Origin of the sequence: Caulobacter sp. Root1455, from assembly GCF_001426905.1 — a bacterium.
Classification (GTDB): Bacteria; Pseudomonadota; Alphaproteobacteria; order Caulobacterales; family Caulobacteraceae; genus Caulobacter.
This window is the reverse complement of the sequence record NZ_LMFQ01000024.1, coordinates 171,680-613,291: the sequence shown is the minus strand read 5'-3', so window position 1 is coordinate 613,291 and position 441,612 is coordinate 171,680. Positions and strand designations below refer to the sequence as shown.

At 68.7% G+C, this 441,612-nt stretch carries 454 protein-coding genes, 11 tRNA genes, 1 other RNA gene, 9 pseudogenes and 1 riboswitch (2 of these 476 only partly in view); of the genes and pseudogenes, 270 read left to right on the top strand and 205 right to left on the bottom strand.

Annotation, left to right across the window (positions count from 1 at the left end):
- A protein-coding gene (locus ASD21_RS20485) for a DUF924 family protein (RefSeq protein ID WP_056445718.1) crosses the window boundary here: on the bottom strand, positions 1-37 show its 5' portion. The gene continues 518 nt to the left of window position 1, outside the view; the window shows 37 of its 555 coding nt (coding positions 1-37); the start codon lies at positions 35-37; its stop codon lies off the left edge, out of view.
- A gap of 126 nt (positions 38-163) precedes the next feature.
- Here ASD21_RS20485 and ASD21_RS20480 point away from each other — a divergent pair, with 126 nt between their 5' ends.
- Positions 164-1,102, top strand: coding sequence for an RcnB family protein (locus ASD21_RS20480; protein ID WP_056445715.1), 939 nt, complete (start codon positions 164-166; stop codon positions 1,100-1,102).
- 45 nt (positions 1,103-1,147) lie between these two features.
- On the opposite strand, the gene ASD21_RS20475 is transcribed toward ASD21_RS20480, so the two are convergent.
- Entirely contained in the window at positions 1,148-2,095 is a 948-nt protein-coding gene (locus ASD21_RS20475) for an NAD(P)H-dependent oxidoreductase (RefSeq protein ID WP_082554861.1), read from the bottom strand.
- A gap of 167 nt (positions 2,096-2,262) precedes the next feature.
- Between ASD21_RS20475 and ilvC the strand changes: the two genes are divergently transcribed.
- Both ilvC and ASD21_RS20465 read left to right on the top strand, forming a co-directional pair.
- A complete protein-coding gene (gene ilvC / locus ASD21_RS20470; RefSeq protein WP_056445712.1) occupies positions 2,263-3,282 on the top strand; it encodes a ketol-acid reductoisomerase in 1,020 nt (339 codons plus the stop codon).
- Positions 3,283-3,416: 134 nt separating this feature from the next.
- Positions 3,417-4,001: a YceI family protein gene (locus ASD21_RS20465; protein WP_056445710.1), complete on the top strand. Its 585-nt coding sequence runs from the start codon at positions 3,417-3,419 to the stop codon at positions 3,999-4,001.
- A gap of 145 nt (positions 4,002-4,146) precedes the next feature.
- Here the strand turns inward: ASD21_RS20465 and ASD21_RS20460 are convergent, their stop codons facing one another.
- Positions 4,147-4,959 (bottom strand): CAP domain-containing protein, encoded by an 813-nt coding sequence (locus ASD21_RS20460; RefSeq protein ID WP_056445706.1) that lies wholly within the window; start codon positions 4,957-4,959, stop codon positions 4,147-4,149.
- Between the two features lie 50 nt (positions 4,960-5,009).
- Between ASD21_RS20460 and ASD21_RS20455 the strand changes: the two genes are divergently transcribed.
- Positions 5,010-5,573: a nucleoside 2-deoxyribosyltransferase gene (locus tag ASD21_RS20455; protein ID WP_056445703.1), complete on the top strand. Its 564-nt coding sequence runs from the start codon at positions 5,010-5,012 to the stop codon at positions 5,571-5,573.
- 28 nt (positions 5,574-5,601) lie between these two features.
- Here ASD21_RS20455 and ASD21_RS20450 read toward each other — a convergent pair whose 3' ends face one another.
- Positions 5,602-6,264 (bottom strand): tRNA1(Val) (adenine(37)-N6)-methyltransferase, encoded by a 663-nt coding sequence (locus ASD21_RS20450; RefSeq protein ID WP_235524937.1) that lies wholly within the window; start codon positions 6,262-6,264, stop codon positions 5,602-5,604.
- Between the two features lie 239 nt (positions 6,265-6,503).
- Here ASD21_RS20450 and ASD21_RS20445 point away from each other — a divergent pair, with 239 nt between their 5' ends.
- Both ASD21_RS20445 and ASD21_RS20440 read left to right on the top strand, forming a co-directional pair.
- A complete protein-coding gene (locus ASD21_RS20445) occupies positions 6,504-7,514 on the top strand; it encodes a polyprenyl synthetase family protein (protein ID WP_162250259.1) in 1,011 nt (336 codons plus the stop codon).
- 34 nt (positions 7,515-7,548) lie between these two features.
- Positions 7,549-8,118 (top strand): hypothetical protein, encoded by a 570-nt coding sequence (locus ASD21_RS20440; RefSeq protein WP_156398439.1) that lies wholly within the window; start codon positions 7,549-7,551, stop codon positions 8,116-8,118.
- Here the strand turns inward: ASD21_RS20440 and ASD21_RS24140 are convergent.
- Positions 8,107-8,240: pseudogene (locus ASD21_RS24140) on the bottom strand (hypothetical protein); the annotation flags it as partial. The gene ASD21_RS20440 and the pseudogene ASD21_RS24140 sit on opposite strands and share 12 nt — an antisense overlap.
- A complete protein-coding gene (locus ASD21_RS20435; RefSeq protein WP_056445694.1) occupies positions 8,239-9,093 on the bottom strand; it encodes an FkbM family methyltransferase in 855 nt (284 codons plus the stop codon). The gene ASD21_RS20435 and the pseudogene ASD21_RS24140, both read right to left, overlap by 2 nt.
- Positions 9,094-9,277: 184 nt before the next feature.
- Here ASD21_RS20435 and ASD21_RS20430 point away from each other — a divergent pair, with 184 nt between their 5' ends.
- Positions 9,278-9,679 (top strand): YccF domain-containing protein, encoded by a 402-nt coding sequence (locus ASD21_RS20430; RefSeq protein WP_056445691.1) that lies wholly within the window; start codon positions 9,278-9,280, stop codon positions 9,677-9,679.
- 3 nt (positions 9,680-9,682) lie between these two features.
- On the opposite strand, the gene ASD21_RS20425 is transcribed toward ASD21_RS20430, so the two are convergent.
- Genes ASD21_RS20425 through fumC form a run of 4 tightly spaced genes read right to left on the bottom strand, consistent with a single transcriptional unit; the run spans position 9,683 to position 12,131 of the window.
- Entirely contained in the window at positions 9,683-9,997 is a 315-nt protein-coding gene (locus ASD21_RS20425; protein WP_162250258.1) for a CcdB family protein, read from the bottom strand.
- Complete coding sequence (locus ASD21_RS20420) at positions 9,994-10,236, bottom strand: type II toxin-antitoxin system CcdA family antitoxin (protein ID WP_056445684.1); 243 nt, start codon at positions 10,234-10,236, stop codon at positions 9,994-9,996. Before ASD21_RS20420 ends, ASD21_RS20425 begins: the two co-directional genes overlap by 4 nt.
- Before the next feature lie 54 nt (positions 10,237-10,290).
- Entirely contained in the window at positions 10,291-10,737 is a 447-nt protein-coding gene (locus ASD21_RS20415; protein WP_056445681.1) for a GNAT family N-acetyltransferase, read from the bottom strand.
- 2 nt (positions 10,738-10,739) lie between these two features.
- The gene (fumC, locus tag ASD21_RS20410) at positions 10,740-12,131 is read right to left on the bottom strand and encodes a class II fumarate hydratase (RefSeq protein WP_056445680.1); all 1,392 of its coding nucleotides are present in this window, start codon (positions 12,129-12,131) and stop codon (positions 10,740-10,742) included.
- 128 nt (positions 12,132-12,259) lie between these two features.
- Here fumC and ASD21_RS20405 point away from each other — a divergent pair, with 128 nt between their 5' ends.
- The 4 genes from ASD21_RS20405 to ASD21_RS20390 all read left to right on the top strand — a co-directional run bounded on the left by ASD21_RS20405 (position 12,260) and on the right by ASD21_RS20390 (position 15,058).
- Positions 12,260-12,814 carry a DUF1697 domain-containing protein gene (locus tag ASD21_RS20405; RefSeq protein WP_156390816.1) on the top strand — a complete coding sequence of 185 codons (555 nt, stop codon included), beginning with the start codon at positions 12,260-12,262 and terminating at the stop codon, positions 12,812-12,814.
- A 199-nt stretch (positions 12,815-13,013) separates the two neighbouring features.
- On the top strand, positions 13,014-14,207 hold the full coding sequence (locus tag ASD21_RS20400; RefSeq protein WP_056445674.1) for an acyltransferase family protein: 1,194 nt from the start codon (positions 13,014-13,016) through the stop codon (positions 14,205-14,207).
- Positions 14,208-14,336: 129 nt separating this feature from the next.
- Complete coding sequence (locus tag ASD21_RS20395) at positions 14,337-14,660, top strand: YbjQ family protein (protein WP_056445672.1); 324 nt, start codon at positions 14,337-14,339, stop codon at positions 14,658-14,660.
- Positions 14,660-15,058 (top strand): RusA family crossover junction endodeoxyribonuclease, encoded by a 399-nt coding sequence (locus tag ASD21_RS20390; protein ID WP_235523916.1) that lies wholly within the window; start codon positions 14,660-14,662, stop codon positions 15,056-15,058. Before ASD21_RS20395 ends, ASD21_RS20390 begins: the two co-directional genes overlap by 1 nt.
- Here the strand turns inward: ASD21_RS20390 and ASD21_RS20385 are convergent.
- The 8 genes from ASD21_RS20385 to ASD21_RS25100 all read right to left on the bottom strand — a co-directional run bounded on the left by ASD21_RS20385 (position 15,020) and on the right by ASD21_RS25100 (position 20,662).
- The gene (locus ASD21_RS20385) at positions 15,020-15,409 is read right to left on the bottom strand and encodes a hypothetical protein (protein ID WP_056445666.1); all 390 of its coding nucleotides are present in this window, start codon (positions 15,407-15,409) and stop codon (positions 15,020-15,022) included. The genes ASD21_RS20390 and ASD21_RS20385 overlap by 39 nt on opposite strands.
- A 100-nt stretch (positions 15,410-15,509) precedes the next feature.
- Positions 15,510-17,666, bottom strand: coding sequence for a serine hydrolase (locus ASD21_RS20380; RefSeq protein WP_056446261.1), 2,157 nt, complete (start codon positions 17,664-17,666; stop codon positions 15,510-15,512).
- 110 nt (positions 17,667-17,776) lie between these two features.
- Positions 17,777-18,589, bottom strand: coding sequence for a C13 family peptidase (locus tag ASD21_RS20375; RefSeq protein ID WP_056445664.1), 813 nt, complete (start codon positions 18,587-18,589; stop codon positions 17,777-17,779).
- 7 nt (positions 18,590-18,596) lie between these two features.
- A complete protein-coding gene (locus ASD21_RS20370) occupies positions 18,597-19,097 on the bottom strand; it encodes a PaaI family thioesterase (RefSeq protein ID WP_235524926.1) in 501 nt (166 codons plus the stop codon).
- Positions 19,098-19,101: 4 nt separating this feature from the next.
- Positions 19,102-19,587: an SspB family protein gene (locus ASD21_RS20365; protein ID WP_056445661.1), complete on the bottom strand. Its 486-nt coding sequence runs from the start codon at positions 19,585-19,587 to the stop codon at positions 19,102-19,104.
- Positions 19,588-19,907: 320 nt separating this feature from the next.
- Positions 19,908-20,272, bottom strand: a transfer-messenger RNA (tmRNA) gene (ssrA, locus tag ASD21_RS23605).
- Entirely contained in the window at positions 20,238-20,537 is a 300-nt protein-coding gene (locus ASD21_RS20360) for an Atu4866 domain-containing protein (protein WP_056445657.1), read from the bottom strand. Before ASD21_RS20360 ends, ssrA begins: the two co-directional genes overlap by 35 nt.
- Positions 20,534-20,662, bottom strand: coding sequence for a hypothetical protein (locus ASD21_RS25100; RefSeq protein WP_268761032.1), 129 nt, complete (start codon positions 20,660-20,662; stop codon positions 20,534-20,536). Before ASD21_RS25100 ends, ASD21_RS20360 begins: the two co-directional genes overlap by 4 nt.
- A gap of 249 nt (positions 20,663-20,911) precedes the next feature.
- Between ASD21_RS25100 and ASD21_RS20355 the strand changes: the two genes are divergently transcribed.
- Positions 20,912-21,820 (top strand): AraC family transcriptional regulator, encoded by a 909-nt coding sequence (locus ASD21_RS20355; RefSeq protein ID WP_056445654.1) that lies wholly within the window; start codon positions 20,912-20,914, stop codon positions 21,818-21,820.
- A gap of 109 nt (positions 21,821-21,929) precedes the next feature.
- Positions 21,930-22,592 carry an aquaporin gene (locus ASD21_RS20350; protein WP_056445651.1) on the top strand — a complete coding sequence of 221 codons (663 nt, stop codon included), beginning with the start codon at positions 21,930-21,932 and terminating at the stop codon, positions 22,590-22,592.
- A gap of 6 nt (positions 22,593-22,598) precedes the next feature.
- On the opposite strand, the gene ASD21_RS20345 is transcribed toward ASD21_RS20350, so the two are convergent.
- The 7 genes from ASD21_RS20345 to miaA all read right to left on the bottom strand — a co-directional run bounded on the left by ASD21_RS20345 (position 22,599) and on the right by miaA (position 28,229).
- Positions 22,599-23,039: a hypothetical protein gene (locus tag ASD21_RS20345; protein ID WP_056445648.1), complete on the bottom strand. Its 441-nt coding sequence runs from the start codon at positions 23,037-23,039 to the stop codon at positions 22,599-22,601.
- Positions 23,040-23,132: 93 nt separating this feature from the next.
- Entirely contained in the window at positions 23,133-23,996 is an 864-nt protein-coding gene (locus ASD21_RS20340; protein WP_056445645.1) for a hypothetical protein, read from the bottom strand.
- 2 nt (positions 23,997-23,998) lie between these two features.
- Positions 23,999-24,550 (bottom strand): acetolactate synthase small subunit, encoded by a 552-nt coding sequence (gene ilvN, locus ASD21_RS20335; protein WP_056445641.1) that lies wholly within the window; start codon positions 24,548-24,550, stop codon positions 23,999-24,001.
- 153 nt (positions 24,551-24,703) lie between these two features.
- Positions 24,704-26,527, bottom strand: a complete 1,824-nt coding sequence (locus ASD21_RS20330; protein WP_056445638.1) for an acetolactate synthase 3 large subunit — start codon at positions 26,525-26,527, stop codon at positions 24,704-24,706.
- Between the two features lie 109 nt (positions 26,528-26,636).
- Positions 26,637-26,684 carry a hypothetical protein gene (locus ASD21_RS25280; protein WP_369744215.1) on the bottom strand — a complete coding sequence of 16 codons (48 nt, stop codon included), beginning with the start codon at positions 26,682-26,684 and terminating at the stop codon, positions 26,637-26,639.
- A gap of 117 nt (positions 26,685-26,801) precedes the next feature.
- Positions 26,802-27,284, bottom strand: coding sequence for a CinA family protein (locus tag ASD21_RS20325; protein ID WP_056445635.1), 483 nt, complete (start codon positions 27,282-27,284; stop codon positions 26,802-26,804).
- Between the two features lie 60 nt (positions 27,285-27,344).
- Entirely contained in the window at positions 27,345-28,229 is an 885-nt protein-coding gene (miaA, locus tag ASD21_RS20320; RefSeq protein WP_056445632.1) for a tRNA (adenosine(37)-N6)-dimethylallyltransferase MiaA, read from the bottom strand.
- A 143-nt stretch (positions 28,230-28,372) separates the two neighbouring features.
- Here miaA and serB point away from each other — a divergent pair, with 143 nt between their 5' ends.
- Positions 28,373-29,242 (top strand): phosphoserine phosphatase SerB, encoded by an 870-nt coding sequence (serB, locus tag ASD21_RS20315; RefSeq protein ID WP_056445629.1) that lies wholly within the window; start codon positions 28,373-28,375, stop codon positions 29,240-29,242.
- The gene (locus tag ASD21_RS20310; RefSeq protein ID WP_056445627.1) at positions 29,239-29,904 is read left to right on the top strand and encodes an HAD family hydrolase; all 666 of its coding nucleotides are present in this window, start codon (positions 29,239-29,241) and stop codon (positions 29,902-29,904) included. Before serB ends, ASD21_RS20310 begins: the two co-directional genes overlap by 4 nt.
- Positions 29,905-30,027: 123 nt before the next feature.
- On the opposite strand, the gene ASD21_RS20305 is transcribed toward ASD21_RS20310, so the two are convergent.
- From ASD21_RS20305 to hflK, 4 genes are all read right to left on the bottom strand, one after another.
- Complete coding sequence (locus ASD21_RS20305) at positions 30,028-32,394, bottom strand: putative bifunctional diguanylate cyclase/phosphodiesterase (protein ID WP_056445624.1); 2,367 nt, start codon at positions 32,392-32,394, stop codon at positions 30,028-30,030.
- 4 nt (positions 32,395-32,398) lie between these two features.
- Positions 32,399-33,010 carry a hypothetical protein gene (locus ASD21_RS24310; protein ID WP_056445621.1) on the bottom strand — a complete coding sequence of 204 codons (612 nt, stop codon included), beginning with the start codon at positions 33,008-33,010 and terminating at the stop codon, positions 32,399-32,401.
- Between the two features lie 173 nt (positions 33,011-33,183).
- Complete coding sequence (hflC, locus tag ASD21_RS20295) at positions 33,184-34,032, bottom strand: protease modulator HflC (RefSeq protein WP_056445620.1); 849 nt, start codon at positions 34,030-34,032, stop codon at positions 33,184-33,186.
- Positions 34,029-35,141 (bottom strand): FtsH protease activity modulator HflK, encoded by a 1,113-nt coding sequence (hflK, locus tag ASD21_RS20290; RefSeq protein WP_056445617.1) that lies wholly within the window; start codon positions 35,139-35,141, stop codon positions 34,029-34,031. Before hflK ends, hflC begins: the two co-directional genes overlap by 4 nt.
- Positions 35,142-35,251: 110 nt before the next feature.
- On the opposite strand from hflK, the gene ASD21_RS20285 reads away from it, so the two are divergent.
- Positions 35,252-36,364: an Mrp/NBP35 family ATP-binding protein gene (locus ASD21_RS20285; protein ID WP_056445614.1), complete on the top strand. Its 1,113-nt coding sequence runs from the start codon at positions 35,252-35,254 to the stop codon at positions 36,362-36,364.
- 89 nt (positions 36,365-36,453) lie between these two features.
- Here the strand turns inward: ASD21_RS20285 and ASD21_RS20280 are convergent, their stop codons facing one another.
- The 5 genes from ASD21_RS20280 to ASD21_RS20260 all read right to left on the bottom strand — a co-directional run bounded on the left by ASD21_RS20280 (position 36,454) and on the right by ASD21_RS20260 (position 42,113).
- Positions 36,454-37,764, bottom strand: coding sequence for an outer membrane protein transport protein (locus ASD21_RS20280; RefSeq protein ID WP_056445612.1), 1,311 nt, complete (start codon positions 37,762-37,764; stop codon positions 36,454-36,456).
- Between the two features lie 273 nt (positions 37,765-38,037).
- Positions 38,038-38,946 carry an SDR family NAD(P)-dependent oxidoreductase gene (locus ASD21_RS20275; RefSeq protein WP_056445610.1) on the bottom strand — a complete coding sequence of 303 codons (909 nt, stop codon included), beginning with the start codon at positions 38,944-38,946 and terminating at the stop codon, positions 38,038-38,040.
- Positions 38,947-39,147: 201 nt separating this feature from the next.
- On the bottom strand, positions 39,148-40,152 hold the full coding sequence (locus tag ASD21_RS20270; protein WP_056445608.1) for an HlyD family secretion protein: 1,005 nt from the start codon (positions 40,150-40,152) through the stop codon (positions 39,148-39,150).
- Between the two features lie 21 nt (positions 40,153-40,173).
- Positions 40,174-40,923: an ABC transporter ATP-binding protein gene (locus ASD21_RS20265; RefSeq protein ID WP_056445606.1), complete on the bottom strand. Its 750-nt coding sequence runs from the start codon at positions 40,921-40,923 to the stop codon at positions 40,174-40,176.
- The gene (locus ASD21_RS20260) at positions 40,920-42,113 is read right to left on the bottom strand and encodes an ABC transporter permease (protein ID WP_056445604.1); all 1,194 of its coding nucleotides are present in this window, start codon (positions 42,111-42,113) and stop codon (positions 40,920-40,922) included. The genes ASD21_RS20265 and ASD21_RS20260 overlap by 4 nt, the downstream gene beginning before the upstream one ends.
- A gap of 309 nt (positions 42,114-42,422) precedes the next feature.
- Between ASD21_RS20260 and ASD21_RS20255 the strand changes: the two genes are divergently transcribed.
- From ASD21_RS20255 to ASD21_RS20240, 4 genes are all read left to right on the top strand, one after another.
- Entirely contained in the window at positions 42,423-43,184 is a 762-nt protein-coding gene (locus ASD21_RS20255; RefSeq protein ID WP_235523915.1) for an EF-hand domain-containing protein, read from the top strand.
- A 144-nt stretch (positions 43,185-43,328) separates the two neighbouring features.
- Positions 43,329-44,609 carry a NupC/NupG family nucleoside CNT transporter gene (locus ASD21_RS20250; protein WP_056446253.1) on the top strand — a complete coding sequence of 427 codons (1,281 nt, stop codon included), beginning with the start codon at positions 43,329-43,331 and terminating at the stop codon, positions 44,607-44,609.
- Between the two features lie 78 nt (positions 44,610-44,687).
- The gene (locus ASD21_RS20245) at positions 44,688-45,080 is read left to right on the top strand and encodes a bleomycin resistance protein (protein WP_056445601.1); all 393 of its coding nucleotides are present in this window, start codon (positions 44,688-44,690) and stop codon (positions 45,078-45,080) included.
- A 35-nt stretch (positions 45,081-45,115) separates the two neighbouring features.
- Positions 45,116-45,733 carry a glutathione S-transferase family protein gene (locus ASD21_RS20240; RefSeq protein ID WP_056445598.1) on the top strand — a complete coding sequence of 206 codons (618 nt, stop codon included), beginning with the start codon at positions 45,116-45,118 and terminating at the stop codon, positions 45,731-45,733.
- A 147-nt stretch (positions 45,734-45,880) separates the two neighbouring features.
- On the opposite strand, the gene ASD21_RS20235 is transcribed toward ASD21_RS20240, so the two are convergent.
- The gene (locus ASD21_RS20235; RefSeq protein WP_056445595.1) at positions 45,881-46,330 is read right to left on the bottom strand and encodes a PaaI family thioesterase; all 450 of its coding nucleotides are present in this window, start codon (positions 46,328-46,330) and stop codon (positions 45,881-45,883) included.
- Positions 46,331-46,444: 114 nt separating this feature from the next.
- On the opposite strand from ASD21_RS20235, the gene ASD21_RS20230 reads away from it, so the two are divergent.
- The 3 genes from ASD21_RS20230 (at position 46,445) to ASD21_RS20220 (ending at position 48,608) form a co-directional block, all read left to right on the top strand.
- Positions 46,445-46,780: a DUF3253 domain-containing protein gene (locus ASD21_RS20230; RefSeq protein ID WP_056445592.1), complete on the top strand. Its 336-nt coding sequence runs from the start codon at positions 46,445-46,447 to the stop codon at positions 46,778-46,780.
- 199 nt (positions 46,781-46,979) lie between these two features.
- The gene (locus ASD21_RS20225; protein WP_056445589.1) at positions 46,980-47,612 is read left to right on the top strand and encodes a glutathione S-transferase family protein; all 633 of its coding nucleotides are present in this window, start codon (positions 46,980-46,982) and stop codon (positions 47,610-47,612) included.
- Positions 47,613-47,687: 75 nt separating this feature from the next.
- Positions 47,688-48,608, top strand: coding sequence for a S1/P1 nuclease (locus tag ASD21_RS20220; RefSeq protein ID WP_056445586.1), 921 nt, complete (start codon positions 47,688-47,690; stop codon positions 48,606-48,608).
- Positions 48,609-48,627: 19 nt separating this feature from the next.
- Here ASD21_RS20220 and ASD21_RS20215 read toward each other — a convergent pair whose 3' ends face one another.
- Positions 48,628-49,002 carry a response regulator gene (locus tag ASD21_RS20215; RefSeq protein ID WP_056462968.1) on the bottom strand — a complete coding sequence of 125 codons (375 nt, stop codon included), beginning with the start codon at positions 49,000-49,002 and terminating at the stop codon, positions 48,628-48,630.
- A gap of 231 nt (positions 49,003-49,233) precedes the next feature.
- Here ASD21_RS20215 and ASD21_RS20210 point away from each other — a divergent pair, with 231 nt between their 5' ends.
- The 3 genes from ASD21_RS20210 (at position 49,234) to ASD21_RS20200 (ending at position 52,134) form a co-directional block, all read left to right on the top strand.
- On the top strand, positions 49,234-49,821 hold the full coding sequence (locus ASD21_RS20210; protein WP_056445580.1) for a uracil-DNA glycosylase family protein: 588 nt from the start codon (positions 49,234-49,236) through the stop codon (positions 49,819-49,821).
- Complete coding sequence (locus tag ASD21_RS20205) at positions 49,818-50,846, top strand: alpha/beta fold hydrolase (protein WP_056445577.1); 1,029 nt, start codon at positions 49,818-49,820, stop codon at positions 50,844-50,846. The genes ASD21_RS20210 and ASD21_RS20205 overlap by 4 nt, the downstream gene beginning before the upstream one ends.
- A 226-nt stretch (positions 50,847-51,072) precedes the next feature.
- Positions 51,073-52,134, top strand: coding sequence for a Leu/Phe/Val dehydrogenase (locus ASD21_RS20200; RefSeq protein ID WP_056445574.1), 1,062 nt, complete (start codon positions 51,073-51,075; stop codon positions 52,132-52,134).
- 143 nt (positions 52,135-52,277) lie between these two features.
- Here ASD21_RS20200 and ASD21_RS20195 read toward each other — a convergent pair whose 3' ends face one another.
- Complete coding sequence (locus ASD21_RS20195; protein WP_056445572.1) at positions 52,278-53,735, bottom strand: MFS transporter; 1,458 nt, start codon at positions 53,733-53,735, stop codon at positions 52,278-52,280.
- 87 nt (positions 53,736-53,822) lie between these two features.
- Here ASD21_RS20195 and ASD21_RS20190 point away from each other — a divergent pair, with 87 nt between their 5' ends.
- Positions 53,823-54,032 carry a UvrB/UvrC motif-containing protein gene (locus tag ASD21_RS20190; protein ID WP_056445570.1) on the top strand — a complete coding sequence of 70 codons (210 nt, stop codon included), beginning with the start codon at positions 53,823-53,825 and terminating at the stop codon, positions 54,030-54,032.
- A gap of 54 nt (positions 54,033-54,086) precedes the next feature.
- Here the strand turns inward: ASD21_RS20190 and ASD21_RS20185 are convergent, their stop codons facing one another.
- Positions 54,087-55,907 carry a CHASE3 domain-containing protein gene (locus ASD21_RS20185; RefSeq protein ID WP_056445568.1) on the bottom strand — a complete coding sequence of 607 codons (1,821 nt, stop codon included), beginning with the start codon at positions 55,905-55,907 and terminating at the stop codon, positions 54,087-54,089.
- A 265-nt stretch (positions 55,908-56,172) separates the two neighbouring features.
- Here ASD21_RS20185 and ASD21_RS20180 point away from each other — a divergent pair, with 265 nt between their 5' ends.
- Together ASD21_RS20180 and ASD21_RS20175 are read left to right on the top strand one after the other, a co-directional pair.
- On the top strand, positions 56,173-56,856 hold the full coding sequence (locus tag ASD21_RS20180) for a TetR/AcrR family transcriptional regulator (RefSeq protein ID WP_056445565.1): 684 nt from the start codon (positions 56,173-56,175) through the stop codon (positions 56,854-56,856).
- The gene (locus ASD21_RS20175) at positions 56,856-57,209 is read left to right on the top strand and encodes a gamma-glutamylcyclotransferase family protein (protein ID WP_056445562.1); all 354 of its coding nucleotides are present in this window, start codon (positions 56,856-56,858) and stop codon (positions 57,207-57,209) included. Before ASD21_RS20180 ends, ASD21_RS20175 begins: the two co-directional genes overlap by 1 nt.
- A 3-nt stretch (positions 57,210-57,212) precedes the next feature.
- Here ASD21_RS20175 and ASD21_RS20170 read toward each other — a convergent pair whose 3' ends face one another.
- Complete coding sequence (locus tag ASD21_RS20170; RefSeq protein ID WP_056445559.1) at positions 57,213-57,893, bottom strand: UdgX family uracil-DNA binding protein; 681 nt, start codon at positions 57,891-57,893, stop codon at positions 57,213-57,215.
- 157 nt (positions 57,894-58,050) lie between these two features.
- Here ASD21_RS20170 and ASD21_RS20165 point away from each other — a divergent pair, with 157 nt between their 5' ends.
- Complete coding sequence (locus ASD21_RS20165) at positions 58,051-58,926, top strand: transglutaminase family protein (RefSeq protein WP_056445556.1); 876 nt, start codon at positions 58,051-58,053, stop codon at positions 58,924-58,926.
- 37 nt (positions 58,927-58,963) lie between these two features.
- Entirely contained in the window at positions 58,964-59,107 is a 144-nt protein-coding gene (locus tag ASD21_RS24305) for a hypothetical protein (RefSeq protein ID WP_162250250.1), read from the top strand.
- 146 nt (positions 59,108-59,253) lie between these two features.
- Here ASD21_RS24305 and ASD21_RS20160 read toward each other — a convergent pair whose 3' ends face one another.
- Together ASD21_RS20160 and ASD21_RS20155 are read right to left on the bottom strand one after the other, a co-directional pair.
- A complete protein-coding gene (locus tag ASD21_RS20160) occupies positions 59,254-60,432 on the bottom strand; it encodes a vWA domain-containing protein (protein WP_056445553.1) in 1,179 nt (392 codons plus the stop codon).
- Positions 60,433-60,636: 204 nt separating this feature from the next.
- Complete coding sequence (locus ASD21_RS20155; RefSeq protein ID WP_056445550.1) at positions 60,637-61,170, bottom strand: GNAT family N-acetyltransferase; 534 nt, start codon at positions 61,168-61,170, stop codon at positions 60,637-60,639.
- 16 nt (positions 61,171-61,186) lie between these two features.
- Between ASD21_RS20155 and ASD21_RS20150 the strand changes: the two genes are divergently transcribed.
- From ASD21_RS20150 to ASD21_RS20120, 7 genes are all read left to right on the top strand, one after another.
- Entirely contained in the window at positions 61,187-62,107 is a 921-nt protein-coding gene (locus ASD21_RS20150) for a histone deacetylase family protein (protein ID WP_056445547.1), read from the top strand.
- Between the two features lie 47 nt (positions 62,108-62,154).
- On the top strand, positions 62,155-62,814 hold the full coding sequence (locus tag ASD21_RS20145) for a histidine phosphatase family protein (protein ID WP_082554859.1): 660 nt from the start codon (positions 62,155-62,157) through the stop codon (positions 62,812-62,814).
- 120 nt (positions 62,815-62,934) lie between these two features.
- Positions 62,935-63,192 (top strand): exodeoxyribonuclease VII small subunit, encoded by a 258-nt coding sequence (locus ASD21_RS20140; RefSeq protein WP_056445544.1) that lies wholly within the window; start codon positions 62,935-62,937, stop codon positions 63,190-63,192.
- Positions 63,192-63,542 carry a tRNA-binding protein gene (locus ASD21_RS20135; protein WP_056445541.1) on the top strand — a complete coding sequence of 117 codons (351 nt, stop codon included), beginning with the start codon at positions 63,192-63,194 and terminating at the stop codon, positions 63,540-63,542. The genes ASD21_RS20140 and ASD21_RS20135 overlap by 1 nt, the downstream gene beginning before the upstream one ends.
- The gene (locus ASD21_RS20130) at positions 63,539-64,423 is read left to right on the top strand and encodes a polyprenyl synthetase family protein (RefSeq protein WP_056445539.1); all 885 of its coding nucleotides are present in this window, start codon (positions 63,539-63,541) and stop codon (positions 64,421-64,423) included. Before ASD21_RS20135 ends, ASD21_RS20130 begins: the two co-directional genes overlap by 4 nt.
- A gap of 17 nt (positions 64,424-64,440) precedes the next feature.
- Entirely contained in the window at positions 64,441-66,357 is a 1,917-nt protein-coding gene (dxs, locus tag ASD21_RS20125; RefSeq protein WP_056445537.1) for a 1-deoxy-D-xylulose-5-phosphate synthase, read from the top strand.
- A 31-nt stretch (positions 66,358-66,388) separates the two neighbouring features.
- Positions 66,389-67,249: a glycoside hydrolase family 16 protein gene (locus ASD21_RS20120; protein ID WP_056445534.1), complete on the top strand. Its 861-nt coding sequence runs from the start codon at positions 66,389-66,391 to the stop codon at positions 67,247-67,249.
- Positions 67,250-67,275: 26 nt separating this feature from the next.
- On the opposite strand, the gene ASD21_RS20115 is transcribed toward ASD21_RS20120, so the two are convergent.
- The 4 genes from ASD21_RS20115 to ASD21_RS20100 all read right to left on the bottom strand — a co-directional run bounded on the left by ASD21_RS20115 (position 67,276) and on the right by ASD21_RS20100 (position 70,199).
- Positions 67,276-67,764 carry a hypothetical protein gene (locus ASD21_RS20115; RefSeq protein ID WP_056445531.1) on the bottom strand — a complete coding sequence of 163 codons (489 nt, stop codon included), beginning with the start codon at positions 67,762-67,764 and terminating at the stop codon, positions 67,276-67,278.
- Between the two features lie 45 nt (positions 67,765-67,809).
- Positions 67,810-69,312, bottom strand: a complete 1,503-nt coding sequence (locus ASD21_RS20110) for an acetyl-CoA acetyltransferase (protein ID WP_056445529.1) — start codon at positions 69,310-69,312, stop codon at positions 67,810-67,812.
- The gene (locus ASD21_RS20105; protein WP_056445526.1) at positions 69,309-69,941 is read right to left on the bottom strand and encodes a glutathione S-transferase family protein; all 633 of its coding nucleotides are present in this window, start codon (positions 69,939-69,941) and stop codon (positions 69,309-69,311) included. The genes ASD21_RS20110 and ASD21_RS20105 overlap by 4 nt, the downstream gene beginning before the upstream one ends.
- Positions 69,942-70,123: 182 nt before the next feature.
- Positions 70,124-70,199, bottom strand: a tRNA-Lys gene (locus ASD21_RS20100).
- Positions 70,200-70,280: 81 nt separating this feature from the next.
- Between ASD21_RS20100 and ASD21_RS20095 the strand changes: the two genes are divergently transcribed.
- Together ASD21_RS20095 and ASD21_RS20090 are read left to right on the top strand one after the other, a co-directional pair.
- The gene (locus ASD21_RS20095) at positions 70,281-70,619 is read left to right on the top strand and encodes an Hpt domain-containing protein (RefSeq protein ID WP_056445523.1); all 339 of its coding nucleotides are present in this window, start codon (positions 70,281-70,283) and stop codon (positions 70,617-70,619) included.
- Positions 70,620-70,698: 79 nt separating this feature from the next.
- Positions 70,699-71,526, top strand: a complete 828-nt coding sequence (locus ASD21_RS20090; RefSeq protein WP_056445520.1) for a TIGR00266 family protein — start codon at positions 70,699-70,701, stop codon at positions 71,524-71,526.
- A gap of 150 nt (positions 71,527-71,676) precedes the next feature.
- Here the strand turns inward: ASD21_RS20090 and ASD21_RS20085 are convergent, their stop codons facing one another.
- Both ASD21_RS20085 and gcvA read right to left on the bottom strand, forming a co-directional pair.
- Positions 71,677-72,006 carry a chorismate mutase gene (locus ASD21_RS20085; RefSeq protein WP_056445519.1) on the bottom strand — a complete coding sequence of 110 codons (330 nt, stop codon included), beginning with the start codon at positions 72,004-72,006 and terminating at the stop codon, positions 71,677-71,679.
- 49 nt (positions 72,007-72,055) lie between these two features.
- Positions 72,056-73,012 (bottom strand): transcriptional regulator GcvA, encoded by a 957-nt coding sequence (gcvA, locus tag ASD21_RS20080; protein WP_056445518.1) that lies wholly within the window; start codon positions 73,010-73,012, stop codon positions 72,056-72,058.
- A 221-nt stretch (positions 73,013-73,233) separates the two neighbouring features.
- Here gcvA and cobA point away from each other — a divergent pair, with 221 nt between their 5' ends.
- From cobA to ASD21_RS20055, 5 genes are read left to right on the top strand one after another with little or no spacing between them, the layout of a single operon-like run.
- Entirely contained in the window at positions 73,234-74,175 is a 942-nt protein-coding gene (gene cobA, locus ASD21_RS20075; protein WP_056446247.1) for a uroporphyrinogen-III C-methyltransferase, read from the top strand.
- Complete coding sequence (locus tag ASD21_RS20070; RefSeq protein WP_056445515.1) at positions 74,172-74,537, top strand: DUF2849 domain-containing protein; 366 nt, start codon at positions 74,172-74,174, stop codon at positions 74,535-74,537. The genes cobA and ASD21_RS20070 overlap by 4 nt, the downstream gene beginning before the upstream one ends.
- A 5-nt stretch (positions 74,538-74,542) precedes the next feature.
- Complete coding sequence (locus tag ASD21_RS20065) at positions 74,543-76,201, top strand: nitrite/sulfite reductase (RefSeq protein ID WP_056445512.1); 1,659 nt, start codon at positions 74,543-74,545, stop codon at positions 76,199-76,201.
- Complete coding sequence (locus ASD21_RS20060; RefSeq protein ID WP_056445508.1) at positions 76,185-76,685, top strand: DUF934 domain-containing protein; 501 nt, start codon at positions 76,185-76,187, stop codon at positions 76,683-76,685. The genes ASD21_RS20065 and ASD21_RS20060 overlap by 17 nt, the downstream gene beginning before the upstream one ends.
- Positions 76,685-77,476 (top strand): phosphoadenylyl-sulfate reductase, encoded by a 792-nt coding sequence (locus tag ASD21_RS20055; RefSeq protein WP_442856985.1) that lies wholly within the window; start codon positions 76,685-76,687, stop codon positions 77,474-77,476. Before ASD21_RS20060 ends, ASD21_RS20055 begins: the two co-directional genes overlap by 1 nt.
- 77 nt (positions 77,477-77,553) lie before the next feature.
- On the opposite strand, the gene ASD21_RS20050 is transcribed toward ASD21_RS20055, so the two are convergent.
- Positions 77,554-77,958, bottom strand: coding sequence for a MerR family DNA-binding protein (locus ASD21_RS20050; RefSeq protein ID WP_056445505.1), 405 nt, complete (start codon positions 77,956-77,958; stop codon positions 77,554-77,556).
- An 89-nt stretch (positions 77,959-78,047) separates the two neighbouring features.
- Between ASD21_RS20050 and ASD21_RS24905 the strand changes: the two are divergent.
- The 3 genes and pseudogenes from ASD21_RS24905 to ASD21_RS20040 all read left to right on the top strand — a co-directional run.
- A pseudogene (locus ASD21_RS24905) lies at positions 78,048-78,227 on the top strand (glutaredoxin domain-containing protein); the annotation flags it as partial.
- A 102-nt stretch (positions 78,228-78,329) separates the two neighbouring features.
- A complete protein-coding gene (locus tag ASD21_RS25150; protein WP_327019764.1) occupies positions 78,330-78,806 on the top strand; it encodes a MauE/DoxX family redox-associated membrane protein in 477 nt (158 codons plus the stop codon).
- Between the two features lie 810 nt (positions 78,807-79,616).
- The gene (locus ASD21_RS20040; RefSeq protein WP_056445499.1) at positions 79,617-79,922 is read left to right on the top strand and encodes a hypothetical protein; all 306 of its coding nucleotides are present in this window, start codon (positions 79,617-79,619) and stop codon (positions 79,920-79,922) included.
- Positions 79,923-79,976: 54 nt separating this feature from the next.
- Here the strand turns inward: ASD21_RS20040 and ASD21_RS20035 are convergent, their stop codons facing one another.
- Positions 79,977-80,471, bottom strand: a complete 495-nt coding sequence (locus ASD21_RS20035) for a 3D domain-containing protein (RefSeq protein WP_056445496.1) — start codon at positions 80,469-80,471, stop codon at positions 79,977-79,979.
- A gap of 374 nt (positions 80,472-80,845) precedes the next feature.
- Here ASD21_RS20035 and ASD21_RS20030 point away from each other — a divergent pair, with 374 nt between their 5' ends.
- Positions 80,846-81,877, top strand: coding sequence for a hypothetical protein (locus ASD21_RS20030; protein ID WP_056445493.1), 1,032 nt, complete (start codon positions 80,846-80,848; stop codon positions 81,875-81,877).
- A gap of 4 nt (positions 81,878-81,881) precedes the next feature.
- A complete protein-coding gene (locus ASD21_RS20025) occupies positions 81,882-82,328 on the top strand; it encodes an NUDIX domain-containing protein (protein ID WP_056445490.1) in 447 nt (148 codons plus the stop codon).
- A gap of 23 nt (positions 82,329-82,351) precedes the next feature.
- On the opposite strand, the gene ASD21_RS20020 is transcribed toward ASD21_RS20025, so the two are convergent.
- Positions 82,352-82,684: a hypothetical protein gene (locus tag ASD21_RS20020; protein WP_056445488.1), complete on the bottom strand. Its 333-nt coding sequence runs from the start codon at positions 82,682-82,684 to the stop codon at positions 82,352-82,354.
- Positions 82,685-82,910: 226 nt separating this feature from the next.
- On the opposite strand from ASD21_RS20020, the gene ASD21_RS20015 reads away from it, so the two are divergent.
- Complete coding sequence (locus ASD21_RS20015; protein WP_056445485.1) at positions 82,911-83,258, top strand: GIY-YIG nuclease family protein; 348 nt, start codon at positions 82,911-82,913, stop codon at positions 83,256-83,258.
- 8 nt (positions 83,259-83,266) lie between these two features.
- Positions 83,267-83,818 carry a DUF2239 family protein gene (locus ASD21_RS20010; protein WP_056445482.1) on the top strand — a complete coding sequence of 184 codons (552 nt, stop codon included), beginning with the start codon at positions 83,267-83,269 and terminating at the stop codon, positions 83,816-83,818.
- Positions 83,819-84,005: 187 nt separating this feature from the next.
- Here ASD21_RS20010 and ASD21_RS20005 read toward each other — a convergent pair whose 3' ends face one another.
- Both ASD21_RS20005 and ASD21_RS20000 read right to left on the bottom strand, forming a co-directional pair.
- Positions 84,006-85,049, bottom strand: coding sequence for a ThuA domain-containing protein (locus ASD21_RS20005; RefSeq protein WP_056446245.1), 1,044 nt, complete (start codon positions 85,047-85,049; stop codon positions 84,006-84,008).
- Between the two features lie 17 nt (positions 85,050-85,066).
- Positions 85,067-85,462: a VOC family protein gene (locus tag ASD21_RS20000; protein ID WP_056445479.1), complete on the bottom strand. Its 396-nt coding sequence runs from the start codon at positions 85,460-85,462 to the stop codon at positions 85,067-85,069.
- 142 nt (positions 85,463-85,604) lie between these two features.
- Here ASD21_RS20000 and ASD21_RS19995 point away from each other — a divergent pair, with 142 nt between their 5' ends.
- A complete protein-coding gene (locus tag ASD21_RS19995; RefSeq protein ID WP_156390718.1) occupies positions 85,605-86,117 on the top strand; it encodes a PepSY domain-containing protein in 513 nt (170 codons plus the stop codon).
- A gap of 155 nt (positions 86,118-86,272) precedes the next feature.
- Here the strand turns inward: ASD21_RS19995 and ASD21_RS19990 are convergent, their stop codons facing one another.
- Positions 86,273-87,106 carry a flagellin gene (locus tag ASD21_RS19990; RefSeq protein WP_056445475.1) on the bottom strand — a complete coding sequence of 278 codons (834 nt, stop codon included), beginning with the start codon at positions 87,104-87,106 and terminating at the stop codon, positions 86,273-86,275.
- Positions 87,107-87,381: 275 nt separating this feature from the next.
- Positions 87,382-88,404: an SDR family oxidoreductase gene (locus ASD21_RS19985; protein ID WP_056445472.1), complete on the bottom strand. Its 1,023-nt coding sequence runs from the start codon at positions 88,402-88,404 to the stop codon at positions 87,382-87,384.
- A 134-nt stretch (positions 88,405-88,538) separates the two neighbouring features.
- On the opposite strand from ASD21_RS19985, the gene ASD21_RS19980 reads away from it, so the two are divergent.
- Together ASD21_RS19980 and ASD21_RS19975 are read left to right on the top strand one after the other, a co-directional pair.
- Positions 88,539-89,915 carry an MATE family efflux transporter gene (locus ASD21_RS19980; RefSeq protein ID WP_056445470.1) on the top strand — a complete coding sequence of 459 codons (1,377 nt, stop codon included), beginning with the start codon at positions 88,539-88,541 and terminating at the stop codon, positions 89,913-89,915.
- Positions 89,915-90,250, top strand: a complete 336-nt coding sequence (locus tag ASD21_RS19975; protein ID WP_200941456.1) for a barstar family protein — start codon at positions 89,915-89,917, stop codon at positions 90,248-90,250. Before ASD21_RS19980 ends, ASD21_RS19975 begins: the two co-directional genes overlap by 1 nt.
- Here ASD21_RS19975 and ASD21_RS19970 read toward each other — a convergent pair.
- Both ASD21_RS19970 and mdoH read right to left on the bottom strand, forming a co-directional pair.
- Positions 90,247-91,164: a hypothetical protein gene (locus ASD21_RS19970; protein WP_056445461.1), complete on the bottom strand. Its 918-nt coding sequence runs from the start codon at positions 91,162-91,164 to the stop codon at positions 90,247-90,249. The two genes, ASD21_RS19975 and ASD21_RS19970, sit on opposite strands and share 4 nt — an antisense overlap.
- Before the next feature lie 93 nt (positions 91,165-91,257).
- On the bottom strand, positions 91,258-93,264 hold the full coding sequence (gene mdoH, locus ASD21_RS19965; RefSeq protein ID WP_056446239.1) for a glucans biosynthesis glucosyltransferase MdoH: 2,007 nt from the start codon (positions 93,262-93,264) through the stop codon (positions 91,258-91,260).
- 299 nt (positions 93,265-93,563) lie between these two features.
- Between mdoH and ASD21_RS19960 the strand changes: the two genes are divergently transcribed.
- The 3 genes from ASD21_RS19960 (at position 93,564) to ASD21_RS19950 (ending at position 94,843) form a co-directional block, all read left to right on the top strand.
- Positions 93,564-93,926 (top strand): copper-binding protein, encoded by a 363-nt coding sequence (locus ASD21_RS19960; RefSeq protein ID WP_235524925.1) that lies wholly within the window; start codon positions 93,564-93,566, stop codon positions 93,924-93,926.
- A 78-nt stretch (positions 93,927-94,004) separates the two neighbouring features.
- Entirely contained in the window at positions 94,005-94,313 is a 309-nt protein-coding gene (locus ASD21_RS19955; RefSeq protein ID WP_056445457.1) for a hypothetical protein, read from the top strand.
- A 32-nt stretch (positions 94,314-94,345) separates the two neighbouring features.
- Entirely contained in the window at positions 94,346-94,843 is a 498-nt protein-coding gene (locus ASD21_RS19950; protein WP_056445455.1) for an RcnB family protein, read from the top strand.
- 46 nt (positions 94,844-94,889) lie between these two features.
- On the opposite strand, the gene ASD21_RS19945 is transcribed toward ASD21_RS19950, so the two are convergent.
- From ASD21_RS19945 to hisC, 4 genes are all read right to left on the bottom strand, one after another.
- Positions 94,890-96,107, bottom strand: a complete 1,218-nt coding sequence (locus ASD21_RS19945; RefSeq protein ID WP_056445453.1) for an RtcB family protein — start codon at positions 96,105-96,107, stop codon at positions 94,890-94,892.
- Positions 96,108-96,438: 331 nt separating this feature from the next.
- The gene (locus ASD21_RS19940; protein ID WP_056445451.1) at positions 96,439-96,732 is read right to left on the bottom strand and encodes a hypothetical protein; all 294 of its coding nucleotides are present in this window, start codon (positions 96,730-96,732) and stop codon (positions 96,439-96,441) included.
- Between the two features lie 97 nt (positions 96,733-96,829).
- On the bottom strand, positions 96,830-97,768 hold the full coding sequence (locus ASD21_RS19935) for a prephenate/arogenate dehydrogenase family protein (RefSeq protein ID WP_056445449.1): 939 nt from the start codon (positions 97,766-97,768) through the stop codon (positions 96,830-96,832).
- Positions 97,765-98,886, bottom strand: a complete 1,122-nt coding sequence (hisC, locus tag ASD21_RS19930) for a histidinol-phosphate transaminase (RefSeq protein WP_056445446.1) — start codon at positions 98,884-98,886, stop codon at positions 97,765-97,767. The genes ASD21_RS19935 and hisC overlap by 4 nt, the downstream gene beginning before the upstream one ends.
- Positions 98,887-98,960: 74 nt before the next feature.
- Here hisC and ASD21_RS24900 point away from each other — a divergent pair.
- Positions 98,961-99,052 (top strand): annotated as a pseudogene (locus ASD21_RS24900) (hypothetical protein); the annotation flags it as partial.
- 27 nt (positions 99,053-99,079) lie between these two features.
- Here the strand turns inward: ASD21_RS24900 and ASD21_RS19925 are convergent.
- Complete coding sequence (locus tag ASD21_RS19925) at positions 99,080-99,880, bottom strand: chorismate mutase (protein WP_056445444.1); 801 nt, start codon at positions 99,878-99,880, stop codon at positions 99,080-99,082.
- Between the two features lie 218 nt (positions 99,881-100,098).
- Between ASD21_RS19925 and ASD21_RS19920 the strand changes: the two genes are divergently transcribed.
- Positions 100,099-100,419, top strand: a complete 321-nt coding sequence (locus ASD21_RS19920; RefSeq protein WP_056445440.1) for a HigA family addiction module antitoxin — start codon at positions 100,099-100,101, stop codon at positions 100,417-100,419.
- A gap of 12 nt (positions 100,420-100,431) precedes the next feature.
- Here the strand turns inward: ASD21_RS19920 and ASD21_RS19915 are convergent, their stop codons facing one another.
- Positions 100,432-101,442 carry a DUF2125 domain-containing protein gene (locus ASD21_RS19915; protein WP_056445438.1) on the bottom strand — a complete coding sequence of 337 codons (1,011 nt, stop codon included), beginning with the start codon at positions 101,440-101,442 and terminating at the stop codon, positions 100,432-100,434.
- 29 nt (positions 101,443-101,471) lie between these two features.
- Between ASD21_RS19915 and ASD21_RS19910 the strand changes: the two genes are divergently transcribed.
- On the top strand, positions 101,472-102,020 hold the full coding sequence (locus tag ASD21_RS19910) for a gamma-glutamylcyclotransferase (RefSeq protein WP_056445435.1): 549 nt from the start codon (positions 101,472-101,474) through the stop codon (positions 102,018-102,020).
- A 150-nt stretch (positions 102,021-102,170) separates the two neighbouring features.
- Here ASD21_RS19910 and ASD21_RS19905 read toward each other — a convergent pair whose 3' ends face one another.
- A complete protein-coding gene (locus ASD21_RS19905; protein ID WP_056445431.1) occupies positions 102,171-103,352 on the bottom strand; it encodes an aspartyl beta-hydroxylase in 1,182 nt (393 codons plus the stop codon).
- Positions 103,353-103,423: 71 nt separating this feature from the next.
- Here ASD21_RS19905 and ASD21_RS19900 point away from each other — a divergent pair, with 71 nt between their 5' ends.
- The gene (locus ASD21_RS19900; RefSeq protein ID WP_235524924.1) at positions 103,424-103,987 is read left to right on the top strand and encodes an aspartyl/asparaginyl beta-hydroxylase domain-containing protein; all 564 of its coding nucleotides are present in this window, start codon (positions 103,424-103,426) and stop codon (positions 103,985-103,987) included.
- Here the strand turns inward: ASD21_RS19900 and ASD21_RS19895 are convergent.
- From ASD21_RS19895 to ftsE, 4 genes are read right to left on the bottom strand one after another with little or no spacing between them, the layout of a single operon-like run.
- Complete coding sequence (locus ASD21_RS19895; RefSeq protein ID WP_056445425.1) at positions 103,984-104,694, bottom strand: lysophospholipid acyltransferase family protein; 711 nt, start codon at positions 104,692-104,694, stop codon at positions 103,984-103,986. The two genes, ASD21_RS19900 and ASD21_RS19895, sit on opposite strands and share 4 nt — an antisense overlap.
- Positions 104,691-105,326 carry a YdcF family protein gene (locus ASD21_RS19890; RefSeq protein ID WP_056445423.1) on the bottom strand — a complete coding sequence of 212 codons (636 nt, stop codon included), beginning with the start codon at positions 105,324-105,326 and terminating at the stop codon, positions 104,691-104,693. The genes ASD21_RS19895 and ASD21_RS19890 overlap by 4 nt, the downstream gene beginning before the upstream one ends.
- Positions 105,323-106,213: a cell division protein FtsX gene (locus ASD21_RS19885; protein WP_056445420.1), complete on the bottom strand. Its 891-nt coding sequence runs from the start codon at positions 106,211-106,213 to the stop codon at positions 105,323-105,325. The genes ASD21_RS19890 and ASD21_RS19885 overlap by 4 nt, the downstream gene beginning before the upstream one ends.
- A complete protein-coding gene (gene ftsE, locus ASD21_RS19880) occupies positions 106,210-106,977 on the bottom strand; it encodes a cell division ATP-binding protein FtsE (protein WP_442856984.1) in 768 nt (255 codons plus the stop codon). The genes ASD21_RS19885 and ftsE overlap by 4 nt, the downstream gene beginning before the upstream one ends.
- 83 nt (positions 106,978-107,060) lie before the next feature.
- Between ftsE and ASD21_RS19875 the strand changes: the two genes are divergently transcribed.
- Together ASD21_RS19875 and ASD21_RS19870 are read left to right on the top strand one after the other, a co-directional pair.
- A complete protein-coding gene (locus ASD21_RS19875; protein WP_156398436.1) occupies positions 107,061-107,996 on the top strand; it encodes an MJ0042-type zinc finger domain-containing protein in 936 nt (311 codons plus the stop codon).
- 15 nt (positions 107,997-108,011) lie between these two features.
- Positions 108,012-108,539 carry a phosphoribosyltransferase gene (locus ASD21_RS19870; protein ID WP_056445412.1) on the top strand — a complete coding sequence of 176 codons (528 nt, stop codon included), beginning with the start codon at positions 108,012-108,014 and terminating at the stop codon, positions 108,537-108,539.
- Between the two features lie 175 nt (positions 108,540-108,714).
- Here ASD21_RS19870 and ASD21_RS19865 read toward each other — a convergent pair whose 3' ends face one another.
- The 4 genes from ASD21_RS19865 to argH form a co-directional block, all read right to left on the bottom strand.
- Complete coding sequence (locus tag ASD21_RS19865; protein ID WP_056445409.1) at positions 108,715-110,313, bottom strand: methyl-accepting chemotaxis protein; 1,599 nt, start codon at positions 110,311-110,313, stop codon at positions 108,715-108,717.
- A 263-nt stretch (positions 110,314-110,576) separates the two neighbouring features.
- Positions 110,577-111,842 (bottom strand): diaminopimelate decarboxylase, encoded by a 1,266-nt coding sequence (lysA, locus tag ASD21_RS19860; RefSeq protein WP_056445407.1) that lies wholly within the window; start codon positions 111,840-111,842, stop codon positions 110,577-110,579.
- Between the two features lie 146 nt (positions 111,843-111,988).
- Positions 111,989-112,315, bottom strand: a complete 327-nt coding sequence (locus tag ASD21_RS19855) for a hypothetical protein (RefSeq protein WP_056445405.1) — start codon at positions 112,313-112,315, stop codon at positions 111,989-111,991.
- The gene (argH, locus tag ASD21_RS19850) at positions 112,294-113,718 is read right to left on the bottom strand and encodes an argininosuccinate lyase (RefSeq protein ID WP_156398435.1); all 1,425 of its coding nucleotides are present in this window, start codon (positions 113,716-113,718) and stop codon (positions 112,294-112,296) included. Before argH ends, ASD21_RS19855 begins: the two co-directional genes overlap by 22 nt.
- On the opposite strand from argH, the gene ASD21_RS19845 reads away from it, so the two are divergent.
- From ASD21_RS19845 to ASD21_RS19835, 3 genes are all read left to right on the top strand, one after another.
- Complete coding sequence (locus ASD21_RS19845) at positions 113,719-114,348, top strand: TlpA family protein disulfide reductase (protein ID WP_056445402.1); 630 nt, start codon at positions 113,719-113,721, stop codon at positions 114,346-114,348.
- Positions 114,349-114,522: 174 nt separating this feature from the next.
- Complete coding sequence (locus tag ASD21_RS19840) at positions 114,523-114,726, top strand: cold-shock protein (protein WP_056445399.1); 204 nt, start codon at positions 114,523-114,525, stop codon at positions 114,724-114,726.
- Positions 114,727-114,804: 78 nt separating this feature from the next.
- Complete coding sequence (locus tag ASD21_RS19835; protein WP_056445396.1) at positions 114,805-115,554, top strand: GNAT family N-acetyltransferase; 750 nt, start codon at positions 114,805-114,807, stop codon at positions 115,552-115,554.
- 10 nt (positions 115,555-115,564) lie between these two features.
- Here the strand turns inward: ASD21_RS19835 and ASD21_RS19830 are convergent, their stop codons facing one another.
- The 3 genes from ASD21_RS19830 to ASD21_RS19820 all read right to left on the bottom strand — a co-directional run bounded on the left by ASD21_RS19830 (position 115,565) and on the right by ASD21_RS19820 (position 119,392).
- Positions 115,565-115,951: a YidH family protein gene (locus ASD21_RS19830; RefSeq protein ID WP_056445393.1), complete on the bottom strand. Its 387-nt coding sequence runs from the start codon at positions 115,949-115,951 to the stop codon at positions 115,565-115,567.
- A 9-nt stretch (positions 115,952-115,960) separates the two neighbouring features.
- Complete coding sequence (locus tag ASD21_RS19825; protein ID WP_200941455.1) at positions 115,961-116,791, bottom strand: hypothetical protein; 831 nt, start codon at positions 116,789-116,791, stop codon at positions 115,961-115,963.
- 1,176 nt (positions 116,792-117,967) lie between these two features.
- Positions 117,968-119,392: an alpha/beta hydrolase gene (locus tag ASD21_RS19820; protein WP_056445390.1), complete on the bottom strand. Its 1,425-nt coding sequence runs from the start codon at positions 119,390-119,392 to the stop codon at positions 117,968-117,970.
- A gap of 163 nt (positions 119,393-119,555) precedes the next feature.
- Here ASD21_RS19820 and ASD21_RS19815 point away from each other — a divergent pair, with 163 nt between their 5' ends.
- Genes ASD21_RS19815 through ASD21_RS19805 form a run of 3 tightly spaced genes read left to right on the top strand, consistent with a single transcriptional unit; the run spans position 119,556 to position 121,766 of the window.
- A complete protein-coding gene (locus tag ASD21_RS19815) occupies positions 119,556-120,773 on the top strand; it encodes an acyltransferase family protein (RefSeq protein ID WP_156398434.1) in 1,218 nt (405 codons plus the stop codon).
- Between the two features lie 35 nt (positions 120,774-120,808).
- Positions 120,809-121,444, top strand: a complete 636-nt coding sequence (locus ASD21_RS19810; RefSeq protein ID WP_156390714.1) for a hypothetical protein — start codon at positions 120,809-120,811, stop codon at positions 121,442-121,444.
- A 7-nt stretch (positions 121,445-121,451) separates the two neighbouring features.
- Complete coding sequence (locus ASD21_RS19805; RefSeq protein ID WP_056445382.1) at positions 121,452-121,766, top strand: winged helix-turn-helix domain-containing protein; 315 nt, start codon at positions 121,452-121,454, stop codon at positions 121,764-121,766.
- Positions 121,767-121,768: 2 nt separating this feature from the next.
- Here the strand turns inward: ASD21_RS19805 and gluQRS are convergent, their stop codons facing one another.
- Positions 121,769-122,608, bottom strand: coding sequence for a tRNA glutamyl-Q(34) synthetase GluQRS (gene gluQRS / locus ASD21_RS19800; protein ID WP_056445379.1), 840 nt, complete (start codon positions 122,606-122,608; stop codon positions 121,769-121,771).
- 6 nt (positions 122,609-122,614) lie between these two features.
- A complete protein-coding gene (locus ASD21_RS19795; protein ID WP_056445376.1) occupies positions 122,615-123,238 on the bottom strand; it encodes a TetR/AcrR family transcriptional regulator in 624 nt (207 codons plus the stop codon).
- A 541-nt stretch (positions 123,239-123,779) separates the two neighbouring features.
- On the opposite strand from ASD21_RS19795, the gene greA reads away from it, so the two are divergent.
- A complete protein-coding gene (gene greA / locus ASD21_RS19790) occupies positions 123,780-124,259 on the top strand; it encodes a transcription elongation factor GreA (protein WP_056445373.1) in 480 nt (159 codons plus the stop codon).
- Here greA and ASD21_RS19785 read toward each other — a convergent pair.
- Positions 124,256-125,095: a TolB family protein gene (locus ASD21_RS19785; protein WP_162250257.1), complete on the bottom strand. Its 840-nt coding sequence runs from the start codon at positions 125,093-125,095 to the stop codon at positions 124,256-124,258. The two genes, greA and ASD21_RS19785, sit on opposite strands and share 4 nt — an antisense overlap.
- Positions 125,096-125,307: 212 nt before the next feature.
- On the opposite strand from ASD21_RS19785, the gene ASD21_RS19780 reads away from it, so the two are divergent.
- From ASD21_RS19780 to ASD21_RS19775, 3 genes are all read left to right on the top strand, one after another.
- Complete coding sequence (locus ASD21_RS19780; protein ID WP_156398449.1) at positions 125,308-125,871, top strand: HNH endonuclease; 564 nt, start codon at positions 125,308-125,310, stop codon at positions 125,869-125,871.
- A gap of 117 nt (positions 125,872-125,988) precedes the next feature.
- The gene (locus tag ASD21_RS24135; protein WP_156390713.1) at positions 125,989-126,132 is read left to right on the top strand and encodes a hypothetical protein; all 144 of its coding nucleotides are present in this window, start codon (positions 125,989-125,991) and stop codon (positions 126,130-126,132) included.
- Positions 126,133-126,202: 70 nt separating this feature from the next.
- Positions 126,203-126,487 carry a hypothetical protein gene (locus tag ASD21_RS19775; protein WP_082554856.1) on the top strand — a complete coding sequence of 95 codons (285 nt, stop codon included), beginning with the start codon at positions 126,203-126,205 and terminating at the stop codon, positions 126,485-126,487.
- 6 nt (positions 126,488-126,493) lie between these two features.
- Here ASD21_RS19775 and ASD21_RS19770 read toward each other — a convergent pair whose 3' ends face one another.
- The 5 genes from ASD21_RS19770 to ASD21_RS19750 all read right to left on the bottom strand — a co-directional run bounded on the left by ASD21_RS19770 (position 126,494) and on the right by ASD21_RS19750 (position 130,866).
- Entirely contained in the window at positions 126,494-127,027 is a 534-nt protein-coding gene (locus ASD21_RS19770; RefSeq protein ID WP_056445363.1) for a VanZ family protein, read from the bottom strand.
- Between the two features lie 134 nt (positions 127,028-127,161).
- Positions 127,162-128,973, bottom strand: a complete 1,812-nt coding sequence (locus ASD21_RS19765; protein WP_056445360.1) for a M1 family metallopeptidase — start codon at positions 128,971-128,973, stop codon at positions 127,162-127,164.
- A gap of 114 nt (positions 128,974-129,087) precedes the next feature.
- Complete coding sequence (locus tag ASD21_RS19760; protein WP_056445358.1) at positions 129,088-129,648, bottom strand: demethoxyubiquinone hydroxylase family protein; 561 nt, start codon at positions 129,646-129,648, stop codon at positions 129,088-129,090.
- Between the two features lies 1 nt (position 129,649).
- Positions 129,650-130,264: a disulfide bond formation protein B gene (locus ASD21_RS19755; protein WP_056446226.1), complete on the bottom strand. Its 615-nt coding sequence runs from the start codon at positions 130,262-130,264 to the stop codon at positions 129,650-129,652.
- Positions 130,261-130,866 (bottom strand): YqaA family protein, encoded by a 606-nt coding sequence (locus ASD21_RS19750; RefSeq protein WP_056445355.1) that lies wholly within the window; start codon positions 130,864-130,866, stop codon positions 130,261-130,263. The genes ASD21_RS19755 and ASD21_RS19750 overlap by 4 nt, the downstream gene beginning before the upstream one ends.
- A 159-nt stretch (positions 130,867-131,025) precedes the next feature.
- Here ASD21_RS19750 and ASD21_RS19745 point away from each other — a divergent pair, with 159 nt between their 5' ends.
- Both ASD21_RS19745 and ASD21_RS19740 read left to right on the top strand, forming a co-directional pair.
- The gene (locus tag ASD21_RS19745) at positions 131,026-131,280 is read left to right on the top strand and encodes a DUF3297 family protein (protein WP_007664089.1); all 255 of its coding nucleotides are present in this window, start codon (positions 131,026-131,028) and stop codon (positions 131,278-131,280) included.
- A gap of 5 nt (positions 131,281-131,285) precedes the next feature.
- Complete coding sequence (locus ASD21_RS19740) at positions 131,286-131,708, top strand: hypothetical protein (RefSeq protein ID WP_056445352.1); 423 nt, start codon at positions 131,286-131,288, stop codon at positions 131,706-131,708.
- Between the two features lie 61 nt (positions 131,709-131,769).
- On the opposite strand, the gene ASD21_RS19735 is transcribed toward ASD21_RS19740, so the two are convergent.
- On the bottom strand, positions 131,770-131,952 hold the full coding sequence (locus ASD21_RS19735) for a DUF3606 domain-containing protein (protein WP_029916884.1): 183 nt from the start codon (positions 131,950-131,952) through the stop codon (positions 131,770-131,772).
- A 90-nt stretch (positions 131,953-132,042) separates the two neighbouring features.
- On the opposite strand from ASD21_RS19735, the gene ASD21_RS19730 reads away from it, so the two are divergent.
- The 4 genes from ASD21_RS19730 (at position 132,043) to ASD21_RS19715 (ending at position 134,182) form a co-directional block, all read left to right on the top strand.
- On the top strand, positions 132,043-132,369 hold the full coding sequence (locus ASD21_RS19730; protein ID WP_056445350.1) for an antibiotic biosynthesis monooxygenase: 327 nt from the start codon (positions 132,043-132,045) through the stop codon (positions 132,367-132,369).
- Between the two features lie 20 nt (positions 132,370-132,389).
- Positions 132,390-132,635 carry a hypothetical protein gene (locus tag ASD21_RS19725; RefSeq protein ID WP_056446223.1) on the top strand — a complete coding sequence of 82 codons (246 nt, stop codon included), beginning with the start codon at positions 132,390-132,392 and terminating at the stop codon, positions 132,633-132,635.
- A gap of 73 nt (positions 132,636-132,708) precedes the next feature.
- Positions 132,709-133,458: a hypothetical protein gene (locus tag ASD21_RS19720; RefSeq protein ID WP_056445348.1), complete on the top strand. Its 750-nt coding sequence runs from the start codon at positions 132,709-132,711 to the stop codon at positions 133,456-133,458.
- A gap of 199 nt (positions 133,459-133,657) precedes the next feature.
- A complete protein-coding gene (locus ASD21_RS19715) occupies positions 133,658-134,182 on the top strand; it encodes a MarR family winged helix-turn-helix transcriptional regulator (RefSeq protein WP_056446221.1) in 525 nt (174 codons plus the stop codon).
- Here ASD21_RS19715 and ASD21_RS19710 read toward each other — a convergent pair.
- On the bottom strand, positions 134,137-135,162 hold the full coding sequence (locus ASD21_RS19710; protein WP_056445347.1) for a P1 family peptidase: 1,026 nt from the start codon (positions 135,160-135,162) through the stop codon (positions 134,137-134,139). The two genes, ASD21_RS19715 and ASD21_RS19710, sit on opposite strands and share 46 nt — an antisense overlap.
- Positions 135,163-135,306: 144 nt before the next feature.
- Here ASD21_RS19710 and ASD21_RS19705 point away from each other — a divergent pair.
- Positions 135,307-135,391: transfer RNA gene (locus ASD21_RS19705), tRNA-Leu, on the top strand.
- Positions 135,392-135,635: 244 nt separating this feature from the next.
- Here the strand turns inward: ASD21_RS19705 and ASD21_RS19700 are convergent.
- From ASD21_RS19700 to kduI, 4 genes are all read right to left on the bottom strand, one after another.
- A complete protein-coding gene (locus tag ASD21_RS19700) occupies positions 135,636-136,592 on the bottom strand; it encodes a DUF4861 family protein (RefSeq protein WP_056445345.1) in 957 nt (318 codons plus the stop codon).
- A 16-nt stretch (positions 136,593-136,608) separates the two neighbouring features.
- Positions 136,609-137,370 carry a FadR/GntR family transcriptional regulator gene (locus ASD21_RS19695; RefSeq protein WP_056446219.1) on the bottom strand — a complete coding sequence of 254 codons (762 nt, stop codon included), beginning with the start codon at positions 137,368-137,370 and terminating at the stop codon, positions 136,609-136,611.
- Positions 137,371-137,492: 122 nt separating this feature from the next.
- Complete coding sequence (locus ASD21_RS19690; protein ID WP_056445342.1) at positions 137,493-138,692, bottom strand: glycoside hydrolase family 88/105 protein; 1,200 nt, start codon at positions 138,690-138,692, stop codon at positions 137,493-137,495.
- A gap of 47 nt (positions 138,693-138,739) precedes the next feature.
- The gene (gene kduI, locus ASD21_RS19685; protein WP_056445339.1) at positions 138,740-139,567 is read right to left on the bottom strand and encodes a 5-dehydro-4-deoxy-D-glucuronate isomerase; all 828 of its coding nucleotides are present in this window, start codon (positions 139,565-139,567) and stop codon (positions 138,740-138,742) included.
- A gap of 402 nt (positions 139,568-139,969) precedes the next feature.
- Between kduI and ASD21_RS19680 the strand changes: the two genes are divergently transcribed.
- Positions 139,970-142,372: a TonB-dependent receptor gene (locus ASD21_RS19680; protein WP_235524923.1), complete on the top strand. Its 2,403-nt coding sequence runs from the start codon at positions 139,970-139,972 to the stop codon at positions 142,370-142,372.
- A gap of 156 nt (positions 142,373-142,528) precedes the next feature.
- Complete coding sequence (locus tag ASD21_RS19675; protein ID WP_082554854.1) at positions 142,529-144,859, top strand: transglycosylase domain-containing protein; 2,331 nt, start codon at positions 142,529-142,531, stop codon at positions 144,857-144,859.
- Between the two features lie 4 nt (positions 144,860-144,863).
- On the opposite strand, the gene ASD21_RS19670 is transcribed toward ASD21_RS19675, so the two are convergent.
- The 4 genes from ASD21_RS19670 to ASD21_RS19655 form a co-directional block, all read right to left on the bottom strand.
- On the bottom strand, positions 144,864-145,643 hold the full coding sequence (locus ASD21_RS19670) for a FadR/GntR family transcriptional regulator (protein ID WP_056445335.1): 780 nt from the start codon (positions 145,641-145,643) through the stop codon (positions 144,864-144,866).
- A 73-nt stretch (positions 145,644-145,716) separates the two neighbouring features.
- Complete coding sequence (locus ASD21_RS19665) at positions 145,717-147,279, bottom strand: DHA2 family efflux MFS transporter permease subunit (RefSeq protein ID WP_056445332.1); 1,563 nt, start codon at positions 147,277-147,279, stop codon at positions 145,717-145,719.
- A gap of 34 nt (positions 147,280-147,313) precedes the next feature.
- Entirely contained in the window at positions 147,314-148,429 is a 1,116-nt protein-coding gene (locus ASD21_RS19660; RefSeq protein WP_056445328.1) for an HlyD family secretion protein, read from the bottom strand.
- 57 nt (positions 148,430-148,486) lie between these two features.
- Positions 148,487-149,968, bottom strand: a complete 1,482-nt coding sequence (locus ASD21_RS19655; RefSeq protein WP_056445325.1) for an efflux transporter outer membrane subunit — start codon at positions 149,966-149,968, stop codon at positions 148,487-148,489.
- A 99-nt stretch (positions 149,969-150,067) separates the two neighbouring features.
- Here ASD21_RS19655 and ASD21_RS19650 point away from each other — a divergent pair, with 99 nt between their 5' ends.
- Both ASD21_RS19650 and upp read left to right on the top strand, forming a co-directional pair.
- Positions 150,068-150,694: a TetR/AcrR family transcriptional regulator gene (locus ASD21_RS19650; RefSeq protein WP_056445322.1), complete on the top strand. Its 627-nt coding sequence runs from the start codon at positions 150,068-150,070 to the stop codon at positions 150,692-150,694.
- Between the two features lie 92 nt (positions 150,695-150,786).
- Entirely contained in the window at positions 150,787-151,416 is a 630-nt protein-coding gene (upp, locus tag ASD21_RS19645) for a uracil phosphoribosyltransferase (RefSeq protein ID WP_056445318.1), read from the top strand.
- A gap of 21 nt (positions 151,417-151,437) precedes the next feature.
- Here upp and ASD21_RS19640 read toward each other — a convergent pair whose 3' ends face one another.
- The 6 genes from ASD21_RS19640 to ASD21_RS19615 all read right to left on the bottom strand — a co-directional run bounded on the left by ASD21_RS19640 (position 151,438) and on the right by ASD21_RS19615 (position 157,740).
- Positions 151,438-152,889, bottom strand: coding sequence for a M6 family metalloprotease domain-containing protein (locus ASD21_RS19640; RefSeq protein ID WP_056445316.1), 1,452 nt, complete (start codon positions 152,887-152,889; stop codon positions 151,438-151,440).
- 85 nt (positions 152,890-152,974) lie between these two features.
- On the bottom strand, positions 152,975-153,616 hold the full coding sequence (locus tag ASD21_RS19635) for a hypothetical protein (RefSeq protein ID WP_056445313.1): 642 nt from the start codon (positions 153,614-153,616) through the stop codon (positions 152,975-152,977).
- A gap of 48 nt (positions 153,617-153,664) precedes the next feature.
- The gene (locus ASD21_RS19630) at positions 153,665-154,957 is read right to left on the bottom strand and encodes a metal-dependent hydrolase family protein (protein ID WP_056445310.1); all 1,293 of its coding nucleotides are present in this window, start codon (positions 154,955-154,957) and stop codon (positions 153,665-153,667) included.
- A gap of 97 nt (positions 154,958-155,054) precedes the next feature.
- A complete protein-coding gene (locus ASD21_RS19625; RefSeq protein ID WP_235524922.1) occupies positions 155,055-156,281 on the bottom strand; it encodes a serine hydrolase domain-containing protein in 1,227 nt (408 codons plus the stop codon).
- A 263-nt stretch (positions 156,282-156,544) separates the two neighbouring features.
- Positions 156,545-157,501, bottom strand: coding sequence for a KpsF/GutQ family sugar-phosphate isomerase (locus ASD21_RS19620; RefSeq protein ID WP_056445307.1), 957 nt, complete (start codon positions 157,499-157,501; stop codon positions 156,545-156,547).
- Positions 157,498-157,740: a hypothetical protein gene (locus ASD21_RS19615; protein WP_056445304.1), complete on the bottom strand. Its 243-nt coding sequence runs from the start codon at positions 157,738-157,740 to the stop codon at positions 157,498-157,500. The genes ASD21_RS19620 and ASD21_RS19615 overlap by 4 nt, the downstream gene beginning before the upstream one ends.
- Positions 157,741-157,862: 122 nt before the next feature.
- On the opposite strand from ASD21_RS19615, the gene gpmA reads away from it, so the two are divergent.
- The 3 genes from gpmA to ASD21_RS19600 all read left to right on the top strand — a co-directional run bounded on the left by gpmA (position 157,863) and on the right by ASD21_RS19600 (position 161,362).
- On the top strand, positions 157,863-158,576 hold the full coding sequence (gene gpmA / locus ASD21_RS19610) for a 2,3-diphosphoglycerate-dependent phosphoglycerate mutase (RefSeq protein WP_056445301.1): 714 nt from the start codon (positions 157,863-157,865) through the stop codon (positions 158,574-158,576).
- Between the two features lie 124 nt (positions 158,577-158,700).
- Complete coding sequence (locus ASD21_RS19605) at positions 158,701-159,960, top strand: pentapeptide repeat-containing protein (RefSeq protein ID WP_056445299.1); 1,260 nt, start codon at positions 158,701-158,703, stop codon at positions 159,958-159,960.
- 139 nt (positions 159,961-160,099) lie between these two features.
- Entirely contained in the window at positions 160,100-161,362 is a 1,263-nt protein-coding gene (locus ASD21_RS19600; RefSeq protein ID WP_056445296.1) for a pentapeptide repeat-containing protein, read from the top strand.
- Positions 161,363-161,474: 112 nt separating this feature from the next.
- Here the strand turns inward: ASD21_RS19600 and ASD21_RS19595 are convergent, their stop codons facing one another.
- Positions 161,475-161,942, bottom strand: a complete 468-nt coding sequence (locus tag ASD21_RS19595) for an Hsp20 family protein (protein ID WP_056445293.1) — start codon at positions 161,940-161,942, stop codon at positions 161,475-161,477.
- A gap of 242 nt (positions 161,943-162,184) precedes the next feature.
- Here ASD21_RS19595 and ASD21_RS19590 point away from each other — a divergent pair, with 242 nt between their 5' ends.
- From ASD21_RS19590 to ASD21_RS19570, 5 genes are all read left to right on the top strand, one after another.
- Positions 162,185-163,027: a class I SAM-dependent methyltransferase gene (locus ASD21_RS19590; protein WP_056445290.1), complete on the top strand. Its 843-nt coding sequence runs from the start codon at positions 162,185-162,187 to the stop codon at positions 163,025-163,027.
- 77 nt (positions 163,028-163,104) lie between these two features.
- Positions 163,105-163,992 carry a class I SAM-dependent methyltransferase gene (locus ASD21_RS19585; RefSeq protein WP_056445288.1) on the top strand — a complete coding sequence of 296 codons (888 nt, stop codon included), beginning with the start codon at positions 163,105-163,107 and terminating at the stop codon, positions 163,990-163,992.
- The gene (locus tag ASD21_RS19580; protein ID WP_056445285.1) at positions 163,989-164,663 is read left to right on the top strand and encodes a hypothetical protein; all 675 of its coding nucleotides are present in this window, start codon (positions 163,989-163,991) and stop codon (positions 164,661-164,663) included. Before ASD21_RS19585 ends, ASD21_RS19580 begins: the two co-directional genes overlap by 4 nt.
- A gap of 90 nt (positions 164,664-164,753) precedes the next feature.
- On the top strand, positions 164,754-165,062 hold the full coding sequence (locus ASD21_RS19575) for an SCP2 sterol-binding domain-containing protein (protein WP_056445282.1): 309 nt from the start codon (positions 164,754-164,756) through the stop codon (positions 165,060-165,062).
- A gap of 3 nt (positions 165,063-165,065) precedes the next feature.
- Positions 165,066-166,034: an alpha/beta fold hydrolase gene (locus ASD21_RS19570; RefSeq protein WP_056445279.1), complete on the top strand. Its 969-nt coding sequence runs from the start codon at positions 165,066-165,068 to the stop codon at positions 166,032-166,034.
- Positions 166,035-166,097: 63 nt separating this feature from the next.
- Here ASD21_RS19570 and hisN read toward each other — a convergent pair whose 3' ends face one another.
- Together hisN and ASD21_RS19560 are read right to left on the bottom strand one after the other, a co-directional pair.
- Complete coding sequence (gene hisN, locus ASD21_RS19565; protein WP_056445276.1) at positions 166,098-166,934, bottom strand: histidinol-phosphatase; 837 nt, start codon at positions 166,932-166,934, stop codon at positions 166,098-166,100.
- 55 nt (positions 166,935-166,989) lie between these two features.
- The gene (locus tag ASD21_RS19560) at positions 166,990-167,373 is read right to left on the bottom strand and encodes a helix-turn-helix domain-containing protein (protein WP_056445273.1); all 384 of its coding nucleotides are present in this window, start codon (positions 167,371-167,373) and stop codon (positions 166,990-166,992) included.
- Between the two features lie 139 nt (positions 167,374-167,512).
- On the opposite strand from ASD21_RS19560, the gene ASD21_RS19555 reads away from it, so the two are divergent.
- Positions 167,513-168,439, top strand: a complete 927-nt coding sequence (locus ASD21_RS19555) for a lysophospholipid acyltransferase family protein (RefSeq protein WP_056445270.1) — start codon at positions 167,513-167,515, stop codon at positions 168,437-168,439.
- On the opposite strand, the gene ASD21_RS19550 is transcribed toward ASD21_RS19555, so the two are convergent.
- The 5 genes from ASD21_RS19550 to gcrA form a co-directional block, all read right to left on the bottom strand.
- Positions 168,436-168,939 (bottom strand): response regulator, encoded by a 504-nt coding sequence (locus tag ASD21_RS19550; protein ID WP_056445267.1) that lies wholly within the window; start codon positions 168,937-168,939, stop codon positions 168,436-168,438. The two genes, ASD21_RS19555 and ASD21_RS19550, sit on opposite strands and share 4 nt — an antisense overlap.
- Before the next feature lie 101 nt (positions 168,940-169,040).
- A complete protein-coding gene (locus ASD21_RS19545) occupies positions 169,041-169,763 on the bottom strand; it encodes a M23 family metallopeptidase (protein WP_235524921.1) in 723 nt (240 codons plus the stop codon).
- 113 nt (positions 169,764-169,876) lie between these two features.
- Positions 169,877-170,098 carry a DUF2093 domain-containing protein gene (locus tag ASD21_RS19540; RefSeq protein WP_056445260.1) on the bottom strand — a complete coding sequence of 74 codons (222 nt, stop codon included), beginning with the start codon at positions 170,096-170,098 and terminating at the stop codon, positions 169,877-169,879.
- Positions 170,099-170,156: 58 nt separating this feature from the next.
- Positions 170,157-171,761 (bottom strand): exodeoxyribonuclease VII large subunit, encoded by a 1,605-nt coding sequence (gene xseA / locus ASD21_RS19535; protein ID WP_056445257.1) that lies wholly within the window; start codon positions 171,759-171,761, stop codon positions 170,157-170,159.
- A 1,107-nt stretch (positions 171,762-172,868) separates the two neighbouring features.
- Positions 172,869-173,387, bottom strand: a complete 519-nt coding sequence (gene gcrA / locus ASD21_RS19530; protein WP_056445254.1) for a cell cycle sigma 70 cofactor GcrA — start codon at positions 173,385-173,387, stop codon at positions 172,869-172,871.
- 350 nt (positions 173,388-173,737) lie between these two features.
- On the opposite strand from gcrA, the gene ASD21_RS19525 reads away from it, so the two are divergent.
- From ASD21_RS19525 to ASD21_RS19500, 6 genes are all read left to right on the top strand, one after another.
- Positions 173,738-174,559, top strand: a complete 822-nt coding sequence (locus tag ASD21_RS19525) for an ABC transporter permease (protein ID WP_056445251.1) — start codon at positions 173,738-173,740, stop codon at positions 174,557-174,559.
- A 126-nt stretch (positions 174,560-174,685) separates the two neighbouring features.
- On the top strand, positions 174,686-175,396 hold the full coding sequence (locus tag ASD21_RS19520) for a transglutaminase-like cysteine peptidase (protein WP_056445248.1): 711 nt from the start codon (positions 174,686-174,688) through the stop codon (positions 175,394-175,396).
- Positions 175,397-175,596: 200 nt separating this feature from the next.
- Positions 175,597-176,814 (top strand): aspartate aminotransferase family protein, encoded by a 1,218-nt coding sequence (locus ASD21_RS19515; RefSeq protein ID WP_082554852.1) that lies wholly within the window; start codon positions 175,597-175,599, stop codon positions 176,812-176,814.
- 70 nt (positions 176,815-176,884) lie between these two features.
- Complete coding sequence (argF, locus tag ASD21_RS19510) at positions 176,885-177,820, top strand: ornithine carbamoyltransferase (protein WP_056445242.1); 936 nt, start codon at positions 176,885-176,887, stop codon at positions 177,818-177,820.
- Positions 177,821-177,844: 24 nt separating this feature from the next.
- Positions 177,845-178,084 (top strand): DUF2164 domain-containing protein, encoded by a 240-nt coding sequence (locus tag ASD21_RS19505; protein WP_056445239.1) that lies wholly within the window; start codon positions 177,845-177,847, stop codon positions 178,082-178,084.
- Positions 178,085-178,273: 189 nt separating this feature from the next.
- Complete coding sequence (locus ASD21_RS19500; RefSeq protein WP_056445236.1) at positions 178,274-179,194, top strand: Hsp33 family molecular chaperone; 921 nt, start codon at positions 178,274-178,276, stop codon at positions 179,192-179,194.
- An 11-nt stretch (positions 179,195-179,205) separates the two neighbouring features.
- On the opposite strand, the gene ASD21_RS19495 is transcribed toward ASD21_RS19500, so the two are convergent.
- From ASD21_RS19495 to metZ, 4 genes are all read right to left on the bottom strand, one after another.
- Positions 179,206-180,039 (bottom strand): hypothetical protein, encoded by an 834-nt coding sequence (locus tag ASD21_RS19495; protein WP_056445233.1) that lies wholly within the window; start codon positions 180,037-180,039, stop codon positions 179,206-179,208.
- 33 nt (positions 180,040-180,072) lie between these two features.
- Positions 180,073-181,620, bottom strand: coding sequence for a hypothetical protein (locus tag ASD21_RS19490; protein WP_056445231.1), 1,548 nt, complete (start codon positions 181,618-181,620; stop codon positions 180,073-180,075).
- Positions 181,621-181,734: 114 nt separating this feature from the next.
- Positions 181,735-182,199 (bottom strand): Co2+/Mg2+ efflux protein ApaG, encoded by a 465-nt coding sequence (apaG, locus tag ASD21_RS19485; protein WP_056445228.1) that lies wholly within the window; start codon positions 182,197-182,199, stop codon positions 181,735-181,737.
- Positions 182,180-183,364, bottom strand: a complete 1,185-nt coding sequence (gene metZ, locus ASD21_RS19480; protein WP_056446212.1) for an O-succinylhomoserine sulfhydrylase — start codon at positions 183,362-183,364, stop codon at positions 182,180-182,182. Before metZ ends, apaG begins: the two co-directional genes overlap by 20 nt.
- A 178-nt stretch (positions 183,365-183,542) precedes the next feature.
- On the opposite strand from metZ, the gene ASD21_RS19475 reads away from it, so the two are divergent.
- The 15 genes from ASD21_RS19475 (at position 183,543) to ASD21_RS19405 (ending at position 204,983) form a co-directional block, all read left to right on the top strand.
- On the top strand, positions 183,543-183,761 hold the full coding sequence (locus ASD21_RS19475; protein WP_056445226.1) for a hypothetical protein: 219 nt from the start codon (positions 183,543-183,545) through the stop codon (positions 183,759-183,761).
- A 75-nt stretch (positions 183,762-183,836) separates the two neighbouring features.
- Entirely contained in the window at positions 183,837-184,856 is a 1,020-nt protein-coding gene (locus tag ASD21_RS19470) for a 2'-deoxycytidine 5'-triphosphate deaminase (RefSeq protein ID WP_056445224.1), read from the top strand.
- Between the two features lie 111 nt (positions 184,857-184,967).
- Positions 184,968-185,834, top strand: a complete 867-nt coding sequence (locus tag ASD21_RS19465; protein ID WP_235524920.1) for a TraB/GumN family protein — start codon at positions 184,968-184,970, stop codon at positions 185,832-185,834.
- Positions 185,835-186,006: 172 nt separating this feature from the next.
- Complete coding sequence (locus ASD21_RS19460) at positions 186,007-186,882, top strand: kinase (protein ID WP_056445217.1); 876 nt, start codon at positions 186,007-186,009, stop codon at positions 186,880-186,882.
- Between the two features lie 144 nt (positions 186,883-187,026).
- Positions 187,027-187,317 (top strand): hypothetical protein, encoded by a 291-nt coding sequence (locus ASD21_RS19455; protein ID WP_056445215.1) that lies wholly within the window; start codon positions 187,027-187,029, stop codon positions 187,315-187,317.
- Positions 187,318-187,420: 103 nt separating this feature from the next.
- Entirely contained in the window at positions 187,421-187,648 is a 228-nt protein-coding gene (locus ASD21_RS19450; RefSeq protein WP_056445213.1) for a hypothetical protein, read from the top strand.
- 3 nt (positions 187,649-187,651) lie between these two features.
- Positions 187,652-188,056 (top strand): hypothetical protein, encoded by a 405-nt coding sequence (locus ASD21_RS19445; protein WP_056445210.1) that lies wholly within the window; start codon positions 187,652-187,654, stop codon positions 188,054-188,056.
- Positions 188,053-188,247, top strand: a complete 195-nt coding sequence (locus tag ASD21_RS19440; protein ID WP_056445207.1) for a helix-turn-helix transcriptional regulator — start codon at positions 188,053-188,055, stop codon at positions 188,245-188,247. Before ASD21_RS19445 ends, ASD21_RS19440 begins: the two co-directional genes overlap by 4 nt.
- 143 nt (positions 188,248-188,390) lie before the next feature.
- On the top strand, positions 188,391-189,302 hold the full coding sequence (locus ASD21_RS19435) for an alpha/beta fold hydrolase (RefSeq protein ID WP_056445204.1): 912 nt from the start codon (positions 188,391-188,393) through the stop codon (positions 189,300-189,302).
- Between the two features lie 144 nt (positions 189,303-189,446).
- Positions 189,447-190,331: a TraB/GumN family protein gene (locus tag ASD21_RS19430; protein ID WP_056445201.1), complete on the top strand. Its 885-nt coding sequence runs from the start codon at positions 189,447-189,449 to the stop codon at positions 190,329-190,331.
- A gap of 156 nt (positions 190,332-190,487) precedes the next feature.
- Positions 190,488-190,562: transfer RNA gene (locus ASD21_RS19425), tRNA-Gly, on the top strand.
- 183 nt (positions 190,563-190,745) lie between these two features.
- The gene (locus tag ASD21_RS25095) at positions 190,746-200,633 is read left to right on the top strand and encodes an autotransporter outer membrane beta-barrel domain-containing protein (RefSeq protein WP_156398431.1); all 9,888 of its coding nucleotides are present in this window, start codon (positions 190,746-190,748) and stop codon (positions 200,631-200,633) included.
- A gap of 273 nt (positions 200,634-200,906) precedes the next feature.
- Positions 200,907-201,659 carry a phosphocholine cytidylyltransferase family protein gene (locus ASD21_RS19415; protein ID WP_056445194.1) on the top strand — a complete coding sequence of 251 codons (753 nt, stop codon included), beginning with the start codon at positions 200,907-200,909 and terminating at the stop codon, positions 201,657-201,659.
- A gap of 316 nt (positions 201,660-201,975) precedes the next feature.
- Positions 201,976-204,276 carry a TonB-dependent receptor gene (locus ASD21_RS19410; RefSeq protein ID WP_056445191.1) on the top strand — a complete coding sequence of 767 codons (2,301 nt, stop codon included), beginning with the start codon at positions 201,976-201,978 and terminating at the stop codon, positions 204,274-204,276.
- A 266-nt stretch (positions 204,277-204,542) separates the two neighbouring features.
- The gene (locus tag ASD21_RS19405; protein ID WP_156390710.1) at positions 204,543-204,983 is read left to right on the top strand and encodes a hypothetical protein; all 441 of its coding nucleotides are present in this window, start codon (positions 204,543-204,545) and stop codon (positions 204,981-204,983) included.
- A gap of 22 nt (positions 204,984-205,005) precedes the next feature.
- Here ASD21_RS19405 and ASD21_RS19400 read toward each other — a convergent pair whose 3' ends face one another.
- The 6 genes from ASD21_RS19400 to ASD21_RS19375 all read right to left on the bottom strand — a co-directional run bounded on the left by ASD21_RS19400 (position 205,006) and on the right by ASD21_RS19375 (position 210,710).
- Positions 205,006-205,788 (bottom strand): nucleotidyltransferase family protein, encoded by a 783-nt coding sequence (locus ASD21_RS19400; RefSeq protein ID WP_056445182.1) that lies wholly within the window; start codon positions 205,786-205,788, stop codon positions 205,006-205,008.
- A 3-nt stretch (positions 205,789-205,791) separates the two neighbouring features.
- Positions 205,792-206,943: a hypothetical protein gene (locus tag ASD21_RS19395; protein WP_056445179.1), complete on the bottom strand. Its 1,152-nt coding sequence runs from the start codon at positions 206,941-206,943 to the stop codon at positions 205,792-205,794.
- Positions 206,944-208,008 (bottom strand): LptF/LptG family permease, encoded by a 1,065-nt coding sequence (locus tag ASD21_RS19390; RefSeq protein WP_056445176.1) that lies wholly within the window; start codon positions 208,006-208,008, stop codon positions 206,944-206,946.
- Entirely contained in the window at positions 208,005-209,234 is a 1,230-nt protein-coding gene (locus tag ASD21_RS19385) for an LptF/LptG family permease (protein ID WP_056445172.1), read from the bottom strand. The genes ASD21_RS19390 and ASD21_RS19385 overlap by 4 nt, the downstream gene beginning before the upstream one ends.
- Positions 209,231-209,668, bottom strand: coding sequence for an HIT family protein (locus ASD21_RS19380; protein ID WP_056445169.1), 438 nt, complete (start codon positions 209,666-209,668; stop codon positions 209,231-209,233). The genes ASD21_RS19385 and ASD21_RS19380 overlap by 4 nt, the downstream gene beginning before the upstream one ends.
- A gap of 118 nt (positions 209,669-209,786) precedes the next feature.
- The gene (locus ASD21_RS19375) at positions 209,787-210,710 is read right to left on the bottom strand and encodes a metallophosphoesterase family protein (RefSeq protein WP_056445166.1); all 924 of its coding nucleotides are present in this window, start codon (positions 210,708-210,710) and stop codon (positions 209,787-209,789) included.
- 156 nt (positions 210,711-210,866) lie between these two features.
- Between ASD21_RS19375 and ASD21_RS19370 the strand changes: the two genes are divergently transcribed.
- The 3 genes from ASD21_RS19370 to ASD21_RS19360 are packed head-to-tail and all read left to right on the top strand — an operon-like array spanning position 210,867 to position 213,783.
- Positions 210,867-211,925, top strand: coding sequence for a CDP-alcohol phosphatidyltransferase family protein (locus tag ASD21_RS19370; RefSeq protein ID WP_235524936.1), 1,059 nt, complete (start codon positions 210,867-210,869; stop codon positions 211,923-211,925).
- The gene (locus ASD21_RS19365; RefSeq protein ID WP_235524919.1) at positions 211,925-212,842 is read left to right on the top strand and encodes a diacylglycerol/lipid kinase family protein; all 918 of its coding nucleotides are present in this window, start codon (positions 211,925-211,927) and stop codon (positions 212,840-212,842) included. The genes ASD21_RS19370 and ASD21_RS19365 overlap by 1 nt, the downstream gene beginning before the upstream one ends.
- Positions 212,839-213,783, top strand: a complete 945-nt coding sequence (locus ASD21_RS19360; RefSeq protein WP_056445161.1) for a hypothetical protein — start codon at positions 212,839-212,841, stop codon at positions 213,781-213,783. The genes ASD21_RS19365 and ASD21_RS19360 overlap by 4 nt, the downstream gene beginning before the upstream one ends.
- Before the next feature lie 42 nt (positions 213,784-213,825).
- On the opposite strand, the gene spt is transcribed toward ASD21_RS19360, so the two are convergent.
- The 8 genes from spt to ASD21_RS19320 all read right to left on the bottom strand — a co-directional run bounded on the left by spt (position 213,826) and on the right by ASD21_RS19320 (position 222,134).
- The gene (spt, locus tag ASD21_RS19355; RefSeq protein ID WP_056445158.1) at positions 213,826-215,043 is read right to left on the bottom strand and encodes a serine palmitoyltransferase; all 1,218 of its coding nucleotides are present in this window, start codon (positions 215,041-215,043) and stop codon (positions 213,826-213,828) included.
- 3 nt (positions 215,044-215,046) lie between these two features.
- A complete protein-coding gene (locus tag ASD21_RS19350) occupies positions 215,047-215,298 on the bottom strand; it encodes an acyl carrier protein (protein ID WP_028039590.1) in 252 nt (83 codons plus the stop codon).
- A gap of 79 nt (positions 215,299-215,377) precedes the next feature.
- A complete protein-coding gene (locus tag ASD21_RS19345) occupies positions 215,378-216,355 on the bottom strand; it encodes an NAD-dependent epimerase/dehydratase family protein (protein WP_056445156.1) in 978 nt (325 codons plus the stop codon).
- 1 nt (position 216,356) lies between these two features.
- Positions 216,357-218,078 carry a fatty acyl-AMP ligase gene (locus ASD21_RS19340; RefSeq protein WP_056445153.1) on the bottom strand — a complete coding sequence of 574 codons (1,722 nt, stop codon included), beginning with the start codon at positions 218,076-218,078 and terminating at the stop codon, positions 216,357-216,359.
- The gene (locus ASD21_RS19335) at positions 218,075-219,436 is read right to left on the bottom strand and encodes a lipopolysaccharide biosynthesis protein (protein ID WP_056445150.1); all 1,362 of its coding nucleotides are present in this window, start codon (positions 219,434-219,436) and stop codon (positions 218,075-218,077) included. Before ASD21_RS19335 ends, ASD21_RS19340 begins: the two co-directional genes overlap by 4 nt.
- Positions 219,433-220,617, bottom strand: coding sequence for a hypothetical protein (locus tag ASD21_RS19330; RefSeq protein ID WP_056445147.1), 1,185 nt, complete (start codon positions 220,615-220,617; stop codon positions 219,433-219,435). The genes ASD21_RS19335 and ASD21_RS19330 overlap by 4 nt, the downstream gene beginning before the upstream one ends.
- Entirely contained in the window at positions 220,614-221,231 is a 618-nt protein-coding gene (lptC, locus tag ASD21_RS19325) for an LPS export ABC transporter periplasmic protein LptC (protein WP_056445144.1), read from the bottom strand. Before lptC ends, ASD21_RS19330 begins: the two co-directional genes overlap by 4 nt.
- Before the next feature lie 135 nt (positions 221,232-221,366).
- Positions 221,367-222,134: a pseudouridine synthase gene (locus ASD21_RS19320; RefSeq protein ID WP_056445141.1), complete on the bottom strand. Its 768-nt coding sequence runs from the start codon at positions 222,132-222,134 to the stop codon at positions 221,367-221,369.
- Positions 222,135-222,263: 129 nt separating this feature from the next.
- Between ASD21_RS19320 and ASD21_RS19315 the strand changes: the two genes are divergently transcribed.
- Positions 222,264-222,548, top strand: coding sequence for a hypothetical protein (locus tag ASD21_RS19315; protein ID WP_056445138.1), 285 nt, complete (start codon positions 222,264-222,266; stop codon positions 222,546-222,548).
- A gap of 9 nt (positions 222,549-222,557) precedes the next feature.
- Here the strand turns inward: ASD21_RS19315 and ASD21_RS19310 are convergent, their stop codons facing one another.
- Together ASD21_RS19310 and ASD21_RS19305 are read right to left on the bottom strand one after the other, a co-directional pair.
- A complete protein-coding gene (locus ASD21_RS19310) occupies positions 222,558-222,749 on the bottom strand; it encodes a hypothetical protein (protein WP_056445135.1) in 192 nt (63 codons plus the stop codon).
- 8 nt (positions 222,750-222,757) lie between these two features.
- Positions 222,758-223,078 (bottom strand): hypothetical protein, encoded by a 321-nt coding sequence (locus tag ASD21_RS19305; protein ID WP_056445132.1) that lies wholly within the window; start codon positions 223,076-223,078, stop codon positions 222,758-222,760.
- Positions 223,079-223,180: 102 nt separating this feature from the next.
- Between ASD21_RS19305 and ASD21_RS19300 the strand changes: the two genes are divergently transcribed.
- Positions 223,181-223,636 (top strand): hypothetical protein, encoded by a 456-nt coding sequence (locus ASD21_RS19300; RefSeq protein ID WP_056445129.1) that lies wholly within the window; start codon positions 223,181-223,183, stop codon positions 223,634-223,636.
- 50 nt (positions 223,637-223,686) lie between these two features.
- On the opposite strand, the gene ASD21_RS19295 is transcribed toward ASD21_RS19300, so the two are convergent.
- Positions 223,687-225,246, bottom strand: coding sequence for a carboxylesterase/lipase family protein (locus ASD21_RS19295; protein WP_056445127.1), 1,560 nt, complete (start codon positions 225,244-225,246; stop codon positions 223,687-223,689).
- A gap of 82 nt (positions 225,247-225,328) precedes the next feature.
- Here ASD21_RS19295 and ASD21_RS24870 point away from each other — a divergent pair.
- Positions 225,329-225,436: pseudogene (locus tag ASD21_RS24870) on the top strand (hypothetical protein); the annotation flags it as partial.
- 3 nt (positions 225,437-225,439) lie between these two features.
- On the opposite strand, the gene pcaF reads toward ASD21_RS24870, so the two are convergent.
- On the bottom strand, positions 225,440-226,642 hold the full coding sequence (gene pcaF, locus ASD21_RS19290) for a 3-oxoadipyl-CoA thiolase (RefSeq protein ID WP_056445125.1): 1,203 nt from the start codon (positions 226,640-226,642) through the stop codon (positions 225,440-225,442).
- A gap of 64 nt (positions 226,643-226,706) precedes the next feature.
- Complete coding sequence (locus tag ASD21_RS25090) at positions 226,707-226,838, bottom strand: hypothetical protein (RefSeq protein ID WP_268760998.1); 132 nt, start codon at positions 226,836-226,838, stop codon at positions 226,707-226,709.
- Between the two features lie 122 nt (positions 226,839-226,960).
- Between ASD21_RS25090 and ASD21_RS19285 the strand changes: the two genes are divergently transcribed.
- On the top strand, positions 226,961-227,386 hold the full coding sequence (locus ASD21_RS19285; RefSeq protein ID WP_056445122.1) for a GNAT family N-acetyltransferase: 426 nt from the start codon (positions 226,961-226,963) through the stop codon (positions 227,384-227,386).
- Here the strand turns inward: ASD21_RS19285 and ASD21_RS19280 are convergent.
- Positions 227,383-229,071, bottom strand: a complete 1,689-nt coding sequence (locus ASD21_RS19280) for an ATP-binding protein (RefSeq protein WP_056445119.1) — start codon at positions 229,069-229,071, stop codon at positions 227,383-227,385. The genes ASD21_RS19285 and ASD21_RS19280 overlap by 4 nt on opposite strands.
- Positions 229,072-229,233: 162 nt before the next feature.
- The gene (locus tag ASD21_RS19275) at positions 229,234-230,877 is read right to left on the bottom strand and encodes a pectate lyase (RefSeq protein ID WP_056445118.1); all 1,644 of its coding nucleotides are present in this window, start codon (positions 230,875-230,877) and stop codon (positions 229,234-229,236) included.
- 517 nt (positions 230,878-231,394) lie between these two features.
- Here ASD21_RS19275 and ASD21_RS19270 point away from each other — a divergent pair.
- The 6 genes from ASD21_RS19270 (at position 231,395) to ASD21_RS19245 (ending at position 237,186) form a co-directional block, all read left to right on the top strand.
- On the top strand, positions 231,395-231,583 hold the full coding sequence (locus ASD21_RS19270; protein ID WP_056445117.1) for a hypothetical protein: 189 nt from the start codon (positions 231,395-231,397) through the stop codon (positions 231,581-231,583).
- Positions 231,584-231,690: 107 nt separating this feature from the next.
- The gene (locus ASD21_RS19265; protein WP_056446207.1) at positions 231,691-232,707 is read left to right on the top strand and encodes a sensor histidine kinase; all 1,017 of its coding nucleotides are present in this window, start codon (positions 231,691-231,693) and stop codon (positions 232,705-232,707) included.
- A 261-nt stretch (positions 232,708-232,968) separates the two neighbouring features.
- Positions 232,969-234,867 carry a transglycosylase domain-containing protein gene (locus ASD21_RS19260; RefSeq protein ID WP_056445115.1) on the top strand — a complete coding sequence of 633 codons (1,899 nt, stop codon included), beginning with the start codon at positions 232,969-232,971 and terminating at the stop codon, positions 234,865-234,867.
- A gap of 148 nt (positions 234,868-235,015) precedes the next feature.
- A complete protein-coding gene (locus ASD21_RS19255) occupies positions 235,016-235,984 on the top strand; it encodes an IMCp domain-containing protein (RefSeq protein WP_235524918.1) in 969 nt (322 codons plus the stop codon).
- 131 nt (positions 235,985-236,115) lie between these two features.
- Positions 236,116-236,316 (top strand): hypothetical protein, encoded by a 201-nt coding sequence (locus ASD21_RS19250; RefSeq protein WP_056445112.1) that lies wholly within the window; start codon positions 236,116-236,118, stop codon positions 236,314-236,316.
- 264 nt (positions 236,317-236,580) lie between these two features.
- Positions 236,581-237,186 (top strand): DUF4019 domain-containing protein, encoded by a 606-nt coding sequence (locus ASD21_RS19245; protein ID WP_235524917.1) that lies wholly within the window; start codon positions 236,581-236,583, stop codon positions 237,184-237,186.
- 6 nt (positions 237,187-237,192) lie between these two features.
- On the opposite strand, the gene ASD21_RS19240 is transcribed toward ASD21_RS19245, so the two are convergent.
- The gene (locus ASD21_RS19240) at positions 237,193-237,861 is read right to left on the bottom strand and encodes an aspartate/glutamate racemase family protein (RefSeq protein WP_056446205.1); all 669 of its coding nucleotides are present in this window, start codon (positions 237,859-237,861) and stop codon (positions 237,193-237,195) included.
- Between the two features lie 132 nt (positions 237,862-237,993).
- A complete protein-coding gene (locus tag ASD21_RS19235; protein ID WP_056445106.1) occupies positions 237,994-238,998 on the bottom strand; it encodes a D-cysteine desulfhydrase in 1,005 nt (334 codons plus the stop codon).
- 168 nt (positions 238,999-239,166) lie between these two features.
- Here ASD21_RS19235 and ASD21_RS19230 point away from each other — a divergent pair, with 168 nt between their 5' ends.
- From ASD21_RS19230 to ypfJ, 3 genes are read left to right on the top strand one after another with little or no spacing between them, the layout of a single operon-like run.
- On the top strand, positions 239,167-239,724 hold the full coding sequence (locus ASD21_RS19230) for a tetratricopeptide repeat protein (RefSeq protein WP_056445104.1): 558 nt from the start codon (positions 239,167-239,169) through the stop codon (positions 239,722-239,724).
- A gap of 54 nt (positions 239,725-239,778) precedes the next feature.
- Positions 239,779-240,165 carry a hypothetical protein gene (locus tag ASD21_RS19225; protein ID WP_056445101.1) on the top strand — a complete coding sequence of 129 codons (387 nt, stop codon included), beginning with the start codon at positions 239,779-239,781 and terminating at the stop codon, positions 240,163-240,165.
- Positions 240,166-240,210: 45 nt separating this feature from the next.
- Positions 240,211-241,059: a KPN_02809 family neutral zinc metallopeptidase gene (gene ypfJ, locus ASD21_RS19220; protein ID WP_056445098.1), complete on the top strand. Its 849-nt coding sequence runs from the start codon at positions 240,211-240,213 to the stop codon at positions 241,057-241,059.
- Positions 241,060-241,207: 148 nt separating this feature from the next.
- Here ypfJ and ASD21_RS19215 read toward each other — a convergent pair whose 3' ends face one another.
- Positions 241,208-241,753: a RidA family protein gene (locus ASD21_RS19215; RefSeq protein ID WP_056445095.1), complete on the bottom strand. Its 546-nt coding sequence runs from the start codon at positions 241,751-241,753 to the stop codon at positions 241,208-241,210.
- A gap of 105 nt (positions 241,754-241,858) precedes the next feature.
- Positions 241,859-241,965, top strand: a riboswitch (TPP riboswitch).
- A 72-nt stretch (positions 241,966-242,037) separates the two neighbouring features.
- Here ASD21_RS19215 and thiC point away from each other — a divergent pair.
- Both thiC and ASD21_RS19205 read left to right on the top strand, forming a co-directional pair.
- Positions 242,038-243,876 carry a phosphomethylpyrimidine synthase ThiC gene (gene thiC, locus ASD21_RS19210; protein WP_056445092.1) on the top strand — a complete coding sequence of 613 codons (1,839 nt, stop codon included), beginning with the start codon at positions 242,038-242,040 and terminating at the stop codon, positions 243,874-243,876.
- 2 nt (positions 243,877-243,878) lie between these two features.
- Positions 243,879-244,394, top strand: coding sequence for a hypothetical protein (locus ASD21_RS19205; protein WP_056445089.1), 516 nt, complete (start codon positions 243,879-243,881; stop codon positions 244,392-244,394).
- Between the two features lie 39 nt (positions 244,395-244,433).
- Here ASD21_RS19205 and ASD21_RS19200 read toward each other — a convergent pair whose 3' ends face one another.
- Entirely contained in the window at positions 244,434-245,441 is a 1,008-nt protein-coding gene (locus tag ASD21_RS19200) for a ceramidase domain-containing protein (protein ID WP_162250255.1), read from the bottom strand.
- Between the two features lie 217 nt (positions 245,442-245,658).
- On the bottom strand, positions 245,659-246,612 hold the full coding sequence (locus tag ASD21_RS19195; protein WP_056445083.1) for a ceramidase domain-containing protein: 954 nt from the start codon (positions 246,610-246,612) through the stop codon (positions 245,659-245,661).
- 223 nt (positions 246,613-246,835) lie between these two features.
- On the opposite strand from ASD21_RS19195, the gene ASD21_RS19190 reads away from it, so the two are divergent.
- Positions 246,836-247,183, top strand: a complete 348-nt coding sequence (locus ASD21_RS19190; protein WP_056445080.1) for a DUF1428 domain-containing protein — start codon at positions 246,836-246,838, stop codon at positions 247,181-247,183.
- Between the two features lie 52 nt (positions 247,184-247,235).
- Here the strand turns inward: ASD21_RS19190 and ASD21_RS19185 are convergent, their stop codons facing one another.
- Positions 247,236-247,589, bottom strand: a complete 354-nt coding sequence (locus ASD21_RS19185; RefSeq protein ID WP_056445079.1) for a nuclear transport factor 2 family protein — start codon at positions 247,587-247,589, stop codon at positions 247,236-247,238.
- Between the two features lie 159 nt (positions 247,590-247,748).
- Here ASD21_RS19185 and ASD21_RS19180 point away from each other — a divergent pair, with 159 nt between their 5' ends.
- The 3 genes from ASD21_RS19180 to ASD21_RS24130 all read left to right on the top strand — a co-directional run bounded on the left by ASD21_RS19180 (position 247,749) and on the right by ASD21_RS24130 (position 249,989).
- Positions 247,749-248,528 (top strand): DUF2461 domain-containing protein, encoded by a 780-nt coding sequence (locus ASD21_RS19180; RefSeq protein WP_056445077.1) that lies wholly within the window; start codon positions 247,749-247,751, stop codon positions 248,526-248,528.
- Between the two features lie 205 nt (positions 248,529-248,733).
- Complete coding sequence (locus ASD21_RS23595; RefSeq protein ID WP_082554849.1) at positions 248,734-249,234, top strand: Panacea domain-containing protein; 501 nt, start codon at positions 248,734-248,736, stop codon at positions 249,232-249,234.
- A 155-nt stretch (positions 249,235-249,389) separates the two neighbouring features.
- Positions 249,390-249,989, top strand: coding sequence for a hypothetical protein (locus ASD21_RS24130; protein ID WP_156398430.1), 600 nt, complete (start codon positions 249,390-249,392; stop codon positions 249,987-249,989).
- Between the two features lie 179 nt (positions 249,990-250,168).
- On the opposite strand, the gene ASD21_RS19175 is transcribed toward ASD21_RS24130, so the two are convergent.
- Positions 250,169-250,999, bottom strand: a complete 831-nt coding sequence (locus ASD21_RS19175) for a tetratricopeptide repeat protein (protein WP_056445075.1) — start codon at positions 250,997-250,999, stop codon at positions 250,169-250,171.
- Between the two features lie 49 nt (positions 251,000-251,048).
- On the opposite strand from ASD21_RS19175, the gene ASD21_RS19170 reads away from it, so the two are divergent.
- The 3 genes from ASD21_RS19170 to ASD21_RS19160 all read left to right on the top strand — a co-directional run bounded on the left by ASD21_RS19170 (position 251,049) and on the right by ASD21_RS19160 (position 253,017).
- Positions 251,049-251,498 (top strand): hypothetical protein, encoded by a 450-nt coding sequence (locus ASD21_RS19170; protein ID WP_235524916.1) that lies wholly within the window; start codon positions 251,049-251,051, stop codon positions 251,496-251,498.
- A 103-nt stretch (positions 251,499-251,601) separates the two neighbouring features.
- Positions 251,602-252,021, top strand: a complete 420-nt coding sequence (locus ASD21_RS19165) for a hypothetical protein (RefSeq protein ID WP_056445070.1) — start codon at positions 251,602-251,604, stop codon at positions 252,019-252,021.
- A 72-nt stretch (positions 252,022-252,093) separates the two neighbouring features.
- Positions 252,094-253,017, top strand: a complete 924-nt coding sequence (locus tag ASD21_RS19160) for a hypothetical protein (protein ID WP_056445068.1) — start codon at positions 252,094-252,096, stop codon at positions 253,015-253,017.
- Positions 253,018-253,136: 119 nt separating this feature from the next.
- Here the strand turns inward: ASD21_RS19160 and msrB are convergent, their stop codons facing one another.
- Complete coding sequence (gene msrB / locus ASD21_RS19155) at positions 253,137-253,622, bottom strand: peptide-methionine (R)-S-oxide reductase MsrB (protein WP_056445065.1); 486 nt, start codon at positions 253,620-253,622, stop codon at positions 253,137-253,139.
- A 122-nt stretch (positions 253,623-253,744) separates the two neighbouring features.
- On the opposite strand from msrB, the gene ASD21_RS19150 reads away from it, so the two are divergent.
- A complete protein-coding gene (locus tag ASD21_RS19150; protein WP_056445060.1) occupies positions 253,745-254,314 on the top strand; it encodes a DJ-1/PfpI family protein in 570 nt (189 codons plus the stop codon).
- 56 nt (positions 254,315-254,370) lie between these two features.
- Here ASD21_RS19150 and ASD21_RS19145 read toward each other — a convergent pair whose 3' ends face one another.
- Entirely contained in the window at positions 254,371-254,883 is a 513-nt protein-coding gene (locus ASD21_RS19145) for a GlcG/HbpS family heme-binding protein (protein ID WP_056445059.1), read from the bottom strand.
- A 215-nt stretch (positions 254,884-255,098) separates the two neighbouring features.
- Here ASD21_RS19145 and ASD21_RS19140 point away from each other — a divergent pair, with 215 nt between their 5' ends.
- From ASD21_RS19140 to ASD21_RS24125, 4 genes and pseudogenes are all read left to right on the top strand, one after another.
- Complete coding sequence (locus ASD21_RS19140; RefSeq protein ID WP_056445055.1) at positions 255,099-257,096, top strand: acetyl-CoA carboxylase biotin carboxylase subunit; 1,998 nt, start codon at positions 255,099-255,101, stop codon at positions 257,094-257,096.
- Positions 257,097-257,155: 59 nt separating this feature from the next.
- Positions 257,156-257,557, top strand: a complete 402-nt coding sequence (locus ASD21_RS19135) for a DUF805 domain-containing protein (RefSeq protein ID WP_056445053.1) — start codon at positions 257,156-257,158, stop codon at positions 257,555-257,557.
- Between the two features lie 63 nt (positions 257,558-257,620).
- Complete coding sequence (locus ASD21_RS19130; RefSeq protein WP_056445050.1) at positions 257,621-258,025, top strand: DUF805 domain-containing protein; 405 nt, start codon at positions 257,621-257,623, stop codon at positions 258,023-258,025.
- Positions 258,024-258,144, top strand: a pseudogene (locus ASD21_RS24125) (hypothetical protein); the annotation flags it as partial. The gene ASD21_RS19130 and the pseudogene ASD21_RS24125, both read left to right, overlap by 2 nt.
- Here ASD21_RS24125 and lipB read toward each other — a convergent pair.
- Positions 258,141-258,866, bottom strand: a complete 726-nt coding sequence (gene lipB, locus ASD21_RS19125) for a lipoyl(octanoyl) transferase LipB (RefSeq protein WP_056445047.1) — start codon at positions 258,864-258,866, stop codon at positions 258,141-258,143. The pseudogene ASD21_RS24125 and the gene lipB overlap by 4 nt on opposite strands.
- A gap of 70 nt (positions 258,867-258,936) precedes the next feature.
- Here lipB and ASD21_RS19120 point away from each other — a divergent pair, with 70 nt between their 5' ends.
- The 5 genes from ASD21_RS19120 to ASD21_RS19100 all read left to right on the top strand — a co-directional run bounded on the left by ASD21_RS19120 (position 258,937) and on the right by ASD21_RS19100 (position 263,635).
- Positions 258,937-259,188: a FliM/FliN family flagellar motor switch protein gene (locus tag ASD21_RS19120; protein WP_012287186.1), complete on the top strand. Its 252-nt coding sequence runs from the start codon at positions 258,937-258,939 to the stop codon at positions 259,186-259,188.
- A 77-nt stretch (positions 259,189-259,265) separates the two neighbouring features.
- Positions 259,266-259,350: transfer RNA gene (locus ASD21_RS19115), tRNA-Leu, on the top strand.
- Between the two features lie 143 nt (positions 259,351-259,493).
- Complete coding sequence (mgtE, locus tag ASD21_RS19110) at positions 259,494-260,948, top strand: magnesium transporter (protein ID WP_056445044.1); 1,455 nt, start codon at positions 259,494-259,496, stop codon at positions 260,946-260,948.
- A gap of 170 nt (positions 260,949-261,118) precedes the next feature.
- On the top strand, positions 261,119-262,402 hold the full coding sequence (spmX, locus tag ASD21_RS19105; RefSeq protein WP_056445042.1) for a lysozyme-family localization factor SpmX: 1,284 nt from the start codon (positions 261,119-261,121) through the stop codon (positions 262,400-262,402).
- 78 nt (positions 262,403-262,480) lie between these two features.
- Positions 262,481-263,635, top strand: a complete 1,155-nt coding sequence (locus tag ASD21_RS19100; RefSeq protein WP_056446204.1) for an isovaleryl-CoA dehydrogenase — start codon at positions 262,481-262,483, stop codon at positions 263,633-263,635.
- A gap of 520 nt (positions 263,636-264,155) precedes the next feature.
- Here the strand turns inward: ASD21_RS19100 and ASD21_RS25085 are convergent.
- Complete coding sequence (locus tag ASD21_RS25085) at positions 264,156-264,287, bottom strand: hypothetical protein (RefSeq protein WP_268760997.1); 132 nt, start codon at positions 264,285-264,287, stop codon at positions 264,156-264,158.
- A 140-nt stretch (positions 264,288-264,427) separates the two neighbouring features.
- On the opposite strand from ASD21_RS25085, the gene ASD21_RS19095 reads away from it, so the two are divergent.
- Positions 264,428-265,204, top strand: coding sequence for a methyltransferase domain-containing protein (locus ASD21_RS19095; RefSeq protein WP_056445039.1), 777 nt, complete (start codon positions 264,428-264,430; stop codon positions 265,202-265,204).
- Here ASD21_RS19095 and ASD21_RS19090 read toward each other — a convergent pair.
- Positions 265,170-266,969, bottom strand: a complete 1,800-nt coding sequence (locus tag ASD21_RS19090) for a patatin-like phospholipase family protein (RefSeq protein WP_162250261.1) — start codon at positions 266,967-266,969, stop codon at positions 265,170-265,172. The genes ASD21_RS19095 and ASD21_RS19090 overlap by 35 nt on opposite strands.
- Positions 266,970-267,082: 113 nt before the next feature.
- Here ASD21_RS19090 and ASD21_RS19085 point away from each other — a divergent pair, with 113 nt between their 5' ends.
- The 5 genes from ASD21_RS19085 (at position 267,083) to ASD21_RS19065 (ending at position 273,433) form a co-directional block, all read left to right on the top strand.
- A complete protein-coding gene (locus tag ASD21_RS19085; RefSeq protein ID WP_056445033.1) occupies positions 267,083-268,690 on the top strand; it encodes a carboxyl transferase domain-containing protein in 1,608 nt (535 codons plus the stop codon).
- A gap of 111 nt (positions 268,691-268,801) precedes the next feature.
- Positions 268,802-269,638 (top strand): enoyl-CoA hydratase-related protein, encoded by an 837-nt coding sequence (locus tag ASD21_RS19080; RefSeq protein ID WP_056445030.1) that lies wholly within the window; start codon positions 268,802-268,804, stop codon positions 269,636-269,638.
- A 20-nt stretch (positions 269,639-269,658) separates the two neighbouring features.
- Positions 269,659-271,050, top strand: coding sequence for a DUF3667 domain-containing protein (locus tag ASD21_RS19075; protein WP_056445026.1), 1,392 nt, complete (start codon positions 269,659-269,661; stop codon positions 271,048-271,050).
- Between the two features lie 10 nt (positions 271,051-271,060).
- A complete protein-coding gene (locus ASD21_RS19070) occupies positions 271,061-273,022 on the top strand; it encodes an acetyl/propionyl/methylcrotonyl-CoA carboxylase subunit alpha (RefSeq protein ID WP_056445023.1) in 1,962 nt (653 codons plus the stop codon).
- Positions 273,023-273,031: 9 nt separating this feature from the next.
- The gene (locus ASD21_RS19065; protein WP_056445021.1) at positions 273,032-273,433 is read left to right on the top strand and encodes a DUF1489 family protein; all 402 of its coding nucleotides are present in this window, start codon (positions 273,032-273,034) and stop codon (positions 273,431-273,433) included.
- Positions 273,434-273,589: 156 nt separating this feature from the next.
- On the opposite strand, the gene panC is transcribed toward ASD21_RS19065, so the two are convergent.
- Positions 273,590-274,462, bottom strand: coding sequence for a pantoate--beta-alanine ligase (gene panC, locus ASD21_RS19060; protein WP_056446197.1), 873 nt, complete (start codon positions 274,460-274,462; stop codon positions 273,590-273,592).
- Positions 274,463-274,643: 181 nt separating this feature from the next.
- Here panC and mipZ point away from each other — a divergent pair, with 181 nt between their 5' ends.
- Together mipZ and ASD21_RS19050 are read left to right on the top strand one after the other, a co-directional pair.
- The gene (gene mipZ, locus ASD21_RS19055; RefSeq protein ID WP_056445019.1) at positions 274,644-275,480 is read left to right on the top strand and encodes a division plane-positioning ATPase MipZ; all 837 of its coding nucleotides are present in this window, start codon (positions 274,644-274,646) and stop codon (positions 275,478-275,480) included.
- Positions 275,481-275,525: 45 nt separating this feature from the next.
- Positions 275,526-275,951 (top strand): J domain-containing protein, encoded by a 426-nt coding sequence (locus ASD21_RS19050; protein ID WP_056446194.1) that lies wholly within the window; start codon positions 275,526-275,528, stop codon positions 275,949-275,951.
- A gap of 78 nt (positions 275,952-276,029) precedes the next feature.
- Here ASD21_RS19050 and ASD21_RS19045 read toward each other — a convergent pair whose 3' ends face one another.
- A complete protein-coding gene (locus tag ASD21_RS19045) occupies positions 276,030-277,349 on the bottom strand; it encodes a D-alanyl-D-alanine carboxypeptidase (protein WP_056445016.1) in 1,320 nt (439 codons plus the stop codon).
- 306 nt (positions 277,350-277,655) lie between these two features.
- Here ASD21_RS19045 and ASD21_RS19040 point away from each other — a divergent pair, with 306 nt between their 5' ends.
- The 5 genes from ASD21_RS19040 (at position 277,656) to ASD21_RS19020 (ending at position 281,126) form a co-directional block, all read left to right on the top strand.
- Positions 277,656-278,090, top strand: coding sequence for a phasin family protein (locus ASD21_RS19040; RefSeq protein ID WP_056445013.1), 435 nt, complete (start codon positions 277,656-277,658; stop codon positions 278,088-278,090).
- Between the two features lie 120 nt (positions 278,091-278,210).
- Positions 278,211-278,669 carry a RidA family protein gene (locus ASD21_RS19035; RefSeq protein WP_056445009.1) on the top strand — a complete coding sequence of 153 codons (459 nt, stop codon included), beginning with the start codon at positions 278,211-278,213 and terminating at the stop codon, positions 278,667-278,669.
- On the top strand, positions 278,669-279,442 hold the full coding sequence (locus ASD21_RS19030) for a glycerophosphodiester phosphodiesterase (RefSeq protein WP_056445006.1): 774 nt from the start codon (positions 278,669-278,671) through the stop codon (positions 279,440-279,442). Before ASD21_RS19035 ends, ASD21_RS19030 begins: the two co-directional genes overlap by 1 nt.
- Complete coding sequence (locus ASD21_RS19025; protein WP_056445004.1) at positions 279,439-280,599, top strand: GNAT family N-acetyltransferase; 1,161 nt, start codon at positions 279,439-279,441, stop codon at positions 280,597-280,599. The genes ASD21_RS19030 and ASD21_RS19025 overlap by 4 nt, the downstream gene beginning before the upstream one ends.
- Before the next feature lie 2 nt (positions 280,600-280,601).
- Positions 280,602-281,126: a hypothetical protein gene (locus ASD21_RS19020; protein WP_056445001.1), complete on the top strand. Its 525-nt coding sequence runs from the start codon at positions 280,602-280,604 to the stop codon at positions 281,124-281,126.
- Between the two features lie 13 nt (positions 281,127-281,139).
- Here ASD21_RS19020 and ASD21_RS19015 read toward each other — a convergent pair whose 3' ends face one another.
- The 3 genes from ASD21_RS19015 to ASD21_RS19005 all read right to left on the bottom strand — a co-directional run bounded on the left by ASD21_RS19015 (position 281,140) and on the right by ASD21_RS19005 (position 283,371).
- Positions 281,140-281,625, bottom strand: coding sequence for a pyridoxamine 5'-phosphate oxidase family protein (locus ASD21_RS19015; RefSeq protein WP_056444998.1), 486 nt, complete (start codon positions 281,623-281,625; stop codon positions 281,140-281,142).
- A 70-nt stretch (positions 281,626-281,695) separates the two neighbouring features.
- Positions 281,696-282,268 carry a DUF4287 domain-containing protein gene (locus tag ASD21_RS19010; RefSeq protein ID WP_056444996.1) on the bottom strand — a complete coding sequence of 191 codons (573 nt, stop codon included), beginning with the start codon at positions 282,266-282,268 and terminating at the stop codon, positions 281,696-281,698.
- A complete protein-coding gene (locus ASD21_RS19005) occupies positions 282,265-283,371 on the bottom strand; it encodes an alpha/beta fold hydrolase (protein ID WP_056444995.1) in 1,107 nt (368 codons plus the stop codon). The genes ASD21_RS19010 and ASD21_RS19005 overlap by 4 nt, the downstream gene beginning before the upstream one ends.
- A 54-nt stretch (positions 283,372-283,425) precedes the next feature.
- Here ASD21_RS19005 and ASD21_RS19000 point away from each other — a divergent pair, with 54 nt between their 5' ends.
- Positions 283,426-283,857, top strand: a complete 432-nt coding sequence (locus ASD21_RS19000) for an HIT family protein (RefSeq protein WP_056444994.1) — start codon at positions 283,426-283,428, stop codon at positions 283,855-283,857.
- A 19-nt stretch (positions 283,858-283,876) separates the two neighbouring features.
- On the opposite strand, the gene ASD21_RS18995 is transcribed toward ASD21_RS19000, so the two are convergent.
- The 4 genes from ASD21_RS18995 to ASD21_RS18980 form a co-directional block, all read right to left on the bottom strand.
- Positions 283,877-284,203, bottom strand: coding sequence for a hypothetical protein (locus ASD21_RS18995; RefSeq protein ID WP_056444992.1), 327 nt, complete (start codon positions 284,201-284,203; stop codon positions 283,877-283,879).
- 114 nt (positions 284,204-284,317) lie between these two features.
- Positions 284,318-286,639 (bottom strand): ATP-dependent Clp protease ATP-binding subunit ClpA, encoded by a 2,322-nt coding sequence (gene clpA, locus ASD21_RS18990; RefSeq protein WP_056444991.1) that lies wholly within the window; start codon positions 286,637-286,639, stop codon positions 284,318-284,320.
- A gap of 10 nt (positions 286,640-286,649) precedes the next feature.
- Entirely contained in the window at positions 286,650-286,979 is a 330-nt protein-coding gene (gene clpS, locus ASD21_RS18985; RefSeq protein ID WP_007672483.1) for an ATP-dependent Clp protease adapter ClpS, read from the bottom strand.
- Between the two features lie 383 nt (positions 286,980-287,362).
- Positions 287,363-288,388, bottom strand: coding sequence for an NADP-dependent oxidoreductase (locus ASD21_RS18980; protein ID WP_056444989.1), 1,026 nt, complete (start codon positions 288,386-288,388; stop codon positions 287,363-287,365).
- Positions 288,389-288,503: 115 nt separating this feature from the next.
- Here ASD21_RS18980 and ASD21_RS18975 point away from each other — a divergent pair, with 115 nt between their 5' ends.
- Positions 288,504-289,445: a Gfo/Idh/MocA family protein gene (locus tag ASD21_RS18975; RefSeq protein WP_056444986.1), complete on the top strand. Its 942-nt coding sequence runs from the start codon at positions 288,504-288,506 to the stop codon at positions 289,443-289,445.
- Positions 289,446-289,580: 135 nt separating this feature from the next.
- Here ASD21_RS18975 and ASD21_RS18970 read toward each other — a convergent pair whose 3' ends face one another.
- Positions 289,581-291,194, bottom strand: a complete 1,614-nt coding sequence (locus ASD21_RS18970) for a GH39 family glycosyl hydrolase (protein ID WP_056444983.1) — start codon at positions 291,192-291,194, stop codon at positions 289,581-289,583.
- A gap of 267 nt (positions 291,195-291,461) precedes the next feature.
- On the opposite strand from ASD21_RS18970, the gene ilvD reads away from it, so the two are divergent.
- The gene (gene ilvD / locus ASD21_RS18965; RefSeq protein ID WP_056444982.1) at positions 291,462-293,192 is read left to right on the top strand and encodes a dihydroxy-acid dehydratase; all 1,731 of its coding nucleotides are present in this window, start codon (positions 291,462-291,464) and stop codon (positions 293,190-293,192) included.
- Between the two features lie 68 nt (positions 293,193-293,260).
- Here ilvD and ASD21_RS18960 read toward each other — a convergent pair whose 3' ends face one another.
- From ASD21_RS18960 to xth, 3 genes are all read right to left on the bottom strand, one after another.
- Entirely contained in the window at positions 293,261-293,587 is a 327-nt protein-coding gene (locus tag ASD21_RS18960) for a hypothetical protein (protein ID WP_056444981.1), read from the bottom strand.
- Between the two features lie 77 nt (positions 293,588-293,664).
- Entirely contained in the window at positions 293,665-294,504 is an 840-nt protein-coding gene (locus ASD21_RS18955) for a hypothetical protein (protein WP_056444980.1), read from the bottom strand.
- A gap of 57 nt (positions 294,505-294,561) precedes the next feature.
- Entirely contained in the window at positions 294,562-295,350 is a 789-nt protein-coding gene (gene xth / locus ASD21_RS18950) for an exodeoxyribonuclease III (RefSeq protein ID WP_056444979.1), read from the bottom strand.
- Between the two features lie 35 nt (positions 295,351-295,385).
- Between xth and ASD21_RS18945 the strand changes: the two genes are divergently transcribed.
- The gene (locus tag ASD21_RS18945; RefSeq protein ID WP_156398429.1) at positions 295,386-295,724 is read left to right on the top strand and encodes a hypothetical protein; all 339 of its coding nucleotides are present in this window, start codon (positions 295,386-295,388) and stop codon (positions 295,722-295,724) included.
- 21 nt (positions 295,725-295,745) lie between these two features.
- Here ASD21_RS18945 and ASD21_RS18940 read toward each other — a convergent pair whose 3' ends face one another.
- On the bottom strand, positions 295,746-296,084 hold the full coding sequence (locus ASD21_RS18940) for a hypothetical protein (RefSeq protein ID WP_156398428.1): 339 nt from the start codon (positions 296,082-296,084) through the stop codon (positions 295,746-295,748).
- Between the two features lie 12 nt (positions 296,085-296,096).
- Positions 296,097-296,429: an iron-sulfur cluster insertion protein ErpA gene (gene erpA / locus ASD21_RS18935; protein WP_056444970.1), complete on the bottom strand. Its 333-nt coding sequence runs from the start codon at positions 296,427-296,429 to the stop codon at positions 296,097-296,099.
- A 78-nt stretch (positions 296,430-296,507) separates the two neighbouring features.
- Between erpA and ASD21_RS18930 the strand changes: the two genes are divergently transcribed.
- The 8 genes from ASD21_RS18930 (at position 296,508) to tatC (ending at position 303,349) form a co-directional block, all read left to right on the top strand.
- Positions 296,508-297,692, top strand: coding sequence for a deoxyguanosinetriphosphate triphosphohydrolase (locus ASD21_RS18930; protein WP_056444967.1), 1,185 nt, complete (start codon positions 296,508-296,510; stop codon positions 297,690-297,692).
- A 113-nt stretch (positions 297,693-297,805) separates the two neighbouring features.
- Positions 297,806-298,618, top strand: a complete 813-nt coding sequence (gene ftsN, locus ASD21_RS18925; protein WP_056444964.1) for a cell division protein FtsN — start codon at positions 297,806-297,808, stop codon at positions 298,616-298,618.
- Between the two features lie 12 nt (positions 298,619-298,630).
- The gene (nagZ, locus tag ASD21_RS18920; RefSeq protein WP_056444963.1) at positions 298,631-299,653 is read left to right on the top strand and encodes a beta-N-acetylhexosaminidase; all 1,023 of its coding nucleotides are present in this window, start codon (positions 298,631-298,633) and stop codon (positions 299,651-299,653) included.
- Entirely contained in the window at positions 299,650-300,474 is an 825-nt protein-coding gene (locus ASD21_RS18915) for a segregation and condensation protein A (RefSeq protein WP_056444962.1), read from the top strand. The genes nagZ and ASD21_RS18915 overlap by 4 nt, the downstream gene beginning before the upstream one ends.
- 130 nt (positions 300,475-300,604) lie before the next feature.
- Entirely contained in the window at positions 300,605-301,255 is a 651-nt protein-coding gene (gene scpB / locus ASD21_RS18910) for an SMC-Scp complex subunit ScpB (RefSeq protein WP_056444961.1), read from the top strand.
- A gap of 241 nt (positions 301,256-301,496) precedes the next feature.
- Positions 301,497-301,721: a twin-arginine translocase TatA/TatE family subunit gene (locus ASD21_RS18905; RefSeq protein WP_056444958.1), complete on the top strand. Its 225-nt coding sequence runs from the start codon at positions 301,497-301,499 to the stop codon at positions 301,719-301,721.
- Between the two features lie 150 nt (positions 301,722-301,871).
- On the top strand, positions 301,872-302,450 hold the full coding sequence (gene tatB, locus ASD21_RS18900) for a Sec-independent protein translocase protein TatB (RefSeq protein ID WP_056444956.1): 579 nt from the start codon (positions 301,872-301,874) through the stop codon (positions 302,448-302,450).
- Positions 302,447-303,349 carry a twin-arginine translocase subunit TatC gene (tatC, locus tag ASD21_RS18895; protein WP_056444953.1) on the top strand — a complete coding sequence of 301 codons (903 nt, stop codon included), beginning with the start codon at positions 302,447-302,449 and terminating at the stop codon, positions 303,347-303,349. Before tatB ends, tatC begins: the two co-directional genes overlap by 4 nt.
- 182 nt (positions 303,350-303,531) lie before the next feature.
- Here tatC and ASD21_RS18890 read toward each other — a convergent pair whose 3' ends face one another.
- Entirely contained in the window at positions 303,532-304,002 is a 471-nt protein-coding gene (locus tag ASD21_RS18890; RefSeq protein ID WP_056444950.1) for a hypothetical protein, read from the bottom strand.
- Positions 304,003-304,367: 365 nt separating this feature from the next.
- Here ASD21_RS18890 and serS point away from each other — a divergent pair, with 365 nt between their 5' ends.
- From serS to dipM, 5 genes are all read left to right on the top strand, one after another.
- Positions 304,368-305,663 (top strand): serine--tRNA ligase, encoded by a 1,296-nt coding sequence (gene serS, locus ASD21_RS18885; protein WP_056444947.1) that lies wholly within the window; start codon positions 304,368-304,370, stop codon positions 305,661-305,663.
- A 5-nt stretch (positions 305,664-305,668) separates the two neighbouring features.
- Positions 305,669-305,824 (top strand): hypothetical protein, encoded by a 156-nt coding sequence (locus tag ASD21_RS24120; protein ID WP_156398447.1) that lies wholly within the window; start codon positions 305,669-305,671, stop codon positions 305,822-305,824.
- The gene (gene surE / locus ASD21_RS18880; protein ID WP_056444943.1) at positions 305,825-306,649 is read left to right on the top strand and encodes a 5'/3'-nucleotidase SurE; all 825 of its coding nucleotides are present in this window, start codon (positions 305,825-305,827) and stop codon (positions 306,647-306,649) included.
- On the top strand, positions 306,649-307,305 hold the full coding sequence (locus tag ASD21_RS18875; RefSeq protein ID WP_056444940.1) for a protein-L-isoaspartate(D-aspartate) O-methyltransferase: 657 nt from the start codon (positions 306,649-306,651) through the stop codon (positions 307,303-307,305). Before surE ends, ASD21_RS18875 begins: the two co-directional genes overlap by 1 nt.
- A 101-nt stretch (positions 307,306-307,406) precedes the next feature.
- Complete coding sequence (dipM, locus tag ASD21_RS18870) at positions 307,407-309,284, top strand: cell division endopeptidase DipM (protein ID WP_056444939.1); 1,878 nt, start codon at positions 307,407-307,409, stop codon at positions 309,282-309,284.
- Between the two features lie 135 nt (positions 309,285-309,419).
- On the opposite strand, the gene ASD21_RS18865 is transcribed toward dipM, so the two are convergent.
- Together ASD21_RS18865 and ASD21_RS18860 are read right to left on the bottom strand one after the other, a co-directional pair.
- Positions 309,420-309,659 carry a hypothetical protein gene (locus ASD21_RS18865; RefSeq protein ID WP_056444938.1) on the bottom strand — a complete coding sequence of 80 codons (240 nt, stop codon included), beginning with the start codon at positions 309,657-309,659 and terminating at the stop codon, positions 309,420-309,422.
- Between the two features lie 18 nt (positions 309,660-309,677).
- Positions 309,678-310,535: an ATP-binding protein gene (locus ASD21_RS18860; RefSeq protein ID WP_056444935.1), complete on the bottom strand. Its 858-nt coding sequence runs from the start codon at positions 310,533-310,535 to the stop codon at positions 309,678-309,680.
- Between the two features lie 118 nt (positions 310,536-310,653).
- Between ASD21_RS18860 and yajC the strand changes: the two genes are divergently transcribed.
- The 6 genes from yajC (at position 310,654) to ASD21_RS18830 (ending at position 315,517) form a co-directional block, all read left to right on the top strand.
- Positions 310,654-310,962 carry a preprotein translocase subunit YajC gene (gene yajC, locus ASD21_RS18855; RefSeq protein ID WP_056444932.1) on the top strand — a complete coding sequence of 103 codons (309 nt, stop codon included), beginning with the start codon at positions 310,654-310,656 and terminating at the stop codon, positions 310,960-310,962.
- A gap of 87 nt (positions 310,963-311,049) precedes the next feature.
- On the top strand, positions 311,050-312,648 hold the full coding sequence (gene secD / locus ASD21_RS18850) for a protein translocase subunit SecD (RefSeq protein ID WP_056444931.1): 1,599 nt from the start codon (positions 311,050-311,052) through the stop codon (positions 312,646-312,648).
- An 8-nt stretch (positions 312,649-312,656) separates the two neighbouring features.
- Complete coding sequence (gene secF / locus ASD21_RS18845) at positions 312,657-313,604, top strand: protein translocase subunit SecF (protein WP_056444930.1); 948 nt, start codon at positions 312,657-312,659, stop codon at positions 313,602-313,604.
- Between the two features lie 2 nt (positions 313,605-313,606).
- Entirely contained in the window at positions 313,607-313,960 is a 354-nt protein-coding gene (locus ASD21_RS18840; protein WP_056446191.1) for an Mth938-like domain-containing protein, read from the top strand.
- A 115-nt stretch (positions 313,961-314,075) separates the two neighbouring features.
- On the top strand, positions 314,076-314,690 hold the full coding sequence (locus ASD21_RS18835; protein WP_056444927.1) for a urate hydroxylase PuuD: 615 nt from the start codon (positions 314,076-314,078) through the stop codon (positions 314,688-314,690).
- Positions 314,691-314,773: 83 nt separating this feature from the next.
- Entirely contained in the window at positions 314,774-315,517 is a 744-nt protein-coding gene (locus ASD21_RS18830) for a squalene/phytoene synthase family protein (RefSeq protein ID WP_056444924.1), read from the top strand.
- An 85-nt stretch (positions 315,518-315,602) separates the two neighbouring features.
- Here the strand turns inward: ASD21_RS18830 and ASD21_RS18825 are convergent, their stop codons facing one another.
- Both ASD21_RS18825 and ASD21_RS18820 read right to left on the bottom strand, forming a co-directional pair.
- Positions 315,603-316,670: a hypothetical protein gene (locus ASD21_RS18825; RefSeq protein WP_056444921.1), complete on the bottom strand. Its 1,068-nt coding sequence runs from the start codon at positions 316,668-316,670 to the stop codon at positions 315,603-315,605.
- Positions 316,671-316,730: 60 nt separating this feature from the next.
- Positions 316,731-318,857 carry a S9 family peptidase gene (locus tag ASD21_RS18820; protein ID WP_056444918.1) on the bottom strand — a complete coding sequence of 709 codons (2,127 nt, stop codon included), beginning with the start codon at positions 318,855-318,857 and terminating at the stop codon, positions 316,731-316,733.
- A 290-nt stretch (positions 318,858-319,147) separates the two neighbouring features.
- Here ASD21_RS18820 and lpxC point away from each other — a divergent pair, with 290 nt between their 5' ends.
- From lpxC to recN, 3 genes are all read left to right on the top strand, one after another.
- Positions 319,148-320,044 (top strand): UDP-3-O-acyl-N-acetylglucosamine deacetylase, encoded by an 897-nt coding sequence (gene lpxC, locus ASD21_RS18815; RefSeq protein WP_056444914.1) that lies wholly within the window; start codon positions 319,148-319,150, stop codon positions 320,042-320,044.
- Between the two features lie 169 nt (positions 320,045-320,213).
- Positions 320,214-321,215, top strand: coding sequence for an outer membrane protein assembly factor BamD (locus ASD21_RS18810; RefSeq protein ID WP_162250254.1), 1,002 nt, complete (start codon positions 320,214-320,216; stop codon positions 321,213-321,215).
- A 126-nt stretch (positions 321,216-321,341) separates the two neighbouring features.
- Positions 321,342-323,036 (top strand): DNA repair protein RecN, encoded by a 1,695-nt coding sequence (gene recN, locus ASD21_RS18805; RefSeq protein ID WP_056444907.1) that lies wholly within the window; start codon positions 321,342-321,344, stop codon positions 323,034-323,036.
- Between the two features lie 153 nt (positions 323,037-323,189).
- Here recN and ASD21_RS18800 read toward each other — a convergent pair whose 3' ends face one another.
- Positions 323,190-324,308: an acyltransferase family protein gene (locus ASD21_RS18800; protein WP_056444905.1), complete on the bottom strand. Its 1,119-nt coding sequence runs from the start codon at positions 324,306-324,308 to the stop codon at positions 323,190-323,192.
- 976 nt (positions 324,309-325,284) lie between these two features.
- On the opposite strand from ASD21_RS18800, the gene ligA reads away from it, so the two are divergent.
- The 3 genes from ligA to ASD21_RS18785 all read left to right on the top strand — a co-directional run bounded on the left by ligA (position 325,285) and on the right by ASD21_RS18785 (position 328,781).
- Positions 325,285-327,648, top strand: a complete 2,364-nt coding sequence (ligA, locus tag ASD21_RS18795; protein ID WP_056444902.1) for an NAD-dependent DNA ligase LigA — start codon at positions 325,285-325,287, stop codon at positions 327,646-327,648.
- A gap of 1 nt (position 327,649) precedes the next feature.
- Entirely contained in the window at positions 327,650-328,255 is a 606-nt protein-coding gene (locus ASD21_RS18790; RefSeq protein WP_056444898.1) for a 3'-5' exonuclease, read from the top strand.
- Between the two features lie 94 nt (positions 328,256-328,349).
- Positions 328,350-328,781, top strand: coding sequence for a DUF2147 domain-containing protein (locus ASD21_RS18785; RefSeq protein ID WP_056444894.1), 432 nt, complete (start codon positions 328,350-328,352; stop codon positions 328,779-328,781).
- Between the two features lie 166 nt (positions 328,782-328,947).
- Here the strand turns inward: ASD21_RS18785 and ASD21_RS18780 are convergent, their stop codons facing one another.
- Genes ASD21_RS18780 through ASD21_RS18770 form a run of 3 tightly spaced genes read right to left on the bottom strand, consistent with a single transcriptional unit; the run spans position 328,948 to position 332,138 of the window.
- The gene (locus tag ASD21_RS18780) at positions 328,948-329,748 is read right to left on the bottom strand and encodes a TrmH family RNA methyltransferase (protein ID WP_056446189.1); all 801 of its coding nucleotides are present in this window, start codon (positions 329,746-329,748) and stop codon (positions 328,948-328,950) included.
- A 5-nt stretch (positions 329,749-329,753) separates the two neighbouring features.
- Complete coding sequence (locus tag ASD21_RS18775) at positions 329,754-330,656, bottom strand: class I SAM-dependent methyltransferase (RefSeq protein ID WP_056444891.1); 903 nt, start codon at positions 330,654-330,656, stop codon at positions 329,754-329,756.
- Positions 330,657-330,674: 18 nt separating this feature from the next.
- Complete coding sequence (locus ASD21_RS18770) at positions 330,675-332,138, bottom strand: glycosyltransferase (protein ID WP_056444887.1); 1,464 nt, start codon at positions 332,136-332,138, stop codon at positions 330,675-330,677.
- 165 nt (positions 332,139-332,303) lie between these two features.
- Between ASD21_RS18770 and ASD21_RS18765 the strand changes: the two genes are divergently transcribed.
- From ASD21_RS18765 to ASD21_RS18750, 4 genes are read left to right on the top strand one after another with little or no spacing between them, the layout of a single operon-like run.
- Entirely contained in the window at positions 332,304-332,939 is a 636-nt protein-coding gene (locus ASD21_RS18765; protein WP_056444885.1) for a TetR/AcrR family transcriptional regulator, read from the top strand.
- A 5-nt stretch (positions 332,940-332,944) separates the two neighbouring features.
- The gene (locus ASD21_RS18760) at positions 332,945-333,781 is read left to right on the top strand and encodes an ABC transporter substrate-binding protein (protein WP_082554847.1); all 837 of its coding nucleotides are present in this window, start codon (positions 332,945-332,947) and stop codon (positions 333,779-333,781) included.
- Positions 333,724-334,764 carry a FecCD family ABC transporter permease gene (locus ASD21_RS18755; RefSeq protein ID WP_056446183.1) on the top strand — a complete coding sequence of 347 codons (1,041 nt, stop codon included), beginning with the start codon at positions 333,724-333,726 and terminating at the stop codon, positions 334,762-334,764. The genes ASD21_RS18760 and ASD21_RS18755 overlap by 58 nt, the downstream gene beginning before the upstream one ends.
- The gene (locus ASD21_RS18750) at positions 334,761-335,531 is read left to right on the top strand and encodes an ABC transporter ATP-binding protein (protein ID WP_056446180.1); all 771 of its coding nucleotides are present in this window, start codon (positions 334,761-334,763) and stop codon (positions 335,529-335,531) included. The genes ASD21_RS18755 and ASD21_RS18750 overlap by 4 nt, the downstream gene beginning before the upstream one ends.
- 24 nt (positions 335,532-335,555) lie before the next feature.
- On the opposite strand, the gene ASD21_RS18745 is transcribed toward ASD21_RS18750, so the two are convergent.
- Positions 335,556-337,727 carry a lytic transglycosylase domain-containing protein gene (locus ASD21_RS18745; protein WP_056444878.1) on the bottom strand — a complete coding sequence of 724 codons (2,172 nt, stop codon included), beginning with the start codon at positions 337,725-337,727 and terminating at the stop codon, positions 335,556-335,558.
- 269 nt (positions 337,728-337,996) lie between these two features.
- On the opposite strand from ASD21_RS18745, the gene dapA reads away from it, so the two are divergent.
- The gene (dapA, locus tag ASD21_RS18740) at positions 337,997-338,881 is read left to right on the top strand and encodes a 4-hydroxy-tetrahydrodipicolinate synthase (RefSeq protein WP_056444875.1); all 885 of its coding nucleotides are present in this window, start codon (positions 337,997-337,999) and stop codon (positions 338,879-338,881) included.
- Positions 338,881-339,339 carry an SsrA-binding protein SmpB gene (gene smpB / locus ASD21_RS18735; protein WP_056444873.1) on the top strand — a complete coding sequence of 153 codons (459 nt, stop codon included), beginning with the start codon at positions 338,881-338,883 and terminating at the stop codon, positions 339,337-339,339. The genes dapA and smpB overlap by 1 nt, the downstream gene beginning before the upstream one ends.
- On the opposite strand, the gene ASD21_RS18730 is transcribed toward smpB, so the two are convergent.
- The gene (locus ASD21_RS18730) at positions 339,336-340,007 is read right to left on the bottom strand and encodes a spermidine synthase (protein ID WP_056444870.1); all 672 of its coding nucleotides are present in this window, start codon (positions 340,005-340,007) and stop codon (positions 339,336-339,338) included. The genes smpB and ASD21_RS18730 overlap by 4 nt on opposite strands.
- A gap of 128 nt (positions 340,008-340,135) precedes the next feature.
- Between ASD21_RS18730 and ASD21_RS18725 the strand changes: the two genes are divergently transcribed.
- From ASD21_RS18725 to ASD21_RS18705, 5 genes are all read left to right on the top strand, one after another.
- Positions 340,136-340,912, top strand: a complete 777-nt coding sequence (locus ASD21_RS18725; RefSeq protein ID WP_056444868.1) for a class II aldolase/adducin family protein — start codon at positions 340,136-340,138, stop codon at positions 340,910-340,912.
- A gap of 101 nt (positions 340,913-341,013) precedes the next feature.
- Complete coding sequence (locus ASD21_RS18720; protein WP_156390738.1) at positions 341,014-341,703, top strand: hypothetical protein; 690 nt, start codon at positions 341,014-341,016, stop codon at positions 341,701-341,703.
- A 117-nt stretch (positions 341,704-341,820) separates the two neighbouring features.
- Positions 341,821-342,936 (top strand): efflux RND transporter periplasmic adaptor subunit, encoded by a 1,116-nt coding sequence (locus ASD21_RS18715; RefSeq protein ID WP_056444864.1) that lies wholly within the window; start codon positions 341,821-341,823, stop codon positions 342,934-342,936.
- Entirely contained in the window at positions 342,936-346,073 is a 3,138-nt protein-coding gene (locus ASD21_RS18710) for an efflux RND transporter permease subunit (protein ID WP_056444860.1), read from the top strand. Before ASD21_RS18715 ends, ASD21_RS18710 begins: the two co-directional genes overlap by 1 nt.
- A gap of 15 nt (positions 346,074-346,088) precedes the next feature.
- Complete coding sequence (locus ASD21_RS18705) at positions 346,089-348,443, top strand: transketolase (RefSeq protein ID WP_056444857.1); 2,355 nt, start codon at positions 346,089-346,091, stop codon at positions 348,441-348,443.
- Positions 348,444-348,459: 16 nt separating this feature from the next.
- Here the strand turns inward: ASD21_RS18705 and ASD21_RS18700 are convergent, their stop codons facing one another.
- From ASD21_RS18700 to ASD21_RS18690, 3 genes are read right to left on the bottom strand one after another with little or no spacing between them, the layout of a single operon-like run.
- Complete coding sequence (locus tag ASD21_RS18700; RefSeq protein ID WP_056444854.1) at positions 348,460-348,813, bottom strand: nuclear transport factor 2 family protein; 354 nt, start codon at positions 348,811-348,813, stop codon at positions 348,460-348,462.
- Entirely contained in the window at positions 348,810-349,178 is a 369-nt protein-coding gene (locus ASD21_RS18695) for a nuclear transport factor 2 family protein (RefSeq protein ID WP_056444851.1), read from the bottom strand. Before ASD21_RS18695 ends, ASD21_RS18700 begins: the two co-directional genes overlap by 4 nt.
- A 13-nt stretch (positions 349,179-349,191) precedes the next feature.
- A complete protein-coding gene (locus tag ASD21_RS18690; RefSeq protein WP_056444848.1) occupies positions 349,192-349,704 on the bottom strand; it encodes a c-type cytochrome in 513 nt (170 codons plus the stop codon).
- A 294-nt stretch (positions 349,705-349,998) separates the two neighbouring features.
- Between ASD21_RS18690 and ASD21_RS18685 the strand changes: the two genes are divergently transcribed.
- From ASD21_RS18685 to ASD21_RS18675, 3 genes are all read left to right on the top strand, one after another.
- Positions 349,999-350,475: a GcrA family cell cycle regulator gene (locus ASD21_RS18685; RefSeq protein WP_056444845.1), complete on the top strand. Its 477-nt coding sequence runs from the start codon at positions 349,999-350,001 to the stop codon at positions 350,473-350,475.
- 39 nt (positions 350,476-350,514) lie between these two features.
- The gene (locus ASD21_RS18680; RefSeq protein ID WP_056444842.1) at positions 350,515-350,748 is read left to right on the top strand and encodes a hypothetical protein; all 234 of its coding nucleotides are present in this window, start codon (positions 350,515-350,517) and stop codon (positions 350,746-350,748) included.
- A gap of 262 nt (positions 350,749-351,010) precedes the next feature.
- The gene (locus ASD21_RS18675; RefSeq protein WP_056444839.1) at positions 351,011-351,529 is read left to right on the top strand and encodes a MarR family winged helix-turn-helix transcriptional regulator; all 519 of its coding nucleotides are present in this window, start codon (positions 351,011-351,013) and stop codon (positions 351,527-351,529) included.
- Here the strand turns inward: ASD21_RS18675 and ASD21_RS18670 are convergent.
- From ASD21_RS18670 to ASD21_RS18655, 4 genes are all read right to left on the bottom strand, one after another.
- Positions 351,526-352,056 (bottom strand): GNAT family N-acetyltransferase, encoded by a 531-nt coding sequence (locus ASD21_RS18670; RefSeq protein ID WP_056444835.1) that lies wholly within the window; start codon positions 352,054-352,056, stop codon positions 351,526-351,528. The two genes, ASD21_RS18675 and ASD21_RS18670, sit on opposite strands and share 4 nt — an antisense overlap.
- 123 nt (positions 352,057-352,179) lie before the next feature.
- Positions 352,180-352,602, bottom strand: coding sequence for an alternative ribosome rescue aminoacyl-tRNA hydrolase ArfB (arfB, locus tag ASD21_RS18665; RefSeq protein ID WP_056444832.1), 423 nt, complete (start codon positions 352,600-352,602; stop codon positions 352,180-352,182).
- Complete coding sequence (locus tag ASD21_RS18660; protein WP_056444829.1) at positions 352,599-353,054, bottom strand: YaiI/YqxD family protein; 456 nt, start codon at positions 353,052-353,054, stop codon at positions 352,599-352,601. The genes arfB and ASD21_RS18660 overlap by 4 nt, the downstream gene beginning before the upstream one ends.
- On the bottom strand, positions 353,051-353,959 hold the full coding sequence (locus ASD21_RS18655; RefSeq protein WP_056444826.1) for an alpha/beta hydrolase: 909 nt from the start codon (positions 353,957-353,959) through the stop codon (positions 353,051-353,053). The genes ASD21_RS18660 and ASD21_RS18655 overlap by 4 nt, the downstream gene beginning before the upstream one ends.
- Positions 353,960-354,450: 491 nt before the next feature.
- Here ASD21_RS18655 and ASD21_RS18650 point away from each other — a divergent pair, with 491 nt between their 5' ends.
- Entirely contained in the window at positions 354,451-354,675 is a 225-nt protein-coding gene (locus ASD21_RS18650) for a hypothetical protein (RefSeq protein WP_056444822.1), read from the top strand.
- 80 nt (positions 354,676-354,755) lie between these two features.
- Here the strand turns inward: ASD21_RS18650 and ASD21_RS18645 are convergent.
- Positions 354,756-354,831, bottom strand: a tRNA-Thr gene (locus ASD21_RS18645).
- Positions 354,832-354,959: 128 nt separating this feature from the next.
- Here ASD21_RS18645 and ASD21_RS18640 point away from each other — a divergent pair.
- Positions 354,960-355,700 (top strand): class I SAM-dependent methyltransferase, encoded by a 741-nt coding sequence (locus ASD21_RS18640; protein WP_056444819.1) that lies wholly within the window; start codon positions 354,960-354,962, stop codon positions 355,698-355,700.
- Between the two features lie 493 nt (positions 355,701-356,193).
- Here the strand turns inward: ASD21_RS18640 and ASD21_RS18635 are convergent.
- A tRNA-Thr gene (locus tag ASD21_RS18635) sits at positions 356,194-356,268 on the bottom strand.
- 161 nt (positions 356,269-356,429) lie between these two features.
- On the opposite strand from ASD21_RS18635, the gene ASD21_RS18630 reads away from it, so the two are divergent.
- The 4 genes from ASD21_RS18630 to ASD21_RS18615 are packed head-to-tail and all read left to right on the top strand — an operon-like array spanning position 356,430 to position 360,485.
- Positions 356,430-357,746: a serine hydrolase domain-containing protein gene (locus ASD21_RS18630; protein WP_056444816.1), complete on the top strand. Its 1,317-nt coding sequence runs from the start codon at positions 356,430-356,432 to the stop codon at positions 357,744-357,746.
- Between the two features lie 44 nt (positions 357,747-357,790).
- Positions 357,791-358,768, top strand: a complete 978-nt coding sequence (locus ASD21_RS18625; protein ID WP_056444813.1) for a quinone oxidoreductase family protein — start codon at positions 357,791-357,793, stop codon at positions 358,766-358,768.
- A complete protein-coding gene (locus ASD21_RS18620) occupies positions 358,765-359,703 on the top strand; it encodes an NAD(P)H-dependent flavin oxidoreductase (protein WP_056444810.1) in 939 nt (312 codons plus the stop codon). Before ASD21_RS18625 ends, ASD21_RS18620 begins: the two co-directional genes overlap by 4 nt.
- Positions 359,704-359,717: 14 nt before the next feature.
- Positions 359,718-360,485 (top strand): SDR family oxidoreductase, encoded by a 768-nt coding sequence (locus ASD21_RS18615; RefSeq protein ID WP_056446176.1) that lies wholly within the window; start codon positions 359,718-359,720, stop codon positions 360,483-360,485.
- Positions 360,486-360,487: 2 nt separating this feature from the next.
- On the opposite strand, the gene ASD21_RS18610 is transcribed toward ASD21_RS18615, so the two are convergent.
- A complete protein-coding gene (locus ASD21_RS18610; RefSeq protein WP_056444808.1) occupies positions 360,488-361,339 on the bottom strand; it encodes an arginyltransferase in 852 nt (283 codons plus the stop codon).
- Between the two features lie 128 nt (positions 361,340-361,467).
- On the bottom strand, positions 361,468-362,367 hold the full coding sequence (locus ASD21_RS18605; protein ID WP_056444805.1) for a flagellar motor protein MotB: 900 nt from the start codon (positions 362,365-362,367) through the stop codon (positions 361,468-361,470).
- 129 nt (positions 362,368-362,496) lie between these two features.
- On the opposite strand from ASD21_RS18605, the gene ASD21_RS18600 reads away from it, so the two are divergent.
- On the top strand, positions 362,497-363,351 hold the full coding sequence (locus ASD21_RS18600; RefSeq protein ID WP_056446175.1) for an NAD(P)-dependent oxidoreductase: 855 nt from the start codon (positions 362,497-362,499) through the stop codon (positions 363,349-363,351).
- Between the two features lie 502 nt (positions 363,352-363,853).
- Positions 363,854-363,927, top strand: a pseudogene (locus ASD21_RS25275) (hypothetical protein); the annotation flags it as partial.
- Positions 363,928-364,251: 324 nt separating this feature from the next.
- Here the strand turns inward: ASD21_RS25275 and ASD21_RS18595 are convergent.
- Positions 364,252-364,509, bottom strand: coding sequence for a hypothetical protein (locus ASD21_RS18595; protein WP_056444803.1), 258 nt, complete (start codon positions 364,507-364,509; stop codon positions 364,252-364,254).
- A gap of 141 nt (positions 364,510-364,650) precedes the next feature.
- Between ASD21_RS18595 and ASD21_RS18590 the strand changes: the two genes are divergently transcribed.
- Positions 364,651-364,896 carry a LapA family protein gene (locus tag ASD21_RS18590; protein WP_056444800.1) on the top strand — a complete coding sequence of 82 codons (246 nt, stop codon included), beginning with the start codon at positions 364,651-364,653 and terminating at the stop codon, positions 364,894-364,896.
- Between the two features lie 136 nt (positions 364,897-365,032).
- Here the strand turns inward: ASD21_RS18590 and ASD21_RS18585 are convergent, their stop codons facing one another.
- From ASD21_RS18585 to hemB, 3 genes are read right to left on the bottom strand one after another with little or no spacing between them, the layout of a single operon-like run.
- Positions 365,033-365,422: an NUDIX hydrolase gene (locus ASD21_RS18585; RefSeq protein ID WP_056444797.1), complete on the bottom strand. Its 390-nt coding sequence runs from the start codon at positions 365,420-365,422 to the stop codon at positions 365,033-365,035.
- Complete coding sequence (locus ASD21_RS18580; RefSeq protein ID WP_056444793.1) at positions 365,419-365,865, bottom strand: hypothetical protein; 447 nt, start codon at positions 365,863-365,865, stop codon at positions 365,419-365,421. The genes ASD21_RS18585 and ASD21_RS18580 overlap by 4 nt, the downstream gene beginning before the upstream one ends.
- A gap of 3 nt (positions 365,866-365,868) precedes the next feature.
- Complete coding sequence (gene hemB / locus ASD21_RS18575; RefSeq protein ID WP_056444790.1) at positions 365,869-366,870, bottom strand: porphobilinogen synthase; 1,002 nt, start codon at positions 366,868-366,870, stop codon at positions 365,869-365,871.
- Positions 366,871-367,009: 139 nt separating this feature from the next.
- On the opposite strand from hemB, the gene ASD21_RS18570 reads away from it, so the two are divergent.
- A complete protein-coding gene (locus tag ASD21_RS18570) occupies positions 367,010-368,011 on the top strand; it encodes a proline iminopeptidase-family hydrolase (protein ID WP_200941454.1) in 1,002 nt (333 codons plus the stop codon).
- Positions 368,012-368,018: 7 nt separating this feature from the next.
- Here ASD21_RS18570 and ASD21_RS18565 read toward each other — a convergent pair whose 3' ends face one another.
- Positions 368,019-368,459, bottom strand: a complete 441-nt coding sequence (locus ASD21_RS18565; protein ID WP_056444784.1) for a DUF2147 domain-containing protein — start codon at positions 368,457-368,459, stop codon at positions 368,019-368,021.
- Positions 368,460-368,666: 207 nt separating this feature from the next.
- Here ASD21_RS18565 and ASD21_RS18560 point away from each other — a divergent pair, with 207 nt between their 5' ends.
- The 7 genes and pseudogenes from ASD21_RS18560 (at position 368,667) to hemA (ending at position 376,628) form a co-directional block, all read left to right on the top strand.
- The gene (locus tag ASD21_RS18560; RefSeq protein ID WP_056444781.1) at positions 368,667-369,806 is read left to right on the top strand and encodes an isobutyryl-CoA dehydrogenase; all 1,140 of its coding nucleotides are present in this window, start codon (positions 368,667-368,669) and stop codon (positions 369,804-369,806) included.
- A gap of 84 nt (positions 369,807-369,890) precedes the next feature.
- Complete coding sequence (locus ASD21_RS18555) at positions 369,891-371,498, top strand: PAS domain-containing hybrid sensor histidine kinase/response regulator (RefSeq protein WP_082554846.1); 1,608 nt, start codon at positions 369,891-369,893, stop codon at positions 371,496-371,498.
- 77 nt (positions 371,499-371,575) lie between these two features.
- Entirely contained in the window at positions 371,576-372,205 is a 630-nt protein-coding gene (locus ASD21_RS18550; RefSeq protein ID WP_056444778.1) for a histidine phosphatase family protein, read from the top strand.
- Positions 372,202-373,254, top strand: coding sequence for an enoyl-CoA hydratase/isomerase family protein (locus ASD21_RS18545; protein WP_056444774.1), 1,053 nt, complete (start codon positions 372,202-372,204; stop codon positions 373,252-373,254). The genes ASD21_RS18550 and ASD21_RS18545 overlap by 4 nt, the downstream gene beginning before the upstream one ends.
- 56 nt (positions 373,255-373,310) lie before the next feature.
- A complete protein-coding gene (locus ASD21_RS18540; RefSeq protein WP_056444772.1) occupies positions 373,311-374,114 on the top strand; it encodes a class I SAM-dependent methyltransferase in 804 nt (267 codons plus the stop codon).
- A gap of 165 nt (positions 374,115-374,279) precedes the next feature.
- Positions 374,280-375,188, top strand: a pseudogene (mmsB, locus tag ASD21_RS18535) (3-hydroxyisobutyrate dehydrogenase); the annotation flags it as partial.
- A 213-nt stretch (positions 375,189-375,401) separates the two neighbouring features.
- Positions 375,402-376,628, top strand: coding sequence for a 5-aminolevulinate synthase (hemA, locus tag ASD21_RS18530; protein ID WP_056444765.1), 1,227 nt, complete (start codon positions 375,402-375,404; stop codon positions 376,626-376,628).
- Between the two features lie 27 nt (positions 376,629-376,655).
- Here hemA and ASD21_RS18525 read toward each other — a convergent pair whose 3' ends face one another.
- Positions 376,656-377,093 (bottom strand): MucR family transcriptional regulator, encoded by a 438-nt coding sequence (locus ASD21_RS18525; protein ID WP_056444763.1) that lies wholly within the window; start codon positions 377,091-377,093, stop codon positions 376,656-376,658.
- Positions 377,094-377,308: 215 nt separating this feature from the next.
- On the opposite strand from ASD21_RS18525, the gene glyA reads away from it, so the two are divergent.
- The 7 genes from glyA to ASD21_RS18490 all read left to right on the top strand — a co-directional run bounded on the left by glyA (position 377,309) and on the right by ASD21_RS18490 (position 384,737).
- Positions 377,309-378,613, top strand: a complete 1,305-nt coding sequence (glyA, locus tag ASD21_RS18520; RefSeq protein ID WP_056444760.1) for a serine hydroxymethyltransferase — start codon at positions 377,309-377,311, stop codon at positions 378,611-378,613.
- A 32-nt stretch (positions 378,614-378,645) separates the two neighbouring features.
- A complete protein-coding gene (nrdR, locus tag ASD21_RS18515) occupies positions 378,646-379,119 on the top strand; it encodes a transcriptional regulator NrdR (protein WP_056444757.1) in 474 nt (157 codons plus the stop codon).
- Positions 379,120-379,267: 148 nt separating this feature from the next.
- Positions 379,268-379,732, top strand: a complete 465-nt coding sequence (locus ASD21_RS18510; protein WP_056444754.1) for a 6,7-dimethyl-8-ribityllumazine synthase — start codon at positions 379,268-379,270, stop codon at positions 379,730-379,732.
- Complete coding sequence (gene nusB / locus ASD21_RS18505; protein WP_056444751.1) at positions 379,729-380,190, top strand: transcription antitermination factor NusB; 462 nt, start codon at positions 379,729-379,731, stop codon at positions 380,188-380,190. The genes ASD21_RS18510 and nusB overlap by 4 nt, the downstream gene beginning before the upstream one ends.
- The gene (gene thiL, locus ASD21_RS18500) at positions 380,099-381,247 is read left to right on the top strand and encodes a thiamine-phosphate kinase (RefSeq protein ID WP_056444748.1); all 1,149 of its coding nucleotides are present in this window, start codon (positions 380,099-380,101) and stop codon (positions 381,245-381,247) included. The genes nusB and thiL overlap by 92 nt, the downstream gene beginning before the upstream one ends.
- Positions 381,248-381,815: 568 nt before the next feature.
- Positions 381,816-382,346: a hypothetical protein gene (locus ASD21_RS18495; protein ID WP_056444745.1), complete on the top strand. Its 531-nt coding sequence runs from the start codon at positions 381,816-381,818 to the stop codon at positions 382,344-382,346.
- A 252-nt stretch (positions 382,347-382,598) separates the two neighbouring features.
- Complete coding sequence (locus tag ASD21_RS18490; protein ID WP_056444742.1) at positions 382,599-384,737, top strand: sodium-translocating pyrophosphatase; 2,139 nt, start codon at positions 382,599-382,601, stop codon at positions 384,735-384,737.
- A gap of 81 nt (positions 384,738-384,818) precedes the next feature.
- Here the strand turns inward: ASD21_RS18490 and ASD21_RS18485 are convergent, their stop codons facing one another.
- Positions 384,819-385,184, bottom strand: a complete 366-nt coding sequence (locus ASD21_RS18485; RefSeq protein WP_056444739.1) for a hypothetical protein — start codon at positions 385,182-385,184, stop codon at positions 384,819-384,821.
- Positions 385,185-385,393: 209 nt separating this feature from the next.
- On the opposite strand from ASD21_RS18485, the gene ASD21_RS18480 reads away from it, so the two are divergent.
- Positions 385,394-387,178, top strand: coding sequence for an SLC13 family permease (locus ASD21_RS18480; RefSeq protein ID WP_056444736.1), 1,785 nt, complete (start codon positions 385,394-385,396; stop codon positions 387,176-387,178).
- On the opposite strand, the gene ASD21_RS18475 is transcribed toward ASD21_RS18480, so the two are convergent.
- Positions 387,179-387,751, bottom strand: a complete 573-nt coding sequence (locus tag ASD21_RS18475) for a response regulator (RefSeq protein ID WP_082554845.1) — start codon at positions 387,749-387,751, stop codon at positions 387,179-387,181.
- 173 nt (positions 387,752-387,924) lie between these two features.
- The gene (locus ASD21_RS18470; protein WP_056444733.1) at positions 387,925-388,410 is read right to left on the bottom strand and encodes an outer membrane protein assembly factor BamE; all 486 of its coding nucleotides are present in this window, start codon (positions 388,408-388,410) and stop codon (positions 387,925-387,927) included.
- A gap of 120 nt (positions 388,411-388,530) precedes the next feature.
- Between ASD21_RS18470 and ASD21_RS18465 the strand changes: the two genes are divergently transcribed.
- From ASD21_RS18465 to ASD21_RS18435, 7 genes are all read left to right on the top strand, one after another.
- The gene (locus ASD21_RS18465; RefSeq protein WP_056444730.1) at positions 388,531-389,061 is read left to right on the top strand and encodes a ubiquinol-cytochrome C chaperone family protein; all 531 of its coding nucleotides are present in this window, start codon (positions 388,531-388,533) and stop codon (positions 389,059-389,061) included.
- Positions 389,046-389,603 (top strand): YceD family protein, encoded by a 558-nt coding sequence (locus ASD21_RS18460; RefSeq protein ID WP_056444728.1) that lies wholly within the window; start codon positions 389,046-389,048, stop codon positions 389,601-389,603. Before ASD21_RS18465 ends, ASD21_RS18460 begins: the two co-directional genes overlap by 16 nt.
- 142 nt (positions 389,604-389,745) lie before the next feature.
- Complete coding sequence (gene plsX / locus ASD21_RS18455; RefSeq protein ID WP_056444725.1) at positions 389,746-390,801, top strand: phosphate acyltransferase PlsX; 1,056 nt, start codon at positions 389,746-389,748, stop codon at positions 390,799-390,801.
- Positions 390,798-391,775 carry a beta-ketoacyl-ACP synthase III gene (locus tag ASD21_RS18450; RefSeq protein WP_056444723.1) on the top strand — a complete coding sequence of 326 codons (978 nt, stop codon included), beginning with the start codon at positions 390,798-390,800 and terminating at the stop codon, positions 391,773-391,775. Before plsX ends, ASD21_RS18450 begins: the two co-directional genes overlap by 4 nt.
- Positions 391,776-391,964: 189 nt before the next feature.
- Positions 391,965-392,267: an integration host factor subunit alpha gene (locus ASD21_RS18445; RefSeq protein ID WP_029915189.1), complete on the top strand. Its 303-nt coding sequence runs from the start codon at positions 391,965-391,967 to the stop codon at positions 392,265-392,267.
- Between the two features lie 14 nt (positions 392,268-392,281).
- The gene (locus tag ASD21_RS18440) at positions 392,282-392,713 is read left to right on the top strand and encodes a MerR family transcriptional regulator (RefSeq protein WP_056444720.1); all 432 of its coding nucleotides are present in this window, start codon (positions 392,282-392,284) and stop codon (positions 392,711-392,713) included.
- Positions 392,714-392,798: 85 nt separating this feature from the next.
- A tRNA-Pro gene (locus tag ASD21_RS18435) sits at positions 392,799-392,875 on the top strand.
- Between the two features lie 218 nt (positions 392,876-393,093).
- Here the strand turns inward: ASD21_RS18435 and ASD21_RS18430 are convergent.
- Positions 393,094-393,321: a DUF2842 domain-containing protein gene (locus tag ASD21_RS18430; protein ID WP_056444717.1), complete on the bottom strand. Its 228-nt coding sequence runs from the start codon at positions 393,319-393,321 to the stop codon at positions 393,094-393,096.
- On the bottom strand, positions 393,318-393,581 hold the full coding sequence (locus tag ASD21_RS18425) for a GlsB/YeaQ/YmgE family stress response membrane protein (protein WP_056446169.1): 264 nt from the start codon (positions 393,579-393,581) through the stop codon (positions 393,318-393,320). The genes ASD21_RS18430 and ASD21_RS18425 overlap by 4 nt, the downstream gene beginning before the upstream one ends.
- 140 nt (positions 393,582-393,721) lie before the next feature.
- Here ASD21_RS18425 and ASD21_RS18420 point away from each other — a divergent pair, with 140 nt between their 5' ends.
- Entirely contained in the window at positions 393,722-394,753 is a 1,032-nt protein-coding gene (locus ASD21_RS18420; protein ID WP_056446168.1) for a COX15/CtaA family protein, read from the top strand.
- Here ASD21_RS18420 and ASD21_RS24115 read toward each other — a convergent pair.
- Positions 394,750-394,867, bottom strand: a pseudogene (locus tag ASD21_RS24115) (hypothetical protein); the annotation flags it as partial. The gene ASD21_RS18420 and the pseudogene ASD21_RS24115 overlap by 4 nt on opposite strands.
- A gap of 76 nt (positions 394,868-394,943) precedes the next feature.
- Here ASD21_RS24115 and ASD21_RS18415 point away from each other — a divergent pair.
- From ASD21_RS18415 to argC, 5 genes are all read left to right on the top strand, one after another.
- Positions 394,944-396,449 carry an alkaline phosphatase gene (locus ASD21_RS18415; protein WP_056444714.1) on the top strand — a complete coding sequence of 502 codons (1,506 nt, stop codon included), beginning with the start codon at positions 394,944-394,946 and terminating at the stop codon, positions 396,447-396,449.
- A 321-nt stretch (positions 396,450-396,770) separates the two neighbouring features.
- Positions 396,771-397,244 carry a 50S ribosomal protein L13 gene (gene rplM, locus ASD21_RS18410; protein ID WP_056444711.1) on the top strand — a complete coding sequence of 158 codons (474 nt, stop codon included), beginning with the start codon at positions 396,771-396,773 and terminating at the stop codon, positions 397,242-397,244.
- Positions 397,245-397,247: 3 nt separating this feature from the next.
- Positions 397,248-397,721, top strand: a complete 474-nt coding sequence (gene rpsI, locus ASD21_RS18405; RefSeq protein WP_056444708.1) for a 30S ribosomal protein S9 — start codon at positions 397,248-397,250, stop codon at positions 397,719-397,721.
- A 150-nt stretch (positions 397,722-397,871) separates the two neighbouring features.
- Positions 397,872-398,732, top strand: coding sequence for a hypothetical protein (locus tag ASD21_RS18400; RefSeq protein ID WP_056444704.1), 861 nt, complete (start codon positions 397,872-397,874; stop codon positions 398,730-398,732).
- Between the two features lie 109 nt (positions 398,733-398,841).
- Entirely contained in the window at positions 398,842-399,789 is a 948-nt protein-coding gene (gene argC / locus ASD21_RS18395; RefSeq protein WP_056444701.1) for an N-acetyl-gamma-glutamyl-phosphate reductase, read from the top strand.
- A gap of 19 nt (positions 399,790-399,808) precedes the next feature.
- Here argC and ASD21_RS18390 read toward each other — a convergent pair whose 3' ends face one another.
- The gene (locus ASD21_RS18390) at positions 399,809-400,438 is read right to left on the bottom strand and encodes a DUF1287 domain-containing protein (RefSeq protein WP_056444698.1); all 630 of its coding nucleotides are present in this window, start codon (positions 400,436-400,438) and stop codon (positions 399,809-399,811) included.
- A gap of 87 nt (positions 400,439-400,525) precedes the next feature.
- Positions 400,526-400,993: a redox-sensitive transcriptional activator SoxR gene (gene soxR / locus ASD21_RS18385; RefSeq protein ID WP_056444695.1), complete on the bottom strand. Its 468-nt coding sequence runs from the start codon at positions 400,991-400,993 to the stop codon at positions 400,526-400,528.
- Positions 400,994-401,070: 77 nt separating this feature from the next.
- Between soxR and ASD21_RS18380 the strand changes: the two genes are divergently transcribed.
- On the top strand, positions 401,071-401,439 hold the full coding sequence (locus ASD21_RS18380; protein ID WP_056444692.1) for a putative quinol monooxygenase: 369 nt from the start codon (positions 401,071-401,073) through the stop codon (positions 401,437-401,439).
- 215 nt (positions 401,440-401,654) lie between these two features.
- On the opposite strand, the gene ASD21_RS18375 is transcribed toward ASD21_RS18380, so the two are convergent.
- Positions 401,655-403,667: a class I poly(R)-hydroxyalkanoic acid synthase gene (locus ASD21_RS18375; RefSeq protein ID WP_162250252.1), complete on the bottom strand. Its 2,013-nt coding sequence runs from the start codon at positions 403,665-403,667 to the stop codon at positions 401,655-401,657.
- A gap of 95 nt (positions 403,668-403,762) precedes the next feature.
- Here ASD21_RS18375 and ASD21_RS18370 point away from each other — a divergent pair, with 95 nt between their 5' ends.
- From ASD21_RS18370 to ASD21_RS18310, 14 genes and pseudogenes are all read left to right on the top strand, one after another.
- A complete protein-coding gene (locus tag ASD21_RS18370) occupies positions 403,763-404,245 on the top strand; it encodes a hypothetical protein (RefSeq protein WP_056444688.1) in 483 nt (160 codons plus the stop codon).
- A gap of 109 nt (positions 404,246-404,354) precedes the next feature.
- Positions 404,355-405,575, top strand: coding sequence for an LL-diaminopimelate aminotransferase (locus ASD21_RS18365; RefSeq protein ID WP_056444685.1), 1,221 nt, complete (start codon positions 404,355-404,357; stop codon positions 405,573-405,575).
- A 13-nt stretch (positions 405,576-405,588) separates the two neighbouring features.
- A pseudogene (locus ASD21_RS24860) lies at positions 405,589-405,684 on the top strand (hypothetical protein); the annotation flags it as partial.
- Between the two features lie 36 nt (positions 405,685-405,720).
- The gene (locus ASD21_RS18360) at positions 405,721-407,010 is read left to right on the top strand and encodes a homoserine dehydrogenase (protein ID WP_056444681.1); all 1,290 of its coding nucleotides are present in this window, start codon (positions 405,721-405,723) and stop codon (positions 407,008-407,010) included.
- A 53-nt stretch (positions 407,011-407,063) separates the two neighbouring features.
- Positions 407,064-408,017 (top strand): class II fructose-bisphosphatase, encoded by a 954-nt coding sequence (gene glpX, locus ASD21_RS18355; protein WP_056444678.1) that lies wholly within the window; start codon positions 407,064-407,066, stop codon positions 408,015-408,017.
- Positions 408,018-408,068: 51 nt separating this feature from the next.
- Positions 408,069-409,043 carry a class 1 fructose-bisphosphatase gene (locus tag ASD21_RS18350; RefSeq protein ID WP_056444675.1) on the top strand — a complete coding sequence of 325 codons (975 nt, stop codon included), beginning with the start codon at positions 408,069-408,071 and terminating at the stop codon, positions 409,041-409,043.
- 264 nt (positions 409,044-409,307) lie between these two features.
- On the top strand, positions 409,308-411,122 hold the full coding sequence (gene recJ, locus ASD21_RS18345; protein WP_056444672.1) for a single-stranded-DNA-specific exonuclease RecJ: 1,815 nt from the start codon (positions 409,308-409,310) through the stop codon (positions 411,120-411,122).
- A gap of 69 nt (positions 411,123-411,191) precedes the next feature.
- Positions 411,192-411,266, top strand: a tRNA-Glu gene (locus ASD21_RS18340).
- A 54-nt stretch (positions 411,267-411,320) separates the two neighbouring features.
- Positions 411,321-411,395: transfer RNA gene (locus ASD21_RS18335), tRNA-Glu, on the top strand.
- A gap of 172 nt (positions 411,396-411,567) precedes the next feature.
- The gene (gene cspD / locus ASD21_RS18330) at positions 411,568-412,173 is read left to right on the top strand and encodes a stationary phase survival cold shock domain protein CspD (protein WP_056444669.1); all 606 of its coding nucleotides are present in this window, start codon (positions 411,568-411,570) and stop codon (positions 412,171-412,173) included.
- Between the two features lie 115 nt (positions 412,174-412,288).
- Positions 412,289-412,822, top strand: coding sequence for a DUF192 domain-containing protein (locus tag ASD21_RS18325; RefSeq protein WP_442856983.1), 534 nt, complete (start codon positions 412,289-412,291; stop codon positions 412,820-412,822).
- 60 nt (positions 412,823-412,882) lie between these two features.
- A tRNA-Pro gene (locus ASD21_RS18320) sits at positions 412,883-412,959 on the top strand.
- Positions 412,960-413,006: 47 nt separating this feature from the next.
- Positions 413,007-413,312: an ETC complex I subunit gene (locus ASD21_RS18315; RefSeq protein WP_056444663.1), complete on the top strand. Its 306-nt coding sequence runs from the start codon at positions 413,007-413,009 to the stop codon at positions 413,310-413,312.
- A 50-nt stretch (positions 413,313-413,362) separates the two neighbouring features.
- Positions 413,363-413,439 (top strand) — tRNA-Arg (locus tag ASD21_RS18310).
- A gap of 236 nt (positions 413,440-413,675) precedes the next feature.
- On the opposite strand, the gene ASD21_RS18305 is transcribed toward ASD21_RS18310, so the two are convergent.
- A complete protein-coding gene (locus tag ASD21_RS18305; protein ID WP_056444661.1) occupies positions 413,676-416,486 on the bottom strand; it encodes a TonB-dependent receptor in 2,811 nt (936 codons plus the stop codon).
- Positions 416,487-416,883: 397 nt separating this feature from the next.
- Between ASD21_RS18305 and ASD21_RS18300 the strand changes: the two genes are divergently transcribed.
- Both ASD21_RS18300 and ASD21_RS18295 read left to right on the top strand, forming a co-directional pair.
- Positions 416,884-418,215: an MFS transporter gene (locus ASD21_RS18300; RefSeq protein ID WP_056444658.1), complete on the top strand. Its 1,332-nt coding sequence runs from the start codon at positions 416,884-416,886 to the stop codon at positions 418,213-418,215.
- Positions 418,216-418,226: 11 nt separating this feature from the next.
- Entirely contained in the window at positions 418,227-420,083 is a 1,857-nt protein-coding gene (locus ASD21_RS18295) for a hypothetical protein (protein ID WP_056444655.1), read from the top strand.
- A gap of 1,013 nt (positions 420,084-421,096) precedes the next feature.
- Here ASD21_RS18295 and ASD21_RS18285 read toward each other — a convergent pair.
- The 3 genes from ASD21_RS18285 to kdgD all read right to left on the bottom strand — a co-directional run bounded on the left by ASD21_RS18285 (position 421,097) and on the right by kdgD (position 424,700).
- Positions 421,097-422,665 (bottom strand): carboxylesterase/lipase family protein, encoded by a 1,569-nt coding sequence (locus ASD21_RS18285; protein WP_056444649.1) that lies wholly within the window; start codon positions 422,663-422,665, stop codon positions 421,097-421,099.
- Between the two features lie 48 nt (positions 422,666-422,713).
- Positions 422,714-423,622: a LysR substrate-binding domain-containing protein gene (locus tag ASD21_RS18280; protein ID WP_056444646.1), complete on the bottom strand. Its 909-nt coding sequence runs from the start codon at positions 423,620-423,622 to the stop codon at positions 422,714-422,716.
- 133 nt (positions 423,623-423,755) lie between these two features.
- Positions 423,756-424,700, bottom strand: coding sequence for a 5-dehydro-4-deoxyglucarate dehydratase (gene kdgD, locus ASD21_RS18275; protein WP_056444643.1), 945 nt, complete (start codon positions 424,698-424,700; stop codon positions 423,756-423,758).
- A 281-nt stretch (positions 424,701-424,981) separates the two neighbouring features.
- On the opposite strand from kdgD, the gene ASD21_RS18270 reads away from it, so the two are divergent.
- Positions 424,982-426,163, top strand: a complete 1,182-nt coding sequence (locus tag ASD21_RS18270) for a hypothetical protein (protein WP_235524914.1) — start codon at positions 424,982-424,984, stop codon at positions 426,161-426,163.
- Positions 426,163-427,323, top strand: a complete 1,161-nt coding sequence (locus tag ASD21_RS18265; protein WP_056444638.1) for a glycosyltransferase family 4 protein — start codon at positions 426,163-426,165, stop codon at positions 427,321-427,323. The genes ASD21_RS18270 and ASD21_RS18265 overlap by 1 nt, the downstream gene beginning before the upstream one ends.
- A gap of 349 nt (positions 427,324-427,672) precedes the next feature.
- Here the strand turns inward: ASD21_RS18265 and ASD21_RS24110 are convergent, their stop codons facing one another.
- The 5 genes from ASD21_RS24110 to ASD21_RS18245 all read right to left on the bottom strand — a co-directional run bounded on the left by ASD21_RS24110 (position 427,673) and on the right by ASD21_RS18245 (position 432,623).
- Positions 427,673-427,810, bottom strand: coding sequence for a hypothetical protein (locus tag ASD21_RS24110; protein WP_156398427.1), 138 nt, complete (start codon positions 427,808-427,810; stop codon positions 427,673-427,675).
- A 36-nt stretch (positions 427,811-427,846) separates the two neighbouring features.
- Entirely contained in the window at positions 427,847-428,548 is a 702-nt protein-coding gene (locus tag ASD21_RS18260; protein WP_056444635.1) for a VIT1/CCC1 transporter family protein, read from the bottom strand.
- 34 nt (positions 428,549-428,582) lie between these two features.
- The gene (locus ASD21_RS18255; protein ID WP_056444632.1) at positions 428,583-430,997 is read right to left on the bottom strand and encodes a TonB-dependent receptor; all 2,415 of its coding nucleotides are present in this window, start codon (positions 430,995-430,997) and stop codon (positions 428,583-428,585) included.
- 29 nt (positions 430,998-431,026) lie between these two features.
- Entirely contained in the window at positions 431,027-432,004 is a 978-nt protein-coding gene (locus tag ASD21_RS18250; RefSeq protein ID WP_056444629.1) for a FecR family protein, read from the bottom strand.
- A 100-nt stretch (positions 432,005-432,104) separates the two neighbouring features.
- Positions 432,105-432,623 (bottom strand): RNA polymerase sigma factor, encoded by a 519-nt coding sequence (locus ASD21_RS18245; protein WP_056444627.1) that lies wholly within the window; start codon positions 432,621-432,623, stop codon positions 432,105-432,107.
- 186 nt (positions 432,624-432,809) lie between these two features.
- On the opposite strand from ASD21_RS18245, the gene ASD21_RS18240 reads away from it, so the two are divergent.
- The 5 genes from ASD21_RS18240 to ASD21_RS18220 are packed head-to-tail and all read left to right on the top strand — an operon-like array spanning position 432,810 to position 437,068.
- The gene (locus ASD21_RS18240) at positions 432,810-433,523 is read left to right on the top strand and encodes a thermostable hemolysin (RefSeq protein ID WP_235524935.1); all 714 of its coding nucleotides are present in this window, start codon (positions 432,810-432,812) and stop codon (positions 433,521-433,523) included.
- The gene (locus ASD21_RS18235; protein ID WP_056444621.1) at positions 433,520-434,971 is read left to right on the top strand and encodes an AMP-binding protein; all 1,452 of its coding nucleotides are present in this window, start codon (positions 433,520-433,522) and stop codon (positions 434,969-434,971) included. The genes ASD21_RS18240 and ASD21_RS18235 overlap by 4 nt, the downstream gene beginning before the upstream one ends.
- Before the next feature lie 12 nt (positions 434,972-434,983).
- Positions 434,984-435,646, top strand: coding sequence for a TenA family transcriptional regulator (locus ASD21_RS18230; protein ID WP_056444618.1), 663 nt, complete (start codon positions 434,984-434,986; stop codon positions 435,644-435,646).
- Positions 435,639-436,391, top strand: a complete 753-nt coding sequence (locus ASD21_RS18225) for an SDR family NAD(P)-dependent oxidoreductase (protein ID WP_056444615.1) — start codon at positions 435,639-435,641, stop codon at positions 436,389-436,391. The genes ASD21_RS18230 and ASD21_RS18225 overlap by 8 nt, the downstream gene beginning before the upstream one ends.
- A 17-nt stretch (positions 436,392-436,408) precedes the next feature.
- The gene (locus ASD21_RS18220) at positions 436,409-437,068 is read left to right on the top strand and encodes a tetratricopeptide repeat protein (RefSeq protein WP_056444612.1); all 660 of its coding nucleotides are present in this window, start codon (positions 436,409-436,411) and stop codon (positions 437,066-437,068) included.
- Positions 437,069-437,327: 259 nt separating this feature from the next.
- On the opposite strand, the gene ASD21_RS18215 is transcribed toward ASD21_RS18220, so the two are convergent.
- Positions 437,328-439,577 (bottom strand): TonB-dependent receptor, encoded by a 2,250-nt coding sequence (locus ASD21_RS18215; RefSeq protein WP_235524913.1) that lies wholly within the window; start codon positions 439,575-439,577, stop codon positions 437,328-437,330.
- A 280-nt stretch (positions 439,578-439,857) separates the two neighbouring features.
- On the opposite strand from ASD21_RS18215, the gene ASD21_RS18210 reads away from it, so the two are divergent.
- Both ASD21_RS18210 and ASD21_RS18205 read left to right on the top strand, forming a co-directional pair.
- Positions 439,858-440,322: a MarR family winged helix-turn-helix transcriptional regulator gene (locus ASD21_RS18210; protein WP_056444606.1), complete on the top strand. Its 465-nt coding sequence runs from the start codon at positions 439,858-439,860 to the stop codon at positions 440,320-440,322.
- A 151-nt stretch (positions 440,323-440,473) separates the two neighbouring features.
- Positions 440,474-441,612, top strand: partial view of an MFS transporter gene (locus tag ASD21_RS18205; RefSeq protein WP_200941453.1) — the 5' portion only. 226 nt of this gene lie beyond the right edge of the window; the window shows 1,139 of its 1,365 coding nt (coding positions 1-1,139); it begins with the start codon at positions 440,474-440,476; its stop codon lies off the right edge, out of view.

Here is a 441,612-nt window from a genome sequence, read left to right as displayed (position 1 = left end):
TCCAGAAGCCCAGAACGTCCTGCGGTTTGGCGGTCATGGCGGATCCCCTGGGTGTCTTTCGAAAGGGCGTCGTTCAAACGCGGTTCATGGAGCACGGGCGACACTCAATACAAGGGATGAGCGACAGGGCCGGCACAAGGCCCCTTGGAGCATTTGGAAAGCGATGAAACGTCTGATCACGACCGCCTTGGTCCTGTCCCTGCTGGGCGGGGCCTCGGCCCAGGCCGCCGGCGCGGGGCTGGGCGGAATGCAGGATCACCTGGATCGACGCGGCGGACGCGACTCGGGCGAAGGCGGCGGCTGGCGCCAGCAACGGTCGCAACCACAGCAACCGCAGACCCAGCCGCAAGAGCAACCGCAGGCTCAACCGCAAGCTCAAGCCCGGCCCCCGGGCGGCGATCACGGCGGCTGGCGTCAATCCGGCAGTGAACGCGGCGATCGCGGCGCTCGACCCGACCGTGACGGCGGCGCTCGCCCGGCGCCCCAGGCCCAACCGCCGCAGCAGCCCGCGCCCGCGCCCCAGGCCCAGAGCCCGCAGCAAGGCCGCGAAGGCGGCTGGCGCCAGGGTGGACGCGGCGGCGGCGAGGACCGCCGAGATCAGGCGCGCGGCGATCAGAACCGGGGCGATCAGAACCGCGGCGACCAAGGTCGCTGGGACCAGAACCGCGGCGACCAGAACCGCGCCGATCGCGGCGACAGGAACCGCGACGGCCAGAACGGCGGCTGGGATCGCGGTCCTGGACGCGGCGATCAAGGACGCGCCGAACAAGGACGGGGCGGCCAGTACAACGGCCAATGGCGCACCCGCGACAATGACCGCCAGCGCTACGACCAGCGTCGCTACCGGCCGGCCTATCACGCGTCGCAGCGCTATCGTGTCGGCGCCTACCGCTATCCGCGCGGCTACTATGTTCGCCATTGGTCGTTCGGCGACTACCTGCCGGGCGGCTGGTACGGCCAGTCCTACTATCTGGACGCCTGGCAATATGGCCTGCCGTTCCCGCCGGTCGGCTGCGAGTGGGTCCGCGTCGGCAATGACGCCCTGCTGGTCGACGTCTGGAGCGGCCAGGTCCTGAGCGTCTATTACGGCCTGTTCTGGTAGACCGAAAAGCGGGGACGCGCGCCAGCGTGCGTCCCCGTCCGGATCTCAGAGGTTCGTCGTCGATTTCGCCGCCCGCTCGTCGTCCTTGGTCGCGACGATCCCCTTCAACGCCACGTGGGCGATGAAACCTTCGACCCAGGCGTCGAATTGAGCCACGTGGTCGGTCTCGGTCATCATGTCGTCGGTCTGGTCGTCGGCGTAGGGCTTGCCCTCGCCGAACACGCCCGCGGTCCATAGGGCGTCCGGAACCTCGATCCCGCTGTAGCGGCACTGCCAGACCAGGCCCTGATAGGCCATTTTCTCGTCCGTGTAGGGCTCCTGGCCCGGATCGAACCAGTCCTTGCGCCTGACCAGCCTGGGCCGCCCGTCCTCGCCCATCTCGTTGGCCCCGCCGTCGCAATAGGTGAAGAACGCCGCCGTGCGGCCTTCCAGGTGGTTCTTGGTCAGCCGCCGCCATTGAGGCGAGCGCTCCAGGGCCTGGGCCTTCAGCGTGTCCTTCTTGTCGATCAGGTCGGGGCGCGGATTGCCGCCGGCCGCGCAGACCAGGCGGTCGAACATCAGCTTGAAATTGGTCGTGGGTCCGTACCAGTTGGTCGGGCCGATGAAGGCCCAGGCGTCGGCCCGGGCCAGGCGGCCGTAGAGGTCCAGGTCCCACATCAGGTCGGGCTGGGTGGCGCTGCGCGGGCCGTAGCAGTTGCAAGGGTACACGCACAGCGCCATCGACGAGCTGACGCAGGCGTTGCAGGCCTGGATCTTGGGCTTGCCGTGCTGGTTGCCCAGGTCCTCGGTGTCGATCTGCCACTCGGGCGGCAGGGCCGCGGCCATTCGCAGCATCAGGGCCCGCGCCTTGGAGTCGAGCCCCGGGCAGCTGTTGTGCCGCCGTTGCGAGCCGGCCATCACCAGCACCCGAAGGGCGCGGTCCTCGCTGGGTTCGGGGGAGACGATGGGCGCGTCCTTGGACGTGTTTGAAGGGGCTTCTTGAGGACTAGCCATGGCGGTGGAACGCCCCAGCGTCTAAAACGTCGCCGCAGAGGCTTTCGGGTCACGGTGTTCTGTCGTCATCGCCTTGACGAAACGGCAAAAAAACGCTCAAACGCCCGGCCTTTGTCGCTTCGCCGTTGCGCGAGGCGGCCATATTTGACCAGTCCTGGAGAAAAAACATGCGCGTCTATTATGATCGCGACGCCGACCTCGCTCGCATCCTGGACAAGAAGATCGCGATCGTAGGCTATGGTTCGCAAGGTCACGCGCACGCTCTCAACCTTCGGGACTCCGGCGCCAGCAACGTCGCCGTCGCCCTGCGCGCCGGTTCGCCGACCGCCAAGAAGGCCGAGGGCGAAGGCCTGAAGGTCATGACCGTCGCCGAAGCCGCCGGCTGGGCCGACCTGATCATGATCCTGGCGCCCGACGAGCATCAGGCCGCGATCTACAAGAACGACATCGCCCCCAACATCCGCGACGGCGCGGCCCTGCTGTTCGCCCACGGCCTGAACGTGCACTTCGGCCTGATCGAGCCCAAGGACACCATCGACGTGCTGATGGTCGCCCCCAAGGGCCCCGGCCACACCGTGCGCGGCGAGTACCAGAAGGGCGGCGGCGTGCCCTGCCTGATCGCGGTGCACCACAACGCCACCGGCAACGCCCTGGACCTCGGCCTGGCCTACGCCTCGGCCATCGGCGGCGGCCGCTCGGGCATCATCGAGACCAACTTCCGCGAGGAATGCGAAACCGACCTGTTCGGCGAGCAGGCCGTCCTCTGCGGCGGCACGGTCGAGCTGGTCCGCGCCGGCTTCGAAGTGCTGGTGGAAGCCGGCTACGCGCCGGAAATGGCCTATTTCGAGTGCCTGCACGAACTGAAGCTGATCGTCGACCTGATGTACGAAGGCGGCATCGCCAACATGAACTACTCGATCAGCAACACGGCCGAGTACGGCGAATACGTCACCGGTCCGCGCATCATCACGCCGGAAACCAAGGCCGAGATGAAGCGCGTGCTGGAAGACATCCAGTCGGGCAAGTTCGTCCGCGACTTCATGCTTGAGAACCAAGTGGGCCAGCCGAGCTTCAAGGCGACCCGTCGCCGCTCGGCCGAGCACCAGATCGAGGAAGTCGGCGGCCGCCTGCGCGCCATGATGCCCTGGATCGCCAAGAACAAGCTGGTGGACGTGGCCAAGAACTAGGCTTCGGCTTCATCGCTGAAACGACGAACGGCGGGCTCGAAAGGGCCCGCCGTTTTTCGTTTGGGCGCTTGCCGTCCGCCGTCGCTCGCGTGAAGCTTGCACGATCCCGCTGAACGGGATGAGGGGAACGCTCGATGAAACGCCTGCTCGCCGTCCTGACCGCCTGCGCCGCCCTGGGCGCGACCGCCGCGCCGGCCGCCGCCGCCGAGGTCGCCTACAAGCTCGACGAGGCCCATACCGAGACGACCTTCGTCATCGACCGCTTCGGCTACACCTCGGTGATCGGCATCTTCGCCAAGTCGGAGGGCACGATCTGGCTGGACGAGGCCGCGCCCGAGAAGTCGCGCGTCGAGGCCACGGTCACCGTCGACAGCCTGCTGACCGCCAACGCCACTCGCGACGAGCACGTCAAGGGCGAGCGCTGGCTGAACGCGGCCAAGAACCCGACCATGACCTTCAAGTCCACCAAGGTGGAGAAGACCGGCGACACGACGGCCAAGGTCACCGGCGACCTGACCATCATGGGCGTGACCCTGCCGACCACCTTCGACGTCAAGCTGAACAAGCTCGGCTCGGCCCCGAACAACAACAAGAAGCAGGCCGGCTTCACCATCACCGGCGCGATCAGCCGCAAGGCCTTCGGCAGCGCCGGGGCGGCGGGCATGATCGGCGACGCCGTGGCCATCCGCATCGAGACGCTGGGCGTGGCGCAGCCTTAGGGCCGATCGACTTTCGGCTTCGGAAGCGAAAACCTCGTCCTTCGACAAGCTCAGGATGAGGTTTTCTACTGCTACCGCCTGCTCTTGGTCCTCATCCTGAGCTTGTCGAAAGACGAGGATCACGCACCGTGTCCGAAGGTAAGCCCTAGCCCAGCACGAACACCGGCCCCCAGGCCACCAGGTGCTTCCGCGCGCCGGTCGACAGGTGCGGGCGCAGCTGCCAGGCGCCCGGCGGCAGGGTCCGGGCGCCGGGGGCCTCGACATAGGTCTCGATCAGGGCCTCGGCGCCGGGTTCGGAGATCGAGAACTGGTCGATGCGCGGGACGGCGTTCGACAGGGCCGCGGCGATGGCGGTGACCGACGCCACTCGCAGCGGGGCGGGGGCGGCCAGGCGGGCGGAGACCTCGGCATAGGCCCCGACCGCGAGCACCTCGCGGCCCTGGCGCAGCACGCCGTAGCCGACATGGGTGAAGCCGGGCGCCAGCAGGTTGGCGCGGTGGCCCGCGCTGCCCTTCCACTGGCCCATGATCTGGTCGGGCCGCACCGCGCCGCTGCCGTTCATCCGCTCGGCGATGTTCTCGCCCGGGGCGCCGATCAGGTCGCGGGCCAGCAGGCCCACCCGGGCGGCGGGGCCGAAGCCCTCGCGGGTCATGTGGTCGAAGACGCTCGTGCGGGCGACGTCGGCGGCGTGGGCGCGGGCCGCCAGGGTCAGGCCGGGATCGTGCGCCAGCTCGGAGAGGCCCTGGCCGCGCCGGAAGATGTCGCCCAGGTCGTGCAGGTCGATCTCGAAGTCGGGATCGAAGTCGCCCCGGTTCTCGGCCAGCTGGCGACGCAGGCGGCGGTCATAGGCCAGCCAGGGGGCGCTCGTGGCGGCCCGCGCGGGGTTGGGGATGAGACATGGCGTGACCAGGGCGGAAGCGGTCGCGGCGATCAGCGTGCGGCGGTTTGGGGCGTTCATGGTCCTCAAGGCGGTTGACAGCGTCCCGTTTCGGCAAGCTCTAAGGGTCTATGAGACCCGTACGTTCCATCTGGCTGTCCGGACCCGAGCCTTGGCTTCCTGATGCCGAGGCGCAAGGTTCGCGTCAGCGCGCCCTATGCCTAGACAACGGCTTCACCGGCCTGACCGCTCCCGCCATCGTCGAGATCCAGGCCGACAATGTCGAGATCCAGGCCCGCGAACTCTATGCCGAGAGGATGGCCAAGCTGCGACAGGCCGACGCCGGGATCATCAACCTGACCCCGTTCCGCGGCCCGTCCTGCGCCAGCGCCGCCGCTTTCGAGGCCGGGGTGCTGGCCGGACTGGGGCGGCCGATCATGGCCTATGTGAACATCGCCGACGAAAGCGAGGCCGAATATGTCGACCGGGTCGAGGTGCATGTCGGCGCCCAGCGCGACGAGCACGGCGTCTGGCGTGACGGCGACGGCTGCGTGGTCGAGGACTTCGGCCTGCCCGAGACCCTGATGCTGTGGGCCGAGGCTCGCCGCCTGTTCGTGATCATCACCGACGACCCGCTCCACGACCTGACGGGCCTGGAAATGTGCCTGGAGGCGTTGACGCTGTACGCGGAGTAGGGGGCAAGTGGGTGAGGTGAACCGGTCCCTACGTCCATCCTAGTCCAGCATCGCCTCGCAGAATCGCCTCGGCCGCCGCCGAATGCCCGGATTCCTCGCGGTCGTGCAGCACCAGCGGCGGCAGCAGGACCAGCGGCGCCTTGCCGGTCTTGATCGCCCGCACGATCACCCGCTTGGCCGGGGCGTCGGCGAAGGGCGCCACCGGGCGGATCTTGAACGAGCCGGCCTTGGGGGCCAGCAGGGCCAGGATGTCGGCCAGGCGGTCGGCGCGGTGGATCAGGGTGATGGTCCCGCCCTCGCGCACCGCCTTCAGGCAGAAGCCCGTCCAGGCCGCCAACCCGCCGTCGGCCATCCAGGCCCCGGATTTCTCGGGAGAGGGCGCGCGCAGGGCGCCGGGATCGTCGAAAAACGGCGGATTGCCGATCACCGCGTCGAACACCGGCAGGTCCAGGGCCCGAAAGCCGCGCTCGACATCGCCGGAGACGATCTCGACACGATCCCGCAGGGCGTTGAGCACGACATTGCCGCGCGCCAGGTCGACGGCGGCGGGGTCACGCTCCAATCCGACGAATCGGACGCCCGGTCGCCGGGCCGCCGCCGCCAGCAAGGCGCCGCCGACGCCGCAGCCGGCCTCGATCACCCGCTCGTTCGAGCCGGCGTCGCAGGCGGCCGCCAACAGGGCCGCGTCCATGCCCGCCCGGTAGCCCGCCACGGGCTGGCGCAGCCTGACGCGGCCGTTCAGGACGGTGTCTTCGGTGACCCCCGAGGGGTTCGGAGGGGCGGGTATCTCGTCCGGCAACGTTTCAAGCCTTGTGCTCGCCTTGACCCTGACCTATCCCGCCAGCATTGTCGCTCGCAACGGCTGATCAAGCCCGAGGGACGCGAGGCGCACGCCGACCGCCGGCGGGCGTCAGCAGGGAGAGTATGGTTTTGGACGCAGCTGCAGCGACCCTCGCCCGGGAGCCGGGATCGGTGGATCGTCTCGTGCGGCTGGCCGCCGCCGACATGGCCGGGGTCGACGCCCTGATCACCGCGCGCATGCAGAGCGAGGTTCCGGTCATTCCCGCCCTGGCCGAGCATCTGATCGCCGCCGGCGGCAAGCGCCTGCGCCCGCTGCTCACCGTGGCCGCCGCGCGCCTGGCCGGGTCGGACAACGACACCTGCCTGAAGCTGGCCGCCGCCGTCGAATTCATCCACACCGCCACCCTGCTGCACGACGACGTGGTCGACGGCAGCCAGTTGCGGCGCGGCAAGGTCGCGGCCCACCTGATCTGGGGCGCGGCCCAGAGCGTGCTGGTCGGCGACTTCCTGTTCGCCCGGGCCTTCGAGCTGATGGTCGAGACCAACTCGATGAAGGCGCTGGAGATCCTGGCCAAGGCCAGCCGGGTCATCGCCGAGGGCGAGGTGCTGCAGCTCACCCGCAGCCACGACCTGAACCTATCGCAGGCGCTCTATCTCGAAATCATCGGCGCCAAGACCGCCGAGCTGTTCGCCGCGGCCTCGGAAGCCGGCGGCGTCTCCGCCGGAGTCTCTCCGAGCCAGTCGGACGCCCTGCGCGCCTACGGCATGAACCTGGGCCTGGCCTTCCAGCTGGCCGACGACGCCCTGGACTACGGCGGCACGACCGAGGCCCTGGGCAAGAACGCCGGCGACGACTTCCGCGAAGGCAAGGCCACGCTGCCGCTGCTGCTGGCCATCGCCCGCTCGGGTCCGCGCGAGGCCGAGTTCTGGGAGCGGGCCATCGGCCGTCGCGAGCAGACCGAGGCCGACTTCCGCCGGGCCCGCGAGCTGATCGTCGGCACCGGATCGCTGGAGGCCACGCTGGATCTGGCTGGAGGCTATGCCGACAAGGCCAAGGCGGCGCTGTCGGGCTTCCCGGCCAACGACTGGCGCCTGAGCCTGGAGAGCCTGGCCGACTTCGCGGTCAGCCGGCGAACCTGACATGACGTGGGCGGGGGGATCCAGGATCAGCAACATGCTTCCGCTGCCGCCGGAAGGCCCGCTGCCGTCTCTGAACACCGTCCTGAAGGCCACGCCCGAAAATCCCAGCGGCGATCCGCACGGTCATGTCCACCAGGCCGGCGGGACGGCCGGCAAGGTGGTCGGCGGGGGCTTGGGCGTGGTGGTCGTTCTGGGCGTCCTGCTGCTGATGTTCGGTCCGATGCTGTGGGCGCCGGTGGCGGCCGCCCTTTCGGCCGCCGTACGGGTCAAGGCCCTGACGCATAATGGCTGGGCGAGCGCCGGCGCGGCGATCGCCGCCGGCCTGGCCGTCGCCTTCGTCCAATTCCTGCTGCTGGTCCAGAAGAGCCCGCTGCTGCGCTATCCGGCCGTACTGCTGTTCTCGCTGGCCTGGGTGGGCGGGCTGTGGCTGGAATTGGCGGCTCCGCCGCACAACTGGCTGACGGCGCCGCCCTGGCACGCGCCCGGCCCCTGGGCGATGGCCGCCGTGGGCGTGGGCACGGTGATCTATGCGGGCCTCTACCTGCTGATCCTCGCGCGCTTCGGCAAGGGCCCGTGGGCCAGCCGGTGGCAGCTGATCAAGTAGGCTGAACCTTCCTGCGTCCTTCGAGGCCCGCTGCGCGGGCGCCTCAGGATGAGGAACGTTTTGCTGAATTCCTCATCCTGAGGTGCGAGCCGAAGGCGAGCCTCGAAGGACGCAACGCGCCTAGGCCTTCGCCTTCAGGCAAAGGTCCAAGTGGGTGCCGTTGTCGTCCTCGACGTGGCGCGTCCAGGCCGCGTCGATAGCGGCGATCACCTCGGCCGCGCTGGCGCCCTTGACCGCCTCGCGCTTCTTCTTGCGGTGCAGGATCTCCACGCCGTAGCCCAGGTCCAGGAAGAAGCTCAGCAGGGCCGAACCCTCGGCGCGCGAGGTCTCGGCCTGGAAGCGCGGCGAATATTCCAGGAAGGTGATCGGCTTCTGCTCGGCCATGAAGGCCTTGGCGCCCATGAAGGCGCGGTATTCCATGCCCTCGATGTCGATCTTCATCACGTCGACCCGCCCGAGCTCGCCGCGCAGCAGGTCGATCGGCACGACCGGGGCGAAGTCATAGTCGCTCAGGTCGTCCGGCGCGGCTTGGCCGGCCGGCTCCAGCTGGTGGTTGTTGTGCATGGTCTGGCGGCGCAGGAAGGCCGTCTCCAGCTTGTCGGACACGCCCACCAGGATCAGCCGGATGTTGTCGACGGCGTTGGTCTTGGCGCTTTCCAGGATCACCCGGCCGTTGCCCGGGCTCATCTCGATGGCGATCACCCGGCCGGTCGGCCCGACCTTCTTGGCGGCGGGCAAGGCGAAGGCGCCCCAGCTGGCCCCGACGTCCAGCACGGTCATGCCGGGCTTCAGGGTCTGCAGGAAATAGTCCAGCACCCAGGGCTCGTAGTCCTTGCCGTCCAGCAGCTGCTTGGTGATCACCCAGTGATCGGGCATGCGGAAGGTGCAGCCGCGGAACTTCACAGAGGCCGGGACCGGGGCGACGCCGACCGGCAGCGAGATCGCCTGGTGCTTCTTCTTGCGGAACAGACCCATGGAGCCCTCGTGGCGGCGCGGCGCCTTGGAATCAAGCGCGGCGGCTTCGTTTCTCGACCGACACATAGCGATAGCTTGTGGCAAGGTCACGTCCGCCGGGCGAGAAAGGTGAAGCTCGACATCGATCCCGATTCGTCGCACGCCTAGGCCGCGCCCTGGGACCACGCTTTCGCCGGAGACCGTCATGATCCGCCTGTTGCTCAACATCCTGTGGTTCATCTGCGGCGGCTTCATCTCGGGCTGCCTGTGGCTGCTGGGCGGCGCGCTGCTGGCCATCACGATCGTGGGCCTGCCCTATACGGGCGCGGCCTGGCGCATCGCCGGCTTCGCCTTCTGGCCCTTCGGCAAGGAGCTCGTGCCGCGCGAGCTGGTCACCGGGCGCGAGGACCTGGGCACCGGCGGCCTGGGCTGCGTGCTCAACGTGATCTGGTTCCTGCTGGGCGGCTGGTACATCGCGCTGTCGCACCTGATCGCCGCCGCCGCCGAGGCCGTGACGATCATCGGCATCCCGTTCGCGATCAAGGACCTGCAGCTGGCCATCGCGGCCATCGCCCCGATCGGGCGGACGGTGGTGGACCGGCGCTAGGCGTCAGAACCCGGTGAACAGGCGGTCGACGGCGCGGCGGATGTCGTCTTCGTAGGCGGCGAGTGAACCTCGCGATCGACCTAGTTCGCGGTGCTCGATGTTGCTGAGGAACGCCGCGTTGACGACGAGGTTTTCGCCCGCGAACTCGACTTCCACCAAGACCTTGCTGTCGTGCGCCGACTGTTCAAGACGCATGAGTGGCGCGATGACCACCGTTGGCAGGGCTTCGAACAGGTGGGACTGCAAGACGACGAGATAGGGGACCTTGGCGCGCGTGGGCGCGCCAGGATTTTGGAAGACGTCGTACTGGCGGGTCACCAGCGGCGCCACTCCGCGCCGAACGCGCCGTGTTCTTCGACGAACTGATTGAGTTCGCCGATCACCTCGGCGTTCTCCTCCGCCCAGCGCCGAGCGCGTTCCTCGGCGCCGGCGGGATCGATCTTCTGGAGGTGCAGCCTCAGCTGGATCTCGCTCATGCCGGCGACTGAAATCCCCAGCTGCTTGGCCTGCGCCAGCAGTTCCGGATCGATGCCGATGTCGAGTTCGACCTTGCCCATGGGCGAAGGCTAACACGACCCTCGACCGCCTGACAGGCGCGGAAACTGGCGTTTCTAGCTCGCGCTCCGCCGCAACACGTGCGTCCAAGGTCCCGTATCGTCCGGCGAAAACCCCTGCGCTTCCCAGAACGGCGCGGCGGCGGGGGAGGCGGCGGCGTTGCAGGTCAGGAGATCGACCTGGTCGAGGGCTTCCTGCACGAGGGCCGCGGCCAGGGTCCGCGCCACGCCCTGGCGGCGGAAGGTCGGGCGGACGTAGAAGCGGCGCACGCGACGGGCCGGCTCGTCGGCGGCGGGTTCGACCGACAGGCCGCCGATCCCCGCCAGCTCACCGGCCAGCAGCGCGCCCAGCAGGGCCTCGCCGTCGCCGTCGAAGCGCTGGCCGCCGCCGGTCCAGCCCTCGGCCAGCCGCGCCATGTTGCCGACGCCCTCGCTCGCCGCGTCGGCGAGGAGGGCGTCGAAGCCGTCCGGCAGGTCGTCGATGATCCGGATCAGCTGGATCAAAGTCAGCCCGGCGAGATCATGTTCTCGGGGCGGACGTACTGGTCGAACTCTTCATTGGTCAGGTAGCCGCCGCCGACGGCTTCCTCGCGCAGGGTGGTGCCGTTCTTGTGCGCGGTCTTGGCGATCTTGGCGCAGATGTCGTAGCCCAGCTTGCCGTTCAGGGCCGTGACCAGCATCAGCGAGTTCTCGACGCCCTTCTTGATGTTGTCGACGCGCGGCTCGATGCCCACGACGCAGTTGTCGGTGAAGCTGATCGCGGCGTCCGACATCAGACGCACCGACTGCAGGAAGTTGTAGGCCATCACCGGATTGAAGACGTTCAGCTCGAAGTGGCCCTGGCTGCCGGCGAAGGTGACGGCGGCGTGGTTGCCGAACACCTGGACGCAGACCTGGGTGAGGGCCTCGCACTGGGTCGGGTTGACCTTGCCGGGCATGATCGACGAGCCGGGCTCGTTTTCCGGCAGGCTCAGTTCGCCCAGGCCCGCGCGCGGGCCGCTGCCCAGGAAGCGGATGTCGTTGGCGATCTTGAACAGGCTGGCGGCGACCGTGTTGATCGCGCCGTGGCTGAAGACCATCGCGTCGTGGGCGGCCAGGGCCTCGAACTTGTTCGGGGCGGTGGTGAAGGGCAGGCCGGTGATGGCGGCGATCTGGGCGGCCACCTTCTCGGCGAAGCCTACGGGTGCGTTCAGGCCGGTGCCGACGGCGGTGCCGCCCTGGGCCAGCTCCATCAGCTTGGGCAGGGTGCTCTCGATGCGCTCGATGCCGTTGGCCACCTGCTGGGCGTAGCCGCCGAACTCCTGGCCCAGGGTCAGGGGCGTGGCGTCCTGGGTGTGGGTGCGGCCGATCTTGATGATCTTGGCCCAGGCGTCGGACTTGGCCTTCAGCGCCGCGTGCAGGTGCTTGAGGGCCGGCAGCAGGTCGTGGACGATCTGCTCGGCGCAGGCCACGTGCATGGCCGTCGGATAGGTGTCGTTCGACGACTGGCTCATATTGACGTGGTCGTTGGGGTGGACGGGCTTCTTGCTGCCCATCTCGCCGCCCAGCATCTGGATCGCGCGGTTCGAGATCACCTCGTTGGCGTTCATGTTCGACTGGGTGCCCGAGCCGGTCTGCCAGACCACCAGCGGGAAGTGCGCGTTCAGCTTGCCGTCGATGACCTCGTTGGCGGCCGCCACGATGGTCTCGGCGATCTTCGGGTCCAGCTTGCCCAGGGCCAGATTGGCCTCGGCGGCGGCGCGCTTGACGATGCCCAGGGCGCGGACGACGGGAAGCGGCTGCTTCTCCCAGCCGATCTTGAAGTTGCCGAGCGAACGCTGGGCCTGAGCGCCCCAGTACTTGTCGTTCTCGACGGCGATCGGGCCAAAGGTGTCGGTCTCGTTGCGCGTGGCGGTCATGCGGCGGGTCTCCCGGAAATCTGTCGAGCGGGGGTCTAGACCCAAGGCGGGCGGAGGGCAACGCTCCCGACTTGCGAAGCCGCACCGGCGACGCTACGACAAGAACGTTCGAGGAACGGAGTTCGCCGATGAGCCCCCACATCGCCCTGCTGCGGGCCGTCAATGTCGGCGGCCGCAAGGTGCTGAAGGACGACCTGCTGGGCCTGGCCAAGGACCTGGGCTTCGACGACGCCAAGACCCTGCTGGCCAGCGGCAACCTGGTGCTATGGGGGAAGGGCGGCCCCCACAAAAGCGATGCGGACGCCGACATCGAAAGACGCCTGGAGGACGGTCTGGAGAAGCGCATGGGCCTGCGCACCGACTTCATGGTCCGCTCGCCCGCGGAGCTGAAGGCGATCATCGCCGCCAATCCGTTTCCGGACCTGGTCGAGGCCCGGCCAAGCCACCTGGTCGTCAACTTCCTCAAGCATCCGATCCCGGCGGCCGACGTCGAAGTGCTGCGCGCGGCGATCACCGGCCGCGAGCGGGTCGAGGGCGGCGGCAAGGAGCTCTATGTCGACTTCATCGACGGCATCGGCGAGTCGATGCTGGATCGCGACTGGAAGAAGACCAAGAAGGCCCCGGTCGGCACCGCCCGCAACTGGAACACGGTGATGAAGCTGGCCGCGATGGCGGGAATCTGAGGCGGGAAGGGCGGTCTTCCTGACCCGGACGAGAGAGCGTCAAGATCTTGAGATCTGGTCGTTTTCGCAGGATTTGACGGCGCCGCGCGGATGATCTGATGAGCCTAGTCGGCGCATGATATGTAACGGACAAATCCATTTTTGATTGACAGCGCTGTCTTTCATGCTCATATCTCCCGAGACACAGGGGAGGACGACCATGGGCTCGGCGAAGGCTGGCGATGGACGGATCTTGGCGCTCGACGTCTTGAGAGGACTGGCCGTCGCCGGCATGATCCTCGTGACCAGTCCCGGATCGTGGGACCAAAGCTATGGGCCGCTCAAGCACGCGGCCTGGAATGGCTGGACCCCGGCCGACCTGGTGTTTCCCACCTTCCTGTTCTGCGTCGGCATGGCGATCGGCCTCTCGGCGCCGCGCCTGCGGGCGGGGGATCGAGCCTCGGCCGCGTTGTGGGTCAAGGTGGCCCGCCGGACCGGCCTGCTGATCCTGCTGGGCCTGGTGCTCAACGCCCTGCCGACCTTCGACCTGGCCCACCTGCGCATACCCGGCGTCCTGCAGCGGATCGGCCTGTGCTACGCCCTGGCCAGCGCGGTCTGTCTGCTGCCCGCCAAGCCGGCCGCCGACGGAACGCCGCAGATCGATATCGGCTTCACCGCCCTGGCCGCCGTGGCGCTGCTGGTCGGCTATTGGGCGCTGCTGGCGTTCACGCCGGTTCCCGCCTTCGGCGTCGGGCGGCTGGACTCGCACGGCTCGCTGCCGGCCTTCGTCGACCGGGCCGTGTTCACGATCCCGCACCTGTGGCCCTACGGCCTGACCGAGGGCGTGGGCGTGACCTACGACCCGGAGGGCCTGCTCTCGACCCTGCCGGCGACCGTCAACGTGCTGCTCGGCGCGATCGCCGCCACGATGCTGACCCGGCGCTCGGAGCGGGGCGCGGAGGGGGCGGCCAGTCTCGTCCCGCTGTTGGTTCTGGGCGCGGCCCTGGTGGTCGCCGGCCTGGCGCTGGATCCGGTCGTACCGGTCAACAAGCGGATCTGGACGTCCAGCTTCGCCCTGTTCAGCAGCGGCGCCTCCTTGGTCGCCCTGGTCGTCCTCCAGGCCGTCCTGAAGGTCCGGGCGGCCCGGATCATCGCGGCGCCGCTGAAGGTGCTGGGCGGCAACGCCATCCTGGCCTTCGTGGTCTCGCAGGTGCTGGGCGCCTGCGGCGGCCTGACACTGAAGCATCGCGCGGGCCTTCCGGACCTGACGCCCCAGGGCTTCGGCTTCGAGACGGCCCAGCGGCTGACCGCGGATCCCTACCTGGCCTCGTTCCTCTGCGCCCTGGCGATCCTGACCCTGATCACGCTGGTGATCGCCCCGTTGCACCGGCGCGGGATCCATCTGCGGCTCTAGGTATTTGTTTCGACGCATTTTCTTCACGCGAACCGATGTCCACTTCGCTCGAAAATGCTCTAGTCATGGCGGGGCGGCGAGCGGTCCGATATAGGGGCGGGACGCACCTCCGCTCTTTGGGAGACTCCCATGCTCGTCGCCACCACCAACGACCTGCCCGGCTACCGTGTCGTCGCCCATCTGGGCCTGGTGCGAGGCGTCACCGTCCGCTCGCGCAGCGTGATCGGCAATCTGGGCGGCTCGATCCAGTCGATCTTCGGCGGCAAGCTGTCGATCTATGTCGACCTGGCCGAGGCGGCCCGCAAGGAAGCCTACGACCTGCTGGTGGCCCACGCGGCCGAGCTGGGCGCCAACGCCGTCATCGCCATGCGCTACGACGCCAACGAGATCATGGAAGGCATCACCGAGGTCCTGGCCTATGGCACCGCCGTGAAGGTCGAGCCCCAAGCTTGATGCCGGGGGGAATGGACGACGGCTGGACGCATCACGGCAAGGTCAGGGCCCGCGAGGACGGCGGCGAACTGACCCTGGTGGTCGACGGCCTGACCACCCAGGCCAAGTACTACAAGCCGCTGATCTACGAGTTCTTCCGCAAGGTCTGGCGCGGTTCGCGGCCGGCCTGGGGCGAGTTCTCGGTCGAGATCGGCATGGAGTTCGTCGGCGAGCCGCCGTGGATGGACCTGGACAACCTGGCCAAGGCCCTGCTGGACGCGATCAAGGGCTACGCCTTCCACGACGACGCCCAGGTCGCCCGGCTGCTGGTCGAGCGCCGCCCGGCCGAGCGCGAGCGGATCGTCATCGTGGTGCGGAAGCTAGAGTCGCGCTTTCTGCGGGCCACGCTCGAAGACTGACGCTCCCACCGCGAACAGCAGCACCAGCATGAAGGCGCCGTAGCGGCCCTGGCTGGCCGGGTCGTCGGACATCAGTTTCTGGAAGTTGGCCAGCACCAGGTCGGCGCCGGCCAGGATCGGCATGCCGTAGGCCAAGGCCGGGAACAGCCGCCGACCGCGCGGAATGCGCCGCAACCGCGCCGTCGCCTGGAACACGAAGGTCACGGCCGCCGCCGCCGCGAAGGCGTTCAGCGCGTAGAACCAGAAGGCCTGCTCGAGCAGGCCGTTTCCGTAGGCGGCGTAGAACAGCGTGGCCGCCAGCCAGGCCAGCAGGCCGGCCAGACCGAAGATGGCGGCGTCCAGTTTTGACACGATCGGCTCCCCCCGAGGCTTTCTCGGGGAGGGCGGTGCATGGGACGTGCCGACTTAAATTCCGCTCATCCTGGCGAATGCCGGGATGAGCGGGTGAAAGTCAGGTGTTCCAGAACTCCAGGAAGCCCCACGCCGCCAGCAGCAGCGCGAAGCCCAGGAAGATCAGGGTCGTGCAGGTGAAGGCCAGCTTGCGCAGCGAAACCCAGCTGTCGACCCGGCGGCCGCCGCGCCACACCAGGGGCAGCATGGCCAGGGTGGCGATGGTCAGCAGGGTGGCGACGAAGGCGCAGGCCGAGGCGCTCAGCAGCCAGCCGCTGGGCCAGCCGTAGAACACCTTGGCCAGATCGCTGGCGCCGTTGGCGAACACCCCGACGCCGATCAGGGCGATCAGCCAGAGGATGGCCTGGATGGTCTGCAGCAGGCTGGCGCGGGCCTGGGTCGGGGTCTGGCGCGCCTCGCGGCGATCGCGGGTGGCCACGCCGATCAGGGTGGCGATGGCCGCCAGGGCGGTCAGCACGGCGAAGGTCGTCAGCAGGGCGGGCTGATGCGGGAAGCCGACGCGCTCGAACGCCGCCTCGCCCATCGGCGAGAAGAACCGCGTGACCTTGCCGTCGTCGCGCTGGAAGACCAGCAGGCCCGGGCCGCTGACCGGCGCGAAGGTGTCGGGCTGGTCGGTCGCCGTCCATTGGCTGGACTTGCGGTCGATCGTCAGGGTCAGGCGGCCGTCCGGGGCGGCGCGCACGGTCGCCTCGCCGATCAGGCGGTCGATGAAGCCCTCCAGCCCGCCATAGGCGCGGCGGGTGGTCAGGAACTGGCCTTCATAGGCCCGCGCCTCGTCATGGGTGATCCGGCTGGCGGCGGGGATCTCGGGGCGCGGGGCGTAGAAGCGCTCGAGGATGGTCGAGGGCAGGCTGCTGGGCAGGTCGGCGCCGGTGTCGGTGTTGACCGCCACGAAGATGCCCAGGCCCAGGTCGGGAACCATGACCATGTTGGAGTGGAACCACAGGGTCGCGCCGGCGTGGCCGAAGCCGCGGCGGCCGCCGGGCAGGGGGATGTCCTGGAAGCCGGCGTTCCAGCCGGGGGCGCCGTCGGCCGGGCGGTAGGTCGGGGTGCGGAACAGCGCGCCGGTCTTGGACGAGAAGATCGTCTTGCCGTCGATGGTCCCGCCGTTCAGCAGCAGGGTCATGTAGCGGGCCATGTCGCCGGCGGTGCTGGAGGCCGAACCGGCGGGCGCGATGTGGCCGATGAATTCGGGCGCCTCGGTCTGGAAGCCCAGCGGGGTCCACCGGAAGCCGTCCGACAGGTCGGCCGCCAGGTTCGGCGCCATCGGGGCGGGCAGATTGTCCTGCCACGGACGGTTTTCGCGGAAGGTGGTGTGCGTCAGGCCGGCGGGCAGGATCACCTGTTCGGCGACCACCTTCTCGAACGGCTGGCCCGTCACATTGGCCAGGGCCGCGCCGGCCAGGCCGACGCCGTAGTTGGAATAGGCCGGCAGCAGGCCCGGCTCGCGCACGCGGTTGGGACGCTCCTGGCGCAGATACAGCTCCAGCGGACGCTCGCGGCGCGGGTCGCGCTCGAACAGCTGGCCCAGGGCCCGGTCCTCGAACCCGGCGGTGTGGGTCATCAGGTCGCGCAGGCGCACCGGGGTCTTCTTGCCCTGGTCCTTCAGCTGCAGCTTCTCGGGCAGGTAGATGTTGATCGGGGTGTCCAGGCGCATGCGCCCGGCCTCGACCTCGTTCATCAGGGCGATCCAGGTGAAGGTCTTGGAGATCGAGCCGATGCGGAACAGGGTCTTGTCGGGATCGACCTTGCGGCCGTCCTTCAGGCTGGCGACGCCGTAGCCCTTCTTCAGCACCACCTGACCGTTCTGGACGACGGCGATGGTCACGCCGGCGATATGGTCGCGGAGCATGCGGTCGCGCACGACGCCGTCGACATAGGCCTCGAGGTCGGCGGCCGGCAGCGGCGCCGACGGGCTGGTCAGGACGGGCGACGGGGTCGGGGCGGCGGCGCTCGACGCTGTCGCGGGCGCGGGCGTCGCGGCGGCCGGCGCGGCGGATTGCGGGCGCGGGGCGCGGCGACGGCGGACCGTTGGGGTGTAGGGTATCGGGGCGGACGGCAGCGTGGCGGTCGGAGCCGTGGCCGGCGGCGGTCCGGCGGGGGCGACGTCTTGGGTTTCAGCCATCGTCGCGCCGAAAAGGCCGCAACCGATGATCGCCGCCGAGAGAACGGCCCTGAACGAAAGACGCAGCGTCACGAACAAGACCTCGCCGGCTATGGAAAATTAAGGTGAGCAGACTTCTAGGGCGCCCCGGCCGGGGATCAAAGGGGCTGTGGTCCGCCTGCCGCCTCTTTCCCGTGGACGCATTATCGTTCAGCGCCGCGCGAAAGCGTGGCGGCGGCGGGTTTCGCCGAGCCTCGCGGCGGCGGGCGCGGAAAGGCGTAGAGCGGCAGCAGCGGCCGTAGGCCGGCGCCGATCCACAGCTGCGGCTCCGAGGCCGGCTCGGCCCCGGTGTCGCGCTCCCGCCGGGCCACGCAGCCCTGGACCGCTCGACCCAGGGCCGCGAAGTCACGGGCGGTCGGCGCGGACGACAGGAAGCAGTCGTCGAAATAGGGGTACTTGTCGTCCTCGCTGCAGCCGAACGAGGTGCGGTCCGACCGCGCCGCCGTCAGAATCATCCGGTCCTCGCGCTGCAGGGGTTTGACGAAGACGCCGGAGAAGCAGGCCGAGACCACGACGATCGACGGGCGCGCCGGGCAGGCGTCGTCAACCACCGCCGCCAGCAGGCTGGGCGGCAGGATGTCGTCGTCGAGCACCGCGCCCTCGGGCGCGCCGTGGCTGGTGAGGTAGACCAGGCAGCCGGCGGTATTCTTGGTCGCTAGGTCGCGCAGGTCGTCGTGGATGGCGCGCAGGTCGGTCTTGCTTGGCCTCACGGCCGGATAGCGCTTGGGACGCACCGAATACTGACGGATGGCGTCGGGGGCGAAGCCGAGGCCCGCCAAGGTCAGGCCGATGTCGCGGCGGGCGTTGTCGAAGGCCTCGGTCGGACCGCCCGAATGGGCGTGCCAGTCGCCGGCCACGACGACCGCGGCCCAGTTGGAGAAGGGACCCTGGGCGTGCGCGGGGACAGCAAGCAGCGGCAGCAGCAAACCCAGAACCAGGCTCGCGAACCGCTGCATGGCCGGCCTACTTCTTGAACTTCGAGAACGGCGTGGGGATCGCCGTGGCGCTGGCCTTGGCCAGCAGCCGGCCTTCGGGGTCGTAGAGCTCGCCTTCCAGGAAGCAGACGGTCCTGCCCCAGCGGACCACCCAGCCGACGCCCTTGAGCGGGCCGGGCAGGGCCGGACGCAGGAAGCTGGTCTTCATCTCCAGGGTCGGGACCACGCTGGTCATGCCCGAGGTGATCATGCCCGCCACCGACATGCACTCGTCCAGCATGGCGCAGACGAAGCCGCCCTGGACCTGGCCCATCGGATTGCCGACCGCCTCGACCGAGGGCTCGAACGCGATCTCGACCCGGCGTTCGGCCTGGTTGACCGACAGCATGCGGAAACCCAGGGTGCGGGCGCTGCCTGGTGGGTTCTTGGACGCGAGAAATCGCGCGAGGATCGCCTCGTCCGTCAAGGTCCGCGGCGTGTCCGAAGCCACGTCGCTTGGGGCCACATCGTTTGGGGCGATGTCGCTCACGCGGCTATTTCTTGCGGAACTGGTCGAGGGAGATGATCTTCGGAGCCTCTTCGCCGCCCTCGGTGGTGGCGACGACCTCGGGTTCCGGCTCGGGCTCGGGCGCCTGCGGGATGATTTCCGGAGCCTCGAACTGCAGGGCGAACTGCACCGACGGGTCGTAGAACCGGGTCACCGCCGCATAGGGGACCGACAGCCGCTTGGGCTGGCCGCCGAACTTCAGGGTCACCGAGAAGAAGGTCTCGCCCGGCGCCAGGTCCCAGTACTGGTGCTGCAGGATGATGGTCATCTCGTCGGGATACTTGCCCAGCAGGTCCTGCGGGCCCGAGACGCCCGCCGCCTGGGTCTTGAAGGTGATGTACAGATGGTGCGGTTCGGGCAGGCCGCCGGGCGCGGCGGCCTTCCTCAGCGCGGCCTTCACGACGCCGCGCAGGGCGTCCTGGGCCATCGCCTCGTACTGCATCAGATCTTCAGGCGGATTGGTCTGGGCCATGCGGTCCATCGTAAAGCGGGAACTGGAACGAAGCGAGCAGAGTAGCGTGTCGCGGGGAAGCGGCAAAGGTGGAACGGGCGTCAATTTTGAGAGAGCTTTCCCTCCCCCTTGTGGGGAGGGTGGCGGCGAAGCCGACGGGTGGGGGATCGGTGCAGGGCGGCGGGCTCAGCAAGCCCCACCCGACCCGCTATGCGGGCCACCCTCCCCACAAGGGGGAGGGAAAGGCGCGGAGTTTGAATATGGAAAGTGGAGGGATTCTGTTGGCAGGCTCCCGCATCCCTTCGCAAGGAAGAGGAGGGAGCCTCGGCGATGTCGTGGAAAGTGGAGGGATTCTGTTGGCAGGCTCCCTCCGGGCCCCGCCTAAGGATCTGAACCCCTAGGACTTAAGAGGCGAGATCACCCGCACCGCATTACGCGGCGATGGCGAACTCTTCAGCGAAGTTATCGTTCGCAGTTAGTTTAGCGGCCCGATACGGTGAGCCACGCCGAGAGAAAGCATACACCTTTACACGTCTGTCGATGCTGATCGGCCCCATGCATTCCCGTGATAACTCGGGAGGTCTTGGTGGAGCCGCCGGGAATCGCACCCGGGTCCAGTCCGCTTATTACGTGCGCGTTTATCCCCATAGTCCGGGCGAACCCGAACGAACTCAATATAGGGGGTGGGAGGCGTGGAGGGAAGGCCGCCCGTGTTTTTGGCCATGTCCGGGGTGGCGGCGACGCTGGGCGCGGGGCGGCGGGGTCAGGCTCAGGCGGCCCTCGGTCAGCCGGCCGGCCAGCTGTCCGCCGCCGTCCTCGAACAGGCGAACGTCGTCGCCGACCAGCTCGTAGTGGCCTTCGAAGACCAGTTCGCCGTCGTGGTGTTCCTCGAACCGGCCGTCGAGGCGCAACTCCAGGCTCACCGCCCCGTTGGCGCTGGCCCAGACCCCGGAGACGCGGCGGCCGATCAATGGACGGCTCCCCAATGGACGCCGCTCAGGGCCGAGGCGGCGGTGACGAGGGCGGCGGCGGTCGGCCAGGCGGCGACGAACCACCGAGGCGCGGCCTGGGGCCGGCGGGGCGTAAAGCGTGTCATGATATCCTCGGGGGCGGACGGCCGCTGCGTCGTTCGGTCCCGGGTCCCCAGACCCTAGGAAAGGGCGAGAGCTCGGAAAGGGGCGGCGACGGCGGCGAGGCGGGATGTCGCCACCATGACTCATGGATCGCTGTTCGCGATAGACCGATGCTGCCCCTTGATTGCACGATCCTGCACATCACCTCTGACAGGCGTGACCGGCAAGCCCGGCAGGCGTAGGACAACGTCCGTCCGCAAAAGGAAATGCCGATGGTCGAGCAAGGCGAACTCGCCGCGCTGATTGAACGATACGCGCCTCACGATGGAGAGCACGGCATCTGCGAGAAGGCCTCGCTGCATCGCGCGAGCCAGCCCACCGAACCGAAGCACGGCGTGTTCGGCGCGGCGGTCTGCGTGGTGGCCCAGGGTCGCAAGCAGGTGCTCAGCGGCGGTTCGGTGCTGGTCTACGACGCGCTGAACTATCTGGTCGCCTCGGTGGACCTGCCGGTGATCGGCCAGGTGATCGAGGCCTCGCCGCGGGAGCCCTATCTCAGCTTCCGCATGGACCTCGACCCGGCGGTGATCGGCGACCTGCTGCTGCAGCTGGGCGGCGAGCCGGCCCTGGCCCAGGACGCCGGGCCGCTGATCGGGGCCATGGCGGTCAGCCAGGTCAATCCGCCCCTGCTGGACGCGGTGATGCGGATGGTCCGACTGATCGACACGCCGCGCGACGCCGCCGTCCTGGCCCCGCTGATCGAGCGCGAGATCCTCTACCGCATGCTGCTGGGCGATCAGGGGCCGCGCCTGGCCCAGATCGCCCGGGCCGACGGCCGCATGCGCCAGGTCAAGCGGGCCATCGGCTGGATCACCCGGCACTTCAACCAGCCGTTCAGCATCGAGGCGCTGGCCGCCGAGGCGCGCATGAGCCCCTCGGCCCTGCATCGCCATTTCAAGGCGGTGACCGCGCTCAGTCCCCTGCAGTACCAGAAGCAGATCCGCCTGCAGGAGGCGCGCAAGCTGATCCTGGCCCAGCGGCTGGACGCCAGCTCGGCCGGCCACGCGGTGGGCTATGACAGCGCCTCGCAGTTCAGCCGCGAATACGCCCGGCTGTTCGGCGCGCCGCCGCTGCGCGACGCGGCGCGCCTGCGGGCCCGGCCCGACATGCTGCTCGACACCTAGGGCGCGGCGTCGACCGTCCTAAAGGTTTTCCCCCATTTCTGGTCTGGCCAAAGAAGGACAAGCTCCCCGAGCTTGTCTTCGAGGCGAGCTGGGAGAGGGAGCGGGTCAGATGTCTAAGTTCGTCGCCGAGTTCATCGGCACGTTCGCCCTGGTGCTGTTCGGTTGCGGCGCGGCGGTCCTGGGCGGCGACCATGTCGGGCAGCTGGGCATAGCCCTGGCCTTCGGTTTCGCGATCGTGGCGATGGCCTACGGCATCGGCCCGGTGTCGGGCTGCCACGTCAATCCGGCGGTCAGCCTGGCGGCCTTCGTGGCCGGGCGGATGAGCGCCAAGGAGATGCTGATCTACTGGGCCGCCCAGTTCGCCGGCGCCGTCGCCGGCGCCGCGGTGCTGCTGTTCATCGCCGGAGGCACGACCCACGGCCTGGGCCAGAACGGCTGGGGCCCCGGCTATGGCGGCGGATTCGGGGTCGAGGCGGCCTTCGCCTTCGAGGTGGTGATGACCGCCCTGTTCGTGATCGTCATTCTGGGCGCGACCGGCGCCGACGCCGCCCCGGGCTTCGCGGGGCTGGGCATCGGCATCGCCCTGGCGGTGATCCACATCGTCGGCATCCAGGTGACCGGCGTCTCGGTCAACCCGGCCCGCAGCCTGGGTCCGGCGATCTTCGTCGGCGGCCAGGCCCTGGCGCAGCTGTGGTTGTTCTTCGCCGCCCCGACGATCGGCGCGGTGCTGGGCGCGCTGCTCTACCGCTTCAACGTGCTGAAGGTGGGCTGAGGCGGTCTAGTGCGGCAGGTCGGACCAGTTGATCACGACCGAGTTCTTGGATTGGCCGACCAGGGTCAGCTTCTGGCCGTGGTCGTCGCTGAACACGTCGAAGATGTAGCGGGCTCCGGGGCGCTCGACGTTCTTGAGGACCTTGCCTGAGCTGTCGAAGGTGACCAGGGCGAACGAAGTCCGATTGTCGGCGTAGCTGAACACCCAGGTCCTAGTCGGGCCGTAGTAGATGACGGGGCAGGTCTTGCTGGTCGGCGCGCCGTCGACCGGCGCGTTGATGCAGGCGGTCTGCAGCCCGGCGGGAATCGACGGGACCTCGGCGGAGGGGACGAACTGGATCTGGGGCGTGTTCGGCACGGCCTGGGCCTGGGCGGCGGCGCTCACGCCAAGGGTGGCGACGGCGCCGGCGACGCACAGCAAGGACTTCAGCGAAACGATCTTGGTCATGTCGGCTTCTCCCCCAGACTTATGGCCAAGCTAGATAACGGCGTTATGCCGAGTCTGCAATCGCCACGCGTGGGCGCGCCGCGGGTTGAGGCCCTACTTGTCCGGAGGCGCGGGCGTGGCGGTTTCCGTCGGCTCTTCCGCCGGCGCGGGCGCGGCGGGCGGCTGGGGGCGGTTGCCGGTCCCGGGCTTGAGCCGTCCGCCCGAGGCGATCAGCGAGTCATAGGCCTGTTGCTGGCGTGAGAAGTCGCCGCCGCGGGCGAACATCGCGTCGAACCGGGCGTCGCGGCCCGAGGCCGCCGACAAGGCCGCCGCCAGGGCCGGGGCGATCGAACCGACCTCGGCGTCGTCGCAGGCCCGGCGCAGGTGGCGCGCCTGGCCGGGAACCAGCAGGGTGACGTCCCAGGACACGCCCTCCAGGCACACCGGCTCCACGGCCCCGCCGCCGTAGTCGACGCTCACCGAGCGCGGCTGGCTCCACAGCGGGGCGCCGACCAGCGCCTTCAGCGGCGCGATCTGCTGGGTCGCGAGTTCGGCGTCGATGTCGACCCGGCGGCCGATCTCGGGCGTGCAGCAGCCCAGGCCGGCGCGAGCCTGGACGAAGGCGCGGCCGTCGCGGCGCACGGTGACCCGGACCACCGCCTGGCGCACCCCCGTCGCGGGCCGGGCCCAGACCTCGAGCACCAGCTCGCCGGGCTTAATCAGCTGGCTCTGCAGGGGCTGCAGGCCCCAGAGGCGGTAGAGCAGGGGATCGACGCCGTTGTCGATCGGAACCAGCGTCTCGCCGGGACGCAGGCGGCGGCCCTGGAACGGGTCCTGCTCGGGCGGCGGCTTGGGGATCTCGGGCGACCACCAGACGACGGGATCGGGCGGAGGCGGCGGGCCAGGCTGGGGCGCGGGTTGCTGGCCGGCGAGGGGAAGCCCTATCAGGAGACCGGCCAAAAGCATCGCGCCTGTCATGGCTACATTCCTTCAACACCCCGTTCGATGGAAAGCACGCCGGTGCGCGACAGTTCCACCAGGCCCAGCGGCCGCATCAGGTCCAGGAACTTGTCGATCTTGGACGGCGCGCCCGAGATCTCGAACACGAAGCTCTCCAGGGTGGTGTCCACCGGCTTGGCGCGGAAGATCTCGGCGATGCGCAGGGCCTCGACCCGATCGGCGCCCTGACCGCGCACCTTGACCAGGGCCAGCTCGCGCTCGACGCCGTTCGGGTCGCGCGTCACGTCGTGCACGCGGCGGACATTGACCACCTTGTTCAGCTGGGCCTCGATCTGATCGAGCACCTGGCGGGTGCCGCGGGTGACGACGGTGATCCGGCTGGTATGGGCCTTGCGGTCGGTCTCGGCGACCGTGAGGCTTTCGATGTTGTAGCCGCGCGCGGCGAACAGCCCGACCACGCGGTGCAGCACGCCCGGCTCGTTGTCGACCAGCAGGGCGAAGGTCGCGGTCTGCTCGACCTGTTCGTTGGGAGCCATGTCGTAGGCGGAGGCGGGTTGGAGGTCGGTGGTCATGGTGGTGTTGTAGCCCCTAAGATTGGAAATTTCCCTCCCCCTTGTGGGGAGGGGGGACCAGCGAAGCTGGTGGGTGGGGTCTGCTGACTCATCAAGCCCCACCCGACCCCTTCGGGGCCACCCTCCCCACAAGGGGGAGGGAAGAGCGTCAATTTAGACCAGCCCCGCGCCCGCCGCCCCGATGACATTTCCGATGTCCTCGACGTCGCCCATGATCATCTCGTTGTGGGCCTTGCCCGAGGGGATCATCGGCAGGCAGTTCTCGTCCTTGGTCACCATGCAGTCGAAAATCACCGGCCGGTCGCTGTTGATCATCTCCAGGATCTTGGCGTCCAGTTCGGCGGGGTCCTCGCAGCGGATGCCGACCGCGCCGTAGGCCTCGGCCAGTTTGACGAAGTCGGGCAGGCTGTCGGAATAGGAGTGGCTGTAGCGTTCGCCGTGCAGCAGCTGCTGCCACTGGCGGACCATGCCCATCCGTTCGTTGTTGAGGATGAAGATCTTCACCGGCAGCTCGTACTGGATCGCCGTCGACAGCTCCTGGATGCACATCTGGATCGAGGCTTCGCCCGCGATGTCGATGACCAGGGCGCCGGGATGGGCCAGCTGCACGCCGATGGCGGCGGGCAGGCCGTAGCCCATGGTGCCAAGGCCGCCGGAGGTCATCCAGCGGTTGGGCGCCTCGAAGCGGAAGAACTGCGCCGCCCACATCTGGTGCTGGCCGACCTCGGTGGTGATGTAGACGTCCTTGTCGCGGGTCAGGTCGTACAGGCGCTGTATGGCGTGCTGCGGCTTGATGGCGTCGCCGGACTGGCGATAGCGCAGGCAGTCGCGGGCCCGCCACTCGTCGATCTGCCGCCACCAGTCGCCGAGCGCCGCCTTGTTGGGCTTGTGGCCCGCCGCTTTCCAGGCGGCGATCAGGTCTTCGAGCACGCTGCCGGCGTCGCCGATGATCGGCAGGTCGACGCGGACGTTCTTGTTGATCGACGAGGCGTCGATGTCGATGTGGATCTTCTTGGAGCCCGGCGAGAAGGCGTCCAGGCGGCCGGTGACCCGGTCGTCGAAGCGGGCCCCGACGCAGATCATCACGTCGCAGTCGTGCATGGCGTTGTTGGCCTCGAACGTGCCGTGCATGCCCAGCATGCCCAGCCACGCCGGATCGGCCGCCGGGAAGGCCCCCAGGCCCATCAGGGTCGAGGTGACCGGCGCCCCGGTCATGGCCGCGAACTCGCGCAGGGCCTGGCTGGCCTTGGGGCCGGCGTTGATCACGCCGCCGCCGGTGTAGAAGACCGGCCGGCGCGCCTGGGCGATCAGCTTGGCGGCCTCGGCGATGCGGTTCTGGTCGCCCTTGGTCCTGGGATTGTAGGCGTGGGTCGAGGCGACCTCGGTCGGGCCGTAATATTCGCCCTTGGCGAACTGGACGTCCTTGGGGATGTCGATCAGCACCGGGCCGGGACGGCCGGTGGTGGCGATCTTGAACGCCTCGTGGATGATCTGCGGCAGGTCGCGGACGTCTTTGACCAGGTAGTTGTGCTTGGTGCACGAGCGGGTCATGCCGACGGTGTCGGCTTCCTGGAAGGCGTCGGTGCCGATCAGGTGGGTCGGGACCTGGCCGGTGATGACGACCATCGGGATGGAGTCCATCAGGGCGTCCATGATGCCGGTGATGGCGTTGGTCGCGCCTGGGCCCGAGGTGACCAGCACGACGCCGGGCTTGCCCGAGCTGCGGGCGTAGCCCTCCGCGGCGTGGGTGGCGCCCTGTTCGTGGCGGACCAGGATGTGCTGCAGGCGCGGCTCGTGGAACAGCGCGTCGTAGATCGGCAGCACCGCGCCGCCCGGATAGCCGAACAGCACCTCGACGCCCTGGTCCACGAGACCGCGAACCACGATCTCGGCGCCGGTCATGGCGCGCCCTTCTTGAGAAAGAGAGGGGATCGTCTGGACGGGAGCCTGGCTCTCGATGGTCTGGTGGGCGGTCATGGCGGTGATCCGGGGGGCTGGGAAGCTTGGCTTGGGGCAGGGCAGAAAAGAAAAAAGGCCCCGAAGGACCTTTTGTGCGCGCGACCGATCTATCAACGTGACTTCAAGGTCACGCCGTGAACGGCCGCTCCATAAGTACGATCATGGTGTTGCGCACGAGTGTTGCTCCAAATGGATGATTGGGGAATGCCATGCTCGCCGAGGGGCGTCAAGGCGCGGTTTGACGCAAGAAACAACCCGTTGCTCCCATGCAACGGCGTTCTGGGAGCGAAACTTAGCCCAAGGTTTCCAGCAGGAGGGCAAGAGCGTGCTCGGCGAACCGCCGCATGTTGGTCTCGCGGTCGTTCAGGCCCGTCTCGACGGTAAGACTGACCTCCTTGTCTGGTCCGACCACGGCCGTGCAGCTGTGGCCCGCCGCGTCGCCGTAGCGGTTGCCGTCCGGCCCGGCCGCGCCGGTTTCCGACAGGCCCCACGTCGCCTTGAGGTTCTTGCCGGCCACCCGGGCCAGCAGCACGGCGTAGGGCTCGCTGGCCGAGCGCAGGCCGTCCATGGCCTTCTGCGGGATGTCCAGCAGGGTCAGGCGGGCGCGGGCAGTGTAGACCACCGCGCCGCCGACATAGAACTTCGACGCGCCGGGCACGGCCAGCAGGGCCGCCGAGATCAGCCCGCCGGTCGAGGATTCGGCCACGGCGACGGTTTCCCCCCGTTCGGTCAGGCGGGCGGCGACGGCGGCGGCGAGGCGGGCGAGTTCGGTCATGGCGGGGTCTCGGCTAAACAAAGGCTGCGCTCATCCCGACAATGGTCGGGATGAAGGGATTTATGAGAGATCGGGAACGACCCGTTCCCAATCCGGCGTCTGGTTTCTGAACCAGGTCATCTGCCGCTTGGCGTAGCGCCGCGTCTCCTGCCGCGCCGCGTCCAGCGCCGCGTCCAGCGTGGTCTCGCCCCGCAGATGGGCGGCCAGTTCGCGGTAGCCGACGGCCTTGAGCGCGGGGAGGGACGGGTCCAGACCCCGGGCCTCCATGGCGCGCACCTCGTTCAGCGCTCCGTGCTCGACCATCAGGCCCAGGCGGGCGTCGCAGCGGTCGTAGAGCTCGGCGCGCGGGGGATCGAGCACGACGCCGCGCCACGTCCCTGCAGCCAGGGCGGGCTTGGTGTCGGTCTGCCAGGCGGTCAGCGACTTGCCGGTGGCGACGGCCACGGCGTGGGCGCGGACCAGGCGCTGGCGGTCGCCGATCTCGATGCGCTTCTCGGCCTGCGGGTCCAGCCGCGCCAGCACGTCGCGGAACTCCGGCTCGCCCTGGGCGGCGTAGAGCAGGGCCGAGACCTCGCGCTGGGTCTCGGACACCGGCGGCACGTCGGCCAGGCCGTGGGTCAGGGCGCGGAAATACAGGCCCGTGCCCCCGACCACGATGGCGGGGCGGCCCCGCGCGGCGATGTCGGCCAGGGCCTGGGTCGCCGCCGTCAGCCAGCGTCCGACCGACCAGCCGTCGGCCGCGTCGGCCACCCCGAACAGGTGGTGCGGCGCCTGGGCCAGCTCGTCCTCCGACGGCCCGGCCGTCAGCACCCGCAGGCCCGCATAGATCTGCATGGAGTCGGCGTTGACGATCTCGCCGCCGCGCTCGCGCGCCAGCTTCAAGGCCAGGGCCGACTTGCCGCTGGCGGTGGGACCGGCGATCAGGACGATGTCCGCTTCAGGCAATGCTCGATCCAGCGCGCTCAATTACGATCTCGCCTGGGACAAACCACGAAACGCCACGCCAGCGCCATCCTCGCGTCGCGTCGAAAGCTGGAAGACCGAAGCTAGTGGTTGACGCGGGCGGCTTCCTCCAATAGCCGCCCCTCATGCTCGCGATCACCCTCGTCTCGCCCGATCCCGCCGCCCTGGCGGAGGCCGTCGCCGCCGTGCGCGCCGCGTTGGCGGTTTCGTCCGAAGCCGTGCTGGGGGAGGGGGCGCTGGACCTGCTGATCGACGGGCCGCCGGTGGAGACCCACCAGGCGGTCAAGGCCGCGGTCGACGAACTGCCGGTCGACTTCGCCGTCCAGCCGGTCGAGAACCGTCGCAAGCGGCTGCTGATCGCCGACATGGACTCCACGATCATCAACGTCGAGTGCCTGGACGAACTGGCCGACTTCGCCGGGGTCAAGGACAAGGTCTCGGCGATCACCGAGCGCGCCATGCGCGGCGAGCTGGCCTTCGAGGGCGCGCTGCGCGAGCGGGTCGGCATGTTGACGGGCCTGTCGGTCGACGCCCTGCAGGCCTGCTACGACGACCGCGTGAAGCTCAATCCGGGGGCGCGCACCCTGGTGCGGACCATGGCCGAGCACGGCGCCCGCTGCGCCCTGGTTTCGGGCGGCTTCACCTTCTTCACCTCGCGGGTGGCCCAGGCGGCCGGCTTCCACCTCAATCGCGCCAACACCCTGATCGAGGCCGACGGCCGGCTGACGGGAACCGTCGGCGAACCGATCCTCGGCAAGGAGGCCAAGCTGGCCGCCCTGCGGGAGGAAACGGCGGCCCTGGGCCTGACCCCGGCCGACGCCCTGGCGGTGGGCGACGGCGCCAACGACCTGGCGATGATCGAGGTCGCGGGCCTGGGCGTGGCCTATCGCGCCAAGCCGATCGTCGCGGCTCAGGCCCACGCGAAGGTCGACCACGCCGATCTCACAGCCTTGCTCTACTTCCAGGGCTTCACCGCCGCCGAGTTCGTCTCGTGACCTTCCCGCGCGGCGTCCAGGCCGTGGTGTTCGACATGGACGGCCTGCTGCTGGACACCGAGACGGTCTACCAGGCGGCGATGATCGAGGCCGGCCAGGCGTTCGACATCGACTTCACCGCCGCGACCTACCGGTCGATGGTCGGCAAGACCAATCCGGAATGCGCGGTGATGCTGCGCGAGCTCCATGGCGAAACCTTCCCGGTCGAAGACTATTTCGCCCGCGTCTGGAGCGACGTCGAGATCCTGCTGGAGGCCGAGGTGCGGCTGAAGACCGGGGTGATGGAGATCCTCGACTATCTGGACGCCCTGGGCCTGCCGCGGGCCATCGCCACCTCCAACAGCCGCCAGGCGGTGGACCGCTATCTGGGGCGCTTCGATCTGGTCAGGCGCTTCCACGCGGTGGTCGCCAACGCCGACGTCACGCGCCACAAGCCGCACCCGGATCCCTATCTGGAGGCCGCCCGCCGGCTGAACGTCCACCCGACCCTGTGCCTGGCCCTGGAGGACTCCCACCCCGGCGTCCGCGCCGCGCACGCGGCCGGCATGATGACGATCATGGTGCCGGACATTCTCGACCCGAACGAGGAGATGCACGACAAGTGCGTGCACGTCGCCGACAGCCTGCACGTGGTGCTGGGCCTGCTGAAGGCCGCGGCCTAGTTCACTTCAACCTCTCCCATGGGGAGAGGGCGGGGCCCAAGCGAAGCTTGGGAGGGCGAGGGGGTTCTGAGTCCGACTGCGTGCCGGCAGGGTGTTCATGGAGATTGGCGAGGGTGTAACCCCTCACCCTCCCACCGCTGCGCGGCGGGCCCCTCCCTCTCCCACTGGGAGAGGGTTCGAGATTTGCCAATCCCCCAGGAACACCACCAGCTTGTCCAGCGCCATGGGCCTGGCGATGTGGTAGCCTTGGGCGAGGTCGCAGCCCATCATCTGCAGCATGGCCAGGGCCTGGCGGCTCTCGACGCCTTCGGCGGTGACCTTCAGGCCCAGGCTGTGGGCCAGATCGATGGTCGACTTGACCAGCAGGGCGTCCTTGGCGTCGTTCTCCAGGGACAACACGAAGGCCTTGTCGATCTTCAGCTCCTCGGCGTTGATCTGCTTCAGATAGGCCAGGGACGACAGGCCCGAGCCGTAGTCGTCGATCGACACGGGGATTCCGGCGGCGTTCAGCTTGGCCAGCACGCCCAGGGCGACGTCCGGATTGCCGATCACGGCGGTCTCGGTGATCTCGAAGCAGAAGCGGGCGCCGGCGGCGGCGATCTTCTCGATGGCGCGATCGGCGAATTCGGCGTCGTCGATCAGGCGACCGGAGATGTTGATCGAAATCGTCAGGTCATGGCCGACCTCGCGCAGCGCGCGCTGGTCGAGGATGGCGCGGTCGATCACGCAGTCGGTCAGGGCGCGGATGTGGCCGGTCTCCTCGGCCATGCCGACGAACAGGTCCGGCCGCAGCAGGCCGCGGGTCGGGTGGGCCCAGCGCACCAGGGCCTCCAGGCCGGTGATCGCGCCGCTGCGCAGATCCAGCTTGGGCTGATGATGCAGGAACAGGGCGCCGGTCGCGACGCCTTGCAGCATCTCGCTCATCAGCGACAGGTTGCTGGCCGGGTCGCCATAGGCCGCCGCATCGAAGATCGACACCTTGCGGCCGCAGGCGCGGGCCTGGTCCAGCGCGATCATCGCCTGTTCGATCAGGCGGGGCGCGTCAATGGTCCCGGCCTCGGCCGCGGCCAGGCCGTTGGTCATGTGGACGTCGACCAGCTCGCCGCCCAGGCGGACGGGCGCGGCCAGGTCGACGAGCGCCTTTTCGATGTGCGGGACGATCTCGTCGGTCAGCGCTGTCAGGCGGGAGATCACGCAAAGGGTCGAGGTCGTCAGGCGGCCGACCACGGCCTCCGGGTCGATCACCTGGATCCGCGCGCCGATCTCCGCGACCAGCTGGTTGAACAGGGCGTAGCCGATCGCGCTGCGCAGGACGGTGAAGCGGTCCAGCCCCAGGGCCCCGACCACGACCTGCTCGCCCGGCGCCAGGCGGGCCATGCGCGCCTCGATCTCACGCTCCATGGCCAGATGGTTGGGCAGGCCGGTCTCGGCGTCGCGCAGGGCCAGCTCGGTGATCCGAACCTCGCGTTCGCGGATCTCGGCGGCCATCAGGTTGAAGCTGTCGGAGAGATGGCCGATCTCGTCGCTGGAGCGCACGTCCACGTGCACGGCCTCGCCGCGCCGCAGACGCCGGGCGGCGTCCTCCAGGGCGGCGATCGGCCTGGCGATGTCGCGCGACAGCGCCCAGCTGGCGGCCACGACCAGGGCCGCGCCGGCCAGGACGGCGATGAACACCGCCGCCATCAGCGGCTGATAGGGCGCCATGGCCAAGGCCATGGGATAGCGCAGGACCAGCGCCGCCGGCGTCTGGCCGTCCAGTGTTTTCAGTCGTTTGACCAGAACCAGGTTGTCGCCCGCGGCCGTGCGCAGGCGGGTCGGCGCGGAGACCGCCTTGCCCGCGGCCGTGGCCGTGGCGACCAAGGCGCCCAGCGCCTTGGCGTCGGCGGTCTTGTCGGTGGTCACCCAGGTCTCGCCGCGTCGGTCGAACACCTGGGCGTCCAGGCGGATGGCCGCCAGCTGTTCCAGGGCCGTCATTTCGCGATCGTCGAGCCGCGCCCCGAACACGATCCAGCCGGTCAGGTTGGGCGACATCACGGGCGCGGAAATCAGCTGGTAAGGCGCGCCGTCGACGACGAACACGCCTTGGGCCCCGTCCTCGTGATCCAGGGCGCTCCACAGCTTGCCGATGTCGATCTTGGCCGGGTCGACGCCGACCACGTCGCCGTCGATCCCGACCATGAAGGCCAGTTCCAGGCCCATGCGCTGGCGCAGGTTGGTCACCGCGGAGTCGACGGTCGGGGCGTCGCGGGTGGCCACGGCGGCGCGGAAGCCGAAGTCGCGCGACAGCAGGTCGGCCCCGTCGCGCAGCCGCTGGGTGCGCAGGGCCCACACGCTGTCGAACACCGTGCCGGTCGCGGCCAGCTCCCCGCGGACCTGCTGCTGGGCGTTGTTGGCGATGGTCAGGTAGACGCTCACGGCGACCAGGCTCAGGGCCAGGGCGAACAGACCCGCGTAGAGGACGGTCAGCTTGGTCTGGAGCCGTTTGAACATCGGATCAGTGCCCGCCCGGGCGAAGTTCGATCGTCGCGGTCTCGCGCGCCGCGCCGCGAACGGCGGTGAGGGCCAGGGTCTTCTCGTTCTTCGGCGCCCGCAGATAGGGGTGCCAGACCTTGGCGACGACCGGACCGTCCGGCAGGCCATGGATCACGGCCACGCCGCCGGCGTCGCTCTTGGCGGCATAGGCTGTGTCGACCACCTTGATGAAGCCGACCATCTGGTCGTGGATGTTGCAGCCGATCGCCGCCACGCCGACCGCCGACAACCTGACGGAGCGGCTCTCTTCGCGGCCGTACAGCTTCAGTTCGAACTTGTTGCCGTCGGAGAACGAATAGACGTGGTGGCGGACCTTATCGAGATTGGGGAACGACACCTCGGCTCCCGCCGGCACGATCAGCACGAACGGGGTGAACTGGATGTTCCGCTGGGCGACGCGATAGGGCCAGTCGAACTTGATCGGACCCCTGGTCGGCTGGCCGTTCGGATAGACGGTGACGACCGCGTCCGAAACCGGTTTGCCGTCAGGCCCACGCACCGAAACCGTCAGGTCCGCGGCGTGGGCGGATCCCGTCAGTATTGTCGCCACGAAGAGTATCGGCGCGATCTTCATGCGCCTGCTTAGCCTTGGCGCCGTGAAATCCCAGTTAACAGGCCCGGGGCGGTGTTTCAGGCCAAGACCTGCGACAATTTGACCTGTTCGAGGTTGCGCAAGGTCTTGCCCTGGGGCGTCTCAAGAAAAAGGCCGGCGGAGTGATCCGCCGGCCTTTTGGGTTTGTTTCGATCTCAGCCCGCCGGACCTTTCTCGAAGTACTTGAAGAACGCGCTGTCGGGCGAGAGCACTAGGGTGGTGTCGCCCTGGCCCAGCGCCTTTTCATAGGCCGACATCGACCGGTAGAAGGCCGCGAAGCCCGGGTCGCGGCCGAAGCTGGAGGCGAACAGTTGGGCGCGCTGGGCGTCGGCGTCGCCGCGGATCTTCTCGGCCTCCTCGTAGGCGGTGGCGACGATCTCGCGGCGCTTCTGCTCGCCGATGGCGCGCAGCTCGGCGGCTTCCTGCTTGCGGGCCGTCTGCATGCGCTCGAACACCGCCTGCTCGTTGGTCGGCGGCAGGTCGGCGCGCTTGATGCGCACGTCGATGATCTGGACGCCCAGGTTGGACGCGGCCACCTGGCGGGCGACGCGGTCGCGGATGGCGGCCATCACCTGGGCGCGCTTGCCGGCGATCACCTCTTCAGAGGTCGAGCGGCCGATCTCCTCGCGCAGGGCGGCGTTGACGATGCGGTCCAGGCGGTCTGTGGCGACGCTTTCCTGGCCCAGGGTGCGGTAGAACTGGCGCGGGTCGGTGATGCGGTAGCGGACGAAGGCGTCGACCACCAGGCGCTCCTGGTCGGCGGCCGTGACCTCTTCAGGCTGGGCGTTGATCATCTCGATGTTGCGCTTGTCGAACCGGATGACGGTGTCGAACGGGCTCTTCACGTGCAGGCCGGGCGTGCGCACGGTGCGCACCGGATCGCCCAGGCGGACGATCAGGGCCTGCTGCTTCTGGTCCACCTTGAACAGGGTGAAGTTGGCCAGGATCAGCAGGAACAGCGCGCCGATCCCGGTGGCGACGACGGACGGGTTGAGGCGGTTCATCGGACGGTCCCCTCGGCGGCGGCGGTGCTGGCGGCGACGGAAGTTCTCGGCCTGAACGTGTCGGGCGGCAGGATCACCGGGGCCGTGGCGCCCTTGTTGTCGATGATCACCTTGTTGGACCGCTCCAGCACGCGCTGCATGGTCTCGATATAGAGGCGCTCGCGGGTGACGGCCGGGGCCAGCTTGTACTGGGCGTAGACCTGGTTGAAGCGGTCGGCGTCGCCGGCCGCCTCGCGCACGACCTGCTCGCGATAGCCCAGCGCGGCCTGCCGGATCTGGGCGGCCTCGCCGCGGGCGTTGTTGGCGGCGGACTCGGCGTTCTGGGCGGCGCGCTGCACGTCGCGATAGGCCTCCAGCACCGGGGCCGGCGTGGTGGCGGCCTGGATGTTGACGCTCTGGATCGAGACGCCGACGTCGTAGCGGTCGAGGATGCGCTGCATCAGCACCTCGGTCTGGTCCTGCACCTGGCCGCGGCCGGTGGTCAGGATCGGGGTGAGGGCGGTGCGGCCGACCACTTCGCGCATGGCGCTCTCGGCGACGTCCTTGATCACGACATCGGGGTCGCGGACGTTGAAGGCGTATTTGGGCGCGTCCGAGACCTTCCACTGAACGGTGAAGCTGAGATCGACGATGTTCTCGTCGCCGGTCAGCATCAGGCGCTCGTCGGATATCGGCTGGCTGACCGAGCCGCCGATGTCGAGGGTCTGGATCGAGGTGAAGGGCACCAGCTCGGCGTGCTCGATCGGCCAGGGCAGGTGGTAGCGCAGGCCGGGCTGGGCGGTGCGGCTATAGGCGCCGAAGGTGGTGACGACCGCCTGCTCCTTGGGCTGGACCACATAGCAGCCCGAGACAGCCCACAAGGCGACCAGGCCCAGGGCCGAGACGGCGATCGCGCGTCCCCGGCCAGGGCCGCCGAAGGTCTGGCGCATCCGGTCGGACAGGCGCTCGAGCAGGGCGTTGACGTCGACCGGCGGAGGCGGGCCGCCGGACCCACCGGGGCCGCCGCCGGGACGCGGCCCTTCGCCCCTGTTGCGATCCGGGTCCTTCTTGCCGTCGTTTGGCGGCGGGGATCCCCAAGGTCCGGGGCCGGCGTTGTCATTCCAGGGCATGGGCGGCTTGGTCTTCCGGTCACAGCGAATGGCGGGCCAAATGGCGGGGTTGTAAAACCATCCCCGCACGCGGATATGAAAGCCCCCGCAGAACAAGGCAAGACAATCCCGTGACCGCAGCTTCCCCCGCCACCCTCGACGACGCCCGCGCGGCGCTGGATCTGATCGTCGATCCGGTTTCCGGCCAGGGGTTGGTCGCGGCCGGCCTGGTCCAGGGCCTGGTGGTGCGCGCCGGACGCGCCGGCTTCATGCTGGAGGTGCCGGCGTCCCAAGCGGCGACCTACGCCCCGGTGCGCGAGGCGGCCGAGAAGGTTCTGGCGGGCCTGCCGGGCGTCGAGGTCGCCCAGGTCGTGTTGACCGCCCAGGCGGCCGAGGGCGCGACCCGGGTGCGCAAGGGCGCCAAGGTCTCCGAAGACGGCCAGGCCAAGCTGGTCCCGCCGCCGGAGGCCGAAAAGCCCGCCCATGTGAAGCACGTGATCGCCGTGGCCTCGGGCAAGGGCGGGGTGGGCAAGTCCACCGTGGCCACCAACCTGGCCTGCGCCTTCGCCGCCCAGGGCCTGCGGGTGGGCCTGCTGGACGCCGACGTGTACGGCCCCTCGGCGCCGCGCATGATGGGCGTCGACGGCGAGCCCAGCTTCGAGGACGGCAAGCTGCAGCCGCTGGAGGCCCACGGGATCAAGCTGATGTCGATCGGCTTCCTGGTCGACGAGGGCAAGGCGATGATCTGGCGGGGCCCGATGGCCTCGTCGGCCGTGCGCCAGATGATCCACGACGTGGCCTGGGGCTCGGCGGCCGCGCCGCTGGACGTGCTGGTCGTCGACCTGCCGCCCGGCACCGGCGACATCCAGCTGACCCTGGTCCAGAAACTGCGGATCGACGGGGCGGTGCTGGTGACCACGCCGCAGGAGATCGCCCTGATCGACGCCCGCCGCGCCGCGGCGATGTTCGGCAAGACCGCCACCCCGATCCTGGGCCTGATCGAGAACATGGCCTTCTTCGCCGACCCGGCCGGCGGCGCCCCGATCCCGATCTTCGGAACCGGCGGCGGGGTGGAAGAGGCCAAGACCCTGGGCGTGCCGGTGCTCGCCCAGGTGCCGATCGAGATCGCCGTGCGCGAGGCCGGCGACGCGGGAACGCCGGTGGTGCTGCGCGCGCCGGACAGCGCGGCGGCCAAGGCGTTCGTCGGGGCGGCGAAGATGTTGTGGGATGGGGTGAAGGGGTAGGCGGAGGGGGGCGTCCCGCCGCGCGCCAGAAGAAAAAGGCCGCCCGGGTTTCCCCGGGCGGCCTCTTCTTCGTCAGCTCACGTCGAAGCCTAGAAGCTCCAGCGCAGGCCCGTCGACAGGACCACGGCCGAGCCGCCGACGTCGCCTTGGAGGTTCAGCCGCGTCGCCGCCGGCGTGCCGGCATAGAACGTGTCGATGCGGTTGATCTTGCTGTCCTTGAAGCTGATGTACGACACGGCCGCGTCCCACTGGATGGCGTCGGTCGCCTGCCAGGTGCTGCCGAACGCATAGAGCGTCCGATCGCCGTCCGGCACGCGGGCGGTGCGGCCCACGTTCGGCGTCGGCGTCGGGTCGTACTGCACGCCGCCTCGCAGGGTCAGCTTCGGATTGACCTCGTAGTCGATGCCGAAGGCCGCGGTGGTGGTGTCCTCGTAGTTCTGCTCGCTGATGCTGCCGCCGCCCGGATAGGAGACGACGATCTGGTCGAACTCGCTCCAGCCGATGCGGGAAATCGAGGCGTTCAGCGTGGTCTTGTCGTCAACCTTCCAACGGGCGCCGAGGTTGGCCATCCACGGGGTGGTGATCTTGGCCACGCCGTCGGTGCTGATATTGCCGCCGGCCAGCGGGCCCAGCAGGCCCGAGACGACGACCTTGCCGTCCAGTTCGTGCTCGATCTTCGAACGATAGGACGCGCCGATCGTCAGGGCCGGGGTGGCGTGGAACTGGGCGCCGACGTTCCAGCCGTAGTCCCAGTTGCCTTCGCCCTTCAGCGAGGACGCGCCGTCGGGCAGGGCCGGCGACAGGTTCGGCAGGGCCGAGCTCAGTTCGGCGTCGGTGTACTGGGCCGAAACGCCCACGCCCAGGTCGAGCTTGTCGTTGACGCGATAGGCCACCGTGCCGTTGACGTCGACCGTCAGCAGGCTGGACTTCAGGGCGTCGTAACGCGTCCAGCTGTTGCCGTTGTAATCGGTGGTGAAGTTGTAGGGCGCGGCGACGGTCAGGCCGACGGCCAGCTTGTCGTTGATGCGGAAGGCGCCGGCCAGGTTGGGAACGATGCCGTTGTTGATCGGGCCGCCGGCGATGTGGTCGCCGCCCACCGAGGTGGTCAGGCCGCCCGGGATGACCGGACGGGTCAGGGTCGAGCCGTCGTCATCGACCTGGGAGTCGACCTGGACGAGGTGAACGCCGCCGTAGATCTCGTTCTTGTCGAGACCGGCGATCGAGGCGGGGTTCCACCACAGGCTGGCGGCGCCGCGGTCGGCGACTTCGCCCGAATAGGCGCGGCCGGCGCCGCGCACGGATTGTTCCTGCAGATAGAAAGCGGCGGCCGAGGCCTGCGAAGCGACGACCAGGGCGGCGAGCGCCACGCCGGCGGCGAGGGAGGTACGCGAGAGAGACATGAAAGACGACCTTCTGGGGAGGAAGTTCCGACGCCCTTGATGGCGCCGGTTGCCGTCGCTCTAACGCATTAAGTCAAAAAACGTTGCTTTTTATTCGTGTACCGGTGAATTTTATACATCAAGTCAAATAATATGACCCAAAACCAGCGGTCTATATTTCGACGTTACGTCAGAAGTGCTTGAGGTTGCCTAAATTTGGCGCGAACGGGCTGACGTAAGGGAAATCTACGCCGAGCTCGTTCGCGCCGCGGTTCAGTAACCTCCGGCGAAGACCTAGCCGCCCGCGAGCTTGCGGAAGAACTTCGCGCCCTGTTCGCCGCCGTTGAAATAGGCCTTCTGGTCGGGCTCGGCGGTGATCTTGTCCCAGTTGTCACGCACTTCCTCGGCCGACAGCCCGCCTTCGCCCAGATAGACGCCCTCGGTCTCGAAGATCCGCGACAGGGCGAAGGCGCCCGCGCCGGCGGTCAGGATCGCGCCGGTCGGGGCGTCTTCCGACACCAGATAGACCACGCCCGGGGTGACATATTCCGGCTTCAGCTTCTCCAGCACTTCCGGCGGCATCAGGCCTTCGGTCATGCGGGTGGCGGCCACCGGGCTGATGGCGTTGATCTTGACGTTGTTCTTGGCGCCTTCCAGCTTCAGCGTGTTCATCAGACCCAGCACCGCCATCTTGGCCGCGCCGTAGTTGGACTGGCCGAAGTTGCCGTACATGCCCGAGGACGAGGTGGTCACGACGATGCGGCCGTAGTTCTGGGCCTTCATGATGTCCCAGACGGCCTTGATCGGCTTGAAGGTGCCGAACACGTGGACCTGGATCACGGCCTCGAAGTCGGCCAGCTCCATCTTGGTCAGGGTGCGGTCGCGCAGGATGCCCGCGTTGGCGATCAGGATGTCGATCCGGCCCCACTTGTCCATGGTCGTCTTGACCAGGTCGGCGACTCCGGCGTCGTCGGTCACCGAGGCGCCGTGGGCGATGGCCTGGCCGCCGGCCGCTTCGATCTCGGCCACGACCGCCTTGGCCGCCTCGGACGAGCCGCCCGAGCCGTCGACGCTGCCGCCCAGATCGTTGACCACCACCTTGGCCCCGCGCCGCGCCAGCTCCAGCGCATGCTGCCGGCCCAGACCGCCACCGGCCCCCGTGACGATCGCCACCTGACCGTCGAACCGGATATCGTCCGCCATGCTCTTCTCTCCCTCAAACGCGTGTTTGGTTTGGCGCGTTTGTGCGGCGCGGGAGAGGGGGCGTCAAGATGGAGCCTCTTCCCCCTTTGGGGGAGGAGGTCGCGCAGCGACCGGAGAGGGCAAGCATCAGGTGCGGAGCGGGCGAACACTTGCCCCCTCCGCGCCCGCGGCGCTCCTCCCCCAGAGGGGGAAGAGGGCGCCTTACGCCTTCTTCTTGTCGCCCCCGGCCACCGGCGGCTTGGGCTGGTCGCGCTTCACGCCGGCCTTCTGGCCGGGCTTCATGAACTTCACCAGCACGCGCTGGCCGACCAGCATCGGGGCGCCGTCAGCGCTGACCACCACCTCGACGACCCGCTCGTCGCTGCGCTGGCTGGGATCGTCGGAGGCCAGCTTGCGCGCCCCGAACACCGCGGCGCGGCGCAGGACCTTGCCGATGTAGGTCTTGGTCGGGTCGCCTTCCGGCTGGATCTCGACCTCCTGGCCGATCGTGACGTTGGGGATGTCGGCCTCGACGATCTCGGCGCGGACGATGCGGGCGGTCTGGGGCTCCAGATCGAACATCGGGGTGACGTTCAGGGTCGAGGCGCCCGAGCCGGGATTGGCGTAGCGGCGGGCGATGCGGCCATTGGCCGGGGCGCGGATCACCGTCAGTTCCTGGTTGTAGCGGGCCTGGGCCAATTGGGCGGTCGCCACCTCGATCGCGGCCTGTTGCGCCTGAATGTTGGCGTTGGCCGAGGCGATCTGGTCCTGGGCGGCGTCGAGGCGCTGGCCGGCCACGAAGTTGGAGGCCGACAGGTTCTGCAGGCGCTTGTACTCGCGCTGGCCGGTGCGCAGCTGCACCTGGTGGACGGCCAGCTGGGCGCGGGCCGAGGCCAGGCTGGCCGAGGCGGTGGCGGCGGCCAGACGGGCGTCGTCGTCCTCCTGCTTGGCCAGCTCCTGGCCGGCGACCACGTCCTGGCCCTCCTGCACGAACACCTCGCGCACGATGCCCTGGCGGCGCGCGGCCACCTGGATGATGCCGCCCTCGACGTCGGCCTTGCCGTTGGCGATGGCGGCGTAGGGGCTGGGCTCCTCCTGGACGGCGGCGGCCTCGAGCTTCTTCTTCTTCTCGGCGGCCTGGCCCTTCATGAAGAAGAACCCCCCGCCGCCGAGCAGGACGAGGGCGATGACGATCCAGAAGGCGGGACGGCGCAGGAACGCGGGCATTTTGAGAGTTTCCCCAGAAAGTCAGTGGCTGAGCGGCGGAGGATTGGCGTCGGGCGTTCGACGCACGTCGTCCATGATCTGGCCGTCTTCGATGTGGATGACGCGGTCGGCATAGGCCTCCAACCGCGGGTCGTGGGTCACGCAGATCACCGCCGCGCCGCGCTCGGTGGCGGCTTGGCGCAGCAGGCGGATGACCACCTCGCCGCTTTTGCCGTCGAGCGCCGAGGTGGGTTCGTCGGCGAAGATCAGGTTCGGGTTCTTGGCCAGGGCGCGGGCGATGGCCACGCGCTGCTTCTCGCCGCCCGACAGTTCGGACGGCCGCTGGTTGACGCGCGGACCCAGGCCCACCGACTCCAGCACCGCCTGGGCGCGACGGCTGGCCTCGCCGGGGCCGACGCCCTGATACTTCAGCGCCGTCATCACCTGCTGCTTGGCGGTCAGGGCCGGGAACAGGTTGAAGCCCTGGAAGATGAAGCCGCAGTGGTCCAGGCGGAACTTGTCGATCTTGCCCGGCGACAGCTTCCACAGGTCGGTGGCCTCCATCGCCGCGACCTTGCCTTCCTCCGGCTTGAGCAGGCCGGAGAGGACGGCCACCAGGGTCGACTTGCCCGAACCCGACGGGCCCATGACCATGGTCACGTCGCCGTGCCGGGCGTCGAAGTCGACGCCCTTGAGCACCTCGACATAGGTGCGGCCGGTCTTGAAGCGCTTGACCAGGCCCTTGGCCTTCAGGGCGATTTCGCCGCGCTTGTGGCTGTGGTCGGCGATCATCGCAAAAGGTCCGCGGGTTGGCTGTTCTTCAGGACGCCCAGCGACAGGAAGCCGGACAGCATGGCGATGACGACGAGGAACACCGCGACCACCCCGACCAGCACCGGCGGGAAGGCCATGGGCACGCCGTTGGCCGTCGCGATCAGCCAGCACAGCCAGGTCAGCAGGCCCGAGGCCAGCACGCCGGTTATGCCGACCCAGAAGCTGAGCTCCATGACGATGTTGCGCAGGTCGCCCATCGACACGCCCAGGGCGCGCAGGCTGGCGAACTCCTTGATGTTGGCCATGATCGCCTGGCGCAGGGTCTGCCAGGTGATCACCACCCCGATCAGCAGGCCCAGGAAGGCGGAAAAGCCCAGGATGATGCCGATGATCTGATCCTCGAACATCGCGCCGGAATTGGCGTCGGCCAGTTCCTGGCGGGTCCAGGCGCGGAACTTGCCGTCGCCCTTCTTGTTCAGCTGGGCCGCGACGATCTCGGCGCGGGCCGGGTCGCGGATCTGCACCATCAGCGGACCGACCCGCTGGCCGGTGTCGGCCTCGCCCAGCATGCGCAGGGTGTCGCGCGACATCACCAGGGTGGGCTGGATGATGTTGGGATAGCCGTCGGTGACCACGCCGATGGTGATGGTCTTGCCGTTGTAGAGCGCCTTGTCGCCCTTCTTGACCCCCAGGCGGGGCAGGGCGGTGCGGTCGACCGCGACGGCGTAGGGCTGGCGCAGGGCCTCGACCATGCTGAGGCTGTAGTCGGTCGGCACGGTGACGTAGCCGGGGATGGCGTCGATGACCGTGACATTGACGAACTCGCTCTTGCGGCCGCCGCCGCCGCCCTTGCCGCCCTTCTTGGCGCGGGCCTCGGCCTTGGCCTGCTGCTCGGGCGTCAGGATGTTCTGGAAGCGGCCGCCGGACCCGTCCAGCGGGGCCACCTGCAGCACCTCGGGGTGGGTGTAGACCAGCGGGATCATCCGGCGCGGCAGGCCGGACGGCCCGCCGTTGAACAGCGCCTTGGCGCCGGGACCCAGGATCATGATGTCGGCGCGGGCGCGGTCGATCTGGGCGGTGAAGCCTTTGCCGATGCCGACGAAGATGCCGACCTGGGCCAGAACCAGCAGACCGGAAAACGCCAAGGCGACCACGGCCGCCATGTATCGACGCCACTCGTACAACAGTGTGGCCAACGCCAACGACATGCGCGATCCGCTCCCCAAATCTAGGGTTGCAGCAATGCCCGGCGAACGACAAGCGGCCAAGTTAAATCGAGGTAAGACGCGCGACGCGTGCTTTGGAAGCGGCGCCTTGCCTCTATCGGCGGCGCGGCGGCGCGTGCGCGCCGTCAGGCGAAGCTTCCCGATCCCCTCCCGGCGCATCGATGGGCGGGGCATTGTATCACCGGCGTAACAGATTGAAATAAGGCACGTTTTTCGCACCTCGCTCACCGCGTCGAGTTTCGGCGCGGGCGTCGGCGCAGGGACCGGCGCGCCTTCCCAAAGGAGAGATCGATGACTATTTCCAGTGTTGGGTCTTCTTCGCTTTTGCAGCAGCTGCTGCAGGCGAGAGCGACCGCCCAGGTCCAAACCGCCGGCGACTCGACATCGAGCGATCCGGTCGCGTCGGTGGGGCAAAACCTGCCGTCGGGCGGCAGGAACGGTCCGCCGCCGCCGATGCAGGGCTGGTCTTCGTCGGGCCAGGGTTTCAGCGCCGATACACTGGCCTCGCTGCTCTCGACACAGCAGACGGATCAGAGCGACCGCGCCGCCTCGATGTTCGCCGACGCCGACGCGGACGGCGACGGGACGGTGACCAGCGACGAACTGGCCACGGCCATGGCGGCCCACGCCCCGACGGACCTGCCGGCCGACGCGCCCGGCGCCGCGGACATGGCGTCCGACATGCTCGCCAAGGGCGACGCGGACGGCGACGGGGCGCTGTCGCTGAGCGAGTTCCAGGCCATGAAGCCGCCCCAAGGCGGGATGGGCGGACCGCACGGGGCCGGCGGCCCGCCGCCCGGTCCGCCGCCCAGCGACAGCGCCGACGCCGGCGGGTCCTCGACCAGCGCCTCGACCGACGCCGCCGACCTGAACGGCGACGGCGTGGTCACGGCCGACGAGCTGGCCCAGACCCTGACCTCGGCGGTCGACCAGCTGGGGTCGGACGTCTCGACCGACGCCGCCGATCTGATGCGAAAGCTGCTCAGCCAGCTGGCCGCCGGCCTGGCCGACGCGACCGCCTCGACCACGTCTTCGGTCGACGTCGCGGCCTGAACCCCGGCGCGCGAGGGACGGGCGGATCGCTCGGCCCTCGCGGTCCGCGCAGCATAGCGCTTGCGCCGCGCCCCCCATTCATAGTCATTTGGTCCCTTGGCTGCGTCGCGGGGGCGCGTCGCTCATTTAGGATCTTCCGCCTTGATCTTCCTTCCCGAGAACGTCCAGGCCCTGTCGGGCGTGGCGCTGATCCTCGGCCTTTGCTGGCTCGTGTCCGAGAACCGCAAGCGCTTTCCGCTGGTGCTGGCCGTCTGCGCGATCGCCATCCAGCTGCTCCTGGTCTTCGTGCTGTTCCGTCTGCCCGCCACGCGCGACGCGCTGCAGGGCGTGAACGGCGCGGTCGAAGGCCTGGCCTCGTCGACCCAGGCGGGCACCAATTTCGTGTTCGGCTACCTGTCGGGCACCACGCCGCCCTACACCGAGACCAATCCGGGGGCCGGCTTCCTGTTCGCCTTCCGCGTCATGCCGGTGATCCTGGTGGTCTGCGCCCTGTCGGCCCTGCTGTGGCACTGGGGCATCCTGAAGTGGCTGGCCAAGGGCCTGGGCTTCCTGTTCCAGAAGACCCTGGGCCTGCGCGGCCCGCCGGCCCTGGCCACCGCCGCCACCATCTTCATGGGCCAGATCGAAGGCCCGATCTTCATCCGCGCCTATCTGGAGCGCCTGACGCGGTCGGAACTGTTCATGCTGATCGCGGTCGGCATGGCCTGCGTGTCCGGCTCGACCATGGTCGCCTACGCCACCATCCTGCACGACGTGCTGCCCAACGCCGCCGCCCACGTGCTGGCCGCCTCGCTGATCTCGGCCCCGGCCGGGGTGCTGCTGGCCCGGATCATGGTGCCCGGCGACCCCAGCGAGAAGTCCGACGACCTGGACCTGGCCGAGGAGGACAAGACCTACGGCAGCTCGATCGACGCGGTCATGAAGGGCACCACCGACGGGCTGCAGATCGCCTTGAACGTCGGCGCCACCCTGATCGTCTTCATCGCCCTGGCCACCATGGTCGACAAGATCCTGTTCGCCCTGCCGATGGTCGGCGGCGAGCACCTGAGCATCGCCCGCGTGCTGGGCATCGTCTTCGCGCCGCTGGCCTGGGCCATGGGCATCCCCTGGAAGGAAGCCGGCAGCGCCGGCGGCCTGCTGGGCGTCAAGCTGATCCTGACCGAGTTCACCGCCTTCATCCAACTGGCCAAGGTGGGCCCCGAACTGCTGGACCCGCGCACCCGGATGATCATGACCTATGCGTTGTGCGGCTTCGCCAACATCGGCTCGGTGGGCATGAACGTGGCCGGCTTCTCGGTGCTGGTGCCCGCGCGTCGGCAAGAGGTGCTGGGCCTGGTCTGGAAGGCGATGATGGCCGGCTTCCTGGCCACCTGCCTGACCGGTTCGCTGATCGGCCTGATGCCGCGAGGCTGGTTCGGGCTCTAGCGTCGGGATCCTGTCCAGGCGTCCGCGTCTGGACAGGACCCTCACTGCGGCGTTTGCTCCGTCCAGGAGGCGCCGGCGATGTCGAACTTCATCCAGATCACCCCCTTCATGCACGTGCCGGCCCTGGAGCCGGCCCTGGCGTTCTTTACCGACATCCTCGGGTTCGAGACGCTGTTCCGCGCAAACGACTACGCCTATGTCGAGCGGGAAGGGGCGGGGGTCCGCATCCTGGCCGGGCAGGGCGAGGACGGGGCGCCGCCCGGCAACCGACGCTTCGCCTACTATGTCGACGTCCGCGACGTCGACGCCCTGTACGCCGAGCTCAAGCCGCGGCTCGACACCCTGCCGCCGCGCGACGTCCATGGCCCGGCGAACAAGCCCTACGGCCAGCGCGAGCTGCTGGTCCTGGCCCCGGACGGCAACCTGATCGCGTTCGGCCAGGCGATCGCGGGCTTTTCTTCCGTGCCGTAAACCGCGCATCCTCCGGCCAAACTCGGGAGGACACCATGAAGCTCTACGACAGCCGTCGCGCTCCCAATCCTCGCCGCGTGCGCTGGTTCATGGCCGAGAAGGGGATCGAGGACATCGAGATCGTCGATGTCGACATCTTTGGCGGCCAGCACCGCACGCCCGAATACCTGGCCAAGGCCGGCCTGCCCAACGTGCCGGCGCTCGAGATGGACAACGGCCAGACGATCACCGAGTCGGTGGCCATCTGCCGCTACCTGGAGAGCGTCTATCCCGAGCCCAACCTGTTCGGCCGCGACGCCTGCGAGGCCGCGGTGGTCGAGATGTGGATGCGCCGCGCCGAGATGATGGTCGCCACGCCGCTGATGATGCTGGTGCGCCATACCCATCCGGCCCTGGCGGCCATCGAGACCCAGGTTCCCGAGATCGCGGCGAGCAACAAGGCGATCGCCGAGAAGGGTTTGAAGACGCTGGACCGTCAGCTGGCCCAGAGCGAATTCATCGCCTGCGACCGGCTGACCATGGCCGACATCCTGGCGGCGACGGGCCTCGACTTCGCCCGGATGGCGCGGTTTCGGCCCGATCCGGAGCTGGTCAACGTCAAGCGCTGGCTGGACGGGATGATGGAGCGGCCGGCGGCGAAGGCGGGGGTGTAGGGGGACCGGGTTTAGTCCCTCCCCCTTTGGGGGGGGATCGCGAAGCGATCGGAGGGGGGAGTTTTAGGACGGTCGATCCTGCCTGCGGCGCGGCCGCAATATCCCCCCACCGGCCTTCGGCCGCCTCCCCCACAGGGGGAGGGCCAACTAGCGTTGGCGGATCTTCTTGATCACGCCCGAGAAGTTCAGCATCGGCGCACCGCCGGTCGAGATCAGCCCGCGCACGAACAGCAGCGAGCCGCCGGCCTTGGTGACCTCGCCGGTCGACTCCACCAGGTCGCCGGCCTTGGCCGGGCCCAGGAACTCGCCGTTCAGGCTGACGGTCACGGCCCGCACGTCCTTCAGGTGGGCCCACGAGATCGAGAACAGCGAATAGTCGGCGAACGTCATCATGCAGCCGCCGTGCATGAAGCCGCCGCCGTTCATGTGCCGGGCCTCGGCGCGGAAGGCGCTGCGGACGACGCCGTTCTCCTCCTTGAAGTAGAACGGCCCGGTCTGGTCCTCGAAGGCGTCCATGCCGGCCCAGGTGCGCCAGCCGGCCCACTCGCCCTGCGTCACCAGCTTGGGCCCGTCCCAGATCTCGTTGCCGCCGTCCATCGTTCCGTCCCTTGCCCGTACCCTTGCGTTGTCTTTGAGGACCTAAGGCGCGGCGTCGCCGGAGGCAAGCGGCCGCGCTCGCGCTGCTGACGGATTCGTGGCATCCCTCCGCCCATGACCACCCCGATCCCCTCTTCCCCGATCCAAGACACCATCCTGTCCCAGCTGGCCGCCGTGGCCGCCGGCAAGTCCATCGACCCGATGTCGGTCGCCAAGGCCGTCGAGCCCGAGCGCTGGCAGCGCGTGCTGGGCCACGTGCGCACCAACGCCATCGAGCTGGCCCGCGAGGGCAAGATCGTCATCCTGCGCCACAACAAGCCGGTGAATCCGGAGCAATTCCGCGGCGTCTACCGGCTGCGCCTGCGGATGGAAGGCGACCCGACCAGCTTCGAGGACGTCGCGGACGTCGCGGGCGATGCGGTGGTGGGCGATGAGGGCGGCGAGGCATAGCCTTCACGCCTTCCAACCTTGTCATCCCGGACAAGCGCGCAGCGCGCCGATCCGGGACCGACGCCTGAACGCCACGCTTCCGGCGGTCCCGGGTCTGCGCTTCGCTCCGCCCCGGGATGACAGGCCTTGGGCCACCTAAGTCTTGATTAAAAACTCAACCCGTGGACCTATGAGCGAAACTCAACAGGGAGGGTCCACCATGATCGTCTACGGCTCGTCGTTGTCGCCCTTTGTGCGCAAGACCCTGGCCTTCGGGGCCGAGAAGGGGCTGACGCTGGAAAACAAGGTCTCCGCGCCCGGCTCGCCCGACCCCGAGTTCCTGGCCTGCAGCCCGTTCAAGAAGATCCCCGGCTTCAAGGACGGCGATTTCCAGATCTCCGACTCCACGGCGATCATCACCTATCTCGAGGCGCTGCATCCCGAGCCGAATCTGATCCCGCTGGATCCGCGCAACCGGGCCCGGGCGATCTGGTTCGAGGAATATGCCGACACCATCGTGGTCGGCGCGGCCGGGCCGCTGTTCTTCAACCGCATCGTCGGCCCGCGCTTCATGGGCATGGCCACCGACGAAGCCGCCTGCGCCAAGGCCGAGAACGAGACCCTGCCGCCGATCCTCGACTACCTGGAACGCACGATCCCGGACTCCGGCTTCCTGCTGGAGGACCGCCTGACCCTGGCCGACATCGCCGTGGCCAGTCCGTTCGCCAATCTGGGCCATCTTGACTTCGACCTGTCGCGCTGGCCCAAGGCCAAGGCCTATTCCGCCGCCATCCTGGCCCGGCCGTCGTTCGACCACTGGATCCAACGGGAAAAGCGGTTCCTGGGCGCCTAGGCCCGACCCTTCGTCGCGTCGCCCTTGACCGCGAGGACGGCGCGGCGCCTGCTCGCGGCAAAACTGGGGGGAAGCATGCGTGGAACCGCGATCGCGGTCGCCGTTTCGGCGGCCCTGGGGCTGGGCGCGCTCACGCCGGCGCCCGCCCTGGCCTGGAACGACCAGGGGCACATGGCGACCGGCGACATCGCCTATGACGCCCTGTCGGCGCGCGACCCCAAGGCCGTCGCCGCGATCGTCGCCATCATGGCCAGCCATCCCGACCACGCGGCGTTCGAGCGGCAACTGGCGGGGCTGACCGGCAAGGCGCGCGAGCGGCGGCTGTTCGCCCTGATGGCCCGCTGGCCCGACGATACGCGGGGCAGCCCGCACGACCGGCCCGAATGGCACTATGCGCTGAAGGCGGTCTCGTTCTGGCGCTTCGTTCTGCCGATCACGGCGGGCGGCGCCGACAAGGCGTTCCGCGAGCAGCTGGCGATCGCCCGCGACCCCAAGGCGCCGCGCGCCGACCGGGCCATCGCCCTGTGCTGGACCATGCATCTGGTCGGCGACCAGCATCAGCCGCTGCACGCCGGCCACTGGATGTCGTGGAAGTTCCCCAAGACCGACCGGGGCGGCACGATCGCCTATGTACGCTGGGCGCCCGGCGGGCCGAGCGTCGACCTGCACGAGTTCTGGGACGGGGTCCCCAATCGCCCGGGCGGGCGCGAGGCCGGCTCCGAGGCCCTGGCGGCCAGCGTCGAGGCGGCGCACCCCCGTCCGACCGCCGGCGGGCTGGGCCCGGATCCGTACAAGGCCTTCCAGGGCTGGGAGCGTGAAAGCTGGGTGCTGGCCAAGACCGTGGCCTACCAGGACGGAGCCCTGGCCACCGGCAAGACCCGGGCTCAGGCGCCCGTGCTGCCCAACGGCTATTGGGCCCGCGCCCGCGCCCTGGCCGACCTGCGGGTGGCGACGGCGGGCTACCGGATGGCGGACGTGCTGGCGCTGGTGCGGTAGCGGGTCGCCCGCGCGCGGCCTAGGCCGTCGCGGCGGGCATGGTGCGGTCCAGCGCCTCCATCATGCGGGCGGGATGGAAGGGCTTGTCGATGAATTCCGAACGCTCGACCCCCTCCGAGGCGAAGCGGGCGGCGGCGGCCGCGGAGATGTAGACGACGGGCAGGCGCGGATAGGCGACCCGTGCGCAACGGGCGACATCGAAGCCGTCGCCGCCGATCCCCAGGTTGATGTCGGTGATCAGGGCCGACAGCGTCTCGCGCTTGCCGATGATCTGGCGCGCTTCTTCGGCGCAGAAGGCTTCGATCACCTCGTAGCCCGACTCGCGGAGAACCAAACAATTCAGGAGGCTCGAAATGCGGTTGTCCTCCACAAAGAGGATCCTGGGAATCGTCATGCAAAAATCCTTTGGTTGGATGTGTAACCCTCCGGGCGAGTTTTGTTTCCAGCTCGCGTGATTAATTCTCGTTCTGTCGGCAAGGCGACATAAGATTATACACGTAGTTACTGAATAGATATTCATCCCTAAGACCAGATTGTGTTCGGGGTTTTGATTGCGAAGACTGGAAATCGGCCACGGCTGGCGACTGGGCTTGTCTTTGGGCCTGAGCCGCCTACCTCCAGCTCTATGCCGCTGGACGCCATCCTCGCCGATATCCGCGCCTGCCGGGCCTGCGCGCCGTATCTGCCGCACACGCCGCGGCCGGTGGTGCGGGTGGGCGAGGGGACGCGCCTGCTGATCCTGGCCCAGGCGCCGGGGCGGCTGGTTCACGAGACCGGCCTGCCGTTCAACGACCCGTCGGGAAAGCGCCTGCGCGACTGGATGGGGATCGACCGCGAGACCTTTTACGACCGCCGGGAGATCGGCGTGGCGGGCATGGCCTTCTGCTTTCCGGGCACCAATCCCAAGGGCGGCGACTATCCGCCCCCGCCGCGCTGCGCCCAACTCTGGCACAAGCCGCTGCTGGCGAAGCTGCCGAAGGTCGAGCTGACGCTGCTGGTCGGGAGCTATGCTCAAGCCTGGGCGTTGGGTACGCGGATGAAGGCGAACATGACCGACACCGTCGCCGCCTGGCGCGGCTATATCGACGAGGGCGTGCTGCCCCTGCCGCACCCCTCGTGGCGCAACACCGCCTGGCTCAAGCGCAACCCGTGGTTCGACGCCGAGGTCGCGCCCTATCTTCGCCGCCGAGTGGCGGGCATTCTGGGGTCATGAACCGTCGGATTCTTCTTCTTGGGGCGTGCGCGGCTAGCTTGGCCGCCTGCGCCCCGGTCACCCAGCAGCCCGGCCCGGGCCAGCTCGGCTATCGCGGGCCCCGGCTGGACGACGACGGCCTGTTCAGCTTCGACGGCAAGAAGCTGGGCATGATGAAGTGGCTGCCGGCGCAGGGCCAGCCCGTCACCCAGGTGATCGTCGGCCTGCACGGCATGAACGACTATTCGAACGCCTTCCACCTGGCCGCGCCGTTCTGGGCGCAGCAGGGGATCGCCACCTACGCCATCGACGTCCGCGGCTTCGGCCGCTCGCCCGACCGGGGCGTCTGGGCGCCGCCGGACCTGGTCATCGAAGACATCCGCACGACCGTCGCCCTGGTCCGCGAGGCCCATCCCGAGGCCAAGGTCGCTCTGGCCGGCGTCAGCATGGGCGGGGCGCTGGCCATCACCGCCATGGCCTCGGACCGGCCGCCGGCCGCCGAGCGGTTGCTGCTGTTCGCGCCGGCGGTCTGGGGCTGGTCAAACCAGCCTCTGCCCTACAAGACCAGCCTGTGGATCACCGCCCACACCACGCGCAGCTGGGTGGTCAAGCCGCCGGAGTGGCTGGTCAAGAACGTCCAACCCACCGACAACATCGACGAACTGCGGCGCATGGGCCGCGATCCGCTGATGATCTGGGGCGCGCGCTCCGACACCCTCTACGGCCTGGTCGGGCTGATGGAGAAGGCCTGGTCGTCGCTGGGCAAGGTTCAGGCGCCGGTCGCCTATTTCTACGGGGCCAACGACCACATCATCCCCAAGGAACCGACCATGGAGGCGGTCCGCCGGCTCAAGCCCGACGACCGCTCGGCCTATTACGCCAACGGCTGGCATCTGCTGCTGGTCGACAAGCAGGCCCCGGTGGTGTGGGCCGACGCGGCCTCGTTCCTGAAGGACCCGCTGGCCGACCTGCCGTCCGGCGCGCCGCCGATCCCGGGGGCGCCGACCGCGCCGAACGTGGTGCGTAGTCAGCTGTCGAAGCAGTAGGGGCGTCGAGGCCGTGCGTCCTTCGAGGCCCGCTGCGCGGGGGCTCGGGATGAGGAGCTTTGTTGCCGCTGAATTCCTCATCCTGAGGTGCGAGGCGCTGCCGAGCCTCGAAGGACGCACGGCGCCCGACTCCACGAAACAGGTGCGGCGAAGCGGGGGCTTGTTCGCTCAAGCCCGCCAGCGTACACCCCGGCGCAATCTTTCTGGCTAAGGCGAGACCGACGGCATGACTTTGTTCGATTCCCCGGATTTCGAGGGACATGAAGGCGTTCACGCGTTCTTTGACGAAAAAACCGGCCTGAAGTCGATCATCGCCGTCCACTCCACCGCGCGCGGCCCGGCCGCCGGCGGCTGCCGGATGTGGGACTATTCCAGCGCCGACGCCGCCGTGACCGACGCCCTGCGGCTGTCGAAGGGCATGTCGTACAAGAACGCCATGGCCGACCTCGACTTCGGCGGCGGCAAGGCCGTGATCATCGGCGACGCCCGCAGCCAGAAGACGCCGGAGCTGTTCGAGGCCTTCGGCCGCGCCGTCGAGAGCCTGAACGGCCAGTACTGGACGGCCGAGGACGTCGGCGTCTCGCCGGCCGACCTGGTCGCCACGCGCCGCACCACCAAGTACGTCGCCGGCCTGGAAGGCCACGCGGCCGCCTCGGGCGATCCGTCGCCGGTCACCGCCGAGGGCGTGTTCCGCGGCGTGCGCCTGTGCGTCCAGCGGGCCCTGAACCGCGACCTGAACGGCGTCACCGTCGCCATCCAGGGCGTGGGCCATGTCGGCGCCTATCTGGCCGAGAAGCTGCACGCCGCCGGCGCCAAGCTGATCATCGCCGACGTCAATCAGCACGCCCTGGACGAGGTGGCCGCCAAGACCGGCGCCAAGATCGTCTCGACCGACGCCATCTTCGACGTCGACGCCGACGTCTTCGCGCCTTGCGCGCTGGGCGGCGCGATCTCGACCACCACCCTGCCGCGCCTGAAGGTCAAGGTGATCGCCGGCGGGGCCAACAACCAGCTGGCCGACAAGACCATCGGCCAGGCGGTGTTCGAGCGCGGCATCCTCTACGCCCCCGACTACGTGATCAACGGCGGCGGCATCATCAACGTGGCCGGCGAGATCCGCGCCCTGGAGGCCGGAACGGCCTTCGATCCGGCCTGGGTGGCCGCCAAGCTGGACCGACTGGCCCAGACCCTGGGCGAGGTGCTCGACCACTCGCTGGTCGACCGCCGCGCCGCCAACCTGGTCGCCGACGAGATCGCCCGCGCGCGCATCGCCGCGGCCCGGGCTTAGACTCACCTTTCTCACCCTCTCCCATGGGGAGAGGGCGGGGCCCGCGCGAAGCGTGGGAGGGTGAGGGGGTTCTGAGCCAACCGGCGCGCCGGCAGGGCGTTCGTGTGAAATCGGTGAGGGCGCAGCCCCTCACCCTCCCACCGCTACGCGGCGGGTCCCTCCCTCTCCCTCTGGGAGAGGGAGTTTCTAACCCGCCCTGAAATCTCCGACCCCGCGTCCCGGTCCAGCCGCAGATAGACCGGCAGGGCCAGCAGCGTCACCACGCCGATCGCCACGAACGGCCAGGTGAACCGGTCGGGCGTCAGGTGGGCGCCGTGGCCGCGCGCCAGGTGCAGCATCAGACCGCCGAAACTGACTCCCAGCGCCAGGCCGACCTGCTGGGCCACGGCCGACAGGGTCGAGGCGGACGCGACCTTGGCCTGCGGCACGTCGGCATAGGCGATGGTGTTGGCGGCGATGAACTGGTTGGAGCGGCAGAAGCCGCCGAGGAACAGCACGCCCGTCATCACCGCCATCGGCGTGGCCAGGGTGAAGAAGCCGGGGGCGGCCGTGAGCGCCGCTGTCAGGGTCACGAACACCGCCAGCGAGGTGCGGAAGCCGAAGCGCCTGAGACCGGCGGCGGCGAACGGGCGGGCGATCAGCACGCCCACGCCCGTGCCCAGGGTCACCGCGCTGGCCTTCAGCGGGCTCCAGCCCAGGGCCACCTGCAGCAGCAGCGGCATCAGGAACGGGCTGGCCCCGATGCCCAGCCGCACCAGCGCCCCGCCCAGCAGGCTGGCGCGGAAGGTGCGGTGTTTCAGCAGGGAGAGGTCGAGGATCGGCTTGGCCGTGGCCTTGGCCAGGCGCAGGTAGAGCCAGCCGCTGGCCAGGGCCAGGGTCAGCACCGCGGCCTGGCCCCACCACGGCAGCAGCGACAGCCCCGCCGTCTCGGCCACCACCACCAGGCCGCTGATCGCCACGGCCGACAGCAGGAAGCCCGCGGTGTCGAACCGGCCCATCTCGGTCGGCGGGCTCCTGGGCACGAAGCGCATCACCGCCGTCATGCCCAGCAGGCCGATCGGCAGGTTCAGGTAGAAGATCCACGGCCAGTCCGCGACGCTGAGCACCAGGCCGGCCAGGGGCGGGCCGATCAGAGGGCCGATCAGGGCGGGCATGGTGAACCAGCCCATGGCCCGGATCAGCTTGTCCTTGGGCGTCGAGCCGACGACGATCAGCCGGGCGACCGGGGTCATCATCGCCCCGCCGATCCCCTGCAGGATCCGCGAGGCCACCAGGGCCTCCAGATTCCGCGACAGCCCGCACAGGGCCGAGCCGGCCAGGAACACCACCATGGCCGTCATGAACACCCGCCGCGCGCCAAAGCGTTCGGCCGCCCAGCCGCTGGCCGGCGTGAACACCGCCAGGGCCAGGATGTAGGAGGTCAGGGCCAGCTTCAGGTGGATGGGGTCGACGCTGAACGCCCGGGCCAGGGTGGGCAGGGCGGTCGACAGGGCCGTGGAGTCGATGAACTCCATCAGAAGGGCGCTGGCCACGGCCAGCGAGATCAGGCGGGTTCCGCGAACCGACTTGTCTGGCGAAGGGGCGGGCTGATCAATCGACACGCCCGGCGACTTACGCCCGCCGGCGGTGGACCTCAAGTCGAACGGACATCTCGCGCGTTATGGTCAGGCGCATGTCCGGAGCCCGCGATGACGCAGGAAACCCATCTGTCCGAACTGGAGGAGGAGATGGCCCAGGCCGTCGCCTCCGAGGACTTCGAAACGGCCGCCGCCCTGCGCGGCCAGATCGACCAGATCCGCCGCGACCTGAGGATCATGGAGCAGCCCGGCGCCGACGCGCCCCAGGCCGCCTATTTCAAGCATCGCGAGGCCGGCAAGGCGGGATTCCGTCCGCTATAGGCATCCAGCGTCTGGGACGAGGACCACCCCACCGCGCATGAAGGCCGACCCCGCCTACTCGCCGGAAAGCGCGTCGCGCAGCTCCCGATCCAGCTGCTCCAGCGTGAACGGCTTGGTCAGCAGGCGAGTGCCGGCGTCCAGGGTGCCGTTGTGGACGATGGCGTTGCGGGTATAGCCGGTCATGTAGACCACCTTCAGGTCCGGCCGCAGAACCAGGGCGGCGTCGACCAGCTGGCGGCCGTTGGAGCCTGGCATGACCACGTCGGTCAGCAGGATGTTGATCTCCGGACGCTGGCCCAGGCGCTCCAGCGCCACGGCCGCGCCGTCGGCCTCTATCACCTTGTAGCCCAGCTCGCGGGCGGCGCTGACCGTGAAGCTGCGCACGCCCGGATCGTCCTCGGCGATCAGCACGGTGAACGCCCCGCCGTTGGCCACGATCGCCCGCGGCGCCACCGGCTCGTCGACGGCCAGTCCTTGCGTGTCGCGGGGCAGGTAGAGCTTGACCGTCGTGCCCACGCCCAGCTCGCTGTAGAGCTTGATGTGGCCGCGCGACTGCTTGAGGAAGCCGTGCACCTGCGACAGGCCCAGGCCGGTGCCTTCGCCCAGCCGCTTGGTGGTGAAGAACGGGTCGAAGGCCCGCTCCATCACCTCGGGCGTCATGCCGCCGCCGGTGTCGGTGATCGCCACCAGCACGAACTGGCCGGCCACCACCTCGTCGTGGGCGTCGGCATAGGCCTTGTCGAGGAAGGCGTTGGACGTCTCGATCGTCAGCCGGCCGCTGGTCCCGCCGTCCTGGCTCATGGCGTCGCGGGCGTTGACGGCCAGGTTGAGGATCGCGCTCTCCAACTGGGGCGTATCGACGAAGGCGCGCCAAAGGCCGCCGGCCAGCACGGTCTCGACCGCGATGTTCTCGCCCAGCGCCCGGCGCAGCAGCTCGGACATGTCGGCCACGCACTTGTTGACGTCGGTGGGCTTGGGGTCCAGCGGCTGCTGGCGCGAAAAGGCCAGCAGGCCCTTGGTCAGGGCGGCGGCGCGATTGGCGCCGGACAGGGCGTTTTCGGCCAGGCTGAGCAGCTTTTCCTGCCCCGCCAGCCGGCGGATCAGCATGTCCAGATTGCCGACGATGATCGCCAGCATGTTGTTGAAGTCGTGGGCGACGCCGCCGGTCAGCTGGCCCAGCGCCTCCATCTTCTGGGCCTGGCGAAGCTGGGCCTCGGCGCGTTCGCGCTGGGCGATCGCGCTCTCCAGCGCGCGATTGCGCTCGCCCAGCTCCCGGGCGTGGCCCCGGGTCTCGCGGGCGACGGCGAAGGCCAGCAGGGCGGCGGCGGTCAGGGCCAGCACGATCACGCCGATCAACAGCGAGCGCTGGGTGGCGACGGCGGCCTGACGCTGGGCCAGAAGGTCCGCCTCGATGGTCTCGAACGATTGGCTCAGCACGCGGACGCGGTCCATCTGGACCTTGCCCATATCGGTCTTGAGGCGGGCGATGGCGGCGTCGGCGCGGCCGGCGCCCGCCATGGCCACGGTGCGGTCAAGCTCGGCCATCTTGGCGTCCATAGCCTGGATCAGGTCCGCGGCGCGCCGCAGTTGGGCCGGATTGTCGGCCACCAGGGTCCGAAGTTGGCTCTTCAGGGCCGGCAGACGATCGTGGGCCTGCTCGTAGGGCCGCAGATAGGCCGGATCTTGGGTCAGCAAATAGCCGCGTTGGGCGGTTTCGGCGTCCTGCAGCGCGCTGAACGTCACCGCCTGCACCCGCCGCACCTCCAGCGAATGCGCCGCCCAGCGTTCGGCCCCCGCGCTGGTGACGGCGACGACGATGGCCGCGACGGCGGCGCAGAGCAGCAGCAGGAAGCCCACGACGAGGCTCAGACGCATGCCCCGCCTTTGCGGCGCGGCGTTGGTCGACAGGTCACGCGCCAAACTCGATTACTCCCCCGATGGGTCCCGTCCCTTCGACCCCGGCTTGATACGAGAAATCGAGGAGGGCGCCAAATTTCCAGAGGCGCCGGGCGCCGAAACGGCGGTCGATGGGCGCCGCGCTGGCGCCGCATCCAGAATTCCTCCGTTCGCGTTCCATCTTGACGCTTGCGCCAATTTCGAACGGCCGTAAGACTTCCCCACAGGTAAAGGGGATACCGTAGTGAGTCCGAAGAGCGACGGCGCGACTGTCACCACCGCGCCAGAAACCGACGTCGAGGGCGTCGACAACGAAGCCGTCACCAAGAATCTGGTGTTCGTCGCCGCCGAGCGCCTGTTCGCGCTGCACGGCTTCCAGAACGTCTCGGTGCGCGACATCACCGCCGCGGCGGGCGTCAACCTGGCTTCGGTGAACTATCACTTCGGGTCCAAGGACGCGCTGCTGTACGAGATCTTCCGTCGGCGCACGGTCGAGCTGAACCGCGAGCGGGCCAAGAAGCTGCACGAGGCCACCGACCGCTTCGAGGGCAATCCGCCGGTGCGCGAGATCCTGGCCGCCCTGCTGACCCCGCCGCTGAAGTGGCTGGCCCCCGACCACGAGCGCCGCATTTCGCTGCAGTTCCTGATACGGGCCCGCAGCGAGGGCACCGACGAGATCCGCAAGGTCCTGCAGACCGACGTCACCCACCTGCGCCGCTTCTCCGACGCCCTGCTCAAGGCGCGCCCGGACCTGCCGTCCGAGGAGATCTACTGGCGGCTGCACTTCACCCTGGGCATGCTGCACAACAACCGCTTCGCCGAGTTCGACCGCCTGAACGTGCTGTCGGAAGGCACGACCAGCGAAGCCGACGTCGAGGCCCTGCTGGGCCGCATGCTGGCCTTCGCCGAGGCGGGGTTCTCGGCCTGATGACGGAGGCGGCCGGGGCTCCGATCCGCCTGTTCTCGTACGGCACGCTGCGGCAGGAGAACGTGCAGATGGAAACGTTCGGCCGCCTGTTGAAGGGCGAGACCGACGCTCTGCCGGGCTACGCGCTGTCGATGGTCGAGATCACCGATCCGGACGTCATCGCGACCAGCGGCGCGGCGTTCCATCCGATCGTCCGGGCCAGCGGCGACGCGGCCGACGCGGTCGCGGGCACGGTGTTCGAGATCACCGCCGCCGAACTGGCGGCCGCCGATTCCTACGAGGTTTCCGACTACAAGCGCGTGGCGGTCCGCCTGACGTCGGGACGCGACGCCTTCGTCTACGTGAAGGCCTGACGTTCAGTCGGCGGCCAGGCGCGCCGCCAGCTTCAGATCCTCGACCAGTTCGGCATAGGCGCGATCCCTGGCGTCCGGATCGGGGATCCGCAGCATGAAGGACGGATGCCAGCTGACCAGGCCCTGTTCGCCGCCGTCCAGCGCCTGGCGCCGGCCGCGCGACTTGCCGATCGGCAGGGCCTTGCCGAACACCGCCTGCACCGCCGTCGCGCCCAGGGCCAGGATCACCTTGGGTCGGACCAGCCGGCGCTCGGCGTCCAGCCACCAGCGGCAGGCCTGGACCTCGCCGCGGTCCGGCGTCTTGTGCAGCCGGCGCTTGCCCCGCTGTTCGTGCTTGAAATGCTTGACCGCGTTGGTGACGAACACCCGGTCGCGATCGACCCCGGCCTGCGCCATCGCCCGGTCCAGAAGCTGGCCGGCCGGACCGACGAACGGAACGCCCTGCCGGTCCTCCTGGTCGCCGGGCTGCTCGCCGACGATCATCAGGGCGGCCTTGGCTGGACCAAGGCCCGGCACCCCCTGGGTGGCGTCGCGCCATAGATCGCAGCGGCGGCAGACCTGGACCCCGGCGGCCACCGCTTCCAGATTGACCAGGTTGCTCTCGCCGAACGACCCGTCGCGGGCCTGCCTCTGGGCGGCCTTGAGCGCGCGTTCCGAGGGTTTGACGGGCTGGAGGGCGACCATGGCCTTGGGCTTTCTCGATCAAAATCCGGAATGGACGTCGGCGGGATCGGGTTCCCTCGGCGGCGCTCGAACGGCGATTGTTCCTATTTTGTTCCGGGCGTGTCAATCACCCGTCCGTGACGGAACGAAGCCGGCCCGGCGGGGTTATGCAGAGCCTATGGCGCGGCTCGGCATCCTTCATGAAACGCGGTACAGCTACGCCCGGCCGGTCGGCTTCGGGGCGCATCGGCTGCTGATCCGGCCGCGCGACAGCCACGCCATCCGCATCAGCGAGGCCTCGCTGCAGACGTCCTTGCCGGGCGAGACCCGCTGGACCTACGACGCGGTGGGCAACTGCGTCTGCTGGTTCACGCCGAAGGGCGAGGCCGACAGCCTGACCATCACCAGCCGCCTGGTCATCGACCGCTTCCCCGCGCCCCTGACCAGCCTGCGGATCGACGACCCGCACACCGTCTCGCCGATCGTCTACGCCCGCGAGGACCGGGCGGTGCTCAATCCATTCATCACCCCCGCCACCGAGGACGAGGACCGGGTGCTGCTGCGCTGGCTGCGCGGCCAGATGGAGCGGCCCGACGAGCCGGCGGTCGATTTCCTGCTGCGGATGAACCGCACGATCCACGACCAGTTCGACTATGTCCCCCGCGACGAGGCCGGCGTCCAGTCGCCGGCGCAGACCATCGCCATCGGCAGCGGCACGTGCCGCGACTTCGCCTGGCTGATGGTCGAGGCCCTGCGGCGGCTGGGCTATGCGGCGGTGTTCGCCACCGGCTACGTCTACAGTTCCGGCGCCGCCGTGCGCGGGGCGGGGGCGACCCACGCCTGGTGTGAAGTGTTCCTGCCGGACCTGGGCTGGACCGAGTTCGACCCGACCAACGGCCTGGCGGAGTCGCCGGACCTGATCCGGGTGGCGGCCACCCGCACGCCCGGCGAAGCGCGGCCGGTGTCGGGCACCATCATCGGCGAACCCGGCGAGGCGCATCTGAGCGTCCGGGTCGAGGTGCGCCTTCTGGACGCCCTCGAGGCGGCGGCATGATGAAAATGACAAGAAAAATCGGGAGGATGGAAGGATGATGAAACCGTTCCAACAGCAAGCCCCTCTGGGCGGCGGCCACCTGCCGCATCCCGAGCCCAAGCCGCAGCACGGCCAGAAGCCGGACGCCGAGTGCCTGAAGGTGCCGGAAAAGCGCTCGTTCGAGCCGCGACCGGGGCACTGAAGGTCCTCCCCCTGTGGGGGAGGTGTCGGCGAAGCCGACGGAGGGGGGAGTGATCGGAAGGCGACCACAACCCGGATCGGCGCCCCTAAAACTCCCCCCACCGATCGCTGCGCGATCGCCTCCCCCACAGGGGGAGGGCTTGGAGACTACCCCCGCACCAGCTCCCGCATGGCCTTGTCCAGGCCGTCGATCGTCAGCGGGAACATCCGGTCGTTCATCAGCTGCTTCATCACCCCGATCGACTGGGTGTAGTCCCAGTGCCGCTCGGGCGTGGGGTTCAGCCAGACGGCGCTCTGGTAGATGTCGGTGACCCGGCTCATCCAGATGGCCCCGGCCTCCTCGTTCCAGTGCTCGACGCTGCCGCCCGGATAGGTGATCTCGTAGGGGCTCATCGTGGCGTCGCCGACGAAGATGATCTTGTAGTCGTGGGGGAACTTGTGGAGCACCTCCCAGGTCGGGATCTTCTCGACCTGGCGGCGGCGATTGTCCTTCCACACCGCCTCGTACAGGCAGTTGTGGAAGTAGAAGAACTCCAGGTGCTTGAACTCGGTCTTGGCGGCGCTGAACAGCTCCTCGCAGAGCTTGATGTGGCCGTCCATCGAGCCGCCGATGTCGAAGAACAGCAGCACCTTGATCGTATTGCGCCGCTCGGGGCGCATCTGGATGTCCAGATAGCCCTTTTCGGCCGTGCCCTTGATCGTGCCGTTCAGGTCCAGCTCGTCCAGCGCCCCCTGGCGGGCGAACTTGCGCAGGCGCCGCAGGGCGACCTTGATGTTGCGAGTGCCCAGCTCGACCGAGTCGTCGAGGTTCTTGTATTCGCGCTTGTCCCAGACCTTCACGGCCCGGCCATGGCGGCTCTTGTCCTGGCCGATGCGGACGCCTTCGGGATTGTAGCCGTTGTTGCCGAACGGGGACGTGCCGCCCGAGCCGATCCACTTGTTGCCGCCCTCGTGGCGTTCCTTCTGCTCCTTCAGGCGCTCCTGCAGGGTCTCCATCAGCTTCTCGAAGCCGCCCATGGCCTCGATCTGCGCCTTCTCCTCGTCGGTCAGGAACTTCTCGGTCAGGGCCTTGAGCCATTCGGCCGGAATGTCGGCGGTCAGGCCGTCCTCGACGGTCTCCAATCCCTTGAACACGTGGCCGAACACCCGGTCGAACTTGTCGAGGTTCTTCTCGTCCTTCACCAGGCTGGCGCGCGACAGGAAGTAGAAGTCCTCGATCCGCCGATCGATGACGTCCTTGTCCAGGGCCTCCATCAGCAGGAGATATTCGCGCAAGGATACGGGAACCTTGGCGGCGCGGAGCTCGGAGAAGAAGCGCAGGAACATGGGCGGGCTTTCGAACGGTTGTTCGAAGGATGGAGGTTTAGAGCGTCAGGCGCAAGCGGACGCCCCCTCCGTCACGATGCGTATTCGCATCGCGCCACCTCCCCCGCGTTGCGGGTGAGGAGGAGGCCGCGCCGACGTCTTCTCCTCACCCGTGAAACGGGGGAGGTGGCGGGCGAAGCCCGACGGAGGGGGCGTCCAGCCGGGTCACCCCCTTCTCAGGATGAACTCCAGGTCCCGTGTCTGGCCTACCGGGAAGTGGTACTCCCCGACTTTCTCGAACCCCTTGCTCCCATACAGCTTCTGCGCCCCGAAGTTCTGGGACCACACCCCGATCCACAACGGCCGCGGGCCGTCTCGTTCCAGCCAGTCGAGCGCCGTCTTCAAGAGCAGCGAGCCGCGTCCGCCGCCCTGGAAGTCCTTGAGCACATAGATCCGGTGCAGCTCGCCGTCGTCGGGTCCGACGTCCTCGTGGGGCAGGCCGCAGGGGCCGGCGGTGGCGTAGCCGATCGCCTCGTCGTCCAGCTCCAGCAGCCAGGTCGCCTTGTCCGGATCGGCCAGGTCGCGCCGCGTCCGCTCCAGGCCGTAGGCGTAGGCCAGGAAGGTCTCCAGGTCCTCGGTCGGATAGAGGTGGGCGAAGGTCTCGCTGAACGTGCGGGCGCCCAGGCTGGACACCGTGTCGGCGTCGTCGACGGTGGCCCTTCTGATCGTGGGGGGGCGGATGGTCGGGGCGGTGTTCAAGGGTTACGATCCTCGCATGGATGTCGCGCTCTATACGCACCTGGATATGCTCGACCACCGGCCCGGCGACAACCACGTCGAACGGCCCGAGCGCCTGCGGGCGGTGATCGACGCGCTGAACGACGACGGCCGCCTGGACCTGGAGAGCGTCGAGGCCCCGCTGGTCGACTACGCCGACCTGGCCCGGGTCCATCCCCAGGGCTTCATCGACAATGTCCTGGCCGCGGCCCCGAGCAGCGGCCGGACGGCCCTGGACCCCGACACCGTGCTGTCGGCGGGCAGCCTGACCGCCGCCCGCCGCGCCGCCGGGGCGGTGGTCGCCGCGACCCGGGCCGTGGCGGCGGGGCAGGGGACGCGGGCCTTCTGCGCCGTCCGCCCGCCCGGCCACCACGCCGAACCGGACACGGCGATGGGGTTCTGCGTGTTCTCCAACATCGCCGTGGCGGCGCGGGTCGCCCAGGCCTCGGGGCTCAAGCGCGTGGCGATCGTCGATTTCGACGTCCATCACGGCAACGGCACCCAGGCCACGTTCGAGCACGATCCGACGGTGTTCTTCGCCTCGATCCACCAGTCGCCGCTCTATCCCGGCACCGGCGATCCGTCGGAGATCGGCGTCGGCAACGTCGCCAACGCGACCGTCGCCCCGCATGCGCCGCGCGAGGTCTGGCGCAAGCGCTTCGAGGGCCTGATGGACAAGGTCGACGGATTCGCGCCGCAGCTGATCCTGGTCTCGGCTGGCTTCGACGCGCACGTCCGCGATCCGCTGGCCGCCCAGAGCCTGGAGGCCGAGGATTTCGCCTGGGCGACGCGAGCGATCGCCTCGGTCGCGAACCGCCGTTGCGGCGGGCGTATTGTTTCCTCGCTCGAGGGCGGTTACGACCTAGAAGCGCTCGGCCGCTCGGCGGCGGCGCATGTCAAAGCGTTGCAAGAGGGGTGAGAGGTTCGAGAGGTCGCGCGTGGCGCGAAACCGAACCTCCAAAATCTATGGCCGACGAATCCGCCGACCACCTTTCCGCCCCGGAATCCTCTGGGCTGGCGACTTCCGGAGCCGTCGGCGCCCTTGCTGGCGCGCGTCCCGGCGCGATCACCCTGGCCCGTCACGGCGAGCCGGCCCTGTCGCGCAAGGTCCGCTTCAACGCGCCGGCCTATGGCGAATGGTGGGCGCGCTACGAGGAGGGCGGCCTGCTGCCCGGCCAGACCCCGCCGGAATCGCTGAAGGCCACCGCCAGACGGGCGGGGGTGGTGATCGCCTCGACGCGCCGGCGATCGATCGAGACCGCCGCCGCCGTGGCCGACGGCAAGGCCTTCGCCACCGACCCGCTGTTCATCGAGGCCCCGCTGCCGCCGCCGCCCTGGCCGCTCTGGATCAGGATGTCGCCCAAGAACTGGGGCTTCTTCGCGCGGTTCTGGTGGTGGTTCTTCGACCATCACGCCGGCCAGGAGAGCCGGGCCCAGGCCGAGATTCGCGCCGACCAGGCCGCCGATCTGCTGATCGACCTGTCGAAGAACGGCCAGGAGGTGCTGCTGGTGGCCCACGGCTTCTTCAACACCATGATCGGCCTGTCGCTGCAGAAGCGCGGTCTGAAGAAGACGCGGGACCAGGGGTTCAAATACTGGTGCGTGAAGCGCTTCGAGCGGCCCTAGGCGCCTCCGCGAGCGACAGGGGCGCCGAGACCCCGAACCCTGTTCACCAAAAGCCCCGCCAACGGCGTTGCTCGCGCCGCGGCCCGCCACTAGGGTGCGCCTGTTCGCCCCGGAGTAGAAATGATCAGTCCCCAAGATCTTGAAGGCATGAGCTTCGAGCAGGCCCTGCAACGTCTGGAGCAGATCGTCGGCGAGCTGGAGTCCGGCAAGGCCGAGCTCGAGCGCTCGATCGAGATCTACGAGGACGGCGCGGCCCTCAAGGCTCACTGCGAGAAGAAGCTCGAGGCCGCCCGCCTGAAGGTCGAGAAGATCGTGCTGGGGCAGGGCGGCGCGACCCAGGGCGGCGCGATAAGCGCCGAAGCGGCCGAGTTCAACTGATGGGTCAGTCGTCGCCGCAGATCGGCTACGAGGACTTCGAGCGCGTCGATATCCGTATCGGCACGGTGATCGAAGCCACGCCGTTCCCGGAGGCGCGCAAGCCCGCCTACAAGCTGCTCATCGATTTCGGTCCCCAGATCGGGATCAAGAAATCCTCGGCCCAGGTGACCAAGCACTACGGCCTGGGCGAACTGATCGGCCGTCGCGTGGCCGCCGTGGTCAATTTTCCGCCGCGCCAGATCGGTCCCATGAAGTCCGAGGTCCTGTGCCTGGGCTTTCCGGACGCCGAGGGGGGCGTGGTGCTGATCGACGTGGACCGTGACGTTCCCAACGGGGGTAAGCTGTTTTGATCGACCTCGAAAAGCGCATCGTCCAGGCCGCCGACATCGTCACCGTGGCGCTCGACGAACTGCTGCCGCGCGCCGACGGTCCCGAGAGCCGTCTGACCGAGGCGATGCGCTACGCGGCCCTGGGCCCCGGCAAGCGCCTGCGGCCGTTCTTCGCCCTGGAGACGGGCAAGATGTTCGACCTGCCCGAGCGGCCGGTCCTGCGCGCCGCCTGCGCCCTGGAATGCATCCACGCCTACAGCCTGGTGCACGACGACCTGCCGGCCATGGACGACGACGACATGCGCCGAGGCCGTCCGACCGTCCATATCCAGTACGACGAAGCCACCGCGATCCTGGCCGGCGACGCCCTGCAGACCGCCGCCTTCGAGATCATGGCCCATCCGGACACCCACGACGACGGCCATGTCCGCTCGGAGCTGGTGCGCAAGCTGGCCATCGCCTCGGGCGCCAGGGGCATGTGCGGCGGCCAGATGATCGACCTGCTGGGCGTCCGCGACGACCTGGGCGCGGTGGCCCGCATGCAGCGCCTGAAGACCGGGGCCCTGATCGCCTTCGCCTTCGAGATCCCGCTGATCATCGCCCGGGCCAAGGATTCCGAGCGCGCGGCCCTGATGGGATTCGCCCAGGACCTGGGCCTGGCTTACCAGATCGTCGACGACATCCTGGACGAAGAGGGCGACGAGGCGGTGCTGGGCAAGGCCGCCGGCGGCAAGGACGCCGCCAAGGGCAAGGCCAACTACGTCACGCTGCTCGGCCTTGATGCGGCCAAAGAGCGCGTCAATCTATTGGCCGCGCAAACCAAGTCACATCTCGATATTTTCGGCGAACGGGCTGAACATCTGCGTCGTAGCGTGGATTTCGTGCTGGACCGCCGCAACTGACCGCGCTTTCTTCGGACATGCCTGTTTTGACCCCTCTTCTCGACACCATCTCGTCACCGGCCGACACGCGCGGCCTCAGCGTGGCTGAACTGAAGCAACTGGCGAACGAGGTGAGGGCCGAAACCATCGACGCCGTCTCGGTGACCGGCGGCCACCTGGGCGCGGGCCTGGGCGTGGTCGAGCTGACCGTCGCCCTGCACCACGTGTTCGAGACGCCCAAGGACATCGTCATCTGGGACGTCGGCCACCAGGCCTATCCCCACAAGATCCTGACCGGTCGCCGCGACCGCATCCGCACCCTGCGCCAGGGCGGCGGGCTGTCGGGCTTCACCAAGCGGGCCGAGAGCGTCTACGACCCGTTCGGCGCGGCCCACGCGGCCACCTCGATCTCGGCGGCCCTGGGCTTCTGCGCCGCCCGCGACGCCAAGGGCGAGAACAACAGCGTCATCGCCGTGATCGGCGACGGCTCGATGAGCGCCGGCATGGCCTACGAGGCGATGAACGCCGCGGTCGACACCACCAAGCGCCTGATCGTCATCCTCAACGACAACGACATGTCGATCGCCCCGCCGGTGGGCGGCATGAGCGCCTATCTGGCCAACCTCGTCTCGGGCGGCGCCTATCGCAAGGTGCGCAAGCTGGGCAAGACGGTGGTCGAGAAGCTGCCGACCCCGATCCGCGACGCGGCCCGCAAGGCCGAGGAATACGCCCGCGGCATGGTCACCGGCGGCACCTTCTTCGAGGAGCTGGGCTTCCACTATGTCGGCCCGATCGACGGCCACGACATGGACGCCCTGGTCTCGGTGCTGAAGAACGTCAAGGAATTCAACGAAAAGCCGGTGCTGGTCCACGTCGTCACCCAGAAGGGCAAGGGCTATGGCCCGGCCGAGGGCGCGGACGACAAGCTGCACGCGGTGGTCAAGTTCGACGTGGTCACCGGCCAGCAGCACAAGGCCGCCGCCGGTCCGCCCAGCTACACCAAGGTCTTCGCCCAGGAACTGATCAAGCACGCGGCGATCGACGACAAGATCGTGGCCATCACCGCCGCCATGCCGTCGGGCACGGGGCTGGACCTGTTCGGCAAGGCCTATCCGCACCGCACCTTCGACGTCGGCATCGCCGAGCAGCACGCGGTGACCTTCGCCGCGGGCCTCGCCGCCGACGGCATGAAGCCGTTCGCGGCGATCTATTCCACCTTCCTGCAGCGCGGCTACGACCAGGTGGTCCACGACGTGGCCATCCAGCGCCTGCCGGTGCGCTTCGCCATGGACCGCGCCGGCCTGGTCGGCGCCGACGGTCCGACCCACGCGGGCACCTTCGATCTCGGCTTCATGGGGGCGCTGCCCGGCATGGTGCTGATGGCCGCCGCCGACGAGGTGGAGCTGGCCCACATGGTCGCCACCGCCGTGGCCATCGACGACCGCCCCAGCGCCTTCCGCTATCCGCGCGGCGAGGGCCTGGGCCTGACCATCCCCGAACTGGCCGCCCCGCTGGAGATCGGCAAGGGCCGCATCGTCCGCGAAGGGACCAGCGTGGCCATCGTCTCGCTGGGCACCCGCCTGGCCGAGTGCCTGAAGGCCGCCGACCTGCTGGCCGCGCGCGGCCTGTCGGCCACCGTCGCCGACGCCCGCTTCGCCAAGCCGCTGGACGTCGACATGCTGCTGCGCCTGGCGCGCGAGCACGAGGCGATCATCACGGTGGAGGAGGGCGCCATCGGCGGCTTCGGCGCTTTCGTGCTGCAGGCCCTGGCCGCGCACGGCGCCCTGGACCGCGGCCTGAAGATCCGCACCCTGGTGCTGCCCGACGTCTTCCAGGACCAGGACAAGCCCGACGTCATGTACGCCCAGGCCGGCCTCGACGCCGAGGGCATCCTGCGCGGGGCCCTGTCGGCCCTGGGGATCGACAACGTCAGCGCGGCGGGGCGGCGGGCTTAAGCGCCCACGCGTCGGACGCCGGGGAGGAGCGATGCTGAAACGGATCATCGCAAGCCTGCTGCTGCTCGCCTCGAGCTCCGCGCTGGCCGACCCCAAGGGCGAGGCCAACTACAGCGTGGACCTGCCCAACAGCCGACCGGCCGACGCCCGGCTGGTCTGGTCGGACGAGTTCGACCTTCCCGTGGTGGATGCGCGTAAATGGGCGTTCGACACCTCGCGAAACAAGCTGGGCTGGTGGAACAACGAGTTGCAATACTACGCCGCCGGTCGCCGCGAGAACGTCCGTGTGGCGGATGGTCGGCTGGTCATCGAGGCGCGCCACGACGACCTGGCCGATCCGAAGCCGGCCGACTGGGGCGGCCAGCGCTACAGCTCGGCCAAGCTGATGACCCAAGGGCTGGCCGACTGGACCTACGGCTTCTTCGAGGTGCGGGCCAAGCTGGCCTGCGGTCGCGGGACCTGGCCGGCCATATGGATGATGCCCGCCGATCCGACGGCGCCCTGGCCGCAGGGGGGTGAGATCGACATCATGGAGCATGTCGGCTGGGACCAGGGCACGGTGCACGGCACGCTGCACACCGGGAAGTATAATCACGCGATGCACACGGCGCGCGGCGGAGCGAGCAAACTGCCCGACGTCTGCGGCGCCTTCCACCGCTACCAGCTGGACTGGAACAAGGACCGCATCCTGATCGGCGTGGACGACCGCGCCTACGTGCGAATCGACAACGACCAGCCGGGCGACGTCGGCGCCTGGCCGTTCGACAAGCCGCAATACCTGATCCTGAACCTCGCGGTGGGCGGCTGGGGCGGCCGGCAGGGCGTTGACGACGCCGCGTTCCCCGCCCGGTTCGAGGTGGACTATGTGCGGGTCTACCAGCGGGGCCGCTGAGTTGCGGGATCAGGCGGTGAGCGCGTTCAGGCCTCGCACGCCTTGAAGAACGCCTTCACCTGCCGCTGGTCGGCGGGGGCGGCGTCGACGGGGTGGCGGTCGTCGGCGACCAGCAGGTCCAGGTCGCCGGTGCGGCGGAAGGCCCGCAGGGCCGAGGCGTCCACGCTGGTGCGGGCCTGGAGCAGGCCCTCGCTCATGTCCGAGGGCGCGGCCTGGGCCTTCAGGCGGGTGACCTTGCGGCCGGACGCCAGGGCGATCTCGTCGCCCGTCAGGCCGGTCGCCGTCAGGGTCACGGCCGAGGCGCGGGGCGCGCAGGCCATCATCACCACCACGTCGTCGCTGTTGGGCCGGCCATAGGCCAGCTTGGGGCCTTCCTCGGCGCTGTCCATGTAGTTCCAGGCGTAGCCCTGCTGGCTGGACTGGTCATGGGCGCAGCCGCTCAGCGTCACGCCGCCCAAGGCCAGGACCAGGAGCAGAGCGTTGGGGAGCAGGCGGTTGAACGGGCGACGGGGCATGGACGGGTTCCTTCATCACAGGAACGCCGCTCCGGCCTCATGGGTTCAGAGCCGCCAGTCCAGCACGCCGTCGCCGTCCGCGCGCAGGGTTCCGGTCCGGCCGATCGGGAAGGCGTCCGGATCGGTCAGGGCCGCCAGGGTGTCGGCGTCGGCGGCCGGGACCCGCGCCAGGGCCCGGGCGCCCTCCAGGGTCCGCACGATGGCCACGCCATGGGTCGGCGCGCCGTCGCGGTCGTAGAGCACCGTGTGGGTCTCCAGCACGGCCTGGCCCGCCGCGTCCTCGACGAAGGCCGGGACGGGGCCGCGCCGGGCGTCGGCCGGCGCCTGAACGCTGATCTCCTCCAGCGACCTCGCGCCGTCCGGGGCGGGGCGGTCGGCCAGCACCAGGCCGTGATGCTTGGTGACGAACTCGCCCTGGCCGTACAGCAGGCCGGTTCCGCCGTCTCCCCGCAGCCGCCGGGTCATGGCGACGGCGGCGTGGGTCATGTAGTCGTTCATCGGCGCCCCGAAGAAGGTCAGGCCGCCGGTCACGGTGGGCGTCACGCCCGCCGGCAGGCCCAGGGTCCGCCGGGCCATCTTCGGCACGCAGGGGAAGCAGCTGTAGAGCTCCAGGGCGTCGAAGCCGCCCGGAGCCATGGCGCCGACCGTCTCCAGCACCGCGTCCTGGGCGACCGAGCCGTGATAGTGGTCGCGTCGCAGGTAGTCGCCCGGTTCGCGCGCCGCCGCCCCGCCCCAGACGAACACCAGCCGCTCGTCGGGGACGCCGGCGGCCCGGGCGGCCGCCAGACTGGTCACGATCACCGCCGCGCCCTGGTTCACCTGCATGTTGGCGACCATCAGCTTGGTGTAGGGCCAGGCGATCGGTCGGTTGTCGGGGCGCGGGGTGGTGATCTGGTCCGGCGTGAAGGCCGTCTTGATCCAGGCGTTGGGCTGGCCCGCCGCCACCGCGGCATAGGCCGACCACAGGGCGCCGGATTCCGCCAGGGCCTGGCGCGGCGTCTGGCCCCAGTGATGGGCGGCGGCGTTCTCGTAGAACGGATAGACGCTGACCGGCAGGAAGACCCCCAGCTTCAGGGCCAGGGGATGGACCTCGATGCGCGGTCCGCCGCCCGCGGCCGTCGGCTTGGGCGTCCAGGGCAGGTCGATCCCGGCGGCGCGGGCCTTGTTGACGCTCCACTGCGCCTCGGCCCCGACCACCGCGCAGACCTCGGCCTCGCCCCGGGCGATGCGGATCGCGGCCTCGTGCAGGAACCGCACCGGGCTCTCCCCGCCGACCGGGCCGTAGACGGCGCGGGCCGGGGCGATGTCGAGCCGGGCGCACAGCTCGCCCGCCGCGTCGGCGTAGCGCCAGCTGAGCTGGTTGACGACGTCCAGCGAGGCGATCCTGGCGAGGAAGCCGCCGCCCGCGTCGGCGTCGGCCTCGCGCAGGGCCGCTTCCATCAGGGCCAGGGGCTCCAGGGCCTTGGAGAGGTCGCTCGGCCGGTCCAGCGCCTCGCCGACACCGACAATGACCGGGATGCGTTCAGGGTTCACGGGGGGCGGGCTCACAGGACGGGTTCTCCAGCGCTTTCGGCGACCAGGGCGCGCTGGTAGCCGTCGCGGGCCTTCATCCGCGCCAGATGCGCCTTGAAGGCCTCGGGGAAGCTGTCGGAAAAGCCCAGCTGCTCGCCCAGCTTCAGGGCGTAGGCCACCGAGATGTCGGCCATGGTGAAGCGGCGGGCAGCCACGTAGCCGCTGTCGTCGAGCAGCTTGGCCGCCGCCTTCAGCCGCGACAGGAACCACTGCACATAGTCGGCCGCCGCCTGGGGCAGGCGGCGCTCCTCCGGCTCGAACACCGCGTAGCGCAGGTGGATGGTCTGGGGGAAGGTGAGGGTGGCCTCGCCCATGTGCAGGAAGTTCAGATAGGCCCCGAAGCCGGGCTCGTCGGGCGTGACGGTCAGGTCGCTGGGGCCGTATCGGCGCGCCAGATATTCGCCGATCGCCGCCGACTCGCTCATCAGGGTGTCGCCGTCGATCAGGGTCGGCGTCGTGCCCATGGGATTGACGTCCAGATAGCCCGGCTCGCGGAAGCGGGGCGGGAAGGGCGTCAGCTTCAGCGCATAGGGCAGGCCCAGCTCCTCGAGCGCCCACAGGGCCCGGAACGAGCGCGCGCCGACGCAGTGATAGAGGGTGATCATCGGTCGCCTCCCGTTTTGTTGGAGGCAACATCCGACGGAAAGCCGCATGAGGCCATCGTGCCCTTACGTCCGGCCCTTACATCCATTGGGGCGGCGCCGTAGAACAGCAGGGCGCGGACAGGACGCAACGCCAGGCATGGCGGCGTCCCCAGAGGGGAAAGTCATTGAGTCTTGGGAGGAAATGGTGGGCGCAGTAGGATTCGAACCTACGACCCGCTGATTAAGAGTCAGCTGCTCTACCAACTGAGCTATGCGCCCGCGCGGCCCGAAGCGGTGGTTTGCCTCGGCGGCGAGGCGCGGAACATACGCAAAGAATCTTGGAACGCAAGGGACTATTTTTTGGCCAGACGAGATATCAGCGGAGCCGTGGATTTCGCCTATCTGGAAGGGTTCGCGATGGACGATTCCACGGTCATCGACGAGGTGCTGGCGCTGTTTCGCGAGCAGGCCGCGCTGTGGACGCCGATGCTCGACAAGAGCCATCCGGGCTGGGCGGACGCGGTCCACACGGTCAAGGGCGCGGCGCGGGGCGTCGGGGCTTTCGCGCTGGGCGACGTCTGCGCCGAGGCCGAGGCCGGGACCAAGAGCCTGGGCGACGTGCGCAACGCCCTGGACCTGGCCCTGATGGACATCGCCGCCTACGCCCACGAGCGGGCTCTGCGGTCGTTGAAGGGGTAGGGCGGCTTACCGAAGCGTAATTGGCGCGTTCCGACACGCTTGCCTAAGTTGCGGCGAGTTCAACCGGAGCCCCAAACCCATGCCTCCCAGCCCTTGGTCGCACACCCGCAGCGCCGCCGTCGCCGACGACATCGATTTCGAGATCAAGGGCCAGGAGCTGCAGTTCCTGGAGATCGAGCTGGACGCCGGCGAAAGCGCCGTGGCCGAGGCCGGGTCGTTCGTCTGGAAGGACGCCAGCGTCCAGATGACCACGGTGTTCGGCGACGGCTCGGGCGACGCCGGCGGCGGCTTCATGGGCAAGCTGCTGGGGGCGGGCAAGCGCCTGGTCACCGGCGAGAGCCTGTTCACCACCGTCTTCACCCACACCGGTTCGGGCAAGGCGCGCGTCGCCTTCGCCGCGCCCACGCCGGGGAACATCCTGCCGCTGAACCTGGGCCAGCTGGGCGGCACGCTGATCTGCCAGAAGGACAGCTTCCTGGCCGCGGCGCGCGGGGTGTCGATCGGCATCCACTTCCAGAAACGCGTGATGACCGGCCTGTTCGGCGGCGAGGGCTTCATCATGCAGCGGCTGGACGGCGACGGCTGGGTGTTCGTGCAGATGGGCGGCGCCCTGGTCGAGCGTGAGCTGAAACCCGGCGAGGAGCTGCACGTCGACACCGGCTGCCTGGCCGCCTACACCCCCGGCGTCGACTTCGACTTGGTCATGGCCGGCGGCGTGCGCAGCGTGCTGTTCGGCGGCGAGGGCCTGTTCTTCGCGCGGCTGCGCGGGCCCGGGAAGGTCTGGATCCAGTCCCTGCCGTTCTCGCGGCTGGCGGGGCGGATGCTGCAGGCGGCCCAGGGCGGCGGCGGCAACCGCGGCGAGGGCTCGATCCTGGGGCAGATCGGCAACCTGATCGACGGGAATTAGGCGAAGCGCTTTCCCTCCCCCTTGTGGGGAGGGTGGACCGCGTAGCGGGACGGGTGGGGGATCGGCGCAGGGTGTCGGCTCAGCAAGCCCCACCCGACCTTGGCGCTGCCAGGGCCACCCTCCCCATAAAGGGGAGGGAAGAGCTCCCGCTCAGCCCTTCGTCCGGTCCCAGCTGTCGTATTCATAGGCGATGCAGCGGTCGATCAGCGTGCGCCAGACCGGCTCGGCGATGGCTTCCGACAGGCCCGACTCGCGCGCGGCGGCCTTGACCTTGTCGACCACGTCCTCGATCCGCGCGCGGTCGAACACCTTGGAGCGGTCGGCCTTGATGCGGGCGGCGGCGTCCATGTAGCCCTGGCGCTCGGCCAGCAACCGCACCAGCGCCCGGTCCAGGGCGTCCACGCCCTTGCGAACGTCGGGCATGGTCGAGCAGTCGGCGGGGGCGAGGCGCTCGTCGACCGTGAGAGTCGTCTTGATCATGCGCTCCTTTAAGCCGGTTCCGGCCGCCGGGGCCACCCCGAACCTTGAGCTAGATGCCCGCGCCGTTGTCCATGGTGAGGAGGGCCGCTTCGTGGGCCGCCGCCTCGGCCTGCAGCCACGAAACGAACGCCTTCACCTGCGGCAGACGTCCCTTGGCCTTGGGATGGACGACGTAATAGGCGAAGTCGACGGCCGTGGGGATCTCGAACGGAATGACCAGGCGGCCGGCGTCGAGATCGGCCTGGGCCAGGGTCTGTTTGGCCAGGGCGACGCCGCGTCCGTTGGCGGCCGCCTCGATCACCAGGCTGGACTGGTTGAAGCGCGGACCGCGCGCCCCGTCGACCGACTTGATGCCTCGCGCCGCCAGCCACATGGCCCAGTCCGGGCAGCTGTCGTCGGCGTCCGGCGAGCCGTCGTGCAGCAGGATGTGGCGGGACAGGTCCTCGGGCGATTCCAAGGGGTTGGCGGCCAGCAGTTCAGGCGAGGCGACGGGGATCACGGTCTCGCTGAGCAGGCGGACGACCTCCAGTCCCGGATAGCGGCCCGAGCCGTAGCGGATGGCCAGGTCGACCTCGCCGGCCGCGAAATCCACGACCTCCATGCCGGCCGACAGCCAGACGTCGACCTGGGGCTGGGCCTGCTCGAACTTGCCCAGCCGCGGCACCAGCCACTTGGCGGCGAACGAGGGGGCGGCGGTGAGGGTCAGGCGGCGGCCGTCGACGGCGGCGGTCAGCAGGCTGGCGGCCTCGGCCAGACGGTCGAAGGCCTCGCGCAGGGCGGGCAGGGCGGTCTGGGCCGCGTCGGTCAGCAGCAGGCCCTTGGGCGTGCGCTTGAACAGGGCCGCGCCGACATAGTCCTCGAGATTCTGGATCTGCTGGCTCACGGCGCCGGGCGTCACCGACAGCTCGTCGGCGGCGCGGCTGAAGTTCAGATGGCGCGCGGCCGCCTCGAACGCCCGCAGCGCGTTGAGGGGCGGGAGCCGCCGTCGTTCGGACTGTCGTTCCATGAGTTTTACTGAACGCCCCGGCAGAAGACCTTGTTTGCGAAGTGGCCCGCTCGCGACCAATTTGCAAGCGTTCGCTGATGGAGACGGCCCTTTTCATCGACGAACGCGGGCGGGGCGGACTCTAGGGTTCGCCCCGCAATGCTTTCGGCGCGACCGGTTCGGCGATGTCGCCGGTCCGGGGCGTCGGTAGCGGCGTCCAGCTGATAGAGGACCTGAATCGCATGGCTCGGCCCACGGTCCGATCCGCTTCCCGCTCCAAGGCCGGTCTCGTCGCCCTCGGCGGCGGGACGAGCGTCCGCCTGCCCGGTCGCGTGACCCTGGTCGGCGCGGGTCCGGGCGATCCCGAGCTGCTGACGATCAAGGCCCTGAAGGCCCTGCGGGCCGCCGACGTGGTGGTCCATGACGGCCTGGTCTCCGACGAGATTCTCGACCTGGCGCCCGCCGCGGCGCGGCGGATCAACGTCGCCAAGCGCAAGTCGCGCCACACCCTGCCGCAGGACGACATCAACCAACTTCTCGTGGCCCTGGCGCTGGACGGCCTGACCGTCGTGCGGCTTAAGGGCGGCGACCCGTTCCTGTTCGGCCGCGGCGGCGAGGAGCTGACCGCCTGCCGCGAGGCCGGTGTCGAGTGCACGGTGGTTCCCGGGATCACCGCCGCCCTGGCGGCCTCGGCCGGCGCCGGCGCGCCCCTGACCCATCGCGGATCGGCCCAGGCCGTGACCTTCGTCACCGGCCACGCCGCGCACGGCGAACCGGACCTGGACTGGACCGCCCTGGCGCGCCCGAACCAGACCGTCGTCGTCTATATGGGCGTCAGCACGGCCGGCCTGATCGCCGAGCGCCTGACGACCGCCGGCCGCGCCGGCTCGACCCCCGCCCTGATCGTCGAGAACGCCAGCCGCGCCGACGAGCGCCGCATCCTGACCACCCTGGCCGGCCTGGCGCTCGCCGCCGAGGGCCTGAAGGGCCCCGCGCTGCTGATGGTCGGCGAGGCCATGGCCATGGCGGACGCCCTGCCGGACAACCCCGTCCTTCGACAAGCTCAGGATGAGGTTGTCTCGGGCGTGGCGAATGGCGCCGACCATTCAGTAGACCTCATCCTGAGCCTGTCGAAGGACGAGGGCGCATCCCCCGCCGTTCAACGCGTGAGTCCCCGTCGATGAAAGCTGTCACCGCCAATCGCCTGATCGACGGCGAGGTCGTGTTCTGGAAGACCGGCGCCTGGGTCGAGGGCTTCGGCGAGGCCCAGCTGTTCGACGAGACCCAGGAGGCCGAGGTCGAGGCCGTGGTCGCCAAGGGCAAGGCCCAGCCGACCGTGATCGTCGACCCCTATCCGATCGACCTGGCGCCGGTGGACGGCGGCCTGGCCCCGGTCAGCTACCGCGAACGCATCCGGGCCCTGGGCCCCACCAACGAACCCACCCACGGCAAGCAGGCCGTCGGCGGCGAGGTGATCGAGGCCCTGCGCCATGCCCATGGCGCGGCCCGCTCGACCGGCCGCGTCGACCTGATCCGCAGGAAATAGCCGACATGTACCTGTACGACGCCATCGACCGCGAATTCCTGACCGACCGCTCCAACGAGTTCCGGCATCAGGTGGCCCGCCGCCTGGCCGGCGAGCTGACCGAGGACCAGTTCAAGCCGCTGCGGCTGATGAACGGCCTCTATCTGCAGCTCCACGCCTACATGCTGCGGATCGCCATTCCGTACGGCTCGCTGAACGCCCGCCAGGCCCGCCGCCTGGCCTGGATCGCCCGCACCTACGACAAGGGCTACGGGCACATGACCACCCGTCAGAACATCCAGTTCAACTGGATCAAGCTGAAGGACGCGCCGGACATCCTGGACGCGCTGGCCGAGGTGGATCTGCACGCCATCCAGACCAGCGGCAACTGCATCCGCAACGTCACCGCCGACCCCTATGCCGGCGCCACGGCCGAGGAGATCGACGATCCGCGCGTGTGGTCCGAGGTCCTGCGCCAGTGGTCGACCCTGCACCCGGAATTCAGCTTCCTGCCGCGCAAGTTCAAGATCGCCGTCACCGGCGCCCTGACCGACCGCGCGGCGGTCAAGGTGCACGACATCGGCCTGATCCTGCGCAAGGGCCGCGACGGCCAGATCGGCTTCGAGGTGATCGTCGGCGGCGGCCAGGGCCGCACGCCCTATGTCGGCCCGACCATCAGGTCGTACCTGCCGTCCGAGCACCTGCTCAGCTATGTCGAGGCGATCCTGCGCGTCTACAACCGCCACGGCCGCCGCGACAACATCTACAAGGCCCGGATCAAGATCCTGGTCGCGGCCCTGGGCGCCGAGGAGTTCGCCCGCCAGGTCGAGGAGGAGTGGGGCAAGATCAACGCCGAGCGCGCCGACCTGCCGGCCGCCGAGCTGGCCCGCATCCGCGCCGCCTTCGCCCAAACCCGGTTCGAGACCCTGCCGGCCGTGTCGGAGGCCTTCGAGGCCGCCCGCGCCGCCAGCCCGGCCCTGCGGCGCTTCGCGCGCAACAACGTCAAGCCGCACAAGCAGCCGGGCTACGCCATCGTCGAGGTGTCGCTGAAGGCCATCGGCCAGACCCCGGGCGACGCCTCGGCCGAGCAGCTGGACGTCGTCGCCGACCTGGCCGAGCACTACAGCCTGGACGATCTGCGCGTGACCCACGCCCAGAACCTGGTCTTGCCGCACGTGAAGCTGGACGACCTGCCGGCCGTGCACGCGGTGCTGGAGTCCGTCGGCCTGGCCACCGCCAACATCGATCTGGCCAGCGACATCATCGCCTGCCCGGGCCTGGACTACTGCGCTCTGGCCAACGCCCGCGCCATCCCGATCGCCCAGGACATCGCCCGCAAGTTCGCCGACCCGGACCGGGCCGAGAAGGTGGGGGAGCTGAAGATCAAGATCAGCGGCTGCATCAACGCCTGCGGTCACCATCACGTGGCCCACATCGGCATCCTGGGCGTCGACAAGAAGGGCGAGGAATTCTACCAGCTCTCGCTGGGCGGCTCGGGGGCGGAGGACGCCAGCATCGGCCGGATCCTCGGCCCGGGCCTGTCGGCCGACAAGGTGGCCCCGGCCATCGACGCCCTGGTCGAAGCCTATCTGCACATCCGCACCGGCGAGGAGCGCTTCCTCGACACCTATCGTCGCGTCGGCCTCGAGCCGTTCAAGGAGGCGGTCTATGCCCAAGCTGATTAAGCTGGACGGCGATACGGCCCAGTGGGCGCAGGACGTCTTCACGCACGTGGCCGACGACGACGCCCTGCCCGAGGGCGACGTGATCCTGTCCCTGGCCCGTTTCCAGGCCGAGGGCGAGATCCTGCTGTCCAACAGCCGCCGCGTCGGCGTGCGGATCGAGCCGGATCAGGAGGTCGAGGCCCTGGCCTATGACCTGCCGCGCCTGTCGGTGGTGGCCCTGGCCTTTCCGAAGTACCGCGACGGCCGCGCCTACACCTCGGCCCGCCTGCTGCGCGAGCGCCTGGGCTTCACCGGCGAGGTGAGGGCGGTCGGCGACGTGCTGCAGGAGCAGGCCGGCTTCATGGTCCGCTGCGGCTTCGACGCCTTCGAACCCAATGACGGCGCCACGCCGGAGGCCTGGACCAAGGCCGCCCATCGCTTCCGCCATGTTTATCAGCGGGCGGCCGACGACCGTCCGGTCGCTTTCGAGGAAAGGGGCGCCTAGTGGCTTACGACCAGACAGCGACCGAGCTGAAGCCGGCCGCCGCGATGCGGCCCCTCGTCCCGATAAACGGGGCCGCCGACCTGGCGGCGCGGCTGGACGCCGAGCTGCGCGACGCCCATCCGCTGACGATTCTGCGCAAGGCCTACGAGACCTTCGGCGACACGCTGGCCCTGGTCAGCTCGTTCGGGGCCGAGTCGGCGGTGCTGCTGCACCTGGCCAGCCAGGTTTCGAAGGACATCCCCGTGCTGTTCCTCGACACCGGCATGCTGTTCGGCCAGACCCTGGACTACCGCAAGGCGTTGACGACCCGTCTGGGCCTGACGGACGTGCGCGACCTGCGGCCGGCCTATACGGATCTGGCGGTCACCGATCCCAAGTCCGACCTCTGGCGCACCGACACCGACGCCTGCTGCCACATCCGCAAGGTGCTGCCGCTGGACCGCGCCCTGGGCGAGTTCGCCGCCTGGACGACGGGCCGCAAGCGCTTCCATGGCGGCGACCGCCTGCGGCTGCGGGTGGTCGAGGAGTCCGAGGGCCAGATCAAGTTCAATCCGCTGGCCAACTGGGGCAAGGCGGAGCTGGAGTCCTACGTCGCCGAATACGACCTGCCGGCCCACCCGCTGGTGGCCCAGGGGTTCCCGTCGGTCGGCTGCTGGCCGTGCACCAAGCCGGTCGACGACCCCGCCGCCGACGTCCGCGCCGGCCGCTGGGCGGGCCAGGACAAGACCGAGTGCGGCATTCACGTCGCCCGCGCGCCGGGCGGCGCGCCGACCGTGGGCGACGGGATCTAGGGTCTACCCTTGGAGGTCGGCTTTCAGCGCTGACGCCCGTTTCATATTTCGACCCGTTGCCGACGCGCGACGCCGCCCTACGGCTCGAAGGCGGTGATGATCGGGCAGGGTCCCTGCTCGCCCAATGAACAGGCATCGGCAAGTCGGCTCAACGCCGCCCGCGCCGCCTTCAATTCCCAAATCTTGGCGTCCAGCGCGGCGATGCGCGCTTGCGCCATCTGGCGTGCTCGAGGCCGGTCATCGGTCACGTCGAGCGCGATCAGCTCGCCGATCTCCTCCAGGGTGAAGCCCGCGGTCTGCGCTGACTTGATGAACCGCAGCCGCCGCACTTCATCCTCGCCATATCTGCGCACGCCGCCGCCGAGGCCAGGTCCCACGGGCCGGGGCGGTTCAGGCATAAGCCCGCGGCGCTGGTAGTAGCGCACCGTCTCGACGCCCACCCCGCCCGCCCGCGCAAGGACTGCAATGGTCATGTCCGACATGGGCTTGTCTCCGTACTATGGTACGGAGACTATATGGGTGGGAGTGAAATCACCATCAAGCGAGAGCTGAGATGACCACTCTGACCAAGACGGCCCAGGTGCACCGCATGGTGATGCCTGGGCACACCTGTCCCTATGGGCTCAAGGCTCTCGACCTTCTGAAGCGCAAGGGCTTCACGGTCGAGGACCAATGGCTTGAGACGCGGGAAGAGACCGACGCCTTCAAGGCCGAGCATAACGTAAAGACCACGCCTCAGGTCTTCATCGATGGAGAGCGGATCGGGGGCTACGACGACCTGCGCCGCCGCTTCGGTCTGAAGGTGGCCGACCCCGGGGCGACCAGCTACCGGCCCGTCATCGCGGTCTTCGTCATGACCGCTCTGATGGCGTTGGCCGCCAGCCAGGCCGTTTACGGCTCGCCGTTCACGACGCGCGCCGGGGAATGGTTCATCGGCTTCAGCATGGTCGTGCTGGCGATGCTGAAGCTGCAGGATGTGGAGAAGTTCTCCAGCATGTTCCTGAATTATGACCTGCTGGCGAAGCGCTGGGTCCCTTACAGCTATATCTACCCGTTCGCGGAAGGGCTGGCCGGCGTGCTGATGATCGCCGGGGTCCTGACTTGGCTGTCGGCGCCCATGGCGCTGTTCATTGGCGGCGTCGGGGTCGTCTCGGTGTTCAAGGCCGTCTACGTCGACAAGCGCGAGCTCAAGTGCGCCTGCGTCGGCGGCTCCTCCAACGTGCCGCTCGGGTTCCTCTCCCTGACCGAGAACCTGATGATGATCGCCATGGCCGTCTGGATGCTCCTGGCGAAGGCGGGCGTCGGAGCGGCCGCGGCCGTCATGCACTAGCCGATGCGGAGGGACTCCAGCCGAGGCGCGCCCGACTTGGGCGGCCACCCTGTTGGAAAAGGCGGCGCAATAAATCCGTCCCCATCGCCCCCGGCGTGTTTCTTCAACGAATTCAACGTCGAAAATCCACTTATCCTCCCTCTCTCCCGCCACGGCATAATCAGACCATCTCGAGGCGATGGGGAGGGCGCTAAGGCCTGCGACCTTCGCGGCCTTGGGGTGCGGTCGAGCGGGCGCGCTCGTCGGCGGGGGNGCATAATCAGACCATCTCGAGGCGATGGGGAGGGCGCTAAGGCCTGCGACCTTCGCGGCCTTGGGGTGCGGTCGAGCGGGCGCGCTCGTCGGCGGGGGTCGGCGTCTCTTCGGGGACGGCGGTCGCCAACCTCATCCATCTGGTGCCGGCCGGGCCTGAACACAGATACGGCGTTGGATGAGGGCCGGCGGCGCGACAGGCCTGGAGTGATCCAGGTGTTCCGGGACCGGGCGACGCGAGCCCGGCCCGCCCGTCGGGGGCCAAGACCGGCGAGGCCTGAACAGGGCCGATCGCCGGACGCTCCTGGATAACGATCGCGCGGAGCGTCGGTCCTGGTCGAAACGGTATTTCTTCACAAAGCTTCCGGGCCTGGCCCGGCGCTCCGCGTCCCTCCCCGAACTTCAGCGGCCCGCCGCGTGAGGCGGCCAAGNCCTGGTCGAAACGGTATTTCTTCACAAAGCTTCCGGGCCTGGCCCGGCGCTCCGCGTCCCTCCCCGAACTTCAGCGGCCCGCCGCGTGAGGCGGCCAAGTCGTGCCCAGAGGTTGGGGACAGGCCCATGGGCCTGTCCCCGTCCGCATCCGAGGAGAAAGCCATCATGCCCCGATCCCGAACCCGCGCTCGTATCCGCGCTCTCAAGCTGGCGGCGGGCGCGATCCAGCCCGATCCCGAATGGACGCCAGGGCGTCTGGGCCACCTGCTCCGCGTGATCTGGAAGCGGTTCGCCGCCCTGGCGGACTATCGCATCAGGGCGGGCCGGGAGGTCGGCGTCAGCCGCCCGGAGCGGCGACGGGCGATCGCGATCGCCATCGACAAGTGGGCGGTAGTCCAGATGGCCGAAGATAAGGCGGAAGGCCGTGGTTAGGCCGTGGCTGAACGAGGCTGTATCGGGGCCTGGCGTGTTCCGGCCTCGGCGCGCCTATTCCGACGGCGGGCAGCCCTTGAATTCGCCGACCTTGGTCACCGACAGGGTGGCCAGGTTCAGGTCCATCAGCGGCTTCATCGACGAGCGGCCTTCGCCGCTGAACAGGTCCAGCCGCTGACCCTTGATGGCCCCGCCGACGTCGGAGGCGTACCAATAGCCGTCGTGCTTGGCGCCGTTCGGCATCGGCAGGCCGACGGTTTCCTTGATGAACACCACGGTGCGGCGCGGGATCACGGTCTTGTCGACCGCCAGGGTGCGCATGGCCACCACCTTGCAGCCCAGGCTGTCGAGGGCGCGGATGCCCTTGGCGCCGGCGTGGTAGAGCGTGGCCTTCATCTTGTATTCGACCGAACCGGGCATGGTGCCCGTCAGCGCGCCCGTGATCAGATCGCCCAGCGGATCGGACTTGGAGTCCGAGTCGGCGGCCAGGGCGGGGAGGGCGATGGACATGGCCGCGACGGCCAGAAATCCCGCAAACGTGCGTCGCATCGAGGGGTTCCTCTTATCGGCGTAGAGTGTCGGTCGGCGGCCTGATTACTAAGATCACGGGCCGGTGACAACCCACTTGCGGGCGACCTGATGCCGCGCTGCATCCTTAACGGCGGCGCTCGGCGCCATCGTTTGAAGCGCCATTTGGTTCCGTGCCGGGCGGTATCCCAAGGCTGGCAAGGGATTGCATGCTGCCGCTTCCGGGCGCGCGCCGTGCGGTCTGGCGGTCGTCGCCGGGGTGGCATAAACCGGAGTCGTCCACGGCTTTTGTGGCGATGCACACGTCTTGGGCAGGTCCGGCGGACCTGGTGAGTCGCCGTGATCGCCTGACCGTGGAGCAAGGCCGTCGGAGCCGTCAGTTCGTTGGAGCGCGCATGAAGCCGTCTATTCGCCTTTTCACCGGTGTGGCCCTGGCCGCCGCCCTGGCCGCGCCCGCGAGCTCGGCTTTCGCGTGGGGCGCTTCGGGCCACCGCATGGTCGGCGTGGTCGCCGCCGAGAGCTTCCCCAGCGACCTGCCGGCCTTCCTGCGCACGCCCCAGGCGGTGGCCGCGATCGGCGAATACGCCCGCGAGCCCGACCGCTGGAAGGGCTCGGGCAAGATCCACGACACCGACCGCGACGCCGCCCACTTCCTCGACATCGATGACGAGGGAAAGATGTACGGCGGGCCGAAATTCACGCTGGAAACCCTGCCGCCCACCCGCGCCGACTACGAAAAGTCGCTGGCCGGGGTCGGCCATGACGGCTGGAGCGCCGGCTACCTGCCGTATTCGATCATCGACGGCTATCAGCAGCTGGTGAAGGACTTCACCTACTGGCGCATCCTGAAGGCGGTGTCGAAGACCGAAAAGAACAGGACCAAGAAGGCCTACTACGTCGCCGACCTGAAGCGGCGCGAGGAACTGCTGGTCCGCGACCTGGGCGTCTGGGCCCACTATGTCGGCGACGCCAGCCAGCCGCTGCATCTCTCCGTGCACTACAACGGCTGGGGCGATTACCCCAATCCGAACGGCTACACCCAGAGCAAGGCCACCCACGGCAGCTTCGAGGGGCCGCTGGTCAAGGCCGTGGCCACCGACGCCGACGTCAAGGCGCTGGTGCCGGCCTACAAGGACTGCGCGTGCACGATCGAGGCGCGGACGGTCGACTACCTCAGCACCACGGTCACCTTCGTCGAACCGCTGTACAAGCTGGAGAAGGAAGGCGGCCTGGTGGCCACCGATCCGCGCGCCAAGGCCTTTGTCGACGCGCGCCTGGCCGCCGGGGCGACCCAGCTGCGCGACATGGTCGTCGACGCCTGGAAGGCCAGCGCCGCGGGCAAGATCGGCTACCGCCCGGAGATCACCGTCGACGACGTCGTCGCCGGCAAGGCCGATCCGTGGAACGACCTGTACGGCAAGGACTGATCCTATGCAGGCGTTCGACGCGCCCGAGCCGGGTCTGGAGTACAAGCACCGCTGGGCCGCCTTCGGCATCGCCGAGGGGGCCAACGGCACGATCGCCCTGGTCGAGGTCCGCAAGCCCGGCCGCCCGCCCTATTTCGACCTGCCGGGCGGGGCGGTCGACGGCGACGAGGATGAGCACGTCGCCATCGTCCGCGAGTTCGGCGAGGAGACCGGCCTGGTCGTCGAGGTCGGCGCGCGGGTGATCGAGGTCAGTCAACCGTTCCTGAAGTCCGACGGCCAGCCGGTGTGCAACAACGGCGGGATCTATGTCGTGCGGATCACCGGCGAGCGGCCCGAGCTGAAGGTCGAGGACGACCACGCCCTGGTGTGGCTGGACCCGCGCGACGCGGTGGTGGCCCTGCGCCACGACGCCCACGCCTGGGCCGTGGCGGCGTGGCTGCGGCGGGGATAGCGGTCGGGGCCGGTGGTCCGGTTCTACTTCAGCAGCGCCTTGGCCTTTTCCGGCGCGACCTGATCGAAGATCATCCGCAGGTGCGCGTCCTTGGCGTGGTCGTTGTGCAGGTCCCAGGCCAGCGACACGGGCAGCTTCAGCCGGCCGCCGTCGGCCAGCTTGGCCACCAGAACCCGCCAGGAAAAGCCGTCGCCGGGATCGCCCAGCGGGTCCTTGAACTCCAGCGGCGCGGGATCGCGCAGGCGGAACGTCCGACCCTCGTGCGCCTCGAACCAGGCGATGTCGGCCTGGGCGATGGGGTCGCCAGGAGCTTTGGGGGCCGGGGCGACCAGCTTGCCCTTGAGATTGCGGACCATGGCGGCCTCCGAATTGGGATCGCGGTCTCTAGCGTCTTTGGCGAGGCCTTGCCATCCCGGTCCTCCCCCTGTGGGGGAGGCGGCCGAAGGCCGGTGGGGGGATTGGGCTGAACCGGCCGATCACTCCTCCCTCCGTCGGCTGCGCCGACAACTCCCCCCACTGGGGGAGGAACTAATATACCCGGGTAATATTGACTCCGCAAAATACCCGGGTAAAAAGCCGCTCATGGAAACGACGAACAACCGGCGCGCCCTGGTGCGCGACTACAAGGACCGCAAGGTTCAGGCGGGGATCTACGCGATCCGCTGCGCCACGACCGGCGAGGTCTGGATCGGCGGCACGCCCGACCTGTCGACCCGGCAGAACGGCGTCTGGTTCGCCCTGCGGACCGGCGGCCACGCCAGCCCGAGCCTGCAACAGGCCTGGAACGCCCACGGCGAGGCGGCCTTCGGCTTCGAGGTGCTGGAGATCCTCGACGACGAGGGGCTGGAACGGCTGGGCCGGGCCTCGCTGCTGGTCGAGCGCCGCGAGTACTGGCGCACGACGCTGCACGCCGAGGGGCTGCGGCGATGAGCGGCCCCATGGCTCCCTATGTCGTGTTCGAAGGCGAGCGGCGGATAGCGGCCGGCGGCAAGCTGGACGTGGCGGTGGCCGCCCAGGCGAGGCTGGCCGAGGCGCCGGAGGCCTCGCTGCTGATCTTCGACCCCGAGGGCCGCCAAGTGGATTTCGATCTGCGCGGCGGGCCCTGGGACATCGCTCTTCGGCTGGGGGAGGGCGACGCCGCCCCGCGCGGCCGGGGACGTCCCAAGCTGGGCGTCACGGCGCGCGAGGTGACCCTGCTGCCGCGCCACTGGGAGTGGCTGGCCGCCCAGCCGGGCGGGGCGTCGGTCGCCCTGCGCAAGCTGGTCGAGGCCGCGCGTCGCGACAGCGAAGGCCCCGACCGTCGCCGCGCGGCCCGCGACGCGGCCTATCGCTTCGCCTCGGTCATGGCCGGCGACCGCCCGGGCTTCGAAGACATGAGCCGGGCGCTGTTCGCGGGCGACGCCGAGGGATTTCTAGCGCGGGCGGCCGAGTGGCCGACCGACATCGCTGATCATTTGCGAGGGTTGGCGGCGGAGGCGTTCGAGCCTTGAAACCCTCTCCCATGGGGAGAGGGAGGGACCCATTGCGTAGCGGTGGGAGGGTGAGGGGGTTCCGAGGTTGCCGGCGTGCCGGCAGGGCGCTCGCGTGAAGTCGGTCAGGGTGTAACCCCTCACCCTCCCACCCGCTTCGCGGCCGGGTCCCTCCCTCTCCCGCTGGGAGAGGGTTTCCATAACGCGCTTACTTCGCCCCGCCTCGCGCCAGCACATCCGCCAGCACCGCCTTGTACGCCGCGTCGAACGGGGCGCGGTCGCTGTCGGGCTTTTTCGGATAGACTGTCCGCAGGTCGGCGATGCGCCGGGCCGTCGCCGTTTGCCAGGCGGGGTCCATCTTCAACAGCCGACCGATGATCGCCTTGTCGTCGCGACCTTCGACGGGCTCGTAGGCCAGCAGCGCCTTCAGCTGCCACAGGAACTGGCGCTGGGGATCCGGCGTCGCGCGGCCCCGCGTGCGGATGGCCGTCCACTTCACCGCCTCGACGATCTGCCGGCGGAAGCGGGGATCGTCCCAGGTCGAGGGCGTGTGGCCCAGATTGGTGAAGAACAGCCGTCCCTGGCCGATCTGTCGGGCCCAGGCGATCGGCACGGCATAGGGCCGCTTCAGCGGCGTGCCGGCGAAGTCCAGGGTCTGCAGCACCCGCACGCGGGCCGGGTCGAAGTCGCTGTGCTGGTAGATTTCCTCGGCGTAGTCGAGGCTGACGGGCCACATGCCGACCAGCGGTAGGTTGGGGTCCAGGGTCTCGATCCGGATCGGCGTGCCCTGGGTCCAGGGGTGACCGGCGAAATGGCCGTTGATGAACTGGGTGTAGGTCTCGCCGGGACCGTCATAGGGCCAGCCGGTGTCGGTGGCGCTGTGGACGCCGACGAAGCCCAGCTTTCCGGCCGCCACCCGCTGCTGGACCACGCTCCAGGCCTCGGGCGAAAGGGGCAGGGCGCCGGTGGTGTAGAACACCAGCACGTCGATGGTCTCCAGCCGCTCCGGCGTGATCTCGCGGGCGTCCTGGGTGACCTCGGCGGTGAAGGCGCCGCTCTGCTGGCCAATGGCGATCATCGCGGTTTCGGACGGGGCCAGGCCGCCGCCCTCGGGGCGGGCGACCGGGGCGTGCTTCCAGCCGACCGACTGATCCAGATAGAGCACCCGCAGCGGCGCGTCGGGCTTGGCGACGGCGGGGAGAGCGGTCAAGGCCGCGAGCGCGACCAGGAGCAGGGCGAGGACGCGACGCATGGGGTAGTCCATTGGGATCAGGCCTTGATCTTGGGTTGCAGCAGATCCCAGCGATTGCCGTAGAGGTCTTCGAATACGGCCACGCTGCCATAAGCCTCGTGCCGGGGCGCCTCGAGGAACTTCACCCCGGCGGCGCTCAGGCGAGCGTGATCGGCCTCGAAGGCGTCGGTGTGCAGGAACAGCCAGACCCGGCCGCCGCCCTGGCCGCCGATCATCGCCTTCTGCTGGTCGTCGCCGGCCTGGGCCAGCAGCAGGCGCGTGCCGGTCGCGCCGGGCTCGACCACGACCCAGCGTTTGCCGCCGCCCAACTCGCTGTCCTCGACCAGCGAAAAGCCGAGCTTGCCGACATAGAAGGCCAGGGCCTCGTCATAGTCGCGGACGAGCAGGGACAGGAGGGCGAGGTGCTGGGCCATGGGGACTCACTCGGTGACGCCCCTGCTTAGCACGACGATGCGGCGGGTCAGCCGTCGGCCACCTGTGGTCTCACATCGCTCGGCGCGGGATTGGTGCATACTGGGTGGATCGCCACGACAACCGCCACCCTGGAGGACGCCCATGTTGCCGCGCCCGACCCATGCCTCGGCCCTCGCGCTGATCCTGACCCTGACGGCCGGCGCCGCGGCGGCCCAGGTTCCCGAGACCAGGATCACCCCCGTCGCCGCCGCCGATCTGCCGCCGGCGGTGGTCGCCGTGGTCACCGCCGCCGCGCCCGGCCTGAAGATCAAGGGGGCCGAGTTCAAGGAACGCGAGGACCGCCGCTACTACGACGTCGAGGGCGTGCTGCCGGACGGCGCCGAGATCGAGTTCGACCTGCTGCAGACCGGCGGGACCTGGAAGATCGTCGAGACCCAGCGCGACATCGCCTGGACCGCCACGCCCCAGCCGGTGCGCGACGCCGCCGTCAAGGCGGTCCCCAGGATCGCGCCCGTGCGGGTGATCGAAAGCACCGAGGACGACGGCCAGGTGATCTATGAGCTGTTCGCCGAGGGCCAGCCCAAGGCGCCGGCCCTGGAGGTCAGCTGGAAGGGCGGCAAGGCCAAGGTCCTGACCGAGGCCTGGCCGCACTAGAGCTGATCGACATTCGGCCTGGGGGAGAAACCCCGTCCTTCGACAAGCTCAGGATGAGGTTTCCACCGCGGAGGCCCATACATTGGTCCTCATCCTGAGCCTGTCGAAGGACGAGGACCACGCACGGCGCTTGAAGGTCAATCGGCCGCAGCGCTTCAGCCCCCGAACAGCTTCAGCAGATAGCTGGGCCCGGAATTGGCGATGCTCAGCGACTTGATCGCCAGCTGCTGCTTGATCTGCAGGGCCTGGAGCTTGGTGGCCTCCTTGGCCATGTCGGCGTCGACCAGCCGGCCGACCGAGGCGTCCAGCGTATCCTGCAGCTTGTCGATGAAGCTCATGTGGGTTTCGAGGGCGAACGACCGCGTGCCCAGGTTCGACAGGGCCGAGGTGACGTTCTCGATCGCCCCGCCCATGGCTTTGATCTCGGCGGCGCTGATCGGCGCGCCCAGCAGGTCGGCGCGCATTCCGGAAAGCGCCGCGCCGGTGGTCGACAGGTCCACGTGGTCGACGTCGATGGTGTCGCTGGCGTCGGCGTTGGCCAGGGCGCGGATCTGGCCCGTCGAGCCGGACGAGATCAGGTTGATGCCGTTGAAGTCGGCGGCGCCCACGGTGCGGTCGATCTGGCGTTTCAGGTTCAGATAGTCGTCGTTCAGGGCCTTGCGGCTGGCGGTGGACAGGCTGGTGTCCGAGGCCGCCAGCATCTTCTCCTTCATCTGGCCCAGCAGGTCGGTCACCGTCTCGCCGGCCGCCAGGGCCACGTCGGTGATCGACTGGCCGCGCTGCAGCGAGGCGCGCACGGCGTCCAGGGAACGGGATTCGGAGCGCTGGGTCTGGGCGATGGCCCAGACGGCGGCGTTGTCCTTGGGGCTGGAGATCGCCAGGCCGGTCGAGATGTGGCGCAGGGTGTCGGACAGGTCGCGGTTGATCGCGTTCAGCGACTGCAGGGCGATCATCGCCCCGACATTGGTGTTGATGCTGTTGAGCGACATCGACAGACCGGTTCCAGGTTCGGCCGCGAGGCCGAGGGCGCGTTTTGCGCCTGGAGGGCAATGTAGACGGGCAGGCTTAGCCGTTCATTAGCAGTCGAGGTTAAGGGAGCCCGGTCGAGCAGGTCCCCTCCCCGTGGGAGGGGTGTCGGCGAAGCCGACGGGGAGGGGAGTGTTGAAGCGATATGCAAGCGGCGGAACCGCTGGATCGCTCCCCCCACCGATCGCTTCGCGATCACCTCCCCCACAGGGGGAGGGCCTATGCGTTAGGTTCAGCCTCACCCCCCGTTGTATCCGCCGATGATCGGCAGCACCTCGCCGGTGATGTAGCTGGACGTCTGGGGCGAGGCCAGGAACACGTAGGCGGGCGCGATCTCCTCCGGCTGGGCCGGGCGCTTCATCGGGGTCTTGGCGCCGAACTGGGCGACCTGGGGCCCCAGCTTGTCGGCCGGGTTCAGCGGGGTCCAGACCGGCCCCGGGGCCACGGCGTTGACGCGGATGCCCTTGTCGATCAGGTGGGTGGCCAGCGAGCGGGTGAAGGCGTGGATGCCGCCCTTGGTCATCGAATAGTCCAGCAGGTCCTTGTTGCCCAGCAGGCCGGTGACCGAGCCGGTGTTGATGATCGCCCCGCCCGGCGGGATCACCTTCACCGCCGCCTGGGCCATGTGGAAATAGCCGTAGAGGTTGGTCTTCAGGGTGCGGTCGAAGTGTTCGACGGTCAGGTCCTCGAAGTCCAGCACGTGCTCCTGGAAGGCGGCGTTGTTGACCAGGATGTCCAGCTTGCCCAGCACCTTGACGGTGAGTTCGACGGCGGTCTTGGCGTAGGCGGGGTCGGCCACGTCGCCGGGCAGCAGGATGGCGCGGCGGCCTTCCTGCTCGACCGCCATGCGGGTCAGGTCGGCGTCCTCGTCCTCGTCGAGATAGGCGATGGCGATGTCGGCGCCTTCGCGAGCGAACAGCACGGCCACGGCCCGGCCGATGCCGCTGTCGGCCCCGGTGATCAGGGCGACCTTGCCCTCCAGCTTGCCCGAGCCCTTGTAGAACGGCGCGTCGTACATCGGGGCCGGGTCGAGCCTGGCCTCGACGCCTGGCTTGACCTGGTGCTGCTCGGGGAAGGGCGGGGCGGGGTAGGGACGGGCGCCGGCCTGCATGGCGGGCCTTTCCTTTTCCTCGTCCCTGGACTTGAAGGAGCGTTCCTCCTTGGCGTCCAGCGGGGCCTGGATGTCGCGTTCGGCCCGCGACGCGCGGTCGGCGGCGGGTTCGAATTGCGGGGTTTCGACGTCGGAGTTGTTTGGGGACATTGGCTGGCTCCCTGAAGCTGGAGACGGCGAAACCGGTGGCCCGTCCCTATGTTCCAAGCGCCACCGCAGGAACCGGGGGTTGCCCAAGGCGTGAGCTTCGGTCACCTTCCCGGCCTCTTTGAAAGGCCTATCCGATGTCGCGTTCCGCGGCCGCGCCGGCTCCCCGCTCCGGGAAGCCGCACGGCGTCATTGTCTCCGATCTGATCGAACTGCTGCGCCTGGCCGGGCCGGTGGTGCTGTCGCGCCTGGGCATCATGGTCATGGGCCTGACCGACGCCATCGTCGTGGGTCACTATTCGGCCCGACAGCTGGGGTTCCACGCCATGGCCTGGGCCCCGACCTCGGTGTTCGTGACCGTGACGGTGGGCCTGCTGGTCGGGACCCAGGTGATGGGCTCGCGGGCCATGGGGGCGGGGCGGCTCCACGAGGTCGGGGCCGTGCTGCGCCGAGGCGTTGTCTACGCCTTCTGGCTGGGCCTGGCGGGTTCGGTCCTGCTGGTCCTGGCCGCCCCGCCGCTGCTGCATCATGTCGGAATCGAAAAGGCCCTGGCCGACGGCGCGACGGCGCCGCTGGTCGTCTTCTCGCTGTCGATGACGCCCTACGCCGTCAGCGTGGCCCTGAGCTTCTGGCTCGAGGGCCTGGGGCGGCCGGGCCTGGTCACCGTCAACATGTGGGTCGCCAACCTGGTGAACCTGGCCGTCAACCTGCTGCTGGTGCCGGGAGCGTTCGGCCTGCCCGCCCTGGGCGCGGTGGGGGCGGCCTGGGCGACCTTCGTGGCCCGCGGCGTCTTCGCCCTGATGCTGGCGGCGGCGATCGTGCGCCTGAAGGACGCCCGGGCCATGGGCGTGTTCGACAAGCCCGCCCGCGACCTCGCCGCCGCCAAGGAGCAGCGCCGGGTCGGCTACGGGGCGGGGACGTCGAACCTGTTCGAGGTCTCGGCCTTCGCCGGCATGAGCCTGGTGGCCGGCTGGCTGGGCGGGCTGAACGTGGCGGCCTGGGCGGTGGTGCTGAACGTGGCGGCGGTGATCTTCATGGTCCCGCTGGGCCTGTCGACGGCCACGGCCGTGCAGGTGGGACGGGCCCATGGCGCCCGCGACCCGGCGGGCATGAGCCGCGCGGGCTGGATCGCCTTCGCGGTCACCGCCGTTTTCGCCCTGGTGGTGGCGGTGCTGCTCTATCCGCTGCGCCACCTGGTGGGCGGGGCCTACACCAGCGACCCGGCCGCCCTGGCCCTGATCGCCCCGGCCCTGGCCCTGACCGGCCTGTTCCTGGTTCCCGACGCCGTGCAGGTGGTCTGCGCCCAGGCCCTGCGGGCGCGCGGCGACGTCTGGGTTCCCGCCGGCACCCACATGATCAGCTACGCTCTGATCATGGGGCCCCTGGCCTGGTGGCTGGCCCTGCCGATGAAGCTGGGCGTCGACGGCATCGTCTGGTCGGTGATCGTCACCAGCTTCATCGCCGCGGCGTTCCTGCTGGGGCGGTACCGGATGCTGGATGTGAGGGAGCGGTGATGAAGGTCACGATCGTCGATATCCCGGTCCATGAGATCGTCGACCGGAACAGCTTCCATATCGTGTTTCAGGCCGCTCTGGGATTTCCCCAGTTCTACGGGCGCAATCTGGACGCCTGGATCGACTGCATGCATACGGTCGATGATCCGGCTGCAGGCATGGTCAGCGTTACGGTCGAGGTCGGGGCCTTGATGGTTCTAGCGATCCACGGCGTCGAGGACTTCCGTCGCCGCTGCCCGCAAGAATACGAGGCCTTGGTCGAGTGCGTCGCCGCCGTGAACCAAGGCCGCGTCATCGACGGGCTGCCTCCAGTGCTGGCCCTGGCGTTCGTCTAGATCCCAGCTCCCAGGATCCAGCCCTCTTGCGTCTCCGCATCGACCACCAGGTCGGCCGGCGCGTCCTTGCTCGGCCCGAACAGCGCCGCCAGCTTGCCGGCCTCGTCCAGCTTGGCGAAGTGTTCGGCCAGGGCGCGCACCTGGGCGGCGTCCTTGACCTCGCCGGCGGCCGGGGTGGCCTTGACCAGCGAGGGATAGACCTCGGCGATCACCACCTGCACGCCCTCAAGGTCGGCCTCGGTCAGGGTCTTGAAGCCGGTCTCGAACGGCCAGACCCGGGCGGCGTCGCCGCGGGCGTCCCTCAGCCGGCGCGCGGCGGGAATGCCGACGATCGCCTGACCGCCGACCGAGCCGTTGTAATAGAGCTTCCAGATCGACGCCGCGCCCCCCCCCTTTGTAGGCTGGGCCGCCAGGTCCGCATGGCGGAACTCCGGCAGGTCGTCCGGTCCGTGTTCGCGGGTCTTCTTGGGCTGCAGGGTCGTCAGGGTGTCCTTGGGCGGCACGCCCCAGAACGGGAACGGACCGCCGGTCAGCCGCCGGTTCAGCTCGGAGCCGACGCCGAAGCGGTTGTTGGTGTTGTCCGCCTTGTCCTTGACCATCTTGGCCAGCTGGTCCCAGACCGCGCGCCAGGGATGGTCGCCCTTCAGCGCCAGGGCCTGCGAGAAGCCGCGCGGAAAGCCCAGCGGGAAGTCGAAACCGACCAGGGCCCGCTCGTTGCGCTTCTTCAGGTCGTCCAGGATCGCCGTCAGCTTGGCCTCGGCCTCCTGGCGGGTGGCCGGGTTGAAGCTCTCGAAGGTCAGCCGGAAGCGCACGTCGCGCTTCATCACGCCGATCCACACGGAGTCCGCCCCCGTGGTCGGCTTGGCCGCCGCGCTCCAGTCGACGATCACATAGGCGCTGAAGAGGCGCGACACGGCGGACGCTCCGTTAGGATTGAACGAAGCGCGCTTCTACTCCGGCCCGGGCCAGGGGGCCAGACGCTATGGGGCTTCTGAACGCCTAAGCGTTCAGGCCGCGTTCCGTTCCGCCGGCTGTTCGGCGACCAGGGCCGGGGCCGGTTGACGGCTGAACCAGCGGGCGGGCGGTTCGCAGGTCGGGCCCAGGGCCGCGCGGACGATGGCCGGCGGGCGGCGCTCTTCCGGGGTCATGAACAGGCCGTTCGACTTGACGCCCAGGCCGGCGACCTTGTGCGCGCCCAGCATGGTCAGCGGCACGGCCAGGATCAGGCCGGCCAGGATCGGCAGGGTGGCGGTCAGCAGGTCGGGCGTGAACCAGAAGCACACGGCCAGGACCAGGCCGGTGACGCTGATCCAGCCCATGGCGGCGAAGGCCTCCTTGCCGGTCACCTTGTCGGCGTCGCGACGCTGGGTGGCCCAGCCGCCGACCTTGCCGGCCAGGATCTCGACCAGGGCGCGGGTCTGGGTGAACATCAGCATCGGGGCGACCAGGGCCGAGAGCAGCATCTCGACCGCCAGGCCGGCCACGATCCGGCGACGGCCGCCGAAGCCCTTGATTTCGTTGGCGCGCGAGAAGACCAGGATCGAGCCCAGGATCTTCGGGCCGAACAGCAGCACGAAGGTGATGATCATCGCCCAGGCGGTGGCCTGGATCTCGCGCCAGTCGATCAGGGCGTGGGCCGCGGCCTGCAGGTCGGCCATGGTGAAGGCGGCCTTCTTCAGTTCGGGCATCAGCATGCGCGAGATGACCCCGGCCGACAGGGCCACGAACCACAGGGGCGAGAGCACGTAGCTGAGCACGCCGATCACCAGGTGCAGGCGGCTCATCCAGTGCAGGCCGGGCAGGCCGATCAGCGGGATGTGCTGCACGTTGCCCCGGCACCAGCGGCGGTCGCGGGTGGCGAAGTCCAGCAGGTTGGAGGGGCTCTCTTCGTACGAGCCGCCCAGATAGGGGGCCAGGTGCACGCCCCAGCCGCCGCGGCGCAGCAGGGCGCTTTCCAGGGCGTCGTGGCTCATCACCTCGCCGCCGAACGGCTTGGGGCCGTCCAGGCTGGGCAGGCCGCAGGTCTCGGCGAAGGCGCGGGTGCGCACGATGGCGTTGTGGCCCCAGAAGCTGCTTTCCGAACCCGACCACCAGGCCAGGCCCGTCCAGGCGACGCGGCCGTAGAGGCGCGTGGCGAACTGCAGGGTGCGGGCGAAGATCGTCTGGCCGTTGATGATCATCGGCATGGTCTGGATCAGACCCACGCGCGGGTGACGCTCCATGGCGTCGGCCAGGCGGACCATGGCCTCGCCGGTCATCAGGCTGTCGGCGTCCAGGATGAGCATGTGCTCGTAGTCGCCGCCCCAGCGGGCCACCCAGTCGGCGACGTTGCCGGCCTTGCGGCCCGTGTTCTGGGTGCGCTTGCGATAGAACACGTGGCTGTTGGCCTCGCGGCGGAAGCGGGCGAAGCAGGCCTGCTCGGCCAGGGCCACGGCGGCGTCGCGGGTGTCGCTGAGGATGAAGATGTCGAAGGCGCGGCTGTTGCCGGTCTCGGCGATCGAGGCGTCCATGGCGCGCAGGCGGGCGAACACCTCGGCGGCGTCCTCGTTGTGCACGGGCATCAGGATCGCCGTGCGGGCCTTGGGCTTGGGCACGGGCGAGGACGCGCCGTCGTCGATGCCGAGCGGATCCTTGGGCTTGCCCAGCAGCACCACGAAGCCGACCACGGCGGTGCAGAACCACAGGGCCAGGGCCAGGAACAGCGGGGCCAGCAGGGTCAGGCAGACGGCCTCCAGGCGCGTCACGCCGCCCAGGGCGATGGTGTCGTAGGTGGCCTTCCAGCCGGCGAAGGCCATGATCGCGGTGGCGACGAACACGCCCCAGCGGCGCAGGGCCAGATTTTCCTTGGCGGTGGCCACGGGCTTGGCCTCGCCCTGCCAGAAGGCGAGCGGCTGGACCGGCATGGCCAGGGGCGCGTCGACGGGAATCTCGACCCGATCGCTCGTGGAGATCACCGTGTCGTAGGCGACGCTCCGCGAGGAGGTCAGATCGAAGAAAGCGCCGCGTTCGCTCATCAGGTCCATCGTCTCGGGCTGTCCGGCTCGGGTCGTCCGAGGCCGGGCCTCTCCTCGAAGCTTTCGAGAGGCGCAAGACCGGCTTCGCGGGACGCGCCATGGTCGCTAGGGATCATGTCCGCTAGGATCGGCGCGCTCTGCTGGACGGTCTGGTGCTTCTCGACGACCGGCGTGGAGAGCCGCCGGCAAGTCCTAGAGTAAAACTTCGATCACAAAATCGCTACCACAATCGCCGCCCTTTTCGCACCTGCGGCAAAAAACCTTGTATGAGTGACGGGTTCGGATCGATCCGCTGACTCGTGAATTCCGTTAAAGCAATGAAAATAAAGACAATATTGCCGATTGTGCTGGTTTCGGCGCTCGCTGCCTGCGGTCCGGGCAAGCCGGCGAAAACCGCGTCCGAGGCTCCGGCGGCGGCGCCGGCGGCCCTTCCGGCGGGGCCGGAATACGATTCGATCGGCGTGATCGCGGTCATTGAAGGCCAAGCGGTAACGCTCGATCACGAGGGCGCGAGCGCGGCCCAGCTGACTCCCGGCCGCACCGCGTTCCAGGCCTATGGCGACATCCTGGCCGAGGCGCCGATCGCCCCCGGCGCGCGCGTGGCCTTCAAGTTCCATAAGGTCGGCGACGCCTGGGAGCTTACCGAGCTTAAGGCCCGCTAGGCGGGACCTAGCTGAGCCGTGCATGGAACATGATGTCGGGCGTGGCCGTTGATAGGGTCCAACCCAAGGACATCTCCAATGGCTGACAACATCGCGCCGCAAGACGGCTCGCGCCCCGGCGTGCTGGGCGACTATTCCCAGGCCCAGGATCTGGGCCAGCCTGGCCATCCCGAGGACCGGATCTCCGAGACCGAGGTCAAGGAAGCCTTCCAGAACGAGGAAACCCCGACCAGTCGGGCCGTCGAGCCTCCCCCCGAGGGCGAAAAGCACGACCAGCTGGCCGAGCACGTCGAGGCGGCCGAGGACCGCCAGGAAGCGCTGATCGACGAGAGCCTGGAAGAAAGCTTTCCGGCCAGCGACCCACCCAGCGCCAAGCGGATCACCTGAGGTCGGCGACCTTTTGAAGGAAGACCAGACCCATGAAGACGTTCCTGACCGCCGCGGCGGCCTTGTCCATCGTGGCTTCGGCCGGCGTCGCTGGCGCGCAGCCTCAACCGCAGAGCCACGGCAATCAAGGCCCAGGCAATGGCAATCAAGGCCCGGGCAATCAAGGCCCGGGCAATCAAGGCCACGACAATCCGGGTCGCGACAATCAGCGTCCCAAGGACCAGGGGCGCCACGACAACGGCCGTCACGAGGGACCCGGCGACCACTACAGCTACGAGCGCCACGCCACCAAGCACTACAAGGCCCCCGGCCGCTACCACCCGCCGCACGGCTATCACGCCCGCCAGTGGCATCGCGGCGACACGCTTCCAGCCAGCTATCGGAGCCGGGCCTATGTGGTCGACTATCGCCACTACGGCTTGGGCGCCCCGCCGCACGGCTACCAGTACGTCCGAGTCAACAACGACGTGGTGCTGACGGCCATCGCCACCGGCGTCATCGCCGCGGTGATCTACCAGCTGTTCCAATAGTCCCAACGCGAAACGCCGCCCGGTCTTTCGACCGGACGGCGTCCCGCTATCCTTTAACGCACACCACCTGACGCAGCGTGTGGACGATGTCCACCAGGTCGCTCTGGGCGGCCATCACGGCGTCGATGTCCTTGTAGGCCATCGGCGTTTCGTCGATCACGTCGGCGTCCTTGCGGCACTCGACGCCGGCGGTGGCGGCCGCGTGGTCGGCGAGGGTGAACCGCCGCTTGGCTTCGGTCCGGCTCATCGCCCGTCCGGCCCCGTGCGAGCACGTGCAGAACGAGTCCGGGTTTCCCCGGCCGCGCACGATGAACGACTTGGCGCCCATCGAGCCCGGGATGATCCCCAGCTCTCCGTCCTTGGCCGAGACCGCCCCCTTGCGGGTCAGGTACACGTCCTTGCCGAAGTGCTTTTCCCGCGACACGTAGTTGTGGTGGCAGTTCACCGCTTCCTGCGTGGTCACGAGGTCGGGGAAGGTGCGCCGGAGCACCTCCAGCACCTGCTCCATCATCACCTCACGGTTGGCCCGGGCGTACTTCTGCGCCCAGGACACGGCCCGGACGTAGTCGATGAAGCCCTCGCTGCCTTCGGCGAAGTAGGCCAGGTCCTGATCGGGCAGGTTGATGTGCCAGCGCCGCATCTCGGACTTGGCCCGCTCGATGAAGTAGGTCCCGAACCGGTTTCCGACCCCCCGCGAGCCCGAGTGCAGCATCACCCAGACGTCGCCCGCCTCGTCGAGGCAGAGCTCGACGAAGTGGTTTCCGGTCCCCAGCGTCCCCAGGTGGCCGAAGCCGCGCGGGTGGGCCGCCTTCGGATGCCGGGCCACGACGTCGTCGTAGCCGGCCTTCAGACCCGCCCACTTCTCGGCCGCGACCGCCGGCGGCTCGACCTGCCAGGCGCCCTTGTCGTTGCGCCCGCCGTTGTCGGTCCGACCGTGCGGCACCGCCGCCTCGATCTCCGAGCGGATGCCGAACAGGTTGTCGGGCAGGTGCTCGGCGCGGATCGAGGTGCGCACCGCCATCATTCCGCAACCGATGTCGACCCCCACGGCGGCCGGGATGATCGCCCCCACGGTGGGGATGACCGAACCGACCGTCGCGCCCATTCCCCAGTGCACGTCGGGCATGACCGCCACGTGCTTGTGGATGAAGGGCAGGGCGGCGACGTTGCGCAGCTGCTTGAGGGCCGAGTCCTCGATGGGCACGCCCCGCGTCCAGGCCTTGATCGGCGCCCCGTCGCTTTCGATGTGTGTGAAGCCGCTCATGGGCTTCTCCTTTTCAAACCGCCCCTCCTGGCGACTTGGTCGAAGCGCTTCCCGCACAAAACGAAGAAACCCCTCCGGCCAGGCCAGGAGGGGCTCCTACGAACATCCCGAGTTCAGACGAACCCTAGACCGTGATCCCCTCCGACGCGCGCGCGTTCGTACCCTCGACCTGGCGGTCGAGCATATTGAACGTGGGCAGGTAGGTCGGGGCTTTGTGCGCCATGGTCCTCATCCTTCGGGAGGCGGGCGATTACAGCGTTCGCCCAAACCTGGGAAGAGGCAAAGTTCAAGGTTGTCGGAAGCGTGGCCGTAAAGCCACGCTTCGCGGCGCCTAGTGGTCGGCCGGCGGCGTCTGTGCCGCGCCGCCCGGGCTCTGGGCCTTCCGCTTGGCCATGGCGGTCTTCAGTTCGTCCAGGGTGACCTTGCCGTCGCTGTCGGCGTCGACCGGGGCGAAGCGCTTTTCCTTGCGGCCGGCGGCGACCCATTCGGCCTTGTCGATCCCGCCGTCGGCGTTCTTGTCCCAGGCCTTATGGATCTTCTCGGGCGACGGCATTTGGGCCAGGGCCGAGCCGGCGACCAGGGCGGTGAGCGTGGTCAGGGCGAGAGCGGCGAGCTTGCGGCGCATGAGGTGTCCTTCGAGGGTGCGTCCCGTGGCGACCATCAGCGCGGGATGTTGCGGCTGTATTGCGGCGTGCGGCGTGAAGGAGGCTTCGCGAAACGCCCTAGTGCTTGCCGCGGTCGCGGCCGAAGTTCGGCTCGGCGCTTTCCTGGCCGGCCGCGACGATGCCGCGGCGGATGGCCCGGGTGCGGGTGAAGTGGGCGTGCAGGGTGTCGGCGTCGCCCCAGCGGATCGCGCGGCTCATGGCCTGCAGGTCCTCGGTGAACCGGCCCAGCATCTCCAGCACCGCGTCCTTGTTGGCCACGAAGATGTCGCGCCACATGGTCGGGTCGCTGGCGGCGATGCGGGTGAAGTCGCGGAAGCCCGAGGCCGAGAACTTGATCACCTCGCTCTCGGTGACGTTCTCCAGGTCGGCGGCGCTGCCGACGATGGTGTAGGCGATCAGGTGGGGCAGGTGGCTGACCACGGCCAGCACCAGGTCGTGGTGCTTGTCGTCCATCAGCTCGACCTGGGCGCCGAAGGCGCGCCAGAACGCCGACAGCTTGGCGACGGCGGCGGCGTAGGCCTCGTCGTCCTTCTCGGCCGGGGTCAGGATGGTCCAGCGGTTCTCGAACAACTCGGCGAAGCCTGCGTCCGGACCCGACTGCTCGGTGCCGGCGATCGGGTGGCCGGGGATGACGAAGACGTGGGACAGGTCCACGGCCTTGAACGCCTCGACCACATTGGCCTTGGTCGAGCCGACGTCGGTCAGGGTGGCGCCGGGCTTCATGTGCGGGGCCAGGGCGGCGGCCACTTCCGGCGTGGAGAGCACCGGGGTGGCGATGACCACCAGGTCGGCGTCCTTGACCGCCTCGGCGATGTCGCCGGTGACGTGCTCGGCCAGGCCCAGCTCGGTCACGCGGGCGCGGTGCGCCTCGCTGGCGTCGGCCACGGTGACCTGGCCGACCACGCCGTGCTCGCGGGCCGCGCGGATGATCGAGCCGCCGATCAGGCCGCAGCCGATCACGGTCATCTTCGGATAGAGAACGCCGGGATGGCTCATCGGGTCACGAACTCGCGCAGGAGCTCCACGACGGCCCGGTTGTGCTCTTCCAGGCCGATGGTGATCCGAATGGCGTTGGGCAGATTGTAGTTGGCCACGGCGCGGACCAGATAGCCCTTGGACGCCAGGAAGGCCTCGGCCTCCAGGGCGGTCTTGCCGGGTTTGGCCGGGAAGTTGACCAGCACGAAGTTGGCGGCCGACGGCGTGACCTCCAGGCCCAGGCCGCCGATCTGCTGGGTCAGCCAAGCGCGCCATTGCTCGACCAGGGCGACCGAGCGCCGCTGGAACTCGGTGTCGGCCAGGGCGGCGATGGCCGCGTCCTGGGCCGGGATCGAGGTGTTGAACGGCGGGCGGATGCGCTCCAGCGGCTCGATGATCCCCGTCGGCCCATAGGCCCAGCCCACGCGCAGGGCGGCCAGGCCGTGCAGCTTGGAGAAGGTGCGGGTGACGATGACGTTCTCGGCCGTGCGGGCCAGGTCCAACCCGTCCTCGAAGCGCGGGTCGGTGCAGAATTCCGAATAGGCGCCGTCCAGCACCAGCACCACCGACGGCGGCAGGGCGGCGTGCAGGGCGCGGATCTCCTCGCCCGTCAGCCAGGTGCCGGTCGGATTGGCGGGGTTGGCGATGAACACCAGGCGGGTGCGCTCGTCCACGCACTTGACGATCTCGTCGACGTCGACACGCTGCCCCGGCTCCTTGGCGAAGCGGACCTCGCCCTGGCAGGCGCGGGCCCCGATGGCGTAGGCGGCGAAGCCGTGCTCGCCCTGGACGATGTTGTCGCCCGGCTCCAGATAGACCTGGTTCAGCAGGGCGAAGATCTCGTCCGAGCCGTCGCCCAGGGTGATGCGCTCGACTTCCAGGCGGTAGTGGGCGGCGATGGCGGCGCGCAGGGCCGCGCCCTTGCCGTCGGGATACATGTGCATGCGGTCGACCGCGTCGCGATAGGCGGCCTTGGCCTTGTCGCTGCTGCCCAGGATGTTCTCGTTGCTCGACAGCTTCACCGGATGGGCCACGCCCTCGATCTTCGACTTGCCGCCCACATAGGCGGCGATGTCGAGGATGCCCGGCTTGGGCGTCGGGCGCGGTGCGGCGAAGCGGTCGGTGGTCGGAGCGGTCATCGAGCAAACTCGGGGAACGAAGAGGCGGTCTTCTTACACGTCGTCGGACCGCGACGTCTAACTTTTGGCCCGAAATCCTCGTCCTTCGACAGGCTCAGGATGAGGATTTCTATTGGAGCGGCCTGCCAGTAGCCCTCATCCTGAGCTTGTCGAAGGACGAGGGCGCACTACGGGCGAGGCCGTGGCGCGACGGCTAAACGTCGAACGGCGTGGGCGCAGCCCCGATGACGCCCGTAAGGGAACCGGGCGCGCGGGCCAGGCGCTCGTCGCCGGCCTGGTAGAAGCCCAGCAGCGAGAACAGCTTCAGGCCGCCGGCCTCGGCGACCAGCTCGGCCGCCACGCCGTCGGTGGACAGGGCCTCGATGATGGCGGCCGCGCCCTTGGGGCTGTCGGTGACCCAGAAGGTCTGGTCGCCGCCGGTCGGCTCGACCTCGACCTCGGCCACGGCGAAAGCCACCTGCGGGCCCCAGCGCTCCAGGCAGGGCAGGGCGGCGAAGATCCTCAGGCGCGGCTCGGCCAGCAGCCGGCCCCACCAGGCGTTGTCCGGGGCCAGGGCCAGGACGCCGACGCCCCACGGGGTCTTGGCGGCGGCCAGGGCGTCCTTGTCGGTCGCGGCCACGGTCATCGGGGGCGCGACGCCGAACCGCAGACGGGTCAGTTCGACGGCCCGGGCCGGGTTGGGGCCGCCCCAGACGGTCAGGTGATACGGACCCTGGCGCGCCAGGCTGTCGGACATCAGCTCGCGCCAGATGCGCACGACCAAGGCGTCGCCGGCGGCGGTGCGGGGGGCGGCCAGCAGCTTGCGGATGATCAGGGCCTCGCGGCCGGGCCGCAGGCCAAAGCCGGTGTCGCCGGCCGCCTGTTTGGCCGCCGCCACGGCTCGCGCCAGGCCGGCCCGCTCGTCCAGCAGGGCCAGAAGCTCACCGTCGATGGCGTCGATACGCCATCGCACCTCGTCCAGCGAAGGCGTCGCGTCGCCTGCGTCGCTACCCATGATTTATCCCCGAAATTGGAGGCCGGACCATAGACTTTGCCGCCGGAGGCGCAATAGGGCGCGTTCCTGGGAATAAACTTGCGCTCGGAGAACGTTGGTTAGTGCTTGCTAGGCGTGCGTTCAGACGGGGCTGGCAAATTAGAAACAGCAACTGGCCGGGACCTGTCTCGTGGGACTATCATTCGAGCTCATCAGGCTAGGCAGCCGAGGAGACCGCGATGGTCGCCGACATCGCCGAATCCGCAGATCCGCTCGCTCCGGTCCATCCGGGCGAGATTCTGCTGGAGGAGTTCATCAGGCCGTTCGGTCTTTCCCCCGGAAAGACCGCCACGCGTCTGCACATCGCCCGTCCGCGCATCGAGAAGCTGGTGCGCGGCCAAACGCCGGTGACGGTCGATACGGCTCTGCGCCTGGAAAAGCTGTTCGGCGCCACCGCGCAGTTCTGGCTCAATCTCCAGACCCGCTACGATCTGGAAACGGCCAAGCGTGCGCTCGCGGACGACATCGCGACGATCGAGCCGATCGACGCCGCCGCCTAGGCGGCGGCGAAACTAGTAAACTCGCGGCGCCGGCCCCGTGTCGAACAGGCCCAGCCGCGTGCGGCCGTTCTGGAAGGTCAGGGTGGCCGACAGGGTCGGATCTTGACCCAGGGCCTGGGCCACGGCCGCGGCGGCGGCTTCCGGGCTCTTCAGCGCCTGGCCGGGCGTGGGGATCTCGCGGACCGTGACGTCCAGCGCGCCGCGCAGGCGGCCGTCGTCATCCACCGTCAGGGCGCCGGACTTGGCTTCCAGCAGCGCCTCGCCGGCGTTCAGCTTTCCCTGCTGCACGGTCAGGGTTCCGCCGGCGTCGGACCAGTCCTCGACCGCGTCGGCCCAACTGGTCCCGTGCAGGGCGCTGATCTTGCTGACCTTGGAATCCCAGATCAGGTCGGCCGTGCGGTCCGCGGCGATGCGGCCCATCAGGCCGGTGAAGCGGGCCTTGGCGCCCTTGGCCTCGAAGAAGATCGCGCCCTGGTCGTCGGGACCGGGGCGGACGTGCAACTGCAGGCCCGCCGTCGACAGCAGCGGGAACGGCGCGGCGCCGGCCATCGGGGTGAAGATCAGGTTCGCGCCCTCGACCGAGATGCGCGGCGGGTACCGGTTGAAGCCCGTGAAGCTGGCGCGCAGGGCCTGACCGGTGATGGCCACGTCGCCGTTGATCGGACGGGTCATGATCACGCCCTGGGGCGCGACGATCACCCAGTGGCCAATGTTGTAGGCGTTGGCCTCGCCTTTCAATTCCGGCGCCCGCAGGGCCCAGCCCGACGGTTCGGCGACCCGGGCGTTGGTCAGGGTCACGTCCAGGCGGAACGGGTACCCGCTGAAGGTCCGGTTCTCCCAGGACAGGTCGTAGCCGCGCGATTTCAGCGACAGGGCGGTGGCGTCCATCCGCTGCTCGGCCTGGCCGCGCAGCCACAGCCAGCCGATGCTCCATCCGATGGCGACGATGGCCAGCAGAACGAAAGGCGCCAGCAGACCGCGACGCCGGGGCTTGCGGGACGGGGCGGCGGCGTTATGGGTCATGGAATGGGCGGCTCCGGTCGGGAACAGTGATGAGCGTTGAAGACAGCGAAGACCGCTGGGTGTTCGGATATGGATCGCTGATGTGGCGGCCCGGGTTCCCGTTCATAGAGCGAAGAACGGCTCTGCTCCATGGGCGCCGCCGGGCCTTCTGCATCTATTCGGTCCATCACCGGGGCACTTACGAGCGGCCGGGACTGGTTCTGGGCCTGGCGCCGGGCGGGGCGGTGCGCGGCGTGGCCTACCGGGTGGCCGGCGCGGAATGGGCCGAGGTCTACGCCTATCTGCGCGAACGCGAGCAGCCGACCGAGACCTATTTCGAGGCCTGGTCCGACCTGAAGATCGACGGAAACGGCAAGGCGAAGTCGCTGGTCTTCCTGTCGGACATGAAGCACGGCCAGTGGGCGGGGGCGCTGACCCTCGAGCAGCAGGCCGAGCTGATCGCCGGGGCGACGGGGCTGTCGGGCCGCAACATCGACTATCTGCGCGACCTGGTGATGCACCTGCGCGAGGACGGGGTGCGTGACCACGCCATGGAGTCGCTGCTGAAGATGGTCGAGGCGCGGGAGGGGGCGGCCTAGGGCTGATCGACATTCGGCTTCGGAAGCGAAAACCTCGTCCTTCGACAGGCTCAGGATGAGGTTTTCTACTGCCACGGCGTGCACAATGGTCCTCATCCTGAGCTTGTCGAAGGACGAGGACCACGCACCAGACTTGAATATCGATAGGCCCTAGGACCGGCTGGTCCGCATCGCCTCCAGCCTTCGATAAACCTCGCCCAGCCGCCGCTCGCAGATCGCGCGCAGGGCCGGAGTCGCCGCCTGCTGCTTGTCCTGTCCATCCGGCGCGAAGGCCTGTTCGGGCGCCTTGGCGTCGCGGAGCGCGGCGGCGCGCATGGCCTGGGCTTCGGTCTCCGACACCGCGATGCCGAAGTGCGGCAGGATCTCCGTGAACAGCGCCTCGGGGAGCTGGCGATAATTCACCAGCCGCCCGCCGCCCGCCGGATGGTGGCGCGCCGCGCCCGCGCAGACCGCCGCCAGGACCCGGGCGCAGTAGTCGTCGTTGGGCACGCCGTCCGGCAGGTCGATCCCGAAGGTCGCCGGAGGCACCAAGCTGGGCGTCATCTGGATGCCGCGACGGCGGGTGTGCGAGACCAGCACCTCCACCGGGTCGCGATAGAGGAACACCCACGGCGTGTCGGGAAAGGCGCGCCGGAACAGCGGAAGGTCCAGGCTGTGCCAGCAGTCCAGCTTGAGGAACAGGCGGCTTTCGCCGTTTCGCGCCTGGCCCAGGGCGGCGACCATGGCCCGCAGCTGGGCGACCTTGGCGTCGTCGTCGAGATCGGCGCGCCGGACGACGGCGTCGAGGGGGGCGGCTTCCGAGAGCACCACATTGGCAGGCGAGGCCGCCAGCATCCGCGCCGCCAGGGTCGAGCCGCAGCGCGACATGTGGAAGATCAGGCCGGCGGGCTCCAGCGCGGGCAGGGCGGTGGCCCAGGCCTCCAGATCGCTCAGGGGGGTGCGGACGCCGAACAGCCGATTGAAGGGCAGGAAGCGCTGGCGCGCGAGGTCGTGGTCGTAGAACGACTCCGTCAGGCGTCGCCGGCCGAAGCGAAGCCAGGCGACGGCGGCGCCGCCCTCGACCTGCACGACCTCGGCGGGCAGCCAGCCGGGCGAGGGCGCCAAGCCGTCGATCGAGGGCGGCCGGGGCGGGGCGTAGAGCAGCGCCTTCACCGCCTCGGCCTCCAGCCGCACGCCCCGGGCCCGCGCCGCCTCGGCCGTCCGCGCGGCGAAGATCGAGAAATCCTCGATGTCGCAGAGCGCCTCCTGCAGGGCGACGTCCGACAGCACCACGGCGCGCAGCGACGCCAGGGCGTCCAAGGCCGGCGTCTTGGTCTCCAGGCTCGTCGGCATCGCGTCTCCCGTCGGGTCTTGTGAGGCCGCTCGCGGCTCGATAGCGTCAGTGGATGGTGTTCCCGGACAGATTGCAACTGCCGCCGAGCTTCGATCCGGCCCTGCTGCGGCGCGACCTGGACGCCCTGTCGGCCACGCCGTGGACCGCGCACTACGTCCAGCAGAACTACGAGGGCGACTGGAGCGTGATCCCGCTGCGCTGCGCGGCGGGGGAAACCCATCCGATCCGGATGATCTATGCCGATCCGACGGCCACGACCTTCGTCGACACGCCGATGCTGGCGGCCTGCCCCTATTTCCGCGCGGTGATCGCCGCCTTCGCCTGCGAGGTGCGCGGCGTTCGGCTGATGCGCCTGACGCCGGGTTCGATCATCAAGACGCACACCGACCTGGACCTGGACATCGAGTCCGGCGCGGCCCGCGTCCACGTGCCGGTGGTCACCAACCCCGACGTCGAGTTCCTGCTCAACGGCTCGCGGGTCGAGATGAAGGCGGGGCAGGCCTGGTATCTGCGCCTGAGCGACCCGCACGCCGTGGCCAATCGCGGGGCCGACGACCGCGTGCACCTGGTGCTGGACCTGCAGGTCAACGACTGGCTGACCGGGTTCTTCGACAACGCCCTGGCTGAGGCCTAGAGCCCCTCGTCCTCCAGGGCCTTGGTCGCCGTGTCGATCCGGGTCTGCAGCTCGCGCATGAACTCGCCGCGCTTCAGGCCGGCGGGGATCGGCGGCAGGTATTCGAAGACGATCGTGCCCGGCGGCCGCATGAAGCCCTTCGGCCAATGGACGCCGCAGTTCAGGGCCAGCGGCGTGACCGGCAGGTTCAGCTCGCGATAGAGGGCGGCGATGCCGGGCTTGTAGTCGCCGGGCACGCCGACGTCGCCGCGCGTGCCTTCCGGGAAGATCACGACCTGTCGGGTTTCCTTCATGCGGTCGACGGCGTCGCGCACCAGCTTCTTCAGCGCGGTCGAATGGCCCGCCCGGTTGACGACGATCATGCCGGCCTTCAGTCCGTGCCAGCCGAACAGCGGCACCATCAGCAGCTCCTTCTTCATCACGAAGCAGGCGTCGGGCAGCAGAGCGAACTGGCTGAAGACGTCGAACATCGACTGGTGCTTGGACGCGACCAGCGCCGGTCCGGTCGGCCGGTATTGCTCGCCCCGCACCTCGACCTTGATGTCGGCCAGCCAGCGCAGACCCCAGATCAGACCCTTGGCCCAGGTCGACAACGACCAAGTGTTGGCGCGGCGCGGCAGGGGATAGGTCAGCACCATGCCGATGGCCCAGGCCACCGACCAGAGCCAGAAGAACAGCTGAAACAGGAACGAACGCAGATAGATCAAGACGCTTCCTTCGCCGGCTCCGGGCCGGCCTTGTGTTCGGCCTTTTCCTTGGGTCCCAGGCTGAGGAACGCCTCGCGCCCCAGGATCGCCAGGTACTTGCAGTATTCCACGGTCATGCGCCGGGCGCTCGTGCCGCCTTTCCACCAGCGGTGGGCGTTCAGGCTTTCGGTGACCACGGGGTAGGGGTGCAGGGTCACGTCGGGCATGGCGGCGTGCAGCTCCAGCATCGAGCGCGGCATGTGGTAGTCGGCGGTGACCACGATCAGGCTGCGATAGTTCTTGGCCTTGGCCCATTCGGCGGACTCGCTGGCGTTGCCGACGGTGTCGGCGGCCGCGTAGCCCAGGTCGACGCAGCATTCGTAGATCGGCCGCACGGCCTTGGTCACGCCCAGCACGTCTTCGCGGGACGCCTCGCGGTTGACGCCCGAGATCAGCAGGCGCTTGCCCTTGCCGGCCTCCAGCAGCTTGGTCGCCGCCTCGAGCCGCACGTTTGAGGCGCCGGTCAGCACCACCACCCCGTCCGACACCGGCGGTTCCTGGGCGGGGGTGGACTGATCGACGCGGCTGGTGAAGGCCAGCAGGCCGACGAACCAGACCATCACCACGATCAGCAGCGCTGCGATGCTCTTCACGGCATGCCTCTCAACAGGCGCAGGGAGGCCGCGCGGGCCGCGATCCCGGCCACCAGCGCCGCCACCAACGGGCAGGGCAGGGGCGCCAAGAGATCGATCCAGGCCAGCGGCAGGACCGGCGTCAGTCCCTGGCCGCCCCCCAAGAGCCGCGCCGCCGCCCCAATCATGGCCGCGCTGGCCCCGCCCAGCAAGCCGGCGATGAAGGCCATGCCCGCGAAACGGTTCTGGAACAGGTTGGCGATGAAGCCGTGCTCGGCCCCCGACAGGTGCAGCACCTCGACGATGTCGTGGCGCGCGGTCAGGGCGGCGCGGGTGGCGAAGACGATCACGGCGGCGGCGGCCGTGGCGATCAGGGCGAAGACGCCGATGGCGGCCCAGCCGGCCAGGCGCGCGGCGCGCTCGATGTCGGCGATCCAGCGGCTGTGGTCGTCGACCACGGCGTCGACATTGGCGTCCTTCAACGCCTTGTTCAGCGTGGCGGCGGTGGCGGGGGCCTTCGGGTCGAGGTCCAGGGTCACCAGGCGCGGCACGGGCAGGTCGGCGATCAGGGCCTCGCGGCCGATCCACGGCTCGAGCAGGGCCTCGGCCTTCTCCTTGGGCAGGGCGCGGGCCTCGTCGACGCCCTTGACGCCCGACAGGGTCTCGGCGGCGCGGGCCGCGGCGCTGTCGGGGCTCTCGTTGGCGCGGGGCCGGACCACGACCGTGGCCGAGCCGGTCAGCTGCGCGGTCCAGCCGGTGGCGGCGCGGGTCGAGGCGATCGCGGCCAGGGCCGTCAGGCAGGCCAGGAAGCACAGCACGGCGACCACGAACACCAGCGAGCCGTCCCGCGCGTCGCGCGGCGGCAGCAACTGGCCCGGCTTCCAGCGGGCGACGGAGAACTCGCTCAAGCGTCGTCCTCCTCGTCTTCGTAGTTGTCGTCGTCCTCGTAGCCGTAGGTTTCGCTGGGAGCCTCGTCGGCGAAATCGACCAGCCGGCCGTGCTCCAGGTGCAGAGTCGGGCGGTTGGCGCGGGCCACCAGGTCCTCGTCGTGGGTGGCGATCAGCACCGTGGTGCCCAGGCGGTTCAGCTCGACGAACAGCCGCAGCAGGCGCAGCGACATGGCCGGATCGACATTGCCGGTCGGCTCGTCGGCCAGCAGCACGTCGGGGCGGTCGACCACGGCGCGGGCGATGGCCAGGCGCTGCTTCTCGCCGCCCGACAGGGTGGCGGGCAGGGCGTGCATGCGGTCGCCCAGCCCGACCCACTGCAGCAGCTCGGCGACGTCCTCGCGGTAGGTGTTGGGCTTGCGGCCGGCGATGCGCAGCGGCAGGGCGGCGTTGTCGAACACCGACAGATGGTCCAGCAGGCGGAAGTCCTGGAAAACCACCCCGATGCGGCGGCGGATGAACGGCAGGTCCTCGGGACGGGTCAGGCTGATGTCGCGGCCGAACAGCTCGACGCGACCCCGTGACGCACGGTGGGCCAGGTAGATCAGCTTGAGCAGCGAACTCTTTCCCGCGCCCGACGGGCCGGTGAGGAAATGGAAAGACCCTGGGTGTAAGGTGAACGCGAGATCGCTGAGCGTTTCCGGCCCGCGTCCGTACCGCATCGAAACACCTTCGAAGCGGACGACAGAGACGGTGTCGCCATCCTGGACGTCATCGATGCGCAAGGGTGTGTCGCTGGGTCGTGTGGACATGGCTGGCAAAATCGGCGACCTCGTGTGTAGGAGCGGGGAGCGTCCGATTCGCGGCCATGATACTGACCTGTCCCGAGTGCGCCAGCCGCTATTTCGTCGATGACTCCAAGGTCGGCGCGGCTGGCCGTGTCGTGCGCTGCGCGTCCTGCGGAGCGCGCTGGACGGCGCGCAACGAAGAAGCCCTGGATCTGTTCGTGGAGCCTTCGGCCGCCGATCTGGCGTCCGAGCCGAACCTGACCGCGCTGGACGGCGCGTCCAACCCTGCCGACGATCCCGAGACCCCGGTCGACCAACTGCCCGGCGAGGAACTGCCCAAGGTGTTCCGGGCCCGCGCCGACGCCGAGCGCCGCCTGAAAGAGGCCAAGACCACGGGCATCATCTGGGGCGGCATGGTCGCCGTCATGGTGGTGATGCTGGTGGCGGCCGGCGTGTTCCGCATGAACGTCGCCCATCTGTGGCCCAGCACGGCGGGGGCCTACGCCTTCGCCCGCATGCCCGTGAACAATGTCGGCCTGGTGGTCGAGGACCTGAAGGCCGAGCCGTCGATGCAGAACGGTCACGCCGCCATCACCGTCACCGGCGTGCTGCGCAACATCACCGACCACGCGGTGACCACGCCGCCGCTCCGGGTGGCCCTGCTCAACAAGCACGAGAAGCGGGTGGCCGGAAAGCTGGCCGCCGCCGCCGACCCGCTGATTCCGCCCAGCCAGACCCGACACTTCTCGGTGACCCTGCTGGACCCGCCCCGCACGGCCAACACCCTGGAAATCGGCTTCGCTCTCGAGCCGGGCGCGGCCAAGGCGGCCGGGACCGCGGCCCATGCGGACCACGTCGCCGACCCGCAGGCGCCGTCGCTGCGCGGCGCCCAGGACCAGCCGGCCGACCTGGCGGCGGGCGGGCAACCGTCGATCGACGAGACGCAAGGGGCTGGACACGAGCCCCCAGGTCATGAGACCGGAGCGGTCGAACCGGCCCCGGCCGACCATCATTGACCAAGAAATCCTGAAATGAACGAACGCCCCGCCCCCGAAGTCCTGATTTCTCAGGAAGAAATCGCCGAGCGGGTGGAAGCCCTGGCCCAGGCCATCGCCCCGCGCATCGACAACGACACCGTCGTCGTCTGCCTGCTGACCGGCGGCCTGTGGTTCGCCGCCGACCTGACCCGGGCCCTGTGGCGCGCCGGTCGCGACGTCCGCTTCGACGCCCTGTGGCTGGCCTCCTACCATGACGAACGCAAGAGCTCGGGCCGCTGCGAGGTCCGCGCCGATCTGCAGCGCCCGCTGGTCGGCCGCCGCGCCCTGGTGGTGGACGACGTGCTCGACACCGGCCTGTCGCTGGGCGAGGCCGCCAAGCTGGTCAAGGACGCCGGCGCCAGCGAAGTCCTGACCGCCGTCTTCGCCCGCAAGCCCTGGGACAAGCCGCGCATCGAGCCCGACTTCATCGCCTGGGAAGCCCCGGCCCGCTACCTGGTCGGCTACGGCCTGGACGACGAAGGCAAGAGCCGCGGCCTGCCGTATATCGGGGCGCTGGATTAGCGATCCTTTCCTTCTCCCCTTGCGGGAGAAGGTGGCGGCGCGGCCGCCGGATGAGGGATCTCTCAAAAACAAAAGCCGCGTCCGGTCTTACGACTGGGCGCGGCTTTTCTGTTCTTCGCCCCCTCACCCGACCCGCTTCGCGGGCCACCCTCTCCCGCGAGGGGAGAGGGATTAGTCAGGCCGCCCGCCGACCTCCGACCTGACCCTTCTGGCCGACGTCGAAGATCTCGACCCGCGCCGACAGCTCGCGGCTTTCGACCTGCAGGGTGTGGGCCGCGGCGGTGGTTTCCTCGACCATGGCGGCGTTGCGCTGAACCACGCGGTCCATCTCGGCCATGGTGGTGTTGACCTCGCCCAGGCCCTGGGCCTGGTCCTGAGCCGAGCGGGCGATGGCGGTGACCTGCTGGTCGATCTTGGCCACCACGTCGACGATCCGCTGCAGGGCCTCGCGGGTGCGGCCCACGCGCTCGACGCCGGCCGCGACCTGGGCGCCGGACTCGTTGACCAGGCCCTTGATCTCCTTGGCCGCTTCGGCCGAGCGCTGGGCCAGGGCCCGCACTTCCTGAGCCACCACCGCGAAGCCGCGGCCGGCGTCGCCGGCCCGGGCGGCCTCGACCCCGGCGTTCAGGGCCAGAAGGTTGGTCTGGAAGGCGATCTCGTCGATGACGCCGATGATGTGGCCGATCTTGCCGGACGAGGCCTCGATCAGGGTCATGGCCTCGACCGCCTCGGTGACCACCGGATCGGAGCGTTCGACCTCGGAGCGGGCCGACGCGGCGGCCGCGTTGGCCTGGTGGGCGCTTTCGGCGGTCGAGCGCACGGCGGCGGTGATCTGGTCCAGGGCGGCGGCGGTCTGCACCAGGCCGGCGGCCTGCTGTTCGGTGCGGTCGGCCAGCTCGTCGACGGCGCGGGCCATGTCGACCACGCCGGCGGTCATGCTGGAGGCGTTGCCGGTGATCTCCTGCATCGCGGCCTGCAGCTTCTCCATCGCCCCGTTGAAGTCCGAGCGCAGCGGCTCGTAGCGAAGGGCGAAGGGTTGGGTCAGGCGGCAAGTCAGGTCGCCGCGCGACAGGCGGGCCAGGCCGGCGGCCACCGTGTCGACGACCAGGACCTGCTCGGCCTCCAGAGCCGCCTTCTGGGCGGCCTGTTCGGCGTTGTCGGCGTCGCGGGCGGCGCGGGCCGTCTCGGCGGCGGCGTTGGCCTCGTCGGCTTCGCGGGCGGCGGCCAGGGCCTTGTCGGTGCGGGCGTTGACGGTGACGAACAGCTGCGAGACGCCGGCCGTCAGCCAGATCAGCGACCAGGCGGTGACGACGGTGACCCCGGCGTTGAAGGCGATCCGCAGGGGCGTGACGGCGCCCGGCATCAGCAGATTGGGCGCGAAGATGGAGGCGCCGACGTCGATGGCGACGACGCTGGCCGCGCCGACCGCCACCACCCGCCAGTCGCCATAGGCCACCAGCAGCGCCAGGGCGGCCAGATAGGCCATGCGGGCGTCGGTCTGCCAGGCGTGGCCGGAGAACGCCGCGACGAACAGCGTGACCTGGCCGGCCAGGCTGATGGCGGTGGAGATCCGTTGGGCGACGCTGTCGCGCCAGATCGCGAAGCCGCCCCAGGCCATCGCGCCGAACGCCACCGAGCCCAGCGCCAGGCCCAGCACGGGTCCGCCGGCGAACAGGCGGGCGGCCGGAACCATCAGGACCATCGCGGCGATGCACGCCAGGATCAGATGGCCGCCGACCCGTCGCTGGGCCTCGATGCTGTCGAACTCGATCACCTGGCGACTCCACTCTGCCAAAACGCTCAGTGAGGTTTGGATCGCGGAGGTTAATCCCAGGTGAGAGGTAGGGCTTTTACGGGTTAGGTATGAATACCTAAGGCTGCGGCCTAGAGCCGGTCGACATGCGGCCTCGGGAAGCGAAACCCCGTCCTTCGACAAGCTCAGGATGAGGTTTCTACTGGCACGGCCTGCACAATGGTCCTCATCCTGAGCGTGTCGAAGGACGAGGACCAAGCACAATGCTTGAATGTCGAAACGCCCTAGACCCAGTCCGGCGTCACGTCCCGGCTGAGCATTTCATCGTACGACGGCCGCGCCCGGATCACCGCGAACCGGTCGCCGTCGACCAGCACCTCGGGGACCAGCGGGCGGGTGTTGTACTCGCTGGCCATGGCCGCGCCGTAGGCTCCGGCCGACATGAAGGCCACCAGGTCGCCCGGCCCGAACGGCGGCAGGGAGCGGTCGCGGGTGAAGGTGTCGCCGGTTTCGCAGACGGGTCCGACTACGTCGTAGGTCGTCTCGCCGGTCCGCTTGGTCACGGGGCGGATGTCGTGGAACGCGTCGTACATGGCTGGGCGCACGAGATCGTTCATGGCGGCGTCGATGACCAGGAACTTGCGGCCTTCCGGACGCTCGTGGACGTGGATGACTTCGGACACCAAGACGCCGGCGTTGGCGGCGATGACCCGGCCCGGCTCGAAGGCCAGCGTCACGGGCAACCCCTTGGTGACCTCGCCAACCATCGACGCGAAATCGGCCGGCGAGGGTGGTTCAGGATGGTTGAAATAGGGCACGCCCAGGCCGCCGCCCAGGTCCAGGCGCTCGACGTGCAGGCCCTCGTCCAGCAGCTGTTCGACCAGGCCCCGCATCTTGGTGAAGGCCTGGCGCATCGGCGTCAGGTCGGTGATCTGGCTGCCGATATGGCAGGCCACGCCGATCGGCTCGAGATTGGCGTGGTTGCTGGCGTTGGCGTAGAGGCGCGCGGCCTCGGCGAACGACACGCCGAACTTGTTCTCGGACTTGCCGGTGGCGATCTTGGCGTGGCCGCCGGCCGCGACGTCGGGATTGACCCGGAACGCCACCTTGGCCTTGACGCCCAGCTCGGCGGCGACCTGGGCGATCAGGTTCAGCTCGGGCTCGGACTCGACATTGATCTCGGCGACGCCGGCCCGCAGGGCGAAGGCGATCTCGCCGCGCTTCTTGCCCACGCCCGAGAACACGATGCGCTCGCCCGGAATGCCGGCGGCCAAGGCGCGGCGGACCTCGCCCTCCGACACCGTGTCGGCGCCGGCCCCCAGATCGCCCAGCACCTTCAGCACCGCGACGTTGGAATTGGCCTTCACCGCGTAGGCGATCAGCGGATCGACGACGCCGGCCGCGGCCAGGGCGTCGCGGAACACCGTGAAGTGCCGCTCCAGGGTGGCGCGGGAATAGACATAGACCGGCGTGCCGACCTCGCTGGCGATCCTGGCCAGCGGGACGCCTTCGCAGGCCAGGCCGTCGGGGCCGTATTCGAAATGGTTCACGTCAGGGTCTTTCTGGACACGCCGGCGTCGGCGGGTCCGCCCTCGTCCTTCGACAGGCTCAGGATGAGGGCTATTGCAGAGGCGTTTCGAATGAAATCCTCATCCTGAACTTGTCGAAGGACGAGGATTTCAAGCACGAGGGGTCGTCAGTTCGGGGTCGCGCTGGGGAAGCCGGCGCCCGAGGGGCCGCCGAAGGGGTCGGGCTGGGTGCCGCCCAGAGGCGCGGCGCGGGTCGTGCGGTTGCTCGACGCTGGGTCCATGTTCTCCTGCGTGCCGTTGGCGCGGGCGGGCTGGTTGGCGGTGGCCGAACCCTTGCGGCGCTCGGCCTCGTAGGCGGCCTTCTTCTGGGCGTTCCACAGCGGGGCGGGACGCTCCAGTTCGGCCTGCTTGCCGCAGGCGGCCGCGGTCAGGGCCAGGGCGGCGAGGACGAGAACGGTAAGAGGGCGGCGGATCATCCGAGCAGTTCCTTCCAACGCGCGATCTGGGCGCGAACCTGGGCGGGAGCGGTCCCGCCATAACTCATCCGGCTGGCCGCCGAGGCGGCCGGGGTCAGCACGGCGTAGACCGCGTCGGTGATCCGGGGCTCGATGGCCTGGAATTCGCCGAGCGACAGGTCCGCCAGATCGACGCCTTTCGTTTCAGCCGCCTTCACCGCCGAGCCTGTCACGTGGTGGGCGTCGCGGAAAGGCATGTTCAGTTCACGCACCAGCCAATCGGCCAGGTCCGTGGCCGTCGAGAAGCCCGCGCCGGCGGCGGCGGCCATCTTTTCGGTGTTCGGGGTCAGGTCCGACACCATGCCGGCCATGGCCAGCAGGGACAGCTCCAGGGCGTCGAAGGCCTCGAAGGTGGGGACCTTGTCCTCCTGCATGTCCTTCGAATAGGCCAGCGGCAGGCCCTTCATCACCACGGTCAGGGTGGTGAGCGAGCCCAGGATCCGGCCGACCTTGGCGCGGATCAGCTCGGCCGCGTCGGGGTTCTTCTTCTGCGGCATGATCGAGCTGCCGGTCGTGAAGGCGTCGGTCAGCTTGATGAAGCCGAACATCGGCGTCGTCCACAGCACGATCTCCTCGGCCAGGCGCGACAGGTGCGTGGCGGTGATCGAGGCGGCGGACAGGGCCTCCAGGGCGAAGTCGCGGGCCGAGACGCTGTCCAGCGAATTGGCGGTCGGGCGGTCGAAGCCCAGGCTGGCGGCGGTCTGGTGGCGGTCGATCGGGAACGGCGAGCCGGCCAGGGCGGCGGCCCCCAGCGGGCACTCGTTCATCCGGGCCCGGGCGTCGCGGAACCGCGAGGCGTCGCGGCCGAACATCTCGACATAGGCCATCAGGTGATGGCCGAAGGTCACCGGCTGGGCCGGCTGCAGGTGGGTGAAGCCCGGCATCAGGGCGTCGGCATGGGCCTCGGCCTGGGCGACCAGGGCGCGCTGCAGGGCCTCCAGCTGGCCCGCCGAACGCTCGCAGGCCTCGCGCACCCACAGGCGGAAGTCGACGGCCACCTGGTCGTTGCGCGAGCGGGCGGTGTGCAGCCGGCCGGCCGTCGGGCCGATCAGCTCGCGCAGCCGCGCCTCGATGTTCATGTGGATGTCTTCGTACTCGTCGCGGAACGGGAAGGCCCCGGCCGTGATCTCGCCCTCGATGGCGTCGAGACCTTTCAGGATTTCCTCGCCGTCCTCCCTTGCAATCACGCCCTGGCTGATCAACATCCGCGCATGGGCGCGGGAGCCCGCCAGGTCCTGCGCCCACAGGCGCTTGTCGAAGCCGATGCTGACATTGATCGCCTGCATCAGCTCCGCCGGCTTGGCCGAGAACCTGCCGCCCCACATGGCTTGGCCCTGTCCGCCCGTCGCGGTCTTGGGCTTATCGGAGGCGTTGTCGGTCATATGAGCGAAGTCCAGTCGAACGAGGGCGCGGGCGGGCGCAAGCCCAGCCCGCTGAAATGGGCGATCGGCGCCGTTCTGCTGATCGGCGTCGCGGCGGTTCTATACGTCATCGCTTCGGCTTCATTCAAACCCGCAGGCGTGGCCGACCTCAAGGAATTCAAGAAAGCGTCGTTAGAGAAGCTGGACGTGCCGGCCCAACCGCGCGCCGCGCCGGCCACGGTGTTCACCGACGGAGCCGGAAAGCCCCACACCCTGGCCGACTTCAAGGGCCAGGTGGTGGTGATGAACCTCTGGGCCACCTGGTGCGCGCCCTGCAAGAAGGAGATGCCGACCCTAGGCAAGCTGCAGGCCGCCTACGCGACCCAGCCGCTGAAGGTGCTGCCGATCAGCGTCGACCGCGACAGCGACCTCAACCTGGTCCAGGCCGAAATGGCCGCCAACCCGCCGCTGCAGGTTTATCGCGACCCCGGCTACAAGCTGTCGTTCGAACTGGATCCGCGCGCGGTGGGATACCCGACCACCGTCATCTACGACAAGCAGGGCCGCGAGCGGGCTCGGCTGTCCGGCGACGCCGACTGGTCCAGCCCCGAAGCCCGGGGCCTGGTCGAGGCGTTGCTGCGCGAGCGCTAGGGCGTCCCGCACGCTTAAGCATACCGGCGTTTTTTGAATTGACCCCTCAACAGGGGCGTGTCCACTGTGCCGTGCAATCCTGGATTTGGGCCTGCGAACCGCTACCCGGACGACTGAGATTGTTACCCGCCCGCTTGTCCGGGCATTGGATCGGCTATCTCTAGGAGACACTCCATGGCTACCGGCGTGGTGAAATGGTTCAACGGCACCAAGGGCTTCGGCTTCATCCAGCCCGATGACGGCGGCAAGGACGTTTTCGTCCACATCAGCGCCGTCGAGCGCGCGGGCCTGCGCGGCCTGGACGAAGGCCAGAAGGTCAGCTTCGACACCGCCGAGGAACGCGGCAAGGTCGCGGCGGCCAATCTGAAGGCGCTCTAGAAGGCGTTTTCGCCAGAAGCGCGAATTTGAAGGGCGTCGGCTCCAACCAGCCGGCGCCCTTCTGCTATTGATGAGTCGATGACCGTCGATCCTCGTCTTCTCGAAATCGTCGCCGATCGCGCCTGGCCGGCGCGCCAGAGCGGGGCGCTGGGCGGCTGGCGGCTGAACGCCTCGGACGGCTGGTCGCTGCGGATCAACGCCTGCTGGCCGCTGGGCGAGCCCGACCGGCCGGTCGACGAGGCCATCGACGCGGCCGAGGCCTTCTACGCCGCCCATGGCCTGCCCGCCCGCTTCAAGCTGTCGGACGGGGCGGTGGTCCCGGCCAACCTGTCCGAACACCTGCGCGCCCGCGGCTACCGGCCGACCCACGGCACCCTGGTGATGGTGGGCGAGGCCTCTGGGATGATCGCGGGGGCGACGGACATGGCCGTGACGCTGTCGCACGCGCCCGACCCGGCCTTCGAGGCGGTGCTGACCGCCAGCGCCGCCGGCAACGCCGCCGACGCCCGCGAACGCCTGGACGCCCTGGCCCGCATCCCCGCGCCGGCCCGCTTCGCGCGGCTGGACCTGAACGGCGAGGTGGCGGCCCTGGGCGCGAGCGCGATCGACGGCGAATGGGCGGGGATCTTCGGCATGCGCACCCTGCCGGGGCATCGCCGCAAGGGCCTGGCCAGCCGGATCCTGGCCGCCCTGCTGCACGAGGCCCGGGGGCTGGGCGCGCGCCGGGCCTATCTGCAGGTCGAGGCCGACAACGCCCCGGCCATCGCGCTCTACAGCGGCCTGGGGTTCGTGCCGGCCTACGGCTATCGCTACTGGGTGGTCGAGTAGGCGGCCCGCCTCACACGGCGCGCTTGATGATCGCCGCGAACAGGACGACCCCGGCCACGGCCATCAGCAGCGACATGAACAGCACCGACCGGCCCAGGCGAAACGGTCCGGTCCGTTCGATGGCCTTGAGCGTCACCCAGTAGTCGAGCAGTCCAACGATCATGGCGACCGTGCCCATGCTGACCAGGAAGAGCCCGACCCTGCGCGGGCTTTCGGGGCGTTCCAGCGCGCCCGCCTTGGCGGCGGTCTCCAGGAACTTGTAGATCGTGAACCCGAAGCTGAGCATCGACAGCGAGGTGCGCAGCCAGGCCATCAGCGTCCGGTCGGCCGCCAGCACGGTGCGCAGCGCGCCGAGATCGGCGGGGAGGGCGGGACGAGATCCGGGGCGGTCGGTCACGGGCGGCCGCTATTTCGGATAGAGGAAGGTGGCGATGAACCTCAGGCCCCATTCCGGCCCGACCCCGTCCTGGGCGGCATAGGCCCGCGCGCCGCCGCCCAGCGACACCCTCTGGCCGCCGAATTTGTAGACGTGGGTGACCGTCAGGTTGATCGGCACGGTCCAGCCCTTGGTCTTCCAGTTGTAGGTGCTCTCGGCGTTGATTCCGAAGGTCGTCGCCGTCGGGGTGGTGTAGCTGAGGAAGGGCTGGAGGAAGGTCTGGCTGACGTCGGGGCGGTGGCTTCCGTCGGCGTCGGCGAAGGACCAGATGTGGTTGGCCAGCACGCCGTAGGTGTAGCCGTGCTGCTGCTTGAGCAGCAGGGCGGTGGGGCCCGCGCCCCATTTCTTGGTCCCCAGATCCGACTCCCCGATCGGCCACAGGACAGCCGGGCCGACGGCCCAGACCAGGCCGTCGTGCTCGGCTTTCGGCGAGAAGAAGAAGCTCTGGGTGACGTCGCTGACGCCGAAGGCGGTGTCGTCGCCGGGCTGGACGTGCTCGGTCTTCACGATCGGCACGATGGTGCGGACGATCAGGTTCCAGTCCTGGTTCAGCGAGAACGGGACCACCGGCTGGACGTTCAAGGTGTAGCGCCCGCCGTCCTCGGGGCCGTAGCAGCAGTCGTAGTTCTGCTGGAACGGGACGCTGATCAGGTTGGAGACCGGGTTGTTCAGCTTTTTGGCCAGTTCGGCGCTGTCGTCCTGGGCGTGGGCCAGGGCGGGGGCCAGGCAGCACGCGACGACGGAAAGCGCGGGGAGCCAGAGGCGGCGGCCGTTGGGCCAGGTCGAAGGACGCTGCGGCACGAGAACTCTCCACTCGGACCGGTCCGGGCCCAGGTGGACTATCCGGCGCGCGGCTGGCCCGCGCCATGGTGCGAAGTCCCATCGAGCTGTCGGAAATTCCCGGAGGCCGGGTGGTGAAGGTCGAACGATCGTGGGTCGGTCGGGGACACGCACGCGCCCCACATTGCGGCCGGGGGACATGCTCTCGCGGCAGGGGATTGGCCAGGTTCGCGGGGCGCTCAGGGTGAGTGCGTGTCCCCACCTTGATCCGCCGGGCTGGGGATTGGCCGCGTTCGGGATGAGCTTCCGACGGCGTGGGCGACGCTGGGGACACGCACTCACCCCCCCGTTTGGTGACGATTGGCCGAGGCCCTGCCGTGAGAGCATGTCCCCGGCTGGTCGTTTACGCTCGGCGTTCAGCCAACAAACCCCCACGATTTCAACGCCCTGAACTTTCTCGACCCGATTCGGTCCTCACCCTCCAAATCGCCCGTATCCTGGACTCACCTCGCCGCAGGGAAAGGGCGCATGGCCAGCGACCGATGCGGCGGCGGGGGGCGATCGAGCGGGAAGCTCTGTCGGCGGCGAGATCCGCGTGTGTAGGGGTCTCNCGCAGGGAAAGGGCGCATGGCCAGCGACCGATGCGGCGGCGGGGGGCGATCGAGCGGGAAGCTCTGTCGGCGGCGAGATCCGCGTGTGTAGGGGTCTCGTCAAACCTCACGTCTCCAGGGCCGGCCGGGCATGGAACACAGAAACGGCGTGGCGTGAGGGCTGGCTTAGCAACAGGCGGGCGGTGACGCGCTCGCGGTCCGGGACCGGGKKTCGTTGACCTGGCCCGCCCGTCGGAGGCTTCAAGGCGGCGAGGCCCTAACAGGGCTCAGCGCCGCGGGCTTCCGGATATAACGACCGCGCGGAGCGATCGGGCTTCGTCGAAACGGTATTCTTTTTCAAACTCCGGACGATGTCCGGCGCTCCGCGACCCTTTCCATCTCCTCAGCGAGTGATCGCGTGAGACCGAGAGGCCGTGCCCGCGAACACTTGCCCCCACCTGACCGCTTCGCGGTCTGTCCGCCCCCATGGGGGGCGGAGGACGCGCGCGCCGCGCCGGGGGCGGAACCTCTTCCCCCTGTGGGGGAAGACGGTCGCGAAGCGACCCGTAGGGGGCAAGCGTTCGCCGCACCAGGTCCGGGAGAAAGCCTACTCCAGATCAAACACGAACTTGTCGTGCTCGGGATGCAAACAGCTCTGGTCGATCGGGGCCGACGGATCCGCCAGGAAGCCGCGGATCATCTTGCGGGCGCAGGCGCTGCCGCGCGAGACGCCGTGGGTGGTGTTGGGGATGATGCTCAGCTGGCCCTTGGGGAAGCGGCCGACCGCCGCCCTGGCCACGGCCGGCGGGCAGCCGGGATCGATCTCGGCGGCCAGGAACAGGGTGGGGATCGGGCCGGAGACCGGCTGGGCCTCGACCGGGTCGGGCGCGCCGACGTCGTAGGCCTTGCAGACGGCGAAATAGCGGCCCATCGAGGCCTCCAGCAGCCGCGAGACCGGGTCGCGCTGGGCGCCCTTGCGCATGGCCGCCTCGCTCTCGAACGGGAACTCCTCCTTGCACAGATGAGTCAGGTGCTGGGCCTCGTTGTAGCCGCTGCGATCGGCCATCTGCGCGGCCAGGGCCGTCATGTCGCCGGCCGCGAACTTGGCCACCGTGGCGGGCAGGGCGCGGGCGTCGGGGCCGCTATAGGCCGCGTCCATCAGGAAGCCGCCCAGGTCGTCGGCGGCGTAGACCTTGCCGCCGATCGTCTGCGGGCCGCTCAACAGCTTGGTCGCCAAGGCGTCGAGATCGGCGCCCGGGTGCGGATATTTGGCGTTGCAGGCGGCGTCCTCGGCGCAGCGCTTGAAGATCACCTTCACCGCGTCCGACACCATCTCAGGCCCGCCCTCGGCCCACTTGGCCTCCGGCGTCCAGGGCGAGTCGAGCACCACGGCGCGCACGCCGGACGGGTCGTGCTTGACCACGGCCAGGGCGATGCGGGTGCCGTACGAGACGCCGAACAGGTCGATCTGCTTCAGGCCAAGGGTCTTGCGCAGATCCTGGATGTCCTTGACCACCTCTTCGGCGTTGTATTGCGACAGGTCGACGCCGGAGTCCTTCAGCCGCTGGGCGCAGGCGATCAGTTGCTGGGCGGCCGCGTCGTTCAGCGGGCCGGCGTCGTTCAGGGCCACCCCGCCGCAGTCGAGGATCGGCGAGGCCACCCCGCCGCCGCGCTGGTCGAAATAGATCCAGTCCTGGTCGACGGCGACCAGTTCGCGAGCCGGGCCGCGCAAGCTGCGGGCGACGTTCTCGACCACCCCGCCGCCGGGACCGCCGTGCAGGTAGACCACCGGCGGCAGGCCGGCCTTGGGCGCGCTGGCCTTGACGATGGTCACCGGTATGGCGACGCGTCGCGTGCTGGGCCCGCCCCGGGTCTCGTCGACGACCAGGGTCCCGCACTGGATCTTGTTGCCGACGCCCGAATAGTCGCCGGCGCAGGGGCCGGGCGTGAACTTCGGCTCGGCGGCGTGGGCGCTGGTCGCCGCCAGCCAGGTTCCCGCCGCCAGTCCGGCCGCCAGCATCCATCCGCGCATCGTCGTCTCCCTGGCGATCGGTCGCCTCCAGCCATGCTTAGAGCCGTCGGCGATGGACCCGCAAGAGCGCCGATCAGAACGCATCGTCGTATCGATATTCATCAACAAGTTTACAAAACAAACAAGTTGATACATGGTTCGGCCATCGCAACGGAGCCCGGCCATGCACGCGCCTCTCAAATCGCTCGAAACCTCCGCCTCGGCGGGTGGCTCGGCCCGCAACGCGCCGATCGGCGCCGTGCGCGCCTTCCTGACCCTGCTGGTCATCGCCCACCACGCGGTGCTGACCTATCACCCGTACGCGCCGCCCCCGAAGGGCTTCACCGAGCCGCCGATCCTGTGGACGGCCTTTCCGGTCGTGGATCCGCAGAGGTTCGGGGGCTTTGGCCTGCTGACCCTGGTCAACGACCTGTTCTTCATGTCGCTGATGTTCCTGGTCTCGGGCCTGTTCGTCGCCGAGAGCCTGAAGGCCAAGGGCGCGGGCGGGTTCCTGAAGGGCCGGGCGCTGCGGCTCGGCGTTCCGTTCGTGATCGGCGCGGGGCTGCTGGCCCCGCTGGCCTACTATCCGGCCTGGCTGCAGTCGGGCGGCGCGCCGTCGCTGGCGGCCTATGCGCAGGCCTGGACCAGCCTGCCATTCTGGCCCAGCGGGCCGGCCTGGTTCCTGTGGGTGCTGCTGGCCTTCGGCGCGATCGCCGCCTTGCTGGACGGCCTGTTTCCCCGCCTGATCCCGGCGCTCGGCCGCTGGACGCAGGGCGCCGCGCGCCGGCCGGGCCGCGCCTTCCTGCTGCTGGTCGCGGCCAGCGCCCTGGCCTACGTGCCCCTGAACATGGTCTTGCCCTTCGGCCACTGGACGCTGGAAGGACCGTTCCTGATCCAGACCGGCCGGGCAGGCCACTACCTGGTCTATTTCCTGGCCGGCCTGGCGTTCGGGGCGACGGGCGTGGGCCAGGGGCTGACCGACCCGCAAGGGGCGCTGGCCCGGCGCTGGTGGGCCTGGCAGATCCTTCCGGCGCCGGCGGTGATCGCGGCGGTCGCGGTCTTCATCGTCGCCTTCTCGCTCAATCCGCCGCCCAAGGCGGTACTGGATGTGGCCGGTGGCCTGGCCTTCGTCCTGGCCTGCGCGACCCTGTCGTTCGCCGTGCTGGCGGTGTTCCTGCGCTTCGTCCGCAGGACCGGTCCGGTCGCGCGCAGCCTGCAGGCCAACGCCTACGGCATGTACCTGACCCACTACGTCTTCACCGCCTGGCTGGGCTGGCTGCTGCTGCCTCAGGCCTGGGGCGGGCTGGCCAAGGGCCTGATCGCGTTCGGCGGGGCCGTGGTCCTCAGCTGGCTGACGACGATGGCGCTGCGCCGCATGCCGCTGTTGGGGCGAATCCTGTGACCGGCCATGATGCAACGCTGAAGGGGACCGCGCCCATGAACGACAAGATCAAATCCGTACAGGACGACCTGGCGTTCCTGCGGACGGTGGCCGAGGGCTCCGGCGGCGGGCTGGGCGTGGCGGGGGGCGCGCTCTACGGCGGGGCGGGCCTGATCTACGGTCTGCAGTGCGTGGGGTACTACGCGCAGGTGATTGGCCTGATCCGCATGGGGGCTCTGGGCAATCTGGTGTGGGCCTGGCTGCCGACCCTGATCTTCCTGATCATGATGACGGTGGTGATCGTCATCGAACGCAAGAAGCCCACCGGCGGCGTCGCCAACCGCGCGGTCAACGCCGCCTTTCAGGGCACCGGGATCGCCAATCTGGCGCTCATCCTGATCTTCGCCTCGGCCGCCGTGCGCAACCACGATTTCCGCTACTGGCTGTTCCACCCGGCGGTGGTCTTCGTGATCCAGGGCGCGGTTTGGTACGTGATCTTCATGTTGCGCAAGCGTCTGTGGATGGCGGTGGTGGCCGCGGGCTGGCTGGTGTCCGGCGTGGCCCTGGGCATGCTGATCGATCGGCCGGACCTCTACCTGCTGATCGCGGGCCTGGGCCTGTTCGCCTGGATGATGGCCCCGGGCTACGTGATGATGCGCCAGGCCATGCGCCAAGCGGCCCGGCCGGCCTGAGACGATCGTGAGCGGCAAGTTCGACATCAGCGGATTGGACGACGTCATCCACGGTCGGGTGCGGCTGGGGATCGTCGCCTATCTGGCCAGCGCCGAGGTGGCGGACTTCACCGAGCTGAAGGACCTGCTGGAGGTGACCCAGGGCAATCTGTCGGTCCACCTGCGCAAGCTGGAGGACGCCGGCTATGTGGCGATCGACAAGAGCTTCGTCGGTCGCAAGCCCCTGACCCGGGTCCGGCTGACGGATCAAGGACGCGAGGCCTTCGGCGCCTATCTGAGGGCCATGGGACAGCTGGTGGAGCAGGCGGGAGGCGCCAACTGAGCTTAGAGACCCATCTCCGCTCGAAGCTGCTGCGGCGTCACGCCCGACGCCCGCAGCTCGCGCAAAGTCTGGGCCTTGTCGCGTTTGGCGTACCGCTTGCCGTCGGGGCCGACCAGCAGGCGGTGGTGGCGATAGGTCGGGGTCGGCAGGTCGAGCAGGGCCTGCAGCAGGCGCTGGATGTGGGCGGCCTCGAACAGGTCCTGGCCGCGGATCACGTGGGTGATCCCCTGCAAGGCGTCGTCCAGCACCACGGCCAGGTGATAGGCCACGCCGACGTCCTTGCGGGCCAGGACGATGTCGCCGGCGGTTTCGGGTCGGGCCGCGATCAGGCCGGTCTCGCCGTTGGGCCCGGCGCCGTCCTCGACGAAAGTCAGAGGGTCGAAGCCGCCCAGCGCGCCGCGGGCCGCGTCCAGCGACAGCCGCCAGGCGAAAGCCTCGCCCCGTTCCAGCCGCGCGGCCTCCTCGGCGGGATGCAGCGGGCCGCCGATGAAGGGCCGGGCCGGCTCGTGCGGCGCGCGGCCGATGTCCAGCTCCTTGCGGGTGCGGAAGCAGCGATAGACCAGGCCCTTCTCGCGCAGCACGTCGATGGCGCGGTGATAGTCGGCCAGGTGTTCGGACTGGCGGCGAACCGGCTGCTCCCAGGAAAGGCCCAGCCAGGTCAGGTCCTCCAGGATCGAGGCCTCGAATTCAGGACGGCTGCGAGTGGCGTCGATGTCCTCGATCCGCAGCACGAACTGGCCGTTCTGGGCTTGCGCGGCGTCGAAGGCGGTCAGGGCCGAGAAGGCGTGGCCGCGATGCAGGCGGCCGGTCGGGGAGGGCGCGAAGCGGGTGGCGAACGGCAAGCGGACCTAGGCCTGATCGAGCTTGGCGAACATGCCCAGGTGTTCGAACACGGCGCGCAGGAAGGCCTCCTCGCCGCCCAGGGCTTCCTTCAGCGGATCGAACTGCTTGAAGCTGATCATCTCGGCCAGGCCATGGCCGGCGCACCAGGCGGCGATGGTCGCCAGTTCCAGGTCGAGCGGCGTGGCCGTCCCGCCGCTGCGCTCGTCGATGGTGTTGCGCACCTGGCAGTAGGCGCCTTCTTCCTTCATCTGCTCGGGCAAGGCGTCCTTGTCGCGCGAACAGTCATACATCACGCGATAGAGCGCGGGGTTGTCGCGGGCGAAACAGACATAGGCCACGCCCAGGCTGGTCATCCGTTCCTTGCTGTCGACGGCCTTGGCCCGAGCTTCGCCGAGGGCGGCGTCCAGGGCGGCCCAACCTTCGTGGGCGACGGCGTCCAGCAGTTCGCCCTTGTCCTTGAAATGATGGTAGGGCGCGGCCGGACTGACGCCGGCTTCGCGCGCCACCGCTCGCAGCGAAAGCGCCGCCGGACCCTCGGTTTCCAGGATGCGGCGAGCGGCCTCGACCAGGGCGCGGCTGAGGTCGCCATGGTGGTAGGGGCGGGCTTCGGAAGAGGCGGTCTGTGTCATCTCGGACACTGTAACCGTTCCTGTTCAAAAATCCATCCTAACGGCGTAAAGATTATCTTGACGTCGTTTAGATCGGTGCTATCTAAGCATTGTCCAGATCGGGCTCGGTCTGGACCGGGGCAGCGGCCTTCTCGATCACCGCGTCCCGCAACCAAACTCAAGGATGTGTGTGATGACCAACACCTTTTTCGCCTTCGAAACCGCGCTCGACCGCATGGCCGTGGGCTTCTTCCTGGCCGCGGCCGTCGGCGTCGCCGCCGCTTTGGTCGGCATCGCGATCTAAGCCTCGGCGGCGTTCGTGGTCGACGGGGCCAGCGGCTTCCCACGCTGTCCCGCCGACGCCGTCGCGGGCGAGCTCCTTGCCTGGAGTGTCCGAAGCCGCCCGCGCCTGGTCGCCGGCGGCTTTCGCATGTCTTGATCCTGAAGACGCGCGCGCCTAGGTCGGATGCTCCCGAGGCGGAACATCCCGAGGCGGGCCGGATTTCCTAGACATGACCCTTTCGTCTTCCATCGCAGGGACGCGCTTCCCGGGGATGCGGCCATGAGCGTCGCCTTCACCAAGGAAGGCGACAGCGAGGCGTTCGCCGCCGATCTGCTGGACCGTCCGATTTCGCCGCATCCCAACCTGGTCACGCCGCAGGGCCTGGCCCAGATCGAGGCGGACTTGGCGCAGGCCCGCGCCGCCTACAGCGCCGCCCAGGCCGGCGGCGACGTCGCCCAGGACCGCACCGCCATGGCCCGCGCCACCCGCGACCTGCGCTATTGGTCCGCCCGCCGGGCCAGCGCCCAGCTGCGCGAGCGGGATCCGTCCGTGGAAGGCCTGCAGTTCGGCGGGACCGTCACCTTCGACCGCGAGGACGGCCGTCGTCAGACCTTCCGCGTCGTCGGCGAGGACGAGGCCGATCCGGCTCGCGGTTCGGTGTCCTACGTCTCGCCCGTGGCTCGGGCCCTGCTGGGCAAGGGCGTGGGCGACACGGCCATGGTGGCCGGCGGCGAGGTCGAGATCATCGCGATCGACTAGGGCGCCGGGACCTCGAAGATGTCCATCCGGCCCGGACCCAGGGCGGGGCAATAGGCCGAATAGAACAGGACGCCTGGCCGCCTGGGGTCGATGGCCGGTCCGTTGTTGATCGCCTCCGAGCAGTTGATCGGCGGGGCCAGGACCGCGCGCGGGCCGAAGCGTCCGTCGTCGCCGCGCCGGGCGCTGTTCAGGGTCACGCGGGTTTCGGCCTTCAGGTCGCCCGAGGCGAACACCAGGGTGCGGCCGTCGGCCAGCAGGGCGGCGTCGAAGTCGTCCAGCGGGCCGTTGACCTCCGGCCCCAGACCGCGAACCGGCGCGTGGCCCGTCAGGTCGCCCTCGAACAGGTCCTGCTTGCCCAGACCGCCATGGCCGTCGGACGAGAAGATCAGCTTGCCGTCGGCGGTCGGGGTGGGCGCCCACTCGTCGCCGGAGGTGTTGAAGTCCGGACCCAGATTGCGCGGCGTTCCAAAGGCCCCGGTCGCCGGGTCGCGGTCCACGACGTAGAGATCGTCGCCGCCCTGGCCGCCCGGGCGGTTGGAGAAGAAATAGACCGCGCGGCCGTCGGGCGAGAACGCCGGGTCGAAATCATTGTCGGGTCCATCGAACGACACGGCCTCGGGCCTGGACCATCCCGCGCCTTCGCGGCAGGTCTGCAGGATCCGCCAGGTCGTCTTCGGCGCGCCGATCGAGCCCCAGAGCATGCAGCGGCCGTCGGGGCTGAAAGCGGGGCGGACCTCGGTGTCGGGCGAATCAACGATCCCAGGCAGCAGCGGCGTGGGCGGTCCCGCGGCCAGCAAACCGGCCAGGATGATCACGACGAAGGCGGGCGTCGGCATGGCGAAAGCTCCGGAATGTCCGTCGCTGACCATAGCCGCGATCGTTCACGCGCCAAGCGCAAGGATGTCTTGGTTCTGTCGTCGAGTTGGCTCATCCTTTGTGTGCGTTCGGGAATGAATGGCGATTCCTGAGAATGCGTAGGAAGGAGGCCCGTCTTCAGTCCGACCGCGTATCCGCTTCACGGGAGCCTGTGCCGCTCCAGAGGGAGGCCCTGATGCAGGCGCTGTCCCGTCCACCGTCCGGTATGCCGGCGCTCGTCCTCAATGCCGACTATCGGCCCCTGAGCTACTACCCGCTGTCCCTCTGGCCCTGGCAGGAGGTGATCAAGGCGGTGTTCCTGGAACGTGTCGACGTGGTCTCGACCTACGACCACGTGGTGCACTCGCCCTCGTTCGAGATGAAGCTGCCCAGCGTGGTGTCGCTGAAGCAGTACGTGCCGCAGGATCGCCCGCCGGCCTTCACCCGCTTCAACCTGTTCCTGCGCGACGGGTTCTCCTGCCAGTATTGCGGTTCGCCCGACGAACTGACCTTCGACCACGTGATCCCCCGCTCGCGCGGCGGCCGGACCACCTGGGAGAACATCGTCACGGCCTGCGCGCCCTGCAATCTGCACAAGGGCGGCCGCACGCCCCGCGAGGCGGGCATGCACCCGTTCCACACCGCGCGCCGTCCCAGCATGCACGAACTGCAGGATCGCGGCCGCCGATTCCCGCCGGGACACCTGCACGCCAGTTGGCTGGACTACCTTTACTGGGACATCGAACTGGAAGCCTAGGACGCGGCGAGACCGAGTCGCGAAAAATGTCGAGGAAACAAAGCCTTATGGCTCTGCTTGCATCGACTCGCCACTGAGCGGACCCAAGGGACAGGGGACGCCCAGTGGGAGGGTTCGATGCTTGTCAGTCCTTCGATGCTTTCCGGTCCGACGCTTCATGAGCATGGACGCGCGCTGAGCGTCAAACGCCGGCTGCGATGGCTGATGGCCGCCATGACGGTGGCCAATGTCGTCCTCTGGTCTATCGTGTTCGGGCTCTGACGGCGCAACCTGGGCGCCGGCTCAAGGGTTCTATCCGCAACGCTTTCGGGCGAAAATCGGGAGAGACCCCATGATCTTTGGCCACAAGAAGGAAGAAACCGGCCGCCACTTCACACACGGCACCAGCGCCTCGACGGCCGATATGGCCAGCGACGGCAAGGTCCGGCACGAGGACAAGCACTTCGACGCCCCGCATTCCCGCGAGGCCGAAACCCCGCTCGCCGAAGGCGAAAAGCACGATCAGCTGGCGGAGAAGGTCGAGTGTTCCGAGAACCGCCAGGAAGCCCTGCTGGACGAAGGGCTCGAGGAAAGCTTCCCGGGCAGCGACCCGGTCAGCGTCAAGCGCATCACCTGAGAGCGGTCAGGCCTGACGCGGAAAGCGTCGGGCCGCCCGGCTGGCGAACCCGGCCGGACGTTCGGCTTTCTCCACCTCGGCCGGCGCGCGGAAGACGGCCTGGATCACCGGCGCCAGGCGACGCGCCCCGCGCCGGCGGTCCTGGGCGGCGATGTCGGCGAAGCTCGCCGCGCCGCGCTGACGGGACATGGCGCGGAGATGCTCGATATGGCTGGCCAGGTAGATGACGCCCACGCCGGCGGTGTCGGCCAGCAGGTCGGCGAGCGAGGCGCTGCGGTCGGCCGTGAACAGCTGGGTCACCTCGACGCTGGCGCCCAGCAGGACGGCGGCGACGGCCAGATCGTTGCGGCGCATGCGGGGGAAGGCCAGGAACGAGACCGCCGCCAGGCCGCCGAAGGCGATGGCGTGGGCGGCCTTGTCGCTCAGACCGAACAGCTGCTCCAGGCCCGGCCAAGGCCCCAGCATCAGCACCGCGGCGGTCAGGACGCCGGCGACCAAAACGGCGCGGGCGGTGGTCACGACATGGTTGGGCGTCAGCATCGGCTTCCTGGCTCGCGGTGAGCTCAAAGCCTTAGGGCGCGTTGGCCTACAAGCCGTGAAGGAACAGGGTCAACGGAAGATGACCAAGGGCTCCGCCGCCTTCCCGACGCGGGAGGCGGCGGAGCCTCGGGCGTCTATTTCTTCTTCACCGGGGGTGTCGCCGCCTTCTTGGCGTCTTCGACCTTCTTGGCGGCTTCGTCGGCGGCCTTCTTCCAGACCGCGTAGTCCTCCAGATAGGGCTGGCGACGCAGGATCTTCGACGCCGGGTCGACGATCACCGGCACGGCGTCGCCCACCTTGATGCGGCCCGTGTTGTCGATCATCGGGACGGTGACGACCTTGTCGCCGACCTTGACCTCGAGCGGCATCGGGAAGGCCTTGCCCGAGGGGTTCATCCAGCTCAGCACCAGGTCGTCACCGTCGCGGGTCTGGCGGAGCTCCGGCAGCTTGGCCTGATAGAAGTAGGCGTCGAAGAACCACTGATAGTCCTTGCCGGTCACGTCGTTGACGATGCGGATGAAGTCCTTGGTCGTGGCGTAGCGCGGCGCGAAGTTGCCGGGCTTGGGATCGGGACGGCCGTAGACCAGGGTGCGCACCGACTTGAAGAACGCCTCGTCGCCGATCGTCGCGCGCAGGGTGTGCATGATGTTCGAGCCCTTGGCGTAGATGTCGTTCGCCGGGCCGCCTTCGGGTTTGTAGACCTGATCCTCGGTCATCACCTTGTCGGAGACGATCGGGAACAGGTTCTTGCTGCCGACCCGCTGGGCGTTCAGGCGGGTCATGTACTCCATGTCGCCGTGCAGCCATTGCGAGAACAGCGGCTGCATGTAGCTGCCCAGGCCCTCGTGGATCCACATGTCGTCCCAGTCGACATTGGTCACCTGGTTGCCGAACCACTCGTGCGACAGCTCGTGCTGGAACAGCCAGTCGTAGCCGTAGATGTCCTTTTTGTACTCGTTGCCGTAGGCGTTCATGGTCTGGTGTTCCATGCCCAGGTGCGGCGTCTCGACGACGCCCAGCTTCTCGGACCGGAACGGGTAGGGGCCGATCATCTGCTCGAAGAAGTCGAGCGTGGTCGGGAACTCGGCGAACAGGGCCTTGGCCTTGGCCGGATCGTCGCTCTTCAGGTGCCAGTACTCGATCGGGAAGCTGTCGCCGAACCGGCTCTTGTAGGTGTCTTCCAGCTTCACATAGGGCCCGACATTGACCGCGATCGCGTAGGTGTCGGGTTGCTTCTGACGCCAGTGGAAGGTGCGCCAGCCGTCCTTCTCCGCGACGCCGACCAGCACGCCGCCGGCCGGCGCCGACAGCGGGGCGGGCACGGTGATGTAGAAGTCGACCAGCAGCGGCTCGCCCGTGGGGAAGTCGATGCACGGCCAGAACAGGTCGCAGCCGTCGCCCTGCACGGCGCTGGCGATCCAGGGCTCGCCGGTCGGGGCGGTCTTCCAGACGAAGCCGCCGTCCCACGGCGCGCGTTCGGCTTCATGTGGGACGCCGGCATAACGAATCTGGACCACGGTCTTGGCCCCGGCGGCGATCGGCGCGGGCGGGGTGATGGTCAGGCGGCCTTCGGGATTGGTCCAGGCCGAGGCGGGCAGGGCCTTGCCGTCGACGATCAGGGCGCTGACCGCGAAGGTCTTGTCGAAGTCCAGAACGATGCGGGGCAGGACGCTCTTGGCCGCCAGAGTCAGGGTGGCGTCGCCCTCGATCGCCTTGCGCTCGGGGATGATCTTCAGCTTCAGGTCGACATGTTCGAGGGTCACCGCCGCTTCCTCGGCAGGCATCTGGCCGCCGGTGCCCAGGGTCAGGGCGGTGGTCGGCGTCGGCTTCGGCGGATTGACCGGCTTGGCCGGCGTCGCGGCGTGGGCCGCGCCCGTCAGGGCCAGGAGCGAGACGGCGCACAGGGCCGCGGCCCGTCGGAACTGCCGGTGAAACTGGGTAGGCAAAGCGAAACTCCCCTCGCGACGCGATTTTCCGGCGACATGGGTAAGCTCGGCCACGCACGCCGCCAAGCAGGAAGTTTCAGGGGACGGTTCTTCCGGCGTTTCAGCGAACGCTGGTCAGATCTTCTCGCTGATCTTGATCGCGGCGCGGCAGCCGGCGCGGATCACGGCCGACAGCAGCGGATAGGCCGGCGCCTCCCGGGCGCCTTCGCCGATGGCGATCTCCTTGTGGTGCAGCTCGTCGTCGCGGAACTGGCTCAGCTCGGCGGCCAGCGACGGGTCGCGGGTCTCCAGCTCGGCGATCTGGCCGGCATAGTGCTGCTCGATCACCGTCTCCACCGCCTCGGTGCACGCGTGTGCGGCCTTCTCGCCCAGCAGCGCGGTGCCCGCGCCCAGGGCGAAGGCGGCCGCGCGCCACAGGGGCGACATCACCGTCGGGCGAACTTCGCGCTCGCCCAGCAGTTCGTTGAACCGGGAGAGGTGGACCTGTTCGTGGCCCTCCATCTCCTGCAGCTGGTCGGCGATTCGCTCGCGCCCGGGAGCGTTGCGCATCACCGCCTGCTGGCCGCGGTAGATGTGGACGGCCGCCAACTCGCCGGCCTGGTCGACCCGCAGGATTTCGGCCAGGCGCGCCCTCTGGGCGCCGAGGCCGGGCCGGGGAGGGATGGGCCGGTCCATCTCAGGCGGCCCGGGGCGAGACGGGCGCGCGCAGGGCGGCGAAGGCCGAGGCGATCGCCAGACCCAGCGAGATCACGGCGTTCCAGCCGGCCATGGACAGGCCCAGGAAGACCCAGACAGCCTTGTCGCATGACGGCGCGGCGATCTTGGCGCCCTTCAGCATGGCCACCAGGTCGCTGGCCGAGGCCGCGCCGCCGGCCGCGCAGGCGGCGGGGCCGGGCCACCACTTCCATTCGGCGCCGGCATGATAGGTCGCCACCCCCGCGCCGAAGAGGAAGCCGATCGCCAGCAGCAGGATCAGCGGCCTGCGCGCCCGGTCCGCCCAGGGCGTGCGCGAGGCCGCGACGGCGACCAGCGCCACCGTGCCCGTGACCCAGTAGACTTCCCGCTGCTTGAGGCACAGCAGGCACGGCGCCAGCTTGCCGAAGGTCTCGAACGCATGGGCCGCGCCCAGCATGACGGCGCAGGCGGCGAAGGCCAGGACGGGCCATTGCTCGGCGATCAGGTCCAGCGGGCCGCGCACCGGCGCCGAGGCCGTGGACGCCGGGTGAACGGACGTCGTGGCGCGGATTTCCGTGACCTTGGTCTCGACTTCCCCGACGTTCTCGATCGTCATGCCGCGCATGCTCCGCCACTGCTTCCACCCAAGAAGTGGCTCGCCGTGAGGCCGATGACAAGCAGGGCGATCAGAATCCCGGCGAACAGGGCCAGGCGCTTTTCGATCACCGGCAGCATGGCCGGGCCGAACTTCTTGACCACTAGGGCCACGAGGAAGAAGCGCGCGGCTCGCGTCAGGACGCAGGCGCCGATGAAGACCGGGAAGCTGAACTTCAGAAGGCCCGAGGTGATGGTGACCAGCTTGAACGGGATGGGGGTGAAGCCCTTGGCGATGATCACCCACGATCCCCACTGGCGGTACCAGCATTCGGCGTCGGCCAGGGCGTTGGGCTTGCCCAGCACCGCCAGCAGCTTCTGGGCCGCGTCGTGGAAGAAAAAGCCGATGCCGTAGCCGAGAATTCCGCCCAGGACCGAGGCCAGGGTGCAGAGCGCGGCGTAGCGCCAGGCCTTTTCCGGTTTGGCCAGCACCATGGGCGCCAGCATCACGTCGGGTGGAACGGGAAAGAACGAGCTTTCGGCGAAAGAGATCGCGAACAGGCTGGCGGGGGCGTGACGGGAAGCGGCCAGGCCCATGACCCAGTCATAGAGGCGACGCAGCATGCGGACTCCGAAAAGAGGACGGCCGTAGCTAGCAGGCGACCATGACCTTGTCGCGGCGCTTCGCGCGATCGCGTGCAATCCTATTGGAATTGCGGCCTTGGATGGCTATCACGCGCGTTCGATGGCCTTTGCCGTCCAAATTCTTCGAAAGACGATCCCATGAGCGACACGCCTCCCGACCGCCTGGCCTCCAACCCCAGCAGCCCGCACTACGACGCCGACATCCTCGAGCGCGGCGTCGGCATCGTGTTCAACGGCGTCGAGAAGACCAATGTCGACGAGTACTGCGTCAGCGAGGGCTGGATCCGCGTCACCGCCGGCAAGGCCGTGGACCGCAAGGGCAACCCGATGACCATCAAGCTGCAGGGCGTGGTCGCGCCGTATTGGCGCAACGACAACGCCGAAGAGGCCTAGACGTCATGGCCCCGCGCCGTCTGATCGATCTGCCCGGCTTCGCCGACCTGGAGACCCGGGCGCTGATGAAGCCGTCGTTCGCCGATCCGGAGGCGCGGACCCAGTTCCCGGAGATCGATCAGCTGGCGCGCGACACGTTCGGCCTGACGGCCGACGAGGCGGCCCTGATCCCCGATCCGCCCGGCTGGGACGGCATCGACGTCAAGTCGATGCGCGAGCAGGCCGACGCGTTCGAGCTGGAGGGCTGGGACGTCACCGACGACAAGCGCCGGCCGCTGCGGATCCTGGGCCATTTCAGCCATCCGCTGTGGCTGGCCCTGCGCGGCGTGGCCGGCCACCTGCCGTTCGCGCCCGAGCCGGAGGACTTCGATCCCTCGACCTCGTCGCTTGCGGCGGAAGCGGCGAAGTTTCGGCGGGACAAGCGCTAGAGCGTGACAGCCGAAAGTGGATGCCGGTTTCGGCGCCTGTCACGCTCTAAATATTTGAACTCTAGCGCTTCTTGCCCAGCTCTGCGCCGATGTCCTTGATCGAGTTGCCGACCTTGCGATGGGCGGCGACCAGCTGGTCCTTGGTCACGCCCCAGCGCTTCATCCAGTATTCGACCTGATGGCGCTCGCGCGGATCCAGACGGTCCTCGTCGCGGAAGTCGCGCTTGCCTTTGGGAACGCCCATGTTGGTCTCTCCATGCTCCGGCGCGACCTATCTTGCGCGTCCGGCCTTGTCGAGGCGACATCGAATTAGAGACCCCGAGTGGAGACGCGCATGATCTGTCGCCAATGGAGAGGCTGGACCACGCCCGACAACGCCGCCGCCTATGAGTCGGTCGTGCGGAGACAGGTGATCCCGGGGATCGAGGCGCGCCGCATTCCGGGCTTTCGCCACATCGACCTGATGCGCCGCGAGGCCGGCGACGAGGTCGAGTTCACCACCCTGATGTGGTTCGACGACCTGGACAGCATCAAGGCGTTCATGGGCCAGGACTACGCCGTCAGCCACGTGCCCGAGGCGGCCCGTGCCGTCCTGGCCCGGTTCGACGCCCGCGCCCTGCACTTCGAGGTCCTGGACCGCCGCCCGCAGGAGCCGTCATGAGCGATCCCGATCTGGAGGCCATGGCTCAAGACGAGTTGTCCCGCGCCATGACCCTGACCTGGCGCGACCTCAACAAGGTGATTCCCTGGGGCGACACCTTCGAGGGGATCTCGCCGGCCGGGCGCAACGTCGAGGTCGAGCGGAACTACCTGTGGGCGAGCGAGCCTGGCGGCGACATCCTGTGCGAAGTCGCCGTCTATGGCGGTCCCAGCCGCTACGATCAGGGCGCCAGGGCGCGCGGCGTGATTTCCCGGCCTTCAACATAACCTTGGTCGTGCAAGCTGCGCCATCATGCGTTAACCATGTGACTCTTGCTTGCCTGATACTGGAGGGGGTCCGGTGTACCAGTCAGAGTTTCCCGTCGATACGCCGGTTCCGATCTTCGATCCCACCTTGCTGGCGGGGATCGCCTTGGTCGTGCTGGCCGTCGCCATCCTCACCTACTACGTGGGCAAGTATGTCGGCGGACGCGGGCGTGACGAGCGCTGGCGCGAGGTTCCCAAGACCATCCACGAGGCCGTGAAGGTCAAATGCGTGGCGGCCACCAGCGCGCCGTCGGGCGAGCTGCTCTACAAGGCCCAGGATCTGGTCGAGGAGGTTCAGCGCCGGATCGGACCGGTCCTGGCGTTCGGCGGCCCCTGCGCCAAGGCGCTGAAGGGGATAACCGAAGCCCTCAAGGGCGAGCCGGTCGAGGAGAAGCCCAAGGACAAGGACAAGTCCAAGGGCGCGCACGGCGGCAAGAAGGACGACAAGCACGGCCATGACGACGGGCATGGCGGTCATGGGGGCGGCCACAAGCCGGAGACCGAACTCGAACGGGCCGCGGCCAAGGTCACGATCTTGGGCGGCCAGACCCTGGTCCTGACCGGCCACCGCCCGGGCCATGAGCCGGACCATGGGCACGACGAGCATGAGGACGAAGAGCCGAAGGTTCTTGACCACAAGGACTATTCTCGCCAAGTCCGCATGGCCGTTGTGGAATTTTCCGATTTCTGGAGCCGGGGCGATTGTCTCAACGAACTGCAACGCTGCCAGACGGCGCTGACCAAGACCGAGCCGTTCAAGTCCAAGGCGGCCGAGGAGCACTGAGCCGTCGGTTCCATTTTTCGCGGGCGCCCCATCGCTGGGCGTCTGGGTGGTCGAATGCACAACCGCCAAGCGAAATGTCCGCTTTCCTGTCCCCAGGCTTGGCCGTGATTGAGCGGGGCGGTCGCGCCGCGCCAGATCGGGCCTTGTCGACGCGAGCGACCGCCAGAGTCGCGGGCGTATGGAGGACGAAAGGAAGGCCATGGCCGCGACGGTCTCACCCATGACGCAGAATCCCCCCGAAGGCGCCCCCGAGCACGTCTCGCTGGCCGACTATCTGCCCTACCAGCTGGCGACGTCGTCCAGCGCCGTCAGCCGGCTGATCGCCCGGGCTTACGAGGACCGCTTCGGCCTCAGCATTCCGCAGTGGCGGCTGATGTCGGTGCTGGCCGAGGGGCCGCTGACCCAGCAGGCCGCCGTCGTGCGCACGGCCATGGACAAGGTGCGCGTCAGCCGCGCCGCCCAGGAACTGGTCGAGCGCCGCCTGGCCGTGCGCCTGAGCAACCGCGTCGACCGGCGCTCGCACAGCCTGGAACTGACCGCCGCCGGCCGTCGCCTGTTCGCCGAGATCGTGCCCTTGGCGCGCGCCTATGAGGCCGCGCTGCTGGCCGGCCTGGCGCCCAGCGAGGTGGCGACTCTCAAGCGACTGCTGGGCCAGCTCGAGACCGCCGCCGGCACGCTCTACGGGGCCGATACGGCGCCGCCAGGATCCGAACGCGCCGAATAGACGCCGCGCGTGATCGCCCGGGCCATGGTGTCGGCGGCCGCGGCGCCCAGTCGCGCGATCATCAGCGACCGCGCCGGACCCTCGCCGATCTCGACGGCGCCGGAGGACAGGGCGAAGACCACGTCGCCGTCGAACGGGGTGTGGACCGGGCGAATGGCGCGGGCCAGGCCGTCCTGGGCCATCATCGCCAGCCGCGTGGCCTCGGCGGTGGTCAGGGCGGCGGTGGTCGCCACCACGGCCAGGGTGGTGTTGGCGCCGGCGATGAACCGGCCGAGCGCCGCCAGTTTGCTGTCGTCGGAAATTGGCTCGACCGCGCGGGCCGCCGGATCCGGAACGAGACCGCCAAACTCGCCGTCGATCTCGAACGGCCAGGCCCAGAACGCCTCGCCGCCGGGCATGTAGACCGACCCCACTGGATTGACCGCCGCCAGGGCTCCGACGATGAGACCGTCGCTCAGGTCCAGAGAGGCCGAGCCGACGCCGCCCTTGTTCACGCCGGCCATCGCGCCGCGCCCGGCCCCGATCGAGCCTAGGGCGAAGTCCTCGCCGGCCGCCGCGACGGCGTCCAGGCCCAGGGCGCGATAGGGCGGGTCCAGGCCCCAAGTCTTGTCGCCGCCGTTGCCCAGGTCGTGCAGCACCGCCCCCGGCACGATCGGTATGGTCGGCGATCCCGCCGCCAGCCGCAGGCCGTGGCCCGCCGCCGACAGCGCCGCCGTCACGCCGTCGGCCGCGCCCAGGCCGAACACCGAACCACCCGACAAGGTGATGGCGTGGGCCCGGCTGAAATTGTTTTCGGGGCGAAGCACGTCGCTTTCGCGAATCCCTGGTCCGCCGCCGCGCACGTCCACCGCCGCGACCCAGCCTTCGGGACAGAGCAGGACGGTCACCCCGCTGCGCACCGCCTCGTCCGTGGCGTGGCCGACGCTTAGGCCCGACACATCGGTGATCAGGTTACGGGGACCGGGACGGGGTGGGGGCAAGGTGACTCTCCTGCGAGCGGCGGGAGCATCGGTCAGCCGCGCCGCGAAGGAAAGCGGGTGCATCAAGACAAAAAGCGACGCTGGAACTTCCCGCACGCCTTTGCTAGACAACCCCTCCTTCGCCGACCTCGGTCGCCGCGAAGCGCGGGCGTGGTGAAACTGGTAGACGCGCCGGACTCAAAATCCGGTTCCGAAAGGAGTGTCGGTTCGACCCCGACCGCCCGCACCAATCTCTTCTGACATCAGGATTTGTTCCGGCGATGTGGTCGCCACGTGGTGACCACCAGCGCGACGGTGGCGGCGCCGAGCGCGGCCAAGGTCGCCCAGTCGACGACAAGGGCGACGGTCGACAGGGACGCGCGCAACGGCCGTTCGGCGGTCGTTGCTATCGATTTGGATCGTTTGCCCACGATGGTCTCGTCCGGTCGCGCCTCTTGGGGGAGCGCGCGCCGGCCGCCGGCGTTCCGCCAAGCCTAGTGGGTCGGATCGAAATCCGGCTTCTGGCCCTTCACATAGGCTTCCCAGCCCTCCCGATCATGGAAGTCCAGGCCTTTGTCCCAGGCCGCCCCCATGTAGTAGACGAACGGCTTGCCGGGCTCGACCTTGACCAGGACGATGTAGTTGTCGGCGTCCTGGCGCACCTCGACCAGCGCCTTGGGATCGACCATCAGGGCGATCCCCATCGTGCCCCGCACCGGATCGGTCGGCTGCCAGTACGAGACGCGGCCCGCGCCCAGATCCTTGGTGAACACGCCGCCCGCGCCGTTGTGAGTGGCTTGGCGCTTGCTGATGCCGATGCCGATCACCAGCGGGCCGGGCTTGTCGGAGCTGATGGTCGAGACCATCCGCGTGAAGTTGGTGCCCAGCGGCAGGGTGAAGGTGCGGGTCTCCCAGACCTTGCGGTCCACGTCGACCGGCCACGGGGCGTAGGTGACCTTGAACTGGGCGACGTCGCCGCCGGTCTTGAGGATCTCGTAGGACTTCCAGTTGCGCGAGGTCCACAGCTTGTTGTCGTGCCAGACGCCCAGGCCGCCGGCTCCCCGGAAGGTGCTGACGTCGTAGAAGTCCAGGCCTTCGCCGTGGAAGTCATGCTGCTTGCCGGTCTTCAGCTGGCGCTCCATGTAGGGCCAGCGGACGTTCTTGCCCCAGGCGTCGATCCCGGAGGTCGAGGGCGGCTCGGCCGCTTCCAGCGCCGGGCCGTAGATGCGGTGGGCGGTGCGGTCGTTCTCCCAGAGGATGTCGTCGTAGCGATAGGGCGCGTAGGCGACGACGGCGCGGGGTTTCTGGCCCTCGGCGTCGGGCTTGGCCAGCACCGGCTCGACCAGGGGCGGCATGACGGGATCGACCTGGGCCCCAGCCAGACCGGGCAAGGCCAGGACGGGTAGGGAGAAGCTCGCGGCGACCGCGAGCGAGAGGATCAGCTTGGACATTTGGGGGCTCGCGTCTCTAGATCTCGGTGCGCCGAGCCAGCTCACGTCGCTGCTCGGCCATTTTCTGGCGGGTCTGCTGGAGGGCGTCGAGTTCGGTCACGGCCAGCAGGTCGTCGATCACCTGGGCCAGATGGGCGTGGATCGCCTGGCGGGCGGCCTTGGGATCACGCTGGCGCAGGGCGGCGATGATCTGACGATGCTCCTCGACGAAGTCTCCGCCGCCATGGGCGCGGGCCCGTCGCAGCATGGCCACGCAGGTCGGCGACTGCAGGCGTAGGGTCCACAGGTCCTCGACGCCGGCCTCGATGGCGGCGTTGCCGGTCGCGCGGGCGATGGCCAGATGAAACTCCTGCTCCAGCCGCTCGACCTCGTCGGGCGCGAAGCTGCGGGCCATCTGGCTGGCGATCTGGTCCAGCAGGGCCAGGTTGTCGTCGGTGACGGTGGCGGCCGACAGGGCGCAGGCCTCGCCCTCGAACAGGCGCCGCGCCTCGGTCAGTTCCAGCGCCCCGACCTCGACCTCGGCGGAATCGTCCGCGCCCGGCGCCGTCGTGGCGTTGACATAGACGCCCGATCCCTGACGCGCCTCGACCAGGCCCTGGAACTCCAGGGCGATCATGGCGTCGCGAACGGTCGGACGACTCACGCCGAAGTCGTCAGCCAGTTCGCGCTCGGACGGCAGCTTGTCGCCGGGGCCATAGCGGCCGTCGTTGATGGACGTGGCGATCGCCCGGGCGATCTGCTGGTACAGCTTCTGGGGGTCTGAGGCGCCGGTGGTCATGTCGGTCATCCTAGAGCGTGGCAGCCGAAAGTGGATGCCGGTTTCGGCGCCAGCCTCGCTCCAAATGTCTGAAAGGAGTCCGGGACGGGTTCCGGCGGGGACGGGCGGCGGGGCAAGCGGCGTCACGGCCTGGCCGCCCTGGCGGTCGTCGGGGGCAATCTGGAGACCTCGCTAGCCGCCAGCAGGAAGGCGCCGACGCCATAGAGTTGGGTGTCGTCCGGTCCCACCTGGTCCGGTGCGGCGCCCACGCGCTGCACCCAGCCCAGCTTGCCGTCGGGCTCGATCGCGGCGGTCAGGGCGGTCCAGCCCTTGTCGATCGCCGGGCGATACTGGGCGGCGGGCAACAGGCCGTGGTTCACGCCCCAGGCCAAGCCGTAGACGAAGAAGCCGGTCCCGCTGGTCTCGGGCGTCTTCTGCGGCTCCAGCAGCGAGACCGGCCAATAACCCTGCTCGCCCTGCAGGGCGACGATCTTGGCGGCCATCTGCCTGAACAGCGCCTCGTAGCGCGGCCGGCTCGGATGGTCCTTGGGCAAGTCCTGCAGGATGCGGGCGATCCCGGCGAAGGCCCAGCCGTTGCCGCGGCCCCAGAAGATCTTGGCGCCGGCGTCGCTGCGCTTGGCGATGAAGCGGCTGTCGCGGAAATAGAGGTGGTCCGTCTTGTCGTAGAGCAGGTCGGTGGTCGCCCAGAACTCGCGGTCGGCATGAGCCAGATAACGCGAATCCTGGGTCTCCTTGGTCAGGGCGACCCAGGCGGGCGGGGCCATGAAGATGGCGTCGCTCCAGCACCAGCGGGCCTGGCAATAGGGATCGCCGCCCTGCGGCGGCTTGGCTTCGAACCCCAGATCGACGGTCGAGGGATCGGCCAGCACCGCGTCGAAACGGGCGCGCACCGGAGCCAGCTTGGCCGCGTCATGCGTGCGGGCCGCCGACCAGATCCAGACCGCGCCGGTGGCGTCGGCGTCGGCATGGCGGGGGCGCTTGTCGAAGTCCCAACCCTCGGCCTGGCCGTGAGCGAGGATCGCGTCGGCGTACTTGGGCTGGCTGGAGGCGTCTGCGAAGGCGGTCAGGCCGATGTAGAACGCCGCTTGGATCCAGTCGCGCGGGGCCTCGGTGTCACGCCGGAACTGCGAGGCCGGCACGTAGTCGAAGTTGTCCATGTGGCCCAGCTGCCAGTCGGCCACGCGAGCCCCGGCCGTCAGGACCGCGGCCTTGGCCGGTGCGCTGACGCCGGCGGCGGGCCTGGCGGGCGCCGCCGCGCAGGCCTGCGACGGCCCCAGCAGGGCGGCCGTCGCCAGAAGAACTGCGGTCAGGCGTCGCAGCATCGTCTCGTCTCCCTCGTCGTTCTTGGTCTTGTCTATCCGCCCGCGTCCTAGCGCAGGTCGGCCAGGGTCAGGTGGTCCATATCGTCGAAGTCCAGGTTCTCGCCGCCCATCGACCAGACGAAGCGGTAGTCGGCCGTGCCGACCCCGCTGTGCATCGACCAACTGGGCGAGAACACCGCCTCGCCGTCGTCCATGAACACCGTCCTGGGGTTGGAGGGCTCGCCCATGATGTGCATCACCCGGGCCGGGGCTGCGTCGAAATACATGTAGATCTCGCTGCGCCGTCCGTGGGTGTGCGGCGGCATGGTGTTCCAGACGTTGCCGGGCTCCAGCTCGGTGAAGCCCATGACCAGTTGGCAGGTCTGGACGACGCCAGGGCGGATGCTTTGGCGGATGACCCGGCGGTTGGCTGTCTTCTGATCGCCGGCCTGGATCACGCGCGCCTCGGCCTTGCGCACCCGGCGGCTGGGATGGGCGGCGTGGGCCGGATAGCTGACGAAATAGAACTTGGCCGGCGCGTTGACCGAGGCGCTGGCGAAGGTCACGGCCTCGACGCCGCGGCCGACATAGAGGCTGTCCAGGTTGTCCAGGTCATGGCGGGCGCCGTCCAGCTCGACCCAGCCGGGGCCGCCGATGTTGATCACGCCCAGTTCGCGGCGTTCGCAGAAATAGGCCGAGGCCAGGCGGCGGTCGGTGGGCAAGGGCAGGGGGACGGTCAGCGGAGCGGCCGAGCCCACCACGGCGCGGTCGACCTCGACATAGGTCATCGCGACCTGGCCTGGCTGGAACAGGTCGCCGATCACGAAGGTGTCGCGGATGTCCTGGGCCGTCATGCGGCGCAGGCCTTCGCGGTCCGTGCTGGGGCGGAGCTTCATCGCGGATCCGCTCATCGGCCCGATTTCGCATGGCGGCCGATTGGCCTGGCCGCGAAGAGCGACGCCGTCATGTGCGGTGGTGTGCGGATCATTCGCCCCTCGATCTTTATGACCATTTTGGCATTACCAATTTGCCGTCTGGTCAAAAGGCTAAATGACCATATTTCATAGCGATACGCAAAGGCGTCGACGCTCGTGACCGGGTTGCGGGCATCAAGACTCTGTCTTTTCAGCAAGTTAGGCGAAAATGACAACGATGTCGTCGCCTACTTGACAATTCCCCTGACCACTGACCAATTTTGGCCTTACCAAATTGGGTGCTCATAATTGACCGGATGAACCGGCCGGGCGCCGCGCGAGGAAGCGAGGGGACAGATTATGAGAACCGTTCAGCATGCCCTGTTGGCGTCAACCGCTGTGATCGCCGTGGTGGCGGGGACGGGCGTCGCCCAGGCCCAGTCCGCCGGTTCGGATCCGTCGGTCCAACTTGAAGAGATCATCGTCACCTCGACCAAGCGCGCTGAGCGCCTGCAAGACGTGCCGGTGTCGGTGACCGCTCTGACCCAGGACGTGATCGACCGCAACAACGTCCGCGAACTGGGCGATCTGGTGAAGCTGTCGCCTTCGGTGTCGATCGACTACGGCTCCCAGCCGGGCAATTTCAGCATCAAGATGCGCGGTATCGGCACCTTCTCGAACGGCATCGCCGTTGAGTCTGATGTCGCGGTGGTCATCGACGACGTGCCGATCGGCTTCCAGGCCGCCGCCTTCAAGGACCTGATCGACGTCGAGCGCGTGGAAGTGCTGCGCGGTCCGCAGAGCACCCTGTTCGGCAAGAGCGCCATCGCCGGCGTGCTGAACATCGTCACCGCCGCGCCTTCCAACACGCCCGGCGGCAAGGCCATGGCCCTGACGACCGACGACGGCGAGAAACGCATCGGCTTCACCGTCACTGGTCCGATCAGCGACACGGTGCGCGCCCGCCTGACCGTGTCCAAGAGCGACTACGACGGCAACGTCAAGAACCTGACCACCGGCAAGAACGTCAACGGCAGCGCGGGCTTCACGGCCACCGCCAAGATCGAGTGGACCCCGACCGAAAACCTGAAGCTCAGCCTGGCGCCGCGGTTCAACCACAACGTCTCCAGCTGCTGCACCAGCCCGATCACCGAGATGACGCCGGGCCTATTCTACCAGGGCGAACCCGGTTTCCCCGCGAGCACGACGTTGCGCGGGATCACCATCGACAAGAACAACCACTTCATCCGCGCCGACGACCGCATCGGCGGCGGCAATTCCGAGGTGTTCGGCGGCACGGCCCGCCTAGACTACGACTTCGGCGAGGGCTCGGTCCTGAAGGGCCACACCTTTTCGTCGATCACCTCCCAGGACCGCTGGAAGATGACCGACTTCCAGGACATCGACGGCACCGACGTGCCGTTCCTGCTGGGCTTCCCGGTCGCCAATCCCTCGGGCGTCAACAGCGGCGCCCGGATCAACGGTTACTTCCACGCCAAGTCGGTGACCCAGGAGTTTCGCCTGACCTCGCCGGGCGACACCCGGTTCCGCTACGTGGCCGGCCTCTGGTACGCCCGCAATGAGCTCGACCGCTATCTGGACCGCGGTCCGGTGCTGCAGCTGGCCCGCTACCTGGCCGAAAGCACCAACGAGAACTACTCGGCCTACACCAACGCCACCTTCGACGTGACCGACAAGCTCAGCCTGACCGGCGGCGCGCGGATCAACCGCCAGAAGATCGACTACCACTTCCACAAGACGATCTTCGCCAGCACGACACCGGGCGCCTCGACCACGATCCAGGAGTTCAGCGGGGCCAACGACGACGACGCGGTGACCGGCAAGGTCGGGGTCCAGTATAAGTGGACGCCGGACATCATGACCTTCGCCACCTATTCGACGGGCTACAAGGGTCAGGCCTACGACCTGGTCAGCACGTTCGACGCGAAGATCGCGGCGAACATGCCCGTGCCGGCCGAGACGGCCAAGAACTACGAGCTGGGCCTCAAGAGCAGCCTGCTGGACCGCCGGGTCTATTTCAACGCCACCCTGTTCAACGCCGACTATCACGGCTTCCAGACCTCGGTGACCTCGTTCCTGCCGGACGGCACCTTCCTGACCTTCCTCAACAGCGTCGGCCACCTGCGCACCCGGGGCCTGGAACTGGACGGCGTGGCCCGCCTGACCTCCAACTTCCGCCTCAACGGGGCGTTCGCCTACACCGACGCGACGGTCATCGATTTCCCGAACGGCCCCTGCTACTCGGGCCAGCCGCTCCTGGCGGGCTCGCCGCTTCCGGTCGGCGGGGTGGGGGCGCCCGGGACCTGCTACACTCAGTTGCAGCCCATCGTGGCCGGCAAGCCGCAAACCGTCAGCGGGCGCCAGCAGAACCTGCACGGCGCGCGCCTGAACAACGTGCCCAAGTACAAGTTCAGCGTCGGCGGTCAGTACGACATCGACCTGCCCGACAACGTGCCGTTCAAGGCCTTCGTCGGCGCCACATTGCGTTGGCAGGACGACATCAACTTCGCGCTCAGCCAGGATCCGCGCACGGTCCAGAAGGCCTACAGCGTCGCCGACCTGACTGTCGGGATCACCGACCGCGGCGGCAAGTACAAGCTGAGCGCCTTCGCCAACAACCTGTTCGACAAGCGGTACGCCCAAGGCCTGGGCAACGGCACTTCGGGTTACAGCAACCCGGCCATTCCGACGGCTCAGGGCAAGACCTGGTTCCCGGGCCGCGACGCCTTCCGCTACTTCGGCGCGCGCCTGGACGTGAACTTCTAGAACCCTCCCGCTCATCCCCCACTGTTGGCCGGTCCCGTTCGCGGGCCCGGCCATTTTTTTGCGCGACGTTACCTTGGGGCGTGCCGCTGGGCGGGCCGCCTGTGCTATTGCCCGCGCTCTTGCTGGTGAACTTCCGCCCGAACGAGTGCGATCCGAATGCCCGACGCAGCCGACGATTTCGAGCCCGCCGACCCGACGCCGTCCGAGAACTCGGAAGAAGCCTCGAACGCGGTCGCCGCCGGGCCGACCGAGGCGGAAGTCCTGGAAGCGGCGACGCCCAAGCGCAAGGCCGCCAAACCCCGATCCAGGTCCAAGACCAAGAGCAAGGCCGCCGCCGCGCCGGCCGAGCGCATAGAGGCGGACGTCGTCGAAACGCCGACGGTCGAGACCGAAGCGCCCGACTCCGCGATCCTCAGCCCCGCACCCCTGGTCGAAATTCCAGACGCGACGGACGCGGAGCCGCCCGAAGCGATCGAGGCCGAGGTCGTCGAAACACCGGCGGCGGACGCGGCCGAACCGCCGCCTTCGCCGCCGGCCAAGCCGCCGATCTGGAAACGGCGGCCCTGGCAGATCGGCGCGGCCGCCTCGGTGGCGGTCGTGATCGCGATCATCGCCTCGCTGCTGTGGTCCCTGCCGCTGGGCCGGGCGCTGGAGCCCCTGGCTAATCCGACCCTGGTGATCGTGGCCTCGGACGGCTCGCCCATAGCCCGTCGTGGCTCCTACAAGGAAGCGCCGGTCGAGGTCGCCAAGCTGCCCGCCTATGTGCCCGGCGCGTTCATCGCCATCGAGGACCGGCGCTTCTACAAGCACATCGGCGTGGATCCGAAGGCGATCCTGCGCGCCATGGGCGCCAACGCCAAGGCCGGCGGGGTGTCCGAGGGCGGGTCGACCATCACCCAGCAACTGGCCAAGAACGCCTTCCTGTCCAACAAGCGGACGTTCCGGCGGAAGATCCAGGAGCTCGTCATCGCCGTCTATCTGGACGCGCGCCTGTCCAAGGACGAGATCCTGTCGCGCTACCTGTCGTCCGTTTATTTCGGCGACGGCGCCTTCGGCCTGCGCGCGGCGGCTCGGCACTATTTCGACAAGACGCCCGAGACCCTGTCGATCGGCGAGGCGGCGATGCTGGCGGGGTTGGTCAAGGCGCCGTCCCGCTGGGCCCCGACCGAGAACTTCGACGGCGCCAAGACGCGGATGAAGACCGTGCTAGGCGCCATGGTCGACACCGGGGTGATCACACAGGCCCAGGCGACCCGCGCGGTCCGGCAGGTCCACGTCCAGGCCGGCCGGCCGAAGCTGCCGGTGGGCTCCTACTTCGCCGACTGGGTTTTCCCCCAGGCCAAGGCGGTGTTCGAGAACACCTACGGCGAGACGGTGGTGCGCACGACGCTGGATCCCCGGCTGCAGGCCCAGGCCGAGAAGATCCTCGACCAGGCCATCGCCCGCGACGGCAAGGTGCTGAACGTCACCCAGGGCGCGATCGTGGCCATGCGCACCGACGGCCGGATCGTCGCCATGGTCGGCGGCCGCGACTACAAGGTCAGCCAGTTCAACCGCGCCGACGCCCAACGTCCGCCGGGCTCGGCCTTCAAGCTGTTCGTCTATCTGGCGGCCATCCGTCAGGGCATGACCCCGACCAGCCCGATCCTGGACGCGCCGGTCGTCGTCAGCGGCTGGACGCCCAAGAACCATGAGGGCAAGTACGCCGGCCGTGAGGTGCCGCTGATCACCGCCTTCGCCGCCTCGTCCAACGTGGCGGCGGTGCGCCTGGCCCACGACATTGGGCGTGACCCGATTGTCGCCACCGCCCGCGACCTCGGCGTCACCGACCCGATCCCGGACGACCTGACCCTGGCGCTGGGCACCGGGCCGATGAGCCTGGTGCGGCTGACGGCGGCCTATGCGGCCATCGACGCGGGCGAGGCGCCGGTGATCCCGCACGGCCTGGCCGACTGGAAGAAGCCCGCCAACGTCCACCCGCTGACCAAGGCAGAACTGGCCAGCATGCGCGACCTGCTGCGCTCGGCCACCCAGCGCGGCACGGGCATCGAAGCGGCGATCCCCGGCGCGTTCGGCAAGACCGGCACCAGCCAGGACTACCGCGACGCTCTGTACGTCGGCTATGTCGGCGACTTGGTGATCGGGGTCTGGGTCGGCAATGACGACAACAGCGCCATGCGCGGCGTGGTCGGCGGCGGCCTGCCGGCCAAGATCTGGAAGAGCGTGGCCACCTATGCCGTCAATCGCGACGCGCCCACGACGCCCGAACCCGAAGGCGACGACGCCGTCTCGGCGGCCGAGGATCCGACGTTGCTGAACCCCGACGGCACGCCCGTGGAGGGCGCGGTCCCGGCGGAGGACACGACCGTCGCGCCGGTCGATGGAACAGCCCCGGTCGCGCCCGTTGCGCCGGCGGCGCCGAGCGTTCCCGTCGTCAGCGTCCCGGCGGCCCCGGTCGCGCCGACGGCGGATCGGCCTTCGAACTAGGAGCCTATTTCGCCGCGCTGGCCGCCCGCAGCGCGATCTCCTCGCGCTTGCTGGCCAGGCGCTCGCGGGTCTGCTCCATGGCCTCCAACTCGGCGGTCAGCAGCAGGTTCTCGATCAGCCCGCCCAGATGGGTCTGCATGGCCGATCGGGCGGCCTTGGGGTCGCGGGTGCGCAGGGATTCGATGATGTCGCGGTGCTCGTCGTTCAGCGGCCGCTTGCGGACGTGCCGGGCCTTTTCCAGCATCTGCATGCACAGGCGCGACTTGTAGCGCAGGTCCCAGGTGTTCTCGACCACGCGCACGATGGCGCTGTTTCGGGTGGCCTGGGCGATGGTGATGTGGAACTGGCGGTCGGCGAGCTCGGATTGCTCCTTGGTCGCCTCCTCGCTGTTCATTTCGGCGAGCAGGGTCTCCAGATAGGCAAGTTCCTCCTCGGTGATCAGGGTGGCGGCCAGGGCGGCGGCCTCGCCCTCGAACAGGCGGCGGGCTTCGGCCTGGTCGAAGGCTCCGATGTCCAGGTCGCGCGGCGGCGGCGGCGGCGGCGGTTGGCCGCCGGCGCGGACATAGACGCCCGAACCCTGCCGGGCCTCCAGCAGGCCGCGCATTTCCAGAGCGATCACGGCGCGCCGGATGGTGGGTCGGCTGACGCCGAACTCCTCGGCCAGGTCGCGTTCGGAGGCCAGGCGCTGGCCGGGCTGGTGGCGGCCGTCGGCGATAGCCTGGCCAATATCCGCGGCCACGCGCTGGTAAAGGCGCAGGGGATTGGCGGCCGTCGTCGTCGTCATCTCGTCTTCAACCCTCTCGACAGCGGTATCTTAGGCGGCGTCGCGCCGGAAGGGTAGGGCGGGCGACGAGGCTCTAGTCGGCCGCCGCTGGGGCGCCGCCGCCGCTCATCGCCTTTTTGGTCAGCCAGATGCAGGGGATCAGCAGCACCGCTAGCCAGGCCGAGGCGCGGAAGAAGTCGATGGTCGACAACAGATAGGCCTGGTTGACCACCTGGGCGGTCACCGCGCCCACCGCCTGAGCGTGGCTCATCCCGGCGGCTTGCAGGTGGTCCACCGCCGCCAGCCAGGCCGGATCGTTCGAGCCCATGGATTCGGCGATGCGGTTCTGATGCAGGCTCTCGCCCCGGTCCCAAATCGTCGTGGTCAGCGAGGCGGCGAAGCTGCCGGCGGTGATCCGCGAGAAGTTCGACAGGCCCGAGGCGGACGGCAGCTGCTGGGGCGCCACGCCGTTCAGCGAAATGGTCACCATCGACAGGAAGAAGGTGCTCATCGCCACCCCCTGCACCAGCATCGGCCAGACCAAGGCCTTGAAGTCGACGTCCGGCGTGAAACCCGAGCGCATGTAGAACGACAGGGCGAACGCGGCCAGCGACAGGGTCGCGGTCCAGCGGGCGTCGACCTTCTGCATGATGCGGGCGGCGAATGGGGTCAGCAGCACGGCGACCACCCCGCTGGGGGCGGCGACCAGCCCGGCCCAGGTGGCGATGTAGTGCATTTGGGTCTGCAGCCACAGCGGCTGCAGCAGGTTGCTGCCGAAGAACACCGCATAGCCCAGGCAGAAGGCCACCGTGCCCAGGGCGAAGTTCTTGGACTTGAACAGCGACAGGTCGACGATCGGGTGCTTCTCGTTCAGCTCCCAGATCACCCAGGCGATGAAGCCGACAATGGCCACCAGGGTCTCGACGACGATGGCCGGCGAATTGAACCAGTCGGCGTCCTTGCCGGTGTCGAGCATCACCTGCAGGGCGCCGACCCAGACCAGCAGCAGCATGAAGCCGGTGGTGTCGATCGGCACCCGGCGGGTCGGGGTCTCGCGGGTGGCGAGACCGCGCCAGCACAGGAAGGCGCAAAGCAGGCCGACGGGTACGTTGATCAGGAAGATCCACGGCCAGGCGATGTTGTCGGAGATGTAGCCGCCCAGGATCGGGCCGCAGATCGGCGCCACTAGGGTAGTCATCGACCAGATGGCCAGAGCCGTCCCGCGCTTGCTGGCCGGGAAAATCATGATCAGCAGGGCCTGCGACCCGGGGATCATCGGGCCCGAGACCAGGCCCTGCAGCACGCGGAAGCCGATCAGCGAGGGCAGGTTCCACGATACGCCGCACAGGAACGAGGCCAGGGTGAACAGCAGCACCGAGACCACGAAGGTCTTGACCACGCCATAGCGGCCCATCAGCCAGCCGGTCAGAGGCACCGACACGCCGTTGGCCACGGCGAACGAGGTGATCACCCAGGTGCCCTGGCTGGAACTGACGCCCAGATTGCCGGCGATGGTCGGGATCGAGACGTTGGCGATGGTGCTGTCCAGCACCTGCATGAACGTGCCCAGCGCCAGGGCGATCGAGGTGACCGCCAGCATCATGCCGGTCAGGGGCGCGGGGCCCGCGGCGGGGGAGGAGGAGTTCTGGTCGGCCATGCGGCGCTTCCTTGGAGGGGCTTAAGGGCGCGGACTACTTGGAGATGTCGATGGCGGCCTTCATCGACAGGCCGACCCGCAGCGGGTGAGTCTTCAGCTCGGCCGGATCCAGGGCGATGCGGACGGGCAGGCGCTGAACCACCTTGATCCAGTTGCCCGAGGCGTTCTGGGCGGGGATCAGCGAGAAGGCCGAGCCGGTGCCGCCCGAGAGGCCTTTCACCCGGCCGTGGAACTTCACGCCGCCGCCGTAGAGGTCGGAGGTCAGGGTCACCGGTTGGCCGATGCGAACCTTGTCCAGCTGCACTTCCTTGAAGTTGGCGTCCACATAGGCGTCGGTCGTCGGGACGATGGCCATCAGCGGGGCGCCGATCTGCACCTGTTGGCCGACCTGAACGTTCTTCTTGGACACCACGCCGGCCAGCGGCGCGCGCAGCACGGTGCGGTCCAGGGCCAGCTGGGCGCTGGCGAGGCGAGCCTCGGCGGCCGCGATTTCCGGGTTCTTGCTGGCGGGCAGGCCCGAGATCAGGGCGGTGTTGACCTCGCGGTTGCCTTCCGCGGCGACACGGCTGGCCTTGGCCTGGGCCAGGGCGGCGCGGGCCTCGGTCACGGCCGACTGGGCGTTGGTGAACCGGCTCTGGGCGATGGTCAGCTCCTCGCCGGAGACCGCGCCGGAGTCCGACAGGGCCTTGCGACGCGAGAGTTCGAGCCGGGCCTGTTCGAGGCTGGCCTGGGCGCCGGTCACGGCGGCGGCGGCGCGGGCGATGTCGGCGTCTCGGGCCGCGACCTGGCCGGCCAGGGCGTCGTCGCTGGCGAAGTAGCCGTTCACCTTGCGTTGAGCCTGGCCGAGCGCGGCCAGGGCGGCGAGGACGGCGATCCGGGCGTCGGCGTCGTCGATCACCACCAGCGGCTGGCCGGCGGCGACGACCTGGGTCTCGGAGACCAGCACCTTGGCGACCGGTCCGCTGATCAGCGGCGTCACCTGGGCGACTTCGGCCCCGACATAGGCGTTGTCGGTTTCGACGTGGCGCGAACCGATGAAGAACGCATAGAGCGCCCAGAGCACGCCGCCGACGATGACCACGGCGGCGAGGCCGGTCAGCAGTTGTCGGCGATTGCCGTTGGGCTTGGTGGAGGCGGCGGTGTCGGCCATGGGGGGAGGTCCTGGAGGCGCGAAAAGCGGAAAGGGCGGAGAGGAAGAGGACCGAGGTCAGGCCGGGGCGAAGCCGCCGCCCAGGGCGCGCACCAGGGCGACGTCCAGGGTCAGGGCGCGGCTTTCCAGATCGGCGACGACCCTGCGTTGGGCCAGCACCGCCAGCTCGGCGATCAGCACGTTCTGATAGGTGGAAAGACCGCCCTGATAGCGCAGTCGGGCGATGCGGAAGCCGTCCTCGTTGGCGTCCAGGGCGGCGCGGCTTTCGGCTAGCCGGGTGTTCAGGGCGCGCTCGCTGGCGGCCACGTCGGCCACGTCGCGCAGGGCTTGGGTGACGGCGGAATCGTAGGCGGCCACGGCGCCGTCGCGGTCGGCCTCGGCGGCTCGCAGGTTCGCCTTCAGACGTCCGCCCTCGAAGATCGGCAGGCTGACGGCCGGACCGACGCTGCCGACGTCGGAACCGCTCTCGAGCAGCTGGTCCAGATGCAGCGCCTGCACGCCGACCGCGGCGGCCAGGTTGACGTTCGGATAGAAGGCGGCCTTGGCCTGGCCGATCCGCTTGCTGCTGGCCTCGGCCCGCCACTTGGCGGCGACCACGTCGGGGCGGCGGCCGATCAGATCGGCGGCCAGATTGGCGGGCAGGCCGAAAGGCTTGAGGTTGGCGACCGACGGCCGAGCGATGGCCAGGCCGCGGTCCGGACCGGCGCCCAGCAGGGCGGCCAGACCGTTGCGGGTCTGGGCGATCTGCTCGTCTATGGCGGCCAGTTCCGAACGAGCGTTGGGCGGACCCGCCTGCGCTTGGCGCAGCTCGCCCCGGGTGTCGAGGCCGTTGGCGACCCGGTCGCGGACCAGGCTTTCAGTCTCCAGCCGCAAGGCCACGGAGCGTTCGGCCACGTCGCGCTCGGCGTAGAGCCGGGCCAGGTCCGCATAGGCGGCGGCGACCGAGGTGGCCAGCATCAGCCGGGCCTGGGCGGCGTCGGCCTGGGCGGCCCTGGCTTCCGAGGTGGCGGCGGCGACGGCCGCGCGGTTCTTGCCCCAGAAGTCCAGCTCCCAGCTGAAGTCCAGGCCCAGCCGGCCGTAGTTATTGTAGCCCTGCGGCACGAAGTCGGGCGGGATGCCGTTGTTGTAGCTCTGCTTGGCGCGCTCGACGCCGGCGTTGACGCTGAGGCTGGGCAGCTGCGCGGCCTTGGCCTGGTTGGCCAGGGCCTGGGCGCGGCGCAGGCGGGCCTCGGCTTGGGCGAGGGTGGGCGAGCCGACCAGCGCCTCGTCGATCAGGGTGTCCAGCTGGGCGTCGCCGTAGGCCTTCCACCAGGCGTCGGTCGGCCAAGCAGCGGCGTCCGAGGCGGAGAGGGTCTGGGCGGTAGCGTAGGCTTCGGGGGCCTTGGCGACCCGGGCCGGCGTCGCGGCGGGCATCGTGGCGCAGGCGCTGGTCAGCAGGGCGGCCAGCAGGATCGAAGCCGTGGCGCCGACCTCGCGGGACCTTGGCGACCCGGAAACCGCTGGGGAGGCGACGGGCTTGTCCAGGGCGTTGGGAGTCATGAGCGGCCGATCTTGAATTGACCGTACTGTACGGTCATATAACGGCGCTGATATAACCGCGAGCTTGACGGGATCAAGGGGGACCCCGAAGGAAAAGAAATGATCCAGGACGTGAAACCGCGTCTCGACCGAGACGCCCGCCGCGAAGCCATCCTCGACGTCGCCAGCGACGTGTTTCAGGAGGAGGGCTACGCCAACGCGTCCATGTCGACGATCGCCGCGCGGGTCGGCGGGTCCAAGGGCACGCTCTACAACTACTTCAAGAACAAGGAAGAGCTGTTCGCCGCCTATGTGGTGCGCCACTGCGCCTGGCAGCGCGACGCCATGTTCGAGATCGAGTCCGAGCTGGGCGACATCCGCGAGGCCCTGATCAAGACGGGACGCATCTACCTGTCGATCGTGCTGAGCGACTTCAGCATGGCCAATTTCCGGGTCATCGTCGCCGAGGCCCAGCGCACGCCCGAAATCGGCCTGGCGTTCTACGAGGCCGGCCCCAAGAGCGGGTCGAAACGGCTGGGCGCGACCCTGCAGAAGGCGGTCGAAAGCGGCCAACTGAAAATCGACGACCCGGTTCACGCCGCCCAGCAGTTCATCGGTCTGTGCCAGAACCGTCTGTTGAAGGCCCGGCTGTGCAACGTGATGGCCGAGCCGACGCCCGAGGAAATCGACCGCGAGGTGCTGCCGGCGGTCAACATGTTCCTGGCCGCTTACGGGACCGGCCGCTAGGCGATTTCCGCTTGGCGGGAAGGGCTTGAGACGGCACTGGGTTCGACGAGGAGGCGCGGCTGTCCAGCGCCCCGCAAGAGGGAAGCTTGGCCATGCAAGGCGTCACGATCGTCGACCACCCCCTGGTCCGCCACAAGCTGACCCGGATGCGCGACAAGCAGACCTCGACCAAGACCTTCCGCGCCCTGATGCGCGAGACGGCGACCTTGCTCTGCTACGAGGTCACCCGCGCCCTGCCGACCCATACCGTCGAGATCGAAACGCCGGTGGCGCCGACCCGGGCCGAGGAGATCTCCGGCAAGAAGCTGGTCTTCGCCCCCATCCTGCGCGCCGGCCTGGGCATGGCCGAGGGGATGCTGGACCTGGTGCCCTCGGCCCGGGTGGCCCACATCGGCCTGTTCCGCGACCCGACCTCGCTGGAGGCGGTGGAGTATTACTACAAGACGCCGGAAGACATCGCCGACCGGCTGGTCATCGTGGTCGACCCGATGTTGGCCACCGGCCACACGGCGGTGGCGGCCCTGACGCTGCTGAAGCGATCGGGCGTCACCGATCTGCGCTTCGTCTGCCTGGTGGCCTCGGTCCAGGGTGTCGAGACCCTGCGCGCCGCGCATCCGGACGTGCCGATCTGGACGGCCGCCGTGGACGCCGAACTGAACGATCACGGCTATATCGTGCCGGGCCTCGGCGACGCCGGCGATCGGACTTTCGGCACGCGCTGACGAAGGACGAGCGGCCCGGCCCTAGGCATCCAGGGTGACGTCGATCTTCATCTGGTCGTCGCCCGGATTGCCGATGACCTTGATGCTGACGCCCGACCATTTCGAGCGGGGCATGTTCAGCGGCGGCTTGGTCTTGCGGCCCAGTTCAGCGTTGCCCAGCGAGGGATAGAGGTCGTTGGAGTCGCCGCGATTGCCTTGGCCGAAGATCTTGGCCAGGTCGCGCCGGTTGTCGGCCTGCAACAGCTCGATGGCCAGGCGGCCCTCGTCGTTGACGTCCGCGACGGCCTCGTCGACCACATAGACCGCCACGCCCTGATCGGGGAGGAAGGCGTCCTGGCTGCGCTTTCGCCGGTACTCCACCAGCAGGTACTGGCTGTCGGTCATGAAGGCCGAGTTGCGGATCACTATCGGCGCGCCGCCCTCGGCGGCCGGCTTGAGCACCACGCCCTTGGTGCTTTCCATGATGATCTCCGGCTCGACCCAGCCGTGGAACATCCGCAGCATGCCGTTGGGATAGACCGGCGTCAGGCCGGAATTGCCCCACGATCCGGCCGCCATCAGGCAGTAGTTGCCAAGGCCGTTGGACTGGGTGCTCTGGGTGGCCCCGGTGTCATAATAGTCGGCCCAGCGCGCGGCCAGATGACCCCACTCGTGAGCGCAGACGCCGACGCGGCAGTCCTCGGGCACGGTCAGGTAGGTGCTGACCGAGATGCCATGGCCGACGTCGACGCCTTCCGGGATGATCCACTTGTGGCTCCAGATGTCGTTGCGGTCGCCGGTGGTCTCGGCGCCGCCGCCGGCGTGGATCACGAAGAGCGCCGTGACCGTCCCTTCGCCCAAGGCGTCGAACCCCGCGAAATCGACGCCGGCGAACTTGGCGGCCAGCACCGCGTCGCGCGCCATGGCCGGGGCGTTGCGCGGAAAGTTGTCGCTCATGCCCGAATTGCCGTCGGCGTAGAAGGCGATCGGGTTGGGCATCCGGAACCAGCCGTGGACCTCGCCGGTGACATCGATGCCCGGGCCGTCCTCGCCGCTGTCCTTGGTCCAGCCGCTGGCCCGGCGGTAGAAGTCGCGCATGCTGCCGGACGGGAAGGCCCCGACGCTGAACAGCATCTGCTCGTACATGCCTGTACTATGATCGTCTCCGTGCGGACGATCGGGGAAGTCGACCAGCAGCACCATCGTGCGGATCTCGCCCGCCAGCTTCTTCGACGGCTGGTCGATCCGCAGGGGACCCTTGATCCCGCCGATCCGGACCTCGCCGTCGTCCAGCCCGACATTGTTGGGCCCACGGCGGCTGGACCGCCAGACCTTGTAGAACGCCTCGAAGGTCATGTCCTTGTCGAGCCGGCCCTCGGCCAGCAGCGACAGGTATCGCGCATAGAGCTGGGCGATCAGGCCCGGCGAGGCCGGCACCGCGCATTGCTCGCGCCGGCAAGCGCACCCGGAAAACGGCTTGAACGCATAGCGCATGGGACCCTCCACGAGACGCCGACGCGGCTCGCACAGTGTCCTAAAAGTGCATGTCAGGCAAACTCAACCATTCAGGGATATTGCACTAGAACGGCCACCAGCCTCGCCACCAGGTCACGACGCCGTCCCAGAACGCGGCCAGGCGTTCCATGGGACTGGTCGCGGTCGGCGCCGTGACCGGCTTGGGCGGCGGGGCCGGCACGAACCAGCTCGGCGCGGCCGGCGGGGCGCAGTTCATCCGCATGCCCACGCCCTTCAGATAGCCCCGGCGCACGCTGCCCGCCCGGATCGCCGCCTGCACGGCCTTGTCGTGCCTGGCGGCGCCGGTCAGCCTGCGAACCCAGCCGCGGAAGGGCAGGACGTGCCGGGTGGTGTGGCGCACCTCGCCGACGCCCGCGCCATAGGCGGCGTCGGCGACTTTCTTGCCGCGCGAGCGGGTGTCGGGCGGGGGGGCCTCGTCCAAGTCCGGGCCCAAGGCCGCGTCCAGCCGGCCGATCTCGCCGGCGACGCCCTCGCAGCGGTCGAGGCCGGTCACGTCATAGGGATCTTCGACCGCGCGCTGCAGCACGGCGGGAATGGCGGTCTGCTTGAGGTTCAGGTCCTCCAGCGGCGCGGCCACCGCGTCGCGCAGGGTGTCTTTCTGTTGCATCGTGCCGGGGTCGGACGCCAGAGCGGGACCGGCCAGCAGCAAGGCCGTGATCATCAGCGGGAAGGTCGAGCGACGCATGCGCCGAGATCGCCCGTCTTAGCTGCACCGTGCAAGTGGAATCGCCAGCTAGGGGCGGCGGACGATCGCGCCGTCCTTCATGACCAGGACCACAGCCTTGGTCGCCTCGATGTCCCGGGTCGGATCGCCGGTCACCGCGACGATGTCGGCCAGGAAGCCGGGCTTCAGGCGGCCCAGGTCGTCCTGGCGGCGCAGAACCTTGGCGTCGACGGACGTGGCGGCCAGCAGGGCCTGGACCGGGGTCATGCCGTCCTTGACCATCCAGACCAGCTCGCGAGCGTTGTCTCCGTGGCGGAATACGCCCACGTCGCTGCCCATGCCGATGGTCACGCCGGTCTTCAGGGCCAGCCTGAACGCCCGCTCGGCGGCCTGCATGGCCGGGGTCGGCGGTGTCTTGCCGGCGACATAGCCCTGGAAATAGGTCGAGGTCGCCTCGCTGGCCGTCAGGGTCGGAAAGAAGGCCACGCCCTTCTCGGCCATCAGCTTGAAGGTGGCCTCCGAGCCGCCGTAGCCGTGCTCGATCGTGTCGACCCCGGCCAGGACCGCCCGCCGCATGCCCTCGTCGCCGGAGGCGTGCACCGAGACCGGGCGACCCGTGGAGTGAGCGGCCTCGACCATGGCCTTCAGTTCTTCCAGGCTGAAGGTCGGCTGGGTCGAACCGTCGGGGCCGACGCGATAGTCGGCGTAGATCTTGATCCAATCGGCGCCGGCCCCAGCTTGCTGGCGCACGGCCCGCACGGCCTCGTCGATCCCGCTGACCTCCTGGGCGCCCTGGGGCAGGTCGGCGTCGGGATTGTAGTTGCGTCGAGCCGGGCCGTAGGCGCCGGTGGCGACAATGGCGCGGGTGGCCACGAACAGGCGCGGGCCTGGGATGACGCCGTCCTTGATCGCCCGCTTCAGCGACACATCGGCCACCCCCGCGCCCTCGGTGCCCAGGTCGCGCAGAGTGGTGAAGCCGGCGTCCAGGGTGGCCTTGGCCTGCACCGTGGCGCGGACCACGCGATAGTCTGGCGCTTCCTTCAGCACCTGATCGTCCCAGGAGGTCTCGTTGTAGGGGTGCAGCAGCAGGTGGCTGTGCAGGTCCATCAGGCCGGGGATCACGGTCGCGCCGGGCAGATCGACGATCTCGGCGCCCGTGGTGTCCAGGCTCGCGGCGGGACCGACCGCGGCGATCCTGCCGTCCCTGACCAGCACGCCCCAGCCTTCGTGCGGCGCTCCGGCGTCCTCGGCGGTCCAGACCCTGGCGGGCTTGAGCAGGATCGGCTGGGCGGCGTGGGCGAGCACCGGCGAGAGGGGCAGGAGGAGGAGAGGCAGGGCGAGGGCGGTCAGCAGGCTGCGCATGGGAGACTCGGCGGTTGGGTCCGCCGAGCTAAGCCGAAATCGGCGATGTCCGCATCCGGGTTGTGACGTGGCCGTCCGGACCGCCTGGTGCAGCCGGTCAGGGCGCGAGGTTCGATCCGTCGCTTTCCAATCGCAGCCAGTCGTTGAACGGCAGCTGATAGGCGCGGTCGAAGACCTCGGCCTGGAGTTTGAAAGGCAGGCTGCTTTCGCTGTTCCACAGCATCACCACGCCTGTCTTCGTGGCGGGATCGAACATCATGGTGGAACGATAGCCGGTTACAGCCCCGCTATGGCCGACCAGGCGATGGCCCTTGTAGGTGAAGCTGCGCATGCCCAGACCGTAGCCTGGGTGTTCCAGCGAGCGGCCCAGGGGCGAGTTGCCATAGGGGCGGCCCGTATGGACGCGCGGGCGCTGGATATCCGCCAGAACCTTGGTCGGCAGGACGGCGGGCGCCTGTCCCATCTGCGCCTGCATCCACCGCGCCAGATCCACGACGTTGGAATTGACGCCCGCCGCGGCGGGCACCCGATAATAGGCGTCAAGCAGAGGCGCCGCCCGGCGGTTCCGCGACGGCCGCGCCCAGTGTTTGGCCGCCCGCAGCCCTTCCATGCCGATGGTCGTGCTGGTCATGCCCAGCGGCAGGAACAACCGCTGCCGAGCCTCCTCCGCATAAGGCCGATGCGTGGTCGTCTCCACGACCTCGCGGATCGTGTCATAGGCGATGTTCTGATAGCTGTGGCAGGCGCCCGGCGCGCAGAGCAGCGGCACGGCCGCCAGGCTGGCCCGGATCTCCCGCGGGTCCCGTCCGCCTTCAAGCCAGCCGTCGTAGGCGTTCCTGGGCAAGCCTGTGCGCTGGGACAGCAGTTGCTCGACCGTCAGCGTGTTCTGGGCGTCGCCGGGCAGGCGCAGGCTGGTGCCGAACTTCCCCAGGGGATCGGCCAGCGAAAACACCCCGTCCTCGGCCAGGCGGGCGCTGAGCGTGCCGGCCACCGTCTTGGACAGCGACGCCCACCGAAAGATCGTGTCCGCGTCGACCTTCTCGCCGTCCTGCGGCGAGGTGAGGCCATAGCCCCGCACGAACGACAGTCGACCGTTCTCCACCACGGCGATCGCCAGGCCTTCCATGGTCCTATCGGCCATCATCGCCTGGATGCGGGCGTCCAGGGCGCGATAGTCGATCGCGCCCCGCCAATCCTCGGGCTCGAGGGGCAGGATGATGGGCGGCGGCGGGGCGGCGGCCGTCTCGCTGATCTTCGGCGCTTGCGCGGACCGCGACGCCGTCCAGCCGAGCGCGGCCAAGCCGGCCAGAAGGGGGACGGCCACGAGGGCGGCGACCGCCGCCACCCGCCAGCCGCGCCATCGACGGCCTTCAAGGTCGCCTTGCGGGGTTTTGTAGAACCTGGTCAGCCGTCTTCCCGCCGAAATCGTCGTCGCCGGACGCCGCGACGTCAGCGCGAGGTTGTCGTCGTTCGGCGTCGAATCCGCGTCGTGTGAAACATCAACGTCGTCTCCTACGCTTTTGCCGCGCGGCGACAAGGTTCAAGCTGAAAGTTCCGCGGCCCAACGCTTCGTGAAGACGAAGGCGATCAGATCACGCCGGCCCGCAACAGGTCGTGGACGTGGAGGATGCCGACCGGGCGGTTGTCTTCGACCACGAACAGCACGGTGATGCGCCGCTCATTCATCACCTTCAACGCTTCGGCCGCCAGGGCGCCGGGCGTGATGGTCAGCGGGGCGCGGGTCATGACCTCACCGGCCACGTGACCCATCAGCCCGTCCATGTGGCGACGCAGGTCGCCGTCGGTGATCAGGCCGCTGAGCGCCCCGTCGGGGGCGACCACGCCGACCGCGCCGAAGCGCTTTTCGCTCATCACCAGCAGCGCTTCGGGCATGGGGGCGTCTTCGCGGGTCAGGGGCAGTTCGCCCTGGCCGTGCATCAGGTCGCCGACCGTGCGCAGCATGGCGCCCAGCTTGCCGCCGGGGTGGAAAACACGGAAGTCGCTGGCGGTGAAGCCGCGTCGCTCCAGCAGCGCCACGGCCAGGGCGTCGCCGAGGGCGATCTGCAGGGTGGTGGAGGTGGTCGGGGCGTTGACCTCCGCCGTGGCTTCCGGCGCGTCGGGCAGCAGCAACAGGATGTCGGCGGCTCGGCCCAACTGGCTGTCGGCGACGGCGGTGATGGCGATCAGCGGGATCGAGAACCGCTTGGCGTAGGCCAGGCTGTCGGACAGTTCGCGCGCCTCGCCGGACTTGGAGAGGGCTAGCACCACGTCGCCCTGGCCGATCATGCCCAGGTCGCCGTGGCTGGCCTCGGCCGCGTGCACGAACATGGCCGGCGATCCGGTAGAGGCCAGGGTCGCGGCGATCTTGCGCGCCACGTGTCCCGACTTGCCGATGCCGGTGCAGACCACCCGGCCCTTGGCGTCGAACAGGGCCTCGACGGCGCGGACGAACGATTCGTCGAGGGACGCCGACAGCAGCGCCAGGGCCTGGGCCTCGGCGTTCAGGACCCGCTGGCCCACGACGATCGCGTCGAAGGCGCTCATGGCGCGGTCGTCGCCGCTTCGCGAGCGTCGCTCACCTGTTGGCGAACCTGTTGTTCGCGCAGGGCCGCGGCGTCCTTCTCGCGTTGGATCTTGATCCGCATTTCCGGCGTCTGCTGGATCGGGACCGAGCCGAACGGGCCTGGCGAGCGAGCGCCGTAGCCCTGCGGCCAGACGAGCGAAAACGCGATCAGGGCCAGGCCGATGAACGCCAGGAGGGGCATGAGAATGCGATCGGGCATGGCCTGCCTATAGCATGCCCCCCAGAGGAGAGAAGGGTGAGAGAGCGGCAAGAGAGGGGCCGAGCGCTTGACGCGGGGGCGGCCGGGGCTTAGCCCGCCCTCCGACACATCCTGGAGGTCCGATGCCCGTTCTCGTCCTGCTCCGCCACGGCCAGAGCCAATGGAATCTCGAAAACCGCTTCACCGGCTGGGTCGACGTCGACCTGACCGCCGAGGGCGAGGCCCAGGCCCGCAAGGGCGGCGAGCTGATCAAGGCCGCCGGCATCGACATCGACGAGGCCTTCACCTCCGTCCAGACGCGGGCCATCCGCACCTGCAACCTGGCGCTGGACGCGGCCAGCCAGAGCTTCGTCCCCGTCACCAAGGACTGGCGGTTGAACGAGCGGCACTACGGCGGTCTGACCGGGCTGAACAAGGCCGAGACCGCAGAGAAGCATGGCGAGGAACAGGTCACCATCTGGCGCCGGTCCTACGACATTCCCCCGCCGGAACTGGCCCCGGGCGGCGAGTACGACTTCGGCAAGGACCGCCGATACGCCGGCAAGGACCTGCCCAGCACCGAGAGCCTGAAGACCACCCTGGTGCGCGTGCTGCCCTATTGGGAGGCGGCCATCGCGCCCAAGCTGACGGCCGGCGAAACGATCCTAGTGGCGGCGCACGGCAACTCGCTGCGCGCCATCGTCAAGCACCTGTTCAACGTGCCCGACGCCGACATCGTCCATGTCGAGATCCCGACCGGCAATCCGCTGGTCATCGATCTGGACGACGCCCTCAAGCCGACCGGCGCGCGCTACCTCGACGAAAGCCGCGCCCAGCCGCTGCCGGCGGCCCGCTGATCCGGCGTTTCGGGACGCCTGGACAAACCAGGTCCGGGCGTCCCGAAAGGCTTGGAAACGCAGCGTTAATGCGGGTTGGCGCATTGTGCTGGTCTAGCCCTTCGGGGAGTCGATACGAGCCGTCATGAACGCCCCTCCCGCGGCAGGCCAAGACCACAAGCGCCTGACGCAGCACGACGTCGACGTGATCTGCGCCAAGCATGACCGTCTGTGGTCGGCTCGGATGGGCGGCGCGCGCGCCGTTTTCGCCTTTTGCGACCTGTCGGGCCTGTCGGTGACGGGCCGCAATCTCTGCGACGCCGATTTCACCGGCGCCCTGATGGTCGGCTGCGACATGCGGCGCGCCAAGCTCGACAACGCCACCATGTACGGGGCGGACCTGCACGGCTCGGACCTGACCGACGCCTCGATGCGACGCTGCGATCTGCGCGGGTCCAGCCTGCGCGGCGCCAACCTGACCGGGGCCGACCTCTTCGAGGCCGATCTGCGCGAGGGCCAGATCGCCGCCGCCGACCGCAAGGAAGGCTATCGGGTCATCGAGCCGGTGCAGCGCGAGGCCCAGGCCCACGGCGCGATCCTGGCCGGCGCCAACCTCGAACGATCGCGCCTGTCGGGCATCATCGCCACCAAGGCCGACTTCAGCGACGCGATCCTCAAGGACGCCAAGCTGGTGCGGGCCAACCTCAAGCAGGCCAATTTCAACGGCGCCAACCTGGCCGGGGCGGACCTGTCGGGGGCCAATCTGTTCGGGGCCGACCTGCGCAACACGGTCCTGGTCGGGGCCAAGACGATGTCCTGGAACATCAACGACACCAACATGGACGGCGCCCTGACCGACAAGGCGTCGGGCAAGGACGTGTCCGACATGCCCTACGAGCAGATGATCGCGGATCACGCCCGCTGGTGCGAGACGGGCGGCGCCGAGGGCAAGCCTTCGGTGTTCGACAAGGCCGATCTGCGCAATCTGAAATCCGTGCGCGGCTTCAACCTGACAGCCCTTTCGGCCAAGGGGGCGGTCTTTTACGGGCTGGATATGGAAAGCGTGCAGATGCAGGGCGCGCAGCTGGAGGGCGCCGACCTGCGCTCCTGCAACCTGCGTCGGGCCGATCTGCGCGGCGCCCGGCTGAAGGGCGCCAAGTTGACCGGTTCCGACCTGCGCGAGGCCCAGTTGGGTCCGCTGCTGATCGGCCGCGAGCGCCTGCTGCCCAGCGACCTGACCGGAGCCTTGCTGACCAACGCCGATCTGGCCAGGGCCGACCTGCGCCAAGCCTGTTTGAACGGCGCGGACCTGTCGCGCGCGAATTTCACCAACGCGCTGCTCAAGGATGTCGACATCACGGGCGCCATTCGTCTGGGCGCCCGCGGCCTGGACGACGTGATCTAGCGCCCGGTAACGCTAACGACGAATTTTCGAAGGCGCCTCGCGAAAGTTGCGGCAAAACGGCGCGGCCTTAACGCTTCGCTTGTCGATCGCCGTTATGTCTCGACGGGAGCACGGGTTTCTCGGGGGAGTAGCGTAGGACATGAGCGCGGCGCAGAGCATTGCGGGACGGCGGCGACTTAGCCAGGCCGAGCTCGACATGATCGTGACCGCGCACGAGAAATTCGTCACGGGCAAGCAGGGCGGCAAGCGCGCTTCGCTGCGCTTCACGAACCTCTCGGGCCTGGACCTGTCCTTCCGCAATCTGGCCGACGCCGATTTCTCCGCCTCAATCCTGGACGGCTGCCGCATGGTCCGCACACGGTTGGAGCGGGCCAACCTGTTCGGCGCCGATCTGCGCAAGGCCGATCTGCGCCAGGCCGTTCTGGTGCGCGCCGATCTGCGCGGCGCCTGTCTGCGGGGCGCGAACCTGTCACAGGCCGATCTGACCCAGGCCGACTTCCGGGAAGGCCAGGTGGCCATACCGCATCCTCGCAAGGGCCTCGAAACCATCCGCCACGAGACTCGCAACGGCGAAGTCGACGAGGTCAACTTCTCGGGCGCGACGCTGGACGGCTCGCAATTCACCGGCGTCTCGGCCTTCAAGGCCGACTTCAGCGACTGCTCGCTACGCGGAGCCAAGCTGTCGGGGGCGAATCTCAAGGAAGCCAATCTGAGCGGGGCGATCCTGGACGGCGCCGACGTCAAGGGCGCCAACCTGGAAGGCGCCAACTTTACCGGCGCGGTCATGTCGGGCGTCGACACGTCCACCGCCCGCACCAGCGGCGCGGCGATGCAGGGCTGCCTGGCGGCGTCGACCGAAAGGGCGCTGTCGCGCGTCGAGGAAATCCACCGGCGCTGCCTGGCCAACGAGGCCTGGTGCAAGACCGGCGGCAAGGAAGGCGAACCCGCGCGGCTGGACGGCGAAGATCTGCGCCCGCTCGGCGACAGGCTCAAGGGCCTGCGGCTGACGGCGATGAGCGCCGCGGGCGCGTGCATGGTCGGCATCGACCTGTCCGGGACCCAGCTCCAGGGCGCCAATCTGCAAAACGCCGATCTGCGCATGGCGAACCTGCGCGGCGCCGACCTGCGGGGCGCCAAGCTGTCCGGCGCCAACCTGACCAAGGCCGACCTGCGACAGGCGTTCCTCTCGCCGTTGCCTCTGGGGCCCGAGCGCAAGACCCTGGTCAATCTGAAGGCCGCCCGTCTGCGGTACGCCCAGATGCAGGCGGCCGATCTCAGCGAGGCTGTGCTCGACGGCGCCGACCTGCGGGGCGCCGACTTCACCGGCGCGCGGTTGTCCAGGATCAGTCTGCGCGACTGCGACCTCAGCCAGGCGCAGGGCCTGGATTTCACGCCGGCCTAGAGCGCGGCCGAAGCGGATGAGCCGCTCCATCGCCGCCAGAAAAAAGGGCGGCGCATCTCAGCGCCGCCCTGAAAGTCATAGAGGGGAGATATGATAACGCGCGAAGGTGGTGTTAGGCTGCCTTCTCGCCTTCGACCTTGTCGCCTTCGATCAGGGGCGCGGCCGACTTGATCTCGATCGTGCGGGGCTTGAGGGCCTCGGGCAGCTCGCGCTTCAGCGAGATCGACAACAGGCCGTCCGACAGGGCCGCGTCGGTCACGACCACGTAGTCGGCCAGCTGGAAGCGGCGCTCGAAGTTGCGCTCGGCCAGGCCGCGATGGAGGTAGCGCTTGGCCTCGTCATTGGCCGGCTTGCGGCCGGTGACGGTGAGAAGGTTCTCCTTCACCTCGATGCCAAGCTCCTCCGGCTTGAAGCCGGCGACGGCGATCTCGATGCGGTACGCGTTCTCGGCGGTGCGCTCGATGTTGTAGGGGGGATAGCCCGAAGCGGCCTCGTTCGAGGCGGCGGAGTCCAGCAGGGCGGCCAGGCGGTCGAATCCGACGACGGAGCGATACAGGGGGGACAGGTCGATCGTACGCATGATGACATCCTTCTTTCACAGCAAGGTTGCTCAATAGGTTCAGACCTTTGGCGACCCTAGACAGGCGTCGCCGGCGGTCTGGAAGGCCCGGGTTTCCAGCGCCTCCGAGACCAAGGTGGTGAGCCGTTTTTCGACTTCAAGGGGTTGAATGAGCGGCTTGACGGTGAATCGCTTGATCGTCGTTCGGCCACCGTTAAGGTCGGCTCGCCCGGCCCCCTGGCCAGCCTTGGAGAGCTCCGACGATGACTTGCCGCCGCCATCTCCTCCTGTTCGCCGCCGCGACGCTTTGCCTTTCCGCCTCGCCCGTGTTCGCCGCCGACGCGGCGTTGCGGGCGGCCATCGCCTCGCCTGACCGGACGCCGGCCAACGCGGCCCGCGACGGCGCCCGCCATCCCTACGAGAGCCTGACCTTCTGGGGGCTGAAGCCGCACCAGACCGTGGTCGAGGTGTCGCCGGGCGGCGGCTACTGGACCGAGATCCTGGCGCCCTACGCCAAGGCCACGGGCGGGGCCTATGTCGCGGGTCTGGCTGATCTGGCCAATCCGAAGATCTCGGACGGGGCCCGCAAGGGCAGGGCGAACTTTGAGATGCGCTTCCTGGATCCGGCCAAGTACGGGACCGTGCGGTTCGTGAACTTCGGACCGGTCGCCGCGCCCTTGGGGGCGGCGGGGTCGGCCGATCTGGTCCTGACGGCGCGCAATGTCCACAACTGGACGGTCCAGCCGGGGGTGGCCGACAAGATCTTCGCCGACTTCTTCGCCGTGCTGAAACCGGGCGGGACCCTGGCGGTCGAGGACCACCGCGCCGATCCCAAGTCGGAAACCGACAAGGGCGCGGACGGTTATCTGGCGACGGCCACCGTGGTGGCCCTGGCGGAAAAGGCCGGCTTCAAGCTCGACGCCAAGTCCGAGATCAACGCCAACCCCAAGGACACCAAGGATCATCCGTTCGGTGTCTGGACCTTGCCGCCGACCAAGCAGACCGCGCCCAGCGGTCAGCCGGCCGATCCCAGTTTCGATCGTTCGAAATACGACGCCATCGGCGAGAGCGACCGCATGACGCTGCGCTTTCGCAAGCCGGGTTAAAACTTGACGGGTCAGAGGCGAAGTTTCGCCAAGGTCGGGTGCATGATCGGGGTTGTGAATTGATGGCGGGTGGCGGCATGGGTCCAGGACTTCGATGGTCGCGGCGGGGGCTGCTGGCGGGCGCGGCGGCGCTGAGTCTGGCGGGATGCGGTCGCAAGGCGGCCAAGCCCGACGCCAAGCCGGCGGCCAAGGCCGAACCGATGACCCTGAAGGCCGCGGCCGGGGGCGACTGGCGCACGCCCGCCGACAAGGCCCGCGACGTCTGGCGTCATCCCGTCGAGAGCCTGGAGTTCTGGGGCCTCAAGCCGGGCCAGACCGTGGTCGAGTTCTGGCCCGGTTCCGGCTGGTACACCGACATTCTCGCGCCGTACCTGGCCGCGACGGGCGGCAAGCTCTACGCCGCTTCGCTGCAGACCGACCTGCCGGACGACCCCAGCGCCAAGGCGGCCGTCGAGGCCTATCAGCGCAAGCTCGCCGACCACAAGAAGGTCTATGGCGAGGTCGTCGTTACGGCGTTCGGGCCGACCAGCGGCCCGGTGGCGCCTGCGGGTTCGGCCGATCTGGTGCTGTTCCTGCGCAACCTGCACAACTGGATGGCGGCGGGCCTGGCCGAGAAAGCCTTCCGCGAAGCCCTGGCCGTTCTCAAGCCGGGCGGCGTTCTGGGCGTCGAGGAGCATCGCGGCGAACCCGGGCGGGTGCAGGACGTGCTGGCCGCCGACGGCTATGTGCAACAGGCCTATGTGATCGAAATGGCCAAGGAGGCCGGCTTCGTCCTGGCGGGCGAAAGCGAGATCAACGCCAATCCCAAGGACACCAAGGATCACCCGTTCGGCGTCTGGACCTTGCCGCCCACCCGGCTGTCGGCGCCGCGCGGCGAGCCGGCCGAGCCCGGCTTCGACCACGCCAAGTACGACGCCATCGGCGAGAGCGACCGCATGACCCTCAAGTTCGTGAAGCCGAAATGAGCCCGAAAGGACGCGCCGTCGCTTCGGCCCTGATCTCTCTGACCCTAGCGTCGACGGTTCCGTTCGCGGCCAAGGCCGAGGCCGGCAAGGTCGCGCCCGCCACCAAGGTCTTCTCGTTCCTGGAGGCCTTCCTGAAAGTGCCGCCCGCCGAACGTTCCAGGATCAAGCTCAGCTACGCCCTCCTGCGCGAGGGCAAGCGGGCGACCGGCGTCAAGGCGACCTTGATCGAGGCCAACGGCGTCCGCACGCCGCTGCCGATCGATGGCGAGGGGCGTTTCGAACGCACGCCCACCTTGGCCCAGCTGCAGGCCAAGGCGCAGGTCAGCTTCGACGTTTCCGCCGACACGAAGCTCGGCTCGACCATGCTGCTCGATCCAGTGCTCAAGCCGGCGGTCGAGTACGATGCGCGGGAGCTGGTCGTCACGGTCGACGACTCCAACAGGGCCATTCGCAAGGCCGCCGGTCCCATGGCCATGATGGCGCCGCAGATGGACGGCCTGAAGTTCCTGACGGTCGATTCCGGCGTGGCGATCTTCCCCAACGGAAGCTCCAAGCCGCTGCCGGCCGGCGCCGAAGGCGTTGTCTTCGAGCCCGGCCAGTTCAAGGGCGCGTCCCGCGTCCGTTTGGCCAAAGCCCCGTCGGCCGTGGACTATTACGTCAAGAAGAAATAGCCGCCGGCGCGTCTGAACAGTGTTTACTCGCCGCGATCCAGCGGCCAGTCTGCCGCCCAGAATCCACGCGCCACAGAGGGAGAAGCGCTTATGGCTACGTTGCAGGAAATCACCGATCGCATCAAAGCCGCCGTCGGCGACGACAGCGGCCTGGGCAAGAGCCTGAAGTTCGACCTGAAGGAAACCGGCGTCATCCACATCGACGGCGGCTCGGTGACCAACGAGGACAAGCCGGCCGACCTGACCATGACCCTGTCGCTGGACGACCTGCTGGCCATCGGCGCCGGCTCGCTGGACCCGACCATGGCGGTGATGACCGGCAAGCTGAAGCTGTCGGACATGGGCACGGCCATGGCCCTGCAGTCGAAGATGGCGGCCCTCTTCGCGAAGATGCGCTGATCCATGGCGGATGCGGCGCCGCTGGTCTCGATTCCCGAGGCGCCCGTTCCCGATCATGGAAAGGCCGAATGGTTCAGCGGCGCGGACGGGGCGACCCTCCGCGCCGCTCTATTTTCGCCGCCTGAGGTCTCAAAGGGCGGCGAGGCGCGCGGCTCGGTGGTGGTCAGCCCCGGCCGCAGCGAGCCGATCGAGAAGTATTTCGAGGTCGTGCAGGACCTGCTGGACCGCGGCTTCGTCGTGCTGGTCCATGACTGGCGGGGGCAGGGGCTTTCGCACCGTGCTCTGCCCGATCGGCTGAAGGGCCACGCGACCGGGTTCAAGGAATTCCTCGGCGACCACCAGGCGTTGCTGGCCGCGTTCGAGACGCGGCTGCCCAAGCCCTGGATCGCGGTCGGGCACTCGATGGGCGGCAGCCTGATCATGCTGGCCCTGGCCATGGGCGAGACCCGTTTCGCCGCGGCCGTGCTGTCGGCGCCGATGCTGGGTCTCAACACCGGCCGCAGGCCGGCGGGCGGGGCGAGGGCTCTGGCGTGGCTGATGAGCCGCTCGCGATACAAGGGCGACTACGTTCTGGGCGACGTGGGAGACCCGTTCGTCCAGAGCTTCCCCAAGGACGCCCTGACCCACGACGCCGCCCGCTACGCCCGCCACCGGGCCCAGATCAACGCCAATCCCGACATCGCCTTGGGCGGCATCACCTGGGGCTGGACCGACTTCGCCTTCTCGACCTGCGCTTTCCTACGGCGCACCCGGGGCGTCGAGGCCATATCGATCCCGGTGACCATCGTCGGAGCGGGGCAGGACAGCCGTGTCCTGGTCGCCGACGAGAGGGCGATCGCCGGCCGCATGCCGAAGGGCCGCTATGTCGAGATCCCCGACGCCTTCCACGAGATCCTGATCGAGACCGACGACCGCCGGGCGAAGTTCTGGGCGGCGTTCGACGAAACGGTGGACCCGGTCGCGCCGCGATAATCCACAATCACCGCCGTCGTTCTCGGAACACGCCCTGGGATGATCGGCGTTGGAGGCGCGGCGCTACTTCGCCGACCGCCGCAAGGACACCAGCGCCTCGTCCAGGCAGCGGCGGTCGCCGGAGATCACCATCTGGCCGCCGTTGGGACCGATCGGTTCGCCGCGCCAGTTGGCGACGATCCCGCCGGCGCCCTCGATCAGGGGAATGGCCGCCTCGATGTCCCAGGACTTCAGGCCGGCCTCGATGACCATGTCCATCTTACCCATGGCGACCATGGCGTAGGCGTAAGCGTCGCAGCCCAGGCGGGCCAGCTTGGCGGCGGCGCGCACCTGGCGCCAGGCGCCCAGTTCAGCCCCGTCGAAACAGGCTTCGGGATCGGTGGTGGCGATGACGGCGTCGGTCAGGTCGGCGCATTCGCGCACCTGGATCGGCCGGCTATGGCCTCGCGACATCAGGCGCGAACCGGCGGCCGAGCCGATGAAAATCTCGCCCGTATAGGGCTGGCCGATCGAGCCCAGCACCGGACGCCCCTGATGGCGCAGGCCGATCAGGGTGGTCCACAGCGGCAGGCCCGAGATGAAGGCGCGCGTGCCGTCGATCGGGTCCAGCACCCAGACGAACTCGGCGTCGGGTCGGTCTTCGCCGTACTCCTCGCCGATCACCCCGTGTTCGGGATAGCGTTCGGCGATCAGCTGGCGGATCGCCGCCTCGGCGCCGCGATCGGCTTCCGTCACCGGATCGAAGGCGGCGTGGCTGTCGCGCGGCAGGTTCTTGCCGGCGCCCTTGTCTTCCAACCCGTGGTCGGTCCGGAACAGCGGCAGGATCGCCGCCGCCGAAGCGCGGTTGAGGTCAACGACGAAGGCGTCGAGCTGAGCGAGGTGATCGGCGGCGAGGGTCATGGGCGAGGATTTAGCCCGCCCTTCGACTCGACGCCACCGTTCGCGATTTCTGAACCTAGGCTTCGATCGCCTCGCCGCCGTTCAGCGACTTGGCCAAGTCCAACAGGCGCCGACGCGGACGCTCGCCCAGCAGGTAGTAGGCGCGGACTAGGTCCAGCGTCTCCTTGCGGGCGAACATCTCGCCGCCCTCGGCCTCGGCGTTGGCTTCCTTCGCCGCACGGTCCGACAGGCCGTCGTAGAAGTAGCCGACCGGGACCTCCAGCGCCTCGGACAGCTGCCAGAGGCGAGCGGCCGAGATGCGGTTGGCGCCGCATTCATATTTCTGGATCTGCTGGAAGCGCACCCCGACGGTGCCGGCCAGCTGTTGTTGAGTCAGGCCCAGGAGACGGCGGCGACGCCGCAATCGCTTGCCCAGATAGACATCAATGTCGTTGCCCATGATGACGCCCCGATTTCATGTTCCCGTCCCGAAACGGAACGGCCTGGGGTGACATCCGCAAGTCGCGTGCCGGGCGAACCACGCGAGTCGACACACGCTGCGAGTCCCACTCATCCGCGAAGCAGGCTACTAAGGGTTCATGTCGGATAAGCGTCGGCCTTTGGGCCAGGATCTTCTATGGCGCGCGGAAGCGCTGGGTTTTGACCTCTTCATCGGGGTGGTGCGCCTGCTGGGCGTCGACGCCGCTTCGGCGTTCGGCGGTTGGCTGGGCCGCACCGTCGGTCCGCTGAGCGGCGCGCACAAGGTGGCGGCGCGCAATCTCACGCTGGCCTTTCCGGACAAGGACGAAGCCTGGCGGGCGGCCATGCTCAAGGCGCAATGGGACGGCCTGGGCCGCACCTTCGCCGAGTTCCCGCTGATGGACAAAATCCTGCCGTCCACGGGCCGGGTCGAGGTGGTCAATCAGCAGCGCCTGTTCCAGATCGCCGCCGACAAGGTTCCCGTGGTCTTCGTTTCGGGACACCTGTCGAACTGGGAGGTGATGCCCGCGGCCATCGTCGATTCCGGGGTCACCTGCGAGATGACCTATCGCGCGGCCAACAATCCGTATGTCGACGACCGCATCAAGGCCAGCCGCTTCCGCTACGGCGTGCGGCTGTTCGCCCCCAAGGGCGGCGACGGGGCGCGGGAGCTGCTCGAGGCCATGAAGCGCGGCGTTTCCGTGGCGCTGATGAACGATCAGAAGTTCAACACCGGCGTCGAGGGCCTATTCTTCGGCCATCCGGTGCGCACGGCGCCGGGACCCTCGCGCCTGGCGATCCGCTTTGGCACGGTGCTGCAGCCGATGTCGGTGCAGCGCACCAAGGGCGCGCGCTTCCGGGCGGTGGTCCACGATCCGATCGTTCTGCCCGACACCGGCGATCGCACCGCCGACATCGAGGCGGGCGTGAAGCTGGTCAACGCCTTCATGGAGGACCGCATCCGTGAGCGACCCGAGGAATGGTTCTGGGTCCATCGGCGCTGGCCGAACGAGGTCTACGCGGCGCTGGCGGCGGGCGAGGCCTAGAGCTCCAGCATCCGCTCGTGGCGGCGCCGGCGCGGACCGTCGTACTTCGGGTCGTCGCGACGACGCCGGCAGGGGCCGAAATAGTCGTCGGTGCGGATGAACGGCCGGGGCTTGAAGATCACCGCGTCGATGCGGTCCAGCAGCGAGCGGGCGGTGACCGGCTTGACGACGATCTCGGTGACCCCGGCGTCGCGGGCCTCGAGCACCCGGTGCCGTTCGGCGAAGCCGGTCAGCATGATGATCGGCAGGAACGGGTCCGGGCTGTCGGGCGAGCGGCGGACCAGCTGGGTGAACTGCACGCCGTCCAGGGGCGACATCCGGAAGTCGACGATGGCGATGTCGATCTGACGTTCGCGAACGACCTGCAGGGCTTCGGCGCCGTCCATGGCCTCGAACACGTGCCGCACGCCGACGCCCTTGAGGATCGTCGAGACGATCGCCCGCATGTGATGGTTGTCGTCCACCAGCAGAAATCGCAGCTGATCGAGCGTCGCGGACATGCGGGACTGGCCTCCATCACGACAAGGGGGATGGCGGGCATACTGTAGAGCTAACGGGCTGTCGATCCCCTTAGGGGGGAATCGACCCAACAAATTTCGACCTAGGCGTGTGGTTGCGGTACCCCGACCATCAGGGAGGGGTCGAGGTTCCGGTCGCGCCACTTCATGCGCCAGCACAGGTGCGGACCGGTGGCGCGGCCCGCCTGGCCGACCGCGCCGATCAGCTGGCCCTGAGCCACCGCCTGGCCGGCGGCCACGTCGACGCGCGAGAGGTGCAGATAGGCGGTGATCAGGCCCTGGCCGTGGTCGATCAGGATCAGCCCGCCTTCGAAGTGCAGGCCGGTCTCGGCGAAGCTGACGACGCCGGCGGCCGGGGCCACGACCGGCGTCCCGACCGGGGCGGCCAGGTCGACGCCGTAGTGCGGGCGCTTGGCCTCGCCGTTCAGGATGCGCTGGCCGCCAAAGCTGGACGAGCGGCGCGTGGCCTGGACGGGCCAGATGAAGCCGGTGCGGAAGAAGTCGCCGTCCAGCCGGCTGGCGAAGCCGACGCTCTTGCGCGCCCCCTCGGCGGCGATGCGGGCCAGCAGGGCCGGATCGCTGGGCGAGACCTGGTCGGCGGCCAGGCCGTCGATGCGCTGGATGTCGAAGGTCCCCGGCGCGATGGTCGCCTGGTGGCTGGCCGAGCCGTCGGCGGTCTCCACCGTGATCAGGGCCGGGGGCGGGGCGTCGCGGTCGAAGCCGATCACGAACCAGCCGTCGGCCGAGGCCTGGGTGACCGGCGCGCCGTTCAGCAGCACGCTGGCGTGGGGCGCGGTGCGGCCCACGACCGCGCCGCCCTGCACGAAACGGCCAGACAGGGTCAGGCCCGGCGCGGCGGCGCGGGCGATGGTCGGGAAGCCTAGGGCGGCGGTCAGGCCGGCGAGCGCCCCCCGCCGGTTCAGCCCCGGCTCTCCCGCCAGCGCTTCAGGGCCTCGGCCGGACCCGCATAGGCTTCCTGCAACTCCGGGCTCCAGTAGCGCAGGTTCTCCAGCGACACCTTGGCGCCGGTGACCGCGCACAGCACGTAGTGGCCGGGGCTCATGATGGCGAACTCGCCGTCGCCATAATGCAGCACGGCCGGGCCGCCGGATTTGCCGAGATTGGGATCGAACGCGTTCATAGGACTCTTTTACGCCAGTTGAGGTCGGGGGAACAGGTGGGCGGCCCAGCGATGCGCGTCAAAACAAGCTCCCCTGATCGGATGGAGGCGGCGGCGCTTTCGGCTTGGGCGCCGGACGCGGCGCGGCCCCAGCCTGGGATAAGGGGGCGGCGGGAGGGACGGGCGTCGATCCCTCGCCGTCGATCACCGCGTCGCGCTCGCCGGCCTTGAACTTTAGGCTGACGCGCTCGCCGCTGGTCAGCTCGGCGGCCGAGCGGGCGATCGACCCGTCAGCTCTGTGCACCAGGGCGAAGCCCAGCTCCAGCGGCCGCTCGGGATTGAGTGACACCCGCAGCTTGTCCAGGCTGACCAGACGGTCGGTGTCGCGCTCCAGCCGTCGCCGGACCACGGCGTTCAGCCGCTCCTGCAGCGCGGGCAGGCGAGCGTGCTGGGCCACGCGCTCGGGAACGCGACGGGCGGCCAGGTCCAGCCGCCGGCCCAGGTCCTCGACCCGGCGGCCGCAGTCGGCGCGCTGGCGGTGCAGGGTGTCGGGCGACAGGCGGGCGGTGACCTTCAGCAGGTCGCGGGCGTGGATGTCGGTGTTGCGCTGCAGGGCCGCGTCGAGACGGGCGGCGGTCTCCTTGAACCGGCGCTCGGCCGGGGCGGTCAGGTCGTCGAGGCGAGGCAGGCCGCGCACCGCCAGGTCCAGGCGCTGCTGGGCCAGGGCCAGCAGGTCGGCGGGGCGGGGCAGGCCGCGCGCGGCGCTGACCAGGCGGGTGCGCCGCTCCTCGATCGCCCGGCCGCCGCAGTTGTTCAGGCGGCGGTCGTAGTCGCTGACCAGGGCCCGCAGCTCGGCCAGCACCGGCGTGGCCATCTCGGCGGCGGCGGTGGGGGTGGGCGCGCGACGGTCGGAGACGAAGTCGATCAGGGTGGTGTCGGTCTCGTGGCCGACGGCCGAGATCAGCGGGATGGTTCCCTCGACCACGGCGCGGGCCAGGGCCTCGTCGTTGAAGGCCCACAGGTCCTCGACCGAGCCGCCGCCGCGGGCGACGATCAGGACGTCGGGACGCGGCACGGGACCACCCGGCGCGATGGCGTTGAAGCCTCGGATCGCGGCGCTGACCTGGCCGGCGGCGGCGTCGCCCTGCACCACGCAGGGCCAGACCAGCACCTGGCAGGGCCAGCGGTCGCGGATGCGGTGCAGGATGTCGCGGATCACCGCCCCGGTCGGGCTGGTGATCACCCCGACCACGGCCGGCATCGAGGGCAGGGGCCGCTTGCGCTCCGGGGCGAACAACCCCTCGGCGGCCAGCTTGGCCTTCAGCCGCTCCAGCTGGGCGAGCAGGGCGCCGACGCCGGCGGCCTCCATGGTCTCGATGACGATCTGGTAGCGCGACCCGGCCGGATAGGTGGTGATCTTGCCGGTGACGATGACCTCCAGCCCGTGCTCGGGCCGGATCTGCAGTTGACGGACATTGCCCTTCCAGACCACGCCGTCGATGGCGGCCTTGTCGTCCTTGATGGTCAGGTAGACGTGGCCGTTGGAGTGGTGGGTGACCTTCGACAGTTCGCCGCGCAGCCGCACGAAGCTGTACCGGTCTTCCAGCGTGCGCTTCAGGGCGAAGGCCAGTTCCGAGACGGAATAGGCCTGAGCGTTGGAATCAGGGGCGACGGTGTCGGTCATGGGGTTCTAGATAGGACGGATTGGGGTGGCGTGTGAAATGGGTGGGCGTTCGTGCGGCGACCACTTGCCCCCTACGGACCGCTTCGCGTCGTCTTCCCCCGGAGGGGGAAGAGGTTCGGTGCGCGCGTCCTCCGCCCCCTGTGGGGGCGGACAGACCGCGAAGCGGTCAGGTGGGGGCAAGTGTTCGCGGGCACAGCTTCGCAGGCTCACGCGATCTCTCGCTGAGGTGATGGAAAGGGACGCGGAGCGCCGGACACCGTCCGGAGTGTTTGAGTAGTAACCGTTTCGACGAAGCCAGACGCTCCGCGCGGTCGTTATCCGGAAGCCCGCGACGCTGAGCCCTGTTAGAGCCTCGCCGCCTTGAAGCCTCCGACGGGCGGGCCAGGTCAACGACACCCGGTCCCGGACCGCGAGCCTTTCACAGCCCGCCTGCGGCGCCATCGACCCCCGCGCCCGACCGTTTCCGTGTTCCGGGCTCGGCGAGCATCTCGCGAACGCGAGGTTGGTCTGTCCCTACACACGCGAACAGCCCATCGATGACGCGACCCGCTCGATCGCCCCCCGCCGCCGCATCGGTCGCTGGCCATGCGCCCTTTCCCTGCGTCGAGGTGAGATAAGGATACGGGCGTTCTGGAGGGTGAGGACCAAATCGGGTCGAGAAAGTTCAGGGCGTTGAAATCGCTGGGCTTCGTTCGCTATTCGAGCGTACACGCCAAAAACCCTCTCCCAGAGGGAGAGGGCGGGGCCCGCCGCGCAGCGGTGGGAGGGTGAGGGGGTACTGAGTTCGACGGCGCGCCGGCAGGGCCGTCGGAGCGAAACCGGATAGGGCGTCACCCCTCTCCCTCCCACGCCTGCGGCGCGGGTCCCTCCCTCTCCCCTCCGGGAGAGGGTGAAGGAAGGGCTGTCCCCCGACCGCCCCCAAAACGCAAAAATCCCGGAAGGCCCCTCGACCATCCGGGATCTTTTCCAGTTCTCGCCGTGAGGCCGAAACCCTGCAGCGCCTTCGTCCCGCGGATTTGGGGCGCGAGGATCTCTACCGCCGACCCGGCATCCCGCGTCCGGAAGCCCGCGCTTCCTGGAACGAGGGCGGCCCCACGGGCATGAGAACTAGATGTAGCGGCGCAGGGAGCGGGCCAGTTCGGTGGCCCCGGCCTTCTTCTTGGTCTGTTGCGGCTGGTAGGCGATGCGGGCGTGCTCGCCGCAATAGGGGCCTTCCGACGACCGGCGGCCGCAGAAGGTGAAGCCATCGGTCGACGGATCGCCGATCGGCCACTTGCACATGTGGGCGCCCAGGGTCAGCACGGTGGCCGAGCCCGGCTCCTCGGCGCGGAACGCCGGGACCGACGGCTGCTGGGCCACGCTCGGGAGAGCGGCCGGCTCGGCGGCGATCACCCGGCGCGGGGCCGAGGGCATGGTCGTGGCGGCCGGACGCGCCGGACGCGGCGCCTTGAAGGCCGGACGCGCCGGCTGCGAGGGGGCCGCGCGGCCCGACAGGCCGAGGCGGTGAACCTTGCCGATCACCGCGTTGCGCGTGACGCCGCCGAGCTGTTTGGCGATCTGGCTGGCCGAAAGGCCGTCCAGCCAAAGCTTCTTCAAGGTGGTGACCCGTTCGTCAGTCCAGCTCATTGACCCATCTCCGCCTAAAAAAGAGTCCGAAACGGGTTTCCCCGACTCGTCTCGGCCTCTACATGTGGTGTGCAGAGCGCCCCGCCGGCGCCTGACCTACCACATAGTGTAAAGAATGCGTTAAAACGCACAATAGGCTGTAAGGACTTCGTCCACAGGAACTATATATTGATTCTGCCGGAGCCCGCTTGCGCGGCGTCGGCGCCGGGCGCACATCCTGGGGCGGGGCAGCCGACGCGGCCGCCGGTTTCGGTGCCCGCCACGCTCCAAGTGTTTGATTTAGAACCTTTTTAAGTGCTTCAATCGCCCTTGAAGCCGTGGGGTTCAGGCGTTTCAGGATCCAAGGGCCCATGAAAGACGTGACGAACGCCGTCATCCCGCCGCAGCCGCGCGACTACCACGGCTGGAACTGGAGCGGGTTCTTCACTCTGTATCAGCGCGAGATCCGCCGCTTCTGGAAGGTCGGCACACAGACGGTCGCCGCCCCGGTGGTGACGACCCTGCTCTACATGCTGGTGTTCGTGGTCGCCGTGGGCGGCAGCCGGCCGGCGGTGGGCGGGGTGACCTTCGGCCATTTCGTGGCCCCCGGCCTGATCATGATGGCCATCCTCAACAACGCCTTCGCCAATTCGTCCTCGTCGCTGATCCAGGCCAAGATGATGGGCCTGACGCCCGACTTCCTGACGCCGCCCCTGACGCCGCTGGAGCAGGTCTCGGCGTTCGGCCTGGGCGCGGCGACGCGCGGCATCGTGGTCGGGGCGGTCACCGCCCTGGTGATCGGCGTGCTGCCGGGCGCGGGCCTGCAGATCGCCCACCCCTGGGCGATCGTCTATTTCGCGGTCGGCGCCTCGATCATTCTGGGCCTGGCCGGCGTGCTGGCGGGCCTGTGGGCCGAGAAGTTCGACCAGCTGGCGGCGGTGACCAACTTCCTGATCATGCCGATGACCTTCCTGTCGGGCACCTTCTACCTGGTCGACCGCCTGCCCGAGCCGTTCCGTTCGGCCAGCCATTTCAACCCGTTCTTCTATCTGATCGACGGCTTCCGCTACGGCTTCATCGGCCACGCCGACGGCTCGGTGATGATCGGAGTGGTGGTCACCGCGGTTCTGTCGGTGGGGATGTTCCTGTGGTGCTGGGCGCTGTTCCGGACCGGGTACCGGCTGAAGACCTGACGGCCGCCGCCTTCGACGTCGGGGGCTAGGGTATTTTCGCCCGGCCCTGGGGGGCTTGCCTGATGGCGGCCCGGCGGGCGCCTCCGCCAGGATGGGCGCATGCTCTGGAAAAGATCCCGAGGCGGCATGATCGCAAGGCTTCCGGTGGCCGTCGCCGTGATCGCCCTGGCGTGCGCCGCCGCGCCGCCCGACGGCAATCGCCTGGAGGGTAACCGGCTCGGGCGCTTCACGATCACCAAGACCGACCACCCTCCGGACGTGCTCGCGCGCCGAGACGGGTTGGTCCACGCCGCGCTGCTGACGAACACCGTGCTCGAGAAGGGCGACATCAAGGAGGTTCGATCCTATCGCGATTTCTTGCGCAAGACGGCCCGGCTGAGCTCCAAGTTCGATCAACTGACGGCGGTCAACGACTATGTCGCCCAGCATGTCAGGGTCGTCGCCGACTCCAACCTCTACAAGGGTAACGACGTCTGGGCGCCGCCGATCAACACGCTGATCCTGGGCGGCGATTGCGAGGACATCGCCCTGTTGAAGAGCTGGGGGCTGAGATATATCGGGTTTCCTCCGAAGGACCTGTTTCTGGTCGTCGGCGTGAGCTCGAACGTCAAGCCGCCCGAGGGACATGCGGTCCTGGTCGCGCGTCTGCCGGACGGGACGTTCTTCATGCTCGACAACACCGACCGGCGCGTCGTGCCTTTCGGCCAGGTCACGTCGTTCGAGCCCGCCTACGCGGTCAACAGCCTGGGCTATTGGGACGTGGACGATCCGAACCGATCGTATGGCGATTTCTGGCGGCAGGCGTTCCAGACCTCGGCCGCCCGAAACGCCCGCTAGGCCGATGTTCGCGGGCCGCAAACCATCCGAGGGCGTGGCCTGAAGGCCATGGGACCGCAAACAGTGCGGCTCAGCCATCCCTGACACCCAAAATTCACGCCCGGTTTGTTGACAGGGCGGGCTTACGCGCCGACAACCCTTGGCCTTCCGGTCCCCGTGCTTTTGAGCACGGGGGCTTCTTTCCTTTTTGGGAGGCCGTCTTGAGCACGTCGACGTCGTCTAACCCCGCGCAACACCACATCATGGGCGTCTACAACCGCGCCCCGCTGGCGTTCGAGCGAGGCCGAGGCGCGCGCCTGTTCTCGACCGATGGCGAAGAGTATCTGGACTGCGTGGCCGGCATCGCCACCGACGGCCTGGGCCACGCCCACCCCGTGCTGGTCGAGGCGCTGAAGACCCAGGGCGAGAAGCTCTGGCACGTCTCCAACATCTACCGGATCCCCGAGCAGGAAGCGCTGGCCGACAAGCTGTGCGCCAACAGCTTCGCCGACGTGGTGTTCTTCACCAATTCGGGCACCGAGGCGATCGAGTGCGCGCTGAAGACCGCCCGCAAGTATCATACGGCCAACGGCCAGCCGGAGCGGGTCGAGATCTTCGGGTTCGACGGTTCGTTCCACGGCCGCTCGTACGCGGCGGTCAACGCCTCGGGCAATCCCAGCTATGTCGAGGGCTTCGGCCCGCGCCTGCCGGGCTACACCCAGCTGACCTTCGGCGACGCCGACGCGATCAAGGCGGCCTGCGCCTCGCCGACCACGGCGGCGATCATCATCGAGCCGGTGCAGGGCGAAGGCGGCGCCCGCGCGCTGACCGAGGCCCAGCTGAACGAGCTGCGCCAGCTGACCCGCGATAACGGCGTGCTGCTGATCTATGACGAGGTGCAATGCGGCATGGGCCGGACCGGCAAGCTGTTCGCCTACGAGTGGGCCAGCGACGCCGCGCCGGACATCATGTGCGTGGCGAAAGCCCTGGGCGGCGGCTTCCCGGTCGGCGCGTGCCTGGCCACCGCCGCGGCGGCCAAGGGCATGACCGTGGGCGTCCACGGCTCGACCTTCGGCGGCAACCCCCTGGCCATGGCCGTGGGCAAGGCGGCGTTCGACACGATCAACACGCCCGAGATCCTCGACAACGTGAAGACCGTGGCCGGCTACTTCACCCAGCAGCTGAACGGCCTGAAGGACCGCTTCCCGGACGTCATCGTCGACATCCGCGGCAAGGGCTTCCTGATCGGCATCAAGCTGATCCCGAACAATCGCGATTTCATGGTCCTGGCCCGCGACGAGAAGCTGCTGATCGCCGGCGGCGGCGACAACTGCGTGCGCCTGCTGCCGCCGCTGAACCTGACGATCGAGGAAGCGTCCGAGGCCATCGCCAAGCTCGAAAAGGCCTGCGAGGCCGCCCGGGCCAAGGCGGCCGCCTAAGCCGCTCGACCCGACCTATTGAACCGCTCGTTCCGGCTTACGCCGGGGCGGGCGGGCAGGGGGATTTGCAATGACACAGCCCAGACACTTCATCGACCTGTGGAAGCTGGACGGCCCCACGCTGCGCGCCATGCTGGAAGACGCCAAGGCCCGCAAGGCCGCCCGCGTCGGCTGGGGGAAGGGCCGCGTCGACGCCGACGCGCCGGCCAAGGACCGCGTGCTGGCGATGATCTTCCAGAAGAACTCGACCCGCACCCGTTTCTCGTTCGACGCGGCGATCCGCCAACTGGGCGGCAGCGGCATCATCTCGACCGCGGCCGACATGCAGCTGGGTCGGGGCGAGACCATCGAGGACACCGCCAAGGTGCTGTCGCGGATGGTCGACGCGGTGATGATCCGCGCCAACAGCCACGCCGACGTCGAGCGCTTCGCCCAGGTCTCGACCGTGCCGGTGATCAACGGCCTGACCGACAAGAGCCACCCGTGCCAGATCATGGCCGACCTGCTGACCATCGAGGAGCATCGCGGCGACGTCGGCGGCAAGACCATCGCCTGGGTCGGCGACGGCAACAATGTCTGCTCCAGCTTCATCCACGCCGCGCCGCTGCTGGGCTTCAAGCTGAACATCGCCTGCCCGGCGATCTATCACCCCGACCTGGTGGACCTGGCCCGCGCCCAGGAGCTGCGGGCCCAGATCACCCTGACCGACGACCCCAGGGCGGCCGTGCGCGGCGCCGACGTGGTCGTGGCCGACACCTGGGTGTCGATGGGCGACACCGACCATGACGAGCGCCTGGCCGCGCTGGAGCCCTATCAGGTCGACGACGCCCTGATGGACCTGTCGGCCCCCGACGGCGTCTTCCTGCACTGCCTGCCGGCCCACCGCGGCGAGGAGGTCACCGACAGCGTGCTGGACGGCCCGCGCTCGCTGGCCTGGGACGAGGCGGAGAACCGCATCCACGCCCAGAAGTCGGTGCTGGCCTGGTGCTTCGGGGCGATCGGCTGACGCACGGGACAGGGAGACCGGCCGATGGCCAAGATCGAGTTCAACAAGCAGAAACGCGACGCCTTGCTCGACAAGCTGACGCGCTATCTGGACCGCGAGCTCGACTGCGAGGCCAGCCCCCTGCAGGTCGGGTTCCTGCTGGACTTCATCTCCGAGCAGATGGGGCCGTACTACTACAATCAGGGCGTCCAGGACGCCCAGCAGCTGTTCCGCGACAAGCTGGAAGACGCCGTCTACGAGATCGAGAAGCCGTTCGTGGATTGAGGGGATGGTGGCTCACCCACTTGCCCCCACCTGACCGCTTCGCGGTCTGTCCGCCCCCATGGGGGGCGGAGGACGAGCGCGGCTCCTCTTCCCCCTCCGGGGGAAGACGGTCGCGACGCGACCCGTAGGGGGCAAGTGATCGCCGCACCCCCCTCGCATTTTCCCCGCAAGCGACTATCTAGCCTCCCCATGACCGACATCGCCGCCCAGACCGCCCTCGGGGACGCCCCCGACGACCTCGTTTCCGCTTTCCAGATCGAAGGCCTGCCCGTGCGCGGCCGGGCCGTGCGCCTGGGCGCGGCGGTCGACGAGGTGCTGACCCGCCACGACTATCCCGAGCCCGTCGCCAACCTGCTGGGCGAGGCCTGCGCCCTGGCCGCCCTGGTCGGCTCCAGCCTGAAGTTCGAGGGCCGGCTGATCGTCCAGGCCCAGGGCGACGGCCCGGTGCGCTATGTCGTGGTCGACTACGACACCACCGGGGCCCTGCGCGGCTATTGCCGGTTCGATCCCGACGAGGTGGCCAAGGTCTCGCAGGGCTTCGTGCGCCCGGGCGCCCGCACCCTGCTGGGCGGCGGCGCCTTCATGATGACCGTCGACCAGGGGCCGGACATGGACCGCTACCAGGGCATCACCCCGATCGAGGGCGAGACCCTGGCCCTGTGCGCCGAGCAGTACTTCGCTCAGTCCGAACAGACCCCGACCCGGGTGCGCCTGGCCGTCGGCCAGGTCGATACGGGCGAGGGGCCGACCTGGCGCGCCGGCGGCATCCTGATCCAGGCGATCGCCGGCGACGAGACGCGAGGCGAGACCGAGGAGGCCTGGACCCACGTCCGCGCCCTGTTCGAGACCACCGGCGAGGACGAGCTGATCGACCCCACCGTGCCGACCACGCTGCTGCTGTGGCGGCTGTTCAACGAGGACGGCGTGCGCCTGCTCGAGGAAAAGCCCCTGCGCGCCTTCTGCCGCTGCTCGGAAGACCGCATCGGCGCGATGCTGGGTTCGTTCACGGCCGAGGAAATCGCCGACATGATCGAGCCCGACGGCAAGATCCACGTGACGTGCGAGTACTGCTCGCGGGCCTATGCGCTGGAGCCGACGGCGGCGGGCTGAAGCGGGCGGCCTTACCGGCCCAGCGCGATGGCGCGGAACTTCGAACTCGCGCGATAGAAGACAGCGGGCTGGGCGTTGTCGCGAAGCAGGGCGTGGTTGTAGATCGTGTAGGTTTTCAACGCGCCCCGTCCGAAACCGACGCGCAGCCGGCCCGTGACCAGTCCGCTGACCGCGCCGGGCGGCTGGAACGGCTGGGTCCATGCGACCTCGCCCGCCAGCGCGGCGGCCGATCGCTGGGGCAGGGGCCTGCCCGTGACGTCGAAGGCGGCGGAGGCGGTCACCAGGGCGCCGCGCGCGGCCACCAAGCTGGGCAAGAACTGGGGCGGCGCGATGGGTCTGGGCGGTGTGACCGGCGTGGCGACCTGCCATTGAGAGCCGGACTCGAGCGTGAAGTTCCCACGGGAGTCGCAATAGATCAGCCCGGTCGGACCGAAGACGTTCGTGTTCATGACCTTGGCCAGGGCGTAGAGCAGCTGCGCGCCCTCGACGCCGGCCCCAATCTCGACGCCATAGAGATAGAGCCCGCTGAACCGCCCGCTCAGGGGCTGGAGGAGCGGCGCCCAGACGTTCTGGTTGTCGAGGCCGATGTACTGCTTATCCGTACCCAGCGATCCGCCGGCGCCGGTGGCGATGACGCCCATGCTCCCATGCCCGACCAGTGAAGCCGTGGTCGGTGACGACGTCCTTGTCGCGCACGCCAGGAGATTGGCGGCGGCGGCCTGGATGTTCGAGTGGGCGCCGGCGGTCGGCGTGCCGGCGCGGGCGTTGTCCAGATAGCCGTCGGGCGTGGTAGCGTCGATCGACACGCAGCCGGACAGGGGCGCGGTCAGGGTAGGCGGGGTCATGGCGATCTCCGAGGTTGCCGCGGGCGCGTTGGGTCAGACGTAGGCGACTGAAAAATCGCCCTCGGCGTTCTCGGTGACAGTGGCCGCCGTCTGCGATCGATCCGTGAAATCGACCGTGGCGAGGTTCACGTCCTTGGGCGGAACGATCACCTGGCCCGGCGCATACTCGCCTTCCTCGACGATGAAACGAGGAGGCTCGTGGTCGGCGTCCTCGACGGTGTAGGTGAAGCTGTCCCAGTCGCCGTCGGTGACGTTCTCTAAGGTGGCCCAAACGTTGGTGTAGACCGGAACCTGGCCGCCTGACGCCGTCGCGGGCGCCTGGAAGACGACATAGCTCTTGTTCGAGCCGCTCTGATTGAGCACCTGGATCGTGTAGGTCGTCGACACTCGCGGTTCCCCCGCGATCGCCATTTCAGTGACCTGACCGTCGATATCGAGCGTCGCCTTGGCCGGCGCCGCCTGGCCGGGCAGCAGGCGGTGGACGATGGTGGCCGTCGTCCCGCGTTGGCCGCCGACCTCGTGGACCACCGGTTCGCCGACCGCCAGAGGCTGGCCCGCGGCGTCGACCACGGCGACCTTCACCGCCGTCGGGTCCAGTCGCGGCGAGCCGTCCCTGCGGGCGATCAGCACATGAACCTCGGAAACGCCGCTGGCGAGATTTGCGCTCTGGCGCACGCCGACCAGCCGGTCGCTGGACTGGAAACCCTGGGGCTCGTCCGGCATCAGGGGCCGCGGCGCGACGGTCTGGCCGCTCACCGTCCAGGTGTGGGAGGCCAGCGTCACGCCGGCGGCCGTGTCGACCAGCGAGCCCTGGAATCGCAGGTCAATGACGTAGGTGTTGCCGGGCGCCATGTTCCTGAACCCAGGTTGGTCATACATCGCGAACTGCGGGCCCGTCGCCTGGTCCGGGCTGTAGCGGCTCGAAGCGGTGGGCGGGCAGGCCCTGTGGCCGTAGGCCGAGCACCCGGGGGGCGGGCATCCGTCCTCCCGCAAGACGTCCGGCGACATGAGCGTGGATTCGCAAAGACGGTGGGCCACGACCGTGCCGTCGACCGAGAACCGCCCCATGATCAGCTGGCGATATTCGCCGTTCGCGCAACCGCCGCCGGCGCTGTTGGTGAAGGCGGCGACAACGTTGAAGGGCGCGACGAAGTTGTCGCCCTGAAGGGTCGGGGCCAGATTGCCGACGGGGGTGACGAACGACGAATAGCCGAGCGTCGTGGCGGCGGCGACCGACAGCGCGCCGTCGAAGCCGTGGACGATGGTGGTCGGCGCCGTCGGGCTGGCCGAGAAGTCGATATGAGGTCCGACCTGGGCGTCGCCGGCGTCGACCGCCAGACGGAACCGGCCCGGCGCGGCGCTGGGCGGAGCGCGGAACAGCAGGGCGCATAGCTTGCCGAGCAGACTGGGCGTCCTGGGCGCCGGCGGTGTGAAGCTCACCTCGGCCGCGCCGCCCGCCGCGATCGTCTGGCGCACGCTCCAACCCGCCAGGACGGCGGCGCCCGTCGGTGGGGCTTGAAACGCGACATAGGTCTTCGTCTGGTCGCTGCTGTTCAGGATCTTGATGGTGTAGGTGGCCACAACTCTTCCCCCGTCTGGCGGCAGGGTCTCGCAATCGGCCGAGCTTCGCAACCGAAAGGCGCGGTCTCGCCATCCACCATCCTGAGCGGCGATTTGGCGGGGAAGGAAGGCGGCCTAGTTGTAGCGCCGCGCCGCGCCCGGCAGGTGCAACGAGAACTCCGGGATCTCGGCGTCGAACACCTCGCCGGCCTCGGTCATCATCTGGAAGTGGCCGCTCATGGTCCCCGACGCGGTCGGCAGCGGGCAGTTGGAGACATAGCGGAACGCCTCGCGCGGCCGCAGTTCCGGCTGCTCGCCGACCACGCCCGAGCCCTCGACCGCGCTGACCCGGTTGAGGCCGTCGGTGATCGTCCAGGATCGGGCGACCAGTTGCACGGTCTCGACGCCGTGGTTCTCGATCTCGACCGTGTAGCCCCACATCCACAGCCCTTCCTCGGGCGCGGACTCTTCGGGCTGGTAGACCGGCGCGACGCGCACGACGACGTCGCGCGTGCGCGCTTCATAGATGCCCGCATCGGCGCCGCGCCGGCGGCGGATCCGCTTCAGGGGCGGAGAGGATTCACGCCTGATCGAGCGCACGGGTCACGTCTCGGGTCAGATCCGCGAGGCTTTCCAGCCCGACCGACAGGCGCACGCCGCCCTCGACCACGCCCAGCGACGGACGCATCTCTTCGGGCACCGAGCGGTGGGTGGTGGTCGGCGGGTGGGTGGCCATCGACTTGGCGTCGCCCAGATTGTTGGAGATGTCGACGATCTCCAGCGCATTGAGGAACTTGAACGCCGCCTCGCGCGAGCCCAGGTCCAGGGCCAGCACCGTGCCGCCGCCGCTCATCTGCGACTTGGCGATGTTGTGGCCCGGATGGTCGGCGCGGAACGGGTAGAGCACCTGCTTGACCGCCTTGTGCTCGGCCACGATGTCGGCCAGGGCCGCGGCGGTGTCGTTCTGGCGGCGCACGCGCAGGTCCAGGGTCTCCAGGCCCTTGACCAGGACCCAGGCGTTGAACGGCGACAGCGACGGGCCGGTGTGGCGCAGGGGGTCGCGGTAGAATTCCTCGTTGATCGCCTCGGTGGTCAGGATCGCCCCGCCCAGCACCCGGCCCTGGCCGTCGATGTGTTTGGTGGCCGAATAGACCACGATGTCGGCGCCCAGCGTCAGCGGCTGCTGGAAGATCGGGGTGGCGAAGACGTTGTCGACGATGACCTTGGCGCCGACCGCGTGGGCCATTTCCGACACCGCGCGGATGTCGGTGATCTCCAGCACGGGATTGGACGGGGTCTCGATCAGCACCGCCTTGGTGTTGGGGCGGATCGCCGCCTCCCAGGCCTTGGGATCGGTGGCGTCGACGAAGGTCGTCTCCACGCCGAAGCGCGGCAGCCATTCGGCGATCAGCCAGCGGCACGAACCGAACAGGGCGCGGCCGGCCACCACGTGGTCGCCGGCCCGGACCAGACCCATCAGGGCCATGTGGACCGAGGCCATGCCGGTGGCCTGGGCGCGGCACACCTCCGCGCCCTCCAGGAGCGCCAGGCGGTCCTCGAACATCTTCACGGTCGGATTGTTGAACCGCGAATAGACGAAGCCCGGGTCCTCGCCGGAGAACCGGCGGTCGGCGCCCTCGGCGCTGTCATAGGTGAAGCCCTGGGTCAGGTAGAGGGCCTCGGCGGTCTCCATGTACTGCGAGCGCGCCAGACCGCCGCGGATCAGCTTGGTCGCGACGTCCCAGTCTTTTGGATTCTCGGCCACGGCCACCTCGCTGACACTCGAAAAGGGCGCGCATGAAAGGTACAGGGCGGGGGTGGGTCAAGCCAACAATTGTCCTACGTGACAAAGGTTTCCTGCGGCAGAGCTCTGGTGGAACCGCGCGGACGTGGTTAACCTCCCGCGCGAGAACTCAAGGTCGGGGGCCCGTTGGGAGATTTCCATGACGCTGACGCTCGTTTTCCGTGTCTTCGCCGCTTTGCTCGCCATCTTCGGCGCGCTGAACATCCTGCTGCTGATCCTGTCGGACCGGGTGGTGGCGTTCTTTCCGGTGCAGTTCCACGCGGTCAACACCCTGACCGAGGCCACGGCCCTGTTCGGGGTGGGGGCGGGCGTCTACCTGCTGGCCAGCGCGCAGAGCGCCAAGAAAGCCCACCACTAGAAAAGCTCGCCGAGAGATCGGGGGAAACGCGGTGACCGCTTGCTTCGGCGCGATGCTTTAGCGAGTGTCGCCCCGATGACCGACGCCCATGCCGCGGGGATTCTGCCCTGCCAATCCATCGAGGACCTGATCGCGCAAGAGGCGATCACCTCGCAAACCCCGTTCGACACCGACCAGGTGCAGCCGGCCAGCCTCGACCTGCGCCTGGGCGCGCGGTGCTGGCGGGTGCGCGCCTCGTTCCTGCCCGGCGTGGCCCGCCGCGTGCCCGAGCGTCTGAAGGACGTGGCGATGCACGAGCTGGACCTGACCAAGGGCGCGGTGCTGGAGAAGGGCTGCGTCTACATCGCCGAGATCCAGGAGCGCCTGGCCCTGCCGGGCAATATCGCCGCGCGGGGCAACCCCAAGAGCTCGACCGGACGGGTCGACGTCTTCGTCCGTCTGCTGAGCGACCACTCCAAGGCCTTCGACGACATCGAGGCCGGCTATGAGGGGCCGCTCTATATAGAGATCGCGCCGCAGACCTTCTCGGTGCTGGTGCGGTCCGGCACACGGCTGAACCAGCTGCGCCTCAAGCGCGGCGAGCCGGCCAAGCTGGCGATCAAGAGCGTCGGGGTCGACCTGACCTCGGGCGTCGTCGGCTTCCGCGGCCGTCGCCATGCCGGGGTCGTCGACCTGGACCACGAGGACGGCCACGATCCGCGCGACTTCTGGGAGCCGCTGGAGACCCGCCACGGCGAACTGCTGCTGGATCCGGGCGAGTTCTACATCCTGGCCTCGAAGGAGGACATCCAGATCCCGGTGCTGGAAGCCGCCGAGATGACCCCGATCGATCCGTCGGTCGGCGAGTTCCGGGTGCACTACGCCGGCTTCTTCGACCCTGGCTTCGGCACCGAGGAGGCCGGGGCGGTCGGCTCCAAGGGCGTGCTCGAGGTGCGCAGCCACGAGACGCCCTTCCTGCTGGAGGACGGCCAGATCGTCGCCCGGCTGGTCTACGAGCCCCTGACCGCGCGGCCCGAGCGGCTCTATGGCGAGGGCGGGTCGCACTACCAGCGCCAGGGGCTGAAATTGTCCAAGCATTTCAAGGCGTGGCGTTAGGTCGCAACGACCGGCGCTTCCCCGATTAACCGGTGTCTTCGTACGCTGGGCTCCTGTTGAGTCCGGGCGTCAGGGGGCGTTGTGTCGAGCTTGGGTGCGTATCGAAGGGCGTTGGCGGCCTGTCTGGCGACGGGCCTGGCGGTCTGCGCCCTGGCTTGCGCCTCGGCCGCGTACGCCGCCCCCGCCATGTGGGAAGTGCGCGACCACGACACCCGCATCTATCTGTTCGGCGCCATGCACGTGCTGCAGCCGAACGTGAAGTGGCGCACCCGGGCCTTCGACCGCGCCTACGCCCAGGCCGACAAGGTCTGGTTCGAGACCCGGGCCGACGCCGATCCGGCCGAGGTCCAGGCCCTGGTCGACCGCTATGGCGTGGATCCCGAACGTCCGCTGAGCGAAAAACTGCCGCCGCGCACGGTCGCCACGCTGAAGGCGGCGCTGGAGCGGGACGGCGGCTCGCTGGACCGCGTCGACCGCCTGCGTCCCTGGGCGGCGGCGATGATGCTGTCGGTGCTGCCGATGACCCAGAAGGGCGCTTCGGTGCGGGCCGGGGCCGACGCCGCGGTCACCCGCCAGGCCCGCGCCGCCGACAAGCCGATCGCCACCTTCGAGACCCTGGAGCAGCAGATCCAGCTGTTCGCCGCCCTGCCCGAGGCGGTCGAGGTGCAGTACCTGGACGACGTGGCGTCCGAGACCCTGTCGCCGCCGCGCAACGGCGTGGCCTTGCAGGCGGCCTGGCTGCACGGGGACATGGCCAAGCTTGGCCCGCTGGTGGTCGATGTGATGAAGCGCGACCGGCCGGCGCTGTACGACGCCTTGCTCAAGCGGCGCAACGAGGCGTGGGCGCAGGCGCTGGTCGCCGAGATGGACAGGCCCGGCGTCGAGCTGGTCGCGGTCGGCGCCCTGCACATGGCGGGCGAGGACGGCCTGCCGGCCCTGATGGCGGCGCGCGGGTTCCAGGTCCGGCGGGTGCAGTAATGTCTTTCCTTCTCCCCTTGCGGGAGAAGGTGGCCTCGCGAAGCGAGGTCGGATGAGGGGTCTATCAAACCTTTCACTCCATGCTCTTGCGGCGACGTCCAACGCCGTGCGACCCCTCATCCGCCAGCTTCGCTGACACCTTCTCCCGCAAGGGGAGAAGGGAGGGGGATGAATGACGATCGATCCAACCTGGCTGGCCGCGTTCCTGCGCGAGGAGAACCTCCCCGCCGACTTCGCCGCCGAGATCGAACGGCTGCACGCGCCCCTGGCCGCCCGGATCGCGGCCGTGGCCATGGGGCCGGCCTTCGTGGTCGGGATCTGCGGTCCGCAGGGCTCGGGCAAGTCGACGACCGTCCGCGTCGTGGCCGCGCTGCTGGCGGCGCGGGGGCTGAAGGTGGCGACCCTGTCGCTGGACGACCTCTACCTGCCGCGCGCCGACCGCGAGGCCCTGGCCCGCGACGTGCATCCGCTGCTGCGCACGCGCGGCGTTCCGGGAACCCACGACGTCGCCCTGGGCCTGGCGGTGCTGGACGGCCTGGCCGGGGCGGGCGAGACGGCGCTGCCGCGCTTCGACAAGGCGAGCGACGACCGAGCGGCTATCGAGACCTGGCCGCTGGTCGCCGGTCCCGTCGATGTCGTGCTGTTCGAGGGCTGGTGCGTCGGGGCCCGTCCCGAGCCGCCCGAGGCGCTGGCCGCGCCGGTCAACGCCCTGGAGCGCGAACGCGATCCGGACGGGACCTGGCGGACCCATGTCAACGCCGCCCTGGCCGGACCCTACCGCGCCCTGTTCGCCCGCCTCGACCTGCTGGTGCTGTTCACCGCGCCCGATTTCGAGACCGTGCTGACCTGGCGGCGCGAGCAGGAGGCCAAGCTGCGGCGGCGGCTGGCCGAAGCCGGGCAGGGGGCGGGCCTGGCCATGAGCGAGGAGGAGGTCGCCGTCTTCGTCCAGCACTACGAGCGCCTGACCCGCCACATCCTGCGCGAAATGCCCGCCCGCGCCGACCTCATAGTGGCGCTGGACAAGGACCGCCGTTCGTCGATCACCTGACGGGGCGCCGGGTCGGCCATTCGGTCGCGCGGCACGGCGTCGCACTAGATGTGGTGTGGCCCCATTTCCACCTCCACCAATGCTAGTTTCGCTTTGTCGGCGAAACGACTCACCGAGTCGCCGGCGCAGTGGAGCTTTTGGATCATGAACGCACTCTTCGGCGGGCCCTATTCGACCCACGCCAAGCGCGTCTCGATCTGGAACCGGGCCGCCCCGATCCCGGGTTGCGACAAGGCGATCTGGCGCTGCGACGACCAGGGACGGATCATCCGCTGGTCCGACTACGACGACCGCTTCTCGCGCTACGGCTGGACGATCCTGCGCGAGCGCCGTGAAGGCCGGCTGGCCCAAACCCTTCGTCCCTCCGCGGCCAAACCTGTTCATGTCAGCCAGGCCGACCGGTTCGACGCCGCGCCCCTGCACAAGGCCGCCTGACACGGCGCTATGTCGCCTCTCCTTGATTTTTTGACAAGCTCGCTTGACACGACTTCGCCGATATAAGACAAGCGTCCTTGTCAACAAGACGAGGAGCCTTGTCATGTACAACGAATTTGAAGACCGGATCGCCAAGGCCGCCCTGGCCGGATCCATGGCCGCCGGCGGCGTCGCGATCGCCGTCTTCCTGCTGACCGGCGAGGTGGCGCTGAACGCCGCGGCCTCGACCCTGGACCTGGTGTTCGCGCCGCCCTCGCTGGCAATGGGCGTCCTGCTGGCCGCCGGCCTGCTCAAGCTGGCTGCTCGCCGGTTGAGCTGGTCGCGGAGCTAGACCATGGCCAAGAAGAAGATGAGTCCGGCCATGCGGCGCTACCTGATCCGGTTCTTCCCGGCCATGACCGCCTATATGGGCGTGCTGTACGCCTCGCTGTGGTGGATCCGCCACCAGGCGCCGGAAGGCCCGCTGCTCTGGGCCCTGGGCATCGCGCCCGCCCTGCCGGTCATCGCGGTGATCGTCATCATGGGCCTGTACCTGGCCGAGGAGCAGGACGAGTTCGTGCGCTCCACCCTGGTCCAGGCGATGCTTTGGGGCATGGGCGTCACCCTGGCCGGCTGCACCGCCTGGGGTTTCCTGGAGAACGTCGAACTCCTGCCGCACGTGCCGCTCTACCTGGTCTTCCCGCTCTTCTGCTGCTCGATGGGCCTGGCCCAACCTCTGGTGCGTTGGAGGTATCGGTGAAGAACCGCCTCAAGGTCCTGCGGGCCGAGCGTGACTGGAGCCAGGCCGACCTGGCCGACCGGCTGGAGGTCTCGCGCCAGACCGTCAACGCCCTGGAGACGGGCAAGTACGACCCCAGCCTGCCCCTGGCCTTCAAGCTCGCCCGCCTGTTCGGCCTGCCGATCGAGACCATCTTCCAGGATGAAGCCTGACCTCACGCGCCCGGCGCGATGTCGGCCGCCAGGTGATCGTCACCGCATCCGATCCACCGACAACCACCTCCGCCAAACCAACCATCCATCCGTCGGCGCGCCGCCGAAGCCTTCCGCGCGCCCGTAGCCAAGGAGCTCCGATCATGATCTGCCGTCGTCCTTCCTTTCACCTGATGGTCGTCCTGCTGGCCATCCTGGCCGCCATCGGCGTGTTCGGCCCCGTCCACGCCGCCTCGGTCGCCGTCCCGTCGGCCGCCGCGCCCCGCTTCACCGTCGAGGTGACGGGGCAGGGGCCCGACGTGATCCTGATCCCGGGTCTGGCCTCGTCGGCCGCGGTCTGGGACGACACCGTCAAGCAACTGCGGAGCCGCTATCGGCTGCACGTGATCCAGATCGCCGGGTTCGCCGGCGCGCCGGTCGGGGCCAACGCCGAGGGGCCGGTCATCCAGCCGTCGGTCGACGCCCTGGACAGCTACATCAAGTCCGCCCAGCTGAAGTCGCCGGCCGTGATCGGCCACTCGATGGGCGGCCTGATGGGCCTGATGCTGGCCCGCCAGCACCCCGAGGACGTGGGCCGCCTGATGGTCGTCGACAGCCTGCCCTTCTACGCCGTGCTGTTCTCGCCCGCCGCCACGGTCGAGAGCGTCAAGCCCCAGGCCGCCGCGATGCGCGACATGGCCGAGAATTCGCCGCCCGAGGCCTGGGCCGCCGGCCAGGCCCGGACCATGACCCGCCTGGTCAAGTCGCCGACCGGCCTGAAGTCGGCCACCGAAGCGTCCGTCGCCTCCAATCCCTCGGTGACCGGCCGCGCGCTCTATGACGATCTGACCACCGACCTGCGCGGCGAGATCGCCGCGATCAAGACCCCGACGGTGATGCTCTATCCCTGGGACGAGGCGACCGGCGCGCCCCAGTCGGCGTACGACGCCCTCTACACCGGCGCCTACGCCCCGATGACCTCGGCCAAGGTCAAGCGCATCGACGGCTCGCTGCACTTCATCATGCTGGACCAGCCGGCCGCCTTCGCCGCCGAGGTGGAGAGCTTCCTGCGCTAGAGCATTTTCAAGCGAAGCGGATTCCGGTTCGCGTGAAGAAAATGCGTCAAAACAAGGAACTAGCGCCCCGACCTGATGCGATCAGGTCGGGAGAGGCTCCAGGTCGGCTTGCCAGGGCCGGGGCCGGACCGGAACAGTGGCGGCATGATGATTCTGCTCGGCCGCGTCCGCCGCTTCGCCCTCGCCCTCATCGCCTTCGCGGCGATGGGGGCGAGCCCCGTTCTGGCCGAGCCCGCCCTGTGGGCGATCAAGGACAAGGATTCGACCATCTATCTGTTCGGCACGGTCCACGTGCTGCGGCCGACGACCCAGTGGCGCTCGCCCAGGATCGCCAAGGCCTTCCAGGACGCCGATGACCTGGTCATGGAGATCGAGCAGCCGGAGGACGCGGCGACGACGCGGGCCCTGATGCTAAAATACGGCGTGGATCCGACCTCGCCCCTGTCGAGCAAGCTCAAGCCGGAGTCCTACGCCAAGCTGCGGGCCGCCGCCCAGGGCATGGGCTTTCCGCCCCAGGCCCTGGATGTCATGCGGCCCTGGCTGGCGGCGCTGACGGTGTCGCTGACCCCGCTGACGCGGGCGGGCTACGACCCCGAGAGCGGCGTCGAGAGGCTGCTGAGCGCCCAGGCCAAGGCCGCGGGCAAGCCGATCTCGGCCTTCGAGACCATGGAGCAGCAGGTGCGCTTCTTCGCCGACATGACACCGGCCCAGGAGACCCAGCTGCTGGAATCCACCCTGGACGAGATCGACGACGGCCCGGCCAAGATCGACGCCCTGGTCACCGCCTGGGCGGCGGGCGACCAAGGTGAGCTGAGGCGCCAGATGGTCGACGAGATGCGGAGCGACTATCCCGACGTCTACAAGCTGCTGCTGGTCGACCGGAACAAGGATTGGGCCAGGCAACTGAAGACCAAGCTGGCCGGCTCGGGCGTCAGCTTCGTGGCGGTCGGCGCGGGGCACCTGGCGGGGCCGGACAGCCTGCAGGTCCAGCTGAAGGCGTTGGGAATCAAGGCCAAGCCGGTGGAGTAGGGGCTCGCGCGAGCCGTGGTTCCGACCCGCGCCGAGAGGCCCGAACCACCGCTTCGGGGCCGGTCCACAGGCGTCGTCGACGCATGGCCTTGAGAAGACAAGCCAGACCGGCTAGACGAACTCAGCGCTTGGACGGCGCGACTTTCTCCGTCCAACGCGGGCGTAGCTCAGAGGTAGAGCGTCTGCTTCCCAAGCAGAATGTCGTGGGTTCGATTCCCATCGCCCGCTCCAGACGCACCGCGTCTCTCACCTGGAAATTGCAGCACTGACCGCAAGGGTCGGGGTTTGTCCCGTTTTGGCGCGAACTTTGTTCGTCCAATACGGGAAAACGCTCCGAACTTCGTTAAGAACGGTTAAGCTACGCGCGCGCGATTTTGCGGTCGGACGTCGATCGCGCCGGTATCGGGGGAAGTCATGGGTAAGTTGTCGGCTGGCGCGGCGAAGGCCGCCGTTGCGGAGTCCACGCGCGTGGATCGTCTGGCGCGGTTCGCCGAGGGGCTGGAGCAACTGGCCGGACGCTGGGAGCGCGAGGCTCGCGACCCGCGGGTGGCCGCGGCCCTGAGCGAGCGCTTCGGCGCCTCGGCCCCGGAACTTCTGGCCACCCAGGACGCCGTCGCCCATCTGCTGGCCTCGTCCTTCGGAGCGCCCGGCGCCCTGCCGCCCAAGCTGCTGCTGCGTCTGCACGACGCCCTGGCGGTCCTGGCCGTGCTGGCGGCCTATGCGCCGCCGCCGGCCGAACTGAACATCGTCCCCATCGTCGACGTGAAGAGCCGGGACCAGGCGGTCCGGATCGAGACCGCCGCGCGCAAGCTGCTCAAGGGCCTGGGCCGGGTCCTGGCGGTCGGCGCGGTCGGGGCCACCGTGCTGGGCGCCTTGCCGGCGGCGGCGGGCGACTACACGGCCAACGCCAACGGCGGCGGGGCCAGCAACGGCACCAGCCTGCCCGCCCACGGCACCAACGGCGACGGCGGCAATGACGGCGGCTCGATCAGCCCCTCGATCAACGGCAGTTTTGACAAGGCCGGCGGCCCGGCCGTCAGCGTCACGGCCAACGGGAGCAATGGCGGCAACGGCGGCGACGGCTTCCTTGTCCCGCCCTTGGTCCTGGTCGGCTTCGGCGGCGACGGCGGGGTCGGCGGCGACGGCGGCGCGGTCGATCTGACGGTCGGCGGCGACGTCTCGACCACCGGCGACAACGCGGTGGGCGTCCAGGTCAAGAGCAACGCCGGCGCGGGCGGCGACGGCGGCGACGGCTACGGCGCTTATGGCGAGGGCGGCTCGGGTCGGCACGGCGGCGCCGGCGGCTCGGCCAACCTGACCAACAACGCCTCGGTCACGACCGGTGGGAACCAGTCCTCGGCCCTGTTCGTGCAGAGCACGGGCGGCGCCGGCGGCGACGGCGGCTACGGCGCGGGCATCGTCGGTTCGGGCGGCGCCGGCAGCGGCAGCGGGCCGGGCGGCTCGGTGGGGGTGATCAACAACGGCCTGCTGGAGACCTGGGGCACGGGCTCGAACGGCATCCTGGCCCAGAGCGTCGGCGGCCTGTCCGGCTCGGGCGGCTCGGCCGGCGGCATCGGCGCCTTCGCGGGCGGCTCCAACGCGGCGGGCGTCGGCGGCGCGGTCAATGTCGCCAACCATGACGGGATCATCACGCACGGCGCCGTCTCCTACGGCATCCTGGCCCAGAGCGTCGGCGGCGGCGGCGGCGCGGCCGGCGGCGCGGGCGGGATCGCGGCTCTGGGCGGCGCGGGTTCGGGCGGCGGCAACGGCGGCCAGGTCGACGTGTTCAACGACGGCGTGATCGAGACCGGCGGCGTGGCCTCGATCGGCATGTTCGCCCAGAGCGTGGGCGGCAGCGGCGGCGTCGGCGGCGGGGCCGGCGGCCTGGTCGGCATCGGCGGCGGCGGCGGCTCGTCCGGCGACGGCGGCGCGGTGACCGCCACCAACGCGGGCCAGATCTTCACCCACAACGACCTGTCCACGGGCGTGTTCGCCCAGAGCATCGGCGGCGGCGGCGGCAACGGCGCGGGCGGCGGCGGTCTGGTCGGCATCGGCGGCGACGGCGGCGCCTCGGGCAAGGGCGGGACCGTCACGGTGTCCAACACCGGCACGGTCGAGACCGACGGCAAGCTGGCCGCGGGCGTGTTCGCCCAGAGCGTGGGCGGCGGCGGCGGCAACGGCGCGGGGGCCGGCGGCCTGGTCGCGATCGGCGGCAAGGGCGGCGCGGGCGGCGACGGTGACACGGTCACGGTCGTCAACGACGGCGCCCTGACGACCCACGGCTATGACTCCTACGCGGTGTTCGCCCAGAGCGTGGGCGGCGGCGGCGGCAACGGCGGCGGCGCGGGCGGCATGTTCGCGATCGGCGGCGGCGGGTCCGGCGGCGGCATCGGCGGGACCGTCAACGTCACCAATCACGGCGCGATCGTCACCGACCTCGACGGTTCGGGCGGCGTGTTCGCCCAGTCGGTCGGCGGCGGCGGCGGCAACGGCGGCGACTCCACCAGCGTGGGCCTGTTCGTCAACCTGTCGATCGGCGGCTCGGGCGGCACGGCCAGCCGGGGCGGCGACGTCACGGTGATCAACGACGGCTCGATCGCCACCGGCGGCGACCGGGCCACGGCCATCTACGCTCAGAGCGTGGGCGGCGGCGGCGGCGACGGCGGCTTCGGGGCCGGCGGCGCGATCGGCGTCTACGGCGCGGTCAGCATCGGGGTCGGCGGCGACGGCGGCGCGGGCGGCGCGGGCGGGATCGTCCACGTCACGGCCGACGGGACCCTGGTCACCACCGGCGCGGATTCGCGCGGCGTGTTCGCCCAGAGCGTGGGCGGCGGCGGCGGCGACGGCGGCTACACGGTCGCCGCGGCCCTGGCGGTCGGCGACGTCGGCGCGGCGGCGGGTTCGATCTCGGTCGGCGGTTCGGGCGCCGGCGGCGGGGCCGGCGGCGAGGTCACGGTCGATCACACCACCGGCGTGAACATCGACACCAGCGGCGACCGGGCGGTCGGCGTGTTCGCCCAGAGCGTGGGCGGCGGCGGCGGCAACGGCGGCTGGAGCGGCGCGATCGCGCTCGCGGCCTCGGGCGGCGCCAGCGCGTCGATCGGCGTGGCCGTGGGCGGCGGCGCCGACGACGGCGGCAAGGGCGGCAAGGTCACGGTCGATACGGCCGGCCAGATCCACACCCGGGGCGTCGACGCCTCGGCCATCTATGCTCAGAGCATCGGCGGCGGCGGCGGCACGGGCGGCTTCGCCCTGGCCGGGGCCCTGGCCGGCGGCTCGGCGGCCGGCGCGGCCTCGGTCGGGGTCGGCGGTTCGGGCGGCGCCGGCGGCGAGGGCGACGAGGTCAAGGTGCTCAGCGTCACCGACATCGTCACCGAAGGCGACCGTTCGGCCGGGATCTTCGCCCAGGCGGTGGGCGGCGGCGGCGGCAGCGGCGGCTGGAGCGGCGCGGTGGCGGGCGCGGGCGGCGTGGCCGGCGGCTCGGTCGGCGTCTCGGTCGGCGGCAGCGGCGATCACGGCGGCAAGGGCGGCGTCGTAAAGGTCAACAGCGTCGGCCAGATCGACACCCTGGGCGAGGACGCCACGGGCATCTTCGGCCAGAGCGTCGGCGGCGGCGGCGGCAGCGGCGGCTTCTCGCTGGCGGCGGCCGTGGCGGGCGGCGAGGGCGCGCTGGCGGGCTCCGTCGGAGTCGGCGGTTCGGGCGCGGGCGGCGGCGACGGCGACACGGTCGACATCATCACCCACGGCGACATCCATACGCGCGGCGACCGGGCGGCGGGCGTGTTCGCCCAGTCGATCGGCGGCGGCGGCGGCAACGGCGGCTGGAGCGGCTCGCTGGCGGGGGCCGGCGGCGTCGGCGCCGGCGCGGTCGGGGTTTCGGTCGGCGGCTCGGCCGACGGCGGCGGCGTGGGCAAGGACGTCTCGATCCTCAGCCGCGGCGCGGTGGCCACCGAAGGCGACGACGCGGCGGGCCTGATGGCCCAGTCGGTCGGCGGCGGCGGCGGCACGGGCGGCTTCTCGTTGGCGGCGGGCATCGCCGGCGGCGAATTCGCGGGCTCGGCCTCGGTCGGGGTCGGCGGTTCGGGCGGCGGCGGCGGCAAGGCCGGCAAGGTCCTGGTCGACACCCAGGGCGACATTTCCACGATCGGCGATCGGTCCTCGGCCATCTACGCCCAGAGCGTGGGCGGCGGCGGCGGCTCGGGCGGCTGGACGGGCGCGCTGGGCATCGCCGGCGGGACCGGGGCCGGCACGGTGGCGGTCGGGGTCGGCGGCAGCGGCGACGTCGGCGGGGCCGGCGACACGGTCGGGGTGACCAGCGTCGGCGACCTGGAGACCCAGGGCGCGGATTCGCACGGCATCCTGGCCCAGTCGATCGGCGGCGGCGGCGGCAGCGGCGGCTTCTCGCTGGCGGCCGGCGTGGCGGGCGGCGAGACGGCGGGGGCCGGCTCGGTCTCGGTCGGCGGCTCGGGCCTGGGCGGCGGCGACGCCGAGGCGGTGACCGTCTCGTCCAGCGGCGACATCCATACCCACGGCGACCGGTCGGCGGGCGTCTACGCCCAGTCGGTGGGCGGCGGCGGCGGCGACGGCGGCTGGAGCGGTTCGCTCGCCATCGGCGCGGGCCAGACCGCGGGCGCGGTCGGCGTCAGCGTCGGCGGTTCGGCCGGGCTGGGCGGCGCCGGCCGGGCCGTCACGGTCGACAGCGTCGGCACGGTGATCACGGAGGGACATGACGCGGCGGGCTTGCTGGCCCAGAGCATCGGCGGCGGCGGCGGCACGGGCGGCTTCTCGCTGGCGGCCGGCGTCGGCGCGGGTCAGACGGCGGGCGCGGCTAGCGTCAGCGTCGGCGGCACGGGCGGGGCGGGCGGCGTCGCCGGCCGGGTCGAGGTCAGCAGCGAGGGGACGATCGTCACCGGCGGCGACCGATCCTACGGCGTCCAGGCCCAGTCGATCGGCGGCGGCGGCGGCAGCGGCGGCTGGAGCGGTTCGCTGGCGGTCGGCGCGGGCAACAACGCCGCGGCGGTCACGGTCGGGATCGGCGGCGGCGGCGGCGTGGGCAACGACGGCGGCGAGGTCGAGGTCGACGTCATCGACCTGATCCTGACCCTGGGCGACGACGCCACGGCGGTGCTCGCGCAATCGATCGGCGGCGGCGGCGGCAGCGGCGGCTTCTCGTTGGCGGCTGGCGTCGGGGCGGGCCAGACGGCCGGCTCGGGCAGCCTGACCGTCGGCGGCTTCGGCGGCTCGGCGGGCGACGGCAAGATCGTCGAGGTCACCAGCCACGCGGACATCGGCACCATCGGCGATCGCGCCAACGGCATCCAGGCCCAGAGCATCGGCGGCGGCGGCGGAGCCGGCGGCTGGACGGCCGCCCTGGCGGTCGGGGCGGGCCAGACCAGCGGCGCGGTCGCCGTCGGCATCGGCGGCTTCGGCGCCGGCGGCGGCGACGCGGGGGCCGTGACGGTCGACAGCTTCGGCCAGATCTACACCATCGGCGACGACGCGGCGGGCGTCCTGGCCCAGTCGATCGGCGGCGGCGGCGGCAGCGGCGGATTCTCGCTGGCGGCCGGCGTCTCGGTCGGCCAGAGCACCGGGGCGGGGACCCTGACCATCGGCGGCGGCGGCGGGGTCGGCGGCGACGCCGGCGACGTCACCGTCCACAGCCACGACGTGATCATCACCGAGGGCGACCGCGCCTATGCGATCCAGGCCCAGTCGATCGGCGGCGGCGGCGGTAACGGGGGCTTCTCGGCCTCGGTGACGGCGGCCCTGTCCTCGGGCGCGCCCAAGGCGATCAGCGCCTCGGTCGGCGGCTTCGGCGGCGCGGGCGGCGACGGCAAGGTCGTCACGGTCACCAGCGACCTCGGCGCCTCGACCTATGGCGAGGACGCTCACGCCCTCTACGCCCAGAGCGTGGGCGGCGGCGGCGGGTCCGGCGGCTTCTCGCTGGCCGGCGCCCTGACGGCGGGGACCAGCACGGTCGGCCTCTCGGCGGCCATCGGCGGCGCGGGCGGCGCGGCGGGCGAGGGCGGCGACGTCCATGTCGTCACCGACGGCGTGACCACCACCGACGGCGCGCGGTCCTACGGCGTGTTCGCCCAGAGCGTGGGCGGCGGCGGCGGCGACGGCGGCTTCGCCGGCGCCCTGACCGGCGGCCTTGGCTCGACCGACAACATCGCCATCGGCGTGTCGATCGGCGGCTTCGGCGGCGCGGCGGGCAAGGCCGGCGACGTCGAGGTGACCAACCACGGCAAGGTCGGCACGCTGGGCGACGGCTCCACGGCGGTGTTCGCCCAGAGTGTGGGCGGCGGCGGCGGCTCGGGCGGCATGGCCGTCTCGGCGGCCCTGGGCGGCGCCAAGTCCAAGAACATCTCGATCGCCCTGGGCGGTTCGGGCGCCGGCGGCGGCAAGGGCGGCGACGTCAAGGTCACCTCGACCGACCTGGTGGTCACCGAAGGCGACGACGCCATCGCCATCTTCGCCCAGAGCGTGGGCGGCGGCGGCGGGGCCGGCGGCGCGGCGGGCGCCCTGGCGGTGTCCGGCGGCGAGTCGACCAACCTGGCGATGAACATCGGCGGCTTCGGCGGCGCGGGCTCGCAAGGCGGCGACGTCACGGTCGTCAACAGCGGGCAGGTCTTCACCTCGGGCGAGCAGTCGCACGGCATCTTCGCCGAGAGCGTCGGCGGCGGCGGCGGCCACGGCGGCATGGCCGGCATCGACGAGAACCAGTGGTCCGACTACATGGCCGGCGGCGCCGGCACGGTCAGCCTGGGCTCCAACAGCAACAACATCTCGGTCGCCCTGGGCGGCCAGGGCGGCACCGGCGACGACGGCGGCGTGGTCAAGGTGACCAACAGCGGCGTGGTGGCCACCACCGGCGAGTCCCAGGCCAACGCCATCTACGCCCAGAGCATCGGCGGCGGCGGCGGCGACGCGGGCGTGGCCACGGCGGCATCCGGCAGCTTCGGCCAGGGCAAGAACGGCACCTACGCCGTCGCCCTGGGCGGCTTCGGCGGCGAGGCCGGAAACGGCGGCCTGGTCCAGGTGGTCAACAGCGGCTCGCTCAGCACGATCGGCGGCAACTCGACCGGCATCGTCGCCCAGAGCGTGGGCGGCGGCGGCGGCAGCGGCGGCGACGCCCGCGGCTTCTCGCTGGGCTTCGCCAAGAAGGCGGCCGGCACGACCAAGGCCACCTCGGTCAACGTGTCGATCGGCGGCCAGGGCGGGGCGGCCGGCGACGGCGGCCAGGTCGACGTGACCAACAGCGGCCAGATCCTGACCGAGGGCGGCGACTCGCACGGCGTGTTCGCCCAGTCGGTCGGCGGCGGCGGCGGTCGCGGCGGCCTGATCTCGACCCAGGGCGAGGAGGTCGTGACCTTCCTGGACCTGGCCAACAAGGGCGAGGCCAAGGGCGGCCAGATCGCCATCGGCGGTTCGGGCGCGGGCGGCGGTGACGGCGGCGCGGTCACGGTCGGCAACAGCGGCCTGATCTGGACCAAGGGCAAGGACGCCCACGGCGTGTTCGCCCAATCGGTGGGCGGCGGCGGCGGCGACGGCGGCTCGGGCCTGGCCGGCGAGGTCAGCATCGGCGGCCAGGGCGGCGTGGCCGGCGACGGCGGCGCGGTCAAGGTCAGCAACAGCGGGACCATCGTCACCGAAGGCGCCCTGTCGCGCGGCGTGTTCGCCCAGAGCGTGGGCGGCGGCGGTGGCACCGGCGGGGCCACCGACTACGACGGCCCCGACACCTATTCCTACAGCGACGCCCTTTCCAAGACGATGGGCGAGGTCGGCAAGCTGACCGACGCCAAGGACCTGGTCGACTCGTTCAGCGAGCCGGCCTGGGGGATCAGCATCGGCGGCACGGGCGGCTCGGCCGGTGACGGCGGCAGCGTCACGGTCGACAACAGCGGCGCGATCTACACGTCCGGCCGGCTGTCGCACGGGGTCATGGCCCAGAGCGTCGGCGGCGGCGGCGGCACGGGCGGCGAGGGGACGATCACCGGCCTCGGCCAGATCGTGTTCTCCGGCGTGGGCGGCACGGCCGGCGACGGCGGCGACGTCATCGTCACCAACAGCGGCCTGATCCAGACCGAAGGCTTCGGCGCCTACGGCATCTTCGCCCAGAGCATCGGCGGCGGCGGCGGCGTGGCCGGCGACGTGTCGCTGGGCATCGCCTCGTGGGGCGACTTCAGCGCCTACGGCGGCGAGGACTACAGCGACTACGCCGACATGAGCATCAACCCGCTGGACGGCTACGGCGGCGACGGCGGCGACGTCACGGTGACCAACACCGGCGACATCGTGCTGCTGGGCGCCGGCTCGGTCGGCATCTTCGCCCAGTCGGTGGGCGGCGGCGGCGGCCTGTTCGGCAGCGGCCTGGGCCTGTCGTTCGCCGGTTCGCTGGGCGGCACGGGCGACGCGGGCACGGTCACCGTGATCCAGAACGGCAACATCTGGGCCGGCGGCCTGAACGGCATCGGGGCCTTCTTCCAGAGCCAGGCCGGCGACGTGCCGGCGGCCGGATCGCACAGCCTGGCCGCGTCGGCCGCGGCGGCGCCGACCTATTCGGCGGCCGACATCGTCGCCACCCTGAACGGCGACGTTCATGGCGGCTCGGTCTACGGCAAGGGCGTGTTCGTCGACGGCGGCAAGAACAACGTCATCACCCTGAACGGCGTGGTGTCGGCGGCCTCGAACCTCGCGATCCTGGCGACCACCGGCAACGACACGATCATCAGCAACAAGGGCGTGATCGGCAACATCGACCTGGGTCGCGGCGTGAACGCCTTCCGCAACACGGCGGCCTCGACCCTGCTGACCCTGGACTATGTGAAGCTGAACGGCGGCCTGCTGACCAACGACGGACTGCTCACGCCGGGCGGCGCCGGCCTGGTGCAGGTCACCAGCGTCGAGGGCGACTTCAAGCAGACCGCGACCGGCGTGTTCCTGGCCGACCTGGACCTGGGCAAGACGGGCAAGGCCGGCGAGATCGACCGCCTGGACATCACCGGCTCGCTGGACCTGAAGGGCAAGTTCGTCCTGCAGATCGCCGACCCGGGCCACATCCTGCCGGGCGACCACACGGCCGCCATCCTCAACGGTTCGGGCGTGGTCACCGCCTCGGGCCTGCAGCTGGTGGCCCCGGTCTCGTCGATCGCCATGTTCGAGCTGAAGACCACGGCCGACGACCTGAACCTGCACTATGTGGTCGACTTCTCGCCGGCCGGGTTCAACGTCAACCGCACGGCCGTCGGCGACCACATCAACAACATCCAGCTGGCCGGCAGCACCAACGCCTTCGCGCCGGTGGCGGCCGAACTGTTCTGGGAGCCGTCGCAGGTCAATCTGGCCAACTATTACGACAGCTTCAGCGCCGAGACCTATGCCGACCAGGTGGCGGTGACCAACTTCGCCATCGCCGGCTTCACGGACTCGATGATGACCTGTCCGACGGCGCCGGGGCAGGGCGAGGCCGACAGCTGCGTCTGGGCCAAGGCCGGCGGGCGGCAGCTGACGCTGGACGCCACGGCCCAGGACATGGCGTACAAGGAGCGTTCGACGGGTCTGTCGGGCGGCTTCGAGAACGCCGCGGGCCCGCACTGGCGGTTCGGCGCGGCGGCCTCGGCCGAGAGCCTGCGGACCGGCATCCCGACCCGCACCCAGGGCGACGGCGACCGCTATCAGTTCGGCGCGGTGGCCAAGGCCGCCGACGGTCCGCTGACGGCCGCCATGGCCTTCACCGCCGGTTCCAGCTCGGTCGACACCCGTCGCGCCGTGCTGCTGCCCTCGGGCCTGCGGATGGCGGAAGCCAAGCAGCGCCAGACGTTCCAGGCGATCACCGCCCGGACCGGCTACCGCTTCGGCACGGGCAAGGCCTACGCCAAGCCGATCGCCGAACTGAACTGGGCTCGGATCTCGACCGACGCCTTCGCGGAAAAGGGCGCCGGCGCCCTGAACCTGGTGGCGCCCAAGCAGGTAGACCAGTCCACCCGCGCCAGCGTCAAGCTGGAGGTCGGCGGCGAGTTCATGCAGGGCGTCACGGCGATCCGGCCCTATGCCCGGATCGGCGCCAGCCACATGCTGTCGGGGCGCGCGCCGCAGTTCACCACCGCGTTCGAGAGCGCGGCGCCGGTGGCGGGGTCGTTCGACGTCGCCGGGCGGCTGGACAAGACGACGGTCGACGCCGAACTCGGCGCGGCCCTGGTCAACGCCAAGGGGGCCAGCGCCAGGGTCAACTGGTCGGGTCAGTTCGGCGACCGAGTCAGCAACCAGGCCCTGGCGGTGAAATTCACCGTGCCGTTCTAAGAACCTCTCTGACCCGCTCATCCCGGCGAAAGCCGGGACCCAGATGGAATGGCTTGGAAGCTGACGCCAAAAGCGCTGAGCCCTTCCAATCATCCGCACCGCTATAGGATCTGGGTCCCGGCGTTCGCCGGGATGAGCGGATTTGGGAGATGCTTGCGCGCGCCCAACGAAACTTGATACTTCGCACCCTGAAGCGACGGGGCGGGCTTGTTGGCCTGCCCCGTCGTCGCTATTTCGCGCTCTTCGCTTTTCCAGACAGACGAGACCACGCCCGTGGCGAAACCGGCCAAAGCCATCATTCTCAGCGCCGGCCAGGGCAAGCGCCTGTCGCCGCTCACCGATACGCGCCCCAAGTGCCTGGTCGAGCTTTCGGGCCGTACTGTGCTGCATTGGCAGCTCAAGCACCTGGCCGAGGCGGGGATCACCGAGGCGGTGGTGGTGACCGGCTTCGCCGCCGACACCGTCGAGAAGGAGGTCGCCGGGCTGGACGTCCCGGGCCTCGAGATCCGCACCCTGTTCAATCCGTTCTACGCCCTGACCGACAACCTGGCGACCTGCTGGCTGGCGCGCGGCGAGATGCGCGGCGACTTCCTGCTGCTGAACGGCGACACCCTGTTCGAGGCCCCGATCGCCGAGCGCCTGATCGCCGCCCCGCCGGCCCCGATCACCGTCACCATCGACCGCAAGGCCGCCGGCTACGACGCCGACGACATGAAGGTGCTGACCGAGGGCCTGTCCCTGCGGGCCATCGGCAAGACCATCGATCAGTACGACGCCGAGTCGATCGGCTTCCTGCGCTTCGACCCCGAGGGCGCGGCGCTGTTCACCCGCATCGTCGAGCAGGCCCTGCGCACGCCGGAGGGCCTCAAGCGCTGGTACCTCAGCGTCATCAACCAGATCGCCCAAGACCACGACGTGGTCAGGGTGCAGTCGATCGAGGGCCTGGAATGGGCCGAGATGGACTTCCCCGAAGACCTGCCGAAGAACCGCGAACTGGCGGCGGCCTGGGTCGCGGCGGGGGAGTAGGCGAGGGCGGGCGCCTCGGCGGCGCCCAACGGGTGTTCGCCGGCGCCGAAGGCTTGATCAAACCTCGATATTCCGTGTCCTGACGATTGTGTCGTCGGCGGCGCGTCGCCGTGCTCAATCCGAACATTTTCATGCTCGGAAACCCTTCAAGTAAGCGTGTTCTTACCCTGTCACCGGCCGGTCACACGCCGTCCCTATACGGCGGAGACCTCAGCCTAAACCGCTGGGCGCGCTTGAGGAGGCAGGCCGTTGGGCCAATACCTCCTTGGTGTTTTTGGTCGATTCGAGCCCGGGGTCGGGCGGAACGGGGATTTCCATGCGTAGGTTCGGAATTCACAAAGTCAGCCTGCTGACGGGCGCGGCGCTGTCGGCGCTGTCCTTCGGCGGCGCCCTGGCCCAGGAGGCGTCCTCGACGACCCTGGACGCGGTCGTGGTCACGGCCGAGCGCCGGTCGGAAAACCTGCAGAAGGTGCCGGTGTCGGTGGCCGTGGTCGGCGGCGACCAGCTGCGCGCCATCCAGGGCGGCGGCGACGACATCATCTCGCTGTCGGGCAAGGTGCCCAGCTTCTACGCCGAGACCACCACGGGCCGGATCTTCCCGCGCTTCTACATCCGCGGCCTGGGCAACATCGACTTCTACCTGGGCGCCTCCCAGCCGGTGTCGATCATCCAGGACGACGTCGTGCTCGAGCACGTGGTGCTGAAGTCCAACCCGGTGTTCGACGTCCGGCAGGTGGAAGTGCTGCGCGGCCCGCAAGGTTCGCTGTTCGGCCGCAACACCACCGCCGGCATCGTCAAGTTCGACACCAACCGGCCGACCCAGACCCTGGAAGGCCGCGCCAGCGCCTCGTACGGCACGTACGGCACGACCACCTTCGACGGCGGCATCGGCGGGCCGATCGTGGCCGACAAGCTGGCCTTCCGCGTTTCGGCGCTCTACCAGCACCGCGACGACTATGTCGACAACACCTTCGCCGGGACCAGCGCCGACGGCACCGTCACCCCGAAGAAGGACGCCATGGGCGGCTTCGACGAGAAGGACGTGCGGGTCCAGCTGCTGGCCACCCCGACCGAGCAGCTGACGGTCCTGGCCTCGGCCCACGCCCGCAACTACGAGGGCACCTCGACCCTGTTCCTGCGCCAGGCGCTGACCAAGGGCTCCAACGAACCCCACGCCCCGCGCGACAGCGTCGCCTTCGACGAGGCCGACAACAACCCGCAGGCCTACGACACCCAGGGCGCGTCGCTGAACCTGGCCTATGACCTGGGCCCGGTGACCCTGACCTCGATCAGCGCCTACGAGACCACCGCCGGCTACAGCCGCGGCGACACCGACGGCGGCGCGGCCGCCAACTATCCGGTCGGCGGCGTGCCCAACGGCTTCGGCCAATCGATGGGCCAGGTCCGCGGCCTCGACCAGCTGACCCAGGAACTGCGCCTGGCCAGCAACGGCGACGATCGCCTGAAGTGGCAGGTGGGCGCGCTGTACTTCGACTCGCGCGACACGACCGACTTCTACCAGCGCGCCTATTTCCTGAAGCCCGGCTCGGCCGGCTACAACCCCAACAACTGGGTGCGGCTGGACAACCTCAACACCTCGTGGGCGGTGTTCGGCCAGGTCAGCTACAAGCTGACCGACGCCCTGACGATCACCGGCGGCCTGCGCGACACCTACGACGCCAAGAAGACCAGGCTGGTCAAGACGGCCAACACCGCCGCCAACGTCCAGACCTACGCCGGCCGTCGCTATGTGCGCCTGTCGGACGAGCAGGTCAGCTGGGACCTCTCGGCCAACTACGAGGTCAATCCCGACCTGAACCTCTACGCCCGCGCGGCCAAGGGCTTCCGCGGCCCGACCATCCAGGGCCGCTCGGCGGTGTTCAACAGCGACTTCACGACCGCCAATTCCGAAACGATCCTGTCGTGGGAAGCCGGCTTCAAGAGCACGCTGCTGGACAACACCCTGCGCCTGAACGCCTCGGCCTTCACCTACGAGGTCAAGGACATCCAGCTGAACGGCAACGACTCCAACGGCAACGGCGTGCTGTTCAACGCCGACAAGGCCAAGGCCTACGGCCTGGAAGCTGACGCCGAATGGCGCCCGATCTCCAACCTGACCCTGACGGCGGGCCTGAGCCTGCTGCACAGCGAGATCGACGACAAGCGCGTCTACGCCCAGGTCTGCGCGCTGAACAGCGTGGTGGTCTGCACGGTCAAGAACCCGACCAAGGCGATCGTCGGCCCCTTCGGCACCAGCTATTTCGCCCAAATCGACGGCCAGCCGCTGCCCAACGCGCCGAAGTACAACTTCAGCTTCACGGGCCGCTACGACGTGCCGGTCGGCGCCGACGGCAAGCTGTTCATCGCCACGGACTGGAACGTCCAGGGCTATACGAACTTCGTGCTCTACAAGACCGACGAGTTCTACTCGAAGGGCAACTTCGAAGGCGGGCTGAAGCTCGGCTACGAAGGCGGCGACGGCGCCTATGAAGTGGCCCTGTTCGGCCGCAACATCACCAACGAGAAGAACCTCAAGGGGGTCATCGAGAACTACATGGCGGCCGTCTACAATGAGCCGCGCATCGTGGGGATCTCGGTCAGCGCCAAGCTGAAATAGTCCGCGTCCACGTTTCGACCTCTCAAGGACCCCGTCGCCGACGCCGCTCCAGCGGCGCTCGGCGGCGGGGTTTTTTCACGTCTGGAGCTCGTGCAACCTCTATGGTTGCGCTTAAATGCATACTCCCTCCCCAATTGCGTTCGCGAAGGAGTTCGGTCAGGCTCGCGCAGGGACGCCTCGTGGAGACTCAGTCTCGCGTCGGAAGTTCGCGGCGTTGGCGCCCCGCTCGAAACCAAGGTCTTCAACGACGCGAGAGGGAGCGACCAATGTCACTGAGAGTTCACGGCCTGCCTTTGGGCCAGAAGCGCGAAGAAGCGGCGAACGGAGCCACCGCCGACGGCTGGGCCACGAGGCTGGCGAAACTGATCCCCGCCGAGGCGCTGGGCGTCTACGGCGCGGCGCTCGGCCTCATACCGAGCCTGGAGGGCCAGGATACGGTGCGGCTGGTCCTCCTGATCGTGGTCACCTTGGCCTGTCTGGCCATCCTGATCGCGGTGCGTATCAAGAGCACGGCTCAAAACGCCGACGGTCCCCAACCGCTGGGCATCGCCATCTCGTGCGTGGCCTTCCTGATCTGGACCGCGACATTGGGGCCGACGAGCTCCCCGTTCCCGATCCCGAAAGACTTCGGGTTCATCGTCTCGCTTGTCGGGATGCTCTATGTCGCCCTGGTGGGCGTCTTCTATCGCGGCGACACCACAACGTGAGCCCGGCGATCGCCGCGGGGGCTCACCCCTCGACGATCGACCGCACCAGGTCCAGGTCGGCCGGCTTGTCGACGTCCACCGCCGCCAAGCCGTGCCGCGCCCGGACGGCCGCCGCCTTGACCCCCGCCAGGCGGCCGATGCGGGCCACCATCTCGTCCAGGGTCATCAGGCCCAGCAGGTAGCGCGCCAGCATGACCGGACCGAACAGGGCCGCGATTTTCCACGGCTGCTTGCGGTGCTTCTCGACCGTGCGCCACAGGTCGATGGCCCGCAAGCTGGCCGGGGTTTTCAGATAGAACAGGTTGCAGCCCGAATAGCGGCCGTCGCGGAACGCCAGATAGGTGCGCTTGGTGGTCGGCGCGGCCGACCGCACCAGGGCCTCCTCGCCCAGCAGGATGGCGATGTCGGCGTCGGCCGGGGTGTCGGCCATGAAGTCCGTCACCCATTCCGGCCGCAGCAGGGCGTGGTCGACCGTGGTCACCAGCAGCGGCGTGCCCATGGCCACCGCGCCCTCGTGGACGCTCTGGCTGGGACCGGCGGCCGAGGGCAGGCGCGACAGCGTCGCCCGGGCCTTCTCGGCCCGCAGGGCCGCTTGCAGCGCCACGTCGTTGGTCGAGACGCCGATGCGGCTGGCGCCGGCCTGGTCCAGCGCGGTCAACACCCGCCGCAGCAGGGTCTGGCCGCCCAGGACGATCAGGCCCTTCTGGCTGACGCCGGCATAGTCGGCGACGGGATCGACCCCGCCGCGCGAACCGGCCAGCACGAGCGCCTGAAAGGGCTCTCCAGGGCCTGCTTCCTGGCCCACCGGCTAGATCGCCTTCTCGTAGATCCGATAGGTCTTGTAGATCTCCGCGCCCATCGCCTCGGAGATCCGGCGCATCGGGGCGTTGTCCTCGAGGATCCACGAGAACTCAAACTTGTCGTAGCCCAGGGCCAGGCCCGCGTCGCGGCCGGCGTTCATCAGGTGGAACGGCACGACCTGACCGCGCAGGGTGTCGGCGAACTTGCGCTTGAGGCCCATCAGCGGGATGCGGATCGACTTGACCCGCTTGACCTTCAGCCGCCACAGCAGCTTGGCCCAGCCGAACGGCAGCAGCTTGCCGTTCAGGCCCTCGATGGCCTCGTTGACGTTGGGCAGCAGCACGATGAAGCCCGCCGGCTCGCCGTCGATCTCGGAAAACAGGATCAGGCGCTTGTCGAGCACGTCCTTCAGCGACTTGCCCAGCTGGGCGGTCTCGGCCTCGGTGGTGGGCACGAAGCCCCAGTTGCCCGCCCAGGCGTCGTTGAGGATGCCGGTCAGGGCTTTGACCTCCTCGTCGTAGCGGCTCATGTCCAGCTCGCGCAGGGTCACGCCCTCGGGCAGGCCGCGCTTGACCCGGCGCACCACCACGGGCGGCAGGGCGGCGCGGGGATCGCAGACATAGGCGTAGACGTCCTTGGCCTTGACGTAGCCCTGCTCTTCGACGCGCGCGGCCGTGTAGCGGGGGTCGTGGCCCATCATCACCATCGGCTTGGTGTCGAAGCCGTCGACCAGCAGGCCGACCTCCTCGTTGATCGACAGGTTGAACGGACCCAGGGCCCGGTCGCAGCCGCGCGCCTTCAGCCAGTCCTCGGCCGTGCGGAACAGCAGGGAGAAGATCGCCGGCTCGTCCTCGGCGGCGACCATGCCGAAGTTGCCGGTCTTCGCCGTGCCTTCCTCGGTGGCCAGGTGGTCGATCTGGGCGCTGATCCGGCCCACGTCGCGGCCGCCGCGCACGGCCAGCCACATCTGCACGTCGGCATGCTCGAAGAACGGGTTGGTCTTGGGCGTCAGGGCCGCCATCCGCTCGTACATCAGCGGCACGACCCAGTTGGGGTCCTTGGCGTTCAGTCGGTTGGCCAGCTCGATGAACCGCTTCAGCTCGGCCTTGGAGTTGACGGGAACGATCGAGAGGTCGGAGTCGGTGGTGTCGAACGGCATTCAGCCCTCCAAAACAACAAGCGCATGGATCGCGAGGGCCGCGAAGATGACCGGACCGCCCCAGACGGCCAGGATGGGCGAAAGGGAGCCGCCTTCGCCGAGCGCCGACAGCAAGCCGTTGACGACCAGGAAGATGAGGCCGGCCGCCAGGCCGCCGGCCAGCAGCAGCGCGCCTTGGCCGCTGCGGAAATTAGCCAGGGCGACCGGCGCGCTGAGCAGCAGCATCACCAGGGACACGACCGGTCCGGCGAAGGCGGCCAGCAAGCGGGTCTCGTAGAAGGTGGTCGGGCGGTCGCCGCCGCCGTTCAGCAGGGCGCGGCGAGCCGTCGCCGCGGTCGGCACGGGGCTGTCGGCGAACAGGGCCTGGACGTCCTGAGGGTGCAGGGGCGAGGGCCAGTCCATCTTGGCGGCGGGCGTGACATTGGACTGCTCGCCGTGGAACCGGACGATCACGGGCTTGGTCAGGGCCCAGCCCTTGTCGCGGGCGTAGGAGGCCGACGGCGCTTCGACGCGCTCCACCAGCCGGCCGGTGGTGTCGCGCCGATAGATCCTCACCGCGTTCAGGGTTGCGCCGTCGGCCGAGGACCCGGCGGCGATCACCAGGTCGTCGCCGGCCCGGAAGCTGCGCGGACCCGGGACCTTGCGATCGGCGGCCGGCGTGGTGGCCTGCCACCACGCGGCCAGCACCGGATCGGTGCGGGGGGCGATCAGCTGGGCGCAGCTGAAGTCGACGGCCATCACCACGAACGCCACGGGCAAGGCCATGGCGACGATGCGATAGGCCGAGATGCCGGTCGCGCGCATGGCGATGATCGCGCTCTCGCGCGCCAGCTGCGAGAAGGCGAACAGCCCGCCGGCCAGGGTGGCGATCGGGGCGACCTGCTCGATCAGCCGCGGCGAGCGCAGGGCGGCGTAGTACAGCACCCCGGCCGTGCCCAGGCCCCGGTCGAGGATGTCGGTGGTCACTTCCAGCAGGTCGAGGATCTGCAGGATGGAGAACAGGATCACGGCCGCGCCGAACACGCGCATGCCGACCGTCCGCAGGACATAGAGCGGGATCTTCATGCCTCGGCCTGCTCGAACTTGTCGCGGAACATGCGGCGGAAACGCTTGATGCCCACGCCGAACCGGCGGATCAGCTCGGTGACCGGGGTCTGGCCGGGGCGCTTGCGGCTGCCGATGAACATCCAGACGCTGAGGCCGGTGAAGATCAGCCATGGCGCTCCGACCGCCGCCAGCGGCATGGCCTTGCCCGATTCCGCCAGGCTCTGGCCCAGTTGCAGGCTGTGCTGGAAGGCCAGCAGCAGCACGCCGGCGATGATCAGGCCGGGCGTGCGGTTGCCGCGCTTGGCGGCCAGTCCCAGCGGGAAGGCCAGCAGCGGCAGGAAGGGCAGGAACAAGGCCCGGGCCAGGCGTCCGTAGAGCTCGGCCAGCAGGGTGGCGCGCGGCACGATCGGCTTGGGGCTGTCGGCCTGGCGGGCCAGTTCGCCCAGGGTCAGCTCGCGCTCGTCGCCGCCGCGGCTGCGCAGCAGGGCGGCCGCGCCGGCCAGGGGCACGTTGGTGGTGAAACGGTCGAACATCAGGATGCGATAATGGCCCAGGGCGTCCACGCCGATCCGCTGGCCCTTGCGCAGCAGCATGGTGACGTTCTTGCCGTCGGCGTCGGCCCGCAGGTCGGCGGTGGCGGCGGTGATCACCTCCTCGCGGCCGTTGACGTCCATGCGGCGGATGAACACCCGCGTCAGCTGCTGGCCGGCCGCGTCGGCGCCGTCGGCGGTCATCAGCAGCTTGGGCTGGTCGATGAAGGCCCCGCCGTTGAGTTTGCCGTTCCAGCCGGCGTTGATCGCCTCGTGCATGACGGCGCGATAGGCGTAGCGGCTGTAGGGCTGCATGTAGCCGAACACGACCAGGCTGAAGACCGTCAGGAACAGGCCGACGCAGACGAACGGCGCGGCGATGCGGGTCAGGGACTGGCCGCTGGCCAGCAGGGCGTCGATCTCCGACCCGTCGCTGAGCTTGGTGATGACGATGAACAGCGCCACGAAGAACGCCACGGGCAGGGCCAGGCCCAGATAGTGCGGCACCAGATTGGCGGCCAGCGAGGTGACATAGCCGAAGCGGGCGCTGCTTTGCGACAGCACGTCCAGCAGGCGCAGGACCCGCTCCAGCAGCAGGGCGATCACCGTCACGCCCAGGCAGCCGACGATCGGCCAGGCCAGCAGGCGCAGCAGATAGGCGTCGATCAGCCGGAAACGCGCGGTTCCATGCGGCGTGGGAATGGGCTTCCTCACGCGGCGGACCAGACCTGGGCCAGGGTCTGGGCCAGGCGCTCGGCGGCGTCGAGGTCCAGGTCGACCGTGGACCCCAGGGCCGGAACGGCGGGCCAGCCGGCGTCGGCATACACCCGGCCGTCATGTTCGCGCGTCCCGGCGTAGCGCGGGATCACGTGGAAATGCACATCCTTGTCGACCATCATCAGCATCAGATAGTTGATCTTCTCGTACGCCACGACCTTGCCCAGCGTCCGTTCAACGCCCTCGGTCGCCGTCTTGAGGTCGACGAAGGCGGCGGGACTCAGCTGGGAAAAGGCCTCGACCGATTCCTTGCATACCAGGACCAGAGACCCAAAGGTCGGTTGCTTGGGCCGCACCAGGATCAGCCAGCTGGCGGTCTCGGCCACTAGGGTGCGCGGGTAACCGAAGGTCTCAGCGGTGGGATTGGTCATGTCGGCCTCGCCTCGGGGCGTTCGCCGCCGTCGCTCATACAATAGGGACGCGGCCTTTTGCATGGAAGTGCGATCCGCGTTGTTCGCTTCGGTTCCGGCCCCGGCGTCCGAGGATGCGCTACGACCGCCGCGCGGCCGGGCGCCCGGCCTGGGTCAGGATGTAGCGGCCCAGCTCGCTCGGCTCACCGCTCTCCGGATCCAGGCCGCGCGCGACCACCTTCACCTCGACGCCGCCGTCGGCGCGTCGGTCGATCTCGACGCCGTGCCAGCGGGCCGCCGGATGGCCGCGCTTGCCCATGGCCGAGGCCGAGGGGACGCCCAGCACCGGGATCGTCGCGCCGTTCGGCCCGGGCGCCGTCGCCACCATCGCCTCATGGGCGTGACCGTGCAGGATCAGGTCGGCCCCGTGGCGGACGAGCAGGGCGCGCAGGGCGTCCTGGTCCTCCAGGGCCTTGCGCTTGACCACCGCGCCCGGGACGGGCGGGTGGTGGATCAGCAGCACCCGGAACGCGTCGCGATAGGCAGGATCGCCCAGCAGGGCGTCCAGGCGGTCGAGCTGCGCCTTTCCCAGCCGGCCCGTGGCCAGGTGCGGGGCGGTCGGCGCGGCCGAGCACAGGTTGAACAGCGCCACGCCGTCGCGCATCCGCACCTGGGGGAAGGCGATCGCGCCGTCGTCGCCCAGCCAGGGCGTCCAGGCGGCGAACGGCTGGCCGCCCTTGGCTTCGACCAGGGCGTCGTGGTTGCCGGGGCTGACGGTGATGTTCCAGGCCGGACCCAGCGCCTCCAGCCAGACGCGGGCGGCCTCGTATTCGGCGGGGGAGGCGTAGTTGGTCAGGTCGCCGGTGATGGCGATGTGGTCGGGCGCGTGGGCCTTGAGGTCGGCGACCAGCGCCGCCAGCACCTCGGGCCGATGCTCGCGGCGTTTGCGCCGCCAGGCGATCCGGCTCAGCAGTCGCTTGGACAGCAGGTCCCGCCAGCCGAACGCCCCTTGCGGCGGCGGCAGGTGAAGATCCGAGAGATGCGCGAGACGGAATATCGACAAGATTGGTTCACGGATTCTGGCGGAAGGAGCCGAAGCTGCTTATCAATCGCCCCAGGTTTCAAGGGGTTGTCTATCGTGAGCGTGGAAAATCATCCAAATGAGGCCGCCGGCCCGTCCGCCGTCACGGTCGGACAGGCCAAGACGCGCCTCTGGGGGATGACCTCCGCCGAGCGGTTGTCGCGAATCTACCGCCGTCTGGGCCTGGTCGAGGCCGGTCGCGAAACCGTTTTCATCACCGGCGACGTCGTGGTGGTCGACGCCGGCTGGGTGTTCGACGAGTCGCTGATCAAGGCCCTGGCCGGTCGTCCGGGCGCGGCCCTGGTCGACGAAGCGGGGCGCATCGTCGCCATCAACGTTCCCGCCGCGCGGGCCCGAGAGGCGATCGTGCGGCTCGACACCGGCGAGGACGTCACGGCCCTGGCCGAGGTCCGCCTGACCGCGCTGGAGCTGGGCTCGGCCTACAACAGCGCCCTGCGCAAGCGCGAGCCGCCGGTGCTGGAGCGCCTGACGCCCGAAACCCGCGTGGCGGTCGAGAAGCGGCTGTTCCAGGGCTCGTACAAGGGCGTCACCGACCTGGTGACGAAGTACGTCTGGCCCACGCCGGCCCGAATCGTCACCCGCTGGTGCGCCCTGGCCAGGATGACTCCCAACCAGGTCACCCTGATCGGTTTCCTGCTGGTGCTGGCGGCCTTCTGGCTGTTCTGGATCGGCGAGTTCGGCTGGGGCCTGGTCTGCGCCTGGATCATGACCTTCCTCGACACGGTCGACGGCAAGCTGGCGCGGGTGACCCTGACCTCGTCCAAGTGGGGCAACGTCTTCGACCACGGCATCGACCTGGTCCATCCGCCGTTCTGGTGGTGGGCCTGGTATGTCGGCGTCGGGGCTCTGGGCTTCACCATGCCCCACGGCGAACTGGCCCTGGCGGTCATCGTCGGCGGCTATGTGCTGCAGCGGGTCGAGGAGGGGATCTTCCTGGCCCTGTTCAAGGTCGAGATGCACGCCTGGCGGCCGTTCGACAGCTTCTTCCGGCTGATCACCGCCCGTCGCAACCCCAACCTGATCCTGCTGACCCTCGCGGTCGCGGTCGGACATCCCGACGTGGGATTCCTGGCGGTGGCGGTCTGGACGGCGATCTGCCTGATCGTGCACGCCGCGCAGATCCTGCAAGCCCTGGCGACCCCGAAGGGGGCCGTCGTGTCCTGGTTGTCGCGCTGATGCGTGTCGGGGTCGTCCGCAATCCGATGAGCCACGCCAACATCGGGCGCACCGACGACGTGTCGACGCCCGACGCCGTGCTGCTGGTCGAGCCGGCCACGCCCGAGGCGTTGGAGCAGGATCTTCAGGCCTTCGCCCAGTGCGGCGTGACCCTGCTGGTGATCGACGGCGGCGACGGCACGATCCGCGACGTGATCAGCCGGGCGGCGGTGATCTTCGGCGAGGCCATGCCGCTGATCGCCCTGATTCCGTCGGGCAAGACCAACGTGCTGGCCATCGACCTGGGCGTGCCGCGCGACTGGACCCTGGCCAAGGCGATGGCCGCGGCCAGGTCCGAACAGGCCGTCATCAAGCATCGCGCGCCGCTCGAGGTGCGCTGGGACGACGGGCGGCCCAGCCTGCGCGGCTTCGTGTTCGGCCTGGGCGCCTTCGTGCGCGCCACCAGCCTGGCCCAGAACGTCCACAAGCTGGGAGCCTTCCACAGCATCTCGGTCGGCATGAGCGTGCTGGGCGCGCTGGTCGGCACGGTGATGGGCGGCAAGCGCGACCTGTGGCGGGCCGGCGTGCCGCTGTGCCTGGCCATCGACGGCGAGGAGACCCGCACGGCCGATCGTTTCCTGGTGCTGGCCACCACGCTCAAGCGCCTGCCGTTCGGGGTGCGGCCGTTCGGCCCGCCGCGCGAGGGGCTCAAGTTCCTCGACGTCGACGCGCCGCCGCGGCGTCTGCCGGGGGCGTTTCCGGCCCTGCTGGCCGGCAAGGACTCGGCCTGGTCGTCGCAACACGGCTATCGGCGCGGCGACGCCGCGAAGCTGCGGATCACCACCGACCAGCCGCTCGTCGTCGACGGCGACGTCTATGACGGGGCGGGCGGGCTGACCGTGGTCCTGGGCCCGACCCTGAGGTTCCTGGCGGCATGACCGGGGCCGTCGCCAGCCTGGTGGGGGAGGAGCTGCTGGCTCCGGCCCCGCCGCAGGCCGTGGCCTTCGCGGCCAAGCTGCTCGACCGTTTCGAGGCGCCGCTGGCGGTGCTGTTCTACGGCTCGATCCTGCGCACCGGCGACCTGGACGGGGTGATGGACTTCTACGTGCTGACCGAGCACGTCCGCCCGGGCCCGCGCGGCCTGGCCACCCGCCTGCTGTGGCCCGACGTCAGCTATCACGAGCTGGAGCTGGACGGTCAGGTGCTGCGGGCCAAGGTGGCGACCATGACCCTGGCCCAGTTCCAGGCGGCGACGCGCGGGCAGGGGATCGACACCACCATCTGGGCCCGCTTCGTCCAGCCCGCGGGACTGGTGTGGAGCGCCGGTCCGGCGGTCGCCGAGCAGGTCATCGAGGCCGTGGCCGACGCGGCCCGCACGGCCGCCCGCTTCGCCGCCGCCCTGGGGCCTTCGGAGGCCGCGCCAGAGGCCTATTGGTCGGCGCTGTTTCGGGAAACCTACGCGGCCGAGTTCCGGGTCGAGAAGGGCGGGCGCGAGCGCTCGATCCTGGGCTTCGACGTCGCGCGCTATCATTGCCTGCTGATCGCCTGCTGGCGCGAGGAAGGGCTTCTGGACATCGAGCCCGACGGCCCCGTGCGCCCCACGCTGAGCCAGGCGGACCAGAAGCGCATCCAGGCCGCCTGGCGCCTGCGTCGCCGCCTGGGACGGCCTCTGAACTACGCCCGCCTGATCAAGGCCGCCTTCACCTTCGACGGGGCGGCGCGCTACGCGGCCTGGAAGATCGAGCGGCACACCGGCATGCCGGTGGCCCTGACCCCCTGGCGCGAGCGCCACCCGGTGCTGGCCGCGCCGGGCGTGCTTTGGCGGCTCTGGCGGCAGCGCCAGGCCCAGGCCAAGGCCCAGAAAGCAGGAAAGGCCTGAGGTTTCCCTCAGGCCTTTCCAATTTCAACGATGCAGCGCTGTCTAGGCCGAAACGCGCTTCAGCGGCGCTTCGATTAGGCCCATGGCGACGCCGATCTCGGCGAACACGGCCAGCACCTGGTCGATCTGCTGTTCGCTGTGGGCGGCGCTGACGCTGGTGCGCAGCAGCGGACGGCTGTCGGGGGTGGCGGGCGGCAGGGCCAGGTTCAGATAGACGCCGTTCTGCAGCAGGGCGTTCCACATGCCGATCGCGCGCTCGGTGTCCGGCATGGTGATGGCCACGATCGGGCTGGAGGTCGGGCCGGTCATGTAGCCCATGCCCGACAGGCCGTCGTAGAGGCGACGGGCGTTGGCCATCAGCTTGTGGCGCAGCTCGGGTTGTTCCTCCAGGCGGCGCAGGGCGGTCACGGTCGAGGAGACCACGGCCGGCGGCAGCGAGGCGGTGAACATGTACGGACGGCAGGTGACGCGCATGACGTCGAAGTCGTCCATGTCCGAGACGCAGAAGCCGCCGATGGCGCCCAGGCTCTTGGAGAAGGTGCCGACCACGAAGTCGACGTCGGCCTCGACGCCGGCCGCCTCGGCCAGGCCGCGGCCGTGCTCGCCGAGCACGCCCATCGAGTGGGCCTCGTCGACCAGCAGATAGCCGCCCAGCTCGCGCTTCACGGCGGCGATTTCCTTGAGCGGCGCGGTGTCGCCGATCATCGAATAGATGCCTTCAACGACGATCAGGCGTTCGCCCGGAACGTCCTTCATGCGGCGCAGGCGCTTGTACAGGTCTTCCGGATCGTTGTGGCGGAAGCGGATGACCTCGGCGTGGCCCAGACGCGCGCCGTCATAGATCGAGGCGTGGCTGTCGGCGTCCAGGATCAGGTGGTCGCCGCGGCCGACCAGCGTCGACAGCACGCCCAGATTGGCCTGGTAGCCGGTGGTGAACACCATGGCGTGCTTGCGCTTGTAGAACTTGGCCAGGGCCTCTTCGAGCTCGACGTGGGCTTCGAAGCTGCCGTTGGCGATGCGCGAACCGGTGGTGCCGGTGCCGCGTTCCTGGACGGCCTTGACCGAGGAGGCGATCGCCTGCTCGTCGAAGGTCAGACCAAGATAGTTGTTGGTGCCCAGCAGGATCGTGCGTTTGCCGTTGATCACGCCTTCAGTCGGCGAGACGACGGCGTCGAAGCGCACGCTGAAGGGATCGGCGCCGGCTTGCCGGATCGCGTTGTAAGCGTCGCGATACGCGAGGTGCTTGTCGAACAGCCCCATGGCTTAGGCCCTATTCCGAAGGTCTTTAATCAGGGAAGCAAGGTCTCCGGCGGTTTCCACCGAAGCCAGGCGATCCAGAGGAATGGAGATGTCGAAGGTGTCTTCGAGCTCCATGATGATGTTCATCAAGGCCAAGGAATCGACGGCCAGATCGCGGCCGATATGGGTATCGTTCGCCACATCGACCGAGCGCCCGAGCACCTTGCCCGTGGCTAAGCCGATTTCACGTAGAGTGAGATCCGTAACAGCTTCCATCGACGCGACGATATCCCCGACCAAAGTTCAATATAACCGAATTGTAACAAGCGTCTCGACAGAAAATCGCCGTATTTGGCTATTTCTGAGACTTTTTATCCTTCAACCAGCCTTCCGACCGATACCAGCGCACGCTTTGCGCGAATCCCGCTTCGAGAGGATATCTCACTGGGGGAAAGTCCGGAATCGGATCGTTGCTAGATAGGGCCCAATCGCCGTGAAGCAACTCCCGAGCCTTGCCTGGCGTGAGAATTGAATCACTCCCCGTCGCCAGTGACATCCATTTTGACAGAACCGCCAATGCCTTGATCGCTCCCGAAGGAATCCTGATCAGCCTTGGCGACGCGCCGACCGCTTTGGACGCGGTCTGCATGAGTTCGACCCAGCCATACCCCTCCGGACGGTCGTCGGACAAGCTGAGCAGGCCGGGGCGCGGCGTTTTGACCAAATGGGCGATCCGCGCGGCGGCGTCGTCGGCATGGATCCAGGCCATGCGGGTTTTGGGGTCCAAAACCGGCAAAAAGGCCGATTCCGAGGCCATTTTGAACAGTCTGAGCGTCTCGACATCGCCAGGTCCATAGATGGCGGGCGGGCGGACAATGGTCAGATCACTGCCAAAAATCTCGCGCGCTGCGTCTTCTCCGCCACGTTTGCTGCCGGCGTAATCGGACAAATGCGGTTCGCGGGCCGCCAGGCTGGAGACCAGGATGAGTCGCGCCCCGGCCGCCTTGGCCGCCTCGGCGACCCGCCGGGAGCCCTCGACATTGGCCCGGTCGAACGCGGCCCGGTCTCGCGCCTTGATCAGGCCGGCCACGTGGACGACCGCCTCGGCGCCGTCGCAGAGCGCGGCCAGAGCGGAGGCGTTGGCCAGATCGCCGATCACCAGCTGCGGTTCGAAGCCCGACCAGGCCGGATCGGCGACGTCGCGCCGGGCCAGGATGCGGACGGTCCAGTCCTGTTCGGCCAGGACCTTGACCAGGCGGCGACCGAGGAAGCCCGTGGCGCCGGTGACGGCGACACGTTTCTCCACGGGAGGCCCTTTCCGGGCCAGGTCCATGTCAGGCGCGCTCTGTGGCGGCGTAGGCGCCGGCCAGATAGGCGGCCTTGGCCTTGGACCGGCTGAGCTTGCCCGACGACGTCTGGGGCAGGGCGTGGGCGCCGACCAGCTGGATTTGAGTCTCGACCTGGTGGCGCAGGCGCAGGACGCCGGCGATCTTCTCGACAAGGGCCGCGCGGGTCTCGGCGTCGCCGCCGCGCGCCTGGACCAGCACCACCACCGTCTCCTCGCCGTCGCCGGGGACCGAGAAGGCGGCCACGTCGCCGCTGCGCAGTCCCTCGACCTCGGCCTCGGCGGTCCATTCCAGGTCCTGCGGCCAGATGTTGCGGCCGTTGAGGATGATCAGGTCCTTGCCGCGGCCGGTGATGACGATCTCGCCGTCGATCAGGTAGCCCAGGTCGCCGGTGTCCAGCCAGCCGTCGGCCGACAGCACGCGGGCGGTCTCCTGCGGCTGCTCGAAATATTCCCGCATCAGGCTGGGGCCGCGGGCGTAGATGCGGCCGACGCCGCGCTCGGGCAGGACGGCGCCGTTCTCGTCGCGCACTTCCAGCTCGTGGCCGGGCAGGGCCGGGCCGTTGCGGGCGAACTCGCGCGAGCGCTCGGCGTCGTCTCCATTGGCTTGGACGATGACGGCTTCGTGCTGCTCCAGGCGCTCGACGTCCAGGCGCTCGGTCTTCAGGCCGCCGCCCAGCGGGGCCATCGACAGGGCCAGGGTCGCCTCGGCCATGCCGTAGCTGGCGACGAAGGCCGTGTCGGAGAAGCCGACGCTGGCGAACCGCTCTGCGAAGGCGCGCAGCGGACCGGTGCGGATCATGTCGCCGCCGAGGCCAGCGCTGCGCCACTTGGAGAGGCCCAGATGCTCGATCGAGGCCACCTCGGCGCGGCGGGCGCACAGCTCGTAGCCGAAGGTCGGGCTGTAGGAGATCGTGCCGCCGTTCTTGGTGATCAGGTCCAGCCACAGCAGCGGCCGGCGCACGAAGGCGCCGGTGGGCAGCAGGTCGACCGACATCTGGCTGGTCATCGGCGACAGCAGGAAGCCGATCAGGCCCATGTCGTGATAGAGCGGCAGCCACGAGACGGCGCGGTCGCTGGGCAGCACCTGCAGGCCGTCGCGGGTGATGGCCACGGCGTTGGCCATCAGGGCCCGGTGGGTGACCAGCACCCCGGTCGGGAAGCGCGTGCTGCCCGACGAGAATTGCAGGTAGCAGGTGTTGTCGGGCAGGACCTCGGGCAGGGCGTGACTCTTGGACTCCGGCAGGTCGGCGAGCACGCCCGCGAAGTTCATCGGGGCCTTGGCGGCGATCTCGGCCACCCAGTCCTTCATGCCGTTCGGACCGATCAGCAGCCTGGCGTGGGCCGAGCCCAGCATGCGGGCGATCTGCTCGACATAGGCCTCGCGGCCGCCCAGCGGCGCGGGCAGGGGCAGCGGCGCGGGCACCAGGCCGGCGTATTGGCAGGCGAAGAAGGCGCGCACGAAGTCGGCCTCGGTGTCGGCGATCAGGCCGACGCTGTCGCCCGGCTTGGCGCCGGTCGCCAGCAGGCGCGGCGCGATGTCCAGGGCCTGCTCGCGCAGCTTGGCGTAGGGCAGGGCCTCGACCAGTTCGCCGCGCAGCGAATAGAGGTTGATCCCCGTTTCGCCGGTCGCGGCGAAGTCGAGCGCGGCCGTCAGGGTGGGGAAATCGGCGAATCTCACGGTTCGCGAGGAGGACGTCGGAGTAATCATTGGGAGACGCCTTTGGCGCCGTTTTGACCTTCGGCGCAAGTTTGTTCGTCGCCTTCGACGATGGTCGCGCGGGCCAGGCTGCGGCGCAGGGTCCAGAACATGGCCATCGCCATGGCCGCGGCGGCCCCGACAAGAGCGGCTCCGGCGCCTGTCAGGCCAAGGGCCTTGATGGTCGGAACCAGCGCCGCCAGATAGACGGCGCAGACCACCAGCCGCACCCGCAGGGCCACGCCCGCCCGGTTCAGCGAGACCAGCATCGGCTCCAGCGGCAGGGCCAGGACGCCGATCGCGGCGGCGGCCACCTGCCAGGTCATGATCGGCGCGGCGGCGGCGAACGGCTTGCCCATCACCAGGGTCAGGATGGAGGCGCCGAACAGCGTCGAGACCAGCAGCAGCACCCCGGCCACGCCGCCGCCCATCAGGCCGACCTGCCCGGCCAGCTTGCGCATCGCCGCCTCGCCGCCGGTGGCGCGCATCTTGGCCAGTTCGGGATAGAGGGCGGGGGTCAGCAGCTTGGCGGGCTTGGCCATGCCGTCGGCCACCTGCCGGCCCACGCGCCACAACGCCGCCTGGGTGGGGCCCAGCACCGCGCCGACCACCAGGGTGATGACGTGGGTGAAGGCGGTGTCCAGCGTGCCGCTGAAATTGGTGGCCCAAGCGAAGCTCCAGACGCCGGGCAGGCCTTCGCTGGTCGGCCCCCTGAACGTGAAGCCCTTCAGCAGGCCGCGGCGGGCCAGGTCCCAGAGCGCCACGCCCATCACGTAGAAGAACGAGGCCACGGTGCCGGCCGCCCAGGCGACCAGGAACCAGCCGATCGGCGCGTGGAGGGCGAAGGCCGCGGCGCAGCCCACCAGGCGCACGATCGAACTGACCGCCTGCTCGCCCGCCAGGAACCGGAAGCGGTCGAACAGGCGCAGCAGGCCGACAGAAGTGGCCGAGGTCATCATGGCGATCGACAGGGCGTAGAGCGCCGCCGCCGGCGCCAGTTCGCGCGGCCAGCCCAGGGTCGAGCCCAGCAGCAGGGCGCCGCCGACGCCCAGCACGACTCCGACGGCTGCGCCGATCAGGTCCAGCAACAGGGTGAAGCGCAGCACCTGCTGGAAGCCGGGACGGTCGCCGGTCAGCAACGGCTTCGTTCCGTACTGCAGCACCGTCTGCCACGACTGGAACTTGGCCACGTCGCCCAGGAACTGGGCGTAGGCGTTGATCAGCACCAGCACGCCCATCTGCACCGCGCCCAGGCCGCGCGCGGTCAGGGCGATATAGGCCAGGCTGACGATGGCGTTGACGGTGCGGCCTCCGAGCAGGGTTCCGGCATTGGCCAAAACCCGTTTGAAGACCTTGGAATCGTTGCTCATCTCGAGGCGTGCTTCATCGCCGGCAACCGATCGACGATCGCCTGGGCGGCGCGAACCGACGAGGGCGTTTCCCGCAGGTCGAAGCTCTCGGCGAACCCGCGCTTCTGGGCTTCGACATAGTCGCCGTGCCCGCGCCGGGCCGAGGCGACGGCGTCGACCACGCCCTCGGGGCTGTCGACCACGGGGCCGTAGAGCCAGTGATGGAAGCTCTCGTCGCCGCGCCAGTCGGCGTGGCTGGGGTTGAGGAACAGGCACGGCTTGGGCGTGCGCAGGAACTCGTAGACCTGGCTGGAGACGTCGCCCAGATAGATGTCGGCCGCGCGGGTGTAGGTCATGTCAATCGCCGCCGGCCCGCCCAGGTCGAGGTGGATGCGCGGGTGGCCGACGAACGGGGCCAAAGCCTCGATCGTCCTGGGGTCCGCGCCTTCGAAGACCCGGATATGGGGCGCGAAGATCAGATTGTAACGGTCGTCCGCCGCGAACTGTTCGAGAATCCGTCGACCCCACTTCGGCCACGAGCCCAGGGTCGGGTGGAAGTGCGGATTGTACACCACCAGCGGCTTGGCCTGCGCGAAGACGGGCAGCGGCGAGCCGGGCAGGGCGTCGATGATGTCGAACTTGGGGTAGCCGACCATGGCGCAGGTCTGGGGCGTGACCCAGCCCTCGTCGAGCATGCGGTCGCGCTGCTTGGGCCCGGCGGCCATCACCAGGTCGAACTGCTTGAGGCGCGGCTCGAACGGCCCGCCGCGATCGCCCGCGCCGTGCTGGGTGTAGACCAGCTTGGTGTCCTTGACCCCCAGCTTGCGCAGCAGGGCCGTGGTGCGCTCGGGGGTGACGACGGCGTCGTAGCGCGCCAGCCGCCGGGCGTTGGCCGCCAGCATAAGCGCCTTGGGCGGCGTGCTGGCGCCTTTCAGCCGCAGGCTCCGCAGCCAGGCCGGCGGCAGCAGCCGCGACGGGATCGGCGGGACCTTCAGGGTCTCGAGCAGCTCGCGCACATAGTCCAGGTGCTCCTGGGTGGTGGTGGCGATCTGCACGTCGATGTCGGGCCAGCCCTTGGCCAGGGCGATGGCGATCGGCAGGCTGTGCAGGATCTGGTGGGTTTGGGCGATGTAGAGGAAGCAGACGCTGGGCCTGCCTCCCCGTCCTTTCGGATCGGGCCCTTTCGGATCGGGGTTGGTCACTGTTGCGGCGTGAGGCGCGTGCGCACCCGGCCCTTGAACACTACCCGGTCGCCCTTGTCGCTGACCGTGTAGTCGTCGGCCCGGATCGAGCCGCTGTTGGGACCCGCGCCCTCGACGGGGGCCCCGCCGACCAGATCGCCGGTGCGGGTGTCGATCAGCGCCTTTTGCGAGGCGAACTGGTAGCCCGCGCCGTTGTCGATCTTGACGTCGCCGGTCAGCAGCAGCGAGCCCTTCTCCTCCTGGTAGGCCCCGTCCTTGGAGACCACGTGGGTGGGGGCGTCCGTGCCGTAGCCGCGGGTCAGTTGCGGGTTCTTCAGGAACACCTGGTCGGCGTTGCTGGGGTCGCGGGTCGCCGAGGTGGCGGTGATCAGGAAGGCTCGCCCGTCCTTCAGGGTGCCGGTGAAGCGCGGATTGTCCATGCGCAGCGGCGCGGCGGCGGAGGGCGGAGCGGGCTTGACCGCCAGGGCGCGGATCACGCCCTGGCCGACGATCGCCACCGTCATGCCGATGGCGATGGCCGGCAGAACGGTCCGCAGCGCGCGCACCGGCTTGCGGTGGCGGTTGCGGTTCTTCTTGCGGACCGGTGGGGCGGCTGCGGGCGTGATGGCGATCATGGCTGCGTGAACTGAAAGCGGCTGGTCGAAAGGGCTGGGCCGAAGGCGATGGACGACCGGCTTAAGCCTCCCGGCGCGATCTCCCAAGAGGTATTGCGACCCTGCCTCCGCCCGCGTTGGCGGTCAATATGGGGCTCAGGGGGCGGGGTTGATCAGGCAGGCGCGCTCGGCGGCGGTCAGCGGCCGCCAGCGCCCCTCGGGCAGGTCGCCCAGCACCAGGTCGCCGATGCGGATCCGCAGCAGGTCGACGACGGTCAGCTCGACCAGCTCGCACATCCGACGAATCTGGCGGTTGCGGCCTTCCTTGAGGATGAACTTCAGCTGCTGACGGCCGACGACTTCGACCTGGGCGGGGCGCAGCGCACGCTCGTCCAGCTCCAGGCCATGACGCAGCAGGGCCAGCTTCTCGTCGGTGATCCAGCCGTCGACCCAGACCAGATATTCCTTTTCCATCTCCGAGGCCGGGCCGATCACCGCCTTGGCCACCACCCCGTCCTCCGAGAGGATCAGCAGGCCGCGCGAATCCATGTCGAGGCGCCCGACCGGCGCCAGATTGTTGCTGAAGCCGGGGATGACCGGGCTCTGGCCGAACAGCGCCTCGCGGGTCAGCAGGCGCACGGCAGGGACCTGGCCCGTGTCGGGCTGGGCCGAGACGATGCCGACCGGCTTGTGGATCATCACCGTCAGGGCGCCTTCCAGCTGGGCCTGGGCGCGGTCGGACAGCACCAGGGTCTGGCCCGGCTCGATCTTGCGGCCGACATCGTCGACCCGCTGGCCGTCGATCGACACCAGGCCCTGACTGATCAGGGCCTCGGCCTCGCGGCGCGAGCAGACGCCGTTCTGGGCCAGCCAGCGGTTGACGCGCTGCGGCTCGGCTTCGTCATAGAGGCGGGTCCAGGCCATGGTCGGGCGTCCAGAGAGGTGGGTGGGCCAAAGGGGCGCGAACGTGTCTAGGGCCGGTCGGCGGGGCCGCGCAACCGTGATGGCGGCGTGGCCGTTGGTCTTGCGATGCATTTGGCTCGGAGATCGCCCATGACCGACCGCGTCGACAACGCCGCCGCCCTGGCGGAGGTCCTGGAGTTTCTGGCCGATCCGCCCGCGCCCGGCACGCCGGACGACGTCCGTTTCGGCGACCGCCTGCGTCAGGTGCTGTCGGCCTCCCTGGTCGACGACGCGGTGGACGAGGACGACCCCGTGCCCAAGCCCGAGCTGATGTTGGACGACGACCTGCGCGGCAAGCTCGCGGCGGCGGCCGAGCAGCGGTCGAACCGCCCGTCCGACGAGCCTCCGGAAGGGAACGGACCTTCGCCGGGATGAGCGGGGGATTTAGACCCGCCCGCCCGGACCGTCCTTGAACGTATTCCCGATCTCGGTCGCGTCGCCGCCGTCCGGCCCGGCCGTGCGGCGCTCCTTCTGGCCGGTCTTCCTGGTGTCCTTCTCCGAGACCAGTCCGGGACGCTCGCCGGCGGGCAAGGCCTCGTTGGCCTCGCGGCCGGGGCTGTTGATCTTGTCGGTCATCGCCGCTCCTAGTGCCGCGTGTGGTGTTCGGCGTTGCGCTTGCGGGTCGCGGCCGCCTTCCTGGCCGAGGCCGAGCGTTGCGCCGCCGTGCGCGAGGCCGCCGCCTTGCCGCCCTTCTCGCCGCCCTTGTGGGCCGCTGGGTGGCCGGTGGACTTGCCGCGGCCCGAACCGCCGGGGGCCTTGCCGCCGCCGTCGTCCTTGTTGACCGTCGCCCAGGCCCGCCGCTCGGCTTCCTTCTCGGAGACGCCGCGCTCCTCGTAGCCCTCGGCGATGTGATCGGCCTTGCGCTCCTGCTTGTCGGTGTATTTCGACTTGTCGCCCTGGGGCATCGTCGTCCTCCATTCGCTGTGGAGGGGAAATCCATCGTCGGCGGGTGAGGTTCCTAAAGCCAACCTTCGGAACGGCCTGGATTATCCGGTCGTTCGGAGACCATGGCGCGCAAGCTCAAGGTGTTTTTCTGGTCCGACGGCCTCCACGACTACACCGTGGCGGCGACCTCGCGCGCCAAGGCCCTGGAGGCCTGGGACGTCGGCCGCGACCTGTTCAAGGACGGCACGGCCAAGGAGGTCTCCGAGGGGCCGAACCACGACGCCGCCGTGGCCGCGCCGGAAACGGTGATCACCACGCCCGCCGGCGGTCTTGGCGCGGCGCTGAAGGCCTTGCCCGCCAAGGCGCGGCGCAAGCCGTCCAAGGCCGAGACGGCGCGGGCCGAGAAGCTGGCGGGGCTGAAGGCGGAGCTCGAGGCCGTCGAAGACGAGGCCGAGGCCTCCGAGCTGGCCTTCGCCGAGCGACGATCCGCGCTGGACGCCGAGGAGGCGGCGGCGACGGAGGGGTTCCAGGCGCGGCGGGCCGCGCTCGAGAAGGCGATTAAGGCGGCGCGGAAGTAGACGGTGTCGGGGACAGGCGCATGCGCCTTTCCCCGATCCAAGCCCCGCGCCTAGGGTTTGGCCGCGCTGTCCAACAGCCGCAGTCGCGCGATGTCCGGATCGTCGACCAGCCGCGTCTCGGGTCCGATCAGCAGCTTCTTCGGCGCGTCCGGCGCGTAGGGCGTCCAGGCCGGCAGGCCGGGTCCGTTCGGATCGCCGGTGCGCGCGAAATTGACCCAGTAGGACGACATCTGATCCGCGACGCGGCGGTCGACGGCGTCGGTGGTCCAGGCCTTCAGGATCTCCGGATGGTCGAACACGTAGACGATGTCGGCCGAGTGGAACGCCCCGAAATCCTTGCCGCTGTTGGCCGCGCCGAACCAGTCGGCGGGAATCTTGGGCGCCTGATCGAAGCGGTAGACATAGACGGGCGACTGGCCGGTCGCGGTCTGGGCCATGGCCCAGCGCCAGGTCGGCAGGCCCATGCGGACGTCGCCGGCGTAGGTCTGTTGCGAGGCCGCGGCCGCGGCGGGCGTGTCGACGGGATACAGCGCCAGGGCTCCGTCGATCCGGGGACCGAAGCGCTCGGCCAGCACCGGGCGCAGGCCCTCGGGTCCGAACAGGCCGCCCTGCATCAGGCTGCCCTCGTCGCGGTTCCAGCCGACCAGCAGCGGCACATCGGCCTGCCGGCGGGCGGCGAAGGTCTGGGCGGCGGCGGCCGGCAGGATCCAGCCGTCAAGGTTTGGGCCGAAATCGAAATTGGTGTTGGGGGCGGTCCAGGCGGCCAGGATCTCGGCCGAGGACCGCGCGCGCAGCCGCTTCAGGTCGTCGCCGCCCAACGACTGGGCGAAGGCCTGGCCGACGGCCTCGGCCTGGGCCAGGGTCCGCTCGTCGCCCGTCCTCGAGAAGGCCGAGCCGCTCTCGCCGATGGCGCGGTGGAACAGACCCCTGGCTTCCGGCGAGATCATCATCCGGCTGACCGCGTCCGACCCCGCCGACTCGCCGACGATGGTCACGTTGCCCGGATCGCCGCCGAACGTCGCCGCGTTGGCCTTCACCCAGCGCAGGGCGGCGATCATGTCGGCCAGGGCCTGGTCGCCGCTGGCGTGGCGCGGGCTTTCGGCGGTCAGTTCCGGATGGGCCATGAAGCCGAAGACGCCCAGGCGGTAGTTGATGGTCACCACCACCACGCCCTTGCGGGCCAGGGCCTGGCCGTCGTGCCGGGGCTCGGCGCCCGAGCCGGCGCCGTAGCCGCCGCCGTGGATCCAGAAGAACACCGGCAGTTTCTCGCCGGGCTTCGCGGCCGTGCTGACGTTCAAATAGAGGCAGTCCTCGCTCATCGACGGCGTGAACGGATCGATGTCGCCGTAGCGCTTGGGCTGCAGGCAGTTGGGGGCGTAGGCGCCGACCGGACGCACGCCGGTCCAGGACTGGACGGGCTCGGGCGGCCTCCAGCGGCGCTCGCCGACCGGCGGCGCCGCATAGGGCAGGCCCTTGTAGACCCGCACGCCGTCGGCCGTCGGCGCGGCCTGGGCGATCTCGCCGCCGGTGACCTTCAGGGTCTGGGCCGTGACGGGCGTGGCCAGCAGGGCCAGGGCCAGCAAGGGCAGGGCGAGGGCGCGAAAGGTCATGGGCGGCTCCAGCGGTGCGGAGCGGGGATCATGGACGATTCCGGGGCGGGGTCACGCTGCGGCGCGGTACGGCGGGTCCAGTGCGTCCTTCGAGGCTCGGCTACGCCTCGCACCTCAGGATGAGGAATTCAGCGCAAACGCTCCTCATCCCGAGGCGCCCGCGCAGCGGGCCTCGAAGGACGCACCGCGCCGATTACACCCGCTCCACCACCATCGCGATGCCCTGGCCCACCCCGATGCACATGGTCGCCAGGCCGTAGCGGGCGCCGCGGCGGCGCAGCTCCTCGACCAGGGTCAGGCCCAGGCGCGCGCCGCTCATGCCCAGGGGATGGCCCAGGGCGATGGCCCCGCCGTTGGGGTTCACGTGGTCGCCGTCGTCGGGCAGGCCCAGGTCGCGCAGCACGGCCAGGCCCTGGGCGGCGAAGGCCTCGTTCAGCTCGACCACGTCGATGTCGCCGATCGACAGGCCCAGGCGCGCCAGCAGCTTCCGGGCCGCCGGCACGGGGCCGATCCCCATCACGCGCGGCTCCACGCCGGCGGCGGCGACGCCCAGGATGCGGGCGCGCGGGGTCAGGCCGTGGACCTTGGCGGCCGCCTCCGAGGCGACGATCAGGGCCGCCGCCCCGTCGTTGACGCCCGAGGCGTTGCCGGCGGTGATCGTGCCGTCGGGGCGGACGATGGGCTTCAGGGCCGACAGCGCCTCGATCGTGGTGGCGCGCGGATGCTCGTCCTTCGAGACGACGACGGGGTCGCCCTTGCGCTGGGGCAGGGTGACCGGGACGGTCTCGGCGTCGAACCGCCCCGCGGCCTGGGCCGCCGCCGCGCGGGCCTGGCTGCGCAGGGCGAAGGCGTCCTGGTCCGCCCGCGTGACTTGCCACTGGTCGGCGACGTTCTCGGCGGTCTCGGGCATGGAATCCACGCCATAGGCCTTGCGCATGGCCGGATTGACGAAGCGCCAGCCGATGGTGGTGTCGAAGATCTCGGCGTTGCGCGAGAAGGCGCTGTCGGCCTTGCCCATCACGAACGGCGCGCGGCTCATGCTCTCGACGCCGCCGGCGATCATCAGCTGGGCCTCGCCGGACTTGACGGCGCGGGCGGCCACGCCCAGGGCGTCCAGGCCCGAGCCGCACAGGCGGTTGACGGTCGAGCCCGAGGCGGTGGTCGGCAGGCCGGCCAGCAGGGCGGCCATGCGCGCGACGTTGCGGTTGTCCTCGCCGGCCTGGTTGGCGCAGCCCAGCACCACGTCGTCCAGCGCGCCCCAGTCGACGCCGGGATTGCGGGCCATCAGGGCCCGGACCGGGATCGCCGCCAGGTCGTCGGCCCGCACGCCCGACAGCGCCCCGCCATAGCGGCCGATCGGCGTGCGGACGGCGTCGCAGATGAAGGCGTCGGTCATGGCGGGTCCTGCAAACAGTTGTTTGAAGGCAGCCTAATCGGCCCGACGGGAGGATCAAGGGATCCTAGTTGTTGATGTCGATCGTCTCGATCCGCGACTGGGTGGCCTCGGCCTTGCGGTGGCCGGGCACGGGCATCAGCAGTCCAACCAGGACGGCGGCCAGAACGGCGAGGGAAATGAAGGCCTTGAGGGCCATGACGCACACGAGTCTGCTGTTTATCCGACCCGGAAAAAGCGCTCCGGCCGCGCGACGGGTTCCAAAGTCGGGTTCCGCACGCAACGTCTTCACGGCCGCGACGACGCGGGCGAAGGTAAGCCATGCCGTTCGAGATCCGCCAGACCGACCAGCCGTCGCTGGATTCCTACCAGCAGGGCCTGGCCGTGCTGCGCGCCTTCACCGGCAAGGCCGTCGGTCCGCCCGACAACCGCGACTTCGCCCTGCTGATCTCCGCGCCGGGCGAGGCGGCCGTGCTGGGCGGCCTGTGGGCGCAGTCGCGGTGGGGCGCGTTCTATGTCGATATGATCGTGGTGCCGGAGACCCTGCGCGGGACGGGTGTCGGGACCAACCTGATGACCCGCGCCGAGGCCGAGGCGCGGGCGCGCGGCTGCCACCTGATGTGGCTGGACACCTACGCCTTCCAGGCCCGGCCGTTCTATGAACGCCTGGGGTTCGAGGTCTTCGGGGAGATGGAGGGGCCGGCGCCGTTCTATCCGCGCTGGTTCATGCGCAAGACGCTCATCTAGGCCGCGCAGGCCTCGGCGATCGCGCGCACCAGGTCGGCGGGGCGGATCGGCTTGGGTTGGACCGCGTCGAAGCCGCAGGCCAGCAGGTCGCCCTCGTCGCCGTGCATGACGTCGGCGGTCAGGGCGATGACCGGAATGTCCCCCGCGCCCGCCGCCCCGGCCCGGACCCGCCGAAGCGCTTCCAGCCCGTCCATGTCCGGCATGTGCACGTCCATCAGCACCGCGTCGAAGACCTGTTCGGCCAGGCGTTCCAAGGCGTGGCGGCCGTTGTCGGCGACCTCGACCAGGGCGCCGGCGGCCTCCAGGATGGTGCGCGCCACAAGCTGGTTGATGCGGTTGTCGTCGGCGACCAGCACCCGCAGCCCGGTGATGCCGTTGCTGGGCGACGCCGGCGCGGTCCGCGGCGCGGCGGCGGCCGGGAGCGGCAGGGCCACGGTGAAGGCCGAGCCCTCGCCCGGCGCGCTGCGCACGGTGATGGCCCCGCCCATCAGCTCGGTCAGCTGCTTGCAGATCGCCAGGCCCAGCCCCGTGCCGCCGAACCGGCGGGTGATCGAGGCGTCGGCCTGGGAAAAGGTCTGGAACAGGCGCGACTGCTGCTCGGTCGACATGCCGATGCCGGTGTCGACGACCTGGATCTCCAGGAAGGCCGCGCCGGCGGGGCCGACCCGCACGGTCACCGTGCCGCTGGCCGTGAACTTCAGGGCATTGGAGATCAGGTTGGTCAGGATCTGCCGCAGCCGGGTCGGGTCGCCGATGACCCAGGTCGGGGCCAGCGGATCCACCACGCAGACCAGCCGCACGTCCTTGGCCTGCGCCGCCTGGGTCCACAGGCTGGCCGCCTCGTCGACCAGACCGCGGATGTTGAACGCCAGGCTTTCCAGCTCAAGCTTGCCGGCCTCGATCTTGGAGACGTCGAGCACGTCGTTGAGGATGGTCATCAGGCCTTCGCCCGACCGGATCAACATGTCGACCTGACGGGCCTGCTGGTCGTTGAGGGGACCGGCGCTCAGGGCGTGGGCCATGCCCAGGACGCCGTTCATCGGCGTGCGCAGTTCGTGGCTCATGGTGGCCAGGAACATCGACTTGGCGGCGCTGGCCGACATGGCGGCGCGCTCGGCCGCCTCGAGGGCGTCGACCCGGCGGGCGTTCACGGCCGCGCTGGAGACCACGTAGAGCATCACCAGCGCCACGGCGATCAGCACGGTCAGGATCGACCAGCCGCTGTAGCCGCCCAGCAGAAGCGGCATGCCGGCCAGGGCCAGGGCCGGAACGCCAGCGTCGAGCGCGAACACCGTGGGCGAACGGAAGGTCACCGCCTGGGCGTGGATCAGCTGTCCAGCGGTCAGGCAGATGGCGGCGAAGCGCAGGGCCGGATGGTCGGAGAGCCAAAGCACCACGGCCAGGGACGTCCAGACGCCGACCATCACCATCACGGCCGAGACGTAGCCGGCGCGACGCACTTTGGGCCCGGCTCCCCGTCGTTCCGCCAGCCGGGTGACGGCCACGCCATAGAAGTCGGCCAACAGCGCCGCGGCGAACCACAGGAAGGCGATGCGAAGCCCCAGGTTGAAAACCAGGAAGCCGGTGATGAACACGGCCATGATCAGGCGCCGCGGGCGCGTGCGCCGGCTGGCCGCGGCGACCTCGTCGACCCGCTCGTCCAGTATGTCTAGCCTGTTCAGCATGGGCGGTGGCGCCTCCCGCGTTACACGGTCGATCTAGCGCCAAACGTTTAGGAATCTGCTCTCAACGGTCCCGATTGATCCGATGTGCGACAATTTCGTCGTGGATCGGCGGGCCTGGGCGGAAGGGGACACGCGCGCGATCCCGCGTGTCCCCGATCGCGTCTACGCCGTCACATAGCGGATCAACGCCGCCATGTTCTCGATATAGGCGCCCGTCGAGATGCCCAGCTTGGGCACGTCGGCGATGTAGGGCGAGGTGTCGGTGGGGTCGCCGACGCGGGTCATCGAGAACTCGCCCGGGGTCACGGTCGTCGAGCCGTCGCCGATATAGGGGTTGCTGACCGCCTTCATCTCGGTGGGCCACCAGCCCTCGGCGTTCAGCTGGGCCATCAGCTTGGCGGCCTCGGCGTCGGTGGTCTTGTCGCTGGTCTTCAGGGCGCCGACGTTCAGGTCGGACACCGAGATGCTCTTGGTGGTGAAGTAGCGCGGCAGCGGGCGGCTGCCGCCCTTCACCTTCAGCGGCGAGTCCTTGCTGACCACTTCGGGCGGTGTGGCCTTCAGGGTCTCGTAGCGCTTGCGCAGCTTGTCGATCGCGACCGCGCGGAACGACGAGTAGTGGACGATGGTGTTTTCCCAGTGCTTGTCGATGAAGTACTCGCCGTTGAACACGTTGGAGCCCCGACGGTGCACGTACAGCGGCTCGTTGGTGCCGATCTCGATGAAGGTCGGATAACGCGGCTTGCCGGGGGCGATCTTGTCGTCGAGCTTCAGGCCGGCCAGCCAGTCGATGGTCTCGGGGATGCGGTCCAGGTACTTCGGGTCGCCCGTCAGCTGGTAGTAGTCCATCAGGTTTTCGAGGTTGCCGGCCGTGGTGTGGCTGGCGAAGGCCTTGGGCTCGTAGGTGCGCGCGCCGGCCGGCTTGAGGTCGGCGACGGTGTGCTGCAGGCCCCAGCCCGGCTGCGGCATCGGCTGGTGGGCGGCGATGTAGATGTCCATGGCGCGCTTGATCGGGTCCAGCACGCGTTTGTCGCCCAGGGTCTGCCAGACCATGATCAGGAACTTGATGTTCTCGTCGACCACGCCGTCGTTGAACGTGATGTAGCCGGTGTAGTCGGGGTGGCCCTTGTTCTCGAAACCGCCCGACAGCGGGAAGCGCTGGGGCCAGCCGCCGTTCGGATACTGGGCGTCGAGGACGAACTGGATGGCCTTCTCAAGCGCCGGCTTGAAGGCTTTGTCCTTCTTTTCCAGATAGATGCGCAGCATCAGCTGGCAGCTCTCGGCGGTGCCTTCGTCGTCGAACGTGGCGTTGCCGTAGTAGTGCTGGAATTCCTCTAGCCGCCAGCCGTTCTTGCCGATGGTGTCGTACCACTTCTTCAGCGATTCCGGCCCGGCCAGATCGCCCATGTAGTTCCAGCCGCCCGCCGGGTGCTGGATCTTGATCAGGGCGCCGGCCGCTTTCTTGGCCGCCTCGTAGTAATATTCGTCACCGGTGGCGTGATAGGCGTCGAGGAACAGGTGGCCCATGGTCGCCGTGCCGGGCGGCTGGACCCAGATCATGGTCGGGAAGGCTTCCATCTCGCCGAACCGCCGCGAGAAGTCGGGCAGGTAGCTCCAGACATAGCCGCCTTCGTAGGCGGCCTTCTCGGCCATGAAGGTGGTGGCCTTCTTCATCGTCGCCAGGACCTGGTCCTTGGACGGCGCGGCGCCCTGGGCCAGGGCCTTCAGCGGGGCCATGGCCGCGGCGACGGCGAAGGTGGCGGTGGTCGTCGCCAGCAGGCGGCGGCGGGTGAGGGGGCTAAGCGGCATGGCGAGGATACTCTCCCAGGGACTTGCGCGTCGTAACCTCCCGCGACGCAAGGACGCGGCTTGGCGGCTGGGAGAGGAGCCGGAGGGGCCTTCCAACCCCCCGCGTTCCTGGTCGTCCTCCCGGTCGGTCCTTGCCGAAACCCCCGTCGCCGTTGGGCCGGCGCGGTGTTGAGGCTAGTTATGATACCGGTGTCATGACTTGGCCAGAGGTTTTGGTATAGCTTTGTTATATGACGCCGAGTCATCATCCTGCGACAGGCCGCCACGTTGTGGGAACACGCGGGGTGGGGGAGAACAGGCCATCGGTTTTTGAGGCGACGCCGCCGCGCCGGGTTTGGTAGCGCGCGACGCCGTCCTGTTGGGGAACAGGACGACGGCCCCGGGTCAGGAATGACCCGGGGCCGTTTTCAGTTTTGGGACCGGTAACGCGATAAGCGGTTGATTTTACGTGGGGTTACACCGTTCTGCGACCAGCGGTCACATGGATGGGTTCGTTCATCTCCCGTAAATATTCACCATGCCCAGCCAACTCGATCATCTGAACGAAGCCGAGCGTCTTGAGCGGCAAGCCGAGCTCGCCGACAGCGAACACGCCCGCGAGGCGCTGCGTCGCATGGCTCAGACCTCGCGCCTGTCGGCCGCCCTGGTCGGCATGCTGGAAGCCAGCCGTGAAGATCAGCCCGGTCAGCCAGGTCAGCCCGGCTAGCCCGGAGCGTGGATCGCGACTTTCCTCGCAAACCTCTCCCAAAAATACACGCATCGCTTGAATTGCTGCGCGGCTCGGTGAACATGGGCTGGAGCAAGGAGACCCTGGTGTCGGACGAGGGATCGGACAAGGCCGTTCTGGAAGGGGCGGGCGCGTATTTCCTCAGCATCGTGGAAGCCAGTCGCGACTGCATCCGGGTGATCAGTCCGGAGGGCTTCGTCGAATATATGAACGCCCGGGGCCAGGCGCTGTTCGAGATCGAGGACTTCGACAGCCGCAATCGCAGCCGGTACTGGCCCGACCTGTGGCCGCCCGAAAGCCGGACCAGCGTCGAGCTGGCCCTGCGCACGGCCATGGCGGGCGAGGCCGCCGCCTTCCGCGCCCCTTGCCCCACCGCCAAGGGCGACCCGCGCTGGTGGGACACCACCGTGTCGCCGATCCTCGACGAAGGCCGGGTGATCCGGGTGCTGGCCACCTCGCGCGACGTCACCGGCGAAGTGCGCGCCGAGGCGCATCGGCAGCTGCTGGTCAACGAGCTGAACCACCGGGTGAAGAACACCCTGGCCACCATCCAGTCGATCGCCAGCCAGTCGCTGCGCAACGCCGGCGTCGACGTGGCGGTGCGCGGCGCGCTCGAAGGGCGGCTGATGGCGATCGCCGCCACCCACAACGTGCTGACCGACGAGAACTGGTCGGCCGCCAGCCTGCGCCAGATCATCGACGGCTCGGTCACCCCCTATCGCAACAATCCAGGGCAGCTGACCATCACCGGCGACGACCTGATGATCTCGCCCAAGCCGGCCGTCGTGCTGGCCCTGGCCTTCCACGAACTGGCGATCAACGCCCTGAAGTACGGGGCCCTGTCGGTCGCCAGCGGACAGGTCGACATCGGCTGGTCGGTGTCGGGGGGCGACCAGCTGAACATCTCCTGGACCGAGCAGGGCGGCCCGCCTGTCCGTCCGCCCGAGCGGCGAGGCTTCGGCTCGCGGATCGTCGAACTGGCCCTGCCCAACGAGCTGGGCGGCGAGGTGGACCTCGACTATCGACCCGAAGGGCTGCGCTGCCGCATCCATGCGTCGTTGGCGGCCCTGAACCGGGTCGACGCCTTCATGCAGTTGGCCTAGCCGGCGCTCCAGACCTTAAGCCCAATTTCGGTGTCATCCCGGAAGCCTCGCAGAGGCTGTCCGGGACCCAGGGGACTGGGCGAATGCGGTGCGGTTCCCCTGGGTCGCGGCTCTTCGCTTCGCTACGGCCGGGATGACAACGGGAGGGGTGCGTAGGTTGGGGGTCGTTCTCGCGGTCAATGTCCTGACACGGTGAACCCCGATCCTCCTGGGCCGTTATGCAAGCTTGAGCGGCGTTGAGGTCGCGGAGGCGCGTCGCTGATGATTCCGCAGGATGTGAAGGCAAGGCTGGCGTCCGCCTGGACCGCCGCGCGCGCCTTCGTCGTGCGTCATCGGCTGTGGTTCGGGGCGGGGATCGGGGCGCTGCTGCCGCTGGCCGTCCTGCTGGTCTGGCTGGGCGCCAGCCTGCCGATCTCGCGGGCCCTGGAGCCCTTGCCCAACCGGGCGCTGATCCTGCTGGACGCCGAGGGCCGCCCCTTCGCCCGGCGCGGGGCCTACAAGGAGGCGCCGGTCGTCATCAAGGCGCTGCCCAAGCATGTGCCGGCCGCCTTTATCGCGATCGAGGATCGCCGTTTCTACCATCACATCGGCGTCGACTTCGGGGGCGTGGCGCGGGCCCTGGTGGTCAACGCCAAGGCCCATCGCACCGTGCAGGGCGGCAGCACGATCACCCAGCAACTGGCCAAGAACGCCTTCCTCAAGCCTGAGCGCAGCCTGCGCCGCAAGGGCCAGGAGGCGATGATCGCCCTGTGGCTGGAGCTGCGGCTGTCCAAGGACGAGATCCTGTCGCGCTATCTCTCCAGCATCTATTTCGGCGACGGCGTCTACGGCCTGGGCGCGGCGGCGAGGCACTATTTCGGCAAGCCGCCCGAGCAGCTGTCGGTCGGCGAGGCGGCGATGCTGGCCGGCACGGTCAAGGCGCCGGTCGATCTGGACCCGGTCGACCATCCCCAGGCGGCCGGCGCGCGGGCCCGGCTGGTGCTGGACGCCATGGTGCAGACCAAGGCGATCACCCGTCAGCAGGCCGACGCGGCCGGGCACGTCGTGGTCCGCACCACCCGGGCCGACCTGCCGGTGGGCGGCTATTTCGCCGACTGGATCTCGCCGCAGGTCAAGTCGGCCTTCGACGGGCCGGGCTACGGCGAGGTGCGCGTGCCCACCACCCTGGACAGCCGCCTGCAGCGAATCGTCGAACGAGCCGTGGCCAAAGACATGAAGGGCGCGGCCAAGGCCAGGGTCGGGCAGGTGGCCGTGGTCGCCCTGCGTCCGGACGGCCGGGTGGTGGCCATGCTGGGCGGCACGAACTATCGCCAGACCCCGTTCAACCGCGCCGTCCAGGCCAAGCGCCAGCCCGGCAGCGCGTTCAAGCTGTTCGTCTATCTGGCCGCCTTGCGCGACGGGGCCACGCCCGACAATCTGGTGATCGGCGATCCGGTCACGATCGGCGGCTGGACGCCCGCCAACTACGAGGGCGGGGGCGGACGCGACCTGACGATCCGCGACGCCTTCGCCCAGTCCAACAACGTCATCGCCGCGCGGGTCTACCAGCAGGCGGGCGGTCCGGCGGTGGTCCGGGCGGCGCGCGACCTGGGGATCGTCTCGCCGCTGCGCGAGGACGACGCCACCCTGGCCCTGGGCACGGCCGAGACCAGCCTGCTGGAGCTGACCGGGGCCTATGCCGCCGTCGCCTCGGGCAAGATGCCGGTCCAGCCCTACGGCCGGCCCCGTTCCGCTTCCTTGGGCGCCGCCCCGATCGCCACGACCGACATGAACGCCGCCGAGCGGGCGGCGCTCTACGACCTGCTGGGCGCGGTGGTCGAGGAGGGCACCGGCCGGGCGGCGCGCCTGGGGCAGAAGGCCTACGGCAAGACCGGCACCACCCAGGACTATCGCGACGCCCTGTTCATCGGCTTCACCGGCGACCTGGTGGTCGGGGTCTGGGTCGGCAACGACGACCACTCGCCGATGAACCGGATGGTCGGCGGCGACCTCCCGGCCCGCATCTGGCGCGACGTGATGACCGCCGGGCTGAAGGCGAGGCTGGTGGCGCGCGACGGTCCGCCGGAGCCGCGCTACGAGCGGGTCGAGCCGGAGGCCGAGCGCGAGATCGAGCGTCCGCGCCATGTGCCGAAATGGCTGCGGCGGATCTTCGGGCTCTGACCCCCGCTCATCCCGGAATGAGCGGGCGAAATTGGTCCAAGCCTTGCTGCCAACCCAACGCCGCGACCCAGAATGGGACGCCTCGCGATCGCCCGTCGGGGGAGCGGTCGAGAGGTGCTGGGCGGCTAAGTCGGAAAGGCGTTTGAAGATGAACCCGAAGACAGTGCTGCTGATCGGAGCGGCGACGATGACGCTCGCCGCGCTGGGACCGGTGACGACCGCTTTGGCGGACGGCTATCCAACCCGCGTCACGCCGATCGCCAAGGCGACGCCCAAGCCGGTCGCGCCCAGGCCCGCGTCGAAGCCCGTGGTCAAGACGCGGATCAAGGTCGTCGAACGCCCCGTCTATGTCGAAAAGATCGTCAAGCAGCCAGTCTATATCGAGAAGCGGACCGAGGTGCCCGTCGACCGCGTCGTCTATGTCGACCATCCGGTGGACCGCGTCGTCGAGAAGCGGGTCGAGGTGCCGGTGGTCAAAATCGTCGAGAAGCTGGTCGACCGCCCCGTCTATATCGATCGCCCCGTGGACCGGATCGTCGAGAAGCGGGTGGAAGTGCCCGTCGATCGCATCGTCGAAAAGCGGGTCGAGGTTCCGGTCGAGAAGATCGTCCGCGTGCCGGTCTATGTCGAACACGAGGATCGCCGACTCGAGCGCCGCGACTGCGGCTGCGAGGAAGACCGCCGCGTCGTTGAAGATCGCGGCTATCGCGAGCAGGGGCGGGTCTACGGCCAGGCCGAAAACAGCGTCGAACGCTCGGAAGAGACCTACGAGTCCGAGTCCTCCCGCTACAGCGAGGAAGCGTCGGGCTGGAGCTATCAGGGCAGCTACCAGGCCGGCGACGGCTACGCCCAGTCGCTGGAAGGCGCGGCGGGCGGCGGCTATTACGGCCGCTCCACCGCCCGCTACGGCGTGGGCGGCGGCTGGATCGGCGGCCAGGCCTATGGCCGGTCGGGTTATGCCCGCGGCTGGTCGGGCGCCGGCGCGTCCTCCAGCGTCTCCTCCAGCGCTCGGGCGAGCGCCAGCGCCAGTTCCTCGACCAGCGTGACGGTCTCGCGCGGGGGACCTCATGGCGGCGGCGGCGCGACGGGGGGCCACGGCGGCTGCTGCGGACGTTAACCGCGTTCGCGCGGAAACCAGGGTCCACGGAGCGAAATCGCACCATTCTGCATAGTCGGGGCTCCGGAATCGGGCATCAATCCTCCACGGGGATCACATGCGGTGTCGGGCCGCTGGTCAGGAAGTCGCCCGTGGATTTGATCCTGGTGGTCACTAAACCTTTCGACTGGTGCGTTGAGCGCCAGGGGCAGACCCTGTCTCGCCATTCCAGCCAGGAGGCCGCCTACAAGGCCGCCCTCGACTACGCCAGCGCGCTGTTCGAGGACGGGATCCGGACCCAGGTCACGATCAAGCCCGAAGCGCGCACCTTCGCCGGGGTCACGGCGGAATAGGGCGTGGGCGACCAGGCTGGGTGATGACGCCCGATCACGGCCTGCCGACGGCGAGATCGTTCGCCGCCCTGAAAGCCGCATAACAGCGTGCAAATTTCACGGTCTCGCGTTATGGGGGAGTCGCGTCAGGCAGCGCGGGGGTCGTGGTTCATGGAAGATCCGCCGAAGCGTTCATTCATAACCGGCGAAATAGACGTAAAAACGCTTATCGCGTTCGTCTTTGGATTTATATTCGTCATAACGATACTTGTCTTCACGGCGGTGGTGAAGACCCCTAGTCCCACCGAAATCTGGACCTATCGGATAATCCTGGCCCTGGCCGCCGCCGGTGTCGCCGCTATTCTTCCTGGATTTATCGACATCAAGTACAAGGGCTTCGTCCAGGCGGGCGGCGCCATCGGCGTGTTCGTGCTGATCTTGCTCGCGTTTCCCGCGCCGGACCCCGCGCCGGACCCCGCGCCGGCAAAGCCGGAGACGCCGTCCGCCGACGCGTTCGTCTGGCCGACCGAAGATCCCGAGTTCGCGGCCCGGAAATATGTCGATCTCGTCGACAACGGAAAGTTCCTGGAAGCCTACGAGGTCATCGACAAGGGGGTGGGGTTGCCGTGGAGCTCGTTCGAGACCTCGTACAAGCTGGGGCGGACTCCGTTGGGCGCCGTGGTCGATCGACGGCAGACCGGGGCCCAGAGGTCGACGGAGCTGCCGGGCCGGCCGAAGGGCGGCTACGCGGTCGTGACCTACCAGACGAAATTCGCCAACGATCAGAGGTGCCGGGAAGAGATCGTGACGCTGAGGGCCATGCCCGACAAGACCTGGCGGGTGTCGAAACACGACAGTTCGCCCCAGCAGGTCGACTGCATCGGTCTCTGAGGCCGGTCAGGGCGCCGTGCAGACCTCGACGCATCGCCGGGCCAGCGCCTCGGTGGCGTCGACGAACGGCACGGTCAGGTCGGCCGCGCCCATCACCAACGGAACCTCGGTGCAGCCGGCCACTACGACCTGGGCGCCCTTGCCGACCAGGCGGTGGGCGAGGGCGGCCATGGTCTCGCGGCTCTCCGCGCCCAGTTCGCCGTGCTTGATGCGATAGAGCAGGGCCATGAACTCGACCTGCTCGTGGTCGTCCAGGGTCACAGCCTCGATCCCCAGATGCGAGAAGGTCCGGCGATAGAGCGCCAGCGCCCCGCCGGTGCCCAGCACGCCCACGCGCTCGGCGCCGTCAGCCTTGGCCGCCAGGCCGGCGGTTTCGATCAGATCGACCAGGGGCAGCCCGCTGGCCTTCACTTGATCGACAAAGGCGTGGGCCGTGTTGCAGGCGATGGCCAGCACCTGAGCCCCGGCCTCGCGCAGGCCCACGGCCATTTCCGCCAGCACCGGTCCAGCCTCGTCATAGCTGTTGTTGCGGTCGGGGACCTTGGGATTGATGTCGACCAGCACCCTCAGGTGGTCCTGCTCGCGGCTGACGGGCGTGGCGGCCTGCAGCTTGGCCAGGAAGTCCAGGGTGGCGGCCGGGCCCATGCCGCCGAGGACGCCGAGGGTCTTGGTCATCAGATGATCCTTCTCCGTCACTCGGGACGCTCCCTCCGTCACGATGCGTATCCGCATCGCGCCACCTCACCCGCATAGCGGGGGAGGTGGCGCGGCGCCAATAGGCGGCGTGACGGAGGGGGCATCCGGCGGTCAGCCGACCAGCGCCCCCTCGATCTCGCTCTGATAGCCGAACAGCCCCTGGGCGCCGCCGGTGTGCAGGAACACAACCCGCTCAGCCTTGAACGCGCCCTTGCGGGCCTGGTCGATCAGACCCTTCATCGCCTTGCCTGAATAGACCGGGTCCAGCAGCAGGCCCTCGGTGCGGGCCGCCAGGGTCAGGGCGTCGATCACTCCCTGGTCGACCAGGCCGTAGCCCGCGCCGACATAGTCGCAGTCGGCCACCACTATGTCGCGCGTCACCCGGCCCGACGCGCCGATCGTTTCGGCCGTGGCGACGGCCAGGTTGAACACGTTCTCCTCCTGCTTGGCCTTGGGCGCGCGGACGCCGAAGCCGAGGATCGGGATGTCGATGCTGAGCGCGGCGAAGCCGGCCACCAGGCCGGCATGGGTGCCGGCGCTGCCGGTGGCGGTGACCAGGCGGTCGATCTTCAGGTCCATGGCGTCGGCCTGCACCACCAGCTCGCGGGCGCAGTCGACATAGCCCAGGGCCCCGACCGTGTTCGAGCCGCCGCCGGGAATGACATAGGGCTTGCCGCCGCGCCGGCGCACGGCCTCGGCCGAGGTTTCGAGTTCGGCGACCATGTCGGTCCCGCCCGGCACGAAGCGGATCGCCGCGCCCATCAGCCGGTCCAGCAGGACGTTGCCGTTGCCGACATAGTCGCTGGCCTTGGAGCCCGTGCGCTCCTCCAGGATGATCTCGCTTCTCAGGCCGAAGCGCGCGCCGGCCGCGATGGTCTGGCGCACGTGGTTGGACTGCACCGCGCCCTGGGTGACCAGGGTGTCGGCGCCCTGGGCCAGGGCCTCGCCCAGCAGGAACTCCAGCTTGCGGGTCTTGTTGCCGCCGCCGGCCAGGCCGGTGCAGTCGTCGCGCTTGACCCACAGGTCGATGCCCAGCGCCGCGCCCAGGCGGGGCAGGGGCTCCAGGGGCGTGGGCAGGTGGGCGAAACGGGCGCGGGGGAAGCGGGCCAGATGCATGAACGTCTTTCGCAGCGGGGGAACCAGCGTTGGTCGATTCCCTACAGGCTCGGCCGCCGCTGTGCTATGCTGGCGACCATAAAAGCATGACCCGGCGCGTTCTCCGCGCGACTGCCTCCCAGCCGCGCGCCCTCGTCAGAAGGCCGTGTGGATGTTGGGAGAAGACGGATGTTGAAAACCACCCTTTGGGCGGCGGCCTTGGTGACCGCCATGGGCTGCGCCGGGACGGCGGGCGCATCGACCCTGGTGATCGGCGGCGGCGCGGCCAAGGATTGCGCCGACGCCGCGATCAACGGGCGCAAGGACGGCGCTTCGGTGACCACCTGCACCGTGGCGCTGGAGACCGAGACGCTGAACTTCCGCGACCGGGCCCGCACCTACGTCAACCGCGGCGTCCTGCAGATGCGCCAGCAGGACTATGACGGCGCCGTCGCCGACTTCGACGCCGCCTCGCGGATCGACCCCAATCTCGGCGAGGCCTTCGTCAACCGCGGCGCGGCCTATGTCGGAACCAGCCGCTACGGCGAGGGCCTGAGCCAGATCGACCAGGGGCTGGCCTTGGGCGTCAAGGATCCGGAGAAGGCCTACTACAACCGGGCCGTGGCCAATGAGGGCCTGGGCGACGTGACGGCGGCCTATCGGGATTTCAGCAAGGCGGCCGAATTGGCGCCGACCTGGGATGCCCCCAAAACCGAACTGACGCGTTTCACCGTCAAGCGGCCCTGAACCCGACGCAGTGAAGGCGTTGAATCCGGGGCCCTGGATGTGGAGCCTCGAGGCATGAGCACGGTTCGGACGATGATCGCGGCGACGGGGTTGGCCCTGGTTCTCGGCGCGTCGGCCGTCGCCCAGGTCGACCTGAGGGGCGTGCGCGACCGCAACGTGATCCTCCTGCAGCAGGACATCGACCGCCAGAACATCCTGGCGGCCCAGCGCGAGCTGTCAGCCGCCCAGAACCGCTACGCCACCCAGCTGACCCTGCGAGCGCTGGACGAGGCCGCGAGGCCGCCGACCCAGCCGACCCTTCGGCCGTCGCTGCCGCCGTCCCCGCCACGCGGCGCCAGCGCCGAGGACATGGCCGCCGACATGGCGCGGATGGATCGGCTGACCGATGCGGCCCTGGCCGCCGGCAACGCCCGGCTGCGGGCCATCAAGCCGGCGTCCTGACGCCCCCAAGAATTTATCAGGCAGCAACACCAGGAGACCGATCGCATGGAATGGGGTGGCGGACGCCGTGAAGGCAATATCGAGGACCGGCGCGGCATGGGGCCGGTGGGCCTGGCGGGCGGCGGAATCGGCGCGGTGGTGCTGGCGGTGATCGGCTATTTCGTGTTTGGCGTTCCGCCCGAGGCGACGATGAACGCCGTCAACGGCGCGGGGCAGCCCGCGGTCCAGGAGGGCGTGCGCGGCCAGGTCAGCGACCGCGAAGGCCAGTTCATCGACGTGATCGAGACCTCCAACACCGATGTCTGGGGCCCGCTGTTGGCCAAGCACGACGTCAATTACCGGCCGCCCGCAGCGGTGGTGCTCTACACCCAGGCCACCAGCACCGGCTGCGGCACGGGCCAGTCGGCCATGGGGCCGTTCTATTGCCCGGCCGACAACAAGGTCTATCTGGACACCAGCTTCTGGACCGAGCTGGAGACCCGGTTCGGGGCCAAGGGCGAGTTCGCCCGGGCCTATGTGATCAGCCACGAGATCGGTCACCACATCCAGAGCCTGACCGGCGCTTCGGACGAGGCCCGGCGGCTGGGCGCGCGGGGCGCGCAAAGCGGCTCGGTGCGGCTGGAGTTGCAGGCCGACTGCTACGCCGGCGTCTGGGCCCGCCACGCGCCGGAAGCCTCGGGCGGCGGCATCCAGATCAGCCGCGCCGACATCGAGGACGGCCTGGGCGCGGCCTCGGCGGTCGGCGACGACGCCATCCAGGAACAGGCCCAGGGCCGGGTCATGCCCGACAGCTTCACCCACGGCACCTCGGCCCAGCGGATGCGCTGGTTCGGCAAGGGCTATGACGCCGGCGACCCCGGCGCGTGCGACACCTTCGCGGCGACGACGCTGTAGGGTTGATCGGCATCAGGCATGGTGCGTGGTCCTCGTCCTTCGACAGGCTCAGGATGAGGACCAAGTTATAGGCCCGGGCAGTAGAAAACCTCATCCTGAGCTTGTCGAAGGACGAGGTTTTCGTTTCCGGCCGTCGATCGGTTCCAGACTACTTCCCCGGAACCTTGGCGATCATCTGCACCTCGACGATCCCGTGCGGGTTCAGCAGGCCCGTCGTGCCCACCGCCGTCCACGCCGGGTGCGGGGCCTTCATGAATTCCGACTTCACGGCGTTGAACATCGCCAGCTGTTCGCGGCGCGGGGCGGGCTGGTCCGGACCTTCCCAGACGTGGAAGCTGTTGATCATCACCACGTCCTCGAAGCCGGCGCCCGAGGCCTTGAGCGTGGCCTCGATCGCCTGGAACGCCCGACGCACCTGGGCCTTGAAGGCCTCGGCGTCCGTGCCCTCGTCGTCGGCCCGTCCGACGATCACGCCGGAGATGTAGAGCGTGTCGCCGGCCCGCCGGGCCGGCGCGTAGTGGATGGCGTCGTAGCTCTGCTGCTGGCGGGCGTTGGCGATGATCACCTCGCCGTGCGGGGCGGGGATCCTCTTGGCAACGTCCTGGGCGACGTCCTGGGCGAAGGCTTGGGATGTAAAGGCGGGCGCGGCGGTCAGGGCCAGCAGGGCGGCCAGGGTCAGGCGGGGCGCGATCATGGGGGAGCTCCGGCAAAACGATGTTCGCTTGATCGCGCGACGCCGGCGGCCTGGCAAGTGAACGCCCTGCAACGCTTGACCCGCGCGTCAGTCGGCCTAGTGTCCCCCCGTTCACCGGGGGGCCGCTTCGCGCGGCTGAGATTGGGCGTCAGCCCTGACCCGTCGAACCTGATCCGGGTCATGCCGGCGAAGGGAGGGAACGCGGTCGGAGTCTTCGGAGCCCGCCCGTAAACCGACTTAGCGCGACACGTCCGGGTCTCCTTAACGCCTGAGGAGCGCCCGAAATGAACGTTCAACTGCCCATCAAAGACGCCATCGGCGCCATTCCGACCGGGGAGCGCCCCGGTTCGCGCAAGGTCTATCAGGTCGGCTCGCTGTTCCCCGACATCCGGGTGCCGTTCCGCGAGGTCGAGGTCCACCCAAGCGCCAACGAACCGCCGGTCACCATTTACGACCCGTCCGGTCCCTATACCGACCCCCACGCCAAGATCGACATCGAGAAGGGCCTGGAGCGTCCGCGTGAAGCCTGGATCACCGCCCGCGGCGACGTCGAGCCGGTGCTCAATCCCCGCGAGGTCAAGCCCGAGGACAACGGCTTCGCCCAGGGCAAGCACCTGGCCCCGCAATTCACCGCCAAGCGTCCGATCTTCAAGGGCACCCGGGGCAAGCTGGTTACCCAGCTGGAATACGCCCGCGCCGGGATCATCACCGCCGAGATGGAATATGTCGCCATCCGCGAAAACCTGCGCCGCGAGCAGGACCGCCCGTGCATCCGCGACGGCGAGGACTTCGGCGCGTCGATCCCCGACTTCGTGACCCCCGAATTCGTCCGCCAGGAAGTGGCGCGCGGCCGGGCCATCATCCCGGCCAACATCAACCACGGCGAGCTGGAGCCGATGGCGATCGGCCGCAACTTCCTGGTCAAGATCAATGCCAACATCGGCAATAGCGCGGTGCTCAGCACCGTCGCCGACGAGGTCGACAAGCTGGTCTGGGCCACGCGCTGGGGCGCCGACACGGTCATGGACCTGTCGACCGGCCGCAACATCCACAACATCCGCGACTGGATCATCCGCAACAGCCCGGTGCCGATCGGCACGGTGCCGATCTACCAGGCGCTGGAGAAGGTCAACGGCGTGGCCGAGGACCTGAACTGGGAGGTCTTCCGCGACACCCTGATCGAGCAGGCCGAGCAGGGCGTGGATTATTTCACCATCCACGCCGGCGTGCGCCTGCCGTTCATCCCGCTGACCGCCAAACGGGTGACGGGCATCGTCTCGCGGGGCGGCTCGATCATGGCCAAGTGGTGCCTGGCGCACCACAAGGAGAACTTCCTCTACGAGCGGTTCGAAGAGATCTGCGAGATCATGCGCGCCTATGATGTGTCGTTCTCGCTGGGCGACGGCCTGCGTCCGGGCTCGACCGCCGACGCCAATGACGAGGCCCAGTTCGCCGAGCTGCGCACCCTGGGCGAGCTGACCAAGGTGGCCTGGAAGCACGGCGTGCAGGTGATGATCGAAGGGCCGGGTCACGTGGCCATGCACAAGATCAAGGCCAACATGGACGAGCAGCTCAAGCACTGCCACGAGGCCCCCTTCTACACCTTGGGCCCGTTGACCACCGACATCGCCCCTGGCTACGACCACATCACCTCGGCGATCGGGGCGGCGATGATCGGCTGGTTCGGCACGGCCATGCTCTGCTACGTCACGCCCAAGGAGCACCTGGGCCTGCCCGACCGCGACGACGTCAAGACCGGCGTGATCACGTACAAGCTGGCCGCCCACGCGGCGGACCTCGCCAAGGGTCACCCGGGCGCGGCCATGTGGGACGACGCCATCAGCCGGGCGCGGTTCGAGTTCCGCTGGGAGGACCAGTTCAACCTGGGCCTGGATCCCGAGACCGCTCGGGCCTTCCACGACGAGACCCTGCCCAAGGAGGCGCACAAGACCGCGCACTTCTGCTCGATGTGCGGTCCCAAGTTCTGCTCGATGAAGATCAGCCAGGAAGTCCGCGAATTCGCGGCCGGCATGGCGCCCAACTCGATCGAACAGGGCATGGCCGAGATGAGCGACAAGTTCCGCGAGCGGGGCTCGGAGATCTATCTGAAGACGGAAGGCTAGGGATGCTGGGCGTGATCCTGGCGGCGGCGGTGCAAGCCGCCGCCCCGTCGGCCGTGGTGGCCGATCCGCTGGCCCCGGCCCGGATCGGCGACCTGCAGTGCTACGGCGCCGACCCCGTCCGCAAGACCTGTCGCGCCCTGGCCGGCTACAGCTTCGAGGCCGACGGCAAGATCCTGAACAAGGCCGAGGTGGTCCTCCAGGAGTCGCCGCTGGTGACGATGACCACCGTCTCGCCGGTGACGATGCGGGACGGGGCGGTCTGCGGGCCGCTGTCGGGCGTGGACAAGGCCCAGATCGCGGTGCGCGGCCACCGCATGCCCGAGGCGAACGCCGCGCCGATCCGGGCCCAGTTGCTGGAGTCGATGGCGTCGATGCTGGGCAAGGACGTCTGCACGACCTACCGGCGCAGCGGCGACTGGTGGATCGCCGAGGTGACGATGGACGGCGTCGCGCGGCAGGACATGAACGACACCCTGCTCTGGGTGCCGGTGTCGGCGGGCTACGTCGTCCAGCCCTGAGCCCAGGGCGGGGACGTGCTCGCACGCGTGTCCCCGGATCTAGGCCCGCGCCCCCTGAAAGGGATCGTTCGTTTCCTGATCAGGCAGCTTGCGCCAGTAGAGATACAGCAGCACCGCCATCTGGCCCGACAGCGTGTGCCACAGCAGGCCGTGGGGCTGGAACAAGCTGTGGGGATTGCACCAAGGTTCGCCGGTCTGTGAACGGACCTGGAAGACGACGGCCAGTCCGAAGCTGACCAGGGCGGCGATCCAGAACCAAACCGCGGGGCCCAGCCATCCCCTGGCGCAGCCTTCGGCGAGTTTGTGGATCCATTGGCTGCAGCCGCCGGCCTTTTGGGCGTCCGTGATCTTGAGCACGAGTTCGATCACGAAATAGGTGAAGATGATCAGCCCGATAAGCAGCATCGACACCCCGCTGGAGTCGTCCATATACTTTTCGGCCAATATGTTTATCACCGTGCAGGTCACGGCGACGCCGAAGTACATCACGTAGAACAACCAGTCCTTGTTCACCCTGCGTCTTATCGAATAGGCCGGTAGAAACGCCGAGAAGACGTACATCGACATGCCGTCGAACCAACTGATGGTGGCGGACAGGGAGGCGTGGAACCACATGCTGCCGAGCCCGAGGAACAGCGTCGCGAAGATGTAGACGTCGGGTATCCAGCTCTTCGGATCGTGGAAGAGGTTCTTGGAGACCGTCCACTCCAGCGCCTTCTTGCGGTCGTAATAGATCCTGAACGCCACGAACAGCGACGAGAAGATCGCGTAGAGATTGCTCAGGGTGTTGACCGGCTGCCGGATGCCGTTGGCCCCGGTGTCGACTTTGACGGGATCGAAGGCCTCGCAATAGCAGCTGTCCGGATGCTTGGGCGCGGGATACTTCACGCCGTCGACCTCCTGGGTCTGGGGGACCTGCACGTGATTTTCGATGTTCGTGCAGCGATCGGGATGGGCCGGCCAGCCGAAGGACGCGAAGAGGATGAACGGGATCAGGACGACGAACATCCCGACGCCCCACACGACGAATCCTCGAACGGGCGCCATTGAAACCTCTTGGGTTCGTGGGTTGGGCCGTCGCTCGCCGGACGGTGAGTCGTCGTAAAGTTGTTTAGCTTTGCATGTTCGCGTCTGAATGCAACAGCTTGGCCGTTTCGCGCTCCGCGAGCGGCGAAAACCGGCGCTCGGCCGGCGCATCCGACCTGAAAATCGGCCAGGCTGGGTCCTGGCCGACCACGCCCCACGGCGCCGCCGGCCCGGGCGATCAGCTCACCCGGACGTCCTCGTCGGGCAGTTCGCGCCAGTAGAGGTACACCATCACGGCCATGGCCCCCGCCAGGGTGTGCCACAGCAGGCCGTGCGGCTGGAACCAGCTGTCCTTCCAGCACATCGGGCCGCCGGTCTGGGACAGGATCTGGAACATGGTGGCGAAGCCGAAACAGGCCACGCCAATGCCCCAGTAGAGCAGGGCGCGCTTGACCCAGCCGTCCTCCCAGCCGGCCTTGACCCGGTCCCACCAGGGCGAGGGACCGCCCAGCTTGACCATGTCGACGATCTTCACGCCGATCTCGGTCAGGAAATAGACGCCGATCAAGGTGGCGATCAGCTTCATCGAGATCAGGTCGACCTTGTGCAGGATCCGCCCGACCATGGTGAACACGATCACCAGCACCGCGTAGGCGCAGTAGAAGAACACCCCGATATTGAAGCGTCTTCGCACGGTGTAGACCGGCAGGAAGGCCGCGAAGACGTACATCGACATGCTGTCGAACCAGCTGACCGTGCCGGACAGCGAGGCGTGGAACCACATGCTGCCCAGCCCGAGGAACATCACCGCGAACACCCAGACCTCGGGCACCCAGCTTTCGGTGTAGTAGAAGACGTTCTTGACGACGCCGGACTCCCGGTCGCGGCGGATCAGGAACACCAGCACCAGCGACGAGGCGATCGCGTAGAGATTGCTGAGCGTGTTGACCGGCTGGCGGATGCCCGCGGCGCCCGTGTCGACCTGGGCGGGATCGAAGGCCTCGCAATAGCAGCTGTCGGGATGGTCGACATCGGGAACCCCGTCGACCAGGGGCACCACCTGCACGTGGTTGACGATGTTGGTGCAGTCGTCGGGATTGGCGGGCCAGCCGACGCTGACGAAGATCAGGAACGGCACCATCAGCACGACCAGACACACGCCCCAGGCGACAAATCCCTTGGCCGAGCCCATCGCAAGTCCTCCCGTCCATCGGGCCTTAAGCCCGGGTCCTTGTCGGCGCGCGATACGTCGCCGGGTTGTGAAGGGTCTCACGATCTCGTCTAAGTGCAATGCCTTTGGCCGCCGACGCCGAATTCGGCCCGTTCGGCGTTCATTTTGACGCCGGTCTCGACGCCCTGTCGGAAATCGGCGCGGTCGTTCGTTCTAGGAGCAGCAACAACCCAAGGAGGACGTCATGTCCTATGTCGACGGTTTCGTGATCGCGGTCCCCAAGGCCAAGATCGACGCCTACAAGGCGATGGCCAAGCTTGGCAGCGAGGTCTGGATGGAATACGGCGCGGTTTCCTACGTCGAATGCCTCGCCGACGACGTGCCCTATGGCGAGGTCACCTCGTTCCCCCGAGCGGTCCAGGCCACCGAAGACGAGACCGTGGTGTTCTCGTGGATCGTCTACAAGGACAAGGCTTCGCGCGACGAAATCATGGCCAAGGTCATGGCCGATCCGCGCTTGAAGCAGGAGGACATGCCCTTCGACGGCAAGCGCATGATCTTCGGCGGGTTCGCGCCGTTCCTAGAGGCGTGAGGGCGGCGCCCGAACCCTCTCCCCTCCGGGAGAGGGTTTCACCCCGGCTCGTTCAATAGAAGAACCGCTCTTCGGCGATCTTGCCGTCGCGGATGATGTAGAGGCCGACCTCGTCCATGGTGGTGCGCTCGCCGGTGGCCTTGGGCGTCAGCGTCATCTTGAAGCCGACCACGAACTGGTCGCCGTTGACGAACGGGCCGGTGATCTCGGAGTCGTGGACCTCGTGGTTGGCGGCCCACCATTCGCCCTTGCCGCGCGCGGCGGCCTTGCCGGTGACGCGGGCCATGTCGCCCGACGCGGCCTCGATGCTGACCACGTCGTCGGCCCAGTATTTTTCGCCGGCCTCGTCGAACTTGCCGGCCTGGCACAGGGCGACGAGGTCGGCGGCGATCTCTTGAACGGTCATGGTGATGCTCCTGGATTGGGGGGCTTTCCGGGCCGGACCATCGACCTTGAAAGCGACAGGCGCAAGACGGCTTGTTCTCTATATGTTCGCGACGGCGCGTGTTGCTGACAGCGGGTGTCAGCAGGGACAGCCGAGCCGTTTCTGGTCTAGCCTCGCGCCATGACTCGCTCCGCCTTTCCCGGCTTCGCCGCCGCCGACCTGGCCTTCCTGACCGGCCTGGCCGCCCACAACGACCGAGAGTGGTTCACCGCCCACCGCGCCGTCTATGACGAGCGCCTGAAGCCGACCCTGTCGGCCCTGATCGACGCCCTGAACGGGGCCTTCGCGGCCCGTGACCTGCCGCTGGCGGGGGATCCCAAGAAGAGCGTGTTCCGCATCCATCGCGACGTGCGGTTCTCCAAGGACAAGCGGCCCTACAAGACCCACGTCTCGGCCACGCTCACCCGGGACGGCCAGAAGCTGTCGCCGGGCCTGGTCTATGTGCACATCGAGCCCGAGGGCGGGCCGGCGCCGGCCTTCGACCCGGAGACCATCGACCCGCTGGACCCCTCGACCCTGCCGTCGGCCCAGGCGGCCGAGACCGGCTATGCCGGGAGCGGGCCGTTCGCGGCGGCGGGGTTCTATCTGTCGGAGCGCCCGCACATCGACGCCTTCCGTCGGGCCATCGTCGCCGATCCCAAGGGCTGGGCGGCGGTCGAGAAGGCCCTGACCGCCAAGGGCCTGCCGTTGGAGCCGGGCGAGCCGACCAAGCGCATGCCCAAGGGTTTCGAGGACCAGGCCGGCGGCCCGCTGGAGGCGGCGCTCAAGCGCACCCGCTGGCTGGTGCGGCGACCGCTGACCGGGACCGAGATCGGCGGGGCGGGTCTGGCGGACATCATCGCCGACTTCGTGGCCGACGCCCGGCCGCTGCTGGTCTTCGGGTGGAAGGCGCTGAGGTAGGGTTTGCGCCTGCTTTTGCAAACAGCCGCCATGCATTTACAGCGGATCCCTCTGCGGACTTGATGGACTCGACAAAAGGATGTTGTTCGCTTCACGACCTGTTGATCCAGGGCCCGCGGGCGCCGACCATCGTTCGCTGAACGCAATTCCTGTTGCACCTGGAAGAAAAATGTGCAGAACATAATGTGAACATGGATTTAAGGCTATGAGCTACGATGGCCGAGCGGTAGCAAATTTCGTTCTAGATTTTTGCGAACAAAAGGAGAGAATTGTAACTAATCTCTCCTTGCAAAAAATTGTATTTTTTTGCCATGTTTGGTCTTTAATAGAGCTCGGAAAGCCACTCATTAGGCATGATTTTGAAGCCTGGGAATATGGGCCCGTGCTTCCCTATCTATACCGAGAGTTCCGCATGTTCGACCGCCTTCCAATTACGGAGAGGGCAAAGAAAATTGACCCCCTTTCCGGGGAGCGACGAATCGTTCATGATACGTTCGACTTACCGACAAGCGAATTGCTTGAAAGAATAATCGACTTCTACAGCCGTATGAGGGCTGGCGATCTTGTTGAGATAAGTCACGTAGAGGGTGGGCCTTGGTACCGTAGTTGGCACCATAGTGGCGTTGTAAATCCTGGTATGAAAATTGATCAAGAGAGTATTGTTCAGTTCTATTCGCGTGCGCGTCTTCCGTTTTCTATACAATAGAAGAGTGATGGATGCATAGGTTGAACGTTCCGTCTGTGCAGCATCTAGCTCGAAACTGGCGGAGCGACCCGAGGAAAATCCAGAAAATCCTAGTCGATCTTGCGAGGAATCCGCCAACATTCAACTATGCGCCGCTCTTTTTGGCGGTAAGGGACATGTTGTTGTTTGGTATTCCCTATGAGCAGATTGTTCAGGGAATAAATTCCGCAGTGAAGCGGAAAGAGGTTTCGAAAAATTTCCTAGATATACTGCCTTTGATTAGGGAGCATTTTCTGGATGTCTCGCCGTCGTTTATTCAATCGGTAGACCGTCGATACTATCCCGCTGGTCGCGGTTTGATGGTGCCGTTTGACGTTCCGATTATTTATGGAGATGGCGCGCGAATTGTTTTGCCGTGGATGACCTTTTGGAAGCGCAATCCGCTTTCTGGAGAGGCGCTTTCTTTGTTCGTTACGCTTGTTGATGAAGTGATTTTTCAAGATCCTGACTTGGAAGATGCGCGTTTTGAAATAATTGACTTCAGCGCGCCAAGGAAGAGCGAGCAAAGACAGGTTGTAGTAACGAATTCCGCAGAAATTCCTCGGCTAACGGATGCTCGTAAGTCCGAGATGCTTGCGATTTTCGCAGAGGGATACTTTTTGGCTAAAGCGACTTTGGCTGAATCTGGCCAAGACCGTGCCAATGAAGCGCCGTCAAAACCAAGGGATCCAGATCAGCCCGACTTTTTCGATGACCCCAGTGCAGGGCAAGGATAAGCCCGCCGCCTATTGTTTCTAGCTCGGCAGACGACAGAGCAGGCTCGCCATCAAGGTTTTAAGGCGCGGCCTCGCCGCTGCGGCGGGATATGAAAGAGGGCGGGACGCCAACGGCAGCCTATCCTTTTTCCTGTGAAGAAGGCACCAGCGGCCCAAGCGGGCAGGGCGCGAGAAGCGCGCTAGTCCTTGCGCGCCTTGGCCTTGTCGCCCGTATAGACGTCCACGCCCTGCGTGGCGCCGCCCGCCTTGAGCTTGCGGATATAGGCCAGTTCAGCCTTGGCCCCGCCGTGATCGGGCTCCAGCTCCAGCGATTTCAGGTAGGCGGCCTCGGCCTCGTCCAGGCGGTTGAGCTCGGTCAGGCAGAAACCACGGCTGCGCTGCACCCGCGCCTCGCCGTCGGGATTGGCCATGTCGGCCAGGAGGTCGGCCGGCGGCAGGGCGTCGTAGAAGGCCAGGGCTTCGGCGAAGCGGTGCTGCAGGATCAGGGCGGAGCCCTTCTCGGTGACCAGCATCAGGTTGTCGGGTTGGAAGGCCAGGCCGCGATCCAGCCAGACCAGGGCTTCCTCGGGCCGGCGATGCTCGACCGCCAGGGCGCCGAGCAGGAAGGCGGCGGTGCCGTAGGTGTTGAACTCGGCGACCGCCTTGTTGTCTCCGGGGCCCGCCTTGCCTTCGGCGGAAGCCGCCGCCGCGACCAGCATGGCCCCCAGGGCCGCGGTCGGGTCGTTGACGCGGATCGTCGTCAGACCCGGCTGGCGATCGACCACCGGCCATCGGGCCGGCGCGTTGGCGACCACCTTCTGGAGATCCGCGACCATCGGCTCCAACTCGGCGAAGGAGGTCGCCCGCAGGGCTTTCTCGACCACCTTTCGATCCTTGGCCTCCTGCTTCTTGAACGCCTTCTGGTCCACGGCCGGCGGCGAAGCGGCGGCCTGGGCCATGACGTGAGCCGGAAGGGCGGTGGAGGACAGCAGGGCGGCGGCGATAATCGCCTTGAAGGTGGGCAGGCGCACGGGTTGTCTCCAGCCAAGCTTGCCGCGACACTAGAGTACGTCTGTAATAATGCAAGCTTGGCGTGAGAACGGCACGGGGGAACGCGCGGCGGCGTTTTCGCATTCCACAGCCATGCTCGCCCTGATCCTCGACCTCTCCAATATCCTCGGCGGTTTCCTGTTGGCCATCGGCCTGCTGGCGCTGATCCCCCGCGCCGGCGACGACCTGGCGCGGTTCGCCGAGCGATTGAGCCGCTTCCGCTGGATCGTCGGCGTCGTCGCCCTGATCTGCGGCGGCTATTTCCTGGTCATCCACCTGATCAGCGGCCCGCGCGTCTTCCATTTCGAGCTCGTCGGCATCGCGGTCGGGGTGCTGCTGCTATGGGATCGCCTGCGAGCGGGGCGGCTGGCTCATCGCGACCTGCCGGCCAGCGGGGCGCGGGGACCGGGCCTGGTGCTGGCGGTGTTCGGGGCGATCGCCATGCTCGTGGGCCTGCAGGGGATCTTCACGGCGGACTGATCGCCCCCATTCGCGTCGCTGACGCTTCTCAATCGGCCGTTAAGACGGCGAGCGCAGAGTTTTCCACAACCCGCCAACAGGGCGGAGACCAGGGAAGACCGTCATGTCCTCGACCGTGACCTCCAATTTTCGCCGCGGCCACGACCATTTCGAGCCGCAGGACACCGATCCCCAGACCCAGCGCCGCCTGCGCGGCCAGCTGGAGCAGATCGACTACACGGCCTTCGCCTCCAACACCGCCGTGATCGCCCAGGTGATCGGCAAGAGCGACTCCGGCAAGTTTCAGCGCCTGGCGGTGGCCGCCGCCGTGGCCCGGGCCCGCTGGGTGGCCGAGGCCGTGACCATGACCGAGGGCGGGGCGGTGACCACGGCCGAGCAGACGGCGCGACTGGCCACCCTGCGCACCGCCTACGAGGAGCTGGCCGCCGTCTACGAAGCCATGCGGCGCATGGTCGAGCGCGGCTACCTGACCTACAGCACGTCGATGGTCACGGAGGGTGGAAACGTCGTAACGCGAGAGTGATCCAAAAATACATCTTGGAGTGTATTTCTCGCGCTAACCTCCCGCCGCTCATTCCGAGCCGGAGGCTTTCCCATGTCCGCCTATCCCATCGCCATCTACGGCAATGGCCTGTTCCAGGACGGCTATCCAAATCCCCCGATCGCCTACGATGTTCAGGTCGAGCAGCTGAACGCGGGGATCACCACCGTCATCCTGTGGTCGATCCACATCCACGCCGGCGGCGACCTCTATCTGAACGACACCCTGTTCGTCAGCGACGGCCAGATCCAATACGCGACCGACGGGAAGAGCGGGGTCAATCCCGACTTCCCGCGATTGATCACCAGCCTGATGACCGGCGGCAGCGTGAAGGACCTGCTGGTCTCGGTCGGCGCCTGGGGCACCACCAGCGACTTCAGCGCCTGGCTGGCGGCCCGCGATCAGGTCAAGACCAATCTGGGGGTCCTGCAGTCGACCTTCGGGGTGACGGGCGTGGATTTCGACTACGAATCCCAGGACGGCTACACCAGCGCCGACCAGTCGATGATCGTCGCCCTGACGCTGGACGTCGGTTCGCTGGGGCTGTTCGCCACCTATTGTCCGTACACGGCGACCGACTTCTGGACCGGCTGCCTGACCGCGGTCTACCAGCAGAACAACCAGCAGCAGATCGTCAGGTTGATGAACCTGCAGTGCTACGCCGGCGGAAGCGGCAATTCTCCGACCGACTGGGCGCGGGCGGTGCAGAACACGCCCGACACCGGCGTGGCCGACGCCTACGCCTTCATCGTCCCTGGCTATGCGGTGATCGGGGCCGACGGGGGCGATCCGGCCTCGCTCGAGCAGACCTTCGCGGGCCTGGCCGGCATCGGGATCACCGGCGGCTTCCTGTGGAACAGCGGCGGCATCTGGGCGACCGAGGCCTCGGAGGGGCAGGGCGCGCCGCTGCCGTCCGACTACGCCCAGGCGATCACCAACGGGCTGGGCGCTTCGGCCAAGGCGTCGGCGAAGGCGTGAACCCGTTTCCGCCCATCCCGGTCGCCGGCCGGGGTGGGCGGCGTCTTCCCGGGCCTATCGATATCCACGTCTGGTGCGTGGCCGAGGTTTTCGCTTCCTGGGCCGAATGTCGATTCGACCTAGCCCGTGATCTTGTCGCCGCGATGCAACGGGTCGGGCAGGGGATCGCCGGCTTTCACGAACCGCAGCGACACCGAATTGATGCAGTAGCGCAGCCGCGTCGGGGCCGGGCCGTCCGGGAAGACGTGGCCCTGGTGGCTGTCGCAGCGGGCGCACAGGGTCTCGATGCGCAGCATGCCGTAGGAGGTGTCGCGCACCTCCTTGACGTGCGCCTCGTCGAACGGGGCGTAGAAGCTGGGCCAGCCGGTGCCGCTCTCGAACTTGGTCCGGTATTCGAACAAGGGCAGGCCGCACTCGCGGCAGCAATAGACGCCGGGGCTCTTCTCGCCCAGCAGGCCGCCGCAGAACGGGGCCTCGGTGCCGTGATGCAGCAGGACGCGGGCCTCCTCGGCGGTCAGGTCGGCCTCGAGGCGCTGGCGCTCGGGCTCGGTCGGCGGAGTCAGGTCGAAGCCGGTGGCGGAGAGGAGGGGGGCTGTGTCGGTCATGGCCTGCAATCTAGGGGCTCGGACCTTTCACCGATAGGGGCGGCCTGCTGACAAACCAAGGCCGGGCGGAGCATAAGATCGGCCGCCGCGTTCGTTTTCGCAGCCGCTGAAAGGACCCCGCCATGACCATCGCCGTCGCTTTCCTGCAACCGGGCTGGGCCGACTGGGAGGCCGGCCAGGTGCTGGCCGCCCTGCGCGGCTATTATGGCGTCCAGATCGAGATCGCCACGCCGGACGGCGAGCCCCAGACCTCGATGGGCGGGGTGCTGGCGGCGGCGGATTACAAGTTCGCCGACCCGGTCCTGGCCGACGCCGAGGTCTTCCTGCTGATCGGGTCCGACGCCTGGATCGACTACGACGACAAGGCGCTGTTCAGCCTGCTGCGCCAGGCCCAGGCCGACGGCAAGATCATCGGGGCGATCTGCGCCGGAACCGTGGCCGCCGCCCGGGCGGGCTTGCTGGCGGGCAAGGCCCACACCTCCAACGACCGCGACTGGCTGGCCAAGGTCGCGCCGGACTATGCGGGGGCCGAGCGCTATGTCGACACGCCCAAGGCGGTGACCGACGGCAAGCTGGTCACGGCCGCCGGCTCGGCCCCGGTGACCTTCAGCGCCGCCATCGCCCGGCTTGTCGCGCCCGAGGGCAAGCACGACGACTACGTGGCGATGTTCGCCCGGGAGTTCGCGGATTGAAGTCCGGCGGGCTCGGTCGGGGACAGGCCCACGGGCATGTCCCCAATCGCGAGATCCTATTTCAGAGCCGCCGCCGCCACCCGCGCCACCTGGCCGTCCTGGACGCCCGAGCCACCCGAGACGCCGATGGCGCCGGCGATCTTGCCGTCGACGATCAGCAGCTCGCCGCCGTCGATGGCCAGGGCGCCGGTGAAGATGGAATTGAGCGTGCCGCCCTTCACCGCTTCCTGGAAGTAGGCGGTCGGCCGGCGGAAGTTGGCGCTGGTCTCGGCCTTGCGGCGGGCCACGTCGTTGGAGCCGTACTGGGCGCCGTCCATCTTCTCGCTCAGCACCAGGGCCCCGCTGGGCTCGACCACGACGATGACCATCGACCAGCCCTGCTTGCGGGCCTCGGCCTCGGCGGCGGCGGCGGCCGTCCGGGCCTCGGCCAGGGTGATCGGGCGGCCGTAGGGCGGGGCCGGCGGCGGCGCGTGCGGCGCGGCGGCGGGCGCGGGCGCGGTCTGAGCCAGGGCGGGGCCGCCGGCCAAGGCGGCGGCGAGGGTCAGCAGCGCGAAGGCGGGACGAAGCATGGGCGGTTTCCTCTCAGGTCGTGCGATCAGGCCGAACCCAGGCGTTATTTCGCGAATGCGTGAAAAACCCTGAGCGCTGAACGTTTCTCGTGGTTGCGGTCCCCATTGGAAACCGGTGTCATGGACAATGTCACGCTGCGGCGCCGTTGCAAACCTCTGGCGGCCTGCTAGTGCCTGTCCAAAGAGACAACGACAAAAGCGTAGGGAACGGCCGGATGTTCAAGAAGCTGCTGATCGCCAACCGGGGCGAAATCGCGGTGCGCGTGATCAAGACCTGCCGCCGCCTGGGCATCAAGACCGTGGTCGTCTATTCCGACGCCGACGCCGACAGCCTGGCCGTGGAGATGGCCGACGAGACCGTGCACATCGGTCCCGCCCCCGCCAACCAGTCCTACCTGGTCGCCGACAAGATCATCGCCGCCTGCAAGTCGACCGGCGCCGAGGCCGTGCACCCGGGCTTCGGCTTCCTGTCGGAGAACGCCGGCTTCGCCCAGCGCTGCGCTGACGAGGGCGTGGTGTTCATCGGTCCCAACCCCGGCGCCATCTCGGCCATGGGCGACAAGATCGAGAGCAAGAAGTTCGCCGAGAAGGCCGGGGTGTCCTGCGTGCCGGGCCATATCGGCGAGATCGCCGACACCGCCCACGCGGTGACCATTTCCGAGCAGGTCGGCTATCCGGTCATGATCAAGGCCAGCGCCGGCGGCGGCGGCAAGGGCATCCGCGTGGCCTGGAACCGCCAGGATGTCGAGGAGGGCTTCCCGGCCGTGCGCGCCGAGGCCAAGGCCAGCTTCGGCGACGACCGGATCTTCATCGAGAAGTTCATCGAGAGCCCGCGCCACATCGAGATCCAGGTGCTGGGCGACAAGCACGGCAACGTCGTCCACCTGTTCGAGCGCGAATGCTCGATCCAGCGCCGCAACCAGAAGGTCATCGAGGAGGCGCCGAGCCCGCTGCTCGACGAGGCCACCCGCAACGCCATGGGCGCTCAGGCCGTGGCCCTTGCTCAGGCAGTAAGATACGACAGCGCCGGCACGGTCGAGTTCGTGGCCGGCCAGGACAAGAGCTTCTACTTCCTGGAGATGAACACCCGCCTGCAGGTCGAGCATCCGGTCACCGAGCTGATCACCGGCCTGGACCTGGTCGAGCAGATGATCCGCAGCGCCTGGGGCGAGAAGCTGGCCTTCGCGCAGAAGGACCTGAAGATCAACGGCTGGGCCATCGAGAGCCGGATCTACGCCGAGGACCCCTACCGCAAGTTCCTGCCGTCGATCGGGCGTCTGGTCCGCTACGCCCCTCCGGAGGAGGGACAGCATGAGGGCTACACCGTCCGCAACGACGCCGGCGTCCGCGAAGGCGACGAGATCTCGATGTACTACGACCCGATGATCTCCAAGCTGTGCACCTGGGCGCCCACGCGCCTCGAGGCGATCGACGGCATGGGCCGGGCGCTGGAGGACTTCCACATCGAAGGCCTGGGGCAGAACATCCCGTTCCTGGCCGCCGTGATGGACCAGGCGCGGTTCCGCTCGGGCAAGATCTCGACCAACTACATCAAGGACGAATTCGCCGACGGCTTCAAAGGCGTCGAGCCGACGCCCGAGCAGATCGACGTGCTGACCGCGGTGGGCGCGGCTATGCAGCGGGTCTACGCCGCCCGGGCCCGCTCGACCGACGCGGGGCTCAGCAATCCGGTGCGCACCGAATGGATCGTCGCCGTCGGCCACGCCAAGCGTCGGGTCAAGCTGTCGGGCGAGGCCCAGCACCTGTCCATCGAACTGCCCGACGAGGGCCGCGCCTTCCATCTTGAGACCGTCGACTGGCGTCCGGGCAAGCCGGTGTTCCTGGGCAGGCTGGACGGCAAACCGTTCACCGTGCAGGTCACGCCCGCCGCCGAGGGCTTCACGATCCGCCACCGCGCCGCCAAGGCCAAGGTGCTGGTCCTGAGCCCCCGCTCGGCCGAACTGCACGACAAGCTGCCCGAGAAGCAGGCCGCCGACACCTCCAAGCTGGTGCTGTCGCCGATGCCCGGCCTGGTGGTCAGCATGGACGTCGTCCAGGGCCAGCAGGTCCGAGAGGGCGAGGTGGTCTGCGTGCTCGAGGCCATGAAGATGCAGAACATCATCCGCGCCGAGCGCGACGGGGTGGTCAAGGCCGTCAACGCCAAGGGCGGCGACCCGGTCGCGGCCGACGAGGTGCTGGTGGAGTTCGCCTAGACGAAGCTTGGCCGTACGTGGTCTTGTGCCCCCAAGGTTGAGCTTTGGGGGACGATTCCATGACGTTGATGCAGAAGCTGTTCGGCTTCGAGGGACGGCTGCGCCGCCGCGACTACTGGCTGATCATCGTCGGCAAGTATGTGGTCTCGTTCATGGTCGGGGTGCTCGTCTTCGCCGCGACCGGCGACACCGGACAGAACGGGTTCGGGGCCGTCAACATCGCTCAGCTGGTCCTGTTCGTCCCCTCGCTGTGGATCTCGATCGCCATCGCCCTCAAGCGCTGCCACGACCGCGACAAGGGCGGCGGCTGGGTGGCGTTCTTCTGGCTGGTGCCGATCGTCGGCTGGATCTGGGGCTTTATCGAGCTGGGCTTCCTGGACGGCACCCAGGGGCGCAATTCGTACGGCAAGTCGCCCAAGGGCATCGGCTCGGCCGAACCGCTGGCCGAAGTCTTCGCCTAGGCCTTTCGTCCGAACGCCGCCCGGCCTAGGTTCTGCCCATCGGAGTCGCTGGGGTCTGGCTGAATGAACGATCGCGCGGAATGGTGGGACCTGTTCCTGTCGGCCTCGGGCCGGCTGGCGCGCGGCCCGTTCCTGATCGCCTCGGCGGCGCTGTTCATCTTCGCCGTCCTCTATGAGGCGACGGGGATGACCATCCACCTGCTGACCGGCTGGCTGGTCTATCCGCCGCTGCTGTTCTTCGCGACCTGCCTGCTGTCCAAGCGGCTGCACGATCGCGGCCGCTCGGGCTGGTGGGCGGCGCTGATCCTGCTGTCCCTGGTCGCCGTCTGGCCGACGCCCATGCACGTCCTCGATTTCCTGTTCGGCGCCGTCGTCTTCTGGGCGATCATCGAGTTGGGCGTGATGCCGGGCGAGCAGGGCGCCAACCGCTACGGCCCCAATCCGCTGAAGCCGGTTTCGGCGGTCTGAACGCCGTGCGTCCTTCGAGGCTCGCCCAAGGGCTCGCACCTCAGGATGAGGTATTCAGTAGAAGCGCTCCTCATCCTGAGGCGCCCGCGCAGCGGGCCTCGAAGGACGCGGGGCGCTAGACAGGCGGCGCCTCGGCTTCCACAGGCCCGAAGACCCGCTGGAAGGCCGCGCGCAGCGCCTCGTCCGCCTCGTCCATGGTCACCGGCAGGCCCAGGTCGACCAGGCTGGTGACCCCGTGCTCGGTCTGGCCGCAAGGCACGATGCCCGAGAAGTGCTCCAGGTCGGGTTCGACGTTCAGGCTGATCCCGTGGAAGCTGACCCAGCGGCGCAGCTTGACGCCGATGGCGGCGATCTTGTCCTCGCGCGACCAGCCGGGCCCCTTGCGCTCGACCCACACGCCGACCCGGCCCTCGCGCATCTCGCCGGTGACGTTGAAGGCGGCCAGGGCCTCGATGATCCAGGTCTCCAGCGCCGCGACGAAGGCCCGCACGTCGCGGCCGCGCTTGGTCAGGTCCAGCATCACATAAACCACCCGCTGGCCGGGGCCGTGATAGGTGAACTGGCCGCCGCGGCCGCTCTCGAACACCGGGAAGCGGTCGGGGGCGATCAGGTCGGCGGGCTTGGACGAAACGCCGGCGGTATAGAGCGGCGGATGCTCCAGCAGCCAGACCAGCTCGCCCGCCGTGCCGTCGGCGATGGCGGCCGCGCGGGCCTCCATGGCGGCAACGGCTGCCGGGTAGGGCACGCACCCGGTCGAAACCGCCCACCCCGCCGGCGCGCCGTCGGGCGCTCCCAACAGCGGAAGCGCCTTATTTTCAAGGTTTAACGGGCGATCAAGCATACGGCCCTAGTCTTGCATCGGGTGACGCGCGGCCGAAAGCGGTCGCGAGTGAAATCCAGGGACTTACTTCGTGAGCCAGGTCAACGCCGTCAATGTCGAGATCTCCGTTCTTCTGGGACGGTCGATCCTGCCGATGCAGCAGCTGCTGCGCATGGGCCGCGGCGCGGTGATCCCGCTGGACGCCAAGACCAACGACGAGGTCTGGATCCTGGCCAACAACCACCCCATCGCTCGGGGCGAGATCCAGATCAGCGACGACCGCATCGCCATCCAGGTGACCCGAGCCGCCGACGTCTACGACTACATGGCCGGCGGGTCCTAAGGCGCTTTGTTCGCGATCCGCGAACTCCGCTCTTTCCAAATCAAACTCAGTTTGCTACCTGCCGCGCCTCACCACGAGCGGTCGTGGCGGAATTGGTAGACGCGCAGCGTTGAGGTCGCTGTGGGGCAACCCGTGGAAGTTCGAGTCTTCTCGACCGCACCAGGTGAGACAACGGCTTAGAGCGCGCCTGGCGAAATCGGTTTCCGACTCGCCAGGGGCGCTCTAACCATTTTGCGGGGAGGGCTTGGCCCTTCGCAGCTTCAGGTCACGCGCAGGACGCACGTCTCAGAGTTCAGGAGGTCCCAATGTCCCGGGAAACAACCGACCTGACAGACGATCCGCGCCATAACCTGGTCATTCCCGAACCCGAGACGCCCGAGGATCTGGAAGACCTCGCCCTCGGCGACGACTACGCGCTCAATCCCGAATACGTCGAGATGGTCATCGACGCGGCCGACCGCGGCGACACCGCCCGTCTGCGCGAGCTGGTCCACGCCCTGGAGCCGGCCGACGTCGCCGACCTGATGGGCTTCCTGTCGTCCGGCTACCGTGAAGAGGTGATCCCGGTCCTGGATCCGGAATGGCTGGGCGAGATCATCGCCGAGCTGGACGACAACCTGCGCGAGGAAGTGCTGGAGGCGACGCCCTCGCACACCCTGGCCAAGGCGCTCGAGGAGCTGGACTCCGACGACGCCGCCGACGTCATCGACGATCTGGACGAGGGCAAGCGCGCCCAGGTGCTGGCCGCCATGGACGAGGGCGACCGCGCGGCGATCGAGACCACCCTGGCCTATGAGGACGAGACGGCCGGCCGCCTGATGCAGCGCGAGTTCCTGGCCGCGCCGCAGTTCTGGACCGTCGGCCAGACCATCGACCACGTCCGTGAGTCCGGCGCGAACCTGCCGGAGCTGTTCTTCGACGTCTATGTGGTCGATCCGTCGTTCACGCCGGTCGGCGCCCTGCCGATCAGCCAGCTGCTGACCAACAAGCGCGACACGCCCCTGGCTGAGATCATGGAGCCGGTGACCGAGATCACCGTCGACATGGACCAGGAGGAGGTCGCCTACATCTTCGACAAGTACCACCTGATCAGCGCCCCCGTCGTCGAGGCCGGCGGCCGGCTGGTGGGCCAGATCACCGTCGACGACATCGTCGGCGTCATCCGCGAGGAAGCGGAAGAAGACATCCTGGCCCTGGCCGGGGTGAGCGACGCCGGCCGCGACGCCAATGTCGTCGACATCGTCAAGGCGCGCCTGCCGTGGCTGCTGCTGAACCTGGTCACCGCCACCATCGCCGTCAGCGGCGTGGCCGTGTTCCAGGGCGAGATCGCCCAGCTGGTGGCCCTGGCCATCCTGATGCCGATCGTCTCGTCCCTGGGCGGCAACGCCGGCACCCAGACCCTGGCCGTGGCCGTGCGCGCCTTGGCCAGCAAGGAACTGACCACCGCCAACGCCCGCCGGATCATCCTGCGCGAGCTGTCGGTGGGCATCGTCAACGGCTGCACCCTGGCCCTGGTCATGGGCGGGGCGACCTATCTGTTCTTCGGCCCGGCCGACCACCACGGCAAGCTGGCGATCATCGTGGGCTTGGCCCTGATCACCAACATCTTCACCGCGGCGGTCGGCGGCATACTGGCGCCGCTGGCCCTGGCCAAGATGGGACGAGACCCGGCGGTGTCCTCGTCGATCTTCGTGACCTTCCTGACCGACTTCACCGGCTTCTTCGCCGTGCTGCTGATCGCGGCCCTATTGTTGCACTAAGGGCGTAGAATAGGCCGTGGCTCTGGACGGCGCGGCTCGAATCCGCCACGCGCGGCGTTCAGAACAACAAAAGGGGCGATGAGCCCCTTCGGGCCGCCAGAACGGCGCCCATCTTGCGCGGAGCACCCCGAACGCATCCGCGTCTGTCTCAAACTGGGTCATTCTTGGCGATGAAACCGCGTTATCAGGTCTCCCGCGCCGCCGTCGATCTCATCAAGAGGTTCGAAGGGTACCGGATGAAAGCCGCGCAGCTGCCCGATGGGCGCTGGACGCTGGGCTACGGCCACACCCTGACCGCGCGGGCCGGGGCGTCTGTCTCGGAACAGGACGCTGAAGCTCTGCTGCTTTACGACCTGATCACCGTGGCCCATGCGGTCAACGAGAACGTCTACACGCCGCTGAACCAGAACCAGTTCGACGCCCTGGTCTGCTTCGCCTTCAACATCGGCACGGAAAACTTCGTCCGCTCGGCCGTGTTGCGTCGCCTGAACGAGGGCGCGCTGCTGCAGGCGGCCTGCGAGATGGAGATGTGGCGCAAGGCCGATTTCGAGGGCGAGCGCATCGTCATCGACGCCCTGGTTCGCCGGCGTTCGGCCGAGAAGGCGCTGTTCCTGACTCCGGCCGACGGCCACTGGGTGGCCGCGCCCAGCCCGGTGCTGCGTCCCAAGATCGACTACGACGCCGGGAAGCTGGTCCCCAGCCAGGCTCCCGCCGCGATCACCGCTTCGCTGAACGGCGACAAGGCCATCGCGCTGCGCCAGGACGGCTCGCCCGCCTTGGCGCTGAACGGCGCCGGGCCCAGCGCCAGCGAACAGGCGGCCGCCGCCGTCGGCGCGCGTCTCGAGGCGATCCTGCCCGACGAGTCCGCCGCCATGGCGCCGGCCCGCGGGCTGGCCGCCCCGACCCAGGACCTGGTCCTGCCGGAGCCGCCCGCCTTGGCCGCCGCCGCCGCGCCGTCGCCGTTCGTCTACCCGACCCCCGAGCCGTCGGTCGCCAGCGAGCCCGTCGCGCCGTTCCAGCTGACGCCGGAAGAGCCGGTCGCCGAATCGGCCTTCGCGCCGCCGCCGCCGCCGGCCTTCGAGCCGGCCGCCGCGACGAGCAGCGAGCCCGGCCTGTTCGAAACCGCGCGCGCGTCCACCAACGGCTCGCTGTTCAACCTGGGCGGCTTCTCCACCAGCGGCCCGGTCGAGCTGGAACCGCAGGACGTCGCCTTCGCCCACGTGCAGCCGCACGCCTTCGGCGGGATCAGCCTGCTGGTCAGCCTGGGCCTGCTGGGCCTGGCCCTGTTCGGCGGCGGCATCCTGTGGAACCTCAGCGTCGGGGCCAACGAAGGCCTGTCGCCGATCAAGATGTTCGGCTGGGGCGCCAGCGTGATCGGCATGATCTGCTTCGCCACCTCGGCCTATCTGCTGATGCGTCGGCTGGGCGATCCCGAGCCGATGGGCGAAGACTAGACCTGAATCTAGACCATTCAGAGCATGAACGCCCGCGGGTCTGCTTGATCCGCGGGCGTTTGTGCTATGCAGGCGATCATGACGAACCAAACCGCACCCTCGATGGACTTCGCGCTGGGCGAGACGGCCGACGCGATCCGTGACACCACCGCCCGCTTCGCGGCCGACCGCATCGCACCGATCGCCGCCAGGATCGACGAGACCAACGAATTTCCCCGCGACCTCTGGATCCCGATGGGCGACCTGGGCCTGCACGGCATCACCGTCGAGGAAGAGTTCGGCGGGCTGGGCCTGGGCTATCTCGAGCACGTGATCGCCATGGAGGAGGTCTCCAGGGCCTCGGCCTCGGTCGGCCTCAGCTACGGCGCCCACTCCAATCTCTGCGTCAACCAGATCCGCCGCTGGGGCACGCCGGAGCAGAAGCAGCGCTACCTGCCCAAGCTGATCAGCGGCGAGCACGTCGGCTCGCTGGCCATGAGCGAGGCCGGCTCGGGCTCGGACGTGGTGTCGATGAAGCTGAAGGCGGAGCAGGTCGGCGACCGCTATGTGCTGAACGGCACGAAGTTCTGGATCACCAACGCCCCGCACGCCGACACTCTGGTGGTCTACGCCAAGACCGACGAAAAGCGCATCACCGCCTTCCTGATCGAGAAGGGCATGAAGGGCTTCAGCGTCTCCAAGAAGCTCGACAAGATGGGCATGCGCGGATCGGACACCGCCGAGCTGGTGTTCGAGGACTGCGAGGTCCCGGAAGAGAATGTGATGGGCCCGGTGGGCGGCGGGGTCGGGGTGCTGATGAGCGGCCTGGATTACGAGCGCGCCGTGCTGTCGGCCGGACCGCTGGGCATCATGCAGGCCTGCCTGGACGTGGTGCTGCCCTATGTCCGCGAGCGCAAGCAGTTCGGCCAGGCGATCGGCTCGTTCCAGCTGATGCAGGGCAAGGTGGCCGACATGTACGTGGCGCTGAATTCGGCCCGGGCCTACGTCTATGCCGTGGCCCGCGCCTGCGACGCCGGCAAGACCACTCGGTTCGACGCGGCGGGCGCCATCCTGATGGCCAGCGAGAACGCGGTGAAGGTGTCGCTGGAGGCCGTCCAGGCCCTGGGCGGCGCGGGCTACACCAAGGAATGGCCGGTCGAGCGCCTGGTGCGCGACGCCAAGCTCTACGACATCGGCGCGGGGACCAACGAGATCCGCAGGTTCCTGATCGGGCGGGAGCTGGTGGGGGCGTAGGGCGGCCTGTTCTCCAGGCCCTCCCCCCGTGGGGGGAGGCGATCGCGCAGCGATCGGTGGGGGGGAGGGAGGACGGATCCTGCAGGCGGGCGCCTGCTGATCACTCCCCCCTCCGTCGGCTTCGCCGACACCTCCCCCACAGGGGGAGAACCTAGGTGGCGACAAAAATGTAAGGGCCGCCCCGATCGCTCGGGACGGCCCTCCATCGTCGTAGCCGCGTCGCGGCGTGACTTGAACCTTAGGCGTTCAACGCCCTCAGTTGGAAACCTCGATCTTCAGGCTCCAGGTCACTCGCGACCTCGGTTGGAGACAATGAGACACTGGTCACCTCCTTTCAGTTGTTGAACAACACAAGAGGAATATGGGCGCCGTTCGGCGGTTCTGCAAAGGGGCAATGTCGCGACCGTACGTCGCGGCGCGTGAAGGCTTCATCAGAAGGCGGATGACGGAGTGAAAGGCACTCCCGGGTCGCGCAAAAGGGGGGACATGCGCGACCCGGGACCACATCGTCGGGATCAGGCTAGAGGGCCCGCGCGATCACGACGATGAGGGTCCAAAGACCGAGATTGAGGCCCAGCATGCCCAGGCGATGCACGTTCACGGCCGAAGACTTGGCGGTGATGGCGATAGCGGTGGCGGCGGAGCGGGTCACTTCGGTTTCCATCTGGCGGCGCGTTAGGTCAGCGCCTTAACCAAAGATAGGCATTGTCGGCTTCCGGACCCATGCGACAAAAGCTACGCATCGGCGCAAATGAGCGGACCGATTGTCGCAGTTCTTGCACGGAGGGCCGGATGCCGGTCTGGGATCCCGACATCTATCAGCGCTACAAGGCCTATCGCGACCGACCAGCCCTGGACCTGATGCTGCAGATCCCGCGGGACCTGGAGCCGCGCGAGATCTGGGACCTGGGCTGCGGGACCGGCGAGCACGCGGCCCTGCTGGCGATGCGCCATCCGAGCGCCCGCGTGCACGGCCTGGACACCAGTCCGGAGATGCTGGCGCGGGGCAGGGCGATGCGGGCCGACATCGACTGGGTGCTGGGCGACATCGCGACCTTCGCCCCCGAGATCCCGCCCGATCTGATCTTCACCAACGCCGCCCTGCAGTGGGTGGACGACCACGCGGCGCTGTTCCCGCGCCTGATGGGCCTGCTGGCGCCCGGCGGCGTCCTGGCCTGCCAGATCCCCGTGGTGGCCGACGACGGCTGGCGGCGCAGCCTGCGAGAGGTGGCGGCGGACGGGCCCTGGGCCTCGCGGCTGGCCGATATCGAGCGCGTGCGCTCCGGCGTCGATCCGCGCCCCTATCATGACTGGCTGTCGCCCCTGAGCCAGGACCTCGACGTCTGGGTGACGACCTATGTCCACGCTCTGGGCGGCGACGACCCGATCGTCGACTGGACGTCGGGCACGAGCCTGCGGCCCTATCTGGAGGCCTTCAGCGATCCGGCCGAGCGGGCGGCCTTCCTGGCGGCCTGGCGCGAGCGGCTGGCGGTCGACTATCCGCGCCGCGAGGACGGGGCGACCCTGTTTCCGTTCACCCGGCTGTTCGTGGTCGCCCGCCGCCGCTGACGGCGGCCCCCTGGGCGGCTTGGGCGGCTTGGGCGGCCAGGTCGGCCAGGCTGGGCCGCCGGCGCAGCTCGCTGACCGGCTTGCCCAGGCCGTCGACGGCCTGGGCCGCGGCGGCGCGGCCGGCGGCGACGGCGGGTTCGAAGGCCTTCCAGTCGCGGATGTCGATCTTGTCCAGCTTGGGGGTGATCAGCACGTCGGTGGCCTCGCGGCTGGCGGTCAGGTCGCGGCCGGTCGAGACCGTGGCGGCCCGCATCAGCAGGGCGACGATCGGCGGGCCCTTGCGCCATTCGCCGGACCAGAACCAGGTCCACAGCGAGGCCGGGCGGTCGACGTCGTCGGCGGTGATGCTGCGGCCACGCGTGACGTCCACCCCGACGATCGGACCCAGCTGGAAGGCGCGCATGACGTCGGCCGGGAAGTTCTTCATCACCGCCCCGTCGACCAGCACCGAATTGCCGTCGGTCACCGGCGGCAGCACGCCGGGCAGCGAGATCGAGGCCCGCAGAGCGTCGCGCAGCAGGCCCTGGCGGTGCAGGTGATAGGCCCCCGAGGTCAGGTTCGACGACACGCAGAAGAACGGCAGCCACAGGTCGGCGATCTCGATGTCGTCGAAGTGTTCGTTCAGCCGCGCCTTGACCTTCAGGCCCCGGGTCATGGCCACCAGGGGGAAGGCGATGTCGTCCAGCGGGCTGGTCTCGACGAAGGCCTTGCGGATGCGGGTCTCCATCTCGCCGTCGTCCCAGCCCATGGCCAGGCCCGCGGCGACGACCGCGCCCATCGAGGCGCCGCCGACGAAGTCGATCGGCACGCCGCGTTCGCGCAGGGCCTGGATCGCGCCGACATGGGCGTAGGCCCGCGCGCCGCCGCCCGACAGCACCAGGCCCACCGACTGGCCGGTCAGCACCCGGGCCAGGCGCTGCACGTCGGCCATGCCGTTCTCGCGCAAATGGAACAGCCGCGCGGCCTGGGTGGCGTTCAGCCATTCGCCCGAGCCCTTGGGATGGGTCACGGCGGCCGGCTGCAGCAGGATCAGGTCGACCAGGCGCTGGTCCTGCAACGGACCCGAGGCATAGGACGGAATGACCGCCGGCGGCTTGTGGTCGCCCAGGCCGACGCGAAACAGCCGGTCCACCTGGCGGCCGACCACGTGCTTCCAGGCCGTCTCTCCGGCCTCGGCCACATAGAGCACGAAGTCGTGCTGGCGTTCGACGCCGCTGAACCACTCGGTCGGGGCCAGCAGGGATTCCGCGCCCTCGACGGTGACCGAATAGCCCAGGACCCCGATGGCGTGGGCGATGCGTTCGACGATCGGCCGGATCGGCTTGTCGGGCTCGACCGCGATGAAGCCGTAGACCGAAGGGTCGCCGATCGAGGCGTGCGCCCCGGCGTTGCGGGCCCGGCGGATCATCAGCCGCGACAGCTCGATCATCACCGCCGGATCGCGCTCGACGGCCTCGAAGAAGGCGGCGCGGGGCAGGGCCAGGATTTCCGAATCGCGCAGGGCCACCAGGTTGGCCGAATGGGGCGAGCCGGCGATCATCGCCATCTCGCCGGCCGGTTCGCCGGGGCGGATCACCCCCAGGAACTGCGACTCCTGGCCTTCTTCCCGCCGAAAGGCCCCCAGCCGTCCCGTGCGCAGGAAGTAGAGATAGTCCGCCGCCTCGCCGGGCGCGTAGAGTGTCGCGCCGCCCGGCAACGAGAACCAGGCGGCGTCGCCTTCGCGGTGTTCTTGCGCGAAGAGCCGGGCGAGGGCCGTATCGGCCATGAAGTCGGGCAGGGTGACCACGGGTGGGACGCTAACTTGAACCGCGGACCTTGACCATCGAAGGTCAAAAACTGCGGCTTTCGGTGGGAAACGGAAAAGGCTATGCCTCGATAATGCCGAAGATGAACACGGGTATCGACAAGAACGGCGAGACTTTCGCCAAAAACGCCGCGCACAACCGCGCCCTCGTCGAGACGCTGCGCGAAAGGGTCGCGCGGGCGGCGCTGGGCGGGCCGGAAACCGCCCGGACGCGTCACGCGGCCCGCGGCAAGCTCTTGCCCCGCCAGCGCGTCGAGCGGCTGCTGGACCCCGGCTCGCCGTTCCTGGAGATCGGCCAGCTGGCCGCCTGCGACCTCTATAACGGCGAGGCGCCCGGCGCCGGCGTGATCACCGGCATCGGCCGGGTTTCGGGCCGCGAGGTGATGATCGTCGCCAACGACGCCACCGTGAAGGGCGGCGCCTATTTCCCGATGACGGTGAAGAAGCACCTGCGCGCCCAGGAGATCGCCCAGCAGAACCGCCTGCCGTGCGTCTATCTGGTCGACAGCGGCGGGGCCAACCTGCCGCACCAGGCCGAGGTCTTCCCCGACCGCGACCACTTCGGCCGCATCTTCTTCAACCAGGCCCGGATGAGCGCGGCGGGCATCGCCCAGATCGCCTGCGTCATGGGCTCGTGCACGGCCGGCGGGGCTTATGTGCCGGCCATGAGCGACGAGACGTTGATCGTCCGCGACCAGGGCACCATCTTCCTGGCCGGCCCGCCGCTGGTGAAGGCCGCGACGGGCGAGGTCATCTCGGCCGAGGAACTGGGCGGGGCCGACACCCACGGCCGGCGCTCGGGCGTGGTCGACCACGTGGCCAATGACGACGAGCACGCGCTGGAGATCGTCCGCTCGATCGTCGCCAACCTGAACACCACCAAGCGGGTCGAGACCGAGATCCGCGACGCCAGGCCGCCTGTCCACGATCCGGCCGAGCTGTACGGCATCGTGCCCACCGACGTGCGCGCCCCCTACGACGTGCGCGAGGTGATCGCCCGCATCGTCGACGGCAGCGAGTTCGACGAGTTCAAGGCGCTGTACGGCACGACCCTGGTCTGCGGCTTCGCGCGGATCTGGGGCCAGCCGGTGGCCATCCTGGCCAACAACGGCGTGCTGTTCAGCGAGAGCGCCGTGAAGGGCGCGCACTTCATAGAATTGGCCTGCAAGCGCAAGATTCCACTGGTCTTTCTGCAGAACATCTCGGGCTTCATGGTCGGCGGCAAGTACGAGGCCGGCGGCATCGCCAAGGACGGCGCCAAGTTGGTCACGGCGGTCGCCAGCGCCGAGGTGCCCAAGTTCACCGTGCTGATCGGCGGCAGCTTCGGGGCCGGCAACTACGGCATGTGCGGCCGCGCCTACAGCCCGCGCTTCCTGTTCACCTGGCCCAACAGCCGCATCAGCGTGATGGGCGGCGAGCAGGCGGCCAGCGTGCTGTCGACCATCAAGCGCGACGGGATGGAGGCCAAGGGCGAGACCTGGGCGGCCGAGGACGAGGAAGCCTTCAAGGCCCCGATCCGCGACCGCTACGAGGCCGAGGGCGACCCCTACCACGCCACCGCCCGCCTGTGGGACGACGGGATCATCGACCCGGCCCAGACCCGCGACGTACTGGGCCTGGCGATCAGCGCCAGCCTGAACGCCCCGATCCCCGAGACCACCTTCGGCGTCTTCCGGATGTGATTGGTGGAAGCCCTCGTCCTTCGACAAGCTCAGGATGAGGAATTCAAATGTCGGATTAGCCCTCATCCTGAGCTTGTCGAAGGACGAGGGCGGGCCAAGAAAGTGGATGTCATGACCAACCCTATCGTCGATCCGATCGCGGAGATCCCCACCGACGCCATGACGCCGCTGGTCCATCTGGACTCCACGCTCGGCGGCGCGGTCACCGTCTGGATCAACCGACCGGCCAAGAAGAACGCCTTCGACGCGGCGACCATCGCCGCCCTGCACCAGACGTTCGAGACCCTGCACGGAGCCGAGGGCGTGCGGATCGTCTTCCTGCGCGGAGTGGGCGGGGCGTTCAGCGCCGGGGCCGACCTGGAATGGATGAAGGCGGCGGCCGGCTGGAGCGAGGACGACAACCGCGACGACGCCTTGGGCCTGGCCCACATGCTCAAGGCCCTGCACGACATCCCGGCCCTGACCGTGGCCCTGGTCGAGGGGCCGGCCTTCGGCGGCGGGGCGGGCTTGGTCGCGGCCTGCGACCACGCCCTGGCCACGGCCGACGCCAGGTTCGCCTTCTCCGAGGTCAAGCTGGGCCTGACCCCGGCCACCATCAGTCCCTATGTGATCGCCGCCCTGGGGCCGCGCACCGCCAAGCTGTTGTTCGCCACCGGCCGGATGTTCGACGCCGACCAGGCCTGGAGCTACGGCCTGGTCGACGAGGTGTTCGACGACGCCGCCGGCCTGGTCGCCGCCCAGGACGCCCTGATCGAGGAGGTCGCGGCCTGCGCCCCCGGCGCGATCGGCGACGCCAAGGCCCTGGTCAACGACTTCGTCGGCCAAAAGATCGACCGCGGCCTGATCGACGAGACGGCAAAACGCATCGCGCGCCGCCGTGTGTCGGACGAAGGACAAGAAGGCGTGCGCGCGTTCCTCGAACGCCGTAAACCCGGCTGGACCATCTAGAGTCGAGCAGGGGGCCATAAATGACGGCGGCGGATCTGGAAACTGGGGCGGTGGACTCCGCGGCGAGCTTCATTCGCCCGAAGAAGAAGCCCTTCACCCACCAGGGCGAGCCCTGCAAGAACTGCGGGACGCCCCTGGAGGGCTGGTACTGCTATTCCTGCGGCCAGAACGCCGACACGCATCACCGCTCGATCCTGCACCTGATCTGGGAAGCCATCGAGGGGATGTTCCACCTCGACGGCCGCTTGGCCAACACCCTGCCGCTGTTGTTCTTCAAGCCCGGCGTGTTGGCCAAGGACTACATGGAAGGGCGCATCGTGCGGCACGTGCCGCCGTTCCGCACCTTTCTGGTGGCCCTGCTGCTGTTCATCTTCGCGGCCGAGCACGCCATCCATTCGGTCAAGCACCACACCGAGGAAGCGGTTCACAAGCGGGCCGAGGCCCTGGCCACGCCGCAGGGCCGCGCCGCCGAGGCCGACCGCATGCGCGCCGAGGCCGTCAAGGATCGTGACGCCCGCCTGAAGGAGGCCGCCGAGGACCGCGACTCGACCCTGGCCGAGGCGGCGAAGGATCGCGACGAGGCGCTGAAGGATTCCGACCAGGACAAGGCCAAGGTCCAGAAGGATTACCAGGACGCCGTCGCTCAGGCTCCGGTCGAGTACCAGGCCGACGTCGCCAAGGCCCAGAAGCGTTACGACAAGGCCGTGGCCGACGCCGAGCACCTGCGCACCAACCCCCTGGCGGCCCAGGAGGTTCTCGAAGCCGACAAGAAGATGCGCAAGGCGGCGGCCGACCAGATCCGCGCGGCCAAGGTCACCAGCTTCGACAGCAGTCGGGTCGAGGCCGAGGCCGATCGCATCGCCGAGAACGCGACCGAGACGGCCACCGTCGGCGGCGTCCACATCATGACGCCCAACATCGCCGAGCCCAAGGCCGACGCGGATGCGCACGGCGCGGCCGGAACGGAAGCGGCGCACGGCCAGGAGCACTGGCTCAAGGCCGGCCTGGTCAAGGCGCTGGAGAACCCCGAATACTACATGGTGGTCATGTTCGGCTGGGGGCACCGGCTGGCGGTGCTGCTGTTGCCGATGTTGGGCCTGAGCCTGACCCTGGTCTATCTGAACAAGCGGCAGTTCTTCGTCTACGACCACATGCTTGTGGCGACCAACCTGCTGTCGTTCGCGTTCCTGACCAATGCGCTCGGACTGGTGCTGCCCGATCCCGTCCGAGGCTGGTGGTTCTTCCTGCTGATGGTCTGGACGCCGATCAACCTGTTTCAGACCCTGCGCGGCGGGTACGGCTCCAGCATCCCCGGCGCGATCATCAAGACCCTGATCGTCTGGTGGTCGACCATGTTCTCGTTCGTCCTGCTGATGGGCGTGCTGATGATTTTCGCCCTGGCCCAGATCTAGGAATTTCGCTTTGATCGCCTCCGTCCTCATCGCCAATCGCGGCGAAATCGCCCGTCGGATCATCCGCACCGCCCGTGAGCTGGGCGTGCGGACGATCGCGGTCTATTCCGAGGCGGACGCCGAGGCCCCGTTCGTGATGGAGGCCGACGTCGCCATCCTGATCGGCCCGGCCCCGGCGCGCGAGAGCTACCTGGTCCCCGAGAAGATCCTGACCGCCGCCCGCCAGACCGGCGCCGAGGCGATCCACCCCGGCTACGGCTTCCTGTCCGAGAACGCGGATTTCGCCCAGGCGGTGATCGACGCCGGCCTGGTCTGGATCGGCCCGCCGCCCTCGGCGATCCGCGCCATGGGCCTGAAGGACGCGGCCAAGAAGGTGATGATCGCGGCGGGCGTGCCCACCACGCCCGGCTATCTGGGCGAGGACCAGTCGGTCGAACGCCTGGCCGCCGAGGCCGGTAAGATCGGGTTCCCGGTCTTGATCAAGGCCGTGGCCGGCGGCGGCGGCAAGGGCATGCGCAAGGTCGACAAGGCCGAGGACTTCGCCGCGATGCTGGCCTCGTGCCAGCGCGAGGCCAGCGCCAGCTTCGGCGACGACCGGGTGCTGCTGGAGAAGTACGTCACCCGTCCGCGCCACATCGAGGTGCAGGTGTTCGGCGACACGCACGGCAATGTCGTCCACCTGTTCGAGCGCGACTGCTCGCTGCAGCGCCGCCACCAGAAGGTCATCGAGGAGGCCCCGGCCCCCGGCATGGACGAGGCCACCCGCGCCGCCGTCTGCGGGGCGGCGGTCAAGGCGGCCCAGGCCGTGGGTTATGTCGGGGCCGGCACGGTGGAGTTCATCGCCGACGCCTCCGAAGGCCTGCGCGCCGACCGCATCTGGTTCATGGAGATGAACACCCGGCTGCAGGTCGAACACCCGGTCACCGAGATGGTCACCGGCCAGGACCTGGTCGAGTGGCAGCTGCTGGTGGCCTCGGGCGAGCCCCTGCCGCTGGCCCAGGAAGAGATCACGCTGGACGGCTGGGCCATGGAGGCGCGCCTCTACGCCGAGAACCCGGCCACCGGCTTCCTGCCCAGCACCGGTCCGTTGACCCATTTCCGCCTGCCCGAGGGCGACGTGCGAGTCGACAGCGCGGTGGAGGAGGGCGGCGAGGTCACCCCGTTCTACGACCCGATGATCGCCAAGTTGATCGCCCACGGCGTCGACCGCGAGGACGCCGCCGCGCGCCTGGCCGAGGCCTGCCGCCTGGTCGAGGTCTGGCCCGTCAAGACCAACGCCGCCTTCCTGGCCAAGTGCGCCGGCCATCCCGACTTCGTCGAGGGCGCGGTGGACACCGGCTTCATCGAGGCCCGGCTGGAAGAGCTGACCGACCGCGCCTTCACCGACGCCCCGACCCTGGCGGCGATCGGCCAGCGCCTGGAAGCCTTCATGGAGGCCGACCAGCCCCGGGCCGACGTCTGGGCCAGCGCCCCGTCGCGCCTGCTGGGCTTCCGGATGAACGCGCCTCGCGCGGCGATGGACCTGCCGATGTCGGTGGACGGCAAGGCCGTGCCCCTGCGCGTGGCCTTGGCCGGTGGAAGCGGCGACGACTGGTCCTGGGACATCACCGTCGAGGACGGCCGGCCGCTGGATGATGTCGACCTGCTGCCGTCCACGTTCGGAAGTGACCCGCTGTACGTGTTCGAGGGCGGCGACGTCCGCGAGTTCGACTTCGCGCCCAAGGTCGGCGCGGCCCATGTCGCGGCGTCGGACGGGGCGATCCTGTCGCCGATGCCGGGCAAGATCGTCTCGGTGGCCGTCGAGGCCGGTCAGACCGTCACCAAGGGCCAGACCTTGCTGACCCTGGAAGCCATGAAGATGGAGCACGCCCTGGCCGCGCCGTTCGACGGCGTGGTCGCCGAGCTGTCGGCGGTCGCCGGCGGCCAGGTCAGCGAAGGCGTGGTGCTGGCGAAGCTGGAGCCGGTCGCCTAAGTAGCCGCCATGCCCCTGCACATCATCAAGCTGGTCGTCGGTTGCGACAATATCGAGGAACTGGTCGCCTGGCACGCCGAGGCCGACCGTCCGTGGATCATGCACACCCGCATGACCCCCAAGCGCGTCGACGAGGTGCTGGCCGGCGGTTCGCTGTACCGGGTGATGAAGGGCCAGATCGTCTGCCGCCAGACCATCCTGGCGATCGATACGGTCGGCGAGGGCCAGGCCTCGCGCTGCGAGGTGACGGTCGATCCGACCATCGTCCGCGTGGTCCCGACGCCCCGCCGCCCGTTCCAGGGCTGGCGGTATCTGAAGCACGAGGATGTCCCGGCCGACCTGACCGAGGGCGAGGCCGCCGACATGCCGCTGGAGCTGGCGCGTCAGCTGCGCGAGCTGGGGGCCTGGTGATCACCCCATGATCCGCTCATCCCGGCGAATGCCGGGACCCAGATCTCATGGCGGGGAGTCTGATTGGTCGAGCGCTGAGTTCATGGAACCCGCCACACCGCCATTCCCATCTGGGTCCCGGCATTCGCCGGGATGAGCGGATTCAATGGGTTTGAGCTAGACAGCCATGTTGTCGATCAGCCGGGTCTTGCCCAGCCACGCCGCCACCAGGATGCGGCCTCGCGCGTCGCCGATCGGGCCCGGACCCAGGCGCGACAGGTCGCCGGCCTCGCGGATGTCGACATAGTCCACCTGGCGGAAGCCGGCGGCGTTCAGGGCGGCCTTGGCGGCGGCCTCGGCCTCGTCGATCCGACCGCCCGCGGCCACGGCCCTGGCCGCGGCCTTCATGGCGTCGGGCAGGGCGACGGCGGCGGCGCGCTCCTCGGGGCTGAGATAGGCGTTGCGCGAGGACAGGGCCAGGCCGTCCTCGGCCCGGGCGGTGGGCGCGCCGACGATCTCGACCGGGATGTCCAGGTCCTTGACCACCCTCCGGATGACCTGCAGCTGCTGGTAGTCCTTCTCGCCGAAGATCGCGACATCGGCCTGGGACTGCAGCAGGAGCTTGGTCACCACGGTGGCCACCCCGCCGAAGAACTGCGGCCGGGCCGCGCCCTCCAGCGGTTCGGAGACCCCGGTCAGGTTGACGGTGGTCGAGAAGCCCGGGGCGTACATCTCGTCGACATTGGGCGCGAACATCAGGTCGCAGCCGACGCCGGCCAGCAGCTCGGCGTCGCGGGCCTCGCCGCGCGGATAGGAATCGAAGTCCTCGTGCGGGGCGAACTGCTTGGGATTGACGAACACGCTGGCCACGGTGCGCCGGGCGTGGGCCTGACCCAGCGCGATCAGCGACAGGTGTCCCTCGTGCAGGGCGCCCATGGTCGGGATCAGCGCCACGCGCTCGCCCACGGCCTTCCAGGCGGCGACCTGGGCGCGCAACTCGGCGACGGTGCGGACGATCTTCGGCGTCTTGCCAAGTGCCTGGGGGACCACGGCCAACTCCTGTCTCGAACAGGCGTTGGCTTATGACGGACGCAGGTCCGGGCGTCCACCTGCGACAATGGGTCCACAGGCAACGCGCCCCCGGATTGACGTCGCGTCCTCTCACGGCGTCTCCTGCGTGTTAATCTTTCATTGAGAGTCGCCGAGTCGGGCGAAAAGAAGGAAAGAAGGCATGGCCGAAAAGCGTGTCATCGTCGTCGGCAATGAGAAGGGCGGGGCGGGCAAGTCCACCATCGCCGTCCATCTCGCCACGGCGCTGCTGTACGGCGGCGCCAAGGTGGCGCTGCTGGATCTCGACCTGCGCCAATGCACCTCGATGCGGTTCTTCGAGAACCGCGCGGCCTGGGTCGCCGGCAATGGCGTGACGCTGCCGCAGCCGCTGCAGTTCCGACTCAGCGACGACGACGTCGCCCTGGCCGCCGGGCCGGAAGCCGACCAGGTGACCAAGTTCGAGGCCGCCTTCATCGCCGCGCGCGAGGCCGCCGACTTCGTGCTGATCGACACCCCCGGCGGCGACACCGCCATCTCGCGCATGGCCCATGGCCTGGCCGATCTGATCGTCACGCCGATGAACGACAGCTTCGTCGACTTCGACATGCTGGGCCACGTCGACCCGGTGACCATGGAGCTGCAGAAGCCCAGCCTCTATTCGCTGACCGTCTGGGAGGCCCGCAAGGCCCGCGCCCTGTCGGGTCAGCGCCAGGCCCTGGACTGGGTGGTGCTGCGCAACCGCCTGGCCACCACCGAGGCCCGCAACCGCAAGCGCGTCGAGGACCGCCTGACGGCGCTGTCCAAGCGCGTGGGCTTCCGCATGGGCCCGGGCCTGCGCGATCGGGTGATCTATCGCGAGCTGTTCCCGTTCGGCCTGACCATCGCCGACCTGTCGCCGCAGGTGCGGCCGGTGCCGGTGTCGCTGCAGCATCTGGCCGCGCGCCAGGAATTGCGGGCCCTGATGCATTCCCTTGGCCTTTCGGCCTATTCCGGGGAAACTCTGCTCGCCGCCCAATAGGCCGGATCGGGTCTTGGAGGCGGCGTCGGGGATTGACGCCATATGATCTTCTATCTGCTGCTGGGCGGCGCGATCCTGTTGTTCGTCCTGTCGGGGCGCGCCACGCGCATCCTGAAGGGCGACGGCTGGCGGATCGGCGCGGGCGTCACCGCGCTGATGGCCTTCGCCGGCGCGGCCTATGCCGGCGTGCGCAGCGAGTGGCCGGTTTCCATCGTCCTGCTGGTGATCGGCGCCTGGAGCGCCACGACCGCGCGCCAGCGCCCGGCGGTCGGCAAGGCGAGGCGGGAGGAGGGCGGACCCAGCCTCTCCGAGGCGCGCTCGATCCTGGGCGTGGGGCCCGACGCCACCAGGGCCGAGATCCAGGCGGCCTATGCCCGCCTGATCCGCTTGGCCCACCCCGACAAGGGCGGCACCGCCGGCCTGGCCGCGCAGCTCAACGCCGCGCGGGACCGGCTTCTGGACGGGAAATAGGGCGGTTCAGAGCGCATCGACATTCACGTTCGGTGCGTGAACGAGGTTTTCGCTCCAGACGCTGAAAGTCGGTACGTCTCAGGCCGGCGCCAGAACCATGCAGGGCTGGCGCTTGGCGCTGATCGCCTGGCAGGCGCCGCGGGCGGCTTCCGCCGTCAGGCCCTGGAACTGCGCCCGGAACGTGCCGCCGGCCGCGCCCTCGACCGCGCCCTCGGCGTCGGCCACGAACTTGGCGAAACGCGAGCGCACCAGCATCAGCTGTTCGTTGGCCAGGCTCTTGGACTTGAACGCCCCGACCTGCACGGCCCATCCGCCCTTGGCCTTCTTCGACGGCTTGGTCCCCTTCGCCGAAGCTTGAGCGGCTTTCAGGGTCGGCGAGACCTTGATGGCGGCGGGGGGCTTGGGGTTGTCGGTCAGCACGATCTTCAGGCCGGCCTGGTCGCCGTCCCCTTCCTCGGTCGAGGGGCGCATGATCGGACCGGTCGGCTCGTCCTCGTAGAGGTTGGCGGCGATGCTCGTGCGCTCGCCGTGCGAGCGGCGCTTGAGCACGTCGAAGCCCGTGGTCAGCAGGTCTTCCATGTTGTTGTCGCGCCAGGCGGTCGACGAACCGCCCAGGACCACGGCGATCAGGCGACGGCCGTCGCGCACGGCCGAGCCGGCGAGGTTGTAGCCCGAGGCGTTGGTGTAGCCGGTCTTCAGGCCGTCGAAGCCGGGCATGTTGGTCAGCAGGCGGTTATGGCCGGCGATGTAGCGGCCGCGGAACTCGAAGCCCTTGATGCTGAAGTAGGAATAGTACTGCGGGAAGTCGCGCATGGTGGCGCGCGACAGGATGGCCAGGTCGCGGGCGGTGCTGATCTGGCGGCTGTCGGGCAGGCCCGAGGCGTTGACGAAGCGGCTGTTGCGCATGCCCAGTTCCTGACCGCGCAAGGTCATCAGGGCGGCGAACCGCGACTCGCTGCCGCCCAGCTTTTCGGCCATGGCCACGGCGATGTCGTTGGCCGACTTCACGGTCATGGCCCGAATGGCTTCGTCGACGCTGACGCTGTCGCCGGCCGGCAGGCCCAACTTGGTCGGGGTTTGGGCGGCGGCGTGCGGCGTGATCGGCACGCGGTCGGTCAGCTTCAGGCGGCCTTCGCTGAGCGCCTCGAAGGTGAGGTACAGCGTCATGACCTTGGTGACCGAGGCCGGGTAGCGCGGGCTGTCGGCCCTTTTGTCGTAGAGCATCTCGCCCGAATTGGCGTCGATCACGATCGCCGCGTACTTGGGCTCGGCGCTGTTCATCTGGAGGTAGGGGATCTGCGCGGAAGCCGTGGTCGGCGCGATCAGGCCGAACATCAGGGCGCCGGCGAGGCCAACCGCGGCGAGTGCGAAACGGGCGGACAGAAACTTGGCGAACATGAGTTATGCGTCCGTCATTTAAACTGAGCGGTTCCGCACCGCCACACGCGTGACCTTAACATGCGCGTCGCGGCCTTTCTCTAAGGTAAACAACTGGTGAGCGATTTCGCCGCAGATGTGGATTAATTCAAGGCGTTGCGGCGAAGCTTCTAAGCGACGAAACAAGCGTTTCCCCAACGTTATGGTGCGCTGCACAATTTTCTTGACTGCTGCACTGCAACATGAGACACCGGCGTTGTCCCAATGCATGGTTCGGACCCGCTTGTCCGGCGCCATGCCCCGCCCCCTCTGCCAGGAGCCTCCCCCATGGCCGCCGCTGAAACCCTCAAGAACACCGTCGAACAGTTCAGCACCGCCTCGAACCAAGCGTTCAAGGACGGCGTCGAGAAGTCGCTGGCCGCGCTGGCCGAAGCCAACACCCATTCGAAGAAGAACCTGGAAGCCGTGGTCGCCTCGGTGACCGCCGCCACCAAGGGCGCCGAAGCCCTGGGCGCCCAGACCTTCGCCTATTCGAAGAAGGCCGCCGAAGACCAAGTGGCCGCCGCCAAGTCGCTGGCCGGCGCCAAGAGCATTCAGGAAGCCGTCGAACTGCAGACCGCTTGGGCCAAGTCGGCCCTCGAAGCCTACATCGCCCAGGTCAGCAAGGCCTCGGAGATCGTTTCGGCCTCGATCAAGGACTCGGTGAAGCCGTTGAACGAGCGCGTCTCGGCCACCGTCGAAAAGCTGCAAGCCGCCCGCTAAGGCGACGGGCTCTTTACGGAGCCCAACAGTTTAAAGGCCTGAGCCGGCAACGGTTCAGGCCTTTTTTCTTGTCCTGTCATCCCGCCGCGCTAAGCATGCGTCCAAGTCATGGAGCATGTGATGTCGAAGGTCGAAGAGCGTCTGAAAAGTCTCGGGATCGTATTGCCGCAACCGGTCGCCCCGGTCGCCAACTATGTGCCCTTCGTCCGGACGGGAAACCTGATCCACATTTCCGGCCAGGTCTCGGTCGACGCCAACGGCGGCCTCAAGGGCACGGTCGGGACCGATGTCGACCTGGAGACCGCCCATCAGGGCGCGCGCCTGTGCGGGATCAATCTTCTGGCCCAGATGAAGGCGGCCGCCGGCGACCTCGACCGGGTCACGCGGGTGGTCAAGCTGGGCGGTTTCGTCCAGGTCAGCCAGGACTTCATCGACATCCCCAGGGTCATCAACGGCTGCTCGGACCTGATGGTCGAGGCGTTCGGCGACGCCGGCCGCCACGCCCGGTCGGCGGTGGGGGTCTACAAGCTGCCGCTGGGCTTCTCGGTCGAGATCGACGCCGTGGTCGAGGTGGCCTGATGCGCGCGCGTTCCCGCCCCGGAACCGAGGTGTTCGGCGAGGCGTGGGAGCGTCTGTTCGAGCCGGCCGTGGCGCATCGGGGGCTGTGGTCGCCCGGCGGCGCGCCCGAGAACTCCCTGGCCGCCTTCCAGGCCGCCTGCGCCGGGGGCTACGCGATCGAGCTGGACGTCCAGCTGACCGCCGACAACCACGTGGTGGTCTTCCACGACGATCATCTGGAGCGCCTGACGGGCGCGCCGGGCAAGCTGCGCGACCACACCGCCGCCGATCTGGGCCAACTGACGCTGTCGGGCACGGACGAGACCATCCCGACCCTGGCCGACGCCCTGACCCTGATCGGTCACCGGGCCATGGTCTATATCGAGCTGAAGACCCCGTTCGGCGAGGTCGGCGAGCTGGAGAAGCAGGTCAGCGAGATCCTGCTGGACCACAACGGGCCGACCGCGGTGATCGGCTTCAATCCCTATTCCCACGCCTGGTTCGCCGAGCATCAGCCTCAAATCCTGCGCGGCCTGGACAGCTACGGTTGGGCCGACGAGGCCGCCCGCAAGCTGGCCCCGGAAGTCCGCAAGTCGCTGGCCAATCTCGAGCAGATCGAGATCGCCCGGCCGGACTTCCTGGCCCTGGGCATGGACATGCTGCCCAGCGCCCGCGCCGACCTGCTGCGCGCCAAGGGCATGCCGGTCATCGCCTGGACCGTGCGCTCGGCCGAGCAGTGGGAAAGCGTCCGCGACCATTGCGACAACCTGATCTTCGAGGGCTTCGCCGCGTGACAGCCGTCAAGGCGGAGGTGCGCGTCCATCGGCGCATCGCCGAGATCGGCCGCGACGCCTGGGACGCCTGCGCCGGCCGCTCCGGCGACCCGTTCGTCAGCTTTGATTTCCTGAACGTCTTGGAGGAGAGCGGCTGCGCGGTCGAGCGCACCGGCTGGGCCCCGCATCACCTGTCGGTCGAGGACGCCGCCGGCGGGGTGGCGGCGGTCATGCCGCTGTATCTGAAGTCCCACAGCCAGGGCGAATACGTCTTCGACCACAGCTGGGCCGACGCCTATGAGCGGGCCGGCGGACGCTACTATCCCAAGCTCCAGTGCTCGGCCCCGTTCTCGCCGGTCACCGGCCCACGCCTGATCGTCCGGCCCGACATCGATGTCGACGAAGGCCGCTCGGCCCTGCTGGGCGGGGCCCTGACCCTGTGCGACCGCCTGAAGGCCTCATCGCTGCACGTGACCTTTCCGACGGCCGACGAATGGGCGTGGATGGGCGAGCGCGGCATGCTGCGTCGCCAGGACCAGCAGTACCACTGGTTCAACCACGGCTACGCGACCTTCGACGACTTCCTGGCCGCCCTGTCGTCCAATCGCCGCAAGACCATCCGCCGCGAGCGCCGCGACGCTCAGGCCGGGCTGGAGATCGTCGCCCTGACCGGCGACCAGCTGACCGAGGACCACTGGGACGCGTTCTTCGGCTTCTACATGGACACCGGCGGCCGCAAGTGGGGCCGGCCCTATCTGAACCGGGCGTTCTATTCGCTGCTGGGCGAGCGGATGGCCGACAAGGTGCTGCTGATCCTGGCGCGTCGCCCGGGCGGTCCGTGGATCGCCGGGGCCCTGAACCTGATCGGCGGCGACTGCCTCTACGGCCGTCACTGGGGCTGCAGCGAGGACGTGCCGTTCCTGCATTTCGAGCTCTGCTACTACCAGGCCATCGAGCATGGCATCCGCTTGGGCCTGCCGCGCGTCGAGGCCGGGGCCCAGGGCCAGCACAAGATCGCCCGGGGCTACCTGCCCAGTCCGGTCTATTCGGCCCACTGGATCGCCGATCCGGCCCTGCGTGAGCCGGTGGCGCGGTATCTCGAGCGGGAGCGCGAGGCGGTCGACGCCGAGATCGCCATGCTGACCGACGAGTTCTCGCCGTTCCGGCAGGAGACCTAGGAATGCGCCTTCGTTTGGTTCCGGTGGCCGTCCTGGCGGCTATGGTCGCAACCCTGGCCCATCCAGAGGAAGCCTGTCGCCCGACCGGCGTGCCATTGGATTTTGGCCGATATCCCATTGGTGCGCGGGTGTCGGAATTGCCGGTCCTGCCGGCTTTCTACGGGCGCTGCCACCGCAACGACGAATGCTCGATGACAGGCACGGACGGTGTCCAATACAGCGCGGCCCCTCATGAGGCGGGCCGGGCCGCCGTCATCGAAAGGAAGGAGCTCTCCGGTACGGCGTTGAACGCCTATGGCGCGCAACTCTACGGCTGGCGGTTTGGCGACACGGTCGCTGTTGCCCAGCACAAGTTCCAGCGCGCCACGGGCAAGATGCTGGTCAGCGACGTGAACAGTGAAGGGGAGTTCCTGCTTTACGACGCCTGCGCGCGGAACCGGTTCGGCGAGTACCAGTTCTACGCGGTTTTCGGAAAGGCTGGCCGCCTCGAAACGCTGATCACGCGTATCGACTCGCCGAACGACTAGGCCTTCCTCGCCGTCAGTTTAAGCGCACCTCGGCGGTCTTGTCGGCGTAGTCCTTCTTCGGGTCGCTGCCGAACAGCATCTTGAGCCCCGCGAATAGGCTGTTCTCATTGAGCCAGATCTGGGCTTCGCGGGGATCGAAGCGCAACAGACGGATCTTCGGATCGTCCTTGCCTTCGAACCAGGCGGCGACGAAGGGATTCCACAACCGCTCGATCGTGGCGCGGTCGGTGCTGACCGACAGGTCGCCCTCGACCTTGGCGAACAGCTCGTGGCCCTTCGAGGCGAAGTTCAGCAGGGCGGCGTGGCGGCTGCCCGCGCCCTCGACCAGATCGTTGCCGGCGGCGGTGAAGAACCAGATCGGACCGTCTTCGTCGCCCTCGATCTGGGCGGTCATCGGCTGGCCGCCGTCTTCCTCGGAGCCGACCAAGCCCAGCATGGTGGTGCGATCGGACTTGAGGGCCTTCCAGAATTTCGACTTCAGTTCGGCTTCATTGGACATGGATGTTCCTCCGTTGGTGACCCAACGGAGGGGCGTGCCGCCCGTTCCAAGCGCAGCCACGCTGCGCGTTTCAGGATTTCTCCCAGGCCGTCATCAGGAGCGCCCGAACCTCGTCGTCCACATCGGCCGGCGAGGCCAGCGGCAGCTTGGCCTTCAGGCGTTCGGACCAGCTTTCGTTCCTGGGTTCCAGCAGGCGAGGGGAGGCGTCGGGCGCCACCGCCAGCCCCAGCACCGCCGTGCCGCCCTTGACCGGCTTGGCCGCGGCGAACTGGAACGCGCGGGACCAGGCGCTGTAGGTCTTGCGCTGACCGGTGACCAGGCCGTCGAAGTCGGCGACGGCCGCTTCCAGGGCTTGGAGGATCGCCAGCGAGGCCGGGTCGGTCCAAAGCGCCGCGCGCGCCTCGTCGGGCTGGTCCCAGGTCATGCGCTCGGACGGGAAGGCCACCGACAGGACGTAGCTGGCGCGGTTCTGGCCCAGACCGTGGTGCGCCTTGAGCCAGGCGAGCTGGGCGCGGGGCTTGGTCTCGGGGCAGGTCTTGGCGATCGCCACCCAGTCCTCAAGGCTCTTGCCGGTCTCGCGCTCCAGGCCTTCGCGGACCGAGGCGAACCACTTCTTCTGGCGTTCGGTCAGGTGCTCGGTCATGCGCGGATCCCTCCGAAGTGATCGATCAGTTCGGCCAGCAGGCGGTCGCGGCCGCGGTCGGGCCGGTCCAGATGGACGAAATGGGTGGCGCCGGCCAGCGTGACGGCCTTGACCGAAGGCGAGCGGCCCGCGTCGGCGACGAAGGCGTCGAGATCGGCGGGGCGGCTCCAGAAGTCGCGCTCCGAGCGCAACAGCAGCACCGGCGCGGTGATCGAGCCGGCGTCGTACAGCCGCCGTCCGCAAGCCTGGTAGAAGCTGTCCTCCAGCGCCCCCAGCGGCGCGCGAAATCGCGGCGGGTCGTGCCGGCCGCTGTCGGGATCGCTGGCCAGCACGGCCGCGGCCAGGGCCCGGGCGAGGGCGGGATCGCGCCACGCGTCCTTGTCGGCGACGGGGATGTTCCGCTCCCAGACGCCGATCAGCGACGCGGCCGGATACAGCGCGTAGCCGCCGGTCGTCGGGTCGAAACGCCGGGGCTGGCCGGGCTGGGCGACGGCCGAGCCCGGTCCCAGCATCGGATGGACGTCCGAGCCGCCATAGAGCGCGTTGATCGTCGCCAGGCCGGCGACGGATTCGGGCCGCAGCGCCGCGTAGAACCCGGCCCACAGGCCGCCGGTGGCCCAGCCGATCAGGCCGACCTGCCGGCTTCCGCTCCCCCCGTCTTTGGACCGAAGCGCGGCCAGCTTGCGCACGGCCTCGATGTCGCGGACCACCTCGAAGGCGCGCGACAGCGGGCGGCTCTGCTCGGGCGGCCGGCCCATGGCGGCGGGGCGCTGGGACGCGCCATAGCCTCGCGCGTCCATCACATAGACGCGGCGGTTCAGGCGCTGGGCCAGGTCGCCGGCCAGCGAGCCGCCGGCGACGGGCAGGTCGAACGAGGCGACGCCCGGCGCGCGGGCGCCATGCAGCAGGATCAGCGGCGCGCCTGGCGACGCCCCGTGGGGCGCGGCCGGCCGCACCTCGCGCGCATGCAGGCGGAAGCCGTCGTCCGAGACGGTGAAGAGGTCCTCGCGATGCAGGGCTTCGGGGGCGGAAAGGGCGGGTCCGGCGACGCCGAAAGCGGTCGCGGCCGCCAGCATGTCCCGCCGTGTGGGGCAGGTCGTCATTTGCGCGCCCCTCCCGGTTTGCTAGGTACGGTTTCGATCACGCCGGAGACGATCATGAGCCTTCACGGAAGCTACGACGCCGACAACATCTTCGCCAAGATCATCCGCGGCGAGATTCCGGCCGTGAAGGTGTTCGAGGACGACCAGGTCCTGGCCTTCATGGACGTCTTCCCGCAGTCGCGCGGCCACGTGCTGGTGGTCTCCAAGACCAGCCAGGCCCGCAACCTGCTGGACGCCGAGACCAAGACCCTGGGGCGGCTGATCGGCGCCGTGCAGAAGGTCACCCAGGCCGTGACGACGGCCCTGAAGCCCGACGGCGTGGTGGTGACCCAGTTCAACGGCGCGCCGGCCGGCCAGACGATCTTCCATCTGCATTTCCACATCATCCCCCGCTACGAAGGCGAGGCGCTGGGGCGTCACGGCGAGGGCATGGCCGACACCGAGGAGCTGAAGGTCCTGGCCGAGAAGATCGCCGCGGCGCTCTGAGGAGCCTCGCGGCCAGGCGTCAGGAACCCAGCTTGATGATCGCCGTGGCCAGGCCGACGACCGCCGTCACGCCGCCCATCAGGGCGAAGCTCTGAGAGCGGAGCTTGTCGTTCAGCTCGACCAGGATCTGGGTCTTGGTTATGGCCAAGTCCGCCCTCAGGCCCTGGATGTCCGTCCTGATCGCACGGGTCAGATCGGCGACGTCGCTCTTCGTCGCCAGGGCGTTGTCCTCCGATAACTGCGTCGTCGACTGCACCAGTTCCACGATCGCTTCCGCCGCGCGGTCTTCCAGCCCCGCGTCGCGGAGGCGTTTCGTGGCGCCGAGGGTGTCGAAAGCGACGTTCATGCGATCAACCTGATCGCGTGTTCCCGTTTTGTCCGGTCGTAATTCGCGAGCGACCCAAAAGCAAAGAGGCCCGGATCGCTCCGGGCCTCTCGCTGTTTTCGTCGCTCGATCAGGCTACTCGGTGAGCACCGGTTCGGCCTCGTCTTCCTTGGAAGCCTTGCCGGGCTTTTCCGGATTCGACTCGATCTCGAAGTCGATCTTGCTGTCCTTGAGCACGACCTTGACGTGGCCGCCGCGGACCAGGCGTCCGAACAGGATGTCGTCGGCCAGCGGCTTCTTGATGTGCTCCTGGATGACCCGCGCCAGGGGGCGCGCGCCGTAGAGCTCGTCGAAGCCGTTCTTGGCCAGCCAGTCGGCCGCGTCGTCGCTGAGCGAGATCGTCACGTTCCGGTCGGCCAGCTGGACCTCCATCTGCAGGACGAACTTCTGCACGACCATCCGGATGATTTCCGGCGTCAGCGGCTTGAAGGCCACCACCGCGTCGAGGCGGTTGCGGAACTCCGGCGTGAACAGGCGCTTGAGCGCGGCCTCTTCCTCGCCCTGCACCTTGTCGCGGCCGAAGCCGATCGCCTGGCGCTGGGCGTCCGAAGCCCCGGCGTTGGTGGTCATGATCAGGATGACGTTCCTGAAATCGACCTTCTTGCCGTTGCTGTCGGTCAGCACCCCGTGGTCCATGACCTGGAGCAGGATGTTGTAGACGTCCGCGTGGGCCTTCTCGATCTCGTCCAGCAGCACCACGGCGTGCGGGTGCTGGTCGACGGCGTCGGTCAGCTGGCCGCCCTGATCGTAGCCGACATAGCCGGGGGGAGCCCCGATCAGCCGGCTGACGGTGTGGCGCTCCATGTATTCCGACATGTCGAACCGGATCATCTCGATCCCGAGGGTCGAGGCCAGCTGCTTGGCGGCTTCGGTCTTGCCGACGCCGGTCGGGCCGCTGAACAGGTAGCTGCCGATCGGCTTGTCCGGGTCGCGCAGACCGGCCCGGGCCAGTTTCATGGCCGAGGACAGCTGGCTGAGCGCCTCGTCCTGACCGAACACGGCGCGCTTGAGGTCCGCTTCCAGCTCGCGCAGGGACTCGGTGTCGGACTTGCTGACCGACTTGGGCGGGATCCGGGCGATCTTGGCTACGACGGCCTCGATCTCCTTGACGCCCAGGACCTTCTTGCGGCGGCCTTCCGGCAGCAGCATCTGGCCCGCGCCCGCCTCGTCGATCACGTCGATCGCCTTGTCGGGCAGCTTGCGGTCGGTGATGTACTTGGCCGACAGCTCAACGGCGACCTTCAGGGCCTCGTTGGTGTACTTCAGCTTGTGGAAGTCCTCGTAGTAGCTCTTGAGCCCCTTGAGGATCTTGATGGTGTCTTCCACCGTCGGTTCGTTGACGTCGATCTTCTGGAAGCGGCGGACCAGGGCCCGATCCTTCTCGAAGTGCTGACGGAACTCCTTGTAGGTGGTCGAGCCCATGCACCGCAGGGTGCCCGAGGCCAAGGCCGGCTTCAGCAGGTTCGAGGCGTCCATGGCCCCGCCCGAGGTGGCGCCGGCGCCGATCACCGTGTGGATCTCGTCGATGAACAGCACGGCGTTCGGGTGGTTCTCGAGCTCCTTGACCACCTGCTTGACGCGTTCCTCGAAGTCGCCGCGATAGCGGGTGCCGGCCAGCAGCGCGCCCATGTCGAGCGAGTAGATGGTGGCCTCCGCCAGGACTTCGGGGACCTGGTGGGTGATGATCTTGCGGGCCAGGCCCTCGGCGATGGCGGTCTTGCCGACGCCGGGTTCGCCCACGAGCAGCGGGTTGTTCTTGGTGCGACGGCACAGGATCTGGATCGCGCGTTCCACTTCGTTCGCGCGGCCGATCAGCGGGTCGACCTTGCCCTGGCGGGCCTTCTCGTTGAGGTCGACGCAATAGGCTTCGAGGGCCTCGCCGCCGGTCTTGGCGTTGGGCTTCTCGACGTCTTCCTCGACCGCCGCGCCCTTGGCTTGCTTGGGCTCGGAGGCGCCCGCCTTCTTGGCGATGCCGTGGGCGATGAAGTTCACCGCGTCGTAGCGGGTCATGTCCTGCTCTTGCAGGAAGTAGGCGGCGTGGCTCTCGCGCTCGGAGAAGATCGCCACCAACACGTTGGCGCCGGTCACTTCTTCGCGACCGGACGATTGAACGTGGATCACCGCGCGCTGGATCACGCGCTGAAAGCCCGCCGTGGGCTTGGCGTCGTCTTCGTCGTCGACGACCAGCGAGGCCAGTTCGACGTCGAGATAGTTCACGAGGCTCTTCTTCAGAGCGTTGAGGTCGACATCGCAGGCGCGCATGACGCCGGCCGCGTCGTCGTCATCGGTGAGCGACAGCAGCAGGTGTTCAAGCGTGGCGTACTCGTGCTTGCGCTGATTGGCGTAAGCGACGGCGCGATGCAGGGATTCTTCAAGTGGGCGCGAAAAAGAGGGCAAGGGAGGCTCCTCAATCCTTTTCCATGGTGCACTGCAGGGGGTGCTGATGCCTGCGCGCCGAGTCGATCACTTGCGCGACCTTGGTCTCGGCAACTTCGTAGGTAAAAACGCCGCAAACGCCGACGCCATGTTGATGAACGTGCAACATGATCCGGGTCGCATCTTCGCGCGACTTGTTGAAGAAACGTTCAAGTACGTAAACGACAAACTCCATCGGAGTATAATCGTCATTCAAGATAAGTACGCGATAAAGCGAAGGCTTTTGTGTCTTCGGCTTCACTTCCGTGATCACCGAAGAGCCCGCGCCGTTGTTTTGTCCGCCTTGCTTTCGCTCGGCCATTGACCGCTGTCTCCCGGCGGGCCGAACCACCCGCCTTACATAGGATTAGATATGGAAACGCGGCAGCATTGGAAGGGGCTGCCGCGCGGCTGCGCCGCTTTAACACAGGGGCGCCGCGCAAAGTGGCTTCTCGCTTGGGATAGCGGCGACGCGAACAGTTGGTTGCCTGCCGCGAGGTGCGCAGATGGGGGCGGTTTTAGCCCGCCGCAAGGGGCGGGGAGGCCGACTCAGTGGAGCTCCGGGGTCCTCCCCCTGTGGGGGAGGTGTCGGCGAAGCCGACGGCGGGGGGAGTGATCGGCAGGCGATCACGGCCCGGATCGACGACCCTAAAACTCCCCCCACCGATCGCTGCGCGATCGCCTCCCCCACAGGGGGAGGGCCAGTTACCCCAGCTTCACCAGCATCTTGCCCAGGTTCTCGCCCTTGAAGAGCTTGATGAACGCGTCCGGCGCGCGCTCCACGCCTTCCTCGATCGTCTCGTTCCACTTGATCTGGCCCGAGCCGATCCAGCCGGCCATGTCCTGGATGAACTGCGGCGCCAGGTCGTAGTGGTTGGAGACGATGAAGCCTTCCAGCCGCAAGCTCTTGCCGACGATCTGGGCGATGTTCCACGGGCCGACCGGCTTTCCGGTCTCGTTATATTGCGAGATCATCCCGCACACGGCGAAGCGGGCGAAGGTGCGGGCCGAGTTGAGGGCGGCCTCCAGGTGCACGCCGCCGACGTTCTCGAAATAGACGTCGATGCCCTTGGGCGCGGCCTTTTCCAGTTCGGCGACCACGTCGGGGGTGGCCTTGTAGTCGATCACGTGGTCGACCCCGATGCTCTTGAGGAAGGCGACCTTCTCGGGCCCGCCGGCCGAGCCGATCACCGTGTGGCCCTTCAGCTTGGCGATCTGGCAGACCACCGAGCCCACGGCGCCGGCGGCGGCCGAGACGAACACCACGTCGCCCTCCTTCAGGGCGGCGATCCGCAGCAGGCCGACATAGGCGGTCAGGCCGGGCATGCCGGCCACGCCCAGGAAGGTCTGGGGCGGCAGGCCGTGGGTGTCGATCTTGGTCACCGCCCCCATGCCGCCGGCCGCCAGGGCCTTGGGCGAGACGTTGAACACCTCGCGCCAGCCGAACATGGTCGAGACGATGTCGCCCGGCTTGAAGTCCGGGTCGTTGGAGGCCGTGACCTCGCCGATCGCGCCGCCCTGCAGGGCCTTGCCCAGCTCGAACGGCGGCACATAGCTCTTCCGGTCGCTCATCCGGCCGCGCATGTAGGGATCGACCGACATCCACAGGTTCTTGACCTGGATCTCGCCGTCGCCGGGCGCGCCGACCTCGACGCTGGCCAGTTCGAAGTTCTCCCGGGTCGGAACGCCCACCGGACGGCTCTTCAGACGGATTTCGCGCGACGTGACCATGGTTGTTTCTCCCAGCCCTCGCGATCGAGGTGCGTTGTTTAAACGAACGTTTAGACTGGTCTTGGCCTCGCCTCCAGTGCTTCCCGCACGAAAGCGAACCAGATAGACAGCGGCCATGACCCAAGATGTTCTGAAAGCGCCCACTCTTCTTAAGGCTGGCGTCGTCGGCGCCGGCGTGTTCGGCGGCTACCACGCCAAGAAGTATGTCGAGCTTCCCGGCGTCGAGCTCGTCGCGGTGTTCGACGTCGATCTGGCGCGGGCCAAGGCCCTGGCCGAGCCGCTGGGCGCGCGGGCCTTCGACGACCAGGCCGCCTTCCTGGCCGTCGTCGACGTGGTCACCGTCGCCACCCCCGCCGTGCACCACGCCAAGGCCGGTCTGGCGGCGCTGAAGGCCGGCAAGCCGGTCTATTCCGAAAAGCCCCTGGCCGTGACGCCGCAGGACGCCGACGCCCTGGTCGCCGCCGCCGCCAAGGCCGGCGTGCCGCTGGCCTGCGGCCACCAGGAGCGCGTGGTGTTCCAGGCCATGGGCCTGCTGGACATTCCCGAGCAGCCGCTGCGCCTGGAGGCCGTCCGTCGGGGCACGCCCTCGGACCGCAATCTCGACGTCTCGGTGGTGCTGGACCTGATGATCCACGACATCGACCTGGCCCTGGCGCTGTGCGACGGCGAGCCCGTGGCGGTGGAAGGCGAGGGGGCCATCACCCGCTCGACCTCGCTGGACTGGGTCAAGGCCGAGGCCACGTTCGACAACGGCTTCACCGCGGTGTTCGACAGCTCGCGCGTCGCCGAGGCCCGCGAGCGGACCATGAAGGTGGTTTACCCCTCCGGCGAGGTCGAGATCGACTTCCTGGCCCGCACCTTCCGCAACACCACGCCGTTCCCGCTGATCGAGGACTTCAACGACACTCCGGCCGGCAAGGATCCGCTGGGCCAGAGCGTGGCGGGGTTCCTGAAGGCCGTGCGCGGCGAGTCGCCGCGTCCGGTGGTGACCGGCGAGGAGGCCGCCCGGGCGCTGGACTTGGCGCTGGCGGTGGAGCAGGCGGCGGGGGGCGGCTGAGCTGACCAAACGATTGTCATCCCGGGCGTAGCGAAGCGAAGACCCGGGACCGACGCGTGAACTCAGCACTTCGGGTCGGTCCCGGATCTTCGGGCTGCGCCCTCGTCCGGGATGATAGCCTCAGGGGGATCGTCCCTACTTCGACTTCGGCGTCACCTTCACCAGCGCTACGTCATTGGCCCGCATGGTCACCGCCACGCTGGCCGCGCCCGTCTTGCCGACGGTCAGCGCCCGCGTCTCGGGCTTGTCCACGGTCAGGGCGTTCAGGTCGCGCACCTGCTGCTCGCTCAGCGTCTTGGGCGAACCCAGCTCCAGATAGGCCGTGTAGGCGTCGTTGGCCTTGAAACCGGTGCGGAAGATCTGGACCTCGTAGCGGCCGGGCTTGAGGCCCTTGAGGTCCAGGCTGACGGGTTCGACGTCCGTGGTCGGCTGGACCTTGGTGTAGTACGGCCGGTTGCTGACCGCCTGGACCGGCTGGCGGAAATCCCAGACCAGGGCCTGGACGCCGCCGCCGTCGGCGGTGGCCCAGGTCTGGGCGTCGGCGACCTTCACGGCCTTGTCGCCCAGCTGGTTCAGGTATTTGTAGGCGAACCAGGCCGGCTTGCGGATGCCCTGCGGGTTCATCAGGCCGAAGCCGCCCTCGAACGGCGCGGTCGGCGGACCGGGCTCCTCGAACAGGTCGCTATAAGTCCAGTAGCTCATGCCCTGCAGCAGGCCCTCGCTGGCCTTCAGCTTGGACAGGATGTAGGGCGCGCTGACGTAGGAGTCGTGCACCGGATCGCGCGGCGTGTAGCTGGTGCTCCACTCGGTGAAGTACAGCGGCAGGCCCGGCTTGAATGACGCCTGGATCTCCTGGCGCACCCGGCGCACGTCGCCGACGATGGCGTCGGGCGACGGCGACAGCTTGGTGTCGCTTTTGCCCTGCTCGTCCAGGAAGCCGCCATCGACGCCGTAGGTGTGGGTGGTGATGAAGTCGACCGGCGCGCCCGAGGCCTGGACGTGGCTCAGGAACTCCGGCGTCCAGGCCGCGCCCGCCGTCGAGGGGCCGCCGACCTTCAGCGCGGGATCGATCGCCTTGATGGTCCGGGCTGACAGGTCGTAGAGCTCGAAATAGGCCTTCTGATCGGCCTTTTCCCAGAAGCCGTCGAGGTTGGGCTCGTTCCAGACCTCGAAGTACCAGCTGCGCACCTCGGCCTGGCCGTAGCGCGCCTGGACGTGCCGCACGAAGGCGTCGACCAGGGCGGCCCACGGCTTGGGATCGGGATGGGAGGTGTTGCCCTTCCACCAGAAGATCGTCTGGTTCGAGGACTTCATCGCGTCCGGGGTGAAGCCCAGCTCGACGAACGGTCTGACGCCCATCTTCAGCAGCCGGTCGTAGAGCTGGTCGATCTTGGTCCAGTCATAGACCGGCTTGCCGTCGACGACGCGATAGGTCCCCAGCACGTCGTGGAAGATGGCGTGGAAGCGAACATAGCGGAAACCCAGCTCGTCGCGGGCGGTCTTCATCTGGGTCAGGCTGTCGTCACGCAGCAGGGTGCCTGGATAGTCCGAGCCGACCGACAGGTCGTAGAACCGGTCGCGGGGCGTGGTCGGGGCCTGGGCGTCGATGGCGATGTGGCGGACGGCCGGCTTGTCCCGCCCATCTTGAGGCGCGGCGGCGGCGGATCCCGCCAGCACCGCGGCCAGGGCCGAGGACACGATCGCGGCGCGCAGGCCGGCCGCCAAGGGCCTGTTGGGGTTGGTCTTCATGGCGGCTGATCCCTTCCTCTGCATCCGATCCGTTCTCGTTGTCGGAACGGTGTCGCTGGGAGCGGTACCATTATTCGTATAATTGCGACAGCGATCTGGGCTGGGGGCAAACAGGGGTCTGATCGTGCGCGACCACCGCCTTCACGCGAACCGTTCGCAATGAAACGAGCGCCGGTCGGCGCGTTTCCGGTAAAAACTCGGCGTCGAACCCTTCCGTCACGCTTCCGCCTAGGCTAACCACGGCGCTCTATTCGGAAGGCGTACATCATGACCAAGAAACCCGACGGCACCTGGGACAAGTCGCGACTCCCGAGCCGGCATGTAACCGAAGGGCCGGCGCGCGCGCCGCACCGCTCGTATTACTACGCGATGGGTCTTGGCACGCGTGAGATCGCCCAGCCGTTCGTGGGTGTCGCCTCGTGCTGGAACGAGGCCGCGCCGTGCAACACCGCCCTGATGCGCCAGGCCAACGCCGTGGCCAAGGGCGTCAAGGCCGCCGGCGGCACGCCGCGCGAGTTCTGCACCATCACCGTGACCGACGGCATCGCCATGGGCCACGAGGGCATGCGCAGCTCGCTGGTCAGCCGCGACGTGATCGCCGACTCCGTCGAGCTGACCATGCGCGGCCACGGCTATGACGCCCTGGTCGGCGTCGCCGGCTGCGACAAGAGCCTGCCGGGCATGATGATGGCCATGCTGCGCCTGAACGTGCCGTCGGTGTTCCTGTACGGCGGCTCGATCCTGCCCGGCCGCTTCCGCGGCAAGGACATCACCGTGATGGACGTGTTCGAGGGCGTCGGCGCCCACGCGGCAGGAACCATGGACGCGGCGACCCTGTGCGAACTGGAGCAGCACGCCTGTCCGTCGGACGGCGCCTGCGGCGGCCAGTTCACCGCCAACACCATGGCCTGCGTGTCGGAAGCCATCGGCCTGGCCCTGCCGCTGTCCTCGGCCCTGCCGGCCCCGTACCTGGACCGCGACCAGTACGCCGTCGCCTCGGGCGAGGCGGTGATGCGGCTGATCGAGCAGAACATCCGTCCGCGCGACATCTGCACCCGCAAGGCCTTCGAGAACGCCGCCGTCGTCGTCGCCGCCACCGGCGGTTCGACCAACGGCGCCCTGCACCTGCCGGCCATGGCCCACGAGTGCGGCATCGAGTTCACCCTGAAGGACGTGGCCGAGATCGCCGCCCGCACGCCCTACATCGCCGACCTCAAGCCGGGCGGCCGCTACGTGGCCAAGGACATGGGCGAGGCGGGCGGCGTGCCGATGCTGCTGCGCACCCTGCTGGACGCCGGTCTGCTGCATGGCGACTGCATGACCGTCACCGGCAAGACCCTGGCCGAGAACCTGGCCAACGTGGTGTGGCGCGAGGACCAGGACGTGATCCGCCCGGCCTCGAACCCGCTGTCGCCGACCGGCGGCGTCGTGGGGCTGTGGGGCTCGCTGGCCCCCGAGGGCGGCATCGTCAAGGTGGCGGGCCTCAAGCACCAGGTGCACCGCGGCCCGGCCCGGGTGTTCGACGGCGAGGCGGCCTGTTTCGAGGCGGTGTCGAACCGCGACTACAAGGAAGGCGACGTCCTGGTCATCCGCTACGAAGGCCCCAGGGGCGGGCCGGGCATGCGCGAGATGCTGTCGACCACGGCCGCCATCTACGGCCAGGGCGTGGAGAACATCGCCTTGATCACCGACGGCCGCTTCTCGGGCGCCACGCGCGGCCTGTGCATCGGCCACGTGGGTCCCGAAGCCGCCGTGGGCGGTCCGATCGCCCTGGTCCAGGACGGCGACATCATCAGCATCGACGCCACCAAGGGCACGATCGATCTGGAGGTCGAGGCCGACGAGCTGGCGCGCCGCAAGGCCGCCTGGAAGCCGCGAGGCCACGACTACAACAGCGGCGCGATCTGGAAGTTCGCCCAACTGGTTGGGCCGGCCTATCTGGGCGCGACGACGCATCCGGGCGCCGCGAAGGAGACCCACGTCTACGCGGACATCTGAAGGCGGACACAAAGGAAAAGGGCCGGGCGCATCGCCCGGCCCTTTTTCGTTGGGGTTTGTTGGGGCCCCTATTTCTTGATCTTCTTGAAGTCCTTGTAGAACAGGTCTTCGGGCGGTCGATCCTCGGGCGCCGGGGCGCGGAAGTCGTTGGGGCGCAGCAGGCCCTGGTCGAACATCGTGCGGCGGTGCTCCACCGCCGCGGCCGCGCGGGCCGAGGCGCCCAATCTGACCGGAACGATCACGCCCCGATCTCGATCAAGCCAGGCGGCGGCCTCGGAGGGGCTGACCACGCCGTCGCGATCGGTGTCGGCCGGCGTCAGCGCCAGGGGGCGCGTCGCGGCCAGAGCCGGAACGGCGCAGCAAACGGCGAGGGCGGCGGCGAGAACCAAGCGCATCGATCGAGACTCCCCAAGGCTTTCAGGCAAGCCGACAAGGCATTTGGCCGGTCAAACGCGCGCGCTGTCAAACCGGATCAGTCGTCCAGGTCGAACGGCAGCTCGTCCTGGTCGTTCCTGGGCGGGCGCGCGGCCTTGGAGACCGGCTTGTAGGTCTTTTCGGGGACCGGCGGCGGGTCGTCGTCCTGGTCGTCGTCCCACGGCGCCTCCATCGGATCGGCGGTGGTGTCGATCTCGTCGAACAGCGGGGCGGTGGCGGTCGGGCGGGCCCGCGGGGCGGCGCTGACCGCCTCCAGGGCCGGCGTGTAGGGCTTGGGCGCGGGGTCGGGCTCGGCTGCGGGCGGGCGGGACTGGATGGCCGGCTCCGGCTGGGCGGCCTTGGCCTTCGGGGCCAGCGGGCGGCGCACGATGGCGTCGGCGCGCAGCAGCCAGCGGTTGGCCTCCTGGATGGCGTCGGCGGGCGAGCGGCTCTCGCGGCGCTGCTGGTCGCCCTCGAGCCACAGGTCCAGTTCGAAATCGGGATGGCGCGGATCGTCGAAGATCAGCTTCAGGGTCACCTGGGCGGCCTGCTGGACGATCTGGTCGATGGCCCGCCGCGGCTCGCCCCGGAACACCCGGCCGATCACCTGGCCGTCGACCGCCAGCTCCGCGCCCATCAGCTCGTCGATGCGGTAGATCAGGCACCAGGCGCCGCTGTCCCAAGCCACGGCGGCCTGGTTGGTGGTGAAGTTGAAGCCCGCGCCCCGTCCGCGCCCCTTGGCGACGATCACGGTCTCGGGCGCGCCCTTGAGCACATGGCGCAGGGCGCGGCGCAGCCGGCGCTCCTCGTCCATGAACCAGATGGCGGCGCTGCCCACGAAGGTCACCGCGGACGCCGACAAGGTCACGAGCAGCAAAAGACGCCAGAGTTCGCTCATGGGATCAGGCTAGCGGGAGTCCGGGCGTCCGAATAGACGGGGTTTTGCTGAACGGCGTCAGAGGTTCAGCTCCGCCACGACCGGCACGTGGTCCGAAGGCTTTTCCTTGTCGCGCTCGTCGCGATGGATGACGACCCCGGCCAGCTTGTCCGCCGCCTGGGGCGACAGCAGCAGGTGGTCGATGCGGATTCCCAGGTTCCGAGGCCACGCGCCGGCCTGGTAATCCCAGAAGGTGTAGCCGCCCGGCGCGCCGTCGGCCTGCATGTAGGCGTCGGTGAAGCCCAGGTTCTTCAGGGCCCGGAACGCACCCCGGCTCTCGGGCTGGAACAGGGCGTCGCCCAGCCAGGCCTCGGGATTGGCCACGTCCTCGACCTCGGGGATGACGTTGTAGTCGCCGGCGATGGCCAGCGGCTCCTCAAGGGCCAGCAGGCCCTGGGCGTGGGCGTGCAGGCGCTTCATCCAGGCCAGCTTGTAGGCGAACTTCTCGGTGCCGACCGGATTGCCGTTGGGCAGATAGATGCCGATCATCCGGAACGGCATCGGCGCGGCGATCACCGCCTCGATATAGCGCGACTGCTCGTCGATCTCGTCGTCATGCAGCAAGGGCAGGCCCTTGCGCACGTCCTCCATCGGAAACTTCGAGAGCATGGCCACGCCGTTGTAGGTCTTCTGGCCGTGGACGGCGACGTTGTAGCCCAGGCGCTCGAAGGCCTCGGTCGGGAACTTCTCGTCGACGCACTTGATCTCCTGGAGCACGGCCACGTCGGGCGCGGCCGATTCGAACCACTCCAGGACTCTCTCCAGGCGAGCGTTGACGGAATTGACGTTCCAGGTGGCGATGCGCATTGACGGCTCCAGTCAGCGGCGGGAGGCTAGGGCGCATGGGGAGCACGCTCAAGCCGGGGTTCCAGATTTCGCGACGAAACCGGCGCCTGCTCCTGGTTCTGGCGACGATCACCTATGGCGTCCTGGCCGTGCCGGGCGCGATCGGCGCGATCTTCACGCCCCTGATGTTCGATGCGCCGGGCGCGCTGTACAATCCGGTGGCCTGGCTGGGCTTCGTGCTGGGCGCGGGGTTCTGGGTGGTCTGCCTGCTGGCCCCGCTGCTGGCCTGGATCCAATGGCGGCGCGGGCGCGAGCCGATCGCCTGGGCGGCCATGGCGGCGCCCGTGGCCTGGGCCGCGGCGACGATCACGGTGCTGCAGTTCGTGCCGGCCTAACCTCACCATTGGCCGCTTCAGCTAGGTCGATGTCGAACCGAGATCTGAAGGGGGAACGAGGCCGGCGTCGGCGAGTCTCAGGCGAAGTATTCGCGTCCATTCATTGCGTTCGTCTTTGAGCGTGTCCCAAAGCGGCCAGCAGGGCGCGGCCTCGATTTTGTGCAGAACGGTCCAGTTGAGTCCGAACGCGGTGTCGCCTTCGTGAGGGAGTAGGGACTTCAACGCCCGAACGTCGTCTTCGGACAAAGGAATGGCGAGGGCGTCAAGCCGCTTCTCGGCTGCGTACAATTGTTCGACGCTCAGACTATCCGCGAGGGTGTCGCCAATTTCCAGCAAACCCTTCACGGCGTCCTGAAGCACGGTAACCGAGTTCTAGATCGAGAAGCTGACGCCGCAGCCGCAGCTGGACTTGGCGTTGGGGTTGCGGACGCGGAACTCGGCGCCGGCCAGTTCGTCGACGAAATCGATCTCCGAACCCTTCAGCAGGGCCAGGGAGATCACGTCCACCAGGGCTGCGGCCCCGTCGCGCTCGACCCTCAGGTCGTCGGGCTCGGCGCTGTCGACCAGGTCGAACCGGTACTGGAATCCCGAGCAGCCGCCTCCGTCGACGGCGACGCGCAGCATCACCGGATGGCCCTCGGCCGCGGAGATCGTACGGAGCCGGCGGGCGGCGTTGGAAGAAAGCGTAACGGCTGTGTCGGTCATGGCTGTGGAAAACCCGTGCTTGGCCTATATGAGGGTGTCCGCGCCCCAGGGAAAGGGGGCGATCAGCAAAGGCCTTCCATGTCGTCGACTCCCTTCTTCGTCCAGCGCGCCCCCTATGCCGAGGATCCGGCCAAATCGCGGGGGCGCCGCTTCCAGGAAGACGAGAGCCGCACCCGCACCCCGTTCGCCCGCGACCGCGACCGCATCATCCACACCTCGGCCTTTCGCCGGCTGAAGGAAAAGACCCAGGTGTTCGTCGCCCACGAAGGCGACAACTTCCGCACCCGCCTGACCCATTCGCTGGAAGTGGCGCAAGTCGCGCGGTCGCTGGCGACCGCGTTGGGGCTGGACAGCGACCTGGCCGAGACCATCGCCCTGGGCCACGACATCGGCCACCCGCCGTTCGGCCACGCCGGCGAGGACGAGCTGCAGGCTTGCATGAAGGACTTCGGCGGCTTCGACCACAACGTCCAGACCTTCCGCGTCGTCACCGAGCTGGAGCGCCGCTATCCGGACTTCAACGGGCTGAACCTGACCTGGGAGACCCTGGAAGGGATCATCAAGCACAACGGCCCGGTGACCGAGAAGCTGGGCAAGCCGTCCTGGAGGGCGATCTCCAAGTACGACAGCGAATACAAGCTGGGCCTGAACACCTGGGCTTCGGCCGAGGCCCAGGTCGCGGCTCTGGCCGACGACATCGCCTACAACAACCACGACGTCGACGACGGGGTCGAGGCGGGGCTGTTCACCCTGGACGAGCTGATGGACGTGCCGCTGATCGGCCCAATCCTGGCCGCCGTGCGTAGCGAGCGGCCGGACCTCGATCTGCGCCTGACCCGGCTGGAGGCCGTGCGGCGGATGATCGGCGCCATGGTCGACGATGTCATGGGCGAGACCCTGCAGCGCGCCGCCGCCACCGGCGTCCAGTCGGCCGAGGATGTCCGCAACCTGGGCCACGCCCTGGTCGCCTTCTCGACGGACATGGCCGAGGACCTGGCCCGGCTGCGCCAGTTCCTGCACGCGCGGATGTATCGCCACTGGCGCGTCAATCGGACGCGCAGCCAGGCCCGCCGCATTCTGGCCGAGATGTTCGGCCTTTTCCTGGCCGAGCCCGACGTCCTGCCGACGGAATGGTTCGCCCGGTCGCAGAACCGCGACGAGGCCGGCCGCGCCCGCGTGGTCTGCGACTACATCGCGGGCATGACCGACCGTTTCGCCATCGAGGAGCATCGCAAGTTGTTCCAACTGGACGTGTGGAACTAACTCCCCCGTTCTGGGCGGTTCTGGGTAGGATCGGGCTTCGATAAACTGCGGTTGCGCGCGTATGATTCGCGGCCTGTGATCCGCGCGCCTGGAAGTCTGGAGCCTCGACGCGAATGTCCGATCCCCACCGCGGCGCCTACACGCCGCCCACCGATGCGCCGCTCTCGTTCGACGCGCGTCAGCCTGTTCGCGGCTCGCGGCCCCTGCCCATGACCCTGATCATCAGCGCCGTGGTGCTGGCGACCCTGGTGGTCGCGGTGCTGCTGATCTATCGCGGCGGCGTGCGCGGCCCCAACGAGCCGCCGCGCACGGTGGGCGAGCCCGTCGCCCAGATGAAGACCGCGCCGCCGGCCGGGACCGCCCAGCCCAGCGATCCGGCTGCCGGCCTGCAGATCTACAAGAACGAGACCCCCGAGGCCTCGCCGACCTTCGCCGCCAAGCCGGAAGAGCCGTTGGCCCGCCCGGCCGCGCCGCCGCCGACCGCGCCGGTCCAGACCGCGACCTTGCAACCGGCCAAGCCCGCGCCCACCGCCCCCGGCGCGCCGGTCTCGGCCGCCCCGGCGGCCAAGCCCGCCGCCAAGCCGCAAACGATTGAAGGCCTGGCCACCGCCGCCGTGTCGCCCAAGGCCGCGGCCCCGGTCGCGGCCAAGCCCGCCGCCGCGCCGGCCGCCGTCGCCTCCGCCGGCGGCCCGGCCAGCGTGCAGATCGGCGCCCTGTCCTCGACCGCCCTGGCCGACAAGGCCTGGAACGACGCCGCCCGCATCGCGCCGGGCATGGCCGCGGGCAAGGGCAAGCGGGTCGAGGCGATCGACAAGAACGGCGCCACGCTCTACCGCACCGCCGTGACCGGCTTCGCCAGCCGCGCCGAGGCCAAGGCGTTCTGCGACGCCCTGACCGCCGCCGGCAAATCCTGCTTCGTGAAATAGGGAGCAGGGCGCTTGGCCATTTCCGCCGCTATCCTCGGCTGCGCCGGGACCACCCTGACGGCGGAAGAGGCCGCTTTCTTCCGGGACGTGAAGCCGTGGGGCTTCATCCTGTTCAAGCGCAACATCGCCGATCCGAACCAGGTCCGGGCCCTGACGGCGGCGTTGCGCGAGACGGTCGGCCGGGCCGACGCTCCGATCCTGATCGACCAGGAGGGCGGCCGCGTCGCCCGGCTCGGCGAACCCCACTGGAAGAAGTACCCGCCCGGCCGCGCCTATGGCGAGCTGGTGGCCAACGACCCGCTGGTCGCCCGCGAGATCACCCGCCTGGGCGCTCGCCTGATCGCCCATGACCTGCTGTCGCTGGGGATCAATGTCGACTGCGTGCCGGTGCTGGACGTGCCGGACCCGCAGGGCCACGAGATCATCGGCGATCGCGCCTATGGCGACACCCCCGAACAGGTGGCCACCCTGGGCCGCGCGGCGGCCGAGGGCCTGCTGGCCGGCGGCGTCCTGCCGATCATCAAGCACATCCCCGGCCACGGCCGCGCCATGGCCGACAGCCACCTGGAGCTGCCGGTCGTGAAGGCCAAGCTGGCCGAGCTGGACGCCCGCGACTTCGCGCCGTTCCGCGTGCTGTCGGACATGCCGATGGCGATGACGGCGCACGTCGTCTACACGGCCATCGACCGCAATCGGCCAGCCACGACCTCGCGCAAGGCGATCAAAAAGGTCATTCGAGAGTCCATCGGCTTCGACGGACTTCTGATGAGCGACGACCTGTCGATGAAGGCGCTGTCGGGCGACTTCAAGCAGCGCGCCAAGGACAGCCTGGCCGCCGGCTGCGACGTGGTCCTGCACTGCAACGGCGACATGGCCGAGATGAAGGCCGTGATGTCGGGCGTCGGCAAGCTGTCGCGCGAGGCCCGTCGCCGGGTGCAGGCGGTCATGGGCCGCCTGGTCAAGGTTCCCGAACCCCTGGACGTGGCCGAGGCCCGCGCCCGCTTCGACGCGGCCTTCGACGGACGTTTTGCGTGAGCACGGGCTTCCAGCCCACGCTCGACTTCGAGGCGGCCAACGAGGCGGCCGAGGACGGCGCCGCGCTGGTCATCGACATCGACGGCTACGAAGGCCCGCTGCACGTGCTGCTGGCCCTGGCGCGCAGCCAGAAGGTCGACCTGCTGCAGCTGTCGATCACCAAGCTGGCCGAGCAGTACCTGGCCTTCGTGCAGCAGGCCCGCCGGGTGCGCTTCTCGCTGGCCGCCGACTACCTGGTGATGGCCGCCTGGCTGGCCTATCTGAAGTCGCGCCTTCTGCTGCCCAAGCCCGAACGTCCCAAGGCCGAGGAGCCGCCGGCCGAGGAGATGGCCGCCCAGCTGGCCTTCCGCCTGGCCAAGCTGGACGTGATGCGCAAGGCCGTCGAGGCCCTGAAGGAACAGCCGACCCTCAAGCGCGACGTCTTCATGCGCGGCGACCCCGAGGCGGTGAAGATCGTCTCCTCGACCCGCTTCGAGGGCGACCTCTACGCCCTGATGACCGCCTACATCACCCAGCGAAAGCGCGAGCACGGCCGCCACTACGCCCCGCGTCCGCCCCAGGCCTATCCGCTGGAGGACGCCCGTGACCGCCTGCGCGACCTGCTGCCCGAGATGAAGGACTGGACGACCCTGTCGGGCGTCATCCCGGTCGACCGCTGGGAGGAGGACCCCGACGGTCCCAGCCCCGCCAGCTACCTGGCCTCGACCCTGTCGGCCAGCCTGGAGCTGGTGAAGGAGGGGATCCTGGAGGCGCGGCAGATGGAGGCGTTCTCGGACATCTATCTGCGCGCTAGGGCCGAGCCGTTGGAGCCGATCGCATGAGCCGCACGATCCAGTCCCTCCCCCTGTGGGGGAGGCGGCCCGAACGGGCCGGAGGGGGGAGTGATCCCACCTCGGCCGTATCCCCCCACCGATCGCTGCGCGATCGCCTCCCCCACAGGGGGAGGGCCGGATGACGCTGGACCCACTCTTCACCGAACGCTGCATCGAGGCCCTGCTGTTCGCGGCGGCCGAGCCGTTGAGCGTCGAGGACCTGGCCAAGCGTCTGCCCGAGGGGGCGGACATCGGCGCGGGCCTGGCCGACCTGCACGCCCGCCATGCCGGACGCGGCGTCGAGCTGGTGCAGGTGGCCGGCCGTTGGCGGTTCCAGACCGCCGCCGACCTGGCCTTCCTGATGACCGAGGAGCGCGAGGAGCCGCGACGCCTGTCCAAGGCCGCCCAGGAGACCCTGGCCATCATCGCCTATCACCAGCCGGTGACCCGGGCCGAGATCGAGGCCGTGCGCGGCGTGCAGGCCAGCCGGGGCACGCTGGACGTGCTGCTGGAGCTGGGCCTGGTCAAGATGCGCGGCCGCCGCCGCACGCCCGGACGCCCCGTGACCTTCGGCACCACCGACGCCTTCCTCGAGCATTACGGCCTGGCGAACCTGGGCGACCTGCCGGGAATCGCCGAGATGCGCGCTGCCGGCCTGCTGGCCCTGGACCTGCCGCCGGGCTTTTCCGTGCCCGATCCGATGGGCCTGCGGGCAGGCGAGGACGAGGACCCGCTGGAGGACGGCGACGAGGCCCCGGAATTCGCTCAGGATTTCCTGGGAGAGGCCTAGGGCGCGGCAGCCGAAAGGGGGTGCCGGTTTCGGCGCCCGCCACGCTCTAACTCTTTGAATTGGAGCCTTTTCGCTTCGAAAAGGCTTCGGAGCCGATAGACCCTTTACACATCGTCGCAGGCGGCGGCTTATCGTCCAGCGTCGCTTTGCCCCCCGCCTCGCGACCGCCTATATTGTCAGGGATATTGTAACGACACGCCGCAGGGGCTAATGGGCCGCTGTCGCAAGGAGCATCGTCGTCATGGGTGGTATGAGCTGGATTCACTGGGTGATCGTGATCGCGGTCGTGGCCCTGCTGTTCGGCGGGCGCGGCAAGCTGTCCGGCATCATGGGTGATGCGGCCAAGGGCATCAAAGCCTTCAAGGACGGCCTGAAGGACGACACCTCCGACGAGGTCTCGGCCAACAAGTCGACGGGCGCGCTGCCGCGCACCGAGGCCGAGAAGGAAGACCTGCGCAAGTCGTAGGAGATTCGCCGCGCCGCGCTCCCAGGGGAGGGCGGCCGCGGCCTTCGTTCACTTCGCGCGCCGGTCGCCGGCTCGCTCATTTTGTGTTCGTCGCGTTTTCTTCACGCGAACCGGTGTCCACTTCGCTCGAAAACGCTGTAAGGCGCGTCTATGCTCGGTTTTGATGTCGGCGGCACGGAACTCCTGGTCATCGCCGCGGTCGCCTTGATCGTGGTGGGGCCCAAGGACCTGCCCGTCCTGCTGCGAAAGCTCGGTCAGTTCGTCGGCAAGATCCGCGGCATGGCCAATGAATTCCGCGCCAGCTTCGACGAGATGGCCCGCCAGTCGGAGCTCGACGAGCTGCGCAAGGAAGTCCAGGCGATGCGCGAGGGGCGGTACACCGACCCGATGCACGACGCCGCGGCCCAGGCCGGCAGGGCCGACCACGTCGACCAGGTGTTCGCCGACATCGACGCCAGCCTCAACAGCGGCGCGGTCAAGGTCTCGCCGCACGACGCCTATCAGTCGCTGACCTCGACGATCGAAGCCCCGGCGCCGACGGTCGAGATCGTCGCCAAGGCGGCCCGCAAGCCCCGGGCGGCCGCCAAGCCCAAGACCGAGATCGTCTCCAAGCCCAAGGCTAAGCCGGCCAAGGGCGACCTGTCGGTTCCGACCAAGCCGGCCCGCAAGCGCGTCGCCAAGGGCCCTGGCTCGGGCAATGACGCGGCCAATTCGGACATCACCTCGTGACCAACGCCATCGGACACGATCCGGAAGACGAGATCGAAGCCTCGCGCGCGCCGCTGATGGACCACCTGATCGAGCTGCGCATGCGGCTGATCATCTGCGTGGCGGCCCTGTTCATCGGCTTCGGCGTCTGTTTCGCCTTCGCCGACCAGATCTTCCTGTTCCTGGTCACGCCGTTCACGGTGGCCCAGAAGCTGCTGGCCGCCCAGCACGCCGGCGGCCATCACGGCCCGTTCGATCTGCTGCTGGCCCTGCTGGGCCTGAAGGACATCCCGCAGACCGACACCAAGGCCCTGGGCCTGGTCTACACCGCCGCCCTGGAGTTCTTCTTCACCAAGCTGAAGCTGGCCGGGTTCGGGGCGGTGGTCCTGACCTTCCCGGTGCTGGCCTGGCAGCTCTACCGCTTCGTCGCGCCGGGCCTCTACAAGAACGAGCGCCACGCCTTCCTGCCGTTCCTGATCGCCTCGCCGGTGATGTTCATCCTGGGCGCGGCCCTGGTCTATTACGTGATGCTGCCGTTCGTGCTGTGGTTTTCGCTGAGCCAGCAGATCAGCACCGCCGGCATCTCGATCCAGCTGCTGCCCAAGGTCAGCGACTACCTGACCCTGGTGACCACCCTGCTGTTGGCGTTCGGCCTGTGTTTCCAGCTGCCGGTGGTGGTTTCGCTGCTGGGCATGGCGGGCATCGTCTCCAGCAAGCTGCTGCGCGACGGCCGCCGTTACGCCATCGTCGGCGTGTTCATCGCCGCGGCCATCCTGACCCCGCCCGACCCGATCAGCCAGATGACCCTGGCGATCCCGATGTGCCTGCTCTACGAGATCGCGATCTGGTGCGTGTGGCTGATCGAGCGCCGCAAGGCCAAGGACGAGCGCGAGCAGAACAAGGACGTGGTCGCGGTCTAGTCTGTCCCTTCCTTCTCCCCTTGCGGGAGAAGGTGGCGCGCAGCGCCGGATGGGGGGTCTCTCAAAAGCAAAAGCCGCGTCCGGTCTTGCGACTGGACGCGGCTTTTTTGGTCTTCAACCCTCACCCGACCCCGCGTTGCGGGGCCACCCTCTCCCCCAAGGGGAGAGGGGATGTGACTGGCTTAGGCGTCTTGACGGTTCGAGACGGTCGCGGCCTGCAGCTGGGCCTTGGCCGAGCGGACCGTGCCGCCGACGCAGGCGCGGATGTCGGCGCGGCTGCCCGAGCTGTTGGCGGCCTTGCAGACGGCTTCGGCGGCCAGCTTGATGTCGGCGTTGATCTGGTCGGCCGACTTGCCCTTCAGCGAGACGCGGATGACGGTCACGGCTTCGCTGCGCACGGCGGTCTTGACGGTGCGGGTCTGGATGACGCCGTTCAGCTGGCGCTGGGCGTCGCCGATCGTGGAGATCACGCACGCGTTCGAGACGACGGCCTTGCGGTCGGTGCAGACGGTCTGGGCGGCGGCGCGGATTTCGGCGTCGATCTGGGCGGTCGACTTGCCGGCCAGCGAGATGCGGACCAGTTGAGCGGCGCTGGCGGGAACGGCGACGGCCGACACGGCGGCGACAGCGGCCAGAATAGCGAACTTCTTCAAGGGGAGGCTCCAGGATTTCTAAAAACAAACACGGTTCACTGAATTGCCGCGCTGTTTTTCATCTTGGGATTAAGGGCAAGTGCAGGAACGGGATTAACCGTCGTTATCCATGCGCTTATAGCCGCGACATCTCGCCACGCCATAAAATGACTTGCCGAATATCTTTCACTCAAAATCTATGCCTGCGCAAGAGGGCGTCGCCGAACGCCGGAACCTGGGCGACGCGGTCGCGCGAGAGCGCCGGACAGTCGCCAAACGGCCGATGCGCGGCCAATGGTCGGCCAGGGCCTCCCGAAAAGGTTGGCGCCTCCGCCGACGCGCCTTAGAGAGGTCCGTTCTTAACGACTTCTCCGCCGAGCGTTCCGATGCACGACATCAAGGCCATCCGCGACAATCCCGAAGCGTTCGAAGCCGCCTGGTCGGCCAAGGGCCGTTCGGGCGCGGCCGCCGAGGCGGTCAAGCTGGACGCCCAGCTGCGCGCGGCCACGACGGCGCTGCAGGAAGGCCAGGCCAAGCGCAACGAAAGCTCCAAGCTGATCGGCCAGGCCAAGGCCAAGAAGGACGAGGCCGAGGCCGCGCGCCTGATGGCCGAGGTCGAGGCGCTGAAGGGTAAGATGGCCGAGGCCGGCGGCCAGGAGGGGATTGCCCTTCAGCAACTGACCGACTTGTTGGCCTCGCTGCCGAACATCCCCGCGCCCGAAGTGCCCAAGGGCGAGGACGAGGCGGGCAATGTCGAGGTCCGCCGCTGGGGCGACGCCGCCAAGCTGCCGGCCGGCCGCCTGAACAATCCCAAGGACCACGTCGACCTGGGCGCGGCCCTGGGCGGTATGGACTTCGAGGCCGCCGCCCGCATGAGCGGCGCGCGCTTCGTGGTGCTCAAGGGGCAGATCGCCCGGCTGGAGCGGGCCCTGGGCCAGTTCATGCTCGATCTGCAGACCGTCCAGAACGGCTACACCGAGATCAGCCCGCCGCTGCTGGTCAAGGACGAGGCGCTGTACGGCACCGGCCAACTGCCGAAGTTCGCCGAGGACCTGTTCAAGACCACGGTCGATCATTGGCTGATCCCCACCGCCGAGGTCTCGCTGACCAACATCGTGCGCGAGCAGATCACCGACGAGGCCGAGCTGCCGCTGCGGATGACCGCCCTGACCCCCAGCTTCCGCTCGGAAGCCGGGGCCAGCGGCCGCGACACCCGCGGCATGATCCGCCAGCACCAATTCTACAAGGTCGAGCTGGTCTCGATCACCACGCCCGACCAGAGCGAGGCCGAGCACGAGCGCATGGTCCAGTGCGCCGAGGCCGTGCTCAAGGCCCTGGAGCTGCCGTTCCGCACCATGCTGCTGTGCACCGGCGACATGGGCTTCGGCGCCAGGAAGACCTACGACCTGGAAGTCTGGCTGCCCTCGCAGAACACCTATCGCGAGATCAGCTCGTGCTCGAACTGCGGCGACTTCCAGGCCCGCCGCATGGACGCGCGCTTCAAGAAGGCCGGCGAGAAGGGCACGCACTACGTCCACACCCTGAACGGCTCGGGCCTGGCCGTCGGCCGCACCCTGGTGGCCGTGCTGGAGAACTATCAGGACGAGACCGGGCGGATCACCGTCCCGACCGCGCTCGTGCCCTACATGGGCGGCGTGACGCACATCGGGGGCGACGCGTGACGGGCTTGGCTCCTCTTCTCCTCACCCGTGAAACGGGGGAGGGGGACCGCGTAGCGGTGGAGGGGGCGTCCCCGCTGCACCGAGGCGGCCTGACGCCCCCTCCGTCACGATGCGTATTCGCATCGCGCCACCTCCCCCGTTTCACGGGTGAGGAGAAGTAGATGCGCATCCTCCTCACCAACGACGACGGCATCCACGCCCCCGGCCTCGAAAGCCTGGAGCGCATCGCCCGCGCGCTGTCGGACGACATCTGGATCGTGGCCCCGGAATACGAACAGTCGGGCGCCGGCCGGTCCCTGACCCTGTCGGACCCGATCCGCGTGCGCCGCGTCGACCCGCGCCGCTTCGCCATCGAGGGCACGCCCACCGACTGCGTGGCCATGGCCGTGCAGCAGCTGATCGAGGGACCCACGCCGGACCTGGTGCTGTCGGGCGTCAACCGCGGCCAGAACCTGGCCGAGGACGTCACCCTGTCGGGCACGGTGGCCGGCGCCATCGAGGGCATGGCCCTGGGGATCCCCTCGATCGCCCTGTCCCAGGCCATGACCTATTTCCACGACGAGGTGGTCGCCCACTGGGAGACCGCCGAGCACTACGGGCCCGGCATCGTCCGCCGCCTGCTGGAGATCGGCTGGCCCAAGGACGTCATCATGAACGTCAACTTCCCGCCGCTTGCCCCTGAAAGCGTCACCGAGGTGGAAGTCACCCGCCAGGGCTTCCGCGACTCGCACATGCGGAGCATGGAAAAGCGGACCGACCTGCGCGGTCGCGACTACTATTGGACCGGCTTCGTGCTCAAGCCGTCCACGCCGGTGGAGGGAACCGATCTGAAGGCCGTCTACGAAGGACGCATCTCGGTCACGCCGCTGCATATCGACCTGACGCACAACCAGACCGTCGCGGCCATGAAGGGCGTGCTCGGCGGCTCGCCCCCCCGTTTCGAGCGATCTGGGCCGGAGCCGCTGAAGACGGAAGCGGGCGCGTGATGGCCCACGCCAAGAGCGACACGCCCGAGGCCCGCCTGAAGGCGCTGATGGCCGCCCTGCGCGCCCAGGGCGTCACCGACCCGGCCGTGCTCGGCGCCATCGAGAAGACCCCGCGCGACCTGTTCACGCCCGACCTGTTCAAGGAACGGTCCTGGGAGGACTCGGCCCTGCCGATCGCCTGCGGCCAGACGATCAGCCAGCCGTTCATCGTCGGCCTGATGACCCAGGCCCTGACCCTGGAGCCGCGCTGCCGGGTGCTGGAGATCGGCACCGGCTCGGGCTACCAGACCGCCGTCCTCAGCCGGGTGTCGCGGCTGGTCTATACGATCGAGCGCTACCGGACCCTGATGAAGGAGGCCGAGGCCCGCTTCGCCGTGCTGGGCCTGACCAACGTCATCACGAAATTTGGGGATGGATGGGAAGGCTGGCCCAAACAGGCGCCGTTCGACCGCATTCTGGTCACGGCCGCCGCGCAGGATGAGCCGGAAACTCTGCTTTCGCAGCTCAAGCCCCAGGGCGTGCTCGTCGCGCCGGTGGGCAAGGGGCCCGTGCAGAGTCTTCGCCGCTATGCGGGCGACGGAAAGGGGGGCTTCACCGTTGAAGTCCTTTGCGACGTGCGTTTCGTCCCGATCCTGGACGGCGTCGCCCGCGAGTAGAGCGGGGCGGCGGCTTCGGGTTCCGGAAGCGACGCGAGATGTTTAATGGTTGGTTTACCCTTGCGACGGCGTCTGGAGCCTCGCGAGGCAAAGGAGAGGCTATGAGGCAGTTGTGGACGCGCGCGGCGGTGATCGCCCTGACGGCTGGAACCCTCGCGGCCTGCGAAAGCACGGGCGGCGCGCAATATCCGATCCGCGGCGAGGCCCCCACGCCGAACTTCCCGATCGTCCAGGCGCCGGTCGCCGACCAGCAGCCCGAGGGACCCTCGACCCCGCGGGCCGAGGAGCCGCCGCCCAACTTCTCCGTGCCCATCGGCGGAACCGGCGTCTCCAGCCAGCCCCTGGCGCCGGCGACCGCCGCCGAGCCTCCGCCTCCGCCTCCGCCGCCTCCGGCGGCCGAATATCGCCCCGCGCCCGCGCCACGCCCCGTGGTGGTGACCTCGGTCGGCGGCCCCGTCGTGACGATAGCCGGTCCGCCCAAGACCTATAAGGTCAAGGCCGGCGACAATATCGACGCCATCGCGCGCACGCTCGGCACCACCCGCGCCGAGCTGGCCAAGGACAACGACCTGAAGTCGCCGTACCGGATCCATCCCGGCCAGGTGCTCCAGGGGCCCGAGAGCAAGAACGCCAAGGCCTATGTCGTCCAGAGCGGCGACACGATGTTCGCCATCGCCAAGCGCTTCTCGGTCTCGGCCGCCGCCCTGGCCGAGGAGAACGACCTGAGCACGGGTTCGGCGATCAGGAAGGGCCAGAAGCTGCGCCTGCCGGACGGCTACAAGGACAAGGGCCCGAGCAAGACCACCGTGATGCAGGCGGTCGCCCAGACCCCGGCGACCAGCGCGCCGCCGATCGGCTCGACGTCCAGCCGCGCCCCGGCGCCGACCCCCGCGCGCGTCGTCGAGGAAGAGCCCGAGGCGCCCGCCGCCCGTCCGGTCACCACCACCACGGTCAGCGTCACCGGTCCGGTGGTCGAGGTCGCCGGCCCGCGCCGCACCTACACCGTCAAGTCGGGCGACGCGATTGACGCCATCGCCCGCGGCCTGGACACCACCCGCGCCGACCTGGTCGAGGACAACAAGCTCAAGGCGCCTTACACGATCCATCCCGGCCAGAAGCTGAAGGGCCCGGCGACCACGGCCAAGGCCTATGTCGCCAACAGCGGCGACACCCTGGCCAACATCGCCAAGCGCTTCAACGTCAAGCCGGCCGCCCTGGCCGAGGCGAACGGCATCAAGGTCTCGGCCACGATCAAGAAGGGCCAGAAGATCCGTCTGCCGTCCGGCTACAAGGACAAGGGCCCGCTGAAGACCACGGTGACGACCACGCCGGCCGCGCCGCGTCCCACGACCCCGCGCCCGACCACGCCGGAGCCCAGCTACAACCCTCCGGCCGCGAAGATGAGCCCCTCGGTGAGCCAGCCGCCGGTCACGCCGCGTCCCTTCTCGCCGCCGCCGACCCAGAACTATCCGCGCGCGCCCAGCGGTCCGGTCTCGGCCCAGCCGGCGACGCCGCCGCCGTCCGCCGGCCAGATCATCGCCGCCAGCCCGCCGCCGACCGAGGCCGAGATCACCGCCGCCGGCCGCGGCCGCTTCGTGTGGCCGCTGCAGGGCGAGACGATCTCCGACTTCGGCCCCAAGGGCACGGGCCAGCGCAACGACGGCGTCAACATCCGCGCGGCCGCCGGCACGCCGGTCCGCGCCGCCGCGGCGGGTGAGGTGGTCTATGCCGGCAACCAGGTGCCGGGCTTCGGCAATCTGGTGCTGGTCAAGCACGCCGACGGCTGGGTGACGGCCTACGCCCACCTGTCGTCCACCGAAGTGAAGATGCGCCAGCAGGTCGCCCAAGGCGCCACCCTGGGCGCGGTCGGCCAGACCGGCGGCGTCACCGAGCCGCAGCTGCACTTCGAGGTACGCTACGCCCCGACCCCGAAGGACAAGGCGCGTCCGGTCGATCCGGGCCTGGTGCTGCCGAGGTAATATGAAGATCTTTCCCTCCCCCTTGTGGGGAGGGGGGACCAGCGAAGCTGGTGGGCGGGGTCCGCTGACTCATCAAGTCCCACCCGACCCCTTCGGGGCCACCCTCCCCGTAAAGGGGAGGGAAGGGCGGTCAGCCTAGTCCCGGCCCCAGCGCCACTTCCACGGACCGTCGCTCTTACGCCAGCTGACGACGAGGACGATCGCCGTGGAGGCCAGCACCACGCCGAGGTGAAGGCCGGGGTTGCGCTCCACCAACACCAGGCTGCTGGTCATGACGACGACCAGGAAGCCGATGACCAACGCCCAGCCTTCCCAGCTGCGGGGCCAACCGGCCCCGAATCCATAACGCTTCACGCGAAACCAAGGCTTGCCCATGCGGGCCTCCGTAGGGTTTTACGCGGGCAAGTTTACACCCAGCTCGCCGGCCAGGTCACGGGTGAACTGCCAGGCCACCCGGCCCGAGCGGGCGCCGCGCAGCTGCGACCATTGCAGGGCCCGGCGCTCGAGGTTCTCGACCTTCAGGCCGAACCGGTCGGCATAGGCGTGGACCGCCGCCAGATAGGTCGGCTGGTCCATGGGCGGAAAGCCGATCCACAGGCCGAAGCGGTCGGAGACGCTCATCTCCTCCTCGGCGTTCTCGGCGGCGGCGATCGCGCCCTGGCTCTCGACGTGGTCGCGCGGCATCAGGTGGCGGCGGTTGGAGGTGGCGACGAACAGCACGTTCTCGGGCGGGCCGGCCACGCCGCCTTCCAGGGCCGATTTCAGCGCCTTGGCGGCCGCCGCCCCGTCCTCGAAAGACAGGTCGTCGCACAGCACCACGAAGCGCTCCGGGCGCGCGCGCAGCTGGTCGAACAGCGGGGGCAGGGCGGTCACCTCGTCGCGGTCGACCTCGACCAGCTTCAGGGCGGGAAACTCGGCCGCCAGCACCATGAAGGCCGACTTGGTCAGCGAGCTCTTGCCCGTGCCGCGCACGCCCCACAGCAGCACGTGGTTGCAGGGCAGGCCGACGGCGAAGCGACGGAGATTCTCGACGAAGCGGTCCTTCTGCCGATCGACGCCGATCAGCAGGTCCAGGGCCATCGGATAGTCCGGAGCCGGTACGAAGCCGCCGCTGCCCCCCTTTTCAGGAGAATGGGGCTCATGCCGGAAAAGCCGCCCGGCGTCGAAGGCGGGGGCGGCCGGAGCGGCCGGAGCCAGGCGCTCCAGGGCGTCGGCGATGCGGGCGAGCAGGGGGACGGCGTCGTCGTTCATGTGTTGCTCCCTAGCCTCACCGCGCCGTCATTGCAAAAGGGGAGGTGAACGCATAGCTTCCGCCGACTTGACGCGGGTCCTATCTGAAGAGCCCGCGCATCGACAATCTGGAGTCGTTATGAATTCCGCTATGATGCAGCAGTTCATGGGCATCGCGCCCATCATTCTGATGGTTGTGCTGTTCTACTTCATGCTGATCCGCCCGCAGCAGCAGCGCGCCAAGCAACACGCCGCCGCCATCGCCGCCGTCAAGCGCGGCGACAACGTCGTGCTGTCGAACGGCATGCTGGGCAAGGTCGTCCGGGTCGAGGAAGCCGAAGTCGGCGTCGAGATCGCCCAGGGCGTGACCGTCAAGGTCGTCAAGAGCATGATCGCCGAGATCCGCGCCAAGGGCGAACCGGCCCCGGCCAACGACCCCAAGAGCTGATCACCGTCGAGTCGACCTCGGGGGCGCCGACCACGAGGCGCCGCCCACAACGAGACGCCTCAGGGCGTCGTCCAGAGCCTGTAATCCATGCTGACCCTCTCCCGCTGGAAAGTCACCGCCGTCATACTGTCGGTGATTTTCGGCATCGTCTTCACCCTGCCGAACCTGTTGCCGCAGAAGACGCTCGACGCGCTTCCCGGCTGGGTTCCCCATCAGAAGCTGAACCTCGGCCTCGACCTGCAGGGCGGTTCGTACCTGCTCTACGAGGTCGACACCGATGCGCTGCGCGCCGAACGCCTGACCAACATGGTCGAGGACGTGCGCACCACGCTGCGCAACGACCAGATCGAGTTCGGCGAGCTGGGTGAAGCGGGCGGGATCGTTCGGGTCCGCATCACCGATCCGGGCAAGGTGGACCAGGCGGTCAGCCTGCTGCGTCGCTCGATCGGCGGTCCTCTGGCCGGCGCCATCGGCGGCCGCGACACCAATATCAGCAACAGGGGCGACGGCCGCCTGGAGCTGAGCTTCGTGCCCGAGGCCGCCAAGGCCGACGCCGCCAAGGCGGTGGATCAGTCGATCGAGACGATTCGTCGTCGGGTCGACGCCATGGGCACCAAGGAACCGACCATCACCCGTCAGGGCGTCAACCGGATCGTCATCCAGGCGGCCGGCGAGAGCGATCCGGCCCGCCTGCAGGCGGTGATCGGCCAGACGGCCAAGCTGACCTTCCAGATGGTCGACGAGACCGTCACGCCCGAGGACATGGCCGCCGGTCGCATCCCGCCCGGCGTGATGGTGATCCCGAGCGCCGAGGCCGGCCGCCCGCCGATCCCCGTGGCCAAGCGCGCCCTGGTGACCGGCGAGGACCTGGTCGACGCCAACCAGACCTTCGACCAGAACGGCGCGGCCGCCGTCGGCTTCCGCTTCGGCGGTTCGGGCGCCCGCAAGTTCGGCGACGCCACGACCCGCAACGTCGGCAAGCGCTTCGCCATCGTGCTGGACAACAAGTACATCTCCGATCCGCGGATCAACCAGCCGCTGCCGGGCGGTTCGGGCATCATCACCGGCAACTTCACGCCGGAAAGCGCCGCCGAGCTGGCCCTGCTGCTGCGCTCGGGCGCTCTGCCCGCCAAGCTGAACCTCGAGGAGCAACGCACCGTCGGGGCCGAGCTGGGCGCCGACGCCGTGCGGGCCGGCACGATCTCGCTGGCCATCGGCGCGGCCGCGATGTTCGTGTTCATCATCCTGGCGTACGGCCTGTTCGGGACGTTCGCGGCCATCGCCCTGTTCGTCAACGTGCTGCTGATCGTCGGCATCATGTCGATGACCCAGGCGACCCTGACCTTCCCCGGCATCGCCGGCCTGATCCTGACCCTGGCGGTCGCGGTCGACGCCAACGTGCTGATCTACGAACGGATGCGGGACGAGGCGGCGGCGGGACGCTCGCCGATGTCGGCGGCCGACACCGGCTATCGGCGGGCGCTGGTCTCGATCATGGACGCCAACATCACCAGCGTGATCTCGGCCTTGATCATGTTCTCCATGGGCGCCGGACCGGTCAAAGGTTTCGCCTGGACGCTTCTCATCGGCGTGTTCACTTCGTTGTTCACCGCCATTCTCATTACCCAAGTGCTCATCGGTTGGTGGTTCAAGGCCGCCAAGCCGAAGAAGCTGCCGATCGCCTGAGGATCATCATGGCCTGGCCTCTTATCCGCCTGATCCCGCGTTCGACCCACTTCCGCTTCGTGAAGTGGGCGCCCGTCGCCGCGATCTTCTCCGCCCTGCTGATCGTCGGCTCGGGCGTCTCGTTCTTCACCCAGGGCCTGAACCTGGGCATCGACTTCAAGGGCGGCGTGGCGCTGGAAGCGCGCATGCCCACCCCGATCCCCACGTCCGAGCTGCGCACGGCCCTGGCTGGGTTCGGCGCCCATGACGCCCAGGTGCAGCCCTTCGGCTCGCCCAACAGCGCCATGATCCGCTTCCTGCCCGAGGCGGGCCAGAACCCGAACCAGGCGGCCGTCGACCTGGAGAAGAAGCTGATCCAGCGCTACCCGACCATGACCATCCCGTCGCACTCGGCGATCGGGGCCAAGGTCTCGGGCGAACTGCTGGGCAAGGGCTTCATGGCCCTGGGCATCGCCCTGGCCCTGATGCTGGCCTACATCTGGTTCCGCTTCGGCCTGTCCTACGGCACCGGCGCGGTCGTGGCCGTGTTCCACGACATCGTGCTGACCCTGGGCCTGTTGTCGGTGCTGCAGATCGAGTTCTCGATGACCTCGATCGCCGCCCTGCTGACGGTGATCGGCTACTCGATGAACGAAAAGGTCATCACCTTCGACCGGCTGAAGGAAAACCTGCGCAAGTACAAGACCACGCCGCTGCGCGAGATCATCGACCTGTCTGAGAACGAGCGTCTGTCGCGGACGATCATCACCGGCACCACGGCCCTGCTGGCGCTGGGCGGCACGATGTTCTTCGGCGGCCCGGTGCTGTTCCCGCTGGTCTTCACGATGACCTTCGGCATCATCATCGGCACCTATTCGTCGGTCTATATCGCCCTGCCGCTGATCCTCGTCTGGGGCGTCAAGCGGGGCGAAGAGGAAGCCACGCCGATCAAGCTCGGCGCCGGCACCCGGCCCTGATGCTGCGCCAGCCGCCATCGATAGACGCCTGGGGCGGCGGCGGCTTCCGCGTCTCCGGCGACTGGCGTCCGGGCTCGCTGCTGATCATCGACGATCAGCCGCGGACCTGGGCGGCCACCAGCCTGGCGACTCTTACGCCCGAAGACTTCGCCGAGGTCTTCGCGGCGGGCGGCGCGGTCGAGTTCGTGCTGCTGGGCGTGGGTCTGGTCAACGCCCTGCCGCCGCGGCCGGTGCGCGACGCGCTGAAGGCGGCGGGCGTGGGGCTGGAGTTCATGAGCACCGAGGGCGCGGCCCGCACCTACAACGTGCTGGCCAGCGAAGGCCGACGCCTGGCGGCGGCCCTGATCGCCGTCTAGAGCGCGGCGTCCGCGCTCCAAACGGTCGGCCAATACCCGCAAAGATCGTGTCTATTTGCCGACTCCGCGAGGCGCCCTATACCTGACTTCAAGCAAGGCATCAGGGGGCCTGGACATGACTGCTCTACTTTCGAATTTCCGCAACACCATCATCGTCAGCGTCATCCTGGCGCTGGTGATCGCGTTCGGCTTCGGGCACAGCCCGCACGGCTTCGACGAAGCCTATTTCCAGGCGGTGTTCCGCGTGATGCACGTGTTCTTCGGCATCCTGTGGATCGGGCTGCTGTACTATTTCAACTTCGTGCAGATCCGCGTCATGCCGCAGATCCCGGCCGAGCTGAAGCCGGCGGTGTCGAAGTACATCGCGCCCGAGGCGCTGTTCTGGTTCCGCTGGGCGGCGCTGGCGACCTGGCTGATGGGCGTGGTCCTGGCCTTCAGCCGCGGCTATCTGGGCGAGGCGGCGACCTTCGGTCTCTGGGGCGGCTACGAGCGCGGCGTCGACATGGGCTTCACCTTCATCGGCCTGGGCATGTGGCTGGCGACGATCATGTTCATCAACGTCTGGGGCGTGATCTGGCCGAATCAGAAGCGGGCCCTCGGCCTCGTCGAGGCCGACGCGGACACCAAGGCCAAGTCGGCCAAGATGGCCATGCTGTTCTCGCGCATCAACACGCTGCTCAGCATCCCGATGCTGGTCACGATGACGATGTACCAGACGCTGTTCGGCTGATCTCCGGATCGGACGACATGGAGAAGGCCCGCCCGATCGGCGGGCCTTTTTCTTTTGGGCGATGCGGCGCATAAGCCGCGCCCATGACGACGCTGGACATCGCCCACCGGGACAACGCTCCCGACGCCGACCTGGACGCCCTGGTGCGCCGGGTCGACCCTGATCGCTGGCTGGCCAGCCGTTTCATCGCCGATCCCAAGGCCCGCGCCGACGTCATCGCGCTGTACGCCTTCAACTACGAGCTGGCGCGGGTGGCCGGCGGGGTCAGCAACGCCCTGATGGGCGAAATCCGCCTGACCTGGTGGCGCGAGGCCATGGAGGAGATCGCCGCCGGCCAGATCGCGCGCAAGCACCCCGCTGTCCAGGCGGTGGCCGCCGCCGGCTATCCCTTGAGCGCCTTGGCCGAGATGGCGCAGGCGCGCGTGGCCGATCTGGACGACGCGCCGTTCGAGACCGAGGGGGAGGTCCTGGCCTATGTCGACGCCACGGCCGGGGCGGTGATGATGCTGGCCGCCTGGCGGCTGGACGCCAAGGCCGATCTCCACGCCGTCCAGGACGCCGCCCGGACCTATGGCCTGGCGGGCCTGTGGCGGCTGGAGCGGGCCGGGGTCCAGCGCCTGCCGGCCGACTGGACCCAGGGCGACGTCCGCCGCCGGGTGGACGCGGCGCGGCGCAAGGCGAACGCCGCGCTCAAGGCCCTGCCTGTCGCCGCCTTCCCCGCCGCCGCGCCCGCGGCCCTGGCGATGGCCCAGACCGGCGGGCGCGAGCTGGGCGCGTTGGAGACGCAGGTCCGGCTGACCTGGGCCGTGGCGACGGGGCGGATCTGAGCGGGGGACACGCCCTTGCGGCGTGTCCCCAAGGGCGGGCGCGGCGCTTGCTGATGGGGACACGCCGCAAGGGCATGTCCCCGCCTTACGCCGCCTCTGACGGCTTCTTGGTCTGCCGCGCGGCCTTGGTCAGGCGGTCCAGAACGTCGGGAACCAACTGCTCGGAAAAACCGCCGATGAAGGCCCAGACCATCATCTTGGCCGCGTCGACGGCGGCCGGGAACATCAGGCCGCGATTGACCAGGGTGATCGGGCAGTCGTAGCGGCAGGGTACGATCTGGGGAAACAGCGCCGCCGCCCCGCTGCCGACGATCGCGCCGTCGCGCACCAGGCCGCTGGCGAAGAAGGCCACCAGGACGAACGACACCGACATGCCCACGAAGGCGGCGATGAACACCGCCGTCAGCCCCTGGCTGAGGGCGCTGACCTGGCGCACCGGGTCGATCTCGGACGAGGCCGAGGCCATGGCCGACTCCGTCCGGCGCAGCACCGACACCATGGCCCCGGCCGCGCCGACGAAGGCGATCAGCGCGAAGTTGGCGATCACCATCACCGACTCGCGAATGGCGCCGGGCGGAGTGATGTTGGGCAGGATCCGGGTGATCATCAGCGCCAGGAACAGCCAGCACAACAGGCCCAGGGCCCAGCGCCGCATCCGGCCGGTCAGGACTTCGCGCTCGCTGCTCAGCGTATAGAGCAGCTTCAGCCGCTCCAGCAGGCTCAAGGCCTCGGCCTCGAGTTCGGCGCGCGTGGCGTCGTCCGGCGCGAACACGACATGCTCGAGCTTGATGTTCTTGGGGCCCACGGCCTGGATGTAGCGTTCGCGCAGCTGAGGCACGAACCACTTCAGCCGTTCCAGCCCGTAGTCGCGGACCATCCATTTGCGCAGGTCGACCGCGGCGGCGATTTGTTCGCTGGGGTAGGGGCTGTTGAAGCCCGCCGTCAGGCGCCTGAACTTCTCTTCGCGCTCGGCCTGGCTGTTGTCGCCGGTGGTTGAATCGCCCTCGGCGTGGCCGCGGCTGCCGTGGCGCAAGGCGATCTCGGTGAGGTCCAGGTCCAGTTCCGCCGCCAGGATGCGGGCCTCGGCGTAGCGTCCGCCCAGTCGCGAATGCAGCGTGAGCCGGTCCGAGATCGCGCGAAACAGATGGAACATGGGCGCCCCTTCCGTGTCCAAACTAACGGAAGGGGCGAAGGGCTGCAATTTATAAGCGTATTACTTGGCAGGCTCGCCCTTGGTCCAACGATCGAGCCATTTCTGCACCTCGTCGTGCCACTGCACCGAGTTCTGGGCCTTCAGCACCCAGTGATTCTCGTTGGGGAAATACAGCAGCTTGCTGGGAACGCCCTTGCGCTGCAGGGCCGTGAACGTCCCGATGCCTTCCTCCAGCGGCACGCGGAAGTCCTGGCCGCCCTGGACCACCATCTCCGGCACGCTCCACTGGTCGACATGGTCGGCCGGATTGAACTTGGAATAGGTGGTATTGGCCGCGTAGGGCGGGCCGCCGTTCTCCCATTCGCTGAACCACAGCTCCTCGGTGGAGTAGCCCATGAAGCGGCTGTCGAAGATGCCGTCGTGGTTGACCAGGCACTTCCACGGCGCCTTCCACTGGCTGGCGATCCAGTTGATCATGAAGCCGCCGTACGAGCCGCCCAGGGCGCAGGCGCGGTCCTTGTCGAGGAAGCCGTACTTGCCCGTCGCGAAGGCCCAGCCCTTCTGCAGGTCCTCCAGCGGGCGGTCGCCCCAGTGCTGGCTGATCGCGTCGGTGAAGGCCTGGCCGTAGCCGGTCGAGCCGTGGAAATCGATCATCACCACGGCATAGCCGGCCCCGGCGTAGGTCTGGGCGTTCCAGCGATAGTGAAAGAGGTTGCCGAACGACCCTTGCGGACCGCCATGGATCAGGAAGGCGACCGGATACGTCTTGGCCGGATCGAAATTGGCCGGCTTGACCAGATAGCCGTGGACCGTCTCGCCGTTCCATCCGGGGAAGCTGAACTGCTCGGTGTCGCCCATGGCCACGCCGGCCAGGGCTTGGGCGTTGTTGTTGGTCAGTTTGATGGGCGCCTGGGCCTTCTTGGCGACGGTCGACAGGGCGTAGAGCTGGGCCGGGCCCTTGAGGTTGTCCTGGGCGTAGACGATCGACTGCGGGCCGACGCTGAAGCCGCTGACATGGCCTTCGCCGGTCAGGGCCGTGACCTTGCCGGACTTCACGTCGATGGCGAACAGCTTGGTCTGCCCGACGTCCTCGGCGGTCGTGTAGATCGTCTTGCCGTCGGCGCTCCAGGCGATCGACTGGGCCGAACGGTCCCAGCCGGCGGTCAGCTCGCGCTCGCCGTAGCCCTTGGCGTCCTTGGCGTCGGCTTCGCGGACCATGATCGCCAGGCGGTCGGCCTCGAAGCCCGGGCGCTTCATGGCCAGATAGGCCGAGATCCTGCCGTCCGGCGAGAAGCTGGGTTGGGAATCCATGGCCTTGTTGGCCTGCGTGCGGTTCTCCGGCTTGGCCGAGCCGTCCATGGGAACGCGCCACAGGTCGTAGTTGGTGCTCCACGATTCCTCGCGGTCGGCCGGCTTGGCCGAGAACACCACCCATTTGCCGTCCGGCGTGATGTTGAAGTCCTCGTCGCCGCCGAACGGTTTGGTCGGGGTGTCGCCGTTGAAGCCGTTCATCAGCGCGACGGGCGTTCCGGTCGCCAGGCCCTGATCATCGATTTTCAGCGCGTAGAGGTGGTTCTGGAGGCCGTCGTTCCAGGCGTCCCAGTGGCGGATGAACAGCTTGTCGAAGACCACGCCGGTGGTCTTGACGCCGGCCTTGGCGGCCAGCTTGTCCTTGGTGCAGTCCAGGGTGTCGCAGTCGGGGAACACCGACTGGGCGATGACGATGGTCTTGCCGTCGGGCGCGATCTTGAAGGCGCCGACGTCGAACGGCGCCTTGGTCGCCTGGACGGCGGTCTCGCCGGCCGCGTCGGTGCGATAGACCTGGTCCAGGCCGCCGGTCCGGCCCGAGATGAAGTAGAGGCCCTTGCCGTCGGGCGACCAGCGGGCGCTGCTGGCGCCGCCGTCCGAGACGGCCAGCCGGCGCGGCGCCGTCTTGGCCTTCAGGTCGGTGATCCACAGCGACATCGAGGCCTTGTTGGCCGGCAGGTCCATCGTCCGTACGCTGTAGACCACGAAGCGGCCGTCAGGCGACACGCGCGGATCGCTGATCCGCTCCAGCTGCACCATGTCCTTGGCGGTGAAGCCGCGACCGCCCTGGGCGTCGGCGGCCAGGGCGCCCGGCGCGACGGCGAAGGCGGCCATGGACAGGGCGAGGGCGGAAGCGGCTATGCGCAAGGTCTTGGTCATCGAGACGGGATCCGAGAGGAGTTGGCGCCGAAAAGCGGCCAGAGCCTAGCGACGGCGTGCGGGCGAAGCCAGGGGAGGGGCACAAGATTGCCTCCGGAAACGCCAAGCTCCGCAATGCGACAAAATGGTGACCGTCGATTGGCCAAAAAAGTCATGAAAAACAAGCCGCTAGTAAGGTAACAATCGGAAACAGGACTTGCTTTGCCGCGACGCAGCATTGTCCCTAAATGGTATGCGGGGACGAGAGGCGGTCGATCGAACCGCCCCGCTACTAAGTTTAAGGGTTTCAAGTGTCGGCTTCGGCATATTTTCAGCACACGGTCGCCGGACCGGTGATTTTCGCCGGTGTGGGCCTGCACACCGGCGCGCACGTGCGCGTCGCCGTGCGCCCGGCCCAGGTCGACGCCGGGATCGTCTTCGTGCGCACCGATGTCCACGACCGCGACAACCGCGTGCCGGTCAAGCCGGACGCCGTCTGCCAGACTCAGCTGGGCACCGTCATCAACAACGCCGCCGACGTGCGTGTCTCGACCATCGAGCACCTGATGGCCGCCCTGGCCGCCCTGGCCATCGACAACTGCGTGGTCGAGCTGGACGGTCCGGAAGTGCCGATCATGGACGGTTCGTCCGAGCCCTTCATGCAGATCCTCGACCGCGCCGGCCGCCGCAAGCAGGAAGCCGCCCGTCACTACATCGAGATTCTCGACACCGTGGTGGTCGAGGAAGGCGACAAGCTGGCCAGCCTGTCGCCGAGCGACCGGTTCGAGGTCGCCTTCGAGATCGTCTTCGACAGCAAGGTGATCGGCCGCCAGCGCGTCGACCTGACCGTCGACGAAGAATCGTTCCGCGCCGAGCTTTCCGACTGCCGCACCTTCGGCTTCCTCCGCGACGTCGAGGCCCTGCGCGCCATCGGCCTGGCCCGCGGCGGCACGATGGAGAACGCCGTGGTCATCGACGGCGACCGCGTGCTGAACCCCGAAGGCCTGCGCCGCCCCGACGAATTCGTGCGCCACAAGGCGCTGGACGCGGTGGGCGATCTTTATGTGCTGGGCGCGCCGATCATCGGCCGTTTCGAGGGCGTTCTGGCCGGTCACGGCCTGAACAACGCCGTCGTCCGGGCCCTGATGGCCAACCCCGCCGCCTGGCGGATGCGCGCCCATTCGGTGGAATTGGCGCAAGCCGTCTGACAAACTGATACCGAGGCGTCGTCTTGGATCTGATTTGGCTTCGACCTGATTTGGCCAAAAAGCCGATGTCTCTAGCGTTTGGGCGGATTCCCGGGGGGATGCGTCTTGGGGCGTATCCTCGTCATGGCTCGGCTTCCATTTGCGCCCGCATCGGCGTGGTGTAGAAGCCTTGCACGGCGCAGGGGCGCACGTTTGCTTCGAGGGTGAAAAGTCCGTGCTTCGTAATTTCTCGGGACGCAAGGTGGCTATCGTCGCGACCGCCGTGCTGGTCGCCCTGTCGGTCTCCGCCTGCGCCGGCAAGCGCAAGAAGCCGACCCTGGCCTACGAAGAGCGCCCGGTGGAGCTGCTCTATTCGACCGGCGCCAATCGCCTGGACCGCGGCAGCTACAACGAAGCCGTCGACTATTTCCGCGAGGTCGAGCGTCAGCACCCCTATTCGGAATGGTCGCGCCGCTCGATCCTGATGACCGGCTACGCTCACTATATGAGCAACCAGTACAGCGAGGCGATCTCCGACGCCGACCGCTTCATCGGCCTCTATCCGGGCAATCCTTCGGCCTCCTACGCCTACTATCTGAAGGCCGTCTGCTATTTCGAGCAGATCGTCGACGTGAACCGCGACCAGGCCGCGACCGAGCAGGCCATGGCCTCGCTGCGCGACGTGGTCCAGCGCTATCCCAACTCGGAATACGCCCAGGACGCGCGCCTGAAGATCGACATGGTCAGCGACCAGCTGGCCGGCAAGGAAATGACCATCGGCCGCTACTATCTGAAGAACGGCCAGACCCTGGCGGCCATCGGCCGGTTCCGCACCGTGGTCGACCGCCACCAGACCACCTCGCACGCGCCCGAGGCTCTGTACCGCCTGGTCGAGAGCTACCTGACCCTGGGCCTGCTGGACGAGGCCAAGCGCAACGGCGCGGTGCTGGGCTACAACTTCCCGGGCGATCCCTGGTACGCCGAGGCCTACAAGCTGCTGACGTCCAACAACCTCAGGCCGGCCGTCGAGCCGCTGAAGGCCGGCAACAAGAAGAACATGCTGGACCGTCTGACCCACGACAAGGACAAGACCCTGGCGCCTCCCGCCGACACCACCACGCCGGCCGACGGCAAGCCGCCGGCCGAGACCAAGCCCAAGAAGGGCGGCGTCTCGGGCATCCTGGGGATGTGATTTCAGCGGGCCGGTCCTTCCAGGATCGGCCCGTTTTCCGTTCCGGAACGCCCCGCGGAGCTCGCGAGAACGTCCCGAGAACAAGCCCCCTTTGAAAAACCCTGATTCCCGGCGATCCTAGGCCTCATGCTGATCGGCCTTTCCATCCGCGACGTCGTGCTCATCGAAAGCCTGGACCTGGCCATAGGTCCGGGCCTGACCGCGCTCACCGGAGAGACGGGGGCGGGCAAGTCGATCATCCTGGACGCCCTGGGCCTAGCCACCGGCGCGCGGGCCGACGCCGGGCTCGTTCGTCGGGGGGCCGCAGGCCACGCCAGCGCCACCGCCATCTTCGCCCTGCCGGCCGACCACGCCGCCTTCGCCTATCTGGACGACAAGGGCCTGGACTACGCCCGCGACGAGGACCTGGTCCTGCGCCGCCAGCTGTCGGCCGACGGCCGCTCGCGCGCCTTCGTCAACGACCAGGCCACCAGCGTCGGGGTGCTCAAGGACCTGGGCGCCCTGCTGCTGGAGGTCCACGGCCAGCACGAGACCGTCGGCCTGCTGGACGTGCGCACCCACCGCAATCTGCTGGACGCCTTCGGGCTGGTCCGGGTCGGGACCGTCGCTTCGGCCTGGAGCGCCTGGCGCGCCGCCCGTGAAAAGGCCGCCGCCCTGCGCGATCTAGCCGACCGCGCGGCCGTCGAGACCGAGGAACTGACCCTTCGCCTGTCCGAGCTGGATCGTCTGGACCCGCGCGAGGGCGAGGAGACCCAGCTGGCCGAGGAGCGGGCCCTGCTGGGCTCGGCCGAGAAGGCCCTGGCCGACATCGCCGCCGCCAGCGACGCCCTGGGCGGCGACGCCCTGTCGGGCAAGCTGGCCAGCGCCTTCCGCGCTCTGGAGAGAGCGCGCGAGCGCGCCATCCACGCCGGCGCCCCCGCCGACGGTCCGGCCGTCACCAAGCTGGCCGCCGCCTGCGAGGCGGTCGACCGCGCCCTGGTCGAGGCCCAGGAGGCGGCCGCCGCCATCGACGCCGCCGCCGAGAGCTTCGAGTTCGAACCCGATCGCCTGGAAAAGGCCGAGGAGCGCCTGTTCGCCCTGCGCGGCATGGCCCGCAAGCTGAACGTCGCCGTCGAGCTGCTGCCCGACAAGCGCGCGGAGTTCGCCGCCCAGCTGCAGGCCATCGAGACCTCGGAAGAGGCCCTGAAGGCCGCCGAACAGGAGGCCGCCGACGCTCGCGCCGCCTATCTCTACGCGGCCCAGACCTTGTCGGCCGAGCGCCGCGCCGCCGGCGACCGCCTGGCCGCCGCCGTCGAGGGCGAGCTGACGCCGTTGAAGCTGGAAAAGGCGAGGTTCCGCGTCGCCGTCGAGCCGCTGGACGAGGACCGCGCCGGCCCGACCGGGGTCGACCGCGTGGCCTTCGAGATCTCGACCAATCCCGGCGCGCCGTTCGGACCGATGGAGGCCATCGCCTCGGGCGGCGAGCTGGCCCGCTTCGCCCTGGCCCTGAAGGCCGCCCTGGCGGGCCGCGAAGGGTCCCAGCCGCTGATGATCTTCGACGAAGTGGACCAGGGCGTCGGCGGGGCCGTGGCCGACGCGGTGGGCCTTCGCCTCAAGCGCCTGGCGGCGAACGCGCAGGTGCTGGTCGTCACCCACTCGGCCCAGGTCGCCGCCCGGGCCGACGCCCACTGGCGGATCACCAAGGCCGGCGACGACACCTCGACCCGCACCCGGGTCGAGCCGCTGTCGGCCGTCCAACGCCAGGAAGAGATCGCGCGGATGCTGTCGGGGGCCGAGGTCACCGAGGCGGCGCGGGCGGCGGCGCGAGCGTTGATTGGGTAAATCTCCTAGCCGCAAAGCTCAAAGCCGTCGTCATCCCGGAAGCCTCGCAGAGGCTGTCCGGGACCCAGGGGACGGGCTGATGCGATGCGGTTCACCTGGGTCCCGGACAAGCGCTCCGCGCTTTCCGGGATGACAACAGGGAGGTGGCGGAAATTACGCCAAAGCCGGCCCGGCGGCCTTGATCGCCGGCTCCCGCCTCGACCAGCCCTTGATCCACATCTGCAGCGGCGCGTCGATGAAGCGCTCGAACAGCCATGCGGCGACGACGCAGGCGGGCAGGGCGAGCGCCCAGGCGACCCATAGCATCGGGCCGTCGACGCCCAGCTTGCTCTCGACGGCGCGCAGTAGGCCGAACCAGACCACGGCGAGCAGTTGGTTGGTCAGGAACAGCGAGAACGACAGGCGACCCGCCAGGCTCGTCCAGAGCCAGCCCTTCGCGCCCGAGGCCCCGGCGGCGTGGATCAGCAGGCCCAGCAGGGCCAAGCTGGCGTGGTCGAAGCGGCCGACGATCTGCAGGGCCACGACCGAGACGCTCGCCGAGATCGCCAGGCCGTCGGCCCAGCGCGACGGGATGGTCGTCGGCAGGCGGGCGATGAGCATGCCCAGGATGAACAGCGGGATTCCTCGCACCAGGCCGAAGCGCAGGGGCAGCTGGTGGGCGGGGATGCCCGTGACCGCCTTGGCCGCGTAGTCGACGGCCAGGAAGATCGCCACGCCGATCGCCAGGGTGGTCCAGGGCGAGGCGATCCTGGCCGCGGCGCGCCAGGCGGCCGGGAAGCCGGCGTAGCAGACGATCAGGGCCGACAGGGTCCAGGTCGGCATGTTCCAGCCCGACGGGCCAGGCACGAACCAGGCCTGCATCAGGAAGACCTGCGGCAGGAGCTGGTCCCACTGGAACCATTGCGGGTTCTGCGGGGCCAGGCCGACGGCGCCGGTGGCCAGCACGAAGCCCACGAACAGGGCCAGCATCACCAGGTGGGCGGGCCAGATGCGCAGCAGGCGGCGCTTGAGGAACTCGCCGGTGGTCACGCCTTGCTGGAGGACGCGGGGTCCATAGGACTTGGCCAGCACGTAGCCCGACAGCATCAGGAAGAAGTCGGTGGCCAGGTAGCCGCGCCCGAAGGCCGGGTGGATCGCGAACAGCGACACCGGAGCCCGCTCGGCGACGTGATAGAGCACGATGAACAAGGCCGCGACGAACCGAAGGAGGTCCAGGGCGCCGCCACGGGACAGACCCTGACCGTTCTGGGACATCGTGGCGGTTTGGGACATGCGAGCGGGCTCCTTTGGCTTGTGGGAGCAAGGGGCGGGCCAGTTCTCCAGCCGGGGACATGCTCTCACGGCAGGAGGTCTGCCGGGTTCGCGGGGGCGCCCCGGGGTGAGTGCGTGTCCCCAAAGTCGTCCGCTGAGCCTAGTTGCTGTTCAGGATCGAGGTTCGATGCCGTGGATGACGATGGGGACACGCACTCACCCCAAGCTCTGGGGGCGATTTGGTAGGCCTTGCCGTGAGAGCATGTCCCCGGCGGGGCGTCTGCGCTCGGCGAATAGCCAGCAAACCCCCGCGATTTCAACGCCCTAAACTTTCTCGACCCGATTTGGTCCTCCCCCTTCCAGACCACCCGCATAATGCTTGCACCTGAGAGCATGGGGAGGGCGCACGTACGGCGACCGATGCGGCTTTCGGGGGTGGTCGAGCGGGAAGCGCTCGTCGGTGGTCTTTAGTGACGACCTTCGCGACGGTCTTGGGCAGGTCTCCTTGGTCGAGACAAAGCCCAGGCGGCGAGGGATCGACGGGCGCGGCAGGTGCGGGCTGAAATCGCCTGCACAGTCCAGGACGCGCCAACGTCCTGCCCGTCGGGGGCCTCCATCGGAGCGGGTTAAAAATCCGCGATCCGAAGGCTTCCGGATAACGGCCGCGCGGAGCGCTCGTCTTCGTCGAAACGGTAATCAAACTGCAAATCATCCGGGCGAGGCCCGGGCGCTTCGCACCCTCCCACCAGCTCAGCGGGCTCCCGCGTGAGGCGGCGAAGCCGTGCCTCCAAGGTCCTCCCCCCGTGGGGGAGGTGTCGGCGAAGCCGACGGAGGGGGGAGTGATCGGAAGATGGCCGGATCCATGTCGGCGATCCTGAAACTCCCCGCACCGATCGCTGCGCGATCGCCTCCCCCACGGGGGGAGGGCTTGAAAAGGCTCCCCCGATCCCCCGCCCTTGGCTAGTCTGCCCCCTTCACAACGCCTCCGGATTCGCCCGTGTCCCAGATCGCCGTCGCCGACCTCACCGAAGCCCAGGCCGTCGAGGAACTGGAGCGTCTGGCCGACCAGTTGGCCACACACGACCTGCGCTATCACCAGCAGGACGCCCCGACGATCAGCGACGCCGAGTACGACGCCCTCAAGCGCCGCAACCTCGACATCGAGGAACGCTTCCCGCACCTGGTGCGCGACAATTCCCCGTCCATGCGGGTCGGCGCCGCGCGGGCCGAGCAGTTCTCGCCGGTCGAGCACGGCGTGCCGATGCTCAGCCTCGACAACGCCTTCTCCAACGACGAGGCGACGGATTTCGACGCCCGCATCCGCCGCTTCCTGCGGCTCGGAAGCGAGCCGGTGTTCTACACCGCCGAGCCGAAGATCGACGGCCTGTCGGCTTCGCTGCGCTACGAGAAGGGCGGGCTGGTCCAGGGCGCGACGCGGGGCGACGGCCGAGTGGGCGAGGACGTCACCGCCAACCTGCGGACCATCGCCGACATCCCCCATAAGCTGAAAGGGCCTAATCTTGAAGAGGGGGGCTGGCCCGACGTGATCGAGATCCGCGGCGAGGTTTATGTCGAGCTGGAGGCCTTCGCCGCCTTCAACGCCGCCGCGCTCGAGGCCGGCCAGCGCACCTACGCCAATCCTCGCAACTTCGCCGCCGGCTCGCTGCGCCAGATCGATCCGAAGATCAGCGCCCAGCGCCCGCTGCGGTTCTTCGCCTATGCCTGGGGCCTGACCAGCGGACCGTTCGCGGCCGGCCAGTGGGAGGCGCTGGAAAAGCTGCACGCCTGGGGCTTCGTGACCACGGCCCCGCCGGCCAAGCGCGTCCGGGACGCCCAGGGCCTGCTGGACGCCTATGCCGAGTTCGAGGTCCTGCGCCCCAAGCTGCCGTTCGACATCGACGGCGTGGTCTACAAGGTCGACGACCTGGAACAGCAGCGCCGCCTGGGCTTCGTCTCGCGCTCGCCGCGCTGGGCGATCGCCCGCAAGTTCCCGGCCCAGCAGGCCCGCACCATCCTGGAGGCCATTGACCTGCAGGTGGGCCGCACCGGCGCGATCACCCCGGTGGCGCGGCTCAAGCCCGTGACCGTCGGCGGGGTCTCGGTGACCAACGCCACCCTGCACAACGCCGACGAGATCGCCCGGCTGGATGTGCGGATCGGCGACACCGTCGTGATCCAGCGGGCCGGCGATGTGATCCCGCAGATCGTCGAGGTGGCGCTCGAGGAGCGGCCGGATCCCGCGCCCGCGCCCTATGAATTCCCCCACGAATGCCCTTGCCCGCTGAAGACGCCGCTGGCCCGCGAGGTCAACGCCTCGGGAACCGAGTCGGTGGTGCGTCGCTGCACCGGCGAGTTCGCCTGTCCGTTCCAGCGCATCGAGCACCTTCGCCATTTCGTCTCGCGCCGGGCCTTCGACATCGAGGGCCTGGGCGAGAAGCAGCTGGCGGCGTTCTTCGAGGCCGGCTGGATCAAGGAGCCGGCCGACATCTTCAAGCTGGCCCGGGACGAGGAAAAGCTGGCCGAGCTGCGCGAGCGCGACGGCTACGGCGAGACCTCGGTCGCCAACCTGGTCAAGGGCATCGAGGCGCGGCGCACCATCGGCCTGGACCGGGTGATCTACGGCCTGGGCATGCGCGACATCGGCGAGACCACCTCGACCGTGCTGGCCCGCAATTTCGACCGGTTCGAAGACCTGCAGGCGGCCGCCGAGCGGGCGGCGGGGCAGCTGCCGGGCGCGGTCTATCTGGAGCTGTCGGGCGCGGCCGGCGTCGGTCCCAAGGCCCGCGACGAGCTGGTCGAAGCGGGGAAGGGCGGGTTGAAGGCCGATCCCTGGCCCGAGGCCGACAGCCTGGAGGTCAAGATCGGCCACGCCGTGCCCAAGCTGAACAAGCCGGCCCGGGCGGCCCTGGCCGAGCGCTACGGCGACTGGAACAGCTTCGCCCAGGCCCTGGAGCAGGCCGGGCAGGGCGCGCCGGGCGACGACTATCTGCAGCTGGCGGCCATCGACGGGATCGGTCCCGTGGCGGCCCAGTCGATCGCCCGTTTCTTCGCCGAGGCGCATAACCGCGAGAAGGTGGCCAACCTGGTCGCCGAGCTGGACATCCAGGCCGTCGCCAAGCCCAAGACCGACACGGCCGTGGCCGGCAAGACCATCGTCTTCACCGGCTCGCTGGAGAAGATGACCCGCGACGAGGCCAAGGCCCAGGCCGAGGGCCTGGGGGCCAAGGTCGCCTCGTCGGTGTCCAAGAAGACCGACCTGGTGGTGGCCGGCCCCGGGGCGGGCTCGAAGCTGAAGACCGCCACCGACCTGGGCGTCCAGGTGATGACCGAGGACGAGTGGCTGGCCATGGTGGGCGGCTAGCATGCCCGTCGTCGCCATCGACTTCGAAACGGCCAACGAGCAACGCTCCAGTCCCTGCGCCATCGGCCTGGCGTGGATCGAGGACGGTCGGATCACGGACGTGGAGCACCACTACATCCGGCCGAACGACATGCGCTTTTCGGGCTGGAACATCGCGGTCCACGGCATCCGGCCCGCCGACGTGGAGGACGCCGACGAGTTTCCGGCCGTGCTGTCGCGCCTTCAGGAACGGATGGAGCGGGCGACGGTGATCGCCCACAACGCCGCGTTCGACATCAGCGTGATGCGTCGCACCTGCGAGCTCTACGGCCTGCCGTTCCCTCGCTTCGACTACATCTGCACGGTGCAGGTGGCCAAGAACACCTGGCCGCAATTGCCGTCGGCCAAGCTGAACGCGGTCTGCGACTTCCTGGGCGTCGAGTTCAAGCACCACGACGCCGCCCAGGACGCCTTCGCTTGCGGCAGCGTGGCCTTGGCGGCCGTCGAAGCGACCCGGGCGTCGCACATCCGCGAACTGCCGGACAAGCTGGGCATGACAGCCGGCCGGCTGACCGCGACCGGCTACACCACCTGTTCCAGTCCGAGCCTGAGACGGCGGGCCGTCTAGAGGATCGGCGAGCCTTGTTCGAACTCGGCCATCAATTCAGGGGCGGTTCAGCCGAACGCGGGTTAGAAAGACCAACAATTAGGGAGAAGACCCCATGAGACTGCCTATCCTCGCCGCCGCGCTGGCCGCTTCCGCCGCCGCCTTGGCCGTTTCCGCCCCGGCCTTCGCCCAGGAGGTCACGGGCCTTTGGCAGACCCAGACCAACGGCGGCCAGGTCGAGATCAGCCGTTGCGGCAACAGCCTGTGCGGCAAGCTGGTCAGCTCGGATCACATCAGGAGCGATCCGGCGGTCAAGGACGAGAAGAACAAGGACGCGTCCTTGCGCAACCGGCCGCTGAAGAACATGCAGATGCTGTACGACTTCACCGGCGGCCCGACCAAGTGGACCGGCGGCAAGGTCTACAACGCCGCCGACGGCGGCACCTATTCGGGGACGATCACCATGCTCTCGGCCAACGAGCTGAAGCTCAAGGGCTGCATCGTGGCGCCCCTGTGCAAGACCGAGAAGTGGACGCGGATCAGGTAGCCGGCGTCTGCTGAATAGACCCTCCCCCTGTGGGGGAGGCGATCGCGCAGCGATCGATGGGGGGAGTTTTAGGATCGTCGATCCGGGGGGCGATCGCCTCCTGATCACTCCCCCCTCCGTCGGCTTCGCCGACACCTCCCCCACAGGGGGAGGACCTGTCGAAATCCTACCCCGTCACCGTGTAGATCATGATCCCCGTGGCCACCGACAGGTTCAGGCTGTCGGCCCGACCGCGCATGGGGATCTTGACGTTGACGTCGCAGGCGGCGGCCAGTTCGGGCGGCAGGCCCTGCTGCTCGTTGCCCATCAGGATCAGCGACGGCTTCACATAGTCGGCGCTCTTGTGGTCGACCGTGGCGGTCAGCAGCGTGCCGATCACGCTGCCGGGCCAGGTTTCGCGCCAGGCCAGGAACTCGGCCACCGAGGCCTTGGCGATCTTGACCGCGAAGATCGAGCCCATGGTCGCCCGCACGCCTTCGACCGAATAGGGATCCACGCAGTCGCCGACCAGGATGACGCCGCCGCAGCCGGCGGCGTCGGCCGTGCGGATCACGGTGCCCAGATTGCCCGGGTCGCGCACGGCCTGCATGGCCACCCAGCAAGGCGCGCTCTCGGGCACGATGGCGCTGAGCGGCGTGTAGACCTGCTTGAACACCCCGACCACGGCCTGGGGATTGTCGCGGCGCGAGACCTTCTCGAGGATCTCGCGATTGACCTCGATGACCTCGCCGCCGGCCTTCAGGCAGGCCTGCGAGGCCTTCTGCAGCATCGGATGGTCGGCGGCGTCGCGGCCGTACATCAGGATCTTGGGGGCGTGGCCGCAGTCGATCGCCTCGATGACGATCTTCAGCCCCTCGGCCAGGAACAGGCCGCTCTCCTCGCGCTCCTTGCGCATATGCAGGGCGCGGACGGCCTTGACGGTGCTGTTCGAGAGGGAGGTGACGGTCTTTGAGTGGGGGGCGTTCATCGTCATCAACCTTCAGACGCCCAGCGGGCGAAGAACGACAGGCCGATCTGGCGGTCGCCCTTTTCCTCGACCAGCGACAGCTCGCCCCAGTCGATGATCCCGCCGCGCCCCTCCAGCTCCTGGGCCAGCAGGCCCGACATCGCCGCGCCCGAAACCCGGGCGGCATAGGCGTTCATCAGCAGGAACGAGGCGTCGGGGGCAAGGATCTGGGCGCAGTTATGTGTCAGCTCGGCCAGGTCCTCGAACAGGCGCCAGACCTCGCCGTCGGCCCCGCGGCCGAACTTCGGCGGGTCCAGGATGATGCCGTCATACCGCGAGCCGCGGCGCACCTCGCGGGCCACGAAGCGGCGGGCGTCCTCGACGATCCAGCGGATCGGCTTGTCGGCCAGGCCGGCGAAGGCGGCGTTCTCGCGGGCGTAGCCGACCGACTTCTTGGAGGCGTCGACGTGGGTGACCGCCGCGCCGGCGGCGGCGCAGACCAGGCTGGCCACGCCGGTGTAGCCGAACAGGTTCAGCACCTTGGGCTGGCGATCCTTGATGGCGCGGACGCGCTGGTCTTGCCAGGCCCAGTTGGCGGCCTGCTCGGGGAAGAAGGCCAGGTGGCGGAACGGCGTGAACTGGCCGTGGAACTTGGCTTCGCCCCAGGCCAGCGGGAACTTCTCCAGCGGCTTGCCCTTGAAGCGCCAGCGGCCGGCTTCGTCCTCGTCGGTGGGATCGAAGACGGCGTCGGCGGCGTCCCACACCTTCGGGTCCAGGCGCGGGGCCCAGAAGCACTGCGGCTCCGGACGCACGACGGTGTAGCGGCCGTAGCGCTCCAGCTTCTTGCCATGGCCGCTGTCGAGTAGGGCGTAGTCGGCCCAGCCGGTGGTGCGCATGACGAGCGGGGCGGCGGCGATGGTCGGAGTCATGCCCCCGCCAATACGCGCTCAGGGCAAGGCCCGTCCAGTCCGCGCCAGCAGACGAGACAGCAGAGGGTTGGCGGCGCGCGGCGTATGCGGGGTCTTGTCCCAATGGAACGGCGAGACGACGAACTGCCGAAGGGCCTCGGCCGCCGCCAGGCTCTGGAGCGGCCAATAGGCGATCGCGCCCAGCAAGGGCAGCGGCCTTTGTCGATGTCCGGCCCGCCGCTGGGCCTGGGCGCCGGCGATCGCGATGCAGGTCCAGCCGAAGAACATCAGCATCCAGTCCATGGCCGGAACCGCCGGGCAGAGGTCGAGCCCGGCGCCGACTCCCTGCAGCAGCAGCCAGGCGAACAACGGGCCGTGGACATGGGACGACATCACCGGCAGGGCCAGGGTGAGGACCAGCGAGGCGGCCCCGCGCGGGGTGCGGGCGGCCGGACCGCGGGCATGGACGGCCAGGGTCTGAAGGTGGCCCTTGATCCAGCGCGCCCGTTGCGGCCTCCAGACCTTCAACGTGGCGGGCGAGGTCTCGAAGGTCGGTTGGGCCAGAACGTCGAGCTGGCGCCCCTGCGCGGCCAGGCGGAAGCCGATGTCCGCGTCCTCGGTGACATTGTAGGGATCCCATCCGCCGACGGCGCGCAAGGCGCTGGCCCGGAAGTGATTGCTGGTGCCGCCGAGCGGGAAGGGCAGGCGCCAGCGGGCCAGGGCCGGCAGGAAGACCTCGAACAGCACGGCGTATTCGAGGGCGAACTGGTCGGGCAGGAAGCGGGGATCGGGCTCGATCCGCAACGGAGCCTGCAGGCAGGCCAGGCTGGCGTCGGCCTGGGCGAAACGCGCGGCGGCTTCGCGCAATTGGCCGGGATGCGGCGCGTCCTCGGCGTCATAGATCACCACCAGCTCGCCGTGCGCCCGCTGCAGGGCGATGTTGCAGGCCCGCGGCTTGGTCTGGGGCGAGCCGGACGGGGCGATCAGCACCTGGAAGCCGGCCGGCAGGTCCAGCGCTCCGAACGCGGCCTGGGTCTCGTGGTCCCGGGCTTCCAGGACGATCAGCACCTGCAGGCGATCGCGCGGATAGTCCAGTCGCGCCAGGTTGGCGACCAGCTCCGCCGCCACCCCGGCCTCGCGATAGAGGGGCGCGATGATCGTGTAGGCGGGCAGGGCCTCGTCGGGGAGCGGCGGCGCGACCGTCGTGGCGCGAGGCGTGAAGGCGGCGACCAGCTTGATCGTCGAATGGCCCATGAAGCCGACGAAGAACAGCAGATGGAATCCCTCCAGCATGGGCTGAGGTCGCAAGGCCGTGAGCACGAGCAGGGCCAGGACAAAGGTCGACAGCCCGACGACCTGGCCGCGCGACAAACGGCGATGGGCCCCGTCCCGCAGCGGCGTCGCTGTCGCATCCGGACCGTCGGCGAGCGCCTCGATCCAGCTTCCGTCGGCCGCCTCGGTCCCGAACGCGCGCCGCCGCTGGTCTCTTTCCTCTCGCGCCATCGCCCCCGCCGCGCATGATCGGATCCAGCGAGTAGATAACGAATCCTCAACTATGGCGCGTCAAATGAAAAAACACGCGTTTCACGTAAATCCTTGGGAGTTGCGACGTTTGGGTGATTCCCGTTTAGTGTCGGATCTGGGGACTAGGTAGGGGAACGCCATATCGTGACGGTCGCGTTGAAGAAGCCGCACAAATCGGCCCGTAAGCCGAAGGGAGACGGGCATCTGCGTCGGGGTGAAATCCTGGCCGCCGCCGAGAAAATCTTCATCGCCGAAGGTTATGCGGGGGCGACGATTCGCAAGATCGCCGACGCCGTGGGGGTGTCGTCGACGGCGCTCTACATGCACTTCCGCGACAAGGACCAGATCCTGTTGGAGATCAGCGACGACGCGATCGGCCAGCTGTTGGCGGTCAATGTCGACATCGCCCATCGGCCGATCGACGCGGTGGCGCGGGTCAAGCTGATGCTCGAGGCCTACATGCGCTTCGCCCTCGACAATCCCAACACCTATCAACTGGTGTTCTGCGGCTCGCGGGACGTGATCTCCAAGGAAAAGCAGGCCGCGACCGCCGAGTTGGGCGACCGCTGCTTCGCCGAGTTCAGCGGGCCAATCCACGAGATCGCCGCCGCCGGCCGCCTGCGCACCGGATCAGGCGACAGCGCGGCCCAGGTGCTGTGGGCCGCTTGTCACGGCCTGGTGGCCTTGCTGATCACCATGCCGGATCGCAATTGGGCGCCGCGCGAGGAACTGATGAAGGTCACGCTCGAAGGGCTGCTGCACGGCCTGGTCACGGACTGACCTCCATGCGCGCCGCCTTGCTCGCCGGCCTCGCCGTCGGCCTGGCGGCCGTCGCGGGGCCCGCCGCCGCTCAAACCGCCGCCCAAACGAGCGCCCAAACCAGCGCGAAGCGCGTGATGTCGCTGGACTCCTGCGCCGACCAGTACGTCCTGGCCCTGGCTCCGCGCGAGGCGGTGGTCGGCGTCTCGCCGCGGGCCGACGCGCCGGATTCCTTTCTCCGCGCCAAGGCGGCCGGCCTGCCGCAACGGCGGGCGACGATCGAGGCCGTGCTGGGCGCGCGCCCCGATGTGGTGGTGCGCCAGTGGGGCGGCGACGCTCGGCTGACGGCCGCCATCGCTCGGCGCGGCGTTCACACGGTCAGTCTCGGCGACGCCACCGACTTCGACGGCGTGCGGGCCAATGTCCGCCAGGTCGCCCAGGCCCTGAACCGCCCGGCCGAGGGCGAGGCGCTGCTGGCGCGCATGGACTCCGACTTGGCGCGGGCGGCTGGGGCGGGCAGGGGGCGAAGCGCCTTCTATCTGACGCCGGGCGGCTACACGGCCGGTCCCAACACGATGATCGACGCTATGCTGCGGGCGGCGGGCTTCGCCAACGCCTCGACCCAACCCTATTTCTCGCCCGCGCCGCTGGAGCAACTGGTGCTGAACCCGCCCAAGACGGTGGTGCTGGGCTTCTTCGACCTGACCCGGGCCGGGGCCGACCGCTGGGGTCCCGGGCGGCACGCGGCGCTGCGCAAGACGACGCGGGGACGGGTGATCGCCTCGCTGCCCGGCGCCATGCTGGGCTGCTCGGCCTGGTTCGCCGCCGACGGGGCGCGGGCCTTGGCGGGGGCGGCGCGATGAGCCCGCGTCGCCTGGAATTTCTGCTGTTGCTGGCCCTGATCGCGACCGCGATCGTCGCCGTCAGCCTGGGCGAGAGCCCGCTGAGCGCCGCGCAATATCACCAGGCCCTGACCGATCCGGTCTCGGCGCCGGGCGAGGTGCTGTGGACCATCCGCCTGCCGCGCGTGCTGATGGCCGCCCTGGTCGGCGCCGGCCTGGGCCTGGCCGGGGCGACGATGCAGGGGCTGCTGCGCAATCCCCTGGCCGAGCCCGGCGTACTGGGCGTCTCGGCCACGGCGGGACTGGGCGCCGCCCTGGCCATCGCCGGCGGACTGGCGGCCTTGCCGGGTGCCATCGAGGCGGCCGCCCTGGCCGGCGCGCTGCTGGCGGGGGCGGTGGTCGTCGGCCTGGCGGCTCGGTTCCGCGAGCCCGAGGTGCTGATCCTGTTCGGGGTGGCCTTGTCGGCGTTCGCCGGCGCCTTGACGGCCCTGGTCTTCAACCTGTCGCCGTCGCCGGTCGCCGTCGCCGAGGTGCTGGCCTGGCTGATGGGCTCGGTCGAGAACCGCGACTTCACCGACATCCTGCGCGCCGTGGCCCCAATGGCGATCGGCGCTGGGCTTTGCCTCTACGCGGCCCGGGGCCTGCGGATGCTGACCCTGGGCGAGGAGGCCGCCCAGATGTCGGGCCTGCCGATGGCGCGCTTGCGGGTGGCGGCGGTGGCAGGTTCGGCCCTGCTGGCCGGGGCCTCGGTCGCGGCGGCGGGGGTGATCGGCTTCGTCGGCCTGGCCGCGCCGCACCTGGTGCGGGCCGCCGCGCGCGACGATCCGGCCAGGTTGCTTCGGCCTTCGGCCCTGGCCGGGGCGGTGCTGCTGGTCGCCGCCGACCTGGCCGCCCGGGTGATGCCGACCGAGCAGGAGTTGAAGCTGGGCGTGGTCACGGCCCTGTTCGGCGCGCCGGTCTTCGCCTTGCTGGCCTGGCGGGCGGCGCGGAGTTGGCGGTCGTGACGGCGGTCTGGACGATCGAGGGCGCCAAGGCCCGGCGCGGCAAGGTCCTGGTGCTCGACGGCGCGTCCTTGGGCGTCGTCCCGGGCCAGGTGCTGGGCGTGGTCGGTCCCAACGGCGCCGGCAAGACCAGCCTGCTGCGGACGGGCCTGGGTCTGATGCCGCTGGAGATGGGCCAAGCGCGGCTGGGCGGCCGCCCGGTCGGCGACCTGAATCCCGTCGAGCGCGCTTGTCTGGTCGGCTACCTGCCGCAGGAGCGCCGCCTGGCCTGGAACCTGCCGGCCTTGGACGTCGCCGCCCTCGGCGCGCCGGACCTGCCGCCGGGCGAGGCCTTGACCGTGGCCCGCGAACGGCTGGAACGGGTCGGCGTCGCCGACCTGGCCGACCGGGGCGTGCTGGACATGTCGGGGGGAGAGCGGGCGCGGGTCCTGCTGGCGCGGCTGCTGGCGACGCGCGCGCCGCTTCTGGTCGCCGACGAGCCGGTGGCCGGCCTGGATCCGGACGCCCAACTGCTGACGTTGGACCTGCTGCGCGCCGAAGCGGCGGCCGGGGCGGCGGTGGTCGTCACCCTGCACGACCTGGGCCTGGCGGCCCGATCCTGCGACCGGGTGCTGGTGCTGGACCACGGCCGCGTGGCGGCGGAGGGGGCGCCGATCGACGCCCTGTCGCCCGAGGTGCTGGCGTCCGTGTTCAAGCTGGACGGAGCGCTGATCGAGACGTCAACGGGATTGGTCGTGGCGGCGCGACGTCTGACAACCCTCTCCCGCTAGGAGAGGGTTCCCGATGGCGTCGCCTTACCGCGTCCCCGGCACGTAGCCGCCTTGCGGGATGGCGGTGGTCGAGGTCGCCGTGGTCCCGCCGATGGGCGCGCTGGTCGGTCCCGCATAGTTGTATCCCCCGCGCTTCAGGTCGCTCGACAGGGTCAGCGGGGCCACGCCGCCGTTGAGGCGGGCGCGGTAGACCATGGTCGTCTCGATGGTCCGCATCACGTAGTTGCGGGTTTCGGAGAACGGGATGCATTCGATGAAGTCGAGCGGATCGGTGGTCGCGCCGCGCGGGTCGCCGCACAGGGTGACCCACTGGGCCGGACGGCCGGGGCCGGCGTTGTAGGCGGCGGAGGCCAGGATGTACGAGCCGCTGAAGTTGCTGACCATGCTGCCCAGATAGGTCGAGCCCAGGCGCATGTTGTAGAACGGGTCCGACAGGCGATCGACGCTGTGGCTCTCGCCCAGCTGCCGAGCGACGATCGCGGCGGTGGCCGGCATCAACTGCATCATGCCGCGCGCGCCGGGGGCGGAGCGGGCGTTGGGGTCGAAGTTGCTTTCCTGGCGCGAGATCGAATAGACGAACGCCGTCTCGGCCGCGCCCGGCCCCGGAGTGAACAGGTGGTCCAGCAGCGGATAGCCGCGCTCGGGCAGGATAAAGCCGCGCTGGGCGGCGGTGCGGACCGCGCGCATGGCCAGGTCTGGGTCGCCGTAACCTCTGGCCAGATCGACCAGCAGGGCTTCTTCCTCGGCGGTCGGCAGCTGATCGTCGATGTAGAGCACGAAGACCCGGACCTGGTCCCGGGCCCCGGCGGCCATCAGGGTCCGCACCGCCCGGACCAGTTCGCGGCCCTCGAAGCGAGCGCGGTCGGCCTGGGTGATCGTCGGATCCTTGCCGAGGCGGATCTCCTTGATCCCGGCCTTCTCGGCGGCCAGCTGGCCGTAGAAGGTGGTGATGTAGCGCGCGCCCTCGGCATAGAAGGCCTGGGCGGCGATACGGTCGCCCTGGGCCTCGGCGGCCCGCCCTTGCCAGTAGAGGGCCCGGCCGCGGGTGATCGGCGAGGCGCCGATCTCGGCGATGCGGGCGAAATGGTCGGCGGCGGCGTCGGCGTTCTTGAGCCGGGTCAGCGCGATCCAGCCGGCGTAGAACTCGCTTTCGGCCGCGTCGGAGCCGTCCTTCAGATGGGCGTTGGCCGCTGCGTAGGCGCCGGCGCTGTCGCCGGCCCTCAGGGCCGACACCACCAGTTGCTTGCGCTCGCGCCAGATGGCGGACGCGGCGTCGTCGCTGGGGGGCGGGGCGGGAAACTGCCGGACCAGCGGAAGGGCCAGGGTGTCGAGGCCCTTGCGGCGCAGATAGGACGCACGCTCGAACACCACGCCCGGCTGGGCCTGCTGAGCCGGGGGCAGCGCGGCGTAGAGGTCGTTGGCGTTGCTGGCGTTCGAGCGGAAGGCGATGCGCGCCTGGGCCGCCGCCTGCTGGTCGTCGGGCAGCAAGGTGACCATGTCGCGGGCGGCGGGGCCCTGCGGTCCGTACAGCAGGATGTCGGCGCGGCGGACGTGGTCGTCGCTCGTCAGCAGCGTGCCGTAGCGCGCCAGCATGCCGCGTTGGGCGTCCGCCTCGAACACCTCGTCGCGCCAGAAGCGGCGAATCAGGTTGGCGGCGTCCGCGTCGCGGCCGGCGGCCTGGTAGGCGGCGGCCAGGTTCATGGCGCCCTCGGCGGTCTGCGGATCGCGGCCGCCGAACCAGGCGATCATCCGCTGGGCGTCGAGGCCGGAGACGATCAGGGCCTTTTCGGCCGCGGTGTCGCGGCGCTGGGCGCGGGGCCAGCCCGACAGGTCGCGACGCGCCTGATCGAGCTCGAAGAAGCCCATGCTCTCGGCCCCGGCGTCGACCAGCGCCCACAGGGCGATCTTTCGGGACAGCGGGTCCTGGATGCTGGACATCGCCATGCGGATGGTTGCGGGGTCGCGGCTGGTGACCGCTATGCGCAGGTTGGCGGCGTCGGCTTCGGCGGGCGTGGCGTAGGTCGCGGTCGGCGGGGTGGTGATCAGGCCCTGGGGCGTGGCCGGGCCGGTGTAGGGCTGGGGCGCGCGGGGCAGATCGACATCGTCCTGGGCCAGCGCGACGCCGAAGAGCGCCACGCCGCACAGCACCAGGGGGGCGGCTCCGCCCAGCAAGACCTTACCCAACCCTGAGGCCAAAACGCCATCTCCTTCGATTCTCTGGCCCTGGTGGGCGGTAGTTCGCCGTTTTCGGACGCCGGAGGGGCCGATTTGCGGCGATCGGACCTCGATCAGGCTCCTGTTCACTCGGTATAGACCGCTTCGCGGCGATTTGACCTCCGCCGAAACCCCCAAATCGTCGCAAAGCGTTACGGGCGGTTGCGGGACATGGGGGGAGAGACATATTGTCCGCCCCCATTCCCCGGCCGCAACCGTCGCGGCGCGTTTCTCACGGCAAATTGCAAGTCATGGCTCATTCTCCGTTCAAGGGCGTCATTCCGGCGCTGATCACGCCATTCCGCGACGGCGCGGTGGACGAGAAAGCTTTCGTGGCCCTGGTCGAGCGCCAGATCGCCGGCGGCGTGCACGGCCTGGTGCCGGTCGGCACCACCGGCGAGACCGCCACCCTGAGCCACGAGGAGCACAAGCGCGTCGTCGAGCTGTGCGTGCAGACCGCCCGCGGCCGCGTGCCCGTGATCGCCGGGGCCGGCTCCAACTCGACCGCCGAGGCGATCGAGCTGGTCGCCCACGCCAAGGCCGTCGGCGCCGACGCGGCCCTGGTGGTCTCGCCCTACTACGTCCGGCCCAGCCAGGAAGGCATCTACCAGCACTACAAGGCGATCAACGACGCCGTGCAGCTGCCGGTGCTGGTCTACAACGTGCCGGGCCGCACGGGTTCGGACGTCAGCAACGAGACCCTGGCGCGACTGGCCCAACTGCCCAACATCGTCGGCATCAAGGACGCCACCGGCGACCTGACGCGCGCCAGCTTCCAGCGGATCATGTGCGGTCCCGACTGGGTCATGCTGTCGGGCGACGATCCCACGGCCCTGGGCTATATCGCCCACGGCGGCCACGGCGTGATCTCGGTGACCTCGAACGTCGCCCCCGACGCCTGCGCCACCTTCATGAACGCCTGCCTGCAGGGCGCGTGGGAGACAGCGCTCTACTGGCAGGACCGCCTGGTGCGTCTGCACAAGGCGCTGTTCCTCGACGCCTCGCCGTCGCCGACCAAGTTCGCCATGGCCCACCTGGGCCTTTGCGAGCCCGACGTGCGCCTGCCGATCGCCCCGTGCAGCGAGGCGGCGAAGCCCGAGATCCTGGACGCCATGCGCGAGGCGGGTCTGGTCTGATGACCAAGCCGATCGCCGAGAACCGCCGCGCGCGGTACGACTACTTCATCGAGGAGACGTTCGAGGCCGGGCTGATGCTGACCGGCACCGAGGTGAAGTCGTTGCGCGTGGGGCGGGCGAACATCGCCGAGTCCTACGCCTCGGTGGAAGGCCGCCAGATCAAGCTGATCAACGCCGACATCCCGCCCTACGGCCACGCCAACCGCTTCAACCACGAGCCGCGCCGGCACCGGACGCTGCTGCTGCACCGCAAGCAGATCGACAAGCTGATCGGCGCCGTGCAACGCGACGGCCGGACGCTGATCCCGCTGAAGCTCTATTGGAACGAGAAGGGCCTGGCCAAGCTCGAGATCGGCCTGGCCAAGGGCAAGAAGAACCACGACAAGCGCGAGACCGAAGCCGCCCGCGACTGGCAGCGCGACAAGGCGCGGCTGATGAAGGGCGACCGGGGGGACTAGGCCTTCGTCGCCATCCAGATCACGTGGCGCGCGCCACGACCCTTGTGGGCCCGCACGCCGATCTCCTCGACCGCGAAGCCGGCCTGTTTCAGGCGACGGGTGAAGTCGCTGTCGCGGGTCGAGGACCAGACTTCCAGCACGCCGCCCGGACGCAGCGCCTGGCGCGCCTCGGCTAGGCCGTTTCGGCTGTAGAGGCCATCGTTCTCCTTGCGGCTGAGGCCGCCGGGGCCGTTGTCGACGTCCAGCAGGATGGCGTCGTAGACGGCCGCCTCGGCGCGGATCGTTTCGCCGACATCGCCCTGGTGCAGCGTCACGCGCGGATCGTCGAGGCTGGCGCCGTGCAGCTCGCCCAGCGGTCCGCGAGCCCAGGCGACCACGGCCGGCACCAGTTCGGCGACGACGATCCGGGCGTCGGAGCCGAAGGCGGCAAGGGCGGCGCGCAGGGTGAAGCCCATGCCCAGGCCGCCGATCAGCACCCGCGCCTTGGGACGTTGACCGACGCGTTCGAACGCCAGGGTGGCCATGGCCTCTTCCGAGCCGCTGAGCCGGCTGTTCATCAGCTCGATCGGGCCGGCCATGATCGAATATTCGGTCCCGCGCCGCATCAGTTTCAGCTCGCCGCCGTCGCCGGGGACCTTGGCGGTGTCCAGGTGCTGCCAGGGGATCATGGAAAGTCTCGAACGCGATGGAGGCTCACGGGCTAACACAGGCCCGGGGACGGAGCCATCGCCGCTTGACGCCGGAGGCGCGCGGCGCGACCCTTAAGCTAACAATGATAACCTAGGAGGATCCGCTCATGGCCGACGGTGCATCGCCCATCGCCACGTCGCTCAAGGACAAGGTCAGCGAAGCCGAGTGGAAGGCCCGCGTCGATCTGGCCGCGCTCTATCGTCTGGTCGCCGTTCACGGCTGGGACGACATGATCTTCACCCATGTCTCGGCCCGCATCCCCGGGCCCGAACATCACTTCCTGATCAATCCCTACGGCATGTTCTTCGGCGAGATGACCGCCTCCATGCTGGTCAAGGTCGACCTGGACGGCAACGTCATCGACAAGACCCCGTATTTCATCAATCCGGCGGGCTTCACGATCCACTCGGCGATCCACGCGGCGCGCGAGGACGCCCATTTCGTCATGCACCTGCACACCGACCAGGGCGTGGGGGTGTCGGCGAACAAGGAAGGTCTGCTGCCGCTGTCGCAACAGTCGCTAATTGTCTTGCCACAACTCGCCTATCACGACTATGAAGGTGTTGCGCTCAACCTGGACGAACGGGAACGCTTGGTGGCCGACCTCGGCGAGAAGAAGCTGATGATGCTGCGCAACCACGGCACCCTGTCGGTGGGAATGACGGCGGCCGAGTGCTGGCTGGGCATGTTCTTCCTGGAACGCGCGTGCGCCCAGCAGGTGATGGCGCTCAGCGCCGGTCGCGAGAACGTGCTGGAAGCGCCGGAAAACGCACAGGCCGAGGTCCGCAGTCAGACCGGCATGGGCATGGGCATGATCGCCGGCCTGGCCTGGCCCGGTTGCCTGCGCAAACTCGACCGGGAATCCCCCGGTTACGCTGATTGACGCCCAAACCGCGAAAACGAAACGCCGCCGCGATCATCGGGGTCGCGGCGGCTTTCTTTTGCCCGTTGCTCTGCCCGCCGGCCTGGGCCGGCGCCTGGCCGATGAGGGACGGCGAGGGGCTGGCCATTCTGAAGTACGAGGGGCAGAAAGCCGACAGGGGGCTGGATCCCGACGGCGTCGAGGTTCCGATCGATCCGCGTCGCGACGAGACCCTGTCGATCTACACCGAGTACGGGCTGACCGACCGGCTGACCTTGCAGACCAAGGCGGCGCTGACCCGGGGCCACGATAATTTCGTCGACTACGAGGGCCGCGGCCCGATCGAGCTGGGCCTGCGCTATGCGCTGCTGCATACGGATCGATCAGCGGTCAGTCTTTATCTGGGCACCACCAAGGATGGGGTGGGACGCAACGCCGGCTACGCGGCGCCGGGCCAGGGCGACACCGATTTGGAGGCGCGCCTCCTGGCGGGAACCTCGAGACAGTGGCGCGGGGCGCAGGGCTTCGCCGAGCTGCAGGTCGCGCGCCTCAAGCGCAGCGGCCTGGCGGACGAGACCCGGATCGACGTCACGGCGGGCCTGAGGCCCACGCCCCGCTGGCTTCTGATGGTCCAGGCCTATACCGGGCAGGCGGACTCACAGCCGGTCCAGTCACGCTGGCGCAAGCGCGAGATCTCGGTCACCCGCGACCTGGGCGCGTGGAGCCTGCAGGCGGGATGGCGGCGGACGCTTTCCGGTCGGGAGACCCCCGTCGACCACGGCCCCGTCGTGGCGGTGTGGCGGCGGTTCTGATATTTCAGGACCGTAATATTTGGTCATCCGTGTGTCACTGGACGCAGGCTAGGGCTGGCGGCTAATGAGCCGCCTTCTGCTAGCTATGCCGACTCTTCTCGGCCCCCGGAGCTTTTCGTGATCCGCAGACACTTCTTTCTCGTCGCGGCGGTTGTCGCTGTGCTGCTGATGCTGGTCGTCGGCGGGGTGAAGCTGGCTTTCGGCGGTAAGGCGCCAGGGCAGGGCGGTCCGGGCGGCGGCGGCCGCGCCACGGCGGTGTCGCAGATCGTCGTCCAGCCGCGCACCTTCACCGACCGGGTCGAGGTGCTGGGCGTGGCCAAGGGCCGCCAGTCGGTGACCATCACCTCGAACACGGCCGAGCTGATCACCGCCGTCCACTTCAGCGACGGCCAGGCCGTGTCCAAGGGACAGGTTCTGGTCGAGTTGAAGGGCGACCAGGAGGACGCCGGCATCGCCCAGGCCCAGGCCCAGCTGGCCCAGGCCGATCGGGAATACCAGCGATGGAAGACCCTGGCCGAAAAGGGCATCGCGCCGCGCGCCTCGGCCGATCAGTACCTGGCCGCCCGCGACACCGCCCGCGCGGCCCTGGCCTCGGCCGGCGCCCAGAAGCTGGACAAGGTGATCCGCGCGCCGTTCTCGGGCCGGGTGGGCATTTCCGACATCGCGCCGGGCGCCCTGATCAGCCCTGGAACCCCGATCGTCAGCCTGGACGACGTTTCCTTGATCCGCGTCGATTTCTCGGTGCCTGACCGTTATCTGCCGATCCTGCGTGAAGGCCTGACCATCACCGCCGAGCCGGACGCCCGGCCGGGCGAAGTGTTCACCGGCCGCATCGCCCAGATCGACACCCGCATCGATCCGGCCACCCGCGCGCTGAAGGCGCGGGCCGAGTTCTCCAATTCCGATGGGCGCCTCAAGCCCGGCATGCTGATCAAGGTCGGCATCGATCAGGGTCAGCGCCAGGCCGTGGCCGTGCCCGAGGCCGCCATCCAGTTCGAGGGCACGCAAGCCTCGGTCTTCCTGATCGTCAAGGGCCCCAAGGGGCAGATCGCCCGTCGCACCACGGTGCAGACCGGTCTGTCGTCGGACGGCTATGTCGAGATTGTCTCGGGCCTGAAGGCCGGCGACAGGATCGTGGCCGATGGCCTCAACCGGGTTCAGGACGGCGCGACCGTCGGCGGCGGCGACGGCAAGGGCGGGCAGAAGGCCGGCGCCCGGAAGAAGGGCGGCTGATGCTTTCCGACCTTTCCGTCCGCCGTCCGGTCTTCGCGGCCGTCTTCGCGATCATTCTCTGCGTCATCGGCCTCGCCGCCTTCAGCAGCCTGGCGATCCGTGAACTGCCCAATGTCGATCCGCCCGTGGTGTCGATCTCGACCAGCTATCGGGGCGCTTCGGCCGAGGTCATCGAGGAGCGGATCACCCAGGTCATCGAACGCCAGGTCGCCGGGATCCAGGGCATCGACCGCGTCAACAGCTCCTCGCGCGACGGCCGCTCGCAGATCACCATCACCTTCACGCTCGACCGCGACCTGGACGCGGCGGCCAACGACGTGCGCGACGCGGTCAGTCGCGTGACCTCGAACCTGCCCGACCAGGCCGATCCGCCGCAAATCGCCAAGGCCCAGGCCGACAGTTCGCCGATCGTCTTCCTCAATCTCAGCTCCACGAGCTTGTCGCCGCTGGAGTTGGCCGACTACGCCGACCGCTATCTGGTCGAGCGTCTATCGACCGTGCCCGGCGTCGCCCAGGCGGGCCTCAGCGGCCAGCTTTACGCCATGCGGATCTGGCTCAACCCAGACGCCATGGCCGCGCGCGGCGTGACGGTGGACGACGTCGAGGCCGCGCTGAATAGTCAGAACGTCGAACTGCCGGCCGGGGCGTTGGAAAGCGACGCCAAGGATTTCACCATTCGCGTGGCGCGCAGCTATTCGCGCGCCGAGGACTTCGTGAAACTGCCGATACGGGCGGCCGACGCCAATGGCTTCGTGCTCCGCCTTGGCGACGTGGCGCGCGTCGAGGAGGGCTCCAACGAGCGCCGCAGGCTCTACCGCGGCAACGGCGTCAATCAGGTCGGCATCTTCCTGACGCGCCAATCGCAGGCCAATGACGTCGCCATCTCCAAGGTCGTCGACAGCGAGTTGAAGGAGATCAACAAGACGCTGCCGCCCGGCACGCAGCTGATCAAGGCCGTCGACAACTCGATCTTCACCGCCGAAGCGATCCACGAGGTATGGGTCACCATGGGCATATCGATCGCCCTGGTGGCCTTCGTGAACCTGGTGTTCCTTGGCAGTTGGCGGTCGGCCCTGATCCCCTCGATCGTCGCGCCGATCTGTATTCTCTCGACCTTCATCATCCTTGCGCCGCTGGGCTTCTCGCTAAACCTCCTCACCCTGCTGGCCCTGGTGCTGGCCGTCGGCCTGGTGGTCGATGACGCGATCGTGGTGGTCGAGAACATCCAGCGTCGGGTCGACGAGGGCGAGCCGGCCAATGTCGCCGCCCTGCGTGGCACCCGCCAGGTGTTCTTCGCGGTGGTCGCCACCACGATCGTGCTGATCTCGGTGTTCGCGCCGTTGATGTTCCTGCCCGGCTATATCGGCCGGCTGTTCGTCGAGTTGGCCGCGGCCATCGCCGCCGCCGTCGCGTTCTCGGCCCTGCTGGCGTTGAGCCTGTCGCCGATGCTGGCCTCCAAGCTGCTCAAGCCGGCCTCGGGCGGCAATTGGTTCAATCGCAAGGTCGACCACGCGATGGACAGGCTGAAGGAGAGTTATCGCCATTCGCTGGAGCGCCTGCTGGCCGCCCGGTCGGCCAGCGTTGGAGCCGGCCTGACGGTGCTGTTCCTGGCCCTGGTGGCCGGCGGCCTGTTCGTCGTCATGCCGCAGGAATTGGTGCCGGCCGAAGACCGCGGCCGCGTCGACATCTCAATCAACGGCCCCGAGGGCGCGGGCTTCGACTACACCGTCAAGGCCGCCAACGCCGTCGAGAAGGAGCTGGAAAAGTATCGCGCGGAGGGCGTCGCCGCGCGGACCATCATCGGCGTGCCGCGCTTTGGCCAAAGCCAGTTCAGCACCGGCAACGGCGTGCTGGTGCTCAAGGATTGGGGTGAACGCGACAAGACCGCCGATCAGGTGGCCGCGGAGCTCAACAAGAGTCTGAGTAAGATCACGGGCGTACGCGCGGTGGCCAGCGTGCGGGGCGCCTTTCAGCGCGGCGGCGGGGGCGGAGGCGGCACCAATGTCGACCTGATCGCCACCGGCAATGACTACGTCGAACTGGCCAACTGGCTGAAACCGATATTGGCCGCGTCCCAGGCCAATCCGGGCCTGTCGCGGCCGCGCATCGACTATGAGCCGACCTCGCCGCGCCTCGCGGTGAAGATCGATCGTGACAAGGCCGCCAGCCTGGGCATCTCGACGCAGTCGATCGGCCGGGCCCTGGAGACCATGTTCGGCTCGCGTCGGGCGACCACCTACATCAAGAATGGCCAGGAATACGACGTCATCCTGCAGTCCAACCTCGCGCAACGCCGCAGCCTCGCCGACCTGGACCAACTTCAGGTGCGCACCCAGTCCGGAACCTTGGTGCCGCTGGCCACCGTGGTCACCACCGAACTGCGGGGCGACGCCGCGGATCGGCCCCGGGTCGATCGTCTGCGGTCGGTCACCCTGACGGCTCAGCTGTCGCCCGGCTACACCGTGGGCGACGCGGTGACGTTCCTCCAGGGTCAGGCCGCCGCCCATCCCACGCCCGGCGTCAGCGTCAAGTGGGGCGGCCAGGCCAAGGACTTCCTGGAAGCCTCGGGCGCTGTCGGCATCGCCTTCGGCCTGGCCCTGCTGCTGGTCTTTCTGGTGCTGGCCGCCCAGTTCGAAAGCTGGATCCACCCGGCCGTCATCATGCTGACCGTGCCCCTGGCGGTGCTGGGCGGGTTGTTCGGCTTGCTGATGACCGGCTCGACCATCAACACCTACAGCCAGATCGGCTTGATCATCCTGGTCGGCATCGCCGCCAAGAACGGCATTCTGATCGTCGAGTTCGCCAATCAGCTGCGCGACGAGGGGCTGAAGGTGAAGGAGGCGGTGATCGAGGCCGCCGCCCTGCGCCTGCGGCCGATCATCATGACCTCGATCGCCACCGCCATGGGCGCCTTGCCGCTGATGCTGTGGACCGGGGCGGGGGCGGGCAGCCGCCAGACGATCGGGGCGGTGATCTGCACCGGCGCGATCTTCTCCACCCTGCTGACCCTGTTCATCGTGCCGGTGTTCTACAACCTGCTGGCCCGTTTCACGAAGTCTCCGGAGTGGACTTCGCGGCAGATCGAGGACTATGAAGCCCGCGAGAAGAGCGGGGAAGGGCATGCCTCACCCGTCTGAACCGGGTGAGGAAGCATGGCTGAAGCCATTTTGGCGGCGAAGCGGCAGGAGCTTGCGCTCCTGCGTCGCATCGAGGAACGCATTCTCTGGCTGGCCTCGTGGACGATCCACAACGCCAACCACCTGCGTGAAAGCCGCGACGGGCTGAAGGTCGGGGGGCATCAGGCCTCGTGCGCCTCGATGACCACCCTGATGACCGCGCTCTACATGAAGGCGCTGCGGCCGCAGGATCGCGTGGCGGTCAAGCCGCACGCCAGCCCGGTGTTCCACGCCATTCAGCATCTGTTCGGCCGCCAGAGCCTGGAGAAGCTGAAGGCCTTCCGCGCCCTGGGTGGGGCGCAGTCCTATCCCTCACGCACCAAGGATGTCGACGACGTCGATTTCTCGACCGGATCGGTCGGCCTGGGCGTGGCCATGACCGCCTTCGCCTCTCTGACCCAGGACTATCTGGCGGCGCGCGGGGCGGTGAAGCCCGAGCGGATGGGGCGGATGATCTCGCTGCTGGGCGACGCCGAGCTGGACGAGGGCAACATCTACGAGGCCCTGATCGAGGCCTGCAAGCACGACATCCGCAACACCTGGTGGATCGTCGACTACAATCGCCAGAGCCTGGACGCGACCACCCAGGACCGGATGTTCACCCGCTACGGCGAGATCTTCGAGGCCGCCGGCTGGACAGTCGAGACGCTGAAATGGTCCAAGCGCCAGCGCGAAGCTTTCGCCAAGCCCGGCGGCGAGGCGCTGAAGGCCTGGATCGAGACCGCGCCCAACGACCTCTACGCGGCTCTGAGCTACCAGGGCGGCGCGGCCTGGCGAGAGCGGCTGAGCACGGACCTGGCGGGGGACGCCCATGCCCTGAATCTGATCGCGGCCTACAAGGACGTCGATCTCGGCGAGCTGATGACCGAGCTGGGCGGCCACTGCATGGAGACGATCCTGGAGGCCTTCGAGCGGGCCAGCCAGGACGATGCGCCGCGCTTCTTCATCGCCTACACCGTCAAGGGCTTGCGCCTGCCGTTCCAGGGGCACAAGGACAACCACGCCGGCCTGATGACCGAGACCCAGATCGCCGAACTTCGCACCCGGCTGGGCGTGGTCGAGGGCGAGGAATGGGACGCGCTGTCGGGCCTGTCGGCCGCCGAGCACACGGCGCTGAAGGGCCTGGTCGCCCGCGCTCCGTTCGCCGCACAGGTGGAGCGCCAGCACGTGGCGCCGGCGATCGTCCTTCCGACGGCCGACGAACTTCTGGCCCCGGTGGCGGGAGGCGGGGAGCAGTCGACCCAGGCGGCGTTCGGCAAGGTGATGTTCGAGATCGCCCGCCGAGACGACGAGTTCGCCGGTCGGGTGGTGACCACCTCGCCGGACGTCACGGTCTCGACCAATCTCGGCGGCTTCGTCAATCGGCGCGGCGTCTTCCAGCGGCGCGCGCACGAGGACGTCTTCAAGCGCCGGCGCATTCCCTCGGCCCAGGTCTGGTCCAAGGCCGAGACCGGCCAGCACGTCGAGCTGGGCATCGCGGAGAACAACCTGTTCATCGCCCTGGCGGCCCTGGGCCTGACCGCGCCGCTGTTCGGCGAGCGGCTATTCCCGGTCGGCACCCTGTACGATCCCTTCATCGCCCGGGGCCTCGATGCGCTGAATTACGCCTGCTACCAGGACGCCCGCTTCCTGCTGGTCGCCACGCCATCGGGCCTGACCCTGGCCCCCGAGGGCGGCGCGCACCAGTCGATCGGCTCGCCGCTGATCGGCATGAGCCAGCCGGGCCTGGACAGCTACGAGCCGGCCTTCGCCGACGAGACGGCGGTGCTGATGGCCCACGCCTTCGAGCAGATCCAGGTCAAGCAGGGAGCCTCGACCTATCTGCGGCTTTCCACCCGGGTGATCGCCCAGCCCGAGCGCGGCGACGACGCCTGGCGCAAGGGCGTGGTCGACGGCGCCTACTGGCTGCGGCCCCCGGCCCCCGGGGCGCGCCTGGCCATCGCCTATGCCGGGGCGCTGGCTCCCGAGGCCCTGGCGGCCTTCGAGGCGGTGCTGGAGGACGAGCCGGGCGCGGGCCTGCTGGCCGTGACCTCGGCCGACGTCCTGCACCGTGACTGGACCGCCGCCGGCCGTTCGCGCTGGACCAACGGCGGGCCCCGCGCCTCGACCATCGAGACCCTGCTGGCCCCGTTGTCGCGCGACGCTGGGCTGGTGACGGTGATCGACGGCGCGCCCTCGACCCTGTCGTGGCTGGGCTCGGTGCGAGGCATGCGGCTGCGCGCCCTGGGGCTGGAGACCTTCGGCCAGTCGGGCGATCTGCCGGACCTCTACACCAAGTACCGCCTGGACGCCGACGCCATCCTGGACGCCTGCGCCGACCTATTGATCTGACGGACGCGAAGGTCCCTCAAGAGGTCGGGCCGAGCAACTCGACGCCCTGGATCAGCCCGTCGGCCAGGGTGTAGATCGCCGCCTGGCGGGTGTCCGACCACAGATGGCCCGAGGACGAGTGGATCGAGGACTGGAATTCGACCCGCACCTTTCCGCCGGGCAGGGTCTCGATCTTGATCGGGTCGAGATCGGGCGCGAGCTCGAACATGCGTCGATAGAAGTCACGGGCGGCGTCCAGACCCTCGACCTCGCCGCCGTCGAGGAAGTCGCGGAAACGCACGCTTGGATGGGTCGTCGCCAGGACCGCCTCGAGGTCGCGGCGTTCGATCGCGTCGTAATAGCGGACGATCAGGTCGGTTGCCGCGCTCATGCTCGGCGCCCCCTATCGAGAGGTTCGACGTCCATTCGCGAGACCTTGCCGTCGCGCAGGGTGAAGATCTGGCGCACGCAGCTGTCGGACCAGATCTGGCCGGCGAGGTTGCGGACGATCTGGTTGACGTCGACGGCGATCCGGCCGTCAGGCAGGTCGGCGAAGGACATCGGCGCGGCGTCGACCGTGATCGACCGATTGTTGCGGTTCCAGTAGGCGCGCAGGGCGTCCAGGCCGGTCAGCCGACCGCCCTCGACCAGGTCGGGCCAGTCGACGTCGGGCGTCAGCATGGCGGAAAAGGCGTCGAAATCCCGCCGGTTGTAGGCGTCGTAGACCTTGGCCAGCAGCGCATGCGCGTCTTCCATGCCTTGGATTCCATCAGCCTTTGGGCGGCTTGTAACCGGTCTCGACCTTCAGATAGGCGATCAGATCGATGCGGTCCTTGGGGTCATGCAGGCCCGCGAAGGTCATCTTGGTGCCCGGCATGAAGCCGCGCGGATTGTCCAGCCACTTGTCCAGGTGTTCGGCGTCCCAGTCGAAGCCGGCGGCGGCGACGACGGGCGAGTACTTATAGTCGGACTTGCCGCCCGCCTTCCGGCCGAACACGCCATAGAGGTTTGGGCCGGTCAGGTTGGGGCCGCCCTCGGTGATGGTGTGGCAGGACCGGCAGAGCGCGAACTTGCTCTGGCCGTTCATCAGGTCGCCGGTGTTGTACGGGGCGGGGAGGGCGGCGAGCAGGGCCTGCTTCTCGGCGTCGGTGGGCGCCGCCGACGCGGGCGCCGAGGTCGTCGAACCCACCGACCCGCCTTCAGCGGTTCCGGCTCCGGGCTTGGAGCAACCGGCCAAGAGGATGCAGACGACCGCCGCCGCGGCGAGGTGATGTTGACGCATTTACTAGTCCCCGACTGACATTATGCCGCAAGCTGTGCGGCGCGGCGCCGCATTCATTTTCTGGCCCAACTGTGGGCCTCGCATCCAATATATACCGACGTTATGCGGTCAAGGTCTCGCCATCTTTCGGCGAGGACCCTGCGACAACGCGCGCTATCTCACAGAATGTAAAAGCAAAACGACCGATTACAAACCGTGGGTATGCACATAAAAAATTGACCAGAATTAACCATAAACGTAACCAGAAAGCCGTCGGAGGGGCTGCTCCGGCGACCGGGTAGGAAAAACAACACCATGGACTGGAACGAAGAGCGCACCGCCACGCTTCGGAAACTGTGGCTTGAGGGAATGAGCGCCAGTCAGGTGGCGCGCCAGTTGGGCGGCGTCAGCCGTAGCGCGGTGATCGGCAAGGTCCATCGCCTGGGCATCACCGTTCGCGACATCCCCACCCGTCAACGCACCGCCGTTCGAGCCCAGCCCCGCGCCCGCATTATTCGCGACGCCGCTCCGATCCGCCCCGCGCTTCGCTTGATCGAGATCGCCGAGATGGCGCCGACCGCGAACATCCTCGGTCTCGAGACCCATTCCTGCCGCTGGCCGATCGGCAATCCCGAATGCCACGATTTCGGCTTCTGCGGCCGCGAAAAGACCGCCCGCGGCTCCTACTGCGACGAGCACGCCCGCGGCGCCTTCCGCAGGCTGGCCACGCCGTCCGAGGTCAAGGCCTGGGTCCGCCGGCCGGCCGCCCGGATCGAACACCGCACCGCCTGATCGGCCTCATCGCCTGAACCCAAGCTCCAGGACGACCCCATGAACATGGTCTTGATCGAAAACACCGCCGGCAGCAGCCAGGTGATCACCATCATTGAAGAGTTCGCCGGCCACTCGGTGTCGCGCGATCTAAATCCCGGCGAGAACACCCGCATCCCCGTGGGGCAATTCAAGTCGATCGTCGTGCGCGAGACCTATCCCGATGACTGGTTGGCCCGGGCCCGCGCTCGCAACGCCGCGGCCCCGGACGCGATCGCCAGCCGCGCCGCCTGACCCGCTTTCGGCCCTTGATGGGTGAAAAATACACGGCCCCCGCGAACCTGTTCGCGGGGGCCGTTTCGTCTGGAACCGTATGGTTAGCGTGGCGTTAGCCTCGATCGAACGGTGTTCGCTGTCGCTTGAGCCGCAGGGGCGACGGCGGGGCGTTTCAAATACATGCAACCGCGCGCATTCGCGCTCGTGCAAGCGGGGCCGTGATTGTGCGCGGCTCGCGCGTGTGGGATGAAGGCGCGTCATTTTTGGCGTGGGGGGAACCATGTCAGAGCCGAAGCAAGGGGAGGGCCGCGGTTTGCCGTTGCCGACCTATGTCAGCTATCTGATGTATCAGACCGAGCAGCACCGGCGCGCCTTGGCGGCCGACTGCATCGCGCAACACGGGCTCAGCTTCGCCAAGTGGGTGGCGCTGGCGTCCTTGGCGCGGTTCGGCGAATGCTCGATGACGCGTCTGGCGCGATTGTCGGCCGCCGACCGCACGACCCTGACCCGTTCGATCGACGGTTTGATCCGCGACGGCCTCGTCGAACGCGGCGCCCAGGCTTCGGACCGCCGCAAGGTGGTGGTTCGTCTGACCCCTGAAGGCCAGGAGATCCTGGGACGGATCCGCGAGGACATCCATCCGATCAACCAGGAAGTCTGCGCCGAGCTCACCGAGGAGGAGCAGACCAACCTCGCGACCTATCTCAAGAAGATCCTCGGCGGCCTGATCACCGAACCGGAGTGGAAGCACGAGGTGCTGTCCTTCGGTCCCGTCGAACCGACCCTGGCGACGGGCTAGGAGTCCAGCTTTTGGGGTCGCGTGATCACCCATCGGGTGACCGGCTGGCGGAAGTTCAGGGGGCCGGGCACCGTGACGTGGGTCTTCAGATATCTAAACCCGGCCGATCTCAGCGTGCGATTCGGCGCGGCGTTGAAGGCGTGGGGTTCGCAGAACAGCCGCTTCAGCCGTAGTTGTTCGAAATAGAGCCCGACGCTGCGCCGCACCGCCTCGACTCCCAGGCCGCGTCGGCGGTCGTCGGACGTGGTGACGTGCAGATGCATGTGTGCGTGCTGACCGAACGAGATCTTGTCGGCGCTTGAGAAGCCGACCGGGCGTTCGTCATCCAACCAGGTCAGCAGCAGGGTTTCGCGACGCTCCAGCGGCTGTTGGAAGACGAACGCGTAATAGGCGCGCCAGTCCTCGCGCCTTGGCAGGCGCGCCGGATCCACGCCGATCAATTCCAGATGTTCCGGGGTCGACGCATGGAAATAGTCGATGACCAGATCGACCTCGGATTCCGCCATTTCTCGAACCACCAGGCTCATGGGCCGCCCCGCCGCCAGCGCTTGGCGGAATGTGGTCGCTATCCGTAAAAATTGTCCAGTTCTATATACTTACTTAAAAGTTGTTCCGTCGCGCGCCAACTCAACGCCTTGTGAAGCTTGGGCTCAGTCGTCGCCCTTTGGACGTCCCCGCAGCGCCTTGACGCCCGCGCGCTTGCCCTTGGTCTCCAGCCGCTTGAGCTTGCTGGAATAGGTCGGCTTGGTCGGCCGCCGGGGCTTGGGCTTTTCGGTCGCGCGTCGGATCAGCTCGACCAGCCGATCGCGGGCCTCCTGGCGGTTCATCTCCTGGGACCGGCTGCCCTGGGCGAACAGGACGATCACGCCGTCCAGGGTCAGACGGCTGCCGGCCAGGGCTTCCAGCCGCGTCTTCACATCCTCCGGCAGGGTGGGGGAGTTGCGCACGTCGAAGCGCAGTTCGATCGCAGTGCTGGTCTTGTTGACGTGCTGGCCGCCGGGACCCGAGGCGCGGGTGGCCTTCTCGACGATCTCGTCGTCCTCGATGCGCAGCCAGGACGTGATCTCGATCATCGGACCACGCGCCGGGCCTTGACCACGGCGGTGTCCAGCGCCTGCAGGAACTTGGAGCGGTCGGCGGGGCCGAAGGCCTTGGGGCCGCTGGTGACCTCGCCCATCGAGCGCAGGTGCTCGCCGATCATCCTAGACGCCAGGGCCGAGCCGATGGCGTCGACGGTGAACAGCCGGCCCGTCGTGCCCAGGGCCTGACCGCCCGCCTTCAGCACGCGGTCGGCCAGCGGGATGTCGTTGGTGATCACCACGTCGCCGGGGCCGGCCCGTTCGGCGATCCAGTCGTCGGCCACGTCGGGACCGGCGTCGACCACGATCTGTTCGATGGCCGGGGTCAGGGGCACGCGGATCCAGCTGTTGGAGACCACGAAGGTCTTCAAGCCATAGCGGGCGGCGACCTTGTAGACCTCGTCCTTCACGGGGCAGGCGTCGGCGTCGATGTAGAGAACGGTCATGCGCCGTCTCGTAGCGCCTTCCCCAGCCGGGCGCCAAGCGTCGCGACGGCTTCGACCGCCGCGGGCAGGACGTGGGTGAAGTTGACGAAGCCGTGGGCCTGGCCGGGATAGGCCTTCAGCTCGACCGGCACGCCCGCCGCCTCGAGCGCACGGGCATAGGTCACCGCGTCGGGATGGACGGGGTCGAGCAGGGCGCCGCTGACCAGGAAGGTCGGCGGCGTGGCGGGGCCGACGGCGTCCAGCAGCGACGGCGCGTGGGCGTTGGCCAACTGGACGTTGATGTAGGCGACGGCCAGCCGGCCGATCAGCCGGGCGTCGCGCAGCAGGGTCTGAGCCCAGATCTCGTCGTCCAGGTGGACCAGCGGATAGAACAAGCCTTGGGCCTTCACCGCGCCGGCCCGCCGGACGTTGGCCTCGTTGGCCACCGTGGCCGCCAGATAGGCGCCGGCGCTGTCGCCGGCCACGGCCAGGCGATCCGGATCGATCCCGAGCTCGGCGGCCTGGTCGAGCAGCCAGGCGAACGCCGCCCGAGCGTCGTCGATCTGCGAAGGGAAGGGGTGCTCGGGGGCCAGGCCATAGGCGGCCGACACGACGCGGACGCCGGCGGCGTCGGCCAGGCGCTGGCAGAGGGCGTCGTGGGTCTCGATGTCGGAGATCACGAAGCCGCCGCCATGGAAGAACAGGATGGCGGGGCCGACGACGGGGGCCCGCATCGGCACGTAGAGCCGGGCGGCGCGCTTTCCGCTGGCGGCCGGATAGTCGAGATTGCGGATCTGGGCGAGGCGCGGAAGCTTGCGGTCGCGATGGGCGATGGCGAAGCGCACAGCGCGGCGGACCCGTTCAAGCCCGAAGCGGTGGGCGCCGGCCACCCGTTCGGCGAAGACGCTGGTCAGGGGCGCGTTCATCGGTCTTCCGCCTCGGCCGTTCGTGCGCCGGAAGGCTTAACCGGCCCGGGTTCGGCTGTCCATGTCGGGCCTTCCGCTCGGGCAGGCGGACGGGGGCGAGGCTCCGCGGATGCGACTCACCGCCGGCGGAGAGCGGCGGGAGCCGGCTTTTTCGCCCTTCGCGGGAAACCGTCGCGCCCGAGGTTTGGGCACGGCCGATCGGGTTGCATGCATTGTGTACAAACAGGGCTTCAGAGCAGCTTCACCGTAAGGCGCGGCGGCCTTGCCCTTGATTGGCCATCCCGACGCACTAGTTATCAACCCGTGGAGCCGCCCTTGGCGCTCCTGCCCTTCCTGGGCGTTTCCTCCCTAATGACTGCCCGGCCCTCGCGCCGGGCTTTTTTTTGGCCTTGGCGAGGCCTTTGATCGACGCGCGTCCGGCGTCGCCGTACACTTGGTCCTCAAGCGTGGAGCCGTTCCGGCGTTGTCGGCGGCCGCAGTGGAGACCGAGTATGGACAAGGCCGAAATCAATCGCGTCGTCGAGCGACACAAGGCCGAGCAGGAGGCCCTCGACGAACGCCTGGAAGCCCTGCGCAGCGGCAAGCTGCAGGTGGGTTCGCGCACCGATGACGGCGGCGTGCAGGACGAGACCCACGTTCACATCAGCGAGCTGGAGCGGCTGCGTCAGTGGCTGGCCGAGAACGTCGCCCGCTACGAGGCGCTGCTGGGCGCCTGAAACCCAGGAAGCGTCAAGCCGGTCGCTCAGCCCTGACGGGCTGGGCGGTGACCCTTCGCCAAGGGTTCTGGACTGGGAGGTGGTGTCGGATGAGGGAGATTGAACCCCCGACCTTCGGTTTACAAAACCGCTGAGCTTGATCGCTCAACATCCTACTTGGCCTTGGTTTGCGGCGTATCGACTCCGGTAGCTCCGGGGGCATTCCGGGGAATGTCGTCTTCCAGAGCCGCGCGGAGACGTGGAAAACGTTTGGAGCCTTCGCCGCGTAGTTGTAGGCTCGACCTATGCTTGATCTGGTGACCATTCCGCAAGAAGTGGCGTCGCGATGGGACCGAGAGTGGGGAGCCTATCTTCTCACCGAGGATGTGAATCCATTCGTCGTCGAGGCCGATTGTCTAGAGCACGTCGGCGCCCTGGATGGCCTGGACGAGCGTCAAGTCTTTGACGCCGTTTTGGCAAGCCATCCGTCGTACACCTTCGCAGTGCAGCTTCGGATCTGGGCCTCGGCCGACCGCATCGTTGGTCGACACGTCGTCGAACTTGGATGCGGTCCGGGCCTGCTCGGCAAGCACTTGGGGTTCGTCGTCGATCGCTATCTCGGAATTGATGTCTCCCGAGTAGCCCTGGCCATGGCCCGGGGTGGCGCCCATCCGAACTGCCGCTTCGTCCATATCAACGACCATGATCTGCTGGCGGGCCATGCCGGCCTCTACGACACGGTCGTGGGTCGCGAGTTCTTTATCCACCAGAACTACGAGAGTGCGAAGGGCCTCCTGCGCCTGGCGCGCTTCCTGCTCAAACCGGGCGGAACGGTTCACTGCGATTTCTTTGCTCGCGGTGACGGTGAAGCCGGCACGGTGTACGACGCCCGCGCGGAGCACGACGCAGAACAAGTTTCGTCCGGATACGCTTTCTCCGAGCAGGACGTTCTCGACGTGGCTCGCGATGTGGGCTTGTCTGTCGTATCGCAAACAGAGGATTGTCGAGCCTGGCGCCGCTTCGTTGTGCTTAGGTTCGACGACTGAGCAGCGAGTCAACCGTTGGCGAACCGGCCGGTCTCGCTCCGGCGGGGCGGGCCTTTTCGCGTTCTGGGCCCGCTGGTCCGGCATGGCGTCGTCCCCAAGCCGCCATCGAAGGATCGGGACAGCAACGAGATGACCCGAGACCGAGACGAAGGTCGCCGGCTGGCTGCTCCGAACGCAGACGATCACGCCCTCGCGCATCAGGCCCAGGAGCTTGCGGTCGGCCCACTTGCCGAGCCGGGTGAGATCAAGATCACGACCCGGGCAGCGGTTGCGCACCAGACCGTGATGCCGTGACCGGCGGTGAAGCAGTCGCGAATGGCGAGGTCGTGGGGGTCTTGGGACTGAGACGTGCACATGGCTGGAACATTATCCGGGACCATTCCCGGGAATCACCTCCCGGACTTCACTGATTTTCGCCGTTCGTTCCCATTTCTCGCCGGTGCGCGGGCGGTGTCGGCGAGGCCTAGAACCCCTTGCTGGATAAGGGAAGGGATGGTGCCGGATGAGGGGATTGAACCCCCGACCTTCGGTTTACAAAACCGCTGCTCTACCGCTGAGCTAATCCGGCCAACACCGCTGCGCCGAGCGGGGGTTCTCCTTACCCACAAGGACGGGGCGCGGGCAAGGGCGGCGGCCGACCTGATCCCCAACCTGATCCCCACCTGATCCATTGCCGCGCCGCCAAACCAAGCTAAGGTGCTCTCAAACAACTGTTCGGGAGGGCGGCGGATGTGGATTTTGCGGACGATGGCGGCGGCGACGGCCGTCGTGGCTCTGGCGGTCGGTCCGGCCTGGAGCGCGCCCAGGCCGGCCGCTCCGACCCTGGCCGTGGCCGCGCCCGACGCCGCGGGCTTCTCGCCCGAACGCCTCAAGCGTCTGGACGCCTACATGCAGGGCCTGGTCGACCAGGGGCACCTGCCGGGCGCGGTCACCCTGGTCGCCCGTCACGGCAAGATCGTCAGCTACGAGACCTTCGGCAAGAAGGTCATCGGCGGCGCGCCGATGACCAAGGACACGATCTTCCGGATCTATTCCCAGACCAAGCCGGTGACCGGCGTGGCGATGATGATCCTGTTCGAGGAAGGCAAGTGGCGTCTGGATGATCCGGTCACCAAGTTCGTGCCCGAGTTCGCCCATCTGCAGGTTTACAAGGGCCAGAACCCGGACGGGACCTTCATCACCGAACCGGCGACGCGCGCGCCGACCATGCGCGAGATCATGAGCCACACAGGCGGCTTCGCCTATGGTCTGCGCACGGATCAACCGGTCGAGAAGGCCTATCGCGACAGCGGTTTGCTGAGCTCCAAGACCCAGGCCGAGTTTCTGAACACGCTGGTCAAGCTGCCCCTGGCCAGCCAGCCGGGAACCGAGTGGCGCTACAGCGTCTCGGTCGACATCCAGGGGCTGATCGTCGAGCGGCTGTCGGGCATGAGCCTGGCCGATTTCATGAAGAGCCGGATCTTCGACCCGCTGAAGATGACCGAGACCTCCTTCTGGGTTCCGCCGGCCAAGAGCGATCGCCTGGCCGCGCTCTATATTCCCGATCCGAAGACCCGCGCCCTGAAGCCGGCCGACAACTTCATGGTGCTGGACGTCACCAAGCCGCCGGCGATCGCCTCGGGCGGCGGCGGCCTGGTCTCGACCACGGCCGACTACGCCCGCTTCGCCCAGATGCTGCTGAACGGCGGGCAGCTGGACGGGGCGCGCATCCTGTCGCCGGGCACGGTAAGGCTGATGGCGTCCAACCACCTGACCGACATCGTGATGACGGCGCCCGACGCGTCGTTCTCGCCGGCGAAGGGCGTGGGCTTCGGCCTGGACTTCGCGGTGGTCACCGACCCGGCCCGGGACGGCACCCTGCAAGGCGAGGGGACCTACAGCTGGGGTGGGGCCGCCGGGACCTGGTTCTGGGTCGACCCCAAGAACGACCTCTTCATGCTGGGGATGATCCACATCCTGGCCAAGGAGATCGACCCGGCCCTGGCCAAGATCAACGACGACGCCGCCACCCTGGTCTACCAGGCCCTGGTCGATCCTGCGCAGTAACCGCCCCGCGAAGGGCCAATAAAACAAAGCCTAGGGAGCGTGTCATGAAGGCCGCCGTCTATTACGAAACCGGTTCGCCGGACGTGCTGAAGTACGAGGACGTCGCCGATCCGCCCTGCTATCCCAGCGGCGTGGTGATCCGCGTCGAGGCGGTCAGCATCGAGGGCGGCGACACCCTCAACCGCGGCGGCGGCGTGATGGCGGGCAGCCCGCACATCGTCGGCTACCAGGCGGCCGGCGAGATCATCGAGGTCGGGGCCGAGGTCACCCACCTGAAGGTCGGTCAGAAGGTGGTGACGGTGAACGCCTTCGGCTCTCACGCCGAGCTGCGCAGCGTGCCGGCCCGGAATGCCTGGCCGATTCCCGACGGCTTCGACGTGCGCAAGGCCGCCGCGATTCCGGTGCCGTTCGGGACGGCGCACGAGTGCCTGTTCGGGGCCGGTCATCTGAAGTCCGGCGAGACCGTTCTGGTCCAGGCCGGAGCCGGGGCCGTGGGCGTCGCGGCGATCCAGCTGGCCAAGCGGGCCGGGGCGACGGTGCTGGCCACCGCCTCCAGCGACGAGCGGCTGGAGCGCCTCAAGCCCCTCGGCCTGGACCACGGGATCAACTACCGCCGCGACGACGTGGTCGAACAGGTGATGAAGCTGACCGGCGGCAAGGGCGTGGACCTGGTGGTCGATCCGGTCGGCGGCTCCACCCTGCAGGCCAGCATCCTGGCCCTGGGCTATCGCGGCCGCATCTCGCTGGTCGGCCAGGCCGGGCGCGAGCCGACCAAGGTGGACGTCTCGTCGCTGATGGGCGGCAACCGCAGCCTGACCGGCGTGTTCCTGGGCGCGGAGATCATGACCGACCGCGTGCACGACATGATCCAGACCCTGATCGACGAGGCCGCGCGCGCCGAGCTTCAGGTGCTGCTCGACCGGACCTTTCCGCTGTCGGAAGCCGCCGCCGCCCACGCCTATATCGAGAGCCGTCAGGCCGTCGGCCGGGTGCTGCTGATCCCCCAAGCAGGCGAAAAATGAGCGGCAACCGAGTCCTGGCCCACACGGGCGCCAAGTATCCGATCGTCCAGGCCCCGATGGGCTGGATCGCCCGCTATCCGCTGGCCAGCGCCGTCTCGCGGGCCGGCGGGCTGGGGGTGATCGAGACCTCCTCGGGCGAGACGGAAAACTGCAAGGCCGAGATCCGCAAGATGGCCGACAGCGGCCTGCCGTTCGGGGTCAACCTGCCGATCCTGTTCCTGAAGGACGACGCCATGCTGCGCTTCGTCTGCGAGAGCGGGGTCAAGTTCGTCACCACCTCGGCCGGCAGTCCGGCCAAGTTCGTCGGTCCGCTGCAGGACGCCGGGATCGTGGTCTACCACGCCGTGCCGACCGTGGACGCGGCGGTCAAATGCGTCGAGGCGGGCGTCGATGGCCTGGTGGTCGAGGGGGCCGAGGGCGGGGGCTTCAAGAATCCCGAGGAGGTCTCGACCCTGGTGCTGCTGCAGGCCATCCGCGCCCGGGTCGACGTGCCGTTGATCGCCGCCGGCGGCATCTGCGACGGCCGCGGCATGGCCGCCGCCTTCGCCCTGGGCGCCGAGGGCGTGCAGATGGGCACCCGTTTCGTCAGCGCCGCCGAAAGCCCGGTGCACGCCAACTACAAGGCCGCGATCACGGGCTCCAAGGAAACCGGCACCTGGGTGCTGAACAAGAAGGCCAGCCCCTGCATCCGCGCCCTGAAGTCCGAGCGAACCCGTGAGATTTACGACGCGGGCCTCATGCCGCCCGACGCCCTGAAGGGCATACTGGGCGTCTATTTCGGCGGCGACATGGAAGCCGCGCCGGCCCTGGCGGGCCAAACCGTGGGCCTGATAGACGAGGTCAAGCCGGCCGCCCAGATCATCGACGAGACCGTCGCGCAATTCTTTGAAATCACCCAGCGGCTGGGCGCGCTCAGCGCCGGCCGCAGCTTCTGAAAGACCAGTCCATGATGCAGAACCTGTTTTCCCTGAAGGGCCGCGTGGCCCTGGTCACCGGCGGCTCGCGCGGCATCGGCAAGATGATCGCCGAGGGCTTCCTGACCTACGGCGCCCGCCGTGTGTACGTCTCGGCCCGCAAGGCCGCCGCCTGCGACGCGACCGCCGAGGAGCTGTCGGCGATCGGCGAATGCGTCTCGCTGCCGGCCGACGTCTCGACCCTGGAAGGCATCAACGGCCTGGTGGCGCGGATCGCCGAGCGCGAGGACAAGCTGGACATCCTGGTCAACAACGCCGGCGCCGCCTGGGGCGCGGAATTCGACACCTTCCCCGAGAGCGGCTGGGACAAGGTCGTGGACCTGAACATGAAGACGCCGTTCTTCCTGACCCAGGCCCTGATCGGCCATCTGCGGGCGGCGGGCAAGGACCACGTGGCCAAGGTGATCAACATCGCCTCGATCGACGGCCAGTCGGTGACCCACGACGAGACCTATCCCTACGGCGCGTCCAAGGCCGGCCTGCTGCACATGACCAAGCGCATGGCCCTGCGCCTGGCGGCGGACAACATCGCCGTCAGCTGCATCGCGCCCGGCGCCTTCGCCTCGGACATGAACAAGGTGGCCCGCGACCACGCCGACGCGGTGTCCAAGGCCATTCCGGCCGGCCGGATCGGCACGACCGAGGACATGGCCGGGGCGGCCATCTACCTGGCCTCGCGGGCCGGGGACTATGTGATGGGATCGGCCGTCACCGTGGACGGCGGGGTCAGCTTCGCGCGCTAGGTTCAGGGCTTGCCCGGGCTCGGGAAACCCCCGAGCTCGGCGGGCTCGGCGTCGCTGAGTTCGACGCCGGCGTTGGAGCCGCAGCCGACCGGCTTGGGCGGACGCGCGCCGCGCTCGCGGGCCGACATCAGGGCCCAGCCTCCGGGCTTGAGGATCTCCAGCGGCGAGAAGCGGGCCTTGTAGGCCATCTTCTCGCTGCCCGGCACCCAGTAGCCCAGATAGACATAGGGCAGGCCGTTGAGCTGGGCCTGCAGGATGTGGTCCAGGATAATGAACGAGCCCAGGCTGCGCTTGGTCAGGCTGGGGTCGTAGAAGCTGTAGACCAGCGACAGGCCGTCGGCGAGCACGTCGACCAGCACGCAGGCGATCAGGTCGCCTGGACCGCGGTCCTGCGAGCGCAGGCGGTATTCGATCAGGTGGGTGCGGACCGCCGTGTCCTCGACCATGGCCACATAGTCGGGCCAGGTCATCTCGGCCATGCCGCCGTCGGCGTGACGGGTCAGCAGGTAGCGGCGCAGCAGCTCGAACTGCTCCAGCGTGGCCTCGGCCTCGACCAGGTGGCGTTCCAGATCGGTGTTGCGGGTCAGGACCTTGCGTTCCGACCGCGAGAACACGTAGTCGGCGACCGGGGCGCGGGCCGACTGGCAGGCGCGGCAGGTCTCGCAGGCGGGCCGATAGGCGATGTTCTGGGAGCGACGGAAGCCGACCTGGGTCAGGCTGTCATTGACGGTGGGGCCGTCGGACAGCGGCAGGTGGGCGAAGACCTTCCGCTCCTCGCGTCCGGGCAGATAGGGGCAAGGCGTGGGCGCCGTGAGGAAGAAGCGCAGCTGTCGCGTCGGAAAGTGCTGCGTCACGGAAAGCGCCCGATCCCTCTGGTTAGTGACCTCGCCCGTGGTGCCGGGCCGATAAGGGATTAGGCGGCATCCGCGACGGTTGCGCAAGCTGTGCAGCGCGCTTGAGCGTCATCGCGTCGCGGACGACCTCAGAGACCATCGGGAAGCACCGGCTTTTCGCGCAGGAGCACGATCGAGATGCGTCGGTTGCCCGCCAGAGTGGGATCGTCCGCGTACAGCGGCTCGGAATTGGCCTTGCCCGAGACCTGGTAGATGCGGTCCTCGTCGACGCCGGCCCCGCGCAGCACCTGGCGCGAAGCGTCGGCGCGCTCGGCCGACAGGGCCCAGTCGCTGTCGGCGCGCTTGCCGGCCGAGCTGGCGCTGGTGTGGCCCGAAATGGTGATGCGGTTGGGCAGCTGGTTGATCACCCTGGCGACGGCGCGCAGCAGGATGCGGGCCCGATCGTTCGGTTCGCGCGAGTTCTCCTTGAACATCGAGCGGCCGTCCTGGTCGATCAGCTGGATGCGCAGACCCTCGGGGGTCTGGTCGATCATGATCTGCTTGGACAGTTCCGCCAGCTCGGGCATGTCCTGCAGCGACTGGCGCAGCGACTGGGCGGCCGAGGCGAAGCTGTCCTGCTCCTTCTTGGCCAGGGCGTCGCGCAAGGCCTGTTCGCTGGCCGAGTCGAGGCTGGCCGAAGCGGTGCTCTGGCCGTCCTTGTTGGTCTCGGTCGGGGCTTCGGGGGCCATCTGCTGGATGACCGACATCTTGCCGTCGGCCTTGGCGCCGTCGTCGCCCAGCGAGGTGCCGCCCAGGATGCCGCCCGAGCCGCTGGTGCTGGACGAGATCGAGGCCGGCGCGAAATAGTCGGCGATGCCCAGCTTCTGCTCCGGGGTGGTCGTGTTCAGCAGCCACATCAGCAGGAAGAAGGCCATCATGGCGGTCACGAAGTCGGCATAGGCCACCTTCCAGGCGCCGCCGTGGTGACCCCCGCCGATGACCTTCTTGACCTTCTTGATGACGATCGGCTGTTCGCCGCTGACGGCCATTTCGCTTAAGCCTGCTTAACCCTGTTCGAGCGAACGTGACGGCTGGACGTTAAAATGCCGTTGCGATCGGGGCCGCGAAGGGCGATGTCGGGCGTCTTCCACACCGGTCGCTTTTTGGGAGTTCGCGGCATGAAGACGGCGTTTATCGGCCTGGGCGTGATGGGCTTCCCGATGGCGGGCCACCTGAAGGCCGCCGGCCACGCGGTGACCGTCTTTAACCGCACGCCGGAAAAGGCCGCGCGCTGGGTCGAAAAGCACGGCGGCGCGTCCAAGGCGACGATCGCCGAGGCGGTGGCGGGGGCCGAGCTGGTCTGCCTGTGCGTCGGCAATGACGACGACGTGCGCGACGTCGTGGCGCAGGTGCTGCCGGCCATGGCGGAGGGCGGCGTCATCGTCGACCACACCACCACCTCGGCCACCGTGGCCCGCGAGATGGACGCCGCCGCGCGGGCCGTCGGCCGCTGGTTCGTCGACGCCCCGGTGTCGGGCGGTCAGGCGGGGGCCGAGAACGGCCAGCTGACGATCATGGCCGGCGGCGACGCGGCCGCCTATGCCCGGGTCGAGCCCGTGCTGCTGGCCTACGCCAAGGCCATCCGCCTGATGGGTCCGTCGGGTGCGGGGCAGCTGACCAAGATGTGCAACCAGATCGCCATCGCCGGCGTGGTCCAGGGCGTGGCCGAGGCGCTGCACTTCGCCAAGCGGGCCGGCCTGCCGACCGATGACGTGCTGGCCGCCATCTCCAAGGGCAGCGCCCAGTCCTGGCAGATGGAGAACCGCTGGAAGACCATGTCCGAGGGCCAGTTCGACTTCGGCTTCGCGGTGGACTGGATGCGCAAGGACCTGGGCATCGCCCTGGCCGAGGCGGCCGTCAACGGCGCCAAGCTGGAAGGCACGGCGCTGATCGACGGCTTCTACGGCGAGGTCCAGGCGATGGGCGGGAATCGGTGGGACACGTCCAGCCTGGTGGCGCGGCTGGAGAAGTAGGGGCCAAGGCCCTCCCCCTATGGGGGAGGCGATCGCGCAGCGATCGGTGGGGGGAGGTTTGGGATCGCCGATCCGGATTGCGGTCATCTGCCGATCACTCCCCCCTCCGTCGGCTGCGCCGACACCTCCCCCACGGGGGGAGGGACTTGGACACGCGGGTTTTCGTTCTCACGCGATCTCTCGCTGAGGGATGGAAAGGGTCGCGGAGCGCCGGACATCGTCCGGAGAACTTTGAACAAATACCGTTTCGACGAAGCCTGACGCTCCGCGCGGTCGTTATCCGGAAGCTCGCGACGCTGAGCCCTGTTAGGGCCTCGCCGCCTTGAAGCCTCCGACGGGCGGGCCAGGTCAACGAAACCCGGTCCCGGACCGCGAGCGCGTCACCGCCCGCCTGCTGCTAGGTCAGCCCTCACGCCACGCCGTTTCTGTGTTCCATGCCCGGCCGGCCCTGGAGACGTGAGGTTTGATGTTGTCCATACCCACGCGGACAACACCGCCGACAGAGCTTCCCGCTCGATCGCCCCCCGCCGCCGCATCGGTCGCTGGCCATGCGCCCTTTCCATGCGGCGAGGTGGGATAAGGATACGGGCGGTTTGGAGGGTGAGGACCAAATCGGGTCGAGAAAGTTCAGGGCGTTGAAATCGCTGGTGTTTGTTGGCTATGCGCCGAGCATAGACGCCAACCGGGGACATGCTCTCACGGCAACGCCTCGCCAAATCATCTCCGAAGCGTGGGGTGAGTGCGTGTCCCCAACGACATCCCCGACACTTCCAGGCTCTCTCGGTGCCAAGAGCGTCCAACGCAACGGGTGACGTTGGGGACACGCACTCACGGCAAACCCTCTGCAACCCGGCCGGAGCCGTGGCATGAGTGCATGTCCCCGTCTGGACTCGCGTCCTGCTACCGCCCCTCGACCCAAAGGCTCAGCGGCTGCTTCTCCTCGCGGCGCACCAGGATGGCGTAGCCGATCGCGAACACCACGATCCCGATGATCAGGCCGCCCCAGAAGCCGGCGGGGCTGGCGAACCACAAGGTCAGGGTCGAGATGGTGGTGGCCAGGCCCAGCATGCACCATCGCAGGAGGATGCTGAATCCGTGATAGGTCTGCTCATGGGCGAGCAGTTCGGGTTTTCCGGTGTCGTTGAAATCGGCGTCCATGCGTCACCTCCGCTATCGTTGAGGCTCGGACCGGACCGTCGTACGCGGCCTCGGGCCGAACACTGGGAACACCCTAAGCCCGTTCCCGGTTTCGCGCGAGCGGATGGTTGTGATGAGCCAGGGCGTCGCCATATCCGCCAGATGGAAGCTCTCAAGGCCACGCTTGTCCTGATCGCCTTCGGGGCAGGGGTGATCCTGCTCTGCGTCTGGGCCATCCTGGCCCTGCGGCGCTCCAAGCGGTCGCTGGCGCCGGTGGCGGGCATGCTGATGCTGCTGGGCGCCTTCTTCACCGCCGATCCGCCGCCGCCGCCGAAATCGGAGTCGATCGCGCGGGACGAGGCCGACGAGGACGCCGCGGGCGATCCGGACAAGGTGGACGGGGCGTAGCGATATCGGCTTCGGAAGCGAAAACCTCGTCGAAGGACGAGCTCAGGATGAGGTTTTCTACTGCCGAGGCCTGCACAATGGTCCTCATCCTGAGCTTGTCGAAGGACGAGGATCACGCACCGCGTTGAATACCAGCCTAAGCGCCCGCCAGCCGCGCCAGCACCACCCGCATCAGCGGAGCCAGCACGATGTCGCCCGGCGCGGCCGGGTCGATCCAGGCCAGTTCCTCGATCTCGGCGCGGGCGGCGATCTGGCCTTCGACGCTCGCCAGATAGGTCGCCGAACGGACGGTGAAACCAGGCTCGTTGGCGGCTGGGGCCTCGAAGGCGCCCAGCAGGGTCGCGCCGACCAATCGGCAGCCGATCTCCTCGTCCAGCTCGCGGGCCAGGGCGGTCAGGTCGTCCTCGCCGGGCTCGCGCTTGCCGCCCGGCTTCATGAAGATCGCCGTGCCGCGCTTGCGGACCACCAGCATCCGGCCGGTCTCGTCGCGGATCACGGCGGTGACGATGTCGATGGCGCGGCTCATGGCGTGGCCTGGCCCGGATCGTCGCGACGTTCCTGCAGCCGCCAACGCAAGTCCATCGCGCCGAGTTCAAGCAGGCGTGCGTGGAGCCCGCGCTCGACGACCTTCATCATCTCGAGCTTCGGCCGCCAAGCGGCTTCCCGCATGCCGGCGTCCGGGACCTGCACCTGAAGGGCCCAGAGGCGGTCGGGGTTTGGGCCGCCAGGGAAAACGCCGACGTTCACCTCGTAGCCGCCGAACAGCGAGGCGTCGAACGCGATCGAGAACATCGACATGTCCTCGTCGCCGAACGGGTCCGCGATCTGGGCGCTGGGGAAGGCGAGGCCCTGGTGGATACGCTCGGCGAAATCCCGCACCGATCGCACATGGGCCCGGGGCCCGGCGGCCGGATCGGCGAAGCGGAAGCTCGCGAAGTGATCGATCGAGGCCTTCCAGCGCAGCGCCATGCCTTAAGCCAGCCGCTCCGCCGCCCACGGCGCGAAATAGCTGATGATCCCGGCCGCGCCGGCCCGCTTGAAGGCGGTCAGGCTTTCCAGGATGGCGCGGTCCTTGTCGATCCAGCCGTTCTGGGCCGCGGCCATGATCATCGCGTACTCGCCCGACACCTGGAAGGCGTAGGTGGGCATGCGGAACTCGTCGACCAGGCGGCGCAGGATGTCCAGATAGGGCATGCCCGGCTTGACCATGATCATGTCGGCGCCCTCGGCGATGTCGAGCGCGACCTCGCGGATGGCCTCCTCGGTGTTGGCCGGGTCCATCTGGTAGGTCTTCTTGTCCCCTTGGCCGGCCGACAGTTTCGCCGAGCCGATCGCGTCGCGGTACGGGCCGTAGAAGGCCGAGGCGTATTTGGCCGCGTAGGACATGATCATGGTGTCCTGGAAGTTCGCGCCCTCCAGGGCGGCGCGCAGGCGTCCGACCCGGCCGTCCATCATGTCGGACGGGGCCAGGATGTCGGCGCCGGCCTGCGCCTGCATCAGGCCCTGTTCGATCAGGCGCTCGATGGTCGGGTCGTTGAGGATCTTGCCGCCCTCGACCACGCCGTCGTGGCCGTGGTCGGTGAACGGGTCCAGGGCCACGTCGCACATGATGCCGACCTCGGGGGCGGCGTCCTTCATGGCCTTGACCGCCCGGGGGATCACGCCGTCGGGGTCCGAGGCGATCGACCCGGCGGCGTCCTTCCGCGACCCGTCGATGTGCGGGAAGATGGCGATGGCGGGAATGCCCAGGTCGCGGGCCCGCACGGCGGCCTTGGCGGCCTCCTTGACGCTGAGGCGCTCGACGCCCGGCATCGAGGCGACCGGGATCGTCCCTTCGCCCTCGTGCACCACCATCGACCAGATCAGGTCGGACGGCTCCAGCGTGGTCTCGCGGACCAGGCGGCGGGTCCAGTCGGCCTGGCGCAGGCGGCGCAGGCGGGTGGCGGGGTAGGGGGCGAGCGGAGGCGTGGTCATGACCAACGGTTTCGCGCGGGAGGCCGCGCGAGGCAAGGCGATTGGTTGCTTAAGGGCGCTTGCCGGACGCCACGGTCTGGCCAATGCTCGTCCTCGGCTGACAGGATTTGAGCGGGGCGGTGCGATGAAGCGGCTTGTGATGGCGATCGTGGCTTTGCTGACCTCCCTGTTCGCGACCGGCGCCGAGGCGCGGCAGGCGCCGCCGCCCAGCTATTACGACGCCAAGGCGCCCGACGCCTGGTCGGGCGGCGTTAGGATGATCGACATCGACACGCCGTCGGGCAAGTTCCGCGTCTGGACCAAGCGGGTCGGCTCGAACCCCAAGCTGAAGGTGCTGCTGCTGCACGGCGGTCCGGGCGCCACCCACGACTATTTCGAGCCTTTCGACAGCTACTTTCCGGCCCAGGGCATCGAATACATCTATTACGACCAACTGGGCTCCGGGCGCTCGGACAAGCCGACCGACACCAAGCTGTGGACCATCGAGCGCTTCGTCGACGAGGTGGAGCAGGTGCGCAAGGCGCTGGACCTGAACGCCGGCGACTTCTGCGTGCTGGGCCACAGCTGGGGCGGCGTGCTGGCGATCGAATACGCCCTGAAATATCAGGCCAACCTGAAGTGCGTCGTGATCTCGAACATGATGGCCTCGATCCCGGCCTATAACGACTACGCCAACAAGGTCCTGATGCCCGAAATGGACCCGGCGCAGCTGGCCAAGGTCAAGGCGCTGGAGGCGGCGGGGAAGACGTCGGACCCGGACTACATGGGCTCGCTGATCCCTATGCACTACGAGAAGCACATCCTGCGCCGGCCGGCCGACCAGTGGCCCGAGCCGGTGACCCATGCGTTCGGGCAGTTGAACGGCGAACTCTACACCCTGATGCAGGGGCCCAGCGAACTGGGCGCCAGCGGCCTGCTGGCCGACTGGGACCGCTTCGCCGACCTCAAGCGCATCACCGTCCCCACCCTGGTGATCGGCGCCCGGTACGACACCATGGACCCGGCCTATATGGAGAAGATGTCCAAGGAACTGCCCAAGGGCCGGTACCTCTACATGGCCAACGGCAGCCACATGTCGATGTACGACGACCAGGCGAACTACTTCGCCGGCCTCACCGCGTTCCTGAAGGGGCTGGACTAGAGCAGGATCAGGGCGCGTAGGAGGCGTTGTCGACGCGGGCCTGCTGGACGCCGTCGATGCGGCGCCAGACCTGCGCCTTGCAGACCAGGCCGCCCAGGACGCAGCCCTTGGCCTTCATGGTGCGGGCGTCGATGAACTCGGCGGTGCCGACCAGGGTGACCTTCAGGGTCGGAACGAAGACCTTGCCGCGCATGGCGCCGTTCTTGGTGGGCTCGAAATCGCGCAGCAGCTGCTGGCCGACCAGGGTGGTCAGGCCGCTCTTGCGCGCGTCGGCCTCGGCCTTGGGGCTGGCATAGACCACGGTGCCGCAGGTGCTGCGCCCGCAGTCCTTGATCGCGACCCGGACGTTGTCCTTGGGTCCGGTCCACACGCCTAGATCGGCCGCTTGGACCGAGGACACGCTGAACAGCGCCGCGAGGGCGGCGAAAACGGCAGTGAACTTACGCATGACAGACAGACGACGCCTCCGATAACCGCGATTTATACGGAGGACGCGGCGGTTCAAGGGCGCTGCGACATTTGGCTCCCGCTTTTCTCGCACTGCGGCATTCAAAGTCAGCGAGTGGGATATGATTGACACAGTCGTCGGCGCGCGGCACGTCAGCGGCCAAGAAGGCGAGGGGTTCACTCTGCCCCGCTTGGGAGGATATCGCGCATGGATTTCGCGCTCAACGACGATCAACGCGCTATTCAGGACATGGCCTCCGGCTTCGCGGCGGAACGCCTTGCCCCGCATTCCGCCGAGTGGGACGAAAAGAAGCACTTCCCGGTTGATGTGCTGCTCGAGGCTGCGTCCCTGGGTTTCGCCGGCATCTACGTCCAGGACGACGTCGGCGGCAGCGGGCTGTCGCGCCTGGACGCCTCGATCATCTTCGAAGCCCTCAGCTACGGCGACGTGCCGACCGCGGCCTATCTGACCATCCACAACATGGCCTCGTGGATGATCGACCGGTTCGGCTCGGACGACCTGCGCCGGCGCTACCTGCCGCGCCTGACCACCATGGAGCTGATCGCCAGCTACTGCCTGACCGAGCCGGGCTCGGGCTCGGACGCCGCGGCCCTGCGCACGACCGCGCGGCTGGACGGCGACCACTACGTGCTGAACGGCGGCAAGGCCTTCATCTCGGGCGGCGGAGTCTCGGACGTCTATGTGGTGATGGCCCGCACCGGCGCCGACGGCGCCAAGGGCGTCTCGGCCTTCGTGGTCGAGAAGGGGACGCCGGGCCTCAGCTTCGGGGCCAACGAGCGCAAGATGGGCTGGAATTCTCAGCCGACAGCGGCGGTGAACTTCGACGACTGCCGCGTGCCGGTCGCCAACCGGATCGGCCAGGAAGGCGAGGGCTTCCGCTTCGCCATGATGGGCCTGGACGGCGGGCGGCTGAACATCGCCTCGTGCTCGCTGGGCGGGGCGGCGTTCGCGCTGGACACCGCCAAGGCCTATCTCGAGAGCCGCAAGCAGTTCGGCAAGCCGCTGAAGGACTTCCAGGCCCTGCAGTTCAAGCTGGCCGACATGGCCACCGAGCTGGAGGCCGCCCGCCTGATGGTGCGCCGCGCCGCCCATGCGCTGGACAACAAGGACCCGCAGGCCACCAAGCTGTGCGCGATGGCCAAGCGCTTCGCGACCGACGCCGGCTTCCAGGTGGCCAACGACGCCCTGCAGCTGCACGGCGGCTACGGCTACCTCCAGGACTACCCGCTGGAGCGCATCGTCCGCGACCTGCGGGTGCATCAGATCCTGGAGGGCACCAACGAGATCATGCGGGTGATCATCGCGCGCGAGATGTTCCGGCAGTAAATTTTCCGCGTGACGGCAATCGGGGCTTAACCTTAATCCCCCCAGACTTGGATCGCCGTAGTTGGTGCTTTTAGGACGTGTCTCATGATCCGCGCGCCGTTTGTCGATCAAGGGAGCGTCGATCAGGGCGGCGCCGGGATCACGCTTGCCGACGAAGAGCCGATCGTCGACGTCAGCACCTTCTTCCAGGTCTCTCAGGACCTGCTGGTCATCCGCGACCTCGACGGGCAGGTGCTCAAGGCCAGCCCGTCCTGGTTCACCCATCTGGGACATCGTCCGGAGGAGATGGAGGGCCAGCCGCTGCTGAGGCTGGTTCATCCCGAGGATCTGCCCGGCACCTTGGTCAGCGTCGACGAAGTGAAGGGGCGCAAGATCGGCGATCCGGTCCTGGGGTTCATCAACCGCTATCGCCACAAGGACGGCGGCTATCGGACGCTCGAATGGCGGGCCCAACGATCCGGCGACCGCATCTACGGCGTGGCCCGGGACGTGACCGACCGGGTCGCGGCCGAACGCGAACTGATCGAGGCCAAGGCGCTGGCGGAAGCGGCCAGCCGCGCCAAGTCCGAATTCCTGGCCAATATGAGCCACGAGATCCGCACGCCCCTCAACGGGGTCATCGGCATCATCGACGCCCTGTCGCGCACGGCCTTGAGCGCCGAACAGGCCGAAATGATCTCGCTGGTTCGCGACTCCGGCGTCACGCTGGAACGGCTGGTGTCGGATTTCCTGGACGTGTCCAAGATCGAGGCCGGCCAGCTGCATCTCGAGACCCGGACGTTCGACCTGGACGAGGCGCTTCGCCCCTGCATCGAGGTCATGCGCTATCGGGCCCAGGACAAGGGGCTGGCCTTCGACGTCGTGCGCGACGCCGACGCGCGGGGCCGTTTCCTCGGGGACGCCACGCGCATCGGCCAGATCGTCGGCAACCTGATCTCCAACGCCGTGAAGTTCACGGAAAAGGGCGGGGTCACGCTTCGCGTGGGCCTGGACGAGACGCATCTGACCCTGGCGGTCGAAGATACGGGAATCGGCTTCGACGCCGAGCACGCCGCGCGCCTGTTCAACCGCTTCAGCCAGGCGGACGAAACCATCAGCCGTCGCTTCGGCGGGACGGGCCTGGGTCTGTCGATCTGCCGTTCGCTGGCGCAGATGATGGGCGGCGACATCGCCGCCGCCTCCGAGCCCGGAGTCGGCAGCCGCTTCCTCGTCTCGCTGCCCCTGCCGCGCGCGGAGACCCTGGCGGCCTACGACGCGCGGGCGCCTCAGCCGCCGCCGGTCCCCTGCCGCGTGGATGACCGACCCCTGCGGGTCCTGCTCGCCGAGGATCACCCCACCAACCAGCGCGTGGTCCAGCTCATCCTCGCCAGCCAGGGCGCCCATCTCGTCATGGTCGACGACGGCGCCCAGGCGGTCGCGGCCTATCAGGTGGAGGACTTCGACCTGGTGCTGATGGACATGCAGATGCCCGGCATGGATGGCCTGACCGCGATCCGCGCCATCCGCGCCCTGGAGGCCGCGCGCGGCGCGGCCCCGATCCCCATCGTGATGCTCAGCGCCAACGCCATGACCGAGCACAAGGACGAGGCGTTCGCCGCCGGCGCGGATGTTCACGTCGCCAAGCCCATCACGGCGGCCAGTCTCCTGGAGGGGATGCAGGCGGCCTTGGAGATGTCTGACCGGGCGCTTTAGCTTGACGCAAGGGCGCAGGCGACATCGGGCGCGTTCCGGAATATGTCAGGCGCCTTCGGAGCTTGGAACCGCGCCACGTGATCTATCTCTGCCGCCACGGCCAAACCGCGTTCAATCGCGAACATCGCCTGCAGGGGCGGATGGAGTCGGATCTGACACCGCTGGGGCGGGCCCAGGCCGGCGCCATGGCCGACCTGCTGCATGACCTGATCGCTCGCGACCAAGTCCAGCCCTGGCGCATCGTCGCCAGCCCGCTGCGGCGGGCGCGGGACACGGCGGGGATCATCGGCGCGAAGCTGGGCCTGCCGGTGGAATTCGACGACCGGCTGATGGAGCTGACGGTCGGTGAATGGGAGGGGCGGCTGCGAGCCGAGGTGGCGCGCGAACATCCCGAGCTGTTCACCGATCGGACCTGGTTCTTCGCCGCGCCGGGCGGCGAGACCTACGACCAGGTGATGGCGCGGGTGTCCGACTGGCTGTCCGAACAGGCCGCCGAACCGGAGCGCCGGCTGATCGTGGTCAGCCACGGCATCGCCGGCCGGCTGCTGCGCGGCGCCTATGCCGGCCTGTCGCCCGCCGAAGTCCTGGAGCTGGACGTGCCGCAGGACGCCCTTTATCGGCTGCACGCCGGCCAGTTGGACCGCTTCGACTGCGAACCGGTCGAAGACCCCGAACACGCCGCTGAACTCGTCAAGGACGCCGTATGACCGACCAACCCGAAGTCCTTGTCCGCGTTCAGAAAAACGTCGGCCGGCTGACCCTGAACCGGCCCCAGGCGCTGCACGCCCTGACGCAGACCATGTGCGAGATCATGATCGCCGCGTTGCTGGACTGGCGGGACGATCCCGAGATCTACCTGGTCATCATCGACCACAGCGGCGAGCGCGGCTTCTGCGCCGGCGGCGACATCCGCATGCTGGCCCACAGCGGGGCGGGCGACGCCAAGGCGGCGCGGGCCTTCTTCCACACCGAATACCAGTTGAACCACCTGCTGTTCACCTACGACACCCCGGTGGTGGCGGTGATGGACGGGGTGGTGATGGGCGGCGGCGTCGGGATCTCGATGCCGGCCCACTTCCGGATCGCCACCGAGCGCACGACCTTCGCCATGCCCGAGACCGGCATCGGTCTGTTCCCCGACGTCGGCGGCGGCTGGTACCTGCCGCGCCTGCCGGGCAAGGCGGGGCTGTGGCTGGCCCTGACCGGGGCGCGGATCAAGGGCGCGGACTGCCTGCGCCTGGGGATCGCCACCCACTTCGTCGAGTTCGGCGCCGTCGAGGGCCTGAAGAAGGCGATCATCGCCGATCCGCGCCGCATCGAGGACACCCTCAAGACGTACCGCGCCGACGCCGGCAAGGCGCCGCTGGTCAGCATCGAGCAGGACCTCAACCGCCTGTTCGTCGGCGAGAGCGTCGAGCAGATCTTCGAGTTCCTGGAGGCCGACAGCAGCGACTGGGGCAAGGCCCAGCTGGCGACGATGAAGACCAAATCGCCCCAGACCCTGAAGGTCGCCTTCCGCCAGCTGGAGGCCGGGGCGGCGATGACCGACTTCGCCGACAACATGGCCATGGAGTACCGGATCGGCTCGCGGGTGGTCCGCCGCCACGACTTCCTCGAGGGCGTGCGCGCCGTGATCATCGACAAGGACAACGCGCCGAATTGGGATCCAGCCAAGCTTGAGGACGTTACCGACGCGATGCTGGACGAGATTTTCGCGCCTCTGCCGGCTGATCAGGAGTGGTCGCCGCTGACGTAGCGTGATTGCTGCGCTAGCTTGCGGGTAACAAGAAGACGCCGTCGGAAGGAATACCCATGCGTAAGCCGCTACTCAGCCTCGTCGCAGTGCTCGCCCTGGCGGGCTGCGCGACGACCCCTATGGGCCCGATGGCGCCGCCGCCGCCTCCGGCCGACGCGCCCGTCGCGGTGCCGGCCAACATCGCCGCGGCCCTGTCCGATCCCAACCGCCCCGCCGCCGACATGGTCCGTGACGACCTGCGCCTGCCGGGCCAGACCCTGTCGTTCGCCGGCGTCAAGCCGGGCGCCAAGGTCGCCGACCTGATCCCCGGCGGCGGCTATTTCACGCGCATCCTGTCCAAATCCGTCGGACCGCGCGGCCACGTCTACGCCTATGTGCCCGACGAACTGACCAAGCTGGCCAAGCGCGAGCCGGCGGTGAAGGCCATCGCCGCCGATCCCGCCTACAAGAACGTGTCGGTGATCCTCAACACCCTGCCCAACTTCAGCGCGCCCGAGAAGCTGGACCTGGTGTTCACCGCCCAGAACTACCACGACATGCACGACAAGTTCATGGGTCCGGCCGACCTGTCGGTGGTCAACCGCCAGATCTTCAGGGCCCTGAAGCCGGGCGGCGTCTATCTGGTGCTCGACCACGCGGCCGAGCCGGGCTCGGGCCTGCGTGACACCGAGACCCTGCACCGCATCGACGCCGAGACGGTCAAGCAGGAGGTGACCGCCGCCGGCTTCATCTTCGAGGGCGAGAGCCGCGTGCTGCGCGACCCGGCCGACAGCCGCAAGCTCAGCGTCTTCGACCCGTCGATCCGCGGCAAGACCGACCAGTTCATCTACAAGTTCCGCAAGCCGGCCGGGGCGCGGTAGGGCGCTTTGCGTCCTTCGAGGCCCGCTGCGCGGGCGCCTCGGGAAGAGGTAGGCTGTTGCTGAATTCCTCATCCCGAGGTGCGCAGCGGAGCGAAGCCTCGAAGGACGCAGTGAGTTTGAGGCCACGATAAGAGCCGCGCCCATGAGGCGCGGTTCGCATTTGCACGGAGTAGAAGCATGACCCGCATCGCCTTCATCGGCCTGGGCAACATGGGCGGCGGCATGGCCGCCAACCAGGCCAAGGCCCAGCATCACGTCAGCGCCTTCGACCTGTCGGCGGCGGCGCTGGAGAAGGCCGTGGCGGCCGGCTGCCACGCGGCGGGCTCGGTGGCCGAGGCGGTCAAGGACGCGCAGGTGGTGATCACCATGCTGCCGGCCGGGCCGCACGTGCGCGCGGTCTATGGCGAGCAGGTGCTGGCTCACGCGCCCAAGACCGCCTTGCTGATCGATTGCTCGACCATCGACGTCGAAAGCGCCCGGGCCGTGGCCGGGCAGGCGAGGGCGGCGGGCTTCCGCTTCGCCGACGCGCCGGTGTCGGGCGGGATCATGGCCGCCGAGGCCGGGACCCTGGCCTTCATGGTCGGCTGCGACGCGGCCGACTTCGCCGAGGTCGAGGCGGCGCTGGCCCCGATGTCGCGCGTGACGATCCACGCCGGCGACCACGGAGCGGGGCAGGCGGCCAAGATCTGTAACAACATGCTGCTGGGGATCTCGATGCTGGGAACCTGCGAGGCGTTCGCCCTGGCCGAGAAGCTGGGCCTGGCCGCCGACCGGTTCTTCGAGATCGCCAGCAAGTCGTCGGGCCAGTGCTGGTCGGTCTCGACCTATTGCCCGGTCCCGGGCGTGGGGCCCTCGACCCCGGCCGACCGCGGCTACGAGGGCGGCTTCGCCACGGCGATGATGCTCAAGGATCTGAAGCTGGCCCAGGAGGCGGCGGCCAAGGCCGGGGCCTCGACCCCGTTGGGGGCGCAGGCCGAGGCGCTTTACGCCCTGTTCGACGGTAACGGATTCGGCGGCAAGGACTTCTCGGCGGTGCTGCAGCTGTTACGCGGAAAGATGGCGGAGCTCGGTTGACTCAGCCTTCGCGAGAGTGATCTTTGAGGGCGCTGTTCGTTCACGAAGGCGACACGTCCGTTCGCGCCTTAGGTTTCCGAGGTATGGGGTTTCCGAGGTATGGGGTTTCCTAGGTAAATGTCCCTATGTGGACACGGCGCGTCGCTGGTGCGAAAAGCCAAGCCTTGAGAAGGGACCGATCGGACTCGTCAGGGTTCGTCGAGTGAAGACACCATGGATTACAAAGCCGCGTTCCGCAGCGCCGTCGATCAGATCCGCGACGAAGGCCGCTATCGGGTGTTCGCCGATGTGAAGCGCCATCGCGGCGCCTTCCCGCGCGCCACCTGGACCCGTCCGGACGGCGGCGAGAGCGAGATCGTGGTCTGGTGCTCGAACGACTATCTCGGCCAGGGCCAGAATCCCGTGGTGCTGGACGCCATGCACGCGGCGATCGACAACCACGGCTCGGGCTCGGGCGGCACGCGCAACATCTCGGGCACCAACCACCACCATGTCGAGCTGGAGGCCGAACTGGCCGACCTGCACGGCAAGGAAGCGGCCCTGCTGTTCACCTCGGGCTACGTCTCCAACGAGGCCAGCCTTTCGGCGCTGCAGAAGATCCTCCCGGGCCTGATCATCTTCTCCGACGCCCAGAACCACGCCTCGATGATCGCCGGCATCCGCAACGGCGGCTGCGAGCGTCACATCTTCCGCCACAACGACCTGGCGCACCTTGAGGAACTGCTGATCGCCGCGCCGGCCGACGCGCCCAAGCTGATCGCCTTCGAGAGCGTCTATTCGATGGACGGCGACATCGCCGACATGGCCGGAACGGTGGCCCTGGCCAAGAAGTACGGCGCGATGACCTATCTGGACGAGGTCCATGCCGTGGGCATGTACGGTCCGCGCGGCGGCGGCGTCGCCGAGCGCGACGGCCTGATGGACCAGATCGACATCATCGAGGGCACCCTGGGCAAGGCGTTCGGGGTGATGGGCGGCTACATCACCGGCGACACCGTGGTGGTGGACGCCATCCGCCTGGTCGCCTCGGGCTTCATCTTCACCACCTCGCTGCCGCCGGCCCTGACCGCCGGGGCGCTGGCCAGCGTGAAATATCTCAAGCAGCACCCGGAGGTTCGCGAGATCCACCAGGAGCGCGCCAAGACCCTGAAGGCGATGTTCAAGGCCGCCGGCCTGCCGGTGATGGAGAACGACAGCCACATCGTGCCGGTGCTGGTCGGCGATCCCGTCCACTGCAAGCTGATCAGCGACATGCTGCTGGCCGACCACGGCGTCTATGTTCAGCCGATCAACTATCCGACCGTGCCGCGCGGCACCGAGCGCCTGCGCTTCACGCCCACGCCGTTCCACACCGACGACATGATGCGCAAGCTGGTCGGGGCGATGGAAACCCTGTGGGCGCACTGCAACGTGGCCCGCATGGGCGGCCACGCCGCGTAAGAGGACGTCCGCTTCTTCGAAAACGCCTTACCGCCCCCGCATCCTGCCCTTGCCCAGACCGATCGACTTGGCGAAGTCGGAGCGGCGCTCGGCATAGGCGGGGGCCACCATCGGGTAGTCGCCGGGCAGGGACCACTTGCGACGGTATTCCTCGGGACTCATGTCGTAGTGGGTGCGCAGGTAGCGCTTGAGCATCTTCAGTTTCTTGCCGTCTTCCAGGCAGACGATGTAGTCGCGCTGCACCGAGCGCGAGACCGGCACGGCCGGCTTGCCGCGTTCGACGGGCTGTTCGGCCTGCGAGGTTCCCAGGGCCGAGAGCGCGCCGTGGACCGACCGGATGAGCTCGGGGATCGCCGTGCGCGCCACCGTGTTCTGGGCGACGTAGGCCGCGACGATTCCAGCGCTGAGGCCCAGGATATCGATGTCGTCGTCGTTGGTCTCCGCCTCGCCGTACGCCGTCGCCATACTCGTCCCGCCCTGTCTTTCGAACTGCTTGGAAGTCGCCAAAACACCCGGTGCGCCAGCCGTACTGGCGCCGGTCCCTCTCGCAACGCTTCGGCTTGGGACGAGGTTCCCGGATTGATCGCGGCGCGAAGGGGGGTAAAGAGAGCGCGACCGAACTCCGCCCGAGTCCGACCGAAACGACATCCTTCCAGTCTCCCAGCCCCAGGAGAGCGTCCATGACCGCACCGGCCACCAACATCACCGCCGACAAGAGCGCGTTCTTCGGGGCCGATCTGGCCGCGGCCGACCGTGACATCTTCGATCGCATCGGGCTGGAGCTGAACCGTCAGCAGAACCAGATCGAGCTGATCGCGTCGGAGAACATCGTCTCGCGCGCGGTGCTTGAGGCCCAGGGCTCGATCCTGACCAACAAGTACGCCGAGGGCTATCCGGGCAAGCGCTACTACGGCGGCTGCGAATATGTGGACGAGATCGAGACGATCGCCATCGAACGGGCCAAGGCCCTGTTCGGCGCCGGCTTCGCCAACGTCCAGCCGCACTCGGGCTCGCAGGCCAACCAGTCGGTGTTCATGGCGCTGCTGCAGCCGGGCGACACCTTCCTGGGCATGGACCTGGCGGCCGGCGGCCACCTGACCCACGGCTCGCCCGCCAACCAGTCGGGCAAGTGGTTCAAGCCGGTGTCCTACACCGTGCGCCAGCAGGACCAGCTGATCGACTACGACGCCGTCGAAGAGGTCGCCAAGGCCAACAAGCCCAAGCTGATCATCGCCGGGGGCAGCGCCTACAGCCGCCAGATCGACTTCGCCCGCTTCCGCCAGATCGCCGACGCGGTCGGCGCCTATCTGATGGTCGACATGGCCCACTTCGCGGGCCTGGTGGCCGGCGGCGTGTTCCCCAGCCCCATCCCGCACGCCCACGTGGTCACCACCACCACCCACAAGACCCTGCGCGGCCCGCGCGGCGGCATGGTGCTGACCAATGACGAGGCGATCATCAAGAAGGTCAATTCGGCGGTGTTCCCCGGCCTGCAGGGCGGTCCGCTGGAGCACGTGATCGCCGCCAAGGCCGTGGCCTTCGGCGAGGCGCTGCAGCCGGCCTTCAAGGCCTATGCCCAACAGGTCATCGACAACGCCAAGGCCCTGTCCGAAGCGCTGCAGACCCAAGGCGTCAACATCGTCTCGGGCGGCACCGACAGCCACCTGATGCTGGTCGACCTGCGGCCCAAGGGCGTGACCGGCCGCGACGCCGAGCATAGCCTCGAGCGCGCCCACATGACCTGCAACAAGAACGGCGTGCCGTTCGACACCGCGCCTTTCACCGTCACCTCGGGCATCCGCCTGGGCACCCCGGCCGGCACCACCCGCGGCTTCGGCACGGCCGAGTTCACGCGCGTCGGCCAGCTGATCGGCGAAGTGGTCAACGGTCTCGCGGCCAACGGTCCTGACGGCAACGCCGCGGTCGAGGCCAAGGTGCGCGAGGAAGTCCTGGCCTTGACGGCTCGGTTCCCGATCTACAACTAATAGATCCTATCGTGGTCGGGAGGGCCTAGATCATGCGCTGCCCGTTCTGCGGCCACATGGAAAGTCAGGTTAAGGACAGCCGCCCGTCGGAAGACGGCGCGGCCATCCGTCGGCGTCGGCTCTGTCCGGAGTGCGGCGGCCGCTTCACCACCTTCGAGCGGGTCCAGCTGCGCGAGCTGACCATCCTCAAGCGTTCGGGGCGGCGTTCGCCGTTCGACCGCGAGAAGCTGGTGCGCTCGATCTCGATCGCCACGCGCAAGCGCCCGGTCGATCCCGAGCGGGTCGAGCGGATGGTCAACGGCATCGTCCGCCAGCTGGAAAGCCAGGGCGAGACCGAGCTGCCGTCCTCGGCGGTGGGCGAGATGGTGATGAAGGCGCTGAAGTCGCTCGATGACGTCGCCTATGTCCGCTACGCCTCGGTCTATCGCGATTTCCGGGAAACTAGCGATTTCGCAAAGTTTCTGGGGCAGGAAGGTCTGAGCGACGTCGCCGAAGACGAGCTATAGGCGCATTCTACGATTCGATTGGGCGGCGGCGACGCCGCCATTCTACGATTTGGTTTCGGCGGCGACGCCGCCAGGACGACGATTCGATTTGGCGACGGCGCCGTTTGGTGCGAAGTGACCGGTCCCGTCGAGGAGAATTCAAAGGACTATGGTGGAAGACAAGATTCGCCTGCTGATCGTGGAAGCCCGGCGCTATTCGGGGCTTTCCGACGCTTTGCTGCAAGGCGCGGCGCAGGCGATCGACGCCCTGGGCGCCGAGTACGACGTGATCACCGTGTCCGAGTCGATGCAGATCCCGACCGCCGTCGCCCTGGCCGAGGAGGCCGGTCACCGGCCCGTCGGCGTGCGCTATGACGGGTTCGTGGCGCTGGGCGTCATCATCCGCGGCGAGACCTATCATTCCGAGATCATGGCCAACGAGACCGCGCGCGGGCTCAACGACCTGTCGTTCGGCAAGCGCCTGGCCATCGGCTACGGCGTGCTGACCGTCGAGGACGAGGACCAGGCCTGGAGCCGGGCTCGGGCGTCCGAGGGCGACCGGGGCGGCAAGGCCGCGCGGGAGTGTCTGGAGATCGTGGCCTTGAAGCGTCAATTGCTGGGACAAGCGCGATGAGCCGGGGCGATCGCATCCAGCCGCGCTCGGTGGCCCGCCTGGCCGCCGTCCAGGCCCTGTATCAGATGGAAGTCTCCGGCGTCGGCGTCGACGCGGTGGTCCGCGAGTTCTCCGAGCACCGCTTCGACCGTGACGTCGACGGCCCTGACGGCGACCGCCTGGCCCAGGCCGACGAGATCTTCTTCGCCGACCTGGCCAAGGGCGTCGTCGCCCATCAGGCCGGCATCGACCAGGCCATCGTCCGGCGTCTGGCCTCGGGCTGGAAGCTGGAGCGTCTGGACGCCACGGCCCGCGCGGTGCTGCGCTCGGGAGCCTATGAGCTGATGCACCGGCCCGACGTGCCCAAGGAGGTCGTGATCGACGAGTATGTCGAGATCGCCAAGTCTTTCTTCGAGGGACCGGAATCCGGTTTCATCAACGGCGCCCTGGACGCCATCGCGCGTGACGCCAGAAGCTGACGACGATTGGTTCGACGAACCGACGGCGCAAGCGCCGGCGGTCGACGAAGCGTGGTTCGACGAGGCCGCGACGCCCGCCGCCGCGCCGCCCGTCGACGAGTTCGGCCTGATCGAGCGGCTGCTGCGGCCGCTGACCCGCGGCGACGCCGCCGCGCTCAGCCTGTTGGACGACGCGGCCGTGCTGCCCTCGCGCCCCGGCTATGACCTGGTGATCACCAAGGACGCCATGGTGGCCGGCGTGCACTTCCTGGCCGGCGAGGACCTGGACGTGGTGGCCAAGCGGCTGCTGCGCACCAACCTGTCGGACCTGGCGGCCAAGGGCGCGGTTCCTTACGGCTATTTCCTGGCGGTGGGCTGGCCCTCGGGCACCACCCTGACCGACCGCGAGATCTTCGCGCGCGGCCTGGCCGAGGACGGCGAGTTGTATGACGTCAGCCTGCTGGGCGGCGACACGGTCGCCACCTCGGGCCCGATGGTGGTCTCGGCCACCTTCCTGGGCTGGGTGCCCAGCGGCGACGCGGTGCTGCGCAAGGGCGCCCGCATCGGCGACCGCCTGATGGTCAGCGGCACGATCGGCGACGGCTGGCTGGGCCTGCTGGCCCACTGGGGCGAGGTCGAGGATCCCGACGGCGGCCTGGTGCGCCGCTACCGCCTGCCGCCGCCGCGCCTGGCCATCCGCGACGCCCTGCGCGCCTACGCCCGCGCCGCCGCCGACGTCTCCGACGGCCTGCTGGCCGACGCGGCCCACGTGGCCAAGGCCAGCGGCCTGCGGGTCAAGGTCGACCTGGACCGCCTGCCGCTGTCGCCCGGCGCCCGCCATTGGCTGGGCGCCCAGCCCGAAGCCGGCGAGGCGCGGATGTCGCTGGCCTCGGGCGGCGACGACTACGAGATCGTCTGCGCCGTCGACCCCACCGACGTGGCCGCCTTCCAGGCCGCCGCCATGGCCGCCGGCGTCCCCGTGCGCGACATCGGCGAGTTCGTGGAAGGCGAGGGGATCTGCGCCCTGTTCAAGGGCAAGGACATCACGCCCGAGCGGCTGGGCTGGCTGCACGGGTAGTGCATTGCGCTCAAGGCTGCGCGAATTCTCGAGCTTGCTGAGGGCATAGCTTCACTTCGCAACAATCACTGATTGTTTAGATGCGATGTAAAGTTGCGCGAACTTGGGCCGGCGTTCCAAATATTTGTTAGAGAATCTCAGATGTCCCTCATTTCAGCATTGCAATTAGTGGGCGCGAGAATTCGGTGAAAGCGTGACCTTTCCTTGGGGGAGGTTGCGATGTTTAGGAATTTTCTTGGAGTGATGGCTCTCGCGTCGATAATCGCGACGGGAGCTGGCGCGGCGTCTCAGACAGACGCTCAAATCCGCCAAGCGATAATTCAGCAATCGATCGCGAACTATCCTGGAAATTGCCCTTGTCCGTATAATTCGGCGCGCAATGGCAGTTCCTGTGGTGGACGCAGCGCCTGGAGCCGAGGCGGTGGCTATGCGCCGATGTGCTACCCGTCAGACATCTCAAAGGCCGAGGTGGACGCCTATCGACGTTCGCGGCCTTGAAGGCGAGGGCATGGCGCTCCGCGCCACGTCGGTAGCGAAACCTCAAGCCTTCCCGGTTAAGCCAACAGGCATGACCCGTCCTTCGCCCATCGCCCGTCGCGCCTTCCTGACCGTCTCGCTGGCCCTGCTGGCGACGCCGGCCTTCGCGCGGTCGGCTAAAAAGGAGAAGAAGGGCGGCAAGGAGGGCGAGGACGAGGAGGCGGCCGATCCGGTGATCAAGCTGCAGCCGATGGCCCTGCCGATCATCGCCGGCGGCAGGCTGATCAACTACGTCTTCGTGCAGATGGCCATCACCCTGAAGCCCGGCCTGCCGACCGCGGTCTTCGAGGGCAAGGAGCCGATGCTGCGCGACGCCATCGTCCGCGAGGCCCACGCCAAGCCGTTCATGCGCCCCGACAGCTATGTCGCCCTCGACGAGGCCCGGCTGAAGGCCTCGGTCCTGCGCCAGACCAACGGCCTGATCGGACCGGGCAAGGTGGCGCTGATCACGGTCGTCAAGCAGACGCCGCGCAACTTCGTTCCGCCGCCGGCCAAGCCCGTCGCGCAAGCCCGGGCCGCGCCCAGCGCCGCGCCGGCCGGCGACACCAATATCGTCCCTTAGCGCTCGCGGGACGCCTGGCGGGCCCCGCGAGCCCGCGGACCTAACTGAACGCCGTTCCCGCAATCGGTTGACACTCGCCGGTCATTTGGCACTGTCACGCCCTTGGCGTCTTAACGACGCCATCAGGGAGCATCGAGGGGGCATGAGGCCATAGGCCCGCCCGTCGTGCGGCCGGGGGCGGTCTGTTCGATCGTAGTCCTGTCGAAGCGGCGACCCTCTCGTGATTGAAACGCGAATGAGGGCGACTTACCGATGAGTTCTTGGCTTTACGTGGCCATAGGGGCCGGACTGCTGGCGGTGCTGTACGGCGCCGTGCAGACGGCGTCTCTGATGCGGGCTTCGCCCGGCAATGCGAAGATGCAGGAGATCGCCGCGGCGATCCAGGAAGGGGCCCAGGCCTATCTGAACCGCCAGTACACGACGATCGCCATCGTCGGCGTGGTGGTCATCGCCTTGCTGAGCTTCTTCTTCAAGTCGTGGGAACAGCCGGTCGGCTTCGCCCTGGGCGCGATCCTGTCGGGCGCGGCCGGCTTCGCGGGCATGTTGATCTCGGTGCGCGCCAACGTCCGCACTGCCCAGGCCTCGTCCGAGAGCCTGGCCAAGGGCCTGTCGATGGCCTTCACCTCAGGCGCCGTCACCGGCATGCTGGTGGCGGGCTTCGCCCTGATCGGCGTGGCCGGTTACTTCGCCGTGCTGCTGAAGACGGGCCATGCGGGCACCGACCGCGTGGTGGTCGATTCGCTGGTCTCGCTGGGCTTCGGCGCCAGCCTGATCTCGATCTTCGCCCGTCTGGGCGGCGGTATCTTCACCAAGGGCGCCGACGTGGGCGGCGATCTGGTGGGCAAGGTCGAGGCCGGCATTCCGGAAGATGACCCGCGCAACGCCGCGACCATCGCCGACAACGTCGGCGACAACGTCGGCGACTGCGCCGGCATGGCCGCCGACCTGTTCGAGACCTATGCGGTGACCACGGTCGCCACCATGGTGCTGGCGGCGATCTTCTTCCGCGGCACCGAAGCGGTGTCGTCGATGATGCTGCTGCCGCTGGCCATCTGCGCCGTCTGCATCGTGACCTCGATCATCGGCTCGTTCGCCGTGCGCCTGGGCAAGAAGCAGAACATCATGGGCGCCCTCTACCAGGGCCTGATCGTCACCGGCGCGCTGTCCATTCCGGCGGTGGGCTGGGTGATCTTCCAACTGGTGCCCGAGGCCGTCACGGTCGGCGCCAAGACCTTCGGCGCGGCCGACCTGTTCCACTGCGGCCTGGTCGGCCTGGCGGTCACCGCCGCCATCGTGGTGATCACCGAATACTACACCGGCACCAACTTCCGTCCGGTGAAGTCGGTGGCCCAGGCCTCGGTCTCCGGTCACGGCACCAACGTGATCCAGGGCCTGGCCATGTCGCTGGAATCCACGGCCCTGCCGGCCCTGACCATCATCGTCGGCATCCTGGTGACCTATAACCTGGCGGGCCTGTTCGGCATCGCCATCGCCACCACCACCATGCTGTCCCTGGCCGGCTTCATCGTCGCCCTGGACGCCTTCGGCCCGGTCACCGACAACGCCGGCGGCATCGCGGAAATGGCCGGCCTGCCGCCGGAAGTCCGCGTCACCACCGACGCCCTGGACGCCGTGGGCAACACCACCAAGGCCGTGACCAAGGGCTACGCCATCGGTTCGGCCGGCCTGGGCGCCCTGGTGCTGTTCGCCGCCTACACCGAGGACCTGAAGTTCTTCTCGGCGCACGCCGAGGCGGGCAGCTTCTTCGACGGCATGGGTCCGGTGACCTTCGATCTGTCCAACCCCTATGTCGTGGTCGGCCTGCTGTTCGGGGGGCTGCTGCCCTTCCTGTTCGGCGGCATGTCGATGACGGCCGTGGGCCGGGCGGCCGAGTCGGTCGTGGCCGAGGTGCGCCGTCAGTTCCGCGAGAACCCGGGCATCATGACCTACGAGACCAAGCCGGAATACGGCAAGGCCGTGGACATCCTGACCAAGGCCGCGATCCGCGAGATGATCGTGCCCAGCCTGCTGCCGGTGGTTTCGCCGGTGGTGCTGTTCTTCGTGATCAAGGCCATCGCCGGCAAGGTCGACGCCTTCGCGTCGCTGGGCGCCATGCTGATGGGCGTGATCGTCACCGGCCTGTTCGTCGCTATCTCGATGACCAGCGGCGGCGGGGCCTGGGACAACGCCAAGAAGGTGATCGAGGAAGGCTTCACCGACAAGGACGGCGTCCTGCACAAGAAGGGCGGCGACACCCACAAGGCCGCCGTCACCGGCGACACCGTCGGCGACCCCTACAAGGACACCTCGGGTCCCGCCGTGAACCCGATGATCAAGATCACCAACATCGTGGCCCTGCTGCTGCTGGCGGTCCTGGCCCACGGCGTCTGATCGACACCGAAGACCTGACATGACGACGCCCCGGAGGTCTCCCTCCGGGGCGTTTTCATTTGGGCGCTCGGATCGAGCGGCTTAGCTGCGGCGACCGTCGTGACGATCGTTGTGGTCGTAACGGTCGTGGCGATCATCGCGGTCGCGACGTTCCATCTGGATCTGGCGGCTCAGGCGGTCGAAGCGGGCGTCCAGGTCGGCGCGCTCGCGCATCGACAGGCCGTGCGACCGGCGATAGCTGACCTCCAGGCGACTGATCGCGCGGAACTCGCCGCGCAGGCGCTGGGCTTCGGAGCGGGTCAGGGAGCCGTTGCGGACGCCCACGTCGATGCGGTGCTCCAGATTGGCCTGACGCTGGTTGATCGGCTGCCACGGGGCGGCCTGGGCGGCCAGGGGAGCGGCCGCGACGGTGGCTAGGGCGGCCAGGGCGAAAAGAGTGCGCTTCATGGTGTTTAGTCTCCGACGATGTCCTGTCGGGCGCCCGACGCGTCCGATGGAGGCCATAAGGCGCTTGGCCACCTGAACGTTCCCGGTGTCGGGCGTTGTGCTGCGTTCATGCGGCGGGTTGTCGCTGTGGTGGGGCAGGGCGGTGAACGGAACGTCGCCGCCGCCGTTCTCCCCCCGGGCCAAGCTTGTGGCCGGCGGGGTGATAAAGCATGACGTTGCAGCAGGGACTGTCCTTCGGCCTGATCGGCGCGACGGTGCTTTGCTTCATCTGGGGGCGATGGCGCTACGACTTGGTCGCCCTGGGCGCCCTGGCCGTCGGGCTGTTGTTCGGGCTCATCCCGATCAAGTCGGCCTTCGACGGCTTTTCCAACGACATCGTGGTGATCATCGCAAGCGCCCTGGTGCTGAGCGCCGCGATATCGCGGTCGGGCCTGGTCGACACCCTGATGGCGCCGCTGCTGCCGCACCTGAAGGACGAGCGCACCCAAGTGCCCGTGCTGTCCACGGTCACGACCCTGCTGTCGATGGCCACCAAGAACGTCGGGGCCCTTGCGCTGATGATGCCTTCGGCCCTGCGCATCGCCCGCAACACCGGCGTGTCGCCCGGGCGGCTGCTGATGCCAATGTCGTTCGGCTCCCTGGTCGGCGGCCTGGCCGTGCTGGTCGGCACCTCGCCCAACATCATCGTTTCGGAAGTACGGCACGAGGCCCTGGGCGAGCCCTTCGCCATGTTCGACTTCATGCCCGTGGGCGGGACCCTGGCGGTGCTGGCGATCCTGTACCTGGCCTTCGCCTACCGCCTGCTGCCCAAAGGCCGCACCGCGGCCATCGACATCGACGCGGCCCTGGCCGCCAACGCCTATGTCACCGAGGTGGAGATCCCCGACGGCTGGACCTTCGAGCAGTCGCGGATCGCCGATCTGCGGAAGGCGGCGGGGGAGGCGGTGGCCGTCGTGGCCCTGCTGCGCGACCGCCGGCAGATCGCCTCGCCGCATCCCAACCGCAAGCTGTTGCCGGGCGATGTGCTGCTGCTCGAAGGACAGCAGCAAGAACTGAACGAACTGATCGTCAAGGCCAGGCTGAAGCTGAGCGACGCCGACCGCCCCGTCGTGATGGAGGAGCCGACCGACGAGGTGCGGGTGGTCGAGGCGGTGATCGGCGCGGAGTCCGACCTGATCGGCCAGACGGCCAAGAGCCTGGCGCTGAATCACACCTATGGCGTCAATCTGCTGGGCGTCAGTCGCGCCGGCTACCGGATGGCCGGACGGCTGGCCACGGTGCGGATGAAAGCTGGCGACGTCCTTGTGCTGCAAGGCGCCGAACAGAAGCTCCCGACGGCTTTGCAGGCCTTGGGCTGCCTGCCGTTGGCCGAGCGCGAGGTGCGGCTGGGCGGCATGCGTCACGCCCTGCTGCCGACCGCGATCCTGGCCGTGGCCATGCTGCTGGTCGCCTTCGGCGTGCTGCCGGTGGCCGGGGGCTTCTTCGCGGCCGCTGTCCTTGTGGTGGCCACCGGCGCCCTGCGGATGCGCGAGGCCTATGCGGCGCTGGACGCCCCCGTGCTGGTGCTGGTGGCGGCCCTGATCCCGGTCAGCGACACGGTCCAGGCCAGCGGCGGCACCGACCTGATCGCCGGCTGGCTGTCGGGCGCGTTCCACGGCCTGCCGCCGCTGCTGACCCTGACGGCGATGATGGCCGTGGCCATGGCGGCCACGCCGTTCCTGAACAACGCCGCCACGGTGCTGATCGTCGCCCCGATCGGCCTGGGCCTGGCCAAGCATCTGGGTCTCAGTCCGGACCCGTTCCTGATGGCGGTGGCGGTCGGGGCGGGCTGCGACTTCCTCACGCCGGTCGGCCACCAGTGCAACACGCTGGTGCTGGGACCGGGAGGGTATCGGTTCGGCGATTACGCCAGGCTGGGGGCGCCGCTCACGGTGCTGATCCTGGTCGTGGCCCCCAGCCTGATCGCGCTGGTCTGGCCGCTCACCGGCCGATGATCAGTAGATGTCTTCGGGATTGAGGATCGGCTCGGGGGCGGCGTGGCCGCTGGCGTCGGTGAAGACCTGGGGGGCGGCCGTCTCGGCGACGCCGCGCCGTTCATCGCCCAGGTAGTCATGGTCGATCTTGCGGCGGCGGCAGGGGCCGAAATAGGCCCCGACCCGGACGAATTCACGCGGGTTGTTGATCACCTCGTTGACCCGATGCAGCACGCCCCGCGCGGTGAGGGGCTTGGCCAGGAATTCGGTGACCCCGGCCTGGACGGCCTCGTCGAGGCTGGCGCGGGTGGCGTGGCCGGTGACCATGATGATGGGGACATAGGGATTGTTGCTGGCCGGCGAGGTGCGCACCCAGCGGACGAAGGCCAGGCCGTCGACCGGCTGCATCTTCAGGTCGGTGAAGATGATGTCGATTTCGCGCTCGGTGACGATCTTCAGCGCTTCGACGCCGTCGTTGGCCTCGAGAATCTTGCGGATGCCCAGCGATTTCAGGACCGCGCCGATGATCTCGCGCATCGGCGCGTTGTCATCGATGATGAGCACCGTCAACGGACGCAGATCGGGCGCGCTCAAGGGTCATCCTCCCGGAAAGTCGCGGCGTCACGGTACGTCGCCGCAGCCTTGCTTCCTGGGATTGTATCGAGCTCGTCGTTTAGAAACCGTTGACGCGACGGCAAATTGTCGCGGAATTTCAGCCGCTTATGCTTAACGAGTTGTGCGGCGAAACCTTCCCTCGGAGAAGGCGTCTAGCGACGGTCCTGCGGGCGGTTGCCGGGGGACTCGTCGTCTTGCGGCAGCATGCCGCCGCGGCCGACATTGCCCAGCAGCTGTTCGAGGATCGTCATCTCGCGGCCGCGGGTCGGGGTCTCATGGCCGTTGTAGGCGATGACCTTGCCGTCCTTCAGCGTGTAGGTGTCGACCGAGGCGACCTTTTCGTCGGTCGGATTGAACTTGATCGCCACCACGTCGCGCTTGATTACCCGCGGCCTGTAGAAGGCCACGCGGTCGGTGGTCTGCGAGATGTAGTACCAGGCGTTCTGGTCGAAGGTGGACGTGGCCGAGGGCGAGCCCAGCTTTTCCGTCACCGTCGACTTGGTGTCCTCGCCGACCTTCATGTCGACAGGCTTGGCCTCGATGGCCTGGAAGCCCGAATAGCTCGTCAGCGGCGTGCAGCCCCCGGCGACGACGGCGAGGCCGATGACGGCGGCGGCGAGAACGGCAGGACGAAACATTGAGGCTCCGGAACCTAGGCAGGCTGACTTTGACCTATCGCCCGCGCGGGCTTAGTTCAATGGTCCGCGTGGATTGAACGGCTAACTAGTTCCGTGTCGCGGCGAAATCGAGGCGAAGTGATGTTTCTGGACCGGCTGCTCAAACCCAGGCCCGCCAAGGCGGCGGGGGGCAAACTCTATGCGTCGGCGGTGGCTCAGGCCCGTTCTCCGGCGTTTTACGCCCAGATGGGCGTGCACGATTCGATGGAGGGCCGGTTCGAGCTGTTCACCCTGCACGTGGCGCTGCTGCTGGAGCGGTTGAAGGGCCAGGGCGACTCGGCGGCCGAGGTTTCGCAGGAGACCTTCAACGCCTATACGCGCGGCCTGGACGACGCCTTCCGCGAGATCGGCGTGTCCGACACCGCCGTCGGCAAGAAGATGAAGAAGCTGGTCGGGGCCGCCTATGGCCGCCTCAAGGCGTTCGACGAGGCGGCGACCGCCTTGCCCGACCGATCGGTGCTGAGCGCCGCCCTGGCCCGCACCGCCTTCGAGGAGCGCGGCGAGGGCGACGTGGCGGGCCTGACCGACTATGTGGTCGCCGCGCGCGACCGATTGGCGGCCCAGCCGCTCGAGACCTTGCTGCAAGGAGAGGCCCAATGGCCGAAGGCGTGATCGATCCCTGGCCCAGCGCGGTCTCCCTGGGCCGGGTGAGCCGCGGCGGCGTGGATCTGCGATTCGAGCCGGACGAAGCCGCGCGCCGCGAGATCGCCAAGACCCTGGGCCTGGTTTCGCTGGAATCGCTGACCGCCGAGGTCTTCCTGCGGCCCTGGATGGACGGCGCCGAGGTCTCGGGCCTGATCCGCGCCCGGGTGACCCGGGTGTGCAGCGTCTCGGCCGACGAGTTCGAGGAGCCGGTCGAATCGCGGTTCAGCGTCCACGTCCTGCCGGCCGACAGCGAATACGCCCCCCCGGACGAGGACGCCGGCGGCGAACTGGGCCTGGATCCGGAGGGCGACGATCCCCCCGACGTGCTCGAAGGCGAGACCATCGATGTCTCGGCCTATGTGATCGAGCACCTGGCCCTGGAGCTGGATCCGTTTCCCCGCAAGCCGGGCGCGGTGTTCCAGCCGCCGGCCGAGCCGGTGGACCTTTCGCCCTTCGCGGCCCTGAAAAAGCTGAAGGGAGACCCCGACACCGGGGGCGAGGGGGCCTGAAATGGCCGATTCCTTCCGCTTGCGTGATATTCCCGCGGCTGTATCGTCCCGCCGCCTTGCCCTGACCTTTGAAGGGGCGGTGCGCCGCTTCAGGAGCCGATAGCGCCTCGTGCCTCACCCCGTAGTCATTTCGATCGACGCCATGGGCGGGGATCACGGCCCGTCCGTGATCGTTCCGGCCGTGGCGCTCGCCGCCAAGAGCCTTCCCGACGTCCGCTTCCTGCTGCATGGCGACGAAGCCCAGCTGAACGCCCAACTGGCCAAGTTCCCGGACGCCCGGGCGGTCAGCGAGGTGCGCCACACCGACAAGGCCATCTCGATGGAGGAAAAGCCCGCCCAGGCCATGCGCCGGGGCAAGGGCACCAGCCTCTGGAACGCGGTCGAGGCGATCCGGGCCGGCGAGGCCGCCGCCTGCGTTTCGGCCGGCAACACCGGCGCCCTGATGGCGATCTCCAAGCTGATCCTGCGCATGGGCGCCAATCTTGAGCGGCCGGCGATCGTGGCCAGCTGGCCGACGATGCAGGGCGTCTCGGCCGTGCTCGACGTCGGCGCCAACATCGAGAGCGACGCCAAGCAGCTGATCGAGTTCGCGATCATGGGCGCGGCCTTCCACCACGCGGTGCACGGCTCGGTGCGCCCGACCGTGGGCCTGCTCAATGTCGGGTCCGAGGACCAGAAGGGCCATGAGGACGTGCGCGAGGCGCACGCCATCCTCAAGGAGACCAAGCTGGACTTCGACTATCGCGGCTTCGTCGAGGGCACGGACATCGCCAAGGGCACGGTCGACGTGGTCGTCACCGACGGCTTCACCGGCAACGTGGCCCTGAAGACCGCCGAGGGCCTGGCCCGGTTCTTCGCCGCCGAGATCAAGACCACCCTGACCTCCGGCCCGCTGGCCATGATGGGGGCGGTGATCGCCTCGGGCGCGCTGAAGAAGATGCGCCGGCGCCTGGATCCCGGCCGGGTCAACGGCGGCCCGCTGCTGGGCCTCAACGGCATCGTGGTCAAGAGCCACGGCGGGGCGGACGCCATCGGCTACGCCTCGGCCATCCGCGTGGCGGTGGACCTGGTCCGCAGCGACTTCTCGGCCGAGATCGACCGCAACTTGAAACGCCTGACGGAAACCGGCCTTAGGTCCGGTGTAGAAGAAACGGCCGGAGGCGTGTCGGGCGCCGAGGGCCAGGGAGCTTCCGAGTGAGCGTAATTCGTAGCGCCGTCACCGGCGTCGGAGCCTATCTGCCGGACAACATCGTCACCAACGATCAGTTGGCCGAGACCGTCGACACCAGCGACGCCTGGATCGTCGAGCGGACGGGCATCCGCCAGCGCCACATGGTGGCCGACGACCAGCCGGTCTCGGACCTGGCCTTCCGCGCCGCCCAGCAGGCGCTGGAGCGGGCCGGCAAGACCGCGGCCGACGTCGACCTGATCATCGTCGCCACCACCACCCCGGACATGACCTTCCCGGCCACCGCCACCATCGTCCAGCGCAAGCTGGGCGCGCCGGTCGGCATCGCCTTCGACGTCCAGGCCGTCTGCTCGGGCTTCGTCTACGCGCTCAGCGTCGCCGACGGCTTCGTGGCGCGCGGCCACGCCAAGTGCGCCGTGGTGATCGGGGCCGAGGCCATGACCCGGCTGATGGACTGGACCGACCGCGGCACCTGCGTGCTGTTCGGAGACGGGGCCGGGGCGGTGGTGCTGGAGCCCCGCGAAGGGCAGGGGACCACGGCCGACCAGGGCTTGCTGGGCTTCGCCCTGCGCGCCGACGGGACCAAGCAGGAGTTGCTCTATGTCGACGGCGGTCCGTCGACCACGGGCACGGTGGGCAAGCTGCGCATGCTGGGCAACCAGGTGTTCAAGCACGCGGTGATCAACATCTCCGAGGCGATACACGCCGCGGCCGAGGCCGCGCACGTGACGATTCCCGAGGTCGACTGGTTCATCCCGCACCAGGCCAACCAGCGGATCCTGGCCGGCGTCGCTCATCGGGTGGGCATCGACGAGGACAAGGTGATCTCGACCGTCGCCCTGCACGCCAACACCTCGGCCGCCTCGATCCCCCTGGCCTTCGCCCAGGGAATCGCCGACGGCCGCATCAAGCCGGGCCAGCTGCTGCTGCTCGAGGCGATGGGCGGCGGACTGACCTGGGGCGCCTGCGTTCTGCGACTTTAAGGCCAAGCTTGCCCATTTTCGGCCGTCAGCTTGCGCTATCGTCTCAAGTCTTGGCGCTCAGCCTTTGACTCCATGCGATAATCGCGGCATGCAGGCTTGAGTTGATGTGAGCGCGTAGCGGAAACGTGGGGCTCCGCCCTGGCGAACGCGGGCGCTCTGGGGTTTGTCGATCAAGCGTAAGGGGGCGTCATGAAAGGCGCGACATTGACCCGGGCCGATCTCTGCGAGGCGGTCCATGAGGAAGTCGGTCTAACTCGCCAGGATTGCGCGGGTCTGGTCGAACGCACCCTGGATCTGGTCGCCGAGGCGCTGGAGCAGGGCGAAACGGTCAAGCTTTCCGGCTTCGGCGTCTTCCAGGTGCGTGACAAGCGGGCCCGCATGGGGCGCAATCCCAAGACAGGAGAGCCCGCCGAGATCGAGCCCCGCCGGGTGATCGGTTTCCGGGCCTCGCAAGTCATGAAGGCGCGAATCGACCGCGCCTTGGGCGGCTAAGGGGAAATCACGCGGTGGCGAAGGGGCCCAACGCCTTCCGCACGATTTCCGAAGCCGCCGAAGAGTTGGGCGTGCCGCAGCACGTCCTGCGCTTCTGGGAAACCAAGTTCTCGTTCATTCGCCCGATGAAACGGGCCGGCGGCCGGCGGTTCTACCGTCCGCAGGACATCGCCGTGCTGAGCGGCGTGCGCGCCCTGCTGCACGCCGAGGGCTACACGATCAAGGGCGTGCAGAAGCTGCACCGCGAGCAGGGCCTGACCCATGTGATCGCCGCGGGGCTGGGCGACAACGGCTCGGCCTCGCTGGACGGCCTGACCGCCGCCGGGCCGATCGATTCGTCTCCGCGCGGCGAGCTGGCCGAGGAGGCGCGGGGCCGGCTGGTCCTGGCGCTGGACGACCTGCAGGCCGTCAAAGCCCGCCTGGACGGGCTTTTGCGGGGCCTCTGAAGCCCGCTTCAAATCCCTGGGAATTGACCGAGAAATCCCATTGCTCCCGGCAAGGCTCGCACCTATAAGGGCGCTCCTTCCGGATCGGAGCGTGGCGCAGCCTGGTAGCGCACTTGACTGGGGGTCAAGGGGTCGCAGGTTCGAATCCTGTCGCTCCGACCATTCCTCCCCGTGGGGAATGAGACCGGAAGAATGGAAAGGCCGCCCTCCGGGGCGGCCTTTTTCGTTTTGGACATTTGCGGTGCGGCGAACACCTGCCCCCTACGGATCGCTTCGCGATCGTCTTCCCCCACAGGGGGAAGAGGGGCGTTGCGGGGCGTCCTCCGCCCCCTACGGGCCGGACAGGCGGCGAAGCCGCCAGGTGGGGGCAAGTCGGTGAGCTACTGCCCGATCTTCTTGTCCGCCTTGCCCATCCACGACATCAGCGGCATCAGCGGCAGGCCCCAGCCCATGCCGGCGACCACGAAATAGATCAGGTGCACCGCGCGATTGCTGGGCAGGTAGTCGTAGAGGCTGGTGAAGGCCCAGATCCAGGCGGCCAGGTACACCAGTATGCCGATCCCGCCGATGAACTTGCGCAGGCGGGCGGGGATGAGAGGAGCGCTCAAGCGGGTCTCCGGAAGACACTCGAAACAATGCCGAGAACGGCCAGGAAGAAGATCGCGCCCACGCTGGAGACCAGCAGGCTGCCGAGGAAGCCGTCGAACTGGAAGTCCAGCCGTTGGGCGATGAAGGTTCCGATGAACGAACCGACGACGCCGATCAAGAGCTTGGTGAACAGCGCATGCCGGCGGGCCAGCACCAGGTCGGCCACCCAGCCGGCCAGGATGCCGATCACCACGGCCACGAACACGCCAACCCCGCTCATGATGGTCTCCGCCCCCAAACGCCGCGCATCATCGCACGCCGCGCCTTAAGCGTCATGAGGCCATGGACGACGGCGCGCGTCAGGGGTACGGCAGGGCTTCGCCGTATTTCGGCCCTCAACTGACGTTCTTTCCGGCTGTCATGACGTCCTTCTTACGTTCCGATCGTTCAAGGCCCGTGGCCATCTGGCTGTTCGTCGTGGCCGTCCTGGTGTTCGCCATGGTGGTGGTCGGGGGCGCGACGCGCCTGACCGACTCGGGGCTGTCGATCACCCAGTGGAAGCCGATCATGGGCGCGCTGCCGCCGATGTCGGACGAGGCCTGGCGGGCCAATTTCGAGCTCTACAAGAAGATCCCGCAGTACCGGCTGATCAACGCCGGCATGACGCTGGAGGCCTATAAGGGCATCTTCTGGTGGGAGTGGGCGCACCGGCTGCTGGGCCGACTGGTCGGGGCGGCGTTCGCCATCCCGTTCGTGTTCTTCCTGGTCCGCCGGATGATCCCGCGCCGCCTGATCTGGCGCTGCGCGGTGCTGCTGGGCCTGGGCGGCCTGCAGGGGCTGGTCGGCTGGTGGATGGTGTCCAGCGGCCTGTCCGAGCGGGTCTCGGTGGCCCCCGAGCGGCTGATGATCCACCTGGGCCTGGCCCTGATCCTGTTCGTCTTTCTGATCTGGACGGCCCTGGACGCCTGGTCCGGCTCGCCGCGCGTCGAGGAGCGCACCGACTGGCGCGGCTGGGCCCTGGCCTTCCTGGGCGCGGTGTTCTTCCAGAGTCTGCTGGGCGCCCTGGTGGCCGGCAACGACGCGGGTCTGGTCTATAACGACTGGCCGCTGATGAACGGCGCCCTGATCCCGGCCGAATACGCCGGCCACGGTTTCTGGGGCACGATCGCCCACAGCCAGGGCGCGGTGCAACTGCATCACCGGCTGATGGCCTACGCCCTGTTCGTCGCCGCCCTCATCGTCGGCGTGGCCGCGACCCGTTCGCGCCGCCTGCCGGACGAGGCCAAGCTGACCGCCTTCGTGCTGGTCGGGGTGGTCTGCCTGCAGGCCGGCCTGGGGATCTGGACCTTGATGACCGCCGTGCCCCTGGCCCTGGGCGTGCTGCACCAGGCCGGAGCGGCGATCCTGCTGGCCACCGCCACCGGCTTCGCCTGGCGGGTGCGGCGGCCTTAAGGCCCCGCGTCCTTCGAGGCCCGCTTCGCGGGCGCCTCGGGATGAGGAATTCAGAGGCGACTCACGGTCCTCATCCTGAGGTGCGAGGCGAAGCCGAGCCTCGAAGGACGCGGGGCTTTCGCGGCGACGCTCTAAGAACTGTCACGAAACGCCAGCACAGGACGTTCGACGTCCTTGCTGGAGCCTACCCGTGACCCGCGCCCCCGTGTTCCTCGCCGCCGCCCTCGTCGCCCTGTCCGCCGCCTCGGCCCTGGCCGCGCCGAAGCCCGCCCTCAAACCGGTCGCCCCGGTGACCAACGCCGCGCCCGGCGACGCCTACTACCAGGCCGGCCAGGCGGCCCTGGCCAAGGCCCTGGCGGTCAGTCCCCGGACCGGCAAGGCCAAGAACGTCATCCTGTTCCTCGGCGACGGCATGGGCATCTCGACCGTGGTCGCCAGCCGCATCTACGAAGGCCAGCAGCGCGGCGTCGACGGCGAGAGCAATGCGCTGTCGTTCGAGAAGCTGCCCTGGACGGCGCTGTCCAAGACCTACAGCCACGACACCCAGGTGACCGACAGCGCCGCGGGCATCACCGCCATCACCACCGGCGTGAAGACCCGCAACAAGATCATCGGCCTGACCGGCGCCGCGCTTCCCGAGAAGTGCGCGACCGAGGCCGGCCAGCGGGTCGAGACCATCGCCGAGCTGGCCAAGGCCCATGGCCTGTCGGCGGGCGCGGTGACCACCACCCGCATCACCCACGCCACCCCGGCCGGGACCTACGCCCACACCGCCTATCGCGACTGGGAAGGCGACGGCGACATGCCGACCGAGGCCCTGGCCGCCGGCTGCAAGGACATCGCCCGCCAGCTGGTCGAGGCCCCGGCGGGCCTTCGCCTGGACGTGGCCCTGGGGGGAGGGCGCTCGCGCTTCCTGCCCGTGGTCAAGGACGGCAAGCGCGCCGACGGCCGCGACCTGACCGCCGAGTGGCTGAAGGCCCCGGGGGCGGCCTATGTGACCACCGACGCCGAACTGGCGGCGCTGGATCCGGCCAGGACCGGCCCGGTGCTGGGCCTGTTCGCCAACGAGCACCTGCCCTACGAGGTCGAGCGGCCGATGCTGGGGCAGGGCGTGCCGACCCTGGCGGCCATGGCGACCAAGGCCGTCGACCTGCTGTCGAAGAACCCCAAGGGCTATTTCCTGCTGGTCGAGGGCGGCAAGATCGACATGGGCAGCCACCTGAACAACGCCAGGCGGACCCTGAGCGAGACGGTCGAGTTCGCCAAGGCGGTCCAGGCCGTGCTGGACAAGGTGAACCTGGACGACACCCTGGTGATCGTCACCGCCGACCACAGCCACGGCCTGGTGATCTCGGGCTACGCCAACCGCAACGCCCCGATCCTGGGCCTGGCGGGCAACGAGGGCGAGCCGGTCCTGGCCGGCGACGGCAAGCCCTACACGGTGCTGAGCTTCGCCACCGGCCCCGGCGGCCCGGAAGGCTCCAGCCTGCGCGGCGATCCGGCCAAGGAAGACACCGACGACATCGACTACCACCAGAACGCCACGGCCTTCCTGGGCAGCTCGGCCCACTCGGGCGAGGACGTGGGCGTGTTCGCCGACGGTCCGGGCGCCTATCTGGTGCATGGGGTGGTGGAGGAGAGCTTCCTCTACCAGGTCATGCGCCACGCCTACGGGTTCGACGAAGCGGCGAAGTAGGGCGGACGAAGCTTCCCAAGAATTGTCATCCGGACGAGCGCGTAGCGCGAAGATCCGGGACCGACCTGGAGCGCTGAGCTCAGGCGTCGGTCCCGGGTCTTCGCTGCGCTACGCCCGGGATGACAGCCTAAAAGAGACGGCTGAGGCATGTGATGCGGTATCATAATACCCGACCACGAAAACCCTTGTCCTGTAAGGGTTTGCGGAGTTTCTTGCGCGCGCATTGTTGACAGGCCGCGAACGCTCCTGTACCTGCCGCCCCTCACGCAGACGGAGCCGCTTTCCTTGGCCCCCGACGCACAAGGAATACGGATCAATCCCATGCAAAAGACCACGGCTTCCCTGAAGCCCGCCGAGGTCGAGAAGAAGTGGATCGTGGTCGACGCCCAGGACGCCGTTGTCGGTCGTCTGGCGACGTTCATCGCCATGCGTCTTCGCGGCAAGCATCGTCCCGACTACACCCCGAACGTCGATTGCGGCGACTTCGTCGTCGTGATCAACGCCGACAAGGTGAAGTTCACCGGCAAGAAGATGGACGACAAGGTTTACTACCGCCACACCGGTCACCCGGGCGGCGTCAAGTCGACCACCCCGCGCAAGCTGCTGGAAGGCCGCTTCCCGGAACGCGTCCTCGAAAAGGCCGTCGAGCGCATGCTGCCCAAGGAAAGCCCCCTGGCGCGCAAGCAACTGACCCACCTGCTCATCTACAACAACGGTGAGCACCCGCACCAAGCGCAGAGCCCGGAAGCGATCGACTTCGCTTCGCGCAACGCCAAGAACACCCGGAGCGCCTAAGTCATGTCCGAAGCTCAAGGCTTTGACGCGCTGGCCAGCCTGTCCAGCAACCCCGAAACGGCCGCTCCGGCCGTCCAGAAGATTGACGCCCAAGGCCGCGCCTACGCGACCGGCAAGCGCAAGAACGCGATCGCTCGCGTCTGGATCAAGCCGGGCAAGGGCTCGATCACGATCAACGGTCGTGACCAAGAGGTCTATTTCGCCCGCCCCGTGCTGCGCATGATGATCGCCCAGCCCCTGGAGGTCACCGACCGCCTGGGCCAGTTCGACGTCGTCGTCACCGTGGAAGGCTCGGGCCTGTCGGGCCAAGCCGGCGCCGTGCGTCACGGCCTGTCCAAGGCCCTGACCTACTACGAGCCCGGCCTGCGCGCCGCGCTGAAGCCGCACGGCTTCCTGACCCGCGACAGCCGCGTCGTCGAGCGTAAGAAGTACGGCAAGGCCAAGGCTCGCCGCTCCTTCCAGTTCTCGAAGCGCTAAGCGTTTCAGCACTCAAGAAAGAGGCCGCGGTTTCCGCGGCCTCTTTTTTTGCCTGAAACCCCGAATCTGCCGGTACCTTGCCGCCCCTATCGATGGCCGCAGTCACGCTTGCTGACGCGCTTCCATCTCGCAGCGGATGTCGAGGGCGTCATGGAAGTCAGTCAGGCCGTCAAGGAGTCGATCCTGCAGCTGGGCGCCAAACGCGTCATGTTCGAGCAGGCCAGCGAGACGCTGGAGACCATCGTCCTGGGCTCCTCGCACGGCGACTACGCCTTCGACCCGGCCTACGTCCCGAATTCGTTCAATCTCTGCTACCGGTCGCTGGACCTGAAGCACTGCTATTCGCTGTATCAGCGGACGATCACGGCCTGCCCGAACCTGAAGAACCTGGTGCTCTTCTACTCGGTGTTCTCGCCCGGCAGCATGCTGGAGCGGAGCCCCAACGAGGGCGAGATCGGCCCGTTGTTCAGCGCCCTGTTCGACCTGGAGGTCGAGTACCAGTCCGAGCACCTGACCAAGCTGGCGCAGGCCCTGACCCAGCAGCTGCAGGAGGGCATGGCCGCCACCCTGATCGAAGAGGCCGCCAAGCTGGATGGTCATGCCGGCTTCATGCCGAACTACAAGGGCGCGGTCCCGGCCTCGGAGTTCAAGACCCGTCTGCTGTCGCACATCAAGCACAACTACGAGTCCGGGGCGGACTACTACCTGCTGAAGATCCTGGCCCTGGCCAATCGCCTGGGCCACGCGGTGACCATCGTCATCCCGCCGGTGAGCTCGGCCTATCGAAACGCCCTCAACACCCGGTCCAGCGTCCTCTTCCGCGAACTGATCGAGGTGGTGGACCTGTTCCCCTGGACCGTCCCGATCAAGGTGTTGAACGCCTATGACGACGAGGCCTACGAGGACTCGTTCTTCGTCGACAGCGACCACCTGGACGCCCGCGGCGAGGGAACCCGGATGCTGTCGCGGGCGATCGCCGCGATGGTCGCGGGCTCCGAAGCCGCGGCCTAGCGCGCGGCGACACGACAATCCGCCCGGGCGCGGCCCAAAGACCCGTTTCGCTCGCCAGCGGAGTAGGCTAGATCGTCCGCTCCTCAAGGTTCGGGTTACGGGAGGGCGCATGGCCCCCAAGGTCTTCATCGACGGCGAAGCGGGCACCACCGGGCTGCAGATCCGCGAGCGCCTGGTCGGCCGCAAGGACCTGCAGCTGGTCTCGATCGATCCGGACAAGCGCAAGGACCCGGAAGCCCGCAAGGCGATGCTGAACAGCGCCGACGCCGTGATCCTGTGCCTGCCCGACGACGCGGCCAAGGAGGCCGTGGCGCTGATCGAGGACCCGAAGGTCAAGGTGATCGACGCCTCGACCGCCCACCGCACCGCGCCCGGCTGGACCTACGGCTTCCCGGAGCTGGACGGCGAACAACGGGGCAAGATCGCCAAGTCGACGCGGGTGTCGAACCCCGGCTGCTACGCGACCGGCGCCATCGCCCTGGTCCGCCCGCTGGTCAGCGCCGACATCATCGCCGCCGACCTGCCGATCTCGTTCAACGCCGTGTCCGGCTACAGCGGCGGCGGCAAGGCGATGATCGCCGAGTTCGAGGACGAGACCTCGCCGACCTACACCACGGTGCCGTACCGGATCTACGCCACCGGGCTGAACCACAAGCACCTGCCCGAGATCCAGTCGCACGGCGGCCTGCTGACCCGGCCGATCTTCACCCCGGCCGTCGGACGTTACGCCCAGGGCATGCTGGTCGAGCTGCCCCTGCACCTGGGCATGCTGAACGGCAGCGTCTCGGTGAGCGAGATCCACGAGGCCCTGGCCGAGCACTATGCCCGCGAGGCCTTCGTCGAGGTGGCGTCGCTGCACGAGGCCAAGAGCCTGACCACCCTCGACCCCGAGGGCCTGAACGGCACCAACCGCCTGAAGCTGTTCGTGTTCGGCTCGGAAACCAGCGGCCAGGTCCGCCTGGTGGCCCTGCTCGACAACCTGGGCAAGGGCGCCTCCGGCGCGGCCGTCCAGAACCTGAACCTGATGCTGGGCCTGAAGGAAGGCGCGGGGCTCTAGGCTTCGCGTCTCGGCCGCCTCACGCCCGCCAGCGATAATGCCCGACCGCCGTGTGGAGCTTGAACATCCACAACGGCTCCTCCTTGGCGCCCCAGCCGATGTTGTGGACCACGCGCACCCCTTCGGGACCTTCGCTGACCACGCCGATGTGGGGGCGGCCGCCCCAGACCCGCCAGGTGAGGATGTCGCCGGGCCGCGGTTCGTCGAAGCGGTCGCCGGCGGCCTTGGGCGGCGCGACCGCCAACTGGGCGCGCTGGCGGGTCAGGTAGGTCTCCACGTTCAACACCCGGCGATGGTCGATGTTGGAGTCCGGCCCCTTCAGGCCCCAGGCGCGCTTGGAGGGATACGCGTCGAAGTCGCGGGTCATGTCCTCGTGGATCAACTGCTGCAAGTCCGCGCGCCAGGCGTCGCGGGCGGCGCGGATCAGCACGTCGGCGCAGACGCCGGTTGAGCGCAGGACGTCGCCGTTGGGGTAGGGGATCGCGCGATAGCTGGGATCATAGCTCTTGGTGACGCCGACCTGGCTGCGCGCGGCTTCCGCCAGGCGTTGGCCGCTCGGCGCGGGGACCGGCCGCGCGAAGACCTCGCCCGCGCCGAAGATCGGCGTCGCGACCAGCATCCCTAGCGCGGTCCGGCGATGAAGGCCCATGCCGGAAAGCTCCACCAGAATCCGGGCGAGTTTTGGGCGAACGTGGGTCGATCGCGTGGAGCCGGTTCAAGGATTTGGCGCAGGGGTCTAGTCGGCGTCCGGCTCCAGAAGCCGCGGCCCCGCGCCCTGGGCGGCCAGGGCGTCGCGCGGGTTTCTGAGCGGGCAGGTCTTCAGCGACAGGCAGCCGCAGCCGATGCAGTCGTCCAGCTGGTCGCGCAGCTGGTTGAGGCGGCGGATGCGCTCGTCGAGTTCCGCTTGCCAGGCCCGCGACAGCGCCGCCCAGTCCTCGGCGGTCGGCGCGCGCCCCTGGGGCAGGGCCGCCAACGCCGCCTGAATCGAGGCCAGCGGGATGCCGGTGCGCTGGGCGACCTTGATCACCGCCACCCGCCGCAGCACGCCGCGCGGATAGCGCCGCTGATTGCCCTCGGTCCGCAGGCTGCGGATCAGGCCCTTGGTCTCGTAGAAGTGCAGGGTCGAGACCGCCACGCCGCTGCGCCTGGCCACCTCGCCGACGCTCAACGTGCCGCTGGGAACGGCGAAATCCGGGTTCGACATTCGCACTTGACCTCAACTTTGGTTGAGGTTTTACACGAAGAGCTCCTTCCACGGCAAACGCCCTTCCAGGAGCCACCATGACCACGCTCACCGTTCCCGACCGCGCCACCGTCGCCGCCGTGCTCGCGGAGGCTCCGACCCCGCGACCGGTCCTCGGCGTCAACGTCATCCGCATCAAGCCCGGCCGCTTCGAAGAGTTCATGGCCCTGCAAATGGCGCATCTGGAGCGGATCCGAGGCACGGTTCCTGGCGTGGCCGGCAGCCGGATGTTCGTCTCGCCGGAGCGCGACGCGGTGGTGCTGGTCTCGGCCTTCGACACGGCCGAGCACGCTCAGGCCTTCCGGCGCGACCCGCGCTTCGTCGAACACCTCGAGCGCTCGGGCGGGCTGGTCGAAAGCACGGAGGCCATGCCGGTCGAGTTGGCCTACGAGGTCGGCGTGGTTTGAAAACACGCTTCGCCAACCGCCGTCGTCTTGCGATTTGTTCGGGGGACGACGACGGTTTGGGCTAGGGCGTACAACCTTCAAGCTCAGGCGCGTGGTCCTCGTCCTTCGACAGGCTCGGGATGAGGACCATTTAGAGGCCTGGGCTGTGGAGGAACCTCATCCTGAGCTTGTCGAAGGACGAGGTTTTCGTCCCGGACGCTGGATGTCGATACGATCTAGGCCGTCGGGTTCGACCGCACCCGCACGAAGCTGCCGGGGGCGTCCTCGATCGGCTTGAGGGCGCCCTTGGCCGGGTCGCGGGCCGGGACCTGCTTGCCGGACTTGGCCTTCAGCCACGCCGCCCAGTGCGGCCACCAGGAGCCGGGATGCTCGACCGCGCCGGCCCGCCAGCCCTCGACCGAACCGGGCAGATACTCGTTGGTCCAGTGCTGGTACTTGTTGGCGTCGGGATGATTGATCACCCCGGCGATGTGGCCCGAGCCGGCCATGGTGAAGGTCACCGGCCCGCCGAACGCCCGGGCGCCGCGATAGACGCTGCGAAACGGCGCGATGTGGTCGTCCTTGGATGACTGCACATAGATCGGGATCTTGACCTTAGACAGGTCCAGCTTCTCGCCGCCCAGGGTCAGATGGCCCTGGGTCAGGGCGTTGTCCTTGTAGAAATTGCGCAGGTAGTAGAGGTGCAGGGCCTTGGGCATGCGCGTCTGGTCGGCGTTCCAGAACAGCAGGTCGAACGGCCGCGGCTCCTTGCCCATCAGGTAGTTGTTGATGAAGAACGACCAGATCAGGTCGTTGCCGCGCAGGCTGTTGAAGGTGTCGGCCATCGACTGGCTGGGCAGGTAGCCGCCCTGGCGGTCGATCTGCTCCTCGATGGTCTTGATCCAGGCCTCGTCGGTGAACAGCAGCAGGTCGCCGGCCTCGGAAAAGTCCTGCTGGGCGGCGAAGAAGGTGGCCGAGCTTATCCGTTTATCCCCTTTGGCGGCCATGTGGGCCAGGGCGCAGGACAGCAGCGTGCCCCCGATGCAGTAGCCGACGGTGTTGACCTTGTTGACGCCGGTCTGGGTCATGACCTGCTGGCTGGCGTCGTAGATCCCCTCGAACATGTAGTCCTCGAAGGTCTTGTCGGCCTGGCGGCTGTCGGGATTGACCCACGAGGCGACGAACACCGTGAAGCCCTGGTCGGTCAGCCAGCGGATCATCGAATTCTCGGGCCGCAGGTCCAGGATGTAGAACTTGTTGATCCACGGCGGGAAGATCAGCAGCGGGATCTCGTACACCGTCTCGGTGGTCGGGGCGAACTGCAGCAGCTGCAGGATGTCGTTCTGATAGACGACCTTGCCCGGGGCGGTGGCGACGTTCTCGCCGACCTTGAACTTGGCCAGGTCCGTCTGGCTGATGGCCAGTTGTCCGCCGCCGCGCTCCAGGTCGGCGGCGAAGTTCTCCATGCCGCGCACCAGGCTCTCGCCCTTGCTCTGCATCACCTCGCGCAGGGCGGCGGGGTTGGAGATCAGGAAGTTCGACGGCGAGAAGGCGTCGGTCAGCATCTTGGTGAAGAACTCGACCCGGCGCTTGACGTTCGGATCGACGCCGTCGGCCTGCGAGACCAGGTCGTTCAGCCAGTTCGACGACAGCAGGTAGCTCTGCTTCATCATGTCGAACATCGGGTTGGACGCCCAGTCGGGGTCGCTGAACCGCTTGTCGCCCTGGGCGGGGGCGACCACGGGCTGGGTCGGCTCGCCGGTCATCTTGCGGGCGGTGGACTGCCACAGGTCCATGTAGCGGCTGAACAGGTCGGCTTGAGCGCGCAGCAGCCGGTCGGGCTGGGCGGCCAGGCTGGTCATCACTTCGTTGAAGGCGGGGCCGACGTGGAAGGGGTCGGGGCTGAGGGCCGCGGGGCGGTCGGCCTGGCGCAGGGCGGCCTCGGCGATCGCGCCCTGGGCGGTGACGGCGGCGCGGGCCAGGTTGGCCGACAGCGTCTCCAGCATCTGGCGCTGGTCGGGCGACAGGAAGACTTCGAAATCGGGCAGGGCGGTCGCGACTGGCGGTGGATCGCGATCGGCCGGGCGCGTGGCCGATTCGGCGGCCTTGACCCGAGAGTCCGGCGCGAGGTCGACTTTCGGCGGAACCTTCGGGGCGGCCTTGGTCTTGGTCTTGGCGGCGCCTGGCGCCGCGTCCGCCTTGGCGGCGGGCCTTTTACGCGGTTTGGGGGAGGTTTCGGTCGTGGCCATGGACTTCCTTCCACCGTCTTGTCTTGGGCCATCTCGCCTGAGCGGTGCGGATGGCCTTTCGCTCGCCGCGATCATCGCATAAGACCTGAGACAAGATGAACGACGAAACCGGTAAAATCGTACGTCTTGGCGTACTCTTTCGCGGCGCGGCTCTGATCGGCCTGCTGGCGGGACTGACCGCGTGCGCCTCGTCGATGTCTTCGATGTCGCCGTTCTCGCCGCCGCCGGCCGATCCCAGCTCGCCGGTGGCCGCCGCGGCCAACGCCGCGGCCCAGGATTCCAAGCACGCCAGCGCGCCGCGCTTCATCGACATCCCGCCGATTCCGACCGACGTGCGCACGCCCGTCGAGTTCAAGAAGGCTGTCGGCGCTGAAAAAGTGGCCGCCGACAAGCTGAAGCGCGAGACCGCGCCCAGCACCTGGACCCTGTCCGACACCGAAGGCTACGCGTCCAAGGCCCGCAAGCTGGGCAAGGCCCCGCCGAGCGACATTCCCACCGACGCCGACCGCGCCGCGACCGAAGCCTTCGCAAAGGCGGCGCGCGACCGAGCTATCGCGCCTCCGTCCAAGCCCCAATAGGGCGACGGAGGCATAAAATTCCCGTAACTGGCTTGGCTATGCCCCGCTCGGGGTCTATCCATGCCCGACATCCGCTCCCGGCGCGCCGCTGCGGCGCAATGAGCATTTCATGACCTCCGATTTCCACCGCATCCGTCGCCTGCCGCCTTACGTCTTCGAAGAAGTGAACAAGATCAAGGCGCGCCTGCGCGCCGAGGGCGTCGACATCATCGACTTCGGGATGGGCAATCCCGACATGCCCACGCCCAAGCATATCGTCGACAAGCTGATCGAAACCGCGCGCGACCCCAAGGCCGGTCGCTATTCGGCGTCCAAGGGCATCGCCGGTCTGCGCAAGGCCATGGCCGGCTATTACGGCCGCCGGTTCGGCGTGAAGCTGAACCCTGACACCGAGGTGATCGCCACCCTGGGCTCCAAGGAAGGCTTCGCCAACCTGGCCCAGGCCCTGACCGCCCCGGGCGACGTGGTCATCTGTCCGAACCCGGCCTATCCGATCCACGCCTTCGGCTTCATCATGGCCGGCGGCGTCATCCGCCACGTGCCGGCCCTGACCCCCGAGCAGTACCTGTCCAACATCAGCCGCGCGGCCAAGCACTCGGTGCCGCCGGCCAGCGTGCTGATCCTGTCCTATCCGTCCAACCCGACGGCGCAATGGGTGGACCTGGACTTCTACAAGGACGCCGTCGCCCTGGCGAAAAAGCACGAGCTGCTGGTGATCAGCGACGTGGCCTATGGCGAGATCTATTTCGACAACAATCCGCCGCCCTCGATCCTGCAGGTCGACGGGGCCAAGGACATCGCCGTCGAGGTCAACTCGCTGTCGAAGACCTACGCCATGGCCGGCTGGCGCGTGGGCATGGTGGTCGGCAACGCCCGGATCTGCGCGGCCCTGGCCCGGGTGAAGTCCTACCTGGACTACGGCGCCTACACCCCGGTGCAGGTGGCCGCGGCCGCCGCGCTGAACGGCCCGCAGGACTGCGTCGACGAGATCCGCGCCATCTACAAGGGCCGTCGCGACACCCTGGTGTCGTCGATGAAGCGCGCCGGCTGGGAGATCCCCAACCCGCCGGCCTCGATGTTCGCCTGGGCCAAGATCCCCCCGCAGTTCGAAGCGGCCGGCTCGATGCTGTTCTCGCGTCTGCTGATCGAGGAGGCCGGTGTCGCCGTGGCCCCCGGCATCGGCTTCGGCGAATACGGCGAGGGCTATGTGCGCATCGGCCTCGTCGAGAACGAGCAGCGGATCAAGCAGGCCGCCCGCAACGTCAAGAAGTTCATCGCCAACGCCGACACCATCCTGGCCAAGGCGCACAACAAGATGGAACAGGTCTAGCGGCGGGACCGAAATCCTCGTCCTTCGACAAGCTCAGGATGAGGATTTCCACTGACACATCGCAAGTAGCCCTCATCCTGAGCTTGTCGAAGGGCGAGGGCGGACCCTCGGCGCTAGAAGTTTCGTACGAACTAGGAACGCGAACATGACCCAGAAAACCTGGCGCGTCGGCGTCGCCGGCCTCGGCACCGTCGGCGGAGGGCTGCTGCAGTTCCTGGCCGAGCAGCCGGACTTCGCCCCCGCCGGCGACCGGGCCGTGGTGACGGCGGTCTCGGCCCGCTCCAAGTCGCGACCGCGTACGGTCGACATCTCGGGCCTGACCTGGTTCGACGATCCAGTGGCCCTGGCTTCGTCGCCGGACGTGGACCTTTTCGTCGAGCTGGTCGGCGGCAGCGACGGTCCGGCCAAGGCCGCCGTCGAGGCGGCCCTGAAGCTGGGCAAGCCGGTGGTCACCGCCAACAAGGCCCTGATCGCCGAGCACGGCGCCGAACTGGCCGCCCTGGCCGAGGCCAACGACGCGCCGCTGCTGTTCGAAGCGGCGGTCATGGGCGGCACGCCGGCCGTGAAGATGCTGCGCGAGGCCATGGTCGGTGACGAGGTGATCGGCGTGGCCGGCATCCTCAACGGCACCTGCAACTTCATCCTCAGCGAGATGGAGAAGACCGGCCGCGATTTCGCCGACGTGCTGCGCGAGGCCCAGGGCCTGGGCTACGCCGAGGCCGACCCGACCATGGACGTCGGCGGCTTCGACGCCGGCCACAAGATCAGCATCCTGGCCGCCCTGGCCTTCGGCTGCGCGCCCGACTTCGGCGCCGCCGAGATCGAAGGCATCAGCGAGGTCGAGCTGCTGGACATCAAGCTGGCCAAGGACCTGGGCTATCGCATCAAGCTGGTGGCGGGCGCGGCCAAGAGCGACGACGGCGTGTCGGTGAAAGTGCATCCGTCGCTGGTGCCGCTGGAGCATCCGCTGGCCCAGGCGGGCGGGGCGCTCAACGCGCTGTTCATCGAGGGCAAGCGGATCGGCCGGATCTTCATCCAGGGCCCGGGCGCGGGCGCGGGCCCGACCGCCGCCGCCGTGGCCGCCGACATCGCCGACGTGATGACCGGCGCCAAGCGTCCGGTGTTCCAGGCCCCGGCCGGCCAGCTGAAGCCGTTCGTGGCCGTCGATCCGGCCCGTTCGGTGGGCAAGGCCTATCTGCGGATCATGGTCCGCGACGAGCCGGGCGCCATCGCCGCCATCTCCGAGACCCTGGCCGAATGCACGGTCTCGATCGACAGTTTCCTGCAGAAGCCCGTCGAGGGCGCGGGCGGCGTCCCGATCGTGCTCGTCACGCATGCGACTCCCGAATCCAATCTCCTCGACGCGATTAGTCGCATCGAAAAACTGCACGCCGTGCTAGAGCGTCCCCGCCTTTTGCGCGTCGCGCGCATCTGAGAACCGCGCCAAGCGGTCGGCACGGAAAGCCTCGCATAGGCTGGGAGACGTTGATGAGTTCGAAGACCCTGGACCGCGCGCTGGTCCTGGACGCGGTTCGCGTGACCGAAGCCGCCGCCATCGCTTCATGGTCGATGGTCGGCCGGGGCGACGAGATGGCGGCCGACCAGGCCGCGGTCGACGCCATGCGCAACGCGCTGAACGAACTGGCGATCGACGGCGAGATCGTGATCGGCGAGGGCGAGCGCGACGAGGCGCCCATGCTCTACATCGGCGAGAAGGTCGGCACCGGCAAAGGCCCGAAGATCGACATCGCCCTGGACCCGCTGGAAGGCACCACTCTGACGGCCAAGGCCATGCCCAACGCGTTGGCCGTCATGGCCTGGGCGCCCAAGGGCAGCCTGCTGAACGCCCCCGACACCTACATGGACAAGATCGCCTGCGGTCCGGGCCTGCCGGCCGGGGTGATCGACCTGGACAAGTCGCCCGCCGACAACATCAAGGCCGTGGCCGCCGCCAAGGGCGTCGCGCCCGAGCAGATCACCGTCTGCGTGCTGGACCGTCCGCGCCACGCCGAGATCATCGCCAGCGTCCGCTCGGTGGGCGCGCGGGTCAATCTGATCACCGACGGCGACGTGGCCGGGGTGATCGCCACCACCGATCCCTCGACAGGCATCGACCTCTACGTCGGCTCCGGCGGCGCGCCCGAGGGCGTGCTGGCCTGCGCGGCGCTGAAATGCGTCGGCGGCCAGTTCCAGGGGCGCCTGCTGTTCCGCAATGGCGACGAACGCGCCCGGGCCGCCAAGTGGGGCATCACCGAGCTCGACAAGAAGTACGACCTGCACGAGATCGTCCGCGCCGACGCGATCTTCGCGGCCACCGGCGTCACCTGGGGCAACCTGCTGGACGGCGTGACCTTCAAGGACGGCTTCGTCCACACCCACACGCTGGTCATGAATTCATCGACCGGCACGGTGCGCGAAGTCCGCATGAAGCGGAAGGCCTAGGCCTCGGCTAAGGTCGCCCGCGCGAATCTCATCTTCCCTACGAGGCCCCGTATGACCACGCTGACCGATCTCGCCGGATGGCTCGCCCAGGAGCCGGCTGGCGACGAGGTGAAGGCCGTCGTCGAGGTGATCGCCGGGGCCTGCGCCCAGATCAGCAAGGTCGTGGCCTCGGGCGCGATCTCCGGCAGCCTGGGCGCGGCCGGCCAGGTCAATGTCCAGGACGAAGAGCAGAAGAAGCTCGACATCATCACCAACGACATCCTGCGCGACGCGCTGAACGATTGCCCGCTGGTGGCCGGCCTGGCGTCCGAGGAGCTGGAGGTGATCGAGACCACCGGGGCCGTCGGCGGCTTCCTGGTGACCTTCGATCCGCTGGACGGGTCCAGCAACATCGACGTCAACGTGTCGGTCGGCACGATCTTCTCGATCCTGCCCGCGCCGGCCGGCGTGGCCCCCACCGAAGCCGACTTCCTGCTGCCGGGCCGCCAGCAGGTCGCCGCCGGCTACGCCGTCTACGGCCCGCAGACCATGCTGGTGCTGACCCTGTCCAAGGGCGTGGTCGGCTTCACGCTCGACGCCGACGGCGCCTGGCGGCTGACCCACCCGACCATCGCCGTCCCGGCCGACACCGCCGAGTTCGCGATCAACATGTCCAACCAGCGTCACTGGGCCGAGCCGGTGCGGCGCTACATCGACGGCTGCCTGCAGGGCAAGTCGGGCCCGCGGGCCAAGAACTTCAACATGCGCTGGGTCGCCTCGATGGTGGCCGACGTCCACCGCATCCTGATGCGCGGCGGGATCTTCATGTACCCGTGGGACGCCCGCGAGCCCGACAAGCCGGGCAAGCTGCGCCTGCTGTACGAAGCCAACCCGATGTCGCTGATCGTCGAGCGGGCGGGCGGCCAGTCGACCGACGGCAAGACGCCGATCCTCGACCTGCGGCCGACCAAGCTGCACCAGCGGGTGCCCGTGGTGCTGGGTTCGGCCAACGAGGTGGCGCTGGTGGCGGAGATGTCGGCGACCTGAGGGCCATCGCCGGCGGGACCGCCCTCGTCCTTCGACAAGCTCAGGATGAGGGCTAGTGGAAGGGCTGTTCAGTAGAAACCTCATCCTGAGCTTGTCGAAGGACGAGGTTTCGGATCAGCCGCGTCCGTTTCTGACGCACCAACGCCCTATCTTCCGACCTCGCGCCGCATGGAGCGAATCCGCCTAAGCGCGTAGGCTCGGGAGATGACCACGACAGCCAAGCTCAGCATTTCCGGCCGTCTTCCCGCGCGGGGGGGCTGAGCCATGGCCGACGGACACGCTTCGCTCGATACGGGCCACTTCCTCGACGTTTCCCGCTCGATCAGCGGCCGGGCCTGGCGCGAGCGGCCCGCCGACGCGGCGATCGTCCGCAGCCACCAGCAGGTCCACGGCCTGTCCGAGCCCCTGGCCCGGGCCCTGGCCTCGCGCGGCGTCGGCGTCGACGCGGCCGAGCACTATCTGCGGCCCACCCTGAAGGCGCTGTTCCCCGATCCCTCCAGCTTCACCGACATGGACCGGGCCGCCGAGATCCTGATCGACGCGCTGGAAAGCGGCCGCTCAACCATGGTGTTCGCCGACTACGACGTCGACGGCGCCACCAGCGCGGCCCAGCTGGTGCGCTGGTTCCGTTACATGGGCGTCGAGCTGCCCATCTACATTCCCGACCGCCTGACCGAGGGCTACGGCCCCAGCCCGGCGGCCTTCAAGACCATCCGCGACACCGGCGCCGAGCTGGTCGTCACCCTGGACTGCGGGGCGGCGGCCTATGACGCCATCGCCAGCGCCGCCACCATCGGGCTCGAGGTCGTGGTGATCGACCACCACCTGATGCGCGAGGACCCGCCGGCCGCCGCCGCCGTGGTCAATCCCAACCGGCCGGGCTGCCAGAGCGGGCAGGGGGTGCTCGCCGCCGCCGGGGTCACCTTCGTGCTGCTGGCCGCCCTCAACCGCGAGGCCCGCAAGCGCGGCCTGTTCACCGACGAGCGGCCGCAGCCGGATCTGCGCCAATGGCTGGACCTGGTGGCCATGGGCGAGGTCTGCGACGTCACCCAGCTGGTCGGCTTCAACCGCGCCCTGACCACCCTGGGCCTGCGGACCATGTCCAGCTGGGGCAATCCGGGCCTGAAGGCGCTGTTCGAGGTCGGCAAGGGCTCGGGACCCGCCTCGGTGTTCCACGCCGGCTTCATCCTGGGACCGCGCATCAACGCCGGCGGACGGATCGGCCGCTCGGACCTCGGCGCGCGCCTGCTGTCCACGGACGATCCGGAAGAGGCCCGCATGCTGGCCGAGGAGCTGGACGGCCTCAACACCGAGCGCAAGGCGGTCGAGGCCGCCGTGGTCGAGGAAGCCGCCGCCGTGCTGGAGCGGGGCAGCAATTTCAATCCCGACGCCCCGGTGATCGTGGTGGCGGGGGAGGGGTGGCACCCCGGGGTGATCGGCATCGTCGCCGGCCGCCTGCGCGAGCGCTATCGCAAGCCCGTGGTGGTGATCGGCATCGATCGCGCGGCCAATGTCGGCAAGGGCTCGGGCCGTTCGCAGCCGGGAGTCAATCTGGGCGCGGCGATCCAGGCGGCCTTCGAGGCGGGCCTGCTGATGGCCGGCGGCGGCCACGCCATGGCGGCGGGCCTGTCGATCCGCCCGGATTCGATCCCGGAACTCCGCGCCTTCCTGGAAGAGCGCCTGGCCGGCGAGATGGAGGCCGTGGGCGTCGAGGGGGTCGAGATCGACGCCCTGGTCCAGCCTCGGGCCGCCAATCGCGCCCTCTGGACCGAGTTCCAGCAGCTGGCCCCGTTCGGTCCGGGCAACCCCGAGCCGATGTTCGCCCTGGCCGGCGTTCGGCCCGAGCGGATGATGGCGATGAAGGGCGGCCATGTGCGGGTCGACCTGGTCGGACCGTCGGGCGACCGAATCAAGGCGATCTCCTGGCGCTCGGCCGAGACCCCCCTGGGGGAGCGCCTGCTGGCCGGCGGCGGCGCCCTGCACGTCGTGGGCCGTCTGAAACCGGACGATTATATGGGCCGGGAAGGGGTCCAGCTGGAGATCGAGGACGTCGCCGACCCCCGCATGCGAATGACTTGAAAAAACTGCTCTCGGTCGCTTGCGCCGTGGGGGGAAGCTTTGTATATCGCCTGCTCTTCGCGGCCACGTGGTCCCTTCGTCTATCGGTTAGGACGCCAGATTTTCATTCTGGAGAGAGGGGTTCGACTCCCCTAGGGACTACCACCGCGAAGCCTACTTAGACTTTACATGCGAATACCCGCCTAATGCAGGCGCCGTGGTCCCTTCGTCTATCGGTTAGGACGCCAGATTTTCATTCTGGAGAGAGGGGTTCGACTCCCCTAGGGACTACCACCCCCACGGCCATTTCAGGTTTATGTCGGTTTAGCCGCTGCGACGAAATGTCGCGCGAGGTTTCTGATCGCCGTTCCGCTTCAATTGGTTATTGACGGCTCTCCTCTCGCGAGAACAGTGTTATTCTGTGGTGCTCGCCCCCTGGGCTGTCTGGGCGAGCCAGAGGGGCGGAATGTCTGGTTTCGATTTCGAGGACTCGGGATCGCACGAGGAATTCGTGCGTATCAGCGGTCGCGTGAAGTGGTTCGATACGGGGAAGGGGTACGGTTTCATCGTCCCCGACGATCCAGGCCAGACCGGCCTGAAGGACGTGCTGCTGCACGTCACGTCCCTGCGCAACTGTGGTCGGGAGACGGCGCTGGAGGGCGCGATCATCGTCTGCGACGTGGTCAAGCGCCCCAAGGGCTGGCAGGTGTCCGAGGTCGTGGACCTGGACGAAAGCGCCGCCAGCGCGCCGATGGAGCGGCCCAAGCGGTCGTTCGGCGACGGCGGCATGGGCCTGCGCCGCGATCACGGCTTCCGGTCCGGCATCGACAGCGGCCGCCAGGCGCTGGAGCCCGTGGGCCCGGCCGAGCGCGCCAAGGTCAAATGGTTCAACCGCACCAAGGGCTACGGCTTCGTCGTCCGCGACGGCCAGCCGGGCGACATCTTCGTGCATATCGAGACCCTGCGTCGCGGCGGTCTGGAAGACCTGCAGCCGGGCGACGACGTGATGGTGCGCTTCGCCGAGGGCCCCAAGGGCCTGGTGGTCGCCGAGATCACCGCCGGCGAGGACTAGGCGCGCGAGGGCGTATTCTCCAGGACCGGCTTTCGCCATCGACTCGCTTCGATATCCGCGCGGGGCGTCGTAGGATCGCCGCGTCGCGGGACGCGGCGAGGATGATGAGGCGCGCGTGACCTTGATGACGACGATCGGACGACGGGCCCTGGCGCTGGTCGTCCTGGCCCTGTTCTCCAGCGCCCTGATCGCGGCTCCGGCCCAGGCCTGGCAGGCCAAGCCCAAGCCGGCCCCCGTGGCCGTCCATGGCGCCGCCAAGCCTTCGGCCAAGCTCGACACCGTCGAGATCCTGACCAGTCGCGGGCGGGTCAAGTTCACCGTGGAGCTGGCCGTGACCAAGGCCGAGCAGGAGCGGGGCCTGATGTTCCGCAAGTCGCTGGCGCCCGACCGCGGCATGCTGTTCCCGTACAATCCGCCCCAGCGCGCGGCGTTCTGGATGAAGAACACCCTGATCCCGCTGGACATCATCTACATCGCGCCCGACGGCCGGGTGCTGTCGATCGCCCGCAACGCCGTGCCGCATGACGAGACGCCGATCCCCTCGGGCGGGATCATTCGCGGCGTTCTGGAGATCCCCGGCGGCCGCGCCGCGCAGCTGGGCATCCTGCCGGGCGATCGGGTGCTCAACAAAATCTTCCCCAAAGGCTGAAGCGTGCCCGTTCCGTTTGCTCCCGGCGACGAAGCCCTGTAGAGCACCCGCTCGGTGTTTCGGAGCGTAGCGCAGCCTGGTAGCGCATCTGGTTTGGGACCAGAGGGTCGCAGGTTCAAATCCTGCCGCTCCGACCACCTAAGCCCCTTTTCGAAGGGGCGCCGTTCGACCTGGAGAGGCTTTCATGCTCGCGCGCATCTACCGCCCCGCCAAGACCGCCATGCAGTCGGGCAAGGCCAAGACCAAGGATTGGGTGCTGGAGTTCGAACCGGCCTCGGCCAGACGTTCGGACCCGCTGATGGGCTGGACCCAGTCGAGCGACATGAACGGCCAGGTGCGCCTGAACTTCGAGACCCGCGACGAGGCCGTGGCCTACGCCCAGCGTCATGAGATCTCGTTCCAGCTGTTCGAGCCCAAGACGCCCAAGCGGATCATCAAGGCCTACGCCGACAACTTCGCCGCCGGCCGCCGCCAGCCCTGGACGCACTAGGCTTTACGCCTCAAGTTTCCACGGTTCTCCAAGGTCCCCCTCGGGGGTCCGCGCCCTTAGCTCAGCTGGATAGAGCACTCGCCTTCTAAGCGAGCGGTCGCTGGTTCGAATCCAGCAGGGCGCGCCAACCCCGTCGATTGTGCGATCCCGCAGGCCGATGGAGGCGATCGGGTCGCTCTCGCCTCTTCTCGACCCCTGGGAAAGCCCGCTTGTTGGAAGGTCCGCCGAGCGAAAGGCTTCAGGCTGGACCTGGCGCGACCTCGACGCTCAAGGCTGGCGGCGGGGAGCCTTGCACGAGCGCGGCGCCGGCTGGACAAGCCGGCGCCGCAACCAGGGCGTTGGGTCGGGGGGAAGAACCGCGCCCTAGTAGCTGTAGCGAAGACCCAGGAAATAGGTCCGGCCGCTGTGGGTGTGGACGTTCAGGCGGTTGCTGTCGCCGACGAACTGATCGTTGAACTCGTCGGTCAGGTTGACGCCCTCGATGCTCAGCTTGAGGTTGGGGCGGATGTTGAAGCTGGCCTGGGCGTCGATGTTCAGGGTCGAGTTGGTGCCGTGATAGGCGTTGCCGTCGTTGCCCGGCACCTGGGTCAGGTAGCCGTCACGATAGGCGGCCGAGCCGCGGATGCTCCAGGTGTCGGTCTCGTAGTAGAGCGTGGCGTTGGCGGCGTGCTTGGACAGGCCCACGAGGGTGGCGTTGACCGTCGGCGCGCCGGGCGTGGTGGAGGTCAGGTACTCGATGCTCGAGTCCACGAAGGTGTAGTTGAGGATGTAGCCGAGGTGGCTCCAGGCGCCGGGCAGGAAGGTCAGCGGCTGCTGCCAGTTGACCTCGAAGCCCTTCAGGTCGCCGCCGTTCGAGTTGACGGGCTGGGTGACGTCGAAGATGTCGGTCGGGGTGGCGCTGGTGCCGGCGATCAGCGAGTCCGGCAGGCCCAGGGTGTTGTAGGGCGCCTGGGTGCGCAGGGTGGCGACGAAGGTGTCGATCCGCTTGAAGAACACGCCGGCGGCCAGCATGGCGCCCTGCGAGGGATACCATTCCAGGGAGAGGTCGAGGTTCTTGGACTGGGTCGGATCCAGATCCGGGTTGCCGGACGAGAAGGTCCGGTTGGCGCCCTGGACGCCGACGTCGCCGCCCGGCGAAAGGGAGCCGATGCCCGGGCGCGAGATGGTCTTGGCGGCGCTGATCCGGGCCACGACGGTGTCGGTGACGTCGGCCGCCAGGTTGAAGGACGGCAGGGTCATGTCGTAGTCGCGCCGCACATTGACCAGCCGCACCACGTTGTTGACGACGGCGTAGCCGCCCGACTCCTGCTGGGTGTTGACCTGGCGCACGCCGGCGTCGCCGCGGAAGGGCAGGCCGAAGGCGTCGAAGCGGAACTCGGCCTGGAGGTAGGCGCCGGCGTCCTTCTCCTCGACCGTGCCGTACTGGCCGCGCGCCGAGCTGTTGTTGGTGTTGGTCAGGGCGTAGATGCCGGTGTTGCTGTAGATGCCGTAGGTCCGGGCGTAGGCGTCGATGTCGGGCACCAGCCAGGCGGTGGCGTTGCCGGCCGGCAGGCCCATGTGCTTGCCGAAGCCCGAATAGACCTTGGAGGCGGCGGCCAGCTGGGCGGGCGTCAGGGTCTGGGAGACGGTCTCGCTGGTCCGGTACTGGCCGTAGCTGTCGTACTCGAACTTACGGAAATCCACGCCGGCCTTGAGGGTCAGGTTGTCGTTGAAGTCGTACTCACCGAAGATCTTGCCGGTGGTGAACTGGTTCTCGACGAACTGCGGCCGCAGGCGCACTTCCGACGTGCCGTTGATGGCGCTCCAATTGGCTGGATTGGTGGCGTCGAAGCCCAGCAGGATGGTCGGCAGGCGGTCGCCCCGGAAGTCGTATGAGTAGCCCTGGCTGTTGGCCCGGTCGAAGGTGATGATCGTCGACACCGGCTGGGTGAAGGTCGAGTCCGCGTAGCCGAGCAGGCCGCCGACCTTGAACTTGTCGGTGAACCGGTGATCGGCCGCCAGGGTGAACTGCTTGAACTCGGTGTTCAGCTCGTCATAGGCCGACTGGGTGCGCAGATCGACATTGTCGAGCTTGGCGTAGACCAGGTTGTGGTTCGCATCGACGACGCCGTCCCGGATGATGGTCTGCGGCTTGCCGGAGCCGCCGCGCGACAGGCCCAGCGCCTGCAGCTGCGCCTCCTTGCGCGTGCCGGCCAGGTACGAATAGAGCGCGTCGAACGAGACGTTGGTCCGGTCGGTCGGCTTCCATTGCAGCGAACCGCTGGCTCCGAACCGCTCGGAATCGATGTCGTAGCTGACATAGGCCGGGATGCGCGGATGGTAGAGGGCGGTGGCGGGGTTGCTGTCGTTGATCTGGGCCAGGGTGTAGCCGGGCAGGGTCGAGGCCGCGTTGAAGCCGCCGTTGCTGCCGCCGTAGGTCCAGCGGGTGATGTTGGCGCCTTCCTCGAGCAGATGGCGGTTCTCGTAGGCGACGGAGATCAGCGCGCCGAACGTGCCGTCACGCCAGGTGCGGCTGGCCAGGGCCGACAGTCGGGGCCCGACGTCCTTGGCCAGGTCGTTGTAGCTGGCCTGGGCCGAGAGCACGAGTTGCGGCTTGGGGTTGTCGAACGGGCTGGCGGTGTCCAGGTCTACGGTCGCGCCCAGCGAGCCTTCCTCGACATCCGCCGAAGCCGTCTTGCGCACGGCGATGCTGTTGAACAGGTCCGAGGCGAAGATGTTGAAGTCGAAGCCGCGACCGCGGTTTGTGCCGCCGCTGTTGGCCGTGCCGCCGGTGGTGGTGATGGCTTCCATGCCGTTGATGCGGACGCGGGTGTATTCCGAGCCCAGGCCGCGCACCGAGATCTGCCGGCCTTCGCCGTTGATGCGCGAGATGGACACGCCCGGGATGCGCTGCAGCGACTCCGCCAGGTTCAGGTCGGGGAACTGGGCGATGTCCTCGGCCTTGATGGCGTCGACCACGCCCGAGGCGTTGCGCTTGACGTTGATGGCGCTGGCCAGGCTGGCCCGGAAGCCGGTGACGACGACCGCCTCGACCTCGGAGGCCTGCTCGGCGGGAGGCTGGGCGGGTTGGGCTTCTTGGGCGCCGGCGGCGGTCGCCACGGCCATGGCCAGCGCCAGGCCCGATGCGCCACCGTGCAGGATGGTCCGCAGGCCCTGTGAAACTCGAAGCGCCATATTCCCTCCCATGCCCGCGGTTCGCGGGTCGTTTTCTTGTGGGAAGCCGGACGAACCGGCCTCTTGCTGTGGGAAAAGGATAGGAGCGGCTTCGGCGCGGGGGCCAATCCTAATCGGGCATGGACCGATGCAGGATCTGCACCGATGAACGCCGGTTCTGTTCCGGCTGGCGCCGTTTCCGGCCGAAATCGCGACTCTGTCAACGGTTTGGCCGCTTCGAGGCGCCGCCGTTGGGGCCTCATCGATGTTGCCGGTGGATCGGTCGATAGGCGATTTGACTTAGACCGACCCGCCTACGGTCTCTAGCTTCCGTCTCAAGGTCCCTCCATCGGGGCGACGCGGGATTTGATCGGATCGGACCCGCGATCAAAACAAAGACGACAGGGAAGGGGACGCGATGACCGCGCAGACCGCCGACGGCGCAGACAGAAGGACCCGCGTCCGCTGGCTGATCATCCTGCTGCTGTTCATCATCACCACGATCAACTACGCCGACCGGGCCACCTTCTCGATCGCCGGTCAGTCGGCGTCCAAGGAACTGGGACTGGATCCCGTGGCCATGGGCTACATCCTGTCGGCCTTCGCCTGGGCCTATGTGCTGGGCCAGATCCCGGGCGGCGCCCTGCTCGACCGCTTCGGGTCGAAGAAGATCTACACCATCGCCCTGCTGGTCTGGTCGTTCTTCACCGCCCTGCAGGGTTTTGGCGGCCTGTTCACCGGCCTGGCGGCGGCGGTCACGCTGTTCGCCATGCGGTTCATGGTCGGCCTCGCGGAAGCTCCGTCGTTTCCCGCGAACTCGCGCATCGTGGCGGCCTGGTTTCCGGGTTCGGAGCGAGGAACCGCGTCGGCGATCTTCAACGCCGCCCAGTACTTCGCCCTGGTGGCCTTCGCGCCGCTGATGGGCTGGCTGGTGCACCAGTTCGGCTGGCGTTCGGTGTTCTTCGTGATGGGCGGCGTCGGCGTCGCGGCGGCCTTCGTGTTCGTCAGGTTCGTCCACGCGCCCACCGAACATCCGGCGATCAACGACGCCGAGTTCGACTATATCGAGGCCGGCGGCGGCCTGGTGCGCATGGAGGACAAGAGCGACGACAGCGGCGCGGGATTCACCTGGCGCAACGTCCGCCAGGTGCTGACCAGCCGCATGCTGCTGGGCGTCTATCTGGGCCAATACTGCATCAACGTGCTGACCTATTTCTTCGTCACCTGGTTCCCGATCTACCTGGTCAAGGAGCGCGGGCTGTCGATCCTGCAGGCCGGATTCACCGCCGCCGCCCCGGCGCTTTGCGGCTTCGTCGGCGGGCTGCTGGGCGGGATCATCTCCGACCGCCTGCTCAAGAAGACCGGCTCGCTGGACGTCGCCCGAAAGACGCCGCTGCTGATCGGCATGCTGTTGGCCTCGCTGATCATCGGCTGCAACTATGTCGAACAGGAATGGCTGGTCATCCTGATCATGGCGGTCGCCTTCTTCGGCAAGGGCGTGGCCTCGCTGGGCTGGGCCGTGGTCGCCGACACCTCGCCCAAGGAGATGGCCGGGGTGACGGGCGGGATCTTCAACACCTTCGGCAACATCGCCGGCATCGTGACCCCGATCGTCATCGGCTACATCGTCAAGGGGACCGGCTCGTTCGACGGGGCGCTGATCTTCGTGGGCGTTCACTGCCTGATCACCATCGCCGCCTATTTCCTGATCGTCGGCAAGATCCAGCGCCTTGTGCTGAAGCCGGCCTGAGGGAGCGATCGATGACGACCCGCCGCCGTTTCCTCCGCACCGCCTCGGCCCTGCTGCTGGCGAGCGTCGCCTCGCCGGTCCTGGCCGCCCCCGCGCCCACGCTCGAGATCAAGACCCCGATGGCGCCGCCCGAGTGGGCGCTGCTGGAGCGCGAGCTGTTGAAGGCCAACGCCGAGGCCTGCGAAGCCTTCTTCGCCCGCTATTTCGACGATCGCGGCTTTCTGCTGGCGGTCGAGCGCTGGGGCGCCAACGACGGTCCCGACGACGCGATCGAGAACGTCAACGACTGGCCGCACCTGCACGCCCTGGGCGGCAGCGAGCGGCTGCTGGAGCTGTCGAAGAAGGCCTACGAAGGCAATGTCCGCCAGTACACCCTGGCCAGGACCAAGGACGTGCCGTTCGCCCGTGAAGGCATGTACTACAAGGAATTTCCGGTCATGACCGACTGGCAGCACCTGTCCGAGGGACTGTCGGTGTTCAATCTGCTGGGGCTGTCGGACCCGCGCGACGCCCGTTACCGCGACCGGGTCAAGCGATTCTCCGGCTTCTACATGAACGAGGACCCGGGGGCGCCGAACTACGACCCCAGGCACAAGATCATCCGCAGCATGATCACCGGCAGCCGCGGCCCGATGCTGCGCAAGGCCACGCCGCTGGACTGGGCCGGCGACCCGTTCAAGGTCGACGACTTCTTCATGGAGCACGGCGAGCGGACTTACGAGGAAACGCTGCACCACTACGACGAATATACCGACGTGATCGGCGACGGGCCGCTGAACCTGCAGGTCACCAGCCTGGTGCTCAACGCCTACATGCTGGACCACGAGCCGAAATACCGCGACTGGCTGCTGGGCTATGTCGACGCCTGGGCCGAGCGGGCCAAGGCCAATGGGGGGGTGCTGCCCAGCAATATCGGCCTGGACGGCAAGATCGGCGGCGCGACCGACGGCAAGTGGTGGGGCGGGGTCTATGGCTGGGGCTTCAGCCCGGTCGTGCCCCAGACCGGCAAGCGCGAGGACCGCAACCGCGTGCCGCGCGCCATCGTCGGCTTCATGAACGCCTATCTGCTGACCGGCGACGACAAGTACCTGGAGGTCTGGCGCAGGCAGGCCGACGTCATCAACGCCCAGAAGAAGACCATCGACGGCAAGGTCCAGACCCCGCGCATGTACGGCGACCAGGGCTGGTACGGCTATGCGCCGGGCGAGTACCGGACCAACGGCCTGGAAATCTGGTACCTGTCGATGAAAGCCTCGGACCGCTCGCGGGCCGCCGACCATCCCTGGCTGACCTATCTGGACGGCAAGGATCCCGAGTTCCCCGCCAAGGTCCTGCGCGCCGACATCGAACGGGTCCGGGCCCGCGCCCAGGCCCAGCGCGAAGACCGCTCGACGCCCAAGACCCGCCTGGCCGACGCGGCGCTGGACATCAATCCGGCCAGCGCCACGGCGCTGATCCATCTGATGCAGGGCGGCATCCACATCGCTCGACCGCCGTGGTCGCCGACCTCGCCGGCCCAGGGCGGAGCCTTGCTCTATGCCAGGCTGCGCTACTTCGATCCCGAGCGCCGAAGGGCGGGCGTGCCCGAGGACGTCGCGGCCCTGGTCGAGGCCCTGAGCGACGACGGGGCGACGGTGAGCCTGGTCAACACCAACCAGGTCAAGGCGCGCACGGTGACCGTGCAGGGCGGCGGCTATGGCGAGCACCAGCTGCTGAGCGTCTCGATCGACGGCGGGGCGCCGGTGGCGGTGAACGCATCGGCCTTCACCGTGCGACTGGCGCCTGGGACGGGCGCGCGCCTGACGTTGACGATGAAGCGGCACGTCAACGCGCCGACTCTGAGCTTCCCGTGGGATCGCATCGCGTAACCCTCTCCCGGAGAGAGTGGGTCGCGAGCGCTTACGCTCTGCGCATAGCGAACAAACCCTCGAGATTTCAACGCCCTGAATTTTCTCGATCCGATTTGGTCCTCACCTTCCAAACCGCCCGTATCCTAATCCCACCTGAGAGCATGGGGAGGGCGCACGTACGGCGACCGATGCGGCTTTCGGGGGTGGTCGAGCGGGAAGCGCTCGTCGGTGGTCCTTCGGTGGACGCCTTCGCGACGGTTCTGGGCAGGTTCTCCTTGGTCGAGACGAAACCCAGGCGGCGAAGGGATCGGCGGACGCGGCAGGCCTGGGCTGAAATCGCCCAGGCGGTCCAGGACGCGCCAACGTCCTGCCCGTCGGGGGCCTCCATCGGAGCGGGTTAAAAATCCGCGATCCGAAGGCTTCCGGATAACGGCCGCGCGGAGCGTCTGAACTTCGTCGAAACGGTAATCAAAACTGCAAATCATCCGGGCGAGGCCCGGGCGCTTCGCACCCTCCCACCAGCTCAGCGGTGATCCGCGTGAGGCGGCGAAGCCGTGCNGTCGGTGGCCTTGAGTGGCGCCTTCGCGACGGTCCTGGGCAGGTTCCTTGCAACACAGGACGAAGCCCGGGCGGCGAAGGATCGGCGGACGCGGCAGGCCTGGGCTGAAATCGCCCAGGCGGTCCGGAGAGCGCCAACTCTCCGCCCGTCGGGGGCCTCCATCGGAGCGGGTTAAAAATCCGCGATCCGAAGGCTTCCGGATAACGGTTCCACGTGAAGCGCCTGAACTTCGTCGAAACGGTAATCAAAACTGCAAATCATCCGGGCGAGGCCCGGGCGCTTCGCACCCTCCCACCAGCTCAGCGGTGATCCGCGTGAGGCGGCGAAGCCGTGCCTCCAAGGTCCTCCCCCCGTGGGGGAGGTGTCGGCGAGGGGAGTGATCGGCCGATGGCGGATCCAGGATCGGCGATCCTAAAACTCCCCCCACCGATCGCCGCGCGATCGCCTCCCCCACCGGGGGGCGGGCGTCGTCCTAGGTTCCTTCCTTCAGGAACGGCGCCACCGAGAACAGCTCACGCTCTTCCTTGCGCGGATCGTCGACCATCGCCGAGGTCTCGTTGATCACCAGGGTCGAACGCCGGGGCAGGGTGTACTTGTCCCAGGCCGGGATCGCCGCGCAGTTGGGATCGCCGGTCCGGGCGAAGGCCAGGAAGGCCTCGCTCATCTGGTTGGCCACCTCGCGGGCGGCGGGGCCCGTGCCGGTCTTCGAGCCCGGCGCGCCCAGATTGTCGAACACCAGGGCGATGTCGAAGCTGTGGTAGGCCCGCAGCTTGCCGCCGTCGATCGGCGAGCCGAAGTCCAGCTGGTACATCCAGGCCGGCGCCCCGATCCTGGCCCGCTGCTCGGCCTGGATCAGATGGCCCGGCCACGAGCGCCCGGCCGTGGTGGCGGCGAAGAACACCTCGGACGGGGTGTAGTTCGGATAGAGCTCGCGGTAGCGGGCGATGACGCGACGCGGCTCGACGTCCAGCACCAGCTCCGGCGCCAGGCGTTCGGGCAGTTCCTCCCAGGTGATCGAGAAGTTGCGGGGATCGCCGCCGAGGAAGGCGCGGGTCTCGTCGTGGGTGTTGCCGATGATCATCGGGATATGGGCGTTCTCGCGGGGCGCGTCGGGGTAGAATGGATGGCGCGGCAGGACGCCGCCGTCCATCACCGACCAGAAGATGATCGAACCCTTGCGTTCCAGCGGGTCGGGCATCTTCAGGGCGGCGACCAGCTGTTCGGCGGGCAGCTTGCGCAGCGTGTCGATCTGGTCGGGGCGCAGGCCCAGCTTCTCCATGAAGGCCTTGGCGCGGATCGTCGCGTGGATCGGGCCCATGGCGGTGACGTGCTGGCCGCTCATGGTGGCGACCTTGTGCATCAGGCCGCGCGCCGAGGGCATGGCCATCAGGGTGACGATCTTGCCGCCGCCGCCCGATTGGCCGAACGCGGTGATGTTGGCCGGATCGCCGCCGAACGCGGCGATGTTGTCGCGCACCCAGGCCAGGGCCATGACCAGGTCCATATTGCCGACATTGCCGCTGTCGGCCAGGTCCGGCCCGCCAAGGTCGGCCAGGTAGCAGTAGCCGAACACGTTGAGCCGGTGATTGACGGTGACCACCACGACGTCGCCGCGCCGGGCCAGGTTGACGCCGTCATACAGCGGGTCCGAGCCCGAGCCGTTGGCGTGGGCGCCGCCGTGCACATAGACCATCACCGGCCGCTTCCTTTCATCGAGCGCCGGGGTCCAGACGTTGAGGAACAGGCAGTCCTCGCTGGTGGCCTCCTGGATCTTGGTCTGGGGACAGGCCGGGCCGTAGGCGAGGGCGTCGGCGACGCCGCTCCAGGGCCGGGGCGGCAGGGCGGGCATGAAGCGACGCGGCGCGGTGTCGGCGCCGTAGCGCACGCCCTTGAAGACCTTGACGCCCTCGACCTCCGCGCCGCGCACCTTGCCGTGGCGGGTGGCGGCGATCGGGCCCGTGGCCGCGCCGACAGGGGAGGCGAGCCCGGCCAGGCTCGCCGCGGCGGCCCCGGCCAGGACAGCGCGGCGATGAGTGGTCATGAGCGGTCTCTCCCCAAGTTTCTTGGCCCGCTCCCGAGGAGAGGGCGGCTAGTCGGCGACGGTCTCCGCCGGCGAGGCCTCGGCCATGCACAGGTCGATGAACGACTGCAGGATCGGGCTGTCGTTGTCCTTGCGCCAAGCCATGTAGAGCTCGACCGGTCGGTCGGGCGTGGTGGCGACCGGCCGGAACTGCACGTCGTCGAAATGCAGGCTCATCGCCGCCTCGGGCACCAGGGCCGCGCCGAGGCCGGCATGGACGAGGGCCAGCATCGAATGGATCTGGGTGACGTGCTGGACGTAGTTGGGCGACACGCCGTTGGCGTCGAACAGGGTCGTCAACATGTTGTGGAAATAGCCCGCGCCCTCGGCCGAATACATGATCAGCGGAGCGTCGTCGAAGTCGGCCAGGGTCAGGAACGCCTTGGCCAGGCGGGCGTCGCCGGTGGGCAGGGCGGCGACCAGGGGCTCGGTCAGCACCCGGGCCGTGGCGAACTCGGCGCGCTCCATCGGCGGGCGGACCAGGCCGACGTCGATGCGGCCGGTCAGCAGGGCCTCGACCTGTTCGCGGGTGACCATCTCGCGCAGGGTCAGGTCGGCGTTGGGCAATCTGGCGCGGGACAGGATCACCAGGCGCGGCAAGAAGTTGTAGCCCGAGGCGGCGGTGAAGCCGATGGCGACCTCGCCGGCGTCGCCCACCGCGATGCGGCGCGTGGCCAGGGCCGCGCTCTCGGCCAGCCGCAGGATGCGGCGAGCCTCCAGCAGAAAGGCGCGCCCCGCCGGCGTCAGCCGCACCGAGCGGCTGGTGCGGTCCAGCAGGGTGACGCCCAGGATCCGCTCCAGCAACTGGACCTGCCGGCTGAGCGGCGGCTGGGTCATGTTCAACCGCTGGGCGGCGCGGCCGAAATGCAGCTCCTCGGCGGTGGCCACGAAGCAGCGCAGCTGACTGAGTTCGAACATCGGAAACCGCCCGCTCGTGATCCCATGGATCGGCGAAACTAGGCGATCGCCGGCGGGGGCGGTAGCCGTTCCCAGGAGCTTGGCCCGCTTGACCGCCGCATCGCTCATCGGACCGCGACCGCCGACCGGGGGCCTAGCCCCGCGCCGCGAGCCGCGGGACGCCGCCTTGGGCGCGGTCGATCAGGACTTTCAGTTCGGCGCGCTCGGCGTCGGTCAGGTCGGTCAACGGCGTGCGCACTGGGCCGGCGTCGCGGCCTATGACGCTCATGCCGGCCTTGACGATCGACACCGCATAGCCGCGTCCGCGGTTGCGCAGGTTGATATAGGGCAGGACGAAGTCGCTCAGGCCGGCCATGACGGCGGCGTGGTCCTGGGCGCGGACCGACTTGTAGAAGTCCAGCGCCCACTCCGGCATGAAGTTGAAGATCGCCGAGGAATAGGTGGTCACGCCCATCTGCAGATAGGGCAAGGCGAAGGTCTCGGCCGTCGGCAGGCCGCCGATATAGGTCAGGCGATCGCCCATGCGGGCATAGACCCGCATCATCAGCTCGATGTCGCCGACCCCGTCCTTGAAGCCGACGAGGTTGGGGTTGCGGTCGCAGAGCTTCTCGAGGGTGTCCTCGGTCAGGATGGCGTTGTCGCGGTTATAGACGATCACGCCCAGCGGCGTGGCCTTGCACACCGCCTCGACGTGGGCGGCCAGGCCTTCCTGGGTGGAGTTCATCAGGTAGGGCGGAAGCAACAGCAGGCCGTCGGCGCCGGCGTCATGGGCCGCCTTGGCCAGGTCGACCGCGATGGCGGTGCCATAGCCGCAGCCGGCCACGACGGGGATCTTGCCGGCCGTCTCCTCGACGGCGGCCTTGACCACCTTGGCCACTTCGGGCGGCGTCAGGGAGAAGAACTCGCCGGTGCCGCCCGCCGCGAACAGGCCGGCCAGCTCGTGCCGCAGCATCCAGGCGCAATGCTCGCGATAGGGGGCTTCGGTGAACTGGTGCTGAGCGTCGAAATGGGTGACGGGGAACGACAGGAGTCCTCCGCCGATCTGCTTGGCCATCTCGGACGGGGTCACTCTGGTCATAAATTCCTCGCTCGTCGTCGGTCCTTGTCGCCCGCGAGGCGTCGCGGCGTCCTGGCCGCGTGACCGTTCACTGAGGGAAACCTATGGCGGCGCCGGCGTCGGGTCTAAGCCAAAGGCGCTATCGACCGATGCGGCTTTTGGCTTGATGAGCTTCCCGGGCCGCCGACGGCCCGAGCGCGGGCCGTCTTGCGCGTTGAATGTTTTTTGAGGGACTTCGAGGGGCATGGCGTCGTTGGGCCATGCGCATCGGATTTCTCTTCAATCACGATCAGATCCATCAAGTGGCCCACAGCCTGCCGATCGCGCTGGCCCTGGCCCGAGGCGGTCGCGATCTGGAGATCGTGGTCGCCACCACCAACCGGCGACTGACCGCCGAGGTGATCCGGTTGGGCGGCGGCCTGGTCGGTCATGGCGTCAGCCTGGTCGAACTGGACCTGACCCGGCGCGCGTCCAGACTGCTGGCCGCCACGACCGAGGCCGTGCTGCCGGCGACAAAACTGCTGATCTACGGCGACAACCTCGACTTCTTCCGGTCGCTCGACGTCCTGGTGGTCGCCGAAAAGACCTCGCTGATCCTCAAGACCCGCCATGGCCTGCGGGACCTCAAGATCATCCACACGCGCCACGGCGCCGGCGATCGGGCCATCGGGTTCGACAAGGCCAGCGCGGGCTTCGACCATGTCCTGGTTTCCGGGCGCAAGATCCGCGACCGGCTGGTTCACGAGACCGGCGTCGATCCCGCGAGGATCTCGATCGTCGGCTATCCGAAGTTCGATCTCTTGCCGGCGCGGCGAGCGACTCATCCGCTGCTCGACGACGGCCGGCCGGTGGTGCTCTACAATCCGCATGTCTCGCCGCACCTGTCGTCCTGGTACCAGGACGGTCGCCGGGTGCTGGACTGGTTCGTCGAGCACGATGATCACCACCTGATCTTCGCGCCGCACGTGATGCTGTTCGAGCGGCCTTTCGTGGCGACGATCGACAAGCTGCGGCTCGACCGCGCCGGGCGGATCGAAGAGCGCTATCTGCGCGCGCCCAACATCCACATCGACCTTGGCAGCCGGGCCTCGACGACCATGGCCTACACCCAGCGCGCCGATCTCTATCTCGGCGACGTCAGCAGCCAGGTCTACGAGTTCATGCTCAAGCCCCGGCCCTGCGTCTTCCTCAACAGTCACCGCATCGCCTGGGCCGGCGACCCCAACTTCGGCCATTGGCGCACGGGGCCGGTGATCGAGGACCTCGCCGATCTGGGCTCCGCCATGGAGCGGTCCCGCCGGGAGCACGAGACCGTCTGGCGGCCGGTGCAGGAGGCCCTGTTCAACCAGAGCTTCGACCTGACCGACGAGCCCTCGGCCGAGCGCGCGGCCCGGGCCGTGGCGCGGTTCGCCGGACAGGCCTGGCCCGCCCCGGAGGCGGTCGGCCTCGCCGACGCGGCCCTAACCCGAACGGGGACGTTCTGATGCGGATCTTCTACGTGATCAACTCCCTCGAGGGCGGCGGGGCGGCCCTGCCGGTCCCGGCCGTGGCCAAGGTGCTCGCGGCCCAGGGCGCGAGGGTCGAAATCCTGGCCCTGACCCGGCGCGACGGCCGGGCGTTGCCGCCGATGATCCGGGAAGGCCTGGACGTTCGTGTCCGGCCCGGCGGCGAGAAGGATCATCTCGACGCCCTGGCTTGGCTGGACCGGCTCGTCGCCGAGGAACAGCCCGACCTGCTGTGGACCTCCCTGACCCGCGCCACGCTGCTGGGCCAGATCGTCGGCCTGCGCCGCGGCGTGCCGGTGGTCAGCTGGCAGCACAATGCGTTCCTGAAGCCGGCCAACCGTCTGCTGCTGCGCGCGACGCGGCGGTTGTCGGGCCTCTGGATCGGCGACTCCCACAGCGTCACGGCCCTGACGGCCTCGCGCCTGAAGGTGAAGGCCGACCGTCTGGCCACCTGGCCTCTGTTCGCCGCTGATCCGGCCGCGCCCCAGGCCAGGCCCTGGCGGCCCGGCGAGACGCTGCAGCTGGGCGCCCTCGGGCGCCTGCATTCCGCCAAGGGCTATGACGTGCTCATCAAGGCCCTGGCGCATCTGCGCGACACCGGCTTCAGGTCTCCCACGCCGTTCGAGGTCCGGATCGCCGGGGAGGGCGCGCAACGGGAACGGCTGCAGGCCATGATCGACCGGGCCGGTCTGGACAACGTCTTCCTCACCGGGTTCTGCGACACGCCGCGCGAGTTCCTGGCCGGGCTGCACCTGTATCTTCAGCCGTCGCGGCGCGAAGGCCTGTGCATCGCGGTGCACGAGGCGATGCAGGCCGGTTTGCCGACCCTGGTGACCGCCGTGGGCGAGATGCCCTACAGCGTGGTGGATGGCCTGACGGGACGGGTCGTGCCGCCCCGTGATCACGAGGAGTTGGCCAAGGCCTTGAAGTGGTTTCTGCGCGCGCCCTACAAGCTGGCGAGAATGGGCGAGGTCGCCCGGTCGCGGGTGCTGGACCGGTTCGGTCAGGCGCACTTCGCCGCCACGGGCGCCGAAATCTTCGCTCAGCTTCCGGTTCGGCGCGACGCCATGCCGTCGGCCGTCGCGGACCCTGGTGGCATGAAACGCTCCATGACGTCTTCTGGATCGCCCTTATCCTGACGCGTCCATTGGAGGGCGACGGTTGGCGGCTTTCTCGACAAGCCGCTCGATCGTGGATTTGGCGCTGAATGGTCCGATGGCGCCGGTCGTCCTGACCGCGACGATCGTCTTTCTGGTGGTCCTGCCGCCTTCAAATAAGCGGTCGCCATCCAATCGGCGGGCGGGGCTGATGTGAGGCGATCCAGGACATGTGCGCCTCCGCAATAACCTTTGAGGTGGTCGGTTCAGCCCGTCGTCGTTGGGGCAGGAGGACGTCACCATGACCCCAGCCCACGACCCTGTCTCTGAAAAGGTTCTGCTCAATCTTACGGCTCGATCCATCGGCTTTGAGGCAGGTCACCTAGGTCGGTCATATCCGCTCGACGCCCTCGAAATCTCCACCGACGACCTCCTGACCCTGGTCGCCGTCCTGGAGGACCAGTGCGACGTCGTCTTGCCCGACTATGACCTTGCTCGCTGCGAGACGCTGGGCGAGCTGATCGATCATCTGCGTGCGCGCGCGATCCTCGACGCCGTCCTGGCGCTAGATCGCCGTGCCGACCAGACGGCCGATGCCGGCCGTCACGATCATGGCCAGCGCGCCCCAGAAGGTGACCCTCGCCGCCGCGCGCCAGGGCGGCGCCCCGCCGGCTCTCGCCCCGGCCACGCCCAAGAGCGCCAGGCAAGCTAGCGCCACCACCACGACGCTGGGCACGATCGCCTGGGCCGGCGCCAGGGCGGCGACGATCAGCGGCGCGGCCGCTCCGACCGTGAAGCTGGCCGCCGAGGCCAGGGCGGCCTGCACCGGCCGCGCCGTCGTCGCCAGGGAGATGCCCAGCTCGTCGCGGGCATGGGCGTCCAGCGCGTCCTTGGCCATCAGCTGCTGGGCCACGATCTTGGCGGTCTCGGGCTCGAGACCGCGCTGGACATAGATCTGGGCCAGTTCGGCGTGCTCGGCCTCGCCGTCGCTCTTCAACTCCTCGGTCTCGCGCGCGATGTCGGCTTTTTCGGTGTCGGACTGCGAGCTGACCGACACATACTCGCCGGCCGCCATCGACATGGCGCCGGCCACCAGGGCGGCCACCCCGGCGACCAGCACCTCGCTGGGCCTGGTCGAGGCGACGGCGACCCCCACGATCAGGCTGGCGGTCGAGACCAGACCGTCGTTGGCGCCCAGGACGGCGGCGCGCAGCCAGCCGATCCGCGAGACCAGGTGGGCTTCGGCGTGGCGATAGGACCTAGGCATGGCGATGGTCTTCCTGGATGCGCGAACCCGCCGCCTAGTAGGCGACGCGGACGCTGAGGGAGAGGGTGCGAGGACGGAGCGGAGTCACCTGGTCGGTCGATCTTAGCGAGAACGGATTGCCGTAGGCGAATGTGTCGCCGCGCGCGTTGGTCGGATTGTCCAAGGCCAGGGTCGACCGCCAGCGCGGCGTGGCCAGACCGACGGCCAGGCGACCCGTTGCGTAGTCGCCCATCAGGGGCGCGGTCGCGGCGTCGAAGGTGAGGCGGGAGTGGCCGACATAGGCGTAGCGGCCGTCCAGCTCCAGGGTCAGGTCCGAGCCCAGCGGCCGGTCGTAGTGGATCGTCACGCCGCCGGCGCGATGGGGCACGCCGGCCAGGCTGACGTCCTTGCGGACCGGGAAGGCGGGATTGGCCTTCTCCAGTTCGGGCGAATTGAACAACAGGTTGGCGCCCAGCTGCAGTCCGGCCACGCGGTAGCTGCCTTCGAACTCCAGGCCCAGGTTGCGCCCGTCGCCGATGTTGGCGGTGAAGGGCAGGCCCGAGGGCAGCAGCTGGTCGCTCTGGATGTCCTTCCAGCTGGCCTGGAAGGCCCCGGCCCGCAGACGCAGGCGGCCGTCGAGCAGGGAGACCTTGCCGCCGGCCTCCAGGCTCCACAGCTCGTCGCCGTCATAACGGCGCCGCGGCTCGACCTGGTCGTCGGGCGAGAACACCTGACCGGGCGGTCCGGTGGTGTTGAAACCCCCGGCCCGGTAGCCTTCGGCCGCCTGGACATAGATCAGGGCGCTGGGCGACAGCGTGTAGGCCAGCACCAGCTTCGGCGCGAAGCCCGAGCTTTCCAGCGCGCCGGAAAACGGCGCGGTCGGGCCGGCCAGGGTCGTGGCCAGGCTGGTCACCCGCGTCTTGGACTTGAACAGCCGGCCGCCCAGCGTGGCGCTGAGGGATCGGCCGATCGGCAAGGTGGCCTCGCCGTAGATCGCCGCCTCGTTGAGCGTGTCGCGCCGCGTCTCCGCCAGGGCTTGAGCGGGCGCGTCGGCCAGACGCGTCAACGCCAGCTCGATGTCCTGATGGGTGCGGGCCAGAAAGGCGCCGACCAGCCATTGCACCCGGGCGTCTTCCGGCGAGGCCAGGGAGCCTTCGGTCACCACGCTGTGAGTGCGATCGTCGTCGTCATAGGCGGCGGGCCCCGGCGCCAGGGCGATGGGCGGCGCGGCGCTGGCGTCGTAGCGGCTCGTGATGTCGTGATCGACCGCCGAGATCGTCCACCGCGCCTGGATCCCGTCGATCTCGCCCTTCAGGTTCAGGTGCGCCTCGGCGAAGTCGTTGTCGTGCGGCTCGCGCACCTGGTTGCGGCGGGTGTAGGGCGGTTCGGTCGTCAGGGCGTACTGGGTGTCGTCGGAATTGATGAACTGGGCGGCCCCGCCGCCGGTCAGGGTCCAGCCGCCGCCCAGGTCGACCTTCACGTTCAGGCGGACGCCCGAGCGGAGGGAGCGGTTGACGTTCGTCAGGTTCAGGCCGGCGTCGTCGATATAGCCGCCTTGCTGGTCGCGATAGAGCACGGCGCGGACCGCGCCCCGGCCCTTGAAGATCGGCAGGTTGACCATGCCCGACAGGCCGTTCGAGCCGTCGCCGCCTTGCGTCGCGCCGACACTGCCCGCGATCCAGGCCTCGAAGCGATCCGGAGCCGGCGGTTCGGTGACCAGGTGCAGAACCCCGCCGAGCGAACCGGAGCCGTAGAGCGCGCCCTGCGGCCCGCGCAGCACTTCGACCTGGGCGATGTCGATCAACAGCAGGTCCGGGTCCGGGGCGTTGTAGGTCAGGCGGGTGTCGTCGAGATAGAGGCCGACCATCGACTGGGTCCGGCCGGTCAGCGGTCCGTCCGACAAGCCGCGCAGCATGATCTTGTCGCGGCCAGGGCCGAGGTTGGTCACCGTCATGGCGGGAACGGTGAACGCCAGGTCGTTGGCGTCGCGCAGGCCTTGTCCCGTGATCGCCGAGCCTTCGACCGCGCTGACGGCGTAGGCCAGGCGATCGGCCGGGGTCGGGCGGCGGGTGGCGACCACCACCAGTTCGTCGAGCGCGGCGGACGGACCGGGCTCCGTCGGGGCGGCCTTTCGGGCGACGGGCTTGGCGGCGGGCAGCCTGACGATCTCGACGGCGCCGGCGTCGATCATCCGAAAGCCGCAGCCCGTGCCCGCCAGCATCCGGGTCAGGCCGTCCTGGAGGGTGAAGCGCCCTCGAACGGGCCGGCTGGCCGGGGCGCAGCCGGCGGCGGCCTGGGTGCTGATCGAGACGCCGGCCTGGACGGCCAGATCGACCAGCGCCGTCTTCAGGGGCTTGCTGGGAATGTCGAAGCTCAGGCGGGGCTGGGCGGCCGAGGCGCAACCGCCCCATCCGGCCACGCACGCGAAGCTGGAAGCCAGCGCCCAGCGCCGCCATGCGTCAGCTCGCAACGAAACGCCCTCCAGCCTTCAGGACGGCGCTACCGTAGTTCGATTTGTTCGTCGGTGCGATGCACCGACAGCGAGAAATAACCAGCCAGCCGTTTGACCACCAGATCCTGGTCGCCCAGCTCCAGCACGCCGGAGAAGCGTTTGCCGGCCAGGGCGGGCGAAATCTTGATCGGCACGGGATAGCGGCGGTTCAGATAGGCGACCATGTCGCCCAGGGTCTCGTCGTCGCAGACCATCCGGCCCTGGGTCCAGGCGAAGGCGGGGCCGGGATCGGCGGCGGTCTGGACCGATCTGGACGCGCCTTCGACATGGCTCAGGCTCTGGCCGGCCACGAGGCGGGCCACCGGGGTCGAGCCCAGGGCGGGCTGGCGCACCTCGACGATCCCGCGACGCACGGTCACCCGCACGGTCTTGTCGTAGTGGCGGATGTTGAACTCGGTGCCGACGACGCGGACCTGCTGGTCGCCGACCGAGATCAGGAAGGGGCGTCCCGGGTCCTTGGCGACGTCGAAGGTCGCCTGGGCGTCGGCCATCTGGACGCGCCGCGCGCGCCAGCCCAGCTGGACCGTCAGGGTCGAGGCCGCGTCCATTCGGATGTGCGTGCCGTCGGCCAGCGCGACCTCGCGGGTTTCTCCGGGCCGGGTCTGGTAGACGGTCGGAGCGCCCTGGTAGCCGCGCCAGGCCATCGGGCCGACGACGATCGCGATCACGGCGGCGGCCGCGGCGGCGGACCAGACGGGAAGGACGGCGCGGCGGGGCGGCAGCGGCACGACCCGCGACGACGCCGGCGTCAGGTTCGGGGCGATCTCGGATGCGCGGTCCGTCAGTTCGGCGGCGAGGCTTTCGACCGCTTCGAAGGCGATCAGATGGTCGTCGGAGGCTTCCAGCCAGACGGTCAGGGCGGCCCAGTCGTCGGCCGTGGCCTGGTCCGACTGCACGCGGACCAGCCACGCGACGGCCTCGTCGCGCAGGGCGTCAATCGCCTTGATGCTGTCCGCGCCGCTCATCGGTGCTCACCGTTCCCTGAGGCCCAGGCCTCGTTGCTCGCCCCAATGACGCCACAAACGCCAAGGCGCCTCCAAACTTTCTTGAGAATGTTTCCGAACCTCATCGACCCACCTTGGCGAGGATGCGCTTGAGGCTGGTCATGATGTACTTCTCGACGCTGGAGCGCGACACGCCCATGGCCGCCGCCGTCTCCGCGTGGTTGAGGCCTTCCAGCTTGTGCAGGCGGAACGCTTCCTGGACGGCGGGCGGCAGGTCGTTCACGACCGCCACGATCTGGGCCAGGCGCTGGCGGGCGGCCAGGGCGTCGTCGGCGCGGGGCTCGTCGGCCGTGTCCCAGTCCGCGGCGCCGGCGCCGGCGTCTCGCCACTGCGCGTCGCGCTGGCCCGCGCGACGCTGGGTCTTGATCCGGTCCAGCATCAGGTTCGTGCCAAGCCGGTAGAGATAGGCGGCGGGATTATCGATCGGCGCGGCCGGCGGCGGGGTGATCTTCAGGTAGATGTCCTGCACCAGGTCCTGGGCGGCTTCCTCGGATCGCAGCCGCACGCGGAAATAGCGCATCAGCTCCTCCCGCCGTTCGAGATAGCAGGCGAGCAGGGGATGGACGTCGCTGTCGTCCAAGGACTCGATCCGCGCTCCGGGCCCATGGCCGCTCGACGCCGGGAATCCGGCGACCCGCGCAGTCTTTCCGATGCCGCCTCCGGGCGCAATCGCAATCCCTTTGAGGAGGTTTCGAGATCACGTCGTCTTGGCTGATCGAAGGGCGTCCCGACGCTCGCCAGGACCTGGAGATCGGCCTTGCTGGAAGTGATGATGCTGGACGACGGCGCCATGCGCGGCAGCCTGCGGTTCGACGAGGCGCGCATGCGGCGCTTCACCGGCCTGGCGCCCAAGGTGATCTCGATTCATCACCTGATGCGTCCGGAGCGCCTGAGGGTGGAGGTCTATCTCGAGGCCGCCTACGCCTCGGCGTTCAACGGCGTGATCCGCAATCATTATCCCACGCTGATGAGCGTGCAGGACGGCGAGGGCCACATCCACGCGGCCGTCGGCTTCCGGTTCGCGGCCGCTGAACCGCTGTTCCTCGAGCAATATCTCGACGAGCCGGTCGAGGCGGCGATCGCCCGCAAGCTGGGTGAGCCGGTGGGGCGCTGCGGCGTGGCGGAGATCGGCAATCTGGGCTCCGGCAGCGCGGGCGCCTCGATGTTCCTGTTCCTGGCCCTGGCCCGTCATCTCGACCAGAACGGTTGCACCCACGCCGTGGCCACGGCCACGCGCCAACTGCGCCGGAGCTTCGGCCGGGTCGGCTTCGAGACCCAGGTCCTGACCCGCGCCGAGCCGTCCCGCCTGGGTGAAGCGGCCACCGAGTGGGGCGCCTATTACGAGCGCGATCCGGAAGTGCTGGCCGGCGCGATCGGCCCGGCCTTGCAGCCCCTGAGCCAGATGCTGGTGGCCGAGCCCGTCCAGGTCGAGAACATCCGCCCCCGTCTTCACCCGGCCTGCCCGGAGGTCGGCCAATGAGCCGGGTCCTGCGGGCGATCGACGCCCACGCCGCCGCGACGCCCGAGGCGGTCGCGCTGAGCACCCCGTCGGCGACCTGGACCTACGCCCAGCTGGGCGAGGCGGTGAGCCGGACGGCGAGGGCGCTGTTCGCCTTCGCGCCGCTGGTCCGTCCGGGTTCGCCGGTGGCCGTGCGCCTGCCCAACGGGCCGGCCTGGGTGATCCTGGACCTGGCCCTGATCCGCCTGGGCTGGCCCAGCCTGCCGCTGCCCGGCTTCTTCACCCCCATCCAGCGCGACCATGCCCTGGCCGACGCCGGCGCGACCCTGCTGATCGAGGCGGCGGAGGGCGAGGGCCAGATCGTCGTGGCGGGCGCGCCGCTCGCCGTGACGCCTTGCCTGACCCCTCCGGTTCCGCTGCCCGCGGGCACGGCCAAGATCACCTACACCTCGGGCTCGACGGGCCAGCCCAAGGGCGTCTGCCTGTCGCAGGCCCAGATGGAGGCCGTGGCCGGGTCCCTGGTGGAGGCGATCGGCGCCGACTATGCCGGCCGGCACCTGCCGCTGCTGCCCCTGTCGATCCTGCTCGAGAACGTGGCGGGCCTCTACACCACCTTGATCGCCGGCGGGCGTTACCACGTGCTGCCGGCGGCGACGCTGGGCCTGGACAATCCCTTCAGGCCCGATCTGGCGGCCCTGGCCGCGGCGATCGCGGCCGAAGAGGCGACCAGCCTTATCGTCGTGCCCGAACTGCTGCGGGCTCTGCTGATGGTGATGACCTTCACCGGCGCGCGCTTTCCCGCCCTGAACCTGGTGGCGGTGGGCGGGGCCAAGGTCTCGTCGCAGCTGCTGAGCCAGGCCGACGCCCTGGGCCTGCCGGTCTACGAAGGCTACGGCCTGAGCGAATGCGCCTCGGTCGTGGCGCTCAACACCCCGGCCGCCCGCAAGGCCGGCGCCGTGGGGCGGCCCCTGTCGCACCTGACCGTCGAGATCGCCCCGGACGGCGAGATCGTCGTCGGACCCCATCCGTTCCTCGGCTACGCCGGCGGCGAACCGAACACGGGCGTGGTCCAGACCGGCGACCTGGGCGGGTTCGACGCCGACGGCTTCCTGCGTATCGAAGGCCGCCGCGGCAACACCATCATCACCGCCTTCGGCCGCAACGTCGCGCCCGAATGGGTCGAGAGCGAGCTGCTGGCCCAGCCCGAAATCCGCCAGGCGGTGGTGTTCGGCGAGGCCCAGGCCGCGCTCGGCGCGCTGATCGTGCCGCTGCTGCCCGACATGGACGAGGCGGCGATCGCCCAGGCTGTGGCCCGCGCCAACCAGGCCTTGCCCGACTACGCCCAGGTCAAGCGCTGGCGGATCCGCCCGCCGTTCGACCTGGCCGCCGGCGAACTCACCAACAACGGCCGCCCGCGTCGGACGGTCCTTCTGTCGCGTCACCGCGACTTCATCGAAGCCTCGCAATAGGAGCCCGACTTGATGTTCTTCCAGAGATTGGTCGCCGAAACCGTCGAGGGTCAGCAGACCCTGGCCGGCGTGCCGCAGATCCAGGACGGCCTGGCCGGCCGCATCTCCCGCGAAACCTACGTCGCCTACCTCACGGAGGCCTATCACCACGTCAAGCACACGGTGCCGCTGATGGAGGCGGCGAAAGCCCGCCTCGACGACGCCCATGACCGGTTCCGCCACGCGCTGGACGAGTACATCGCCGAGGAGACCGGTCACGAGCACTGGATCCTCAACGACATCCGCCATTGCGGCGGCGATCCCGAGGCGGTGCGCCTGGGCGAGCCGCGCGAGACCACCCAGCGCATGGTCGCCTTCGCCTACGACTACATCGCCAAGGTCAATCCGATGGGGTTCTTCGGCATGGTCTTCGTGCTGGAGGGGACCAGTGTGCGCCTGGCCACCCAGGGCGCCGAGGCGGTGGCCAAGAACCTGAACCTGGGGCCGGAGTGCTTCAGCTACCTGACCTCGCACGGCTCGCTGGACATGGAGCATCTGGTCTTCTTCCAGAAGCTGATGGACGAGGTGACCGACCCCGACGACCAGGCCGCGATCATCGAGGTGGCCAAGGCGATCTTCGACCGCTTCGCCGACGTCTTCCGCTCGATCCCGCACGATCGGGTGGCCTATGTTTAAGGACAAGAACATTCTGCTGACCGGCGGCGCCGGCGGCCTGGGCTCGCTGATCTCGACGCAGCTGATGGAGGAGGGGGGCAGGGTGGTCGTGCTGGATCGCGCCCAACCCGCCAACGGCGCGGCCTTCCTCAATCACGACATCTCGACCCCCGAGGGGATCGAAGCCGCCGCGGCCGCTGTCGCCCGGCGTCATTGGGACATCGTCATCAACCTGGCGGGCATCCAGCACTTCGGGCCCTTCGAGCGCCAGACGCCCGAGCACCTGATGGCCAGCTATCTGGTCAACCTGATCGCGCCGGTGCGGCTGACCCAGGCCGTCCTGCCCAGGATGAAGGCGGCCGGCGGCGGCCAGATCGTCAATGTCGGTTCGATCTTCGGCTCGATCAACTTCGCCCACTTCGTCACCTATTCCAGCGCCAAGGCCGGGCTTCGCGGTTTCAGCCAGGCGCTGCGGCGCGAGCTGTCGGGCACGGGGATCGACGTGACCTATGTGGCGCCGCGGGCGGTCAAGACGGCGCTCAACTCGCCGGCGGTCCTGGAGTTCGCCAAGCTGACCCAGATGAACATGGACCCGCCCGAGCTGATCGCCCAGCGGATCGTCGAGGCTGTCCGGGGCCGCAAGCGGGACGTCTATTTCGGCTTTCCCGAAAGCCTGTTCGTCCGGATCAACGCCATCTTCCCGCGCCTCGTCGACGGCGCTCTTTCGGCCAACGACCGCAAGGCGGCGCGGCTGTTCACTCGCTGATTTCTGGAGTCTTGATCATGAAATTTTCCATGCTGGCCGTGGTCGCGGCCGTCGCCCTGGGCGCCACGTCCGCCCTGGCCGCTGATCCGACGTTTGACGCCCGCGTCGACGGGCTGGCCCGCAATTGGGCCCACGTGAACTATGAGGTTCGCGACAAGTCAGCCCAAGCGGCCCAGGCGGCCAAGCTGGCGGCCGAAGCCGACGCCCTGGCCAAGCAGTATCCCAACCGCGCCGAACCCCTGGTCTGGGAAGCGATCTCCACGGCCACCCAGGCCGGCGCCACGGGCGGCATGGGCGGACTGTCGCTGGCCAAGAGCGCGCGGGGCATGTTGGAGCGGGCCGAGAAGATCAATCCCGCCGCCCTGGGCGACGGCTCGGTCTATACCAGCCTGGGTTCGCTCTACGCCCAGGTTCCGGGTTTCCCGATCGGATTCGGCGACGCAGGCAAGGCGCGCGCCTACCTGACCAAGGCCCTGGCCGCCAATCCGAACGGCGTGGATCCCAACTTCTTCTACGGCGACTTTCTGATGCGCCAGGGCGACTACGCCGGGGCCGAGACCGCCCTACAGCGCGCCGTCAACGCGCCGGCGCGTCCGGGGCGCGAGGTGGCCGATCACGGACGCAAGGCCCAGGCCGCCGCGCTCCTGGCGACCGCGCATCAAAAGGCGCACGGCTAGCTGACTTTTCGCGCCTCTGGATCGAGGTCGGCGGCGACGGGGTGGGGCCGATGGCCAGGTAGACCGGACAACTGCCCGCGGCGCCAGATCGACGCGGCCGGCTAGGCGCCGCCATTCAGGTCGAAGTGCTCGGCCGCGGCGAGCACCGGACAAACCTGGCGGCGGCGGCATGAGCCAGCGCTGGAATCGGAAATGTGCGCCCGCCAGCCCGGGGAGGGCTGATCGGGCGCACCAACGCTCTTCAGGCCGAGGTCCGTTCCTAGAACTTCCGGCTCAAGCTGAGCCCCCATTCGCGCGGACGGCCGAAGCTGGCCTCTTTCAGTCCGAAGCCGCTGGAGGCGTTGCCCGACACCATGTAGCGCTCGTCCGAAAGATTCAGGCCGAACAACGCCGCCTGCCAGAGTTGATCGGGCGAGGCGTAGGCCAGCCGCGCGCCGAACAGGTCGTAGGCCGGCTGGGTCAGGTCGGGATCGTTGGCCACGTCGTTGTAGACGGTGCTGTAGTGCGTCCAGTCGACCCGGGCGGTCAGGCGACCGCCGCTCGACAGGTCATGGCCGTATTCGATGCCGCTGTTCAAGGTCCACTTCGGCGCCTTGATGAAGTGCGTGGCCAGGGTGATCGGCAGCACCTGTCCGGCGGCGAGGCCCGAACCGACCTCGGTGTACTTGGCGTCCATGTAACCGCCGCCGAAGTTGAAGCTCCAGCTGGCGGTCGGCCGGGCCTGGAGTTCGACCTCGAGCCCCTTGACCTCGCCCGCCGCGGCGTTGGCCACGAAGTTGCGCGGGGTCTGGTTCACCGTGACCTGGATGTCCTGGTAGTCGCTGAAATAGCCGGCGACGTTGAGGATCAGGCGGCGGTTAAGCCAGGCCGTCTTGGCGCCGGCTTCGTAGGTGAGCAGGGTCTCGGGCTGGTACTCGGTGACCTCGCTGGCGTCGTTGAGCGGGCGGGCGTTGAAGCCGCCGCTCTTGAAGCCCTTGCCGACCGAGGCGTAGAGCAGGACGTCGGGCGTGGCCTTGAATTCGAGGCCCACCTTGGGCGTGAACGAATTCCACGATCCGCTCGGGCTGACCTGGGCGATGACGCCGCCGTCGCGGATGCGGCGGTGGTCGAGCACGTAGTCCTTTTCGTCGCGATTGTAGCGGGCTCCGACCGTGGCGCTGAGCTGGTCGGTAAGGGCCAGGCTGCCCTGGGCGAACAGGGCGTAGGTCGTGCTGGTCACCTTGGTGTAGACGGCCGCCGAAGGGCTGTAGGGCGGCGGCGAGACGCCAGGCGCCAGGCCGAGCGCCAGCTTGGCGTAGCCGGAATCGGTGCCGCGCTCGCGGAAGACATAGGCCCCCGTCACCCAGGTCAGGCGGTCGCCGAACGACTCGCCGCCCAACTGGAATTCCTGGCTGTATTGGGCCTGGACGTCGTGGTTGAAGGTCTCGCGGAACGTGAAGGGCGTGTTGTCGCCGTCGCGGGCGAAGGTCGCCGTCAGGCCGCGCACGGCGGTGATGCTCTTGAAAGTGACCTCGCCGAGGTCCCAGCTGACGGTCGCCGAGCCGCCCCACAGGTCCAGGTCGTTGACGTTAGGACCCGTGCCATAGGTCGTGAACGGGCTGTCCGTCAGGAACGAGGGGTTCAGCGACTTGGCCCCGTTGGGCGCGGTGATCCCGAGGCCGGGCGCGACATAGGTGTTGAAGTTGCCCATGAACGGCCCGATCGCGAAGCCGGGGACGGCGCCGATGGCCAGCAGCTTCTGCGGCGCCGAATGCTCCCGCGCCCGGGTGTAGTCGGCCGACAGGTTGACCGTCACCGTGTCGGACGGCTCCCAGAGCAACTGCGCGCGCATCGCCGTGGCGTCGCGGTCGCCCAGGTCGTCGCCGGTGGTCAGGCGCTCGCCGTACCCGTCGCGGGTCAGTCGCGCCGCCGACAATCGGGCGGAGACCTTCTGGCCGAGCGGAATGTCGACATGCCCCTTGACGTCCAGCCGGTCATAACTGCCGGTCACGCCCCCGATCTCGCCTCCGAAGGCGTTCTTGGGCTGCTCGGTGGTGATCAGCACAGCGCCGCCGATGGTGTTCTTGCCGAACAGCGTGCCTTGCGGCCCGCGCAGCACTTCGATGCGGCTGACGTCAAAGGCGTCCAGCGTGCCGCCGATCGAGCGGGCGTAGTAGACGCCGTCGACATAGACGCCCACGCCGGGGTCGCTGAAGATGGCGAAGTCGTTCTGACCGACGCCGCGGATGAAGACGGTGGCGTTGTAGTTGCCGCCGCTCAGCGCCGCCGCGCCGTCGAAGCGGATGCTGGGAGCGAACTTGGCGATCTGGTCGACGCTTTCGACGCCTCTGCTCTCCAGCGCCTCGCCCGCGAGGGCGGTGACCGCGACGGGCGTGTCCTGCAGCCGTTCCTCGCGACGGCGGGCCGTGACGACCACTTCCTCGATCTGGACGGCGGGCGCCTGGGCCTGACCGGCGGCGAGCGCGGGCGACGCGAACGCCTGCGCGCCGGCGGCGGCGCAGATCAGCAAGCCTCCGGCGCGCAAGCGCCCGGAGATATTCCCATTCCTGGGCATCTGTTTCCTCCACGTACGTCGTTTGTTTTTCTTCGACGAACCCCCGAGCGTCCGCCGTCATGCGTACTTTGTTATACGTACTAACTATCACAAAGCATGATTGTATGTACTCTTCAATCGGCCATGTGGTTGAATGGGGCTTTCGGCGAACGTTGTTGCGCGAGCGCCACTGGCGGGGCGCGGCGCGAATCCGCGCGGCGTGATACGAGGATGGGGCAGCGGGAAAGAGCCAGGAATGATCGACGCTGGTGAACGTGGGGAAGCGATCGGCGAAGGGGTCGCGCTGGGCGGCCTGGAAACCACGGTCGGGTTTCTGCTGCGCCTGGCCCAGGTGGCGGTGTTCAAGGACCTGCTGGCGGCCTTGAAGCCCTTCGACTTGCGCGTCGCCGACCTGTCGGTGCTTCTGGTCATCGAGGCCACGCCGGGGACGCAACAGAGCGCGATCGGCGAGGCGCTGCGCATCCAACGGCCCAATCTGGTGACCATCATCGACCAGTTGCAGGCCCGGAATCTGGTGCGGCGAGGGCCTGTTCCGGGCGACCGCCGGGCCTACGCCCTGTCCTTGACGCCGGAAGGTGAAGCGCTGCTGCGGAAGGCCAAGGTCGCGCACGCCCGGCACGGCCGGAAGGTCCTCGACGCTCTCGGGGATTTCGAGACGGAGCGCATGTTGGCCGCTCTCAGGCGTATCGCCGCCCTGTGATTGAAGAGCCGGGGCGAGGCGTCCGCGGGGTCGTCCGGACCGGAGGGGAGGGCGGCATGGCGAAAATAGTATGTCTCACTGACAATCACTGCTTGGTCCTGACGCCGTGATCGATAATCCTACGCGCCATAAAAAAGCGGGGAGACAGAACGTGCCCAGGATCTCAGAGAGTCTGTTCGACGGCCAAGAGCGCCCGGGCATCGCCTTGCCGCTCGACCATGATCCTCGGCGCCTGCTGGACGAACGGCCGATGGGACGATTGCAGTGGACGGTCGTGGTCCTCTGCGTCCTTCTCAACGCGCTCGATGGCTTCGACGTCCTGTCCATCAGCTTTGCCTCCCCCGGCATCGCCAAGGATTGGGGCGTCGACCGGGCCGCCTTGGGCCTAGTGCTGTCCATGGAGCTGATCGGGATGGCGATCGGCTCGGTGTTGCTGGGCGGGCTGGCCGATCGCGTCGGCAGGCGGGGCGTCACGCTCGGCTGCCTGGCCACGATGTCCTTGGGGATGGCGGCCGCGCCCTTCGTCTGGGATGTGCCCTCGTTGTCGTTGGTGCGGCTGGTCACCGGCCTGGGCATTGGCGGCATGCTCGCCTGCACCAACGCCATGGTCGCCGAGTTCACCAATCGCAGGAACCGCTACCTCGCCGTCGCCCTGATGGCGGCCGGCTATCCGCTGGGCGCCGTGCTGGGCGGCTCCGTGGCCTCGGTCTTGCTGGCGAGCGGGGGGTGGCGGGACGTCTTCATTTTCGGCGCGGCGTGCTCGGCGCTGTGCCTGCCGTTGACCGCGCTGCTGCTGCCCGAGTCGATCGGCTTCCTTGTCGCCAAGCCTCCCAAGGACGCGCTGGCGCGGATCAACCGGCTGCTGGTGCGCATGGGCCATCCGGTCGCGCCACGCCTGCCCAGCGTGGTCGATCAACCGCGCGCGGCGATGAGCGAGCTCTTCAAGCCAGGCCTCCTGCGAACGACCCTGCTGCTGACCGCGGGCTACTTCGCCCACATCATGACGTTCTATTTCATCCTGAAATGGATCCCCAAGCTCGTGGTCGACATGGGCTACGCACCGTCGACGGCCGGCGGCGTTCTGGTCTGGGCCAATGTGGGCGGGCTGACCGGCGCGGTGCTGCTTAGCGTCCTGACCCTGCGCTTCCCCCTGAGGCCGCTGGTGATCACCGCCATGCTGGCGTCGGTGGTCATGGTTTCGGTCTTCGGTCGCCCGCATGCCGACCTCTTCGAACTGCGGCTGGTCGCGGCGGTCGCCGGCTTCTGCACCAACGCCGGCGTCGTCGGGTT

Bases quoted from the DNA above. Each gene is read 5' to 3' on its own strand.
- ASD21_RS20480 (WP_056445715.1), top strand. From the start codon at position 164: ATGAAACGTCTGATCACGACCGCCTTGGTCCTGTCCCTGCTGGGCGGG.
- ASD21_RS20475 (WP_082554861.1), bottom strand. From the start codon at position 2,095: ATGGCTAGTCCTCAAGAAGCCCCTTCAAACACGTCCAAGGACGCGCCC.
- ilvC (WP_056445712.1), top strand. From the start codon at position 2,263: ATGCGCGTCTATTATGATCGCGACGCCGACCTCGCTCGCATCCTGGAC.
- ASD21_RS20465 (WP_056445710.1), top strand. From the start codon at position 3,417: ATGAAACGCCTGCTCGCCGTCCTGACCGCCTGCGCCGCCCTGGGCGCG.
- ASD21_RS20460 (WP_056445706.1), bottom strand. From the start codon at position 4,959: ATGAACGCCCCAAACCGCCGCACGCTGATCGCCGCGACCGCTTCCGCC.
- ASD21_RS20455 (WP_056445703.1), top strand. From the start codon at position 5,010: ATGAGACCCGTACGTTCCATCTGGCTGTCCGGACCCGAGCCTTGGCTT.
- ASD21_RS20450 (WP_235524937.1), bottom strand. From the start codon at position 6,264: ATGGACGCGGCCCTGTTGGCGGCCGCCTGCGACGCCGGCTCGAACGAG.
- ASD21_RS20440 (WP_156398439.1), top strand. From the start codon at position 7,549: ATGCTTCCGCTGCCGCCGGAAGGCCCGCTGCCGTCTCTGAACACCGTC.
- ASD21_RS20435 (WP_056445694.1), bottom strand. From the start codon at position 9,093: ATGGGTCTGTTCCGCAAGAAGAAGCACCAGGCGATCTCGCTGCCGGTC.
- ASD21_RS20430 (WP_056445691.1), top strand. From the start codon at position 9,278: ATGATCCGCCTGTTGCTCAACATCCTGTGGTTCATCTGCGGCGGCTTC.
- ASD21_RS20420 (WP_056445684.1), bottom strand. From the start codon at position 10,236: ATGGGCAAGGTCGAACTCGACATCGGCATCGATCCGGAACTGCTGGCG.
- fumC (WP_056445680.1), bottom strand. From the start codon at position 12,131: ATGACCGCCACGCGCAACGAGACCGACACCTTTGGCCCGATCGCCGTC.
- ASD21_RS20405 (WP_156390816.1), top strand. From the start codon at position 12,260: ATGAGCCCCCACATCGCCCTGCTGCGGGCCGTCAATGTCGGCGGCCGC.
- ASD21_RS20400 (WP_056445674.1), top strand. From the start codon at position 13,014: ATGGGCTCGGCGAAGGCTGGCGATGGACGGATCTTGGCGCTCGACGTC.
- ASD21_RS20395 (WP_056445672.1), top strand. From the start codon at position 14,337: ATGCTCGTCGCCACCACCAACGACCTGCCCGGCTACCGTGTCGTCGCC.
- ASD21_RS20390 (WP_235523916.1), top strand. From the start codon at position 14,660: ATGCCGGGGGGAATGGACGACGGCTGGACGCATCACGGCAAGGTCAGG.
- ASD21_RS20375 (WP_056445664.1), bottom strand. From the start codon at position 18,589: ATGCAGCGGTTCGCGAGCCTGGTTCTGGGTTTGCTGCTGCCGCTGCTT.
- ASD21_RS20365 (WP_056445661.1), bottom strand. From the start codon at position 19,587: ATGGCCCAGACCAATCCGCCTGAAGATCTGATGCAGTACGAGGCGATG.
- ASD21_RS25100 (WP_268761032.1), bottom strand. From the start codon at position 20,662: ATGACACGCTTTACGCCCCGCCGGCCCCAGGCCGCGCCTCGGTGGTTC.
- ASD21_RS20355 (WP_056445654.1), top strand. From the start codon at position 20,912: ATGGTCGAGCAAGGCGAACTCGCCGCGCTGATTGAACGATACGCGCCT.
- ASD21_RS20350 (WP_056445651.1), top strand. From the start codon at position 21,930: ATGTCTAAGTTCGTCGCCGAGTTCATCGGCACGTTCGCCCTGGTGCTG.
- ASD21_RS20345 (WP_056445648.1), bottom strand. From the start codon at position 23,039: ATGACCAAGATCGTTTCGCTGAAGTCCTTGCTGTGCGTCGCCGGCGCC.
- ASD21_RS20340 (WP_056445645.1), bottom strand. From the start codon at position 23,996: ATGACAGGCGCGATGCTTTTGGCCGGTCTCCTGATAGGGCTTCCCCTC.
- ilvN (WP_056445641.1), bottom strand. From the start codon at position 24,550: ATGACCACCGACCTCCAACCCGCCTCCGCCTACGACATGGCTCCCAAC.
- ASD21_RS20330 (WP_056445638.1), bottom strand. From the start codon at position 26,527: ATGACCGCCCACCAGACCATCGAGAGCCAGGCTCCCGTCCAGACGATC.
- ASD21_RS20325 (WP_056445635.1), bottom strand. From the start codon at position 27,284: ATGACCGAACTCGCCCGCCTCGCCGCCGCCGTCGCCGCCCGCCTGACC.
- serB (WP_056445629.1), top strand. From the start codon at position 28,373: ATGCTCGCGATCACCCTCGTCTCGCCCGATCCCGCCGCCCTGGCGGAG.
- ASD21_RS20305 (WP_056445624.1), bottom strand. From the start codon at position 32,394: ATGTTCAAACGGCTCCAGACCAAGCTGACCGTCCTCTACGCGGGTCTG.
- ASD21_RS24310 (WP_056445621.1), bottom strand. From the start codon at position 33,010: ATGAAGATCGCGCCGATACTCTTCGTGGCGACAATACTGACGGGATCC.
- hflC (WP_056445620.1), bottom strand. From the start codon at position 34,032: ATGAACCGCCTCAACCCGTCCGTCGTCGCCACCGGGATCGGCGCGCTG.
- hflK (WP_056445617.1), bottom strand. From the start codon at position 35,141: ATGCCCTGGAATGACAACGCCGGCCCCGGACCTTGGGGATCCCCGCCG.
- ASD21_RS20280 (WP_056445612.1), bottom strand. From the start codon at position 37,764: ATGTCTCTCTCGCGTACCTCCCTCGCCGCCGGCGTGGCGCTCGCCGCC.
- ASD21_RS20275 (WP_056445610.1), bottom strand. From the start codon at position 38,946: ATGGCGGACGATATCCGGTTCGACGGTCAGGTGGCGATCGTCACGGGG.
- ASD21_RS20270 (WP_056445608.1), bottom strand. From the start codon at position 40,152: ATGCCCGCGTTCCTGCGCCGTCCCGCCTTCTGGATCGTCATCGCCCTC.
- ASD21_RS20265 (WP_056445606.1), bottom strand. From the start codon at position 40,923: ATGATCGCCGACCACAGCCACAAGCGCGGCGAAATCGCCCTGAAGGCC.
- ASD21_RS20260 (WP_056445604.1), bottom strand. From the start codon at position 42,113: ATGTCGTTGGCGTTGGCCACACTGTTGTACGAGTGGCGTCGATACATG.
- ASD21_RS20255 (WP_235523915.1), top strand. From the start codon at position 42,423: ATGACTATTTCCAGTGTTGGGTCTTCTTCGCTTTTGCAGCAGCTGCTG.
- ASD21_RS20245 (WP_056445601.1), top strand. From the start codon at position 44,688: ATGTCGAACTTCATCCAGATCACCCCCTTCATGCACGTGCCGGCCCTG.
- ASD21_RS20240 (WP_056445598.1), top strand. From the start codon at position 45,116: ATGAAGCTCTACGACAGCCGTCGCGCTCCCAATCCTCGCCGCGTGCGC.
- ASD21_RS20235 (WP_056445595.1), bottom strand. From the start codon at position 46,330: ATGGACGGCGGCAACGAGATCTGGGACGGGCCCAAGCTGGTGACGCAG.
- ASD21_RS20230 (WP_056445592.1), top strand. From the start codon at position 46,445: ATGACCACCCCGATCCCCTCTTCCCCGATCCAAGACACCATCCTGTCC.
- ASD21_RS20225 (WP_056445589.1), top strand. From the start codon at position 46,980: ATGATCGTCTACGGCTCGTCGTTGTCGCCCTTTGTGCGCAAGACCCTG.
- ASD21_RS20220 (WP_056445586.1), top strand. From the start codon at position 47,688: ATGCGTGGAACCGCGATCGCGGTCGCCGTTTCGGCGGCCCTGGGGCTG.
- ASD21_RS20215 (WP_056462968.1), bottom strand. From the start codon at position 49,002: ATGACGATTCCCAGGATCCTCTTTGTGGAGGACAACCGCATTTCGAGC.
- ASD21_RS20210 (WP_056445580.1), top strand. From the start codon at position 49,234: ATGCCGCTGGACGCCATCCTCGCCGATATCCGCGCCTGCCGGGCCTGC.
- ASD21_RS20205 (WP_056445577.1), top strand. From the start codon at position 49,818: ATGAACCGTCGGATTCTTCTTCTTGGGGCGTGCGCGGCTAGCTTGGCC.
- ASD21_RS20200 (WP_056445574.1), top strand. From the start codon at position 51,073: ATGACTTTGTTCGATTCCCCGGATTTCGAGGGACATGAAGGCGTTCAC.
- ASD21_RS20190 (WP_056445570.1), top strand. From the start codon at position 53,823: ATGACGCAGGAAACCCATCTGTCCGAACTGGAGGAGGAGATGGCCCAG.
- ASD21_RS20185 (WP_056445568.1), bottom strand. From the start codon at position 55,907: ATGCGTCTGAGCCTCGTCGTGGGCTTCCTGCTGCTGCTCTGCGCCGCC.
- ASD21_RS20175 (WP_056445562.1), top strand. From the start codon at position 56,856: ATGACGGAGGCGGCCGGGGCTCCGATCCGCCTGTTCTCGTACGGCACG.
- ASD21_RS20170 (WP_056445559.1), bottom strand. From the start codon at position 57,893: ATGGTCGCCCTCCAGCCCGTCAAACCCTCGGAACGCGCGCTCAAGGCC.
- ASD21_RS20165 (WP_056445556.1), top strand. From the start codon at position 58,051: ATGGCGCGGCTCGGCATCCTTCATGAAACGCGGTACAGCTACGCCCGG.
- ASD21_RS24305 (WP_162250250.1), top strand. From the start codon at position 58,964: ATGAAACCGTTCCAACAGCAAGCCCCTCTGGGCGGCGGCCACCTGCCG.
- ASD21_RS20160 (WP_056445553.1), bottom strand. From the start codon at position 60,432: ATGTTCCTGCGCTTCTTCTCCGAGCTCCGCGCCGCCAAGGTTCCCGTA.
- ASD21_RS20150 (WP_056445547.1), top strand. From the start codon at position 61,187: ATGGATGTCGCGCTCTATACGCACCTGGATATGCTCGACCACCGGCCC.
- ASD21_RS20145 (WP_082554859.1), top strand. From the start codon at position 62,155: ATGGCCGACGAATCCGCCGACCACCTTTCCGCCCCGGAATCCTCTGGG.
- ASD21_RS20140 (WP_056445544.1), top strand. From the start codon at position 62,935: ATGATCAGTCCCCAAGATCTTGAAGGCATGAGCTTCGAGCAGGCCCTG.
- ASD21_RS20135 (WP_056445541.1), top strand. From the start codon at position 63,192: ATGGGTCAGTCGTCGCCGCAGATCGGCTACGAGGACTTCGAGCGCGTC.
- dxs (WP_056445537.1), top strand. From the start codon at position 64,441: ATGCCTGTTTTGACCCCTCTTCTCGACACCATCTCGTCACCGGCCGAC.
- ASD21_RS20120 (WP_056445534.1), top strand. From the start codon at position 66,389: ATGCTGAAACGGATCATCGCAAGCCTGCTGCTGCTCGCCTCGAGCTCC.
- ASD21_RS20115 (WP_056445531.1), bottom strand. From the start codon at position 67,764: ATGCCCCGTCGCCCGTTCAACCGCCTGCTCCCCAACGCTCTGCTCCTG.
- ASD21_RS20105 (WP_056445526.1), bottom strand. From the start codon at position 69,941: ATGATCACCCTCTATCACTGCGTCGGCGCGCGCTCGTTCCGGGCCCTG.
- ASD21_RS20090 (WP_056445520.1), top strand. From the start codon at position 70,699: ATGCCTCCCAGCCCTTGGTCGCACACCCGCAGCGCCGCCGTCGCCGAC.
- ASD21_RS20085 (WP_056445519.1), bottom strand. From the start codon at position 72,006: ATGATCAAGACGACTCTCACGGTCGACGAGCGCCTCGCCCCCGCCGAC.
- gcvA (WP_056445518.1), bottom strand. From the start codon at position 73,012: ATGGAACGACAGTCCGAACGACGGCGGCTCCCGCCCCTCAACGCGCTG.
- cobA (WP_056446247.1), top strand. From the start codon at position 73,234: ATGGCTCGGCCCACGGTCCGATCCGCTTCCCGCTCCAAGGCCGGTCTC.
- ASD21_RS20070 (WP_056445515.1), top strand. From the start codon at position 74,172: ATGAAAGCTGTCACCGCCAATCGCCTGATCGACGGCGAGGTCGTGTTC.
- ASD21_RS20065 (WP_056445512.1), top strand. From the start codon at position 74,543: ATGTACCTGTACGACGCCATCGACCGCGAATTCCTGACCGACCGCTCC.
- ASD21_RS20060 (WP_056445508.1), top strand. From the start codon at position 76,185: ATGCCCAAGCTGATTAAGCTGGACGGCGATACGGCCCAGTGGGCGCAG.
- ASD21_RS20050 (WP_056445505.1), bottom strand. From the start codon at position 77,958: ATGTCGGACATGACCATTGCAGTCCTTGCGCGGGCGGGCGGGGTGGGC.
- ASD21_RS25150 (WP_327019764.1), top strand. From the start codon at position 78,330: ATGACCGCTCTGATGGCGTTGGCCGCCAGCCAGGCCGTTTACGGCTCG.
- ASD21_RS20040 (WP_056445499.1), top strand. From the start codon at position 79,617: ATGGGCCTGTCCCCGTCCGCATCCGAGGAGAAAGCCATCATGCCCCGA.
- ASD21_RS20035 (WP_056445496.1), bottom strand. From the start codon at position 80,471: ATGCGACGCACGTTTGCGGGATTTCTGGCCGTCGCGGCCATGTCCATC.
- ASD21_RS20030 (WP_056445493.1), top strand. From the start codon at position 80,846: ATGAAGCCGTCTATTCGCCTTTTCACCGGTGTGGCCCTGGCCGCCGCC.
- ASD21_RS20025 (WP_056445490.1), top strand. From the start codon at position 81,882: ATGCAGGCGTTCGACGCGCCCGAGCCGGGTCTGGAGTACAAGCACCGC.
- ASD21_RS20020 (WP_056445488.1), bottom strand. From the start codon at position 82,684: ATGGTCCGCAATCTCAAGGGCAAGCTGGTCGCCCCGGCCCCCAAAGCT.
- ASD21_RS20015 (WP_056445485.1), top strand. From the start codon at position 82,911: ATGGAAACGACGAACAACCGGCGCGCCCTGGTGCGCGACTACAAGGAC.
- ASD21_RS20010 (WP_056445482.1), top strand. From the start codon at position 83,267: ATGGCTCCCTATGTCGTGTTCGAAGGCGAGCGGCGGATAGCGGCCGGC.
- ASD21_RS20005 (WP_056446245.1), bottom strand. From the start codon at position 85,049: ATGCGTCGCGTCCTCGCCCTGCTCCTGGTCGCGCTCGCGGCCTTGACC.
- ASD21_RS20000 (WP_056445479.1), bottom strand. From the start codon at position 85,462: ATGGCCCAGCACCTCGCCCTCCTGTCCCTGCTCGTCCGCGACTATGAC.
- ASD21_RS19995 (WP_156390718.1), top strand. From the start codon at position 85,605: ATGTTGCCGCGCCCGACCCATGCCTCGGCCCTCGCGCTGATCCTGACC.
- ASD21_RS19990 (WP_056445475.1), bottom strand. From the start codon at position 87,106: ATGTCGCTCAACAGCATCAACACCAATGTCGGGGCGATGATCGCCCTG.
- ASD21_RS19985 (WP_056445472.1), bottom strand. From the start codon at position 88,404: ATGTCCCCAAACAACTCCGACGTCGAAACCCCGCAATTCGAACCCGCC.
- ASD21_RS19980 (WP_056445470.1), top strand. From the start codon at position 88,539: ATGTCGCGTTCCGCGGCCGCGCCGGCTCCCCGCTCCGGGAAGCCGCAC.
- ASD21_RS19975 (WP_200941456.1), top strand. From the start codon at position 89,915: ATGAAGGTCACGATCGTCGATATCCCGGTCCATGAGATCGTCGACCGG.
- mdoH (WP_056446239.1), bottom strand. From the start codon at position 93,264: ATGAGCGAACGCGGCGCTTTCTTCGATCTGACCTCCTCGCGGAGCGTC.
- ASD21_RS19955 (WP_056445457.1), top strand. From the start codon at position 94,005: ATGGCTGACAACATCGCGCCGCAAGACGGCTCGCGCCCCGGCGTGCTG.
- ASD21_RS19950 (WP_056445455.1), top strand. From the start codon at position 94,346: ATGAAGACGTTCCTGACCGCCGCGGCGGCCTTGTCCATCGTGGCTTCG.
- ASD21_RS19945 (WP_056445453.1), bottom strand. From the start codon at position 96,107: ATGAGCGGCTTCACACACATCGAAAGCGACGGGGCGCCGATCAAGGCC.
- ASD21_RS19940 (WP_056445451.1), bottom strand. From the start codon at position 96,732: ATGCGCCGCAAGCTCGCCGCTCTCGCCCTGACCACGCTCACCGCCCTG.
- ASD21_RS19935 (WP_056445449.1), bottom strand. From the start codon at position 97,768: ATGAGCCATCCCGGCGTTCTCTATCCGAAGATGACCGTGATCGGCTGC.
- hisC (WP_056445446.1), bottom strand. From the start codon at position 98,886: ATGACCGCTCCGACCACCGACCGCTTCGCCGCACCGCGCCCGACGCCC.
- ASD21_RS19925 (WP_056445444.1), bottom strand. From the start codon at position 99,880: ATGGGTAGCGACGCAGGCGACGCGACGCCTTCGCTGGACGAGGTGCGA.
- ASD21_RS19920 (WP_056445440.1), top strand. From the start codon at position 100,099: ATGGTCGCCGACATCGCCGAATCCGCAGATCCGCTCGCTCCGGTCCAT.
- ASD21_RS19915 (WP_056445438.1), bottom strand. From the start codon at position 101,442: ATGACCCATAACGCCGCCGCCCCGTCCCGCAAGCCCCGGCGTCGCGGT.
- ASD21_RS19910 (WP_056445435.1), top strand. From the start codon at position 101,472: ATGAGCGTTGAAGACAGCGAAGACCGCTGGGTGTTCGGATATGGATCG.
- ASD21_RS19905 (WP_056445431.1), bottom strand. From the start codon at position 103,352: ATGCCGACGAGCCTGGAGACCAAGACGCCGGCCTTGGACGCCCTGGCG.
- ASD21_RS19875 (WP_156398436.1), top strand. From the start codon at position 107,061: ATGATACTGACCTGTCCCGAGTGCGCCAGCCGCTATTTCGTCGATGAC.
- ASD21_RS19870 (WP_056445412.1), top strand. From the start codon at position 108,012: ATGAACGAACGCCCCGCCCCCGAAGTCCTGATTTCTCAGGAAGAAATC.
- argH (WP_156398435.1), bottom strand. From the start codon at position 113,718: ATGACCGACAACGCCTCCGATAAGCCCAAGACCGCGACGGGCGGACAG.
- ASD21_RS19845 (WP_056445402.1), top strand. From the start codon at position 113,719: ATGAGCGAAGTCCAGTCGAACGAGGGCGCGGGCGGGCGCAAGCCCAGC.
- ASD21_RS19840 (WP_056445399.1), top strand. From the start codon at position 114,523: ATGGCTACCGGCGTGGTGAAATGGTTCAACGGCACCAAGGGCTTCGGC.
- ASD21_RS19835 (WP_056445396.1), top strand. From the start codon at position 114,805: ATGACCGTCGATCCTCGTCTTCTCGAAATCGTCGCCGATCGCGCCTGG.
- ASD21_RS19820 (WP_056445390.1), bottom strand. From the start codon at position 119,392: ATGCGCGGATGGATGCTGGCGGCCGGACTGGCGGCGGGAACCTGGCTG.
- ASD21_RS19815 (WP_156398434.1), top strand. From the start codon at position 119,556: ATGCACGCGCCTCTCAAATCGCTCGAAACCTCCGCCTCGGCGGGTGGC.
- ASD21_RS19810 (WP_156390714.1), top strand. From the start codon at position 120,809: ATGAACGACAAGATCAAATCCGTACAGGACGACCTGGCGTTCCTGCGG.
- ASD21_RS19795 (WP_056445376.1), bottom strand. From the start codon at position 123,238: ATGACACAGACCGCCTCTTCCGAAGCCCGCCCCTACCACCATGGCGAC.
- greA (WP_056445373.1), top strand. From the start codon at position 123,780: ATGAGCGTCGCCTTCACCAAGGAAGGCGACAGCGAGGCGTTCGCCGCC.
- ASD21_RS19785 (WP_162250257.1), bottom strand. From the start codon at position 125,095: ATGCCGACGCCCGCCTTCGTCGTGATCATCCTGGCCGGTTTGCTGGCC.
- ASD21_RS24135 (WP_156390713.1), top strand. From the start codon at position 125,989: ATGCTTGTCAGTCCTTCGATGCTTTCCGGTCCGACGCTTCATGAGCAT.
- ASD21_RS19775 (WP_082554856.1), top strand. From the start codon at position 126,203: ATGATCTTTGGCCACAAGAAGGAAGAAACCGGCCGCCACTTCACACAC.
- ASD21_RS19770 (WP_056445363.1), bottom strand. From the start codon at position 127,027: ATGCTGACGCCCAACCATGTCGTGACCACCGCCCGCGCCGTTTTGGTC.
- ASD21_RS19760 (WP_056445358.1), bottom strand. From the start codon at position 129,648: ATGGACCGGCCCATCCCTCCCCGGCCCGGCCTCGGCGCCCAGAGGGCG.
- ASD21_RS19755 (WP_056446226.1), bottom strand. From the start codon at position 130,264: ATGACGATCGAGAACGTCGGGGAAGTCGAGACCAAGGTCACGGAAATC.
- ASD21_RS19750 (WP_056445355.1), bottom strand. From the start codon at position 130,866: ATGCTGCGTCGCCTCTATGACTGGGTCATGGGCCTGGCCGCTTCCCGT.
- ASD21_RS19745 (WP_007664089.1), top strand. From the start codon at position 131,026: ATGAGCGACACGCCTCCCGACCGCCTGGCCTCCAACCCCAGCAGCCCG.
- ASD21_RS19740 (WP_056445352.1), top strand. From the start codon at position 131,286: ATGGCCCCGCGCCGTCTGATCGATCTGCCCGGCTTCGCCGACCTGGAG.
- ASD21_RS19735 (WP_029916884.1), bottom strand. From the start codon at position 131,952: ATGGGCGTTCCCAAAGGCAAGCGCGACTTCCGCGACGAGGACCGTCTG.
- ASD21_RS19730 (WP_056445350.1), top strand. From the start codon at position 132,043: ATGATCTGTCGCCAATGGAGAGGCTGGACCACGCCCGACAACGCCGCC.
- ASD21_RS19725 (WP_056446223.1), top strand. From the start codon at position 132,390: ATGGCTCAAGACGAGTTGTCCCGCGCCATGACCCTGACCTGGCGCGAC.
- ASD21_RS19715 (WP_056446221.1), top strand. From the start codon at position 133,658: ATGGCCGCGACGGTCTCACCCATGACGCAGAATCCCCCCGAAGGCGCC.
- ASD21_RS19700 (WP_056445345.1), bottom strand. From the start codon at position 136,592: ATGTCCAAGCTGATCCTCTCGCTCGCGGTCGCCGCGAGCTTCTCCCTA.
- ASD21_RS19695 (WP_056446219.1), bottom strand. From the start codon at position 137,370: ATGACCACCGGCGCCTCAGACCCCCAGAAGCTGTACCAGCAGATCGCC.
- ASD21_RS19690 (WP_056445342.1), bottom strand. From the start codon at position 138,692: ATGCTGCGACGCCTGACCGCAGTTCTTCTGGCGACGGCCGCCCTGCTG.
- kduI (WP_056445339.1), bottom strand. From the start codon at position 139,567: ATGAAGCTCCGCCCCAGCACGGACCGCGAAGGCCTGCGCCGCATGACG.
- ASD21_RS19675 (WP_082554854.1), top strand. From the start codon at position 142,529: ATGCCCGACGCAGCCGACGATTTCGAGCCCGCCGACCCGACGCCGTCC.
- ASD21_RS19670 (WP_056445335.1), bottom strand. From the start codon at position 145,643: ATGACGACGACGACGGCCGCCAATCCCCTGCGCCTTTACCAGCGCGTG.
- ASD21_RS19665 (WP_056445332.1), bottom strand. From the start codon at position 147,279: ATGGCCGACCAGAACTCCTCCTCCCCCGCCGCGGGCCCCGCGCCCCTG.
- ASD21_RS19660 (WP_056445328.1), bottom strand. From the start codon at position 148,429: ATGGCCGACACCGCCGCCTCCACCAAGCCCAACGGCAATCGCCGACAA.
- ASD21_RS19655 (WP_056445325.1), bottom strand. From the start codon at position 149,968: ATGACTCCCAACGCCCTGGACAAGCCCGTCGCCTCCCCAGCGGTTTCC.
- ASD21_RS19650 (WP_056445322.1), top strand. From the start codon at position 150,068: ATGATCCAGGACGTGAAACCGCGTCTCGACCGAGACGCCCGCCGCGAA.
- upp (WP_056445318.1), top strand. From the start codon at position 150,787: ATGCAAGGCGTCACGATCGTCGACCACCCCCTGGTCCGCCACAAGCTG.
- ASD21_RS19640 (WP_056445316.1), bottom strand. From the start codon at position 152,889: ATGCGCTATGCGTTCAAGCCGTTTTCCGGGTGCGCTTGCCGGCGCGAG.
- ASD21_RS19635 (WP_056445313.1), bottom strand. From the start codon at position 153,616: ATGCGTCGCTCGACCTTCCCGCTGATGATCACGGCCTTGCTGCTGGCC.
- ASD21_RS19630 (WP_056445310.1), bottom strand. From the start codon at position 154,957: ATGCGCAGCCTGCTGACCGCCCTCGCCCTGCCTCTCCTCCTCCTGCCC.
- ASD21_RS19620 (WP_056445307.1), bottom strand. From the start codon at position 157,501: ATGAGCGCCTTCGACGCGATCGTCGTGGGCCAGCGGGTCCTGAACGCC.
- ASD21_RS19615 (WP_056445304.1), bottom strand. From the start codon at position 157,740: ATGCCCGATCGCATTCTCATGCCCCTCCTGGCGTTCATCGGCCTGGCC.
- gpmA (WP_056445301.1), top strand. From the start codon at position 157,863: ATGCCCGTTCTCGTCCTGCTCCGCCACGGCCAGAGCCAATGGAATCTC.
- ASD21_RS19605 (WP_056445299.1), top strand. From the start codon at position 158,701: ATGAACGCCCCTCCCGCGGCAGGCCAAGACCACAAGCGCCTGACGCAG.
- ASD21_RS19600 (WP_056445296.1), top strand. From the start codon at position 160,100: ATGAGCGCGGCGCAGAGCATTGCGGGACGGCGGCGACTTAGCCAGGCC.
- ASD21_RS19595 (WP_056445293.1), bottom strand. From the start codon at position 161,942: ATGCGTACGATCGACCTGTCCCCCCTGTATCGCTCCGTCGTCGGATTC.
- ASD21_RS19590 (WP_056445290.1), top strand. From the start codon at position 162,185: ATGACTTGCCGCCGCCATCTCCTCCTGTTCGCCGCCGCGACGCTTTGC.
- ASD21_RS19585 (WP_056445288.1), top strand. From the start codon at position 163,105: ATGGGTCCAGGACTTCGATGGTCGCGGCGGGGGCTGCTGGCGGGCGCG.
- ASD21_RS19580 (WP_056445285.1), top strand. From the start codon at position 163,989: ATGAGCCCGAAAGGACGCGCCGTCGCTTCGGCCCTGATCTCTCTGACC.
- ASD21_RS19575 (WP_056445282.1), top strand. From the start codon at position 164,754: ATGGCTACGTTGCAGGAAATCACCGATCGCATCAAAGCCGCCGTCGGC.
- ASD21_RS19570 (WP_056445279.1), top strand. From the start codon at position 165,066: ATGGCGGATGCGGCGCCGCTGGTCTCGATTCCCGAGGCGCCCGTTCCC.
- hisN (WP_056445276.1), bottom strand. From the start codon at position 166,934: ATGACCCTCGCCGCCGATCACCTCGCTCAGCTCGACGCCTTCGTCGTT.
- ASD21_RS19560 (WP_056445273.1), bottom strand. From the start codon at position 167,373: ATGGGCAACGACATTGATGTCTATCTGGGCAAGCGATTGCGGCGTCGC.
- ASD21_RS19555 (WP_056445270.1), top strand. From the start codon at position 167,513: ATGTCGGATAAGCGTCGGCCTTTGGGCCAGGATCTTCTATGGCGCGCG.
- ASD21_RS19550 (WP_056445267.1), bottom strand. From the start codon at position 168,939: ATGTCCGCGACGCTCGATCAGCTGCGATTTCTGCTGGTGGACGACAAC.
- ASD21_RS19540 (WP_056445260.1), bottom strand. From the start codon at position 170,098: ATGAACGCGTTCGATCCCAATCTCGGCAAATCCGGCGGCCCGGCCGTG.
- xseA (WP_056445257.1), bottom strand. From the start codon at position 171,761: ATGACCGACACCGTCGCCCCTGATTCCAACGCTCAGGCCTATTCCGTC.
- gcrA (WP_056445254.1), bottom strand. From the start codon at position 173,387: ATGAGCTGGACTGACGAACGGGTCACCACCTTGAAGAAGCTTTGGCTG.
- ASD21_RS19525 (WP_056445251.1), top strand. From the start codon at position 173,738: ATGAAAGACGTGACGAACGCCGTCATCCCGCCGCAGCCGCGCGACTAC.
- ASD21_RS19520 (WP_056445248.1), top strand. From the start codon at position 174,686: ATGATCGCAAGGCTTCCGGTGGCCGTCGCCGTGATCGCCCTGGCGTGC.
- argF (WP_056445242.1), top strand. From the start codon at position 176,885: ATGACACAGCCCAGACACTTCATCGACCTGTGGAAGCTGGACGGCCCC.
- ASD21_RS19505 (WP_056445239.1), top strand. From the start codon at position 177,845: ATGGCCAAGATCGAGTTCAACAAGCAGAAACGCGACGCCTTGCTCGAC.
- ASD21_RS19500 (WP_056445236.1), top strand. From the start codon at position 178,274: ATGACCGACATCGCCGCCCAGACCGCCCTCGGGGACGCCCCCGACGAC.
- ASD21_RS19495 (WP_056445233.1), bottom strand. From the start codon at position 180,039: ATGACCCCGCCTACCCTGACCGCGCCCCTGTCCGGCTGCGTGTCGATC.
- ASD21_RS19475 (WP_056445226.1), top strand. From the start codon at position 183,543: ATGACGCTGACGCTCGTTTTCCGTGTCTTCGCCGCTTTGCTCGCCATC.
- ASD21_RS19470 (WP_056445224.1), top strand. From the start codon at position 183,837: ATGACCGACGCCCATGCCGCGGGGATTCTGCCCTGCCAATCCATCGAG.
- ASD21_RS19460 (WP_056445217.1), top strand. From the start codon at position 186,007: ATGACGATCGATCCAACCTGGCTGGCCGCGTTCCTGCGCGAGGAGAAC.
- ASD21_RS19455 (WP_056445215.1), top strand. From the start codon at position 187,027: ATGAACGCACTCTTCGGCGGGCCCTATTCGACCCACGCCAAGCGCGTC.
- ASD21_RS19450 (WP_056445213.1), top strand. From the start codon at position 187,421: ATGTACAACGAATTTGAAGACCGGATCGCCAAGGCCGCCCTGGCCGGA.
- ASD21_RS19445 (WP_056445210.1), top strand. From the start codon at position 187,652: ATGGCCAAGAAGAAGATGAGTCCGGCCATGCGGCGCTACCTGATCCGG.
- ASD21_RS19435 (WP_056445204.1), top strand. From the start codon at position 188,391: ATGATCTGCCGTCGTCCTTCCTTTCACCTGATGGTCGTCCTGCTGGCC.
- ASD21_RS19430 (WP_056445201.1), top strand. From the start codon at position 189,447: ATGATGATTCTGCTCGGCCGCGTCCGCCGCTTCGCCCTCGCCCTCATC.
- ASD21_RS25095 (WP_156398431.1), top strand. From the start codon at position 190,746: ATGGGTAAGTTGTCGGCTGGCGCGGCGAAGGCCGCCGTTGCGGAGTCC.
- ASD21_RS19410 (WP_056445191.1), top strand. From the start codon at position 201,976: ATGCGTAGGTTCGGAATTCACAAAGTCAGCCTGCTGACGGGCGCGGCG.
- ASD21_RS19405 (WP_156390710.1), top strand. From the start codon at position 204,543: ATGTCACTGAGAGTTCACGGCCTGCCTTTGGGCCAGAAGCGCGAAGAA.
- ASD21_RS19395 (WP_056445179.1), bottom strand. From the start codon at position 206,943: ATGCCGTTCGACACCACCGACTCCGACCTCTCGATCGTTCCCGTCAAC.
- ASD21_RS19390 (WP_056445176.1), bottom strand. From the start codon at position 208,008: ATGAAGATCCCGCTCTATGTCCTGCGGACGGTCGGCATGCGCGTGTTC.
- ASD21_RS19380 (WP_056445169.1), bottom strand. From the start codon at position 209,668: ATGACCAATCCCACCGCTGAGACCTTCGGTTACCCGCGCACCCTAGTG.
- ASD21_RS19370 (WP_235524936.1), top strand. From the start codon at position 210,867: ATGACCTCCGCCGAGCGGTTGTCGCGAATCTACCGCCGTCTGGGCCTG.
- ASD21_RS19365 (WP_235524919.1), top strand. From the start codon at position 211,925: ATGCGTGTCGGGGTCGTCCGCAATCCGATGAGCCACGCCAACATCGGG.
- ASD21_RS19360 (WP_056445161.1), top strand. From the start codon at position 212,839: ATGACCGGGGCCGTCGCCAGCCTGGTGGGGGAGGAGCTGCTGGCTCCG.
- spt (WP_056445158.1), bottom strand. From the start codon at position 215,043: ATGGGGCTGTTCGACAAGCACCTCGCGTATCGCGACGCTTACAACGCG.
- ASD21_RS19350 (WP_028039590.1), bottom strand. From the start codon at position 215,298: ATGGAAGCTGTTACGGATCTCACTCTACGTGAAATCGGCTTAGCCACG.
- ASD21_RS19345 (WP_056445156.1), bottom strand. From the start codon at position 216,355: ATGGACCTGGCCCGGAAAGGGCCTCCCGTGGAGAAACGTGTCGCCGTC.
- ASD21_RS19340 (WP_056445153.1), bottom strand. From the start codon at position 218,078: ATGATTACTCCGACGTCCTCCTCGCGAACCGTGAGATTCGCCGATTTC.
- ASD21_RS19335 (WP_056445150.1), bottom strand. From the start codon at position 219,436: ATGAGCAACGATTCCAAGGTCTTCAAACGGGTTTTGGCCAATGCCGGA.
- lptC (WP_056445144.1), bottom strand. From the start codon at position 221,231: ATGATCGCCATCACGCCCGCAGCCGCCCCACCGGTCCGCAAGAAGAAC.
- ASD21_RS19320 (WP_056445141.1), bottom strand. From the start codon at position 222,134: ATGGCCTGGACCCGCCTCTATGACGAAGCCGAGCCGCAGCGCGTCAAC.
- ASD21_RS19315 (WP_056445138.1), top strand. From the start codon at position 222,264: ATGACCGACCGCGTCGACAACGCCGCCGCCCTGGCGGAGGTCCTGGAG.
- ASD21_RS19310 (WP_056445135.1), bottom strand. From the start codon at position 222,749: ATGACCGACAAGATCAACAGCCCCGGCCGCGAGGCCAACGAGGCCTTG.
- ASD21_RS19305 (WP_056445132.1), bottom strand. From the start codon at position 223,078: ATGCCCCAGGGCGACAAGTCGAAATACACCGACAAGCAGGAGCGCAAG.
- ASD21_RS19300 (WP_056445129.1), top strand. From the start codon at position 223,181: ATGGCGCGCAAGCTCAAGGTGTTTTTCTGGTCCGACGGCCTCCACGAC.
- ASD21_RS19295 (WP_056445127.1), bottom strand. From the start codon at position 225,246: ATGACCTTTCGCGCCCTCGCCCTGCCCTTGCTGGCCCTGGCCCTGCTG.
- pcaF (WP_056445125.1), bottom strand. From the start codon at position 226,642: ATGACCGACGCCTTCATCTGCGACGCCGTCCGCACGCCGATCGGCCGC.
- ASD21_RS25090 (WP_268760998.1), bottom strand. From the start codon at position 226,838: ATGGCCCTCAAGGCCTTCATTTCCCTCGCCGTTCTGGCCGCCGTCCTG.
- ASD21_RS19285 (WP_056445122.1), top strand. From the start codon at position 226,961: ATGCCGTTCGAGATCCGCCAGACCGACCAGCCGTCGCTGGATTCCTAC.
- ASD21_RS19280 (WP_056445119.1), bottom strand. From the start codon at position 229,071: ATGCTGAACAGGCTAGACATACTGGACGAGCGGGTCGACGAGGTCGCC.
- ASD21_RS19275 (WP_056445118.1), bottom strand. From the start codon at position 230,877: ATGCCGCTTAGCCCCCTCACCCGCCGCCGCCTGCTGGCGACGACCACC.
- ASD21_RS19270 (WP_056445117.1), top strand. From the start codon at position 231,395: ATGCCCAGCCAACTCGATCATCTGAACGAAGCCGAGCGTCTTGAGCGG.
- ASD21_RS19260 (WP_056445115.1), top strand. From the start codon at position 232,969: ATGATTCCGCAGGATGTGAAGGCAAGGCTGGCGTCCGCCTGGACCGCC.
- ASD21_RS19255 (WP_235524918.1), top strand. From the start codon at position 235,016: ATGAACCCGAAGACAGTGCTGCTGATCGGAGCGGCGACGATGACGCTC.
- ASD21_RS19240 (WP_056446205.1), bottom strand. From the start codon at position 237,861: ATGACCAAGACCCTCGGCGTCCTCGGCGGCATGGGCCCGGCCGCCACC.
- ASD21_RS19235 (WP_056445106.1), bottom strand. From the start codon at position 238,998: ATGCATCTGGCCCGCTTCCCCCGCGCCCGTTTCGCCCACCTGCCCACG.
- ASD21_RS19230 (WP_056445104.1), top strand. From the start codon at position 239,167: ATGTTGAAAACCACCCTTTGGGCGGCGGCCTTGGTGACCGCCATGGGC.
- ASD21_RS19225 (WP_056445101.1), top strand. From the start codon at position 239,779: ATGAGCACGGTTCGGACGATGATCGCGGCGACGGGGTTGGCCCTGGTT.
- ypfJ (WP_056445098.1), top strand. From the start codon at position 240,211: ATGGAATGGGGTGGCGGACGCCGTGAAGGCAATATCGAGGACCGGCGC.
- ASD21_RS19215 (WP_056445095.1), bottom strand. From the start codon at position 241,753: ATGATCGCGCCCCGCCTGACCCTGGCCGCCCTGCTGGCCCTGACCGCC.
- thiC (WP_056445092.1), top strand. From the start codon at position 242,038: ATGAACGTTCAACTGCCCATCAAAGACGCCATCGGCGCCATTCCGACC.
- ASD21_RS19205 (WP_056445089.1), top strand. From the start codon at position 243,879: ATGCTGGGCGTGATCCTGGCGGCGGCGGTGCAAGCCGCCGCCCCGTCG.
- ASD21_RS19200 (WP_162250255.1), bottom strand. From the start codon at position 245,441: ATGGCGCCCGTTCGAGGATTCGTCGTGTGGGGCGTCGGGATGTTCGTC.
- ASD21_RS19195 (WP_056445083.1), bottom strand. From the start codon at position 246,612: ATGGGCTCGGCCAAGGGATTTGTCGCCTGGGGCGTGTGTCTGGTCGTG.
- ASD21_RS19190 (WP_056445080.1), top strand. From the start codon at position 246,836: ATGTCCTATGTCGACGGTTTCGTGATCGCGGTCCCCAAGGCCAAGATC.
- ASD21_RS19185 (WP_056445079.1), bottom strand. From the start codon at position 247,589: ATGACCGTTCAAGAGATCGCCGCCGACCTCGTCGCCCTGTGCCAGGCC.
- ASD21_RS19180 (WP_056445077.1), top strand. From the start codon at position 247,749: ATGACTCGCTCCGCCTTTCCCGGCTTCGCCGCCGCCGACCTGGCCTTC.
- ASD21_RS23595 (WP_082554849.1), top strand. From the start codon at position 248,734: ATGAGCTACGATGGCCGAGCGGTAGCAAATTTCGTTCTAGATTTTTGC.
- ASD21_RS24130 (WP_156398430.1), top strand. From the start codon at position 249,390: ATGTTGTTGTTTGGTATTCCCTATGAGCAGATTGTTCAGGGAATAAAT.
- ASD21_RS19170 (WP_235524916.1), top strand. From the start codon at position 251,049: ATGCAAGCTTGGCGTGAGAACGGCACGGGGGAACGCGCGGCGGCGTTT.
- ASD21_RS19165 (WP_056445070.1), top strand. From the start codon at position 251,602: ATGTCCTCGACCGTGACCTCCAATTTTCGCCGCGGCCACGACCATTTC.
- ASD21_RS19160 (WP_056445068.1), top strand. From the start codon at position 252,094: ATGTCCGCCTATCCCATCGCCATCTACGGCAATGGCCTGTTCCAGGAC.
- msrB (WP_056445065.1), bottom strand. From the start codon at position 253,622: ATGACCGACACAGCCCCCCTCCTCTCCGCCACCGGCTTCGACCTGACT.
- ASD21_RS19150 (WP_056445060.1), top strand. From the start codon at position 253,745: ATGACCATCGCCGTCGCTTTCCTGCAACCGGGCTGGGCCGACTGGGAG.
- ASD21_RS19145 (WP_056445059.1), bottom strand. From the start codon at position 254,883: ATGCTTCGTCCCGCCTTCGCGCTGCTGACCCTCGCCGCCGCCTTGGCC.
- ASD21_RS19140 (WP_056445055.1), top strand. From the start codon at position 255,099: ATGTTCAAGAAGCTGCTGATCGCCAACCGGGGCGAAATCGCGGTGCGC.
- ASD21_RS19135 (WP_056445053.1), top strand. From the start codon at position 257,156: ATGACGTTGATGCAGAAGCTGTTCGGCTTCGAGGGACGGCTGCGCCGC.
- ASD21_RS19130 (WP_056445050.1), top strand. From the start codon at position 257,621: ATGAACGATCGCGCGGAATGGTGGGACCTGTTCCTGTCGGCCTCGGGC.
- lipB (WP_056445047.1), bottom strand. From the start codon at position 258,866: ATGCTTGATCGCCCGTTAAACCTTGAAAATAAGGCGCTTCCGCTGTTG.
- mgtE (WP_056445044.1), top strand. From the start codon at position 259,494: ATGTCCCGGGAAACAACCGACCTGACAGACGATCCGCGCCATAACCTG.
- spmX (WP_056445042.1), top strand. From the start codon at position 261,119: ATGAAACCGCGTTATCAGGTCTCCCGCGCCGCCGTCGATCTCATCAAG.
- ASD21_RS19100 (WP_056446204.1), top strand. From the start codon at position 262,481: ATGACGAACCAAACCGCACCCTCGATGGACTTCGCGCTGGGCGAGACG.
- ASD21_RS19095 (WP_056445039.1), top strand. From the start codon at position 264,428: ATGCCGGTCTGGGATCCCGACATCTATCAGCGCTACAAGGCCTATCGC.
- ASD21_RS19090 (WP_162250261.1), bottom strand. From the start codon at position 266,969: ATGGCCGATACGGCCCTCGCCCGGCTCTTCGCGCAAGAACACCGCGAA.
- ASD21_RS19085 (WP_056445033.1), top strand. From the start codon at position 267,083: ATGCCGAAGATGAACACGGGTATCGACAAGAACGGCGAGACTTTCGCC.
- ASD21_RS19080 (WP_056445030.1), top strand. From the start codon at position 268,802: ATGACCAACCCTATCGTCGATCCGATCGCGGAGATCCCCACCGACGCC.
- ASD21_RS19075 (WP_056445026.1), top strand. From the start codon at position 269,659: ATGACGGCGGCGGATCTGGAAACTGGGGCGGTGGACTCCGCGGCGAGC.
- ASD21_RS19065 (WP_056445021.1), top strand. From the start codon at position 273,032: ATGCCCCTGCACATCATCAAGCTGGTCGTCGGTTGCGACAATATCGAG.
- mipZ (WP_056445019.1), top strand. From the start codon at position 274,644: ATGGCCGAAAAGCGTGTCATCGTCGTCGGCAATGAGAAGGGCGGGGCG.
- ASD21_RS19045 (WP_056445016.1), bottom strand. From the start codon at position 277,349: ATGTTCGCCAAGTTTCTGTCCGCCCGTTTCGCACTCGCCGCGGTTGGC.
- ASD21_RS19040 (WP_056445013.1), top strand. From the start codon at position 277,656: ATGGCCGCCGCTGAAACCCTCAAGAACACCGTCGAACAGTTCAGCACC.
- ASD21_RS19035 (WP_056445009.1), top strand. From the start codon at position 278,211: ATGTCGAAGGTCGAAGAGCGTCTGAAAAGTCTCGGGATCGTATTGCCG.
- ASD21_RS19030 (WP_056445006.1), top strand. From the start codon at position 278,669: ATGCGCGCGCGTTCCCGCCCCGGAACCGAGGTGTTCGGCGAGGCGTGG.
- ASD21_RS19020 (WP_056445001.1), top strand. From the start codon at position 280,602: ATGCGCCTTCGTTTGGTTCCGGTGGCCGTCCTGGCGGCTATGGTCGCA.
- ASD21_RS19015 (WP_056444998.1), bottom strand. From the start codon at position 281,625: ATGTCCAATGAAGCCGAACTGAAGTCGAAATTCTGGAAGGCCCTCAAG.
- ASD21_RS19010 (WP_056444996.1), bottom strand. From the start codon at position 282,268: ATGACCGAGCACCTGACCGAACGCCAGAAGAAGTGGTTCGCCTCGGTC.
- ASD21_RS19005 (WP_056444995.1), bottom strand. From the start codon at position 283,371: ATGACGACCTGCCCCACACGGCGGGACATGCTGGCGGCCGCGACCGCT.
- ASD21_RS19000 (WP_056444994.1), top strand. From the start codon at position 283,426: ATGAGCCTTCACGGAAGCTACGACGCCGACAACATCTTCGCCAAGATC.
- ASD21_RS18995 (WP_056444992.1), bottom strand. From the start codon at position 284,203: ATGAACGTCGCTTTCGACACCCTCGGCGCCACGAAACGCCTCCGCGAC.
- clpS (WP_007672483.1), bottom strand. From the start codon at position 286,979: ATGGCCGAGCGAAAGCAAGGCGGACAAAACAACGGCGCGGGCTCTTCG.
- ASD21_RS18980 (WP_056444989.1), bottom strand. From the start codon at position 288,388: ATGGTCACGTCGCGCGAAATCCGTCTGAAGAGCCGTCCGGTGGGCGTT.
- ASD21_RS18975 (WP_056444986.1), top strand. From the start codon at position 288,504: ATGACCCAAGATGTTCTGAAAGCGCCCACTCTTCTTAAGGCTGGCGTC.
- ASD21_RS18970 (WP_056444983.1), bottom strand. From the start codon at position 291,194: ATGAAGACCAACCCCAACAGGCCCTTGGCGGCCGGCCTGCGCGCCGCG.
- ilvD (WP_056444982.1), top strand. From the start codon at position 291,462: ATGACCAAGAAACCCGACGGCACCTGGGACAAGTCGCGACTCCCGAGC.
- ASD21_RS18960 (WP_056444981.1), bottom strand. From the start codon at position 293,587: ATGCGCTTGGTTCTCGCCGCCGCCCTCGCCGTTTGCTGCGCCGTTCCG.
- ASD21_RS18955 (WP_056444980.1), bottom strand. From the start codon at position 294,504: ATGAGCGAACTCTGGCGTCTTTTGCTGCTCGTGACCTTGTCGGCGTCC.
- xth (WP_056444979.1), bottom strand. From the start codon at position 295,350: ATGCGCATCGCCACCTGGAACGTCAATTCCGTCAACGCTCGCCTGGAG.
- ASD21_RS18945 (WP_156398429.1), top strand. From the start codon at position 295,386: ATGGGGAGCACGCTCAAGCCGGGGTTCCAGATTTCGCGACGAAACCGG.
- erpA (WP_056444970.1), bottom strand. From the start codon at position 296,429: ATGACCGACACAGCCGTTACGCTTTCTTCCAACGCCGCCCGCCGGCTC.
- ASD21_RS18930 (WP_056444967.1), top strand. From the start codon at position 296,508: ATGTCGTCGACTCCCTTCTTCGTCCAGCGCGCCCCCTATGCCGAGGAT.
- ftsN (WP_056444964.1), top strand. From the start codon at position 297,806: ATGTCCGATCCCCACCGCGGCGCCTACACGCCGCCCACCGATGCGCCG.
- scpB (WP_056444961.1), top strand. From the start codon at position 300,605: ATGACGCTGGACCCACTCTTCACCGAACGCTGCATCGAGGCCCTGCTG.
- ASD21_RS18905 (WP_056444958.1), top strand. From the start codon at position 301,497: ATGGGTGGTATGAGCTGGATTCACTGGGTGATCGTGATCGCGGTCGTG.
- tatB (WP_056444956.1), top strand. From the start codon at position 301,872: ATGCTCGGTTTTGATGTCGGCGGCACGGAACTCCTGGTCATCGCCGCG.
- serS (WP_056444947.1), top strand. From the start codon at position 304,368: ATGCACGACATCAAGGCCATCCGCGACAATCCCGAAGCGTTCGAAGCC.
- surE (WP_056444943.1), top strand. From the start codon at position 305,825: ATGCGCATCCTCCTCACCAACGACGACGGCATCCACGCCCCCGGCCTC.
- ASD21_RS18875 (WP_056444940.1), top strand. From the start codon at position 306,649: ATGGCCCACGCCAAGAGCGACACGCCCGAGGCCCGCCTGAAGGCGCTG.
- dipM (WP_056444939.1), top strand. From the start codon at position 307,407: ATGAGGCAGTTGTGGACGCGCGCGGCGGTGATCGCCCTGACGGCTGGA.
- ASD21_RS18865 (WP_056444938.1), bottom strand. From the start codon at position 309,659: ATGGGCAAGCCTTGGTTTCGCGTGAAGCGTTATGGATTCGGGGCCGGT.
- ASD21_RS18860 (WP_056444935.1), bottom strand. From the start codon at position 310,535: ATGAACGACGACGCCGTCCCCCTGCTCGCCCGCATCGCCGACGCCCTG.
- yajC (WP_056444932.1), top strand. From the start codon at position 310,654: ATGAATTCCGCTATGATGCAGCAGTTCATGGGCATCGCGCCCATCATT.
- secD (WP_056444931.1), top strand. From the start codon at position 311,050: ATGCTGACCCTCTCCCGCTGGAAAGTCACCGCCGTCATACTGTCGGTG.
- secF (WP_056444930.1), top strand. From the start codon at position 312,657: ATGGCCTGGCCTCTTATCCGCCTGATCCCGCGTTCGACCCACTTCCGC.
- ASD21_RS18835 (WP_056444927.1), top strand. From the start codon at position 314,076: ATGACTGCTCTACTTTCGAATTTCCGCAACACCATCATCGTCAGCGTC.
- ASD21_RS18830 (WP_056444924.1), top strand. From the start codon at position 314,774: ATGACGACGCTGGACATCGCCCACCGGGACAACGCTCCCGACGCCGAC.
- ASD21_RS18825 (WP_056444921.1), bottom strand. From the start codon at position 316,670: ATGTTCCATCTGTTTCGCGCGATCTCGGACCGGCTCACGCTGCATTCG.
- ASD21_RS18820 (WP_056444918.1), bottom strand. From the start codon at position 318,857: ATGACCAAGACCTTGCGCATAGCCGCTTCCGCCCTCGCCCTGTCCATG.
- recN (WP_056444907.1), top strand. From the start codon at position 321,342: ATGCTGATCGGCCTTTCCATCCGCGACGTCGTGCTCATCGAAAGCCTG.
- ASD21_RS18800 (WP_056444905.1), bottom strand. From the start codon at position 324,308: ATGTCCCAAACCGCCACGATGTCCCAGAACGGTCAGGGTCTGTCCCGT.
- ASD21_RS18790 (WP_056444898.1), top strand. From the start codon at position 327,650: ATGCCCGTCGTCGCCATCGACTTCGAAACGGCCAACGAGCAACGCTCC.
- ASD21_RS18785 (WP_056444894.1), top strand. From the start codon at position 328,350: ATGAGACTGCCTATCCTCGCCGCCGCGCTGGCCGCTTCCGCCGCCGCC.
- ASD21_RS18780 (WP_056446189.1), bottom strand. From the start codon at position 329,748: ATGAACGCCCCCCACTCAAAGACCGTCACCTCCCTCTCGAACAGCACC.
- ASD21_RS18775 (WP_056444891.1), bottom strand. From the start codon at position 330,656: ATGACTCCGACCATCGCCGCCGCCCCGCTCGTCATGCGCACCACCGGC.
- ASD21_RS18770 (WP_056444887.1), bottom strand. From the start codon at position 332,138: ATGGCGCGAGAGGAAAGAGACCAGCGGCGGCGCGCGTTCGGGACCGAG.
- ASD21_RS18760 (WP_082554847.1), top strand. From the start codon at position 332,945: ATGCGCGCCGCCTTGCTCGCCGGCCTCGCCGTCGGCCTGGCGGCCGTC.
- dapA (WP_056444875.1), top strand. From the start codon at position 337,997: ATGGCTCATTCTCCGTTCAAGGGCGTCATTCCGGCGCTGATCACGCCA.
- smpB (WP_056444873.1), top strand. From the start codon at position 338,881: ATGACCAAGCCGATCGCCGAGAACCGCCGCGCGCGGTACGACTACTTC.
- ASD21_RS18730 (WP_056444870.1), bottom strand. From the start codon at position 340,007: ATGATCCCCTGGCAGCACCTGGACACCGCCAAGGTCCCCGGCGACGGC.
- ASD21_RS18725 (WP_056444868.1), top strand. From the start codon at position 340,136: ATGGCCGACGGTGCATCGCCCATCGCCACGTCGCTCAAGGACAAGGTC.
- ASD21_RS18720 (WP_156390738.1), top strand. From the start codon at position 341,014: ATGAGGGACGGCGAGGGGCTGGCCATTCTGAAGTACGAGGGGCAGAAA.
- ASD21_RS18710 (WP_056444860.1), top strand. From the start codon at position 342,936: ATGCTTTCCGACCTTTCCGTCCGCCGTCCGGTCTTCGCGGCCGTCTTC.
- ASD21_RS18705 (WP_056444857.1), top strand. From the start codon at position 346,089: ATGGCTGAAGCCATTTTGGCGGCGAAGCGGCAGGAGCTTGCGCTCCTG.
- ASD21_RS18700 (WP_056444854.1), bottom strand. From the start codon at position 348,813: ATGAGCGCGGCAACCGACCTGATCGTCCGCTATTACGACGCGATCGAA.
- ASD21_RS18695 (WP_056444851.1), bottom strand. From the start codon at position 349,178: ATGGAAGACGCGCATGCGCTGCTGGCCAAGGTCTACGACGCCTACAAC.
- ASD21_RS18690 (WP_056444848.1), bottom strand. From the start codon at position 349,704: ATGCGTCAACATCACCTCGCCGCGGCGGCGGTCGTCTGCATCCTCTTG.
- ASD21_RS18685 (WP_056444845.1), top strand. From the start codon at position 349,999: ATGGACTGGAACGAAGAGCGCACCGCCACGCTTCGGAAACTGTGGCTT.
- ASD21_RS18680 (WP_056444842.1), top strand. From the start codon at position 350,515: ATGAACATGGTCTTGATCGAAAACACCGCCGGCAGCAGCCAGGTGATC.
- ASD21_RS18675 (WP_056444839.1), top strand. From the start codon at position 351,011: ATGTCAGAGCCGAAGCAAGGGGAGGGCCGCGGTTTGCCGTTGCCGACC.
- ASD21_RS18670 (WP_056444835.1), bottom strand. From the start codon at position 352,056: ATGAGCCTGGTGGTTCGAGAAATGGCGGAATCCGAGGTCGATCTGGTC.
- arfB (WP_056444832.1), bottom strand. From the start codon at position 352,602: ATGATCGAGATCACGTCCTGGCTGCGCATCGAGGACGACGAGATCGTC.
- ASD21_RS18660 (WP_056444829.1), bottom strand. From the start codon at position 353,054: ATGACCGTTCTCTACATCGACGCCGACGCCTGCCCCGTGAAGGACGAG.
- ASD21_RS18655 (WP_056444826.1), bottom strand. From the start codon at position 353,959: ATGAACGCGCCCCTGACCAGCGTCTTCGCCGAACGGGTGGCCGGCGCC.
- ASD21_RS18650 (WP_056444822.1), top strand. From the start codon at position 354,451: ATGGACAAGGCCGAAATCAATCGCGTCGTCGAGCGACACAAGGCCGAG.
- ASD21_RS18640 (WP_056444819.1), top strand. From the start codon at position 354,960: ATGCTTGATCTGGTGACCATTCCGCAAGAAGTGGCGTCGCGATGGGAC.
- ASD21_RS18630 (WP_056444816.1), top strand. From the start codon at position 356,430: ATGTGGATTTTGCGGACGATGGCGGCGGCGACGGCCGTCGTGGCTCTG.
- ASD21_RS18625 (WP_056444813.1), top strand. From the start codon at position 357,791: ATGAAGGCCGCCGTCTATTACGAAACCGGTTCGCCGGACGTGCTGAAG.
- ASD21_RS18620 (WP_056444810.1), top strand. From the start codon at position 358,765: ATGAGCGGCAACCGAGTCCTGGCCCACACGGGCGCCAAGTATCCGATC.
- ASD21_RS18615 (WP_056446176.1), top strand. From the start codon at position 359,718: ATGCAGAACCTGTTTTCCCTGAAGGGCCGCGTGGCCCTGGTCACCGGC.
- ASD21_RS18605 (WP_056444805.1), bottom strand. From the start codon at position 362,367: ATGGCCGTCAGCGGCGAACAGCCGATCGTCATCAAGAAGGTCAAGAAG.
- ASD21_RS18600 (WP_056446175.1), top strand. From the start codon at position 362,497: ATGAAGACGGCGTTTATCGGCCTGGGCGTGATGGGCTTCCCGATGGCG.
- ASD21_RS18595 (WP_056444803.1), bottom strand. From the start codon at position 364,509: ATGGACGCCGATTTCAACGACACCGGAAAACCCGAACTGCTCGCCCAT.
- ASD21_RS18590 (WP_056444800.1), top strand. From the start codon at position 364,651: ATGGAAGCTCTCAAGGCCACGCTTGTCCTGATCGCCTTCGGGGCAGGG.
- ASD21_RS18585 (WP_056444797.1), bottom strand. From the start codon at position 365,422: ATGAGCCGCGCCATCGACATCGTCACCGCCGTGATCCGCGACGAGACC.
- ASD21_RS18580 (WP_056444793.1), bottom strand. From the start codon at position 365,865: ATGGCGCTGCGCTGGAAGGCCTCGATCGATCACTTCGCGAGCTTCCGC.
- hemB (WP_056444790.1), bottom strand. From the start codon at position 366,870: ATGACCACGCCTCCGCTCGCCCCCTACCCCGCCACCCGCCTGCGCCGC.
- ASD21_RS18570 (WP_200941454.1), top strand. From the start codon at position 367,010: ATGGCGATCGTGGCTTTGCTGACCTCCCTGTTCGCGACCGGCGCCGAG.
- ASD21_RS18565 (WP_056444784.1), bottom strand. From the start codon at position 368,459: ATGCGTAAGTTCACTGCCGTTTTCGCCGCCCTCGCGGCGCTGTTCAGC.
- ASD21_RS18560 (WP_056444781.1), top strand. From the start codon at position 368,667: ATGGATTTCGCGCTCAACGACGATCAACGCGCTATTCAGGACATGGCC.
- ASD21_RS18555 (WP_082554846.1), top strand. From the start codon at position 369,891: ATGATCCGCGCGCCGTTTGTCGATCAAGGGAGCGTCGATCAGGGCGGC.
- ASD21_RS18545 (WP_056444774.1), top strand. From the start codon at position 372,202: ATGACCGACCAACCCGAAGTCCTTGTCCGCGTTCAGAAAAACGTCGGC.
- ASD21_RS18540 (WP_056444772.1), top strand. From the start codon at position 373,311: ATGCGTAAGCCGCTACTCAGCCTCGTCGCAGTGCTCGCCCTGGCGGGC.
- hemA (WP_056444765.1), top strand. From the start codon at position 375,402: ATGGATTACAAAGCCGCGTTCCGCAGCGCCGTCGATCAGATCCGCGAC.
- ASD21_RS18525 (WP_056444763.1), bottom strand. From the start codon at position 377,093: ATGGCGACGGCGTACGGCGAGGCGGAGACCAACGACGACGACATCGAT.
- glyA (WP_056444760.1), top strand. From the start codon at position 377,309: ATGACCGCACCGGCCACCAACATCACCGCCGACAAGAGCGCGTTCTTC.
- nrdR (WP_056444757.1), top strand. From the start codon at position 378,646: ATGCGCTGCCCGTTCTGCGGCCACATGGAAAGTCAGGTTAAGGACAGC.
- ASD21_RS18510 (WP_056444754.1), top strand. From the start codon at position 379,268: ATGGTGGAAGACAAGATTCGCCTGCTGATCGTGGAAGCCCGGCGCTAT.
- nusB (WP_056444751.1), top strand. From the start codon at position 379,729: ATGAGCCGGGGCGATCGCATCCAGCCGCGCTCGGTGGCCCGCCTGGCC.
- thiL (WP_056444748.1), top strand. From the start codon at position 380,099: ATGTCGAGATCGCCAAGTCTTTCTTCGAGGGACCGGAATCCGGTTTCA.
- ASD21_RS18495 (WP_056444745.1), top strand. From the start codon at position 381,816: ATGACCCGTCCTTCGCCCATCGCCCGTCGCGCCTTCCTGACCGTCTCG.
- ASD21_RS18490 (WP_056444742.1), top strand. From the start codon at position 382,599: ATGAGTTCTTGGCTTTACGTGGCCATAGGGGCCGGACTGCTGGCGGTG.
- ASD21_RS18485 (WP_056444739.1), bottom strand. From the start codon at position 385,184: ATGAAGCGCACTCTTTTCGCCCTGGCCGCCCTAGCCACCGTCGCGGCC.
- ASD21_RS18480 (WP_056444736.1), top strand. From the start codon at position 385,394: ATGACGTTGCAGCAGGGACTGTCCTTCGGCCTGATCGGCGCGACGGTG.
- ASD21_RS18470 (WP_056444733.1), bottom strand. From the start codon at position 388,410: ATGTTTCGTCCTGCCGTTCTCGCCGCCGCCGTCATCGGCCTCGCCGTC.
- ASD21_RS18465 (WP_056444730.1), top strand. From the start codon at position 388,531: ATGTTTCTGGACCGGCTGCTCAAACCCAGGCCCGCCAAGGCGGCGGGG.
- ASD21_RS18460 (WP_056444728.1), top strand. From the start codon at position 389,046: ATGGCCGAAGGCGTGATCGATCCCTGGCCCAGCGCGGTCTCCCTGGGC.
- plsX (WP_056444725.1), top strand. From the start codon at position 389,746: ATGGGCGGGGATCACGGCCCGTCCGTGATCGTTCCGGCCGTGGCGCTC.
- ASD21_RS18445 (WP_029915189.1), top strand. From the start codon at position 391,965: ATGAAAGGCGCGACATTGACCCGGGCCGATCTCTGCGAGGCGGTCCAT.
- ASD21_RS18425 (WP_056446169.1), bottom strand. From the start codon at position 393,581: ATGAGCGGGGTTGGCGTGTTCGTGGCCGTGGTGATCGGCATCCTGGCC.
- ASD21_RS18420 (WP_056446168.1), top strand. From the start codon at position 393,722: ATGACGTCCTTCTTACGTTCCGATCGTTCAAGGCCCGTGGCCATCTGG.
- rplM (WP_056444711.1), top strand. From the start codon at position 396,771: ATGCAAAAGACCACGGCTTCCCTGAAGCCCGCCGAGGTCGAGAAGAAG.
- rpsI (WP_056444708.1), top strand. From the start codon at position 397,248: ATGTCCGAAGCTCAAGGCTTTGACGCGCTGGCCAGCCTGTCCAGCAAC.
- ASD21_RS18400 (WP_056444704.1), top strand. From the start codon at position 397,872: ATGGAAGTCAGTCAGGCCGTCAAGGAGTCGATCCTGCAGCTGGGCGCC.
- argC (WP_056444701.1), top strand. From the start codon at position 398,842: ATGGCCCCCAAGGTCTTCATCGACGGCGAAGCGGGCACCACCGGGCTG.
- ASD21_RS18390 (WP_056444698.1), bottom strand. From the start codon at position 400,438: ATGGGCCTTCATCGCCGGACCGCGCTAGGGATGCTGGTCGCGACGCCG.
- soxR (WP_056444695.1), bottom strand. From the start codon at position 400,993: ATGTCGAACCCGGATTTCGCCGTTCCCAGCGGCACGTTGAGCGTCGGC.
- ASD21_RS18380 (WP_056444692.1), top strand. From the start codon at position 401,071: ATGACCACGCTCACCGTTCCCGACCGCGCCACCGTCGCCGCCGTGCTC.
- ASD21_RS18375 (WP_162250252.1), bottom strand. From the start codon at position 403,667: ATGGCCACGACCGAAACCTCCCCCAAACCGCGTAAAAGGCCCGCCGCC.
- ASD21_RS18370 (WP_056444688.1), top strand. From the start codon at position 403,763: ATGAACGACGAAACCGGTAAAATCGTACGTCTTGGCGTACTCTTTCGC.
- ASD21_RS18365 (WP_056444685.1), top strand. From the start codon at position 404,355: ATGACCTCCGATTTCCACCGCATCCGTCGCCTGCCGCCTTACGTCTTC.
- ASD21_RS18360 (WP_056444681.1), top strand. From the start codon at position 405,721: ATGACCCAGAAAACCTGGCGCGTCGGCGTCGCCGGCCTCGGCACCGTC.
- glpX (WP_056444678.1), top strand. From the start codon at position 407,064: ATGAGTTCGAAGACCCTGGACCGCGCGCTGGTCCTGGACGCGGTTCGC.
- ASD21_RS18350 (WP_056444675.1), top strand. From the start codon at position 408,069: ATGACCACGCTGACCGATCTCGCCGGATGGCTCGCCCAGGAGCCGGCT.
- recJ (WP_056444672.1), top strand. From the start codon at position 409,308: ATGGCCGACGGACACGCTTCGCTCGATACGGGCCACTTCCTCGACGTT.
- cspD (WP_056444669.1), top strand. From the start codon at position 411,568: ATGTCTGGTTTCGATTTCGAGGACTCGGGATCGCACGAGGAATTCGTG.
- ASD21_RS18315 (WP_056444663.1), top strand. From the start codon at position 413,007: ATGCTCGCGCGCATCTACCGCCCCGCCAAGACCGCCATGCAGTCGGGC.
- ASD21_RS18305 (WP_056444661.1), bottom strand. From the start codon at position 416,486: ATGGCGCTTCGAGTTTCACAGGGCCTGCGGACCATCCTGCACGGTGGC.
- ASD21_RS18300 (WP_056444658.1), top strand. From the start codon at position 416,884: ATGACCGCGCAGACCGCCGACGGCGCAGACAGAAGGACCCGCGTCCGC.
- ASD21_RS18295 (WP_056444655.1), top strand. From the start codon at position 418,227: ATGACGACCCGCCGCCGTTTCCTCCGCACCGCCTCGGCCCTGCTGCTG.
- ASD21_RS18285 (WP_056444649.1), bottom strand. From the start codon at position 422,665: ATGACCACTCATCGCCGCGCTGTCCTGGCCGGGGCCGCCGCGGCGAGC.
- ASD21_RS18280 (WP_056444646.1), bottom strand. From the start codon at position 423,622: ATGTTCGAACTCAGTCAGCTGCGCTGCTTCGTGGCCACCGCCGAGGAG.
- kdgD (WP_056444643.1), bottom strand. From the start codon at position 424,700: ATGACCAGAGTGACCCCGTCCGAGATGGCCAAGCAGATCGGCGGAGGA.
- ASD21_RS18265 (WP_056444638.1), top strand. From the start codon at position 426,163: ATGCGGATCTTCTACGTGATCAACTCCCTCGAGGGCGGCGGGGCGGCC.
- ASD21_RS24110 (WP_156398427.1), bottom strand. From the start codon at position 427,810: ATGATCGATCAGCTCGCCCAGCGTCTCGCAGCGAGCAAGGTCATAGTC.
- ASD21_RS18260 (WP_056444635.1), bottom strand. From the start codon at position 428,548: ATGCCTAGGTCCTATCGCCACGCCGAAGCCCACCTGGTCTCGCGGATC.
- ASD21_RS18250 (WP_056444629.1), bottom strand. From the start codon at position 432,004: ATGAGCGGCGCGGACAGCATCAAGGCGATTGACGCCCTGCGCGACGAG.
- ASD21_RS18235 (WP_056444621.1), top strand. From the start codon at position 433,520: ATGAGCCGGGTCCTGCGGGCGATCGACGCCCACGCCGCCGCGACGCCC.
- ASD21_RS18230 (WP_056444618.1), top strand. From the start codon at position 434,984: ATGTTCTTCCAGAGATTGGTCGCCGAAACCGTCGAGGGTCAGCAGACC.
- ASD21_RS18225 (WP_056444615.1), top strand. From the start codon at position 435,639: ATGTTTAAGGACAAGAACATTCTGCTGACCGGCGGCGCCGGCGGCCTG.
- ASD21_RS18220 (WP_056444612.1), top strand. From the start codon at position 436,409: ATGAAATTTTCCATGCTGGCCGTGGTCGCGGCCGTCGCCCTGGGCGCC.
- ASD21_RS18210 (WP_056444606.1), top strand. From the start codon at position 439,858: ATGATCGACGCTGGTGAACGTGGGGAAGCGATCGGCGAAGGGGTCGCG.